Annotated in this window: 450 protein-coding genes, 6 tRNA genes, 3 pseudogenes and 1 riboswitch (2 of these 460 only partly in view); of the genes and pseudogenes, 293 read left to right on the forward strand and 166 right to left on the reverse strand. The window is 71.5% G+C overall.

From position 1 onward, the window contains the following. Together purD and purB are read left to right on the forward strand one after the other, a co-directional pair. On the forward strand, positions 1–1,124 hold the 3' portion of the coding sequence (gene purD, locus ABEA34_RS13960; protein ID WP_345521934.1) for a phosphoribosylamine--glycine ligase. The gene continues 145 nt to the left of window position 1, outside the view; only the last 1,124 of its 1,269 coding nucleotides appear in the window; the start codon falls outside the window, past its left edge; its stop codon occupies positions 1,122–1,124. 90 nt (positions 1,125–1,214) lie between these two features. Beyond that, on the forward strand, positions 1,215–2,642 hold the full coding sequence (gene purB, locus ABEA34_RS13965; RefSeq protein WP_345521935.1) for an adenylosuccinate lyase: 1,428 nt from the start codon (positions 1,215–1,217) through the stop codon (positions 2,640–2,642). Here purB and ABEA34_RS13970 read toward each other — a convergent pair. Both ABEA34_RS13970 and ABEA34_RS13975 read right to left on the reverse strand, forming a co-directional pair. Then, complete coding sequence (locus tag ABEA34_RS13970) at positions 2,622–3,998, reverse strand: MFS transporter (protein WP_345521936.1); 1,377 nt, start codon at positions 3,996–3,998, stop codon at positions 2,622–2,624. The genes purB and ABEA34_RS13970 overlap by 21 nt on opposite strands. Before the next feature lie 46 nt (positions 3,999–4,044). Next, entirely contained in the window at positions 4,045–4,659 is a 615-nt protein-coding gene (locus ABEA34_RS13975) for an HIT family protein (RefSeq protein WP_345521938.1), read from the reverse strand. A gap of 58 nt (positions 4,660–4,717) precedes the next feature. Here ABEA34_RS13975 and ABEA34_RS13980 point away from each other — a divergent pair, with 58 nt between their 5' ends. The 3 genes from ABEA34_RS13980 to ABEA34_RS13990 are packed head-to-tail and all read left to right on the forward strand — an operon-like array spanning position 4,718 to position 6,785. Beyond that, entirely contained in the window at positions 4,718–5,272 is a 555-nt protein-coding gene (locus ABEA34_RS13980) for an antibiotic biosynthesis monooxygenase (protein ID WP_345521939.1), read from the forward strand. A gap of 53 nt (positions 5,273–5,325) precedes the next feature. Then, positions 5,326–5,853, forward strand: a complete 528-nt coding sequence (locus ABEA34_RS13985; protein ID WP_345521940.1) for a hypothetical protein — start codon at positions 5,326–5,328, stop codon at positions 5,851–5,853. Between the two features lie 32 nt (positions 5,854–5,885). Continuing rightward, positions 5,886–6,785: a glycoside hydrolase family protein gene (locus ABEA34_RS13990; RefSeq protein ID WP_345521941.1), complete on the forward strand. Its 900-nt coding sequence runs from the start codon at positions 5,886–5,888 to the stop codon at positions 6,783–6,785. On the opposite strand, the gene ABEA34_RS13995 is transcribed toward ABEA34_RS13990, so the two are convergent. Beyond that, entirely contained in the window at positions 6,786–7,745 is a 960-nt protein-coding gene (locus ABEA34_RS13995; RefSeq protein WP_345521943.1) for a sulfotransferase family protein, read from the reverse strand. 58 nt (positions 7,746–7,803) lie between these two features. On the opposite strand from ABEA34_RS13995, the gene ABEA34_RS14000 reads away from it, so the two are divergent. The 6 genes from ABEA34_RS14000 to ABEA34_RS14025 are packed head-to-tail and all read left to right on the forward strand — an operon-like array spanning position 7,804 to position 13,546. Beyond that, positions 7,804–8,688: a phosphoribosylaminoimidazolesuccinocarboxamide synthase gene (locus ABEA34_RS14000; protein ID WP_345521945.1), complete on the forward strand. Its 885-nt coding sequence runs from the start codon at positions 7,804–7,806 to the stop codon at positions 8,686–8,688. A 14-nt stretch (positions 8,689–8,702) separates the two neighbouring features. Then, positions 8,703–9,089, forward strand: a complete 387-nt coding sequence (locus ABEA34_RS14005; RefSeq protein WP_486348345.1) for an SRPBCC family protein — start codon at positions 8,703–8,705, stop codon at positions 9,087–9,089. Then, the gene (locus ABEA34_RS14010) at positions 9,086–10,648 is read left to right on the forward strand and encodes a long-chain-fatty-acid--CoA ligase (RefSeq protein ID WP_345521947.1); all 1,563 of its coding nucleotides are present in this window, start codon (positions 9,086–9,088) and stop codon (positions 10,646–10,648) included. The genes ABEA34_RS14005 and ABEA34_RS14010 overlap by 4 nt, the downstream gene beginning before the upstream one ends. A 40-nt stretch (positions 10,649–10,688) precedes the next feature. Next, positions 10,689–11,039: a hypothetical protein gene (locus ABEA34_RS14015; protein WP_345521949.1), complete on the forward strand. Its 351-nt coding sequence runs from the start codon at positions 10,689–10,691 to the stop codon at positions 11,037–11,039. A gap of 19 nt (positions 11,040–11,058) precedes the next feature. Then, positions 11,059–12,825 (forward strand): M91 family zinc metallopeptidase, encoded by a 1,767-nt coding sequence (locus ABEA34_RS14020; protein WP_345521951.1) that lies wholly within the window; start codon positions 11,059–11,061, stop codon positions 12,823–12,825. Continuing rightward, entirely contained in the window at positions 12,800–13,546 is a 747-nt protein-coding gene (locus ABEA34_RS14025; RefSeq protein WP_345521952.1) for a hypothetical protein, read from the forward strand. The genes ABEA34_RS14020 and ABEA34_RS14025 overlap by 26 nt, the downstream gene beginning before the upstream one ends. Positions 13,547–13,550: 4 nt before the next feature. On the opposite strand, the gene ABEA34_RS14030 is transcribed toward ABEA34_RS14025, so the two are convergent. Further along, positions 13,551–14,051, reverse strand: coding sequence for a YflT domain-containing protein (locus ABEA34_RS14030; RefSeq protein WP_345522792.1), 501 nt, complete (start codon positions 14,049–14,051; stop codon positions 13,551–13,553). Positions 14,052–14,142: 91 nt separating this feature from the next. Between ABEA34_RS14030 and purS the strand changes: the two genes are divergently transcribed. From purS to ABEA34_RS14045, 3 genes are read left to right on the forward strand one after another with little or no spacing between them, the layout of a single operon-like run. After that, positions 14,143–14,397: a phosphoribosylformylglycinamidine synthase subunit PurS gene (gene purS, locus ABEA34_RS14035; RefSeq protein WP_345521953.1), complete on the forward strand. Its 255-nt coding sequence runs from the start codon at positions 14,143–14,145 to the stop codon at positions 14,395–14,397. After that, positions 14,394–15,062 (forward strand): phosphoribosylformylglycinamidine synthase subunit PurQ, encoded by a 669-nt coding sequence (gene purQ, locus ABEA34_RS14040; protein WP_345521954.1) that lies wholly within the window; start codon positions 14,394–14,396, stop codon positions 15,060–15,062. Before purS ends, purQ begins: the two co-directional genes overlap by 4 nt. Next, complete coding sequence (locus ABEA34_RS14045) at positions 15,059–15,502, forward strand: DUF3817 domain-containing protein (protein ID WP_345521956.1); 444 nt, start codon at positions 15,059–15,061, stop codon at positions 15,500–15,502. Before purQ ends, ABEA34_RS14045 begins: the two co-directional genes overlap by 4 nt. Here ABEA34_RS14045 and ABEA34_RS14050 read toward each other — a convergent pair. Beyond that, positions 15,499–16,893 (reverse strand): glycoside hydrolase domain-containing protein, encoded by a 1,395-nt coding sequence (locus tag ABEA34_RS14050; RefSeq protein WP_345521957.1) that lies wholly within the window; start codon positions 16,891–16,893, stop codon positions 15,499–15,501. The two genes, ABEA34_RS14045 and ABEA34_RS14050, sit on opposite strands and share 4 nt — an antisense overlap. A gap of 205 nt (positions 16,894–17,098) precedes the next feature. Between ABEA34_RS14050 and ABEA34_RS14055 the strand changes: the two genes are divergently transcribed. Then, positions 17,099–17,260, forward strand: a complete 162-nt coding sequence (locus ABEA34_RS14055; RefSeq protein ID WP_345521958.1) for a hypothetical protein — start codon at positions 17,099–17,101, stop codon at positions 17,258–17,260. Here ABEA34_RS14055 and ABEA34_RS14060 read toward each other — a convergent pair. After that, the gene (locus ABEA34_RS14060) at positions 17,257–18,723 is read right to left on the reverse strand and encodes an MFS transporter (RefSeq protein WP_345521959.1); all 1,467 of its coding nucleotides are present in this window, start codon (positions 18,721–18,723) and stop codon (positions 17,257–17,259) included. The two genes, ABEA34_RS14055 and ABEA34_RS14060, sit on opposite strands and share 4 nt — an antisense overlap. Before the next feature lie 124 nt (positions 18,724–18,847). On the opposite strand from ABEA34_RS14060, the gene ABEA34_RS14065 reads away from it, so the two are divergent. The 3 genes from ABEA34_RS14065 to ABEA34_RS14075 all read left to right on the forward strand — a co-directional run bounded on the left by ABEA34_RS14065 (position 18,848) and on the right by ABEA34_RS14075 (position 22,592). Continuing rightward, on the forward strand, positions 18,848–19,396 hold the full coding sequence (locus ABEA34_RS14065; RefSeq protein WP_345521960.1) for a TetR/AcrR family transcriptional regulator: 549 nt from the start codon (positions 18,848–18,850) through the stop codon (positions 19,394–19,396). A gap of 30 nt (positions 19,397–19,426) precedes the next feature. After that, on the forward strand, positions 19,427–21,688 hold the full coding sequence (gene purL, locus ABEA34_RS14070) for a phosphoribosylformylglycinamidine synthase subunit PurL (protein ID WP_345521961.1): 2,262 nt from the start codon (positions 19,427–19,429) through the stop codon (positions 21,686–21,688). Between the two features lie 130 nt (positions 21,689–21,818). After that, positions 21,819–22,592 (forward strand): alpha/beta hydrolase family protein, encoded by a 774-nt coding sequence (locus tag ABEA34_RS14075; protein WP_345521962.1) that lies wholly within the window; start codon positions 21,819–21,821, stop codon positions 22,590–22,592. On the opposite strand, the gene ABEA34_RS14080 is transcribed toward ABEA34_RS14075, so the two are convergent. From ABEA34_RS14080 to ABEA34_RS14090, 3 genes are read right to left on the reverse strand one after another with little or no spacing between them, the layout of a single operon-like run. Then, positions 22,581–23,282: a hypothetical protein gene (locus tag ABEA34_RS14080; RefSeq protein ID WP_345521963.1), complete on the reverse strand. Its 702-nt coding sequence runs from the start codon at positions 23,280–23,282 to the stop codon at positions 22,581–22,583. The two genes, ABEA34_RS14075 and ABEA34_RS14080, sit on opposite strands and share 12 nt — an antisense overlap. 3 nt (positions 23,283–23,285) lie before the next feature. Next, on the reverse strand, positions 23,286–23,882 hold the full coding sequence (locus tag ABEA34_RS14085) for a hypothetical protein (protein WP_345521964.1): 597 nt from the start codon (positions 23,880–23,882) through the stop codon (positions 23,286–23,288). Positions 23,883–23,904: 22 nt separating this feature from the next. Then, positions 23,905–24,465 carry a helix-turn-helix domain-containing protein gene (locus ABEA34_RS14090; protein ID WP_345521965.1) on the reverse strand — a complete coding sequence of 187 codons (561 nt, stop codon included), beginning with the start codon at positions 24,463–24,465 and terminating at the stop codon, positions 23,905–23,907. Positions 24,466–24,531: 66 nt separating this feature from the next. On the opposite strand from ABEA34_RS14090, the gene ABEA34_RS14095 reads away from it, so the two are divergent. Genes ABEA34_RS14095 through ABEA34_RS14105 form a run of 3 tightly spaced genes read left to right on the forward strand, consistent with a single transcriptional unit; the run spans position 24,532 to position 27,153 of the window. Beyond that, the gene (locus tag ABEA34_RS14095) at positions 24,532–25,497 is read left to right on the forward strand and encodes an NAD(P)/FAD-dependent oxidoreductase (RefSeq protein WP_345521966.1); all 966 of its coding nucleotides are present in this window, start codon (positions 24,532–24,534) and stop codon (positions 25,495–25,497) included. Then, on the forward strand, positions 25,494–26,129 hold the full coding sequence (locus ABEA34_RS14100; protein WP_345521967.1) for an SAM-dependent methyltransferase: 636 nt from the start codon (positions 25,494–25,496) through the stop codon (positions 26,127–26,129). The genes ABEA34_RS14095 and ABEA34_RS14100 overlap by 4 nt, the downstream gene beginning before the upstream one ends. A gap of 25 nt (positions 26,130–26,154) precedes the next feature. Then, positions 26,155–27,153 carry a helix-turn-helix transcriptional regulator gene (locus ABEA34_RS14105; protein ID WP_345521968.1) on the forward strand — a complete coding sequence of 333 codons (999 nt, stop codon included), beginning with the start codon at positions 26,155–26,157 and terminating at the stop codon, positions 27,151–27,153. On the opposite strand, the gene ABEA34_RS14110 is transcribed toward ABEA34_RS14105, so the two are convergent. Further along, the gene (locus ABEA34_RS14110; RefSeq protein WP_345521969.1) at positions 27,095–28,333 is read right to left on the reverse strand and encodes an MFS transporter; all 1,239 of its coding nucleotides are present in this window, start codon (positions 28,331–28,333) and stop codon (positions 27,095–27,097) included. The two genes, ABEA34_RS14105 and ABEA34_RS14110, sit on opposite strands and share 59 nt — an antisense overlap. Positions 28,334–28,401: 68 nt before the next feature. Between ABEA34_RS14110 and ABEA34_RS14115 the strand changes: the two genes are divergently transcribed. Genes ABEA34_RS14115 through ABEA34_RS14125 form a run of 3 tightly spaced genes read left to right on the forward strand, consistent with a single transcriptional unit; the run spans position 28,402 to position 30,699 of the window. Next, positions 28,402–28,992 (forward strand): helix-turn-helix domain-containing protein, encoded by a 591-nt coding sequence (locus ABEA34_RS14115; RefSeq protein WP_345521970.1) that lies wholly within the window; start codon positions 28,402–28,404, stop codon positions 28,990–28,992. Further along, on the forward strand, positions 28,992–29,351 hold the full coding sequence (locus ABEA34_RS14120; protein ID WP_345521971.1) for a sterol carrier family protein: 360 nt from the start codon (positions 28,992–28,994) through the stop codon (positions 29,349–29,351). Before ABEA34_RS14115 ends, ABEA34_RS14120 begins: the two co-directional genes overlap by 1 nt. Before the next feature lie 10 nt (positions 29,352–29,361). Beyond that, complete coding sequence (locus ABEA34_RS14125) at positions 29,362–30,699, forward strand: dipeptidase (RefSeq protein ID WP_345521972.1); 1,338 nt, start codon at positions 29,362–29,364, stop codon at positions 30,697–30,699. 4 nt (positions 30,700–30,703) lie between these two features. Here the strand turns inward: ABEA34_RS14125 and ABEA34_RS14130 are convergent, their stop codons facing one another. Beyond that, positions 30,704–32,455 carry an ATP-binding protein gene (locus ABEA34_RS14130; protein WP_345521973.1) on the reverse strand — a complete coding sequence of 584 codons (1,752 nt, stop codon included), beginning with the start codon at positions 32,453–32,455 and terminating at the stop codon, positions 30,704–30,706. A 20-nt stretch (positions 32,456–32,475) separates the two neighbouring features. Next, positions 32,476–34,218, reverse strand: a complete 1,743-nt coding sequence (locus tag ABEA34_RS14135) for an ATP-binding protein (RefSeq protein WP_345521974.1) — start codon at positions 34,216–34,218, stop codon at positions 32,476–32,478. A 127-nt stretch (positions 34,219–34,345) separates the two neighbouring features. Between ABEA34_RS14135 and purF the strand changes: the two genes are divergently transcribed. The 3 genes from purF to ABEA34_RS14150 all read left to right on the forward strand — a co-directional run bounded on the left by purF (position 34,346) and on the right by ABEA34_RS14150 (position 37,306). Next, the gene (gene purF, locus ABEA34_RS14140; RefSeq protein ID WP_345521975.1) at positions 34,346–35,890 is read left to right on the forward strand and encodes an amidophosphoribosyltransferase; all 1,545 of its coding nucleotides are present in this window, start codon (positions 34,346–34,348) and stop codon (positions 35,888–35,890) included. 28 nt (positions 35,891–35,918) lie between these two features. Then, a complete protein-coding gene (gene purM, locus ABEA34_RS14145; protein WP_345521976.1) occupies positions 35,919–36,983 on the forward strand; it encodes a phosphoribosylformylglycinamidine cyclo-ligase in 1,065 nt (354 codons plus the stop codon). Between the two features lie 143 nt (positions 36,984–37,126). Then, positions 37,127–37,306 (forward strand): DUF3073 domain-containing protein, encoded by a 180-nt coding sequence (locus ABEA34_RS14150; protein ID WP_345521977.1) that lies wholly within the window; start codon positions 37,127–37,129, stop codon positions 37,304–37,306. Positions 37,307–37,429: 123 nt separating this feature from the next. On the opposite strand, the gene ABEA34_RS14155 is transcribed toward ABEA34_RS14150, so the two are convergent. The 3 genes from ABEA34_RS14155 to ABEA34_RS14165 all read right to left on the reverse strand — a co-directional run bounded on the left by ABEA34_RS14155 (position 37,430) and on the right by ABEA34_RS14165 (position 43,078). Continuing rightward, positions 37,430–38,506, reverse strand: coding sequence for a Glu/Leu/Phe/Val family dehydrogenase (locus ABEA34_RS14155; RefSeq protein ID WP_345521979.1), 1,077 nt, complete (start codon positions 38,504–38,506; stop codon positions 37,430–37,432). Positions 38,507–38,606: 100 nt separating this feature from the next. Beyond that, on the reverse strand, positions 38,607–39,821 hold the full coding sequence (locus ABEA34_RS14160) for a hypothetical protein (protein ID WP_345521980.1): 1,215 nt from the start codon (positions 39,819–39,821) through the stop codon (positions 38,607–38,609). Between the two features lie 2 nt (positions 39,822–39,823). Then, on the reverse strand, positions 39,824–43,078 hold the full coding sequence (locus ABEA34_RS14165; RefSeq protein ID WP_345521981.1) for a response regulator: 3,255 nt from the start codon (positions 43,076–43,078) through the stop codon (positions 39,824–39,826). A 111-nt stretch (positions 43,079–43,189) separates the two neighbouring features. Between ABEA34_RS14165 and ABEA34_RS14170 the strand changes: the two genes are divergently transcribed. Continuing rightward, positions 43,190–45,463 (forward strand): DUF6351 family protein, encoded by a 2,274-nt coding sequence (locus tag ABEA34_RS14170; RefSeq protein WP_345521982.1) that lies wholly within the window; start codon positions 43,190–43,192, stop codon positions 45,461–45,463. Here the strand turns inward: ABEA34_RS14170 and ABEA34_RS14175 are convergent. Both ABEA34_RS14175 and ABEA34_RS14180 read right to left on the reverse strand, forming a co-directional pair. Further along, on the reverse strand, positions 45,429–47,360 hold the full coding sequence (locus tag ABEA34_RS14175) for an ATP-binding protein (RefSeq protein ID WP_345521983.1): 1,932 nt from the start codon (positions 47,358–47,360) through the stop codon (positions 45,429–45,431). The two genes, ABEA34_RS14170 and ABEA34_RS14175, sit on opposite strands and share 35 nt — an antisense overlap. A gap of 4 nt (positions 47,361–47,364) precedes the next feature. Next, entirely contained in the window at positions 47,365–49,668 is a 2,304-nt protein-coding gene (locus ABEA34_RS14180) for an eCIS core domain-containing protein (protein ID WP_345521984.1), read from the reverse strand. A gap of 112 nt (positions 49,669–49,780) precedes the next feature. Here ABEA34_RS14180 and ABEA34_RS14185 point away from each other — a divergent pair, with 112 nt between their 5' ends. Beyond that, on the forward strand, positions 49,781–50,164 hold the full coding sequence (locus ABEA34_RS14185; RefSeq protein WP_345521985.1) for a hypothetical protein: 384 nt from the start codon (positions 49,781–49,783) through the stop codon (positions 50,162–50,164). 26 nt (positions 50,165–50,190) lie between these two features. On the opposite strand, the gene ABEA34_RS14190 is transcribed toward ABEA34_RS14185, so the two are convergent. From ABEA34_RS14190 to ABEA34_RS14205, 4 genes are all read right to left on the reverse strand, one after another. Beyond that, positions 50,191–50,760, reverse strand: coding sequence for a TetR/AcrR family transcriptional regulator (locus ABEA34_RS14190; protein WP_345521986.1), 570 nt, complete (start codon positions 50,758–50,760; stop codon positions 50,191–50,193). Then, positions 50,753–51,589: an alpha/beta fold hydrolase gene (locus tag ABEA34_RS14195; RefSeq protein ID WP_345521987.1), complete on the reverse strand. Its 837-nt coding sequence runs from the start codon at positions 51,587–51,589 to the stop codon at positions 50,753–50,755. Before ABEA34_RS14195 ends, ABEA34_RS14190 begins: the two co-directional genes overlap by 8 nt. A gap of 145 nt (positions 51,590–51,734) precedes the next feature. Next, positions 51,735–51,808 (reverse strand) — tRNA-Phe (locus tag ABEA34_RS14200). A gap of 55 nt (positions 51,809–51,863) precedes the next feature. Beyond that, positions 51,864–52,121 (reverse strand): hypothetical protein, encoded by a 258-nt coding sequence (locus tag ABEA34_RS14205; RefSeq protein WP_345521988.1) that lies wholly within the window; start codon positions 52,119–52,121, stop codon positions 51,864–51,866. A 118-nt stretch (positions 52,122–52,239) separates the two neighbouring features. Between ABEA34_RS14205 and ABEA34_RS14210 the strand changes: the two genes are divergently transcribed. From ABEA34_RS14210 to ABEA34_RS14275, 14 genes are all read left to right on the forward strand, one after another. After that, the gene (locus tag ABEA34_RS14210; protein WP_345521989.1) at positions 52,240–53,628 is read left to right on the forward strand and encodes a serine hydrolase domain-containing protein; all 1,389 of its coding nucleotides are present in this window, start codon (positions 52,240–52,242) and stop codon (positions 53,626–53,628) included. 38 nt (positions 53,629–53,666) lie between these two features. Then, complete coding sequence (locus ABEA34_RS14215) at positions 53,667–55,220, forward strand: ABC transporter substrate-binding protein (RefSeq protein WP_345521990.1); 1,554 nt, start codon at positions 53,667–53,669, stop codon at positions 55,218–55,220. 51 nt (positions 55,221–55,271) lie between these two features. Beyond that, the gene (locus ABEA34_RS14220) at positions 55,272–56,225 is read left to right on the forward strand and encodes an ABC transporter permease (RefSeq protein ID WP_345521991.1); all 954 of its coding nucleotides are present in this window, start codon (positions 55,272–55,274) and stop codon (positions 56,223–56,225) included. A 1-nt stretch (position 56,226) separates the two neighbouring features. Beyond that, on the forward strand, positions 56,227–58,155 hold the full coding sequence (locus tag ABEA34_RS14225; RefSeq protein WP_345521992.1) for a dipeptide/oligopeptide/nickel ABC transporter permease/ATP-binding protein: 1,929 nt from the start codon (positions 56,227–56,229) through the stop codon (positions 58,153–58,155). Positions 58,156–58,222: 67 nt separating this feature from the next. Continuing rightward, positions 58,223–58,963: an ABC transporter ATP-binding protein gene (locus ABEA34_RS14230; protein WP_345521994.1), complete on the forward strand. Its 741-nt coding sequence runs from the start codon at positions 58,223–58,225 to the stop codon at positions 58,961–58,963. Beyond that, positions 58,960–62,220 (forward strand): serine hydrolase, encoded by a 3,261-nt coding sequence (locus tag ABEA34_RS14235; protein ID WP_345521995.1) that lies wholly within the window; start codon positions 58,960–58,962, stop codon positions 62,218–62,220. The genes ABEA34_RS14230 and ABEA34_RS14235 overlap by 4 nt, the downstream gene beginning before the upstream one ends. Further along, complete coding sequence (locus tag ABEA34_RS14240; protein ID WP_345521996.1) at positions 62,220–63,356, forward strand: M20 family metallopeptidase; 1,137 nt, start codon at positions 62,220–62,222, stop codon at positions 63,354–63,356. Before ABEA34_RS14235 ends, ABEA34_RS14240 begins: the two co-directional genes overlap by 1 nt. Positions 63,357–63,379: 23 nt before the next feature. Further along, positions 63,380–64,258 carry a GNAT family N-acetyltransferase gene (locus ABEA34_RS14245; RefSeq protein WP_425576874.1) on the forward strand — a complete coding sequence of 293 codons (879 nt, stop codon included), beginning with the start codon at positions 63,380–63,382 and terminating at the stop codon, positions 64,256–64,258. Then, positions 64,255–65,361 carry an o-succinylbenzoate synthase gene (gene menC / locus ABEA34_RS14250; protein ID WP_345522000.1) on the forward strand — a complete coding sequence of 369 codons (1,107 nt, stop codon included), beginning with the start codon at positions 64,255–64,257 and terminating at the stop codon, positions 65,359–65,361. Before ABEA34_RS14245 ends, menC begins: the two co-directional genes overlap by 4 nt. 22 nt (positions 65,362–65,383) lie before the next feature. Beyond that, a complete protein-coding gene (locus tag ABEA34_RS14255; RefSeq protein ID WP_345522002.1) occupies positions 65,384–67,015 on the forward strand; it encodes a PucR family transcriptional regulator in 1,632 nt (543 codons plus the stop codon). Between the two features lie 59 nt (positions 67,016–67,074). Beyond that, entirely contained in the window at positions 67,075–68,238 is a 1,164-nt protein-coding gene (locus ABEA34_RS14260; protein ID WP_345522003.1) for a MarP family serine protease, read from the forward strand. Positions 68,239–68,298: 60 nt separating this feature from the next. Continuing rightward, positions 68,299–68,374: transfer RNA gene (locus tag ABEA34_RS14265), tRNA-Glu, on the forward strand. A gap of 221 nt (positions 68,375–68,595) precedes the next feature. After that, a tRNA-Asp gene (locus ABEA34_RS14270) sits at positions 68,596–68,672 on the forward strand. Positions 68,673–68,732: 60 nt separating this feature from the next. Beyond that, entirely contained in the window at positions 68,733–69,086 is a 354-nt protein-coding gene (locus ABEA34_RS14275) for a metallopeptidase family protein (RefSeq protein WP_345522004.1), read from the forward strand. Here the strand turns inward: ABEA34_RS14275 and ABEA34_RS14280 are convergent. From ABEA34_RS14280 to ABEA34_RS14290, 3 genes are read right to left on the reverse strand one after another with little or no spacing between them, the layout of a single operon-like run. Continuing rightward, on the reverse strand, positions 69,077–69,403 hold the full coding sequence (locus tag ABEA34_RS14280) for a fluoride efflux transporter FluC (protein WP_345522005.1): 327 nt from the start codon (positions 69,401–69,403) through the stop codon (positions 69,077–69,079). The genes ABEA34_RS14275 and ABEA34_RS14280 overlap by 10 nt on opposite strands. Beyond that, positions 69,400–69,795, reverse strand: a complete 396-nt coding sequence (locus tag ABEA34_RS14285) for a fluoride efflux transporter FluC (RefSeq protein ID WP_345522006.1) — start codon at positions 69,793–69,795, stop codon at positions 69,400–69,402. The genes ABEA34_RS14280 and ABEA34_RS14285 overlap by 4 nt, the downstream gene beginning before the upstream one ends. Next, positions 69,792–70,676 carry an ATP-binding protein gene (locus tag ABEA34_RS14290; protein WP_345522007.1) on the reverse strand — a complete coding sequence of 295 codons (885 nt, stop codon included), beginning with the start codon at positions 70,674–70,676 and terminating at the stop codon, positions 69,792–69,794. Before ABEA34_RS14290 ends, ABEA34_RS14285 begins: the two co-directional genes overlap by 4 nt. Positions 70,677–70,981: 305 nt before the next feature. On the opposite strand from ABEA34_RS14290, the gene ABEA34_RS14295 reads away from it, so the two are divergent. Further along, complete coding sequence (locus tag ABEA34_RS14295) at positions 70,982–72,475, forward strand: NAD(P)/FAD-dependent oxidoreductase (protein WP_345522008.1); 1,494 nt, start codon at positions 70,982–70,984, stop codon at positions 72,473–72,475. A 3-nt stretch (positions 72,476–72,478) separates the two neighbouring features. On the opposite strand, the gene ABEA34_RS14300 is transcribed toward ABEA34_RS14295, so the two are convergent. Further along, complete coding sequence (locus tag ABEA34_RS14300; protein ID WP_345522009.1) at positions 72,479–73,120, reverse strand: PaaI family thioesterase; 642 nt, start codon at positions 73,118–73,120, stop codon at positions 72,479–72,481. An 82-nt stretch (positions 73,121–73,202) separates the two neighbouring features. Here ABEA34_RS14300 and ABEA34_RS14305 point away from each other — a divergent pair, with 82 nt between their 5' ends. Continuing rightward, on the forward strand, positions 73,203–73,754 hold the full coding sequence (locus ABEA34_RS14305; RefSeq protein ID WP_345522010.1) for a GNAT family N-acetyltransferase: 552 nt from the start codon (positions 73,203–73,205) through the stop codon (positions 73,752–73,754). 135 nt (positions 73,755–73,889) lie between these two features. On the opposite strand, the gene ABEA34_RS14310 is transcribed toward ABEA34_RS14305, so the two are convergent. Then, positions 73,890–73,962, reverse strand: a tRNA-Lys gene (locus tag ABEA34_RS14310). 490 nt (positions 73,963–74,452) lie between these two features. Here ABEA34_RS14310 and ABEA34_RS14315 point away from each other — a divergent pair. From ABEA34_RS14315 to ABEA34_RS14330, 4 genes are all read left to right on the forward strand, one after another. Then, positions 74,453–74,656 (forward strand): cold-shock protein, encoded by a 204-nt coding sequence (locus ABEA34_RS14315; RefSeq protein ID WP_028644610.1) that lies wholly within the window; start codon positions 74,453–74,455, stop codon positions 74,654–74,656. A gap of 206 nt (positions 74,657–74,862) precedes the next feature. Then, positions 74,863–75,027, forward strand: coding sequence for a hypothetical protein (locus ABEA34_RS14320; RefSeq protein ID WP_345522012.1), 165 nt, complete (start codon positions 74,863–74,865; stop codon positions 75,025–75,027). Positions 75,028–75,068: 41 nt separating this feature from the next. After that, the gene (locus ABEA34_RS14325; RefSeq protein ID WP_345522013.1) at positions 75,069–75,362 is read left to right on the forward strand and encodes a metal-sensitive transcriptional regulator; all 294 of its coding nucleotides are present in this window, start codon (positions 75,069–75,071) and stop codon (positions 75,360–75,362) included. Next, a complete protein-coding gene (locus tag ABEA34_RS14330) occupies positions 75,359–75,574 on the forward strand; it encodes a cation transporter (RefSeq protein ID WP_425576875.1) in 216 nt (71 codons plus the stop codon). The genes ABEA34_RS14325 and ABEA34_RS14330 overlap by 4 nt, the downstream gene beginning before the upstream one ends. 1 nt (position 75,575) lies before the next feature. On the opposite strand, the gene ABEA34_RS14335 is transcribed toward ABEA34_RS14330, so the two are convergent. Then, positions 75,576–76,637 (reverse strand): hypothetical protein, encoded by a 1,062-nt coding sequence (locus ABEA34_RS14335; protein ID WP_345522014.1) that lies wholly within the window; start codon positions 76,635–76,637, stop codon positions 75,576–75,578. 45 nt (positions 76,638–76,682) lie between these two features. Between ABEA34_RS14335 and ABEA34_RS14340 the strand changes: the two genes are divergently transcribed. From ABEA34_RS14340 to ABEA34_RS14365, 6 genes are all read left to right on the forward strand, one after another. Continuing rightward, positions 76,683–77,543: an NUDIX hydrolase gene (locus ABEA34_RS14340; RefSeq protein WP_345522017.1), complete on the forward strand. Its 861-nt coding sequence runs from the start codon at positions 76,683–76,685 to the stop codon at positions 77,541–77,543. Between the two features lie 169 nt (positions 77,544–77,712). Beyond that, entirely contained in the window at positions 77,713–78,822 is a 1,110-nt protein-coding gene (gene pstS / locus ABEA34_RS14345) for a phosphate ABC transporter substrate-binding protein PstS (protein WP_345522019.1), read from the forward strand. Between the two features lie 72 nt (positions 78,823–78,894). After that, positions 78,895–79,830: a phosphate ABC transporter permease subunit PstC gene (gene pstC, locus ABEA34_RS14350; protein ID WP_345522021.1), complete on the forward strand. Its 936-nt coding sequence runs from the start codon at positions 78,895–78,897 to the stop codon at positions 79,828–79,830. Then, positions 79,827–80,927, forward strand: a complete 1,101-nt coding sequence (pstA, locus tag ABEA34_RS14355; RefSeq protein ID WP_345522023.1) for a phosphate ABC transporter permease PstA — start codon at positions 79,827–79,829, stop codon at positions 80,925–80,927. Before pstC (ABEA34_RS14350) ends, pstA (ABEA34_RS14355) begins: the two co-directional genes overlap by 4 nt. A 24-nt stretch (positions 80,928–80,951) precedes the next feature. Further along, entirely contained in the window at positions 80,952–81,731 is a 780-nt protein-coding gene (gene pstB / locus ABEA34_RS14360) for a phosphate ABC transporter ATP-binding protein PstB (RefSeq protein ID WP_345522025.1), read from the forward strand. Positions 81,732–81,892: 161 nt separating this feature from the next. Next, positions 81,893–82,948: a hypothetical protein gene (locus ABEA34_RS14365; RefSeq protein ID WP_345522026.1), complete on the forward strand. Its 1,056-nt coding sequence runs from the start codon at positions 81,893–81,895 to the stop codon at positions 82,946–82,948. A gap of 141 nt (positions 82,949–83,089) precedes the next feature. Here ABEA34_RS14365 and ABEA34_RS14370 read toward each other — a convergent pair whose 3' ends face one another. The 3 genes from ABEA34_RS14370 to ABEA34_RS14380 all read right to left on the reverse strand — a co-directional run bounded on the left by ABEA34_RS14370 (position 83,090) and on the right by ABEA34_RS14380 (position 86,936). Continuing rightward, on the reverse strand, positions 83,090–84,088 hold the full coding sequence (locus ABEA34_RS14370; RefSeq protein WP_345522027.1) for an inorganic phosphate transporter: 999 nt from the start codon (positions 84,086–84,088) through the stop codon (positions 83,090–83,092). A 5-nt stretch (positions 84,089–84,093) separates the two neighbouring features. Beyond that, on the reverse strand, positions 84,094–84,711 hold the full coding sequence (locus ABEA34_RS14375) for a DUF47 domain-containing protein (protein WP_345522028.1): 618 nt from the start codon (positions 84,709–84,711) through the stop codon (positions 84,094–84,096). Positions 84,712–84,812: 101 nt separating this feature from the next. Continuing rightward, positions 84,813–86,936: an RNA degradosome polyphosphate kinase gene (locus tag ABEA34_RS14380; RefSeq protein WP_425576885.1), complete on the reverse strand. Its 2,124-nt coding sequence runs from the start codon at positions 86,934–86,936 to the stop codon at positions 84,813–84,815. A 73-nt stretch (positions 86,937–87,009) separates the two neighbouring features. Here ABEA34_RS14380 and ABEA34_RS14385 point away from each other — a divergent pair, with 73 nt between their 5' ends. After that, positions 87,010–88,029, forward strand: a complete 1,020-nt coding sequence (locus tag ABEA34_RS14385; RefSeq protein ID WP_345522030.1) for an alpha/beta hydrolase — start codon at positions 87,010–87,012, stop codon at positions 88,027–88,029. Here ABEA34_RS14385 and ABEA34_RS14390 read toward each other — a convergent pair whose 3' ends face one another. The 3 genes from ABEA34_RS14390 to ABEA34_RS14400 form a co-directional block, all read right to left on the reverse strand. Then, the gene (locus ABEA34_RS14390; protein WP_345522031.1) at positions 88,030–88,212 is read right to left on the reverse strand and encodes a hypothetical protein; all 183 of its coding nucleotides are present in this window, start codon (positions 88,210–88,212) and stop codon (positions 88,030–88,032) included. A gap of 377 nt (positions 88,213–88,589) precedes the next feature. After that, positions 88,590–91,175 carry a coiled-coil domain-containing protein gene (locus ABEA34_RS14395; protein ID WP_345522032.1) on the reverse strand — a complete coding sequence of 862 codons (2,586 nt, stop codon included), beginning with the start codon at positions 91,173–91,175 and terminating at the stop codon, positions 88,590–88,592. Positions 91,176–91,218: 43 nt separating this feature from the next. Beyond that, the gene (locus ABEA34_RS14400) at positions 91,219–91,578 is read right to left on the reverse strand and encodes a DsrE family protein (protein WP_345522033.1); all 360 of its coding nucleotides are present in this window, start codon (positions 91,576–91,578) and stop codon (positions 91,219–91,221) included. 23 nt (positions 91,579–91,601) lie between these two features. On the opposite strand from ABEA34_RS14400, the gene ABEA34_RS14405 reads away from it, so the two are divergent. Genes ABEA34_RS14405 through ygfZ form a run of 3 tightly spaced genes read left to right on the forward strand, consistent with a single transcriptional unit; the run spans position 91,602 to position 93,467 of the window. After that, positions 91,602–92,096: a heme-binding beta-barrel domain-containing protein gene (locus tag ABEA34_RS14405; RefSeq protein WP_345522034.1), complete on the forward strand. Its 495-nt coding sequence runs from the start codon at positions 91,602–91,604 to the stop codon at positions 92,094–92,096. 5 nt (positions 92,097–92,101) lie between these two features. Then, a complete protein-coding gene (locus ABEA34_RS14410; protein WP_345522035.1) occupies positions 92,102–92,524 on the forward strand; it encodes a Fur family transcriptional regulator in 423 nt (140 codons plus the stop codon). Continuing rightward, positions 92,517–93,467, forward strand: a complete 951-nt coding sequence (ygfZ, locus tag ABEA34_RS14415) for a CAF17-like 4Fe-4S cluster assembly/insertion protein YgfZ (protein WP_345522036.1) — start codon at positions 92,517–92,519, stop codon at positions 93,465–93,467. Before ABEA34_RS14410 ends, ygfZ begins: the two co-directional genes overlap by 8 nt. Here the strand turns inward: ygfZ and mshD are convergent. Together mshD and ABEA34_RS14425 are read right to left on the reverse strand one after the other, a co-directional pair. Continuing rightward, positions 93,464–94,279, reverse strand: a complete 816-nt coding sequence (gene mshD / locus ABEA34_RS14420; protein ID WP_345522037.1) for a mycothiol synthase — start codon at positions 94,277–94,279, stop codon at positions 93,464–93,466. The genes ygfZ and mshD overlap by 4 nt on opposite strands. A 10-nt stretch (positions 94,280–94,289) precedes the next feature. Continuing rightward, positions 94,290–95,027 carry a response regulator transcription factor gene (locus ABEA34_RS14425; RefSeq protein WP_345522038.1) on the reverse strand — a complete coding sequence of 246 codons (738 nt, stop codon included), beginning with the start codon at positions 95,025–95,027 and terminating at the stop codon, positions 94,290–94,292. Between the two features lie 138 nt (positions 95,028–95,165). On the opposite strand from ABEA34_RS14425, the gene ABEA34_RS14430 reads away from it, so the two are divergent. Further along, positions 95,166–95,417 (forward strand): MoaD/ThiS family protein, encoded by a 252-nt coding sequence (locus tag ABEA34_RS14430; RefSeq protein ID WP_345522039.1) that lies wholly within the window; start codon positions 95,166–95,168, stop codon positions 95,415–95,417. 3 nt (positions 95,418–95,420) lie between these two features. Here ABEA34_RS14430 and ABEA34_RS14435 read toward each other — a convergent pair whose 3' ends face one another. Next, entirely contained in the window at positions 95,421–96,029 is a 609-nt protein-coding gene (locus tag ABEA34_RS14435) for a hypothetical protein (RefSeq protein ID WP_345522040.1), read from the reverse strand. Positions 96,030–96,062: 33 nt separating this feature from the next. Further along, positions 96,063–96,512, reverse strand: coding sequence for a VanZ family protein (locus ABEA34_RS14440; RefSeq protein WP_345522041.1), 450 nt, complete (start codon positions 96,510–96,512; stop codon positions 96,063–96,065). A 58-nt stretch (positions 96,513–96,570) separates the two neighbouring features. Between ABEA34_RS14440 and ABEA34_RS14445 the strand changes: the two genes are divergently transcribed. From ABEA34_RS14445 to ABEA34_RS14470, 6 genes are all read left to right on the forward strand, one after another. Further along, positions 96,571–97,029: a thioredoxin family protein gene (locus ABEA34_RS14445; RefSeq protein ID WP_345522042.1), complete on the forward strand. Its 459-nt coding sequence runs from the start codon at positions 96,571–96,573 to the stop codon at positions 97,027–97,029. 236 nt (positions 97,030–97,265) lie between these two features. Then, complete coding sequence (locus ABEA34_RS14450; protein WP_345522043.1) at positions 97,266–97,724, forward strand: DUF4395 domain-containing protein; 459 nt, start codon at positions 97,266–97,268, stop codon at positions 97,722–97,724. A 52-nt stretch (positions 97,725–97,776) separates the two neighbouring features. Beyond that, a complete protein-coding gene (locus tag ABEA34_RS14455) occupies positions 97,777–98,625 on the forward strand; it encodes a sulfurtransferase (protein ID WP_345522044.1) in 849 nt (282 codons plus the stop codon). Next, entirely contained in the window at positions 98,625–98,921 is a 297-nt protein-coding gene (locus tag ABEA34_RS14460) for a DUF1416 domain-containing protein (protein ID WP_345522045.1), read from the forward strand. Before ABEA34_RS14455 ends, ABEA34_RS14460 begins: the two co-directional genes overlap by 1 nt. A gap of 320 nt (positions 98,922–99,241) precedes the next feature. Continuing rightward, positions 99,242–99,670: an Ig-like domain repeat protein gene (locus tag ABEA34_RS14465; RefSeq protein WP_345522046.1), complete on the forward strand. Its 429-nt coding sequence runs from the start codon at positions 99,242–99,244 to the stop codon at positions 99,668–99,670. Positions 99,671–99,787: 117 nt separating this feature from the next. Beyond that, positions 99,788–101,530 carry a DUF4012 domain-containing protein gene (locus ABEA34_RS14470; RefSeq protein WP_345522047.1) on the forward strand — a complete coding sequence of 581 codons (1,743 nt, stop codon included), beginning with the start codon at positions 99,788–99,790 and terminating at the stop codon, positions 101,528–101,530. Between the two features lie 5 nt (positions 101,531–101,535). Here ABEA34_RS14470 and ABEA34_RS14475 read toward each other — a convergent pair whose 3' ends face one another. Beyond that, positions 101,536–102,954 (reverse strand): tyrosine-protein kinase domain-containing protein, encoded by a 1,419-nt coding sequence (locus ABEA34_RS14475; RefSeq protein WP_345522048.1) that lies wholly within the window; start codon positions 102,952–102,954, stop codon positions 101,536–101,538. 867 nt (positions 102,955–103,821) lie between these two features. Here ABEA34_RS14475 and ABEA34_RS14480 point away from each other — a divergent pair. The 9 genes and pseudogenes from ABEA34_RS14480 to ABEA34_RS14520 all read left to right on the forward strand — a co-directional run bounded on the left by ABEA34_RS14480 (position 103,822) and on the right by ABEA34_RS14520 (position 113,442). After that, positions 103,822–104,811 (forward strand): GDP-mannose 4,6-dehydratase, encoded by a 990-nt coding sequence (locus tag ABEA34_RS14480; protein WP_345522049.1) that lies wholly within the window; start codon positions 103,822–103,824, stop codon positions 104,809–104,811. A gap of 22 nt (positions 104,812–104,833) precedes the next feature. After that, positions 104,834–105,742 carry a GDP-mannose 4,6-dehydratase gene (locus ABEA34_RS14485; RefSeq protein WP_345522050.1) on the forward strand — a complete coding sequence of 303 codons (909 nt, stop codon included), beginning with the start codon at positions 104,834–104,836 and terminating at the stop codon, positions 105,740–105,742. Between the two features lie 63 nt (positions 105,743–105,805). Beyond that, positions 105,806–106,882 carry a glycosyltransferase family 4 protein gene (locus ABEA34_RS14490; protein ID WP_345522051.1) on the forward strand — a complete coding sequence of 359 codons (1,077 nt, stop codon included), beginning with the start codon at positions 105,806–105,808 and terminating at the stop codon, positions 106,880–106,882. After that, positions 106,879–107,562, forward strand: a pseudogene (locus ABEA34_RS14495) (acyltransferase); the annotation flags it as partial. The gene ABEA34_RS14490 and the pseudogene ABEA34_RS14495, both read left to right, overlap by 4 nt. A 77-nt stretch (positions 107,563–107,639) precedes the next feature. Then, complete coding sequence (locus ABEA34_RS14500; protein WP_345522054.1) at positions 107,640–108,962, forward strand: O-antigen ligase family protein; 1,323 nt, start codon at positions 107,640–107,642, stop codon at positions 108,960–108,962. 9 nt (positions 108,963–108,971) lie between these two features. After that, positions 108,972–109,952: an NAD-dependent epimerase/dehydratase family protein gene (locus ABEA34_RS14505; RefSeq protein ID WP_345522055.1), complete on the forward strand. Its 981-nt coding sequence runs from the start codon at positions 108,972–108,974 to the stop codon at positions 109,950–109,952. Positions 109,953–110,035: 83 nt separating this feature from the next. Next, positions 110,036–111,028 carry a glycosyltransferase family 4 protein gene (locus ABEA34_RS14510; protein ID WP_345522056.1) on the forward strand — a complete coding sequence of 331 codons (993 nt, stop codon included), beginning with the start codon at positions 110,036–110,038 and terminating at the stop codon, positions 111,026–111,028. A 6-nt stretch (positions 111,029–111,034) separates the two neighbouring features. Then, positions 111,035–112,288 carry a hypothetical protein gene (locus ABEA34_RS14515; RefSeq protein WP_345522057.1) on the forward strand — a complete coding sequence of 418 codons (1,254 nt, stop codon included), beginning with the start codon at positions 111,035–111,037 and terminating at the stop codon, positions 112,286–112,288. Further along, positions 112,285–113,442 carry a glycosyltransferase family 4 protein gene (locus tag ABEA34_RS14520; protein WP_345522058.1) on the forward strand — a complete coding sequence of 386 codons (1,158 nt, stop codon included), beginning with the start codon at positions 112,285–112,287 and terminating at the stop codon, positions 113,440–113,442. Before ABEA34_RS14515 ends, ABEA34_RS14520 begins: the two co-directional genes overlap by 4 nt. Positions 113,443–113,501: 59 nt before the next feature. On the opposite strand, the gene ABEA34_RS14525 is transcribed toward ABEA34_RS14520, so the two are convergent. After that, positions 113,502–114,776: a sulfate adenylyltransferase subunit 1 gene (locus ABEA34_RS14525; protein WP_345522060.1), complete on the reverse strand. Its 1,275-nt coding sequence runs from the start codon at positions 114,774–114,776 to the stop codon at positions 113,502–113,504. After that, positions 114,776–115,690 (reverse strand): sulfate adenylyltransferase subunit CysD, encoded by a 915-nt coding sequence (gene cysD / locus ABEA34_RS14530; protein ID WP_345522062.1) that lies wholly within the window; start codon positions 115,688–115,690, stop codon positions 114,776–114,778. The genes ABEA34_RS14525 and cysD overlap by 1 nt, the downstream gene beginning before the upstream one ends. Positions 115,691–115,865: 175 nt before the next feature. Here cysD and ABEA34_RS14535 point away from each other — a divergent pair, with 175 nt between their 5' ends. Then, on the forward strand, positions 115,866–117,032 hold the full coding sequence (locus ABEA34_RS14535; protein ID WP_345522063.1) for a nucleotide sugar dehydrogenase: 1,167 nt from the start codon (positions 115,866–115,868) through the stop codon (positions 117,030–117,032). On the opposite strand, the gene ABEA34_RS14540 is transcribed toward ABEA34_RS14535, so the two are convergent. Next, the gene (locus ABEA34_RS14540; protein WP_345522064.1) at positions 117,017–118,018 is read right to left on the reverse strand and encodes a sulfite exporter TauE/SafE family protein; all 1,002 of its coding nucleotides are present in this window, start codon (positions 118,016–118,018) and stop codon (positions 117,017–117,019) included. The genes ABEA34_RS14535 and ABEA34_RS14540 overlap by 16 nt on opposite strands. Further along, positions 118,015–119,808, reverse strand: a complete 1,794-nt coding sequence (cysC, locus tag ABEA34_RS14545) for an adenylyl-sulfate kinase (RefSeq protein WP_345522065.1) — start codon at positions 119,806–119,808, stop codon at positions 118,015–118,017. The genes ABEA34_RS14540 and cysC overlap by 4 nt, the downstream gene beginning before the upstream one ends. 41 nt (positions 119,809–119,849) lie before the next feature. On the opposite strand from cysC, the gene ABEA34_RS14550 reads away from it, so the two are divergent. Further along, positions 119,850–120,809, forward strand: a complete 960-nt coding sequence (locus ABEA34_RS14550) for an asparaginase (protein ID WP_345522066.1) — start codon at positions 119,850–119,852, stop codon at positions 120,807–120,809. A 162-nt stretch (positions 120,810–120,971) separates the two neighbouring features. Next, on the forward strand, positions 120,972–121,997 hold the full coding sequence (gmd, locus tag ABEA34_RS14555) for a GDP-mannose 4,6-dehydratase (RefSeq protein WP_345522067.1): 1,026 nt from the start codon (positions 120,972–120,974) through the stop codon (positions 121,995–121,997). Positions 121,998–122,006: 9 nt separating this feature from the next. Here the strand turns inward: gmd and manA are convergent, their stop codons facing one another. Beyond that, on the reverse strand, positions 122,007–123,242 hold the full coding sequence (gene manA, locus ABEA34_RS14560) for a mannose-6-phosphate isomerase, class I (protein WP_345522068.1): 1,236 nt from the start codon (positions 123,240–123,242) through the stop codon (positions 122,007–122,009). Positions 123,243–123,413: 171 nt separating this feature from the next. Here manA and ABEA34_RS14565 point away from each other — a divergent pair, with 171 nt between their 5' ends. After that, positions 123,414–123,788: a helix-turn-helix domain-containing protein gene (locus ABEA34_RS14565; protein WP_345522069.1), complete on the forward strand. Its 375-nt coding sequence runs from the start codon at positions 123,414–123,416 to the stop codon at positions 123,786–123,788. Positions 123,789–123,792: 4 nt separating this feature from the next. Then, a complete protein-coding gene (locus ABEA34_RS14570; RefSeq protein ID WP_345522070.1) occupies positions 123,793–124,449 on the forward strand; it encodes a hypothetical protein in 657 nt (218 codons plus the stop codon). A gap of 65 nt (positions 124,450–124,514) precedes the next feature. Here ABEA34_RS14570 and ABEA34_RS14575 read toward each other — a convergent pair whose 3' ends face one another. Continuing rightward, positions 124,515–125,645 (reverse strand): glycosyltransferase, encoded by a 1,131-nt coding sequence (locus tag ABEA34_RS14575; protein ID WP_345522071.1) that lies wholly within the window; start codon positions 125,643–125,645, stop codon positions 124,515–124,517. Between the two features lie 157 nt (positions 125,646–125,802). Between ABEA34_RS14575 and ABEA34_RS14580 the strand changes: the two genes are divergently transcribed. Beyond that, complete coding sequence (locus ABEA34_RS14580) at positions 125,803–126,090, forward strand: DUF2516 family protein (RefSeq protein WP_345522794.1); 288 nt, start codon at positions 125,803–125,805, stop codon at positions 126,088–126,090. Here ABEA34_RS14580 and ABEA34_RS14585 read toward each other — a convergent pair. Then, positions 126,074–127,462: a sugar nucleotide-binding protein gene (locus tag ABEA34_RS14585; protein WP_345522072.1), complete on the reverse strand. Its 1,389-nt coding sequence runs from the start codon at positions 127,460–127,462 to the stop codon at positions 126,074–126,076. The genes ABEA34_RS14580 and ABEA34_RS14585 overlap by 17 nt on opposite strands. 2 nt (positions 127,463–127,464) lie before the next feature. Beyond that, positions 127,465–128,463, reverse strand: coding sequence for a dTDP-glucose 4,6-dehydratase (gene rfbB, locus ABEA34_RS14590; RefSeq protein ID WP_345522073.1), 999 nt, complete (start codon positions 128,461–128,463; stop codon positions 127,465–127,467). 398 nt (positions 128,464–128,861) lie between these two features. Between rfbB and rfbA the strand changes: the two genes are divergently transcribed. After that, on the forward strand, positions 128,862–129,725 hold the full coding sequence (rfbA, locus tag ABEA34_RS14595; RefSeq protein ID WP_345522074.1) for a glucose-1-phosphate thymidylyltransferase RfbA: 864 nt from the start codon (positions 128,862–128,864) through the stop codon (positions 129,723–129,725). 15 nt (positions 129,726–129,740) lie between these two features. Here the strand turns inward: rfbA and ABEA34_RS14600 are convergent, their stop codons facing one another. Continuing rightward, positions 129,741–131,180 carry a sugar transferase gene (locus tag ABEA34_RS14600; RefSeq protein WP_345522075.1) on the reverse strand — a complete coding sequence of 480 codons (1,440 nt, stop codon included), beginning with the start codon at positions 131,178–131,180 and terminating at the stop codon, positions 129,741–129,743. Positions 131,181–131,433: 253 nt separating this feature from the next. Here ABEA34_RS14600 and ABEA34_RS14605 point away from each other — a divergent pair, with 253 nt between their 5' ends. The 4 genes from ABEA34_RS14605 (at position 131,434) to ABEA34_RS14620 (ending at position 133,079) form a co-directional block, all read left to right on the forward strand. Next, positions 131,434–131,586, forward strand: coding sequence for a hypothetical protein (locus tag ABEA34_RS14605; protein WP_345522076.1), 153 nt, complete (start codon positions 131,434–131,436; stop codon positions 131,584–131,586). Between the two features lie 97 nt (positions 131,587–131,683). Next, on the forward strand, positions 131,684–132,034 hold the full coding sequence (locus ABEA34_RS14610) for an ArsR/SmtB family transcription factor (RefSeq protein WP_345522077.1): 351 nt from the start codon (positions 131,684–131,686) through the stop codon (positions 132,032–132,034). Continuing rightward, positions 132,031–132,519 (forward strand): SRPBCC family protein, encoded by a 489-nt coding sequence (locus ABEA34_RS14615; RefSeq protein ID WP_345522078.1) that lies wholly within the window; start codon positions 132,031–132,033, stop codon positions 132,517–132,519. The genes ABEA34_RS14610 and ABEA34_RS14615 overlap by 4 nt, the downstream gene beginning before the upstream one ends. Then, positions 132,516–133,079: a TIGR03086 family metal-binding protein gene (locus ABEA34_RS14620; RefSeq protein ID WP_345522079.1), complete on the forward strand. Its 564-nt coding sequence runs from the start codon at positions 132,516–132,518 to the stop codon at positions 133,077–133,079. Before ABEA34_RS14615 ends, ABEA34_RS14620 begins: the two co-directional genes overlap by 4 nt. Positions 133,080–133,243: 164 nt before the next feature. On the opposite strand, the gene ABEA34_RS14625 is transcribed toward ABEA34_RS14620, so the two are convergent. Then, positions 133,244–134,395, reverse strand: a complete 1,152-nt coding sequence (locus tag ABEA34_RS14625; protein WP_345522080.1) for an acyltransferase family protein — start codon at positions 134,393–134,395, stop codon at positions 133,244–133,246. Positions 134,396–134,698: 303 nt separating this feature from the next. Here ABEA34_RS14625 and ABEA34_RS14630 point away from each other — a divergent pair. Then, a pseudogene (locus ABEA34_RS14630) lies at positions 134,699–135,205 on the forward strand (TIGR03086 family metal-binding protein); the annotation flags it as partial. Between the two features lie 2 nt (positions 135,206–135,207). Here the strand turns inward: ABEA34_RS14630 and ABEA34_RS14635 are convergent. Further along, entirely contained in the window at positions 135,208–135,486 is a 279-nt protein-coding gene (locus ABEA34_RS14635; protein WP_345522081.1) for a hypothetical protein, read from the reverse strand. A gap of 103 nt (positions 135,487–135,589) precedes the next feature. Next, positions 135,590–136,561 (reverse strand): UDP-glucose 4-epimerase GalE, encoded by a 972-nt coding sequence (gene galE / locus ABEA34_RS14640; protein ID WP_345522082.1) that lies wholly within the window; start codon positions 136,559–136,561, stop codon positions 135,590–135,592. A 46-nt stretch (positions 136,562–136,607) separates the two neighbouring features. Between galE and ABEA34_RS14645 the strand changes: the two genes are divergently transcribed. Next, positions 136,608–137,363, forward strand: coding sequence for an N-acetylmuramoyl-L-alanine amidase family protein (locus ABEA34_RS14645; RefSeq protein ID WP_345522083.1), 756 nt, complete (start codon positions 136,608–136,610; stop codon positions 137,361–137,363). Here the strand turns inward: ABEA34_RS14645 and ABEA34_RS14650 are convergent. Both ABEA34_RS14650 and ABEA34_RS14655 read right to left on the reverse strand, forming a co-directional pair. Continuing rightward, positions 137,351–137,974: a TetR/AcrR family transcriptional regulator gene (locus ABEA34_RS14650; protein ID WP_345522084.1), complete on the reverse strand. Its 624-nt coding sequence runs from the start codon at positions 137,972–137,974 to the stop codon at positions 137,351–137,353. The genes ABEA34_RS14645 and ABEA34_RS14650 overlap by 13 nt on opposite strands. Positions 137,975–138,054: 80 nt before the next feature. Next, on the reverse strand, positions 138,055–138,666 hold the full coding sequence (locus ABEA34_RS14655) for a TetR/AcrR family transcriptional regulator (RefSeq protein ID WP_345522085.1): 612 nt from the start codon (positions 138,664–138,666) through the stop codon (positions 138,055–138,057). 99 nt (positions 138,667–138,765) lie between these two features. On the opposite strand from ABEA34_RS14655, the gene ABEA34_RS14660 reads away from it, so the two are divergent. From ABEA34_RS14660 to ABEA34_RS14675, 4 genes are read left to right on the forward strand one after another with little or no spacing between them, the layout of a single operon-like run. After that, complete coding sequence (locus tag ABEA34_RS14660; RefSeq protein WP_345522086.1) at positions 138,766–139,650, forward strand: glucosyl-3-phosphoglycerate synthase; 885 nt, start codon at positions 138,766–138,768, stop codon at positions 139,648–139,650. Further along, entirely contained in the window at positions 139,647–140,510 is an 864-nt protein-coding gene (gene folP, locus ABEA34_RS14665) for a dihydropteroate synthase (RefSeq protein ID WP_345522088.1), read from the forward strand. The genes ABEA34_RS14660 and folP overlap by 4 nt, the downstream gene beginning before the upstream one ends. Beyond that, positions 140,507–140,986, forward strand: coding sequence for a class III extradiol ring-cleavage dioxygenase family protein (locus ABEA34_RS14670; RefSeq protein ID WP_345522089.1), 480 nt, complete (start codon positions 140,507–140,509; stop codon positions 140,984–140,986). The genes folP and ABEA34_RS14670 overlap by 4 nt, the downstream gene beginning before the upstream one ends. Then, positions 140,983–141,576 carry a dihydrofolate reductase family protein gene (locus ABEA34_RS14675; protein ID WP_345522091.1) on the forward strand — a complete coding sequence of 198 codons (594 nt, stop codon included), beginning with the start codon at positions 140,983–140,985 and terminating at the stop codon, positions 141,574–141,576. The genes ABEA34_RS14670 and ABEA34_RS14675 overlap by 4 nt, the downstream gene beginning before the upstream one ends. Before the next feature lie 176 nt (positions 141,577–141,752). Here the strand turns inward: ABEA34_RS14675 and ABEA34_RS14680 are convergent, their stop codons facing one another. Beyond that, a complete protein-coding gene (locus ABEA34_RS14680; RefSeq protein WP_345522093.1) occupies positions 141,753–143,336 on the reverse strand; it encodes an acyl-CoA synthetase in 1,584 nt (527 codons plus the stop codon). Between the two features lie 30 nt (positions 143,337–143,366). Here ABEA34_RS14680 and ABEA34_RS14685 point away from each other — a divergent pair, with 30 nt between their 5' ends. Next, entirely contained in the window at positions 143,367–144,248 is an 882-nt protein-coding gene (locus ABEA34_RS14685; protein ID WP_345522094.1) for an LLM class flavin-dependent oxidoreductase, read from the forward strand. 62 nt (positions 144,249–144,310) lie between these two features. After that, on the forward strand, positions 144,311–144,940 hold the full coding sequence (locus ABEA34_RS14690) for a hypothetical protein (RefSeq protein ID WP_345522095.1): 630 nt from the start codon (positions 144,311–144,313) through the stop codon (positions 144,938–144,940). On the opposite strand, the gene ABEA34_RS14695 is transcribed toward ABEA34_RS14690, so the two are convergent. Next, positions 144,931–145,944, reverse strand: coding sequence for a TIGR03617 family F420-dependent LLM class oxidoreductase (locus ABEA34_RS14695; protein WP_345522096.1), 1,014 nt, complete (start codon positions 145,942–145,944; stop codon positions 144,931–144,933). The two genes, ABEA34_RS14690 and ABEA34_RS14695, sit on opposite strands and share 10 nt — an antisense overlap. Positions 145,945–146,042: 98 nt before the next feature. Between ABEA34_RS14695 and ABEA34_RS14700 the strand changes: the two genes are divergently transcribed. From ABEA34_RS14700 to ABEA34_RS14710, 3 genes are read left to right on the forward strand one after another with little or no spacing between them, the layout of a single operon-like run. Further along, positions 146,043–146,399, forward strand: a complete 357-nt coding sequence (locus ABEA34_RS14700) for a WXG100 family type VII secretion target (RefSeq protein ID WP_345522097.1) — start codon at positions 146,043–146,045, stop codon at positions 146,397–146,399. Then, the gene (locus ABEA34_RS14705; protein ID WP_345522098.1) at positions 146,396–147,718 is read left to right on the forward strand and encodes a putative T7SS-secreted protein; all 1,323 of its coding nucleotides are present in this window, start codon (positions 146,396–146,398) and stop codon (positions 147,716–147,718) included. The genes ABEA34_RS14700 and ABEA34_RS14705 overlap by 4 nt, the downstream gene beginning before the upstream one ends. Beyond that, positions 147,715–148,230, forward strand: coding sequence for a hypothetical protein (locus ABEA34_RS14710; protein ID WP_345522099.1), 516 nt, complete (start codon positions 147,715–147,717; stop codon positions 148,228–148,230). The genes ABEA34_RS14705 and ABEA34_RS14710 overlap by 4 nt, the downstream gene beginning before the upstream one ends. Before the next feature lie 6 nt (positions 148,231–148,236). On the opposite strand, the gene ABEA34_RS14715 is transcribed toward ABEA34_RS14710, so the two are convergent. From ABEA34_RS14715 to typA, 4 genes are read right to left on the reverse strand one after another with little or no spacing between them, the layout of a single operon-like run. Beyond that, positions 148,237–148,776 (reverse strand): hypothetical protein, encoded by a 540-nt coding sequence (locus ABEA34_RS14715; RefSeq protein WP_345522100.1) that lies wholly within the window; start codon positions 148,774–148,776, stop codon positions 148,237–148,239. Then, positions 148,773–149,099 carry a DUF4333 domain-containing protein gene (locus ABEA34_RS14720; protein ID WP_345522102.1) on the reverse strand — a complete coding sequence of 109 codons (327 nt, stop codon included), beginning with the start codon at positions 149,097–149,099 and terminating at the stop codon, positions 148,773–148,775. The genes ABEA34_RS14715 and ABEA34_RS14720 overlap by 4 nt, the downstream gene beginning before the upstream one ends. 36 nt (positions 149,100–149,135) lie before the next feature. Continuing rightward, positions 149,136–150,500, reverse strand: a complete 1,365-nt coding sequence (locus ABEA34_RS14725; protein ID WP_345522103.1) for an MFS transporter — start codon at positions 150,498–150,500, stop codon at positions 149,136–149,138. 16 nt (positions 150,501–150,516) lie between these two features. Next, on the reverse strand, positions 150,517–152,406 hold the full coding sequence (typA, locus tag ABEA34_RS14730; RefSeq protein WP_345522104.1) for a translational GTPase TypA: 1,890 nt from the start codon (positions 152,404–152,406) through the stop codon (positions 150,517–150,519). Positions 152,407–152,611: 205 nt separating this feature from the next. Here typA and ABEA34_RS14735 point away from each other — a divergent pair, with 205 nt between their 5' ends. The 4 genes from ABEA34_RS14735 (at position 152,612) to ABEA34_RS14750 (ending at position 158,621) form a co-directional block, all read left to right on the forward strand. Next, entirely contained in the window at positions 152,612–154,351 is a 1,740-nt protein-coding gene (locus ABEA34_RS14735) for an NHL repeat-containing protein (RefSeq protein WP_345522105.1), read from the forward strand. 24 nt (positions 154,352–154,375) lie between these two features. Beyond that, the gene (locus tag ABEA34_RS14740) at positions 154,376–154,846 is read left to right on the forward strand and encodes a PPOX class F420-dependent oxidoreductase (RefSeq protein ID WP_345522106.1); all 471 of its coding nucleotides are present in this window, start codon (positions 154,376–154,378) and stop codon (positions 154,844–154,846) included. Between the two features lie 80 nt (positions 154,847–154,926). Then, on the forward strand, positions 154,927–157,326 hold the full coding sequence (locus ABEA34_RS14745) for a hypothetical protein (RefSeq protein ID WP_345522107.1): 2,400 nt from the start codon (positions 154,927–154,929) through the stop codon (positions 157,324–157,326). A 17-nt stretch (positions 157,327–157,343) separates the two neighbouring features. After that, complete coding sequence (locus tag ABEA34_RS14750) at positions 157,344–158,621, forward strand: protealysin inhibitor emfourin (RefSeq protein WP_345522108.1); 1,278 nt, start codon at positions 157,344–157,346, stop codon at positions 158,619–158,621. Here ABEA34_RS14750 and ABEA34_RS14755 read toward each other — a convergent pair. Continuing rightward, entirely contained in the window at positions 158,618–159,307 is a 690-nt protein-coding gene (locus ABEA34_RS14755; RefSeq protein WP_345522110.1) for an aspartate/glutamate racemase family protein, read from the reverse strand. The two genes, ABEA34_RS14750 and ABEA34_RS14755, sit on opposite strands and share 4 nt — an antisense overlap. A gap of 119 nt (positions 159,308–159,426) precedes the next feature. Further along, complete coding sequence (locus ABEA34_RS14760; protein WP_345522111.1) at positions 159,427–160,182, reverse strand: SDR family NAD(P)-dependent oxidoreductase; 756 nt, start codon at positions 160,180–160,182, stop codon at positions 159,427–159,429. A 66-nt stretch (positions 160,183–160,248) separates the two neighbouring features. Between ABEA34_RS14760 and ABEA34_RS14765 the strand changes: the two genes are divergently transcribed. From ABEA34_RS14765 to ABEA34_RS14775, 3 genes are all read left to right on the forward strand, one after another. Next, positions 160,249–160,581 carry a hypothetical protein gene (locus ABEA34_RS14765; RefSeq protein ID WP_345522112.1) on the forward strand — a complete coding sequence of 111 codons (333 nt, stop codon included), beginning with the start codon at positions 160,249–160,251 and terminating at the stop codon, positions 160,579–160,581. Between the two features lie 81 nt (positions 160,582–160,662). Beyond that, positions 160,663–161,913, forward strand: coding sequence for a D-inositol-3-phosphate glycosyltransferase (gene mshA / locus ABEA34_RS14770; protein ID WP_345522795.1), 1,251 nt, complete (start codon positions 160,663–160,665; stop codon positions 161,911–161,913). Continuing rightward, positions 161,910–162,428, forward strand: coding sequence for a type III secretion system chaperone family protein (locus tag ABEA34_RS14775; RefSeq protein ID WP_345522114.1), 519 nt, complete (start codon positions 161,910–161,912; stop codon positions 162,426–162,428). Before mshA ends, ABEA34_RS14775 begins: the two co-directional genes overlap by 4 nt. Here the strand turns inward: ABEA34_RS14775 and ABEA34_RS14780 are convergent. The 4 genes from ABEA34_RS14780 to ABEA34_RS14795 all read right to left on the reverse strand — a co-directional run bounded on the left by ABEA34_RS14780 (position 162,393) and on the right by ABEA34_RS14795 (position 165,606). Then, on the reverse strand, positions 162,393–162,746 hold the full coding sequence (locus ABEA34_RS14780) for a DUF1304 domain-containing protein (protein ID WP_345522115.1): 354 nt from the start codon (positions 162,744–162,746) through the stop codon (positions 162,393–162,395). The two genes, ABEA34_RS14775 and ABEA34_RS14780, sit on opposite strands and share 36 nt — an antisense overlap. 18 nt (positions 162,747–162,764) lie before the next feature. Next, positions 162,765–163,706, reverse strand: coding sequence for a DMT family transporter (locus tag ABEA34_RS14785; RefSeq protein ID WP_345522116.1), 942 nt, complete (start codon positions 163,704–163,706; stop codon positions 162,765–162,767). Positions 163,707–163,783: 77 nt separating this feature from the next. Then, on the reverse strand, positions 163,784–164,461 hold the full coding sequence (locus ABEA34_RS14790) for a response regulator (RefSeq protein ID WP_345522117.1): 678 nt from the start codon (positions 164,459–164,461) through the stop codon (positions 163,784–163,786). Then, the gene (locus ABEA34_RS14795; RefSeq protein WP_345522118.1) at positions 164,458–165,606 is read right to left on the reverse strand and encodes a sensor histidine kinase; all 1,149 of its coding nucleotides are present in this window, start codon (positions 165,604–165,606) and stop codon (positions 164,458–164,460) included. Before ABEA34_RS14795 ends, ABEA34_RS14790 begins: the two co-directional genes overlap by 4 nt. 120 nt (positions 165,607–165,726) lie before the next feature. Here ABEA34_RS14795 and phoU point away from each other — a divergent pair, with 120 nt between their 5' ends. Next, complete coding sequence (phoU, locus tag ABEA34_RS14800; RefSeq protein WP_345522119.1) at positions 165,727–166,383, forward strand: phosphate signaling complex protein PhoU; 657 nt, start codon at positions 165,727–165,729, stop codon at positions 166,381–166,383. 199 nt (positions 166,384–166,582) lie between these two features. On the opposite strand, the gene ABEA34_RS14805 is transcribed toward phoU, so the two are convergent. The 3 genes from ABEA34_RS14805 to ABEA34_RS14815 all read right to left on the reverse strand — a co-directional run bounded on the left by ABEA34_RS14805 (position 166,583) and on the right by ABEA34_RS14815 (position 168,681). Continuing rightward, entirely contained in the window at positions 166,583–167,326 is a 744-nt protein-coding gene (locus ABEA34_RS14805) for a phosphoglyceromutase (protein WP_345522120.1), read from the reverse strand. Next, on the reverse strand, positions 167,326–167,868 hold the full coding sequence (locus tag ABEA34_RS14810; RefSeq protein WP_345522122.1) for a hypothetical protein: 543 nt from the start codon (positions 167,866–167,868) through the stop codon (positions 167,326–167,328). Before ABEA34_RS14810 ends, ABEA34_RS14805 begins: the two co-directional genes overlap by 1 nt. Positions 167,869–167,943: 75 nt before the next feature. Beyond that, the gene (locus ABEA34_RS14815; RefSeq protein WP_345522124.1) at positions 167,944–168,681 is read right to left on the reverse strand and encodes a UbiA family prenyltransferase; all 738 of its coding nucleotides are present in this window, start codon (positions 168,679–168,681) and stop codon (positions 167,944–167,946) included. A 314-nt stretch (positions 168,682–168,995) separates the two neighbouring features. Between ABEA34_RS14815 and ABEA34_RS14820 the strand changes: the two genes are divergently transcribed. From ABEA34_RS14820 to ABEA34_RS14830, 3 genes are all read left to right on the forward strand, one after another. Then, positions 168,996–169,481 (forward strand): CarD family transcriptional regulator, encoded by a 486-nt coding sequence (locus ABEA34_RS14820; protein ID WP_345522126.1) that lies wholly within the window; start codon positions 168,996–168,998, stop codon positions 169,479–169,481. A gap of 83 nt (positions 169,482–169,564) precedes the next feature. After that, positions 169,565–170,122, forward strand: a complete 558-nt coding sequence (locus tag ABEA34_RS14825) for a 2-C-methyl-D-erythritol 4-phosphate cytidylyltransferase (RefSeq protein ID WP_345522127.1) — start codon at positions 169,565–169,567, stop codon at positions 170,120–170,122. Between the two features lie 16 nt (positions 170,123–170,138). Continuing rightward, positions 170,139–170,699 carry a sugar O-acetyltransferase gene (locus ABEA34_RS14830; protein WP_345522128.1) on the forward strand — a complete coding sequence of 187 codons (561 nt, stop codon included), beginning with the start codon at positions 170,139–170,141 and terminating at the stop codon, positions 170,697–170,699. A gap of 3 nt (positions 170,700–170,702) precedes the next feature. On the opposite strand, the gene ABEA34_RS14835 is transcribed toward ABEA34_RS14830, so the two are convergent. Continuing rightward, positions 170,703–171,374 (reverse strand): IspD/TarI family cytidylyltransferase, encoded by a 672-nt coding sequence (locus tag ABEA34_RS14835; RefSeq protein ID WP_345522129.1) that lies wholly within the window; start codon positions 171,372–171,374, stop codon positions 170,703–170,705. A 97-nt stretch (positions 171,375–171,471) separates the two neighbouring features. Here ABEA34_RS14835 and nirD point away from each other — a divergent pair, with 97 nt between their 5' ends. After that, positions 171,472–171,837, forward strand: a complete 366-nt coding sequence (nirD, locus tag ABEA34_RS14840; RefSeq protein ID WP_345522130.1) for a nitrite reductase small subunit NirD — start codon at positions 171,472–171,474, stop codon at positions 171,835–171,837. Here nirD and ispF read toward each other — a convergent pair. Then, positions 171,834–172,307 (reverse strand): 2-C-methyl-D-erythritol 2,4-cyclodiphosphate synthase, encoded by a 474-nt coding sequence (ispF, locus tag ABEA34_RS14845; protein ID WP_345522131.1) that lies wholly within the window; start codon positions 172,305–172,307, stop codon positions 171,834–171,836. The two genes, nirD and ispF, sit on opposite strands and share 4 nt — an antisense overlap. A gap of 42 nt (positions 172,308–172,349) precedes the next feature. Between ispF and ABEA34_RS14850 the strand changes: the two genes are divergently transcribed. The 12 genes from ABEA34_RS14850 (at position 172,350) to ABEA34_RS14905 (ending at position 187,360) form a co-directional block, all read left to right on the forward strand. After that, positions 172,350–173,915, forward strand: a complete 1,566-nt coding sequence (locus ABEA34_RS14850; protein ID WP_345522132.1) for a molybdopterin-dependent oxidoreductase — start codon at positions 172,350–172,352, stop codon at positions 173,913–173,915. Then, on the forward strand, positions 173,908–174,687 hold the full coding sequence (locus ABEA34_RS14855) for an SDR family NAD(P)-dependent oxidoreductase (RefSeq protein ID WP_345522133.1): 780 nt from the start codon (positions 173,908–173,910) through the stop codon (positions 174,685–174,687). Before ABEA34_RS14850 ends, ABEA34_RS14855 begins: the two co-directional genes overlap by 8 nt. Positions 174,688–174,819: 132 nt before the next feature. Continuing rightward, a complete protein-coding gene (cysS, locus tag ABEA34_RS14860) occupies positions 174,820–176,229 on the forward strand; it encodes a cysteine--tRNA ligase (protein ID WP_345522134.1) in 1,410 nt (469 codons plus the stop codon). After that, positions 176,229–177,179 carry a 23S rRNA (guanosine(2251)-2'-O)-methyltransferase RlmB gene (gene rlmB, locus ABEA34_RS14865; RefSeq protein WP_345522135.1) on the forward strand — a complete coding sequence of 317 codons (951 nt, stop codon included), beginning with the start codon at positions 176,229–176,231 and terminating at the stop codon, positions 177,177–177,179. Before cysS ends, rlmB begins: the two co-directional genes overlap by 1 nt. 47 nt (positions 177,180–177,226) lie before the next feature. After that, entirely contained in the window at positions 177,227–178,684 is a 1,458-nt protein-coding gene (locus ABEA34_RS14870) for a metallophosphoesterase (RefSeq protein WP_345522136.1), read from the forward strand. Positions 178,685–178,737: 53 nt separating this feature from the next. Next, entirely contained in the window at positions 178,738–180,204 is a 1,467-nt protein-coding gene (locus ABEA34_RS14875; RefSeq protein ID WP_345522137.1) for an ABC transporter substrate-binding protein, read from the forward strand. 89 nt (positions 180,205–180,293) lie between these two features. Then, complete coding sequence (locus ABEA34_RS14880) at positions 180,294–181,766, forward strand: ABC transporter substrate-binding protein (RefSeq protein WP_345522138.1); 1,473 nt, start codon at positions 180,294–180,296, stop codon at positions 181,764–181,766. A gap of 13 nt (positions 181,767–181,779) precedes the next feature. Next, entirely contained in the window at positions 181,780–183,750 is a 1,971-nt protein-coding gene (locus ABEA34_RS14885; RefSeq protein ID WP_345522139.1) for an ABC transporter permease, read from the forward strand. Further along, positions 183,731–184,480 (forward strand): ABC transporter ATP-binding protein, encoded by a 750-nt coding sequence (locus ABEA34_RS14890; protein ID WP_345522140.1) that lies wholly within the window; start codon positions 183,731–183,733, stop codon positions 184,478–184,480. The genes ABEA34_RS14885 and ABEA34_RS14890 overlap by 20 nt, the downstream gene beginning before the upstream one ends. Next, positions 184,477–185,187 carry an ABC transporter ATP-binding protein gene (locus ABEA34_RS14895; RefSeq protein WP_345522141.1) on the forward strand — a complete coding sequence of 237 codons (711 nt, stop codon included), beginning with the start codon at positions 184,477–184,479 and terminating at the stop codon, positions 185,185–185,187. Before ABEA34_RS14890 ends, ABEA34_RS14895 begins: the two co-directional genes overlap by 4 nt. After that, entirely contained in the window at positions 185,184–186,794 is a 1,611-nt protein-coding gene (locus ABEA34_RS14900; RefSeq protein WP_345522142.1) for a choice-of-anchor P family protein, read from the forward strand. The genes ABEA34_RS14895 and ABEA34_RS14900 overlap by 4 nt, the downstream gene beginning before the upstream one ends. Next, complete coding sequence (locus ABEA34_RS14905) at positions 186,794–187,360, forward strand: hypothetical protein (protein ID WP_345522143.1); 567 nt, start codon at positions 186,794–186,796, stop codon at positions 187,358–187,360. Before ABEA34_RS14900 ends, ABEA34_RS14905 begins: the two co-directional genes overlap by 1 nt. A gap of 3 nt (positions 187,361–187,363) precedes the next feature. On the opposite strand, the gene ABEA34_RS14910 is transcribed toward ABEA34_RS14905, so the two are convergent. The 3 genes from ABEA34_RS14910 to soxR form a co-directional block, all read right to left on the reverse strand. After that, positions 187,364–188,575 (reverse strand): DUF4032 domain-containing protein, encoded by a 1,212-nt coding sequence (locus ABEA34_RS14910; RefSeq protein WP_345522144.1) that lies wholly within the window; start codon positions 188,573–188,575, stop codon positions 187,364–187,366. A gap of 177 nt (positions 188,576–188,752) precedes the next feature. Continuing rightward, positions 188,753–190,597 carry a glycoside hydrolase family 13 protein gene (locus ABEA34_RS14915; RefSeq protein WP_345522145.1) on the reverse strand — a complete coding sequence of 615 codons (1,845 nt, stop codon included), beginning with the start codon at positions 190,595–190,597 and terminating at the stop codon, positions 188,753–188,755. Next, positions 190,594–191,058, reverse strand: coding sequence for a redox-sensitive transcriptional activator SoxR (soxR, locus tag ABEA34_RS14920; RefSeq protein ID WP_345522146.1), 465 nt, complete (start codon positions 191,056–191,058; stop codon positions 190,594–190,596). Before soxR ends, ABEA34_RS14915 begins: the two co-directional genes overlap by 4 nt. A gap of 84 nt (positions 191,059–191,142) precedes the next feature. Here soxR and ABEA34_RS14925 point away from each other — a divergent pair, with 84 nt between their 5' ends. The 6 genes from ABEA34_RS14925 to ABEA34_RS14950 all read left to right on the forward strand — a co-directional run bounded on the left by ABEA34_RS14925 (position 191,143) and on the right by ABEA34_RS14950 (position 195,137). Further along, entirely contained in the window at positions 191,143–191,868 is a 726-nt protein-coding gene (locus tag ABEA34_RS14925) for an SDR family NAD(P)-dependent oxidoreductase (protein WP_345522147.1), read from the forward strand. 108 nt (positions 191,869–191,976) lie between these two features. After that, positions 191,977–192,049 (forward strand) — tRNA-Thr (locus ABEA34_RS14930). A gap of 159 nt (positions 192,050–192,208) precedes the next feature. Beyond that, positions 192,209–192,487, forward strand: coding sequence for an HNH endonuclease (locus ABEA34_RS14935; RefSeq protein WP_345522796.1), 279 nt, complete (start codon positions 192,209–192,211; stop codon positions 192,485–192,487). A gap of 66 nt (positions 192,488–192,553) precedes the next feature. Beyond that, positions 192,554–193,954, forward strand: coding sequence for a ferredoxin reductase family protein (locus ABEA34_RS14940; protein ID WP_345522148.1), 1,401 nt, complete (start codon positions 192,554–192,556; stop codon positions 193,952–193,954). Positions 193,955–193,959: 5 nt separating this feature from the next. Further along, on the forward strand, positions 193,960–194,391 hold the full coding sequence (locus tag ABEA34_RS14945) for an FMN-binding protein (protein WP_345522149.1): 432 nt from the start codon (positions 193,960–193,962) through the stop codon (positions 194,389–194,391). Further along, a complete protein-coding gene (locus ABEA34_RS14950; protein WP_345522150.1) occupies positions 194,388–195,137 on the forward strand; it encodes an FAD:protein FMN transferase in 750 nt (249 codons plus the stop codon). Before ABEA34_RS14945 ends, ABEA34_RS14950 begins: the two co-directional genes overlap by 4 nt. Here the strand turns inward: ABEA34_RS14950 and pdxY are convergent. Then, positions 195,134–195,985, reverse strand: coding sequence for a pyridoxal kinase PdxY (gene pdxY / locus ABEA34_RS14955; protein WP_345522151.1), 852 nt, complete (start codon positions 195,983–195,985; stop codon positions 195,134–195,136). The genes ABEA34_RS14950 and pdxY overlap by 4 nt on opposite strands. Before the next feature lie 104 nt (positions 195,986–196,089). On the opposite strand from pdxY, the gene ABEA34_RS14960 reads away from it, so the two are divergent. The 4 genes and pseudogenes from ABEA34_RS14960 to ABEA34_RS14975 all read left to right on the forward strand — a co-directional run bounded on the left by ABEA34_RS14960 (position 196,090) and on the right by ABEA34_RS14975 (position 200,790). Next, positions 196,090–197,718: a GMC family oxidoreductase gene (locus tag ABEA34_RS14960; RefSeq protein WP_345522152.1), complete on the forward strand. Its 1,629-nt coding sequence runs from the start codon at positions 196,090–196,092 to the stop codon at positions 197,716–197,718. A 14-nt stretch (positions 197,719–197,732) separates the two neighbouring features. Continuing rightward, positions 197,733–199,292, forward strand: a complete 1,560-nt coding sequence (locus ABEA34_RS14965) for a succinic semialdehyde dehydrogenase (protein ID WP_345522154.1) — start codon at positions 197,733–197,735, stop codon at positions 199,290–199,292. Positions 199,293–199,307: 15 nt separating this feature from the next. Continuing rightward, the gene (locus ABEA34_RS14970; RefSeq protein ID WP_345522155.1) at positions 199,308–199,793 is read left to right on the forward strand and encodes a cupin domain-containing protein; all 486 of its coding nucleotides are present in this window, start codon (positions 199,308–199,310) and stop codon (positions 199,791–199,793) included. Between the two features lie 47 nt (positions 199,794–199,840). Further along, positions 199,841–200,790, forward strand: a pseudogene (locus ABEA34_RS14975) (aldo/keto reductase). Positions 200,791–200,859: 69 nt separating this feature from the next. Here the strand turns inward: ABEA34_RS14975 and ABEA34_RS14980 are convergent. From ABEA34_RS14980 to ABEA34_RS14995, 4 genes are read right to left on the reverse strand one after another with little or no spacing between them, the layout of a single operon-like run. After that, on the reverse strand, positions 200,860–201,633 hold the full coding sequence (locus ABEA34_RS14980; RefSeq protein WP_345522156.1) for a dioxygenase family protein: 774 nt from the start codon (positions 201,631–201,633) through the stop codon (positions 200,860–200,862). Positions 201,634–201,659: 26 nt separating this feature from the next. Further along, positions 201,660–202,355: a uracil-DNA glycosylase gene (locus ABEA34_RS14985; RefSeq protein ID WP_345522157.1), complete on the reverse strand. Its 696-nt coding sequence runs from the start codon at positions 202,353–202,355 to the stop codon at positions 201,660–201,662. A 40-nt stretch (positions 202,356–202,395) separates the two neighbouring features. After that, entirely contained in the window at positions 202,396–203,427 is a 1,032-nt protein-coding gene (locus ABEA34_RS14990) for an SMP-30/gluconolactonase/LRE family protein (protein ID WP_345522158.1), read from the reverse strand. Continuing rightward, entirely contained in the window at positions 203,424–204,917 is a 1,494-nt protein-coding gene (locus tag ABEA34_RS14995; protein WP_345522159.1) for a flavin monoamine oxidase family protein, read from the reverse strand. The genes ABEA34_RS14990 and ABEA34_RS14995 overlap by 4 nt, the downstream gene beginning before the upstream one ends. A 71-nt stretch (positions 204,918–204,988) precedes the next feature. On the opposite strand from ABEA34_RS14995, the gene ABEA34_RS15000 reads away from it, so the two are divergent. Further along, the gene (locus ABEA34_RS15000; protein WP_345522160.1) at positions 204,989–205,633 is read left to right on the forward strand and encodes a class II aldolase/adducin family protein; all 645 of its coding nucleotides are present in this window, start codon (positions 204,989–204,991) and stop codon (positions 205,631–205,633) included. Position 205,634: 1 nt separating this feature from the next. Continuing rightward, positions 205,635–206,561, forward strand: coding sequence for a carbohydrate kinase family protein (locus tag ABEA34_RS15005; RefSeq protein ID WP_345522797.1), 927 nt, complete (start codon positions 205,635–205,637; stop codon positions 206,559–206,561). On the opposite strand, the gene ABEA34_RS15010 is transcribed toward ABEA34_RS15005, so the two are convergent. The 8 genes from ABEA34_RS15010 to ABEA34_RS15045 all read right to left on the reverse strand — a co-directional run bounded on the left by ABEA34_RS15010 (position 206,558) and on the right by ABEA34_RS15045 (position 214,801). Then, on the reverse strand, positions 206,558–207,628 hold the full coding sequence (locus ABEA34_RS15010; RefSeq protein WP_345522161.1) for a hypothetical protein: 1,071 nt from the start codon (positions 207,626–207,628) through the stop codon (positions 206,558–206,560). The genes ABEA34_RS15005 and ABEA34_RS15010 overlap by 4 nt on opposite strands. A 62-nt stretch (positions 207,629–207,690) precedes the next feature. Next, positions 207,691–209,118: a pyridoxal phosphate-dependent decarboxylase family protein gene (locus ABEA34_RS15015; RefSeq protein WP_345522162.1), complete on the reverse strand. Its 1,428-nt coding sequence runs from the start codon at positions 209,116–209,118 to the stop codon at positions 207,691–207,693. Next, positions 209,115–210,446, reverse strand: a complete 1,332-nt coding sequence (locus ABEA34_RS15020) for an MFS transporter (RefSeq protein WP_345522163.1) — start codon at positions 210,444–210,446, stop codon at positions 209,115–209,117. The genes ABEA34_RS15015 and ABEA34_RS15020 overlap by 4 nt, the downstream gene beginning before the upstream one ends. Before the next feature lie 106 nt (positions 210,447–210,552). After that, a complete protein-coding gene (locus ABEA34_RS15025) occupies positions 210,553–211,800 on the reverse strand; it encodes an alpha/beta fold hydrolase (protein ID WP_345522164.1) in 1,248 nt (415 codons plus the stop codon). 22 nt (positions 211,801–211,822) lie between these two features. Further along, positions 211,823–212,230 (reverse strand): GNAT family N-acetyltransferase, encoded by a 408-nt coding sequence (locus ABEA34_RS15030; RefSeq protein WP_345522165.1) that lies wholly within the window; start codon positions 212,228–212,230, stop codon positions 211,823–211,825. A 4-nt stretch (positions 212,231–212,234) separates the two neighbouring features. After that, positions 212,235–213,680: an alpha,alpha-trehalose-phosphate synthase (UDP-forming) gene (locus ABEA34_RS15035; RefSeq protein WP_345522166.1), complete on the reverse strand. Its 1,446-nt coding sequence runs from the start codon at positions 213,678–213,680 to the stop codon at positions 212,235–212,237. Between the two features lie 9 nt (positions 213,681–213,689). Beyond that, positions 213,690–214,313: a dihydrofolate reductase family protein gene (locus ABEA34_RS15040; protein ID WP_345522167.1), complete on the reverse strand. Its 624-nt coding sequence runs from the start codon at positions 214,311–214,313 to the stop codon at positions 213,690–213,692. A gap of 41 nt (positions 214,314–214,354) precedes the next feature. Then, positions 214,355–214,801, reverse strand: a complete 447-nt coding sequence (locus ABEA34_RS15045; RefSeq protein WP_345522168.1) for a nuclear transport factor 2 family protein — start codon at positions 214,799–214,801, stop codon at positions 214,355–214,357. 22 nt (positions 214,802–214,823) lie between these two features. Between ABEA34_RS15045 and ABEA34_RS15050 the strand changes: the two genes are divergently transcribed. Together ABEA34_RS15050 and ABEA34_RS15055 are read left to right on the forward strand one after the other, a co-directional pair. Further along, positions 214,824–215,966: a sulfotransferase family protein gene (locus tag ABEA34_RS15050; RefSeq protein WP_345522169.1), complete on the forward strand. Its 1,143-nt coding sequence runs from the start codon at positions 214,824–214,826 to the stop codon at positions 215,964–215,966. A gap of 102 nt (positions 215,967–216,068) precedes the next feature. Further along, complete coding sequence (locus tag ABEA34_RS15055; protein ID WP_345522798.1) at positions 216,069–216,881, forward strand: pseudouridine synthase; 813 nt, start codon at positions 216,069–216,071, stop codon at positions 216,879–216,881. Here ABEA34_RS15055 and ABEA34_RS15060 read toward each other — a convergent pair. Further along, positions 216,878–217,438, reverse strand: a complete 561-nt coding sequence (locus ABEA34_RS15060; RefSeq protein ID WP_345522170.1) for a TetR/AcrR family transcriptional regulator — start codon at positions 217,436–217,438, stop codon at positions 216,878–216,880. The genes ABEA34_RS15055 and ABEA34_RS15060 overlap by 4 nt on opposite strands. 37 nt (positions 217,439–217,475) lie before the next feature. On the opposite strand from ABEA34_RS15060, the gene ABEA34_RS15065 reads away from it, so the two are divergent. The 5 genes from ABEA34_RS15065 (at position 217,476) to ABEA34_RS15085 (ending at position 222,465) form a co-directional block, all read left to right on the forward strand. Then, positions 217,476–218,702, forward strand: coding sequence for a hypothetical protein (locus ABEA34_RS15065; RefSeq protein WP_345522171.1), 1,227 nt, complete (start codon positions 217,476–217,478; stop codon positions 218,700–218,702). Further along, complete coding sequence (locus tag ABEA34_RS15070; RefSeq protein WP_345522172.1) at positions 218,699–219,535, forward strand: oxidoreductase; 837 nt, start codon at positions 218,699–218,701, stop codon at positions 219,533–219,535. The genes ABEA34_RS15065 and ABEA34_RS15070 overlap by 4 nt, the downstream gene beginning before the upstream one ends. Further along, positions 219,535–220,449, forward strand: coding sequence for an oxidoreductase (locus ABEA34_RS15075; RefSeq protein WP_345522173.1), 915 nt, complete (start codon positions 219,535–219,537; stop codon positions 220,447–220,449). Before ABEA34_RS15070 ends, ABEA34_RS15075 begins: the two co-directional genes overlap by 1 nt. 73 nt (positions 220,450–220,522) lie before the next feature. Further along, positions 220,523–221,830, forward strand: coding sequence for a sensor histidine kinase (locus tag ABEA34_RS15080; RefSeq protein WP_345522174.1), 1,308 nt, complete (start codon positions 220,523–220,525; stop codon positions 221,828–221,830). After that, on the forward strand, positions 221,827–222,465 hold the full coding sequence (locus ABEA34_RS15085; RefSeq protein ID WP_345522175.1) for a LuxR C-terminal-related transcriptional regulator: 639 nt from the start codon (positions 221,827–221,829) through the stop codon (positions 222,463–222,465). Before ABEA34_RS15080 ends, ABEA34_RS15085 begins: the two co-directional genes overlap by 4 nt. Here ABEA34_RS15085 and ABEA34_RS15090 read toward each other — a convergent pair. Then, the gene (locus ABEA34_RS15090) at positions 222,462–223,475 is read right to left on the reverse strand and encodes a Gfo/Idh/MocA family protein (RefSeq protein WP_345522176.1); all 1,014 of its coding nucleotides are present in this window, start codon (positions 223,473–223,475) and stop codon (positions 222,462–222,464) included. The two genes, ABEA34_RS15085 and ABEA34_RS15090, sit on opposite strands and share 4 nt — an antisense overlap. Before the next feature lie 76 nt (positions 223,476–223,551). Here ABEA34_RS15090 and napA point away from each other — a divergent pair, with 76 nt between their 5' ends. The 6 genes from napA to ABEA34_RS15120 all read left to right on the forward strand — a co-directional run bounded on the left by napA (position 223,552) and on the right by ABEA34_RS15120 (position 229,527). Next, positions 223,552–223,848 (forward strand): nucleoid-associated protein NapA, encoded by a 297-nt coding sequence (napA, locus tag ABEA34_RS15095; RefSeq protein WP_345522177.1) that lies wholly within the window; start codon positions 223,552–223,554, stop codon positions 223,846–223,848. A 1-nt stretch (position 223,849) separates the two neighbouring features. Further along, positions 223,850–224,347 (forward strand): LytR C-terminal domain-containing protein, encoded by a 498-nt coding sequence (locus ABEA34_RS15100; protein ID WP_345522178.1) that lies wholly within the window; start codon positions 223,850–223,852, stop codon positions 224,345–224,347. Between the two features lie 63 nt (positions 224,348–224,410). Next, positions 224,411–225,253 (forward strand): trehalose-phosphatase, encoded by an 843-nt coding sequence (otsB, locus tag ABEA34_RS15105; RefSeq protein WP_345522179.1) that lies wholly within the window; start codon positions 224,411–224,413, stop codon positions 225,251–225,253. A gap of 162 nt (positions 225,254–225,415) precedes the next feature. Then, positions 225,416–227,728 (forward strand): endopeptidase La, encoded by a 2,313-nt coding sequence (gene lon, locus ABEA34_RS15110; protein WP_345522180.1) that lies wholly within the window; start codon positions 225,416–225,418, stop codon positions 227,726–227,728. A gap of 83 nt (positions 227,729–227,811) precedes the next feature. After that, a riboswitch (SAM riboswitch) is annotated at positions 227,812–227,957 on the forward strand. 10 nt (positions 227,958–227,967) lie between these two features. After that, positions 227,968–229,236 carry a threonine synthase gene (gene thrC / locus ABEA34_RS15115; protein WP_345522181.1) on the forward strand — a complete coding sequence of 423 codons (1,269 nt, stop codon included), beginning with the start codon at positions 227,968–227,970 and terminating at the stop codon, positions 229,234–229,236. A gap of 15 nt (positions 229,237–229,251) precedes the next feature. Further along, the gene (locus ABEA34_RS15120; protein WP_345522182.1) at positions 229,252–229,527 is read left to right on the forward strand and encodes a MoaD/ThiS family protein; all 276 of its coding nucleotides are present in this window, start codon (positions 229,252–229,254) and stop codon (positions 229,525–229,527) included. Between the two features lie 93 nt (positions 229,528–229,620). On the opposite strand, the gene ABEA34_RS15125 is transcribed toward ABEA34_RS15120, so the two are convergent. The 3 genes from ABEA34_RS15125 to ABEA34_RS15135 are packed head-to-tail and all read right to left on the reverse strand — an operon-like array spanning position 229,621 to position 231,517. Further along, positions 229,621–230,814 (reverse strand): RNA polymerase sigma factor, encoded by a 1,194-nt coding sequence (locus ABEA34_RS15125; RefSeq protein WP_345522799.1) that lies wholly within the window; start codon positions 230,812–230,814, stop codon positions 229,621–229,623. Then, positions 230,811–231,161, reverse strand: coding sequence for a YciI family protein (locus ABEA34_RS15130; RefSeq protein ID WP_345522183.1), 351 nt, complete (start codon positions 231,159–231,161; stop codon positions 230,811–230,813). Before ABEA34_RS15130 ends, ABEA34_RS15125 begins: the two co-directional genes overlap by 4 nt. Beyond that, positions 231,158–231,517 (reverse strand): YciI family protein, encoded by a 360-nt coding sequence (locus tag ABEA34_RS15135; protein ID WP_345522184.1) that lies wholly within the window; start codon positions 231,515–231,517, stop codon positions 231,158–231,160. Before ABEA34_RS15135 ends, ABEA34_RS15130 begins: the two co-directional genes overlap by 4 nt. Before the next feature lie 304 nt (positions 231,518–231,821). On the opposite strand from ABEA34_RS15135, the gene ABEA34_RS15140 reads away from it, so the two are divergent. The 8 genes from ABEA34_RS15140 to ABEA34_RS15175 all read left to right on the forward strand — a co-directional run bounded on the left by ABEA34_RS15140 (position 231,822) and on the right by ABEA34_RS15175 (position 238,945). Next, positions 231,822–232,841, forward strand: a complete 1,020-nt coding sequence (locus ABEA34_RS15140; RefSeq protein WP_345522185.1) for a LacI family DNA-binding transcriptional regulator — start codon at positions 231,822–231,824, stop codon at positions 232,839–232,841. A gap of 18 nt (positions 232,842–232,859) precedes the next feature. Next, entirely contained in the window at positions 232,860–233,717 is an 858-nt protein-coding gene (locus tag ABEA34_RS15145) for an ATP-grasp domain-containing protein (protein WP_345522186.1), read from the forward strand. Between the two features lie 42 nt (positions 233,718–233,759). After that, positions 233,760–234,266: a SigE family RNA polymerase sigma factor gene (locus tag ABEA34_RS15150; RefSeq protein WP_345522187.1), complete on the forward strand. Its 507-nt coding sequence runs from the start codon at positions 233,760–233,762 to the stop codon at positions 234,264–234,266. Then, on the forward strand, positions 234,263–235,336 hold the full coding sequence (locus tag ABEA34_RS15155) for a hypothetical protein (RefSeq protein ID WP_345522188.1): 1,074 nt from the start codon (positions 234,263–234,265) through the stop codon (positions 235,334–235,336). Before ABEA34_RS15150 ends, ABEA34_RS15155 begins: the two co-directional genes overlap by 4 nt. Before the next feature lie 204 nt (positions 235,337–235,540). Beyond that, positions 235,541–237,169 carry a chaperonin GroEL gene (gene groL, locus ABEA34_RS15160; protein WP_345522189.1) on the forward strand — a complete coding sequence of 543 codons (1,629 nt, stop codon included), beginning with the start codon at positions 235,541–235,543 and terminating at the stop codon, positions 237,167–237,169. Positions 237,170–237,252: 83 nt separating this feature from the next. Beyond that, on the forward strand, positions 237,253–237,768 hold the full coding sequence (locus tag ABEA34_RS15165) for an RNA polymerase sigma factor (protein WP_345522190.1): 516 nt from the start codon (positions 237,253–237,255) through the stop codon (positions 237,766–237,768). Next, positions 237,765–238,394: a hypothetical protein gene (locus tag ABEA34_RS15170; RefSeq protein ID WP_345522191.1), complete on the forward strand. Its 630-nt coding sequence runs from the start codon at positions 237,765–237,767 to the stop codon at positions 238,392–238,394. The genes ABEA34_RS15165 and ABEA34_RS15170 overlap by 4 nt, the downstream gene beginning before the upstream one ends. Next, positions 238,394–238,945: a nucleotidyltransferase family protein gene (locus tag ABEA34_RS15175; RefSeq protein ID WP_345522192.1), complete on the forward strand. Its 552-nt coding sequence runs from the start codon at positions 238,394–238,396 to the stop codon at positions 238,943–238,945. Before ABEA34_RS15170 ends, ABEA34_RS15175 begins: the two co-directional genes overlap by 1 nt. Here the strand turns inward: ABEA34_RS15175 and ABEA34_RS15180 are convergent. Further along, positions 238,942–239,190: a DUF3253 domain-containing protein gene (locus ABEA34_RS15180; protein WP_345522193.1), complete on the reverse strand. Its 249-nt coding sequence runs from the start codon at positions 239,188–239,190 to the stop codon at positions 238,942–238,944. The genes ABEA34_RS15175 and ABEA34_RS15180 overlap by 4 nt on opposite strands. Positions 239,191–239,251: 61 nt before the next feature. Here ABEA34_RS15180 and ABEA34_RS15185 point away from each other — a divergent pair, with 61 nt between their 5' ends. The 11 genes from ABEA34_RS15185 to ABEA34_RS15235 all read left to right on the forward strand — a co-directional run bounded on the left by ABEA34_RS15185 (position 239,252) and on the right by ABEA34_RS15235 (position 250,946). Continuing rightward, a complete protein-coding gene (locus tag ABEA34_RS15185) occupies positions 239,252–240,148 on the forward strand; it encodes an AAA family ATPase (protein WP_345522195.1) in 897 nt (298 codons plus the stop codon). Further along, positions 240,145–241,269, forward strand: coding sequence for a vWA domain-containing protein (locus ABEA34_RS15190; RefSeq protein ID WP_345522196.1), 1,125 nt, complete (start codon positions 240,145–240,147; stop codon positions 241,267–241,269). The genes ABEA34_RS15185 and ABEA34_RS15190 overlap by 4 nt, the downstream gene beginning before the upstream one ends. Beyond that, the gene (locus ABEA34_RS15195; protein ID WP_345522197.1) at positions 241,262–242,389 is read left to right on the forward strand and encodes an XdhC family protein; all 1,128 of its coding nucleotides are present in this window, start codon (positions 241,262–241,264) and stop codon (positions 242,387–242,389) included. The genes ABEA34_RS15190 and ABEA34_RS15195 overlap by 8 nt, the downstream gene beginning before the upstream one ends. Next, positions 242,386–243,429, forward strand: coding sequence for an alpha/beta hydrolase family protein (locus ABEA34_RS15200; protein ID WP_345522198.1), 1,044 nt, complete (start codon positions 242,386–242,388; stop codon positions 243,427–243,429). Before ABEA34_RS15195 ends, ABEA34_RS15200 begins: the two co-directional genes overlap by 4 nt. Positions 243,430–243,483: 54 nt before the next feature. After that, entirely contained in the window at positions 243,484–244,710 is a 1,227-nt protein-coding gene (locus ABEA34_RS15205; RefSeq protein ID WP_345522199.1) for a sigma-54-dependent transcriptional regulator family protein, read from the forward strand. A 62-nt stretch (positions 244,711–244,772) separates the two neighbouring features. Beyond that, positions 244,773–245,531 carry a GNAT family N-acetyltransferase gene (locus ABEA34_RS15210; protein ID WP_345522200.1) on the forward strand — a complete coding sequence of 253 codons (759 nt, stop codon included), beginning with the start codon at positions 244,773–244,775 and terminating at the stop codon, positions 245,529–245,531. A gap of 33 nt (positions 245,532–245,564) precedes the next feature. Further along, complete coding sequence (locus ABEA34_RS15215) at positions 245,565–246,329, forward strand: SDR family NAD(P)-dependent oxidoreductase (protein ID WP_345522201.1); 765 nt, start codon at positions 245,565–245,567, stop codon at positions 246,327–246,329. Positions 246,330–246,365: 36 nt separating this feature from the next. After that, positions 246,366–246,842, forward strand: coding sequence for a (2Fe-2S)-binding protein (locus ABEA34_RS15220; protein ID WP_345522202.1), 477 nt, complete (start codon positions 246,366–246,368; stop codon positions 246,840–246,842). Further along, entirely contained in the window at positions 246,839–249,334 is a 2,496-nt protein-coding gene (locus tag ABEA34_RS15225) for a xanthine dehydrogenase family protein molybdopterin-binding subunit (protein WP_345522203.1), read from the forward strand. The genes ABEA34_RS15220 and ABEA34_RS15225 overlap by 4 nt, the downstream gene beginning before the upstream one ends. After that, positions 249,331–250,185, forward strand: a complete 855-nt coding sequence (locus ABEA34_RS15230) for an FAD binding domain-containing protein (RefSeq protein WP_345522204.1) — start codon at positions 249,331–249,333, stop codon at positions 250,183–250,185. The genes ABEA34_RS15225 and ABEA34_RS15230 overlap by 4 nt, the downstream gene beginning before the upstream one ends. After that, positions 250,185–250,946, forward strand: a complete 762-nt coding sequence (locus ABEA34_RS15235; protein WP_345522205.1) for an SRPBCC family protein — start codon at positions 250,185–250,187, stop codon at positions 250,944–250,946. Before ABEA34_RS15230 ends, ABEA34_RS15235 begins: the two co-directional genes overlap by 1 nt. Before the next feature lie 13 nt (positions 250,947–250,959). On the opposite strand, the gene ABEA34_RS15240 is transcribed toward ABEA34_RS15235, so the two are convergent. Beyond that, positions 250,960–252,303, reverse strand: a complete 1,344-nt coding sequence (locus ABEA34_RS15240) for an MFS transporter (protein ID WP_345522206.1) — start codon at positions 252,301–252,303, stop codon at positions 250,960–250,962. Between the two features lie 81 nt (positions 252,304–252,384). On the opposite strand from ABEA34_RS15240, the gene ABEA34_RS15245 reads away from it, so the two are divergent. Further along, positions 252,385–254,145, forward strand: coding sequence for a DUF2207 domain-containing protein (locus tag ABEA34_RS15245; protein WP_345522207.1), 1,761 nt, complete (start codon positions 252,385–252,387; stop codon positions 254,143–254,145). 53 nt (positions 254,146–254,198) lie between these two features. Next, entirely contained in the window at positions 254,199–254,762 is a 564-nt protein-coding gene (locus ABEA34_RS15250; protein WP_345522208.1) for a LemA family protein, read from the forward strand. Here ABEA34_RS15250 and ABEA34_RS15255 read toward each other — a convergent pair whose 3' ends face one another. Then, complete coding sequence (locus ABEA34_RS15255; protein WP_345522210.1) at positions 254,763–255,623, reverse strand: aldo/keto reductase; 861 nt, start codon at positions 255,621–255,623, stop codon at positions 254,763–254,765. A 67-nt stretch (positions 255,624–255,690) separates the two neighbouring features. On the opposite strand from ABEA34_RS15255, the gene ABEA34_RS15260 reads away from it, so the two are divergent. The 3 genes from ABEA34_RS15260 to ABEA34_RS15270 all read left to right on the forward strand — a co-directional run bounded on the left by ABEA34_RS15260 (position 255,691) and on the right by ABEA34_RS15270 (position 258,704). Further along, positions 255,691–256,647 carry an iron-containing redox enzyme family protein gene (locus tag ABEA34_RS15260; protein WP_345522211.1) on the forward strand — a complete coding sequence of 319 codons (957 nt, stop codon included), beginning with the start codon at positions 255,691–255,693 and terminating at the stop codon, positions 256,645–256,647. Continuing rightward, positions 256,644–256,850 carry a CDGSH iron-sulfur domain-containing protein gene (locus ABEA34_RS15265; RefSeq protein ID WP_345522212.1) on the forward strand — a complete coding sequence of 69 codons (207 nt, stop codon included), beginning with the start codon at positions 256,644–256,646 and terminating at the stop codon, positions 256,848–256,850. Before ABEA34_RS15260 ends, ABEA34_RS15265 begins: the two co-directional genes overlap by 4 nt. Positions 256,851–257,444: 594 nt before the next feature. Next, positions 257,445–258,704 carry an HNH endonuclease signature motif containing protein gene (locus ABEA34_RS15270; protein WP_345522213.1) on the forward strand — a complete coding sequence of 420 codons (1,260 nt, stop codon included), beginning with the start codon at positions 257,445–257,447 and terminating at the stop codon, positions 258,702–258,704. Positions 258,705–258,760: 56 nt separating this feature from the next. Here ABEA34_RS15270 and ABEA34_RS15275 read toward each other — a convergent pair whose 3' ends face one another. From ABEA34_RS15275 to ABEA34_RS15285, 3 genes are read right to left on the reverse strand one after another with little or no spacing between them, the layout of a single operon-like run. Further along, a complete protein-coding gene (locus tag ABEA34_RS15275) occupies positions 258,761–259,390 on the reverse strand; it encodes a methyltransferase (RefSeq protein WP_345522214.1) in 630 nt (209 codons plus the stop codon). A gap of 37 nt (positions 259,391–259,427) precedes the next feature. After that, entirely contained in the window at positions 259,428–260,864 is a 1,437-nt protein-coding gene (gene gndA / locus ABEA34_RS15280; RefSeq protein ID WP_345522215.1) for an NADP-dependent phosphogluconate dehydrogenase, read from the reverse strand. 58 nt (positions 260,865–260,922) lie between these two features. Beyond that, the gene (locus tag ABEA34_RS15285; RefSeq protein ID WP_345522216.1) at positions 260,923–261,537 is read right to left on the reverse strand and encodes an alpha-ketoglutarate-dependent dioxygenase AlkB; all 615 of its coding nucleotides are present in this window, start codon (positions 261,535–261,537) and stop codon (positions 260,923–260,925) included. A 104-nt stretch (positions 261,538–261,641) separates the two neighbouring features. Here ABEA34_RS15285 and ABEA34_RS15290 point away from each other — a divergent pair, with 104 nt between their 5' ends. From ABEA34_RS15290 to ABEA34_RS15305, 4 genes are all read left to right on the forward strand, one after another. Next, positions 261,642–262,394 carry an ABC transporter ATP-binding protein gene (locus ABEA34_RS15290; RefSeq protein WP_345522217.1) on the forward strand — a complete coding sequence of 251 codons (753 nt, stop codon included), beginning with the start codon at positions 261,642–261,644 and terminating at the stop codon, positions 262,392–262,394. Beyond that, entirely contained in the window at positions 262,391–264,430 is a 2,040-nt protein-coding gene (locus tag ABEA34_RS15295) for an ABC transporter permease (protein ID WP_345522219.1), read from the forward strand. The genes ABEA34_RS15290 and ABEA34_RS15295 overlap by 4 nt, the downstream gene beginning before the upstream one ends. A 134-nt stretch (positions 264,431–264,564) precedes the next feature. Then, complete coding sequence (locus ABEA34_RS15300) at positions 264,565–264,951, forward strand: ABC transporter permease (RefSeq protein WP_345522800.1); 387 nt, start codon at positions 264,565–264,567, stop codon at positions 264,949–264,951. Between the two features lie 134 nt (positions 264,952–265,085). Continuing rightward, positions 265,086–265,745: a GntR family transcriptional regulator gene (locus ABEA34_RS15305; RefSeq protein WP_345522801.1), complete on the forward strand. Its 660-nt coding sequence runs from the start codon at positions 265,086–265,088 to the stop codon at positions 265,743–265,745. Here the strand turns inward: ABEA34_RS15305 and ABEA34_RS15310 are convergent. Beyond that, positions 265,740–266,084: a hypothetical protein gene (locus ABEA34_RS15310; RefSeq protein ID WP_345522221.1), complete on the reverse strand. Its 345-nt coding sequence runs from the start codon at positions 266,082–266,084 to the stop codon at positions 265,740–265,742. The two genes, ABEA34_RS15305 and ABEA34_RS15310, sit on opposite strands and share 6 nt — an antisense overlap. Before the next feature lie 83 nt (positions 266,085–266,167). Between ABEA34_RS15310 and ABEA34_RS15315 the strand changes: the two genes are divergently transcribed. Both ABEA34_RS15315 and ABEA34_RS15320 read left to right on the forward strand, forming a co-directional pair. After that, the gene (locus ABEA34_RS15315; RefSeq protein WP_345522222.1) at positions 266,168–266,875 is read left to right on the forward strand and encodes a copper homeostasis protein CutC; all 708 of its coding nucleotides are present in this window, start codon (positions 266,168–266,170) and stop codon (positions 266,873–266,875) included. Then, positions 266,872–267,138 carry a DUF4031 domain-containing protein gene (locus tag ABEA34_RS15320; protein ID WP_345522223.1) on the forward strand — a complete coding sequence of 89 codons (267 nt, stop codon included), beginning with the start codon at positions 266,872–266,874 and terminating at the stop codon, positions 267,136–267,138. The genes ABEA34_RS15315 and ABEA34_RS15320 overlap by 4 nt, the downstream gene beginning before the upstream one ends. 53 nt (positions 267,139–267,191) lie before the next feature. Here ABEA34_RS15320 and ABEA34_RS15325 read toward each other — a convergent pair whose 3' ends face one another. After that, positions 267,192–268,493, reverse strand: coding sequence for an 8-oxoguanine deaminase (locus tag ABEA34_RS15325; protein ID WP_345522224.1), 1,302 nt, complete (start codon positions 268,491–268,493; stop codon positions 267,192–267,194). A gap of 34 nt (positions 268,494–268,527) precedes the next feature. Further along, positions 268,528–269,127 (reverse strand): HD domain-containing protein, encoded by a 600-nt coding sequence (locus ABEA34_RS15330; RefSeq protein ID WP_425576876.1) that lies wholly within the window; start codon positions 269,125–269,127, stop codon positions 268,528–268,530. Between the two features lie 85 nt (positions 269,128–269,212). Between ABEA34_RS15330 and ABEA34_RS15335 the strand changes: the two genes are divergently transcribed. Further along, positions 269,213–269,587: a nuclear transport factor 2 family protein gene (locus ABEA34_RS15335; protein ID WP_345522227.1), complete on the forward strand. Its 375-nt coding sequence runs from the start codon at positions 269,213–269,215 to the stop codon at positions 269,585–269,587. Here ABEA34_RS15335 and ABEA34_RS15340 read toward each other — a convergent pair whose 3' ends face one another. Next, positions 269,588–270,850, reverse strand: a complete 1,263-nt coding sequence (locus ABEA34_RS15340) for an MSCRAMM family protein (RefSeq protein ID WP_345522229.1) — start codon at positions 270,848–270,850, stop codon at positions 269,588–269,590. 56 nt (positions 270,851–270,906) lie between these two features. Next, a complete protein-coding gene (locus tag ABEA34_RS15345) occupies positions 270,907–271,776 on the reverse strand; it encodes an oxygenase MpaB family protein (RefSeq protein WP_345522230.1) in 870 nt (289 codons plus the stop codon). A 28-nt stretch (positions 271,777–271,804) separates the two neighbouring features. On the opposite strand from ABEA34_RS15345, the gene ABEA34_RS15350 reads away from it, so the two are divergent. Further along, positions 271,805–273,400 (forward strand): alpha/beta hydrolase, encoded by a 1,596-nt coding sequence (locus tag ABEA34_RS15350; protein ID WP_345522231.1) that lies wholly within the window; start codon positions 271,805–271,807, stop codon positions 273,398–273,400. A gap of 6 nt (positions 273,401–273,406) precedes the next feature. Here the strand turns inward: ABEA34_RS15350 and serA are convergent, their stop codons facing one another. Beyond that, a complete protein-coding gene (serA, locus tag ABEA34_RS15355; protein WP_345522232.1) occupies positions 273,407–274,606 on the reverse strand; it encodes a phosphoglycerate dehydrogenase in 1,200 nt (399 codons plus the stop codon). 71 nt (positions 274,607–274,677) lie between these two features. Next, positions 274,678–274,935, reverse strand: coding sequence for a hypothetical protein (locus ABEA34_RS15360; RefSeq protein WP_345522233.1), 258 nt, complete (start codon positions 274,933–274,935; stop codon positions 274,678–274,680). A gap of 117 nt (positions 274,936–275,052) precedes the next feature. Here ABEA34_RS15360 and ABEA34_RS15365 point away from each other — a divergent pair, with 117 nt between their 5' ends. After that, positions 275,053–277,749, forward strand: coding sequence for a hypothetical protein (locus ABEA34_RS15365; protein WP_345522234.1), 2,697 nt, complete (start codon positions 275,053–275,055; stop codon positions 277,747–277,749). Positions 277,750–277,756: 7 nt separating this feature from the next. Here the strand turns inward: ABEA34_RS15365 and ABEA34_RS15370 are convergent, their stop codons facing one another. Next, the gene (locus tag ABEA34_RS15370) at positions 277,757–278,158 is read right to left on the reverse strand and encodes a hypothetical protein (protein ID WP_345522235.1); all 402 of its coding nucleotides are present in this window, start codon (positions 278,156–278,158) and stop codon (positions 277,757–277,759) included. A gap of 83 nt (positions 278,159–278,241) precedes the next feature. Next, positions 278,242–279,411, reverse strand: coding sequence for an RtcB family protein (locus ABEA34_RS15375; RefSeq protein ID WP_345522236.1), 1,170 nt, complete (start codon positions 279,409–279,411; stop codon positions 278,242–278,244). Between the two features lie 106 nt (positions 279,412–279,517). Between ABEA34_RS15375 and ABEA34_RS15380 the strand changes: the two genes are divergently transcribed. After that, positions 279,518–280,114 (forward strand): hypothetical protein, encoded by a 597-nt coding sequence (locus tag ABEA34_RS15380; protein ID WP_345522237.1) that lies wholly within the window; start codon positions 279,518–279,520, stop codon positions 280,112–280,114. A gap of 19 nt (positions 280,115–280,133) precedes the next feature. On the opposite strand, the gene ABEA34_RS15385 is transcribed toward ABEA34_RS15380, so the two are convergent. From ABEA34_RS15385 to ABEA34_RS15400, 4 genes are all read right to left on the reverse strand, one after another. Beyond that, positions 280,134–281,774 carry a DNA repair helicase XPB gene (locus ABEA34_RS15385; protein WP_345522238.1) on the reverse strand — a complete coding sequence of 547 codons (1,641 nt, stop codon included), beginning with the start codon at positions 281,772–281,774 and terminating at the stop codon, positions 280,134–280,136. 28 nt (positions 281,775–281,802) lie between these two features. Then, positions 281,803–282,207: a VOC family protein gene (locus ABEA34_RS15390; RefSeq protein WP_345522240.1), complete on the reverse strand. Its 405-nt coding sequence runs from the start codon at positions 282,205–282,207 to the stop codon at positions 281,803–281,805. A gap of 97 nt (positions 282,208–282,304) precedes the next feature. Continuing rightward, positions 282,305–282,850 (reverse strand): CGNR zinc finger domain-containing protein, encoded by a 546-nt coding sequence (locus ABEA34_RS15395; RefSeq protein ID WP_345522242.1) that lies wholly within the window; start codon positions 282,848–282,850, stop codon positions 282,305–282,307. Between the two features lie 9 nt (positions 282,851–282,859). Continuing rightward, a complete protein-coding gene (locus tag ABEA34_RS15400) occupies positions 282,860–285,130 on the reverse strand; it encodes a helicase-associated domain-containing protein (protein ID WP_345522244.1) in 2,271 nt (756 codons plus the stop codon). Between the two features lie 90 nt (positions 285,131–285,220). Here ABEA34_RS15400 and ABEA34_RS15405 point away from each other — a divergent pair, with 90 nt between their 5' ends. The 7 genes from ABEA34_RS15405 (at position 285,221) to ABEA34_RS15435 (ending at position 291,974) form a co-directional block, all read left to right on the forward strand. Further along, positions 285,221–286,093: an FHA domain-containing protein gene (locus tag ABEA34_RS15405; protein ID WP_345522246.1), complete on the forward strand. Its 873-nt coding sequence runs from the start codon at positions 285,221–285,223 to the stop codon at positions 286,091–286,093. After that, positions 286,090–287,283 carry an RDD family protein gene (locus tag ABEA34_RS15410; protein WP_345522248.1) on the forward strand — a complete coding sequence of 398 codons (1,194 nt, stop codon included), beginning with the start codon at positions 286,090–286,092 and terminating at the stop codon, positions 287,281–287,283. Before ABEA34_RS15405 ends, ABEA34_RS15410 begins: the two co-directional genes overlap by 4 nt. Positions 287,284–287,302: 19 nt before the next feature. Continuing rightward, the gene (locus ABEA34_RS15415) at positions 287,303–287,713 is read left to right on the forward strand and encodes an SRPBCC family protein (protein WP_345522249.1); all 411 of its coding nucleotides are present in this window, start codon (positions 287,303–287,305) and stop codon (positions 287,711–287,713) included. A gap of 67 nt (positions 287,714–287,780) precedes the next feature. Continuing rightward, a complete protein-coding gene (locus ABEA34_RS15420; protein WP_345522250.1) occupies positions 287,781–288,335 on the forward strand; it encodes a dihydrofolate reductase family protein in 555 nt (184 codons plus the stop codon). Positions 288,336–288,365: 30 nt separating this feature from the next. Beyond that, positions 288,366–289,982, forward strand: a complete 1,617-nt coding sequence (locus ABEA34_RS15425; protein ID WP_345522251.1) for an AMP-binding protein — start codon at positions 288,366–288,368, stop codon at positions 289,980–289,982. 121 nt (positions 289,983–290,103) lie between these two features. Then, a complete protein-coding gene (gene larE, locus ABEA34_RS15430; RefSeq protein ID WP_345522252.1) occupies positions 290,104–291,519 on the forward strand; it encodes an ATP-dependent sacrificial sulfur transferase LarE in 1,416 nt (471 codons plus the stop codon). A gap of 59 nt (positions 291,520–291,578) precedes the next feature. Next, positions 291,579–291,974 (forward strand): cold-shock protein, encoded by a 396-nt coding sequence (locus ABEA34_RS15435; protein ID WP_345522253.1) that lies wholly within the window; start codon positions 291,579–291,581, stop codon positions 291,972–291,974. Here ABEA34_RS15435 and ABEA34_RS15440 read toward each other — a convergent pair. Next, positions 291,971–293,380, reverse strand: a complete 1,410-nt coding sequence (locus ABEA34_RS15440) for an MFS transporter (RefSeq protein WP_345522254.1) — start codon at positions 293,378–293,380, stop codon at positions 291,971–291,973. The genes ABEA34_RS15435 and ABEA34_RS15440 overlap by 4 nt on opposite strands. 59 nt (positions 293,381–293,439) lie before the next feature. Here ABEA34_RS15440 and ABEA34_RS15445 point away from each other — a divergent pair, with 59 nt between their 5' ends. Beyond that, positions 293,440–294,231, forward strand: coding sequence for a DUF3027 domain-containing protein (locus ABEA34_RS15445; protein ID WP_425576877.1), 792 nt, complete (start codon positions 293,440–293,442; stop codon positions 294,229–294,231). A gap of 6 nt (positions 294,232–294,237) precedes the next feature. On the opposite strand, the gene ABEA34_RS15450 is transcribed toward ABEA34_RS15445, so the two are convergent. Beyond that, a complete protein-coding gene (locus ABEA34_RS15450) occupies positions 294,238–294,540 on the reverse strand; it encodes a DUF2530 domain-containing protein (RefSeq protein ID WP_345522256.1) in 303 nt (100 codons plus the stop codon). A 48-nt stretch (positions 294,541–294,588) separates the two neighbouring features. Here ABEA34_RS15450 and ABEA34_RS15455 point away from each other — a divergent pair, with 48 nt between their 5' ends. From ABEA34_RS15455 to ilvA, 8 genes are all read left to right on the forward strand, one after another. Then, a complete protein-coding gene (locus ABEA34_RS15455) occupies positions 294,589–296,049 on the forward strand; it encodes an NCS2 family permease (RefSeq protein WP_345522257.1) in 1,461 nt (486 codons plus the stop codon). A gap of 47 nt (positions 296,050–296,096) precedes the next feature. Further along, positions 296,097–296,546, forward strand: coding sequence for a MarR family winged helix-turn-helix transcriptional regulator (locus tag ABEA34_RS15460; protein ID WP_345522258.1), 450 nt, complete (start codon positions 296,097–296,099; stop codon positions 296,544–296,546). A 10-nt stretch (positions 296,547–296,556) separates the two neighbouring features. Further along, on the forward strand, positions 296,557–297,930 hold the full coding sequence (locus tag ABEA34_RS15465; RefSeq protein WP_345522259.1) for an MFS transporter: 1,374 nt from the start codon (positions 296,557–296,559) through the stop codon (positions 297,928–297,930). Between the two features lie 132 nt (positions 297,931–298,062). Continuing rightward, on the forward strand, positions 298,063–298,437 hold the full coding sequence (rpsL, locus tag ABEA34_RS15470) for a 30S ribosomal protein S12 (protein ID WP_028636428.1): 375 nt from the start codon (positions 298,063–298,065) through the stop codon (positions 298,435–298,437). Position 298,438: 1 nt separating this feature from the next. Next, positions 298,439–298,909 (forward strand): 30S ribosomal protein S7, encoded by a 471-nt coding sequence (rpsG, locus tag ABEA34_RS15475; RefSeq protein WP_028644778.1) that lies wholly within the window; start codon positions 298,439–298,441, stop codon positions 298,907–298,909. Between the two features lie 85 nt (positions 298,910–298,994). Then, entirely contained in the window at positions 298,995–301,106 is a 2,112-nt protein-coding gene (gene fusA, locus ABEA34_RS15480) for an elongation factor G (RefSeq protein ID WP_345522260.1), read from the forward strand. Positions 301,107–301,172: 66 nt separating this feature from the next. Continuing rightward, positions 301,173–302,366 (forward strand): elongation factor Tu, encoded by a 1,194-nt coding sequence (gene tuf / locus ABEA34_RS15485; RefSeq protein WP_345522261.1) that lies wholly within the window; start codon positions 301,173–301,175, stop codon positions 302,364–302,366. A gap of 187 nt (positions 302,367–302,553) precedes the next feature. Then, positions 302,554–303,810, forward strand: a complete 1,257-nt coding sequence (gene ilvA, locus ABEA34_RS15490) for a threonine ammonia-lyase IlvA (protein ID WP_345522262.1) — start codon at positions 302,554–302,556, stop codon at positions 303,808–303,810. Positions 303,811–303,813: 3 nt separating this feature from the next. Here ilvA and ABEA34_RS15495 read toward each other — a convergent pair whose 3' ends face one another. Then, positions 303,814–305,157, reverse strand: coding sequence for an aspartate aminotransferase family protein (locus ABEA34_RS15495; protein WP_345522263.1), 1,344 nt, complete (start codon positions 305,155–305,157; stop codon positions 303,814–303,816). A gap of 91 nt (positions 305,158–305,248) precedes the next feature. Here ABEA34_RS15495 and trmB point away from each other — a divergent pair, with 91 nt between their 5' ends. Beyond that, positions 305,249–305,974, forward strand: coding sequence for a tRNA (guanosine(46)-N7)-methyltransferase TrmB (gene trmB, locus ABEA34_RS15500; RefSeq protein WP_345522264.1), 726 nt, complete (start codon positions 305,249–305,251; stop codon positions 305,972–305,974). On the opposite strand, the gene ABEA34_RS15505 is transcribed toward trmB, so the two are convergent. Further along, positions 305,959–306,966 carry a LacI family DNA-binding transcriptional regulator gene (locus ABEA34_RS15505; protein ID WP_345522266.1) on the reverse strand — a complete coding sequence of 336 codons (1,008 nt, stop codon included), beginning with the start codon at positions 306,964–306,966 and terminating at the stop codon, positions 305,959–305,961. The genes trmB and ABEA34_RS15505 overlap by 16 nt on opposite strands. Positions 306,967–307,013: 47 nt before the next feature. Between ABEA34_RS15505 and ABEA34_RS15510 the strand changes: the two genes are divergently transcribed. Further along, a complete protein-coding gene (locus ABEA34_RS15510) occupies positions 307,014–308,396 on the forward strand; it encodes a GH1 family beta-glucosidase (RefSeq protein WP_345522268.1) in 1,383 nt (460 codons plus the stop codon). A 9-nt stretch (positions 308,397–308,405) separates the two neighbouring features. Here ABEA34_RS15510 and ABEA34_RS15515 read toward each other — a convergent pair whose 3' ends face one another. The 7 genes from ABEA34_RS15515 to ABEA34_RS15545 form a co-directional block, all read right to left on the reverse strand. Continuing rightward, entirely contained in the window at positions 308,406–309,329 is a 924-nt protein-coding gene (locus ABEA34_RS15515; protein WP_345522270.1) for a carbohydrate ABC transporter permease, read from the reverse strand. After that, positions 309,326–310,288 carry a carbohydrate ABC transporter permease gene (locus ABEA34_RS15520; protein WP_345522271.1) on the reverse strand — a complete coding sequence of 321 codons (963 nt, stop codon included), beginning with the start codon at positions 310,286–310,288 and terminating at the stop codon, positions 309,326–309,328. The genes ABEA34_RS15515 and ABEA34_RS15520 overlap by 4 nt, the downstream gene beginning before the upstream one ends. 167 nt (positions 310,289–310,455) lie before the next feature. Next, positions 310,456–311,805, reverse strand: a complete 1,350-nt coding sequence (locus ABEA34_RS15525) for an ABC transporter substrate-binding protein (RefSeq protein ID WP_345522272.1) — start codon at positions 311,803–311,805, stop codon at positions 310,456–310,458. A gap of 542 nt (positions 311,806–312,347) precedes the next feature. Continuing rightward, a complete protein-coding gene (locus ABEA34_RS15530) occupies positions 312,348–313,058 on the reverse strand; it encodes a tetratricopeptide repeat protein (RefSeq protein ID WP_345522273.1) in 711 nt (236 codons plus the stop codon). 26 nt (positions 313,059–313,084) lie between these two features. Continuing rightward, on the reverse strand, positions 313,085–313,513 hold the full coding sequence (locus ABEA34_RS15535) for a VOC family protein (RefSeq protein WP_345522275.1): 429 nt from the start codon (positions 313,511–313,513) through the stop codon (positions 313,085–313,087). Between the two features lie 9 nt (positions 313,514–313,522). Beyond that, positions 313,523–313,966: a helix-turn-helix domain-containing protein gene (locus tag ABEA34_RS15540; RefSeq protein WP_345522276.1), complete on the reverse strand. Its 444-nt coding sequence runs from the start codon at positions 313,964–313,966 to the stop codon at positions 313,523–313,525. Further along, the gene (locus tag ABEA34_RS15545) at positions 313,963–314,772 is read right to left on the reverse strand and encodes an RDD family protein (RefSeq protein WP_345522277.1); all 810 of its coding nucleotides are present in this window, start codon (positions 314,770–314,772) and stop codon (positions 313,963–313,965) included. The genes ABEA34_RS15540 and ABEA34_RS15545 overlap by 4 nt, the downstream gene beginning before the upstream one ends. 24 nt (positions 314,773–314,796) lie before the next feature. On the opposite strand from ABEA34_RS15545, the gene ABEA34_RS15550 reads away from it, so the two are divergent. Then, the gene (locus ABEA34_RS15550; RefSeq protein ID WP_345522278.1) at positions 314,797–315,792 is read left to right on the forward strand and encodes a stage II sporulation protein M; all 996 of its coding nucleotides are present in this window, start codon (positions 314,797–314,799) and stop codon (positions 315,790–315,792) included. A gap of 4 nt (positions 315,793–315,796) precedes the next feature. Here ABEA34_RS15550 and ABEA34_RS15555 read toward each other — a convergent pair whose 3' ends face one another. Genes ABEA34_RS15555 through ABEA34_RS15585 form a run of 7 tightly spaced genes read right to left on the reverse strand, consistent with a single transcriptional unit; the run spans position 315,797 to position 322,539 of the window. Continuing rightward, positions 315,797–317,083, reverse strand: a complete 1,287-nt coding sequence (locus ABEA34_RS15555; protein WP_345522279.1) for a DUF58 domain-containing protein — start codon at positions 317,081–317,083, stop codon at positions 315,797–315,799. Positions 317,084–317,089: 6 nt separating this feature from the next. After that, positions 317,090–318,067 (reverse strand): AAA family ATPase, encoded by a 978-nt coding sequence (locus tag ABEA34_RS15560; protein WP_345522280.1) that lies wholly within the window; start codon positions 318,065–318,067, stop codon positions 317,090–317,092. Beyond that, entirely contained in the window at positions 318,064–319,203 is a 1,140-nt protein-coding gene (locus tag ABEA34_RS15565; protein WP_345522281.1) for a DUF4350 domain-containing protein, read from the reverse strand. The genes ABEA34_RS15560 and ABEA34_RS15565 overlap by 4 nt, the downstream gene beginning before the upstream one ends. Next, a complete protein-coding gene (locus ABEA34_RS15570; RefSeq protein ID WP_345522282.1) occupies positions 319,200–319,799 on the reverse strand; it encodes a DUF4129 domain-containing protein in 600 nt (199 codons plus the stop codon). Before ABEA34_RS15570 ends, ABEA34_RS15565 begins: the two co-directional genes overlap by 4 nt. Next, on the reverse strand, positions 319,796–320,881 hold the full coding sequence (locus ABEA34_RS15575; protein WP_345522283.1) for a hypothetical protein: 1,086 nt from the start codon (positions 320,879–320,881) through the stop codon (positions 319,796–319,798). The genes ABEA34_RS15570 and ABEA34_RS15575 overlap by 4 nt, the downstream gene beginning before the upstream one ends. Positions 320,882–320,905: 24 nt before the next feature. After that, positions 320,906–321,409: a carboxymuconolactone decarboxylase family protein gene (locus ABEA34_RS15580; protein WP_345522284.1), complete on the reverse strand. Its 504-nt coding sequence runs from the start codon at positions 321,407–321,409 to the stop codon at positions 320,906–320,908. Continuing rightward, positions 321,406–322,539 carry an NAD(P)H-dependent amine dehydrogenase family protein gene (locus ABEA34_RS15585; RefSeq protein ID WP_345522285.1) on the reverse strand — a complete coding sequence of 378 codons (1,134 nt, stop codon included), beginning with the start codon at positions 322,537–322,539 and terminating at the stop codon, positions 321,406–321,408. The genes ABEA34_RS15580 and ABEA34_RS15585 overlap by 4 nt, the downstream gene beginning before the upstream one ends. 384 nt (positions 322,540–322,923) lie before the next feature. Between ABEA34_RS15585 and rpsJ the strand changes: the two genes are divergently transcribed. The 26 genes from rpsJ (at position 322,924) to ABEA34_RS15715 (ending at position 337,708) form a co-directional block, all read left to right on the forward strand. Beyond that, positions 322,924–323,232 carry a 30S ribosomal protein S10 gene (gene rpsJ, locus ABEA34_RS15590; protein ID WP_008360994.1) on the forward strand — a complete coding sequence of 103 codons (309 nt, stop codon included), beginning with the start codon at positions 322,924–322,926 and terminating at the stop codon, positions 323,230–323,232. 10 nt (positions 323,233–323,242) lie between these two features. Beyond that, positions 323,243–323,902, forward strand: a complete 660-nt coding sequence (rplC, locus tag ABEA34_RS15595) for a 50S ribosomal protein L3 (protein ID WP_345522286.1) — start codon at positions 323,243–323,245, stop codon at positions 323,900–323,902. A 2-nt stretch (positions 323,903–323,904) separates the two neighbouring features. Then, positions 323,905–324,597: a 50S ribosomal protein L4 gene (rplD, locus tag ABEA34_RS15600; protein ID WP_345522287.1), complete on the forward strand. Its 693-nt coding sequence runs from the start codon at positions 323,905–323,907 to the stop codon at positions 324,595–324,597. After that, positions 324,594–324,899 (forward strand): 50S ribosomal protein L23, encoded by a 306-nt coding sequence (gene rplW / locus ABEA34_RS15605; protein WP_345522288.1) that lies wholly within the window; start codon positions 324,594–324,596, stop codon positions 324,897–324,899. Before rplD ends, rplW begins: the two co-directional genes overlap by 4 nt. Before the next feature lie 28 nt (positions 324,900–324,927). Then, positions 324,928–325,764, forward strand: a complete 837-nt coding sequence (gene rplB, locus ABEA34_RS15610; protein WP_345522289.1) for a 50S ribosomal protein L2 — start codon at positions 324,928–324,930, stop codon at positions 325,762–325,764. 5 nt (positions 325,765–325,769) lie between these two features. Beyond that, complete coding sequence (rpsS, locus tag ABEA34_RS15615; RefSeq protein ID WP_056151906.1) at positions 325,770–326,051, forward strand: 30S ribosomal protein S19; 282 nt, start codon at positions 325,770–325,772, stop codon at positions 326,049–326,051. Further along, on the forward strand, positions 326,048–326,488 hold the full coding sequence (gene rplV, locus ABEA34_RS15620; RefSeq protein ID WP_345522290.1) for a 50S ribosomal protein L22: 441 nt from the start codon (positions 326,048–326,050) through the stop codon (positions 326,486–326,488). The genes rpsS and rplV overlap by 4 nt, the downstream gene beginning before the upstream one ends. Continuing rightward, the gene (gene rpsC, locus ABEA34_RS15625; protein WP_345522291.1) at positions 326,488–327,333 is read left to right on the forward strand and encodes a 30S ribosomal protein S3; all 846 of its coding nucleotides are present in this window, start codon (positions 326,488–326,490) and stop codon (positions 327,331–327,333) included. The genes rplV and rpsC overlap by 1 nt, the downstream gene beginning before the upstream one ends. Positions 327,334–327,336: 3 nt before the next feature. Then, positions 327,337–327,756, forward strand: coding sequence for a 50S ribosomal protein L16 (gene rplP, locus ABEA34_RS15630; RefSeq protein WP_345522293.1), 420 nt, complete (start codon positions 327,337–327,339; stop codon positions 327,754–327,756). Beyond that, a complete protein-coding gene (rpmC, locus tag ABEA34_RS15635; protein ID WP_345522294.1) occupies positions 327,756–328,016 on the forward strand; it encodes a 50S ribosomal protein L29 in 261 nt (86 codons plus the stop codon). The genes rplP and rpmC overlap by 1 nt, the downstream gene beginning before the upstream one ends. Continuing rightward, complete coding sequence (rpsQ, locus tag ABEA34_RS15640; RefSeq protein ID WP_345522295.1) at positions 328,013–328,282, forward strand: 30S ribosomal protein S17; 270 nt, start codon at positions 328,013–328,015, stop codon at positions 328,280–328,282. The genes rpmC and rpsQ overlap by 4 nt, the downstream gene beginning before the upstream one ends. Before the next feature lie 73 nt (positions 328,283–328,355). Beyond that, positions 328,356–328,724: a 50S ribosomal protein L14 gene (gene rplN / locus ABEA34_RS15645; protein WP_203338561.1), complete on the forward strand. Its 369-nt coding sequence runs from the start codon at positions 328,356–328,358 to the stop codon at positions 328,722–328,724. Between the two features lie 3 nt (positions 328,725–328,727). Further along, entirely contained in the window at positions 328,728–329,093 is a 366-nt protein-coding gene (rplX, locus tag ABEA34_RS15650; protein ID WP_028644806.1) for a 50S ribosomal protein L24, read from the forward strand. Continuing rightward, positions 329,093–329,668: a 50S ribosomal protein L5 gene (gene rplE / locus ABEA34_RS15655; protein ID WP_345522297.1), complete on the forward strand. Its 576-nt coding sequence runs from the start codon at positions 329,093–329,095 to the stop codon at positions 329,666–329,668. Before rplX ends, rplE begins: the two co-directional genes overlap by 1 nt. Before the next feature lies 1 nt (position 329,669). Then, positions 329,670–329,855, forward strand: a complete 186-nt coding sequence (locus ABEA34_RS15660) for a type Z 30S ribosomal protein S14 (protein ID WP_011757321.1) — start codon at positions 329,670–329,672, stop codon at positions 329,853–329,855. 83 nt (positions 329,856–329,938) lie between these two features. Then, positions 329,939–330,346: a 30S ribosomal protein S8 gene (gene rpsH / locus ABEA34_RS15665; protein WP_011757320.1), complete on the forward strand. Its 408-nt coding sequence runs from the start codon at positions 329,939–329,941 to the stop codon at positions 330,344–330,346. Between the two features lie 28 nt (positions 330,347–330,374). Continuing rightward, the gene (rplF, locus tag ABEA34_RS15670) at positions 330,375–330,914 is read left to right on the forward strand and encodes a 50S ribosomal protein L6 (RefSeq protein WP_345522300.1); all 540 of its coding nucleotides are present in this window, start codon (positions 330,375–330,377) and stop codon (positions 330,912–330,914) included. A 3-nt stretch (positions 330,915–330,917) separates the two neighbouring features. After that, positions 330,918–331,301 carry a 50S ribosomal protein L18 gene (rplR, locus tag ABEA34_RS15675; RefSeq protein WP_345522301.1) on the forward strand — a complete coding sequence of 128 codons (384 nt, stop codon included), beginning with the start codon at positions 330,918–330,920 and terminating at the stop codon, positions 331,299–331,301. Positions 331,302–331,340: 39 nt separating this feature from the next. After that, a complete protein-coding gene (gene rpsE / locus ABEA34_RS15680) occupies positions 331,341–331,961 on the forward strand; it encodes a 30S ribosomal protein S5 (RefSeq protein WP_345522303.1) in 621 nt (206 codons plus the stop codon). After that, on the forward strand, positions 331,961–332,143 hold the full coding sequence (rpmD, locus tag ABEA34_RS15685; protein WP_028644811.1) for a 50S ribosomal protein L30: 183 nt from the start codon (positions 331,961–331,963) through the stop codon (positions 332,141–332,143). Before rpsE ends, rpmD begins: the two co-directional genes overlap by 1 nt. A gap of 1 nt (position 332,144) precedes the next feature. Then, entirely contained in the window at positions 332,145–332,585 is a 441-nt protein-coding gene (rplO, locus tag ABEA34_RS15690; protein WP_345522307.1) for a 50S ribosomal protein L15, read from the forward strand. 165 nt (positions 332,586–332,750) lie between these two features. Further along, a complete protein-coding gene (gene secY / locus ABEA34_RS15695) occupies positions 332,751–334,055 on the forward strand; it encodes a preprotein translocase subunit SecY (RefSeq protein ID WP_345522802.1) in 1,305 nt (434 codons plus the stop codon). Continuing rightward, positions 334,055–334,630 (forward strand): adenylate kinase, encoded by a 576-nt coding sequence (locus ABEA34_RS15700; protein ID WP_345522309.1) that lies wholly within the window; start codon positions 334,055–334,057, stop codon positions 334,628–334,630. The genes secY and ABEA34_RS15700 overlap by 1 nt, the downstream gene beginning before the upstream one ends. Positions 334,631–334,651: 21 nt before the next feature. Beyond that, positions 334,652–335,464 (forward strand): type I methionyl aminopeptidase, encoded by an 813-nt coding sequence (map, locus tag ABEA34_RS15705; RefSeq protein ID WP_425576886.1) that lies wholly within the window; start codon positions 334,652–334,654, stop codon positions 335,462–335,464. Positions 335,465–335,613: 149 nt separating this feature from the next. Further along, positions 335,614–336,633, forward strand: coding sequence for a TerC family protein (locus ABEA34_RS15710; RefSeq protein WP_345522311.1), 1,020 nt, complete (start codon positions 335,614–335,616; stop codon positions 336,631–336,633). Between the two features lie 28 nt (positions 336,634–336,661). Next, positions 336,662–337,708, forward strand: coding sequence for an LLM class flavin-dependent oxidoreductase (locus tag ABEA34_RS15715; protein WP_345522312.1), 1,047 nt, complete (start codon positions 336,662–336,664; stop codon positions 337,706–337,708). Positions 337,709–337,714: 6 nt separating this feature from the next. On the opposite strand, the gene ABEA34_RS15720 is transcribed toward ABEA34_RS15715, so the two are convergent. Both ABEA34_RS15720 and ABEA34_RS15725 read right to left on the reverse strand, forming a co-directional pair. After that, positions 337,715–338,461 carry a hypothetical protein gene (locus ABEA34_RS15720; protein WP_345522313.1) on the reverse strand — a complete coding sequence of 249 codons (747 nt, stop codon included), beginning with the start codon at positions 338,459–338,461 and terminating at the stop codon, positions 337,715–337,717. After that, a complete protein-coding gene (locus ABEA34_RS15725; protein WP_345522314.1) occupies positions 338,458–338,973 on the reverse strand; it encodes an RNA polymerase sigma factor in 516 nt (171 codons plus the stop codon). The genes ABEA34_RS15720 and ABEA34_RS15725 overlap by 4 nt, the downstream gene beginning before the upstream one ends. Positions 338,974–339,282: 309 nt before the next feature. On the opposite strand from ABEA34_RS15725, the gene infA reads away from it, so the two are divergent. From infA to rplQ, 7 genes are all read left to right on the forward strand, one after another. Then, the gene (gene infA, locus ABEA34_RS15730) at positions 339,283–339,504 is read left to right on the forward strand and encodes a translation initiation factor IF-1 (protein WP_026145687.1); all 222 of its coding nucleotides are present in this window, start codon (positions 339,283–339,285) and stop codon (positions 339,502–339,504) included. 27 nt (positions 339,505–339,531) lie between these two features. Beyond that, a complete protein-coding gene (gene rpmJ, locus ABEA34_RS15735) occupies positions 339,532–339,645 on the forward strand; it encodes a 50S ribosomal protein L36 (RefSeq protein WP_011757308.1) in 114 nt (37 codons plus the stop codon). Positions 339,646–339,805: 160 nt separating this feature from the next. Then, complete coding sequence (gene rpsM / locus ABEA34_RS15740; protein WP_345522315.1) at positions 339,806–340,180, forward strand: 30S ribosomal protein S13; 375 nt, start codon at positions 339,806–339,808, stop codon at positions 340,178–340,180. Between the two features lie 65 nt (positions 340,181–340,245). Beyond that, positions 340,246–340,653: a 30S ribosomal protein S11 gene (gene rpsK / locus ABEA34_RS15745; protein WP_028644819.1), complete on the forward strand. Its 408-nt coding sequence runs from the start codon at positions 340,246–340,248 to the stop codon at positions 340,651–340,653. Between the two features lie 31 nt (positions 340,654–340,684). Further along, positions 340,685–341,293 carry a 30S ribosomal protein S4 gene (gene rpsD, locus ABEA34_RS15750; protein WP_345522316.1) on the forward strand — a complete coding sequence of 203 codons (609 nt, stop codon included), beginning with the start codon at positions 340,685–340,687 and terminating at the stop codon, positions 341,291–341,293. A gap of 109 nt (positions 341,294–341,402) precedes the next feature. After that, positions 341,403–342,419: a DNA-directed RNA polymerase subunit alpha gene (locus tag ABEA34_RS15755; protein WP_345522317.1), complete on the forward strand. Its 1,017-nt coding sequence runs from the start codon at positions 341,403–341,405 to the stop codon at positions 342,417–342,419. A gap of 71 nt (positions 342,420–342,490) precedes the next feature. Further along, positions 342,491–343,066 carry a 50S ribosomal protein L17 gene (gene rplQ, locus ABEA34_RS15760; RefSeq protein WP_345522319.1) on the forward strand — a complete coding sequence of 192 codons (576 nt, stop codon included), beginning with the start codon at positions 342,491–342,493 and terminating at the stop codon, positions 343,064–343,066. A gap of 30 nt (positions 343,067–343,096) precedes the next feature. On the opposite strand, the gene ABEA34_RS15765 is transcribed toward rplQ, so the two are convergent. Both ABEA34_RS15765 and ABEA34_RS15770 read right to left on the reverse strand, forming a co-directional pair. Beyond that, positions 343,097–343,843 carry a DUF2786 domain-containing protein gene (locus ABEA34_RS15765; protein ID WP_345522321.1) on the reverse strand — a complete coding sequence of 249 codons (747 nt, stop codon included), beginning with the start codon at positions 343,841–343,843 and terminating at the stop codon, positions 343,097–343,099. Between the two features lie 85 nt (positions 343,844–343,928). Then, positions 343,929–344,270: a GntR family transcriptional regulator gene (locus ABEA34_RS15770; RefSeq protein WP_345522323.1), complete on the reverse strand. Its 342-nt coding sequence runs from the start codon at positions 344,268–344,270 to the stop codon at positions 343,929–343,931. Between the two features lie 22 nt (positions 344,271–344,292). On the opposite strand from ABEA34_RS15770, the gene ABEA34_RS15775 reads away from it, so the two are divergent. Then, positions 344,293–345,213 carry a PfkB family carbohydrate kinase gene (locus tag ABEA34_RS15775; RefSeq protein ID WP_345522324.1) on the forward strand — a complete coding sequence of 307 codons (921 nt, stop codon included), beginning with the start codon at positions 344,293–344,295 and terminating at the stop codon, positions 345,211–345,213. Here ABEA34_RS15775 and ABEA34_RS15780 read toward each other — a convergent pair. Then, positions 345,210–346,883 (reverse strand): NAD(P)/FAD-dependent oxidoreductase, encoded by a 1,674-nt coding sequence (locus tag ABEA34_RS15780; protein WP_345522326.1) that lies wholly within the window; start codon positions 346,881–346,883, stop codon positions 345,210–345,212. The genes ABEA34_RS15775 and ABEA34_RS15780 overlap by 4 nt on opposite strands. A gap of 37 nt (positions 346,884–346,920) precedes the next feature. Here ABEA34_RS15780 and truA point away from each other — a divergent pair, with 37 nt between their 5' ends. Genes truA through ABEA34_RS15795 form a run of 3 tightly spaced genes read left to right on the forward strand, consistent with a single transcriptional unit; the run spans position 346,921 to position 349,066 of the window. Continuing rightward, on the forward strand, positions 346,921–347,724 hold the full coding sequence (gene truA / locus ABEA34_RS15785) for a tRNA pseudouridine(38-40) synthase TruA (RefSeq protein ID WP_345522327.1): 804 nt from the start codon (positions 346,921–346,923) through the stop codon (positions 347,722–347,724). After that, positions 347,717–348,328 (forward strand): class I SAM-dependent methyltransferase, encoded by a 612-nt coding sequence (locus tag ABEA34_RS15790; protein WP_345522329.1) that lies wholly within the window; start codon positions 347,717–347,719, stop codon positions 348,326–348,328. The genes truA and ABEA34_RS15790 overlap by 8 nt, the downstream gene beginning before the upstream one ends. A gap of 15 nt (positions 348,329–348,343) precedes the next feature. Next, positions 348,344–349,066, forward strand: a complete 723-nt coding sequence (locus tag ABEA34_RS15795) for a hypothetical protein (protein ID WP_345522330.1) — start codon at positions 348,344–348,346, stop codon at positions 349,064–349,066. Here ABEA34_RS15795 and ABEA34_RS15800 read toward each other — a convergent pair. Both ABEA34_RS15800 and ABEA34_RS15805 read right to left on the reverse strand, forming a co-directional pair. After that, positions 349,063–349,737, reverse strand: coding sequence for a maleylpyruvate isomerase family mycothiol-dependent enzyme (locus tag ABEA34_RS15800; RefSeq protein ID WP_345522331.1), 675 nt, complete (start codon positions 349,735–349,737; stop codon positions 349,063–349,065). The genes ABEA34_RS15795 and ABEA34_RS15800 overlap by 4 nt on opposite strands. Before the next feature lie 48 nt (positions 349,738–349,785). After that, positions 349,786–350,520 (reverse strand): SDR family NAD(P)-dependent oxidoreductase, encoded by a 735-nt coding sequence (locus ABEA34_RS15805; RefSeq protein ID WP_345522332.1) that lies wholly within the window; start codon positions 350,518–350,520, stop codon positions 349,786–349,788. 103 nt (positions 350,521–350,623) lie between these two features. On the opposite strand from ABEA34_RS15805, the gene ABEA34_RS15810 reads away from it, so the two are divergent. After that, positions 350,624–351,469: a LysR family transcriptional regulator gene (locus ABEA34_RS15810; protein ID WP_345522333.1), complete on the forward strand. Its 846-nt coding sequence runs from the start codon at positions 350,624–350,626 to the stop codon at positions 351,467–351,469. 316 nt (positions 351,470–351,785) lie between these two features. Next, the gene (locus tag ABEA34_RS15815; RefSeq protein WP_345522334.1) at positions 351,786–353,063 is read left to right on the forward strand and encodes an HNH endonuclease signature motif containing protein; all 1,278 of its coding nucleotides are present in this window, start codon (positions 351,786–351,788) and stop codon (positions 353,061–353,063) included. 53 nt (positions 353,064–353,116) lie between these two features. On the opposite strand, the gene ABEA34_RS15820 is transcribed toward ABEA34_RS15815, so the two are convergent. Genes ABEA34_RS15820 through ABEA34_RS15855 form a run of 8 tightly spaced genes read right to left on the reverse strand, consistent with a single transcriptional unit; the run spans position 353,117 to position 361,250 of the window. Then, positions 353,117–354,055, reverse strand: coding sequence for an alpha/beta hydrolase (locus tag ABEA34_RS15820; RefSeq protein ID WP_345522335.1), 939 nt, complete (start codon positions 354,053–354,055; stop codon positions 353,117–353,119). A 13-nt stretch (positions 354,056–354,068) separates the two neighbouring features. Beyond that, positions 354,069–355,220 carry an acyl-CoA dehydrogenase family protein gene (locus tag ABEA34_RS15825; RefSeq protein ID WP_345522336.1) on the reverse strand — a complete coding sequence of 384 codons (1,152 nt, stop codon included), beginning with the start codon at positions 355,218–355,220 and terminating at the stop codon, positions 354,069–354,071. 1 nt (position 355,221) lies between these two features. After that, positions 355,222–356,247 carry an acyl-CoA dehydrogenase family protein gene (locus ABEA34_RS15830; RefSeq protein WP_345522337.1) on the reverse strand — a complete coding sequence of 342 codons (1,026 nt, stop codon included), beginning with the start codon at positions 356,245–356,247 and terminating at the stop codon, positions 355,222–355,224. Then, entirely contained in the window at positions 356,244–357,422 is a 1,179-nt protein-coding gene (locus tag ABEA34_RS15835; RefSeq protein ID WP_345522338.1) for an acyl-CoA dehydrogenase family protein, read from the reverse strand. Before ABEA34_RS15835 ends, ABEA34_RS15830 begins: the two co-directional genes overlap by 4 nt. After that, a complete protein-coding gene (locus tag ABEA34_RS15840) occupies positions 357,415–358,656 on the reverse strand; it encodes an acyl-CoA dehydrogenase family protein (protein ID WP_345522340.1) in 1,242 nt (413 codons plus the stop codon). The genes ABEA34_RS15835 and ABEA34_RS15840 overlap by 8 nt, the downstream gene beginning before the upstream one ends. Positions 358,657–358,669: 13 nt before the next feature. Continuing rightward, complete coding sequence (locus tag ABEA34_RS15845; protein WP_345522342.1) at positions 358,670–359,701, reverse strand: phosphotransferase family protein; 1,032 nt, start codon at positions 359,699–359,701, stop codon at positions 358,670–358,672. Further along, a complete protein-coding gene (locus tag ABEA34_RS15850) occupies positions 359,701–360,498 on the reverse strand; it encodes an SDR family oxidoreductase (protein WP_345522343.1) in 798 nt (265 codons plus the stop codon). Before ABEA34_RS15850 ends, ABEA34_RS15845 begins: the two co-directional genes overlap by 1 nt. Next, positions 360,498–361,250, reverse strand: coding sequence for an SDR family oxidoreductase (locus ABEA34_RS15855; RefSeq protein WP_345522344.1), 753 nt, complete (start codon positions 361,248–361,250; stop codon positions 360,498–360,500). Before ABEA34_RS15855 ends, ABEA34_RS15850 begins: the two co-directional genes overlap by 1 nt. Before the next feature lie 41 nt (positions 361,251–361,291). On the opposite strand from ABEA34_RS15855, the gene ABEA34_RS15860 reads away from it, so the two are divergent. Further along, positions 361,292–361,891 carry a TetR/AcrR family transcriptional regulator gene (locus tag ABEA34_RS15860; RefSeq protein WP_345522346.1) on the forward strand — a complete coding sequence of 200 codons (600 nt, stop codon included), beginning with the start codon at positions 361,292–361,294 and terminating at the stop codon, positions 361,889–361,891. After that, positions 361,888–362,928, forward strand: coding sequence for an L-glyceraldehyde 3-phosphate reductase (gene mgrA, locus ABEA34_RS15865; protein ID WP_345522347.1), 1,041 nt, complete (start codon positions 361,888–361,890; stop codon positions 362,926–362,928). Before ABEA34_RS15860 ends, mgrA begins: the two co-directional genes overlap by 4 nt. Here the strand turns inward: mgrA and ABEA34_RS15870 are convergent. Further along, positions 362,897–363,892: a phosphatase PAP2 family protein gene (locus ABEA34_RS15870; protein ID WP_345522348.1), complete on the reverse strand. Its 996-nt coding sequence runs from the start codon at positions 363,890–363,892 to the stop codon at positions 362,897–362,899. The two genes, mgrA and ABEA34_RS15870, sit on opposite strands and share 32 nt — an antisense overlap. A gap of 63 nt (positions 363,893–363,955) precedes the next feature. Next, complete coding sequence (locus tag ABEA34_RS15875; protein ID WP_345522349.1) at positions 363,956–365,140, reverse strand: alpha/beta hydrolase family protein; 1,185 nt, start codon at positions 365,138–365,140, stop codon at positions 363,956–363,958. A gap of 96 nt (positions 365,141–365,236) precedes the next feature. On the opposite strand from ABEA34_RS15875, the gene ABEA34_RS15880 reads away from it, so the two are divergent. Continuing rightward, the gene (locus tag ABEA34_RS15880) at positions 365,237–366,931 is read left to right on the forward strand and encodes an ABC-F family ATP-binding cassette domain-containing protein (protein ID WP_345522350.1); all 1,695 of its coding nucleotides are present in this window, start codon (positions 365,237–365,239) and stop codon (positions 366,929–366,931) included. Further along, positions 366,928–367,947 carry a GNAT family N-acetyltransferase gene (locus ABEA34_RS15885; RefSeq protein ID WP_345522351.1) on the forward strand — a complete coding sequence of 340 codons (1,020 nt, stop codon included), beginning with the start codon at positions 366,928–366,930 and terminating at the stop codon, positions 367,945–367,947. The genes ABEA34_RS15880 and ABEA34_RS15885 overlap by 4 nt, the downstream gene beginning before the upstream one ends. A gap of 99 nt (positions 367,948–368,046) precedes the next feature. On the opposite strand, the gene ABEA34_RS15890 is transcribed toward ABEA34_RS15885, so the two are convergent. Both ABEA34_RS15890 and ABEA34_RS15895 read right to left on the reverse strand, forming a co-directional pair. Then, positions 368,047–369,336, reverse strand: coding sequence for a S1C family serine protease (locus tag ABEA34_RS15890; protein WP_345522352.1), 1,290 nt, complete (start codon positions 369,334–369,336; stop codon positions 368,047–368,049). A gap of 28 nt (positions 369,337–369,364) precedes the next feature. Continuing rightward, positions 369,365–369,901, reverse strand: coding sequence for a MarR family winged helix-turn-helix transcriptional regulator (locus tag ABEA34_RS15895; RefSeq protein WP_345522353.1), 537 nt, complete (start codon positions 369,899–369,901; stop codon positions 369,365–369,367). Positions 369,902–369,960: 59 nt separating this feature from the next. On the opposite strand from ABEA34_RS15895, the gene ABEA34_RS15900 reads away from it, so the two are divergent. Both ABEA34_RS15900 and ABEA34_RS15905 read left to right on the forward strand, forming a co-directional pair. After that, entirely contained in the window at positions 369,961–371,202 is a 1,242-nt protein-coding gene (locus ABEA34_RS15900) for an MFS transporter (RefSeq protein ID WP_345522354.1), read from the forward strand. Between the two features lie 158 nt (positions 371,203–371,360). Beyond that, positions 371,361–373,829 (forward strand): choice-of-anchor A family protein, encoded by a 2,469-nt coding sequence (locus ABEA34_RS15905; protein ID WP_345522355.1) that lies wholly within the window; start codon positions 371,361–371,363, stop codon positions 373,827–373,829. Here the strand turns inward: ABEA34_RS15905 and ABEA34_RS15910 are convergent, their stop codons facing one another. Together ABEA34_RS15910 and ABEA34_RS15915 are read right to left on the reverse strand one after the other, a co-directional pair. Beyond that, a complete protein-coding gene (locus ABEA34_RS15910; protein WP_345522356.1) occupies positions 373,830–374,453 on the reverse strand; it encodes an HAD family hydrolase in 624 nt (207 codons plus the stop codon). It abuts the gene before it with no gap. Further along, the gene (locus ABEA34_RS15915) at positions 374,444–375,733 is read right to left on the reverse strand and encodes a citrate synthase (RefSeq protein ID WP_345522357.1); all 1,290 of its coding nucleotides are present in this window, start codon (positions 375,731–375,733) and stop codon (positions 374,444–374,446) included. The genes ABEA34_RS15910 and ABEA34_RS15915 overlap by 10 nt, the downstream gene beginning before the upstream one ends. A gap of 280 nt (positions 375,734–376,013) precedes the next feature. Between ABEA34_RS15915 and rplM the strand changes: the two genes are divergently transcribed. From rplM to ABEA34_RS15945, 6 genes are all read left to right on the forward strand, one after another. After that, positions 376,014–376,457, forward strand: coding sequence for a 50S ribosomal protein L13 (gene rplM, locus ABEA34_RS15920; protein WP_345522358.1), 444 nt, complete (start codon positions 376,014–376,016; stop codon positions 376,455–376,457). 56 nt (positions 376,458–376,513) lie between these two features. Beyond that, the gene (rpsI, locus tag ABEA34_RS15925; RefSeq protein WP_345522359.1) at positions 376,514–377,011 is read left to right on the forward strand and encodes a 30S ribosomal protein S9; all 498 of its coding nucleotides are present in this window, start codon (positions 376,514–376,516) and stop codon (positions 377,009–377,011) included. Positions 377,012–377,135: 124 nt separating this feature from the next. Further along, entirely contained in the window at positions 377,136–378,497 is a 1,362-nt protein-coding gene (gene glmM / locus ABEA34_RS15930; RefSeq protein ID WP_345522360.1) for a phosphoglucosamine mutase, read from the forward strand. A gap of 26 nt (positions 378,498–378,523) precedes the next feature. After that, positions 378,524–378,664, forward strand: a complete 141-nt coding sequence (locus ABEA34_RS15935; RefSeq protein ID WP_345522361.1) for a hypothetical protein — start codon at positions 378,524–378,526, stop codon at positions 378,662–378,664. Between the two features lie 10 nt (positions 378,665–378,674). Further along, positions 378,675–379,259, forward strand: a complete 585-nt coding sequence (locus tag ABEA34_RS15940) for a DUF8017 domain-containing protein (protein ID WP_345522362.1) — start codon at positions 378,675–378,677, stop codon at positions 379,257–379,259. A 42-nt stretch (positions 379,260–379,301) separates the two neighbouring features. Beyond that, a complete protein-coding gene (locus tag ABEA34_RS15945; RefSeq protein ID WP_345522363.1) occupies positions 379,302–379,733 on the forward strand; it encodes a hypothetical protein in 432 nt (143 codons plus the stop codon). On the opposite strand, the gene coaA is transcribed toward ABEA34_RS15945, so the two are convergent. Beyond that, positions 379,720–380,700 (reverse strand): type I pantothenate kinase, encoded by a 981-nt coding sequence (coaA, locus tag ABEA34_RS15950; RefSeq protein WP_345522364.1) that lies wholly within the window; start codon positions 380,698–380,700, stop codon positions 379,720–379,722. The two genes, ABEA34_RS15945 and coaA, sit on opposite strands and share 14 nt — an antisense overlap. A 66-nt stretch (positions 380,701–380,766) precedes the next feature. Between coaA and glmS the strand changes: the two genes are divergently transcribed. The 6 genes from glmS to tsaE all read left to right on the forward strand — a co-directional run bounded on the left by glmS (position 380,767) and on the right by tsaE (position 387,623). Further along, complete coding sequence (gene glmS, locus ABEA34_RS15955; protein ID WP_345522365.1) at positions 380,767–382,611, forward strand: glutamine--fructose-6-phosphate transaminase (isomerizing); 1,845 nt, start codon at positions 380,767–380,769, stop codon at positions 382,609–382,611. A gap of 4 nt (positions 382,612–382,615) precedes the next feature. Next, positions 382,616–382,966 (forward strand): holo-ACP synthase, encoded by a 351-nt coding sequence (locus ABEA34_RS15960; RefSeq protein ID WP_345522366.1) that lies wholly within the window; start codon positions 382,616–382,618, stop codon positions 382,964–382,966. Between the two features lie 74 nt (positions 382,967–383,040). Next, positions 383,041–384,450, forward strand: coding sequence for an NAD(P)H-hydrate dehydratase (locus tag ABEA34_RS15965; RefSeq protein ID WP_345522367.1), 1,410 nt, complete (start codon positions 383,041–383,043; stop codon positions 384,448–384,450). A gap of 16 nt (positions 384,451–384,466) precedes the next feature. Continuing rightward, entirely contained in the window at positions 384,467–385,597 is a 1,131-nt protein-coding gene (alr, locus tag ABEA34_RS15970; protein WP_345522368.1) for an alanine racemase, read from the forward strand. Continuing rightward, positions 385,594–386,685 carry an alpha/beta fold hydrolase gene (locus ABEA34_RS15975; protein ID WP_345522369.1) on the forward strand — a complete coding sequence of 364 codons (1,092 nt, stop codon included), beginning with the start codon at positions 385,594–385,596 and terminating at the stop codon, positions 386,683–386,685. Before alr ends, ABEA34_RS15975 begins: the two co-directional genes overlap by 4 nt. Further along, a complete protein-coding gene (tsaE, locus tag ABEA34_RS15980; protein ID WP_345522370.1) occupies positions 386,682–387,623 on the forward strand; it encodes a tRNA (adenosine(37)-N6)-threonylcarbamoyltransferase complex ATPase subunit type 1 TsaE in 942 nt (313 codons plus the stop codon). Before ABEA34_RS15975 ends, tsaE begins: the two co-directional genes overlap by 4 nt. Here tsaE and ABEA34_RS15985 read toward each other — a convergent pair. Then, positions 387,593–388,153, reverse strand: coding sequence for a hypothetical protein (locus tag ABEA34_RS15985; protein ID WP_345522371.1), 561 nt, complete (start codon positions 388,151–388,153; stop codon positions 387,593–387,595). The two genes, tsaE and ABEA34_RS15985, sit on opposite strands and share 31 nt — an antisense overlap. Before the next feature lie 10 nt (positions 388,154–388,163). Next, positions 388,164–389,249 carry an ATP-dependent DNA ligase gene (locus ABEA34_RS15990; protein ID WP_345522372.1) on the reverse strand — a complete coding sequence of 362 codons (1,086 nt, stop codon included), beginning with the start codon at positions 389,247–389,249 and terminating at the stop codon, positions 388,164–388,166. 42 nt (positions 389,250–389,291) lie between these two features. Here ABEA34_RS15990 and ABEA34_RS15995 point away from each other — a divergent pair. The 3 genes from ABEA34_RS15995 to ABEA34_RS16005 all read left to right on the forward strand — a co-directional run bounded on the left by ABEA34_RS15995 (position 389,292) and on the right by ABEA34_RS16005 (position 391,853). After that, positions 389,292–389,370: transfer RNA gene (locus ABEA34_RS15995), tRNA-Gln, on the forward strand. Between the two features lies 1 nt (position 389,371). After that, positions 389,372–390,841, forward strand: coding sequence for a bifunctional UDP-N-acetylglucosamine diphosphorylase/glucosamine-1-phosphate N-acetyltransferase GlmU (gene glmU, locus ABEA34_RS16000; RefSeq protein WP_345522373.1), 1,470 nt, complete (start codon positions 389,372–389,374; stop codon positions 390,839–390,841). A gap of 40 nt (positions 390,842–390,881) precedes the next feature. Beyond that, entirely contained in the window at positions 390,882–391,853 is a 972-nt protein-coding gene (locus ABEA34_RS16005) for a ribose-phosphate diphosphokinase (protein WP_345522374.1), read from the forward strand. Positions 391,854–391,864: 11 nt separating this feature from the next. Here the strand turns inward: ABEA34_RS16005 and ABEA34_RS16010 are convergent, their stop codons facing one another. The 4 genes from ABEA34_RS16010 to ABEA34_RS16025 all read right to left on the reverse strand — a co-directional run bounded on the left by ABEA34_RS16010 (position 391,865) and on the right by ABEA34_RS16025 (position 396,518). After that, positions 391,865–392,629 carry a helix-turn-helix transcriptional regulator gene (locus ABEA34_RS16010; protein WP_345522375.1) on the reverse strand — a complete coding sequence of 255 codons (765 nt, stop codon included), beginning with the start codon at positions 392,627–392,629 and terminating at the stop codon, positions 391,865–391,867. Between the two features lie 133 nt (positions 392,630–392,762). Then, positions 392,763–394,262: a sugar transferase gene (locus ABEA34_RS16015; RefSeq protein WP_345522377.1), complete on the reverse strand. Its 1,500-nt coding sequence runs from the start codon at positions 394,260–394,262 to the stop codon at positions 392,763–392,765. A 116-nt stretch (positions 394,263–394,378) separates the two neighbouring features. Beyond that, the gene (locus ABEA34_RS16020; protein ID WP_345522379.1) at positions 394,379–395,089 is read right to left on the reverse strand and encodes a response regulator; all 711 of its coding nucleotides are present in this window, start codon (positions 395,087–395,089) and stop codon (positions 394,379–394,381) included. After that, complete coding sequence (locus ABEA34_RS16025; protein WP_345522380.1) at positions 395,067–396,518, reverse strand: sensor histidine kinase; 1,452 nt, start codon at positions 396,516–396,518, stop codon at positions 395,067–395,069. The genes ABEA34_RS16020 and ABEA34_RS16025 overlap by 23 nt, the downstream gene beginning before the upstream one ends. Positions 396,519–396,807: 289 nt before the next feature. On the opposite strand from ABEA34_RS16025, the gene ABEA34_RS16030 reads away from it, so the two are divergent. Further along, entirely contained in the window at positions 396,808–397,527 is a 720-nt protein-coding gene (locus tag ABEA34_RS16030; protein ID WP_345522381.1) for a helix-turn-helix transcriptional regulator, read from the forward strand. A gap of 14 nt (positions 397,528–397,541) precedes the next feature. Here ABEA34_RS16030 and pepN read toward each other — a convergent pair whose 3' ends face one another. Continuing rightward, positions 397,542–399,956, reverse strand: coding sequence for an aminopeptidase N (gene pepN / locus ABEA34_RS16035; RefSeq protein WP_345522382.1), 2,415 nt, complete (start codon positions 399,954–399,956; stop codon positions 397,542–397,544). Positions 399,957–400,145: 189 nt separating this feature from the next. Here pepN and ABEA34_RS16040 point away from each other — a divergent pair, with 189 nt between their 5' ends. After that, positions 400,146–400,823, forward strand: coding sequence for a 50S ribosomal protein L25/general stress protein Ctc (locus ABEA34_RS16040; protein WP_345522383.1), 678 nt, complete (start codon positions 400,146–400,148; stop codon positions 400,821–400,823). 38 nt (positions 400,824–400,861) lie between these two features. Beyond that, positions 400,862–401,461 carry an aminoacyl-tRNA hydrolase gene (gene pth / locus ABEA34_RS16045; protein ID WP_345522384.1) on the forward strand — a complete coding sequence of 200 codons (600 nt, stop codon included), beginning with the start codon at positions 400,862–400,864 and terminating at the stop codon, positions 401,459–401,461. On the opposite strand, the gene ABEA34_RS16050 is transcribed toward pth, so the two are convergent. Further along, complete coding sequence (locus ABEA34_RS16050) at positions 401,451–402,419, reverse strand: quinone oxidoreductase family protein (protein ID WP_345522385.1); 969 nt, start codon at positions 402,417–402,419, stop codon at positions 401,451–401,453. The genes pth and ABEA34_RS16050 overlap by 11 nt on opposite strands. 81 nt (positions 402,420–402,500) lie before the next feature. Between ABEA34_RS16050 and ABEA34_RS16055 the strand changes: the two genes are divergently transcribed. Further along, positions 402,501–402,938: a MarR family winged helix-turn-helix transcriptional regulator gene (locus ABEA34_RS16055; RefSeq protein ID WP_345522387.1), complete on the forward strand. Its 438-nt coding sequence runs from the start codon at positions 402,501–402,503 to the stop codon at positions 402,936–402,938. Between the two features lie 5 nt (positions 402,939–402,943). Further along, entirely contained in the window at positions 402,944–403,723 is a 780-nt protein-coding gene (locus ABEA34_RS16060; protein ID WP_345522388.1) for a 3'(2'),5'-bisphosphate nucleotidase CysQ, read from the forward strand. A 16-nt stretch (positions 403,724–403,739) separates the two neighbouring features. On the opposite strand, the gene ABEA34_RS16065 is transcribed toward ABEA34_RS16060, so the two are convergent. From ABEA34_RS16065 to ABEA34_RS16075, 3 genes are all read right to left on the reverse strand, one after another. Further along, positions 403,740–404,522, reverse strand: coding sequence for a response regulator (locus ABEA34_RS16065; RefSeq protein WP_345522389.1), 783 nt, complete (start codon positions 404,520–404,522; stop codon positions 403,740–403,742). A 121-nt stretch (positions 404,523–404,643) separates the two neighbouring features. Beyond that, entirely contained in the window at positions 404,644–405,300 is a 657-nt protein-coding gene (locus ABEA34_RS16070; protein ID WP_345522390.1) for an acyltransferase, read from the reverse strand. A 73-nt stretch (positions 405,301–405,373) separates the two neighbouring features. Continuing rightward, positions 405,374–406,432, reverse strand: coding sequence for an LCP family protein (locus ABEA34_RS16075; RefSeq protein ID WP_345522391.1), 1,059 nt, complete (start codon positions 406,430–406,432; stop codon positions 405,374–405,376). 177 nt (positions 406,433–406,609) lie between these two features. Between ABEA34_RS16075 and ABEA34_RS16080 the strand changes: the two genes are divergently transcribed. Next, positions 406,610–407,296 carry a hypothetical protein gene (locus tag ABEA34_RS16080; RefSeq protein ID WP_345522392.1) on the forward strand — a complete coding sequence of 229 codons (687 nt, stop codon included), beginning with the start codon at positions 406,610–406,612 and terminating at the stop codon, positions 407,294–407,296. Positions 407,297–407,315: 19 nt separating this feature from the next. Here the strand turns inward: ABEA34_RS16080 and ABEA34_RS16085 are convergent, their stop codons facing one another. Continuing rightward, positions 407,316–408,302, reverse strand: coding sequence for a hypothetical protein (locus ABEA34_RS16085; RefSeq protein ID WP_345522393.1), 987 nt, complete (start codon positions 408,300–408,302; stop codon positions 407,316–407,318). 184 nt (positions 408,303–408,486) lie between these two features. Between ABEA34_RS16085 and ABEA34_RS16090 the strand changes: the two genes are divergently transcribed. From ABEA34_RS16090 to ABEA34_RS16160, 15 genes are all read left to right on the forward strand, one after another. Then, the gene (locus ABEA34_RS16090; protein WP_345522395.1) at positions 408,487–409,506 is read left to right on the forward strand and encodes a dTDP-glucose 4,6-dehydratase; all 1,020 of its coding nucleotides are present in this window, start codon (positions 408,487–408,489) and stop codon (positions 409,504–409,506) included. Further along, on the forward strand, positions 409,503–410,102 hold the full coding sequence (gene rfbC, locus ABEA34_RS16095) for a dTDP-4-dehydrorhamnose 3,5-epimerase (protein ID WP_345522396.1): 600 nt from the start codon (positions 409,503–409,505) through the stop codon (positions 410,100–410,102). The genes ABEA34_RS16090 and rfbC overlap by 4 nt, the downstream gene beginning before the upstream one ends. Further along, positions 410,099–411,211, forward strand: coding sequence for a DegT/DnrJ/EryC1/StrS family aminotransferase (locus ABEA34_RS16100; RefSeq protein WP_345522398.1), 1,113 nt, complete (start codon positions 410,099–410,101; stop codon positions 411,209–411,211). The genes rfbC and ABEA34_RS16100 overlap by 4 nt, the downstream gene beginning before the upstream one ends. A 24-nt stretch (positions 411,212–411,235) precedes the next feature. Then, positions 411,236–412,312, forward strand: coding sequence for a Gfo/Idh/MocA family protein (locus tag ABEA34_RS16105; protein WP_345522399.1), 1,077 nt, complete (start codon positions 411,236–411,238; stop codon positions 412,310–412,312). A gap of 151 nt (positions 412,313–412,463) precedes the next feature. Beyond that, the gene (locus ABEA34_RS16110) at positions 412,464–413,342 is read left to right on the forward strand and encodes a glycosyltransferase family 2 protein (RefSeq protein WP_345522401.1); all 879 of its coding nucleotides are present in this window, start codon (positions 412,464–412,466) and stop codon (positions 413,340–413,342) included. 69 nt (positions 413,343–413,411) lie between these two features. Next, on the forward strand, positions 413,412–418,169 hold the full coding sequence (locus tag ABEA34_RS16115) for a DUF4082 domain-containing protein (RefSeq protein ID WP_345522402.1): 4,758 nt from the start codon (positions 413,412–413,414) through the stop codon (positions 418,167–418,169). A gap of 74 nt (positions 418,170–418,243) precedes the next feature. Continuing rightward, complete coding sequence (locus tag ABEA34_RS16120) at positions 418,244–418,912, forward strand: PglD-related sugar-binding protein (RefSeq protein ID WP_345522403.1); 669 nt, start codon at positions 418,244–418,246, stop codon at positions 418,910–418,912. 2 nt (positions 418,913–418,914) lie between these two features. Then, a complete protein-coding gene (locus ABEA34_RS16125) occupies positions 418,915–419,949 on the forward strand; it encodes a glycosyltransferase family 2 protein (RefSeq protein WP_345522404.1) in 1,035 nt (344 codons plus the stop codon). Then, on the forward strand, positions 419,949–421,148 hold the full coding sequence (locus ABEA34_RS16130; protein ID WP_345522405.1) for a DegT/DnrJ/EryC1/StrS family aminotransferase: 1,200 nt from the start codon (positions 419,949–419,951) through the stop codon (positions 421,146–421,148). The genes ABEA34_RS16125 and ABEA34_RS16130 overlap by 1 nt, the downstream gene beginning before the upstream one ends. Continuing rightward, positions 421,136–422,623, forward strand: a complete 1,488-nt coding sequence (locus ABEA34_RS16135) for an oligosaccharide flippase family protein (protein ID WP_345522406.1) — start codon at positions 421,136–421,138, stop codon at positions 422,621–422,623. Before ABEA34_RS16130 ends, ABEA34_RS16135 begins: the two co-directional genes overlap by 13 nt. Beyond that, positions 422,620–423,729, forward strand: a complete 1,110-nt coding sequence (locus ABEA34_RS16140; protein ID WP_345522408.1) for a glycosyltransferase family 4 protein — start codon at positions 422,620–422,622, stop codon at positions 423,727–423,729. The genes ABEA34_RS16135 and ABEA34_RS16140 overlap by 4 nt, the downstream gene beginning before the upstream one ends. Continuing rightward, positions 423,726–424,988, forward strand: a complete 1,263-nt coding sequence (locus ABEA34_RS16145; RefSeq protein WP_345522410.1) for a glycosyltransferase family 2 protein — start codon at positions 423,726–423,728, stop codon at positions 424,986–424,988. The genes ABEA34_RS16140 and ABEA34_RS16145 overlap by 4 nt, the downstream gene beginning before the upstream one ends. Next, positions 424,975–425,718, forward strand: coding sequence for a YveK family protein (locus tag ABEA34_RS16150; RefSeq protein WP_345522411.1), 744 nt, complete (start codon positions 424,975–424,977; stop codon positions 425,716–425,718). Before ABEA34_RS16145 ends, ABEA34_RS16150 begins: the two co-directional genes overlap by 14 nt. Further along, the gene (locus tag ABEA34_RS16155; protein ID WP_345522412.1) at positions 425,705–427,105 is read left to right on the forward strand and encodes an O-antigen ligase family protein; all 1,401 of its coding nucleotides are present in this window, start codon (positions 425,705–425,707) and stop codon (positions 427,103–427,105) included. Before ABEA34_RS16150 ends, ABEA34_RS16155 begins: the two co-directional genes overlap by 14 nt. After that, entirely contained in the window at positions 427,098–428,018 is a 921-nt protein-coding gene (locus ABEA34_RS16160; protein WP_345522413.1) for a glycosyltransferase family 2 protein, read from the forward strand. Before ABEA34_RS16155 ends, ABEA34_RS16160 begins: the two co-directional genes overlap by 8 nt. A 5-nt stretch (positions 428,019–428,023) precedes the next feature. Here the strand turns inward: ABEA34_RS16160 and ABEA34_RS16165 are convergent, their stop codons facing one another. Beyond that, entirely contained in the window at positions 428,024–428,689 is a 666-nt protein-coding gene (locus ABEA34_RS16165; protein WP_345522414.1) for a polysaccharide deacetylase family protein, read from the reverse strand. A gap of 30 nt (positions 428,690–428,719) precedes the next feature. On the opposite strand from ABEA34_RS16165, the gene ABEA34_RS16170 reads away from it, so the two are divergent. The 4 genes from ABEA34_RS16170 to ABEA34_RS16185 are packed head-to-tail and all read left to right on the forward strand — an operon-like array spanning position 428,720 to position 432,729. After that, complete coding sequence (locus ABEA34_RS16170) at positions 428,720–429,613, forward strand: GNAT family N-acetyltransferase (protein WP_345522415.1); 894 nt, start codon at positions 428,720–428,722, stop codon at positions 429,611–429,613. A 25-nt stretch (positions 429,614–429,638) separates the two neighbouring features. Beyond that, positions 429,639–431,204 carry an acyl-CoA ligase (AMP-forming), exosortase A system-associated gene (locus ABEA34_RS16175; RefSeq protein WP_345522416.1) on the forward strand — a complete coding sequence of 522 codons (1,566 nt, stop codon included), beginning with the start codon at positions 429,639–429,641 and terminating at the stop codon, positions 431,202–431,204. Beyond that, positions 431,204–432,442, forward strand: coding sequence for a pyridoxal-dependent decarboxylase, exosortase A system-associated (locus ABEA34_RS16180; protein WP_345522417.1), 1,239 nt, complete (start codon positions 431,204–431,206; stop codon positions 432,440–432,442). Before ABEA34_RS16175 ends, ABEA34_RS16180 begins: the two co-directional genes overlap by 1 nt. Before the next feature lie 20 nt (positions 432,443–432,462). Next, positions 432,463–432,729 (forward strand): phosphopantetheine-binding protein, encoded by a 267-nt coding sequence (locus ABEA34_RS16185; protein ID WP_345522419.1) that lies wholly within the window; start codon positions 432,463–432,465, stop codon positions 432,727–432,729. An 11-nt stretch (positions 432,730–432,740) separates the two neighbouring features. On the opposite strand, the gene ABEA34_RS16190 is transcribed toward ABEA34_RS16185, so the two are convergent. Continuing rightward, complete coding sequence (locus tag ABEA34_RS16190; protein WP_345522420.1) at positions 432,741–434,396, reverse strand: DUF4082 domain-containing protein; 1,656 nt, start codon at positions 434,394–434,396, stop codon at positions 432,741–432,743. A 159-nt stretch (positions 434,397–434,555) separates the two neighbouring features. Between ABEA34_RS16190 and ABEA34_RS16195 the strand changes: the two genes are divergently transcribed. Beyond that, positions 434,556–435,881, forward strand: coding sequence for a glycosyltransferase family 4 protein (locus ABEA34_RS16195; protein WP_345522421.1), 1,326 nt, complete (start codon positions 434,556–434,558; stop codon positions 435,879–435,881). A 16-nt stretch (positions 435,882–435,897) separates the two neighbouring features. Here ABEA34_RS16195 and ABEA34_RS16200 read toward each other — a convergent pair whose 3' ends face one another. The 3 genes from ABEA34_RS16200 to ABEA34_RS16210 are packed head-to-tail and all read right to left on the reverse strand — an operon-like array spanning position 435,898 to position 438,877. After that, positions 435,898–436,932, reverse strand: coding sequence for a hypothetical protein (locus ABEA34_RS16200; protein WP_345522422.1), 1,035 nt, complete (start codon positions 436,930–436,932; stop codon positions 435,898–435,900). Continuing rightward, the gene (locus tag ABEA34_RS16205) at positions 436,929–438,173 is read right to left on the reverse strand and encodes an MFS transporter (protein WP_345522423.1); all 1,245 of its coding nucleotides are present in this window, start codon (positions 438,171–438,173) and stop codon (positions 436,929–436,931) included. Before ABEA34_RS16205 ends, ABEA34_RS16200 begins: the two co-directional genes overlap by 4 nt. Before the next feature lie 5 nt (positions 438,174–438,178). Beyond that, positions 438,179–438,877, reverse strand: coding sequence for a hypothetical protein (locus tag ABEA34_RS16210; protein WP_345522424.1), 699 nt, complete (start codon positions 438,875–438,877; stop codon positions 438,179–438,181). Between the two features lie 233 nt (positions 438,878–439,110). Here ABEA34_RS16210 and pstC (ABEA34_RS16215) point away from each other — a divergent pair, with 233 nt between their 5' ends. From pstC (ABEA34_RS16215) to ABEA34_RS16250, 8 genes are all read left to right on the forward strand, one after another. Then, a complete protein-coding gene (pstC, locus tag ABEA34_RS16215) occupies positions 439,111–440,157 on the forward strand; it encodes a phosphate ABC transporter permease subunit PstC (protein ID WP_345522425.1) in 1,047 nt (348 codons plus the stop codon). Further along, on the forward strand, positions 440,154–441,278 hold the full coding sequence (pstA, locus tag ABEA34_RS16220) for a phosphate ABC transporter permease PstA (protein ID WP_345522426.1): 1,125 nt from the start codon (positions 440,154–440,156) through the stop codon (positions 441,276–441,278). Before pstC (ABEA34_RS16215) ends, pstA (ABEA34_RS16220) begins: the two co-directional genes overlap by 4 nt. Next, entirely contained in the window at positions 441,275–442,942 is a 1,668-nt protein-coding gene (locus tag ABEA34_RS16225) for a substrate-binding domain-containing protein (RefSeq protein WP_345522428.1), read from the forward strand. The genes pstA (ABEA34_RS16220) and ABEA34_RS16225 overlap by 4 nt, the downstream gene beginning before the upstream one ends. A gap of 5 nt (positions 442,943–442,947) precedes the next feature. Then, on the forward strand, positions 442,948–445,689 hold the full coding sequence (locus ABEA34_RS16230; RefSeq protein WP_345522429.1) for a hypothetical protein: 2,742 nt from the start codon (positions 442,948–442,950) through the stop codon (positions 445,687–445,689). Then, entirely contained in the window at positions 445,686–446,606 is a 921-nt protein-coding gene (locus ABEA34_RS16235; RefSeq protein ID WP_345522430.1) for a sortase, read from the forward strand. The genes ABEA34_RS16230 and ABEA34_RS16235 overlap by 4 nt, the downstream gene beginning before the upstream one ends. Before the next feature lie 161 nt (positions 446,607–446,767). Next, the gene (locus ABEA34_RS16240) at positions 446,768–447,982 is read left to right on the forward strand and encodes a substrate-binding domain-containing protein (protein ID WP_345522431.1); all 1,215 of its coding nucleotides are present in this window, start codon (positions 446,768–446,770) and stop codon (positions 447,980–447,982) included. Between the two features lie 85 nt (positions 447,983–448,067). Continuing rightward, on the forward strand, positions 448,068–448,709 hold the full coding sequence (locus ABEA34_RS16245) for a hypothetical protein (RefSeq protein WP_345522432.1): 642 nt from the start codon (positions 448,068–448,070) through the stop codon (positions 448,707–448,709). 41 nt (positions 448,710–448,750) lie between these two features. After that, positions 448,751–449,324, forward strand: partial view of an Ig-like domain repeat protein gene (locus ABEA34_RS16250; protein WP_345522433.1) — the 5' portion only. The gene runs 869 nt beyond the window's last position; the window shows 574 of its 1,443 coding nt (coding positions 1–574); the start codon lies at positions 448,751–448,753; its stop codon lies off the right edge, out of view.

A 449,324-nucleotide genomic window follows, 5' to 3' on the forward strand; every position in this document is an offset into this window, starting at 1 on the left:
TGTCCGGTCCCGCTGTCGCGGAGCTGGCCGTCGAGATCGGCGCGGACCTGGTCGTCGTCGGCCCCGAGGCGCCCCTGGTCGCGGGGGTGGCGGACGCCGTGCGGGACCGCGGCATCGCGGTCTTCGGGCCCTCGCAGGCAGCGGCACAGCTGGAGGGGTCGAAGGCGTTCTCCAAGGACGTCATGGAGGTCGCCGGCGTACCGACCGCGGGCTCGCGCACCTGCACCGAGCCGGCCGAGGTGGAGGCCGCGCTCGACGCGTTCGGGGCGCCGTACGTCGTCAAGGACGACGCGCTGGCCGCGGGCAAGGGCGTCGTCGTCACCCGTGACCGCGCGGAGGCGCTCGCGCACGCGGCGGCCTGCGAGCGGGTGGTGATCGAGGAGTTCCTCGACGGGCCCGAGGTGTCGGTCTTCGCGGTCTGCGACGGCACCACGGCGTACGCCCTGCAGCCCGCCCAGGACTTCAAGCGGATCTTCGACGGCGGCCGCGGGCCCAACACGGGCGGCATGGGGTCGTACACGCCGCTGACCTGGGCCCGGCCCGACCTCGCCGACGTGGTGCTCGAGTCGGTCGTGCGGCCGACGCTCGGGGAGATGGCCCGTCGCGGGACGCCCTTCGTCGGGTGCCTGTACGTCGGCCTCGCGCTGACCGAGTCCGGGCCGCGCGTCATCGAGTTCAACGTGCGCTTCGGCGATCCCGACATCCAGCCCGTCCTCGCGGTGCTCGAGTCCCCGCTGGGTGAGCTGCTCATGGCGGCCGCCGCCGGACGCCTCGACTCCGTGCCGGCGCCGGTCTTCCGCGACGGCGCCGCGGTGACGGTCGTGCTGGCCTCGGCCGGCTACCCCGAGTCCTCGTCCACGGGCGACGTCATCACCGGTGTCGACCTCGCCGCCGCCTGGGACGGGGTCGACGTCATCCATGCCGGCACGGCGCTCTCCGGCGACGACCTGGTCACCGCCGGCGGCCGCGTCCTCGCCGTACGCGCCGTCGGCACCGACGTCGCCGATGCTCGCGCGACGGCGTACGCCGCCGCCGACCTGATCTCCTTCCCCGGCAGGCAGCGCCGCACCGACATCGCCGCCGAGCCGCTCGGTGTCGTCGAGGGTGCCTCGTTGCGGCTGTAACGCCGGGTTACTGACTCTTCCCACCCTGCTGCAACCCCCCTGGTACAGCCAGTAACAGGGCGTTACAAGCGCCGTGGCGGCCGTGGGAGGATGAGGCACGTGACCGTGCCGAACATCCTCGCGACCCGCTACGCCTCCGCCGAGCTGGCCCAGATCTGGTCCCCCGAGCACAAGATCGTGCTGGAGCGGCAGCTGTGGATCGCGGTGCTCGAGGCGCAGCGCGACCTCGGCATCGACGTGCCGGACGGCGTGATCGAGGCCTACCGCGACGTCACGGACAAGGTCGACCTCGAGTCGATCGCGACCCGCGAGCGGGTCACCCGCCACGACGTGAAGGCGCGGATCGAGGAGTTCTCGGCGCTGGCCGGGCACGAGCACATCCACAAGGGCATGACCTCGCGTGACCTGACCGAGAACGTCGAGCAGCTCCAGGTCAAGCAGTCCCTGGCGCTGGTCCGGGACCGGGCCGTGGCGGCGCTGGCGCGGCTCGGCCGGCTCGCCGCCGAGCACGAGGCCACCGTGATGGCGGGCCGCTCGCACAACGTGGCCGCGCAGGCGACCACCCTGGGCAAGCGATTCGCGACCATCGCCGACGAGATGCTGATCGCCGTCGAGCGCATCGAGGGCCTCCTCGACCGCTACCCGCTGCGCGGCATCAAGGGCCCGATGGGCACCGCCCAGGACATGCTCGACCTCCTCGACGGCGACGAGGCCAAGCTGCAGCAGCTCGAGGAGCGGGTCGCGCACCACCTCGGCTTCGACCGGGTCCTGACCAGCGTCGGCCAGGTCTATCCCCGCTCGCTCGACTTCGACGTCGTGTCCTCGCTGGTCCAGCTGGTCGCCGCCCCGTCCAACCTGGCGACCACGATCCGGCTGATGGCCGGCAACGAGCTGGTGACGGAGGGCTTCAAGGAGGGCCAGGTCGGCTCGTCCGCGATGCCGCACAAGATGAACAGCCGCTCCGCCGAGCGGGTCAACGGCCTGTCCGTCGTGCTGCGCGGCCACCTGTCGATGATCGGCGAGCTCGCCGGAGACCAGTGGAACGAGGGCGACGTCTCCGACTCGGTCGTACGCCGCGTCGCCCTGCCGGACGCGTTCTTCGCCGCCGACGGCCTCTTCGAGACCTTCCTGACGGTGCTCGACGAGTTCGGCGCCTTCCCGGCCGTGATCCAGCGCGAGCTGGACCGCTACCTGCCGTTCCTCTCCACCACGAAGGTGCTGATGGCCGCCGTGCGCAACGGCGTCGGGCGCGAGGCCGCGCACGAGGCGATCAAGGAGGCGGCGGTCGGCACCGCGCTCGACATGCGCCAGGGCCAGGCCGACAACGACGTCTTCGCCCGCCTCGCCGCCGACCCGCGCCTCGGCCTGACGGAGGCCCAGCTCGCGAGCCTGGTCGCCGAGCCGATCACGTTCACCGGTGCCGCGGTCGCCCAGGTCGAGGCGGTCGTACGCCGGGTCGCCGAGGTCACCGCCCGCCATCCCGAGGCCGCGGCGTACTCACCTGGCGGCATCCTCTAGCGACTGCAGGGTCCTGGCCTGGCGCAGCGCCTGGATCGCCATCAGCAGTGCCAGGCTGACCAGGGCGGCACCGGTCAGCAGCGCGGCCCGCATGGCGGCGTCGGGGGAGGAGTCCGCCACGACGACCTGGTAGACGGTCACCAGCACGGCGGCGCCGATGGAGGCGCCGATCCGCTGTCCCGTCTGGAGGGCTCCTCCTGCCGCGCCGCCCATCCGCGGCGGCACGTCGGCCAGCGTGAGTGTCATGTTGGGCGAGACGACCGCGCCCGCGCCGAGGCCGGCGACCAGGAGCGTCGGCGCCAGCCACGGCCAGAGCGGGTCGTGGCCCGGGGCCAGCACCGCGACCAGCACGACGCCGGTGATCATCGTCGCCAGCGCAGCCACGGTGAGCCGCCGGCCGAGGTCCGCGACCACCCGGCCCGCGAGCGGGGCGCTGACCGCCGAGCCGGCGGCGAACGGCATCAGCATCAGTCCCGCCTGCAGCGGTGACAGCCCCATGCCCTCCTGGAGGTAGAGGGACGTCACCAGCAGCACCCCGGTGAAGCCGGTGAAGTAGAGGGCGCCGACCGCCAGCCCGTTGACGTAGCCGGGCAGGCTGCGCAGCAGCGCCAGGTCGAGCAGCGGCGGGTGGCCGTGCCGCGCCGTACGCCGCTCCCACGCCACGAAGCCCCAGCCGAAGACCGGCACCCCGACCAGGAGCAGCAGCGGCAGCCGGTGCCCGCCCTCGAGCCGGACGACCGGGTAGAGCAGGCACAGCACGGTGGCGCCGAGCAGCAGGGCACCGGGCACGTCGATCCGGTTGTCGGTCTTCTCCGTGCTCGGTGGGCGGCGCGGGACCATCGCCATCACGGCGACCATCGCGGCCAGCCCGATCGGCACGTTGACCAGGAAGAGCCAGCGCCAGCCGTCGTCCTCGCCCGCGAGCGCGATGATCAGGCCGCCCAGCACCGGCCCGATGGCCGACGAGACCGACACGGTCAGCCCGAAGATCCCGAACGCCCGGCCGCGCTCGCGACCGCGGAAGAGCTGTTGGATCAGCCCGGAGTTCTGCGGCGTCAGGAGCCCGGCGCTGGCGCCCTGGAGGAGTCGGGCCAGGATGACGAGGGCGGCGTTCGGTGCGAGGCCGACCGCGGCGCTGGCGACGATGAAGCAGGTCAGCCCGATGAGCATCAGCCGGCGCCGGCCGTAGGCGTCGCCGAGCCGGCCACCGGCGACCAGCGTCAGCCCGAAGGCCAGCGCGTAGCCCGAGACGACCCACTGGATGGTGCCCGCCGACGTGTGCAGCCCCGCGCGCATCGACGGGATCGCGACGTTGACGATCGAGACGTCGAGCAGGGCCATGAAGCCGATGACCAACGAGACACCGAGGATCCGCCACCGCCGCGGATCGGGGGTGTACGGATCAGGCGCGGGCGTGACCGCCCCAGTTGGCGAGCTTGGTGGCGACGGCGTGCAGGTCGGCGCGGCGTACGGCGTCGTCGACGGCCGGCAGGATGTCGTCCCACTCCACGGCGTACGACCCCTTGATCTGGGCGAAGCCCTCGGGGCGGGCGAAGAACCAGACGTGGAAGTGGGCCGAGCCGTCACCCCAACGGTTGACGTGCACGCGGCCGATCCCGGGCAGGCTCTCGATGATCCGCACCAGGCGGTTGGAGATCCGGCCGAACTCGGAGGCCAGGTCGTCGTCGATCTGGCCGGCGTCCTCGTGGTCCCGTGTCCACAGGGTCATCACCAGCGGCAGACCGGTCGGTGCCGACGGCGCGAAGAGGACCCAGCGCTCGTCCTCCCACACGATCCGCTCGGGGTCGAAGCCGGCGCACGCGTCGCACGGCGCGCCGCCCTCGTCGCCCTGACGCGGGTCCTCGGTGCCCGGCGCGGCCAGGGCCTTCGGTGCGATGGCACCGTCGACGACCTCCCAGGGAAAGATCTCCCACTCGGTCATCGAGGGGGCGGGCAGACGCTGGTCTCCGGCAGCGGCGACGACGCGGGCGTGGATCTCGGCTGCAGACTCCGGCATGGCGACACTGTGCCAGCCCGACTTGCGCCGCTCGCCAGCACCCCCGGACCATCAGCACATGCCCAGTCCCGTCACCGTCTCGATCACCCGGACCGTCAACGCCGGCCACCACGACGAGATGGTCGCGTGGATCCGGGCGGGCTCCGCGCTCGCCGCACGCTTCGAGGGGTTCCTCGGCTCGGGCTGGGTGCGCCCCTCGACCGAGTCCGAGGAGTGGCACATGCTCTACCGCTTCGCGGACGACTCCTCGCTCGCGGCCTGGGAGGCCTCGCCGCAGCGCGAGTGGTGGCTCGGCGCCGCCCAGGGCCTGGTGGGCGAGTCCAGCATCGAGCGCCGGACCGGCATCGAGGGCTGGTTCGACCCGCCGGCGACGTACGACGTCGAGGACCTGCGCCCGCCGGCGCCCGCGCCGCCGCGGTGGAAGCAGGCGACGGTGATCTTCCTGGTCTTCTACCCCCTCAGCGTCCTCGCCAACTGGGTCGCCGGGCACCTCGTCGCCGACTGGCCGCTGCCGCTGCGCGTGCTCGCCGTCGTCCTCGTGATGACGCCGGTGATGACCTACCTCGCGCTGCCGTGGGTGACCAAGCGCATGGAGTGGTGGCTGCGCCGCTGACGGGTCTCTCGACGTCGACGTTTCTCGGTGCCCGGCCCGGGCAGGGGACCTGCATGGAATCCATCTCGGGAGACACCATGACCCTGTCCACACCCACCCTGCGCCTGCGCACCGGCTCCGTGCTGGCTGCCCTGCTGCTCGCGGTCGTCGGCACGCTCGGACTAGCCGGTACGGCGACCGCCGTGACGCACGCGAGCGCCGCGTCGCAGTTCTCCGCAGCCGGCATCGGCTGGACCTCGTCCGGCGGCTGCAGCGATCCCGGCAACTCGACCTGCACGTCGTTCGAGGGGATCCGTCAGGCGACCATCGACGGCGCGATCACGCTCAAGAACGCCAGCGGCTGCGGCCTCACCATCACCGGCGGCACCGAGACCGGCCACGCGGGCGGCACCTACAGCCACGGCACCGGCTACAAGCTCGACTTCTCGCGAACCACCTGCCTGACCAGCTGGGTGCACAACACGTACACGTACTCCGGCACCCGCAGCGACGGCACTCCGCTCTACACGGCCGCCTCCGGCAACGTCTACGCCGACGAGGGCAACCACTGGGACGTCCTCTACTACAGCTGCGGCTGCTAAATCGTACCGACGCGCTCGACTATGCTGGCCGCATGTCCGTCGACACGCTGCCGCCGCTCCCGTCGTACGACGACGTCGAAATCGTCGTCCCTGCGCCGGGTGTCGGCCCGGGCAACTGGGCGGGCGCGGCCAGCGCGGTGCTCGTCGACGGGACCTTCTGGCTGACCTACCGGGTGCGCCGGCCCCTCTCGGAGGGGCGCGGCGTCTCGGTGGTCGTCGCCCGCTCGGCCGACGGCGTGACCTTCGAGGAGGTCGCGGTCGTCAACCGGGAGGCCTTCGGCTGCGAGTCCTTCGAGCGGCCGGTCCTGGTGCCGGTGCCCGGGGTCGGCTGGCGTCTCTACCTCTCGTGCGCCACCCCCGGCTCCAAGCACTGGTGGGTCGACAGCCTCACCGCCGCGACGCCGGAGGAGCTGCCGACCGGCGAGCGCCGCGTCGTGCTGCCCGGTGACGACGACATGGCCGTCAAGGACCCGGTCGTCGAGCACCCGGCCGCGGGCGGCCCCGGCGGCTGGCGGATGTGGCTGTGCTGCCACCCGCTCACCGACGCGGGCCACGAGGACCGGATGACCACGCGGCTGCTCACCAGCCCCGACGGGCTCGACTGGACCGACCGCGGCGAGGTGCTGGCCGGCCGCCCCGGTCAGTGGGACGAGCGTGGCGCCCGGGTGACGACCGTGCTCAGCGCCGAGCCCCTCACCGTCCTCTACGACGGCCGCCGCGACGCGGCGTCCAACTGGTTCGAGACGACCGGCGTCGCGCGCTGGGACGGCGAGCGGCTGGTCGCCGACGACACCGACCCCATCGCGTCGCCGTACTCCGACGGCGCCTGGCGCTACGCCTCCGCCGTACCGCTCCCCGACGGCCGCACCCGCTTCTACGTCGAGGCCGCCCGTCCCGACGGCGCGCACGACCTGGTGACGCTGGTCCGCTGACTAGGCCCGGCGGCGCTCCTCGAACGAGCCCTTCGGCTCGGGGGAGAGCCAGTCGGAGAAGTCCTGGCCGCTGAGCTCGGACAGCAGGGCGACGTCCTCGGCGAAGACGGAGACGAGGCGTTCGCGCTGCTCAGGCGTGAGCCGGGGGCGCGGGCCGTCGCCGGTCTGCAGGCGCGCCACCAGCGGCGCGCTGGCGCGGCGCCAGACCTCCGGTGCGGCGAACTGACCCAGGCGGGCGCCGGCGCGGATCACCGGTCCGATGACGGTCGGCCGCCACCCAGGCGGGACATAGCTGCGGGAGTTGTCCCGCGGGATGGTGGCGACCGTGCCCGGGGTGATGCCGAGGAACCGGCAGGCCCGGTCGACCGCGGCGGGAGGGTCGTCGACGATGTCGCGGTAGCGCAGCACCAGGATCCGCTCGGGGTCGACGTGCTGGTGGAGATGGGCGAGCTGCTCGCCGTACATCCCGAGCTCGCGGTAGCGCCAGAACGGCGCCCACCCGGCCCGCACCCGCGCGTCCTGGCGGCCGAACGCGGTCTCGAAGTCGGCCACCGGCTCGAGCCCGTCGCACCACAGGTGCATCCAGTTGGAGTACGCGCGGTCGACCGGGTCGCGGACCAGGGCGATCAGCTTGACGTCCGGGAGCGACTCACCGATCCGGCGGTGCGCGCCCCGGCTCCACAGGTAGAAGGGCGTGCTCTCGCCGCGGACGGCGTCGGGTGGCGCCGAGGCGAAGAGGTCGGTGTACTCGTCGTACCGCCAGATCCACTCCTGCTGCGAGTGCGCGTCGCCGGGCCCGCGCCAGGCCGGGGGCGGTGCGCCGTCGCAGAGCCAGTACTTCGGCTCCTTCGGCCGGGTCACGAAGACCTCGGGATGCTGCGAGAGCGCGGCGTGCAGCGCGGTGGTGCCGGCCTTGGGTGCGCCCACGATCAGGAAGTCGGGCTGCGGAGGTCGGATCACGCATACAAAAGTAACCCAGTACGAAAACACTGAACAGGGCCTCTCCTAGAGTGAGCGCGTGGCCGACCTCAACATCCCGAGCGCGCCGGTGATCGACGGTGCCCGGCACCTCCACTCCGGCAAGGTGCGCGACCTGTACGAGCTCCCGGGCGGCGACCTGCTGATGGTCGCCAGCGACCGGATCTCGATCTTCGACTTCGTGCTCGACACGACGATCCCGGACAAGGGCGAGATCCTCACCCGGATGTCGCTGTGGTGGTTCGGGCAGCTCGCCGACCTGGTGCCGAACCACGTGATCAGCACGGACGTCCCGGACGTCGTACGCGGTCGGGCGGTCGTGTGCGAGCGGCTCGCGATGTACCCCGTCGAGTGCGTCGCCCGCGGCTACCTCACGGGTTCCGGCCTGATCGACTACCGCGCCTCCGGCGAGGTGTGCGGGGTGTCGCTGCCGGCCGGGCTCGAGGACGGCAGCCGGCTGCCCGCGCCGATCTTCACGCCGGCCACCAAGGCCGACCTGGGCGACCACGACGAGAACGTGTCGTACGACGCGGTCGCGGCCACCATCGGCGCCGACCGCGCCGCCGAGCTGCGCGACCTGACGCTCGCCGTCTACGCCCGCGCGGAGGGCATCGCCCGCGAGCGCGGGATCATCCTGGCCGACACCAAGCTCGAGTTCGGGGCCCGCCCCGACGGGACCACCGTGCTCGGCGACGAGGTGCTCACGCCCGACTCCTCCCGCTTCTGGCCGGCGGCCGAGTGGTCGCCCGGCCGCACGCAGGCGTCGTACGACAAGCAGATCGTGCGCAACTGGGCGCTGTCGCCCGAGTCCGGCTGGGACCGTGCGTCGGGCGAGGCGCCGCCACCGCTGCCGCCGGAGGTCGTGGAGCGCACCCGCAGCCGGTACGTCGAGGCCTACGAGCTCCTGACCGGGGAGACGTTCTGAAGGTCTCCTTCCCGGTGCCGCCCGCCGTGGCCTTCGACTACCTCGCGGACCCGCACCACCGCCCGGAGTGGCAGTCCAGCCTGGACCGCGTCGAGGACGTCGACGGCGAGCCGCGGGTCGGCCAGACCTGGGTCGACGTGACCAGGCCCCGCCTGCGCCCGGCGATGGAGACGACCGAGCTGGACCGGCCCCACCGCTGGACCGAGACCGGGACCTGGCGCGGCATCTCCGCCACGCTGACGCTGGTCTTCACCGAGACCGCCGCCGGCTGCGACGTGGAGCCGACGATGGTGCTCCGGGGCCGTGGGGTGCTGGCACCGGTGGCGCGCGTGCTGGGCCTGGCCGCGCCGTACGCCGTCCGGAGTGACCTCCGCCACGCGGCCGGTAGGTTGGCGCCATGACGACGTACAACCTGGCGACGCTCCTCGAGGACAGCGCGACGACCTACCCGGACCGCACCGCGGTCGTCCTCGGCGAGTCCCGGCTGACCTACGCGCAGCTGAACTCCTTCTCCAACATGGTCGCCAACCTGCTGGTCTCGCGGGGGATCGGGCCCGGCGACAAGGTGGCCCTCAGCTGCCCCAACCTGCCGTACTTCACCGTCGTCTACTTCGGCATCCTCAAGGCCGGCGGCACGGTCGTCCCGCTCAACGTGCTGCTCAAGGGCCGCGAGGTCGCCTACCACCTGGGCGACTCCGACGCGAAGGCCTACTTCTGCTTCGAGGGCACGCCCGAGCTGGCGATGGGGGAGGCCGGTCACGCCGGCTTCCAGCAGGCCGACGGCTGTGAGCACTTCTTCGTCATCACCGCCGCGCTCGACGGCGCCTCGCCGATCGAGGGCGTCGAGACGATGGCGCAGGCGATGGGCACCCAGTCCGCGGAGTTCGAGACGGTCGCCACCGACGAGGACGACACCGCCGTCATCCTCTACACGTCGGGCACCACGGGTCAGCCCAAGGGTGCCGAGCTGCGGCACCGCAACATGCGCGACAACGCGCTGTCGGGCGAGGCCCTGTTCGGCGCGAACACCGAGCGCCCGGACACCTACCTGTGCGTGCTGCCGCTCTTCCACTCCTTCGGCCAGACCGTGATCCAGAACGGCGCCTTCGCGTACGGCGGCACCGTCGTGATGCTGCCGCGCTTCGAGGCGCACGCCGCCCTCGCGCTGATGGCAAAGGAGCAGGTCACCTTCTTCGCGGGCGTGCCGACGATGTACTGGGGCCTGCTCGGCGCCCTCGACGAGTCTGTCGACGTGAAGGCGCTCGCCGCCAACCTCCGGGTGGCCGCCGCCGGCGGCTCCGCGCTGCCGGTCGAGGTGCACAAGGACTTCGAGAAGAAGTTCGGCGTCACCATCCTCGAGGGCTATGGGCTCTCCGAGACGTCGCCCGTGGCGAGCTTCTCGCCGTACGGCGAGCCCGTGCGGGTCGGCTCGATCGGCGTGCCGATCCCCGGCGTCGAGATGGAGCTGCTCCAGCCGGACAGCTGGGAGACGGTGCCCGACGGCCCGGACGAGATCGGCGAGATCGCCATCAAGGGCCACAACATCATGAAGGGCTACTACAACCGCCCCGAGGCCACCGCGGAGGTCATCCACGACGGCTGGTTCCGCTCCGGCGACCTCGGCCGCCGCGACGAGGACGGCTGGTACTACATCGTCGACCGGTCCAAGGACATGATCATCCGCGGCGGCTTCAACGTGTACCCGCGCGAGATCGAGGAATTCCTGATGACCCACCCGGCCGTCTCCCTGGCCGCGGTCATCGGCGTTCCGCACGAGAGCCACGGCGAGGAGATTAAGGCGGTCCTGATCCTCAACGCCGGCGCCGAGGTGACCGAGGACGAGATCGTCGCCTGGGCCAAGGAGGAGATGGCGGGCTACAAGTACCCGCGCATCGTCGAGTTCGTCGACGCCCTCCCGATGACCTCCACCGGCAAGATCCTCAAGCGCGAGCTCAGCTGACGGGCGTTTCGCACCCGCCGGTCGGGGGCAGGGGACCTGCATGCGCGTCATCCCCCAGGACCTCTCGACCCTCGCGGGCGCGTGCCTGGCGTCGTCGCAGGAGCTGACGGACGCCTGGAACGGCGCGATCGGCGGCCTCGACCTCCCCGGTGGTGCCGCCGGTGACACCGCCGGTGGGCCGGCGTTCGTCACCGCCCACGTGGCGGTCGCGGAGGCCGCGGGCACGGCGATCGCGCACCTGTCGTCGGTGCTCGAGCAGGACATGGACGACCTCTACGCGATCGCCTTCGACATGACGACGACCGACGAGGACGCGGCCGAGTCGTTGCAGACCCTCACGCCCGGCCTGCCCTCGCCCAGCCCCGGCCCCGCGCCCACGCCCAACCCCTGAGTCGAGCGAGGAGCACCGCATGCCCGAAGGGATCTTCGACCTCCACGACGAGGCCGCCCGGCTCGACACCGCCTCGACCGCCTGGGCCGACCTCGCCTCCGGCATCACCACGGCGAGCGACGGGGTCGACGAGGCCGCCCGGACGGCGCGTGACGCCGGGTGGGAGGGCAAGACCGCCGAGTCGTACGACGCTCACCGCAAGAGCCTCGTCGCCGACCTCGACACCGCCTCCGGTCTCGCCGAGTCGCTGGCCTCCACCCTGTCGGCCGCCGCCGGATCGGTGCGCATCTGCCAGGGCCGCCTCGACCAGGAGTGGGCCAAGGTCGCGTCGCTGACCCGGATGCCGCTGCCGGGCGGTGGCTTCTACTTCCAGACCGAGGACGAGGCCGAGCGCAAGCGCGCCGACGAGGCGGTCGCCAACGCCCAGGCCCACCGCGCCGAGCTCGACGCCACCCTGGCCACGGACACGGCCGCACTCAACCAGGCGGCCACGGCCTGGGCGCAGCTCACCTCGACCTGGGCTCCGGTCGCGGACGGCAGCCGCGACGGCTTCGACGGGGTGCCGAGCGACGGCAACGAGGTCGGCGTGATCACCGACGGCGACCGCACGATCTTCAGCACCGGCAGCGGCAACGACGACATCCGGGTCGAGATCGACCCGAAGACCGGGGAGCGCGTGGTCACGGTCAACGGTCAGAGCTACCGGGTGCCGGACGGCCAGGACCTGGTGATCCGGGCCGGCGGGGGGACCGACACCATCGACGTCCCCGCGGGCACCGACGTGGACGTCACCCTGATCGGCGGCGAGGGCAACGACACGATCACCACCCGCGGCGGCGACGACACCATCCTGGGCATGGACGGCGAGGACAAGATCGACGCCGGTGACGGCGGCGACCGGGTCTCGGGCGGGGCCGACGCCGACTACCTCGACGGGCAGGGCGGCGACGACACCGTCGTCGGCGGGTCCGGTCGCGACACCCTCTACGGCATGGGGGGCGACGACGTGCTGTCCGGCGGCGAGGGGCAGGACTACCTCGAGGGCGCCGACGGCGACGACCGTCTCGACGGCGGCGAGGGCAACGACATCCTCTCCGGCGGCAAGGACGACGACACGATCCACGGCGGCGGAGGCGACGACGTCACCTACGCCGGCCGCGGCCACGACACGACGTACGCCGGAAGCGGCAACGACACGTCGTACGTCGAGGGCACCGACGCCTCCTACGACACCGAGAAGCGGGTCACGGTCGAGATCCCGGACACCGGCTCCTTCATCAAGGTCGAGGGCAGCCCGGAGTTCGTGGCGCGGGTGCAGGCGGACCTGGAGATGCTGCGCGGGTCGCCGACCGGTCAGCAGATGCTCGAGAACCTGCAGGACAACCACGACAACTCGGGCTTCCTCGGCTTCAACAAGGAGTCCCTCACGATCCGCGAGTACCCCACCCCGGACAACAGCACGGCCACCCCGTCGGGCAACGACAACACCATCGAGTACTCGACGCACTTCAACACGCTCTACGACGGTCCGCCGTCCGCCGTGCTCTACCACGAGATGGCGCACGTCTACGACTACATGAACGACACCCTCGCGGACGGCACCTACCAGGGCGAGGACCTCCAAGACGTCGGTGACAACAACCGCGAGCGGGTGGCGGCCGGCCTGCCGATCGACGACGACAACGATCCCGACACTCCCGAACGGATCGATCCGCGGCACCCGTACGTCTACACGGAGAACGGACTTCGCGAGGAGATGGGTGCCCCACACCGTGACCACTACTGATCGGCCGCTGCGGCGGCTCGTCCTGGCCGCCGCCGTGCTCGGGGTGCTGGTCCTGTCGGCGTGCGGCAGCGAGAGCAGCGGCGGTGGAGACGGCGGCGACGGCGAGACCGGCGCCGGCGGCGACGACGTGAGCTCGAGCGTCCGCGACGGCGGCGAGCCCGCGGACCCGACCGGCCCGGCCGCGCGCCCGGACGCCGACTTCTCGGCCGAGGTGACCGTCTCCGACGACGCGGTCCGGGTGACCTACCGGCTGGTCAACCGCTCCGGCGGGGAGCTGTTGGTGCCCGACCAGCTCGCCGACGAGAACGCCGAGTACGACGGCGACACCTCGCGTGCCTATGTCACCGGTGCCGACGGGGGTGTGGTGGTGTCGCAGCGGGTCTTCCCGCAGCCCGACACCGACCGCAAGGACTGGGCGCAGGCCCCCAAGGTCCAGGCCACCCGCCTGGCGGCGGGCGAGACCCTGCAGGGCTCGGTCGAGGTCGCGCGCCCGCTGGTGCGGGTGCAGCCCTTCGGCGACGAGCTCGGCTACGGCACCATCGCGCTGCCGGATCCCGCCGCCGACGCCCGGTTCTGCCTCGGGGTCCTCGCGCCGCCGTACCCGCCCTCGGTCGACGCCCTGGGCCAGCAGGCCGACCCTCTCATCGACCACAGCAACCAGGTCGCCGCCGGGCAGTACCTCTTCTGCTCGGACCCGGTCCCTCTCGACGAGGCGGGCTGAGCGCCTACTCGAACGGGTTGGGCAGTGCGCCGGGCAGTTTCGCGAGCAGCTCGCGGGCCTGACCGGCGACCTTGTGCTCGACCAGCACCTCGTAGCGGGTGGCGACCACCTGGGTGATCGAGGAGAAGTCGCGCTGCCCGCGGGTGAGGGCGAAGCCGAGGAGTGCCCAGACGACGCCGAACCCGGCACCGATCACCATGCAGGAGATGATCAGCCCGAGCAGGCTGTTGTCCTCGGTGAAGAACGAGAAGATCAGGCCGATGAAGAGCCCGAGCCACAGGCCGGACAGCAGGCCGCCCAGCGCGACGCGGCCGTAGGTCAGCCGCCCGGTGATCCGCTCGACCCGCTTGAGGTCGGTGCCGACGATCATCAGGTTGCTGACCGGGAACTCGTTGTCGGACAGGAAGTCGACGGTCTTCTGGGCGGCGGCGTAGTCGTCGTACACCGCCAGGGACTGGGGGAACTCGAGCCGGAGGGCGTTGGCTCCGGGAAGGCCTGCGGGCATGCTCATGTCCCTAGTGTGCCCGGCGGTCGGTGCGGTCGCGAGCGGCCACTAGACTGGCGGCGCACCCGCAGCCCTCGTGAAGGAGCCCCCCGTGGCCCGTGTCGTCGTCGACGTCATGCCCAAGCCCGAGATCCTCGACCCCCAGGGCAAGGCCGTGCTCGGCGCGCTGCCGCGCCTGGGCTTCCAGGGGGTCACCGACGTCCGCCAGGGGAAGCGGTTCGAGCTCGAGATCGCCGGTGAGGTCACCGACGCCGTGCTCGCCGAGGTCGAGAAGATGGCCGAGACCCTGCTCTCCAACCCGGTAATCGAGAACTACACCGTCCGGGTCGACGAGGCCGTGCGGTGAAGGTCGGGGTCGTCACCTTCCCCGGCTCGCTCGACGAGGTCGACGCGCAGCGCGCCGTCACCATCGGTGGCCACACGGCTGTCCCGCTCTGGCACGGCGACCACGACCTCCAGGGCGTGGATGCCGTCATCCTCCCGGGTGGCTTCTCGTACGGCGACTACCTGCGCTGCGGCGCCATCTCGCGGTTCTCGCCGGTGATGGCGGAGGTCATCGAGGCCGCGGGCAAGGGGATGCCGGTCCTCGGCATCTGCAACGGCTTCCAGATCCTCTGCGAGTCCCACCTGCTGCCGGGCGCGCTGATCCGCAACGACCACCGCAAGTTCGTCTGCCGTGACCAGCGCCTGCGCATCGAGAACACCAGCACGCCCTGGACCTCGTCGTACGCCGAGGGCGCCGCGATCACCATCGTCCTCAAGAACGGCGAGGGCGGGTTCGTCGCCGACACCGAGACCCTCGACCGGCTCGAGGGCGAGGGTCGGGTCGTGGCGCGCTACCTCGACGTGAACCCCAACGGATCGCTGCGCGACATCGCCGGGATCAGCAACGAGCGGGGCAACGTGGTCGGCCTGATGCCGCACCCCGAGCACGCCGTCGAGGACCTCACCGGCGCCGGCACCGACGGCCTGGGCTTCTTCACCGGACTCGTCGAGCACGCCTTCGCATGACCCCGCTGAAGACCTTCCGCATCGTTGCGATCGCCGAGGCGATCACCTGGGCGCTGCTGCTCACCGGCATGGTCCTGAAGTACTCCGACGTCACCGAGCTCGGGGTCCGCGTCTTCGGCATGGTGCACGGCGTCGTCTTCGTCGCCTACTGCCTGACCACGGTCCTGGTCGCGGTCGACCAGCGCTGGTCGACCGGCCGCCTGCTGCTCGGCCTGGCGGCCTCGGTGCCGCCGTTCTTCACCGTGCTCTTCGACCGGTACGCCGAGCGGAGCGGCGCGCTCGCCGACAGCTGGCGGCTCACCTCCACCGAGCCGACCCGTCGGCTCGACCGGCCGGTGGCCTGGCTGCTGCGCAACCCGGTCCGCGGCGTGCTCGCCGGCCTGGTCGCCGTGGCCGCACTGACCGGGGTCGCGCTGCTGGTCGGACCGCCTGCCGGCTAGCGCAGGCCGCGCTGGATCGCGGGCCAGGTCTCGGTCCCGGCCACCCCGGAGACCTCGACGCCGACCTTCTTCTGCCAGGCCCGCAGCGCCTTGTCGGTCGTGGACCCGAACACGCCGTTGGCGCGGACCTCCGCCGCGATCGACCCCACCGCGGCCACGGACAGCGCGCGCTGCAGGCGGCGTACCGCGGACCCGGAGGAGCCGTACTTCAGCACCGGGGTCTCGCCCGCGCTGAAGAGCGTCATCCAGGCCTTGCGGGACCACGCCGCCCGGACCCCCAGGCCGTGAGCGGTCTGCCACGCGTTGACCGCGGCGAGGGTCCGCTTGTTGTACCGGCCGTGGATCTTGCCGGTGTAGACGCCCTGCCGCTGCAGCAGGCACTGGAGCACCTTGACCTGGTCGGCGGGCGGGGTCGTCGTCGCCGTGCGGGGCCGCAGCACGAGGTAGCCGGTGGACCGCACCGGCACTCCGCCGCAGTAGGTCTCGCGGGCGGCGATCGAGCCGCGACCCACGTCGAGGAAGTTGCGGTCGATGTTGATGGTGATGCCGCCCCAGGTCTCGTCGTGCCCGCCCTGGTACTGCTTCACCCGCGCGTTGGGCGTCCAGCCGTCGTTGCGGATGTACGACGTCCTGGTGTTGGCCACGCCGTCCCAGCGGGCGATCCAGATCTGGTCGGGCAGCGTGTACGTCGTGGGCCGGTTGACCCGCGCGTCGTCGAGCGCCTTGATCCCCGACCCGGCGCTGGAGTAGACGCCGGAGACGTAGCCGAGCGCCCGGATCTGCTGGGTCCAGCCGCTCAGGAACGACAGCGCCGACTCGCGGCACCTGGTGTTGGCGAGGTCGAAGCCCTCGAGGTCGTACCAGAGCGTGCTCCCGGCGGCGATGCCCAGCGCCTTCGCCGCGTCGACGGACTCGCTGGCCTGGGTGCGGCCCTGCTTGAGGGCGGTCGCGTACGCCCCCTTGGAGTTGGCCTTCGGGCTGATCTTGACGTCGTCCTTGTACCGCGGGAACCGCGGCTGGCACGACGCCTGCGGGCCGAGGGTGATGGGCAGCAACCGCCAGCCGCGGGCGAGCTGGGTGCTGACCCAGGTCGCGTCGAGGTACTTCTGGTCGCGGCAGGCCCGGGAGTCGCCGTCGATGTAGATGCCGACCGCGAGGAACGGCGAGCTCTGCAGCCACCGGTCCATCCGCGCCTGGCTCGGTGCCTGGCACTGGTCGAAGCCGTACCCGGTGAAGTCGCCGGGCGTGACGACATTGAGCTTCTTGGCCTTCGCGGCGACCGGTGTGGCCGCCTCGCTGCCGCCGACGGCGCCCAGCAGCGTGAGCGCGAGGACGCCGGCGAGGGCGCCGGTGACGAGGCGTCGGGCGAGGGGCGGGACCGGGCGAGGCATGGGTGCTCCAGGGGAAGGATCAGTGCTGCCTCGCGGCCGAGGCCACGTCACCATAACCTCACCAATCACACCAGTCACAGGGTCTGCGATGAACTACAGATCTGTAATTCGCCAGCCGTGAATCGCTAGGTTTCCGCAACTCGATCCGCCCGGTCGCGGAACGGGAGCACGCTGGCCGCCACGCGAACGATCTGGGGGATCGATCATGGGTGACAACTGGAGCATGCTCCCGTTCCTGGGACTGGTGCCGGACTTCCATCCGGACCCGGTCGAGGGCGGTACGCCGGTGGCGAGCGCCGACGGCCGTTGGTGGTGGGACGGGCACACCTGGACGCCCGTCCTCGCCGCCCGGCGGGCGTCGGCCTAAGCGGCCTCCGCCTCGACCAGCGCCTCGTCCACCTGGACCTCGAGGGCCGGCTTGGCCGGGCGCAGCACGACCGTCGCCACCACGAGGGCGATGGCGCAGAAGGTCGCGGAGACGAGGAACGCCTCCCGCAGGCCGGGGACGAACGCGCCGGGCACCGCGCCGGCGGCGTACACCGACACGATGACGGCGACACCCACGGCCGCGCCGAGCTGCTGCGTGGTCTGCAGGAGCCCCGACGCCGATCCGGCGTGCTCGGGCTCGACGCCGGCCAGGACGGTCGCGGTGATCGGCATGAAGACGAAGCCGGTCGCCAGGCCCGCGATCAGCATCGGGCCGAACACCGCACCGAGGTAGGTGTCCCCGGTGCCGATGGTGCTGAGCCACGCGTAGCCGACGGCGAGCGCCGCCGTGCCCAGCATCATCATCGTGCGCGGGCCCAGACGGCCGATCAGCCACGGGGTCACGCGGGACATCGCGAAGATGCCGAGACTGAACGGGAGGAACGCGAAGCCGGACTCGAGCGGGCCGAACCCGAGGACGCGCTGGACGTACTGCACGACCAGGAAGAACATCGAGAGGTTCGCGCCGATCACGAGCGCCATGACGGCGAGCGCGCCCACGCGGCTGCGGTTGCGCACCAGGTGGGGCTGCACCATCGGGTGCGGGTGCCGCACCTCGGTGCGGGCCAGCAGCGCGATCAGGGCCAGGCCGATGGCGAACCCGGCGATGGTGCGGACCGAGGTCCAGCCGTGGTCGGGGGTGCCGATGAGCGTCCAGACCAGGACGACGGCGCCGCCGGTCGCGGACGCGGCGCCGACCAGGTCGAAACGTCCGGGGCGACGTGCGGTCTCGTCGACGAAGCGTCGGGCGAGCAGCAGCACGGCGATGCCGATCGGGACGTTGATGAAGAGCGTCCAGCGCCAGGAGCCGACGTCGGTCAGCAGACCGCCGAGGATCAGGCCGATCGACGCGCCACCGGAGGAGACGGCACCGAAGAGGGCGAACGCGCGGTTGCGCGCGGCCTGGTCGGGCGCGCTCGTGGTGAGCAGGGCCAGCACGCTGGGTGCGGCCATGGCGGCGCCGACGCCCTGGAGGGCGCGGGTCGCGACGAGCTGTCCCGGCGTCTGGGCGAGCCCGCCGAGCAGGGAGGCGATGGTGAAGAGGCCGAGGCCGAGCTCGAACATCCGGAGCCGGCCGAGCACGTCTCCGAGTCGGCCGCCGAGCAGCAGCAGGCCGCCGAAGGCGAGGGTGTAGGCGTTGAGGACCCACGAGAGCGACGCGGGGCCGAAGCCGAGGTCGGCGTCGATGCGCGGGAGGGCGACGTTCACGACGGTCGCGTCCAGCACGAGCATCAGCTGGGCGACGAGGACGATGGCGATCCCGGTCGCCGCGCGTCCCGCGTTGGGCGGGAGGTCGACGGGCCGGTCCGCGTGGGTGGCGGTGGTGACGGTGTCTGAGGACATGTGAGGTGGAAGTCCTGTTCTGGCCGGAGCGGCCGAGGTACTCTTGATCCGGAGGATGGCTCCGCTTCCTCCGCTACGATACGGAGACAGTCTCCGTTTAGCAACCCCGACGAGGTGAATTTCTGTGCGTGCCGATGCCCAGCGCAACTACGACCGCATCGTCGAGGTCGCGCGCCTGGTCTTCCGCGAGCAGGGGTACGACGCCTCGCTGGACGACATCGCCAAGCGCGCGGGAGTCGGTCCGGGCACGCTCTACCGGCACTTCCCGAAGCGGGAGAACCTGCTCGACGCGGTCATGCAGTCCTGGGTCGACCGGGTCAACGAGACCGTCGACAAGGCGCTCACCCACGAGGGCACCGACCGGGACGTGCTGCTCAACTGGTTCGAGCAGTACGTCGCCCTGATCAGCCAGCACAAGGGCGGTCCGGCCAAGATCACCTCGGCGATGGGCAACCCGGACTCGCCGATCATGACCAAGTGCCAGGTGCTGGCCACGGCCAACCGCCGCGTCATCGACCAGCTGGGCGAGCACAGCGCGCTCCGTGACGACGTCGACGTCATCCAGGTGTGCCGCCTCGTGGGCGGGGTGGCGACGGTCGCCGACCAGGCCGGGCTCGACGCCGACGCCGTACGACCGATGCTCGCCGTCCTCGCCGACGGGCTGATGCGCTGACCCACGCCTGGCGCCGGTAGATTGGCGCCCGTGCCAGAGACCCGCATCGCCCATCTCGACACCGTCACCGTCGCCACCGAGGACCCCCAGCGCGAGCAGCCGTGGTCCGACCTCGGGCTGAAGCCCGACGAGTACGCCGAGATCCGCGAGATCCTGGGCCGCCGGCCGACCAGCTCCGAGCTCGCGATGTACTCCGTGATGTGGAGCGAGCACTGCTCCTACAAGAGCTCCAAGGTGCACCTCAAGCAGTTCTCGGAGATCCCGCAGACGACGCCCGTCGGCAAGATGCTGGCCGGCATCGGTGAGAACGCCGGCGTGCTCGACATCGGCCAGGGCTACGCCGTCACGTTCAAGGTCGAGTCGCACAACCACCCGTCGTACGTCGAGCCCTACCAGGGCGCCGCGACCGGCGTCGGCGGCATCGTCCGCGACATCCTCGCGATGGGCGCGCGCCCGGTCGCGGTGATGGACCCGCTGCGCTTCGGCCCGCTCGACGCCGACGACACCCACCGGGTGCTGCCCGGGATCGTCGCGGGCGTCGGCGGCTACGGCAACATGCTCGGGCTGCCCAACATCGGCGGCGAGGCGGTCTTCGACGCGTCGTACGCCGGCAACCCGCTCGTCAACGCGCTCTGCGTCGGCGTGCTGCGGCACGAGGACCTGCACCTCGCCAAGGCGTCCGGCGTCGGCAACCAGGTGATCCTGTACGGCGCGCGCACCGGCGGCGACGGCATCGGCGGCGTCTCGGTCCTCGCGTCCGAGACCTTCGACGCGGACGGCCCGGCGAAGCGGCCGAGCGTGCAGGTCGGCGACCCGTTCATGGAGAAGCTGCTCATCGAGTGCACGCTCGAGATCTTCGCGGCCGGGCTGGTCGCGGGCATCCAGGACCTCGGCGGTGCCGGCCTCTCCTGCGCGACGTCCGAGCTCGCGTCCGCCGGCGACGGCGGCATGCACGTCGAGCTCGACCGGGTGCCCCTGCGTGACTCCACGCTCGCGCCCGAGGAGATCCTGATGAGCGAGTCGCAGGAGCGGATGATGGCGGTCGTCGAGCCCGACGACGTCGCGGCGTTCCTGGCGATCTGCGCCAAGTGGGACGTCGAGGCGGTCGTGGTCGGCGAGGTCACCGACACCGGCCGGCTGCAGATCGACTGGCACGGCGAGCGCGTCGTCGACGTACCCCCGCGCTCCGTCGCGCACGACGGCCCGACCTACCACCGTCCCCTCGAGCGCCCGTCGTGGCAGGACGACCTGCAGGCCGACGGCGCCGAGTCGCTGCAGCGGCCCGGCACCGGCGCCGAGCTGCGCGACACCGTCCTGCGGATGGTCGCCAGCCCCAACCTGTGCGACAAGTCGTGGATCACCGACCAGTACGACCGCTACGTGCGCGGCAACACCGTGCTCTCGCAGCCCAGTGACAGCGGGATGATCCGGGTCGACCCCGACACCAACCTCGGGGTCGCGATCTCGACCGACTGCAACGGCCGGTTCGCCCTGCTCGACCCCTACGCCGGCGCCCAGCTCGCGCTCGTCGAGAGCTACCGCAACGTGGCCACCGGCGGCGCCGTACCCCTCGCGATCTCGGACTGCCTCAACTTCGGCTCGCCCGAGGACCCGGCCGTGATGTGGCAGTTCGCGGAGGCCTGCCGCGGCCTCAAGGACGCCTGCCTCACCCTCGGCATCCCGGTCACCGGCGGCAACGTCAGCCTCTACAACCAGACCGGCGAGACCCCGATCCTGCCGACGCCCGTCGTCGCCGTCCTCGGCGTGATGGACGACGTCACGCTGCGCACGCCGTCGGCCTGGTCGGCCGGCGGGGAGCGCGTCTTCCTGCTCGGCGAGACCCGCGAGGAGCTGTCCGGCTCCGAGTGGGCGCACGTGGAGCACGGCCACCTCGGCGGCCTGCCGCCGACGGTCGACCTCGAGGCCGAGCGGTCCCTGGCCCAGCTGCTGCACGCCGGCGTCGGGCTGCTGTCCTCCGCGCACGACGTGTCCGACGGCGGTCTCGTCCAGACGCTCGCCGAGTCGTCGCTGCGACACGGGGTCGGCGTCACCGTCAACGTCGTGGGTGACCCCTTCGTCGCGCTCTTCAGCGAGTCCACCGCCCGCGTGGTCGTCACCGTCGCCGACGGCGACGCCGAGCGCCTGGTCGAGCTGGCCGGCGAGCACGGCGTCCCCATCGCGCCTCTCGGCGTCACCGGTGGCGACGCCCTCGACGTCGAGGGTGTCTTCGACGTGCCCCTCAGCGAGCTCCGCCGGGCCTGGGCGGGCACGCTGCCTGCGGCGTTGGGCTGAGTCTCAGGGATACCCGGTTAACCGGGTATCCCTTAGCTTCTCAGGCTCTGCAGTGCCCCAGGAGTTCACGAAGTGCCCGAGGAGCTCGGCGCGGACCAGTCGCGATCGCGCCTCGCGCCGAACCACCACCATGCGACGCCGTACCCTCCTCATGCTGCCCGCGGTCGCGGCGGCACTGGCCGCCTGCTCGGAGGGGAGCACCGTGTCGGAGAAGAAGCCCCCGAAGGGCACGCGCAGGGTCACCTACGGCGCCGACCCGGCGCAGTACGGCGAGCTCACGCAGCCGTCCGGTGAGCCGCGCGGCGTCGCGGTGCTGGTGCACGGCGGCTTCTGGAAGCCGGAGTACGGCATCGAGTACGCCACGCCGATGGTCCCGAGCCTGGTCGCGGCCGGCTGGGCCACGTGGGCGATCGAGTACCGCCGCGGCACCGGCGCCTCCGACACCCTCGACGACGTCCGCGCGGCGATCGACGCCTGCCCGGTGGACGCCGACGTCGTCGTCGGGATCGGGCACTCGGCCGGCGGGCACCTGGTCACGTGGGCGGCCGGCCACGGGGGCCTGACCCACGTCATCTCGCAGGCCGGGGTGCTCGACCTGGCCGCGGCGTACGACGAGGGGCTCGGCGGCGGCGCGGTCGAGGCGTTCCTCGGGCACCCGCCCGGCCCGGACGACGCCGACGTCGACCCGATCCGTCAGGTGCCGCTCGATGTCCCGGTCTGGTGCGTCCACGGCACCGCGGACGACAACGTCCCGATCAGCCAGTCCAGGTCGTACGTCGCCGCCGCTCGCCAGGCCGGCGCCACCGCGGAGCTGGTCGAGGTCGAGGGCGACCACTTCGTCCTCGTCGACCCCGACTCCGACGCCTGGGCCACGACGCTCGCCCACCTGCGCTCACTCGCGTGAGAGCACCGTGATCTTCTGCCAGATCTTGCGGGACATGCCGGTGGTCAGGGTCTCGATGGTGCTGACCGTGTCGAGCACGATCGCGTCGCGGGACTCCTCGGCGCACAGGGCGGCCGTCTTGCCGACCAGGCTGAGCAGCTCGGAGCAGTAGTCGAGGTAGCGCTCCATCTGGTCGCGATCCAGGTCGTTCGACGTGCTCATCGCCGTCGGCACGAAGCTCGCGCGCAGTCGCTCCGGGTCCTTCGTCAGCTGGTGCATGTCGATGATGTGGGCCAGCGACCGGAGGCGATGCAGCATCTCGAGGATGTCGCCGCGCTGGAGCCGCTCGGGGAAGGTGAGCAGGAAGAAGACCGCGATGGCGGCGAAGACCAGGTCGTTGACGGTGGTCTCGATCAGCGGCAGCCAGTCGAGTCCGTCCGGGCCGCTGTCACCGATCGCGCTGTGGATCGCGAGTCCGAGGGCGAGGGCGGTGCCGGCGACGATGGCCGCGACCAGGACCCTCGACACGATCCGGGCGGTGCGGATCCGCGACTGGTGGACGGCCGCGTTGGTCGCCACCTGGTCGACCAGGGTCGCGAGCTCGCCGGCCACGTCGCAGAGCCCCCGGCCGGGGAAGCGCGCCTCGATGCGCGCCTGCAACCGGGCGACCGTGTCGGCCACCGGCCCGGCCATCAGCTTCTCGAACGCCACGGCTCAGATCCTCTCGGCCAGGCGTACGGCGGCGTGCAGCACCAGGTCCGTCAGCTCGGGGTCGGTGACGGCCTCCGCGGGGGCGCGGCCGAAGGTCAGTGCGGCGGGCTGGGTCAGCCACGCCCACGCGCGCCAGGGATCCATGCCCGCGGCGAGCAACGGCTCCAGCAGCGGCGCGACGTCGGGACGGACCTCGCCCTCGTCGGTGAGCTGGAACGCCGGCACCACGGTGCGACCCTCGACCGGCAGGATCAGCAGCCGGTGGGTCTGGTCGGCCTTGTGCACGGCGTACCGGGTCGCGTCGACCGACGTCCCGCGCACCTCGGCCAGCGTCTCGTAGGTGAACCACGGCGTCTCGAGCAGAGTCGCCCGCAGCCGGGCCTGGCGGGCGATCAGGACCAGCGCGACCGGGACGGCGTGCTCGGGCTCGCTGCCCTCGCTGCGCAGCAGCCGGTCGAGCTCGTCGACCCGGTCGGGCTCGGTCCACACGGCCCGCCCGTCGCCGTCACGGGTGAAGGTCGGCAGGCCCGCCTCGGCCAGGTGGTCGGCGAGGCCGAGCCCCTCCAGCCAGGTGGCGAGCTCCTCGCCGTCAGCACTCACCGGCCCAGTTTCGCGTACGCCGTCACCGCACGTGCATCCGCTCCCCCTGCGGGCCGTAGAGCGCCAGCAGCTCGACGGGGTGCGGCCCGGGATTGCCCAGCCAGTGCGGGGTGCGGGTGTCGAACTCCACCACCTCGCCCGGCTCGATGACCATGTCCTGGTCGCCGAGCAGGAGGCGGAGCCGGCCGGAGAGGACGTAGATCCACTCGTACCCCTCGTGGGTCGCGAGCTTCGACGGCAGGTCCTCGTCCTTCGGGATGATCACCTTGAACGCCTGGAGTCCGCCCGGCCGCCGGGTCAGCGGGAGGTACGTGCGTCCGTGGCGCGTGATCGGCTTCGCCCGTACGCGCGGGTCGCCGGTCTCCGGCGCGTCGACCAGCTCGTCGAGCGGGATCTGGTGCGCCCGCGCCAGGGGCAGCAGGAGCTCCAGGGTCGGCTTGCGCTGGCCGGACTCGAGCCGCGACAGGGTGCTCACCGAGATGCCGGTCGACTCCGCCAGCTCCGCCAGCGTCGCGCCGCGCTCCAGCCGGGCCGCGCGCAGCCGCGGGCCGACGGCCTCCAGGACGTCCTCGAAGTCGGTCATGGTCCCAGTTTGCCATTCCGGCAACGAAACTTGTCAATACGGCGAACCGATCCGCACACTCGGGGCATGGACACAACACAGACGTACGACGTGGTCGTGGTCGGCGGCGGAGCCGCCGGCCTGAGTGGAGCGCTGGCCCTGGGCCGGGCGCGGCGCAGGGTGCTGGTCGTCGACGCGGGCGACCCCCGCAACGCCGCCGCCGGGCACGTGCACAACTACCTCGGCCGGGAGGGCACCCCGCCGGCCGAGCTGCTGGAGATCGGCCGCGCCGAGGTGGCGGCGTACGGCGTGGAGGTGCGGCCCGGCCGCGTCACGACCGCCACGCCGACCGGTGCCGGGTTCGAGCTGACCCTCGACGACGGCAGCGCCGTCGGGGCGCGCCGGCTGCTGGTCACGACCGGCCTGACCGACGTGCTGCCGGAGATCGCGGGCCTCGCCGAGCGGTTCGGCAACGACGTGCTGCACTGCCCCTACTGCCACGGCTGGGAGGTGCGCGACCGGGCGATCGGCATCATCGCGAGCAACGCGTTCGCCCTGCACGGGGCCGGGCTCTGGCGGCAGTGGAGCGACGACGTCACGCTCTTCCTCAACGACCGGCTCGAGCTGTCTGCGGAGGACGCGGAGCGGCTGGCCGCCCGCGGGGTGACCGTGGTCGCGGGCGCCGTCGCCGAGGTCGTTGTCGAGGACGACCGCCTCGTCGGCCTGCGCCTGGGGTCCGGGGAGGTCGTGCCCCGGGAGGCGGTCGTCGCCGCACCGCAGTTCGTCGCCAACTCCGACCTGCTGACCTCGCTCGGCCTGGAGCCGGTGGCCTTCGAGATGAACGGCGTGGTCTTCGGGTACGCCGTCCCCTCGGACGCCAACGGCGCCACCACGGTGCCCGGCGTCTGGCTCGCCGGCAACGTCACCGACCTGCGTGCACAGGTCATCTCGGCCGCCGCCGGCGGCCTGAACGCGGGTGCCATGATCAACATGGACCTGATCGAGGAAGAGACCGCGGCAGCGGTCGCGACGTACCGGAAGGTGTCGGCATGAGCCACGGACACGAGATCACCCGTGAGCACTTCGAGCAGGCGTCGTGGGACGAGCGGTACGCCGGCGAGGGCCGCACCTGGAGCGGCCGGCCCAACGCGGTGCTGGTCGCCGAGGCGAGCGACCTGACGCCCGGCCGGGCCGTGGACCTGGGCTGCGGCGAGGGCGGCGACGCGATCTGGCTGGCCGAGCGCGGCTGGCAGGTCACCGCGATCGACTTCTCCGACGCCGGTCTGCGCAAGGCCGCCGAGCACGCCGCCGAGCGCGGCGTCGCCGACCGGATCGAGTTCCGCCAGGCCGACCTGCGCACCTGGACCCCGGAGGGCGAGCAGTGGGACCTGGTCACGTCCTGCTTCCTGCACCTGCTCGACCACGGGATGCTCGAGGCGACCCGGCAGATGGCGGCCGGGGTCGCCCCGGGCGGCACCCTGCTCGTCGCCGGGCACCACCCGGAGGACGAGCACACCGGGCTGCGCTGGTCGATGCCGGGCGTCATGTTCACGGCGGACGAGCTCGCCCCCGCCCTGGATCCCGCCGCGTTCGAGATCCACGCGGAGGCGCGCACGCGCACCGAGACGCGGCACGACGAGACGCACACCGTCACGGATGCGGTGCTGCGAGCGGTCAGGATCTGACCTCAATTCGCCGTACGCTCGGGGCATGTCGACCAGCGCCCGGATGCTGCGGCTGCTCTCGCTGCTGCAGACCCACCGCTACTGGCCGGGCGCCGAGCTGTCCGACCGGCTGGCGGTGAGCCCGCGGACGCTGCGCCGCGACATCGACCGCCTCCGGGAGCTGGGGTACGACGTGGACGCCGTCCGCGGGGTGTCCGGCGGCTACCAGCTCCGGGCCGGTGCGGCGCTGCCGCCGCTGCTGCTCGAGGACGACGAGGCGGTGGCGATCGCGGTCGGGCTGCACACGGCGGCGTCCGGCGCGGTCGCCGGCCTCGAGGAGACGTCGGTGCAGGCGCTCACGAAGGTGATCGCGCTGATGCCGCCGCGGCTGCGCCGGCGCATGGACGCGCTGCGGTCGCAGACCGACGGCGTCCCGTGGGGCGGCGGGCCGGCGGTGGATGCCGGGACGCTCACCGTGCTCGCGCAGGCCTGCCGGGACGACGAGCTGCTGACGTTCGGCTACCAGGCCCGGGTGGGGGACCCCACGCACCGGCGGGTGGAGCCCTTCCGGCTCGTGTCCCTCGGTCGGCGGTGGTACCTCGTCGCCTACGACCGCGACCGTCAGGACTGGCGGTCCTTCCGCGTCGACCGGATCTCCGGCCCCGAGCTCACCGGGCAGCGCTTCCGTCCGCGCGACCTGCCGGCCGAGGACGCACCGGCCTTCGTGCGCGCCGGCATCAAGGCAGTCGGCCAGCGGTACGTCGTCCGCGTCCGGCTCACCGCGCCCGCCGCCACGGTCGAGGAGTACGTCGGCCGCTGGGCCACCATCGAGCCCGACGGCTCCGGCTGCCTGCTGACGATGGCGACGGACACCCTGGACTGGCCGCTGATGGTGCTCGCCCACCTCGACAGCGACTTCACCGTGGAGGAGCCGCCCGAGCTGGTCGCGCTGGTCGCCACGGCCGCCGAGCGCTTCGCCCGCTCGGTCAGGCCGGCGCGGTCCACCGCTCCCAGGCGGCGGGCCGGGGGACCGACCGGACGCTGACCGACAGGGTGGGGATCAGGGCGACCCCGGCGGTGAGCACCCCGAGCACCGCGATCGCCCAGCCGCCGCCGAGCCCGGCCAGCAGGGCTCCCGCCAGCACCGGCGCCAGCGGCATCGCCGACATCGACACGAACTGGCTGGTCGCCTGCACCCGGCCGAGCAGCTCCGGCGGGGTGACCGCCACGCGGTAGGAGCCGATCCCCGCGTTGCCGGCCGGGTTGAGGAACATCCCGGCGGCGAGCGCGGCCGCCACCACGGCCGGCTGGTTCCACAGGGCGAGAGGTACGACGAGGGGCAGGAAGCTCCAGGCGACCGCGATGGTCAGCCGGCCGGTCGCCGTACGGTCGATGATCCAGGGGGCGACGACGGCGCCGAGGATGCCGCAGAGCCCCGCGGCGGTCTCGACCAGGCCGATCTGGAAGGCCGGGAAGCCGCCCTCGATCAGGCGCAGCACGGCGACGAAGAAGAGGGCGTTGACCGCCAGGTTGGTGAGCGCGCCCCACACCGTCAGGACCCGGAAGAACGGGCGCGACGCGATGAACCGGACCCCCTCCGCGAGGTCGTGGGCCGGGCGCCGCGGGGTCGTCGTGGTCGGTGCGGACAGGTCGGTCCGGACCCGGCCGAGCAGCAGCCACGAGACCGCGAAGGAGACGGCGTCGGCCGCGAACGGCAGCCACCGCGTCACGGCGTACAGCACGCCACCGAGCGGTGCGCCGAGCAGCCCGGCGACGTGCAGTCGGGCCTGGTTCTGGCTCATCGCGGTCGGCAGGTCCTCGGCGGCGACCACGGTGCGGACCGCCGCGAGCTCGGCGGGGGAGAAGAGGCCGGCGGCGGCCCCGGTCAGCAGCGCGACCACGAGCAGGTGCGGGACCGTGAGCGCGCCGCCGAGGTCGGCCGCCACCAGCGAGGCGTACAGCACCACCCCGATCCCTGCTGACGTGCGCATGATCCGCCGGCGGTCGAACCGGTCGGCGAGCACGCCGGCGGGCAGCAGCGTCGCCGCCATCCCGAGCAGGTGGGCCGCCTCGGCGCCGGCCGCGACCAGGGTCGATCCGGTGAGGGCGTAGGCGATGAGCGGGAAGACGAACATGCTCACCCGGCTGCCGAGCTCGCTGATCGTCTGTCCTGCCCAGAGCACCGTGAAGTCGTGGTTGCGGGCGAGGTTCCGGTAGCCGGTCATATTCGCACCATATATTGCGCAAGTAATGTTGCGCAATAGTGCGTGCGCAATTCCGCTACGCTGGGCGCATGCCGTATCACTCCCAGGGTCAGCCGGTCCACGACCCGAAGATCCTGCGGGCGATCGCCCACCCGGTCCGCAACCGGATCCTCACCGAGCTGACCGCGAGCGGCTCGATGCGCGCCGCCGATCTCGCCCGCGAGCTCGACATCCCGGCCAACCAGGCGAGCTTCCACCTGCGTCAGCTGGCGAAGTACGGGCTCGTCGAGGAGGACCCCGAGGCCGCCCGCGACAAGCGGGACCGCGTCTGGCGGCCGACCTCGGAGCACGGCCTGTCGGTGAAGATGGACGAGCTCGAGCGGCTCCCGGGCGGCAAGGCGGCCGGAGCGGTCTTCCGCCAGCACGCCTCGAGCTGGGGGCACGCCGTCGTCGACGCGGCGTACGCCCCCGAGGGTCCCGGCCCCGACACCCTGCGCACCGTCAACGAGAGCGCGGTCCGGCTGACCCAGGAGGAGGCCGGGCAGCTCGCCGAGGAGCTGGACGCCGTCATCGCCGCCTGGACGAAGCGGACCCGGGGGCGCGATCCCGAGCGCCGCACGTACCTGTGGTTCTCCGTCCTCCAGCCCTACCCGGAGTCGATCGCGCGGGAGGACGGCTGATGGCGGCCCGTCTGCGCCCGGCCGACCCCACGGACGTCGCCGCCGCGATGGCCCGGGTGGCCGCCGACGAGGCCGACCGCGCCGACCTCCGGCTGCTCGTCAAGCACTTCCTGGCCGTGCTCGAGGACCGCGCGCCCGGCCACTCGGTCGAGGTGCGCATCCCGCCGTACGCCGCCGTGCAGGTGATCCCCGGCGTCCGGCACACCCGCGGCACCCCGCCGGCGGTCGTCGAGATGGACGCCGGCACCTGGGTCGCCCTGGCCTCCGGCGCCCTCACCTGGGCCGACGCCGACGGCACCGGCCGGGTCCGTGCCAGCGGCGAGCGGGCCGACCTGACGGCCTACCTGCCGCTGACATAAGTTGGCGGGCATGAGTGACGACTTCGCCGCCAAGGTCCAGTCCGTGCTTCCGGGGGTCCGCAGGGACCTCGAGGACCTGGTGCGGATCGAGTCCGTCAGCGCCGACCCCGAGCGGCTGACCGAGGTGGAGAAGAGCGCCGAGAAGACGGCCGAGCTCTTCGCCGCCGAGGGGGTCGACGTCGAGATCGTGCGCGCGTACGACGGCGCGCCGCCCGCCGTCATCGGGGAGAAGAAGGGGCCGGAGGGTGCGCCCACCGTGCTGCTCTATGCCCACCACGACGTGCAGCCCGAGAACGACCACGCCGACTGGGACTCCGCCCCGTGGGAGCCGACCGAGCGCGACGGGCGCCTCTACGGCCGCGGCGCGGCCGACGACAAGGCTGGGATCATGGCGCACGTCGGGGCGCTGCGGGTGTTCGGCGACGACCTGCCGGTCACCGTGCGCCTCTTCATCGAGGGCGAGGAGGAGGTCGGCTCGGACACGCTGGTCGAGCTGCTCGGGAAGTACCAGGAGCGCCTCGAGGCGGACGTGATCGTGATCGCCGACTCCGGCAACTGGGACATCGGCGTGCCCGCGCTGACCACGAGCCTGCGCGGCCTGGTCCGCGTCGACGTCGAGGTCCGCACCCTGACCCACGCCGTGCACTCCGGCATGTGGGGCGGCCTGGTGCCCGACGCGCTGATGACGCTGAGCCGCGTGATCGCCACGCTCCACGACGACGCCGGGAACGTCGCGATCGCGGGCCTGCACAGCGGTCCCGCCGCCGACGTCGACTACCCGGAGGAGCGCCTCCGGGCCGAGTCGGGCGGCGCACCCGGCATCGAGTGGATCGGCAGCGGGTCGACGGTCGAACGGCTGTGGACCAAGCCCGCCCTGAGCATCACCGGCCTCGACGCGCCCAAGGTCGCCGGGGCCAGCAACACGCTCGTCCCGGCCGCCAAGGCCCGGATCTCGCTGCGCATCGCGCCGGGCGACACCACGGAGAACGCGCTCGCCCGCCTGGTCGCCCACCTCGAGGCGAACGTGCCGTGGGGTGCGACCCTGACCCACACCGTCGTCGACACCGGCGAGGCCACCCAGATCGACGCCACCGGCCCGGCGTACGACGCGGCGCGGGCGGCGTTCACCGAGGCCTGGGACGGCACCGCGCCGGTCGACATGGGCGTCGGCGGTTCGATCCCCTTCATCGCGGAGTTCCTCGAGGCCTTCCCCCGGGCGAGCGTCCTGGTCACCGGCGTCGAGGACCCCGACACCCGGGCCCACGGGGCCAACGAGGGTCTGCACCTCGCGGAGTTCGAGCGGGTCGTGCTCGCCGAGGCGCTGCTGCTGCGCAACCTCGCGCGCTGACCGGTCAGGCGCCCGGCAGCCGGACCCGGAAGGTGCTGCCGCTACCGAGCTCGGACTCCAGCTCGATCGACCCGCCGTGCCGGTCGACGAGACGGCGCACGATCGCGAGCCCCAGCCCGGTGCCCGACCGGTGGGCCGCGTCGGGGTCCGCGGAGCGGTAGAACTCCTCGAACACGTGGGCCTGGTCGGCCGCCGAGATGCCGATGCCGTCGTCGGTGCAGGTCAGCACCACCTCGCCGGCGACCTGCTCGAGGGTGACGACGACGTGGCCTCCGTCAGGAGTGTACTTCACCGCGTTGCCGACCAGGTTGGCGACGACGTGCTCGAGCTCGTGCTCGATCCCGCGCACGGGGACCTGTCCGGCTGGGAGGTGTCCGGTCACGGTGATCTGCCGGCGCTCCGCGGGCTCGGCGTTGAGCTCGACGATCCCGGCGACGGTCGCCCGCAGGTCGACGGTGCCGGCGGCGTCGAGGTCGCCCTCGCCCGTGCGGTGCAGCACGAGCAGCTCCTCCACCACGCGGGAGAGCCGGACGCTGCCGCGGTGGATCGCCGCGACCGCGTTGCGGGACCGGTCGGACAGGCCGGAGTCGCCCTCGAGGAGCTCGAGGAAGCCGACGATGCTCGTCAGCGGGGTGCGCAGCTCGTGGGACACGGTGGCCACCAGGTGGCTCTTGTAGTCGGCGAGCTCCTGCAGCTCCTGCACCAGCCGGTGCTCGCGCTCGAAGTTGCCGGCGGTGGCGAGCGCTCGGCCCAGGTCGCGGCCGATGTCGAACGCCACGTCGGCCTCGCCCGCGCTCCACTCGGCGCCGCCCTGCTCGCGGGTCAGCCCGAGCCACCCGAGGCACTCCGTGCCGGCACCGAGCGGGACGACGAGCAGCGACTCGCAGTCCATGAACTCGAGCACCTCGGCGAGGTCGGCCGCTCCGAGCGGCTCCGGCGGCAGCCGGTCGGGCGCGAAGACGCCGACGGTCTGGCGGTCCCACGCGGCCGCGGCGTACCGCGCGAGCAGGTCGATCAGCGTCGGCGGCGGCGAGTGCGGGTCGGCGTCGCGGACCGGGCGCGGCTCGGCTCCGAAGAGGTGGGTCCACACGGCCTGCGCCCGGAACCCGTCCACGAGGGCCCCGCCGCACTGGGTGAGCACGTCGTCGACCGACATCGAGCCGGTCGCGCGCCGGACGATGTCGGCGGCCGCGCCCGCGAGCCGGATCTGCTCGGCGAGGCGCTCCGACTCGAGGATGGCGGCGATGGCCCGGCAGGCCTGGCGCGCGTACATCTCGAGCAGCTCGCGGGTGCCGTCGACCGGGACCAGCCCGTCCTTCGGGAGCTCCATGCCGAGGATGCCGACCAGCTGTCCGCGGTCGTCGTGGATCGGCGCGACCAGCATGTCCTCGGGGTGCCAGGCACCCTCCGGTACGTCGCGGGGGCGGTCCGAGAACCAGCCCCACTTGTCCACGTCGATGATCAGGCTGTCGTGGGGGATGAACTTCAGCGTCCCCCAGTCCTCGGCCAGCTCCAGCTGCCCGAGGAGGTCGGCGACCGGGGCGAGGCTGTCGATCAGCCGCTCGCGCGCGTCGGCCGGGCCCACGAGGCACAGGACGTGCAGGTAGCCGTCGTCGCGCACCGCGCTGACCCCGACGACGTCGAAGCCGGCGACCTCGGCCAGCGTCTCGACGATGGACTGGAGCGAGTCCCGGGCCTGGACGTCCGACCACCGCGAACCGCGGACGGGTCGCTCATCGGTGGGCTGCTCGGACATCGACCCGATCCTATGAGCGGTCAGGCCGCCGGCAGGTGGACCCGGAAGGTGCTGCCGTGGCCGAGGTCGGACTCGATGTCCATGCTGCCGCCGTGGCGCTCCACGATCCGGCGCACGATCGCCAGCCCCAGCCCGGTGCCGGGCTGGGCGAGGGCCAGCGGGTTCGAGGACCGGAAGAACTCGGTGCCGAGCCGGGCGACGTCCTCCGCCGACATGCCGATCCCCTCGTCGCGGCAGGTGAAGACGACGTCGCCGTCGACGACGTCGATCGCGACCGTGACCGAGCCGCCCTCCGGGGTGTACTTCACCGCGTTGCTGATCAGGTTGGCGCACAGCCGGTCCAGCTCGTCGGCGTCGCCCAGCGCGAGGACCGGCCCGTCCGGCACCTCGACCTTGAGGTCGAGGCGCTTCTGCTGCGCGCTGAGCTCGACCAGGTCGATGACCTCGTCGAGGACGTGGCTCAGGTCGACCGGGGTGGGAATGACCGGGTTGTCCGGGTCGCCGACCTTCGACAGCAGCAGGAGGTCGTCGATCACCTTGACCATCCGCTGGGCTCCGCGCTCCATCGCCGCGAGCGACCCCCGCGTCGTACCGGCGAGGTCGCGCGCGGACTCGAGCATCTCGAGGTGGCCGAGCACCGACGACAGCGGGTTCTTGAGCTCGTGGGCGACGGTGGCGATCAGCTGGCCCTTGTAGGTGTCGAGCTCCTGGAGCTCGACGACCAGCTGGTGCTCGCGCTCGAAGGTGCGGGCGTTGAGGATCGCGCGGCCGAGGTCGTGCCCGATGTCGAGAGCGGCGGCCGCCTCGGTCTCCGTCCACTCCGGGGCCCCCGGGAGCCGGGTGAGGACCAGGTTGCCCAGGCACTCCGGTCCGGCACCCAGCGGGATGAAGAGCAGCGACTCGACATCGATGCCCCGGAGGAAGCTGAGCACCGCCGCGCGCTCGGCCGGGTCGAGCGACTCGTCGTCCTCGACGTTCGACGCGACGATGACCACCTGCTGGGACCGCCAGGCGGCCTGGGCGGTGGACTCCGCGATCTTCACGAGATCGGGCGTGAGCGCCACCTCGGTGGGATTCGACGAGTAGATGTGGCCCAGGCCCTCGGCCCCGCGGGCGAACGTGTGGATCCACATGCCGGCCGCCCGGAAGCCCTCCAGGAGCGCGTCGCGGCTGTCGGCCGCGATCCGCTCGAGGCTGAGCTGGGCCGTGGCCCGCCGGACGATCCTGCGGGCCGCCTGCGCCATCCGCACCTGCTCGGCGAGGGCCTCCCGCTCGAGGGCGACGACGACGGCCCGGCCGGCCTGCTCGGCGTACATGTTGAGCAGTGCGCGCTGCTCCTCGCCCGGTCGGCGCCCGTCGGCGGGCACGTCCATCGCCAGGGTGCCGCGCAGGACGCCGTTGTCGTCGTACAGGGGCGCGATCAGGAGGTCGAGCGGGTGCCACGCGTCCGGGGCGTCGATCGGCTCGATGTCGGGGACCCAGCCCCACTCGTCGCCGGCGTCGGGCTCGAGCCGCTCGTGGGGCACGAAGCGGAGGAGGCCCCAGTCGTCCGCCTTCGCGATCTCGCCCGCCAGGCGGTCCACCGGCGTACGGGATCCCTCGAGCTGGCTGCGGGCCACGTCGCTGCCGGCGACCGCCACGACCTCGAGCTTGCCGTCCTCGCGGACCACGCTGATGGCGGCGACCCCGAAGTGGGCGACGTCGGTGACGCCCTCGGCGATCAGCTGGAGGGCGTCGCGCGACCCAGCATCCGAGAGGCGCACGCGCCCTCGGACGGGCCCTGCCGGGGTGTCCCGGGGCATCGGTCCTCAACTTCTTCCGGTGGTCGAGGTCATGGTAAGCGCGCGTCCCGGACTGGGTGGCACGGGTGTCCAGCCGTAGACTTCAGGAGTGCCCTTCCAAAGCAGCCCCCGCAAGGGTGGCGACGGCAGGTTGACCGCGGCGCTCGACCCCCACGACCAGGGTCCTCAGGACGCCTGCGGGGTGTTCGGGGTCTGGGCTCCCGGTGAGGACGTCGCCAAGCTGACGTACTTCGGGCTCTACGCCCTCCAGCACCGTGGCCAGGAGTCGGCCGGCATCGCCGTCAGCAACGGCCGCCAGATCCTGGTCTACAAGGACATGGGCCTCGTCTCCCAGGTCTTCGACGAGACCACGCTGGCGTCGCTCAAGGGTCACCTCGCGATCGGGCACAGCCGCTACTCGACGACCGGCGCGAGCACCTGGCAGAACGCGCAGCCGACGTTCCGCCCGACCGCCGACGGCTCCATCGCCCTGGGCCACAACGGCAACCTGATCAACACCGCCGAGCTCGCCCAGATGGTCGTCGACCTGCCGGGCCCCGATGACGAGCTCGACCTGCACACCCGTCCGCAGGAGACGTCGACCAACGACACCAGCCTGGTCACCGCGCTGCTGGCCCACCACCCGGACACGTCGCTGGAGCAGCGGGCGCTCGAGGTGCTGCCGCTGCTGCAGGGCGCCTACTGCTTCGTGTGGATGAACGAGAACACCCTGTACGCCGCCCGCGACCCGCAGGGCATCCGGCCGCTCGTGCTGGGCCGCCTCGACCGGGGCTGGGTGGTCGCGTCCGAGGACGCCGCCCTGGCCACGATCGGCGCCAGCGTGGTCCGCGAGGTCGAGCCCGGCGAGATGATCGTCATCGACGAGAACGGCCTGCGCTCCCACCGTTTCGCCGAGCCCGACCGCAAGGGCTGCGTCTTCGAGTACGTCTACCTCGCCCGCCCGGACGCCACCATCAGCGGCCGCAGCGTCCACGAGTCGCGCGTCGAGATGGGCCGGCAGCTGGCCCGCGAGTTCCCGGTCGAGGCCGACCTGGTCATCCCGGTCCCCGAGTCCGGCACGCCGGCCGCGGCGGGGTACGCCGAGGAGTCCGGCATCCCCTTCGGCCAGGGCTTCGTCAAGAACGCGTACGTCGGCCGCACCTTCATCCAGCCCAGCCAGACGCTGCGCCAGCTCGGCATCCGGCTCAAGCTCAACGCGCTCGAGCACATGATCCGCGGCAAGCGGATCGTCGTCGTCGACGACTCGATCGTCCGCGGCAACACCCAGCGCGCCCAGGTGCGGATGCTCCGGGAGGCCGGTGCCCTCGAGGTGCACGTCCGGATCTCCAGCCCGCCCGTGAAGTGGCCGTGCTTCTACGGCATCGACTTCGCGACCCGCGCCGAGCTGATCGCCAACGGCCTGACCCCCGAGGAGATCGCGGCCAGCGTCGGCGCCGACACCCTCGGCTACATCTCGCTCGACGGGATGATCGACTCGACGAAGCAGACCCGCGACACGCTCTGCACGGCGTGCTTCACGGGTCAGTACCCGATCGAGCTGCCGGACGAGAGCCTGCTGGGCAAGCACCTGCTCGAGGCGACCCTGAGCTCGCCCACGATGGGCAAGGCGCTGCCCGTCCTCAACAACCCGTGACGTCGACCCAGCCCGACCAGGAGACCTCGTGAGCGAGTCCAACGCGTACGCCGAGGCCGGCGTCAACATCCAGGCCGCCGACACGGCCATCGAGCTGATGAAGGGCTGGATCGAGAAGTCGCGGCGGCCCGAGGTCATCGGTGGGCTCGGCGGCTTCGCCGGTCTCTTCGACGCGTCGGCGCTGACCCGCTACGAGCGCCCGCTGCTGGCGACCTCCACCGACGGGGTCGGCACCAAGGTCGCGATCGCCCAGGCGATGGACATCCACGACACCATCGGCTTCGACCTGGTCGGCATGGTCGTCGACGACCTCGTCGTCTGCGGTGCCGAGCCGCTCTTCATGACCGACTACATCGCGACCGGCCGGGTGGAGCCCGAGAAGATCGCCGCGATCGTGAAGGGCATCGCCGAGGGCTGCGTGCTCGCCGGCTGCGCCCTCATCGGTGGCGAGACCGCGGAGCACCCGGGCCTGCTCGGGCCGGACGAGTACGACGTCGCCGGCGCGACGACCGGCGTCGTCGAGGCCGCCAAGCTGCTCGGGCCCGGCCGCGTCCGTCCGGGCGACGTGGTGATCGCGATGGAGGCGTCGGGTCTGCACTCCAACGGCTACTCCCTGGTCCGCCACGTGCTGCTCGAGAAGGCCGCGCTGCCGCTCGAGGGCCACCACGACGACTTCGGGCGCACCCTCGGCGAGGAGCTCCTCGAGCCCACCCGGATCTACGCGAAGGCCTGCCTCGAGCTGGCGGACCGCACCCAGACCCACGCGATGTCGCACGTGACCGGCGGCGGCCTGGCCGCCAACCTCGAGCGGGTGATGCCGGTCGAGCTGTCCGCCACCCTGGACCGGGCGACCTGGACGCCGCAGCCGATCTTCGACCTCGTCCGCCGGGTCGGCGACGTGTCGCAGCCGGACCTGGAGGCCACCCTCAACTGCGGCGTCGGCATGGTCGCCCTGACCGCGCCGGACGACGTCGACGCCGCGATCGGCGTACTCGCCCAGCACGGGATCCGGGCCTGGGTCGCCGGCGAGGTGACGCCCGCGACCGGGCGTGGCGGGGCGGTCGAGCTGGTCGGTCAGCACCCCGGCTGGTGACATTCGGCGCGATTGCCGTTCGAATCGCTGGAACCGATGTGCAGGAACAGCCGGGCAACAGGTAGCGTTGGGGTCACGAGAACTCTTTGAGACCAGCCCGGGTGCCACTGTGCCCCGGCCGAGCGTGCGAGGGGGCTGACCCTATGGGGCGCGGCCGAGCGAAAGCCAAGCAGACGAAGGTCGCTCGCGACCTGAAGTACCAGACTCACGAGACGGACTTCGGTGCACTCGCCAGTGAGCTCCACGGCTCCAAGGGCGAGGACGAGCTTCCTCCCGAAGAGCTCGAGAAGTGGTCGGACTACACCGACTCTCGGCGCGACTGAGCCTCGTCACACCCGTCACAGGATTCACCGGCTGACCGCCGACCCCCGCACGACCCGCCGCAGCGTCGCGGCGTGTCGCGAGGGTTTCAGCGGCCGACCGGTGAAACCCTCGCGCCGAGCAGCTCAGCGCTGAGGCACGTACATCCCCCGCAGGCGCCCGACCTCGCGCATCCGCCGCTCGGCGAGCCGGTCGGCGGCGATGGCGGGCGGTACGTCGTCCGACGCGGCGAGCTCGAGCACGCGCAGGGTGGTGTCGAAGATGCCGGTCGCGCGCTGCTGGGCGCGCTCGAACGAGAAGCCCTCGAGCTCGTCGGCGACCTGGATCAGGCCGCCGGCGTTGACGCAGTAGTCGGGCGCGTAGAGGATGCCGCGCTCCTCGAGCGCCTTCTCGACGCCCGGGTGGGCGAGCTGGTTGTTGGCCGCGCCGCACACGATCCGCGCGGTGAGCACCTCCACGACCTCGTCGGTGATGGCGTCGCCCATCGCGCAGGGCGCGTAGACGTCGAGCTGCGAGGCGACGAGCTCGGCCTCGGAGGCCACCACCCGCGCGGTCGGGTGCTCGTCGCGGATCCGGTCGAGGGCCGGGGCGTAGACGTCGGTCACGACGACGTCCGCGCCGTCCTCGACCAGGTGCCGCACCAGGTGCCGGCCGACCTTGCCGACACCGGCGACGCCGACCGTGCGGCCGGCGAGCGAGGTGGAGCCCCACGCGACCTGGGCGGCCGCGCGCATGCCCTGGAAGACGCCGTACGCCGTGAGCACGGAGCTGTCGCCCGCGCCACCGTGGGCGACCGTGCGGCCGGTGACGAAGGAGCACTCGCGGGCGATGTCGTCCATGTCCGCGGAGAAGGTGCCGACGTCGCACGCCGTGTAGTAGCGGCCGCCGAGCGCCTGGACGTGCCGGCCGTAGGCACGCAGCAGCGGCTCGGACTTCAGGCTGGCCGGGTCGCCGATGATCACGGCCTTGCCGCCGCCGAGGTCGAGCCCGGCGAGCGCGGCCTTGTAGGACATGCCGCGCGAGAGGTTGAGCACGTCGCGCAGGGCGTCGGCCGTCGAGGCGTAGGGGTGGAAGCGGGTGCCGCCGAGGGCGGGGCCGAGGGCGGTCGAGTGGACGGCGATGATCGCCTTGAGACCGGTGGCCGGGTCGTTGGCGAAGACGACCTGCTCGTGCTCGGAACCGAGATCGAAGACGTCGGACATGTGTGGTCCTGCTTTCTGGTGTCGGCCACGGGGTGGTGTGGCGCGGTGACGGTGAGGAGCGCGCAGGGGTGGCGCGTGCTCTGGGTCACACGGTAGACCGCTACGCGGGTCGCAGGAAAACGACGTCGCCGTGCGTCCCGTAGCCGCAGATGCGGCCGCCGTACGGCGTGCCGTCGAAGGCCACCATCAGCCAGGAGTCCCCGTCGGGCACGAGCGTCGGCCACGGGATGTTGGAGAGGTACGGCGCGGCGAGGGTGCCGGTCGGACGCAGGGCGAGGTCGAAGACGGGGTAGGTCCGGGCGCGCTTGTCGCTGGCGAGCACCTGCCACGCGCCGTCGAGGTGCAGCAGCGTCGTGCCCTCGGTCTCGGCGAGGCCGGTGGCGGCGCCGCGGAGCGTCAGCGCGTCGAGGGTGGGACCGGCGGCCAGCGCGGGGTGGAAGCGGAAGTACTTGCGTGCGCTGACGAAGCCGACGAGCCAGCCGTCCTCGGTCCGCACCAGGTGCGGGTCCCACACGCCGACCGAGCGCAGGCCGTCGACGGGGAGCGGCAGCGGCTCGGTGTCGAGCAGGTGGGTGCCGCTGAGCAGGTCGGCGGTCGTCCGCGCCAGGGTGACCCCCACGGTCGGTCGCCGCCGGTCGAAGTCGCCCCAGGTGCTGGTCGCGACCAGCCACGCGTCGCCGTCGCGGAGGACGTGCGTCGCGTGGTCGCCGTACGCCCCGGGTCGGTCGGGCCGCCGGAAGAAGAGGTCCGAGAGGTGGGTGAGACCCAGCGTCGACGGGTCGAGCTCCCACAGCGAGGTGTGCGCCGTGTCGAAGAAGCCCGGCCCGGCGCTGGTCGCGGACAGCACGACCCGGCCGTCCGGAGCGCCGGTGACGAGCCGGACGTCGCGCAGCCCGAGCTGGCCGAACCGTCCTGCGGTCGGCGCATCGCTGCCGAGCCGCGCCAGCCAGCTCTCGTCGTGGGTGTCGATCCGATGCTCCAGGTCGACCCGGGCCCGTGCCGTCCACACGCCGTCGTGACGGGTCAGCGCGGTGACGTGCGTCCCCGTCAGCGCCAGGCCGACCTCGTCGACCGGACCGTCCGGCCGGGCGTCCCGCCGCGAGCGGTGCCGCGTGGTCCGCCCTCCGGTGGTGACCTCGAGCCAGACCGCGCCCGCGTCGTACGCCGCCACCAGTCGGTCACCGCCCGACGCCAGCTCGAGCGAGCCCGGGCCGGTGACGGCGGCGTACGGCGCGACGACCTCGTCGAGCGCGGAGCCGGGTACGACGAGGTCGACCGGCCGGCGGCGGGCCACCTCGGTGAAGCGGGGTAGCACCGTCAGTGGTCCTTGGCCGTCGCCTGCTGGAGCGCGGAGACGGCGACGAGGACCTCGGCGCTGAGCTCGTCGAGCATCGGCTGGGCTCCGTCCGTCCGGCCCGCGATGCCGAGCGCCTCCAGCCGGGCGGCGGCGGTCGCCACCCGGGGCAGGCCGAGGTTGAGGGCGCTGCCCTTAAGCTGGTGGGCGGAGGTCAGCAGGGAGTTGGCGTTGTCGCCGTCGACCGCGGCCCGGATCGCGACCAGCTGGTCACCGACCCGGCCCATGAACGACGCAGCGGTCCGCTCGAAGAACGACGTGCCGTCCTTGACCAGGCCCTCGAGCACCTGTACCCGGTCGGCGTCGAGCACGCCGACCGCACCCGCGCCCGCCGCCGGCGGTGGGGCCGGTGGCGCCGGGGCGGGGGCCGCCTCGGGTGCCGCGACGGCACCCGCGGCCGGGTCGACCGGGTCGGGCAGCTCGGCCCAGGTGTGCAGCGCGCGCTCGACCTCCCGAGCGTTGACGGGCTTGGTGAGGTAGTCGTCCATGCCGGCCTCGAGGCAGCGCTCCCGCTCGCCCTCGAGGGCGGACGCGGTCATCGCGACGATCGGCACCCGCTGCCCCGGGGGCTCCTGAGCCCGGATCCGTCGCGTCGCGTCGAACCCGTCGAGCCGGGGCATCCGGCAGTCCATGAACACCACGGCGTACTCGTGCGGCTGCGCCAGCATCTCCACGGCGGCCACGCCGTCGTCGGCCACGTCCACGACGCAGCCGAGGTTCTCGAGCAGCCCGGTCGCGACCATCTGGTTGACCGGGTTGTCCTCGACGACGAGGACCCGGATCCCGAGCGCGGCGTCCGCACCCGACGTGCGGGCGCGCGCCGCGCCGAGCGGCCGCGGGGCCAGCACCCCGAGGAGCGCGTCGTGGAGCTCGACCTCCCGCACCGGCTTGCTCAGGCTGGTCCGGATGCCCGCGTCCGCGACCTGCTGACGGGGCACCTGCTCCGAGCTGAGCAGCAGCAGGTGCAGGCCGACGAGGTCGCGGTCGCTGCGGATCCGCCTGGCGAGCTCCAAGCCGTCGACGTCCGGCATGCGCAGGTCGAGCAGCGCCAGCTCGAAGGGGTCGCCGAGCTCCACGCCCTCGCGCAGGGCCCGGAGCGCGTCGGCGGCGGAGGGTACGGCGTACGCCCGCATGTGCCAGGCGGACAGTTGGTCCTCGAGGATGAACCGGTTGGTCTCGTTGTCGTCGACCACGAGGATGCGGCGGCCGCGCAGCTGCACGGGCACGTCGAACTGACGCTCGGCCGCGCCGGCGACCCGGTCGAGCCGGACGGTGAAGGAGAAGGTGCTGCCGGTGCCGAGCTCGCTGGTGAGCCACAACTCGCCACCGAGCGCGTCGACGAGCTGACGGGAGATCGCGAGGCCGAGCCCGGTCCCGCCGTGCCGGCGGGTGGTCGACGGGTCGGCCTGGGTGAACGCGTCGAAGAGCCGCTCGCGCGAGGTCGGGTCGATGCCGACACCGGTGTCGGTGACGTCGACGCGCAGGACCACGTCGTGCGTGGTCTGCCGTTCGACGCGCGCCTCGATGGCGACCTCGCCGCTGTCGGTGAACTTCACGGCGTTGGACCCCAGGTTGCTGATCACCTGACCGAGCCGGACGGAGTCGCCGCGTAGCTGGACCGGCACGTCGGGGTGGCAGGCGACGATCAGCTCCAGACCCTTCTCGTGGGCCGGTCCGCTGAGCACCGTGGCGACCTGGTCGAAGACCGCGCGTACGTCGAAGTCCGCGGCCTCGAGCTCGAGCTTGCCGGCCTCGATCTTCGACAGGTCGAGGATGTCGTTGATGATGCCGAGCAGCGTCATGCCGGCGTTCTGGAGATTGGCCGTCAGCCGCCGCTGGTGCTCGTCGAGGTCGGTGCGCAGCAGCAGGTCAGTGAGGCCGATGACGCCGTTCATCGGCGTCCGGATCTCGTGCGACATGGTGGCGAGGAACTCCGACTTGAGCCGGGAGGCCTCCATCGCGTCGTCGCGCGCCTCGGCGAGCTGCGCCGCCGTGCGCTCGCGCCCGGCGACCAGCGCGAGCTGGTGGGAGATCTGGGCCATCAGCTGGTGGGAGTTCTCGTCCGGAGGGAGCTCGTCCGCCATCAGCTCCACCACGGCGATCACCTCGCCCTCGAGCACCACCGGCATCGCGACCAGGCTGTGGGTCTCGGCCATCGCGGACGGGACGCCGATGGTGACCATCGCGGTGCGCCGGGCCTCGGCGGCGAGCTCCGGGTCCGGCGCGACGACGGCCCGGCCGCCGCTCATGTCGAGGACCTCGACCCCTGCGACCTGCCAGTCGTAGAGGAAGCCGCAGACCGCCGACCAGGTGGTGTGCTCGGGCACCCCGGCGCCCGCGATCAGCAGCGCCTCGCGCAGGTTGGTCGACAGGTTGGCGGCGGTCGTCATCTGCTGGAGCAGGAAGAGCCGTCGGGTCGCCTCCTCGGCCTGCTCGTCGGCGGTGTGCAGGTCGGTGATGTCCTGCGCGGTGCCGCTCATCCGGATCACCGTCCCGTCCGCCGACCGCTCGACGACGCCACGCCCGCGCACCCACCGGACCTCGCCGTCGGGGCGCAGCACCCGGTGGTCGAACTCGTACGCGGCGCTGCCCTCCTCGGCCGCCCGCTGGATCACCTGGCCCGCGCGCTCGCGGTCACCGGGGTGCAGCAGCGAGAGGTAGGCCTCGAAGTCCGGCGTCGTGCCGGTCGCGACCCCGAAGATCCGGCACATCTCGTCCGACCACAGCACCCGGTCGCCGGGGACGTCCCACTCCCAGCTGCCGAGGTGGGCGAGCTGCTGAGCGGTCGCGAGCTGCTGCTCGCGCTCGACCAGGGCCTCCAGCAGCTCCTTGCGCTCGGTGTACGGCGTGACGCGGTGCAGCCAGCCGGTCCGGACCCCGTCGTCGTCGAGGACCGGCGCGTAGCTGATGAGTCCCCACACCGCCGTACCGTCGGGGCGGACGAAGTAGGCCTCGATGTTCTCGGCGCCGCTGCCGGTGGCGAGCATCTCGGCGAGGTGGTCGTCGAAGTCGCGCCGACCCTGCTCGTCGAAGAGCTCGTGGACCGAGACCCCCGACATCGCGTCGACCTCGCGCCCGACGATCCGCGCCATCCGCGGGTTCGCCCAGATCGTGACCGCGCGGTCGTCGAAGAGCCACAGGCCGTCCGGGGTGGCGTCGAAGAGTCGCCGGACGAACGCCGGGTCGTCCTCCGGTCGTGCGTCGTCCCCGGGTGCCATGGGTCAATCCTGCCGGACCGGGCAGCACGGTGCGGTCAACATCGGTGCACTGGGACCACCGCGTTGGTCGACGCCCACGTGACGACCGCCACGGTCGGTCGTTGAGGGTGCATGCGCGCCCGTCCCGATCTGGTCATCCTCGCCCTGCTGCTGCCGTTCCTCGTCTCGATCCCGGTGACGGCGACGACCGCGGCGCCGGCACCGGGACGGCTCGCGGTCGAGGTGCTCTCCAACCGCGCCGACCTGATCTCGGGCGGCGACGCGCTGGTCGGGGTGCGGGTGCCGAAGGGCGTCAAGGTGGGCAGCGTCCGGGTGAAGGTCGGCAAGCGCGACGTCACCAAGCGGTTCACGAGGACGACCGGGCGCCGGCTGGTCGGGCTGGTCCGCGGCCTCGACCTCGGCCGCAACGTCGTCCGCGCGACGGCCCTGCGCGCCAAGCCGGGCCGGGCGGTCATCGTCAACCACCCCAACGGCGGCCCCGTGTTCTCCGGTCCCCGGACCAAGCACTACCGCTGCCAGGCGACCGCGCGCGACGCGCGCTGCAACCAGCCGGCGACGTACGACTACCTCTACCGGTCGACCGACCCGCTGCAGTCCGACCTGCAGCCCTACGATCCCCGCAACCCGCCGGCCGACGTCGCGACGACCACCACGGACAAGGGCGTCACGGTGCCGTTCGTCGTCCGCCGTGAGCAGGGCTTCCAGGACCGCGACCGCTACACGATCCTCACCCTCTTCAAGCCGGGCAAGGCGTGGACGGCGGTGGCGCCCCAGCGGCAGTGGAACCACAAGCTGCTCGTCACCCACGGGGGTGGCTGCGGTGCGTCGTACGCACCGGGTGAGCCGCCGCTCGTCGACTACTCCGGCACGCTCGACGGCGTCCCCGGGGTCACGTCGAGCTACCTCACCGCCCTGGGCAAGGGCTTCGCGGTGGTCTCGACGGCCCTCGACAACACCGGGCACAACTGCGACGTCGCGCTCAACGCCGAGTCGGTGATGATGGCCAAGGAGCGGCTGGTCGAGCACTACGGCACGCTGCGCTACACGATCGGCACCGGGTGCTCGGGCGGGTCGATCGCCCAGCACACCGTGGCCAACGCCTACCCCGGCATCTACCAGGGGCTGATCACCACCTGCTCCTACCCGGACACGTTCACGGCCGGCGCGCAGTTCGCCGACTACCACCTGCTCCGCCTCTACTTCGAGGACCCGTCCCGGTGGGCGCCCGGCGTCGCCTGGCTGCCGACCCAGATGGCCCAGGTCGAGGGCCACGCCAGCCACCTCAACGCGGTCGTCGCCGACGAGGGCCTCTTCAAGGCGGCGCTCAACCCCGTCCACGAGTGCGCCGGGACCGTCGCCCCGAAGGCCGGCGACCCCAGCACCCGCTACGACCCCGCGACCAACCCGAGGGGCGTGCGCTGCTCGGTGCTCGACCTGCTGGTCAACCAGCTCGGCCGACGACCCAAGAGCGTGTGGACGCCCCAGGAGAAGGCAGCTGGCCACGGCTTCGGCGGGCTGCCGTTCGCCAACACCGGTGTCCTGTACGGGCTGTCCGCGCTGAAGGCGGGCACGATCACCCCCGCCCAGTTCGTCGACCTCAACGCCAAGGTCGGTGGCCTCGACGTCGACTCCCAGCCGACCGCGGCCCGCATCGCCGGCGACCCGGCCTCGATCGCCAACGCCTACCGCACCGGGCTCATCGACGAGGCCAACCACCTCGACGAGGTGGCGATGATCAACCACGGCGGGCCCGACCCCGGCCTCGCGCACGACTACGCGCACGCGTTCTGGACCGAGGAGCGGCTGCAGGCCGACCAGGGACACACCGACAACCGCGTGATGTGGTTCGGGCCGACCCCGCTGATCGGCGACGTCAGCTGGGCCACCGAGGCGCTGACGAAGATGGACTCCTGGCTGAGCGCGGTCGAGAAGGACGGCTCCCGCAAGGCGCTCGCGCGCAAGGTCGTCGACGACAGGCCCGCCGACGTGACCGACCGCTGCGTCGTCGACGCCGCCGCCCAGGTCTGCAGCGTCGAGCAGCTCCAGGCGCTCCAGACCCGGCTGTCGACGCCGCGCCAGGAGGCGGGCGGCCCGAAGGCCAACGACACCGTCGCCTGCCGGCTGCAGCCGCTGGACCGTGCCGACTTCGACTTCATGCTCGTGCCGTTCACGGACGAGGAGTGGGCGACGCTGCAGTCGATCTACCCCGGTGGCGTCTGCGACTGGTCGCGGCCCGGGATCGGGCAGGGACCGGCACAGACCTGGCTGCGGTACGACGCCCGCGGCGGCGGCCCGGCGTACGGCGGCCGCAACCTGCCCGCCGTACCCGCTCGCTCAGCGACCGGGGTCGTCAGCCCGGTGTGGGCGCCGATGCTGCGGAAGTGAGGGCGGCGACCTCGTCGCCCCACCGGCCGAGCTGTCCGGCGGAGACCCGCTGACGGAGCTTGGTGAACTCCTCGACGACCGCGGCGAGCACCTCGACCATGCCGATGCGGCGGTCCCGCCCGGCGGCCAGGAAGGCCGCGGTGAGCGCCGCGTTGCGGATCGACCCGCCGCTCAGCTCGAACGTCCCGGCGACGTGCTCGAGGTCCAGGTCCCCGCGCGGCGCGTCGGCCAGGCACCGGTCCCAGATCCGGGCCCGGTCCGCGGCGTTCGGGATCGGGAACTGCACGGTGGTGTGGATCCGGCGCAGGAAGGCGTCGTCGATGTTGCCTTGGAAGTTGGACGTCAGCACCACGAAGCCGTCGTACGTCTCGAGCCGCTGGAGGAGGTAGGACACCTCCATGTTGGCGTAGCGGTCGCGGGCGTCCGTGACGGCCGACCTGCTGCCGAAGAGCGAGTCCGCCTCGTCGAAGAGCAGGAGGTAGTTGCCGGCGTGTGCCGCGGAGAAGATCTCCTCGAGGTTCTTCTCGGTCTCGCCGATGTACTTGCTCACCAGCGCCGACAGGTCGACCCGGAAGAGGTCGACGCCGAGCTCGCCGGCGATCACCTCCGCGCTCGTGGTCTTGCCCGTGCCGGACGCGCCGGAGAAGAGCGCCACCACTCCGGGTGAGGGGTAGAGCGGCAGGTGCCACTCGTCGTGCACCCGGTCACGGAGCCGGTAGCGGTCGACCAGCGTGCGCAGCTGGCGCTCCTGCGCTGCCGGGAGGATGAGGTCCGACCAGCTCGCCCGCGGTTCGACCCGGCGGGCGTGCTGCAGCAGGGAGCCGGACGCCAGCCGGCGCAGCGCCCGGACCGGGTCGGGCAGGTCCTCGGCCACGACCTCGAGCGAGCGGAGCTGCCCGGCGCTCGGGCGTCGCGACGGCAGCGGAGCGTCGCCGAAGACGGCGCCCCACTCCTCAGCGTTCACGTCCGGGCCGTCCGCGGTGACCTCGGACCACCGCTGGTGCGAGAGCGAGTCGAGCGAGACCGGGTCGGACGCGCAGACCGCGACCGGCAGGTGGGTGGCGCGGTCGAGCCACCGTCGCGTGACGGGGCCGAGCGGCTCGGGCCGGTCCTCCGAGCGGGCCGGCAGGTCGAGGATCAGGCCGGCCCCGACGACGGTGGCCTGCGCGACCAGGGTCTCCCAGCCGCGCTCGTCGTACGGCGGGGTCACGACGAGGAAGGCCGTCCCCGCGGTCGCCCGGGTCGCGGCCTGGATCCGGCGCACCCGGTCGGATCCACTCGTCAACAGCCGGTGGGCGCCGTCGGACTCGTCGTCGGGGCCGAGGGCTACCTCCAGGTCGGTCGGCAGCTCGGGGTCGAAGGAGAGGTCGCCGAGCAGTGCCCACGCGACCCGGCGGGCGAGCTGCACCGTCGTCCCGCCCAGCGGCCCGGTCCCCGACAGGCGCACCAGGGCAGCCCGCCTCAGGGGGGCGTCGTCGGCGACCGCGGCGGCAGCGCCGTCGCCGAGCATCGCGCGCAGCGCCCCGACGGTGAGTGCCCGGCGCTCGGGCTCGCGGCCGGCCGCGCCGACCAGCTGTCCCACCTCCTCGTCCAGCTCGGCGGCCGCGCAGAGGGCGAGCACGGTGGCGTCCAGCTCACCGAGCCCGGCGTACCCCGCGATCCGGCCGAAGGTCGTGTCCTGGTCCAGCTCGGCGAGGAGGTCCTTGCGGGCCTCGTCCAGCAGCGGCTCGAACGCGGCGACCACGTCCGCACGGCTCGGGCCGAGCCGCTCGGGGCGCCCGGCGAGGCGGGCGCGCTCGTCGTCGGTCAGGAGTCCGTCGGGTTCGCCGCGCAGACCGGCGGTGAGGGCGCCTCTCTCGGCGATCAGGCGACCGATGCGCTCCCAGGCTGCGGCCACCCCGCTATCCCTGGCCGCCGGCTGCGGCCAGCTTCTTCTGGAGCGGGCCCGCGTTGGCGGTGAGTGCCTTCCTGACCTGGTCCCGGACCTTGGTCGTCAGCGCCGAGAAGCTCTTGCCGTCTCCCGCCTCCTGCAGCTCGACGATGATCGCCGACATGTCGAGCCCGCCGACGACCTCGCGGACGAAGGCCTCGGCCACCCGGTCGACCACCGTCGTCGGCAGGTGGTTGTCGAAGATGTAGGCGGCGATCACGGCCACGGCCGGCGAGTTGGAGTTGCCGCCCCAGAAGTTGCCGACGTCGAGCGCGGCGACCATCAGCCTGTTCAGCTCGCGGTCGGACAGGTCCGGTCCGTCCGGCACCTCGTCGCGAAGAGCCCGGCGCATCGCGGCGTCGCACTCGACGTCGAGCGCGATCCGGCGGTTCTCGCGCGCGGACTCGTGGTACGTCTTCTGGCCGTGGCGCGACTTGTCGTACTTCGGTCCGCGCTGGGCCGTCGTCTCGTCCCACTTCTCCTGCAGCTTGCCGTCCTTCTCGGCCTGCTTCACGGCCTTCTGCACCTCGGTGAAGCGCGCCACCGTCGCCTCGATCTCGGACTTGGACAGCAGGCCGGTCAGGGCACCGCGGATGTCGGCCGGGGTGATGAGCAGGATCTTCGAGCCCATCTCCTTGTCGATGTACTCGGGGAGCCCCTTGTAGTTCATGGCGCCCTTGTACGCCGTGCTCTGCATGTTGCTGCCGAAGGCCATGTCCAGGTCGATGCCGGTGACGCCGGTGACGTTGCCCTTGCCGTCGTCCTGGATGAAGTAGTTGCCCATGTGGCGGTCGAGCTGGCCACAGATCGCGTCGAGGAGCTGCAGCTTGTTGAGGCCGCGCTGCAGGACCGGGTCGTCGAGACCGAGCGAGTCACCCGACTTCTCGTCGCCCTTCGCGTGGTACTTCACGTCCACAGCCTTCGTGCCCTTGGCGCTCTCGAGCACCGTGCCCAGGACGCTCTTGCCGTCGCCGTTCTTGTGGACGGCGAACTCGGCGCGCGCCGTGACGCCGGCGTTGAAGAGCTGGTCGAGCCGGTAGAGAGCGACCGAGCGAGCGCCGTAGTTGGGGTCGATCTGCTTGATGCCGACCTCGATCTCGTGCCCTTCGGACTTGGCGTTGAAGCCCTTGTCCTCCTTGAAGAAGCCCGTCATCGCCCCGGACTCGGTCTGGTAGTGCAGCTCGGAGACCTGGTTGACCTGACCGCCGTCGGTCCGTCCGGTGCCGCCCACCTGCTTCGTCGACAGGCCGAGGCTGGAGAGCCAGCCCTGGCTGTCCTTGGAGCTCAGCAGGCTGACCTCGTTGCCGACGCGGGGCTCGAGGAGGGCGACGGCCTGACGTCGGGGCGCCTTGGTGCGCACGTCCTCGGACTGGTTCTCCTCGATGTCCTTGTTGCTGCCGGTGAACCGGGACTTCTCGAACTTGTCGTCCTGCTTGTCGCTGTCGTTGGCCTTGCGCCAGTCCTTCACGGCCGACTGGACCTTGGTCAGGATCTTGAGCATCCCGGGCTTGGCCTTCATCAGCTTGATCGGGTCCGGGTTCTTCCCGCCGGCGAGGAGCTTCTCCTCCTCCGCCTCGTAGGCACGCGTCCCGGCGACGATCTTGTCCCAGTTGGTGAGCATCCCGACCATCTTGCGCAGCTTGCCGCTGGTCGGCCCGCCGCCCTGGCTCTCGAGGGCCTCGGCCGTGCCGCGGAGCTTGCGCCGTGCGGCGCCGCCGTCCTGCACGGTGTGGGCGAGCTCGTGCGCGAGCGTGTGCCTGCCCTCGGCCGAGGCAGGGTCGTACTGACCCTTCGCGAAGAAGATGTCGCGGCCGGTCGTGAACGCGCGCGCCGACATCTGGCCGCTCAGCTGGTCGGCCCGGGTGTCGGTGTGGATGCGGACGTCGCCGAGGCTGTGGCCGAACCCGGCCTCCATCTCGCGGCGTACGCCGGCGTCGAGCGCCGACCCCCCGCCGCGCGCCGACTCGATCGCGCTCGACGACGCATCGTCGAGGGCACCGCCGGCCGCTCCGATCGTCCCCGGCGACCCGGGTGCCCGGCGTACGGCGGGCTCGTGGTCGTCGTGCACGTGGGGCGTGCCGAGCCGCGCGAGCACCTGCTCGGCGACGGCGTCCGCCTCGTGCTCGGCGCGGTCGTCCGCGGACCCGACCTCCAGGGCCCGCCGCGCGGTGGGCGCCTCGACCTGGTCGGGGGCCGCGACCGCACGGTCGGCACCCTCGACGATGGAGCGCATCGCCCGGGCGGGCGTGCGGGGGGCGAAGCCGGCTCGGGACATGAGAACCTCCGCGGGGTGTGAGCAGGAATCACGCTAGCGAGCCGCGGCGCGTCGTACTCCCCAATTGGGTGAAGTCTTGACGTCCGGGGGTGGGAGCGGGGAACGTCCCTCCATGGAGCGCGTGCCCCACGAGAACGTCGCCACCGTGCTGGTGGATCCCGTCGTGCTGCGCGAGCTCGAGGTGCACCTGATGACCCTCGACCTGCGGCTGTGGCCGATCGCGACCGCGCCGATCTGCCCGGACGGCCCGCGCCGGGCCTTCCAGGTCCGCAACCGGATGCTGATGGCGCGCCGCGGCGCGTGGGACGACGCCGCTACCTGGACGCCGGCCTGGGTCTCCTTCGGCGACAGCTGGTACGACGGCGACGAGCCGCTGCCGTGGGTCGCCCACCAGACGCTCTACCGGACCCTCGAGCAGTACGACGGGCGTGTGCGCTACCGGCCCGGGCTGGGCGGCGTGCCGCGGCTCGCCGTACCCCGGGAGCGCAGCGCCTGACGCTCCGCCGCGAGGCTCGGAGCTCGTCACGCCTGCAGGGCCCGCAGGCCGTGGTCGACGAAGTCGACGATCCAGGTGAAGCTGTCGTCGACAGGGGCGTCGACCTGGAAGCTGCCGGCGAGCTCGAGGGTCCCGAATCCGTGCAGCATGCTGCGGAGCATCCGCAGGGCGTGGATCTCCTGCTCAGGGGGCAGCTGGTACCCGTGCAGCATGGCGGCCCACGACGCCATGACCCGTTCGCTGGCAGGCAGCAGCGGGTCGTCGGGCCCGAGCAGCTGGGCGGCGTTGCCCGCGGCATAGCGACCCGGATGCTCGCGCACGAAGGTCCGCATCGCGTGGGCGCCGGCGACCAGGGCGTCCCTGCCGGCCCGACCCTGGGTGGCGTCCCGGATGGCGTCGGTGACCTCGCCCATGGCGAGGACCGCGATGGCATGGGCCAGGTCGGCCTGACCGGCGACGTGCTTGTACAGGGAGGGGGTCTTCACCCCGAGCCGCTCCGCGAGCAGGCCCATGCTGAGCTGGTCGAACCCGATCTCGTCGACCAGCGCGGCTCCGGCCTCGGTGACGGAGGCGCGCGTCAGCCCGGATCTAGGCATCGGCAAGGGTCCTGGCGAGGAACGGCAGCGCCAGTGCGAGGACCTCGTCCGGGGTCTGGGCATGGGGGTAGTGGCCGGCGCCGTCGATGACCGCCAGCTCACCGAGACCGGCGGGCAGGTCCGCGATGATCCTCTCGCCCTCGGCCCGCGGGTCGGCCCAGTCGGGGTCGAGGGTGCCCTCGACGACGAGGACGGGGCACGTGACGTTCGCGAGGTGGGCGCCGGCATCGGTCGGCTTGGTCGTGCACATGGCCTGCAGGGCCTCCATCCGGCCGGGCTCGCTGAGGTGCTGCTCGATGCGCGTCAGCTCGGTCGACCAGTCGGTGGGCTTGGTCGGGTAGGCGACGTCGAGGTACTTCTTCCAGTTTGCCAGGCGTCCTCGGACGATGACCATCGCCATCTGGACGTACCCGGCCCGGAAGCGCTTGACCCGGATCAGGCCGCCCAGGTCGACGGACTGCTTGCGGGTGAAGGGGGCGAGCTCGATGACGCCGCTGATGACGTCGGGCGCAGTGGCGGCAGCGATGGTGGCGGCGCCGCCGCTGATCGACTGACCGATGATGACGGCCGGGCCGCCCAGGTGACGCACCAGCGCGACCAGGTCGCCGGCGATGTCGGTGCGGCTGTAGCCGTCCCACCCGAGGCTCGACTCCCCGCAGCCGCGGAGGTCCACGTTCGCGACCCGGTAGCCGGCGGCGACCAGGGCGGGTGCGACGAAGCGGTACGAGTGGCGACTGTCGCCGATGCCGTGCGCGAGGACGACCAGCGGTCCCTCCCCGGTCAGGTCGTAGGCGATGGTGTTGCCGGCGATGTCCAGGTGCTCGGTCATGGTTCCTCCGTTGGCTATTAGCGTTAGCCATAAGCTAATTAAATTAGCCAACGGTGTCAACCGATCGAGCCGCGAAATGACGAGAGCCCCCGCTTGGTCTCCCAAGCGGGGGCTCGCTGTGCAGGTCGCAGACCTGCGGTGCCGGTGGCCAGGGGCGGGGTCGAACCGCCGACCTATCACTTTTCAGGCGATCGCTCGTACCAACTGAGCTACCTGGCCAAGCGACCGAAACCATACAGGAGCGGCCGGGGTCGCAGGAAAACGGGGAAGGGCGTCACCCGGCGGCGTCGACGACGACCTCGTGCACGCCGATCAGCCGGTTGATCTTGGCGGCGACCCGCGCCACCTGCCAGGTGTCGCCGCGGACCCCGATCACGACGGCGACGTCGTCCCCCGCGCCGACGACGTACTCGAAGTGGTCGATGCTGAACGGCCCGAGCACCGAGGCGATCCGGGGGAGCATCGCGTTCCCGTCCACCGCGCGCGCCCGCAGGCGCACGGATGGAGCACGGGTGGCCGGGTGCGTGTCCATCCTCTGCACGGTAGGTGGCCGACCGGGGAGTCGGTTCGTCGGTCTCGACGGGCGCGTGGGGACATCCTTGTCGGATCGGACGAACACCTCCCGTGACCCGACTCCTAGCGTGAGCCGCGTGAGCAACCTCGATGAACTCCAGGCCTGGATCGACGAGCGGATGCCGGCGCTCCTCGAGAAGTACGGCGTCCCCGCCGCGGCCTGGGGCGTCCTCGCCGACGGGGCGGTCTTCGACGGCGCCGCCGGGGTGCTCAACAAGGCCACCGGGGTCGAGGCGACGCCCGACTCGGTCTTCCAGATCGGCTCGATCACCAAGCTCTGGACGAGCACCCTCGTCCTGCAGCTGGTCGACGAGGGCAAGGTCGACCTCGACGTGCCGGTGCGCACCTACCTGCCGGACTTCCGGATCGGCGACGAGGCCTCGGCCGCGGTGATCACCACCCGCCAGCTCCTCACCCACACGGCCGGCTTCGAGGGCGACATCTTCACCGACACCGGTGTCGGTGACGACTGCGTCGAGAAGTACCTCGGCGTGCTCACCGAGGTGCCCCAGCTCTTCCCGGTCGGCGAGCGCTTCTCCTACAACAACGCCGGCTACTGCGTGCTCGGCCGGCTGGTCGAGGTGCTGCGCGAGAAGCACTACGACGCCTGCCTGCGCGACCACCTGTTCGCACCGCTCGGCCTCACGCACGCGGCGACCAACCCCTACGAGGCGATCATGTTCCGCGCCGCGATGGGCCACATCGAGCTGGAGCCCGGTGGCGGCTACCAGCCCGCGCCGTACTGGAGCTTCGCCCGGTCGAACGCGCCGGCCGGCTCGATGCTCTCGATGCGTCCCCGCGACCTGCTGACGTTCGCGGCCATGCACATGCACGACGGCAAGGCCGAGGACGGCACCCAGGTGCTCGCGCCCGGCACCGCGGAGCGGATGCACGCCAAGGCGGTCGAGCTCCCCGACCTCGGCCTGATGGGCACCTCCTGGGGCCTGGGCTTCGAGCGCTTCGACACGCCCGAGGGCGCGATCATCGGCCACGACGGCAGCACGATCGGCCAGAACGCCTTCCTGCGGATCGTCCCCGAGGCGGGCGTCGCGGTCGCGCTGCTCACCAACGGCGGCGACGTCGTGTCGCTCTACCAGGACCTCTACAGCCACGTCCTCGACCAGCTCACCGACACCCACCTGCCGTCCCTGCCGGTGCCGCCGGCGGACCCGCCGGCGGTCGACGCGAGCCGGTACGTCGGGACGTACTCCACCGAGGTCGGCGACATGGTCGTCACCCAGGACGACGACGGCCGGGTCTGGATCGAGACGATCCCGAAGGGCATGTTCGAGGAGCTCGGCGAGAAGCCCGAGCGCCAGGAGCTCGTCTACTACAGCGACGACAGCCTGATCCCGCTCGAGCCGGACCACGGCATGCACATGCCGCACGCCTTCGTCGGTGACGACGGCGAGGGCCGCGCCCTCTACCTCCACGTCGGTCGCGCCATCCGGCGCGCCGGAGCCTGAGCACCGCCTCGATGACCACCGCGACGACAGGAATCTCCATGAAGCTAGCCGTCTCCGCCATCAGCCTCTGCGTGACCGCCGCCGTCCTCGCCGGCTGCGGGGGCAGCGACGACGACCCCGGCTCCGGCAAGTCCGACGCCAGCAAGTACGTCGACGGTGCCACCTTCACCATGGCCATGGCCGGTGACCCCGGCAAGCTCGACCCGCAGTCCTCGGCGAGCACGCAGCTGTTCACGGTCAACCAGCTCGCCTACGACAACCTGGTCTCGGTCGACGCGAAGACCGGCGAGATCCAGTCCCAGCTCGCGTCCGCCTGGAAGGTCGACGGCACCACGGTCACGCTGACCCTCGAGAAGGGCATCACCTGCGCCGACGGCAGCGACTTCACCGCGACGACCGCCGTCGACAACATCACCTACGTGGGCGACCCCAAGAACAAGAGCCCCTACCTCGGCACGTTCCTGCCGGCCGGCGCCACGGCCAAGGCCGACGACGCCGCGGGCACCGTGACGATCACGCTGGCCCAGCCGGCGCCCTTCGTGCTCAACGGCCTGGCCAGCCTGCCGATGGTCTGCGACGCCGGCATGAAGGACCGCTCGTCCCTGGCGGCGAAGACCGCTGGCACCGGCCCGTACGAGCTGACCGAGGCCGTGCCCGGCGACCACTACACGTACGAGGTGCGCGACGGCTACACCTGGGGCCCGAACGGCGCCACGACCGCCGAGAAGGGCATGCCCAAGACCGTCGTCATGAAGATCGTCCAGAACGAGGGCACCTCCGCGAACCTCCTGCTGTCGGGCGAGATCAACGCGGTCACGGTCCAGGGTCCCGACGCCAAGCGCCTGACCGCTGCGAAGCTCTTCAGCACGAGCACCCCCGCGATGGTGGGTGAGCAGTGGTACAACCACGACACCGGCCACGCGACGAGTGACGCCGCCGTGCGGATGGGGCTCACCCAGGCGCTCGACCTCAAGGAGCTCGCCTCGGTGGCGACCGCAGGTGAGGGCGGACCGGCCACCACGTTCGCCGCCATCCAGCCGGTCTCCTGCCCGGGCGACTCGATCACCGGTGCGCTCCCGGCCCAGGACGTGGACGCGGCCAAGTCGGCGCTCGCCGGCAAGAAGATCACCTTCCTCTACTCCAGCGCCGCGGGCAGCGCGGTCGCCGCCGCGGCCGAGCTCGCCGTCCAGGAGTGGAAGGCCGCCGGCGCCGATGTCACGTCCAAGGGCGTCGACGAGACGGCTCTCCAGGGCGCCATCTTCGGCACCGGTGACTGGGACGTCGCCTGGGTGCCGCTCAACGTCAACAGCCCCGACCAGCTGACGCCGTTCCTGTCCGGCCCCGGCCTGGCCGACGGCGGCACCAACTTCTCGGGGATCGACAACAAGGACTACACCGACGGCGTCGCCGCTGCCAGCGCCAAGAACGGCACCGAGGGCTGCGACACCTGGCTGGACGCGGAGTCCAAGCTCGTCGCGGCAGCGGACGTGGTGCCCTTCGCCAACAACGAGGTGAAGACCTTCGGCAACGGTGCGGAGTTCGACTACCCCGGTCAGTTCATGCCCACCAGCGTGCGCATGGTGGCGAAGTAGTCGATGGCCCTGGCGAGCTCGGTCGCCCCGACCACCAGCCCACGGGTGGGAGTGACCTCCCTCCCGTGGGTGCGGTTCGGGCTGCGACGTCTGGGCCGGTTGCTGGTGTCCCTCTGGGTGCTGGTCACGGCGTCGTTCCTGATGATCCACCTGATCCCCGGAGACGCGGTGCGGGCCGCACTCGGCCCGACCGCACCGGCGACGCTGGTGGCGGCCAAGCGCGAGGAGATGGGGCTCGACGACCCTCTCCTGGTGCAGTACTGGCACTACCTGCAGGGCCTCGTCACCGGTGACCTCGGGACGTCGCTGGTCTCCCAGCTGCCCGTCTCGGAGATCGTGTCGCAGCGGCTGCCCGCCACCCTCACCCTGGCCCTGCTGGGCTTCCTGTTCGCGGTCGCCGTCGCGGTGCCGCTGGGCGTCACGATGGGGGTGCTGACCCGCCGCGGCCACGGCCACCGGACCGAGCTGGCGTTCACCACCGGCAGCGTCGTGCTCGGCATCATCCCCGACTTCCTGATCGGTGTCGGCCTCGTCTACGTCTTCGGCGTCCAGCTCGGCTGGCTCCCGGTGGCGGGCAACGACTCCGCGTCGGCGTACGTCCTGCCGGTGCTGTCGCTCGCGATCGGCCCGCTCGCGATCCTGTCCCGGATCATCCGCGTCGAGATGGTCACCGTGCTCCAGGCCGACTTCGTGCGTACGGCGCGCGCCAAGCGACTGCCCAAGCGGACGGTCTACCTCGGCCACGCGCTGCCCAACGCGCTGACCGCGTCGCTCACCCTGGGCGGGCTGATCCTCAGCGGGATGGTCGCAGGCACGGTGCTGGTCGAGAACGTCTTCGCCTGGCCCGGCCTCGGCAGCACCATCGTGTCGTCGATCCTCAACAAGGACTACCAGGTGGTGCAGGCGATCGTCCTCGTGTACGGCGTCGGCGTGCTGCTCGTGAACACCCTGGTCGACGTCGCGCTCGCCCTGCTGGACCCGCGCTCGACGATCAGGGAGGACTGACGTGCAGCGCTGGAGAAGCGTGCTGCGCACGCCCGTCGGCCTGACCGCGACCCTGTCCACGGGCGCCGTGCTGGTGCTCGCCGTGATCGCCCCGATCCTGTGGACCGACGACGCGAACGCCATCGACACCGGCAACATCCTGGCCGGGCCCTCGGCCGACCACTGGGCCGGCACTGACAACCTGGGTCGCGACATCCTCTTCCGGACCCTGGTCGCCACCCGGCTCTCGGTCGAGCTCGCCCTGGCCGCGACCGCGATCGCGGTCGTCGTCGGCCTGCTCCTCGGCGCAGCGGCCTTCCTGCTCGGCCGCCGGTCCGGGCGCCTCGTCAGCGCCGGCATCAACATCGCGGTGGCGTTCCCGGGCATCCTGCTCGCGTTGTTCTTCGCGGTCGTCTTCGGCGTCGGCGCGACCGGCGCGGTGCTCGCGATCGGCTTCGCCGGAGCCCCGTCGATGGGGCGCCTCACCCAGACCCTGGTCGCCGGGATCGCCGCCCGCGACTACGTCGCCGCGGCCCAGGTCGCCGGCGTCTCGCGGGTCCGCATCCTGGTCCGGCACATCCTCCCCAACGTCTCGGAGCCGCTGGTCGTGAACGCCACGATCGGTGCGGGCGGTGCCCTGCTGTCCTTCGCAGGGCTGTCGTTCCTCGGGCTCGGCGTGCAGCAGCCCTCGTACGACTGGGGCCGGCTGCTCTTCGACGGCGTCAGCTCCATCTACGTCAACCCGGCCTCGGCGCTGGCGCCCGGTGCGGCCGTGCTCGTCGCCGGACTGGCCTTCAACCTCTTCGGCGAGTCGGTCGCCAAGGTCTTCGGCGTCGGTGCCGTCGGCGGGATCCCCACGCTGGCCGTCAGCGACGCGGCGCCCGCCGCCGACCAGGCAGCGGTCGCCACGCCCACGCACGCGGTCTCCGACGTCGTGCTCGACGTCCGCGACCTCGAGGTGTCCTTCCCCGGTCCGCACGGGCCGATCCGTCCGGTCCGCGGCCTCACCTTCGCCGTACGCCGGGGCGAGGCGGTCGGCGTCGTGGGGGAGTCGGGCTCCGGCAAGTCCCTGACGGCCCTGGCCATCTCGCGGCTCGTCGACGACCTCGGCCGCGTCGACGCCACCCGGCTCGAGCTGCTCGGCCACGACCTGCGGGCAGCGGACACCCGCGCCCAGCGGCAGCTGCTCGGCACGTCGCTGGCGATGGTGTTCCAGGACCCGATGACGTCGTTCAACCCGACGAAGCGGATGGGCGGCCAGCTCGCCGAGGTCGCCCGCCACCACCAGGGCATGGACCGCCGCTCCGCGTTGGCCCGCGCCGTCGACCGGATGCGTGCCGTCCGGATCGACGACCCGGAGCACCGCACGCACCAGTACCCCCACGAGTTCTCGGGCGGCATGCGGCAGCGCGCGATGATCGGGATGGGCCTGATGGGCACACCCGCCCTGATCGTGGCCGACGAGCCGACGACCGCCCTGGACGTGACCGTCCAGCAGCAGGTGCTCGACCTGCTCGCCGCGATCCGTGCCGCCGACGACGTCGCGCTGGTCCTGATCAGCCACGACGTCGCCGTCGTCGGCCAGGTCTGCGACCGGGTGCTCGTCATGTACGCCGGCAAGATCGTCGAGGACCTGCCGGCCGCGGACCTCTCGGCCGGTGCCCGGCACCCCTACACGCGGGCGCTCGTGGCCGCCGTGCCCGACATGGACACCGACCTCTCCCAGCCGCTCGCGGTGATCCCGGGCCGGCCGGTCGACCCCGCCGACGTGCCGGCCGGGTGCGCGTACGCCGCGCGCTGCCCCCTCGCGACGGCCCAGTGCCGCACCGACGAGCCGCCGCTGACGACCGACCCCGCCGGGCGCCGGGTCGCCTGCTGGCGCGCGGGCGAGCCCATCGACATCGAGATCCAGGACCGCGAGATCGACCTCGAGGAGGTGGAGGCATCATGAATCACCCCACGACGTTCTCGACCTCCCCCGCTCCGCTCCTCCGTCCGACAACGTCGAGGGGACCCCGATGAGCGAGCTCCGGTTCGAGGACGTCACCGTCCGCTACGGCTCCACCCTCGCCGTCGACGAGGTCAGCCTCGTCGTGCCCGCCGGCCAGGTCGTCGGCCTGGTGGGGGAGTCCGGCTCGGGCAAGTCCACGCTGGCCCGCGCCGCGGTCGGCCTCGCGCCGTACGCCGGCCGCATCCTGCTGGGCGACCAGCCGGTGCCGGTGCGCGGCCGGCACCGGCCGCTGCAGATGGTCTTCCAGGACCCCTACTCCTCGCTCGACCCCCGGATGAGCATCGGCGAGAGCGTCGCGGAGGCGATGCCGCGCGGGAGCTCCCGGGGCGAGCGGCGTGCGGAGGTCGAGCGGCTGCTGGAGCTCGTCCACCTCGACCCGACGCGGGCCGGCGCCCGCCCGTCCGAGCTGTCCGGCGGCCAGCGGCAGCGGGTCGCGCTGGCCCGGGCGCTGGCCGGCCGCCCCCAGGTCGTCATCGCGGACGAGATCACCTCTGCCCTCGACGTCTCGATCCAGGGTGCCGTGCTCAACCTGGTCCGCGAGCTCCAGGCCGAGCTCGGTCTCTCGATGCTCTTCATCTCCCACAACCTCGCCGTCGTGCGGTACGTCGCCACGCACGTCGCCGTCATGCGCCACGGCCGGATCGTCGAGCAGGGCCCCACCGCCCAGGTGCTGGCCGCGCCCGAGCACGACTACACGCGCGAGCTGCTCGCCGCCGTCCCCGGAACCACCACCAGGAGCCCCCGATGACCCGACGCACCCGCCTCGACGACCTCACCTCCCTCGCGGTGCCGTCGCAGCCGGCGCTCTCGCCCGACGGCAACCGCGTCGTCTACGTGCTGCGCACGCTCGACGTCGCCGAGGACCGCAACGTCGACCAGCTCTGGACCGTGCCGGCGGCCGGCGGCACCGCCCGTCGACTCACGACCGGCACCACGGACACCGCGCCCGCCTGGTCGCCGGACGGCTCGCGGCTCGCCTTCCTGCGCGACGGCCAGGTGCACCTCCTCGCGGCCGACGGCGGCGAGGCGGAGCAGGTCACCGACCTCGCGCTCGGCGCCGGTGCCCCGGTCTGGAGCCCCTCCGGCGACCGGATCGCCTTCACCTCCCCGGTCGACCCCACCGACGGCACCGGACCGCTGGTGACGACGGGCGTGGACTACCAGGCCGACATGGCCGGCATGTTCGGGGCGGTCCGCAACCAGCTGCACCTGCTCGACGTCGCCTCGGGCGACTGCCGCCGGCTCACCGACGGCGACCACGCCGGCCAGCCGGCCTGGTCGCCCGATGGCAGCACGCTGGCCTTCACCCGCAGGGTCGGCGCGGACAGCGACCTCACCTTCCGCACGGCGGTCCACCTCCTCGACGTGACCGACGCCAAGGCCGAGCCGCGCGTCGTCGCCCTCGAGGACGGCATCGCCGGCACCGTGTCGTACGCCGCCGACGGCCGCAGCCTGCTCGTCGTCGGTCACCCCACGCTCTCCCTGGGCCACGCCCACCTGCTGCGCGTCCCGCTCGACGGCGGCGACCCGGTCGACGTCGCGGTCCACCTGGACCGCAACGTGATGCCCGGCGGCCCGGCGTACCCCGGCGCCCGTCCGGTCGAGACCGCCGACGGCCGCCTGCTCTTCGCGATCCGCGACCGCGGCTGCTCCCACCTGTGGGACGAGCAGGGCCCGGTCCTCGCCGGCGCCGGCCGCGTCGTCTCCGGTCTCTCCGTCGCCGGCGGCACCGCCGTCGTCGCGCTCGCCACGCCCACGTCGTACGGCGAGATCGTCGCGCTCGACCTCGCCTCCGGCGCCGAGACCGTGCTGACCGACCATGGCAACCACGACCTCGAGCTGTTCGTGCCCGAGGAGCGGACCTTCACGATCTCCGACGGCACCGAGGTGCAGGCCTGGCTGGTCCGCGACCCCGAGCGTCCGGGTCCGCTGCCGCTGCTGCTCGACGTGCACGGCGGACCGCACAACGCCTGGAACGCCGCCGCCGACGAGATGCACTTCTACCACCAGGAGCTGGCCGCGAAGGGTTGGGCGGTGCTGTTGGTCAACCCCCGCGGCAGCGACGGCTACGGCGAGGCGTTCTACGACGGCGTCCAGGGCGCGTGGGGCGTCGCGGACCACCTCGACTTCCTGGAGCCGATCGACGCGCTGGTCGCCGAGGGCATCGCCGACGCCGACCGGCTGGCGGTCACCGGCTACAGCTACGGCGGCTTCATGACCGCCTGGCTGACCGCCCACGACGACCGGTTCAAGGCCGGCGTCGCCGGCGGCATCGTCTGCGACCTGGTGAGCGAGTACGGCGCCAGCGACGACGGCGCGATGATGGGCCGCTACGAGCTCGGCGGCACTCCCTGGGACCACGCGGAGGCGTACGCCGCGATGTCGCCGATCACCCGCGTCGGCCGGGTGACGACCCCGACGCTCGTGCTGCACGGCAAGGACGACCTGACCTGCCCGGTCGGCCAGGCCCAGCAGTGGCACACCTCGCTGCGCGACCTCGGCGTCCCGACCGAGCTGGTGCTCTACCCGGGTGCCTCCCACGTCTTCATCCTGCTCGGCCCGCCCTCGCAGCGGCTCGACTACGCCCGCCGCGTGGTCGACTGGGTCGAGAGGTACGCCGTGCGCGGCGGTCGTCCGCGCCTCGACCTGGCCCACTGGCAGCGCCGGCTCGAGGTCCTGGCGGAGAAGCACCACGTTCCCGGTGCGCAGGTCGGTGTCCTCGACGGGGACGAGCTCGTCGAGGCGGCGTACGGCGTCCTCAACAAGCGGACCGGCCAGCCGGTCACCACCGACTCGGTCTTCCAGATCGGCTCGATCAGCAAGGTGTGGACGGCGACCGTCGTGATGCAGCTGATCGACGAGGGCAGGCTCGCGCTCGACACGCCGGTGAACGAGATCATCCCCGAGCTCCAGCTGTCCGACCCGGACGTCACCAAGCGGCTGACGGTCTGGCACCTGCTGACCCACACCAGCGGCATCGACGGCGACGTCTTCACCGACACCGGCCGCGGTGACGACGCGCTGGAGAAGTACACCGAGCTGCTGGCCGACGTCGCCCAGAACCACCCGCTCGGCGCCACCTGGTCCTACTGCAACTCCGGGTGGTCGCTGCTCGGCCGCGTGATCGAGAAGCTCACCGACCAGACCTGGGACCAGGCGATGAAGGAGCGGCTGTTCACGCCCCTCGGCCTGGACCACACCGTCACCCTGGCCGAGGAGGCCATCCTCTTCGCCGCTGCCGTCGGGCACGTCGACGCCGACGGGGAGCAGGTCCCCACGCCGGTGTGGGACCTGCCCCGCTCGGTAGGCCCCGCGGGCCTGATCAAGTCGACGGTCCGCGACGTGCTCGGCTTCGCCCAGCTGCACCTCTCCGGTGGGCGCGCGGCCGACGGCACGCAGGTGCTCTCGCCGGAGTCGACCGAGGCGATGACGCGCCACGAGGCCGACCTGCCGGACAAGTTCATCCTCGGTGACTCGTGGGGCCTGGGCTGGATCCGGTTCGGCTGGGACGGCGAGCGCCTGATCGGCCACGACGGCAACACGCTCGGCCAGGCGGGGTTCCTGCGACTGCTGCCCGGGCAGGACGTCGCCGTGGCGCTGCTGACCAACGGCGGCAACACGCGCGACCTCTACGAGGAGCTCTACCGCGAGATCTTCCGCGAGGTCGCGGGCGTCGAGATGTCCACGCCGTTCGCGCCGCCGGCCGATCCGGTCGACGTCGACGTCACGCCCCACGTCGGCACCTACGCGCGCTCCTCGGTGCGCATGGAGGTGCTCGCGCCGGAGGGTGGTGACGGGCCGCGGCTGCGCACCACGCTCCTCGGACCGCTGGCGGAGATGGTCCCTGACCCGGTCGACGAGTACCCGATGGTGCCGGTCGGTCCCGCGCTCTTCGCCGTCCGGCCGCCAGGTGCCGACACCTGGGCGCCGGTGACCTTCTACGAGCTGCCGACCGGGGAGCGCTACGTGCACTTCGGTGTGCGGGCCACCCCGAAGGTGGACTGATGGAGCTCGCCCCTTCGTTGACAGAGATGCTCGACGACATCCGCGAGCTCATCGAGTGCGAGTCGCCCTCGGCCGACCTCGCGGCCGTCGCCCGGTCCGCCGACGTGGTCGCCCGCGTCGGTGAGCGCCGCCTCGGCGTCGCGCCCGAGCGGATCGTCCTGGACGGCCGCACCCACCTGCGCTGGCGGCTCGGCAGCGGCACGTCACGGGTGCTGGTGCTCGGCCACCACGACACCGTCTGGCCCCTCGGCTCCCTGGCCACCCACCCGTGCACCGTCGAGGACGGCGTGCTCCGCGGGCCCGGGTGCTTCGACATGCTGGCCGGTCTGGTGATGGCGTTCCACGCCCTGACCGGCCTGGACGGCGTCACGCTGCTCGTCACCGGCGACGAGGAGCTCGGCTCGCCGAGCTCGAGGGAGCTGATCGAGGAGGAGGCCCGGCTCGCCGAGGCCGCGCTGGTCCTGGAGGCCTCCGCCGACGGCGGCGCCCTCAAGACCGAGCGCAAGGGCGTCTCCCTGTACGACGTCCGCGCCGTCGGCCGCGCCGCGCACGCCGGCCTCGAGCCCGAGGCCGGGGTCAATGCGACCGTCGAGCTCGCCCACCAGGCGATCGTCGTCGCGGGGCTCGGTCGCCCCGAGCTCGGCACGACCGTCACGCCGACGGCGAGCCGGTCCGGCACCACGACCAACACCGTCCCGGCCGAGGGGTCGTTCTCCGTCGACGTACGGGTGCGCACCCTCGAGGAGCAGGACCGGGTGGACGCGGCGATGCGCGGCCTCCGGCCCGTGCTGCCGGGTGCGGTGCTCGAGGTCACCGGCGGACCGAACCGCCCGCCGCTCGAGGCAGCGGCGTCTGCCGCGCTGTTCGACCGGGTGCGCGGCCTCGCCGTACATCTGGACCTGGCGGAGCCGACCGCCGCGGCCGTCGGTGGCGCGTCCGACGGCAACTTCACCGCCGGCGTCGGCACCCCCACGCTCGACGGCCTCGGCGCCGTCGGCGGCGGGGCGCACGCCGACGACGAGCACGTGCTCGTGGACGAGCTGCCCGGGCGGACGGCGTTGCTCGCCGCCCTGGTGGCCGACCTGCTGGCGCAGCCGACGAACCCGGTCCTCACGGCTGGTGCGGCCCGACGATGACGACCCCGGAGGACCTCAGCAGCATGGTAGGCGTGACGAACCTGACGAGCGTTGACACGGATCTGGACGAGGCGGTCCAGGCCGCCGATGCGGCCGCGCTGGCGGCCGGGGTGTCCGTCCGCGAGGTCTCGGAGCTCGCCGAGCTGGCGGCCGTCGTCGACCTCTACGCGGGCATCTGGGGGCGCGACGCGAACCCGCCGATGACGCTGGAGCTCCTGCGTGCGTTCACCAAGGCCGGCAACTACGTCGGCGGCGCGTTCGAGGACGGCCGGCTCGTCGGTGCCTGCGTCGGCTTCTTCCACGCCCCGTCCGAGGACGCGCTGCACAGCCACATCGCGGGCGTGTCCGGCGACGTGCTCGGGCGCCACGTCGGCTTCGCCCTCAAGCTCCACCAGCGCGCCTGGGCGATGCTGCGCGGCGTCGCGGACATCGCCTGGACCTTCGACCCGTTGGTGAGCCGCAACGCCTGGTTCAACCTGGTCAAGCTCGCGGCCCACCCGGTCGAGTACCTGCCGAACTTCTACGGCGCCATGGCCGACACCATCAACGGCGACGACGACTCCGACCGGCTGCTCGTGCGCTGGAGCCTGCGCGACCCGGCCGTCGTCGCCGCGTGCGCCGGGAGCACCTCGCCGGCGCTGGTCGCCGAGGAGCTCTCGGCGGGGGCCGTCGTCGCGCTCGGCATCGGCGCCGACGGCGGCCCCGAGCCCGGGCCGCTGGACGGGCGGACCAGCCTGGTCGCCGTACCTCCCGACATCAGCGCCCTGCGGGCCGCCGACCCGGCGCTCGCGCAGAAGTGGCGGCTGGCCGTCCGCGAGGCGCTCTTCGCGCTGCTCGCGGACGGGGCCCGGATCGCGGGCTTCGACCGGTCCGGCTGGTACGTCGTGAGGAGGGACGCGTGAAGCTCGAGGGAGTGGAGCTGCGCCGGGTGTCGATGCCGCTGGTGTCGCCGTTCCGGACGTCGTTCGGGACGCAGACCGCTCGGGAGCTGATCCTCCTGCGCGTGGTCACCGACGAGGGCGAGGGCTGGGGTGAGTGCGTCGCGATGGCGGACCCGCTCTACTCCTCGGAGTACAACGACGGCGCCGCCGACGTGCTGCGCCGCTTCCTGGTGCCCGCCCTGGCGGCCTCCGGACCCCTTGACGCGCACGCGGTGGCGACGGTGCTGGAGCCGTTCAAGGGCCACCGGATGGCGAAGTCCGCGCTGGAGATGGGCGTCCTCGACGCCGAGCTCCGGGCCCAGGGGAAGTCCTTCGGCAGCGAGCTCGGCGCCGTCCACGACCGGGTGCCGTGCGGCGTCTCGGTCGGGATCATGGACAGCATCCCGGCGCTGCTCGACGCGGTCGGCGGGTACCTCGACGAGGGCTACCTCCGGATCAAGCTCAAGATCGAGCCCGGCTGGGACGTCGAGCCGGTGCGCGCGGTCCGGGAGACGTACGGCGACGACGTCCTGCTGCAGGTGGACGCCAACACGGCGTACACGCTCGCCGACGCCGAGCTGCTCGCGGGCCTGGATCCCTTCGACCTGCTGCTGATCGAGCAGCCGCTGGACGAGGAGGACGTGCTCGGGCACGCCGACCTGGCCCAGCTGATCGCCACGCCCGTCTGCCTCGACGAGTCGATCGTGTCGGCGCAGTCCGCCGTCGCGGCGATCCGGCTCGGCGCCTGCGCGATCGTCAACATCAAGCCGGGCCGCGTCGGCGGCTACCTGGAGGCCAAGCGGATCCACGACGTCTGCGTCGAGGCCGGCGTCCCGGTGTGGTGCGGCGGGATGCTCGAGACCGGGCTCGGCCGCGCGGCGAACGTCGCCCTGGCCGCCCTGCCGGGCTTCACCCTGCCCGGAGACACCTCGGGCTCGGGTCGCTACTACCACCGCGACATCACGACGCCGTTCGTGCTCGACGACGGGCACCTCACGGTCCCCACGGGTCCGGGTCTCGGCGTGGCTCCGCTGGAGGACGCCCTGGCCGAGGTGACCACGTCGACCGAATGGCTGACCGCCTGACCGGTCGTAGGCTGTCGCCGCCATGAACCCGGTCCCGACCTCACGCCCACGCGCCGGTCTCGCCCGCGTCCTGGACGACCTCGGCGCCACCCTGCTCGACCTCGTGCACGGCGACGCCGAGCGCACCGACGAGATCGGCGGGGTGGTCATCCACGACCCCGTCGACGTCCCCGTGCTGCCGCCCGACGCGCTGGTGCTCGGCGTCGGGGTCGACGATCCCGACCAGGTCGTCGCCCTGCTGGAGGTCCTCGGCGCCGCCGGTGCCGCCGGACTGGTGCTCCGGGCGCCGGTCCAGGTGACCCCCGAGGTCCGCGCGGCCGCGGACGCCGCCGGAGTCGCGCTGCTCGGCCTGAGCCGGGGCGCCCCGTGGGCCCACCTCGCCGCGATGCTGCGCTCGCTGCTCGCGGAGGGCGACGTCCGGGTGGCCGACGAGGAGACGCTGGGTGGGCTGCCCTCGGGCGACCTCTTCGCGGTCGCCAACGCGATCGCGTCGCTCCTCGACGCCCCGATCACCATCGAGGACCGCAGCTCCCGCGTGCTCGCCTTCTCCGGCCGTCAGGACGAGGCCGACCCCTCACGCGTCGAGACGATCCTGGGCCGGCAGGTGCCCGAGCGCTACGCCCGGATCCTCAACGAGCGCGGGGTCTTCGGCGAGCTCTACCGCACCGACCAGCCGGTCTTCATCAGCCCGGCCGACGACCAGAGCGCCTTCTCGATGCCCCGCGTCGCGATCGCCGTCCGCGCCGGTGACGAGGTGCTCGGCTCCATCTGGGCCGCCGTGTCGGGCCCGCTGAGCGCCGAGCGCACGGAGTCGCTCGTGGACGCCGCCAAGCTCGTCGCCCTCCACCTGCTCCGGGTCCGCGCCGGTGCCGACGTACGCCGACGGGTGCGCGCCGACCTGGTCAGCTCGGTCTTCGAGGGCGGCAGCGGCGCCCGGGAGGCGCTCGAGCGGCTCCGGCTGCGGGACACGTCGCTCGTCGTCTTCGGGGTCACCCTGGCCGGCCACGAGTCGGTGGCGGACGCCTCCACGGCCCACGAGCTGCAGCGGCTCGCCGACGCGTTCGCCCTCCACCTCAACGCCGTCAACCCGCGGTCGGCGGCCGCGCTGCTCGGCGGCGTCGTCTACGGCCTGGCGGCGTCGAGCGGCACCGTCGACGAGAGCGAGCAGCGCGCCGTCCAGCTCGCCACCGACTTCCTGGACCGGATCGGTGACCGCTCGCAGGCCGTGGTCGCCGTGGGTGGCGCTGCCACGACCGTCGGCGAGATCGTCGAGGCGCGGATCGCGACCGACCGCATCCTGCGGGTCGTGCGCGAACGCCCAGTGGGCAAGCAGGTTGTGCGGCTGGCCGACATCCAGACCGATGCGCTCCTCCTCGAGCTGCGCGACCTCGCGGCGGCCCGCAGCGAGCGGCCCACCGGTCCGCTCGGCCGCCTCATCCAGTACGACCGTGACCACCAGGCCCACCTGGTCGACACCCTGCACGCCTGGCTGGATGCGTTCGGCGACGTGGCCCAGGCAGCGGAGACGCTCTACGTGCACCCCAACACGTTCCGCTACCGCCTCCGGCGGGTCACCGAGGTCGGCCAGCTCGACCTGCGCGACCCGCGGCAGCGGTTCGCGGTGATGCTCCAGCTCGCCGTCCTGGGCGACTGACTCCTGCCACACTGGGCGCTCAGAGGCTCTCGGGCCGATCGTGGCTGGGAGGCCGCCGGATGACGCTCTTCGACGCGACCATCGTGGTCGCCGTGCTGGCAGTCGGGTGCCTCGGCGCGTACGACGGCCTGGTGCGGGCCTTCTGGGCGCTGCTCGGCATCCTCGCCGGCACCGCGCTGGGCATGGTCGTGGTGCCGCTCCTCTTCGGCAGCGTCGACCTCTCGCTGTGGGTCGGGCTGCTGTCGCTGGTGCTGCTGATCGGGCTGGCCGCCGGGGGTCGCGAGGTGGCGGTCCGCCTGGAGAAGCGGGGGCGCGCCCGGTTGGGCTGGACGCCGGTGCGCTGGCTGGACCGCGTCGGTGGCGCCGGACTCGGGGTCGCCGCCGGACTCGGGTTCAGCTGGATGGTCGGGCTCGCCCTCGCCGGCTCGACCCTGCCCGACCTCGCCCCGGCCGCCAACGGCTCGATGCTGCTGCGCACCCTCGACAACACACTGCCACTGAGCCACTTCATCGCCCAGCGCTTCGAGGAGCTCGGCGACAGCACGGACTTCCCCCGCTACGTCGACGTGTTCACCACCGAGGAGATCGTCCCCGTGCCGCCGCCGCCGAAGGGAGTGGTCGACCGGCCCGGGGTGGTGCGGGCCTCCGACTCGGTCTGGCGCATCCGCACCCACGACGCCGGCCTCACCGGCTCCGAGGGCTCTGGCTTCCTGATCGCCCCGGGTCGCCTGATGACGGCCGCCCACGTGATCTCCCGGTCGCAGAGCATCGACATCGACACCGCCGACGGCAAGCTGCCGGCCACGATCGTGGTGTGCGACCCGGTGCACGACGTCGCCGTGCTCGACGTCCCCGGCCTCACGGGGGCCGACCTCACCTTCACCTCGGCGGCGGGCGGCGACCCGGCAGCGGTCATCGGGTACCCGCGCAACGGCCACCTGCGGCTCACCCCGGCGCGCGTGCGTGAGCGACTCGACTGGCAGTCGGCGGACATCTACGGCCACGGCCGCTACGACCACGACGCCTACTCGGTGCGCGCCGAGGTCCACACCGGCAACTCGGGCGGCCCGATGGTGGCTCCCGACGGTCGCGTCCTGGGCGTCGTCGTGGCCTACTCGCGAGCCGACGCGGACACGGCGTACGTCCTCACCAGCGACCAGGTCGCCGATGCCGTCGACCGCGGCCGGCGCGCGCAGACCGGTGCCACCGTCAGCTGCCACTGAGCGATCCCGCCGGTTTCGTACGACGTTCCGGCTCGCCCTATGCTGCTGCGAGCAGGTCCGGCCCCCATCGTCTAGCGGCCCAGGACCCCGCCCTTTCACGGCGGTAGCACGGGTTCGAATCCCGTTGGGGGTGCCAGTCAGGTCCAGAGGGTTCCCGCAGAGCTGGTGGACCTGCACGACCTGAACGACGACCTGCTCTCGGGCTGGCGGATCGAGCTCTCCCACCCCGGCACGTGCGAGTTCGAGGTGGCTCTCGACGTCGGATGAGGGGGCCCCGGTCCCCGATTGGGAACCGGCCGCGAGGATGGGTTAGAGTTCCCTCCGCTTCACCAGTGAGGCGACAGCACCACAAAACCTGGCCCCGTAGCGCAGTTGGTTAGCGCGCCGCCCTGTCACGGCGGAGGCCGCGGGTTCGAGTCCCGTCGGGGTCGCCACCGAGGCGCTCCGGATCACCACGATCCGGAGCGTTTCTGCATCTCCAGCACAATGGCCCCATGCCGGTCGAGATGGGTCGCGTGGAGTTCGACGCCCTCGTCGACCGTGCCCTCGACGGGATCCCCGACGAGATCGCCGCGCTGGTGCGCAACGTCGCCGTGCTCGTCGAGGACGATCCGCCGGCTGACGACCCGGACCTGCTGGGGCTCTACGACGGGATCGCGCTCACCGAGCGCTGGGGCGACCCGATGATGGAGCTGCCCGACCGCATCTTCGTCTTCCGCAACCCCCTCCTCGACATGTGCGAGAGCTCCGAGGAGCTCGAGGCCGAGGTCCGGATCACGGTCGTCCACGAGATCGCGCACCACTTCGGCATCGACGACGACCGCCTCCACGACCTGGGCTACGCGTAGAGCCAGAAGCCGGCGGCACACGCCGCCAGCGACACCGCGACCGTCCCGACGGCGTACGCCGCCCCGCGCCGCGGGCCGAGCCCGTGGGTCTGCACCGCGAACGCCGAGTACGTCGTGAAGCCGCCGCAGAAGCCGGTGCCCAGCAGCGCCATCGCGTGACCGGACAGCGCCATCGCCGAGAGGGCGCCGAGCAGGGCCGAGCCGACCACGTTGACCGCGAACGTGCCCCACGGCCAGCGGTCGTCGTACCGGCTCGCGACCACGAACCGCAGCGCCGCGCCGACCGCGGCGCCGAGGGCGACCAGGAGCGGGGTCACTCGTCGCCCCCTTGGCGCGTCCAGCGGTCGGCGACCGTGACGGCCAGCAGGCAGGCCGCGACGGTGCCGACCAGGTAGGTCACCGCCAGCCCGGTCCGGCCGTGGTCGAGCAGGGCGCGGGACTGCTCCGAGTACGCCGACAGGGTGGTGAACCCGCCGAGCACCCCCGGACCGAGCGCGACCGCGAGCGCCCGCCGCCGGCGTACGGCGCCGAACGCGGGCAGCAGCGCCAGCACGAACGAGCCGGCCACGTTGATCGCGAAGATCGCCCACGGGAAGGCGTCGGCGTCGGCCGGGAACGCCTCGGTGAGCCCCCACCGGGCGAGGGCGCCGACGGCGCCGCCCACGGCGACAGCGGCCAGGAGCCGGGGCGCCGGGGCGCCGGGGGTCACGACAGGCTGCTCTGGTTCTCGGATCGAGACACGGGCGCATCCTGCCACGGGAGCGGGGCCTCGCCGCGCTCCTGCCGGACGAACTCACTGAGGAACCAGCGCTGGAAGCGCTGCTGCTCGGGGGTGCGCGCCAGGGACAGCAGGCGCTTCTCGCGGCAGAACGCGTCGGCGAGCTCGAGCAGCTCGATGAAGCGCCCGATCGTCGCCGCGGTCTCGCGCGGGATCGCGACCCGGAGGTCGGCGGTCGCGGCGCCCGTCGCCAGCGCCTCCTCGATCTGGTCGGCACCGATCCCGTCGCGCAGGTCGCGCTCGAGCGAGCCGAAGAGCTCGGAGAGGTCCTTGGCGAGCGGGTAGTCGGTCTCGTGGGCGAGCGACAGCAGCCGCACCTCGCGGCGCAGCTCGCGGTAGTGGCGCTGGAACTCGATGTACATGCGCAGCGGTACGCCGATGATGTCGATGCGCATGTCGGTCGGCGACGGAGCCCGGCGTACGTCGACCACCTGGCCGGTCACCACGCCCTCGGCCGGCTCGCCGCCGGGCTCGGTCGCGGGCGCGAACCAGACGGTCTTGCCGTTCTCCTCGAGGTCGACGCCCCAGGCGGTCGAGCAGCGGGCGACGATGCCCAGGCCACGCCCGAAGGTGAGCAGGAGGTCGTCCTCGTCGGCGACCGCGGAGGGCATCTGCGGGAGCTCGGTGGACCCGTCGTGGACCTCCACGCGCGGGTGCTCGGCGGTGCCGCGCACCCGGACCGTCAGCGGCAGCACGGCGTGCAGCAGCGCGTTGGTCACCAGCTCGGAGACGCCGAGCTCGGCGCACTCGACGAGGTCGTCGCGGCCGATGTCACGGCAGGTCTCGACCACCCATCGGCGTGCGTCTTGCACGCCGCGGGGACCCGAGCCCAGCGAGAGGGCGGGCCTGTTCAGCGGCAAGGTCGGTCTCCACGAAGAGGCTGAGCAGAGTTGGTGCCAATCCCGGCTCGTGTACCCCTGGGATTTCGCGGTGAAACCTTCGGGTCGACCTCGGTATCAGCGGTCCAGACCGGTCCCTGCCGCGGAACTCGTCGTGCGTCGCCGATGTGAGCGACGAGACCCCCCAGATTGCGGGAATCGGGCCTCCGGGCGGAACAATGGGGTACGCGGACCGTGTTCTCTTGGCACGATCCAACACCGGAAGTGAAAGGCCCGTGATGGCAGCGACGCAGCCGACCCAGCAGGCGACCGAACGACACCAGGTGGTGATCATCGGCTCGGGGTTCGGAGGACTCTTCGGGACCAAGCAGCTCCGCCGCTCGGACGTCGACGTCACCGTCATCGCCAAGACGACCCACCACCTCTTCCAGCCGCTGCTCTACCAGGTGGCGACCGGCATCCTGTCGCAGGGCGAGATCGCCCCGCCGACGCGCGAGATCCTCAGCGGTCAGAAGAACGCGCAGGTGCTCCTCGGCGAGGTCACCGAGATCGACCTGGACGCGCACACCGTCACCTCGCAGGTGCTCGGCCGCTCGACGGTCACGCCGTACGACTCGCTCATCGTGGCGGCCGGTGCTGGTCAGTCCTACTTCGGCAACGACCACTTCGCCGAGTTCGCTCCCGGCATGAAGAGCATCGACGACGCGCTCGAGCTGCGCGGCCGGATCTTCGGGGCCTTCGAGCTCGCGGAGATCGGCGCCGCCCGCGGCGAGAACATCGACCACCTGCTGACCTTCGTGGTCGTGGGGGCCGGCCCGACCGGCGTCGAGATGGCGGGCCAGATCGCCGAGCTCGCCCACCGCACGCTGCACAAGGACTTCCGGGCGATCAACACCCGGCAGGCCCGCGTCATCCTCGTCGACGCCGCCCCGCAGGTGCTCCCGCCGTTCGGCGCCAAGCTCGGTGCCAAGGCCAAGACCGAGCTGGAGAAGCTCGGCGTCGAGGTCGTCCTCGGCGCGATGGTGACCGACGTCGACGAGCGCGGCATCGAGATGAAGTTCAAGGACGGCCGCGTCGAGCGCAGCGAGGCCGTCACCAAGATCTGGGCGGCCGGCGTGCAGGCCAACCCGCTCGGCAAGACGCTGTCCGACCAGACCGGCGCCCCGCTCGACCGGGCCGGCCGGATCGCGGTCAACCCCGACCTGACGCTGCCGGGCCACCCGGAGGTCTTCGTCGTCGGCGACATGATCAACCTCGACCACCTCCCCGGCGTCGCGCAGGTCGCGATCCAAGGCGCGAAGTACGCCGCGAAGGAGATCGACCACCGGCTCAAGTCGAAGGCCTCGCAGGGCCCCTTCCACTACTTCGACAAGGGCTCGATGGCGATTATCAGCCGGTTCCGCGCGGTCGCGCTGATCGGCAAGCTGCGCGTCACCGGCGTGCTCGCCTGGCTGATGTGGCTGGCGCTGCACCTCATCTACATCACCGGCTTCAAGAGCCGCGTGACCGCGCTGCTCCACTGGGCCGTGTCGTTCATCGGCCGGGGCCGCTCGGAGCGCACCACGACCGAGCAGCAGATCTTCGCGCGCAGCGCGCTGAGCCGGCTCAAGCGCGGTGCCGCCGACCTGGTCTCCGACCCCGGGGCGTACGACGCCGCGCGGGCCATGCTCGAGACCACGCGTCGGGCCGAGCTGGAGGAGCGGGCGCTCGAGGAGGCCCGCCTGACCGACGCCGGCGAGCGCGGCATCCCGGTCGAGCAGCGGGTGGGCTGAGCCCTACTCGAAGGACGCCGGCTTCTCCTCGGGCTGCTCGCGGGCCCACCGCGGCAGGATGAAGAGGCCCTCGGCCTCGACGGTGATGCCCTCGGCGTCGGAGAGATGTCCCCGCGCCCAGGTCTTGATGCCTTCGCTGCGCTCGATCCACGCCTCGGCGCGCAGGTCGCCCAGCGGCGTCGCCCGGCGGTAGGTCAGCGTCAGGCTTGCGGTCATACCGGGCTTGCCGCCGGCGCCGGTCGCCTCGCCGAGCATCTGGTCGAGGACCAGGGCCGACACCCCACCGTGCACGAGCCCGGGAGGGCCCTCGTACGCCGCGCCGAGGTGGAAGTCCGCCCAGGCCCGGCCGGTGCTCTCGCGCCCGATCTCGAGCGGCGGCGCGACCGCGTTGCGGAGCCCGACGACGGTGTTGCCCCAGTGCCGGCCGCGGTTGTTGACGGCGTACGGGCCATCGAGCTGGCGGGCCTGCAGCCGCGCCACGATCCCCTCGAGCTCGGCCTGGATCCCCGCGACCTCGGCGTGGTCGATCTCGCTGCGGATCGTCGCGTCGACGAGCTCCCGGACGACCTCGGTGAACGGGCCGTAGAGCGCCGCCTCGCGCTCGACCTGCTCCGGAGTGCTCGGGACGCGCTGGGGGAGGGCCACCGGCCGATCGTAGAACACGTTCCAGTTCGGCTCGCCGGAAACCCGGTCGCCCGCACCGGCGCCGGGTTGATGGAATGAGGCCATGACCGCCCTCCGCGATCCCGCCACCGCCCACGCCGCCTCCTGGATCGCGACGATGCGCGAGTTCCACGCGGGTGGCGAGGAGCACGTGCACGGTGCCGGGCTGTGGGACCTCGAGAGCGTCGACCTCACCGAGGCCGGGTGCGCAGTTGTCGTCGAGCACCTGCGCGCGCAGGCGGACCCGGCGACCGAGCTCGCCGACAACCTGGTGCACTGCACCTACCTCTGGATCACCGACGGCGACCCCGAGGAGGTCGTCGGCTTCCTCGCGCTGCGCCACGCGCTCACCCCGTGGCTGCTCGAGGAGGGCGGTCACATCGGCTACGCGGTCCGGCCCTCGCGCCGCAGGCAGGGCCACGCGTCGCGCGCGCTGGCCCTCGCCGTACGCCGTGCCGGCGAGCTCGGCATCGCCCGCGCACTGGTCACCTGCGACGAGGACAACGACGGCTCGCGCCGGACGATCGAGCGCTGCGGCGGGGTCTACGAGGACTCCCGCAACGGCAAGCGGCGCTACTGGATCGACACGGCAGCGAGCGGCCCGGAGAAGGAATGAACCGCCGGGGTCTCGGGCCCGCCGGCGGTTCAATCCCGGGAGAGGCTAGGGACTCCCCGACGGGCGCGGAACCTCTTGGCCGAAACCCTGGGGTCCAAATGGCCCGGTTGCCCGACCAGGTGGACGGCCGCTCGGTAGGCCCCGTGGGACTCGAACCCACAACCCGCGGATTAAAAGTCCGATGCTCTGCCAATTGAGCTAGGGGCCCGGGAGATGAGCGCACAGCGTATCGGGAGGGTCCGGGGGCACCCCGGTGGTCCTGTCGTCGGCACGCTCCGAGGAGATATCTTCAAGGTTTCCGCAAGGTCCGGCAGATCCCTTGGGGACGACCGGAGCGGCCGCTAACGTTGTCTTCACAAGCCGCGCTGGTGACCCGAGACGCCAGCGCGGCTTGTTTCTATTTCGGCCCAGTGAGCTCGCCTGGGAGCGCCGTTCGTCACGCGTCCGTAGCACAACCTTCATCCGCGACGTGAGAAAAAGGCGGCCGGGGAGGTTCGCTCGGCAGCGATGGTTGGTAACGTGTCGTCTGCAACAGGTGCAAGTTCCAGCAGGTATGACGCCGGCGGAGTTTGTGATCCAACGGCGTTTCTTCTTTCGTGGGCCTACCACTCATGCGAAGTCGGAGCGACGTGTCACCGCACCTGATGTGGGACCGTCGAAGTGACGGTCTCTCGCCCCGACAGAGGAGTAACGAGCACATGGCTCAGGGCACCGTTAAGTGGTTCAACGCAGAAAAGGGCTTCGGCTTCATCGCTCAGGACGGCGGCGGCGACGACGTCTTCGTCCACTACTCGGCGATTCAGACCCAGGGCTACAAGTCCCTGGACGAGAACCAGAAGGTCGAGTTCGAGGTCACCCAGGGTCCCAAGGGCCCGCAGGCGGAGAACGTCCGCGCGCTGTGATCTGACGGCCGTCCGAGCGACGGCCTGGAAGGGCTCCACCCGCGAGGGTGGGGCCCTTTCATCATTTCGGGGGGCCCGGTTGGAGCGCTGGTATGGCCCGGACGGGTCACTTTTGGGATTGCGGCGTTTGTCACCGTGACGGTCGGGCACCCTGAGCGTTAGGGGAGGTTGACCAGCAGATGCGCAGAACGCAGGGGAGGGATGACGTGCACGATCAGTTCGACATCTCCCTGGAGGACTCCGATCTGCTCGGCGAGGTCGAGCTCACGACCAACCTGATCATCGCGGCCAGCGAGTCCGACGAGCACCTGTCCCTCGACGAGATCGACAAGATCCTCGGGGTCGTCCCGCCGCCGCGCAGCGAGGCCTGACGGCTCGTCGGCCGCATACCCCTGAGGGGTATCATGGCGGTATGAGCGAGCACCAGCACGGCTACATCCAGCGCAAGGACGACTATCTCCGTCGGCTGCGTCGGATCGAGGGCCAGGCCCGCGGTCTGCAGCGCATGGTCGAGGAGGAGCAGTACTGCATCGACATCCTCACCCAGGTCGCGGCGATGACGAAGGCCCTGCAGGCGGTCTCCCTCGGCCTCGTGGAGGAGCACCTGACCCACTGCGTGGTCGATGCCGCCCGAGCGAGCGACGAGGCGGCGCAGGAGAAGATCGGCGAGGCCGTCGAGGCCATCACCCGGCTGGTGAAGTCGTGAGCGCTCCGACCACGAGCGCGTGGCAGGTCGAGGGCATGACCTGCGGGCACTGTGTCGCCGCGGTCACCGAGGAGCTCACCGCGCTGGACGGCGTACGCACGGTCGAGGTCGTCCTCGAGACCGGCGCCGTCACCGTGACCAGTGACGACCAGCTCGACCGGGTCGCCGTCGCGGCCGCCGTCGAGGAGGCGGGCTACCGGCTCGTCTCCTGACCTAGCAGGTCGCGAACAGCACCGGCCCGCTGGACAGGTCGGAGAAGACGTACGAGCCCGACGTGGGGGACAGGTCGATCGTGACCAGGTCCCCGTCGGCCGTCGCCGACTCGACGGAGAACCGGTCGGAGAAGTCGCCCCCCTGGCCTGGTGCCGGGCCGGCGGCGAGGGTCGCGCGGCTCCGGGCGTTGGTGCGGGCCTGCGCGTCGTCCGCGAACGCCATCACGGCCCGGACGTCGCCACCCGGCTGCACCGACATCGCGTACGCCGTCATCGGGTCGACCGTGCCGGCGTCCTCGATCAGCCGGTCGGCGGTCGCCTGGTCGTCGGCGTCGGCCTGGCTCATCGCGAGCTTGGAGCAGACGTTGTCGCCGTCGTACACGGCCGCCGAGAGCGGCTCCCCGGAGCCGCTGACGACCGAGCGCATCGGCGCGGGCACGGTGTCCTGGCCGAGCTCGTCGACGACCTGGCCCAGGTAGTCCTCCCGGTCGCTGGTGAGGACGAGACCACGGTCGGCGTCGAGCGCGACGTACTGCAGCTCGGGGGTGAGGTCCGCGCCGATCTCGGGCAGGAGGGTGTCGCCACCGACCCAGACGCCGTCGCCTCTCGTGGGTCGGGTGAACCCCGCGTCCTCGAGGTCGTCGCCCACGCCGTCGAAGTCCGAGCCGTCGGTGAGCTTGATGATGACCACGGCACCCTGGGTCGACTGGCTGAAGAGCTCCCACGCGGCGTTGGCGGGGGAGAAGCCGAAGTGGCTCTGGAGCACCGGTGCCGACTGCACCAGGGCCGACGCCGAGGTCAGGTCGTCGTCGAACGCGTCGTCCAGGAAGGACTGCACGTCGTCGGCCGACGAGTCCGCGTCGAGGTGGGCGCCCGCGCGCTTGCGGACCGCCGACCAGTCCGTCCAGGAGAGGCGCTCGGCGTCGGGCGGCGCGTACGCCGTCGCCTGTTCGAAGGTGGTCTCGTCGCGACCCTGCCACCAGTGCACCGCGACGATCACTGCGGCGGCGAGGAGGGCCAGGCCGACCAGCGCCACGACCACGATCGTCAGGCGTTTGCGCACGGGCGGGTCTCCTCTTCGGGCCGGGCTGGTGTGAGACTAGTTCGTATGCCCACGAAGGACGTGCTCGCGGCCGGCGCCGTCGTCTTCCGCCCCGGGAAGCGTGTGCTGCTGGTGCATCGTCCGCGCTACGACGACTGGTCCTTCCCCAAGGGCAAGCTCGACCCCGGCGAGCACGTCACCGCGGCCGCCGTGCGAGAGGTCTCGGAGGAGACCGGGCTCCACGTCCGGCTCGGCGTCCCGCTGTCGCCGCAGCGCTACCCGATCACCGGTGGCCGGACCAAGCAGGTCTCCTACTGGGTGGGACGGGCGGTCGGCGACCCGGACGTCTCGGACTACCGCCCCAACGACGAGATCGACGAGGTCGCCTGGCTCCCGTACGACGAGGCGATGGCGCGGCTCACCTACGACTACGACCGGAGCACCCTCAAGGAGGCGCGCTCGCGGCGGCGCCAGACGCACTCCGTCGTCGTGCTCCGCCACGGCCAGGCCCGCGCGCGCAAGGGCTGGCGGCAGGACGACCAGCTGCGGCCGCTGGTCCAGCTCGGTCGCACGCAGGCGCAGCGGCTGGTGCCGGTGCTCGCGGCGTACGACGTCACCAAGATCGTCAGCTCCGGCAGCATGCGCTGCCTCGAGACGATCACGCCGTACGCCGACACGACCGGCTGGAGCATCGAGGTCGCCGACGGCGTGAGCGAGGAGGGGGCGACCGCCCGCTCCGTGGTCGACGTGGTCGACGCGCTGGTCGCCGGCGACGAGTCGGCGGTGCTCTGCACCCACCGTCCGGTGGTGCCGGCGGTGCTCGACGCGCTCGGCGTGGCCGACACCAAGCTCGATCCCGGCGCGATGCTCGTCGTGCACCTGCGTCAGGGCACGGTGACCGCTACCGAAGTGCACCGACCCGCCTGAGTCAAGCCTCTCCCGGGCTTGTTCACGTGATTGCCGTCTCGTGCCCGGCTGTCGGTCCCCAATTGGGCAACCCGAGTTCACCGCTCGTTCACCGACGACCCCGGAACCGTCCACTTCGGCTCCCTACCTTCGCTGGTGTCAGAGACACAGAAGACAGAGGAGTCTTGAAGTGATCCGCACTTCCATCCGCCGGGCAGTCGTGCCGGGCATCGCCGTTCTCGCCCTTGCCCTCACCGGCTGCGGCGCGGGCAACAGCAGCGACAGCGGCAGCGACGGCGGCAGCGGTGGCGACAGCCTCAGCGGCACCCTCGCCGGCGGCGGCGCCAGCTCGCAGGACACCGCACAGCAGGCGTGGCGCGCCGCCTTCCAGGGCGACAACTCCGGCGTCACCATCACCTACGACCCGGTCGGGTCCGGCACGGGTCGCGACAACTTCATCAGCAAGGCCTACTCGTTCGCGGGCTCCGACTCCTACCTGAGCGACGACGAGGGCCAGCTGAGCGACGCCAAGGAGCGTTGCGGCGGCGAGGACGCCATCGAGGTCCCCGGCTACGTCAGCCCGATCGCGGTCATCTTCAACCTGCCGGGCGTGGACTCGCTCAACCTCAACGCGAAGACGATCGCCGCCATCTTCGACGGCAAGATCACCAAGTGGAACGACGCGACCATCGCCGCCCTCAACGACGGCGTGGACCTGCCCGACACCGCGATCTCGCCGGTGCACCGCTCCGACGACTCCGGCACCACCCAGAACTTCACCGACTACCTGAACAAGGCCGGCGAGGGTGCGTGGAAGTACGACGCCGACGGCGTCTGGCCGATCAAGGGCGGCGAGGCCGCTGAGGGCACGTCCGGCCTGGTCGCCGCCGTCAAGGGTGGCGAGGGCACCATCGGCTACGCCGACGAGAGCCAGGCCGGTGGCCTCGGCATCGTCTCGGTCAAGGTCGGCGAGGAGTTCACCGCGCCGTCCGCCGAGGGCGCGGCCAAGGCGCTCGCCGTCTCCAAGCCGGTCGACGGCCGCGCGGACGTCGACATGGCGATCGACATCGACCGGACCACGACCGAGTCCGGCGCCTACCCGGTGCTGCTGACGTCGTACCTGATCGCGTGCCAGCACTACGACGACGCCAACGAGGCCGCGCTGGTGAAGGGCTTCCTGTCCTACATCGTGTCGGACGCCGGCCAGCAGGCCGCCGCCGAGCAGGCCGGCTCCGCGCCGCTGGACGCCTCGCTCTCGCAGCAGGCGACCGACATCGTGAGCGCCATCTCCGCCAAGTAACGACCTCGGACGTACGGCGGCCCGCGACCCGGGTCGCCGTACGGCCGTAGCAGCACTCCCGACAGGAGCCTCGTGTCCAGCACAGCACCACCCTCGCCGCGGCCCGTGGTCCGCCCTGGTGACCGCATCTTCGCCGGTGCTTCCCGGGTGGCCGCCCTGACGATCATGCTGGCGCTGGCCGGCGTGTTCGTCTTCCTGGCGATCGAGGGCTACCCCGGGCTCAGCGCCCCCGAGAACATCTACGCGCCGGCCACCGACTTCTGGTCGTACGTCGGCCCGCTGGTCTTCGGCACCATCCTGGCGGCCGTGGTGGCGCTGGTGATCGCGGTGCCGTTCTCGATCGGTGTCGCGCTGTTCATCTCGCACTACGCGCCGCCGCGGATCGCGGCCCCGATCGCCTACGTGATCGACCTCCTCGCCGCCGTACCGAGCGTCGTCTACGGCCTGTGGGGCGGCCTGGCGCTGGCGCCGGCCCTGCGGCCGGTCATCGACTGGCTCTACGACAACCTGAGCTTCATCCCCTTCTTCGCCGGGCCGCCGTCGGTGACGGGCCGGACCATGCTGACCGCGGGCATCGTGCTCGCGATCATGGTCGTGCCGATCACGACGGCGATCTCCCGTGAGGTCTTCGCCCAGACGCCGCGGCTGCACGAGGAGGCCGCCATGGCCCTCGGCGCGACCCGTTGGGAGATGATCCGGCTCGCCGTCTTCCCGTACGCCCGCTCCGGCGTGATCTCCGCCGTCATGCTCGGCCTCGGCCGCGCGCTCGGCGAGACGATGGCGGTCGCGATGGTCCTCTCCGCGACGCCGGTCGTCACCCTGAACCTGATCTCGAACTCCAACCCCGCCACGATCGCCTCCAACATCGCCTCCAACTACAAGGAGGCGACGCCCGACAAGCAGGCGGTCCTGATCGCCACCGGGCTGGTGCTGTTCGCGGTCACCTTCGTGGTGAACTTCGCGGCCCGCTGGGTCATCAGCCGCGGCGAGAGGAACCTGACGCGATGAGCACCACGACTCCGCTGGAGCCCGACTCCTTCGCGATCACGGCCAACCTCGCGCAGCCCCGGCTGCCGAAGTGGGCGGTGCTGCTGGTCGCCCTGCTCTCGCTCGGCATCGCCGGCCTGCTCACCCTGCTGCTCGGGTGGAACCCGTTCGCCGGGCTGGTCGTCGCGATCATCCTGATGGCCCTCGGTATGCCGCTCTGGTCGCTGCTGCTGGAGGGCCGTCGCTCCGCGGCGGACCGCCTGGCCACCTCGCTCGTGTGGGCCGCGTTCGCGGTCGTGCTGGTGCCGTTGGTGTGGCTGATCTGGCTGGTCATCAAGAACGGCATCGGCGCCATCAACGGTGAGTTCCTCTCCTACGACATGCGCAACGTCGTCGGCGCCGGTGGCGGCATCTACCACGCCCTGTGGGGCACGATCCTGGTCACCAGCGCGGCGGCGCTCATCTCGATCCCGATCGGGCTCTTCACCGCGATCTACCTCGTCGAGTACGGCCGCGGCCGGCGGCTGGCGCGGGTCACGACCTTCCTGGTCGACGTGATGACCGGCATCCCGTCGATCGTCGCGGGCCTGTTCGCGCTCTCGCTCTTCGTGCTGATCTTCGGGCCCGCGATCCGGATCGGCTTTGGTGGCGCGGTCGCGCTGTCGCTGCTGATGATCCCGACGGTGGTCCGCTCGGCCGAGGAGATGCTGCGCCTGGTCCCCAGCGACCTGCGCGAGGCGTCGTACGCCCTCGGCATCCCGAAGTGGCGCACCATCGTCAAGGTCGTGCTCCCCACGGCCCTCGGCGGCATCATCACCGGCGTCGTGCTGGCGATCTCCCGCGTCATCGGCGAGACGGCGCCGCTGCTGGTGGTCGCCGGTGCGACCGACACCGTCAACTTCAACCTCTTCGACGGCCGGATGACGACCCTGCCGGTCTACATCTTCCAGCAGTACAGCTCGCCCGGCACCGTGCCGCTCGGGGGGCACGGCGACCCGCCGGGCTACGCCCGTGCCTGGGGCGCCGCGCTGGTGCTCATCGTCATCGTGATGGTGCTCAACCTCGTGGCCCGCATCATCGGCACGTACTTCGCCCCCAAGACCGAACGGCGCCGTTGAGCGCGCCTGTGTGAGAGAGAAACCATGGCCAAGAGCATCGACGTCTCCGACCTCAACATCTACTACGGCGACTTCCTCGCCGTGCAGGGCGTCAACATGACGATCCGCGCCAAGGCGGTGACCGCGTTCATCGGTCCCTCCGGCTGCGGCAAGTCGACCTTCCTGCGCACCCTCAACCGCATGCACGAGGTGATCCCCGGTGCGCGCGTCGAGGGCAAGGTCATGGTCTCCGGGCAGTCGCTCTACGACCCCTCGATCGACCCGGTCGCCGTACGACGCCAGATCGGCATGGTCTTCCAGCGCCCCAACCCGTTCCCGACGATGTCGATCTACGACAACGTGCTGGCCGGCTCCAAGCTGAACTCGAAGAAGATGAAGAAGGCCGAGGCCGACTCCATCGTCGAGAAGTCCCTCAAGAGCGCCAACCTCTGGAACGAGGTCAAGGACCGGCTCTCGAAGCCCGGCATGGGCCTCTCCGGTGGCCAGCAGCAGCGGCTCTGCATCGCCCGCGCGATCGCGGTCGAGCCCGAGGTGCTGCTCATGGACGAGCCGTGCTCCGCCCTGGACCCGATCTCGACGTCCGCGATCGAGGACCTGATCCACGAGCTGAAGTCCGAGTACACGATCGTGATCGTGACCCACAACATGCAGCAGGCCGCCCGCGTCTCCGACGACACCGGCTTCTTCAACCTGAAGGCGACCGGCGAGCCGGGCCACCTGGTCGAGTTCAACCCGACCAACAAGATGTTCACCAACCCGGACGAGGAGTCCACCGAGGCCTACATCTCGGGCCGCTTCGGCTGAGTCCGGTGGGATAGCCACGGGCGAGATGGCTGCTCGCGGGGCTCGCACCCAACCAGCTCGTCCGTGGGTAAGTCGCCGTCCGTCGCCGATCCGGAGCGCTCGGCAAAGGGGGCTGTGGATAGACCGCGCGTGGTCTCGGGCGATCGCTCAGGCTGAAGCGCATGCCACCTGCCCGCCTCGAACCTCCGTACGACGGAGCGCGTCCTGGCGTCGTCCGACCGGTGCGGGTCGACCCGGCCGGGCTGACGGGTCCGACCCGGGCCCAGGCACGTGGCCGATCCTGGCGGCGAACCAGCTACGGCTTCTACGTCCCGTCCGAGGTGGACGGAGACCTCCCCGAGCAGAGGATCGTCGAGGCAGGTCACGACCTCCGGGGCACACAGTCGGTGACGGGGTGGGCCGCGCTGCGCTGGCACGGTGCCGAGTGGTTCGACGGGAGGACCGCCGCTGGCGATCAACGCCCCGTGCAGCTCGCCGTCGTGCACGGGTCGCGACGCTCGCAGCCAGGGATCAACGTCACGTCCGAGTACCTACCGCCGCGTGACCGGGTCGTCCTCGATGGCCTCCAGGTCGTGTCGCGTGTGTGTGCGGTCGCGTACGAGATGCGGTACGCCGCCGATGTCGTCGAGGCGGTGCGCGCGTTCGACCTGGCGGCGGCCGCTGACCTGGTGTCGCGCGTCGAGGTGCTGGACTACTTCGAGCTGCTCTACCACTGGACCGGGATCCCGCTCGCTCGCGAGGCCGCGACGCTCGTCGACGAGAACGCGTGGTCGCCCGCCGAGGTCGATGTGCGCCTGGTGTGGCCGCTCGACCTCGGCCTGACCGCGCCCGTGACCAACCGGCCCGTGTTCGACCGGCAGGGTCGGCACGTGGGCACACCCGACCTGCTCGACGTGGAGGCTGGACTGGCTGTCGAGTACAACAGCCGACTGCACCTGGCCGGCGCCCGGCATGCGAAGGACCTGGTGCGTGACGACGACTTCAGGGCGGTCGGTCTCGAGGTCCTCACCCTGGTGTCAGCCGACCGGGTCGATCGGCGTCGCATGATCGGCCGGATCCAGGCTGCGCGGGCGCGCGCGCCGTTCCTGTCGGACGTCGACCGCCGCTGGACGCTGGAGCAACCGACCTGGTGGCAGCCGACGCACACCGTCGAGCTCCGCCGGAGCCTGACACCGGCACAACAGGAGCGGTTCCTCGGCTATCGGCGTACGGGGTGACGGTGTCGTGGGCCTGCCCGCCCGGGTGAAGGCTTACCCACGGGCGCGATGGTCGTGGACATGGCCCAGAAGCAGCCAACTCGTCCGTGGCTATGCCGCCGGGGCCCGGGGCGCGCCAACACGCACCCCGAGCAGACGACCTCAGGACCCGAGGATCGGGTGCAGCACCAGGTAGAACACGGCAGCGACGAGACCGGCCATGGGGAAGGTGAGCACCCAGGCGGTGACGATCGAGCGAGCGACACCCCACCGTACGGCGGAGAAGCGCTTGGTCGCTCCGGCGCCCATCACGGCCGAGGTGATCGTGTGGGTGGTCGAGATCGGCGCGTGGTAGATGAACGCGGTCGTGTAGAGCACGGCCGCGCCGACCGACTCGGCGGCGAAGCCGCGGGCCGGGTCGAGGTGGATGATCCGGCGGCCGAGGGTCCGCATGATCCGGAAGCCACCGGAGTAGGTGCCCAGCGAGATCGCGCTGGCGGCGCAGATGATGACCCACAGCGGCAGGTCGTCGTCGGGCGCGGCGTACCCGGACGCGACCAGCGCCAGGAAGATCACGCCCATCGTCTTCTGCGCGTCCTGGAGGCCGTGACCGAGCGCCAGCGCGGCGGCGGAGACGGTCTGCGACATCCGGAAGCCGCGGAAGACCTTGTGCGGATTCCGCTTCCGGAAGATCCACATGATCGCGAGCATCACCAGGAAGGCGGCGCCGAAGCCCACGACGGGCGAGAGCACCATCGGGATGACGACCTTGTCGAGCATGACCTGCCAGTGCACGGCCGCGCCGCCGACCAGGCCGGCACCGATCAGGCCGCCGATCAGCGCGTGGGTGGAGGAGGAGGGCAGGCCGAAGTACCAGGTGATCAGGTTCCACGTGATGGCGCCGAGCAGGGCCGCCATCACGATCACCAGGCCCGAGGTCGAGTCGATGCCGCCGATGGTGTCGCTGACGGTGTGGGCCACTTCCTGGCCGAGCAGCGCGCCGACGAAGTTCATCACCGCCGCGAGCAGCAGCGCCACGCGCGGGGTGAGCGCGCGCGTGGAGATCGACGTGGCGATCGCGTTGGCCGCGTCGTGGAAGCCGTTGGTGTAGTCGAACGCCAGGGCGATGACCACGACCGCGATGAGGATCGCGAGGTCCATGGACGTCAGGACTCCTTGACCGCGATCTGCTCCACGGTGTTGGCGACCTTCTCGAACGCGTCGATCGCCTCCTCGAGGGACTCGACGATGTCCTTCAGCTTGAGGACCTCGATGGTCTTGAACTCACCGCTGAAGAGCTTCGCGATCGTACGGCGGTGGTTCTTGTCGCCGGCGTTCTCGAGCCGGTTGATCTCGATCCAGTACTCGTCGAGCGACTGCAGCGACTGGAGGTTCGGCATCGACGCCGCGGTCAGCTCCGCGCACCGCTGGAGCACCTCGACCTGGGTCGACAGCTCCGGCGGCAGGATCTTGACCTCGTACAGCAGGATCATGTCGACGACCTCGTCCATCAGGTCCATCACGTCGTCGAGGCCCGAGGCCAGCGCGTAGATGTCCTCGCGGTCGAAGGGCGTCACGAAGGTCGAGTTCACCTTCTTGACGATCGCGTGGGTCGTCTCGTCCGCCTGGTGCTCGGCCTCCCGCATCCGGCGGGCGACGTCGTCGCGGTCGGCGCCCTCCGCGAGCATCTCGGCCAGCAGCGAGGCGCCACCGACGAGGTGCTGTGCCTGCTCGGTGAAGAGGTCGTAGAACGAGGTGTCGACAGGGCGGAATCGGAATCCCACGGATAACTCCTGGTGAGGAGGAAACGAACGCGATCAGACTAGGGGGTGGCGTCCCGAAACGCGCAAGTGAGCCCGGCGAGCGCCGGTGTCCGTGTCTCGGGTCACCGCCGGCGGCGCTGGGCCTCGATCAGGGTCTCCTGGAGGTGTACGGCGCCGCCGTTGCGGGTCCAGGTGCCGTCCGCGTCCAGCTCCCACGCGTTGGTGTCCTCGTCGAAGGCCAGGTCGAGCAGCCCGCCGACGGACCGCACGTTGTCCTCCCCGGGCAGCCGGACCAGGACCTCGACGCGCCGGTCGAGGTTGCGGTGCATCATGTCCGCCGAGCCGATCCACGCCTGCGGGTCGCCGCCGTTCTCGAACCAGTAGATCCGGCTGTGCTCCAGGAACCGCCCCAGCACGGACCGCACCGAGATCGTCTCGGACAGCCCGGGCACGCCGGGCCGCAGCGCGCAGATGCCGCGGACCAGCAGCTCGACCCGCACGCCCGCCTGTGAGGCGAGGTAGAGGGCGTCGATGATCGCCTCGTCGACCACGGAGTTGGCCTTGAGCCGGATCCCGGACCACCGGCCCGCCTGGTGGTGCGCGACCTCGCGGTGGATCTGGTCGACCAGCCCGGAGCGCACCGAGTCGGGGGCGACCAGCAGCTCCTCGTACGACGCGTTGCGCGACCAGCCCGACAGGTTGTTGAAGAGGTGGGCGACGTCCTCGCCGATGCGCTCGTCGGTGGTGATGAGGCCGACGTCCTCGTACATCCGCGACGTCTTCGGGTTGTAGTTGCCGGTCCCGATGTGGGTGTAGCGGCGGATGCCGTCGGGCTCGTCGCGCACCACCATCGCGAGCTTGCAGTGGGTCTTGAGGCCGACGATGCCGTAGACGACGTGGCAGCCGGCCTGCTCGAGCTTGCGCGCCCAGCGGATGTTGGCCTGCTCGTCGAAGCGGGCCTTCAGCTCGACGATCACCAGCACCTGCTTGCCGGCCTCGGCGGCGTCGATGAGGGCGTCGATGATCGGCGAGTCGCCGGAGGTGCGGTAGAGCGTCTGCTTGATCGCGAGCACGTGCGGGTCGGCGGCCGCCTGCTCGATGAAGCGCTGCACCGACGTCGCGAACGAGTCGTACGGGTGATGGAGGAGCACGTCGTTGCGCCGGGCCGCCTTGAAGACGTCGACGGGCGCGGAGGACTCGACCTCGGCCAGCCGGACGTGGGTGGTCGGCACGAACGCGGGGTACTTCAGCTCCTGGCGCGGCAGGTCGGCGATGTCGTGGAGCCCGCGCAGGTCGAGCGGTCCACGCAGGCGGAACACCTCGTCCTCGGAGATGCCGAGCTCGGACACGAGCAGCTCGAGCACCTGCGGCGCGATCGACTCCTCCACCTCGAGCCGGACCGGCGGGCCGAAGCGGCGGCGCAGGAGCTCCTTCTCGAGCGCGGCGAGGAGGTTCTCGGCGTCGTCCTCCTCGACCTCCAGGTCCTCGTTGCGGGTGACCCGGAAGGTGTGGACCTCGAGCACCTCCATGCCGGGGAAGAGTCGCTTGAGGTGCTCGCCGATGACGTCCTCGAGCGGGACGAAGCGCTGGTTGCCGACCGGCACGAACCGGGCGAAGATCGGCGGCACCTTGACCCGGGCGAAGTGCTCCTTCGACGTCTTCGGGTTGCGCATCAGGACGGCGAGGTTGAGCGACAGTCCGGAGATGTAGGGGAAGGGGTGCGCCGGGTCGACGGCCAGCGGCGTCAGGACCGGGAAGACCCGGTCGCGGAAGAGCCGCTTGCAGGCCTTCTGCTCGTCGCGGTCGAGGTCGTCCCAGCGGACCAGGTCGATCCCCGCCTCGGAGAGCGACGGCACGATCTCGTCGCGGAAGAGCCGGGCCTGCCGCTCGGCCAGCTCGCGGGTCGTCGACAGGATCTGCTGGAGCACGATGTTGGGCATCAGCCCGGACGCCGACGGCACGGCGAGGCCCGCCGCCATCCGGCGCTTGAGGCCGGCGACGCGGACCATGAAGAACTCGTCGAGGTTGCTGGTGAAGATAGCCAGGAAGCGGGTCCGCTCCAGCAGCGGCAGCCCGGGGTCCTCGGCGAGCTCGAGCACCCGCTGGTTGAAGTGGAGCCACGAGAGCTCGCGGTCGAGGAAGCGGTCGGCGTACTTCTCCACCGCGGCGAGCGCGTCGTCGTCCGGCTCGTACGGCGGCTCGACGTCAAACGTCTCCTCGGGGATCCCCTCGCCGTGGCTGGACATGGAGTCCTGGGGCAGGCTGTCGAGCGTCATGGCCCCCAGTCTGGCACCGACGGGTGAACGATAGGTTGCGCCCGTGGACGTCGTCGAGCGGGTCAACACCATCGGGCTGCGTGTGGCACTGGCGCTGCCGCCGCGCGTGCAACGGGTGCTGGCCGGGCGCCGGGTGGTGGTCGACGGGGCGCCGCTGGCCGTCGACACCCAGCTGATGCTGCGGATGCAGCGCCTGGTCCGCGAGCCCGGCGCGGAGACGCTCCCGATCCCGGACGGTCGCCGGGCGGTACGCCGCCACGCCAGGATGGCCGCCGGACACCAGCCCGTCGGCGCCGTCCGCGACCTCACGGTCGCCGGCCTCCCGGCGCGGCTCTACACGCCCTCGCTGTCCCGCGGACCGCTGCTGGTCTTCTTCCACGGCGGCGGGTTCATGTACGGCGACCTCGAGTCCCACGACGCCCCGTGCCGGCACCTCGCGGAGCAGTCGGGCGTCCGCGTCCTGGCGATCGACTACCGGCTCGGCCCCGAGCGGCCCTTCCCGGCGGCGTACGACGACGCCGTCGCGGCCTACCGCTGGGTGGTCGAGCACGCCGACGACCTCGACGTCGATCGCGCGCGGCTCGCGGTCGGCGGCGACTCGGCCGGCGCCAACCTCGCGATCGGGGTCGCCATCGAGGCCGCCCGGGCGGGGCTGCCGCTCGCGTTCCAGCTGCTCGTCTACCCGGTCACCGACGCCGTGCGCGACACCGCCAGCGCGCGGCTCTTCGCCGACGGCTTCTACCTGACCAAGGCCTTCATGGACCTGGCCGGGGAGTGCTACGTCGGCGACACCGATCCCCGCGACCCCCGGGTCTCGCCGGCGTACGCCGACCTGCCGCCCGGTCTCGCGCCGGCGTACGTCGCGACCGCGGGCTTCGACCCCCTGCGCGACGAGGGTGAGGCCTTCGCCGGCCGGCTGGCGGAGGCCGGGGTCCCCGTCGAGCTGCGCCGGTACGACGACCAGATCCACGGGTTCTTCAACGTCGTCGGCGTGGGTCGCTCGGCGCGGGCCGCCAACGCCGAGATCGCCGCCGCCCTGCGGGCTGGACTCGCGCGCCGCTAGCTAGCCGGCGTGGAAGCGGCTGCGGCAGGGACATGCCCAGCCGTGGTCCGTCTGCTCCCCGCACTGGACCCGGGGCGGCTTGCGGCCGACCACCCGTCGAGCCAGCGTGGAGACCGGGCTGGACCCGCGACGGATGGCATGCCCGCAGCGGCGGCAGGTCTCTTCGTTCGCGGTCTCGGACATGCGGCCAGTGTGGGGCGGCGCGTCGCGTCCTGACTGTCAGGTTCCCAACAGTAGAGAGGGATTCTCGCTGTGTTCACGCAAGCAAGGGTGCGTCGACACCCGGGGGCGAACCCGTCGAGCCGCTAGCTCGCGTGGAACCGGCTGCGGCAGGGACATGCCCACCCGTGGTCCGTCTGCTCCCCGCACTGGACCCGGGGCGGCTTGCGGCCGACCACCCGTCGAGCCAGCGTGGAGACCGGGCCGGACCCGTGGCGGGTCGCGTGCCCGCAGCGCCGACAGATGCCACTGTCCCGAGCAGTCACCGACATGCGGCCAAGTGTGCTCCGGGACTCGCGTCAATGCCAGGAACCCCAGCAATTACTGGGGTCTGAGCATTTTCAGTGTGACCGTCGCCACCCGCGCTTCTGGCTCTGCAGCTCGACGAGCTCGGCGCGGACGGCGGCCAGCTCCTGGGCGAGCTCGTTCGCCCGCGTCTCGGCCTCGGCCCGCTGCTGCATCGCCTCCTCGGCGATCTCGGCCTGGTGGCGTACGGCGGCCTCGACCGCGGTCCGGTCGACGGCCCGGTCGGCGGCGACCTTCTCCGCGTCCGCACGCAGCCGAGCCTGCTCGGCGGCGGCTCGCTCGGCGTCCTCGCGGGCGGCGACGGCGACGCTCAGCTCCTCCGCCTGACGGCTGGCCGCGGCGGACGACGTCTCGAGGACCTCCTGCAGCTTCCGCTCGGCGCTCTGCCGGTCGGCCGCCGCTGCCGCCGCGAGCTCGGCCTGGGCGCGCGCTTCCTGTTCGGCGACCCGGCGGGCCTCGAGCGCCTCGGCCGCGACGCGCTCGGCGTCCTCGCGGGCGGTGGCGTGGTCGCGAGCGGACACGTCCGCTGCCGCCCTGGCCTCGTGGGCCAGGCGGGCGTCCTCGGCCTGCTGCTCGGCGCGCTGGTGCGTAGCGGTCTGGTCGGTCGCCGCCTGCGCGGCCGCCTCGGCCTGCTCGGCGGCCCGCATCTCGGCCTGCTCGCGGCCGGTCTGGGCCGCCTCGGCCCGGGCCGCGGCCTCCTCGGCGGCGCGCTCGGCAGCAGTGCGGTCACCATGCGCGGCGGCGGCGAGGTCGAGCTGGGCCCGAGCCTGGCGCTCCGCCTCCTCGCGGGCGGCGACCGCCGAGCTCGCGAGCTCTTCGGCGGCGAGCCGTGCGGCGTGTGCCTCCTGCGCCCGCTCGGCCTGGGCGCGCGCGCCCTCGTCGGCGGAGATCCGAGCGTCGTTGGCGTTCTGGAGCGCGACCGCCATCTGGCCCGCCGTACGCCGGGCCTCCTCCTCGCCCGCTGCTGCGGACGCGGCGGCCTCGGCCTGGCGGGTCGCCGCTTCCTCGGCCCGGGTGCGCGCGGCCTCGGCGGACTCGGCGAGCGCGCTCTGGGCGCGCGCCGCCTCCTCGGCGGTGGTGCGGGCGGTGTGGGCCTCCTCGGCGAGGCGCGCGTGCTCGGCGGCGGCCTCGTCGGCGGCGGTGCGGGCCTGGTGGGCCGACTCGGCGGATGCCTCGGCCGCGGCGCGGGCGGTGGCCTGGTCGGCCGCCTCCTGCTCGGCTGCGGCCCGGGTCTCCTGGGCCACCCGGACGAAATCCTCGTGGGCCTGCGTCGCGGCGGCGAGCCGAGCCGCGAGCTCGGTCGCCCGTGCCTCCGCTGCCTCGCGGTCCGCGTGCGCCTGCTGGGCGGTGGTGCCGGCCTCGGTCACCGAGGCCTCGGCGGCCGTCGTGGCCTCCCGGACCCGCTGCTCGGCGGTCGCGGCGGTGTCGCGCACCGACTGCTCCGTGGACGTCGCCAGCTCCTGCAGCGACGCCTCGGTGGTTGCGGCGGTCTCGCGCACGGACTGGTCGGTGGTGGCCGCGAGCTCCTGCAGCGACGCCTCGGTGGTGCTGGCGGTGTCGCGCACGGACTGCTCGGTGGTGGCCGCGAGCTCCTGCAGCGACGCCTCGGTGGTGGCGGCGGTCTCGCGCAGGGACTGCTCCGCCGACGTCGCCAGCTCCTGCAGCGACGCCTGGGCCGAGCCCGCGGTCGAGCGCAGCGACTCCAGGCTCGAGCTGGCGATGTCCGTCAGCGACTGCTGGGTCGACGCAGCGGTCTCCTCCAGGGACGCCTCGGCGGCCGCGGCCTTCTCCTGTAGTGACTGCTCGGCGGTCGCGGCCGTGTCGCGCAGGCTCGCTGCCGATGCGTCCGCGATCTCCTGCAGGCTCTGCTCGGACGAGGTGGCGAGCTCGCGGAGGGTCTGCTCGGCCGTCGCCCCCGCCGTACGCGCTGCCTCTTCGGCCTCGGTCCGCGCCGCGTGGGCGGCGACAGCGGCCTCGGCCTGTTCGCGGGCCGCGTTCTCGGCCTGCTCCCGGGCGGCGGAGGCGGCAGCGGCTTGCTCGGCGGCCTCGCGCGCCACCTCCTCGGCGGCGGTGCGGTCGACGGTCTGCTGGGCGGCCGTCTGCTCGGCGGCGAGCCGGAGCGCGGTGGCGACCTTCGCGGAGTCGAGCAGCTTGCGAGCAGCCTCCTCGGCCTCGGCCCGGGCGGTCGCAGCCTCGGTCGCAGCCGCCTCGAGCCTCGCGCGCTCGGCCGCATGGGCCTCGCCCGCCTCCTCGGCGGCACGGCGCGCCTCGTACGCCTCCTGCGCCTTCGCCGCATGCTCGGCCGCAGCGTCCTCGGCCGCGGCCCGGGCGCGGGCGGACGCCTCGGCCGCCTCCTCGGCGACCATCCGCTCCGCGGCCTGCTCGGCCGCGGCCTGCTCGGTGCGCCGACGCAGCTCGGCCGTGCGCTCGATCGCGGCCTCGAGGTCGGCCGGAGTCCGCGTGGGGGCCGGCGGCGGCGGTGGTGGCGCCGATGGCGACGCCGACGCCGGTACGGCGGCAGCCTGCGGGTCGACCTGGTCGGGCCGGCGTTGCCACCAACGGGTGGGCTGAGCGTCTGTGTCGACCTCGTCGTCGGGTCGCTGCGGTGGGGTCGCGTCCATCGGTGCCGAGCCTAGTGGTTGAGGGCCTGCCGTGGGCCGGGTGTCAGTAGACCAAAGCCTGGGCGTCGGGGGCGAGTGCTTCCTCCACGAAGGTCGACGCCCCCGCGATCCGTACGCCGGGGAGCAGATCGGCCTCGACGATGTCGCGTCGGGCGGCGCACTGGGTGCAGACGGTCACCGTGCCGCCGGCGGCCACGGCCGCCACCAGGTCGGAGGCCGGAGCGGCCTGCGGGAGCACGAAGCCCTCGCGTCCGGCGACCCCCAGCCACGCGCCCTCGCCGGTCAGCCACAGGCTCACCTCGGCGCCCGCGCTCAGCGCGGTGGCCGCGACCGTCAGACCCTGGTTGGACCGCTCGGGGTCGTCCGCGCCGCAGGTGACCTTCACGACGAGTGGGCGAGTCATACCGACCACCCTAGAGTGAGCCCATGGTGTTCGAGCTGCCTGACAACCTGCATCCCGACTGCGCCCCGGTGGCCTGGCTCCTCGGTCGATGGGGCGGCCGCGGCAAGGGCGACTACCCGACGATCGAGCCGTTCGAGTACGCCCAGGAGCTGGTCTTCACCCACGACGGGCGACCGTTCTTCCACTACTTCGCCCGCTCCTGGATCGTCGACGCCGACGGCGAGAAGGTCCGCGACGCCGCCCAGGAGGCGGGCTTCCTGCGCTGCCGGCCCGAGGGCAACCTCGAGCTGGTGCTGGCGCACTCGTCGGGCATCTCCGAGATCTGGTACGGCAAGGCCGAGGTCGCCAAGTTCGAGCTGCACACGGCCGGCGTGGGCTACACCGAGTCGGCCAAGGAGGTCACCGGCGGGAAGCGGCTCTACGGCACCGTCAACGGCGACCTGCTCTACGCCTACGACATGGCGGCCATGGGCCAGGAGCTGCAGCCCCACCTCTGGGCGCAGCTGGAGCGGCAGTAGCGCCGATGACCGACGAGCTCGCCTCCCGGCTGCACAGCCTCGGCTACCGGCTGACCCCGCAGCGGCAGCTGGTGCTCCAGGCGGTCGAGACGCTCGGTCACGCCACCCCGGACGAGATCCTCGCCGAGGTGCAGCAGCACGCGAGCGCGGTCAACGTGTCCACGATCTACCGCACGCTCGAGGTGCTCGAGGAGCTCGGCCTGGTCCGCCACGCGCACCTGTCGGACCGCGCCCCGACGTACCACTCCGTCACCGACCACGTGCACTTCCACCTGGTCTGCCGGAATTGTCACCGCGTCGTCTCGGTTGACCCAGAGGTGCTGGCTCCGTTCGCGAGCCGGCTCCGCGAGGAGCAGGGGTTCGTCATCGATGTCGGACACCTGGCGATCTTCGGCCAGTGTGTGGAGTGTGAGGACCAGGATGCGTAGCCCGTTGTTGGACCTGCCCGGTGCCGTCGGCGCCGACGGCATCGACCGCGAGGTGGCCGCGCACTACGGCTCCTTCAACGGTGAGCAGCGCACGCTGGAGTCGGGGGCCGGGTTCGTCGACCTCTCGCACCACGACGTCGTCCGTGTCTCCGGACCGGACCGGCTGACCTGGCTGCACTCGCTGACGACGCAGCACCTGGAGTCGCTGGCGCCGAAGGTGTGGACCGGGGTCCTGATCCTCAGCCCCAACGGCCACGTCGAGCACGCGTTCTTCGGGTACGACGACGGGGAGTCGTTCACGGCCTTCACCGAGCCCGGTGCGGCTGCCGCGCTCGTCGGGTTTCTCGACCGGATGCGCTTCATGATGCGCGTCGAGGTCGCCGACGTCACCGAGGAGCTGGCCGTCACCTGGCGCCCCTCGGCCAACGCCGAGGGCCCGTACGCCGGCTACGAGCTCATCCCGCGCGACCAGCTCACGGCGTACGCCGAGGCAGCCGGTCCGGCGTGCGGGCTGTGGGCGTTCGAGGCGCTGCGGATCGCGCGCGGTGAGCCGCGGCTCGGCCTGGACACCGACCACCGCACGATCCCCAACGAGGCCGGCTGGATCGGCCCGGCCGTCCACCTCGAGAAGGGGTGCTACCGCGGGCAGGAGACCGTCGCCCGCGTGCACACCCTCGGGCGCCCGCCGCGCCGGCTGACGCTCCTGCACCTCGACGGCTCCGAGAACCGGCTCCCCACCGTCGGCACCGAGCTGCTCCACGGCGACAAGGTGGTCGGCTTCGTCGGCACCTCGGCCCGGCACCACGAGCTCGGCCCGATCGCCCTGGCGATGGTCAAGCGGAACGTGCCGCTCGACGCGCAGCTCACCGTCGAGGGGATGCCTGCCGCCCAGGAGGTCCTCGTCGACCCCGAGGTCGGGCTGCACGTGCGCCCGCTGCGCTAGTCGCGGCGATACATCACGTGGGTGTCGGCGTCGGCGTGGGTGAAGCCCAGGCCTGAGTAGACCGCCACGGCGGGCGCGTTGTCGGACTCCACGTAGAGCAGGATCTCGGCGACCCCGAGGCCGGCGAGGTGGTGGAGACCCGCCAGCGTCAGCACCTTGCCGAGACCCCGGCCCTGCGCGCTCGGGTCGATGCCGACCACGTAGACCTCGCCCAGGTCGGGCGAGTGCTGCTTGGTCCAGTGGAAGCCGAGCACCCGCTCGCCGTCGGTCGCTAGGAGCAGGCCTGCCGGGTCGAACCACGGCTCGGCCATCCGCTCGGCCAGCTCGGCCGCGTCCATCGCGCCCTGCTCGGGGTGGTGCGCGAACGCCGCCGCGTTGACCCGGACGATCTCGTCGGCGTCCGCCGGCGTGTAGCCGCGGACCGTCAGCCCGGGAGGTACGGCGAGCTCGGGGAGAGGAAGCGACGTCGGCCGACGCATCACCCACAGCGACCGCACCCGCTCGAACCCGTGGCTGCGCGCAAGCGCCGCCGCCGCCGGGTGGTCGCCGTGCGACCAGGCGCTCTGCCCGCCCTCGGGCACCTCTGCGAGGAGCTCCGTCGCCACCCCGCGCCCGCGGGCAGAGGGGTGTACGACGAGGCTCAGCTGGTCACCGATCAGCAGCGCGACGCCGTCGGCGGACGTCCACGACCGCACGGTCTCCGGGTGGTGCCGCAGCGCCCGCCAGGTCGCCTCGTCCAACGGAGCCGCACCGTCCTCGGCCTCGGCAGCAGCAGCGATGTCGGCGATCAGGTCGAGGTCGAGGGCGGGCACACCGTCCAGGCTAGACGGATTCCTCGATCCGCTCGGTCGCGCGAGCGTCGGCGGCGGCCTGCTGGTCCTTCGACGGCAGCACGAACCGGTAGCCCACGTTGCGCACGGTGCCGATCAGCGTCTCGTTCTCCACGCCGAGCTTGGCGCGCAGGCGGCGTACGTGCACGTCGACGGTGCGGGTGCCGCCGAAGTAGTCGTAGCCCCACACCTCCTGCAGCAGCTGCTGGCGGCTGAAGACCCGGCCGGGGTGCTGCGCCAGGAACTTCAGCAGCTCGAACTCCTTGAAGGTCAGGTCGAGCGGGCGGCCGCTGATCTTGGCGGTGTACGTCGCGTCGTCGACGACGACCTCGCCGGAGCGGATGACGTGCGACTCGGGGTCGTCGGCCTCGCGGCGGGCGTTGAGCCGACCGATGGCCAGCTTGATTCGCGCCTCGAGCTCGGCCGGGCCGCAGGTGTGCAGCACGACGTCGTCCATGCCCCAGTCGTGCGTCACGACGGCGAGGCCGCCCTCGGTGCAGACCAGGAGAACCGGCACGTCGGTGCCGGTGGTGCGGATCAGGCGGCAGAGGTCGCGGGCGTGGGCCAGGTCCTGGCGGCCGTCGACGAGGAGCAGGTCGGAGTCCGGAGCCTCCAGGAGGGCGCTGCCCTCGGAGGGAAGGATCTTGACCTGGTGACCGAGAAGCGCCAGGGCCGGCAGCACCTCCGCCGACGGCTGGAGGGCGCTGGTGAGAAGCAGGAGCGTGCTCATGGGTTGGTCTCCTCCCGAAGGGGCGGGGACCGAAACGCAACGCTGGGCTTCGGCCGATCACTCGTTCCTGGTGAACAATACCGAAACATGGGTGTCGCATTGGAAGGTTCCAAGCGAAATGAGACTGACATCATCCGCGTGCACTACTGGGCCTCGGCCCGCGCGGCCGCCGGTGTCAGCGGAGATGACCTGCCCGTGGACGGCCCGATCACGCTGACCGAGGTCGTACGCCGGGCCGTGGCGCTGCACCCGGGCACCCGGCTGCCCGAGGTGCTGCAGGTCTGCTCGACGCTGGTCGGCGAGCAGCCGGTGACCACCGAGGACCCCGGTCTGGTGCTGGTCGAGCCGGGGTCCTCGGTGGAGTTCCTGCCGCCGTTCGCCGGTGGCTGAGCGTCAGGGAGCCGTGTACGCCCAGGCGCCGTAGTAGTAGTAAGCCGTGTCCGCCGCGGGCTCGCTGAAGCTGAGGTAGAAGGTCCGGTCCCCGACCTCCGCCGCGTCCCACGGGTAGACGCGGGCGCTGGTGAGGCCGCCGATGCCGTCGAGGTAGACGCACACCTTGCCGGGCGGTGCGGTCGGCTCCGCGAGCGTGCCGGTGCACGTCGGGTCCTCGTCGCTCGTCTCGGTGAGCGAGTCCGGTGCGAAGGCGTACGACGTCGGCGCGGCCGGGGCGACGCCCGGGAGGTTGATGTTCTCGACCTGTCCCGAGAGCGCGGCGCCGGTGGTGCCGGTGTCGTAGAAGTAGCCGCTCACGGTGTTCCCGGACGGGATGACGTCCCAGGCGCTCGCGCCGTCCTTGCCGTTCTTGCCCTTGAGGGACTTGACCGTCTTCGAGGAGAGGTCCTGGGTGGTGAGGGTCTTGTTCTTGATGTCCTTGGTCGTGATCGTGTTGTCCTTGATCTGCTTGCTGGTGATCAGGGAGCCGGCGACGGCTCCTCCGGTCGACCCGAGCAGGAGGAGGACGGCGGCGGCCGCGAGGACCGGGACATAGCGGGGCAGTTTCATGTCGGCGACGCTAGGGGCGCCGACCGCCCCGGGTCATGACCCGTCCGGACCAGTTCTCGACCGCCACTCGACCAGTCGCCGCCCCGCCAGGACCACGACCGCGCCGACCAGGCCACCGAGGGTGTTGGCCACGATGTCGGCGTTCGACGCGGTCCGGCTGCCGAGCAGCAGCCCCTGGGTGAGCTCGACCAGGACCGCGATCAGGAGTGTGTACGCCGTCCAGTCGCGCCACGTCGTACGAGGCCAGATCAGCGACCCGAGCGCCGACACCGGCGCCAGGATCGCGATGTTGCACAGGAACTCCGCCCGCTCCTGGCTCGCGGTCTCGGGCGAGAAGCCGACCCAGACGCCGAGGTCGCTGACCCACGAGGCCATCTCCGACTGGTTGCCCGACGTGGGCGCGAGCAGGGCGACGGCGAGCAGCGCGGAGTAGGCCGCAAGCACGATCGAGAGCGTCCGGACGGACGGGCGGGCGATCGGCATGACCGGAACGCTTTCACACGGCATGGAATGTGATGACCACCGCTCCGGTTGACGGGATGTGAGCAGTGGAGCCTGGATCGTCGTCGCCGTGGTGGTCCTCGGCCTCGGTTTCGGCACCTACCGCGCGCTGACCGACGGCCGCTTCCGCGGCACGCGCCAGGTCCGCGACGCCGAGCCGGCTCCGGTGGTCGAGTCCGTCGAGACGCCCTGGACCCACGTACGGACGGCCGTCCCGACCGCGACGTTGGGGGAGAAGGCGACGCTGCTTCAGTTCTCCTCGGCCTTCTGCGCACCCTGCCGTGCGACCCGGCGAACCCTCTCCGAGGTCGCCGAGGTCGTGCCTGGCGTCGAGCACCTCGAGATCGACGCGGAGCACCACCTGGAGCTCGTCCGTCGCCTCGGCATCCTGCGGACGCCGACCACCCTGGTGCTCGACGCGACCGGCGCCGAGGTCACCCGCGCGGCGGGAGCGCCGCGCAAGGAGCAGGTTCTCGCGGCCCTGGTGAGCGTGAAGTGACCACATTCTGGACGCATGGACCACATGGTGAGACGTCGAGTGTTGGTTCGGGCCGAACGCTCCCTACTGTGGTGGACATGTCCTCGACCATGCTGACGAAGCGCCGCGCAGTGGATCACTGCCGCACGCGCTCGTCGCTCTGTCGAATGCACTGACGAGGTCGCACTCCCTCTCGCCGTACGGCGATGCCGCGACCCGCACTTCTTGCCGTCAGCCGCATCCCGTCCAGGAGAGACATGTCCACGACCTCAGCACCGCAGCGGGCCCAGTCCGCCGGGATCGACCCGCGCGGTCCGCGGTTCGCCGCGAGCATCACCGCGCTGGTGATGATCGCCGTGCTGCTCCTGGCACCGAGCACGGTCGCCACCGTGGTGCTCGCCGCGCAGGCCGTGGTGTTCGCCATCGGCGCCGCCCGGGGCGTGCAGCACACGCCGTACTCATGGCTCTTCCGCACGTTGGTCCGTCCGCGCCTCGGTGCTCCGGACGAGCTCGAGGACCCGGCGCCGCCGCGGTTCGCCCAGACGGTGGGCCTCGGCTTCGCCGTCGTCGGACTGGTCGGGTTCCTGACCGGCGTCGACCTGCTCGGTGAGATCGCCGTCGGCTTCGCGCTGCTCGCGGCCCTGCTCAACGCGGTCTTCAACTACTGCCTCGGCTGCGAGATGTACCTGCTCCTCAAGCGCGCCACCGCGCACTGATCACCCCAGACCCCCGCGCCTCTTCCTCGGCGCACAAGAAAGGTAGAAACACATGACCCGCGACAACACCCTTGTCACCGCCCAGTGGGTGGCGGACAACCTCAACGACCCGAAGGTGGTGCTGATCGAGGTCGACGAGGACACCACGGCCTACGACAAGGGCCACATCGAGGGCGCCATCAAGCTCGACTGGACGACCGACCTGCAGGACCAGGTGCGTCGTGACTTCGTCAACAAGGAGCAGTTCGAGGCCCTCCTCTCGAGCCGCGGCGTCGCCAACGACGACACGGTCGTGCTCTACGGCGGCAACAACAACTGGTTCGCGGCCTACGCCTACTGGTACTTCAAGCTCTACGGCCACCAGGACGTCAAGCTGCTCGACGGCGGCCGCAAGAAGTGGGAGCTCGACTCCCGCGAGCTGACCGCCGACCTGCCCACCCGCGAGGCGACGTCGTACACCGCGTCCGAGCAGGACTCCTCGATCCGCGCCTTCCGCGACGAGGTCGTCGCCGCGATCGGCACCCAGAACCTGGTCGACGTGCGCAGTCCCGACGAGTTCGCCGGCCGGCTGCTCGCTCCGGCCCACCTCCCGCAGGAGCAGGCCCAGCGCGCGGGCCACATCCCGACCGCGGCCAGCGTCCCGTGGAGCAAGGCGGCCAACGACGACGGCACCTTCAAGTCCGACGAGGAGCTGAAGCAGATCTACTCCGACGCCGGCGTCGACTGGAGCAAGGACACCATCGCCTACTGCCGCATCGGTGAGCGCTCCTCGCACACGTGGTTCGTGCTCAAGGAGCTGCTCGGCCAGGAGAACGTCAAGAACTACGACGGCTCCTGGACCGAGTACGGCTCCCTCGTGGGCGTCCCGGTCGCCCTCGGCGACGAGCCGGGCGAAGCCTGATGTGCGGCGCGACTGAGGGCGGCCTGTCCCTCGACGGCGTGGACGTCAAGAAGGAGGCGATCGTCCAGGGCCAGGTGCTCCGCGACGGTCAGCCGGTCGGCAACGCCTACGTACGGCTGCTCGATCGCACCGGCGAGTTCACCGCCGAGGTCCCGACCTCGGCGAGCGGTCACTTCCGCTTCTTCGCCGGCGACGGCGAGTGGACGCTGCGCACCCTCGCCCCCAAGGCGGAGCCGGTGGACAACCGGGTGACCGCCTCGGTCGGCGCGGTCGCCGAGGTCGTCGTCGCGATCTGATCTGGCACTTGTGAAAGGGCCTTCACCCGCCGGGTGGAGGCCCTTTTCGCGTTCGCGCGGTCTGGACCAGGGCCGAAGTGGTACAGATCACCTGAGGAGATCTCCGGAGATAGCCCTAGTCCCACTCGCCGACTTCAATAGCCCACAAGGGTCACTGTCGGCACTCGGGATAGGCGCCTGCGGTAAAGTTACTGGCCGGTCTGTGACGAGGGCGTAAATTCTCTCCCCGACCCCCGTCCAAATTCACCCGCCGATGCACGCATACCCAATTCGTGTGATTGGATTGTGGTTCCAGACGCGAGTACTCATGGGGAGTCCCAATGAAGAAGTTCATCTCCGGCGTGTTGATGGCGTTCCTGCTGTCCGCCGGTTTCGTTGCTGTCTCCGCTGAGACCGCTAGCGCTGCCACCTGCAAGCCCACCAAGTACGTCGAGTGCCAGACGACCTCCACCAAGGCGACGCCGTCCCCGAAGGTGATCACGCAGGGCAAGCCGGCCAAGGTCAAGGTCACCGTCTCGACGCGCGGTAACGTGAAGGCCAGAGGCACCGTCACGGTTAAGGTCACCGGACCCGGCGGCTACAAGAAGACCATCAAGGTCCACTACAGCGGCAAGGCCGTGAGCATCAACCTCGGCAAGCTCAACAAGCCGGGCAAGTACAAGATCGCCGTCACCTTCGATGGCGGCGATGGCTTCAAGGACTCGAAGTCCACGAGCACCATCACCGTGAAGAAGAAGAAGAAGCGCTAGTCGCCCGAGCGATCCACGAAGGGAGTGTCGGCCTCGCCGGCGCTCCCTTCGTCACATTTCAGGGTCTGAAGACGAGATCGCGGCGAGTCGCGTCCGCGCGATAGGTAGGTTCTCCGCATGCGTAGACGCAAGGTCTGGATCGCCGTGTCGGTGTTTCTCGGGCTGGTCCTTCTGGGAGCCGCCTGGGTGGGATGGACGGCGTACCGGGTCAACCAGTCCCTCAGCGCGGCCGTGGACGATGTGACGACTCTTCGTGCGGCCATCGAGGACGGCGACGACACCGCCGCCGACGCAGCCCTCGACCGTCTCGAGCAGCACAGTGGCTCCGCTGCAGGACGTACGGACGGGCCGACCTGGTGGGTGCTCGAGCAGCTGCCTTCGTACGGCGATGACGCTGAGGGCGTCGCGGTCGTCAGCTCCGTGATCGACGACCTGACGACATCGGGCATCCGCCCTTTGGTGGAGGTCTCGGGCGACCTCGACTCGATCGTCCCGCGGGATGGCAAGATCGACCCTGCGGCCGTCGAGGCGCTCCAGACGCCTACGGCAGATGCGGGCGCCGCGTTCGAGCAGGCGAATGACCAGCTGTCGGCCGAGGACCCGAGCGGCTACGTCGAACGGCTCCGCAGCAAGTACCGCGAGCTCGCCCGTCAGGTCAGTGACGCGGCGGCAGCGCTTGGCAGCGCCGAGACTGCGGTCCAGGTCCTTCCCGCCATGCTCGGTTCGAATAGCGCTCAGAACTACCTGCTGATCTTCCAGAACAACGCTGAGATCCGTGCGACGGGGGGACTCCCCGGCGCGGTCTCGTTGGTGCATGCAGACAACGGCGCGGTGAGCATGACCCGCCAGGTCGCCGCGAGCTCGTTCGGCTTCACCGCCAAGCCGGTCCTGCCGCTCACAGCGGCGGAGAAGGAGATCTACGACGACAAGATCGGCACCTTCTTCCTCAACGCCAACGTGCAGCCCAGTTTTCCTCGGGCTTCGGATTTCTGGAAGGCGCGCTGGGAGCAGGTCTACCCAGAGCAAGTAGACGGAGTTCTGTCGATCGACCCGGTGGCGCTCTCCTACGTTCTAGGTGCGACTGGACCGATCACGGTCGGCGACATCACTCTCACTGAGGACAACGCCGTGGACGAGCTTTTGCACCAGGTCTACGTCCGATATAGCGACCCGGCGGACCAGGACACGTTTTTCCGGGACGTGGCGAGTGCCATGTTCAACAAAATTTCGCAGGGTGCCGACTCGCCGCGTGACCTCATCTCCGCGCTCGCTCAGGGAGCTGACGAGCACCGGATCTACGTCCACGATTTCGATCAATCCGTACAGTCAAAGCTCTCCGGCACCGGCGTCGCAGGCGAGTTGAAGACAGAGCCGGGCCCGAACCCTCAGGTAGGCGTCTACTTGACTGATGCGACGGGCGCCAAGATGTCCTACTACCTGCGGTACGACGTCGACGTGCAGGCGACCTATTGCACGGGAGGAGTCCAGGGTCTCGCAGGGCACGCACGGCTCGTCTCTGATGCGCCAACAGATGCCGCCGGCCTACCGCCGTACATCACGGGCGGGGGCGTATACGGAACAAAGGCTGGCAACCAGCTTGTGTTCGTCCGGTTGTTCGGACCAGTGGGAGGCGCTGTCGGCACGGTCGCGCTTAACGGCAAGCCGATCACCGGGTTCCCCGCAGTCGACTACGACGGGCGCAAGGTCTTTACAGCGGTTGTGGAGCTGAAACCTCAGCAGAATGCGGACCTGACCTGGCGGATGAAGAGCGGGCCGCGGCAGACGTCAGACGTCCAAGTCTCCGTCACGCCGTCGGTGCAGCCCGGAGTGAGTTCATCGGTAGTAAAGACGGCCTGCTAAGCGGTTCAGGTGCCTGGCTTTTCTGGGGCGTACCCGTACCCATACCCATACCCGTACCCGTACCCGTACCCGCCAGCGCGCTTACGGTTGGGCACCATGTTGATTACGACACCAACCGGTGCCGCGTCGACTTGCGCAAGCCGCTCGACGGCCTGGGCCACTTGGTCTTTACTGGTCTTCCCGTAGCGCACGACGAGCAGCGCACCGTCTGCTTGAGCGGCCAGCAACGCCGCGTCAGTGACGGGGAGAAGTGGCGGAGCGTCGACGATGACCATGTCGTATTCATTCCGAATTTGCTTCAAGAGGTCGGCCATCGCATTCGACTGAAGCAATTCTGCGGGATTCGGGGGGATAGCGCCGCTCGCAAGCACGTCGAGATCGCTGTCCGCGTGCTTCTGCACAGCGTCCTCTAGGGTGATCTTTCCTAGCAGGATCGTGGTGACACCGATTGCATGGTCAAGTCCGAGTGCGGCCGTCGCCTTTGGGCGTCTGAGGTCTGCCTCAACCAAGAGGGTTCGGTGGCCTGCTTGTGACAGGGTGATAGCGAGATTGACCGATGTTGTTGTCTTTCCTTCGCCGGGCACTGCGGACGTGATCACGAAGATCTTGTCGGCAGTGTCGACGTCGACGAACTGCAAGTTCGTGCGGAGCACCCGAAATGCCTCAACGCGCGGTGCGTGAGACTCCATGGACGTCACCAGCGGCTTCTGGCGTGCCGAGGGATCGAAGAGTATGCCTCCGAGCACGGGAGCAGATGTCGCCGCTTCGATGTCGCCGGGCGCTTTGACCGTGGTGTCCAGGAGGTCTCGTAATACCGCAATCCCGATGCCGAGCATCAGACCCAGGACGAGGCCGAGAGCTAGGTTGCGAGCTGGTTGAGGGGACACCGGGTTCGTAGGGAGTGTCGCTGGGTCCACAATCGTCGCCCTGATCGGACTGGATGTCTCGCCGGCTGGCGTTTCAAGTTGTCGAACAAGGTCCACCAGCCCGTCCGCATATGCCTGCGCAATAGCCTGGGCTTGGCGCGGCTCAGGATCAGTGACTGAAATTTCGAGGTTGACCGTGTCCGGAACCACGCTTGCGCTGACTCGAGACGACAACTCGCTAGGCGACATCTGCAGGTCAAGGTCGTTCACGACGGTTGTGGCGAGTTCTCTGCTCGTCACCAGATCCGCATACGAGGTCACCCGCTGCACCGAGAACAGTCCACCTTGGTTCAGGTCGGAGGCTGTGTCGGATGTTTGTGTAGTCACAAAGAGCCGTGCCGTCGACTGATACTCGGGCGTCACTGCGTAGGTATACGCACCGGTGATGCCCAGAACAGCCAACGTTGAGGCCATGATCAGAACCCAGCGGCGTCGAATCGTCCGTAGGTAGTCGCGCAGTTCCACATGGTCTCCAGTTTCGCCGACGTCTTCGCCCACTCTAGTTGAGGGAGGCCGCATCGACTTCTTCGTCGACGGCCCTGTGCCAGGAGTCCGGCATTGACCCGGGTCGCGGCAGTTCGCCCGGACCGGGGCTCCCGACTTGCGAGTGGGCCTGCGATCACATGAGAACCGCAGGGGACTACCCGAACGGCGCCCGGACGCGTCGACGGGCGCTTACGACGGAGCTGACGGAGGTCCGATGGGTCGGGACACTGGCATCGCGACTTGACCGACTGAAGGTCCTAGCCCCTGTGATTCCGGACTTCGTCTTGGAGCATTCGGTGCGTCAACCGATTGGACTGAACTATGCCGCACCGCGAGTCACCGATGATCCCGCATCCATCGACACAGTCCAGATTGTCGTGGCGAATGCTAGGAGCCGCCGCTGCACCATCTTGAGGCGATCAATCGTCGCGCGACCTATCGGACAGACCGCGGCCTACTCTGTGACAGACGTCGGTCCGGGCTAGCGACCGGGGCGACTCTGACGAGAGCGCTGCCACGCGGCGGCGACTGGCGGGGGAACGGTCTCAATCACACCGTCGACGAAACGTCCGCCATCGGGAGGTCCCGACGATGCTTGGGTGTTGTTCTCCGAGTTCAGCGCCCACAGCACTGTGCCGAGCGACCAGGACTCCGGCAGCCCGGTCGGATGGACCCGCTCCGCTGTGAACATGCTCACGATGCTTAGATCTCCGTAGCAATCCATCGCGGAGATCGCATGAATAGATCAGACTTGGTCGTGAGACCGATGCTCACGTCATCCGCCGACGGCACAGTTGACACCATCGGACGCATTCAGGCATCCGCGGTCGGGTTGGCCACACCTGAGCTTCATCCATGTCACGTACCTGAGGAGCGCCAATGTCAGAGAACCGGGCACTGATCACGGGCATCACTGGTCAAGACGGTGGGCACTTGGCCGAACTAGTCCATTCGAAGGGCTATGAGGTATTCGGTCTGCTGCGTGGCCAGCGGAACGCCCGCCGGGAGGCGCTTGAGGACGAGTTTCCGTTCATTAACATCATCGAGGCGGACCTGACCGACCAGACATCGCTAATCGAGGCGGTTCTGACTTCACAGCCCACAGAGATCTACAATCTAGGGGCGGTCAGTCACGTGGGCTACTCGTTCCGCAATCCCCAATTGACCGCCGACATCACCGGCAAAGGGGTCCTCAATCTGCTGGAAGCGGTTCGCGTGGCCGGCTATCAAGAAAAGGCGCGCTTCTACCAGGCCTCTACATCGGAGATGTTTGGCGGTCTCGATTACAACCGGCCGGGGGCTGGATACAACGAGGAGTCTTTGTTCCACCCCCGTAGTCCGTACGGTGTCGCGAAGTTGTACGCGCACTGGATCGCGCGCAACTACCGCGAGAGTTACGGCATGTTCATCTCGACGGGCATCCTGTTCAATCACGAAGGTGAGCGCCGCGGACTTGAGTTCGTGACGCGCAAGATCACGAATGCCGTGGCCAGGATCCACCTCGGGATGCAGGAGTACGTCGTTCTCGGCGATCTCTGGCCGAAACGCGACTGGGGCTACGCGGGCGACTACGTCCGCGGCATGTGGCAGATGCTCCAACACGACGAGCCGGACGACTTCGTACTCGCCACTGGAGAGACTCACTCGATCGAGGAGTTCCTGGAGTTGGCGTTCGCCGAGGTCGGGATTGCGGACTGGCGGCCATATGTGCACCAGGATAAGCAGTTCATGCGGCCGGCCGAGGTCGACATCTTGCTCGGAGACCCAAGCAAGGCTGAGCGCGTTCTGGGCTGGAAGCGAGAAGTGGACTTCCGCAGTCTCGTGAGCCGCATGGTGCAGCACGACCTCGCGTCCGTCCGGAGACCATGATTTTGGGTAGAGGGCGGCGATCGTGAAAATCCTGGTGACTGGGGTCGGCGGCTTCGTCGGCGGCCACCTGGTCCGCGAACTCGTCAGCGCCGGGCACGAAGTTGTCGGGGCCGGTCTCGCCCGGAATCCCGGGCCGGTCGAGGAGTTGCTCGTGGATTACCTTTGGGGGGATCTGACGTGCGCGTGGCCGACGGTCAATGTCGATGCTGTGGTGCACCTCGCGGCGCTGTCTGCCGTCGGACCGTCTTTTGCCGACCCCCAGCGCTATATAGAGGCAAACAGTGCGCCGGTGACGCACCTCGGCGAGCACCTCCTGACGATGGCGCGTCCGGTGCGGACGGTGGTCGTCAGCACCGGAGCCGTCTACGGCGGCGGTGATGCGGCGCCGTTGACGGAGCAGTCCCCGCTCGTTCCGACCTCGCCCTACGCGATAAGCAAGATGCTGACAGAGATTCAATGCGCCTATTACCGGCAACGAGGGCTCGACGTGGTAGTCATGCGGCCTTTTAACCACATCGGACCCGGCCAGGGCAGCGGATTCATCCTTCCCGACCTCGCGGAAGAGGCGCGGACGTCCGTCCGGACTGGGCATGCCATGACCGTGGGCAATCTCAAGACGCGACGCGACTATACCGACGTCAGAGACGTGGTGCGCGCATACCGACTTGCTGTCGAGGCTCCGGAGATTCTGGCCCCGGTGCTGAACGTCTGTTCGGGTGCTTCTGTCTCCGGGTGCGAGATCCTCGAGCTGACGACGAGCGCGCTGGGGGTAAGCGGGGTGGAGGTCCGAGTCGATGAGTCGCGGCTGCGACCGCAGGATCCGCCCGATATTCGCGGAGACAATGCACTCATCCGCTCGGTCCTCGGCTGGGCCCCCACTATCGCTGTCGAGACCAGTGTCCGTGACTTCGTGGCCGAGCTCGATGCGTAGCAACAGATCCAGCGGTGCGCCCACGTCGGAGTACGCACATAAACCTAGGCTGGGTCGCCGCCAGTGAGGCTCCTGTTGGAGGCGCACTGGTGGGTCGACGGCCCGCCATCCGGGCGCAACGTACTCAGGACGATCGTTGAGGAGTGGGCACGCCGTCATCCAGAGGATCTGCTCACGATTCGAGTGCCGCGCACGCACGTCTTGGCAGTCGCAGACGAACTTCGGTCGGCGGGCGTCATGGTCGAGGCGCTCTCGGTCCCGTCGCGCATTCAGGCGATCTCTGCGCTGACGACTCGCGCACGCTCTGACAGATTCGACGCGGTCCTCACTCAGAATTTCGGCGCGCTCGCGGGCGACGCGGCGCGCGCAGTCCTTGTCTACGACGCCCTGTTCGTCTCACACCCGGCGTGGTTCAAGCGGTGGGAGCGCCTCTACCTGTCGATGATCCGTCCGTCGCTGCGACATTCAGACGTCATCTTTACAATCTCCGAGTCCGAGAACGTCCGGGTCGGACAGGTATGGCCCGAAGTTCGAGAGCGGTGCGTTCCCGTTGGTCTTGGGGTGCCGCGCGGTCTCTCCGAGGCGACGCCCCAGGCACCCGCGCTCCCGATCGGCGCCGGTATCCCGTTTGTGCTCAGCGTCGGCCGGTTAAACGTGCGGAAGAATCTCGCTCGACTCATCCAGGCGTTCGAGGGAATGGCGACGGACGCCGACCGGCATCATCTGCTGATCGTGGGGCAGCCGGACGGCGCGGTTGAGGATCTCGGGCTGCCGGCGAGTGTCCAGGACCGGGTCCACTTCCTTGGATTTGTGGACGACTCCGAGTTGCGGTGGCTGTACCAGAACGCCGCCCTCTTTGTGTGTCCGTCGCTCGACGAGGGTCTTGGCCTTCCAATCCTCGAGGCGGCCAACGAGGGCACCAAGGTTGCTGCTAGCGACATCCCTGTATTCCGGGAGTTGGGGATCGCATCTGCCTATTTTGACCCGCGTGACGTCGATTCGATCCGGTTGGCCATTCTCACGGGTCTCGCTGCACCGGTGCCAGGGGTCTCGGAGCTCCCGTACACCTGGGAGCGGACCATCGAGACCATGCGCGAGGCGATCAAGCAGCTTCTGGCGGATCCACGGAGGAAATCGTGAGGCGACTTCGCGAGGCGCTCAACGAGCGGTACGTCAGCGCGCGCGGTATCGAAACAGGGATCGATCCGGCCGTCAGAGACAGGCAGCTGCTTCGGTTTGTGTACGACAAGGCCGTTGCCAAGGCGAACGCCGCCGCCCGTCGCTACCCACAGGCCTTCATCTCGCCGGGAGTGCGGCTTATCAACCGTCAGTCGCTGGTCGTCGGAACTGGCGTGTCGATCGCGCGCGGGGTTGTCATTGACGCGATGTCGCGTGACGGCGTTCGACTCGCCGACGCTGCGACAGTCGACGTCGGAGCGGTCATTCGAGGTTCTGGCGGGATTCGGCGCCTGGGCGTCGGGGTTGCGGTCGGCCCGCGCGCCGCGATTGGCGCCTTCAATTTCATCCACGGCGGGGGTGGCGTGATCATCGGCGCCGACGTGCTGCTCGGCCCTTACGTCCAGATCTTTTCCGAGAATCACGTATTCGGCGACCTGTCTCGGCCCATCATCGAGCAGGGGGAGGCTCCTGGTCTCGTGTCCGTCGGTCGTGGGGCCTGGGTCGGCGCAAATTCAGTAATCTTGGCGGGCGTCACGATAGGCGAAGATGCGGTCGTCGCCGCCGGGTCTGTCGTTACGAAGGACGTCCCTGCTTCCGCCATCGTCGGAGGAAACCCCGCCAAGCTAATCCGAATGAGAGGTGACCGCTAGTTGTCTCGGCAGCGCCCCTCATCGTCGGAGCCGGCAAGGAGCCCGGTCGGGTCCGCGAGCGCCCTCAGGTGCTCGCGGTGATGGCGCCGGCCCTGCTGGCCCTTGCCGCCGCGGTGGCATTCGCTGGTGCTCGGCGTTGGAGCATCGTGGTGGCGGTCGTCGCGGCACTCGGGACAAGTCAGCTCTGGCAGGTCGGCATCACGGCTCGCCCAGAGGTCTTCGTGTGCGTGATCCTGCTCTGTAGCTCCGCACTCCGACCTCCACTAGCGGCGGCCCCGGTTGCCAACCGCAACATCTTGACGCTTCTCGGCTTTTGGCTCGCCTACGCAACGGCGGTGTCGCTGGCATTCTCTCCGAGGCCGGCAGATAGCATTTCGCTGATCATTTGGTCCGCGCTCTCCATGTCCGCCCTCTGGTGGCTGCCGAGGCTGGGGCTGACGGCTCGCGAGGTGGTGTGCTTCGGCACGGCCGTCGTTCTGGCCCACGCACTCTTTGCCATCGGAGCCTGGCTGCTTGCGCAGACCGGCAGCGCCAATTACTTCGTGTTTCTGGACTTCGGTGACACCAATTATCGTGCGCGGGGCATCACGCTGGAGCCGAACATCCTCGGCTCGACCTCGGTTGCATGGATCACTGTCGTGTATTACTGGCGCCACGTCGTCCCAAGGTGGGTGCTGCTGTCTACCGTCCCGATTGCCGCGGCCGGCCTGACCAGCCTGACGCGCACAACGATTGCGTGCCTGCTCCTGGTCGGAGCCATCATCGCGTTGCGCAACTTCGGCAGCTTCGTGCGGGGGGCGGTTCTGGCCGCGGTGAGCATTCCCGTGCTGTTGTCCGTAGCGGGGTCGAGCGTGCTTGCTGCCCAAGGACGGGCTGCCTCGTTGCTAGACTTCAACGACTTCAGTCAGGGGACGGGCGCGTTCCGCTCCCGGTCGTGGCAATTAGCGTTGGATGACCTGTCCAACGGCACGGGATGGCTGACCGGCTTCGGAATTAACTCCTTCCCTCAGCGCTACGAGGCCTACGTCAACCATAAGAGCCTCGACTACCTCAGCAACTTTTGGATCACGACGTTGTACGACACGGGAGTCGTCGGAGCGTTCCTCCTCGTACTTGCCTTGGTCGCGATCGTTCGTGCCGTGCCTAGGAAATACGACGCGCTGCCGTTCTTCATTGGTTTTGCAATCTCACAATCGGTGACGAGCACCTCATGGCTTCTCTTCACCTGGTTCACGGTAGCGGCCATGCTCCTGCCAAACGCTGTCGAAGCGCAGGACTCGAGCCCCAAGGGTCGCGTCGATCCTGTGGACGGATCGATCCCCGGTGCACCGCCCCGCCCATCCATCACGCCAGTGCCCGCAGCCCGCAGGGCACTGGGTCGTCACCACTGAGGAGCACCGTTGCTAGATGGCAAAGTTGTAGTCACCGGCGCCGCAGGCTTTATCGGCTCGACGCTCTGCAAGCGGATCGCCGAGGCGCACCCCTTGGCGGAGTTGGTCATGATCGACCGGTTCAACGACTATTACCCACGTGCGCTGAAAGATCTGGCGATTGGGACGATCGCACCTGACGCGGGTCGCCTACTCGAGATTGACCTGGCCGATGCCGACCTCGGGGATGCCGTATCGGACGCGCGTTTCGTCTTCCATCTCGCCGGACAACCAGGCGTCCGGCCGTCATGGGGGGAGTCCTTCGGTTCGTACGTGACGGACAATGTGAACGCGACGCAGAGGCTGCTCGAGGCGGTGCGGTCCCACGCGCCTGCGGCCAAGCTGGTCTACGCCTCGTCCTCGTCCGTGTACGGCGATGCGGAGTCGTACCCCACGACGGAGATGACGTTACCCGCCCCCAAGAGCCCATACGGCGTCACCAAGCTCGCCGGCGAGCACTTGGTCAGTCTCTACGCGCGGAACCTCGGTCTCGACACGGTCTCCCTGCGCTACTTCACGGTTTTCGGTCCCGGCCAACGTCCTGACATGGCCTTCACGCGCTTTTGCGTCTGGGCGCTCACGGGCCAGCCGATCACGGTCTACGGGGACGGCAGCCAGATCCGCGAGTTCACTTACGTAGAGGACATCGTGAGTGCAAACATCGCGGCCGCGCTCGCGGGCACCACCGCAGGAGAGGTTGTAAATGTCTCGGGAGGCGCGAGCGTCAGCCTGCTCGAGACCCTCGAGACATTGCGGGGGATCGCGGGTGGGACTCTCGATGTGGACTTCCAGCTAGGAGCTCTCGGCGACGTGCACCGGACGGGCGCGGATCCGGCGAAGGCTCGCCGAGTCCTCGACTGGGCACCAGCCGTCGATCTTGAGGACGGTCTCCGTCAACAGTTTGAGTGGGTGCGCGAGCATCTCGACGTGGTCGGCCCGGCCGTCTTGTGAGTCGGTCCCTCGGATTTACTGGCGACATTGTCTTCGTCTCGGGCACCGAGAGCATGTGGGGAGCCGAGAGGAGTCTTCTCGGCTTGGCCAGCGGGATCCACGACCGCACTCCCAATCGTGTCTCTCTGGTTGGGACGAGCGGTGCCCTGGTCGACGAATGGCGACGCGCGCTTCCGGACTGCCCCGCGGAGACCGTCCGCCTCCCACCACGCTTCCTGCGGGAGCTGTCGCTGGTCTTGGCCGCGTGGCGCCGGGCTCCGCGCGGGTCCGCGCTGGTGTTGTTCGAGTTCAGATTGATCGTGACTCTGCCTCTCCTTGTGATGCTGGCGCGTGTGAAGGGGATGCGGGTCGTAGTGGACGTCCACGACTCCCCAGAGGAGAGCTCTCGTCGTGCCCTGATCGCCCAACTCCTCCGGCTTGTCGATTCGGCGGTGTGCGTGTCGTCTTACATCGCTGAACAGCTGCCGACCACGAGGACCCACGTCGTCTTCCGCCCAATGGATACCGCATCTCCCGCCGAGAGAACGGTCGACCTCGACAGGATCGTCGTGGGCGTGATTGGCCAGATCGCCCGCCACAAGCGGGTCGAGGCGGCGTTCAAGTTGATATCCGCCGGTGAAAACCGGATGAGTTGCGTGGTCCGAGGCGCGTCGAGCGGAGTCGACGGTGAGAACTACCTGGCCGAGGTCAATGCGGCCGCGGTTGAGATCGGCGGGAGGCGGGCGATGGTCGAACCCGCCGTCGAGCCCGCGCACGCACTAGACGGAATCGACGTGCTCTTTGCGGGGAACCCTATGGAACCGAGCAGTCGGGCGGTTGCAGAGGCGCAGATGCGCGGAATCCCCGCCGTCGTGCCTGACCGGGGTGGGGCCCAGGAGTTCATCAAGGACCGAGTGACCGGTTTCGTGTATCCGGTGGACGATCCCGGGAGCATTGCGACCGATCTCCTCGGCATGAGCTCTCAGGACTGGGAGACGATGTCCCGCCGGGCGCGGGCCTGGGCCGCGAGCGAGTTCGACAGGGACTCCCAGGTCGCGAAATACGTCAATGCCGTCTGGGCGCGGGCCAGTGATTGAGGCGAGGTGAGGACGCTAGGTCGCGCCTCGGCGCTCTTCCTCGGGAGTCTTCCCGGCCTGCTCGTCCCATTCGTAGTCGTCTGGAAGCTGTCCCCTCACGACGCCGACGGCTATTTGTACTGGACCGCTCTCACCCTGATCGTCCAAGGCATCCTCGCCTCCACCCTGGAGGCCGCCAGCATTGCCTCGTGCGCGCGGGTCCGCTCGCGCGGACGACGGCCGACTGGCCAAGCCCAGCTCGCGGTCCGGTGCGCCGGGCCGATCGCCCTCATCTCAGCTGTGGCGTTCGTCGTGGTGGCCCTCTTCCTGAGGGCAGTGATGAGCGCAGAGGGCACAGTTGCCTCCTACGCCCTCGCATGTGCCCCCGTCGCGCTCGTGCCTCCGCTGGCCGCCGTCGGGTCGATCTACTCAGGTTGCCTCATAGCAACCGGTGTCGTGGCAAGACCGATTTTTTCGACATTCTTCCGCGGCGTGGTTGTTCTGGGAGCCCTCGTGATCACAGATTCTGTCTTAGTGCTGAGCATCGCCGCCGTGGTTGGTGAGGCGGCACGGACGACCTATCTGGGCACCGTCTGGAGGAGAGTGGGACTAGGCGCCGAGCATGAGTCGGAGCGACTCCACATCAAGCTCTCTGACCTTATCGCCCAGGCTGCCTCGATGTCGCTGTCCATGGCGTCGCCGTTCGTGGCGCGCGTCCTGCTCGCGGCCGGCCCCATTGGTTCGGTGGCGGCGGGCGAGATCGCCTTTCGGCTCTTTAGCACCGCTACACAGGCCGGCAACAGCCTGATTGTTCTGCCTCGGATCTCGACACTGTCGGGCCTCGTGGGCGATGACGGAGGTGACGTGACGCGCGGGGCCAGGCTCGTGCGGTCGGAGCTGCGCTTCCAACTACTGGCCTCAGCCTTCCTTGGGCTGCTCTGGTTTGCGGGAGCGGCGTCGCTCTGGCTCGGAGTCTCACGCTTGAACGACTCGGCAGTGAGTCTGGGTGCTGCGTGGAGTCTCATTCTGATCACCACCCTCCCACTCGCGTTGGGCAATATTTGGGCCGCCCGGGCGATGCTTGTCCTAGGGCGTGCCCGGCTCTTACTCATCGCCTCATTGGTAGGAGCGATCTCAATGCTGATCCTCAGCATGGCGCAGACGCTCCTCAACGTCGCCTCTGGCCCTATTTGGGCCCTCGCGATCAGCCAGAGCCTGGTTGGTGGTCTGGTCATAATTCTGGTGCTACGCACCGTTCCCCTGAGGAGTAGCTCGCGATGAGGATCGTCATCCTGACCCACACCTTCTTCCCGGTCGTCGGTGGTGCCGAGGTCGGCATTCACGAGATTGCCACCAGGCTCGCCGTCACGCACGACGTGGTCGTTCTCACCCCCATCGGCGAGGATCACTCCGATTCGTACTCCGCCGAGGCCTCGCGCTCCTCCGACTACACGATCGTCAGATACTCGAACCCTCTGCTGACCGGTCGCTTTGGGCGGCTCGGCAGGCTGCTCGCTCAGATCCCACTTCGGGAGCTTCGGGAACTTCGCCGCCTGAAGCGGGAGGAGCGCGCCGACGTGGTGAACCTGCACTTCATTCACCCATTCGGTCTCCTCACCATTCTGTCCCGCTACCTGCTGGGTCTTCCGGTCGTCCTCAGTCTCGTTGGCCGGACCGACGTCCTCGCTGAGCATCGTGGGTTGCGCAAGGTCATGAGCAGACTCTCGATCAGAGGCGCCGCGGAGACCACCGAGATCTCGTCGTACTGCTCAAGAGGATCGTGGGCCGAGGGTCGTCTCGAGCTGCTCTATTACGGTGCCGACCTGGACACCTACAGTCCGGACGCCGATTGCGGGGTGATGCGGAGACGTTTTGGAATCTCGACGGACTCGCCCGTGCTGTTGGCGGTCCAGCGGCTCCAATCCGTCAAGCGGGTGGACATGGTCATCGCGGCCTTCGACGAGGTGGCCCGAGAGGACGACGACATCCACCTGGTAGTCGTGGGGCGTGGCGAGGAGGAGGCGCGCCTGCGCGCGCTGGCGCTGTCGTCGCAGCCGACCCGCATCCACTTCGCCGGTTATGTGGCCGAAGACGACCTCCCGTCCTACTACGCTGAGAGCGACCTGTTCGTCTCGCACTCGGAAAACGAGACGTTCGGAGTGATGTTCGCTCAGGCGATGGCCAGCGGACTCCCCATCGTGGCAGCACGAACTTCCTGCATACCGGACATCGTTCTCGACGGTGTGAACGGCGCGCTAGTGACGCCGGGCAACCCGCAGGAGTTCGGCACTGCCATCGAGGCTCTGACCGGCGACCTGGGCAGGCGCAAGAGCATTTCTCGTGAGAACGTCGCGCGAGCTAGGGAACTCTTCAACTGGGACAAGACGGCACGGACGCTGGAGACCTACGTTCAGCGCGTCCGATCCCGGACCTGAAATATAGAGCGATGCCCAAGGGCCTCGAACCCCTGCCACGCCATCAGGCGCTATCCAAATCAACTGCTGCTGTTGATCATCCCGGCGCCGACGGTGACACCGGTCGCTTCGTCGATCAGGATGAAGGAACCCGTGGTGCGGTTCTTCGAGTACGGGTCGCACAGCAGCGGGACCGTGGTGCGCAGCTGGACGCGGCCGATCTCGTTGACCCCGAGCTCCTTGGTCTCCTGGTCACGGTGCAGCGTGTTGACGTCGAGGCGGTACTGGATGTCCTTCACCAGCGCCCGCGCGGAGCGGGTCGTGTGCTTGATGGCGAGCTTCTGTCGCGGACGCAGCGGCTCGTTGGTCATCCAGCAGATCATCGCGTCGATGTCCTGCGACGGCTTCGGGGCGTTGCTCGGCCGGGCGATCATGTCGCCGCGCGAGACGTCGACGTCGTCCTCGAGACGCACGGTGACCGACATCGGCGGGAAGGCCTCGCTGATCTCGCGGTCGAAGAGGTCGATGCCGGCGATCTTGGACGTCATGCCCGAGGGTAGGACGACGACCTCGTCGCCGGGCTTCAGGACGCCGCCCGCGACCATGCCGCCGTAGCCTCGGTAGTCGTGGTGCTCGTCCGACTTAGGGCGTACGACGTACTGCACGGGGAAGCGGACATCGACCAGGTCCCGGTCGGAGGCGACGTGCACGTGCTCGAGGTGGTGCATCAGCGTGGGACCGGAGTACCACGGCATGTTCTCGGAGCGGTTGACGACGTTGTCGCCCGCGAGCGCCGAGATCGGGATGACCTCGAGGTCGGGGATGTTGAGCTTGGTCGCGAACGCCGTGAACTCGGCGTGGATCTTCTCGTAGACGGTCTGGTCGAAGTCGACCAGGTCCATCTTGTTGACCGCGAGCACGAGGTGCGGGACGCGGAGCAGCGAGAGGATCACGGCGTGGCGCCGCGACTGCTCGGTGAGGCCCTGGCGGGCGTCCACCAGCACGAGGCCCAGGTCAGCCGTCGAGGCGCCGGTGACCATGTTGCGGGTGTACTGCACGTGGCCCGGGGTGTCGGCGATGATGAACTTGCGGGCCGGGGTCGCGAAGTAGCGGTAGGCGACATCGATGGTGATGCCCTGCTCCCGCTCGGAGCGCAGCCCGTCGGTCAGCAGCGCGAGGTCGGTGTAGTCGTAGCCCTTGGACACCGAGGTGGCCTCGACCGCCTCGAGCTGGTCCTCGAAGATCGACTTGGAGTCGAGCAGGAGGCGACCGATGAGGGTCGACTTGCCGTCGTCGACGGAGCCGGCGGTGGCAAAACGGAGCAGGTCCATCTGCTCGCTCTTGACGGTGGCCATCAGAAGTAGCCTTCCTTCTTCCGGTCTTCCATGGCGGCCTCGGAGAACCGGTCGTCGCCACGGGTGGCGCCGCGCTCGGTCACGCGGGCCACGGCGACCTCGTCGATGATCTCGTCAATGGTGCTGGCGGTGGACTCCACGCAGCCGGTGAGGGTCAGGTCGCCGACGGTACGGAACCGGATCGTGCGCTCCTCGACGGTCTCGCCGGAGCGCAGCGGGTTGTGCTCGCTCTCGCTCAGCAGCATGCCGTCGCGTTCGAACACGCGACGCTGGTGGGAGAAGTAGATGGTCGGGATCTCGATGCCCTCGCGACCGATGTAGTCCCAGATGTCGAGCTCGGTCCAGTTGGAGATCGGGAAGATCCGCATGTGCTCGCCCTCGTGGAGGCGCCCGTTGTAGAGGCTCCACAGCTCCGGGCGCTGCATCTTCGGGTCCCACTGGCCGAACTCGTCGCGGTGCGAGTAGACCCGCTCCTTCGCGCGCGCCTTCTCCTCGTCGCGGCGACCGCCACCGAAGGCGGCGGTGAAGCCGTTCTCCTCGATCGCGTGGAGCAGCGTGCCGGTCTGCATCCGGTTGCGGCTCGTCTTGCCGTCGTCGACCACGACGCCGTTCTTGATCGCCTCCTCGACGCTCGCCACGATCAGGCGCACGCCGAGCCGGTTGACCCAGTTGTCCCGAGTCGAGAGCACCTCGGGGAAGTCGTAGCCGGTGTCCACCTGGAGCACCGGGAACGGGATCTTGGCCGGGTAGAAGGCCTTCTCCGCAAGGCGCATCATCACGATGGAGTCCTTGCCGCCCGAGAACATCAAAACGGGCTTCTCGAACTCGGCGGCGACCTCACGGAAGATGTGGATCGACTCCGCCTCCAGCTGGTCGAGCTGACTCAGCCGGTAGTCGGTGTGCGTTGGGGTCATGACGGTCGGAAAACCTCTCCTCGGGACGAGCAGCCCACATCGTAGCGATCGGCGACCACCGCGCACGAAGTGCCGAGGAAGTCGAGTGAGGTACCCCACTTTAGGCGTAGGCGAAGAACAGGTGAAAGGTGTCCATCCGTCGGCTCAGCCCCCGAACTCGTCTTACGCTTGGCAGGTGAAGATCGCGATCGCTGGCCTCGGCTACGTGGGACTGTCCAACGCGGTGGTGCTCGCCCAGCACCACGATGTGTGGGCGATCGACCTCGACGCAGGTCGGGTTGACCAGGTCAACCGGCGTCAGTCCCCGATCGAGGACCCGGAGCTCGAGGAGTACCTCGGCGGCCGTGAGCTCAGGCTGAGGGCGACCCTCGACAAGGTGGAGGCGTACGGCGAGGTGGAGCTCGTCGTGGTCGCCACACCGACCGACTATGACCCGCAGACGAACAAGTTCGACACGTCATCGGTCGAGTCGGTCGTCCGCGACGTGCTGGCCATCGCTCCGACCGCGACCATCGTGATCAAGTCGACGGTGCCGGTTGGGTACACCGCTGGACTGCGCGCAGAGCACCCGGAAGCGGTGATCATCTTCAGTCCTGAGTTCCTGCGCGAGGGGCGGGCGCTCTACGACAACCTCCACCCGTCGCGGATCGTGGTCGGTGACCGCGGAGCGGTCGGGAAGCTGTTCGCCGACCTCTTGGTGGAGGGGGCGGAGGCGACGGACATTCCGGTGCTCCTGACCGACTCGACCGAGGCAGAGGCGATCAAGCTCTTCGCCAACACCTACCTCGCGCTCCGGGTCGCGTACTTCAACGAGCTCGACACCTACGCTGCGATGTCCGGCCTGGACTCGGCCCAGATCATCGAGGGGGTCGGGCTCGACCCGCGCATCGGAAGTCACTACAACAACCCGAGCTTCGGGTACGGCGGCTACTGCCTGCCGAAGGACACCAAGCAGCTTCACGCCAACTACCGCTACGTCCCGCAGAACCTGATCGGTGCGATCGTCGACGCCAACACGACCCGCAAGGACTTCATCGCCACTGACATCCTGCGGCGGCGCCCGAAGGTCGTCGGCGTCTACCGGCTGATCATGAAGGAGGGCTCCGACAACTTCCGGATGTCGTCGGTCCAGGGAGTGATGAAGCGGATCAAGGCTCGTGGGGTCGAGGTCGTGGTCTACGAACCCAACCTCGACAGCGAGACCTTCTTCCACTCGCGCGTGATCCGCGACCTCGACGAGTTCAAGCAGGTGGCCGACGTGATCGTCACCAACCGCCGCACCGATGTGCTCGCCGACGTCGAGCACAAGGTCTACACGCGCGACCTCTACGGTCGCGACTGAGGAGCGCGCGCGCCGTACTCGACCGCATCGAGCTCGGTCACGGTGGGTGCCCCGAACATCGGCAGCCCTTGGGTCTTGCGGATCAGACCCCAGACGAGCGGCACGAGGACGATCATCACCAGCCCGATGACGCCGATCAGGACCGGGTGCGTCTCGTCCTGGCCCAGCGGCGCCCAGCCGGCCTTGTCGAGCAGCGCCACGCCGGACATCGTCAGCACGATGACGATGCCGCGCCGGATGATCGACTGCGGCACGCGAGGAGCGATGCGGCTGCCGATCATGGTGCCGGGTGTCGAGCCAAGCACGAGCGGGATCAGGATCGACCAGTCGAGGCCGTTGATCGCGATGTTGGAGATCGCGGCGGCGAGCACGAGCGGGACGGCCTGGACGAGATCCGTGCCGACCAGCTTCACGGCGGAGAGCCCCGGGTAGAGCATGAGCAGGGCGATCATGATGACCGACCCGGACCCGACGCTGGTGATGCCCACGAGCAGGCCTCCCATGGCGCCGACCAGCAGGGTCGGGATGGGGCGGATCGGCGGGTTGGGGTCGGCGTCGGGCCGTCCGCCGCGCACCCGGCGCAGGTTGATGTAGAGACGCAGGGCGTACGTCGAGGCGGCGAAGAGCAGCGCGAACCCGATGCAGGTCTTCAGCAGGTCGTCGAGCGACTCCGGCTCCTGCCCCGCGACCTGATGGATGAGCCATGGCCCCAGCAGCGCCATCGGCACCGAGCCGACGATCAGCCACTTGGCGAGGCCGTAGTTGGGCGACCCCTCGCGGGCGTGCACCAGAGCACCCCCGGACTTGTAGATCGCCGCCGCGGTGAGGTCGGCGGTCACCACGGTCGCGGCGCCGCCCACCCCCAGGAAGATCAGGGCCGGCGTCATCAGCGCTCCGCCGCCCATGCCGGTCAGCCCGACGACCACGCCGACGGCGAAGCCGGCGGCGAGGATCGAGAAGAAGGTGGTCCAGATGACGTCGTTCACGTCGGCAGTCTGCTCGTGTCGGCCAGCGCGGGTACGACGACGCGCAGGAGCTCCTGGAGCTGGTCGGCGCAGGCGCGGGCGGCCTCGGGGCCACGACGATAGGGGTCAGGTACGTCGAGAGCGGTGTCGGCCGGCCCGCGGTGCTCGCCTGCATACGTGACCAGGTCGCGGCCCCGCAGGTCGGTGTCGCGAGTGACCTCGGCGAACTGGCCCAGCGTGAAGACCTTGCGGAAGGCCGCCGGGTGGTCGTCCAGGATGAACTGCCGGTGGGTGTGCTCGGCCGTGAGCACGAGGTCGACGTCTCGCAGGAGCGCCGCCGTGACCGGCCGGCTGCGGAAGCTCTCGCGGTCGGTGGCATCGAGCAGCGCTGCCATCTCGGAGTCCATCGCGCTGTCGCGGAAGCCGTGGGTGCCGGCGCTGCTGAAGGTGATGTTCGCGTCCGGCCCGGCCAGCTGGCGGGCGTGGAGCTCCATGTACGGCGAGCGGCAGATGTTGGCGGTGCAGACGAACAGGACCTTGAGCGGGCGGTCGTCGGGTACAGGGGTCTGGACGACGCTCGCTGGCGCTCGCTGCTCGACCACCGGTGAGTCACTCAGGTCCAGGTAGCCCCCGTCCGCGAGCGCTTCTAGCACGTCGTCCAGGGCGGCCTCGATGGTGCGGCCGCTGGTGTCGACGCGGACGTCGGCGTCCTCCGGCTCCTCGTAGGGGGAGGAGATGCCGGTGAACTCGGGGATCTCGCCACGCCGGGCCTTGGCGTAGAGCCCCTTGCGGTCGCGGCGCTCGCACTCCTCGAGGGGAGTGGCGACGTGCACCAGGAAGAAGGCGCCGCCCGCGTCCTCGACCATCTCGCGCACCTGCTGCCGGGTCTCGTCGAAGGGCGCGATCGGGCTGCACACGGCCAGGCCGCCGTGCCGGGAGATCTCGGCGGCCACCCAGCCGATCCGGCGGATGTTGGTCTCGCGGTCCTGCTTGGAGAAGGTGAGCCCCGCCGACAGGTGGCGACGTACGACGTCGCCGTCGAGGCTGGTCACGGATCGCGCACCCTGCTCGAGGACGCGGTCCATCAGCGCCCGGGCGAGCGTCGACTTGCCGCTGCCGGACAGGCCGGTGAAGAAGAGGACGAGCCCCTGGTCGGCGGGTTCGGGGAGCTCCTGGTCGACGATCGCCTGGATGCTCGGCGGGCAGGGCGACGTGGAGTCGGGGACGCCGATGACCGGGTCGGGGCCGGCGTAGTTGGCCACCACCTGGAGTCCGAGCGCGTGGTCCACATCGCCGTTGCCGTGCGACGCCAGCGGCACGGCGACGACCGCCGCATCGGGCAGCAGGTCGGCCGCGGCCAGGGTCGCGCGGATCAGCCCGGTGGCCGACAGCCCGGGCGTCCCGTGGCCGACCAGGGCGAGGAGCAGCAGCGGTCCGGCGCCCGCCAGCACGGCGATCTCGTCCTCGGTCAACGCGTCGACGACAGGGACGACGGTCCGACCGGCGTACTGCTCGCGCGACCTCGCGGGCGTCAGGTAGAGCCGACGGAACGGCCCGTACTGTGCGTCTGTCAGCGGCGTGACGACACCCCCAGGGACGCTGACGCGGGCCAGCGGGAGTCCCTCGGGATCCACCAGCTCGACGGAGCCGGCGGCCTCCGCTGCCGCCACGACGTCCGGAGGCAGCGTGAGCGTGACCGGGCTGCCCGGCTCGTCGAACGCCACGACCGGTGCGAGCGCCCCGGCCGCGAGCAGCTCGAGGTCGTCGAGCTCGCGGGGCGTCGGGCAGTACTGCGGGGCGGGCGTCGGCACGGGCGCAATCCTGCCATTCCCACTGAAGTTAGTGTGCACCCATGCCTCACCCCGCGGTCGTCGCCGAGCTCGTCCGATCCGGCTTCGTCGAGGGGCACCACTATGGCTCGGTCGTGGCGTTGGGCCGCGACGGATCGGTGGCGTGGTCGGTCGGCTCCGTGGACACTCCGATCCTGCCGCGGTCGAGCAACAAGCCGCTGCAGGCGTTGGGGATGGTCCGCGCCGGGCTCGACCTGCCGCCCGAGCTGCTGGCGCTGGTGTGCGCCTCCCACTCCGGCGAGTCCTTCCACCTCGAGGGCGTACGCCGCATCCTCGCTTCGGCCGGCCTCGACGAGACCGCGCTCCAGACGCCGCCGGACTACCCGCTGGAGGACGCCGAGTGGCATGCGGTCGTGGCGGCCGGGGGAGAGCGGACGCCGCTGCAGATGAACTGCTCGGGCAAGCACGCGGGGATGCTCGCGACCTGCGTCGTCAACGGGTGGGACACCACGACGTATCTCGATCCGGCCCACCCGCTGCAGGTGGCAATCTCCGAAACCATCGAGGACGTCACCGGTGAGCCGGTGGCCGTGGTCGCCACCGATGGCTGCGGCGCGCCGCTGCTCTCCACGTCGCTCGTCGGGCTGGCGACCGCGTTCCGGCGCCTCGCCGTCGCCCCGGACGGCCCGGAGCGGCAGGTCGCCGACGCGATCCGGTCACACCCCGAGTGGGTGTCCGGGACGCGGCGCGACGAGCGCGCACTGCTCGCCGCGGTCCCCGGCGCCATCGGGAAGGCCGGGGCCGAGGCCTGCTACGCCGTCGCGCTCCAGGACGGACGGGCGTTCGCGCTCAAGATCGACGACGGTGCCGCGCGCGCCCGACCGGTCGTGATGGCGGCAGCGCTGGAGAAGGACGGCGTCGATCGGGACCAGGCGGTCGACGGCGACGCCGTACGTCGGACCGGTGACTCGCCGCTGCTCGGCGGCGGACAGCGAGTCGGCGAGATCCGCGCCGTCCTGTGACTCCGCTGATCGAACAGCGAGCGCCAGCGAGTGTCGCCGAGATCCCCGCACCCGAGCGCCGCGCGTGAGCTGCGGGGGTCTCGACAAGCTCGACCACCGAACACGCATCGACCACGGGAGACACATCGACCACCGGAGGCGTGACTGTGCAAGGATTTGGCGGTGACGAGACGCGCGCTGATCACCGGTATCACCGGGCAGGACGGGTCCTATCTCGCTGAGCTCCTGCTGGCGAAGGGCTATGAGGTCCACGGCCTACGACGGCGGGCATCGACCTTCAACAGCGCGCGGGTCGAGCATCTCTACCAGGACCCGCACGACCCGGAGACCCGGCTCTTCTTCCACTACGCCGATCTCACCGACGAGTCTCGCATCGTGCGGCTGCTGCGACGGATCCAGCCGGACGAGATCTACAACCTGGCCGGGCAGTCACATGTCGGCGTGAGCTTCGACGAGCCGGAGTACACCGGCGACACCGTCGGTCTCGGCGCCGTGCGCCTGATGGAGGCGATCCGTACGGCTGAGCTCGACTGCCGCTACTACCAGGCGTCCAGCTCCGCGATGTACGGCACGGCGCCCGCTCCCCAGAGCGAGGACACCGCCTTCCGTCCGACCTCGCCGTACGGCGCCGCAAAGGCCTACGCCCACTGGCAGACGGGCATCTACCGGCAGGGGTACGGGATGTTCGCAGTCAGCGGCATCCTCTTCAACCACGAGTCGCCGCGGCGCGGGGAGACCTTCGTGACCCGGAAGGTCAGTCGCGCCGTTGCGCGCATCCAGGCGGGGCTGGCCGACTACCTCTACATGGGCAACCTCGACGCCGTGCGCGACTGGGGCTACGCGCCCGAGTATGTCGAGGGCATGTGGCGGATGCTGCAGGCTGACCAGCCGCGCGACTACGTGCTGGCGACCGGACAGAGCTACAGCGTGCGTGACTTCGTCGTCGCGGCCTTCGAGCACGCCGGCCTCGACTGGGAGAAGCACGTGCGCATCGACGAACGCTACCTACGTCCGACCGAGCCATCCGCCCTCATCGGTGACGCGACCCGCGCTGAGGCGGAGCTGGGGTGGAAGGCGCAGGTCCACACGGATCAGCTGGTGCAGATCATGGTCGACGCCGACGCAGCGGCGCTCGAGCACGAGGGCAAACCCTGGGTGGACCGACCGCGGAACTGGCCGCCTGCCTGACGCGCCGCGTCAGCCGACGGGGACGCTGGCGACTGCGAGCGTGCCCTCGCCCTCGAGGGTGATCGCGCCGTCCTCGTCCGGGACGAAGAGCGTCTGCCCTCGTCGCAGGTCGTGGCTGGCCCGGGCGCTCGTGACGGCCAGCTCGCCGTCCAGGCACAGCAGCGTCCGCGGACCCGATGACGGGAGCAGGTCACCCGGCTCGCGAGCGATCGTGAGCGCGAACTCGGCGACCGGCGGCCGGTACGCGAGCGTGTGCGGGCTGAGCGCGGTGGGCTCCCACAGCGGGGCAGGCATCGGGGTGAAGTTCGCGATGTGGAGCAGCTCGGGGACGTCGACGTGCTTCGGCGTCAGGCCGGCACGCACCACGTTGTCGGACGACGCCATGATCTCCACGCCGAAGCCGGAGCTGTAGGCGTGGACCACGCCCGCGTCGAGGAACATCGCCTCGCCTGGCGACAGCACGACGTGGTTGAGGAGGAGCGTGACGAGGACTCCGGGGTCGGCAGGGTACTTGCGCGCCAGGGAGGCCGTCTGGGCGAAGAGTCGGGTGCTCTCCCGTTCGACGCTGGCCCGGTCCAGGTACTGCCGGCCGGACGTCCGGAAGGTCTGGTGCCCGCGCTGCTCGGCCGTCGCGGCGGCTCCGGCGACCTCGCCCACGAGCCGCTGCAACGCGTCACCGCTCTGGTCCAGGATCTCGCTGACCACGTTGTGCAGGGCCTGGTACGCCGGGGCGGTGTCCAGCTCCTTGGCGACCCGATCAGCCCAGGGGTGCTCGAGCAGCCGCAGGATCTGGATGGTCTTGTCGACGTCACGGAAGCCGGCCATGCCCTCGAAGCGGGTGATCGCGACGATCATCTCCGGCTTGTGGAAGCAGTCCTGGTAGCTCCGCTCGGGCGCTCCGACCGGGATGCCCGCCTGGTTCTCGAGCTCGAAGCCGATCTGCGCCCGCTGCGACGTCGGGTGGACCTGGAGCGACAGCGGCTCGGCGGCTGCGAGCGCTTTCACCAGGTACGGGAGCCGCGGGCCGAAGGTGTCGAGCGCATGACCCCCAAGGGTGCTCTCGGCGTGCGTCCGGATGTGGTCGTCGAGCCGCGTCCCGTCGGACAGCCTGGCCGGGTCGGAGGGGTGCGCGCCGACCCACAGCTCCGCCTGCGGACGCCCGTCCGACGGCGTACCGAGGAAGCGAGGGATCAGGGTCGTCGACCCCCACGCGTAGTCGCGCGTCACGCACGTCAGCTCTTCCACACCTCGATCGTAGGACCGCACGAGCGTGCGCCGCTCCCTTTGTGGACGAGCTGTTGGTGACTTGTGCAGTCCTGTGTGCAAGCCGTTGCAACTGTGTGACTCCCAGCACTGTGGACGGTCTCACACTCCCTGTGCTTGCAAACTGCTAGCAGTTGCTAGCACAGTGGAGGCATGGCAATGGGAAAGGTCGGCGACGCCGTCGAGACCCTCGGTGGCTACCTCCGGGAGCAGCGCGTCAGCGCGCAGCTGTCGTTGCGTCAGCTCGCTGAGCAGGCTGGCGTCTCCAACCCGTACCTGAGCCAGATCGAGCGCGGGCTCCGTCGGCCGTCTGCACAGGTCCTGCAGCAGCTGGCGAAGGCGCTCCGCATCTCCGCAGAGCAGCTCTACGTGCGAGCGGGGATCGTCAGCCCCGAGGAGGGCATGGGCGGCTCCGTCGAGCTCGCCATCCTCGCTGACTCCGCACTCACCGAGCGACAGAAGCAGTCGCTGCTCGACGTCTACGCGTCGTTCCTCGCCCTCAACGGGACGACCCAACCGAAGGAGTAACACCATGGCCAAGTTCGAGATCCCCGCATTCGAGATTCCCACCGAGGCCGCGCGCCCGCTGTACGCCGCCGCTGGTGCGACCGACCTCGTCGTCGGCTACGTCCGCGACGCCTTCGCCGACCTGCAGAAGCAGCTCGCCGACGTCCAGAAGGACGTGCAGACCCGCATCACGAGCATCGAGCTCGAGCCGAAGGCCCTGCGCGACCAGGCGCTCACCGTCGTCACCACCCAGATCGACGCGCTGTCCAAGGACGCCAAGGCGCGCCGCGAGGCCGTCGAGAAGCGCGTGGCCGAGCTCCAGGCCGAGGCCGCCACCATCCCGGCGACCGTGACCTCGACGTACGCCGACCTCGCCAAGCGCGGCGAGGTCCTGGTCGGCCGGATCCGCACCCAGGAGTCGACGAAGGCGGCCACGACTGCCGCGAAGACGACCACCGCGAAGGCGAAGACCACCAAGACGCAGGCCACCAAGGCGGCGAAGAAGACCACGACGACCGCCAAGAAGGCGACCAAGTCGACCGCCAAGAAGACCACCTCGACGGCGAAGAAGACGTCGACGGCGCCGAAGAGCAGCGCCAAGGCGACCACCACCGCCGCAAAGAAGACCGCGTCGGCCGCTGCCGCCGCCACGACCGACGCTGCCGCGAAGATCGGCGACTGATCAACCGAGCGTGACAGAGGGCGGCGACCATGGGGTCGCCGCCCTCTTCGCCTCTCCGGAAGGGATCAGGCTAGTCGTCGCTGGGGTCGAAGCCGCTGAGCGAGGGTGTCTGCGTAGCGGTCGCAGACCAGCCGCCAGGAGTAGAACTCCGCGGCTCGCCGCCGAGTCTCCTGCTTGAGATCTCGAGGATCGTTGAACGCGGCCACGACAGCGTCGACCACCGACTCCGCTGTGTCGCCGCAGAAGTGGCCGGTATCGGCGAGGACCTCGCGGTTGTAGACGGTGTCGCGAGCGACGACGCGGCTCCCGAGGCTCATAGCCTGGACGAGTGCGGGGTTGGTCCCGCCAACGGTGTGGCCGTGGAAGTAGACGCCAGCGTTGCTCCAGAGACCGAACAATCGCCGATCATCACTGATGTGGCCCGTGAGGTGGACGCGTGGGTTTGTCGCGGCGATGGTCTCTGCCTTGTCCTGCAAGGGGTCACCGGGCGGTGCCGCGCCAACGAGGACGACATCGACATCGCACTTCTCGGTGATGGCCTGTGCTGCGTCCAGGAAGACGTCGATGCTGTTCTCCGGCACGAAGCGCGCCACGAGCAGTACATATTGCTCGGCGGTCAGATGCGGGTCAGACAGGGCGTCGGTCACGGATTCGCCGCCGTAGGGGATGAAGACCCCTGTGCGGTCGAACTCGCGCTGCCAGAAGTCCCCGATGGCAACGGCATCGAAGACGAGCTCGTCGGCGAACTTGGCTGTGAACTTGGCACCCCACTTGAACACGGCCTTGCCGAGCCGGCTCCACTTGTCTCGATGCCATTCGATGCCGTCGACGTTGACCACGGTCGGAATACCGCGGAGCCTGAGCAAGGGAAGCCAGAAGCCGTTGGCGACGTTCATCACGAGCGCGACATCGGGCTTGTGGACCAAGGAGTGCAGCACGGAGCTCAGGCCGAACGTCAACGTGCTGAGCGACCTGGAGTCGAGCCCGCGGGTGATGACCGATTCGACGCGCGGGTCCAGGTCGGGGTCGTCGCCCCGAACGGTCGCGCTGCGCCCGTAGACACGCACGCTCCACTCGCGATCAGCGAGGTCCGGCGCGATCTTGCGGACCGCAGTCTCGAACCCGCCGTAGTAGCTGGGGTAGCCACGCGTGCCGATGATGGCCACGATCGGTCGGCCGTGCGGCCGCTTCGGCATACGAAAGCGCAACGTGATCCCCATGAACTGTCGGTTCCAGCAATTTTAGGGTCCTGCACGCCGTTGGGATGCCGAACCAGGTGAACACTACGTTTCGGACCTACCTGCCCCAAGACGCCGAACCGAGCCAGGTCCCCCACGTAGGCTGTGCCGCGTGATGACGGTGTTCGACCTCGAGGCAAATTTCATGCTGGTCGTGGAGCTGGCGCTGCTCGCCGTGAAGATCTTCGCCTTCGTCAACTCACTGCTGTGGTCGGCGGAGTCCTACCCGGCGGCCGGCAAGCTCACGAAGCCCGCGTGGACCATCATCCTCGGCCTCGGTCTCGTCGTGCAGTTCGTGTTCCCGGGGCTGCTCAACCTGCTCAACCTCGTCTTCACGATCGCGGCGTTCGTCTACCTAGCCGACGTGCGGCCGGCCCTCGCCAGCCTCACGCGTCGGCGCTGAGGTAGCGCTCGAGCGCCACGATCGCGTCCTCCGGGACGAACCCGGTCGCCTCGATCTTCGCGAGGCTCATCGCGCTGTTGAGCGGCCGCGGTGACGCCTCCGGCTTGTCCGCGAAGTACGCCGCCGTCGTCGTGGGCGTCACGTCCGCCTCGTCCCGGCCGGCCAGTCGGAAGATCGTCTTCGTGATCTCCGCCCACGAGAGCACCGGGCCGCCGTTGCTCAGGTTGTAGGTGCCGTGCGGCGCACCGACCTCGAGCAGGTGCTTGGTCGCGCGGGAGAGCTCAGACGTGAAGGTGAGCCGCCCGGTCTGGTCGTCGACCACGCTCGGCGAGACGCCGTTGTCGGCCAGCCGCTTCATGGTGCGCACGAAGTTGTTGCCGTCGCCGATCACCCAGGAGGTGCGGAGCAGGTAGTGGCGCGGAGCCGTGCCGATGGCGATGTCGCCGGCGGCCTTCGTCTGTGCGTAGACACCGAGCGGCGACAGCGACTCGTCCTCGGTGTGCTCCTCGGCCGTGCCGTCGAAGACGTACTCCGAGGAGTAGTGCACGAGGGTGAAGCCGTGCTCGCGCGAGAGGCGGGCGAGAGTCGCCGGTGCTGCGGCATTCGCCGCCCACGCCGTACGCCGTCCGTCGAGCGTCTCCGCGGCGTCGACGGCCGTGTAGGCGGCGGCGTTCAGCACGAGCGCGTACTCGTGCCAGGGCCAGGCGGCCACGGCCTCGGCATCGGTGACGTCCAGCTCGTCCAGGTCGACCAGGTCCGAGCCGGGGAAGTCGACCTGCAGCGCGCGGCCGAGCTGGCCGCGGCAGCCGATGATCAAGGTCTTCTTGGGCGCCATCGGGGTCACCGCATCGAGCGTCGGGTTGGCCAGGTCCTTCTCGGAGACCTCGGCCTCGGCGAGCGGGATCGGCCACGGGATCACAGCGGTCGCATCGGCGAGGTTGAGTGCGGGGTAGGCCGTGCCCGGGCGCCAGTGCTCGTTGACCAGGTAGGAGTAGACCGTCCCGTCCTCGAGCGCCTGGTAGGAGTTGCCGACACCCCGAGGCACGAAGACGGCGACGTCGGGGCCGATCTCGACGTGGAAGGTCGTGCCGAAGGTCGGACCCTCGCGCATGTCGACCCAGGCCGCGAAGACCCGACCGGTCGCGACCGACACGAACTTGTCCCACGGCTCGGTGTGGATGCCTCGGGTGGCTCCGCGGTGGGCGTTGTAGGACATGTTGTTCTGCACGGGGCCGAAGTCGGGCAGGCCGAGCGCGACCATCTTCTGGCGCTGCCAGTTCTCCTTGAACCAGCCGCGCGCGTCCTCGTGCACCGGCAGGTGCAGGACGACCAGACCGGGGATGGGGGTCTCGACCAGCGCGAGGTCGGCCACGATCACTGGCCCTTCGCGGCGTACGACGCCTCGACGGCGTCCTTGTGCGGGCGCCACCAGTCCTCGTGCGCGACGTACCAGTCGATCGTGGCCTGCAGCCCGGCGTCGAAGTCCTGGTAGGTCGGCTGCCACCCGAGCTGGTGGCGCAGCTTGCCGGACTCGATGGCGTAGCGGCGGTCGTGACCGGCCCGGTCGCGGACGAACTCGATGTCGTCCTCGCTCCGCCCGAAGTGCCGCAGGATCGCCTGCACGACCTCGAGGTTGTTCTTCTCCCCATCGGCACCGATCAGGTAGGTCTCACCGATCTCGCCGCGCTCCAGGATCGCCAGCACCGCCGACGAGTGGTCCTCGGTGTGGATCCAGTCCCGGACGTTGAGCCCGTCGCCGTAGAGACGCGGCTTGCGGCCGTCGATAACCTCGGTGATCTGGCGCGGGATGAACTTCTCGATGTGCTGCCACGGCCCGTAGTTGTTGGAACAGTTGGAGATCGTCGCGCGGACGCCGAAGGAGCGGACCCAGGCGCGAACCAGGTGGTCGGACCCCGCCTTCGAGGCGGAGTAGGGCGAGGACGGGTTGTACGGCGTGTCCTCGGTGAACCGCTTCAGGTCGTCGAGCTCGAGGTCGCCGTACACCTCGTCGGTCGACACGTGGTGGAAGCGCTTGTCGTGCTTGCGTGCCGCCTCGAGCAGCGTGAACGTGCCGACGATGTTGGTGCGGATGAAGGGCCCCGGATCCTCCAGGCTGTTGTCGTTGTGCGACTCCGCCGCGTAGTGCACAACCGCGTCGACACCGGCCACCAAGGGCTCGACCACCTCGGGCTCGGCGATGTCGCCGACCACCAGCTCGACGCGGTCCGCAGGCAGCCCGTCGAGGCACTCCTGGGTTGCGGCGTAGGTCAGCTTGTCCAGCACCGTCACGTGGGCGTCGGTGTTGGCCACGAGATGGTGGACGAAGTTGGAGCCGATGAAGCCGGCCCCGCCGGTCACGAGGATGCGATCCATAACTGGATCGTACGAGGAGCAGTCAGCTCTCGAGCCATTCGGTACAGAGATGGAGGTTCCCGGCATGTGCGTTCGGTCACGTGCTCCGCGATCCCCAGAACTGGGCATATTCGGCCCGCCCGCTCCGTCGCGACCGTCGGCGGCGCTCCAATCAGTGGATGACGTTAACGCGCAAACGCGGAGGCTGTTCGGTGTGCGGGCATCGGCGCCTGGGTCCGCTCGGTCGAGTCGCGGAGCGCCTCGCGTTCTCCGACCGGCGCTGTCACTCGGAGGTGCTGGATCTGACCTGGCCCCACGGGGCCGTCGAGTGCGGCTGCGGGTCGATGGCACACCGATAATCGTCATCGGCTCGATGGACACCGACAGTCGGAAGACTGTCCCCGCATAGGATCCCAGCCATGCGTGGAATCATCCTGGCCGGTGGGACCGGTTCCCGGCTGCATCCGATCACCTTCGCGGTGAGCAAGCAGCTGATGCCGGTCTACGACAAGCCGATGATCTACTACCCGCTGTCGACGCTGATGCTGGCCGGGATCCGCGACGTCCTGGTGATCACCACGCCGCACGAGGCGGAGCAGTTCGTGAGGCTGCTCGGCGACGGCAGTCAGTTCGGCATCTCGATCACGTACGCAGTGCAACCCAGTCCCGACGGGCTCGCGCAGGCCTTCGTGATCGGCGAGGAGCACATCCGCGGAGGTAGCGCCGGCCTGGTGCTGGGCGACAACCTCTTCTACGGCCCGGGTCTCGGCACCCAGCTCACCCGGTTCGAGGACCTCGACGGGGCGGCGGTCTTCGGCTACCGCGTGGCCGACCCGACGGCGTACGGAGTCGTGGAGTTCGACGAGCAGGGACGCGCGCTGTCGTTGGAGGAGAAGCCCGAGAAGCCGAAGAGCAACTACGCGGTGCCCGGTCTCTACTTCTATGACCAGTCCGTGGCTGATCGCGCGAAGGCGCTGCAGCCGTCGGCCCGCGGCGAGCTGGAGATCACCGACCTCAACCGCACCTACCTGGACGAGGGCAAGCTCCAGGTCGAGGTGCTGCCGCGAGGTGTCGCCTGGCTCGACACCGGGACGATCGACGACCTCAACGAGGCCGGCAACTACGTGCGCGCCATCGAGCACCGGCAGGGATTCAAGATCGGCTGCCCGGAAGAGGTCGGCTGGCGGATGGGCTTCCTGACCGACGACGAGCTCGCCGCGCTGGCCGAGCCGCTGGTCAAGAGCGGCTATGGCACCTACCTGCTCGGGCTGCTCGACGACTGAGCGCTGAGCCCAGCCTCAGTAAGCGCCGCGGGAGCCGAAGACGGCACCGACGGTCCGACCCAGGATCGAGATGTCCTGCAGCATCGACCAGTTGTCGACGTAGTAGAGGTCGAGACGAACAGCCTCAGCCCAGGAGAGGTCCGAGCGGCCGGACACCTGCCACAGGCCGGTCATACCGGGGCGGACCCGCAGGCGGCGGAGCACGTCGGACTCGTAGCTGGCGACCTCGCGCGGCAACGGCGGGCGCGGGCCGACGAGGCTCATCTCGCCGCGCCACACGTTGAAGAGCTGCGGCAGCTCGTCGAGGGAGTAGCGGCGCAGCCACTTGCCGGGCTTGGTCACTCGGGGATCGTCCTGCATCTTGAACAGTCCGCCTTCGTGGCCCATCTGGGCGTGCAGTGCGGCGAGCTGCTCCTCGGCGTCGACCACCATGGTGCGGAACTTCAGGCAGCCGAACTGCTTGCCGTCGCGACCGGTGCGGGTCTGGCGGAAGAAAACCGAGCCCCCGTCGGCGAGCTTGACCCGCAGTGCGGCGTACGCCATCAACGGGCTGAAGGCGAGGATCAGGAAGGACGAGCCGAAGAGGTCGAAGAGTCGCTTGCCCCAGCGAGCCGCGTCGGTCGAGCGCGGCGGGTCGATGTGCATCAGCGGTAGGCCGCCCACGGGACGGACCTTGATCCGCTCGCCGGACACGTCCGTGACGCTTGGCGCCACGACGACCTGGACGTGCGCCTGCTCGAGGTCCCAGACGATCCGGCGCAGCTGGCCTGCGGAGGTGAGCGCGCCGCCCGCGAAGAAGACCAAGTCAGCGTCGGAGGCCGTGATCACCGACGTCGCCTGCTCGCAGGCGCCGATGATCGGAATGCCCGACGCAGTCTCCTCCTGGAGGTCCGCGACGGGCACCAACGCGCCAGACACGTGGTAGCCGAGCCAGGACTCGCGGCTCAGGACGGCGGCGATCTCGTCGACGTGCTCAGGCGTGCCGGCGATCAGCACCCGGTATTGGAGCTTGCCCTGACGACGGGCCCGGTGGACCGCCTGGCGGAGCACCCAGCGACCGAGCAGCAGGGCCGGGACGCCGAGGCCGAAGGCGAGCAGGAAGAAGCCGCGGGATAGCTGGAACTTGGCGAGGTAGCACCCGACACCGAGCAGGCCGGCGGTGACGATGCTGGCGTTGAAGACCCGCTTGTACTCATCCGTGCCGGCGCCGAAGACGTCGTCGTGGTAGCCGCCGAATGCGGCGATGACCACCAGCCAGCTGAGCAGCACGAGCGGTCCGACGATCTGGAGGGTCGACGTCACGTCGCTCGGGCTGTCAAAGACGCCCAACCGCCTGCGGCCGACGATGGCGAGGAAGAAGACACCCGTCATCAGCAGGAAGTCGAGGACCAGGGCGGAGACGGGGAGGTAGCGCAGGGCGCGACTCGGCGGACCGAGCGTCCTCGTCCTCTTCACCGAAAGCAGTGTCATGCCAGCCCCATGCCGTTCCCCCGAACCATTGGTGTCGCGCCCTGAGGCCCCCCCGATCACCGAGGACAACCATGCCCCATGGTGGGCGACCCCGCAGCCGATTCCCTTTGAACACTAGGTGGGTTGTGTTACACCCAGGGCAAGGACGTGCGTCCGGCGGATTTCTGACGCTCGACGACGGGATTACTTTTCGCGTGGCCCAGGTTTGCGATCCCGTGATCGTGGTCACATTAGGGCTATGACCGTACTCATCCTGGCGATCACGGGGGTCGCGCTCTGGTGTCTGGCCCCGATCCCGGTGGCCGTCGTCGTGGGCCGGGCGTTCCGCGCCGGCGAGACCGAGGACGCCTTCGTGGGGCTCGCCCGCGACTACGACACCGCCGGGGCCTGAGCGCCTGCAGCGCTCCGCCCGACGGTTGCAACCGATCGGTTGACAACGCGCGCGACTTCGTGGCACGGTTGATCAACCAATCGGTTGAGGAGTGCGTATGACGGACCAGCTGTCCCGGGTGTTCCAAGCCCTGTCCGATCCCACGCGCCGCGATCTCGTGGCCCGGCTCGCCGTCGAGGGCGACGCCAGCGTGGGCGACCTGGCGGCGCCGTACGACGTCACCGTGCAGGCGGTCTCCAAGCACGTCAAGGTGCTGGAGGACGCAGGCCTGGTGAGCCGCAGCCGGGACGCGCAGCGGCGGCCGGTCCACCTCGAGGCGGAGGTGCTGGACCTGATGACGGCGTGGATCGAGCGCTACCGGACGCAGGCCGAGGAGCGGTTCAGCCGTCTCGACGCCGTGCTCGCGACCGAGGACGAGCGGAGAGGCGAGGAGGGCGCAGCATCATGAAGACCCGCAACGTGACTGAGATCGAGGCGGTGCCGGACCTGCCGGTGATCCGCATCGTCCGCGAGTTCGAGGCGCCGCCGGAGCGGGTGTTCCGGGCGTTCGTCGACCCGGACCTCTTCACCCAGTGGTGCGGCCCGCGGAGCATCGACACGACGATCGACGTCTGGGACGCCCGCACCGGCGGCGAGTGGCGCTACACGGCCCGCCGCGCGAGCGATGACTTCCGGATGGGCTTCTGGGGGTCGTTCCACGAGGTCCGGCCCGCCGAACGGATCGTGCAGACCTGGTCGTACGACGGGGCGCCGGACGGCGTGAGCCTGGAGACGACGACCTTCGAGCCGCTCGACGGCGGCCGCTGCCGGGTGGTCGCGACGTCGGTCGTCGAGTCGATCGAGATCCGCGACCAGACGCTGCGCAGCGGCATGGACGTCGGCGTGCGCGAGGGCTACGAGCAGCTCGACGAGCTGCTGGAGGGGGAGTCATGACGAGTCCGGCGGAGCACCACCGCGAGGTCGCCGGCGACTTCACCCGACGGGTCGACGGCGCGACCGACTGGGACGCACCGGCGCCCGTGGAGGGCTGGACCGCCCGCGACGTCGTCGGGCACCTCGTCGAGTGGTTCCCGGCCTTCCTGGAGTCGGGCACCGGCATCCGGCTCGACGCCGGGCCGTCGGTGGCCGACGACCCGGCCGCCGCCTGGCACACGCACGTCGCCGCGGTGCAACAGCTGCTCGACGACCCGGCGTACGCCGACCGCGTGCTGAGCAACCCGCACATCGGCGACGTCCCGCTGCCGGAGGCCGTCGACCGCTTCTACACCGCCGACGTCTTCATGCACACCTGGGACCTCGCCCGCGCCACCGGCCAGGACGAGACCCTCGACGCCGAGACCTGCGCGCAGATGCTGGCCGGGATGGAGCCGATGGACGAGATGCTCCGCGCCAGTGGGCAGTACGGCGCGCGCGTGCCGGTGCCCGACGACGCCGACGTGCAGACTCGGCTGATCGCGTTCATCGGACGCGACCCGAAGTGGCGGGCTTCGTAGCTCCGCTCGGTCGCGATTGACGGCGTCGTGACCCCCGCGATCGAGAGCGTCACGGAGGTGGGCAACATCCCCAAGGGCGCACGCGCGAAGGTATACGGCCACTCGTACGCCCCGTCCCGGCTCGATCGCTGGGCAAATCGGGCACATCGCCCCCTGGTCAGTTCCTACTCCTTCACCTGATCCCGCTGACCGGCGGCAGGAGTTGTTCGGCCGAACCATCTAACGCGGAGGTACTTCTCGGCGGGGTGCTCGACGGCCTTGTAGAGCAAGGCGGCGGCAATCTGGCTCAGGCCGGCCAATGCAATCCACGCCAGGATGCGGAGCGTGACATTGTCCACCGGAGCCTGGAAGTGGTCCCAGGCCCTGAAGATCATCTCGTTGACGAGGTAAAGAGCGAAGGACCAGTGCCCGAGTTTGAGCATTGTCGGGGACTTCAGTCCGGTTGGTCGCCCGTCCAGGTCTCGCTGGGCAGCGGCGACGATCAGCAAGAGGAACACCGGTGTGGCCAGCCACGACGAGGCCATGTAGGCGCTGTATGGGTCAAGGGTGTACCTGACGCCCCCATCGTGCCACTCAGACCACGCTACAAGACCGACGTGATAGCCGATCACCGCAGCGATCGCCAGGCCGTAGTTGATCGACCACCGGCGACCTTCGCGGAGCAAGATGCCGGCCAGCACACCAACCGCGAACTGCAACGCGCGGGTCGCTGGGAACACATCGAGCACCCAAGAATTGCCCATCCCACCAGCGACCGCCCAAGTCACCACCATGACCGCGAGCGCGAGCCACAGGAGCAGCATCAGGTGTCGTCGCCACCGGGCCGCGACAAGCAGCATGAGCGGGAACACGGCATAGAAGAACGCCTCGCAGCTCAACGTCCACGCGGGTGGGTTTGCTCCACCCTCACGCCAGTTCGGCACCCACGCCTGAAGGAGCAGAAAGGTGCCGACGGTCTCGGCGAGGCCGGGGAGGGCGGACATCCACACGTACACACCCAAAGACAGAGCCGCCGTGACAACGAATAACGGGTAGATCCGCGCGAACCGCCTCCAGTAGAACACGGGCGGCCGTGTCGGGCGGTCCCAGTAGTTCCACGCGAGGATGAACCCGGAGAGCACGAAGAAGAAAGTCACCCCCGTGCGGCCGTACTCTACGAAGAATGAGATCCCGGGGATGCTGCCGACTAGCAGGTTCGCGTGGTACAAAACGACGAGCATTGCGGCCCAGAATCGCAGCCCGGTCAGCGACGGAATCCCGTCTCGGTTCGGTCTGACCTGCGCCACTTCCACGCGGTTGGAGATATCTTCGGTCACGTCGACTCCTAGTTAGTCGGCCACGCCCCGGGCCTGCCCGCCAGCAGGCGCCGGGGTCTCTACGCGCCCGGCAGGGACTGTACGCCGCGCGTACCCAACATGGGTGACGATCTCGTAACTAGCGGTGGTAGCTCGGCGAGTGGGGGCACGCGCCCCCATCGACAGCGGAGTTGACGGCGCGCGAAGTGCTGGTCGCCATGACACGAAACGAGCCTAAAGAAGCATCCGCCATCCCGCAGTCGGTCTCGTCACAAGCCATATGACTAGGCCGAGAGTTAGGTCGCCGGCGACTTCACCCGACGGGTCGACGGCGCGACCGACTGGGACGCACCGGCGCCCGTGGAGGGCTGGACCGCCCGCGACGTCGTCGGGCACCTCGTCGAGTGGTTCCCGGCCTTCCTGGAGTCGGGCACCGGCATCCGGCTCGACGCCGGGCCGTCGGTGGCCGACGACCCGGCCGCCGCCTGGCACACGCACGTCGCCGCGGTGCAACAGCTGCTCGACGACCCGGCGTACGCCGACCGCGTGCTGAGCAACCCGCACATCGGCGACGTTCGGCTGCCGGAGGCCGTCGACCGCTTCTACACCGCCGACGTCTTCATGCACACCTGGGACCTCGCCCGCGCAACCGGCCAGGACGAGACCCTCGACGCCGAGACCTGCGCGCAGATGCTGGCCGGGATGGAGCCGATGGACGAGATGCTCCGCGCCAGCGGGCAGTACGGCGCGCGCGTGCCGGTGTCCGACGACGCCGATCCGCAGACCAGGCTGATCGCGTTCATCGGGCGCGACCCCGCCTGGAGGCCCTGACCTCAGACCAGCAGCAGCCAGAAGGTGTCGAAGTCCGGGTGGTCGGCGTACCTCGCCGCCCACTCGTAGGTCAGCCGGGCGAGCTCGGGGGGAGCCGGGCGTCGGTCGCACTCGAGGTCGCCGCGGATCCCGTCCAGGATGCGCAGGCTCTGGCGCAGGTACGCCGCACGGGCGTCGTCGCCGTCGGCGAGGGCGGTGGTGAGATCTGCCTGCACGCGGGTGTCGAGGAAGCGCACCGCGGCGGCGACGGGGTCGGGTCGGAGAGTGGTCTGCTCGGTCAACGTGGGCTTCCAGGGTCGGCTCGGTGAGCCGACGCTAGGTGCCGGAAGGCCGCTGCGACCGGACGTCGTCGAAACGTAGCGAGAGCGTCACACGGCGGTCTGGTCAGGCCGGCGTCGTGGCCTGCCGACGCGCGTCCCAGGCCGACTGCACCATGTCGTGCAGGTCGTGCCGCATCGCCCAGTCGAGGTCGCGCGCGGCCAGCTCGCCGCTGGCCACGATGCGGGCCGGGTCGCCGGGTCGGCGGGCCTGCACCTCGGGCTCGAAGTCGATGCCGGTGGCGTCGCGCACGGCGTCCATGATCTGCCGCACCGACACACCCTCGCCGCTGCCGAGGTTGTAGACCGGCTCGAGGTCGTCGCCGGCCAGGAGGCGCTGCGCGGCGACGACGTGGGACTGCGCCAGGTCGGTCACGTGCACGTAGTCGCGCACGCAGGTGCCGTCCGGCGTCGGGTAGTCGTCGCCGTTGATGTGCGGGGTGCGGCCCTCGACGAGCGCGTCGAAGACGAGCGGGAAGAGGTTGTGCGGGCTGGTGTCGTAGAGCGCGGGCGAGCCCGAGCCGACGACGTTGAAGTACCTCAGCGAGGTGTGCCGCAGCCCGGTGGCCCGGCCGACGTCGCGGATCAGCCACTCGCCGGCCAGCTTGGTCTCGCCGTACGGCGACTCCGGGTGGGTCGGCGTCTCCTCGGTGACCAGGTCGACGTCGGTGGTGCCGTACGTCGCCGCGCTCGACGAGAAGACCATCGACTGCACGCCGGTGTCGGTCATCGCCTGGAGGAGGCGGGCGGTGCCGGTGATGTTCTGCTCGTAGGTGTGCAGCGGCCGGCTGACCGACACCCCGGCGTACTTGAAGCCCGCCAGGTGGATCACGCCGACGACGCCGTGCTCGCGCAGGGTGGCCGCGACGGTGTCCTGGTCGAGGATCGTGGCCTCGACGAACGGCACGTCGTCGGGCACGAACGACGCGTGGCCGGACGACAGGTCGTCGAGCACCACCGGCCGCATGTCGGCGTCACGCAGTGCCTGCGTGACGTGCGATCCGATGTACCCGGCGCCTCCGGTGACCAGCCAGCTCATGTCGTCGAGGATAGACGGCGGGTGATCGCGACCTAGGGTGGTCGGCATGTCCTCGCGTCTGGTCCGGCTGATCGCGCTCACCGGAGCGTTGCTGCTCCTCGGGGCGCCGGCGTACGCCGACCGGCCGGACGCGTCCGCGCGCGACACTGACCTGCCGCTCGCCGGCCGGGTCGTCGTGCTCGACCCGGGTCACCAGCTCGGCAACCACAACTTCCCGCGCCGGATCGACCGGCTGGTGCCCGACGGCCGCGGGGGCCGCAAGGCCTGCAACACCACCGGCACCGCGACGTCGGCCGGCCTGGCGGAGGCGACGTTCGTCTGGCGGGTTGCCCGCCGGGTCCAGGCGCGGTTGGAGCGCCTCGGCGCCACCGTGGTGCTGACCCGGACGAGCAACAGCAGCGACCGGTGGGGGCCGTGCGTGGACGCGCGGGGCCGCGCGGGCAACAAGGCGCGGGCCGATCTCGAGCTCAGCATCCACGGCGACGGCAACCTGAAGCGCGGCGCGCGTGGGTTCCACGTGATTGCGGCCCCGGACCGCGATCGAGGCTCGCTCCGGCTGGCGCGGCTCACCCGCGCCGCGCTGGTGCGCCAGGACCTCCCCGTTGCCAACTACATCGCCGGCGGCGACGGCCTCGACCAGCGCACGGACCTGGCCACGCTCAACCTGTCGCGGGTGCCGACGGTGATGGTCGAGCTCGGCAACATGCGCGACCGCGTCGACGCGCGCCGGATGGCGTCACCGGCCGGGCGTACGACGTACGCCCGGGGCCTGGTCGCCGGGGTCCGCGACTACCTGGGCTGACCGGTCGCGATCCCGCGCAGCACCATCGCGACCACGGACGCCGCGCGGGTCTCGATCGCCGTGTCGTCGTCCGTCCGGCTCTCGAGCCGCTCGGAGAGCGAGTTGATCATCGCGGCGCCGTAGATCGCCTCGGTGACGGCGCCGAGCGGGTAGTCCTCGATCATCTCGCCGCGGTCGATGGCACGCTGGCAGATCTGCTCGACCTGCCGGCTGTGGACCTGGGACACGGCCTGGGAGAAGTCGCCCAGCGGCTCGGTCGAGCTCGCGCAGTCGAAGGTCACGCGCAGCGCGGCCCAGCCGGGCGCGGAGTGGAAGTGCCGCAGCAGGTTGACCGCGAGCTGCGTGAGGTCGCCCTCGAGCGTGCCGGTGTCGACGGTCGTGAGCTCCATCCCGCGGCTGGTCACCGCGTCGGTCAGCAGCGCGTCCTTGTCGTGCCAGCGCAGGTAGACCGTCGACTTGCCGACCCCGGCCCGCCGCGCGACCGCGTCCATCGTGAAGCCCGCCCAGCCGTGCTCGCCGTACTCGTCCAGCGCGGCGGCGAGGATCTTGTCCTCGGCGCCCGGGGTGCGGGGACGACCCCGACCGCGGCGCGGCTCCTCCCCAGGGCTCATGGGGTGATTGAAACACCCGGCAGGTGGCGTCGGGTATGGCCCAGTTGGTCAACCTGAGGCTGGGGTGGAAGCACCTGGGCTCAGTCGATCCCGGCGACGATCACCTGCACGACGTCGGCCACCCGGGCGGCCAGCACCTCCTCGGTGACCGCCTGGTGGTCGAGCCGTCGGCCGAGCGTGAAGAAGAGCCCGGCGCCGTACACGAGGTCGGTGATCGACACCGGGTCGACCTCGCCGCTCAGCTCGCCCCGGTCCCGGGCCCGGGCGAAGATCGCCCCGATGATCTCGCGGTGCACCCCGCTGATCTCGCGGGTGAAGCCGCCCAGCGGCTGGCTCGCGCTCGCGCTGTCGACGACCATCCGGAACCCCGCCCACCCCTCGGGGTCGGCGAACTCGCGGAAGACGGCGGTCGCCAGGGCGGTGAGGTCCCCCCGCAGCGAGCCGGTGTCGACCTCGACGACGGTCCGGCTGCGCAGGCGTACGGCGTCGGTGAGCAGCGCGTCCTTGTCCGGCCAGCGCAGGTAGAGCGTGGACTTGCCGAAGCTGGCGCGGCGAGCGACGCCGTCCATGGTGAAGCCGGCCCAGCCGTGCTCGGTGTACTCCTCGAGCGCCGCGTGCAGGATCTTCTGCTCGGCTCCCGGCGAACGCGGCCGACCGCGACCACGTCGCGGCGGCTCATCCCCCGATGTCATGCCTGATTCATACACCCGTCACCTGCCGTCGGAGACGAACCGCGCGGTCAAATTTGCCCTCGGGCAGAGCGGTGGACCTGGTCGTCTACTCTCGATCGCGTGCCCGACGCTGCCGCTCCGCCCGACGCACGGTCGGACGTGGCGGAGTGGTCCCGGCGGCACACGCACCACTGGGACGACTGGACCCTCGACTCGCTCGTCGCGGCCAAGGGGTCGCGGGTCGTCAGCCTCGTCGTCCCCGCCCGCAACGAGGCCGCGACGGTCGGCGACGTGGTCGCGCAGGTGCGCCTCGCGCTCGTCGAGACCGTCCAGCTGGTCGACGAGATCGTCGTCATCGACTCCGACTCGACCGACGAGACGTACGCCGTCGCGACCGATGCCGGCGCGACCGTGCACCGCTCGGTCGAGATCCGGCCCGACCTCGGCACCCGCCCGGGCAAGGGCGAGGCGATGTGGAAGTCGCTCTTCGTGACGGCCGGGGAGCTGGTCGTCTTCATGGACGCCGACCTGGTCGACTGGGACACCCACTTCGTGCCGGGGCTGCTCGGGCCGCTGCTCACCGACCCGTCGGTCGAGCTGGTCAAGGGCTTCTACGAGCGACCCCTCGTCTCGGACGGCGCCGCGGTCCCCTTCGAGGGCGGACGCGTCACCGAGCTGGTCGCCCGCCCGCTGGTCCGGCTGCTCTTCCCCGAGCTGGCCGGGCTGCACCAGCCGCTGGCGGGGGAGTGGGCCGTGCGCCGGTCGCTCTTCGAGCAGCTGCACGTCCCGCACGAGTACGCCGTCGAGCTCGCGGCCCTCATCGACACCGAGCGGGCCCGCGGGCTCGACGCGATCGCGCAGGTCGACCTCGGCGTACGCGCCCACCGGCACCAGTCCCTGCGCGACCTCAGCGGCATGGCGACCCAGATCCTCGCCGCCGCCCTGGCGCGGACCGGCGCCGGGCCGGCCGTGGAGGAGCGGCCGCCGGCGGTGAGCGTCGGATGACGCTCCGGCTGGGACGCCACAGCTTCGACGACGACGCCACGCTGATGATGGCGATCGTCAACCGCACGCCCGACTCGTTCTACGACCAGGGCGCGACCTGGGCCGAGGACAGCGCCTTCGACCGGGTCTCGCTGGTCGTCTCGCAGGGCGCCGAGATCGTCGACATCGGCGGCATCAAGGCGGCCCCCGGGGTGGAGATCACGGCCGCGGAGGAGAGGTCGCGGGTGGTCGAGTTCGTGGCCCGGGTGCGGGAGGCCTTCCCGGACGTCGTGATCTCCGTCGACACCTGGCGCGCGTCCGTGGCGGAGGCCGTGTGCGCGGCCGGCGCCGACGTCATCAACGACGCGTGGGGCGGCGCCGACCCCGAGCTCGTCGATGCCGCCGCCGCGGGTGGCGCCGCGATCATCTGCACCCACACCGGCGGGGTCACGCCCCGGACCCGCCCCTATCGCATCGAGTACGACGACGTGGTGGCCGCCGCGATCGCCGACACGACGGCGTACGCCGCCCGGGCCGTGGCCGCCGGGGTCCCGCGGGAATCGGTGGTGATCGACCCGGCCCACGACTTCGGCAAGAACACCTTCCACTCGCTCGAGCTCACCCGCCGGCTCGGCGAGATGGTCGACACCGGCTACCCGGTGCTGGTGTCGCTGTCCAACAAGGACTTCGTGGGGGAGACCCTCGACCTGCCGGTCGGGTCGCGCCTTGTCGGGACGCTCGCCGCCACCGCGGTCTGCGCCCTCGCCGGCGCCCGGATCTACCGCGTGCACGAGGTGGTCGAGACCCGCCAGGTCGTCGACATGGTCTCCTCGATCGCCGGCCGTCGCCCGCCCCGCCGCGCGATCCGGGGCCTGCAGTGACGCGCGTCGTGCTGGTGCCGGGCGTGCTGGCGCTGCTGCCGTCCTACGCGTCGCTGGAGGACCCCGTCGCCGACCTGCGGGCGGCCTGTCTCGCGGCGGTCGGCTGGCTGGGCCGGGAGGTCACCGTGCTCGGCGACGCCCAGGGCGAGCGGGTCGCCGACCACCTCCTCGGCTCGACCGACCGCGGCCACGACGAGCCGTCGTACCTCGTCGTCGGCAACGGCTCGGCCCGTCGCTCCGAGAAGGCGCCGGGCTTCCTCGACGAGCGGGCGGCGGCGTACGACGACGCGCTGCGGGCCGCCCTGACGTCGAGTGACGCGAGCTGGCCCCCGATCGAGCTCGGGAAGGACCTTCTCGCGTCACTCGACGGGATCGCGCGGCTGGCCGACCTGCTCCCCCCGGGCGTGCCGGCGCAGGCGGACTACGACGACGACCCCTTCGGCGTGCAGTACTGGGTGCTGAGGTGGCAGTGGTGAGGGTGCTGGTCGGCCCGGACACCGACGACCTCGCCGAGCTGTACGCCGTCCCGCCGGACCGACGGGGCGAGCCCTGGCTGCGGGTCAACATGGTGTCGTCCCTGGACGGCGCCGCGACCGGCGAGTCCGGCAAGAGCGGGTCGCTCAACAACGCGGCCGACAAGCTCGTCTTCGACCACCTCCGGTCGGTCGCCGACGTGATCGTCGTCGGTGCCGGGACCGCCCGCATCGAGGGCTACCGGCCGGCCGGCCGGCCGATGGTCGTGGTCAGCAGAGGGCGCGAGCTCCCCGAGGGACTGCGGGACGCCCCGGCCGACGAGGTGCTGCTCGTGCCGCTCCGCGACCCGGCTGCGTTCAAGCGGATGCTGGTCGACCGCGGGTGGACCAGCATCCTCTGCGAGGGCGGCCCGTCCCTGCTCGGGCACCTGCTGACGGCGGGCGTCGTCGACGAGCTCTGCACGACGACCGTCCCGCTGCTGGTCGGCGGCGAGCACCCGAGGATCGTGCAGAGCCCGCCGGTCGACGTACCGCTGCGGCTGCACACACTGCTCGAGTCCGACGGCACGCTGCTCGCGCGCTGGCTCCTCTGAATACCTCAAATCGGGGATGACCCGCCCTGTCGGCGTTCCTACCGTCGGTCCCATGTCGCGTCGTCAGGCCACCGCCGAGCAGCTCGTGTGGAGGGCGCTGGTCGGCCTCCTGCTGGTGGTCGTGCTCTGGATCCTGCTGATGACGTCGATCGACGTCCTCTGACCGAGCCCGCTCGTCAGCCGTCCGCGGCCGCCAGGTCGGCGTGCTCGGCCCGCAGCTCGCGCTTGAGGATCTTGCCGGACGGGTTCTTGGGGAGGGCATCGACCACGACGACGTACTTGGGCGTCTTGAAGCCGGCCAGCACCGACCGCGTGTGCTCGATGACGGCGTCGGGGGTCAGGGCGGCACCGGGCTTGGGTACGACGACCGCGGCGACCGCCTCGACCCAGCGCGGGTGGTCGACGCCGAAGACGGCGACCTCGGCGACGCCGTCGAGCAGGTAGATGGCCTCCTCGACCTCGCGGCTGGCGACGTTCTCCCCGCCGGACTTGATCATGTCCTTCTTGCGGTCCACGACGTAGAGCCGGCCGCCGTCGTCGAGGTAGCCGAGGTCGCCGGAGTGGAACCAGCCGCCGCGGAAGGCCTCCGCTGTCTTGTCCTTGTCGAGGTAGTAGCCGAGGGTCGCGTGCGGCGATCGGTGGGCGATCTCGCCGACGGTCCCGGCGGGCACGGGCCGGTCCTGGTCGTCGACGATCCGGGTCTCGACGTTGAGCGCAGCGCGGCCGGCCGACCCGGGATGGGTCAGCTGCTCGTCGGGTCCGAGGATCGTGGCGAGCGGGGACATCTCGGTCTGGCCGTAGAAGTTCCAGAGGTCGACGTCGGGGAGCCGGCGGCTCATCTCCTCGAGCACGGCGACCGGCATCGGCGAGGCGCCGTAGTAGCCCTTGCGCAGCGACGACAGGTCGGCGGTGTCGAAGTCGGGGTGGCGCAGCAGCCCGATCCAGATCGTCGGGGGCGCGAAGAACTTCGTCACCCGGTGCTCCGCGATCGCCCGCAGGATCGCGCCCGGGTCGGGCGCCGGCAGGATGATGCTGGTCGCGCCGAGGTAGACGTCGACGCCGAGGAAGCAGTCGAGCTGCGCGCAGTGGTAGAGCGGCAGCGTGTGCAGCTCGACGTCGTCGGCGCTCATCTGCCCGTCGAGCGCGCACGACACGTACTGCCACATCAAGGACCGGCTCGACAGCAGCGCGCCCTTCGGCCGTGACTCGGTGCCCGAGGTGAACATCATCCGCACCGGGTCGTCGTCGCCGAGCACCACGTCGTACGGCGTGCCCTCGTGGTCGAGCCAGTCCTGGAGGTCGGCCCAGCCCTCGGGGACGTCGCCGCCGCCGAGCCGGACGACCGCACGGGTCATGACCGTCCCGCTGGTCGCGGCCCCGAGCGCATCCTCGGCCACCGGCAGCAGTCCGTCCTCGACCACGAACGCCGTCGAGCCGCTGCGGTCGAGGATGAACGCGACCTCGTCGGCGCCGAGCATGAAGTTGATCGGCACCAGGACCACGCCGGCCCGCGCGCAGGCGAAGTTGAGGACCACGAACTGCCAGCTGTTGTGACACAGCAGCGCGAGCTTGTCGCCGGGAGCGAGACCGTGGGCGTGGATGGCGGCCGCCGTCCGGTCCACGACCGCATCGAGCTCCGCGAAGGTCAGCCGGACGTCCCCGTCGACGACGGCGAGCTTGTCGGGCACGCGCTGCGCCGTACGACGGGGGAGGTCGCCGAGCGTCTGTCGGCGCGCCTGGTCCACGAGCGGGGAGGTCATGCCCGTCACACTAGGCCGGTGGACGTAGGCATGACGTTGCCCGTGATGGAGCCGGACCTGTGGGCGCAGGGCGCCGCGACGCTCGAGGAGTGGGCGCGTGCGGTCGACGACGGGCCCTGGTCGTCGCTGTGCTGGGGCGAGCGGATGGCGTTCGACAACCCGCACTCGCTCACGCTGCTCGGCGCGGTCGCCGCCTGGACCTCGCGGGCCCGGCTCACCACGACGGTCGTCGTGCCCCAGCTGCACGACCCGGTGTCGCTGGCCAAGGCGCTCGCCACCGGTGACCAGCTGTGCCACGGACGGCTCTCGGTCGGGCTCGGCGTGGGCGGGCGCGAGGAGGACTACCGAGCTGCAGGGGTGCCCCTGTCGTCGAGGACGATGGGCGACATGGCCGACCGGGTCGCGGTCATGAAGCGCGTCTGGGCGGGCGACAAGGTCACGGACTCCGTGCGGCCGGTCGGGCCGCTGCCCGTGCAGCCCGGCGGGCCGGAGCTGCTGGTCGGCACCCTCGGGCCGCGCACGATCCGGTCGGCGGCGGCGTGGGCCGACGGCCTCGCCGGGATGTCGCTCGACCTCGACCTCGCCGAGATGGCCCGCGTCTTCACGCTCACCCGCGAGGCCTGGGCGGATGAGGGGCGCCGTACGCCGCGGGTCACGACGTCGTTCTGGTTCGCGCTGGGACCGGCCGACCGGGCCCGCGAGCAGGTCCGCCGGCACCTGCGGCACTACATGAACTGGATCCCCGAGCAGTACGTCGACGCGCTGGCCGCCACCGCCGGCTTCGCCGGTACGCCGGCCGAGCTGCGCGACCTGCTGCGCCGCGTCGAGGACCTCGGCTGCGACGAGGTGCAGCTGATCCCGACCGACTCGTCGGTCGGCCAGGTCCACGAGCTCGCCGAGCTGCTGGTCTGACCGTCCGCCGCGAGCCCGGCGATTCTCCGGCCGACGGCGCCCGGGACCCCTACGGTGAGCGCGTGAAGACCGACTGGCTGCCGTTCTCGGCGGCTCTGCTGCTCACCGGTGCGCTGGCGCTGGCGCTCGGCACCATCCTGCTGCCGAGCAGCGACAGCACCACCGACACGCTCCACATCGTCGAGGACCAGGGCGGCGTGTGGCTGTGCGTCGCCGCGATCTACTTCCTCGCGGCCGTGTGCCTGACGCTGGGCCTGCCGTCGATCCTGACGCTCTTCGACCAGCGCGGCCGGGTGCTCGCGCTGGTCAGCGCCGTGGTGCTCGAGTTCGGGTTCATCGGCACCGCCGGCTACGCGATGCTGATGGTGTTCTTCCGGGCGCTGGTCCGGACCAACACCATCGTCGACAAGGGACTCGACGACATCGCCAACGACGCGGGGCTGCGGATCTTCCTCTACGGCTGGATCGCCGGCTTCTTCCTCGGCGAGCTGCTGCTCGCGATCGCGCTGCTCCGCGCCCGCACCGTCCCCCGGTGGGTGCCGCTGGTGCTCGGCCTGCACGTGGCCACGATCTTCGTCTCCGGCGTGCTGCCCGCGTGGGCCGGCAAGGCCACGATCATGCTCTTCGTCGCCGGCATCGCCGGGGTCGCGATCCACTCCACCGCGCCGGGCGCGCGGCGCCGCTACAGCTGACCCAGCGCCCCGGCCAGCGCCGCCACCTGCTCCGCCGGCGGCTCGTAGCCGGGGAAGTAGCAGCACACCCGCTCGGCGACGTCGCCGAACCGGCGCCCGATCTCGGCGGCGCACTCCTCGGGGGTGCCCCGGACGGCCAGGGTCGCGAGCATCTCGTCGGTCACCAGCGCGAACATCGCGCCGAAGTCGCCCGTCTTCGACAGGCGGTTGAGCTCGGGCTGCACGCCCTCCCAGCCCTCGGCCTCGAGCACGGGGACGTACGCCGGGGTGGAGCCGTAGAACGCGAGCAGTCCGCGCACCCCCACCGTCGCGGCCTCCATCTCGGCCTCGGTCCGCCCCATCGCCACGATCGCCTGCGGCAGGATCGAGAAGTCGGCGCGGGTCCGGCCGGAGCGGGACAGGCCCTCGTCCACCGCCGGCAGCGTCCGGTCGCGGAAGTGCCGGTGGCTGTGGAACGGCATCACCAGCAGCCCGTCGGCGACCTCGGCGGCCGTCCGCGTCATCACCGGCCCGAGCGCGCCGAGCAGCACCGGCGCGACGCCGTACGGGTTGGGCCCGGGGACGAACGTCGGCGGCATCAGCGTGTGCCGGGTGTGCTCGCCCTCGAAGTGCAGCGGGGTGCCGTCCTGCCAGGAGCCGAGGATCGCCTTGACCGCGAGCACGATCTCGCGCATCCGTGCGGCCGGCGGCGACCACGTGGCGCCGTACCTCTTCTCGATGTGCGGCTTGATCTGCGACCCGAGACCGAGGCGGAAGCGCCCGCCCGACATCAGCTGCAGGTCGTACGCCGCGTTGGCGAGGTGCATCGGGCTGCGCGGCATGGCGATCGCGACGTTGGTCATCAGGTCGACGTCGACGCCCGCCGAGGCGGAGGCGGCGAGCGGGAGGAAGACGTCGTGGGGGCCCTCGAACGTGAAGAGCCCGGCGATGCCGGTCGCGGCCAGCTCCCGCGCCCGGTCGACGGCGTGGTCGGGACGGGCGTCGAGCTGGATGTCGAGGAGCACCCGCCGATCATGTCGTGCGGGAACTCCCGGCGCTCGCGTTTGTGTGAGGTGAGCGTGGGTATCTGGCGTGGGGACCGTCAACGCTCGGGGGACTACAGATGAGCTACGAAGTACTGGTCGACAATCTGCGCGCGGCCGCCGGCCGCTACGAGAAGGTGGCCGACAGCCTGGGATCCGACGGGGTCGAGATCGACCACGTCGACCCGACGTCGTTCGGGCACGTGGAGCTGGCCGCGTGGGTCAAGGCGGTGGGCGAGCAGCTCGACAAGGCGACCGTGGCCCTGCACGACGGTGCCACCGGCCTCGGCGACAGCCTCGACGCCGCAGCGAACCACTACGAGACCACGGACGAGACCATCGGCAGCGTCTTCCAGAGCCCGCTCATCAACGGCGGTGGCCCGCTCAGCCCGTCCTCGCCCTTCGGCACCTTCGGCACGCCGAGCGGTCCGCGATGAGCCTCCCCGAAGGAGCCGAGCTCGGCTCGACCACCGACCCCAAGGCGCTGATCAAGGGCGAGCCGAGCCAGGTCCGCGCCAACGCCACCCGCCTGTCGGACGAGTCCACCCGCGTCTCCGGGCTGGCCGACGACTTCGACGCCATCACCATCGCCGGCTGGTCCGGCGGCTTCGGCGAGCCGGCGTACGCCAGCGCCCGCTCGGCCGAGCAGAAGAAGTGGACGGCGTACGCCGACGTCCTGACCAAGGCGTCCAAATCGCTCTCGACGTACGCCGGCGCGCTGACCACCGCGCAGAGCAAGGCCGCCGACGCGATCAAGAAGTGGCAGGAGGCCGAGGCGGCCTCCGACAAGGCGGTCACCGACTACAACAACGCGGTCGACAACTACAACGCCTACGTCAACCGCCAGGTCTGCGTGCCGTCGTACGGCGGCGGCCCGGTCACCCCGTCCATGGGACCCGGGAAGCCGGGACCGTTCGTCGACCCCGGTGACGCGATGCGCGAGGAGGCCAAGCAGATCCTCGAGGACGCCCGCAAGGCGCTCGACGAGGCGGGCATGGTCGCCGTCGAGGAGCTCGGCGGCCTGCCGGGGGCCAAGGTCGAGACGTCGTCGGGTCCGGGGGCCTCGACCGAGGCCAAGGGCCCGAGCATCGACTGGGGCAACTGGTCCAAGACCTACGGCGGCGGCAAGCCGGGCACCAGCGACGACGGCAAGCCCGACAGCAAGTGGACGATCAACTTCGGCGAGGTGAGCGCCGAGGCGCACGCCTGGGGTGCCGAAGGATCCGTCGAGGACTACTGGGGCGACGTCAAGGTCCACGCCGACGGCAAGATCACCGTCGCGGGCGTGGAGGCCGGCGCGGGCGGCAAGCTCGACTCCAACGGACTCACGGCCGAGGCGCACGCCGCGGCGACCCTGATCAAGCTCGAGGGCTCGGCCGGCGGCGAGTGGGGCATCGCCGAGGCCGAGGTCAAGGGCGAGGCGTCGGTCGAGGCGGAGGCCAAGGGCGACCTCACGATCGGCAAGGACGGCGTGCACGCCGGCGGCGAGGCGTTCGCCGGCGGCAAGATCGAGGGCAGCATCAGCGGGGACGTCGGCGGCGTCGGGGCTGAGGGCAAGGCCGAGGGCTGGGCCGGTATCGGGATCGCCGGCGACCTGGACTTCGGCATGAAGGACGGCAAGTTCGAGATCGGCGGCGAGGGCGGCATCGGGCTCGGCCTCGGCGGCAAGCTCAGCGGCCACATCACGATCGACCCGGTGGAGATCGTCGAGACCGGTGGCGACATCATCGACGGCATCGGAGACTTCCTGTCATGACGACCACACTGCCCGTGCCCGTGCGCTTCGCCCTCCCCAACGAGGAGTGGGAGCCGGTCCAGCCGGAGGCGCTCGACGTCACCAACGCCGCGTTCCTCGCCGTACGGCGCGGGCTCCCGGGCGACTACGACCCGACCCTGACCATCTCGGGCGACTGGCGCACCGATGGTGCCAGCCTGGAGCAGATCGCCGACGAGTCGGTCGTGAAGCTGGAGCTCGAGGGAGCGACCGAGGTCGAGCTCGTGAAGCGCAAGGTGATCGAGTCCGAGCACGCCCCGGCGGTGACCCAGGCGATCGGGGCGGTCATCGCGATGAACGGCCGCACCTACGACCTGCGGCAGGCGCAGGTCGTGCAGGGGATCGTGGACGTCGACGACCCGGAGAAGCGGGTGGTGGTGATCTACACCCTGACCTGCACCTACGCGCAGTGGGAGCAGATGGTGCCGGAGTTCCAGCAGTTCATGGCCAGCGTCGAGATCGTCCCCGGGCAGGGCGTCGACGTCGAGATCTGAGAGGCGTCAGCCGAAGACGCCGGCCTGCCAGCAGATCAGCAGCACGACCAGGGTGACCAGCGCGCCGCCGATGCCGATGACGGCGAAGACCAGCCCGATCTTCTCGGCCCCGCCGCGGACCTCCTGGAGCCCGAGCTGCTCGGCCCGACCCGTGATCAGCCCGCGACCCTCGTCGGAGCTGAACGCGTAGTCGACCTGCTTCCCGAAGTTGCCGTGCTCGTCGAAGGCGTAGACCTTCTGCACGCCGAACTCCTTGATCCGCCCGACCTGCCGCTCCATCGAGCCGCCGATGCGCGGCGATCCGGCCACCCACTCGAGGGTGCGGGCGTCGTCGGTGATCGCGTAGGTCCCGTCGTCCGGGAACGCCACGTGGTGGATGAAGACCTTCTTCAGCCCCGCCTTGTTGAAGAGCCCGTACCACTGGGCGTCGACGATGTTGAGGGTCACGTCGAAGCCCTTGTCGGTCTCGTTGACGACGTACGGCGTGCCCTCGGCCGCCTGCTGGACCCGGCGGAAGAGCTCGTAGCCCTGCGGAGGCATGGTCACGACGACGACCCGCTGTCGTCCATCTGGTCCACCTCGGCGTCGAAGTTCACCTGCTTGCCGTCGACGCTGGTGACCGTGACGGTGACGCCGAGCTTGTCCTCGCCGGCGGTCAGGGTGCAGCGCATCGTGGTGCCCTTCTTGCCCTTCAGGTCCTTCGGGCACGAGATGTCGTCCGGGGCGGTGCCGACCTGGGCCTCGAGCTTGGACGAGATCTCGTCCTCGAGCTTGGACTTGTCCACGGTGGGGGTCGAGTTGCCGCAACCGGCGAGCGCCACGAGGGCCACGAGGGCGACGGCGGGACTGAGCACGCGAGAGATGTTCACGCCCAGATGATGACTCTGGGCGCGGGTGGCCAAACCTCAGCGGACGCGCAGCCGCCGGTCGAGCACCACGGCACCGGTCGCAGCGACCACGAAGATCGACGACACGGTCAGGAGGGTCGCGCGGAAGCCGTGGCTGCCGCCGCCGTACGCCGCCATCAGCGCGACGCTCAGGGCGCTGCCGATCGTGAACCCGAGGTAGCGCAGCACCTGGTTGAACGCCATCGCGCTGCCGGTCTCGGCCTGCGGCACGTGCGGCACCATCAGCACGGCGAGCGAGGAGAAGGTGAAGCCGCTGCCGGCTCCGCCGAGCGCCATCGCGACCAGCAGCTGCCACAGGTGCGCGTGCGCCACGGCCAGCAGGACCGTCGACACGAGGAACATCAGGCAGCCCGTGGGGAGCAGCAGCGCCGGACCCAGGCGGACGCGCACGACCCGGGCGAGCTGGTTGCCGAGGACGCTCAGCAGCGAGTACGGCACCAGGATCAGCCCCGCCACCAGCACCGGCTGGCCGAGCCCGAAGCCGGGCTCGTCGGCACGCACCAGGACGACGGACAGGGTGAGGAGGCAGTACATGCCCAGGCCGGCGACGAACGCGACCAGGTTGGGTGCCGCGAGCCCGGGGCGCACGGCCATCCGCAGGTCGATCAGCGGCGTCGCGCTGCGCAGCGTCCAGACGACCGCGAGCACGAGCAGCGTCAGCCCCGCGGCGCCCAGGCCCAGCGTGAGGGGAGACGACCAGCCCCACACCTCGCCCTCGCTCACCGCCAGCAGCACCGCCAGCAGGCCGCCGCTCAGCAGCGCGGCGCCGACCCAGTCCACCCGCATCGGCGCGACCTCGTCGCTGCCGGGCAGGTAGCGCCAGGCCATCACGAGGGTCGCCGCGGCGAGGAGCGTCCCGAGCGCGTACGCCGCGTGCAGCCCGCCGACCTCGGCCACCAGCGCGGTGAGCGGGTAGCCCAGCCCGGCACCGGCCACCGTCGTGACGGAGAGCAGCGCGATGGCGCGGTTCATCGGCTCGCCCACCAGGGCGTCGCGGGCCACGGCGATCGCGAGCGGCAGCAGCGCCATGCCGACGCCCTGCATCGCGCGACCGGCCACCAGCACGCCGTACGACATCGGGACGACGGCCAGGGCGGTGCCGGCCGTCACGACCGCGAGCCCGACCAGGATGGTGGGACGGCGCAGCCGCCCGCTCGCGAACCGGCCGACGACCGGCGTGGCGACCGCCCCGATGAGCAGGGTGGCGGTCAGCGACCACTGCGCGGTCGTCAGGCGGACGTCGTACGTCTCCGCGATCGACGGGACCAGCGGCGCGCCGAGGCTGCTGACCACCGCGGTGATCGTGGTGAGCAGGGCCAGGGTGGGCAGCAGCAGTCGCTGCTGCCCACCCCGGTCCGTCACGGTGTCGTCGTGGTGGTTACTTGGACTTGCGGGCCCGCGAGGCGATCTTGGCGCGCTCGTTCTGGTCGAGGATCACCTTGCGGATCCGGACCGAGTCGGGCGTGACCTCGACGCACTCGTCGTCGCGGCAGAACTCGAGGCTCTGCTCGAGCGACAGCTTCTTCGCCGGGATCAGCTTCTCGAAGTTGTCGGAGGTGGCGGACCGGATGTTGGTCTGCTGCTTCTCCTTGGTGATGTTGACGTCCATGTCGTCGGCGCGGGAGTTCTCGCCGACGATCATGCCCTCGTAGACCTCGGTGGTCGGCTCGAGGAACATCACGCCGCGCTCCTGCAGCGAGGTCATGGCGTACGCCGTCGCGGCGCCCTTGCGGTCGGCGACGAGCGAGCCGTTGTTGCGCGAGCGGATCTCGCCGGCCCACGGCTCGTAGCCCTCGGAGATGCCGTGGGCGATGCCGGTGCCGCGGGTGTCGGTGAGGAACTGCGTGCGGAAGCCGATCAGGCCACGGGCCGGGACGATGAACTCCATCCGCACCCAGCCGCTGCCGTGGTTGGTCATCTGCTCCATGCGGCCCTTGCGGGCGGCGAGCAGCTCGGTGATCGCGCCGAGGTACTCCTCCGGGGCGTCGATCGTCAGGCGCTCGACGGGCTCGTGGACCTTGCCGTCGATCTCCTTGATGACGACCTGCGGCTTGCCGACGGTCAGCTCGAAGCCCTCGCGCCGCATCTGCTCGACCAGGATGGCCAGCGCCAGCTCGCCGCGGCCCTGCACCTCCCAGGCGTCGGGACGCTCGGTCGGGAGGATGCGCAGCGACACGTTGCCGACGAGCTCGGAGTCCAGGCGGTCCTTCACCAGGCGGGCGGTGACCTTGGAGCCCTTGACCCGGCCGACGAGCGGCGAGGTGTTGGTGCCGATGGTCATCGAGATCGCGGGCTCGTCGACGTGGATGAGCGGCAGCGCGACCGGGTTCTCGATGTCGGCGAGGGTCTCGCCGATGGTGATCTCCGGGATGCCGGCGATGGCGACGATGTCGCCGGGACCGGCGCTCTCGCCCGGCTGGCGCTCGAGGCCCTCGGTGACGAGGAGCTCGGTGATCTTGACGTTCTTGACCGTGCCGTCGCGCTTCATCCACGCGACCTGCTGGCCCTTCTTCAGGGTGCCCTCGTGGACCCGGACCAGCGCGAGCCGGCCGAGGAACGGCGAGGCGTCGAGGTTGGTGACGTGCGCCTGCAGGGGCGCGCCCTCGGTGTACGTCGGGGCGGGGATGGTCTCGAGGATCGTCTTGAACAGCGGCTCGAGGTCGGTGCCCTCGGGCATCGTGCCGTTCTCGGGGGCGGTGAGGCTCGCGATGCCGGCGCGACCCGACGCGTAGACGACGGGGAAGTCGAGCGCGTCCTGGCTGTGGCTCTCGTCGAGGAGGTCCATGAAGAGCTCGTACGTCTCGTCGACGACCTCGGCGATGCGGGCGTCGCCGCGGTCGGTCTTGTTGACGACCAGGATCACCGGCATGTCGGCGTTCAGCGCCTTGCGCAGCACGAAGCGGGTCTGGGGCAGCGGGCCCTCGGAGGCGTCGACCAGCAGCACGATGCCGTCGACCATCGACAGGCCGCGCTCGACCTCGCCACCGAAGTCGGCGTGGCCGGGGGTGTCGATGATGTTGATGACCATCGGCTGACCGCCACCGGCGGGACCGGCGTAGTGCACCGCGGTGTTCTTCGCGAGGATCGTGATGCCCTTCTCGCGCTCCAGGTCGCCGGAGTCCATGACCCGCTCGGCCACGCTCTCTGCCTGGTGCTCGGTGAAGGCGCCGGCCTGGCGCAGCATCGCGTCGACGAGCGTCGTCTTGCCATGGTCAACGTGGGCAACGATGGCGACGTTGCGGAGATCGGTGCGAGTGGTGGTCGACATGCGCGCTGCAGCATTCCGTTCGGGTGGGCGATGCGGCCCAAACGGGCCTCGTCGAGTCTAGTCGCGGTCGACGCCGCGGCCCGCATCGGTGAAATCGGCGGACTTGTCCGCCGAAACCCGCACGACGCGCCGAGTCCGCCCGGCGTGTCGTGCGGGTTTCACCGGCTGCCCGGTGAAACCCGCAGACCCCAGTACCCTGGGACCCGTGGGGGGACGAGCGCTTCGTGCTGCGCTGACAGTGGTGGTGGCCGTCGCGGGTCTCGTCGCCGCGCCTGCCCTCCCGGCCTCAGCCGTGAGCTCCGGTCGGCCCACCGCGGTGGCGGTCGCCGCGGACGGGACGTCGTACGTCGGGTTCGCCGGCGTCGCCGGCCTGGTGGTGCTCGCCGCCGACGGCACTCCCGCCGGCTCGATCGCGCTCGGGGCGCCGGTCACGGCGCTCGACGTCGACCCCGGCGGCGACGTGTGGGCGGACGACGGCTCGACCGTCACGCGGCTGAGCCCCGCAGGCGCGGTGCGGGGGTCCTTCCCGCACCGGCCCGCCGCGAGCTGCTCGGCGGACGCCGGCCGCTACGGCGGCATCGACGTGACCGGATCGCTCGTGTACGTCGCCGAGCGCTGCCGCGGCACCGTCGGCGTCTACGGCCGGAGCGGCACGCTGAAGGCGACCGTCGACCTGCCGGGATCCGCGAGCCCGCGCGGGATCGCCTGGGCGCCGGCGTTCAGGAAGGTCCCCGCGCGCCTCTACGTCTCCGTCCCCGACGCCGGCAAGGTCTACGGCTACGACGCAGCCGGGCTGAACGGCCGGTCGAAGCCGGTCGTCACCGTGACCCGCAGCCGGCCCGGCGGGCTGGCCGCCGACGACCACGGCCACCTCGCGGTGCTCGACTCCGCGTCCAACGGGCTCTACCTCTACGACGCCGCCACGAAGTACTCGCTCTACCGGACCCTCGGCCACCCGCCGACCGCCGCCACCACCAAGGGCTACCTGAGCCGACCGGCGGACGTCGCCCAGGGCGGGGCGAAGGTCGGCCGCCAGTTCTGGGTGGCCGACACCGGCAACGGTCGCGTGCAGCGGTGGACCGTGGGCGGCACGACCCGCTGGATGGCCGACACCAAGCCGCCCAGCGCACCCGGCACCCCGAGCAACGCCGAGGCGCCGACGGTGAGCGGCGACCCCGTCGTCGGCGCCGAGCTGAGCTGCAGCACCGGTGCCTGGACGGGCGCGCCCACGTCGTACGCCCAGACCTGGCTGCGCGACGACGAGCCGATCGCGGGCGCGACCGGCGCGACGTACGTCGTGACCGCCGAGGACCTCGGGACCGAGCTGAGCTGCGTCGTCACGGCGACGAACGCCGTCGGCGACAGCGCCCCCGCGACCAGCGAGCCGGTCGCGGTCGGCGACGGTGTGCCGACGGGGCCGGTCACCACCTGCCGCGGCGGGCCGTCGGTCCGCATCGAGCGGAGCGGCAAGGTCGTGGCGAAGCCGTTCGTCACGCTGCGGATCCGGGCGCCCGAGGGGGCCGACGAGGTCGAGATCTCGAACGACGGGTTCCGGCACTTCGACCGCAAGCCGCTGGTGTCCGGCTGCCGCTACCCGTGGACGCTCGACGGCGGGCCGAGCGCGCGGCCGAAGGTGGTGTCGGTGCGGTTCCCCGGCGTCGCGGGCGTCGTGAAGGACCACGTCCTGCTCGACGGCGCCGCTCCGGTGATCCACCAGGTGACCGCGAAGTGGATCACCGCGCGCCAGGGCTGGGTGCTCCGCATCCGGGCGACCGACCGCGGCACGGGGATCGCGTTCGCGCGGGTCGGGAAGACCCGGTCCAGCACCAAGAAGTTCGGGTGGCCCGCCGACGTCGTCTCGTGGGACAGCAGCCAGCTGCGGTGGATCCAGGTCACCGACCGCGCCGGCCTCCGCAGCAAGTGGTACCGCTTCCGGCTGGGCTGAGCCCTCGCTGGGTACCGTGACCCCATGCCCCGCATCGCCACCGCCGACCGGGTCGGGCTCGACCAGCTGCTGGACTTCGTCCGGACCCGCCACCACCTCGTCCTGGTCACCACGAAGTCCGACGGCAGCCCCCAGGTCTCGCCCGTGACGGGCGGGGTCGACGACAGCGGCCGCATCGTGATCTCCACCTACCCGGACCGCGCGAAGGCGGTCAACCTGCGCCGGCGACCGGCTGCCTCGGTGCTGGTCCTCTCCGACGAGTGGGACGACGCGTGGGTCCAGGTCGACGGCACCGCGGAGGTCCTCGACATGCCGTCGCAGGATGCCGAGGACGGGCTGGTGGAGTACTTCCGCTGCATCTCCGGGGAGCACTCGGACTGGGACGAGTACCGCGAGGCGATGCGTCGCCAGGGCAAGTCCCTGATCCGGATCACCGTCGACAGCTGGGGACCGGTCGCTACCGGCGGCTTCCCGCCGGACCGCGCGCCGGCCTGACTGGTACAGACCGGTCCAGCCCGATCGCGCGTCTTCCGAGATAACCCGCCCGCTTGCTACTCGCGGGTTAACCTCGCGCTGTGATGGCCCTTGCGGGCCGGCTCATCTGCCTGGCCCTGATCTCCGCGGGCCTCGGGACCGCCTCCTTGGCGACCCTCCAACCGGCGTCCGCCGCCGGCGTCGACGCCCCGACCGCGGTCGCGGTCGCGCCCTCCGGCGCGTCGTACGTCGGCTTCGCGAGCGGTGGCCGGCTCCTCGAGCTGGACGTGAGGGGCCGCCGCATCGGTGCGGTCCCGCTCGACCAGGACGACCCGGTCTCCGGGCTCTCCGTCACCAGCAGCGGTCAGATCTGGGTCGACTACGGCTCCAGCGTCTCGCTGCTGGGCCCGGGCGGTCGGGTGCTGCGGCACTTCGACGGCGCGGGCGGCTCCTGCACCGGCAGCCCGGCCACGCGCTACGGCGGGCTCACCGTCGGCGGCGGCAAGGTCTGGGTGGCCAACCGGTGCGCCGGCACGATGTCGGTCTACGGGCTAGGCGGTCGGCTCCTCGCGACGGTCGACCTCCCCGGTAGCGACCACCCGAGGGGCATCACGTACGGCGCGGCGCAGTCCGGTCGCGGCGCCACGGTGTACGTCGCCCTGCCCGACGCGGGCCGGATCGCCGCCTACCGGGCCGACCGGGTGCGCGACTCGATGCGGCCCTGGCGGGTCGTCGGGGTGCGCCGGCCCGCCGGCGGCGTACGCCCGCGGCCCAGCGGGATCGCCGTCGACCAGATGGGCCAGCTGACCGTCACCGACCTGGCCAACAACGCGGTCTTCCTGCTCGACACCAACCACGACTTCAACGTCTACCGCACGCTCGGCCACCCGCCGCGCGCCAGCCGTGCCGCCGGTCGCCTCGACGCGCCGAGCGCGCTCGCGCAGTACCCCCAGGACCGCGGCCAGCTCTCGGGGAACCTCTTCATCGCCGACAGCGGCAACCGCCGCGTCCAGCGCTGGAACACCAGTGGCTGGACCTACTGGGCCACCACCGTCCGTGCGGGACGCGGCACCGGAGGCAGCGGGTCGGACCTGGGCGACGACGATCCCGGCGGCCCGACCAGCTCCACGGCTCCGAGCATCTCCGGCAGCGCCACGGTCGGCGCGACGGTGACCTGCAACCCGGGTGCCTGGTACGGCGCCGGCGGTCCGGCCGCGGGGACGATCCGCTACGCCTACGGCTGGCAGCGCGGCGGCACCACGATCGCCGGAGCCACCTCCTCGACGTACGTCGTCACCGCGACCGACGCCGGCACCTCACTGACCTGTGTCGTCACGGCGACGAACAGCTTCGGCAGTACCACCAGGTCGTCGGCCGCGGTCGTCGTCGTCGGCGGGTCGCTGGTCGCGCCGGTCCTGGTCACGGCTCCGTCGATCACCGGGACCCCGACCGTCGGCGAGACCCTCACCTGCGACGCCGGCACGTGGAGCGGGACCGGGATCACCTACACCCGCCGGTGGCGCCGCGACGGCCTCACCATCCTCGGCGCCACCGCGACGACGTACGCGACCGTCCCCGCGGACGCGGACACCGAGCTCAGCTGCGTGGTGACGGCGACCAACGCCGGCGGCACCACCGACGCCACGTCGGCGCCCGTGACCGTGCGCGCGGCGCGGGTGGGCCGGCCGATCAACACCGAGCCGCCGGCGGTCACCGGCGTCGAAGCGGTCGGTACGGCGCTCACCTGTGCGCCCGGCAGCTGGTCGGGCGGGTCGGCTCCCTTCGCCTACGCGTGGTGGCGCGACGGCGTGCCGATCGCCGACACCGCGTCGTCGAAGTACGTCGTCCTCAACGCAGACGTCGGCGCCCGGCTCGGGTGCACGGTGACGGTCACCAGCCCCGCCGGCAGCACCTCGGCGAGCTCCCCGGGGCGCACCGTCGTGACCCCGTCCGATCGCGCGCCGCTGAACCTGACGCCGCCCACGGTCTCCGGCAACCCGGTCGCCGGCCAGGCCCTCACCTGCGACCCCGGCGCCTGGAGCGGCGACCCCACCGCCGTCATCCCGCTCTGGCAGCGCGACGGGGTCACCGTCGCCAACGGCGCCTGGACCTACCTCGTCGGCAGCGACGACGCCGACGCGACCATCCGCTGCCTGGTGGTCGCCCGCAACGGGTCGGGCTCGGGGGCGGCGCGGTCCGCGCCCGCTGCGGCGGACGCGTGCGTCGGTCCGGTCGGCGTCGAGATCAACGGGGGTGCGGCATCGACCTCGTCGTCGTTCGTCTCGCTCGCCCTGCGGGCGCCCCGCGGTGCGACCACCGTGCACCTGTCCAACACCCCCGGCTTCGAGCACGAGACGGTCGCGGTCGTCCCCGCGGGCTGCACCTACGACTGGGTGCTGCCCTCGATCCCCGGGCTCGCGCTCACCTGGACGGTCTACGTGCGGTACGACGGGTCCGGCACGACGTACACCGACTCGATCCTGGTGGACCCACCCAGCTGAGTGACAGGCTGGGGGGCATGGGCCGCTGCCGGTTCGTGCCGCCGTACCTCCTCGCCCGGGTCGCCCCCGAGAGCCTGGTGGTGGACCAGGCCCTGCGCGCGGGCCGGTCCGTGCCGGTCGCGGCACGGACGGTCGTGCCGGCGGCACCAGGACCCGCGTGGACGGTGCACACGGCCGACCACACGACGACGTTGCCGGGGCGAGCCGTCCGAGCGGCAGGCTCACCGGCCTCCGGCGACGCGGCCGTCGACGAGGCCGCGGTCGGCATCACCGGTGCCCTGGCGCTCTTCGCCGAGGTCTACGGGCGGGCGTCGTACGACGGCGCGGGGGCTCCGGTCAGCCTGACCGTCCACTACGGGCAGGACTACGACAACGCGTTCTGGGACGGCAGCCAGCTGGTGTTCGGGGACGGGGACGGGCGCGTCTTCGGGCGCTTCACCCAGCCCGTCGACGTGCTGGGCCACGAGCTCACCCATGCCGTCACCGAGCACACGGCCGGGCTCGTCTACCGCGACCAGCCCGGCGCGCTCAACGAGTCGGTCTCCGACGTCTTCGCCGCGTGCCTGAAGCAGCGGCTGCTCGGGCAGACGCCGGCCGAGGCCGACTGGCTGGTCGGCGCGGGCATCTTCGTCGCGGGCATCCGGGCGCGGGCGCTGCGCGACATGGCCGCGCCCGGGACGGCGTACGACGACCCGGTGCTCGGCCGCGACCCGCAGGTCGGCCACCTCGACGACTTCGTCTCGACGTCCGACGACAACGGCGGCGTGCACCTGAACTCCGGGATCCCCAACCGCGCCTTCCAGCTGGCCGCCGTCGCGATCGGCGGCACGACCTGGGAGGGGGCCGGCCGGGTCTGGTACGACGCGCTGACGGGCGGCTCGGTCGGGCCGTCCTCCGACTTCGCGGCCTTCGCCGGCGCCACGGTCGCGGCCGCCGGCACGCACGCCGATGCGGTCGGTGCGGCGTGGGAGACGGTCGGGGTGACGCCTGGCGCGTCGGCGGCCCCGGCCTCGGGGCCCCAGGTCGCCGCGGTTCGGCGCGTGTCGGTGCGGCGTACCGGCGGCTTCGCCGGCCTCCGCACCGGCGGCGAGCTCGACCTCGACAGCGACGACCCACGCGCGTCGGAGGTCGCCTCGCTCGTCGAGCGCGTTGACCTGCGCGCGGTGCCCTCCGAGGCGCCCCAGCCCGACCGCTACGTCTACGACTTCGACCTCTGCGGCGACTGCGCCACCGTCGCCGAGCAGCACCTCACGCCGGACCTGCGGCGGCTCGCGGAGCTGGTGCTGGACCGTTAGGCGAGCGCGCGGTCGAGTGCGGCGGCGACGTGCAGCGCGGTGCCCGGCAGGACCGGGATGTCGGCGTCCGCCTGCTTGACCAGCAGCTCGAGCTCGGTGCAGCCGAGGATGACCCCGCCGGCGCCGGCGTCCCACAGCTCGTCGATCAGGCCGACGACGGTACGACGGGAGTCGTCGAGCACCTTGCCGTGCACGAGCTCGTCGTAGATGACCCGGTTGAGGGCCTCGTGGTGGCGTGGGTCCGGGACGTGCACGGTCAGGCCGTGCGACGCGATCCGGTCGGTGAAGAAGGTGCGGGACATCGCGAACGTCGTACCGAGGAACCCGACCGACTCCAGGCCCTTCGCCTTGCACTCCTCCGCCACGACGTCGGCGAGGTGCAGCAGCGGGATGCCGACGGCGTCGGCCACCTGGTCGGCGACCCGGTGGAAGGTCGTCGTGCACAGCAGCAGGAAGTCCGCCCCGCCCGCCTCGACCCCGCGCGCGGCGGCGGACAGGATCTCGGCGACGTCGTCCCACCGCTCCTGCTCCTGCAGCGCGGTGACCTCCGCGAAGTCCACCGACGCCATCACCGTCCTGGCCGACGACAGGCCGCCGACCCGGGCCTCGACCCCCCGGTTGAGCTCCTGGTAATAGACCGCGCTGCTCTCCCAGCTGAGGCCCCCGACGAGTCCGATCGTCTGCATGGCCGGGAGTCTGTCAGACGCGGGTGGGATGCGCCTGTGGGCATAGCCACGGACGAGATGGCTCTTTCGAGGGGTCCTGAGGAGCCATCTCGTCCGTGGCTACGCCGACGGCGCCGGGATCAGGTCCGATGCACCTTGTGCTGGGCCGCCTGCGCCCGCGGCCGGATCACCAGCTCGTCGATGTTCACGTGGGCGGGACGGGTGACCATCCAGGTGATCGCGTCCGCGATGTCCTCGGCGACGAGCGGCTCCGCCACGCCGGCGTACACCGCCTCTGCCTTCTCCCGGTCGCCCTCGAACCGCACCAGCGCGAACTCGTCGGTCTTCACCATCCCCGGCGCGATCTCCATGATCCGCACCGGCTGGTCCCAGAGCTCCAGCCGCAGCGTCTCGGTGACGACCTGGGTGCCGTGCTTGGCCGCCGTGTAGCCCGCGCCGCCCTCGTAGGCGATCCGGCCCGCGGTCGAGCCGACGTTGAGGATCGCGCCCGCACCGGTGGCGACCAGGGCGGGCAGCAGGGCGCGGGTCACCTGCATCAGGCCGATCACGTTGACCTCGTACATCTGGCGCCACTCGTCGCTGTCCGCCGCCGAGACCGGGGAGGCGCCGAACGCGCCGCCGGCGTTGTTGACGAGTACGTCGAGCCGCTCGCCGACCACCTCGGCCAGGCGGGTGACCGACTCCTCGGAGGTGACGTCGCACTCGACCGCCGTACCGCCGATCTCCGCGGCGAGCGCCTCGATCCGGTCGACCCGGCGGGCGGCGCAGTAGACGTGGTAGCCGGCCGCGGCAAGCTGGCGGGCGGTGGCCGCACCGATGCCGCTGCTGGCACCGGTGACGACGGCGGTCTTCGCGGGCGTCTGCTGAGCGCTCATGGGTTCATTGTCGACGATCGGGGTAGGGGTCGTGACTGGTGGTCCCCCCTGCGAGAGGAGCAAGGCATGCGCACAGTGATGGCCGTCGCGGCCGTCCTGGGAGGGCTTTGCTGGATCGCGGCGCTCTGGGTGGCTCCCCTGGGTGCGGTCGGAGCGGTGCTGCTGGCGCTCGCCGTCGTCGGCGCCGGCGCCGGCCTGGCGAGCCGCAGCGCGACCTGGCTCCGGGTGATCGCCGGCGTCTGCTTCCTCGGCCTCGTCGCTTCGGTGCTGCTGTTGCTGCGGGACGCTGCCGACGACGGGGCGATCCTCACCGCGGCCGGGGTGACGGCGACCCTGGTCGGCGTCGTCGTACTCTCTCGCGGACCGACCCACGCCCACCGGGGCAGCCACGCCGCCTGAGGCCGGGAATCAACCGCGCCGGCCGCTTGTTCACCGTGGTCGGACCGATTTACGTTCGAGAACGGGGTGCGCGTGGAGCCGATGCGGCGGGTGGCGATGATCAGCCTGCACACCTCCCCGCTCGACCAGCCGGGCACCGGGGACGCCGGCGGGATGAACGTCTACGTCATCGAGCTGGCCCGCCAGATGGCCGCCCAGGGCATCGAGGTCGACATCTTCACCCGCGCCACGAGCTCCGCGCTCGATCCCGTCGTCCCCGCGGGTGACGGGGTGCAGGTGCGCCACATCCACGCCGGCCCGTTCGAGGGCCTGAGCAAGGGCGAGCTGCCGGGTCAGCTGTGCGTCTTCGCGCGCGAGGTGCTGCGGGCCGAGGCCACCCAGCCGCTCGGCCACTACGACGTCGTGCACTCCCACTACTGGCTGTCCGGACAGGTCGGCGCGCTGGCGCGCGACCGCTGGGGCGTTCCCCTCGTGCACTCGATGCACACGATGGCCAAGGTCAAGAACGCCGCGCTCGCCGAGGGCGACACCCCCGAGCCGATGGCGCGCATCATCGGCGAGGAGCAGGTGGTCGAGGCCGCCGACATGCTCATCGCCAACACCGACCTCGAGGCCCAGCAGCTGGTGAGCCTGTACGACGCCGAACCGGCTCGGGTCGAGGTGGTGCACCCCGGGGTCGACCTCGACGTCTTCCGGCCCTACGACCAGGCCACCGTCCGCGCCGAGCTCGGTCTCCCGCGCGACGCCGCCGTGCTGCTCTTCGCCGGCCGGATCCAGCCGCTCAAGGCCCCCGACGTGCTCCTGCGCGCGGTCGCCGAGCTGCTCGTCCAGCAGCCGGAGCTCCGGTCGCGGCTGGTCGTGCCGATCGTCGGCGGACCGTCCGGCTCCGGCCTCGAGCACCCGGAGTCCCTGGCGCAGCTCTCCTCCCACCTCGGCCTCGACGACGTGGTGCGCTTCGTGCCGCCCGTCGCCCAGGCCGAGCTCGCCCGGTGGTGCTCGGCCGCGACGCTGGTCGCCGTACCGTCGTACAACGAGTCCTTCGGCCTGGTCGCCGCCGAGGCCCAGGCGACCGGCACTCCCGTCGTCGCCGCCGCGGTCGGCGGCCTCACCACCGTCGTCCGCGACGGCTACAGCGGCCTGCTCGTCGACGGCCACGAGCCCCGCGCCTGGGCCGACGCGCTGCGCCGGGTCGTCCAGGACGACGCACTCCGGCTGCGCCTCGAGGGTGGCGCGCTGGAGCAGGCACGACGCTTCTCGTGGGAGCGCACCGCCGAGCGCACCCTCGCCGTCTACCGGCGCGCGCACGCCGAGATGGCACAGTCCCTCGCATGAGTGACGACCCCCGCCAGGTGATCCGCGACCACCTCGAGTCCGCCGAGGTGGAGTACGACGAGGTCTCCGAGGGGGTCTTCTCGTTCTCGCTGCCCGGGGAGAAGAAGCTGCAGACGGCGGTCCGTCTCGACGTCGGCTCGCACGCGCTGGGGGTGCACGCCTTCGTCTGCCGCAAGCCCGACGAGGAGCACGAGCGGGTCTACCGCTGGCTGCTGGAGCGCAACCTCAAGATGTACGGCGTCGCGTTCGCCGTCGACCGGCTCGGCGACATCTACCTCGACGGCCGGCTGCCGCTCGCCGCCGTCACGTCGGACGAGCTCGACCGGCTGCTCGGCTCGGTGCTGACCTACGCCGACGAGTCGTTCAACACTATCCTCGAGCTCGGCTTCGCCAGCTCGATCCGCAAGGAGTGGGAGTGGCGCAAGCTGCGCGGCGAGCCGACGGCCAACCTGGAGGCGTTCCGCGGCTGGCTGGAGGACTCACCAGGAGACCAGGACGGCGACCAGCGCGAGTAGCGCCGGCACCGCCTGGACGACCAGGATCCGCCTGCTGACCGTCACCGCGCCGTATACGCCCGCCACGATCACGCAGGCGAGGAAGAACACCGCGACGTCGAGCTCCTGGGTCGCCAGCGCCCACACGAGGCCCGCGACCAGGAAGCCGTTGTAGAGGCCCTGGTTGGCCGCCAGGACCTTGCTCGCGTCGGCGAACTCCGCGGTGTTGCCGAAGGTCTTGCGGCCGAGGGGCTTGGTCCAGAGGAACATCTCGAGGACCAGGAAGTAGAGGTGCAGCGCGGCCACGAGGCCGACCAGGATGCTGGCGAGGATGCTCACGCGAGCAGCATGGCAGCCTCAGGCGGGCGGCGAGACCTCTTGAGCGACCGTCTTGGGCTTGCGTCGCGCGACGGCCACGCCGACCAGGGCGAGCACGCCACCGACGTACGCCATCGCGGGCGGCGCCTCGTCGAGGAAGACCAGGCCCATCACGATCGTGATCGGCGGGACCAGGTAGGTCGTGATCGCGAGGCTGCTGGCGCTCATGTGCTGGAGGGCGTAGGCGTACGTCGTGAACGCGATTGCCGTCGGGAAGACCCCGAGGTAGACGACCCAGAGCACCGACGACGTCGGTGCGTCGCGTGTCTGCTCGACCAGCTGTCCCACGAACGGAAGGCACGCGATCGCGCCGATCGTGCACGCCAGCCAGGTCACGTGGATGGCCGGGAGCCTGGCGACGAGCGGCTTCTGCAGGATCAGGCTGATCGAGTAGACGACCGCCGAGACCAGGCAGAGCAGGACGCCGATCACGTCGTGGTCGCTGGACTCCGACGACGACATGCTGATCAGGCCGACGCCGGTGAACGCGAGCGCGAGGCCGAGGCCGATGTAGACGGTGAACCTCTCGTTGAGGAAGACCGCGGCCAGCACCGCGACCAGCACCGGGGAGACCTGGATCAGCATCGCGGCCGTGCCGGCATCGACGCGGCGCTCGCCGGCGTTGAGGGCGATGTTGTAGACGCCGAACCACAGCACGCCGATCGTGACGAGCGAGACCCACTGCCGCCCGGTCGGGCGCGGGAGGCCCTGGCTAGCCAGCGCGACGACACCGAGGCAGAGCGCGCCGACCAGGGTCCGGCCCAGCGAGAGCGCGCCCGGCGAGAAGTCCTCGCCGAGGTGGCGGATGGCGACGAACGCCGACGCCCAGAACACCAGCGTGATCGCGACGGCCGTCACCGGCAACCAGGCGGCGGTGGTGTCGGTCGCCGGAGTGGTCGGGGGCGTCGCGGTGCTCGTCACCGACCCAGACTAGGGACGCCCACCGACGAGCGGCACGCGGTTTTCGGACGTGGTTGGGCGATCGGCTGCCAGAAAGCTCAGAGGTCGAGCTTGTAGCCCAGCCCGCGCACGGTGACGAGGTACTTCGGCTCGCCCGGGTCCGGCTCGATCTTGGCGCGGAGCCGCTTCACGTGGACGTCGAGCGTCTTGGTGTCGCCGACGTAGTCGGAGCCCCACACCCGGTCGATCAGCTGACCCCGGGTGAGCACCCGGCCCGGGTTGCGCAGGAACATCTCCAGCAGCTCGAACTCCTTGAGCGGCAGCCGCTGCGCCGAGCCGTCGACCGTCACCACGTGGCGCTCGACGTCCATCCGCACCGGGCCGGCCTCGAGGGTGGCGGGCGCCAGGTCGGGCTCCTGCCCACGCCTCAGTACGGCGCGGATGCGCGCCACCAGCTCACGCGGCGAGTAGGGCTTGGTGACGTAGTCGTCAGCGCCGAGCTCGAGCCCCACGACCTTGTCGACCTCGTCGTCCTTGGCGCTCACCATGATCACCGGCACGCTCGACGTCTGCCGGATCTGGCGGCACACCTCGGTGCCGGGGATGCCGGGCAGCATCAGGTCGAGAAGCACGATGTCGGCCCCGTTGCGGTCGAACTCGGTCAGGGCGGCGTTGCCGTCCGCCGCGATCGCGACCTCGAAGCCTTCCTTGCGCAGCATGTACGCGAGCGCCTCGCTGTAGCTCTCTTCGTCCTCAACGACGAGTACGCGAGTCACCGGTCTGCCTCCTGGCTCTCCCTGGCGGAGATGTAGCGGGGGAGAGTCAAGGTGAACGTAGACCCTTGACCCTCGACTGACCACACATTGACGTCGCCACCGTGCGAGGCGGCCACGTGTTTGACGATGGACAGGCCGAGTCCGGTGCCACCGGTGGAACGGTGCCGGGCCGGGTCGACCCGGTAGAAACGCTCGAAGATGCGGTCGATCTCCTCGGTCGGGATGCCGATGCCCTGGTCGACCACGGAGATCGACACGTTGTGGTCGTCGACCTTCGTGGAGACCAGCACGGTCGACCCCGTCTCGGAGTAGGACACCGCGTTGGCGACCAGGTTGGAGATCGCCGCCGTGAGCTGCTCGCTGTTGCCCAGCACCTCGACGCCCTTGACCCCGCTGGTGACGACGGCGATGTGCTTGGACACCGCGTCGATCGCGCTGGTGTCGACGGCGATGTCGATCGCGCCGTCGATGGGGACCGGGACCGGTGCCTCCAGCGGGTCGTCGCCCTGCAGCCGGGACAGCTCGATGACCTGCTGCACGAGCCGCGACAGGCGCTCGCTCTCGATCAGCATCCGGTCGGAGAAGCGCTTGACCGACTCGGGGTCGTCGGCGGCCTCGTGCACGGCCTCGGCCAGCAGCCGGATGGCCCCGACCGGGGTCTTCAGCTCGTGGCTGACGTTGCCCACGAAGTCGCGGCGCACGGCCTCGACCCGGCGCTCCCGGGTGCGGTCCTCGACCAGCGCGAGGACCAGGCGCGCGCCGAGGGGCGCCACCCGAGCCGTGACGTGCCGCGACGGCATGCCGGGCCGGACCATGACCAGCTCGGTCTCGCGGATCTGTCCGTCACGCCGGACCTGCTGGACCATCGTCGCGAGCTCGGCGGAGACCAGCTCCTGCCCGCGGACCAGACCCATCGCGTACGCCGGCGCCGAGGCCTTGAGGACCGTGTCGCTGTCGTCGACGACGACCGCGCTGCTCTTGAGGACCGAGAGGACGGTGGCCACCCCGGCGGGCACGACGGGCTCCTCGGTCGCGACCGACGCGTTGTGCTGCTGGCGGTCGCTGACGTGCCACGCGAGCACCGCGCCGCCGGCGACGACGGCGCCGATGATCGCGGCGATAAACGCCTGCGTCGTCGCATCCACACATGAATCGTACGAGGGAATTCAGCGGGAGTTCGCCGAGGAGGCCTGGGCTTCCGAACGTTCACCCGTCGTTCACGTCACAACCCCGGCTGGACATCTACCATGCCTAGGGTCTGTGCCATGCGAGAGGCATTCCACGAACAGCTCGACGGCATCTTCCACGACCTCGCCGCCATCTGCGGCAACGTCGAGATCGCCGTACGGCTTGCGACCGAAGCACTGCTCACCGGCGACGCCGAGATCGCCGAGAAGGTGATCAGCGCGGACGTCGAGATCGACCGCTCGCGGGAGCGGGTGGAGGACTCGGCGTTCCTGCTGCTGTCGCTCCAGCAGCCGGTCGCCAGCGACCTGCGCACCGTCGTCGCCGCGCTGCGGATGGTGAGCGAGCTCGAGCGGATGGGTGACCTGTCCGTGCACGTCGCGAAGATCGCGCGGCTGCGCGTCCCCAACCTGGCCGTCCCGGCCGCCGTGCGGCCGATCATCGAGCGGATGGCGCTGGTCGCCGAGGACATGGTCACCCGGGTCTCCACGATCATCACCGAACGCAACGTCGAGGACGCCCTCGCGCTGGTCAGCGCGGACGAGGAGATGGACCAGCTGCGCCGCGCGAGCTTCGCCGAGCTGCTCTCCACGGACTGGAGCCACGGCGTCGAGGCGGCCGTGGACGTCGCCCTGCTGGGCCGGTACTACGAGCGGATCGCCGACCACGCCGTCTCCGTCGCCAACCGGGTGATCTTCGTCGTCACCGGCGAGAACCCGAGCTCGGTCGACGCGTAGCGGAGGCGCGTCAGCGGATCCGCTGATGGTGGTCGAGCAAGCGCTCTGACTGAGCCTGCGAAGTCAGAAGGCGCGTGTCGAGACCGAGTCGCTCGCTCAGCGGATTTCGACCCGCCCGTCGCGACCTCGTTCCTCGGTCACGGGGCTTGCTCAATCTCCCTGAGCCCACGGCGTGCGCGACTTCGTCGCGCACGCCTGCTCAGCGACCCTGGTTGGCGACCGCGGCCGCAGCGGCGGCCGCAGCCTCGGGGTCCAGGTAGGTGCCGCCGGCGACGGTGGGCTTCAGGGACTCGTCGAGCTCGTAGACCAGCGGCATGCCGGTGGGGATGTTGAGCCCGGCGATGTCCTCGTCGCTGATCCCGTCGAGGTGCTTCACCAGCGCCCTCAGGCTGTTGCCGTGGGCGGCGACCAGGACCGTCTTGCCGGCCTGCAGGTCGGGGACGATCGCGGACTCCCAGTAGGGGAGGAACCTGACGATGACGTCCTTGAGGCATTCGGTGCGGGGCAGGTCGTCGCCGAGGTCGGCGTACTGCGGCTCCCGGGCCTGGGAGAACTCGCTGTCGTCGTCGAGCGGCGGCGGGGGGACGTCGAACGAGCGGCGCCAGAGCATGAACTGCTCCTCGCCGTACGCGTCCAGGGTCTCCTTCTTGTTCTTGCCCTGCAGCGCGCCGTAGTGGCGCTCGTTGAGGCGCCAGGAGCGCTTGACCGGGATCCAGTGCCGGTCGGCGACGTCGAGCGCCGTCGCGGCGGTGTTGATCGCCCGGCGGAGCAGGGACGTGTGGACCACGTCGGGGAGGACGCCGGCGTCGCGGAGGAGCTCGCCGGCCCGGATGCCCTCGGCCCGGCCCTTGTCGTTGAGCGGGACGTCGACCCACCCGGTGAAGAGGTTCTTGGCGTTCCACTCGCTCTCGCCGTGGCGGAGCAGGACCAGCGTGTACGTCATCAGTGCTCAGCCACCGGTGCTTCGGGCTTGCACTCGTCGGGAGGAGTGCCTGTCTCGGCCGTGGCGTCGAGACCGGTGTACTCGTAGCAGTCCTTGACGGTGGGGACGTCCAGCTTCGCGGTGCTGCCGTCGCCGAAGGTGAACTCGAGCGACACGAAGTCGCCGGTCGCGAAGTCGCCCGTGATGGTCACCGAGGTGTCTGAGTCGGCCAGGTTGACCAGTCCGCCGGCCGGGATCTCGATCGGGTCGAAGTCGCCGATCGTGAGCGCGCTGTCGTCGCCCGTGCCGGCGATCGTGTCGACCGTCGCCGTCTTGTCCGTCTCGTTGTTGGAGAACGACGCGATCAGCGTGCCGGAGCCGTCCACGGCGCTGACGACCACGGCCCCGAGCACGTCCACCTTGGTGTCATGGTCGTTGGTACCGGTGCCCGGCGTGTACGGCCGGTCGGTCGCGTAGTCGAAGCCGCAGGAGGTCAGCACCGGGGCGGCGAGCAGGAGCGCTCCCGCGGCGGCGAGCAGGCGAGCGGAACGGCGAAGCTGCATCTTCAGAGCCTTCACGTGGGGCGACGACGGGTGCGGGCTCAGCCTAGCGGTCCGGCCGGGCCGGGTCGGACGCCCCTACTGCCTGAGACCGACCGCGTTCCCGACCAGCAGCAGCGCGACGAGGGCGAGCGCCGTCCAGACGAGCGCGACGAGGAGCAGCCGGGTCGCGCCGATCTTGAGGGCGAGCCGCAGCGGCAGGTGGCGGAAGCCGTTCTCGTGGTCCGCCACCAGCCCGGGCAGGGCGCACAGGACGTGCACCCCGACGCCCAGCGCGGCCGCCAGCACCACCATCGCGACCTGGGGCGGGTTGCCGGTCGTCTGACCGCCCCAGCCGCCGTACGAGAGGAACGCGGGATAGAGCGAGTACGCCGCCGCCCAGGTCAGCCACGAGAACAGGCCGTTGCGCAGCAGGATGTTGCCGACCAGGCCGATGCCGAGCGAGACGAGGTAGATGCAGCCGGCGGTGACGCCGTTGGAGACCGCCAAGGGGACGACCAGCAGCACACCGCACCCCCAGGCGAACCAGGCGGTGCCGGGGTCGAGGTAGCCGTCGGCGAGGGGCTTCCCGCTGGGGAGGCGCTTGGCGTCCCGGACGCGGTCGACGAGGTCGTTGTGCCAGCCCAGCACGGCCTGGCCCACCAGCACCGTCGCCAGCACGAGCCCGACCTCGCGGCCCGGCCTGCCGGAGATCGCGGCGGCGATCGCCATCCCGGCCGCGGTGAGCGCGGCCACGCGGGGGTGGGCGGCGCGGAGCAGCAGGACCGGCGTGGTGTGCGCGAGCGTACGGCGCCGCTCCCGGGTGGGCGCGCTCACCGTTGGTGGGGCCTCGGCGGGGTCGTCGGGGACGGTGGTGGTGGCCGTGGAACCGGTTCCGGCGGGCGCTGGCTCGGCCGGTTCCGTCCTCCGTCGAAGCAGGCGGGGCGACATACCCCGCAGTATCGACCAGCGGCCCCGCAGGTATGCCTGTTCGGGCTTCACAACTGCACGCGAACCCGTCCACGAGGGGCCGGCCACCACACCCGATGCGGTTCTGTCAAGCCCCGATTGTGCCCCTGACCTGCGCAAACGATGAAGAGGTCTCAGGGATGGCGTGTTAGAATCGTTACCTAGGAAGGGGTACTTCACATATGACTTTCACCGTCGGCGAAACGGTTGTTTACCCGAATCACGGGGCCGCGATCATCGAGGACATCGAGATGCGGACCATCAAGGGAGAGGACCGGGAGTACCTCGTACTCCGGATCGTCGCCCAGCAGGACCTGGTCGTGCGAGTGCCCGCTTGCAACCTGGACCTGGTCGGGGTCCGCGACGTCGTGGACAAGGAGGGTCTCGACCGCGTGTTCGACATCCTCCGGGCCGCCCACGTCGAGGAGCCGACCAACTGGTCGCGCCGCTACAAGGCCAACCTCGAGAAGCTGCACAGCGGCGACGTGATGAAGGTGTCCGAGGTCGTCCGCGACCTGTGGCGCCGGGAGCGCGACCGCGGCCTGTCGGCCGGGGAGAAGCGCATGCTCGCCAAGGCCCGTCAGATCCTGGTGTCGGAGCTCGCGCTCGCCGAGCACACCAACGAGGACAAGGCCGAGGCGCTGCTCGACGAGGTCCTCGCCTCCTGAGCACTGTTCGACGTTGATTGTCAGCAAGGCCCCCGGTTCGCCGGGGGCCTTGCTGCGTCCGTAAGGGGCTTAGGGTCGACGGCGTGTACGACGACGACGAGCTCCTGGCGCTGGGCACGGTCCTGGACGACGACCGCGGGAGCCTGCCGTACGCGCTGATCCACGGTGAGTCGCTCGTCGCCGCGGCCGCCTGGGCGCTCGGGGAGGCGGGGGTCACCACCGTCGACCTCGGGACGGCGTGGGAGGGGCTGGTCGACTCCGAGGAGCCGTTCGTCCTCCACGACCCGCTGTGCCCGATGACGCCGCCGGCGTTCATCGCCGAGTGCCTCGCCCGGGCCGTGGACCGCGGGTGCGTCGTGGTCGGGGTCCGGCCGGTGACCGACACCGTCAAGGTGGTGACGGACGGCGTCGTCGGGGAGACCGTCGACCGTGGCGGGCTGGTCACCGTGGCGTCGCCGATCGTGCTGCCCGCCACCGTCGTGGCCTCGCTGCAGCGCCTGCCGAGCACCGACTTCGCCGAGCTCGCCGGCGAGCTGGGCCGCCGCTACCCGGTCGAGCTGGTCGAGGCGCCGCCCGAGGCCCGCCGGGTCGGGTCGGTCGACGACCTGCGGCTCCTCGAGGCGCTGACCGCCGGTGGCTAGCCACTAGGTTCGCCTCGTGACCGAGAAGTCGATGCGCGAGCGGATGGCGGCCGGCGAGAGCTACCGCCCCGACGACCCCGACCTGGACGCCGACATGCGGCGGGCCCGGTCCCGGTCGTTCCGGATCAACCAGACGGACCCGGCGGACGTGGACACGCTCCGCGAGCTCTTCACCGAGCTCCTGGGCGAGTACGGCGAGGGCGCGGACATCCGGCCGCCGTTCCAGTGCGACTACGGGCACCACACGCGCTTCGGCGCGCGCTCGTTCGCGAACTTCGGCCTCGTCGTCCTCGACGTCGCCCCGGTGACCGTCGGCGAGGACGTCCAGATCGGGCCGAACGTCCAGCTCCTGACCGCCATCCACCCGCTGGAGAGCGGCCCGCGCCGCGACAAGTGGGAGTCGGCCGCGCCGATCACGATCGGCGACAACGTGTGGCTCGGCGGCGGGGTGATCGTGCTCCCGGGCGTCACCATCGGTGCCGACACCGTCGTGGGTGCGGGGTCGGTGGTCACCCGCGACCTGCCCGCCGGGGTCGTCGCGATCGGGTCCCCGGCCCGGGTCGTCCGCGAGCTCTGAGCCTCACGCCAGGCGCAGGGCGGTCGCCAGGTCCTCGGGGAAGGTGATCTTCAGGTTGGCCGGCGCGCCGGGCACGGCGGCCACGGGCAGGTCGGAGTAGCGCGACCAGCAGGCCGCGGTGTCGGTGCCCTCGAAGCCGTCGGCCGCCGCCGAGGTGTACGCCGCCAGCAGGGTGGCGGCCCGGAACGCCTGAGGGGTCTGGACGCCGTCGAGCTCCGGCGGCAGGACGCGGCCGTCGCGGGCCAGCAGTCCCGGCAGCCGGACGACGGGGATGGCGCCGCCGTGGTCCCGGGCGGCCGCGATCGTCGCCGCGAAGAGCGCCGACCCCGCGAGCGGCCGGGCGCCGTCGTGGATGGCGATCACGTCGACCTCGCCCGTGTCGATCAGCGGCTGGAGCGCGCGCAGGGCGGCCCACTCCGACGCGTGCCGGCTGGCGCCGCCCTCGACCACGCCGACCTCGGCGCCGCCGAGGTGGGGCTGCAGGGCGGCGGCCACCACGTCCTGCTCCCCGCCGCGCACCACCACGAGGACCCGGCGTACGTCGTCGAGGGCGGTGGCGTCGCGCACCGACCAGGCGAGCACCGCCCGGTCGCCCAGGGGCAGCAGCACCTTGTTGGAGCCGGCTCCGACACGGGAGCCGGTCCCGGCGGCGAGGATCACGACGGCGGCTGGCACCCGCAGAGTCTAGGGAGTGTTTTCACGGCTGTTACATGGCGAAACAGGTGCTTGACGCACCGCCCCTACGTTCGGGGGACCAGGAAGGGGCCCTCGGATGACGCCTGTCGCCGACCAGCGCGCGGAGGAGTGGCAGCCCGTGTGCCGCATCGTCGAGCTCGCCGTGGAGCGTGGTGCGACAGCGCTGGTGCACGGCCAGGCGATCGCGATCTTCCGGACCCAGGACGACCAGGTCTACGCGCTCGGCAACCACGACCCGTTCGCGAAGGCCTCCGTGCTCGCCAAGGGCATCGTCGGCACCCGCGAGGGGGTGCCGTTCGTCGCGTCGCCGTCGCACAAGCACGCCTTCGACCTGCGCAGCGGCCGCTGCCTCGACGACCACCACGTCTCCGTCCCGGCGTACGACGTCCGCGTGGTCGAGGGCGTCGTGCTGGTCGGCCAGCGGAAGGTCGATGCGGCCTAGTAGACGAGCGCCGTCGCGATCGCGGCGACGCCCTCGCCGCGGCCGGTGAGCCCGAGCCCGTCGGTGGTGGTGGCCGAGACCGAGACCGGCGCGCCGACCGCGGCCGACAGCACGGCCTCCGCCTCACCCCGGCGCGGGCCGAGCCGCGGGCGGTTGCCGATCACCTGGATCGCGACGTTGCCGACCTCGAAGCCCGCCGCCCGCACCCGGGCTGCGGTCTCGGTCAGCAGGGCCGCACCGGACGCACCGGCCCACTGCGGCTCCGCCGTACCGAAGTGGGAGCCGAGGTCGCCCAGACCGGCCGCCGAGAGCAGCGCGTCGCACGCGGCGTGCGCGGCCACGTCGGCGTCCGAGTGGCCTTCGAGGCCCTGCGGCTCGTCGGGCCAGGCGAGGCCGGCGAGGTGCAGAGGGGCGCCGTCGACGAGCCGGTGGACGTCGGTGCCGGTGCCGACGCGGGGGAGTTGGGCCACACGACGATCATGCCCGAGAACCTCTAGGACAGAATCACCTGTGTGAGGACCTCGTGGGGCAGGTGGTCGGCGGCCGGGCTGGTCGCCGGCTTCGCCGGGCTCGCCGCGAGCTACTTCGTGGCGATGGTGCTGACCACGCGGGACTCGCCGGTGACGGCGGTGGCCGAGCTGGTGACGCGGCTGACCCCCGGGCCGTTGGTCGAGCGCGCGATCCGGATCCTCGGCCGGCACGACAAGCAGTTCCTGCTGCTGGTGATCCTGGTGCTCTCCGCGCTGCTCTTCGCCTGGGCCGGCCGCCTGGCCCGGCGCTCCTGGTGGGCGCCGACGATCGTCTTCGCGGTGCTCGCCCTCCTCGGCGGCGTCGCCGTCTCGCGGCAGCGCGGCTCCGGCGCCATCGACATCCTGCCGATCGCGGTGGGGTTCGCGACCTGGGTGGTCTGCCTGTCGCTGCTCACCGAGCCGTTGCACCGGCACGAGCGGGTGCTGGCCGAGAGCCCGCCGCAGGTGCCGGACGAGCCGCACCCGTCGGACCACACGCGGCGCACCTTCCTGCTGCGCGCCGGCATCATCGTCGCGGGCGCCACCGTCGCCGGCACCGTGGGCCGGGTGGTGGGCCGCGGCCGCCGGCACGTGGAGGAGGCCCGGCGGCTGCTCCGGCTGCCGGGGGTGACCGCGCCGCAGGTGCCCCCCGGCGTCCGGGTCGGGCTGGACGGGCTGACGCCGTGGGGGACCGCGGCGCGCGACTTCTACCGGATCGACACGGCGTTCGTGGTGCCGACGATCGAGCCGTCCGACTGGCAGCTGCGGATCCACGGGATGGTCGACCGCGAGGTGGTGGTGACCTACCAGCAGCTGATCGACCGGCAGGTGACCCAGGCCTGGATGACGCTCAACTGCGTGTCGAACCCGGTCGGCGGCGAGCTGATCGGCAACGCGTGGTGGAGCGGGGTCCGGATCGCGGACCTGCTCCTCGAGGCCGGGGTCCAGCCGGACGCCGACGCGGTGCTGCAGACCTCCGACGACGGCTGGACGTGCGGTACGCCGCTGGCCGCGCTGACCGACGACCGCAACGCGATGCTGGCGTTCGCGATGAACGGCCGGCCGCTGCCGATCGAGCACGGCTTCCCGGTGCGCACGGTCGTGCCGGGCCTCTACGGCTACGTGTCGGCGTGCAAGTGGGTCGTGGAGATGAAGGTGACCCGCTTCACCGACATCGAGGCGTTCTGGACCAAGAAGGGCTGGTCCGAGCTCGGTCCGGTCAAGATGTCGTCGCGCATCGACGTCCCCGACGACGGGGGCAAGGTCCTCGCCTCCGGTGGCCGGGTCGGCGGCATGGCCTGGTCGCAGCACACCGGCATCTCCGCGGTGGAGATCTCGGTCGACGACGGGCCTTGGCAGCCGGCCGAGATCGGCCGGGTGCCCAGCACCGACACCTGGGTGCAGTGGTCGGCCACGATCGACGTCGAGCCCGGCGACCACACCCTCGCCGTACGCGCGACCGATGCCGACGGCAAGGTCCAGACCGGCGAGGAGCAGGACGTGCTGCCCGACGGAGCGACCGGCTGGCACACGAGGAGCTTCGAGGCGACGGAGACGGTGGATGAGTGACTTCGGTGGGCGCACCGGCCTGGCGCTGGTGATCGGCGGCAGCGGCGGGCTCGGGCTCGCGATCACCCGGATGCTGGCGAGCCGCGGCTCCGACGTCGCGGTGACCTACCGGTCCCGCCCGGAGGCGGCCGAGGCCGTCGTCGAGGCGAGCCGCGAGTGGGGCGGCCACGCGTCGGCGTACGCGCTGGACCTGGGGTCGCCGACCGTCGCCGCCGACGCCGCGCGGGTCGTCGAGGAGGCGGCCACCGTCCGCGGCGGCCTCCACACGCTCGTGTACGCCGCCGGCCCGCACGTCCCGATGACCCACCTCTCGGGCGTGGAGCCGTCGGCGATGGCGACCCAGCTCGCCGTCGACGCCGCCGGCTTCTTCGCCGTCGTCTCGCCCGCCCTGCCCCACCTGCGCGCCAGCGAGGGGTCGATCGTGGCGGTGACCACGGCCGCGACCAGCCGGTTCCCCGTCCGCGACGGGCTCTCGTCGGCGCCCAAGGCGGCGGTCGAGGCGATGGTGCGGGCGCTGGCGGCCGAGGAGGGCAGGTACGGCGTACGCGTGAACGCCGTCGGGCCCGGCATGCTCACCGACGGGATGGCCGCGCGCCTGATCGACTCCGGTGAGCTCTCGGAGGAGGCGCTGGCCGTCACCCGGCGCAACATCCCGATGCGCCGGTTCGGCACCGCGCACGACGTCGCCGAGGCGGTCTGCTTCCTGGCCTCCGACCGGGCCGGGTTCGTCTCCGGCCAGAAGCTCGACGTGGACGGCGGCTACGGCGTCTGAGAGTTTTGTCGGCTGGCCGACGAAACTCACGCTTGGACGATGAAACTTTGTCGTCCAGGCATGAGTTTCATCGGCCGACCGATGAAACTCCGCGATGCGGGACGAACCCGCCGACATCTCTAGACTGGGCGGGTGACGTTCAGGCTCTATGACACGGCGACCCGCGAGGTCCGTGACTTCGTTCCCCTCCAGGAGGGGAAGGCGGGTCTCTACGTGTGTGGTCTGACCGTGCAGTCCGAGCCGCACGTCGGGCACGTCCGCTCGGGCGTCAACTTCGACGTGCTCCAGCGCTGGCTGCGCCACCTCGGGTACGACGTGAGCTTCATCCGCAACGTCACCGACATCGACGACAAGATCCTCGCCAAGGCCGAGGCGCTGGGCCGCCCCTGGTACGCCCACGCCGCGGCCATGAAGCGCGAGCTCGACAAGGCGTACGCCGCGCTCAACGTCGCGCCGCCGACGTACGAGCCGGCCGCGACCGGCCACGTCCCCGAGATGATCGAGATCATCGAGCGGCTGATCGCCCTCGACCACGCCTACGCCCCCGAGGACGGCACCGGCGACGTCTACTTCGACGTGCGCTCGTGGCCGCAGTACGGCGAGCTCACGCACCAGAGGATCGACGACATGGAGGCCGCCGGCGACGCCGACCCGCGCGGCAAGCGCGACCCGCGCGACTTCGCGCTGTGGAAGGGCTGGAAGAAGGACTCCGAGCCCGAGACCGCGTCCTGGCCGAGCCCGTGGGGCCGCGGCCGTCCCGGCTGGCACATCGAGTGCTCGGCGATGGCGGGCAAGTACCTCGGTCCGGCGTTCGACATCCACGGCGGCGGCGTCGACCTGCGCTTCCCCCACCACGAGAACGAGCAGGCCCAGTCGCGAGCGGCCGGGCACCCGTTCGCGTCGTACTGGATGCACAACGCCTGGATCACCACCGCCGGCGAGAAGATGAGCAAGTCGCTCGGCAACTCGCTGACGATCCCGGCGGTGCTGGAGACCTACCGCGGCATCGAGCTGCGCTACTACCTGGTCGCCGCGCACTACCGCAGCCACGTCGAGTTCAGCTTCGAGGCGCTCGACGAGGCGGCGGTCGGCTTCCGGCGGATCGAGAACTTCCTCGAGCGCACCGCGGTCACCGTGCCCGGCGAGCTCCCGCAGACCTTCACCGACGCGATGAACGACGACCTGGGCACCCCGGCCGCCGTCGCCGTCCTCTACGACGCCGTGCGCGAGGGCAACCGCCTGCTCGACGGCGGCGACGCCGCGCAGGCGCAGGTCCGGGCCGGGAGCGTCCTCGCGATGCTCGACGTGCTCGGGCTCAACCCGGCCGACCCCGCGTGGGGGACCGCCTCGGGTGACGACCAGCAGCTCACCGAGGCCGTGGACGTGCTCGTCCGCGGCCTGCTCGACCGACGAGCACAGGCGCGCGCGGACAAGGACTTCGCCGCCGCCGACGCGATCCGCGACCAGATCAAGGCCGCCGGCATCGCCATCACGGACACCCCCGACGGCCCGACGTGGTCACTGGAAGCAGGAACCAAGTAATGCCTGGCAACTCACAGCGCAAGGGCGCCATCAAGAAGAGCGGCAAGGGCAACCCCACCGCCGGCTCGGGCGGTCGCGTCAAGCGCGGCCTCGAGGGTCGCGGACCGACGCCGAAGGCGAAGGACCGCGAGTACCACAAGGCCCACAAGGCGGCCAACAAGGTCGACAAGTCCGCCGCGGCCCGGCCGAAGCGGCGGCGTACCGGCAGCACCGACGCCGAGTGGATCGCCGGCCGCAACTCCGTCGTCGAGGCGCTGCGCGAGGGCGTGCCGGTCAACGGCGTGTACGTCGCCGAGGGCGCCGAGCGCGACGGCCGCCTGCGCGAGGCCTTCGCCATCGCCGCCGACCGCGGCATCAGCATCCTCGAGGTGACCCGCAACGAGCTCGACCGGATGACGTCCGGTGCGGTCCACCAGGGTCTCGCCGCCCGGATCCCGTCGTACGAGTACGCCCACGCCGACGACCTCCTCGACGCGGCCGCCGCCAACGGCGAGGACCCGCTGATCGTGGTCCTCGACTCGGTCACCGACCCGCGCAACCTCGGCGCGATCGTCCGGAGCGCGGCCGGCTTCGGTGCGCACGGCGTCGTCATCCCCGAGCGCCGCGCCGCCGGCATGACCGCCTCGGCCTGGAAGACCAGCGCGGGTGCGGCCGCCCGCATCCCGGTCGCCCAGACCGTCAACCTGGTGCGCCAGCTCAAGGCCTACCAGGACGCGGGCTGCATGGTGGTCGGCCTGGCCGCCGACGGCGACGTCAGCCTGCCCGACCTGCAGCTGGCCGACGGCCCGCTGGTCGTCGTGGTCGGCTCGGAGGGCGGCGGCCTCGGCCGGCTCGTGGCGGAGACCTGCGACCAGCTCGTCTCGATCCCGATGGCCAACCAGCTGGAGTCCCTCAACGCGGGCGTCGCAGCGTCGGTCGTGCTCTACGCCATCTCCGAGGCGCGCCGCTGACGGTCCGACGCGCCGTCACGGTCCTGGCGTACGCCGGGGCCTGGCTGGTGTGCGCGGTCGCCGTCACGGCGACGCTCTTCTTCTCCAGCACGAGGTCGATCGAGCTGGCGAGCCACGACGCGATCGTGCGCCCGACGATGACCGGCGACGCCGTGGTGCTCACCGGCCCGGTGCTGCCCGACGTCCGCATGCCTGGCGTCGGTCCGATCGGCGTCGACATCCGGCTCGACAAGACCGACGCCGCCTCCACCGACGAGCTGGTCCGCCGCTACGGCTTCATCGCGGGCCAGCCGGACGGGCAGGTCGCCAAGGTCACCGACGTGGTCGAGGACATGCTCCTCGACGCCGCCCTCCGCGGCGCGGTCCTGGGGCTGGTCCCGATCGCGGTGTGGCTGCTGATCGGCCGTCGTCGCCGGCACGACCTGGTGGCACGGGCCGGCCTGCCCCAGGTGCTCATCGGTCTCGGCGCCGTGGTCGTGGTCGGGGTCTGCCTCTGGCAGCCGTGGACGAGCGACGAGGCCCCCGACGACGACGGCGACTGGGTGTCGCTCCAGGAGTTCCTCGGCCCCGAGGTGCCGCTGCCCGAGGGGCTCGAGCAGGTCGACGTCCGCGGCGACGTCACGACCTCCCAGACCCGTCGGCTGATCCAGAGCGCCGTCGACACCTACGACAAGAGCAAGGTCTTCTACGCGGGGGCCGCCCACGATGCCGCGTCGCTCGACGTGCGGGAGCCCGAGGAGGGCGAGACGGTCGTGGCGTTGGTGTCCGACCGGCACGACAACATCGGCATGGACCCGGTCGCGCGGGCGATCGCGGACGCGGCCGGTGCGACCGCGGTCTACGACGGTGGTGACGACACGTCCTCCGGCAAGACGTGGGAGGCGTTCTCCCTCGACTCCGTCTCGGAGGCCTTCGACGGGCTCGACCGCTGGGCGGTCGCCGGCAACCACGACCACGGCACGTTCGTGCACGACTACCTGGGCGACCACGGGTGGACGATGCTCGACGGTGAGGTGGTCCCGGGGCCGGGTGGGACGACGCTGCTCGGCGTCGACGACCCGCGCTCCAGCGGGCTCGGCTCGTGGCGCGACGAGTCGGGCCTGAGCTTCGCCGAGGTCGAGCAGCGGCTGGCCGACGCCGCCTGCGACAGCGACGTCCGGATCACCACGATGCTCGTCCACGACGCCAACCTCGGCCGCGAGGCGCTCGCGCGCGGTTGCGTCGACCTGGTCATCGGCGGCCACCTGCACGTGCGCTCCGGTCCGACCCGCGTCGACGCTCCCGACGGCGCGGTGGGCTACACCTACACGACCGGCACGACGGGCGGGGCGGCGTACGCCATCGCCGTCGGCAGCAAGCCGCGCCGGGCCGCCGACGTCAGCCTGGTGACCTATCGCGACGGCCGGCCCGCCGGCGTGCAGTGGGTGACGCTGCAGCCCAACGGCGTCTTCCAGGTCGGCGAGTACGTGCCGCTGCGCTACCCGGAGGCCGAGCCGGCCTCCTAGCCACGTCGGGAGTGGTGTGCGTCACCTCGGTGCGGGGTGGTCGTTGTCGACACGTGTCCCCACTCACTCGTTCGGCTCGGACCCTCTGCTGCATCGCCCTCGCGACGGCGCTCGCCGCCTGCGGCTCGAACCTCGATCCCCAGACGGTCGCGGACGCCGGAGGACCGGGCGGCACCGCCGGCGGTGCCGTGGTGCCCGGCGGGACGACCGCGCCCGACGGCAGCGTGCCCGCCGGTGGCGACGCCGGAGGCTCGACGTCTGCGGGCGGCGGCGCGGCCGGTGGCGGCGGTGGCACGGCCGCCGGTGGTGGTGGTGCGGCATCGGGAGGTGATGCGCCCCAGGGCAAGGGAGCGAACGCGGCGGCGGGTGCCGGCAAGGCCGCCAGCTGTGCCGGCTTCAAGAACCAGACCGGCATCACCGACAAGACGATCACGATCGGCAACGCCTCCGACATCAGCGGCCCGGTGCCGGGACTCTTCGAGTCGGCGCCGGAGGCGGTGCGCGCGTACGTCGCCTACTTCAACGCCACCAGCGACATCTGCGGCCGCAAGCTCGCGTTCGCGTCGTACGACAGCCGCACGGACGCGGCCGCCGACCAGCAGGCCTACTCGAAGGGCTGCGAGCAGGCCTTCGCCATGGTGGGCTCGATGTCCGGCTTCGACTCGGGTGGCGCGGCGACGGCCCAGTCGTGCGGGCTGCCCGACATCCGATCGGCCTCGGTGACAAGCGACCGGCAGGGCTGCACCACGTGCTTCGCGGCGCAGTCCGTGGACGCCCACGAGTTCCAGAACGCCGTGCCCGACTTCGTCAAGCAGACGTACGGCGACGCCGCGCAGCACGCCGCGATGCTCTACATCAACGCGGGCGCGGCCGCCGAGAACGGCAAGACGCAGGCGGCGGCGATGACCAAGCGCGGCATGAAGTTCGCCTACGTCCAGGGCATCGACATCTCGGAGTTCAACTACGCGCCGTACGTGCAGCAGATGAAGGACAAGGACGTCGAGTACGTCCAGTTCATCGGCGCCTACCAGCAGGCCGACCGGCTCGCGGAGGCCATGAAGCAGCAGGGCTTCAAGCCGAAGGTCTACATGCTCGACCCCACCGTCTACACGCCCGACTACGTCGAGGCCGGCGGCGACGCCGTCGAGGGCACCACGGTCTTCGCGAACTTCACGCCGTTCGAGGAGGCGGGGAGCAACAAGGAGGTGCAGCTCTACCTGAGCTGGCTGCAGCAGGTGAAGCCCGGTGCGACCCCCAGCTTCTTCGGCCTCTTCGCCTGGTCGGCCGCCCGGCTCTTCGCCGAGCGCGCGATCGCCCTGGGCGGCAAGCTCAGCCGGGCTGCGCTGGTCGGCGAGCTCAAGGGCGTCACCGGCTGGACCGCCAACGGCATGCACGCGCCGCAGAACGTCGGAGCCAAGCGAACCGGTCCCTGCTGGCGCTTCATCACGCTGCACGGCGGCAGGTGGTCGCCGGTCGGCGGGACCAAGTACCGGTGCAGCGGCACCACCACGGTCGGGTGAACGGTGAGCCCCGTCACCTTTGGCGCGACCCCTCGTTGTGGGGTGGAACACGTTCTTGTTTCGGTCTGTCTGAGTCCGGGAGGCTTGCGGTGACCAGGGTCCTGTCCCCACTGCGTACGGCGGCTGCGGCCGGCCTGTGCCTGACGGTGGCCGTCACGCTCGCCGCCTGCGGGTCGCAGCTCGAGCCCCAGACGGTCGCCCAGGTCAACGGCACAACGACCGGCGGCGGCGCCGCCGGCACTGCTCCCGACGGCACGACGACCGGTGGCGCCACGGGCGACACCGGTGCAGCCGGTGCGACGGGTGGCGGCGGCTCCGCTGCGGGTGGCGGGTCCGGTGCCGGCTCGACCGGTGGCGGCGGCGCGGCCGCAGGCGGCGCGGCCCAGGGCAAGGGGGCCAATGCGGCGGCAGGTGCCGGCAAGGCCGCCAGCTGCGACGGCTTCAAGAACCAGACCGGCATCACCGACAAGACGATCACGATCGCCAACGTCGCCGACATCTCCGGCCCGGTCCCGGGCATCTTCGAGTCGGCCCAGCAGGCGACCCGCGCCTACGCGGCGTACTTCAACTCGACCAACGACATCTGCGGCCGCAAGCTCGACGTGTCGCTGCTCGACAGTCGCGCGGACGCGGGCGCCGACCAGCAGGCCTACACCAAGGCCTGCGAGTCGTCGTTCGCGGCGGTCGGATCGATGGGGGCCTTCGACTCCGGCGGTGCCGCGACCGCCCAGTCCTGCGGCCTGCCGGACCTGCGCTCGACCACGACCACTCCAGAGCGACAGGCCTGCTCGACGTGCTTCGCGGCGCAGTCGGTCGACCCCGACCAGGTCGGCAGCGCGATGCCGCGCTACTTCCTGTCGAAGAACAAGGACGCGACCCAGCACGCCGCCGTGCTCTACATCAACGCCGGCGCCGCGTCGGTCAACGCCAGCCGCTTCCGCAACGCCTGGACCCGCGCGGGCTGGAAGATCGGCTACTTCCAGGGCATCGACGTGTCCGAGTTCAACTACGCGCCGTACGTCCAGCAGCTCAAGGACAAGGGCATCAAGCTCGTCAGCTACACGGGGCCCTACCAGAACACCGTCAAGCTCCTGCAGGCGATGAAGCAGCAGGGCTACCAGCCCGACGTGTTCATCCAGGACGCGACGATCTACGACCAGCGGTTCGTGGAGGAGGCGGGTGACGCGGCCGACGGTGTGTACGTCTACTCCTCCACCAAGCTCTTCGACGACTTCAGCGTCAAGGAGATGCAGCTCTACCGCTCCTGGCTCGACCAGGTGAAGCCCGGCGCGGTGCCCAACTACTTCGGCCTCTACGCGTGGTCGGCGGCTCGGCTCTTCGTCGAGCAGGCGACCCAGCTCGGCGGCAAGCTGACGCGGGCCTCGCTCGTCACGGCGCTCGAGGGCGTCAAGAACTGGACCGGCAACGGCCTCCACGTTCCCCAGCAGGTCGGCGCCAAGACCACCAGCAGCTGCGCGTCGATCATCCGGTACACCGGCGGCAAGTGGCGCCAGGTGTCCTCCGGCAACTTCATGTGCGGCCCGCTCCTCAACGGCGGATGAGCAGGAGCCACCGATGAGCACGATCATCTCCTTCACGATCCTCGGCCTCTTCACGGGCGCGGCGTACGCGATCGCGGCCTCCGGCCTGGTGCTGACCTACACGACGACGCGGGTCTTCAACATCGCGCACGGCGCGTTCGGCATGGTCATGGCCTTCACGTTCTGGGACTTCAGCCAGCGCCAGGGGATGCCGACCTGGCTCGCGCTGGTCCTGGTGCTCGGCGTGGTCGCCCCCGGCACCGGCTGGCTGGTCCAGCGGTTCGTCACCCGCGGCCTGGGTGAGGGCCCGGTCAGCGTCTCGCTCGTCGTGACGGTCGGCCTGTTCGTCGGCCTGATCGGCCTGGCGCAGTACATCTGGCCGCCCGAGCCGCGCACCCTGCCGCCGTTCCTGCCCGACAAGGGCGTCGAGATCGGCGACACCTACGTCACCGCGCACCAGATCATCACGATCGCGCTGTCCGTGGTCGTCGCGGGGATGCTCTACCTGCTGCTCAACCGCACCCGCATCGGCACCGCCATGCGGGCCTCGGTCGACAACCCTGTGCTGCTGCGGCTCTTCGGTGGCAACCCCGACCGGGTCGCGTCGTTGTCCTGGGCGATCGGCATCTCGCTCGCCGCCCTCGCCGGCATCCTGCTCACGCCGGTGATCGGCCTCTCCTACTACGACCTGACCCTGCTGGTCATCAACGCGTACGCCGCCGCGATGCTCGGCCGGCTGAAGAGCCTGCCGCTGACCTTCGTCGGCGCCATGGGCCTCGGCATCCTGCAGTCGTTCGCGGTCGCCTATCTGCCGACCGAGGGCTTCCTCTCCGGCATGCGGGCCGTGGTGCCCGCGCTCTTCCTCTTCGTCGTGATCATCCTGATGCCCCAGGCGCAGCTGCGGATCGGCCAGGTCAAGGGCATCGTGTCCGCCCCGCTGCCGTCGATGAGCCGCTCGCTGGTCTGCGGCGCCGGCCTGCTCGTCCTCGTCGCGCTGCTCGCGACCGGGATGTCGGACGCCAACCTGCTGCTGGTGGGCACGGCCGCGACGTACGCCATGGTGATGCTGTCGCTGGTCCTCCTCACCGGGTACGGCGGCCACGTCTCGCTCGCGCAGTTCACGTTCGCCGGCGTCGGCGCGCTCGCCTACGCGAAGCTCGACGAGCCCAACCTCTACGGGCTGCTGATGTCGGCGCTGATCGCCGCCGGTGTCGGCGCCCTGGTGGCGCTGCCGGTGCTGCGGCTGACCGGTCTCTACCTCGCGCTGTCGACGCTGGCCTTCGGCGTGCTGATGGACAAGCTGGTCTTCCAGGCCGACTTCGCGTTCGGCTTCAACGGCACCCTGCACGCCGAGCGGCTCTCGCTGCTGGGCACCTCGATCTCGTCGACCTCCGGCTACGTCGTGGTGATGGCGGCGTTCTTCGTGCTGATGGCGCTCGCGCTGCTCCTGCTGCGCCGCGGCGTCCTCGGCCGCCTGCTGATCGCGATGCGCGACAGCCCGGCCGCGTGCGGCACGCTCGGCCTGGACCTGCGCTGGTTCCGGGTGGGTCTCTTCGGCATCTCCGCCGGGATGGCCGGACTCGCCGGCGGGCTCTTCGCGGGGCTGCGCGGCACCATCGGCGCCGCCGACTTCCAGCTCTTCAACAGTCTGCCGCTGCTGCTCCTCGCCGTGGTCTGCGGGGTCACGTCGGTCAGCGGCGCCGCGCTCGGTGGCATCGGGCTGATGCTGCTGCCGGTGCTCCAGAGCTCGCGCCCGGAGCTGGCCGGCCTGGTGTTCGCGATCCTCGGCTTCGGCGCCGTCGCGCTCGGCCGCGACCCCAACGGTCTCGCCAACCTGTTCTTCGGCCTGGGCCGCCGGCTCGACCGGCGCTTCGGCGACGTCGTACGCCGGGCCGTGCCGGTGCTGCCGTTGCCGCGGAGCCGCGCCGACGACGCCACCGCGACCGACATCCCGCTCAAGGAAGACCTGCAGGAGGTGGGCGTCCATGTCACTGCTCGAGGTTGACGACGTCGTCGTCCAGTTCGGCGGGGTGACCGCGGTCGACCACGCGAGCTTCGTCGCGGAGGCCGGTCGGGTGACCGGCCTGATCGGACCCAACGGGGCCGGCAAGACCACCTGCTTCAACGTGATCAGCGGGCTGCAGAAGCCCAACCGCGGGCGGGTCGTCTTCGACGGTCGGCCCGTCACCCGGCTGTCCGTGCCCCGCCGCTCGCGCCGCGGCATGGGCCGCACCTTCCAGCGCCTCGAGGCCTTCGGGTCGCTCTCGGTGCGGGAGAACGTGCGGGTCGCCCGCGACATCCACGGCGGCTTCGCCGGGCTGCTGCGGCCGACCGCGGCCGACGTCGACGGGCTGCTCGAGCGCGTCGGCATCGCGGCGTACGCCGACGAGCGGGCCGACTCGATCCCGACCGGCACCGCCCGCCTGCTCGAGCTGGCCCGCTGCCTGGCGTGCGACCCCCAGCTCCTGCTCCTCGACGAGCCGTCCTCCGGCCTGGACGAGACCGAGACCGACGCCTTCGGGCACCTGCTGGCCGAGCTCGCCGCCGAGGGCCGCGGTGTGCTGATGGTCGAGCACGACATGGACCTGGTGATGTCGGTCTGCGACGAGATCCACGTCCTCGACTTCGGCAAGGTGATCGCCTCCGGCGCACCCGGCGCGATCCGCAGCAACCCCGACGTGCAGCGGGCCTACCTCGGCTACTCGGACGCAGACGACCAGGAGCTCGTGCGATGAGCGGCATCCCGATCCTCGAGGTCGTCGACCTGCGTGCGGCGTACGGCCGCATCGAGGTCCTGCGCGGCGTCGACCTGCGCATCCCGAAGGGCGCCGTCGTGGCGCTGCTGGGTCCCAACGGCGCCGGCAAGTCGACGCTGGTCAAGGTGATCAGCGGTCAGAAGAAGCCGACGTCCGGCGACATCCACCTCGGTGGCGTGCACGTCCAGGACACCGGCCCGGAGGAGCTCGCCCGGCTCGGGCTGTGCACGATCCCCGAGGGACGCTCGGTCTTCCCCAACCTGACCGTCGAGGAGAACCTCACCCTGATGTCGTACGCCGGGGTCTCCGCCGACAAGGTGCTGGAGACGGCGTACTCCTACTTCCCCCGGCTGCACCAGCGCCGGCACCAGCTGGCCGGCACCATGTCGGGCGGCGAGCAGCAGATGCTGGCGATGTCGCGGGCGCTGGCCTCCGACCCGGCGCTGCTGCTGCTCGACGAGCTGTCGATGGGGCTGGCCCCGCTGATCGTCGACGAGCTCTACGACACCGTCGCGCAGATCGCGGAGAGCGGCGTCTCGATCCTCTGCATCGAGCAGTTCGCACGGACGGCGCTGCGGGTCTCGGACTACGCAGCGGTGATGACCGGAGGGCGGATCGTCGCCACCGGAGAGCCCGCAGAAGTGATGGACACGATGTCCGACGTCATCCTCGGAGGAGCGGCATGAAGCGCTACTGGGTCCCACTCGCAGCGGCCGCGGTCCTGGGGGCGATGCTCCCGGCCTCGCCCGGAGCTGCCGCCGACAAGCCGGCGTTCAGCGGCTACAGCGCGGACGCCTGGGCGGCGCCGGTCAAGATCGAGATCTACGAGCCGACGATCCCGGTCCCGGCCACGCCGCAGCTCGAGCTCGAGCTGGCGTACTCGAAGGTCGAGGCCGACTCCGGCAGCTCGAAGGCCCGCGCCAGCTGGCTGTGGCCGGGTGACCCGGTGGGCGAGGGCCTGAAGACGTTCGTGACGGCGCTCGGCCTGCCCGAGCAGCTGGGCGAGGCCGGCTACCCGGTGCAGGTCAACGCGGCCCAGCCCAGTGGCGAGCCCGCACAGGCCGACGAGCCGTTCCCCGGCGCCGTGATGCGCTCCAGCGCGACCGACCGCAAGACCGTGGCCCAGGTGGGCTTCTCGCCGGACGGGAACGTGGGCAACGGCGAGCCACACGACGGGGGCGAAGGCACGCCCGGCGTCCCCGGTCTGCCGGCGGTCCCGGGCCTGCCCGGGACCGCCGGCGCCGGACCGGACGCGTTGCAGCAGTTCGGCCAGGCGATCACGGGCGCGCTCGGCGGGGACAAGACCCAGGCCGCGGCGGCGGAGGATCCGGCGGCTCCCGGGCTCCCGCCCGAGCTGGCCGCCCTCGTCGACGTCGAGGGCTACACCTCCTCGAGCCAGACGGTCTCCACCGACGCCGGCGTGGTCAGCACCGCCCGGTCCGCGCTCGGCGACGTGTCGCTCCTCGGCGGGATCATCGAGCTCGACGGCCTCGTCGTGACGAGCACGAGCTCCAGCAACGGCAAGGCCGGCGACCCGGACGGCCGGGCCCGCATCGGCGGGATCACGATCGCCGGGCAGGAGTTCTCGTTCGGACCCGACGGGCTGGTCGCGGCCGGCCAGAAGACACCGATCCCGGGGCTGCCCGACCAGGCGGCCGCGGCGCTCGAGCAGCTCGGCGTACGACTGGAGCTGCCGAAGGCGCAGCTCGAGCACAAGGGAGACCTGGCGACCAGCGACCTCGGCGGCCTGCGGGTCGAGATCGACACCGCGGTCCTGCGCGACAAGCTCGACGCGCTGCCGCTGGACGACCTGGTGGGCGCCGTGCCCGACCAGGCCGGTCAGCTCAAGAGCCTGCTCCAGGCGGTCGCCGGCCTGTCGCCCCGGGTCGTGGTGACCCTCGGGAACGCCGGCACGTCCGTCGACACCGTGCAGGGCCTGACCTTCCCGACCGACATCCCCGACAACGACCCGGGTGCGGCCGCGGCGCCGGCCGGTGGCTCGGGTGGCGGTGCCGGCGCGAGCGCCGGCGGCGGCAGCGTCCCGGCAGCGGCTCCGGCCGCCGGATCGGACGCACCGGCCGCGGCCACTGACGACCTCGGTGACGCGGCGCTGGCCGGCTCCGGCCTGCCCGCGCTCTATACGATCCCCGGCGCGATCCTCGTCGGCGGTCTCGCTCTCGGTGCCCTCGGCGGCACCTGGTTGCGCCGGGCCGGCGTGCTCGCCCTCGGTGGCGCCGGCTCCTGCTCGCACGGCCTCGACCGAGGCCTCCCCGACCTCCGAAAGGCCCGCTGATGACCACGATGAACGCACCGACGACCCCGGGTCCCGCTCCCGCGCAGCGCCTCGCGATCGGGCTGCCCCGTGCGTCCGGCCAGTCCGGCTCGGGCGCGGCCCCGATGAAGAACAACCACTACCAGCTGCTGCAGCTGGTGCTCTTCTGGGCCGGCGCGATCCTGCTGCCGCTCGGCCTCGTGGTGATCGTGCTCGGCTGGTACGGCGCCGCCAACACGCCGTACCAGTACGACCAGCTGTCCTACCTGGTCTCCGGGGGACTGCTCGGCCTCGGGCTGACCTTCGCCGGCGGGTTCCTCTACTTCGGTGCCTGGCTCGCCCGGATCGCGGCCGACAACCGCGAGTCGGCCAAGCGGCTCGCGGACACCCTGCTGGTGCTCGCCGACGTGACCTCCCGGGCCGCCGCCAGCAGCGACGACCTCGACGTCTCCGGGATGCCGGTGACCGCCGGTGACGGCACGACCATGCACCGGCGCGACTGCTCGCTGATCGCCCACCGCGACGACCTCCGCCCCATCGGCGAGGACAACGGCCACCTCACCGAGTGCCGGGTCTGCCGTCCCTAGCGGTCACTCGTCGTCGTCGGCGGTGACGACCTCGTCGGGCTTCTGCATCAGCACCGTCTCGATGTAGTCGCGCGCGGCGTCGAGCAGGTCGACGGCGTGGCCGGCGCGCTCGGAGAGGTACCACCGGTGCACGAGGATCTCGTGGAAGATCTCGGCCGGCTCGAGCTTGCCGCGGGCCTCGGCCGGGATCATCGCCAGGATCGGCTCGTAGGTCTGGTTGAGCCACCGCGCCGCGACCAGTGACCGGTCCTCGCGGCCGAGGTCGAAGTGGGCGGTGAACGCCGCGATGTCGTTGAGCATCCGCCGCGCCTGGGCGTCCTCGACGTTGAGCCCGGTCAGCGCCTGGAGCTCCCGGCGGTGGTGGCCGAGCTCGACGACCTTGGGCTGGATCCGGATCTTCTCCCCGTCCCAGTCGGTGACGATGTCGAGCTCGTCGACGTCGAACCCCAGGTCGTTGAGCCGTTCCACGCGCTGCTCGAGGCGCCACATCTCGTGCGACGCGAACTCCTCCTCGGCGGTCAGCTCCGCCCACAGGGCGTCGTACCGCTCACGCAGCATCTCGACGAGGTCCAGCGCCTGCACCTCCTGGTCCAGGGAGTTGCTGGCCTGCAGGTCGAGCAGCTCGGCGAAGACGTTCTCGGTGGCGATGGTCAGGTCGTGCTCGCGCAGCCGGTCCGAGAGCGATGACTTGAGCTCGCCGGTCTCGGCGTCGACGAGGTACGCCGCGAAGCCGCCCGCGTCGCGCCGGAAGAGGACGTTGGAGAGCGACACGTCGCCCCAGTAGAAGTCCGCGAGGTGCAGCCGGACCAGCAGCACCACCATCGCGTCGACGAGTGACGGCAGGTTGTCTGCGGTCATGCCGTGCGCGAAGAGGCTGCGGTAGGGCAGCGAGAACTGCAGGTGCTGGGTGAGCAGCGCCGCGGGCAGCTCCTCGCCGTGCTCGTCGACGCGACCGGTCACCACGCCCTGGGCGACGACGGTGGGCAGTCCCATCCGCTGCAGGTCGCGCAGCAGGCGGTACTCCCGGAACGCGATCGGCTCCTGGGTCTCCTTCACCGCGTACGTATTGCCGCCGAGCCGGATGATGCGCACCACGTGCCGCGACAGGCCGCGAGGGAGGGGTACGACGTGCTCGGTCCACTCCTCCAGCGGCGTCGACCACGGCAGGCCCAGCAGTGCCGGGTCCGGCCGGTTCGCGACGATGCGGAGTGCCACGTCCCTCAGGCTAGGGCGCGACTCCTGGTCCGGCGCCGTTGCGAGCGGGTTTTTCGCGCCGTATCTGGCAAGGCGGAGGTGCGAAGGCGGGACGGAGTCCCGTCGAGTCGCCGACAACGCCGCCAGATCGGATGCGAAAGCCCGCGCAGCAGGCGCATCCGGACCGGGAGCCGTGCCCTAGAGGGTCCAGACCCCGAACGACGGCCCGTCGCTCGCCGGGATCGTGACGACGCCGCCGGCGTCGACCAGGTCGGAGTCGGTGCCGGCGCCGAGCAGGAGCGACCCGTCGGCGAAGCCGAGTGCCCCGGCGTCGAGCGCGATCGCCGGGCCCGCCGTACGCCGGGCGGCGACCAGCACCGACCCGGCCGGGTGCTCGCGGAGGTAGACGAGCGCGTCGTCGTCGACGTGCGCCCAGCGCAGGCCGCCGCGGCGCAGTGCCTCGTGCTCGTGCCGCAGCCGCCCCAGCCCGGCGTACGTCGCGAGCGTGTCGTCGTCCCAGCCGGCCGGGTCGGCCCACGGGAAGGGACGCCGAGCGTCCTCGCCGTTGACGCCCTCCAGCCCGATCTCGTCGCCGGCGAAGAGCATCGGCACCCCCGGCATCGTGAACTGCAGCCCGGCGGCCACCCGGTGGGTCTCCCCGGAGCCGGTCACGGTGCGGATCCGGGCGCTGTCGTGGGAGCCGAGGATGTTCCACGAGCACGTGGTGGCCCGCCAGCCGTAGCGGCCCTCCCACTCGCGGATGCTGCGCACGACGCTGCCGCCGGGCCGCCGCGGCACCGGGACCGGGCGGCCGAAGGCCCGCGCCGGCGAGGCCGGGTCGCGCAGCCACGACCAGATCGGCCAGGAGAAGCCCGAGTAGTTCATGGTCCCGTGCCAGCCGTCGCCGTCGACGTCGGTCGACGCGTCGTGGTTGTGCTCGCCGATCACGAACGCGTCGGCACGCTCGGCCTCCGCGGTGCGCCGTACCAGCCGGGCGACCTCGTGGTTGACGTCGATGGCGCCCAGCCGCCCGGTCATGTTGGCGACGTCGACCCGCCAGCCGTCCAGGTCGTACGGCGGCCGCAGCCAGCGCGCCACCACCGAGTCGGGGCCGTCGACCATCGCCGTCCGCAGCGCCGGGTCGTCGTGGTTGAGCTTGGGCAGGGTGCCGTGGCCCATCCAGCACTCGTAGGAGCCGTCCGGCAGGAAGTAGTAGAACGACCGGGCCGGCGCGCCCGCGACGTCGCGCGCGGCCACGAACCACTCGTGCGTGTCGCCGGTGTGGTTGGTCGTCAGGTCGCCGAGGATCCGCCAGCCCCGCTCGTGCACCGCGGTGGCCAGCCGGACGTACGCCGCGTCGCCGCCCAGCAGCGGGTCGACCTGCTCGAAGGTCGAGGCGTTGTAGCGGTGGTTGCTCTCCCCGGGGAAGACCGGCGTCGTGTAGACGATGCGCACCCCCAGGTCGGCGAGGTGGCCGAGGTGCTCGGTGATCCCGTCCAGGTCGCCGCCGTAGAACTGCAGCGGCGTGCGGGGGTCGAAGCCCTCGTAGACGACCTCGTCCTCCCAGTCGGCCGGCACCGCCCACGACGGGGTCTCCCGCTGGTCGGCCGCGGCCGAGCGGGCGAACCGGTCCGGGAAGACCTGGTAGACCACGCCGTCGCGCGCCCAGTCCGGCGGGGCGTGGTGCGAGCTGAGGCGGAAGTCGAACGCGTCCGGCGGGTCGTGGTCGACGACGCCGACGGCACTCAACCAGCGCTGGGCTCCGTGCGCTTCCGAGGGGGGTCCGTCGAGCAGGAAGCGGTAGTTGGTCACCGGGTTGTGCACCGGCAGCGAGCCCTCCCACCAGACGACGTGCTCGCCGCGCGTCGGGGTGCAGGGGTGGTACGTCGGCTCCGCGTCGTACGTCGTGCGCACCCAGACCTGCTCGACGGGGTCGGCGGCGTCCGTGCGCAGCCGGACGGTCACCGTCGACCCGGGTGCGGGCGCCTCGTCGGAGACGTACGTCGGGGAGCCGTCGTGGTGCGGCTCGCGGAGCAACGTCATGGGGTCCTTCGTCCGTGGGGCTCGAGGCTCTGTGGCTCGAGGTAGGCGGCGCCGGGTCCCCACTGGGCGGCCTCGTCGCCGGGGTTGGTGAGGGCGCAGGTCCTGAGGCTCAGGCAGCCGCAGCCGATGCAGCCGTCGAGGCGGTCGCGCAGCCGCTCGATCCGGGCGATCTGCTCGTCGAGCCGCGGGCGCCAGGCCTTGCTGAGCCGGTGCCAGTCCGACTTCGTCGGTGCCCGCCCGTCGGGGAGCGTGGACAGGGCCTCGCCGATCTCGTCGAGGCTCAGTCCCACGCGCTGCGCCGTACGGATGAAGGCGACGCGGCGCAGCGTCGACTGCTCGTAGCGGCGCTGGTTGCCCGTCGTGCGCACCGACGCGATCAGGCCGCGGGACTCGTAGAAGCGGATCGCCGACGTCGCCACCCCTGCCCTCTCGGCGAGGTGGCCGATCGTCAGGTACGTCATGGGTCCAGCCTTGCGGGAGTTGAAGTGAACTTCAACCTCGGCCACATCTAGAACGTGTTCTAGATGTGCGGTAGCGTGCCCGCTGTGACTGAGCCCACCTCTCCCCGCGTCGTCGTCATCACCGGAGCCGCCTCCGGGATCGGCTACGCCACCGCCGAGCTCTTCCGCGACCTCGGTGACACCGTCTACGGCCTCGACATCAACCCGACCGTCCCCGACGGGGTGACGTACGTCGAGTGCAACGTCGGCAGCAAGGCCGCCGTCGACGCGGCGATCGAGGTCTGTGCGGCCTCCGGCCGGATCGACGTGCTGGCCAACATCGCGGGGATCGTGCAGTTCGGCCGCATCGAGACTGTCACCGAGGACGAGTGGGACCGGGTGCACGCGGTCGACCTCAAGGGTCCGTTCTTCCTCATCCAGGCCGCGCTCCCGCACCTCCGCGCGGCCAAGGGCAACATCGTCAACGTCTCCTCGGTCGCCGGCAACGCGCCGCAGCCCTACGCCACGGCGTACGCCGCCGCGAAGGGCGGGCTCACCCAGTTCACCCGGTCGCTCGCGCTCGAGCTGTCGCCCGAGGGCATCCGCGTCAACGTGATCTGCCCCGGGACCGTCGACACCCCGATCGTCGAGCAAGTCTTCCACAAGCTCACCGACGACCTCGACACGCGCGTCGCCGACCGGCTGATGATGATGCTGCCCGGCGGCGCCATCAAGCCCTCCGAGATCGGCGACACCGTCGTCTGGCTCGCGTCCCCGTCGGCCCGGATGATCACGGGCGCCGTGATCGCGCACGACGGTGGCATGAGCTGACGCTGGAGTCAGGTCGTGTGCCTGAGCACGGTCCCTGGCCCGTCCTGAGGCACACGACCCGTCGACGTCCCCGTAGCATGTGGCCCGCCGTCGGCTCGCTGACGGCAGGCCGCGTTAGCTCAGTTGGTAGAGCTCCCGTCTTGTAAACGGAAGGTCAGGAGTTCGAGTCTCCTACGCGGCTCTGTCGGTGCTCGCGCCTAGGTTGCCTTCCGTGTTCACGTGTGCGGGCTGTGGTGTCGTGCTTCCGGGTCGACGGGCGCGGAAGTACTGCAGCAATGCCTGCCAACGGTCGGCAGAACGCGATCAGCGCATCGTCGCCTGGTTGAAGAGCGGTGAAGCGGTGCACGCCGGCACGACGCCGAGGCACTACATCAGGCGCTACATCCTCGACGAGCAGGGCGGGCTCTGTGCGATCTGCGCTCTTCCGTCCGAGTGGCACGGCTTGCCGCTGACGTTGGTCCTCGATCACATCGACGGAGACGCCTCCAACAATCGACGGCAGAATCTCCGCTTGGTCTGCCCGAACTGCGACTCGCAGCTGGCGACGTACAAGAGTCGCAACCGGGGCCGCGGGCGGGCCTGGCGGCGTGAGCGCTACGCGGACGGCAGGTCGTACTGACCGGCTCACAGGAACGGCACAGGTACTCCACCGAGACCGCTCAGCGACCTGGCCGACGGTAGGCGCATGACCGCGATGGCCGCGCCGACGGCGACCCGAGCAGCGCGACCGCCGTCACAGGCGCTCGTCGATGCCGCGGTGCGGACCGGTGCCGGGCTGCTGCTGTGGGGCGGGCTGCTGCTGGTCGCCTACTGGTGGGTCGTCGACGGCGGCGTCCAGGACCTGGAGGGGTGGGCGACCGGGCTGACCTCCGCCGGCCGCCTGTGCGGGCTGACGGCGTCGGTCCTGCTCCTCACCCAGGTCGCGCTGATGGCGCGCGTCCCCGCCCTCGAGCGTGCCATCGGGCAGGACCGGCTGGCGCGCAGCCACCGCCTGGTCGGGTTCACGTCGTTCAACCTGATGCTCGCCCACGTCGGGTTGATCACCTGGGGGTACGCCGCCGGCGAGCTCGGCAGGGTCCCCGGCACGTTCTGGGACCTGACCGTCGACGATCCCGGGATGCTGCTGGCACTGGCCGGGACGCTCTGCCTGGTCCTGGTCGTCGTGACCAGCATCCGCGCCGCCCGCGGCCGGCTGCGCTACGAGTCCTGGCACCTGCTCCACCTCTACGCCTACCTCGGCGTCGGGCTCGCGTTGCCGCACCAGCTGTGGACCGGCGCGCAGTTCACGTCGTCCCCGGTCCGCACCGTCTTCTGGTGGACGGCCTGGGCGGCCGTCGCCGCCGCGGTGCTGGCCTGGCGGGTCGCGCTGCCGGTGGGTCGCAACCTGCGGCACACGCTCCGGGTCGCCGACGTGGTGGCCGAGGCCCCCGGCGTCGTCTCGGTGCACCTGATCGGCCGCCGCCTGGATCGGCTGCCGGGCGAGGCGGGCCAGTTCTTCCTGTGGCGGTTCCTCGGCCGGCCGGGCTGGACCCGGGCAAACCCGTACTCCCTCTCGGCCGCACCCGATGGGCGCAGCCTGCGGATCACCGTGCAGGTGGTCGGCGACGGCAGTGCCTCGCTCGCGGCGTTGCAGCCCGGGGCCCGCGTGCTGTTCGAAGGCCCCTACGGACGGCTCTCCGCGCGGGCGCGCACGCAGAGCAAGGTGGCCCTGATCGGCGCGGGCGTCGGCATGGCGCCGATCCGCGCGCTGGCCGAGGGGCTCGTCTACCGGCCCGGGGACGCGGTGCTCCTGCACCGCTACCGCGACGAGCCGCTCTTCGCCGGCGAGATCACCAGGCTGTCGCGCGAGCGAGGCCTGCGGGTGCTGGCGCTGCCCGGTCCGCGCCGCGGGCCGGGGTCGTGGACCGGCGGCCAGGTCGCCGGCCCCGTCTCGGACCTCGACGCGCTGCGCTCCTGGATCCCCGACATCGCGGAGCGCGACGTCTACCTCTGCGGCCCTTCGGCGTGGGCCGACCTCGTCCGCGCCGACCTCCAGCTCGCCGGCGTTCCGCCCGAGCGGCTCCACCTCGAGACCTTCGGATGGTGACCCCCGTGAAGAAGATCGTCCTCGCGTTCGCCGCCACGGTCTCGGTGGTCGTGCTCCTCTTCGGCTACGACACCTCGACCGCCGGCCGCACGACCGTGATCTCGCAGCCGTCGGTCGTCAGCGACGGCACCGGCACCACCTCCGGCAGTGGTTCGACGGGCAGCAGCATGGTCACCGGCGATGTGGCCCAGACGCAGTGGGGTCCGGTTCAGGTCGAGCTCACCCTGGACGGCGACACGATCACGGACGTCTCGGTGGTGCAGTACCCCAACGGCAACGGCAAGGACCAGGAGATCAACTCCTACGCGTTGCCGATCCTGGTCCAGGAGACCATCGACGCGCAGAGCTCGGACATCGACGTGGTGAGCGGCGCGACGGTCACCAGCGACGGCTACCTGCAGTCGCTGCAGAGCGCCATCGACCAGGCGTCGGCGTGACCGGCACCTGGCGGGCCGTCGAGCAGGTCATGGGCCTGCCCATCAGCGTCGCCCTCCGCGGGCGGCACGCCGGGACCACGACCGCCGCGGGGGTGTGGGCGGCGGTCGTGGCCGAGCTCCGCGAGGTGGACGCGGTCTTCAGCAGCTATCGGCCCGACTCCTGGCTCAGCCGCCGCAACCGAGGTGAGCGGGTCGCGACCCCTGCGGTCGTCGAGGAGGTGCTCGGCCTGGCCGAGGAGGCGCGCGTGCAGTCCGACGGCGCCTTCGACGTACGCCGGGGCGGCGGGCTCGACCTCGACGGCGTGGTCAAGGGCTGGGCGGTCCAGCGTGTGTCCCGGCGCCTGCGCGAGCTCGACGACACGGACTGCTGTCTCTCCGGCGGCGGCGACCTGGTGTGCTGGACGGCTGCCCCGGACCGCGACCCGTGGCAGGTCGGCATCGAGGACCCGTTCGACCCGCAGCGCCTGGTCGCGCGGGTGCCGGTCCGCACCGGCGCGGTCGCCACCTCCGGGACCGTGCACCGTGGCGCCCACATCGTCGACGCGCGCACCGGCCACGCCCCCGCGGGGGTCGCCTCGGTCACCGTCGTCGGGCCGGACCTGACCTGGGCCGACCTCGACGCGACCGCGGCGTTCGCCCGCGGTGCCGATGCGGTCTCGTGGCTGCGCACGCGCCCGCGCCGGAGCGGGCTGGTCGTCTGGGAGGACGGTCGCGTCGAGACCTGGGCCGGTCCGCTGGCGCCCTAGCGCAGCCGGCGTACCTCGAAGGTCATCGGCGGTACGGCGATGGCGTCCTGGGCCGCGACCAGCTGGATCTCGCGGGTGCCGGCGGCGATGGTGGCCTCGAGGACCGCGTAGACCGACGAGGTCGTCCGCGCGAGCGCCTCGGCGGCCGAGCCCGTGGTCCGGAGGTGCGCGAGGTAGAGCGCGGCGGTCACGTCGCCGCAGCCGTTGGGAGTGATGGGCAGCAGCGGGGTCTCGACGGCCCAGGCGCCGTCGTCGGAGACCGCGAGCACGTCGAGGCGGCCGTCGGGGACGTCGCCGTGCAGGACGCTCGTGACCAGGACGTCGCGGGGACCGCGCGCGCGGACGGCGTCCGCGGCGTCGAGGATCTCGTCGAGGGTGGTCGTGGTCCGGCCGGCGAGGAAGTCGAGCTCGAAGTGGTTGGGCGTCACGATGTCGGCCTGCGGCACGACGGTGTCGCGCATGAACTCGGGGATCCCGGGTCGGACGAACATCCCACGACCGACGTCGCCCATCACCGGGTCGCAGCAGTAGACGGCGGCCGGGTTGAGCTCCTTCACCCGCGCGACGGTCTCGAGGATGATGCCGCCGACGGCGGGGTCGCCCTGGTAGCCGGAGAGCACCGCGTCCGCCTCGCCGAGCACGCCGCGGTCGTCGATCCCGGCGATCACCTCGCGCACGTCGTCGGCCGCGAGCAGCGGGCCGCGCCAGGCGCCGTACCCGGTGTGGTTGGAGAAGTGCACCGTGTTGACGGGCCACACCTCGTGGCCGAGCCGCTGGAGCGGGAAGACCGCGGCGGAGTTGCCGACGTGGCCGTACGCGACCGAGGACTGGATCGACAGGACCTTCACGGCTGCATCCTCTCGCGACCCCGCCGACTTCCTCGCCTCGGCCGGGTAGAACACGTTACAGTTGGCGTCGTTCACATTCTCTCGGTATGCAAGTGGGGTAGCTCGTGGCGCGCAAGCCGTCGTATAAGAACGAGGCCGACTACGTCGTGGTCGGCTCCGGCAGCTCCGGAGCCGCGATCGCCGGTCGGCTCGCGCAGTCGGGCGCCAGCGTGATCGTGCTGGAGGCGGGCAAGAGCGACGAGCAGTACCTCGTGAAGAAGCCCGGCATGATCGGCCCGATGCACGCGGAGCCGAAGCTCAAGCAGCGCGTCGACTGGGGCCTCTACTCCACGCCGCAGAAGCACCTGCTCGAGCGCCGGATGCCGGTCCCGCGCGGCAAGGTGGTCGGGGGCTCGAGCTCGATCAACGGCATGGTCTACGTGCGCGGCAACCGCGCCAACTACGACTCGTGGGCCGCCGAGGGCAACACCGGCTGGTCCGCCGACGAGGTCAACGCGGCGTACCGTCGGATGGAGGACTTCGAGGGCGGCGCCGACGACTACCGCGGCGTCGGCGGCCCGATCCGGGTGACCCGCAACAAGGCGCCGCAGGAGGGGTCGCTGCAGTTCCTGCAGGCGACGTCGGACGCCCTCGGCGTACCCGTCCTCGACGACTACAACGCGGCGTCGCAGGAGGGCGTCAGCCGGATGCAGCAGAACGCCGCCGACGGGCTGCGCTACAGCGCTTCGCGGGGCTACCTCCACGACCTCGACGTCCCGACGCTGCAGCTGCAGTCCGAGGTGCTGGTCCGCAAGGTCGTGATCGAGGGCGGCCGGGCTATCGGCGTCGAGGTCACCGACAAGGACGGCAGCCGGCGCACCGTCCGGGCGGGCAAGGAGGTCATCGTGTCGGCCGGCTTCGTCGGGTCGGCCCAGCTGCTGATGCTCTCCGGCATCGGCCACGCCCAGCACCTCCGCGACCACGGCATCGACGTGCTGGCGGACCTGCCGGTCGGCGACAACCTGCACGACCACCTCTTCCACGCGCTGACCTTCCACGCGACGACGTCGAAGATGCGCGGCAACGCCCGCTTCTTCGGCATGGGCGTCCTGAAGGAGGCCCTGCGGCCGGGGACGACGTTCATGGCCAACTCGGTCTTCGAGTCGGTCGCCTTCGTGCGGACGTCGCACGCGACCGACGTACCGGACCTGCAGCTGCACCTGCTGCCGTGGGCCTACCCGTCGGGCAACCAGGACGAGCCGATCCGGCACGACGTCGACCCGCGGCCGGCGCTGACCGTCCTGGCGACCCTGATCTACCCGCGCAGCCGCGGCACGCTGCGGCTGGCGTCGGCCGACCCGGCCGCCTCGCCGCTGATCGACTTCCAGTACCTCGCCGACCAGGCCGACGTCGACGTGCTCGTCGAGGGCTCGGAGATGGTGCGCGAGATCATGGGCGGCGCGGCCTTCGGCGGCGCGGTCAAGAGCGAGATCGCCCCGGGGGCCGGGGTGGTCGGCAGCGAGCTGCGCCACACGGTCCTCAATCGCGCGACGTCGGTCTACCACGGCGTCGGCACCTGCCGGATGGGCGTCGACGAGCTCGCCGTCGTCTCGCCGGACCTCAAGGTCCGGGGCATCGAGGGCCTACGGGTCTGCGACGCCTCGGTCATGCCGTCGATCACCGGCGGCAACACCAATGCACCAGCCATCATGATCGGTGAGCGCGGGGCTGACCTCGTGCTCGGCCGCGCCTAGGAAGGGCTGATCCCATGACACTGCAGCGCCCGGCATCTCTGACCGACGACTTCCTGCAGGGCCTGGTGGCCCGGGTGCCGTCGAGCGACGGCGGCAGCTGGAAGCTGACCGAGGTCTACACCGGTGAGCTGCTCGTCGAGCTGCCGCAGTCGACCCCCGCCGACATCGAGCGCGCGTTCGCGACCGCACGTGCGGCACAGGTCGAGTGGGCGAGGCGACCGCTGAAGAAGCGGCTCGAGGTCTTCAAGCGGGCGCACACCCTCTTCCTCGACAACGCGCAGATCACGACCGACCTGATCCAGGCCGAGAGCGGCAAGAACCGGCGGATGGCGATCGAGGAGACCTGCGACCCGCCGATGGTGATGAGCCACTACATCAAGCGGGCGCCGAAGGTGCTCGCGCCGGTGAAGCGCGGCGGTCCGGTGCCGTTCCTCACCACGTCCACCGAGATCCGTCACCCCAAGGGAGTCGTCGGGATCATCGCGCCGTGGAACTTCCCCTTCGCCACAGGGATCTCGGACTCGATCTCGGCTCTGATGGCCGGCAACGCGATCGTGCTCAAGCCCGACAACAAGACCGCGCTGTCGCCGCTCTACGGCATCCAGCTGCTCGAGGAGGCCGGCCTGCCGAAGGGCCTCTTCCAGGTCGTCTGCGGGGAGGGCCCGGACGTCGGGCCGACGCTGATCGACAACGCCAACTACGTCATGTTCACCGGCTCGACCGCGACCGGCCGGGTCATCGGCGAGCGGGCCGGCCGCAACCTGATCGGCTGCTGCCTCGAGCTCGGCGGCAAGAACCCCATGATCGTGCTCGAGGACGCGGACCTCGAGGACGTCGTCCAGGGCGCCATCTTCGGCGCCTTCGGCAACACCGGCCAGATCTGCATGCACATCGAGCGGCTCTACCTGCCGGAGTCGAGGTACGGAGAGTTCCGCGATGCGTTCGTGAAGGCGACCGAGGCGCTGGTCCTCGGCGCGGCGTACGACTTCGGCCCCGACGTGGGCTCGCTCGTCTCGCCCGACCACATGGAGCGCGTGCAGTCGCACGTCGACGACGCGGTCGCCAAGGGCGCCACCGTGCTGACCGGAGGCCGGCCGCGGCCCGACCTCGGGCCGGCGTTCTTCGAGCCGACGATCCTCGAGGGCGTGACCAAGGAGATGCTGGCCGGCGTCACCGAGACCTTCGGGCCGGTCATCGCCCTGCACCGCTACCGCACCGTCGACGAGGCGGTCGCGCTCGCCAACGACACCGACTACGGGCTCAACGCCTCGGTGTGGGGCGGCGACGTCGCGACGGCCTGCCAGGTCGGCAAGCGGATCGAGTCCGGCAACGTCAACATCAACGACATCCTCGCGACGGCGTTCGCCTCCAAGGCGACCCAGTCCGGCGGCGTGAAGCAGTCGGGCGTCGGCGCGCGGCACGGCGACCAGGGGATCCTCAAGTACACCGACGTGCAGAACCTCGCCGTGCTCAAGAAGCAGGTCATGGGCGCGCGGCCGGGCCAGGACTACGACGAGTACGTCAAGGGGATGCTCGGCGGCCTGAGGATGATGCGCAAGACCGGGATCCGCTAGTCGTACCTTGGGCTCATGTCGCTCCCTCGGCCCTATCCACCGGACACCTACCTCGGGGACGGCGGTGAGGCGTCGGCGTGGATCCGTCGTGACGACGAGCCCGCCGAGATCACCTACCGCACCGGCGGGACGTGCGAGTACCTCGCGACCGGTGACCGGACCGACGGCCGCTTCGGGCTCTACCGCTGGACCTTCGGCGACGTCGAGACCGGTCCCGACCCGCACTTCCACCGCTCGATCTCCGAGCAGTTCTACGTGCTGTCGGGCGAGGTGCGGCTGTACGACGGTCGCGCGTGGGTGACCGCCCGCTCCGGCGACTTCCTCTACGTGCCCGAGGGCGGCGTGCACGGGTTCCGCGGGAGCGGGGGCGCCTCGATGCTGCTGATGTTCGCGCCCGGCGGACCGCGCGAGGACTACTTCGAGACGCTGGCGCGCGGCGAGCAGATGACCGAGGAGGAGCGCGCGGAGTTCATGGTCCGGCACGACACCTACTGGGTGTGACCCCCCGTCGCTGTGCACCCCGTTTGTAGGGTCGTCCCGTGACGGAGATGACCTACCGCCCGCTGGGCGACTCGGGCCTGGTGGTGAGCGCGGTCGGCATCGGCTGCAACGCGTTCAGCCGCCGGGTCGACCTGGACGGCGTACGCGACATCCTGACGGCGGCGCGCGACACCGGCGTGACGCTGCTCGACACCGCCGACATCTACGGGGCGACGCCCGGTGGGTCGGAGGAGCTGATGGGTGAGGCGCTGGCCGGGCAGCGCGACGAGTTCGTGCTCGCGACGAAGTTCGGCATGGACATGCAGGGCAGGCTCGGCAACGACTTCGGCGCGCGGGCGTCGCGGCGCTACGTACGGCGGGCCGTGGAGGCGTCGCTGCGACGGCTGCAGACCGACCACATCGACCTCTACCAGCTGCACCAACCCGACGGCGTCACGCCGATCGAGGAGACCTGTCGGCACTGACCGACCTGGTCCGCGAGGGCAAGGTCCGCTACGTCGGCTGCTCCAACTTCGACGGCTGGCAGGTGGCCGACGCCGCCTGGACCGCGCGGACCGCCGGCCTGGAGGGCTTCGTCTCCGTGCAGAACCGCTACTCGCTGCTCGACCGGTCGATCGAGGACGAGGTGGTCCCGGCGTGCGAGGCCTTCGGGCTCGGTGTCCTGCCGTTCTTCCCGCTGGAGTACGGCCTGCTGACCGGCAAGTACCGCCGCGGTGCCGGCGCGCCCGAGGGCTCCCGCGCTGCGCTCGACCCGACGCGAGCCGGGTGGCTGGAGACCGCCGACTGGGACCGGATCGAGGCGGTCGAGAGGTACGCCGAGGTGCGCGGGCTCGCCGTACTCGACGTGGCGATCGCGGGCCTCGCCGCCCAGCCCGCCGTGGCGTCCGTGATCTCCGGCGCGACGTCGGGCGACCAGGTGCGGACCAACGCGGCCGCCCTGCGGTGGACGCCGACCGCCGACGACCTGGTGGAGCTGGACGAGATCACCGCAGGTTGAGTCGGGACTTATGACGGTTGAGTCCGGAGAAAACTCCCGATTCGACCGTCAGAAGTCACGACTCAACGGTCAGGCGACCTGGAGGGACCGCTTGGAGAGTCCCATCCAGAACCCGTCGATCACCTGGAGACCGGCCTCCTCGGGGTCGGTCGCGGCACCGAGGGTGACGAAGAGCGGGGTGTAGTGCTCGACGGTGGGGTGCGCGTAGGGCATGCCGGGGGCGTGGGTGCGGTAGCGGGCGAGCTCGTCGACGTCGCCGCGGGCGAGGGCCTCGCCGGCCCAGGCGTCGAACTCGGTCGACCAGCCCGGAGCGGCCGCCTCGATGCGGAACTCCTTGAGGAAGGGCAGGCCGTGGGTCAGGAACCCGGAGCCGATGATCAGGACGCCCTCGTCGCGCAGCGGCCGGAGCCGCTCGCCCAGGGCCATGAGGCGCACCGGGTCGTGGGTGGGCAGCGACATCTGCAGCACCGGGATGTCGGCGTCGGGGTACATGATCCGCAGCGGCACCCAGGCGCCGTGGTCGAGGCCGCGGCTGGCGTGCTGGTGCACGGGCTCGGACGCAGGCATCATCGCGGCGATCCGCTGTGCGAGCGCGGTCGCGTCGGGGGTCTCGTAGGTCATCCGGTAGTACTTCGCGTCGAAGCCGCCGAAGTCGTAGACCAGCGGAGCGCCGTTGGCGCTCAGGCTGACCGGCGCCGACTCCCAGTGGGCACTGACGATCAGGATCGCCTTCGGGCGCGGCAGGTCCTGGGCCCAGGCGGCGAGCTGCGACGACCACAGCGGGTCGTCGAGCAGGGGCGGTGCGCCGTGGCCGATGTAGAGCGCGGGCATACGAGACGTCATGATCACCTCAATGATTTAAGTCTCAACTATATTCCCTCGGGGAGCGACCAGTCCAGTGGTGGAGCGCCCTGGTCCTCGAGCAGCGCGTTGACCCGGCTGAACGGCTTGGAGCCGAAGAACCCGCGGTACGCCGACAGCGGTGACGGGTGGGCGGACTCGACCGACGGGATCGGGTCGAAGAGCGGCTTCAGCTTGCGCGCGTCGGAGCCCCACAGGATGGCCGTGCACGGACCTCCGCGCGCCGCCAGCGCCGTGATGGCCCGCTCGGTGATCGGCTCCCAGCCCTTGCCGCGGTGGCTGTTCGACGCTCCCGGCTGCACGGTCAGGCTCCGGTTGAGCAGCATCACGCCGCGGTCGGCCCACGCCGTCAGGTCGCCATGCCGCGGCGGCATGATGCCGAGGTCGTCGCGCAGCTCGGTGTAGATGTTGACCAGGCTCGGCGGCAGCGGCCACACGTCGCGCCGTACGGCGAAGCTCAGCCCGATCGGGTGCTGCGGGTTGGGGTAGGGGTCCTGCCCGACGATGAGCACGCGGACGTCGGCCAGGGGCCGTTGGAAGGCGCGGAAGACCGACTCGCCGCTCGGCTGGTAGGCCCGCCCGGCTGCGATCTCCTCGCGGAGGAACGTCCCCATCGCGGCGACCTGCTCGTCGACCGGCGCGAGCGCCTCGGCCCAGTCGGGCGCCATCAGCCCCTTGTCGACAAGTCCGGCCAGCGCGCTCATGCAGGCGAGGGTAGCTGGGCGGAGAGCAGTCACGCGGCGCTCAGAAGTGCGCAGCCTTCGGCAGGTACGGCGCCCGCCCGCGCTCGCCGACGTACACGGACAGGATCGCCTGGTGGGTGGCGTCCCCGGCGACCGCGGACTGGTTGGCCACCAGCACCCGCTTGCCCCGGAAGGTCGCGCTGCAGGGGGTGTCGAACGGGACCGGCGAGCCGTTGTCGCCGGTCAGCGCGGTGCCGAAGCGGCGTACCTCCCGGCCCTTGGCGGTCAGCTCGACGAGCTGGTTGGCGAGGCCCGCGAGCGCGACGTACACGTGACCGGACCGGCCGATCCCGAAGCCGTCCGGCAGGTCGCCGGGCTGCGAGGTCCACAGCGTCTCCAGGGCGCCCGGCTTGCCGGAGGCCGTGATCGGCAGCCGGTAGAGGTGACCGTTGGTGGGGAGCGCGGCACCGTCGGCGGCGGTCTGCTGCGTGATCAGGAGGTCGCGGTGCCCGGGCCGGAAGCGGATGCCGGTGGTGCCGAACTCGACGGCCCCGGCCAGCGCCGGCGAGCTGAACCAGCGCCGGGGCGTGGAGGCGCCGGGAGGCAGCTTCCAGATCACGCCGTCGGCGTAGTCGGTCACGAAGAGCGTCCCGCGAGGCCCCCAGGTCGCGTAGTTGGGCACCGATCCCTCGGGGAACCGGGCCACCCGCCGGAAGTGCCCGGTCCTGGTGTTGAGGGTCAGGACCGAGGCGGTCGAGGTCTCGAGGAGCACGAGCGCGCCGTGGTGGGTCTGGTTGGCGACCTGCACGCCGTGGTCCGCGCTGAGCACCTGACCCGGCACCGTCCAGGACCGCAGCAGCGTGCCGTCACCTGCCCACTCGAAGACCTTGGACCGCGCGGTGCTGCCGGAGTCGACGTACGTGCCGGTGTAGACGCGGCCGTTGGTGTGGGCGTGGACGTACGCCGGGAAGCCGGGTGCCGGCACCAGCGAGAACACCGTGGTCTCGCCGACCTCGCGCGGCGCGGCGGTGGCCGGGGCCGACAGCGAGGCTGCCAGGACGGCTGCGGCCAGGACGGCGAGCAGCCGCCTCACAGCCGGTCCCGGACCTCGGTCGCGGCCCGCTCGCCGGCGCGGACGGCGCCGTCCATGTAGCCGCTCCAGTACGTCGACGTCTCGGTGCCCGCCCAGTGCACGCGGCCGAAGGGGCGACGGATCGCGGAGCCGAACTGGGTCAGCGTGCCCGGCGCGTGGACGGCCGTCGGGCCGCCGCGCGTCCAGCGCTCCTTGGTCCAGTCGTGCTCGACGTACTCGATCGGGTGCAGCGCCTGCTCGCCGAACATCGCGGCGAAGCCCTCGAGCACGGCCTGGCGGCGCTTGGCCTTGGTCATCGGGCCGTAGGTGCGCCAGGTCGCGCCACCGACGAAGGCGAGCAGCACGCCGGGAGTCCCGTCCTGGGGGGAGTTGTCGAAGACGGCGCGGGCCGCCCCGGAGTCGTTGAGGCCGAAGCCGTTGAGGCCGGCGTCGCGCCAGAAGGGGCGCTTGTAGACGGCGTCGCACTTCATCAGCTGGCCCATGTCCATGTGCCGGAGCAGCTGCAGGCGCCTGGTCGGGAGCTGCGGGTACCAGTCGATGTCGAGGACGAGGGGCGGCGGGCAGGCCACGATCACCCGACGCGCGCGGACCGTCCCGCGCGCGGTGTGCACGATGACGCGGTGGTCGCGCTGCTCGATCCGGCGGACCGGCGCCCGCAGCGCGACGATGTCGCCGAGCTTGCGGGCGAGCCGGATCGGGACGAGCTGGGACCCGCCGACGAAGCGGCTCTCCTGGGCGCCGTCCGCGGTGTCGGAGTTGCGGGAGAACGTGCCGACGTTGGTCTCGTTGCCGGAGCAGGCGACGTACCAGAGCGTGAAGAGCAGGGAGAGCTCGTCGGGGTCGGCGCCGAACCCCGGCTGGGTCCACGACTTGATCAGGTTGCCGATGCCGTCGGCATTGACCGAGTTGGCCCGGATGAACTCACCGAGGCTCATCGAGTCCCACTCGGCGGCGTTCTCGTGCGACCACGGCGCCGACACGTCGATCGTCGAGGCCATGTTGTCGATGCGGGTGAGCAGGACCGCCGCGTCGGGGAGGATCGTGGGGTCCGGGGGGACGGTGCCGGTGTACTCCATGCGGCCGGTCAGCGATGAGATGTAGACGCTGCTGCCCTCGTTGTACTCCTTGAACGTCTTGACCTTCAGCTCCTTCGCGAGCCTCAGGATGTGGTCCTGCGTCGGGCCGACGAAAGCGCCGCCGGACTCGATCGTCTCGCCGCCGCTCGTGTGGGAGAGGTGGTGGTTGAGGACGCGGCCGCCCACCCGGTCGCGCGCCTCCAGGAGGAGCACGTCGTGGCCGCGGTGGGCCAGCTTGCGGGCGGCCACCAGGCCGGAGATGCCGCCGCCGACCACGACGACGTCGACGTCGCGGGGCAGCGAGCCCTGGCGGGAGCCGGCGGCGACGGCGTCGTGCAGGGCGGTGGTCGCGGTCAGGCCGGCGGCAGCGGTGGATCCCAGCAACAGCCGCCGGGTGAGCGTCGGTGTCGTCATGCTGAGCCAACGACGAGCGCGCGGCTTCGGTACGCCGGTGCGCAGTGAGGTTGGGCACTAGGGTCTGCGTCGTGACACGAGAAGCGGTCGCTGCGGCGGCGAGGAGGCTGGCCGACGAGGGCCTCTTCATCGGTACGGCGGGCAACGTCTCGGTCCGCGACGGCGACCGGGTCGCGGTCACCGGGACGGGCGTGGTGCTCGGGCGCTGCACGGAGGCCGACGTCACCGTCGTCGCGCTGGACGGCACGGTGCTCGAGGGCGACCTGGTGCCGACGTCCGAGCTCGACCTGCACCTGGGGATCTACGCCGACACGGAGGCGACCGCGGTCGTCCACACGCACGCGCCATACTCCACCGCCGTCGCCTGCGTCCTCGACGAGCTCCCCGTCCTGCACTACCAGCACCTGCTGCTCGGCGGCGCGACCCGCGTCGCGCCGTACGCCACCTTCGGGACGCCCGAGCTGGCCGCCCACGTGCGCGAGGCGCTCGTCGGCCGGCAGGCCGCCCTGATGGCCAACCACGGGTCCGTCGCCATCGGGCCGACGCTCGACCAGGCCGTCGAGCACGCGCTGCTGCTCGAGTGGCTGGCCACCCTCCACCATCGTGCGACCGCTCTCGGGTCTCCCCACGTGCTGACCGAGGAGGAGCAGGCCGACGTGATCATCCAGGCGATCAGCCGCAACTACGGAACCCACCAGGAGAATCCCCGTGACTGACATGGTGATCGCCACCGTCGGCGTGCACGTCCTCGACACCCACGTCATCGGCATCGAGTCGATCCCGGAGGGCTCCGACGGCCAGCTGGTCGAGACGATCCGGATGTCGGCTGCCGGCACGGCGGGAGGTACGGCGGTCGTGCTGAGCCGGCTCGGTGCCGAGGTGCACAGCTTCGGCGCGGTCGGCTCGGACCCGATCGGCAGCGTGCTCCTCGGGCTGCTCGGTGCCCAGGGCGTCGACGTCTCCGGGCTCGTGCGCAAGGACGACCACCAGACGTCCGCGTCGGTCCTCCCGGTGCGGCCCAACGGCGACCGGCCGGCCTGGCACTGCATCGGCGCCAACGGGGCCTTCACCCTCGACGACCTGCCGCTCGCGGCGCTCGAGGGGATCACGCACCTGCACCTGGGCGGGCCGGAGTTCCTCGGAGGCGAGGCCGCGGGCCAGCTGCTCGCGCACGGCCGCTCGATCGGCGCCGTGACCTCGCTCGACATCCTCGCGCCGGGCGACCCGGACATGCTCGCGTGGATCGCGGACGCGCTGCCGCACACGGACTACCTGCTGCCCAACGACGAGCAGGTGCTCGGCTTCACCGGCGCCTCGACGCTGGCGGAGGGCGCCCAGGCGCTCGTCGCCGCCGGGGTCGGCTGCGTGGCCGTCACCCAGGGAGCCAAGGGCGCGCTCGTGGTGACGGCCGACGAGGTGATCGAGGTCCCGGCGTACGACGTGGACGTGGTCGACACGACCGGCTGCGGCGACGCGTTCTCGGCCGGCTTCCTGCGGGGACTGTCCCTCGGGCGCGACCTGCGTGGCGCAGCCGAGCTCGGCTGCGCGACCGCCGCCCAGGTCGCGGGCGGGCTGGGCACCGACGCCGGCAGCTACGACCTGGCGAGGGTCGAGGCCTTCGCGGCGGACGGCGTACGCCGCTAGTCGTCGACCGACAGGTCGATCGGCGTCGCGGTGAGCAGGGTCCCCTGCGCGTGCACCATCATCGCGGCGCCGGAGCGCCACCGCAGGGTGGTCACGATCCGCAGCCGGGCCACGCAGCCGGGCTGGAGGGCGACGTTGGCCGTGTAGGAGCGCGCCGAGTGGTGCACGGTCCGGCTGACGCCGAGGTAGCGGCCCTGTGAGCCGTTGATGTACGTCGTGGCGCAGGGCCGCCCCGCCGCGTCGTACTGGTCGACCCTCGTGCGGAGGTAGACGGTGCTGCCGTTGCCGCTCCGCTGCGACTTGGTGCAGAGCTGCTTGTCCTGCACCGGGTCGTTGGAGCCCGACAGCGTCGTGCAGGCGGTCAGGGACACCCAGCCGCGGATGGCGATGACGCGGGGCGCGGCGGCGTCGGCGGGGACCGACTTCGCCGACCAGGTCAGCTGCGAGACCGAGCGCAGCGCCGTCGACCTGCGAGCGACGAGGAACGACCGCGCCTGGGGCCGGAAGTACTCGGCGACCTCGGCGTGCACGTGGTCGACGAGCAGGAACGTCCCGGGCAGGATCGTCACCTTGTTGCCGGTGCTGGGGCCGACCGGCCGGGGGCGGCCCGAGCGGACGTAGAGGTGGCAGTACTGCCTGCCGGCCTTCGCGGCGGTGTAGGAGAACTCGGGCGTCAGGCTGTTCGTGCGGCCGCGCCAGATGTTGACGTACTGGACGGTCTCCGACCGCGCCGAGGCGCCCGCCTCGCCGCAGCGCAGCTCGGCATGCAGCACGAGCAGCTCGTCGGGCACGGTCGCCTTGGTCGTGGCGGTCACGGTCGCGCTCACCTTGCGCCGCTCGCCGGCCTCGGCGTCGAACCTCGTCGTCAGCAGCCGGACCCACGTCACGGTGGCGCGCACGTCCGTCTCGGTCTCGAGGGTCGCCTGCACCGGCTGGACGGGCGGGTCTGCCGACGTCTCGTCCGCGTGGGCGCTGCCGACGGTGCCGAGGAGCGGGAGCGCCAACCCGGCCGCGCAGCCCCAGAGCACGACGGCATGCCACGACCTGCGTCCCCCGACTCGCCCCATGTCGATCAAATTACGGGACATTGCGCGTCCGCGTACAGGCTTCCCAGATGAACAGGAGGTCGCTAGCGGTTCGGGCGCGCCAGCCGGTCCAGGAACGCGACCAGCAGCGCCTCGCGCATCGCCGGCGAGGCCAGGTCGAGCATCGCGTTGACCTCGGCCATCCGGTCGGGCAGCGCGAGGCCCTCGCCCCCGCCCACCAGCCCCGAGGCGGCGAGCAGGCCGTCGAAGTCGTCGTCCGACAGGGAGGCCGGGTCGAGCGTCTCGATGAACGCGGCGACGCCGGGGTCGACACCGACCGGCCCGGCCGCGACGGCGGCGGCGACCGACTCGATCAGTGCGGACAGGAACTCGTCGACGTGCGCGAGGGTGGCGGCGCTGACCGAGAGGTGCACGTTGGGCGGCTGCCCGGCGTACGACATCTGCGGCTGGACGTACCAGTCCCGCGTGGCCATCTCGTCGCAGATCGTGAAGGCGTCGCAGGTGCCGTCGGTGACGAGCCCGATGAGCGTCGAGTCGGGCGTCGCCACCAGGCTCAGCTCCGGGATCTCGGCGACCCCGGCGACGATCCGATCGACCGCCTCGAAGACCTCGCGGGTGAGCCGCTCGTAGCCCGCGTCGCCCAGGGACTGCACGACCGCCCACGCGCCGGCGAGCGGGCCGCCCGACTTGGTCGACTGGATGGTCGAGTTGAGCATCGTGTAGCCGGGCCAGTCGGCGTGCGCGAAGTACTGCGGCCGCCGGTGCGCCGGTGAGCGGTGCAGCAGGACCGAGGTGCCCTTCGGGGCGTAGGCGTACTTGTGCGTGTCCACAGAGATCGAGGTGACCCCGTCGACCGCGAACGTCCACGGCGGCACGTCGCGGCCGATCCGGGCGGCGTACGGCAGCACCCACCCGCCGATGCAGCCGTCGACGTGGCAGCGGATCCCGCGCTCGGCCACGGCGGCCGCGACGGGCGTTACCGGGTCGATGACGCCGTGCGCGTACGACGGGGCGGAGACGACGACCAGCACGGTCCGCTCGGGTGCCTCGTCGATCGCCGCGACCATCGCGGCCGCGTCGGCGCGGAAGTCGGGACCGACCGGGACGACGACGGCCTCGACGCCGAAGTAGTGGGCGGCCTTGAGGAACGCCGCGTGCACGGTCGACGGCACGACCATCCGCGGGCGCTCGACGTCGGGGCGGCTGTCGCGCGCGCCCTGGACGGCCAGCAGGCAGGACTCGGTGCCCCCGGAGGTGACCGTTCCGACCGCCTCCGGAGGGGCGTCGAGCAGGTCGGCCGTGAAGCCGACCAGGTCGTTCTCCATCTGCAGCAGGCTCGGGAACGCCGTCGGGTCCAGGCCGTTCGACCCGGCGTACGCCGCCACCGCCTCGCGGCCGATCTGGTCGACGTCGGGCAGGCCCGAGTCGTAGACGTAGGCGAGGGTCCGACCTCCGTGGACGGGGAGGTCGGCGGTCTGCATCTCGCGCAGGCGGGCCAGTGCGTCACTCATGCCGTGACCTTCTCATCCACCTCTGCGGCGTCCAGCGAGTACCTCCGCAACCACCACAGGCTGAGGATCATCAGCGCGGCCGGGAGGATCGAGAAACCGAGGGTGATCGCGGTCAGCGCCGAGTCGGGCTGGGCGACGTCGCCGTCGGTGGACGACCGGTAGCCGCCGATCGCGAGCACCAGGGCGAAGACGCCCGGGCCGAGCGCGAGGCCGAGGGTCTCGCCGGCGGTCCAGACGCCGGTGTAGACACCGGCGCGGGTGGTGCCGGTACGCCGGGCGTCGACCGCCGCCGCGTCGGGCAGCATCGCCATCGGGAAGACCTGGCAGCCGGCGTACCCGACGCCGACCAGCACGACGGCCAGGTAGACGACCGCGACCGGCGCGGACTGCGCCGTCACCGCGAGCAGGCCGCCGCAGGCGAGGATGACCGAGCTGGCGACGTACCCGCGCTTCTTGCCGACCCGGGTGCCGATCGCCGACCAGGCGGGGGTCAGCAGCAGCGCGGGACCGACGAAGCAGATGAAGAGGATCGTCGCGGCTCCGTCCTTGCCGAGCACGTCGGAGGCGAGGTAGTCGACGCCGGCGAGCATGCAGCCGGTGGCGAGCGCCTGGATGACGAAGCAGGTCAGCAGCCAGCGGAAGTCGCGCGCGGCGGCGACGATGCGCAGCTGGTCGCGCAGGGTCCCGACGCCCGGCTGCGGCGCGGTGACCGGCGCGTTGCGGGTCCCGACGTAGGCGCTGACGACGCCGATCGTGATGATCGCCGCCATCACCAGGCCCATCACCCGGTAGCCGTCGCGGCCGCCGACCGCGTCCCGGATGGCGGGGGCGGTCGCGCCCGCGAGCATGATCGTGAAGGCGAGGATCGCGACCCGCCAGGTCATCAGCCGGGTGCGCTCGTCGTACGACGACGTCATCTCGGCGGGCATCGCGACGTACGGGACCTGGAAGAACGCGTAGGCCGTCGCGCAGGCGACGAACGCGACTAGCACCCACGCCGCCTCGAGCCAGGTCGCCATCTCCGGCGCTGCGAAGAGCAGCGCGAACGCGACCGCCAGCCCGAGGCCGGCCCGGATCAGCCACGGCCGGCGCGGTCCGCGGGCGTCGACGGTGCGGTCGCTGATCCGCCCCGCGATCGGGTTCAGGATCACGTCCCACGCCTTCGGCAGGAACACGATGAAGCCGGCCAGGATCGCGGTGATCCCGAGGCTGTCGGTCAGGAAGGGCAGCAGCATCAGGCCCGGGACGGTGCCGAACGCGCCGGTGGCGACGGAGCCCGAGCCGTAGCCGATCCGGACGCTTCTCGGGAGGCTGTCGGTGGCTGGCATGGGGGGAGGCTAGCGGGCGACCCGGCCAGGGATACCCGGTTAACCGGGTATTCCTGAACTTCTCGGGCACTGCACTGCCCGAGGAGTTCGTGAAGTGCCCGAGGAGTCAGGGGGCCAGCGCGCGCGAACCGGCGGACGAGTGGCGACGCCGGGGGTTGGCGCCGATGACCTCCGGCGACGGCGCGGCCTTCTTGGCAGGCGACTTCTTCGCAGCGGCCCTCTTGGCGGGGGCCTTCTTCGCGGGCGCCTTCTTGGCCGGAGCCTTCTTCGCCGCCCGTTTCCTCGGTACGGCGCGGCCGTCCCACTGTGCGAGCCACTCGTCGAGCACCGGCCAGGTGCCGGTCCGCGCACCGCGGCCGGTCAGCAGGCCGAGGTGGCCCCCGGGCACGATCTCGAACCGGACCTCGCGGGCGCCGGTGAGCATCGCGACCGCGGGACGTACGGCGGCCACCGGCACGATCGTGTCGTCGGCGCCGGCGACCACCAAGGTCGGTGCCGTGACCGCCGACAGCGAGACCTCGCCGTCGGCGAGCTCGACGGTGCCGGAGGCGAGCGCGTTGTCGCGGGCGAAGCGGTGGTGGAGCCGGCCGAAGGCGCGGCCGCGGTAGGGGGCGGTGGCGGTCGACAGCCGGTCCACGGCCTCGAGCTGGGCGAGCCAGTCCGCGTCGTCGAGGTGGGCGGCGACCGCGGCGGGCCGGGTCACCAGCTGCTGCACACCGGGCAGCCCGAGCGCCCAGCGCACCCCGGGCGCGCTGCCGGCGAGACGGGCGGCGAGACCCACGGGGCCGGACCAGTCGGTGGGGCTGATCAGCGGACGCAGCGGCGCGAGCATGGGCACGGAGCTCACGTCGACCGGGGTGCCGAGCACGGTGAGCGAGGCGACCGGCAGGCCGGGCTCACGGGCAGCGGCCAGCAGCGCGAACGTGCCGCCGAGGCTCCAGCCGACGACGTGGACCGGCTGCCCACCGGCATGCCGCGACGCCTCCCGGATGGCGGCCGGCAGCACCTCGGTGACCCACGGGTCGAGCGCCAGGTCGGGGTCGCGGAAGTCGACGGGATCGAGCTCCACGACGTACGCCGGCCGCCCGGCCGCGACGAGGTGCTCGGCGAGCGAGCATCCGCGCCGCAGGTCGAAGCAGGCGTCGGGCACGGCCAGCGGCGGCACCAGGAGCACGGGTCCGCCGAGTCCGGCGACGGCCGGGTCGGGCTCGAGGTGGTGCACGCGGTGCCGCTCGCCGCGGGCGACCTCGGCCCGCGGCATCGGCCGCAGGTCGGCCATCCCGCCCCGGCGGACCAGGTGGGCCACGTTGCCGGCGGCCGAGAGGACGTGGTCGGGCAACGGGTTCAGGTCCATGCCTCGACGCTACCCGGATCGGCTACGGGGCGAACGTGCGCAGCATCCAGCGCTCGGGCTCCGCCATCGGCTCGAAGCCGAACTTCGCGTAGAGCCCGTGCGCGTCCGCGGTCGCCAGCAAGGTACGGCGTACCTGCAGCTCGGTGAGCGCAGCGTCCACGGCCTCCATCAGGGAGATCCCGACCCCCGCGCCGCGGGCGGCCGGGTCGACGTAGACGTCGCAGAGCCACGCGAACGTCGCGCCGTCGGTGACGACCCGGGCGTAGCCGACCAGCCGGCCGTCGTCGTACGCCCCGAAGTTGAGCGACCCGGCGACGGCCCGCTCGACGACCTCGCGGGGCCGCCCGATCGCCCAGTAGGCGTCGGTCGACAGCCACCGGTGCAGCGTGTCGAGGTCGAGCAGGGCCGCGTCGGTGGAGACGGTGACCATGGGGTCAGGCGCGCTTCGCCGGTCGGACGCTCTTGGTGTGCGAGCTCCCCACCGAGCCCAGCTCCGCCAGGAAGCTGTCGGCCCAGGCGGCGACGTCGTGCTCCATCACCTGCTTGCGCATCGCCTTCATCCGCCGGGTGAGGTCGCGCGGGTCGGCGCGGTAGGCCTCGAGCAGCGCGGACTTCATCCCGTTGATGTCGTAGGGGTTGATCTGCCAGGCCTGGCGCAGCTCCTCGGAGGCACCCGCGAACTCCGAGAGCACGAGCGCGCCGTCGTTGTCGAAGCGGCAGGCGACGTACTCCTTGGCGACCAGGTTCATCCCGTCGCGGTACGGCGTGACGACCATGATGTCCGCGGCCCGGAAGAGCGCGGCCATCTCCTCGCGCGGGTACGACGAGTGGAAGTACGCGATCGCCGGCCGGCCGATCTTGCCCAGGTCGCCGTTGATCCGGCCGACGAGGCGGTCGATGTCGTCGCGCAGGATGCGGTACTGCTCGACCTGCTCGCGCGACGGCGTCGCCACCTGGACGAAGACCGCGTCCTCGACGTCGAGCTCGCCGTCCTCGATCAGCTCGGCGAAGGCGCGCAGCCGGGCGTAGATGCCCTTGGTGTAGTCGAGGCGGTCGACCCCGAGGAAGACCTTGCGCGGGTTGCCGAGCGCCTCGCGGATCTCGACCGCGCGCTCCTCGACCGGCTCGGACCGGGCCAGCTCCTCGAAGCCGGCCGAGTCGATCGAGATCGGGAAGGCCGCTGCCTTCACGGTCCGGCCGTCGGGCAGGTAGACCAGGTCGCGGTGGGTCTTGTGGCCCACGCGCTGGCGGACGAGGCGGACGAAGTTCTGCGCGGCGCCGCTGAGCTGGAAGCCGACCAGGTCGGCGCCCAGCAGCCCCTCGAGGATCTGGCGCCGCCACGGCAGCTGCTGGAAGAGCTCGGTGGGCGGGAAGGGGATGTGCAGGAAGAAGCCGATCCGCAGGTCCGGCCGCAGCTCGCGCAGCATCGCCGGCACCAGCTGCATCTGGTAGTCGTGCACCCACACGGTCGCGCCCTCGGCAGCCTCCTCGGCCGCGCGCTCGGCGAACCGCCGGTTCACGGCGGAGTAGGAGTCCCACCACTCCCGGTGGAACTCCGGCTTCGCCACCACGTCGTGGTAGAGCGGCCACAGGGTGGCGTTGGAGAAGCCCTCGTAGTGGTTCTCGACCTCGGCGGCCGTCATCGCGATCGGGACCAGGTTCATCCCGTCGTCCTCGAACGGCTCGAGCTCGTCCTCGGTCTCCGTGCCACCGGGCCAGCCGATCCACGTGCCCTGGTTGGCGCGCATGATCGGCTCGATCGCCGTCACCAGCCCGCCGGGCGAGCTGCGCCAGCCCTGGCTGCCGTCCGGCAGCGTCACCCGGTCCACGGGCAACCGGTTGGCGACGACGACGAGGTCAGCGGAGCCTGAGGTTGCCACGCGGCAACCCTAGTCGGACCGCCTGATCCGGTACCTGACGTGGGTGGCCCGAGAGGAGGACTCCGACTCCAGCAGCTCGAGCCCGGCCTCGACCGAGCCGTCGAAGATCCGCTCCCCGGTGTGCAGGAGCACCGGGACGATGTCGAGGGTGAGCTCGTCGAGCACGCCCCTGGCCAGCGCCTGTCGTACGGCGGAGGCGCCGCCCGCGATGTCGACGTTCCCGTTGCCGGCCGCGCGCGCCTGCCGGAGGGCCTCGTCGAAGCCGCCGGTCACGAAGTGGAAGGTGGTCCCGCCCTCCATCTCGATCGGCTCGTGCTCGTGGTGGGTGAGCACGAAGACCGGTGCGTGGTAGGGCGGGTCCTCGCCCCACCAGCCGCGCCACCGCCCCTCGTCGTACGACGACCACTCGCCGCGGACGGGGCCGTACATGTTGCGCCCCATCACGTAGGCGCCCCCGGGCGGCGGGAGGATCCGCGCGGCCCAGCGGGCGTCGACCTCGTCGGTGTGGTGGGGGTCGATGTGCCACTGGTGCAGGGCCATCCCGCCGCGTCCGATGGGGTTCTCGTACGTCTGGTCCGGGCCCGCGACGAAGCCGTCGAGGGAGACCGACATGTGGGCTGTCGTGGTTGTCATGGCGGCTCGGACCTCACTCGGCGGACGGACTCATCGGTGGCTCAGAACTTCAGGTGCTGGCTCAGGTCGCCGGTCTGGTCGACGAACATGGTCCGGCTGTCGAACCACCAGCGACCGTCGATCCGTTGGAACGTGTCGTGGTAGTGCCCGGTGATGATCACCTGCAGCGGCAGCACGTCGGTGGCCTGGGTGACGAGGTAGCTCGTGCGCGCGGTCGCCGTGCCCGCCTCGTCGTCGACCTCGATGCGGGCGTTGGTCGTCAGGTGCTTGGTCTTCGGGGTGCCGGTGTCGTCGTAGATCCGGGTGGCCATGCCGTAGAGCTCCCGGACCCGGTCGCGTCCCTCGAACACCGTCTCCGGCGGCCCGCCCTCCTGGCCGTTGATCCGGCCGTGGGTGAAGAGGTCCGCCACTGCGTCGAGGTCGCCGGCGTCGATGCGCTCGGCGTACTCGTAGAGGAGGTTCTCGATGTCGCGCGCGCTGTCGGCCACCGCGACAGCATAGGTTCGCGCCATGGTTGCTGGCTTCGATCTGGCGAGTGTCCTCGCGGACGCCCGGCGCAAGGAGGACCTGGACGACCTCGGCCCGGGCTCGTTCGAGGAGCCGCTCGTCGTCCTGCTCGAGGCGTACGACGAGGCCGGGCTGACCGAGATGGGCGCGCAGCTCATCCGGGGCGGCATCGTGCACAGCGTGCGGATGCGGCTCCGGGCGCAGGAGTGGTTCCGGCGGCATCCCGAGATCGCGGACGAGCAGGTCGTCGACCCGGTGGTCGTGGTCGGGATGATGCGCAGCGGCACCACGCTGCTGCAGCGGCTGCTCGCCGCCGACCCGCGCTTCCGGTGTGCCCGCGGGTGGGAGGTCATCGAGGTGGCGCCCCGCCTCGACCACCGGTGGGACGTCGAGGACCCGCGGATCGCCAGGGCGGTGGCGCGCGAGGAGGCGTCGCGGCAGTGGGTGCCCGAGCTCTACGCGATCCACCCGATGCACGCGCTCGAGGCCGAGGAGGAGATCGTCTTCCTCGCCGACGCGTTCCTCTCCCACGTGCCCGAGGCCGGCGCGCACGTGCCGGCGTACCGCTCCTGGATCGACACCCAGGACTTCGCGCCGGCGTACGACCACCTGCACCGGATGCTCCAGCTGCTGCAGTGGCAGCAGTGTCGACGCGGCATCGAGGCGGACCGCTGGGTGCTGAAGACGCCCGCGCACCTGGGCTACCTCGACGACCTGCGGACGAGGTTCCCGGGGCTGCACGTCGTGCACCTGCACCGCGACCCGGTCGAGACGATCGCCTCGGGCGCGAGCCTCAACGCGACCCTGCACGCGATGCACGCCGACACCGTCGACCTGCACCGGATCGGCGCCGAGTGGATCGAGCGGATGGGCTGGGCAGCAGACCGCGCCCTCGCGACCCGGCGTGCCTGGGGAGACGAGCCCGGGCTGGTCACCGACCTGGACTTCGCGGCAGCGGTGGCCGACCCCGTCGGCGAGGTGGCGCGCGTGTACGACGCCCTCGGGCTCGACCTGACGGCGGGGGCGGAGGCGTCGATGCGGGACTGGCTCCGGCGGCGTCCGCGCGAGGCGGGCCGGCCGGCGTACACGCCCGAGACCTACGGCCTCTCCGTCGAGCAGATCCGGGAGCGCTTCGCGGACGCCTAGCATCAGCGGGTGCCCCCTCAGTCGCCGTTGCCTCCGCGCCACGGGCTGAGTGCGGCGTGGGTCCGCACGCCGGACCGCGAGCCGGCCCCCGTCTGGCCGACGATGGGCGCCTGGCTGAGCCACCGGCTCGCGCCGCGGGTCGACGTCGTCGGTCTGCTGCTCGCCGAGCGGTTCGTGTACGACGACCTCCGGCCCGTGCGCGAGGACGACCCCTACCGTCCGTACACGTTCGTGTGGTTCCACCGGGACCTGCGCGACGAGCCGGAGGTGCCCGGGGGGCTTCCGGTGCTCCACCGCGACGAGCGTCTCGTGGTCGTCGACAAGCCCGCCTTCCTCTCGGCCATCCCGCGGGGCGACCACGTCGTCCAGAGCGTGGTCGTCCGGCTGCGGGACGAGCTCGGGCTGCCCGAGCTGTCGACGCTGCACCGGCTGGACCGGGTGACGTCCGGGGTGCTGATGCTCGCGACCGAGCGGCGGTGGCGGGCGCCGTACCAGCAGCTGTTCGAGCGCGGTGCCGTGCGCAAGACCTACCGGGCGCTGGCCCCGTGGCGCGCGGACCTCGAGCTCCCCGTGATCGTCCGCAACCACATCACGAAGGAGCGCGGCGCCTGGCGGGCCGAGGTCGTGCCCGGCGCGCCGGTCAACGCCGAGACCCACGTCGACCTCGAGTCGACCGACGGCGACCTGGGGACCTACCGGCTGTCGCCGCGCACCGGCCGCACCCACCAGCTGCGCCTGCACCTCTACGGCCTGGGCATCCCGATCGTCGACGACCCGCTCTACCCCGTCGTGCGCGAGGTCTCGATCGACGACTTCTCCCGACCGCTCCAGCTGCTCGCGAGCGACCTCGCGTTCACCGACCCGGTCGACGGGACCGAGCGGTCCTTCGTCAGCGAGCGGACGCTCCCGCTCTAGAGCGCCGGGCGGACCTGCTCGAGCGCCTGCTGGGTGAGGTCGCCGAGGCGTCGTACGTCGTGCGGGGCGGGGCCCTCGGTCCACACGGCGAGGGCGGCGAACACCGCGCCGGCGACGACCTCCGCGTGCACGGCGGCGTCGAGCCCTGACTCGCCGCGCTCGCCGAGGATCGCGCGCAGCTCCGTGGCCATCGCGCCCTGGCGGTCGCGGAAGGTGCGGTCGATCCGCTCGGCGCTGAGCAGCGCGGCGCGCAGCCGGGCGATCTCGCTGAGGAGCTGCGGGTCGGTGGGGGCGGAGCCGAGGGCGGTGAGTACCGAGCGCACCAGGTCCTCGTCGGCCGGCCGGTCGCGCATCGCGGTCGCGAACCACGCGAGCCGGTCGGCCACGTCGCCGAAGAGCACCTCGTCCTTGGTCGCGAAGTGGCGGTAGAAGGTGCGCTCGGTGACCCCGACCTCCGCCGCGATCGCCGGCACGCTCGCTGCCTCGAACCCGTCGGCGACGAAGTGGCGCAGCGCCACCTCCCGCAACGCGGCTCTGGTGCGGGCGGCCTTCGACATGGTCTGATTATGTCAGAACTGACATTTGAGGAGCAGCATGTCGCACCCGATCGCCACGGGGGAGCAGCACGCCCACGAGCTCGCCGCCCTGGAGCTGGTCCAGCACCCGACCGTGCGGGCGGCGTACGCCGAGGTCGCCGAGACCTGGCTGGGTCGCGCGAAGGCCAGCGAGCAGATGCGCGAGCGGTTCGCGGCGGCGTACGAGGAGGTGATGTTCTCCGCGGCGGTCTGGTCCTCCAACCAGGACCCGCTGCGGCCGAAGGTCACGACGATCACCCGGCTGGAGCACGAGATCGACGGGCGCCGGATCCCGGGCACCCGTTGGGGGATCGACAACCCCGACTCCGTCTACCGCGTGGTCCCGATCTCCGGGGACGAGCGCTACGAGATCCGCGGCCGGGTCGGCGCGCACCGGATGACCGAGAACTACTTCACCCTCTGGGACGCCCACATGGGCACCGTGGACGTGCTCGACGGGCGCCGGATGCACGTGGAGGACGACGGGTCCTTCCTCATCACGGTCGACTCCGACCCGGCGAACGGCCGGCCCAACCACGTCCGCTCGACCCCGGCGGCCCACGAGCTCTACGTCCGCGACGTGCTGCTCGACTGGGGCCGCGACGACCCCAACGCGTTCACGGTGGAGCGGCTCGGGGGTGCGCCGACGAGGCCGGCGCTGACGCTCGACGAGCAGGCCCAGGCGACAGCACGGATGATGGCCCACTTCGCCGACTTCACCGGCAAGCTCAGCCACGGCATGTACAAGTCGCCCGCCAACCACTTCGCCCTCGCCTGGACCGCCGATCACACCGGCGGGCTGCGCAACCAGGTGTACGTCGCCGGGCGCTTCGTGCTCGCGCCGGACGAGGCCTTCGTGGTCGACGTCAGCGATGGAGGAGCGGAGTACTTCACCGTCCCGCTCTCCACCATCTGGGGCACCACGCTCGACATCCTCGACAAGACCGGCAGCCTCAACAAGGCGCAGTCGATCGCCAACGAGGACGGCACCTACACCTACGTGATCAGCGCCCAGGACCCCGGTGTCCACAACTGGATCGACACCGACGGCCTGCTCGAGGGGATCCTCACGCTGCGGATGGCGGAGTTCCCCGACGGCGGTCCGCGCTCCGACCTCTCGGCGACCGGCCGGGTGGTGAAGCTCGACCAGATCGACGGGCCGCGGATCACTCCCGACGAGCGGGCCGCCCAGCTCGCCGAGCGGCGTACGGCGTACCTGCGCCGGCTCCCGGAGGTGACGGCATGAGCCGCTGGCTGGTCACGGGCTGCTCGACCGGCATCGGCCGCGAGATCGCCAGAGCCGCCTTGGAGGCCGGGCACCAGGTCGTCGTCACGGCCCGCAAGGTCGCGGACGTCGAGGACATCGTCGAGACGTACGGCGCGGACGCCCTCGCCGTACCTCTCGACGTCACCGACCGTGCCCAGATCGACGCGGCCGTCGCCGCAGCGACCGACGCCTTCGGCGGCATCGACGTGCTGGTCAACAACGCCGGCTACGGCTACCTGTCGGCGATCGAGGAGGGCGACGACGCGGACGTGCGACAGCTCTTCGACACCAACTACTTCGGCGTGGTCGACACCCTCAAGGCGGTGCTGCCCGGCATGCGCGCGCAGGGCAGCGGTCACGTCATCAACATCTCCTCGATGACGGGCCTGGTCGCCAATCCGCCCAACGCCTACTACAGCTCGACGAAGTTCGCCCTCGAGGCGCTCACCGAGGCGCTCGCCAAGGAGGTGGGCCCGCTCGGCATCAAGGTCACCGCGATCGAGCCGGGCGCCTTCCGGACCGACTGGGCCAAGCGGTCCATGCACGAGACGGCGGCGCCGATCGAGGCGTACGCCGCCGACGTCGGTGCCCGCAAGGACCTGATCAAGGCGTTCGCCGACCACCTGCCCGGCGACCCGCGCAAGGTCGGCGAGGCCGTCGTCATGGTGGCCGGGCTCGACGCGCCGCCGCTGCGGCTGCTGCTCGGCAAGGACGTGCTCGCCGCGGTCCGCGCCAAGCTCGCCGAGATGACGGCCTCCATCGACGAGTGGGAAGCCGTCACCGTCGACACCGACCTGCCGAGGGGCGAGTGATGGTCCCGACCGCCGCCGAGGTCCTCGACGGGATCGACCTGACCGGCCGGACGGCGCTGGTGACGGGCGGCTACTCCGGCATCGGCGTGGAGGTCGTCCGCGCGCTCGCCGGCGCGGGCGCGCACGTGCTCGCGTCGGCCCGGCGCCCCGAGAAGGCGCAGCGGGTGCTGGCGGAGATCGAGGGGGTGGAGGTCGGCGAGCTCGACCTCGCCGACCAGGGCAGCGTCGCGGCGTACGCCGGCCAGGTGCTCGCCAGCGGCCGGCCGCTCGACGTCGTCATCAACAACGCGGGCGTGATGGCCTGCCCGGAGACCAGGACCGCCGACGGGTGGGAGCTCCAGCTCGCCACCAACCACCTCGGCCACTACGCGCTCGTCAACCGGCTGTGGCCGGCGATCGGCACGGGCGCCCGGGTCGTCAGCGTGTCGTCGACCGGCCACCACCTCTCGGACTTCCGGTGGGACGACCCGTGGTTCGAGACCGGCTACGACAAGTGGCTCGGCTACGGCCAGTCCAAGACCGCCAACGTGCTCTTCGCCGTGCACCTCGACCGGCTCGCCCGCGAGCAGGGCGTGCGCGCCTTCTCGCTCCACCCCGGCGCGATCCTCACGTCACTCGGTCGGCACCTCCTGGTGGAGGACCTGCAGGCCGTGTCGACCCTCGACGACGACGGCAACCTGGTGCTCCCCGACTTCCGCTCGCCCGAGCAGGGCGCCGCGACCGCCGTCTGGGCGTCGACCTCGCCCGAGCTCGACGGCCGGGGCGGCCTCTACCTCGAGGACTGCGCGGTCGCGGAGGTCGTGCCCGACGGCCCGCAGACCACCGCCGGCGTACGCGCCTACGCGCTCGACCCGGACGCGGCCGCCCGGTTGTGGGCCTGGTCGGCCGACGTGACCGGGGTGGACGCGTTCTAGTCGGGCTGGCCCGACCAGGACTGTCGGGCTGGCAGGATCGTGGATCGGCCCCGCGATTCCTAGCGTTGATGCCATGACGGAGACCCTGACCATGCCCACCGCGACACCCACGACCCCGCGGGTGGTCGAGCGACCCCGCGGCGTACGCCGGGTGCTGTACGAGAGTGCCTACAGCCTGTCGGCGTTCCCGATCGCGCTGGTCGCGTTCATCGTGGTGGTGATCGACCTGGCGCTCGGGCTGGGGCTCGCGATCTTCATCGGCGGCATCCTGCTGATCTCGGTCGGCGTGATGGTCGCCCGCGGGTTCGCGCGGTTCGAGCGGATCCGTCTGCGCGGGATGCTCGGCCGCGAGGCCCCGACGCCGCGCTACCTCTGCGCCCCCGCGGGGTCCGGCTTCTGGCGTCGGCAGCTGACGCCGCTCAAGGACGCCCAGTCCTGGCTCGACGTGGTCTGGGCACTGGTCGGTCTGGCGACCGGGACGTTCGCGTTCGCGGTCACGCTCGCCTGGTGGACGGCCACGGTGACCGGGCTGACCTACTGGTTCTGGCAGCACTGGATCCCCGAGGGCGACGAGTCTGGGCTCGCGGACCTCCTCGGCCTCGGCGAGGGGCGGACGACGGAGAGCCTGCTCAACCTCGCTCTCGGCGTCGTCCTGCTGCTGACCCTGCCGTGGGCGGTCCGCCTGGTGACCGTGATCCACGCCAGCCTGGCCTGGGTGCTGCTGAGCAGCCGCGCCGAGCTGCAGCACGAGGTCGCCCGGGTCGAGGGCGGCCGCGACGCCGCGCGGGTGGCGGAGGCCGAGTCGATGCGCCGCCTCGAGCGCGACATCCACGACGGTCCGCAGCAGCGGCTGGTCCGGCTCACGATGGACCTCGGTCGCGCCAAGCGTCAGGTCGCCGACGACCCGAGCCGCGCCGCCGCCACCATCGACGAGGCGCTGGCCCAGGCCCGCGAGACCGTCGCCGAGCTCCGCTCGCTCAGCCGCGGCATCGCCCCGCCGCTGCTCGTCGACCGCGGCCTCGCCGCCGCGCTCGAGGAGATGCTCGCGCAGAGCGTCGTCCCGGTCGAGGCGCGCATCGACGTACCCGCCCAGCTGCCGCCGCACGTCGAGACCGCCGTCTACTTCGTGGTCGCCGAGGCGCTCACCAACGTCGCCAAGCACAGCGGCGCCACGTCGGCCTCGGTCTCCGTCGTCGACGCCGGCTCCCAGGTGGAGGTCCGCGTGGAGGACGACGGCGTCGGCGGGGCGCACCCCGCGAAGGGCCTCGGCCTCGCCGGGCTGCGCCAGCGCCTCACGGCCGTCGACGGCACGCTCGAGATCACCTCGCCCGAGGGCGCCGGGACCGTCCTCGTCGCCCGGATCCCGGTGCTCGCCGGATGAGGATCGTCGTCGCGGATGACTCCCTGCTGCTGCGGGAGGGTCTCCAGCTGTTGCTCACCGAGGCCGGCCACGAGGTGGTCGGCTCGGTCGCCGACGGCCCGTCGTTCACCGCGACCGTGCTCGAGCTCCGGCCGGAGCTCGGCATCGTCGACGTGCGGATGCCGCCCAGCCACACCGACGAGGGACTCCGCGCCGCGGTCGACGTACGACGGGCGTGGCCGGAGGCCAGGCTGATGGTCCTCTCCCAGTACGTCGAGGTGTCGTACGCCGACGACCTGCTCGCCACCGGCGACGGCGGGGTCGGCTACCTGCTCAAGGACCGGGTCAGCGACCTCGACGACTTCCTCGGCGCCGTGCAGGCCGTCGCGGCCGGTGGGACCGTGCTCGACCCGATGGTCGTGCGGCAGCTGATGGGCCGCAACCGCGACCCGCTGGCCGACCTCACGCCGCGCGAGCGCGAGGTGCTGTCGCTGATGGCGGAGGGGAAGTCGAACGCCGCGATCGCCGCCGCGCTGTCGGTGTCGCTCGCAGGCGTCGAGAAGCACACCCAGCGGATCTTCGCGAAGCTCGGGCTGCCCCCCGACGACGACACCGCGCACCGGCGGGTCGCCGCCGTGCTGCGCTTCCTCGGCTAGCCCGGGAAGGTCACGCCCACCTGGCGGCGTACGTCGTCCATCTGGCGCAGCAGCGTCAGCGTCTGCTCGTGCGGCACCAGCGGGCTCTCGCGCAGGCCGGCCAGCAGGCAGCGGCCTACCTCGGCGATCTCGTTGCCGTAGCCCTGCCCGATGACGGGCTCCTCGCCCAGGATCTCGACCGGCTGGCCCGGCTCGACGACCCAGCTGCCCTCGCCCTCGACGTACGGTGTGAAGACGGCCTTGGTCGGGTGGTGGAAGTCGTCGAAGTCGATGCGGCCCTGGTCGGTGGCGATCGAGCACCGGCGCGAGGAGTAGGACGTCATCGAGGCCGTCATCGTCGCGAGCGCGCCGCCGGGGTAACGGCCGGCGACCGCGACGTCGAGGTCGATGCCCCGGTCGGACAGGTCGGCGGTCGCGGTCAGCAGCTCGGCCTCGCCGAGCATCAGGTGGGCGACGGTGAGGGGGTAGATGCCCATGTCGAGCAGGGCGGAGGCGCCCAGCGCGGGATCGAGCATCCGGTCGTCGGGGCCGGCGTCGACCCGGAAGCCGAGCTCTGCGTGCAGGTGCCGCGGCCGGCCGAACTCGCCCGAGGCCAGCCGCGCCCGCAGCTCCCGGATCACCGGGTGGCAGGCCGTCCACATGGCCTCCATGAGGAACCGGTCGTGCTCGCCCGCGAGCCGGACCATCTCCTCGGCGTCGGCGGTGTCGAGCGTGACCGGCTTCTCGCAGAGCACGTGCTTGCCGGCCTCGAAGCACAGCCGCGCGTTGTCCAGGTGGAACGCGTGGGGGGTCGCGATGTAGACGACGTCGACGCCGGGGTCCGCGACCAGCTCCTCGTAGGAGCCGTACGCCGCGGCGGCGCCGTACTGCCCGGCGAAGTCCTGGGCGGCCTCGAGTCGGCGCGATCCCACCGCCGCGAGCGTCGCGCCCGGCACCAGCGCGAGGTCGCGGGCGAACGTGTGGGCGATCTTGCCGGTCGCCAGGATGCCCCAGCGGATGTCGTCACTCATGGGGCAGACCCTACTGATGGCGACTCGCCGCCCCTTCGAATCACATCGGTGTGGTTCGCCGCCTATAGTGCCTGGTATGGATGCCGCGAACGCGCTCACCGGTGAGGTGGGCGACGCCACGCCGGGTCTCAGCGACCGCGACACCGAGATCCTCGAGTTCGAGCGCCAGTGGTGGAAGTACGCCGGCGCCAAGGAGACCGCGGTCCGCGAGAAGTTCGACATGTCCTCGACGCGCTACTACCAGGTGCTCAACGCCCTGATCGACCGTCCCGAGGCGCTCGAGGCCGACCCGCTGCTGGTCCGCCGCCTGCGCCGCCTCCGGGCCGCCCGCCAGCGCCAGCGCTCGGCGCGCCGACTCGGCTTCGAGGTCTGAGATGGCCCGCTACCAGCCCAGGAACCAGAAGGGTGCGGTCTTCCCGTCCCCGGTCGTCATCCTCAGCGTGCTGGCCGTCGCCATGGCCGGCGTCGCGTTCGTCGCGACCCGCGGCAGCGAGCCGACCGAGCGCGAGGTCACCACGGTCGTCAAGGAGCAGCCGACCGCGTCGCCGTCGTACTCCGCGAGCGCGAAGCCGAAGCCCAAGCCCAAGCCCGCCGTGCAGCGCGGCAAGGTCTACGTCGAGGTCTACAACAACTCCGGCATCACCGGCCTCGCCGGCGACGTCGCTGACCGGACGAGCAACATCGGCTGGAAGGTCGTCGGCTCCGACAACTGGTACGGCACCATCCCGGGCACCACGGTCTACTACCCGGAGCGGCTCAAGCGCGCGGCCAAGACGCTGGCGCTCGACCTCGGCATCCGGCGCACCGCCCTCGCGGTCGACCCGATGCGCCGCGACCGGCTGACGCTGATCCTCACCGGCCCGCTCGACTGAGCCGTTCGCCACATTTCGCCGCCCGGCCACCCGGTGCGGCCGCGTGGATGGTTGGGTTGACCCATGGAGTTCACCTCCACCGACGGGGAGCGGCGGTACGCCGAGCTGGTGCGCGCTGCGTCGCGGGCGGTCGTCGGCCTCGACTTCGACGGCACGCTGGCGCCGATCGTGGACGACCCCGAGCGCGCGCACATCCACGAGGACGCCTCCGACGTGCTGCTCGACCTGGCCCGTGAGGTCGCCGCCGTCGCGGTGATCACCGGCCGGCCGGCCCGCCAGGTGCTCGACCTCGGCGGCCTCGAGGAGGTGGGCGACGCGCTCGCGAGCGCTGACGCCGACCTCTACGTCTTCGGCCAGTACGGCAACGAGCGGTGGTCCTCGACCAGCCGCCGGATCGTCTCGCCGCGCCCGCCGCGCGGCCTGGCCTCCTTCGAGCGCGAGCTCACCGGCGTGCTGCGCCGCGCCGACGCCGCCGACGCGTGGGTGGAGGACAAGGGGCTCGCGGTCGCCGTCCACACCCGGCGGCTGCCGGACTCCGACGCCGCGTTCCAGCGCCTCCTGCCTCTCGTGGGCGACCTCGCCACGAAGCACGGCCTGATCACCGAGCCCGGCCGCAACGTCATCGAGGTCCGGTCCTCGGGCATGCACAAGGGGCTCGCCGTCGAGGCCCTGGTCGCCGAGCTCGACGCCGGTGCCTTCCTCTTCGCCGGCGACGACCTCGGCGACGTCGAGGCCTTCGAGGCCGTCGCCGACCTGCGCGAGCGCGGCCTGCCCACCCTCCTGGTCTGCTCCGCGTCCTCCGAGGAGAGTGCGCTCGTGCCCCTCTCCGACGTGGTGGTCAAGGGCCCCGAGGGCGTCATGGACCTGCTCCGGCAGCTGACGGCGGACGCGCGCGCGGCGGGATAGCCACGGGCGAGTCGGCTGTCTTCTGACCGTCAGAACGACCATCTCGCCCGTGGGTATCGGTCCAGCCGTTCGCCCACGGTGAACAGGAGGCAGTCTCCGGAACACCGGGCACCTCCCGGAAGTTGAGTCGGTATCACTCAACTCCCAGAGAGGGAGGACATCGTGTCCACCAGTCTTCCGGTTCTGTTCGTGTCCGACCTCGTCGTGCTGCCCGGGATGGTCGTCCCGCTCGCGCTCGACGAGTCCTCCCAAGCCGCCATCGACGCCGCGCGCGCCGGCAGCGACAGCCAGGTGCTCGTCGCCCCGCGGCTCGAGGACCGCTACGCGTCGTACGGCGTGATCGCGACCATCGACCGCGTCGGTCGCTTCTCCGGCGGGTCGCCCGCCGCCGTCCTCAAGGCCGGCACCCGCGCCCGCATCGGCAGCGGCGTGACCGGTCCCGGAGCGGCCCTGTGGGTCGAGGTCGAGCCCGTCGAGGACGTGGTGACCGACCACGCCCGCGAGCTGGCCGAGGAGTACAAGCGCCTCGTCGTCGCCGTCCTGCAGCGCCGCGAGGCGTGGCAGGTCATCGACCAGGTCCACCAGATGACCGACCCGAGCTCGATCGCCGACGCCGCGGGCTACGCGCCGTACCTCTCCATCGACCGCAAGCGCGAGCTGCTCGAGAACCCCGACGTCGAGTCGCGGCTCGAGACCCTGATCGCGTGGACCCGCGAGCACCTCGCCGAGGCCGAGCTCACCGACAAGATCGGTGAGGACGTGCGCGACGGGATGGAGAAGACGCAGCGGGAGTACCTGCTGCGCCAGCAGCTCGCCGCGATCCGCAAGGAGCTCGGCGAGGGCGAGCCCGAGGGGGCGGACGACTACCGCGCCCGGGTCGAGTCCGCCGAGCTGCCCGAGGCCGTCCGCGAGGCCGCCCTCAAGGAGGTCGACAAGCTCGAGCGCGCCAGCGACCAGAGCCCCGAGACCGGCTGGATCCGGACCTGGCTCGACACCGTCCTCGAGCTGCCCTGGGATGTCACGACCGAGGACTCGACCGACCTCGTCGCCGCACGCGAGATCCTCGACGCCGACCACCACGGCCTCGACGAGGTCAAGGAGCGGATCGTCGAGTACCTCGCCGTCCGTGCCCGCCGCGCCGAGCGCGGCCTGCAGGTCGTCGGCGGACGCGGCTCCGGCGCGGTGATCCTGCTGGCCGGTCCTCCCGGCGTCGGCAAGACCTCGCTGGGCGAGTCCGTCGCCCGGGCCCTCGGCCGGAAGTTCGTCCGGGTCGCCCTCGGTGGCGTCCGCGACGAGGCCGAGATCCGCGGCCACCGGCGGACGTACGTCGGCGCGCTGCCCGGTCGGATCGTGCGGGCCGTCAAGGAGGCCGGGTCGATGAACCCGGTCGTGTTGCTCGACGAGGTCGACAAGGTCGGTGCGGACTACCGCGGCGACCCGGCCGCGGCGCTGCTGGAGGTGCTCGACCCGGCGCAGAACCACACGTTCCGCGACCACTACCTCGAGCTCGACCTGGACCTGTCCGACGTCGTCTTCATCGCCACCGCCAACGTGGTCGAGCAGATCCCGTCGGCCCTGCTGGACCGCATGGAGCTGGTCACCCTCGACGGCTACACCGAGGACGACAAGGTCGCGATCGCCCGGGACTTCCTGCTGCCCCGGCAGCTGGAGCGGGCGGCCATCACCGCCGACGAGGTGAGCGTCACCGACGCCGCGCTGCGCGAGATCGCGGCCAACTACACCCGCGAGGCCGGCGTACGCCAGATGGAGCGGTTCATCGCCAAGGCGCTGCGCAAGGCGGCGACGAAGCTGGCGACGGGGGAGACGCACGTCGACATCGACGAGCCGGACCTCAAGGGCCTGGTGGGACGGCCGCGCTTCACGCCGGAGGCGCACGAGCGCACGTCGGTCCCCGGTGTCGCGACCGGCCTGGCCGTGACCGGCCTGGGCGGTGACGTGCTCTTCATCGAGGCGTCCGCGTCGGAGGGCAAGGCGGGGCTGACCCTGACCGGTCAGCTCGGCGACGTGATGAAGGAGTCCGCGCAGATCGCGCTGTCCTTCGTCCGGGCGCACGCGGCCGAGCTCGGCGTCGAGGCGTCGTTCTTCGACAAGGCGATCCACGTCCACGTCCCCGCCGGTGCCACGCCGAAGGACGGTCCGTCGGCGGGCATCACGATGGTGACCGCGCTGACGTCGCTGGCGACCGGACGCCCGGTGCGCTCGGAGGTCGGCATGACCGGTGAGGTCACGCTCAACGGCCGGGTCCTGCCGATCGGCGGCCTGAAGCAGAAGCTGCTCGCGGCCCAGCGCAACGGTCTGACCGAGATCTTCGTGCCGCTGCGCAACGAGCCCGACCTGGACGACGTACCGGCCGACGTGCTGGAGGCGTTGACCGTGCACGTGGTCGGCGATGTCATGGACGTCGTACGCGGTGCGCTCGAGCCGGTGCAGGAGGCGGCCACCGCCGCCGCCTGAGACCGACCGACCAACGGACGCCGGTCGTCCAGCATGTGGATCTGATGTGCACATGCTGAGACGGCCGGCGTACTGTTCTTTCCAGCTCATCAAGAGGGACAGAGGGATACGGCCCTGTGAAGTCCCGGCAACCGCCGCGAGCCTCCGCCGCCCGAGACATCGGGATGCGGTTCGCGGAGACGGTGCCAATTCCGTCCGGCGCGACCGTCGCAGCCGGAGAAGATGAGAAGGAGGCCTTCATGAGCGCTGTAGTTGCAGAGAAGACGACCACCCTGCGCGAGGGCGCGTTCGGCAACGCGACCAACCTCGCCTGTCGCGAGTGCGGTCACCAGGTCGAGCTCGGCCCCTTCTACGCCTGTCCGGAGTGCTTCGGACCGCTCGAGGTCGCCTACGAGTTCGGTGAGGTCACCCGCGAGCAGATCGAGGCCGGCCCGGCCAACATCTGGCGCTACAAGGCGCTGCTCCCGGTCCCGACCGACATCGAGCAGAGCCCCAACACCGAGCCCGGCTACACCCGCCTGCTCCGTGCCCACAACCTCGGCGCCGAGCTGGGCATCGCCAACCTGTGGGTGAAGGACGACTCCACCAACCCCACCAACTCGTTCAAGGACCGGGTCGTGGCGTGCGCGCTCAGCGCCGCCCGCGAGCTGGGCGCCAAGGTCTTCGCCTGCCCGTCGACGGGCAACCTCGCGAACGCCGTCGCCGCCGCCGGCGCCCGCGCCGGGATCAAGACCGTCGTCTTCATCCCGAGCAACCTCGAGCACCCCAAGCAGGTCAACTCCGCCGTCTTCACCGAGTCCCTGGTGGCCGTGAACGGCAACTACGACGACGTCAACAAGCTCGCCTCCGAGATCGCCGGCGAGGAGGAGGGCTGGGCGTTCGTCAACGTCAACGTGCGCCCCTTCTACGCCGAGGGCTCGAAGACGCTGGGCTACGAGATCGCCGAGCAGCTCGGCTGGCGGCTGCCCGACCAGATCGTCATCCCGGTCGCGTCCGGCTCGCAGCTGACCAAGGTGCACAAGGCCTTCCAGGAGCTGATCAAGCTCGGCCTCGTCGAGGACAAGCCCTACCGCGTCTTCGGCGCCCAGGCCGCCGGCTGCTCCCCGGTCTCGGTCGCCTACAAGGCCGGCGTCGACGCGATCCGCCCGGTCAAGCCCGACACGATCGCCAAGAGCCTCGCCATCGGCAACCCCGCCGACGGCATCTACGTGCTCGACATCTGCCGCGAGACCGGTGGCGCGGTCGAGGACGTGACCGACGACGAGGTGCGCGACGGCATCGTGCTGCTGGCCCGCACCGAGGGCATCTTCACCGAGACCGCCGGCGGCACCACGGTCGCCGTGCTGAAGAAGCTCGTGGAGACCGGTCAGCTCGACACCGACCTCGAGACCGTCGTCATCAACACCGGCCACGGCCTCAAGACCCTCGACGCCGTCTCCGGCAAGGTCGGCCCCGCCGCGACCATCGAACCGACGTACGCCGCCTTCGCCGCCACCGGCCTGGCCTGAAGTAGGAGCCCTTCCGTGCCTGTCTCCGTCCGGATCCCGACCATCCTGCGCACCTACACCGGTGGCGAGTCCGAGGTCACCGCCTCCGGCGCCACCCTGGCCGAGGTGCTCGACGACCTCGACGGGAGCTACAACGGCATCAAGGGCCGGATCCTCGACGAGTCGGGTGCGCTGCGCCGCTTCGTCAACGTGTACGTCGGCAACGACGACGTGCGCTTCCTCGACAACCTGGACACCCCCACCCCGGACGGCACCCAGGTCTCGGTCATCCCGGCCGTCGCCGGCGGCTGATCCCTCCGCCGAGTCGGCGAACCGGCTGTAACGCCGGGTTACTGACTGTTCCCGCGGTGTTGCAACCTGGTGGGAACAGTCAGTAACCCGGCGTTACAGCAATCGCCGCCGCTCGATCAGGTGCGCGCGCTCGGCCAGGTTGCCGCACCGGCCGATGGCCTCGTCGTACGCCGTGCGCGCGTCGTCCAGCCGTCCGAGCCGGGCGAGCAGCTCGGCCCGGGTCGCCGGCAGCCGGTGACCCGGCAGCGTGAGGCCGGACAGCACGGCCAGCCCGGCGGCCGGCCCGGACGCCTCGGCCACGGCGACCGCCCGGTTGAGCCGCACGACCGGTGATCCGGTGAGGTCCTCGAGCTCCTCGTAGCGCAGCACGATCCGGTCCCAGGCGGTGTCGGCGGCCGTCGGCGCGATGGCGTGCTCGGCGGCGATCAGCGCCTGGAGGAGGTACGGCGAGGCCGGGGCGGCCACCCAGGGACGCAGCAGGTCGAGCGCCTCGGCGATCGCGGCGAGGTCCCAGCGCGACCGGTCCTGGTCAGGGAGCAGCACCAGCCGACCGTCGACGGCGCGGGCGTCGCGGCGGGAGTGCTGGAGCAGCATCAGGGCGAGCAGCGCGTCGACCTCGACGTCGGCGTACGGCAGCACCGAGCGCAGCACCCGCACCAGCCGGATCGCCTCGCCGGCCACCGACGCCCGCAGGACGTCCGGGCCCGACCCGGGCGCGTAGCCCGCGGTGAACGCCAGGTAGGCGACGTCGGCGACCACCGCCACCCGGGGCGCGAGATCGGCGGGCACCTCGAAGGACTCCGCGGCCAGCCGCTTGCGCGCCCGGGTCAGTCGCGCGGCCATGGTGGTCGTCGGCACCAGGAAGAGCCGGGCGACGTCCTCGGTCGACACGCCCAGCACGAGCCGCAGCGTCAGCGCCGCCGCCGACGGCGCGGGCAGCGACGGGTGCGCGCACAGCAGCACCAGCCGCAGCCGCTCGTCCTGCACGGGCTCCCCGACGTCGGCCATGAACGCCTGCGCCTCCTCCTGCACGGACGCCTCGACCGCGAGCAGCGGCAGCTTGCGCGCCGCCACCGCCTCGGCACGCAGCCGGTCGAGGACGCGGCGGCGAGCGGTGGTCAGCAGCCACGCAGGAGGGTTGTCGGGTACGTCGTCCCAGGTGCGCGCCGCCGCCTCGAACGCCTCGGCCAGCCCGTCCTCGGCCAGGTCGAGCCTCCGGAACTGCGCGACCAGCAGGGCCAGCAGCCGGCCCCACTCGTCGCGCAGCAGCGTCTCGAGCGGGGTCAGAGCTCGACCTCGAGGGTGGGGCGCACCTCGACGGAGTACTCCCGCGGCAGGAGGGCGGCCACCTCCACGGCGGTCGCGTGGTCGGGCACGTCGATCAGGTAGAAGCCGCCGAGCTGCTCGACGGTCTCCGCGAACGGCCCGTCGGTCACCGGTCGGTCCGCCCCCGGGCGGACGGTGCGGGCCGACTCCGGTCGGTCCAGCGCGTCGCCGGTGACGATCGCTCCGCGGGCTCGCACGGCGGCGTCGAACGCCTGGAAGTCGGCGATCACCCGGTCGCGCAGCTCCGCGTCGGCGGCCTCCCACTTGGCGAAGTGGTCGGCCTCGGCCATCAGGACGAGGAACCTCATGAGGTGGGTCCTTCCGCGTCGCCCATCGCCGCGCGCACCTCGACCGCGCCCTCGGCCCCGGCCAGGAAGCCGCACACCGCGAGCAGGTCGTCGAGGTCGTCGGTCTCGACCACGTAGAAGCCGGTGAGCTGCTCGACGGTCTCGGCGTACGGCCCGTCGGTGACCTCGCCGCCGGCCCGCACGACGCGGGACTCGCGGGAGTGCGTGAGCTCGGCGCCGCCGGTGATGGTGTGCCCGCGCTCGCCGAGCATCCGGGCGAACTCGCCGTGGTGGGCGTACGTCGCGGCGCGCTCCTCCTCCGTCGCGGATGCCCAGGTGTCCTCGTTGCCGGGGAGCAGGATGACGTAGGTGGTCATGGGTGGTTCCTCTCGTCGCGTTCCGAGTCTGGCACCGGGATGACGCGCGAGTCCGGGGCAAATCGACAGCAGGTGCTTGACACCCGTCCGCCCGAGCAGCACAGTGAGAAGTGGGAACGCTCCCACACGCCACGGAACGACGAGGGGTGGACCGCGCGATGGCCTCGGAACGACGTGGTGGGAGTGCCCGGCCCGAGCGGCGGTTCGCGGCCGGGCCCCGTCGTGCGGCGGGCCCGGGACTCCTCGACGTCTCGGGCCCGTCGTTCGCATCCCGCGGCCCGGGGTGGCTGGGCATACTGACGCCATGAGTCGACCGCCACGCACCCGCCCGACTCTCGAAGAGGTGGCGGCGAAGGCCGGCGTCGGACGCGGTACGGCGTCGCGGGTCATCAACGGGGGCGAGAAGGTCTCCGAGCGGGCCCGGCTCGCCGTCGAAGAGGCGATCGCCGAGCTCGGCTACGTCCCCAACGCCGCCGCACGTGCGCTCGTCACCCGGCGCACGGACGCCATCGCGCTGGTGATCGCGGAGTCCGAGGAGCGGGTCTTCGGGGAGCCGTTCTTCGCCGGGATCGTCCGCGGCATCGGCTCGGCACTGGCCGCCGCGGACCGCCAGCTCGTGCTCCTGCTCGCGCAGGCCTCGCAGCGGCGGGGCGCTCTCGACGACTACCTCACCCGGCAGCACGTCGACGGCGTGCTGCTGCTCTCGCTGCACGACGACGACCAGCTGCCGGAGCGCATCCGGGCGCACGGCGTACCCGTCGTCGTCGGCGGTCGCCGCGACGGCGTCACCAGCGACTTCGTCGACGTCGACAACCTCCAGGGGGCGCGGCTCGCGGTCGAGCACCTGGTCGGCCTCGGCCGGCGGCGCATCGCGACGATCGCGGGTCCCGCCGACATGGTCGCCGGCCACTCGCGCTTCGAGGGGTACGTCGCGGCGCTGACCTCCGCCGACCTGCCGCTGGACGACCGGCTCGTCGCCCGCGGCGACTTCACCCAGTTCAGCGGGGCGGAGGCGATGCGCGGCCTGCTCGCCGGCGGCGCGGAGATCGACGGTGTTTTCTGCGCCAACGACCTGATGGCGGTCGGCGCGCTCCAGTCGCTGCGCGAGGCGGGCCTCCGGGTGCCGGAGGACGTGGCGGTGGTCGGCTTCGACGACGCGCCGATCGGGCTCTCCACCGTGCCGCCGCTCACCACCGTGCACCAGTCGCCCGAGCGGATGGGCCGCGAGATGGTCGCGCTCCTGATGGCGGCGACCCGCTCGCCCGGCGTGCCGCAGCCCGGCCTGATGCTGCCGACGCACCTCGTCGTCCGCGGCAGCGCCTGACCCCCTAGGGTGCGGCGCATGACAGATCGCCCCGTCGTCCTGCTCGCGACCTGCGGCTGGTTCCCCGACGGCGAGCCCGGCCACGCCGCGCTCGACGCCGCCCTGGACGCCCGCGGCATCGACGCACGCTGGGCGCAGTGGGACGACGTCACGGTGGACTGGTCGGAGGCCGCCGTCATCGCGGTGCGGTCCACGTGGGACTACGACTCGCGGGTGGGGGAGTTCCTCGGCTGGGCGTCCGGCCTGGGCCCGGCGCTGCTCAACGGCTTCCGGACCTTCCGGTGGAACGTCGACAAGCGCTACCTCCTCGACCTGCTCGACGCCGGGCTGCCGGTCGTCCCGACCCGGGCCGCCGACACCGTCGCCGGCGTACGCCGGATCGCGGAGGCGCTCGAGATCGCGGTCGTCAAGCCGCGGGTCGGCGCCGGTGGGCGCGGCCTCGAGCTCGTCCGGGACCCGGCCGGCTGGGAGCCCGCGGACGGCCACGAGGGGCCCTGGGTGGTGCAGCCGCTCGTCGAGTCCATCCACCACGACGGCGAGACGTCCGTCTTCGTCATCGGCGGCCATGCGGTCAGCCAGGTCCACAAGCTGCCCAGCAGGACCGACGTCCGGGTGCACGAGCAGTTCGGCGGGACGTCGCGGCCGGTGCCGCTCGACCAGGAGTCGGCCGTGCTCGCGATGGAGGCGATCGCCACCGTGGCCGGCCTGCTCGGCGAGGAGATCGCCTACGGCCGCGTCGACCTGATGCGCTACCAGGGCCGGCTGGTCGTCAGCGAGGTCGAGCTCACCGAGCCCGGTCTCTACCTCGACGTGCTGCCCGACAACGCCGAGCCCTTCGCCGACGCCGTCGTCGAACGGATCCGCCGCCAGGCCTGACCCGCCAACCTTCTGGACCTGCGTTGCGTTAGGACTGGTGTGGTGAACCAGGACGAGGCCGAGTTCGGTCGCTGGGCGCAGCAGCGGCAGGTCGCGCTGCTGCGCACCGCCCTCCTGCTCACCGGCGACCGGCAGCGTGCCGAGGACCTGGTCCAGGAGGCGCTGACCCAGGTCGCGCTGCGCTGGCGCCGGCTCGCCGACGACTACCCCGAGGCCTACGCCCGCCAGGTGATCGTGCGTCGCAACATCTCGTGGTGGCGCAAGCACCGCCACGAGGTGGTGGTCGAGCTGTCCGACGGCGTCGCGACGTCCGGCGGGCCGGAGGGCGCGGTCGAGCGGCGGCTGATGCTCGGCCGGGCGCTGGCCGGACTGACGCCGCGGCAGCGGTCGCTGGTCGTGCTCCGCTACTACGAGGACCTCACCGTGCGGGACGCCGCCGACGCGCTCGGCGTCAGCGTCGGGACCGTCAAGAGCGAGACCCACCACGCCCTGCGCAGGCTGCGCGAGTCGGCGCCCGAGCTGGCGCAGCTGATCGGGGAGGACCGATGACCCACCAGGACCTGCGCGACCTCCTGCACGAGCAGGTCGCCGACCTCGAGACCACCGACCTCGCGGGGCGGGCGTGGAGCGACGCCGTACGCCGCCGGCGGCGCGGTCGGCTCGTCGCGGCGGGGGCCACCGCGCTCGTGACCGTGCTGGTCGTCGCGGGCGTCGCGGTCGTCCGGGACCGGGTCGACGACCCCCCGCGGCGTACCCCCGCACCGGTCGGACCACCTCCGTGGGTCACCCAGTCCCCGCCGGCGGCCCCGTCGGCCGCCGACACGTCGTACCAGGACCTGCCGGTCTGGTGGAGCCCCGACCTCGACGAGGAGCTGGCGCTGCCGTTCGTCGGTCGGCTCCCGTTCTTCCGTCACCTGGACCCGAGCCGGGTCGATGCCGACCTCGTCGAGGACCCCACCATCGACCGGGCGATCGCCGCCTTCGGACGCGACGACGTGGTGGTCCTCGTCGACCCGGAGGGCCAGACGCGGCGCGTGACGATCGACCTGCCGGCGCCCGCCGACGACGCCGACGGCAACCCGACCTCCCGCTTCGGGCCGTCGATGCTGTCCCCCGACGGTCGGCGCCTCGAGGTGCGGCAGGGCGACGACCGGGCCGTCCTGGACATCGGGACGGGCGCCTGGCGGGACCTGCGCGGCCCCGGCGACCCCCCACCGACCGGCCCGGCCGTGGTGGACCTGCAACCGGCCATGCTGAACCCGGCCGGCCGGATGAGCGTGAACGAGCGGGGAGCGTCGGCCCAGAGCTGGGGGATGGGCCCGGGCATCCCGGTGCGCGACCCGGCGGCGTACTTCAGCGGGCCCGCCTACCTCGTCGTGTCCGGCCGAGATGAGGGGCCCAGCCTGCTCGCGTTCATGACCGGCCTGGACGACGAGCGGTGGATGGATGCCCCGACCGTCGCCGGCTGGCTCGACGACGACACGGTCGTCTACGAGTCGATCGCGGAGGACCGGGACTTGCTGATCTCCTGGAAGGTGGGCACGCACACGTTCCGCCGGGTGGGCGCGATCTCCCCGGGCTGGACGTCGAGCTTCGCGCGGCTGGCCGACCAGCGCTGACCGGGACCCACTTCTTGCACTCGCCATGGTCGAGTGCTAAACATGACGCTGGCACTCTCGTCATGAGAGTGACAACTCCGGATCGGTGCCAGTTGAGGCCCTCCGCGCCGGCGAGAAGGGTTCGCCGGGTCAGCAGGGTCGTCCGTCGCGGGCAACCCATCGAGCCGGATCCCCGAACTCTAAGCGTGAGGAATCGCAGGAGTTATGCCCAAGCTGATTGCTTTCAACGAGGAGGCCCGGCGTGGTCTCGAGCGTGGCATGAACACGCTCGCCGACGCCGTCAAGGTCACCCTCGGTCCCAAGGGCCGCAACGTCGTGCTCGAGAAGAAGTGGGGCGCCCCGACGATCACCAACGATGGTGTGTCCATCGCCAAGGAGATCGAGCTCGAGGACCCGTACGAGAAGATCGGTGCCGAGCTCGTCAAGGAGGTCGCCAAGAAGACCGACGACGTCGCCGGCGACGGTACGACGACCGCCACGGTCCTCGCCCAGGCGATGGTCCGCGAGGGTCTGCGCAACGTGGCCGCGGGTGCGAACCCGATGGGCCTCAAACGCGGCATCGAGGCCGCTGTCGCCGCTGTGTCGGAGCAGCTCTCCAACATGGCGATCGACATCGAGACCAAGGAGCAGATCGCCGCTACCGCGTCGATCTCCGCCGCTGACACCACGGTCGGCGAGATCATCGCCGAGGCGATGGACAAGGTCGGCAAGGAAGGCGTCATCACCGTCGAGGAGTCGAACACGTTCGGCCTCGACCTCGAGCTCACCGAGGGCATGCGGTTCGACAAGGGCTACATCTCGGCCTACTTCGTCACCGACCCCGAGCGGATGGAGACGGTCCTCGAGGACCCCTACATCCTGATCGCCAACCAGAAGATCTCGAACGTCAAGGACCTGCTGCCTCTCCTCGAGAAGGTCATGCAGTCCGGCAAGCCGCTGCTGATCCTCGCCGAGGACACCGACGGTGAGGCGCTGTCGACCCTGGTCGTCAACAAGATCCGTGGCACCTTCAAGTCCGTCGCCGTCAAGGCCCCGGGCTTCGGTGACCGCCGCAAGGCCATGCTGCAGGACATCGCGATCCTGACCGGCGGCCAGGTCATCTCGGAGGAGGTCGGCCTGAAGCTCGAGTCGACCGGCATCGAGCTGCTCGGCCAGGCCCGCAAGGTCGTCATCACCAAGGACGAGACCACCATCGTCGAGGGCGCGGGCGACGCCGACCAGATCGCTGGTCGCGTCAACCAGATCCGTGCCGAGATCGAGAAGTCGGACTCCGACTACGACCGCGAGAAGCTGCAGGAGCGCCTGGCCAAGCTGGCCGGCGGTGTTGCGGTGATCAAGGTCGGCGCGGCCACCGAGGTCGAGCTCAAGGAGCGCAAGCACCGCATCGAGGACGCCGTTCGCAACGCGAAGGCGGCCGTCGAGGAGGGCATCGTCGCCGGTGGCGGCGTGGCGCTCGTGCAGGCTGCGGCCACCGCGTTCGACAAGCTCGAGCTCACGGGTGACGAGGCGACGGGTGCCAACATCGTGCGCTTCGCCTCCGACGCCCCACTCAAGCAGATCGCGATCAACGCCGGCCTCGAGGGCGGCGTCGTGGCGGAGAAGGTGCGCAACCTGACCCCCGGTCACGGCCTCAACGCGGCCACCGGCGAGTACGTCGACATGATCGCCTCCGGCATCATCGACCCCGCCAAGGTGACCCGCAGCGCGCTGCAGAACGCCGCCTCCATCGCGGCGCTCTTCCTCACCACCGAGGCTGTCGTCGCCGACAAGCCGGAGAAGGCCGCCCCCATGGGTGGCGACCCCTCCGGTGGCATGGGCGGCATGGACTTCTGAGTCCAGCCTCACCAGCTCCAACCGAACGGCCCCGGGCGTCAGCCCGGGGCCGTTCTGCGTTCCCGATGTGTTTGGCTGGGGCCGTGGACGAGAGCCGGCGGGACCGCTTCGAGGCGGTCGCACCCGGGCTGGTCGACCCGCTGCGACGGTTCCTCGCCCGGCGTACCGACGCCGCGACCGCGGACGACGTGCTCGCCGAGACCCTCCTCGTCTGCTGGCGGCGGGTCGCGGAGCTGCCGGACGACCCCCTGCCCTGGGCGTACGGCGTGGCGCGCAACTGCCTGCGCAACGCCGAGCGGTCCGCGCGACGGCAGGAGCGGGTCGCGGCCCGTCTCGCGGCGGAGCCGGCGGACCCGGGTCCGCCCGACGACCTCGCGCTCCACGAGGCGCTCGCGCAGCTGCGCCCCGACGACGCCGAGCTGCTCCGGCTGTGGGCCTGGGAGCAGCTGACGCCGGCCGAGATCGCGGTCGTCCTCGACATCACCGCCAACGCCGCGAGCATCCGGCTGCACCGGGCCCGCGAGAAGCTCAAGGACCGACTGCGAAAGACTGCGGACGCATCCGGACATGAAGGGTCGAGAGAGGGGAGGAAGCCATGAACGACGACGAGCTGCAGGCCCGCCTGCACGCGTCCGACCCGGCCGCCTCCCTCCCGCCGGCCGCCCCGCACGAGGTGGCCCGACTCCTGGAGGACGTCATGGCCACCGAGCTCACCACCGAGACCCGCGCGACCGGGACCCGCAGCCGCGGCCCGCTGACCTGGCTGGTCGCGGCTGCCGCCGTGCTCGTCATCGCCAGCGTCGGCATCGTCGGGGTCCGCGCCCTGACCGGCGACGACCCCACCCCCGCGGCGAACGGCGGCGACCCGGGCACGTCGAGCACCACCCGCCTCGACGTCCCCGCCGGCGCCGGCCTCGGCAAGTGCATGGTCCCCAACGCGGAGGTGCTGTCGACCGCCGACGTCGCGTTCGACGGCACCGTGACCGCGATCAGCGGTGACCAGGTGACCCTGGAGCCGGCGACCTGGTACGCCGGGGGGCCGACCGACGAGGTCGTCGTGACCGCGCCGAGCGAGCAGATGCAGCGGGTCGCGTCCGGGGTGACCTTCGAGAAGGGCGGGCGCTACCTCGTCTCGGCCACCTCGGGGCAGGTCAGCCTGTGCGGCTTCTCCGCGCCGTACAGCGACGAGCTCGCCGCGGTCTACGCCGAGGCGTTCCCGGGCTGATGCACGGACTCCTGCTCGCCGCCGGCGCCGGCTCCCGGATGGGGATGCCCAAGGCGCTGGTGCGCGCCGACGACGGCGAGCCTTGGCTGGTCCGCGGCGTCCGGACCCTGACGGACGGTGGGTGCACCCAGGTGACGGTCGTGCTGGGTGCCTCCGCCGACGAGGCGCTCCCGCTGCTCGAGGGCTCCGGCGCCACCGGCGTCGTCGTCGCCGACTGGGCCGAGGGCATGTCGGCCTCGCTGCGGGCGGGACTGGCCGGGCTCACCGTGAGCGACTCCGACGCCGTGGTGGTCACGCTCGTCGACCTCCCGGACGTCGGCGCCGACGTCGTACGCCGTCTCCTCGACCCGCCGCCGGATCGCGCCACCCTGCGCCGTGCCTCGTACGGCGGCCAGGTCGGCCACCCGGTCGTGCTCGGCCGCGACCACTGGGTCGGCGTCGCCGACGAGACCAGCGGCGACCGAGGTGCTCGCGGCTACCTCGCCACCCACGACGTCGAGGTCGTCGAGTGCGGCGACCTCGCGACCGGCCAGGACGTCGACAGCCGCTAGACCCGCCGGATCCGGACCGGTCCCCGCGCCGTCGCCAGGTCGACCACCTGGCCGCGCTGGGTGACCACGACCTCGCCGGCGTCGACCAGACGCTGGGCGGCGGCGCGCGCCGGGTCCATGAGCGGGCGCCAGTCGGCGCCACCGACGGACCTCGCGGCGTCGGACGGGCAGATGGTCGCTCCGGGCCGACGGTCCGCGAGCAGGTCCAGGATCGTCCGCTGCAGGCGGGAGTCCACGTCGCTCACGCCCCCAGTCTGGCTGCGTCCGCCAACCCGGGGCCAACGGGGCGCTGAGTAGCCTGGAGGCATGGAGCCGTCGAACCCCGCCGACATCGCCCCCGGCGATCTCGCCCAGCGTCTCGGCGCCACCGGCTACCTGTGCGACGACGCGCTCGCGACCGTCACCTACCTGGCCCTGAAGATGCAGCGTCCGCTGCTGCTCGAGGGCGAGCCCGGCACCGGCAAGACCGCCCTCGCCGAGGCGATCGCCGAGGCCCTCGGCCTGCCGCTGGTGCGGTTGCAGTGCTACGAGGGCATCGACGCCACGCAGGCGCTCTACGACTGGGACTTCCCGCGCCAGATCCTGCATCTGCGCGCGCTCGAGGCGGCCGGCGCCGCTGGCGGGCCGAGCGTCGAGGAGGCGGAGAAGAGCCTGTACGACGCCCGCTTCCTGCTCGCGCGCCCCGTGCTGCAGGCGCTCCAGCAGAGCCCCGCGGTGCTGCTGGTCGACGAGGTGGACCGGGCCGACGACGAGTTCGAGGCGTTCCTGCTCGAGGTGCTGTCGACCTACCAGGTCTCCATCCCCGAGCTCGGCACGGTGCGGGCGGCCACGCCGCCGATCGTCGTCCTCACCTCCAACCGCACCCGCGAGCTGCACGACGCCCTCAAGCGGCGCTGTCTCTACCACTGGATCGACCACCCCGGCCTCGAGCGCGAGGTCGAGATCGTGCGGTCGCGGGCTCCAGAGGTCTCGGAGGAGCTGCGCCTCCAGGTCGTGCGGATCGTGCAGACCCTGCGAGGCCGCGACGACCTGCAGAAGCCGCCCGGCGTGGCCGAGACGCTCGACTGGGCGCGCGCGCTGAACTACCTCGGCACCGCCGAGATCGACCTGGCCGCCGCGTCGGCCACGCTGGGCGCGCTGGTGAAGTACCGCGAGGACGCCGAGCGGGTGCGGCACGCCCTGGACCAGATGCTGCGGTCATGAGCGTCGTGGACCGGGGCGCGGACGAGGTGCTGCTGGGCTTCACCCGGGCGCTCCGGGCAGCCGGGGTGCCGGTGACCCACGACCGGGCGCACGGCTTCCTCGCGGCGACGGCGACCCTCGGGCTCGACAGCCAGCGCGCGACGTACCTCGCCGGCCGGGCGACCCTCTGCGGCGGTCCGGACGACCTCGAGCGCTACGACCAGGTGTTCACGGCGTACTTCGACGGCCGCGACGGCCTCCCTCGGCCGCGGCCGGCCCAGCAGGGCGTGCCCGGCTTCTCCGGCCTGCCGGACACCGAGGCCACCGGGGCCGGCGAGTCCGAGCAGGAGGACGAGGTCGTGCGAGCCAAGGCGAGCGACGCCGAGGTGCTCCGGCACCGTGACGTGGCCACCCTGTCGGCCGCCGAGAAGCATCGGCTAACCGCCATGTTCGCGACGCTGCGGCCGCGGCCGCCCGCCCGGCGCACGGCTCGGCACCAGCAGTGGCACCGCGGCCAACTCGACGCCTCCCGCACGCTGCGCGCGTCGTTGCGGCGGATGGGAGAGCCCGGCGAGATCGCCTGGCGGCGGCGCCGCGTCCGGCCGCGCCGGGTGGTGCTGCTGGTCGACGTGTCCGGGTCGATGAGCGGGTACGCCGACGCGCTGCTGCGGCTGGCCCACCGGTTCACCCAGGTCGGCCGGTCGGGGGGTGGCGTCGTCGAGACGTTCACCGTCGGCACCCGGCTCACCCACCTCACCCGTGCGATGCGGATCGGTGACCCCGAGCGGGCCCTGATCGCCGCGGGCGAGACCGTGCCGGACTGGTCGGGCGGCACCCGGCTGGGGGAGACCTTGCGGTTCTTCCTCGACCGCTGGGGCCAGCGCGGGATGGCGCGCGGCGCCGTCGTCGTGGTCTTCAGCGACGGCTGGGAGCGCGGCGACCCGAGCCTGCTCGGTGAGCAGATGGCCCGGTTGCACCGCGTCGCGCACCGGGTCGTGTGGGTCAACCCGCACCGGGGCAAGGCCGGCTACGAGCCGGTGCAGCAGGGCGTGCTCGCCGCGCTGCCCCACTGCGACGACTTCGTCGCCGGCCACTCGCTGGCGACCTTCGCCGAGCTGTCGGAGGTGATCTCGCGTGCGTGACGTCCTGCCCGAGCTGATGGCCTGGTGGCGCTCCGGCGCGACCGTCGGCGTCGGCACCGTCGTCGCCACCTTCCAGTCCGCACCGCGTCCGCCCGGCGCGTCGATGCTCGTCGGCCCCGACGGCACCGCCGTCGGGTCGGTGTCGGGCGGCTGCGTCGAGGGTGCGGTCTACGAGCTGGCCGAGTCCGTCGTGGGGTCGGGGGAGCCCGTCCTCGAGCGGTACGGCGTCTCCGACGACGACGCCTTCGCGGTCGGCCTGACCTGCGGCGGCATCCTCGACGTGTACGTCGAGAAGGTCAGCCGCGACACCTTCCCCGAGCTGGAGGAGATCGCGGCCGACATCGACGCCGGTCGCCCGGTCGCGCTCGCCACCGTCATCGAGCACCCCGACCCGGCCTGGCTGGGTCGACGGATCGTCGTACGCCCGGACACGCCTGCGGTCGCCACCCTCGGCTCGGCGCGCGCCGACGACGCCGTCCACGACGACGCCCTCGGGCTGCTCGCGCTCGGCAACAACGCCACGCTGACCTACGGCCCCGACGGCGAGCGCCGGGGCGAGGGGATGCGGGTGTTCGTGTGGGCGTTCGCGCCCAAGCCGCGGATGCTGGTCTTCGGCGCGATCGACTTCGCCGCGGCGGTCGCCAAGGTCGGCAGCTTCCTCGGCTACCACGTGACCGTGTGCGACGCCCGGCCCGTCTTCGCCACCAACAGCCGCTTCCCCGAGGCCGACGAGGTGGTCGTCGACTGGCCGCACCGCTACCTGCAGGCCGAGCAGGACGCCGGCCGGATCGACGCCCGGACCGTCATCACGGTGCTCACGCACGACCCGAAGTTCGACGTGCCTCTCCTCGAGGTCGCGCTGCGGCTGCCCGAGGTCGCGTACGTCGGGGCGATGGGCTCGCGCCGCACCCACGAGGACCGCCTCGACCGGCTCCGCGAGGCCGGCGTCGACGACAAGGAGATCGAGCTGCTCTCCAGCCCGATCGGCCTCGACCTCGGCGCCCGGACCCCCGAGGAGACCGCGATCAGCATCGCCGCCGAGATCGTCGCCGGCCGCTGGGGCGGCAGCGGCGCGCGCCTCGCCGCCCGCGACGGCCGGATCCACCGCGACCTGGCATGAGGGGTGTCTCGACGTTCCTGCTGCTCGTCCTGGCACTGACCGGCTGCACGTCGGCCGAGCCCACTGCCGACCCGGCGCCCGCGCCGTCGTCTCCGACCACTCCGTCAGCGCCCTCCTCGGGCCCCACCCAGCCCCCCACCCCCACCGAGCGGGGCGACACGCTGCCACCCGCCACCGACACCCCGTCGCTGGCCAACCTGATGCGGGAGGACTTCGACGGGCGGGGCCTGCGGGTGCTCCGGACCGAGACGACCACCGACGCCTACACCCGCCAGCAGGTGACCTACCGCAGCAACGGGACCCTCGTCTCCGGGGTGCTGCTGCGGCCGCACGGCCGCGGGCCGTTCCCGGCGGTCGTGCTCAACCACGGCTACATCGAGCCGACGTCGTACGTCACCGGCCAGGGCATGGCCCGCGAGCAGGACTGGCTGGCCCGGGCCGGCTTCGTGGTGCTGCACACGGACTACCGGGGTCACGCCGCCGGCGACCCGGCCGGGAACCTCGAGCGCGAGCTGCGGCTCGGCTACGCCCGCGACAGCATCAACGCCGTGCTGGCGCTCGAGAAGCTGCCGTACGTCGATGCCGACAAGACCGCCATGGTCGGCCGGTCGATGGGCGGCGGGGTCACCCTCAACGCCCTCGTCGCCGCGCCCGGCGTCGTCGACGCCGCGGTGGTCTACGCGAGCGTCAGCTCCAGCTTCCTAGACAACCTGCGCCACTTCACGCTGCCCAACCGTCCCGACGCGGTGCGAGCGCTCGAGGACCGGTTCGGGACGCCGCAGGAGACGCCGGCGTTCTACCGCGGGCTGTCGTCGCGCACCTACTTCGACCGCATCACCGAGCCGGTGCTGATCCACCACGGCACGGCCGACGGCACCTGTCCGCCCCGCTGGTCGCGCACCACCCAGGCGCTGCTGCGCAAGGCGGGCGTCGACAGCACGCTCGTCGAGTACGCCGGCGAGGACCACACGTTCTACGCCCGCTGGCAGGACTCGATGATCCGGACCGTGCGCTTCCTCAGGCGCCAGCTCGACGTGTGACCTGCGTCACCGGCTCGGTGCTACGTTGGCCGCGACCGAGCACCCGGGGGTGACATGGCACGCACTGAGCTGCAGGCGCGCAGGCTGGAAGCAGTCCGCGCATGGACCTCGTTCGTCGAGCGCGGCGACGAGGCCGTCGACCAGGTCCGCCCGGAGATCCTGACGAGCTGGACCCGCTCGGAGGCGGCCATCCACGGCCCCGACGTGACCGAGGCGCCGCTGGCCGACGAGGCCGAGACCGCGGCGTACTGGCAGGGCTCCGCCCTCCAGACCGCCGTCGAGCGGGTCGAGGCCGAGCTCCGGCGTACGGCGGAGGACGGCGACCTCGTCGTCGCGGTGACCGACGCGGAGACCCGGATCCTGTGGACGTACGGCGGCCGGGTGATGCGCCGCAAGGCCGAGTCCGTCAACTTCGTGGCCGGCGGCCGGTGGGACGACGAGTCGGTCGGCACCAACGCCCTCGACCTCGCCAACCGCAACGACCGTCCGGAGATGGTCTTCAGCGCCGAGCACTACGCATCGATCGTGCACAACTGGGTCTGCTGGGCCGCGCCCGTGCACGACCCGGTCAGCGGCGCGCAGCTCGGCGTCATCGACCTCTCGACGACCTGGAACCGCAGCCACCCGATCGGCCTCGCGACCGCCCGGGTGATGGCGCGGCTGATCGAGACGGCGATGCCGCTCACGCACAGCCCGGTGCGGCTCGACGAGTCCGGCGAGCCCGGACTGGTGATGCGGCTGCTGGGCACCGCCGAGACCTGGCTCGACGGCCAGCGGCTGCTGCTCAACCGGCGCCAGACCGAGATCCTCGCGCTGCTCGCCATGCACCCCGAGGGCCTCTCCCTCGAGCACCTGCACGCGCTCGTCTACGGCGACCAGGCGGTCACCACCTCCACGCTCAAGGCCGAGGTCTCGCACCTGCGCTCCGCCCTCGGCGGCCAGCTCGCGTCCCGTCCCTACCGGCTGACGATGCCGGTCTCGACCGACGTCGACCTCGTCCTCAGCCTGCTCCGCCGCGGCCGGGTCGCCGCCGCCGTCGACGCGTACGGCGGGGACCTGCTGCCCGGCACCAACTCGCCGGCCCTCAGCGAGCTGGCCGAGTACGTCGCGGTCGCGGTCCGCGAGGCGCTGCTCGCCGAGCCCGACCCGGATGCCGTGCTCAGCTACGGCGAGCGCGCGCCCTACGACACCGAGGTCGTCGAGGTCTGCCTGGCCCGGCTGCCCCACGGGCACCCCGCCGTACCCCTGCTGAAGGGGCGGCTCGCGGCCGCCTCGCGCTGACCGGTTCCGCCCCGCCCGCGGGGTCGTCCATGGAAGGCTCTCCCCAGGCGACAGGGGGAACGATGGACGACGCAGGACTCGAGCGGGTCCGCGCCCACCTGGGCACGGTGCTGGCGACCATGTCCGCGCGGATCGGGGCGCTCGCCGACGCCGGACCGGACTGGTGGCTCGGCCTGACGGGCGGCGTCTCGGCCGACCTGAACATGGCGTTCCTGGCGACCTCGGACCCCGACACGCTCGCGGGCACCGTCGCGATCGTGGAGGAGGCGGGCCTCGACGCGCTGGTCATGCTGGCCGGCCCGGGCCGCGAGCTCTCCCCACGGCTCACCGCCCCGTGGGTCGGCGTCGGCACCTCCCCGATCATGACCCGGGACCTCACGACCGGCGGCGCGGACGCGCTCGACCCGCGCGTCCGCCAGGCCGGCGCGGCGGACGCCGGCGTGCTCGCCGCCCTGATCGCCGAGGCGTTCGCGCTGCCGGTCGACGACGCGGCGCTGATGGCGGCGGCGGCCGTCACCGGAGGCGTGGTCCGGGCGTGGCTGCTGGAGGAGGGCGGCGAGGTCGTCTCCGCCGTCGTGACCGGCCACCTCGACGACGGCGTCTCGCTGTGGGCCATGTCGACCCCGTCGCGGTTGGCCCGTCGTGGCTTCGGCCGGACGCTGCTCGCGAGCGTCCTCGCCCACGCACGCGCCGACGGGGCGACGCTCGGGATGCTCGGCGCCACCCCGGCCGGTCTGCCGCTCTACGAGGCCACCGGCTGGCGCACCGTCGAGGAGTGGGAGGTCTTCACCAACGCGGAGTCCGCCCAGTTCTCGCACTGACGCCCGTCGGTCGGGGCCGCTAGCGTCGCTGCGATGGAGATCCGCTACACGCTCGCGGTCGTCACCGGTGCCGGCGGCGGGCTCGGTCGCGAGATCGCGGTCGCCCTGTCCCGCCTGGGCGCCGCCGTCGTGGTCGCCGACCGCGACGTGGCCGCGGCCCAGGAGACCGTCGACCTCGTGTGCGCGGCCAGGGTGCGCGGCTGGGCGGTGCAGGCGGACCTCGCCCAGGAGGACGACGTACGCCTCCTGGCGGCGCGGGTCCGCGACCTCGGCGGCGCGGACGTCCTGGTCAACAACGCCGGTGGGTGGACCGAGGGCGCGGAGCAGTACCCCGCCGCTCCCGACGAGGCCTGGTCGCGCACCCTCGACCTCAACCTGCGCTCGCCGATGCTGCTCACCCGGCTCTTCCTCGACGACCTCGACGCGCGCCGTGGCCGCCGGCAGGTGGGCGCAGTCGTCAACGTCGGATCCAGCGCCGGGGTCGGGCGCGACGGCTACGGTTCGCCCGAGTACGCCGCGGCGAAGGCCGGTCTCGTCCGCCTGACGACCGCCCTCGGCGACCCGGAGACCGCACGCCGGGCCCGGGTGATGGCCGTGGTCCCGGGCTGGATCGGCCTGCCCCGGGCGCACGAGCAGTGGGCGGCGCTGACCGAGGAGGAGCGCGCCGGCCTGTCGCTCGTCGAGCCCGCCGACGTCGTACGCGTCGTCATGGACCTGCTCCTCCGCGGGGCAGCGGGGGAGGTGGTGGAGATCCTGGACGGCACCCAACCAGTTCCCAACCGCACCTCCCTAGCGTGACCGGCACCACAGCAGGTCTGCCTCAAGGGAGAGTCCATGACCCGGATCAGCCTCACCGTCGACGGCGCGAAGGTGTCGGACGACGTCGAACCCCGCCTGCTGCTCGTGCAGTACCTGCGCGAGCGGCTCGGCAAGACCGGCACCGTCATCGGGTGCGACACCAGCAACTGCGGCGCGTGCACCGTGCACCTCGACGGCACCAGCGTGAAGTCGTGCAACGTGCTCGCCGTCCAGGCCGACGGGGCCGAGGTCACCACCATCGAGGGGCTCGCGCAGAACGGCGAGCTGCACCCGGTGCAGGAGGCCTTCCGCGAGTGCCACGGGCTCCAGTGCGGGTTCTGCACGCCGGGGATGATCATGCAGAGCGTCGACCTGCTCAACAACAACCCCAAGCCCACCGAGGAGGAGATCCGCCTCGGGCTCGAGGGGAACCTCTGTCGCTGCACGGGCTACCACAACATCGTGCGCGCCGTGCAGCACGCCTCGGGTCAGAGCGAGGAGGCCCACGCATGACGGTCACCGAGGAGCGCCCGTCCGACGCCATCGAGAAGGAGATCGGCCGCGACCGGCGCCGCAAGGAGGACCAGCGGCTGATCACCGGTCGCACCCGCTGGACCGACAACATCACGCTCCCGGGCATGCTGCACCTCGCGATGGTGCGCAGCCCGTTCGCGCACGCGACGATCACCAGCATCGACGTCTCGGCGGCCAAGACCTCCACCAACGTCGTCGACGTGCTCACCGGCAACGACTTCGGCGCGGAGCTCGGCGCGATCATCAACGCCTGGCCGATCACGCCCGACCAGGTCACGCCCGCGCACTCGCCGATGCCGGCCGACCGGGTCGCCTTCGCCGGTGAGATCGTCGCGGTCGTCATCGCACGTACGGCGGCCGAGGCCCGCGACGCCGCCGAGCTCGTCGAGGTGGAGTACGACGAGCTGCCGGCCGCCCTCGACCTCAAGAAGTCGGCCGCCGACGAGGTCCTGGCCCACCCCGACCTCGGCACCAACAAGTCCGCGCTCTGGGTCTTCGACTCGGGCGAGGCCGGCACCGGCGGCAACGTCGAGGACGCGATCGCCAAGGCCCGCACCGACGGCATCGTGATCGAGCGCGAGTACCGCCAGCAGCGACTGATCCCCGCCTTCATGGAGCCGCGCAGCGTCGTGGTCGACCCGACCGGCGAGCAGTACACGATGTGGTCGGCCACCCAGATCCCGCACATCGTGCGGTTCGCGCTGGCGGCCACGACCGGCGTGCCCGAGTCCAAGATCCGCGTCATCGCGCCCGACGTGGGTGGCGGCTTCGGCGGCAAGCTCCAGGTCACCCCGGAGGAGTGGATCGCCTGGGCCGTCGGCCGCCGTCTGGGCAAGCCGGTGAAGTACACCGAGACCCGCTCCGAGTCGCTGATGAGCGCCCACCACGGCCGCGACCAGTGGCAGAAGCTGACGCTGTCGGCCGAGAAGGACGGCACCGTCACCGGCCTCAAGGTCGAGCTGCTCGCCGACCTCGGTGCGTACGTCGCCATCGTCGGCGGCGGCGTCCCGGTGCTCGGCGCCTTCATGTTCAACGCGATCTACAAGTTCCCGGCCTACCACTTCGCCGTCCAGACGGTGCTGACCAACAAGGCCTGGACCGACGCCTACCGCGGCGCCGGGCGCCCGGAGGCGACGTACGCCATCGAGCGCCTGATGTCGGAGCTGGCCGCCGAGGTCGGCGTGGACCCGCTCGAGATCCGCGAGAAGAACTGGATCAAGCACGAGGAGTTCCCGTTCACCACGGTGGCCGGGCTGGAGTACGACTCCGGCAACTACGAGGCCGCCACCGCGAAGGCCAAGGAGATGTTCGGGTACGACGAGCTGCGCTCCGAGCAGATGGCGCGGCGGGCCTCCGGCGACACCGTGCAGCTCGGCATCGGCATCTCGACCTTCACCGAGATGTGCGGCCTGGCCCCGAGCCGGGTCCTCGGCCAGCTCGACTACGGCGCCGGCGGCTGGGAGCACGCGAGCGTGCGGATGCTGGCCACCGGCAAGGTCGAGGTGGTCACCGGGGCCTCGGCCCACGGCCAGGGGCACGAGACGGCGTTCAGCCAGATCGTGGCGGACCGGCTCGGCGTCGCGTTCGAGGACGTCGAGGTGCTGCACGGCGACACGCAGGTCGCCCACAAGGGCTTGGACACCTACGGGTCACGGTCGCTCGTCGTCGGCGGCGAGGCACTGGTCAAGGCGGCCGACAAGGTGATCGAGAAGGCCAAGCCGATCGCGGCCCACCTGCTCGAGGCCTCGGTCGACGACCTCGAGTTCTCCGGCGGCCGGTTCACGGTCCGCGGCACCGACCAGGGCATGGCGATCGGCGAGATCTCGACCGCCGTCTTCGCCGCGCACAACCTGCCAGACGGCGTGGAGCCGAGCATCGACGCGGAGGCGACGTACGACCCCGTCAACTTCAACTATCCCCACGGCACCCACCTCTGCGCGATGGAGGTGGACACCGAGACCGGGGCGGTGAAGATGCGCAAGTACGTCTGCGTCGACGACATCGGCAACATCGTCAACCCGCTGATCGTCGCGGGCCAGGTGCACGGCGGGCTGGTGCAGGGCATCGCCCAGGCCCTGTGGGAGGAGGCGGTGTACGACGACTCCGGCACGCTCGTGTCCGGGTCGTTCGTCGACTACCTGCTGCCGACCGCGGCCGACACGATCAGCTTCGACATCGAGCACACCACGACGCCGTCGCTGACCAACACCCTGGGCACGAAGGGTGTCGGTGAGGCCGGCACCATCGCCTCGACCCCTGCCGTGGTCAACGCGGTCGTCGACGCCGTACGCCACCTCGGCGTGACCGACATCCAGATGCCGTGCACGCCCGAGCGGGTGTGGAAGGCGATCAACGGACCCGGCTCCGGCGGCGCGACGGAGGGTGCGGCGATGCCGCACTTCGAGAGCGGTGGCGCCGCGGGCAACCAGGAGCAACCCGGCACGGCGAGCACCGAAGGAGCCGGATCGTGATCCCCGCAGCGTTCGACTACGTCGCCCCGACCACGGTCGAGGACGCCCTGGCGGCCCTGGCGCAGTACGGCGACGAGGCGAAGATCATCGCCGGCGGGCAGAGCCTGCTGCCGGTGCTCCGGATGCGCCTCAACGCGCCGGAGTGGATCATCGACCTCGGCAAGATCGAGTCGCTGCGCGGCATCCGCGACGACGGCGACGCGATCGTGATCGGCGCGATGACGCCGCACGTGGTCGTCGGCTCCGACCCGCTGGTCGCCGAGCACGCCTCCCTGATCTCGAAGGCGGTGGAGCACCTCGCCGACGCGCAGGTGCGCCACCGCGGCACCTTCGGCGGCGCGCTCGCGCACGCTGACCCCGCCGGCGATCTCGGGGCGCCGGCGTTGGCGCTCGGCGCGGAGTTCGTGATCCAGGGCGCCGGTGGCTCGCGGACCGTCGCGGCCGACGACTTCTTCGTCGACCTCTTCGAGACCGCCATCGGCGAGGACGAGATCCTCACCGAGGTGCGGATCCCGAAGCGGACCGGCTGGGGCTCGACGTACGAGAAGTTCGTGCGGGTCGCCCACCAGTGGCCGATCGTGGCGGTCGCCGCGACCGTCCGGGTCGACGGCGGCACGATCGCCGAGGCGCGGATCGGCCTGACCAACATGGGCAACACGCCCCTGCGGGCCCGGGCCGTCGAGGACGCGCTCGTGGGGCAGCCGGCGACGGACGACGCCGTACGCGCGGCCGCTGCGCTGGCCGCCGACGGCACCAACCCGCCCTCGGACCTCAACGGCGACGCCGACTACCGCCGCCACCTGGCGACGGTGCTGACGCGGCGAGCCGTCCTCACTGCGGCCGGGGCCTGATGGAGCTCACGCATCGCTTCACCGTCCCCACCTCGGTCGACGAGACCTGGGCGCACTTCCAGGACATCGCGTCCGTGGCGGAGTGCTTCCCGGGCGCCACGGTGACCGAGGCCGACGCCGACTCCTTCGCGGGGTCGGTGAAGGTCAAGCTCGGCCCGATCGCCCTGGTCTACAACGGCTCCGGCACCTTCGTGGAGAAGGACGAGGCGGCGCACCGCTTCCTCGTCGACGCGAAGGGGCGCGACAAGCGCGGCAACGGCACGGCGGGCGCGAAGGTCACCCTGACGATGACCGACGCCGCGGCCGGGGGGACCGATGTCGAGGTCATCACCGACCTCGCGATCACGGGCAAGCCGGCCCAGTTCGGTCGCGGGGTCATGCAGGACGTCTCGGACAAGCTGCTCGGGCAGTTCGTGGAGTGCCTGGAGCAACGGCTGAGTGCGGAGTCCACGGGGGCCTCGCAAGCACCCTCTCCCGAGTCCGAGCAGGCGGCCGAGCCGGAACCCGAGACCGTCTCGGCCGCCGTCCCTCCCGCACCGACCGCGGGGACAGCCACGGACGAGGTGGTTGCCGAACCGCCCGCGCCACAGCCATCTCGTCCGGAGCTACCCCGGATGCCCCCGCACTCCGTGCCGAAGCAGGACGACGCGCTCAACCTCGGCTCGGCCGTGCTGCCCGTGCTCGCGAAGACCTACTGGAAGCCGGCCGTCGGCGTGGCCGTGGTGGCGGGCCTGGTCATCTGGTGGGTCGTCAGCCGCTGACTCGATCGGCGGGTCACTCCAGCGTGCCGGAGCGCGTCTTCGGCGTGGGCTCCGGTACGACGTCGGCGTCGGTGACCAGCTCGGGCTCGCGGACGCCGTTGACGCCCGCGGGGAGCTGGGGCTCGAGCCGGACGATCGCGAGCACGCCGAGGAGCACGCAACCGGCGACGAGGGTGCCGATGTAGACGCTGTCGAGGTGGTGCCCGATCAGGAAGCCGGCGATCGGCGGCGCGATGATCTGCGCCAGCTGGAAGGCCGCCGAGCTCGCGGCGTTGTAGCGCCCGCGCAGGTGGTCGGGCGCCAGGTCGTTGACGAGCGCCGGGACGGTCGGCTGCAGCAGGGTCTCGCCGAAGGCGAAGACCGAGGCGCACGCGGCGACCAGCATGGTGGCGCCCCACGTGCCGGACACCAGCCCGGTCGCCCCGAGCAGCAGCCACGACACCGCCCAGACCGCCGCCATCACCGCGATGACCCGGGTGCGCCGACGACCCTCGATGCGCTGCAGCACCACGAGCTGGAGCAGCACGATCACCAGGGTGTTGGCGGCGAACGCGAAGCCCAGCCCCTGGGTCGAGATCTCGCCGACCGAGCGGGCGTACGCCGGCATGCCGGCGTTGAGCTGCGAGTAGCCGACGTACGACGAGACGAAGCTGATCGCCAGCATCGAGGCGACAGCGGGACGGCGTACGACGTCGAGGTAGCTGACCTTCGCGCGCGGCTCGTCGCCGTGGTGCTCCACCCGGCCGGCGACGTGACGCAGCGGGACGAGCATCAGGAAGAGCGCCGGCAGGTAGCTCACCGCGTCGCCCAGGTAGATCGCCTGGAACGTCGCGACGTGGTCGACCCGCACGACCATGCCCGCCACCAGGCCGCCGATGCCGATACCGAGGTTGAGCAGCGTGAAGTTGACCCCGAAGTAGCGCTGCCGGAGATCCGACGGGATGACCGCGGCGATGAACGCCTGGAAGCCCGGCCACGAGACGCCGAACGCCACGCCGCTGAGCAGCAGCGCGACGGCGGCCGCCGCCTGCGTCGAGGCGAAGGCGAGCACCACGTTGCCGATGACCTGGAGCACCAGCGCGCCGACCAGGATCCGGCGTGCGCCCCACCGGTCGATCGCCGCACCACCGGGCCCGACCACCAGGAAGCCCACCAGCGGCGGGAGCGCCAGCAGCAGACCCGCGTCGCTGAGCGCGAAGCCGCGCACCTCGTGGAGGTAGACGATGTTGAACGGCAGGACCAGACCGGTGCCGATGAACTCGAACACGACGACCGAGAGCAGCAGCTTGCCCTCACGCGGCAGGTCGTGCCAGAACGAGCGGAGCGTGAGGGGACCGGGGCTGGTGGGGCTCGACATGTTGCAACGAGTGTTTCAGGGCCCATGGACAGTCTGCGAATCCTTATTCGCCGACCTCCGCCTACCCCTAGGCTCCGGACCATGAAGCGTCTTGTGGGCTACACGATCGGCCTCGCCGTCGTGGTCCTGGTCCTCCTGATCCCGGCCGCCGTCTACGGCTCGCTCGGTGACGACGAGGGCCCGGCGGAGTCCGAGACCACCACGATCACGTCGTACGACGGGGACTTCGACGTCGCCAAGGACGGTGACCTGAAGGTCGTCGAGAAGCTGACGGTCGACTTCCCGTCCAGCGGCAAGCACGGCATCTTCCGGTTCTGGGACACCGAGGACACCACGGCTCCCGACTCCCGGCGGATCCCGCACGACGTCAAGGTGACGATGGACGGCGGCGACGTCGACGTGGAGATGCTGCGGCAGGGGGGCGGTCGGTACCGCGTCGCCAAGATCGGCGACGCGGACTCGACGGTGTCGCCGGGGGAGCACGTCTACCGGATCAGCTACCGCATCGACGGCGTGCTCGAGCCCGGGACCAACGGGTCGAAGACCCAGTTCTACTGGAACCTGATCCCGGGCGGGTGGGCGCAGAGCATCACCGCCGCCGACCTGACCGTCCACCTGCCGGCCGATGCCGAGAAGGTCCAGTGCGCGGTCGGCACGGACGAGGGCGGCTGCACGGTCGACGGCGAGGGCACCCGGACCCTCCACGTCACCGCCGCCGACCTGCCCCCGCTGACGTCGGTCACGCTCAAGACCGGTCTCGACATGGAGACGCCGCCCGCGGGCGGGACGCTCCCGTGGCCGCGTGCCCTCGACGCGGTGTTCGGTCCCAGCGTGGCCGGCCTCGGGGTCGTCCTCTTCCTCTCGGTCCTCGCGGCCCTGCTCGGTCTCTACCTGGCCAAGCGGGCGGCCGAGCGCGACCCGCAGTTCCCGCTCATGTACGCGCCGCCCGAGGGGATCGGCCCCGCCCAGGCGGCGTACCTGGTCACCGAGCAGGTCGACGACGAGCAGTACGTCGCGACGCTCATGTACGCCGCCGAGAAGGGCGCGATCGACCTCGACCGCTCCGACGGCGCCTGGACGATCAAGGACAAGAACGGAGCCGCCGGCTGGGCCGGGCTCGACCCGGTCACTTCCGGGGTCGCGCACCTGCTCGGCGGTCCGGGCACGTCGTTCGTCGCGGCCCCGAAGGACGTGACCGCCGGCAAGCGGCTCAAGGAGGAGATGTCCACCTTCGAGTCGAGCACGAAGGCGTGGGCGTCCACCAACGGCCTGATGACCCAGAGCGGCTTCGGCGCCCTCAGCGGGCTCGTCATCGGCGGGTGCTTCCTGGCCGTCATCGCCATCGGGATCGTGAACCCCTTCAACATGTCGATCGTCGGCCTGGTCATCGGCGCGTTCGCGGTCTTCGCGGTCTCGCTCGCCGCGCCCGGGGCCGGGACGCGCCGCACCAAGGCCGGCCGCGACGTCTGGTCCCGCGCGGGCGGCTTCAAGCGGATCCTGTCGACGCCGTCGGCGCAGGACCGGTTCGACTTCTCAGGGCGTCAGGAGCTCTACACCGCCTACATCCCGTGGGCGGTGGCCTTCGGCTGCGCCGACGAGTGGGCGGAGAAATACCGCACCGAGATGGCGACCGAGCCGCCCGTGCCGTCGTACTTCGGCTCGGCGTACGCCGGCGCCTACGCCGGAACCGCCGTCTCGTCGATGGTCTCCGACTTCAGCTCCACCGTCAGCTCCGCCATCTCGTCCTACAACGCCACCCAGTCCTCGTCGTCCTCCGGAGGGGGCGGCGGCGGGTTCAGCGGCGGCGGCGGTGGCGGTGGCGGTGGCGGCGGCTCCTGGTGACCGCATACTTGCCCCACTCCCATGACCTGCACCCCATGAACTGAGGAGTTCACATGCTCATCGCCATCATCGTCATCGTGGTGCTCGTCGCCATCGTCGGCTTCGTGGTCGTCGGCTTCAACAAGCTGCGCACCACCGACATCGGCGCGCAGGAGGCACTGGGTGGCATCGACGTCCAGCTGACGCGTCGCGCCGACCTGATCCCCAACCTGGTCGAGACCGTCAAGGGCTACGCCGCCCACGAGAAGGGCGTCTTCGAGGAGGTCACCCGGGCCCGCAGCGCCGTCCAGGCCGCCGCGAAGGGCGACGACGTCCCGGCCAAGGCCGCAGCGGACGCCGCGCTCGGCCAGGCACTGGTCAAGGTCAACGCCGTCGCCGAGGCCTACCCGGACCTGAAGGCCAACACCAACTTCCTCGAGCTCCAGAAGCAGCTCGCGGACACCGAGAACCAGATCTCCTTCGCCCGCCAGTACTACAACGACGCGGTCGCAACGCTCAACAAGCTGACCCAGACGATCCCGTGGATGTTCCTCACCGGCATCGCAGGAGTGCACAAGCGCGACTTCTACGACGCCCCCGAGGGCCAGGACGTCGCCCCGACCGTCAGCTTCGAGTAGTCAGTCGACTGACGAGGAGAGCTTCTCGTACTCCTCGTCGGTCAGCTCGATGCCGGCAGCCTCGGTGTTGGACTCCAGGTGGTCGAGGCTCGACGTACCCGGGATCGGCAGCATCACCGGCGAGCGGCGCAGCAGCCAGGCGAGCGCGAGCTGGGACGGCGTCGCGCCGTGGTCGCGGGAGGCGTCGGCGAGGGGGCCGTCCTCCTTCGACAGCTGCCCGGTGGCGAGCGGGAACCACGGGATGAAGCCGATCCCCTCCGCCTCGCAGTAGTCCAGGACGTCCTCGGCGCTGCGGTTGCCCAGGTTGTAGAGGTTCTGCACGGTCGCGATGTCGGCGACCTCACGGGCAGCCTTGATCTGGTCGACGGTGACCTCGGACAGGCCGATGTGGCGGATCTTGCCCTCGTCCTGCAGCGCCTTGAACTCACCCACCTGGTCCTCGAGCGGGTACGCCTCGTCGATGCGGTGAAGCTGGTAGAGGTCGATCGTGTCGACGCCGAGCCGGCGCAGGCTGAGCTCGCACTGCTGGCGGAGGTACGGCGGGTAGCCGAGCGGCGTCCAGACGCCGGGACCCTGCCGGGTCAGGCCGGACTTGGTGGCGATCACCACGTCGTCGGCGTACGGGTGCAGGGCGTCCTTGAGCAGCTGCTCGGCGGTCTCCGGTCCATAGGAGTCGGCGGTGTCGAAGAAGGTGATCCCGAGCTCGACGGTCCGGCGCAGCACCGCCACCGCAGTGTCGTGGTCCTTCGGGGGTCCCCACACGCCCTCGCCGGGCAGCTGCATGGTGCCGTAGCCGAGGCGTACGACCGGGAGGTCGCCGCCGATGTCGAAGGTGCCCGAGCTGCTCGCGATGTTGGTCATGCTCCATTCGTACTACCTCCCCCAAGCAGGTGAAGGTGCGTCCCGCCGGAGTGGGTACCGCCAGGGCATGGATCTGCCTACCCCACGTGGACCCCTGACCGAGACGCTCTTCAGCGCGCTCCGGTCCGGCGACGACTTCTTCGCGGTGCTGACCGCCCTCGACGACGCGACGCCGGACGACGCCGCGCTCGCGCTCTGGGTGCTCCACCAGCTCCACTACCGCGACCTCACCGGTGTGCCGGACGACCTCGAGTGGGACTCCCAGCTGGTGCAGCTCCGCTCCCTGCTCGAGCGCGACCTCGAGCAGCGGCTGCGCGACCGGTTCACCGCGCCGGAGGGGCTGGCCTTCGTCGAGGACTTCTTCGACTGGGTCGCCGAGCACGATGGGGCCTCGATCGCGGCGTACGTCCACCGCGACGCGACGCGCGAGCAGGTGCTGGAGCTGACCCGCGTCCGCTCGATCTACCACCTGATGGAGTCCGACCCGACCGTGTGGGTGCTGCCGCGGCTCGGCGTACGCGCCAAGGCCGCCCTGATGGAGCTGCTGTACGACGAGTACGGCGCGGGCGACCCCAACCGGCTGCACCACCACCTCTTCGCCCGGGGCATGGAGGCGAGCGGGCTCGACGCGTCGTACGGCGCCTACATCGACGAGGTCCCGGTGGAGATCCTCGAGCAGAACAACGCCCAGACGCTCTTCGGCCTGCACCGGCGGCTGCGGGGCGCGGCCATCGGTCACCTGGCGGCGTTCGAGGCGACCAGCTCGCTGCCGTCCTCGCGGATGGTGCAGGGCCTCCAGCGGCTTGGCTTCCCGCAGGAGCTCGTCGACTACTACGCCGAGCACGTCGAGGCCGACGCCGTGCACGAGCAGCTCGCGGTCCACGTGATCGGCGGGGCGATGATCGACGAGGAGCCGGGGCTCGAGGCCGACCTCTGGTTCGGCGCGTTCACGGCCCTCGACCTCGAGGACCGCTTCGCCCGCTCGGTCCTCGCGCACTGGCAGCTCGAGGAGGCCGTGGCATGACCACCTTCGACCACCCCGACGCCATCCGCTGCCCCGGCGGTCCGCTCCTGATCCGGGGCAACCACGCGGTCGAGGACCCCGACGGCGTCGCGCACGGCACCACCCGCCCGGTCTCCGCCGTCTGCCGCTGCCTCAAGTCCGGCTCCCTGCCGTGGTGCGACGGCACCCACAAGGTCCTGCCGAAGGACCAGCGGCCCGTCTAGCTCGTTCCGGATTGTCGGTCGGCTGCGGGTGGGTTCGGGTTGGTCGCCGACAGGCAGTTACGCGGTACGGCGGGCGGTGGGTTGCGGTCGCTGCCCGGCTTCCCGGTGGTCCTCGGTGGTCGAGCAGCGAGCGCCAGCGAGCGTCGGCGAGACCCCCGCAGCGTAGGCAGGGCGATGTGCGCTGGCGGCGGGTCTGCTCGGGTCGGTCGCCGAAAGGCAGCTTCGCCGGGTATGGCGGGCGGTGGTTGCGGTCGCGGCCTGGCCTTCGGGTGGTCGAGCAGCGAGCGCCAGCGAGCGTCGTCGAGACCTCCGCAGCGTAGGCAGGGCGATGTGCGCTGGCCGCGGGTCTGTTCGGGTCGGTCGCCGAAAGGCAGCTACGCCGGCTACGGCGGGCTCGGCCCGGCGTCGCCGCCGGCTTTCTGGTGGTCGGTTCTGCGGTGGTTGAGGTGCGAGCGCCGCCAGGCCCGCGCCTCGAAAGCACTGCACCCACACCTGCGAAATTGGGTGAAAAGTATTTCCTCAGAATGTCCACATCCTGGTCAAAGCAAGGGTTCTGGGCACCTGAATGTCGGTGGCCAGTGCTTGGCTGGACCTATGAGCGAAGGCCAGAACACCGCCGGATCCGGGGAGTCGTATGACTCGCCGGACCAGGTGCTGGCCGCGCTCCACGTGAATCACGAAGTCCTCGCAACTGCAGAGGTTGACCGGCTGAAGCTGGCCGTTGCGTGGGCGGTGATGAACCCCACCGACACCCTGGACGACGCCGCGACTGTGGACGGCACCCAGGGCGAGCTCGCGGTCGCCGGACCTGGTGCACCGTTGGTGGCGGAGTTCTGCGTCGGTGACCTCGCCCTCGCCCTGGGGATGTCGACCGATGCCGGGCGCACCTACCTCGGTGATGCGGTCGAGATCCGCTACCGGCTCCCGAAGATCTGGGCCGCCGTCACGACGGGTCGGGTGCAGGTCTGGAAGGCCCGCAAGATCGCCCAATCCACCAAACCACTGTGCCGTGACGGTGCGCGTCACGTCGATGCCCACCTCGCCCATCACCTCCGCCGGTGCTCGTTCGCGCAGATCGACCGCGCCGTCGAGGACGCCATCCGCCGGTTCGACCCCGAGCTCGCGGAGAAGCGGCGCCGGGAGGCCGCGGACGAACGCTGCCTGGATGTGGACCTGGACCAGGTGTCCTTCAACGGCACCGTCCACGTCGACGGGGAACTCGACCTGGCAGATGCGATCGACTTCAACGACGCCATCGCCGCCGGCGCCAAAGAGCTCGCCGCCCTCGGCTCCACCGAATCGCTCAACGTCCGCCGGTCCATGGCCGCCGGGGCCTTGGCCCGCCGCGAGCTCACCCTCGACCTCGGGACCCAGGACGAACCGCGCCCCCAGCGGAAGCGGGAGCTCGTGATCTACGTGCACCTCTCCGACGCGGGAGTCGCCGGTGTCGAGAACACTCGGTCCGCGGTGTCCGTGGAGCAGGTGAAGGGCTGGTGCGCCGGCATCAACACGAAGGTGGTCGTCCGTCCGGTCATCGACCTCGACGAGCACCTACACACCGACGGCTACCGGCCCACCGACACCATGCGCGAACAAGCGGTGCTGACCAACGCCACCTGCGTCTACCCCCACTGCACCCGACCAGCCAGGCCCGCCGACCTCGACCACCTCGAGAACTTCGACGGCACCAACACCGAGTCCGTCAACCTCGCGCCCCTCTGTCGGGGTCACCACCGGTACAAGACCCACGGCGGCTGGACCGTGATCCGCACCGGTCCCACGACGTTCACCTGGACCACCCCGTACGGGTACTCCTACGCCTGGGACACCACCCACACCCGACATACCCGCTGACCACACCCCGCCGGCACGCCGGCGGGGTCATCGCCATGCCGCGGGTCCGCCGGTCGCTAGCTCCGGTCGATCCGCACCAGGACGCCGCGCTCGTGCTGCCGTACCTCGGTGACGCTGAGCTCGTCGGGCCGCAGCCGCTCGCGCACGGCGTCCACCTGCTCCAGGGTGCCGAGCTGGAGGACCAGCGAGCCGCCCGGGCTGAGGTGCAGGCGGGCGGTGTCGATGCAGTCCCAGGCGATGTCCATGCCGTCGTCGCCACCGTCGATCGCGAGGACGGGGTCCTCCGGGAAGCGGCTGGTCTCGGTGTGGCGCACCCACGGCGGGTCGGCGATCACGACGGCGTACCGCTCGCTGTCGCGCACCATCTCGTCGATCGCTCCCTCGCGCACCTCGACCCGGTCCGCCATACCGGCGGTGCCGGCGTTGCGGCGGGTGTAGTCGCACGCGACCGGGTTGAGGTCGACGCACACCAGCCGGCGGTCGGTGGCGGCGACGGCGAGCAGGCCAATGTGGCCGGCGCCCGAGCAGAGCTCGAGCACGTCGCCGCCGGGGGCGGTCGCCAGGATCTCGGCCGCCCACGCGGACTGGGCGGCGGTCCAGGGGCGGGGCTCGAGGACGCGCGCGTCGTACGCGATGCGGAGCCCGCCGAAGTCCATCTCCTCCGGCTCGGTCGTCGTGGTCGTCATGCGCCGGAGGTACCCAGCGGCACCGTCGGACAAGCGCTCAGGACTCGACCTCGGAGAGGTCACCCGCCCATGCCGTGTGGAAGGTGCCGTCGCGGTCGACCCGGGCGTACGTGTGGGCGCCGAAGTTGTCCCGCAGCGCCTGGATCAGGGCGGCCGGCAGGTGCTCGCGGCGCAGGCCGTCGAAGTAGGCGAGCGACGACGAGAAGGCCGGGGTCGGTACGCCGGCGCCGACCGCGGTCGCGACGACGCGGCGCCACGCGTCGGCGCCCTCGGTGACCGCGTTCGCGAAGTACGGCGTGGTCAGCAGCGTCGTGAGGTCCGGCTCGTCGGCGTACGCCTCCTTGATCCGGTCCAGGAACTGCGCGCGGATGATGCAGCCGCCGCGCCAGATCGTCGCCATCGCGCCCGGGTCGACGCCCCACCCGTGCTCGTCGCTGCCGGCCGCGATCTGGTCGAAGCCCTGGGCGTAGGCGACCACCTTGGACGCGTAGAGGGCCGCGCGCACGTCGTCGACGAACGCGTCGCGGTCGTCGAGGGGAGCGCCCTCGGGCTCGGTGTCGAAGACCTTGCGGGCGGCCGCCCGCTGCTCGGTGTGGCCGGAGAGGCTGCGGGCGAAGGTGGCCTCCGCGATGCCGGTGACCGGAACGCCGAGGTCGAGCGCGTTCTGCACCGTCCAGCGGCCGGTGCCCTTCTGCTCCGCGACGTCCTTGACGACGTCGACGAACGGCTTGCCCGTGATGGCGTCCGTGTGGTCGAGCACGACAGCGGTGGTCTCGATCAGGAACGACTCCAGGTCGCCGTCGTTCCACTCGCGGAAGACCTGCGCGATCTCGGCCGGTTCGAGCCCGGCCACCGAACGGAGCAGGTCGTAGGACTCGGCGATGAGCTGCATGTCGGCGTACTCGATGCCGTTGTGGACCATCTTCACGAAGTGCCCGGCAGCGTCCGGTCCGACGTGCGCGCAGCACGGGGTGCCGTCGACCTCGGCCGCGATGGACTCGAGGATCGGGCCGAGCTTCTCGTACGCGTCGTCGGAGCCGCCGACCATGATCGACGGGCCGTTGAGGGCGCCCTCCTCGCCGCCCGAGACCCCCATGCCCACGAAGTGGAGCCCCTTCTCCTTCAGCGCCTGCTCACGGCGCAGGGTGTCGGTGAAGTGGGCGTTGCCGCCGTCGACGACGATGTCGCCCTCGTCGAGCAGCGGCACCAGCGCGTCGATCACCGCATCGGTCGGCTCGCCGGCCTTGACCATGATCACGATCGCGCGGGGCTGCTGGATGCTGGCGACGAAGTCCTCCAGGGACTCGGACCCGACGAAGTCACCCTCGTCGCCGAACTCGTCCAGCAGGGCCGTCATCTTCGCCGTCGTGCGGTTGTGCACCGCAATGGTGTGCCCGTGCCGGGCGATGTTGCGGGCCAGGTTGCGCCCCATCACCGCGAGTCCGGTCAGTCCGATCGTCGCTCGTGCGTCCATGTGTCCACCCAACCTCGGCGACCCAAACCGCACATCAGTCGAGTGACTGAGAACGCCGTCAGAAGACGTTGAGCGGGCGGAACTGCACCGAGACCCGTGGGCCGGCGTGCGCCACCTTGGGCACGGCGTGCTCCCACGTCCGCTGGCAGGAGCCGCCCATGACGAGCAGGTCGCCGTGGCCCATCTCGAGGGAGATCGACGCTCCGCCGAGCCGGGGTCGGAGCGCGAGCCGGCGCGGGTCGCCGAGCGAGACGATCGCGACCATCGTGTCGTGGGTCTTGCCGCGGCCGATGGTGTCACCGTGCCACGCGACGCTGTCGCGCCCGTCGCGGTAGTAGCAGCAGCCGGCGGTCACGAACGGCTCGCCGAGCTCGGGCCGGTAGTGCGCCGACAGCGCGCCGCGAGCCCGGCCGAGCGCGGCGTGGGGGAGCGCCTCGCCGACGCCGTACATGCACAGGAGCCGGGGTACGGCGACCTCGCGGTCGTACATCTGCCGACGCTCCGCCCGCCAGGGCACGTCGCGCACCATGGCCGCGAACACGTCGTCGGCCTCGGGCAGCCAGGCCGGGCAGACGTCGACCCACGCGCCGCGCGTCAGCTCCCGGCGCTCGACCCGGTCGAAGGTCGGCGCCTCGACGGCCGGCGCCCCGAACAGCGAACCCTGGAAGTCCATGGCTCGAGCATACGCTGCAGTCGAACAGATGTTCGACATCGATTCGGGGTCGGGTCAGGGTCATTCCGGTGGCGCCGCCCCCGGGGACACGGGAGGGTAGGCGCATGACCGAGGCACCCCCCACTTCGGCGCCGGCCGCGCGCGTCCGCAACCTCACCAAGACCTACGGCTCCGGCCAGGCGATGGTGACCGCCCTCGACGACGTGACCCTGGACATCGCCGCCGGCGAGTTCACCGCGGTCATGGGTCCGAGCGGCTCCGGCAAGTCGACGCTGATGCACTGCTGCGCGGCGCTCGACAGCGCCGACAGCGGCTCGGTCTTCATCGGCGAGCAGGACCTGACCACGCTCAAGGACAAGGGCCTGACCCGGCTGCGCCGCGACGAGATCGGCTTCGTCTTCCAGTCGTTCAACCTGGTGCCGACGTTGACCGCCGAGGAGAACATCACCCTGCCGATGTCGATCGCCGGCCGGAAGCCCGACCGGGAGTGGTACGACTCCGTGATCGCGACCGTCGGCCTCGGTGACCGCCTCAAGCACAAGCCCAACGAGCTCTCGGGCGGCCAGCAGCAGCGCGTGGCGGTGGCGCGGGCGCTGGCCAGCCGGCCCCGGATCGTCTTCGCCGACGAGCCGACCGGCAACCTCGACTCGCGCTCCGGCGCCGAGGTGCTGGAGCTGCTGCGCCGCAGCGTCGACGAGCACGGGCAGACGGTCGTGATGGTGACCCACGACCCCGTGGCCGCGGCGTACACCGACCGGGTGGTCTTCCTCGCCGACGGCCGCGTCGTCGACGAGCTCCGCGACCCGACGCGCGAGCAGGTCCTCGAGGTCATGAACCGGATGGCCGACGCGCCGTGATCAAGGCGGCCCTGAAGAGCCTGCTCGGGCGCAAGGTGCGCCTGCTGATGAGCACGTTCGCCATCGTGCTCGGGGTGGCCTTCGTCGCGGGCTCGCTGATCTTCTCCGACACCCTGAGCCGCAGCTTCACCGCGCTCTTCGCCTCGACGGTCGGCGACGTGGTGGTGCGTCCCGAGGGCGGTACGACGGCGGACGGCGCGCCCTCGACGGTGACCCTGCCGGGGAGCCTGGTCGAGCAGCTGAAGGACGTGCCCGGCGCGGCGCGGGTCGACGGCAACGTCAGCGCCTTCGGGGTCTTCGTCGTGAGCAAGAGCGGCAAGGTGGTCAGCGGCTTCGGCCCGCCGGCGATCGGCGGCAACTGGTCCGACGCCCCGGCCGGGCACGGGCTGCAGGGGCTCACGATCGTCCAGGGCCACGAGCCGCACGGGGCCGACGAGGTCGTCCTCGACGAGCGCACCGCCGAGCGGGCCGGGTACGTCGTCGGCGACAAGGTCGACATCATCCCGTCGACGGCGACAGCCATCCCGGCGGACGGTCAGCCGGTCGCGTCGACCCGGATCGAGCCGGAGCTGGTCGGCATCGCCGGCTTCCCCAGCGGCGGCTCGCTCAACGGCGCGACGTACGCCGCCTTCGACACGCCGACCGCCCAGGCGCTCTTCCTCGGCGGTGAGGACGCGTACACCGACATCTGGGTGACCGCCGAGGACGGGGTGTCGCAGGAGCGGCTCCGCGACGACGTCGAGCCACGGCTCGCCGACGGCGTCGAGGCCGTCACCGGGGACGACGCCGCCGACGAGTCGGCGTCCGACCTGGTCGACGCGATCTCGTTCCTGACGACCTTCCTGCTGATCTTCGCCGGCATCTCGCTGGTCGTCGGGGCCTTCCTCATCGTCAACACGTTCTCCATCCTGGTCGCCCAGCGCAGCCGGGAGCTCGCGCTGCTGCGCGCGCTCGGCGCCTCCAAGCGGCAGGTGATGTGGTCGGTGCAGCTCGAGGCGTTCGTCCTCGGCGTCCTCGGCGCGACCATCGGCCTGGGTCTCGGAGTCCTGCTGGCGATGGGCATCCGGGCGCTCTTCGCCAACTTCGGGCTCGACCTCTCCGGCCAGCCGCTGATCTTCGCACCACGCACGTTCATCGCGTCGTACGCCGTCGGCATCCTCGTCACGATGGCCGCCGCCTGGCTGCCCGCCCGGAGGACCGGGCGGATCGCGCCGGTCCAGGCGATGCGGGACGACATCGCCCTCCCGGAGTCGTCGTTGCGGCGGCGCTTCGTGTGGGGGCTCGCCCTCACCGTCCTCGGCCTCGTCGTCCTCATGCTCGGTCTCTTCGTCGATCTCCCGCACAGCGGCTGGCAGGTCGGCGGCGGGGTGCTCGGCATCCTCCTCGGCGTCGCCGCGATGAGCCCGGTGATCAGCAAGCCCTTCCTCGCCCTGGCGCGTACGGCGTACGCGCGGGTCTTCGGCAGCGTCGGCAACCTCGCCGGGCAGAACTCGCTGCGCAACCCGCGGCGTACGACGGCCACCGCGTCCGCGCTGATGATCGGGCTCGCGCTGGCGTGCACGATGGCGATCGTCGGCGACTCCGCGAAGGCGAGCGTCGACAAGTCGGTGTCGGAGAACTTCGTCGGCGACTTCGTGGTGAGCAACGTGATCGGCTCCGGCTTCTCGCCCGTGATCGGCGACCAGATGACCGAGGTCGACGGCGTGGACCAGGTCGTGCGCGAGCGCTTCGGCAGCGCCGAGCGCGACGGCGACAACCAGTTCGTGGCCGCCGTGGACCCGGGGACGTCGACGCGCTCGAGCTCGACCTCGACGACGGGGGCGGCCTGGCCGCGGGCAGGGTGCTGCTCCAGCGCACCTGGGCCGACGACCACGACCTCTCGGCCGGCGACGAGCTCGGCCTGGACATGCCGGCCGGCAAGCGCACCTACTCCGTCAGCGGCGTCTTCGAGGACAACCCGGTCGTCGCGGCCCCGGTCCTGCTCAGCCTCGACGACTTCGTGGAGGCCGGCTTCCCGCAGAGCGACAACGTGCTGATCCTCTTCACCGACGACTCGCCGGGCATCCAGGACCGCCTCGACGCGGTCGTGGCCGAGCTGCCCGTGGTGACGGTCAAGGACCAGGCGGCGTTCGCGCAGGAGCAGCGCGAGCCGATCGACCAGTTCGTGCTGATGATCTTCGCGCTGCTCGGTCTCGCGCTGGTGATCGCGGTCCTCGGCATCGTCAACACCCTGGCGCTGTCCGTGATCGAGCGGACCCGCGAGGTGGGCCTGCTCCGCGCCATCGGTCTGAGCCGGTCCCAGCTGCGGCTGATGATCACGCTGGAGTCGGTGGTGATCGCCGTCCTCGGTGCCCTGCTGGGTGTGGTGCTGGGGCTCGGGTTCGGTGTCGCGCTGATGTACGCCGTACGCGACCAGGGCCTCGAGGTGATCAGCGTCCCGGTGGGCCAGCTCGTGGTCTTCCTGGTGCTCTCGGTGATCATCGGCGTGCTGGCCGCAGTCTTCCCGGCGCGCCGCGCGGCGCGGCTCGACGTGCTCCGCGCAATTGCGACGGACTGAGGCCGTAAAACCGGCGTACCCACGGTTCCTGCCGAACGCCGGACGCGGGCGCTTTCACTGCCTACAGTTCAGGCGTGGACGACTTGCTGGTGACCGAGGGACGTGCCCTGAAGCACGTCCAGGTGCGCGAATACGTGCGCACCCTCGTCACGGGGGCAGCACCCGGTTCGCCTGCACCATCCGAGCGTGAGCTGGTGCATCGGTTCGGCGTTGCCCGCATGACGGTACGACAGGCGATGGATGCGCTCGTGGTCGAAGGACTGCTCGAGCGCATTCCCGGACGCGGCACCTTCGTGGCCCGTCCCCGACGGACGGCGAGCCGGCTGACGAGCTACAGCGAGGAGATGGCCCGCCGCGGCCTCCTCCCCGAGTCGCAGACGCTGCTGGCCCGGCGTGAGCAGGCCGGCCCTGGTGTCGCGCGGGCGCTCAACGTGAGCGAGGGCGACGCGGTGATCCACTGGCGTCGGCTGCGCCGCGCGGACGCCCAGCCGATGTGCATCGAGGACGCCTACCTCAACGAGGTCCTGATCCCCGGCTTCCTGCAGAGCGGGATGCCCACCAGCCTGTACGACGCGCTCGAGGCGCGGGGCCTGCGGCCGACCTGGGCCGAGGACTCGATCAACGCCGACGTCGCCAGCGAGGACGAGGCCGAGCTCCTCGAGCTGACTCCCGGCGCGTCGGTGCTCCGGCACTCGCGGCGCGGGTCGGCGGGCGAGAAGGTCGTCGAGGTCTCGCGGACGGTCTACCGGGCCGACCGCTTCACCATGTGGCTGCAGGTCGGCGCCGAGTCATAGCCCGCCGAGCGGCGCCACGACGTCGCCGCTCTCCTCGCAGACCCACACCGGGTCCGGCCCGCCGAGGTCCGGCTGGATGTAGAGCACGTGCAGGGGTGCGTGGTCGCCGCAGTCACGACAGATCGGCCAGCGCCCGACGGTCTCGATGAGGGCGTCCTGCACGTCCTGGGCGACCAGCCCGGCGACGTACTCGGCGCCCTCGGGCCACTGCTCGGCCCACCACTTGCGTTGCTCGACGGCGTCCTCGAGCGCCGAGACCGCCGTCGGGGTCGCGTGGTTGCGCGCCTCCAGGTCGGCCAGGACCCGGGCCCGTGCGTCGAACAGCAGGGTGTCGTCCATCCCTCCATCATGCCCCCGCGCGAAAGCCGACCGCCTCAGCGCGGCTCCCGCACCCGCCGGCCCGGCGCTCCTACCATTCATCCATGGGCCAGGCGCTCCTCGAGGTCGCCGTCCTCGATCCGCGTGACGTGTCCGGCGCGGAGGAGGGCGGAGCCGATCGGCTGCTCCTCTCCACACCGGAGGGGATGTCGCCCGAGCCCGTGCTCGTCTCGTCCGTCTGCCGGGAGACCGATCTCCCCGTCCACGTGGTGCTCCGGCTCAACGACACCTGGACCACCACCGGCGGTGAGCTGGCCCGGCTGGCCGGGCTGGGCGAGAGCTACCTCGGCTGCGGTGCGACCGGCGTCTCCTTCGGCTTCCTCGACGGTGACCTCGAGATCGACACCGAGGTGTGCGCCTACCTGTCGGGCCTGCTGCCCGGCGTGCCCTGGACCTTCGGTCGCGCGATCGACGATACCCTCGACCCGCGGCGCTCGTGGCGACGGCTGATGGACCTGCCCGACCTCGCCGCCGCGCGCTCGGCCGGCTCGCCGCGGGGGCTGTCCGTCGGCTTCGACGACCTGATCGAGACCGCGGCCGACCCCCGGGTCGCCCGCCTGCTGATGCCCGGGGGCGGGCTGCTCGCCGAGCACGTGCCGTGGTTCGTGCGCGCCGACGTGTACCAGTTCCACCTCGGCCGGCAGGTCCGTCCCGGCGGCTCGCTCAAGGCGTACGTCGACGCCGGCCACGTCCGGTCCTGGCGGCTGCTCGTCGATGACGCGCTGGAGCGCGCCGTACGCTCCGTCGGGTGATCCTGATCGACCCACCCAACGCGGCCGGGCACGGCCGCCTGTGGTCGCACCTCGCCAGCGACACGTCGTACGACGAGCTGCATGCCTTCGCGCGGACCCTCGACATCCCGCCGCGCGGCTTCGACCGGGACCACTACGACGTCCCGTCCGAGTGGTACGACACCGTGGTCGCCGCCGGCGCCGTCCCCATCTCGTCGCGCGAGCTCGTCGCCCGGCTCACCGCGGCCGGTCTGCGGCGGCGCAAGGGGCGTCCGGCGGGATAGCCACGGACAAGTTGGCTGTCAGGAGGCCCCCCGGGCAACCATCTCGCCCGTGGCTATCCCGCCGAGGGCCACAGCCGCCGCGCCCGCCGAGCCAGCTCCCGCCGCAGGTCGGCCAGGTCCGCGCCCACCAGGTGGCCGTCGCGCACGACGTGCTCCCCGCCCACCAGCACGTGCCGGGCCGAGCGCTCGGGGCCGAGGACGAGGGCGGCGACCGGGTCGAGCACGTCCGCGACGTCGTCGCCCGGCCAGACCACGACGTCCGCCTTCAGGCCGACCGCCAGCGAGCCGATGTCCGACCGGCCCAGGCAGGCCGCGCCCCCGGTCGTGGCGAGCGCGAGGGCGTCCGCGGAGGAGAAGGCGGTGGGGTCGAGCGAGCGCTGCCGCGCCAGGTAGAGCGCCTGCCGCATCTCCGGCTGCAGGGTCCCGACCTCGTTGGACGCCACCCCGTCGACCCCCAGCCCGACCGGGGCGCCGGCGGCGACCAGGTCGCGCACGCGCGCGATGCCGGAGCCGAGTCGGCAGTTGGAGGAGGGGCAGTGCGCGACCCCCGTGCGCGTCGCCCCGAGCCGCGCCACCTCCGCGTCGGAGAAGTGGATCCCGTGCGCCACCCACACGTCCGGCGCGATCCAGCCGAGCTCGTCGAGCATCTCCATCGGCCGGCGCCCGAAGCGGGCGATGCTGTCGCGCTCCTCGTCCAGGGTCTCGGCGAGGTGGGTGTGCAGGCGGAGTCCCCGTGACCGCGCCAGCTCCGCCGACTCCGTCATCAACCGGGTGGAGACGCTGAACGGGCTGCACGGCGCCACCGTCACCACCACGCGGTCGCCGTCGTGCAGCCGGTCGTGCACCGCGACCGTCGAGGCCAGGATCGCGTCGACCTCCTCCACGACCGAGTCGGGCGGCAGCCCGCCGGCGGAGGCGCCGAGGTCCATCGACCCGCGCGCGAGGTGGACGCGTACGCCGATCCGGCGGGCCGCGGCTGCGATCGCGTCGAAGACTGAGTCGTCGCCGCCCGGCACCAGGTAGTGGTGGTCGGCGGCCGTCGTGCAGCCCGACAGCGCCAGCTCCGCGAGTGCGACGGCGCTGGCCGCCTCGACGTCCTCGGGGGTCAGCCGGGCCCAGACCGGGTAGAGCGTCGTCAGCCAGCCGAACAGCCCCTCGTCGACCGCCCAGCCACGCGTCAGCCACTGGTAGAAGTGGTGGTGGGTGTTGACCAGCCCGGGCGTGATGATGTCGCCCGCGCAGTCCACGACCACGTCACCGTCGAGGGCGGGCACCTCGCCGACGCCCACGATCAGGCCGTCCTCGATCGCCACGTCACCGGGCCAGCGGGCTCCCCGGAGGACTGTCCTGGTCATGGCCGGACGCTAGCGCCCGGTCGTGTCACGAGCGTTACGGCGCCAGCTCGTCCAGCTCGCGCCGCACGTTGGCCCGGGCGGTGTCCTCCCACGCGTCCTGGGCGTACGCCGTGTGGAAGAGGTGCGGCTTCGCCAGCAGGTCGCGCAGCACCTCGGCGCGGCCGGCGGCGAAGAGGTCGTCCGGCATCTGGGCGTACTCCTCCCGCACGGACGCTACGTACTCGGCGTACCGCTCCGCCGGCGCGGCCAGGATCGCCAGGTCGGCGTCGGACAGCGCGCAGCCGTTGCCGTCGTCGTCCGCGGGCCGGTGGTGCTCGGTCATCAGCACCAGGCGGACCACCTCGTCGACGACGGCCTGGTCGACCAGGGTCGGCAGCGCCTCGGCGGCCCAGGCCGCGGAGCGCTTCTCGGCATCGGGCTGCGCGTCGTACACGCTGTCGTGGAACCACGCGGCCAGCAGCACCGCCATCCGGTCGAACTCCACCCCGTGCGCCGACAGCTCGTGGATCCGCTCGAGCACCTCACCGAGGTGGCGGCCGTCGTGGTAGCGCCGGGCCGGGTGGTCGTACGACGCGACCAGCTGGGCGCCCAGCGGGCGCGCGCCCGGCAGCGGCCAGGCGAGGAGGAGATCCACGCCGACCATTCAAGACGGCACGGACCGGCCGCGCTACGGTGGGCTCTGCAAGAACGTGTTCTACGTCACGACCCGAGGAGCTCAGATGGCCGCCAGTGCCGACCGCATCCGTCAGGTAGTCGACGACTACATCCGTCTGGTCGGCTCCGGCACGGCCGACGAGATCGTCGCGCTGTACGCCGAGGACGCCACCGTCGAGGACCCGGTCGGGACCGACGTCCGCACCGGGCACGCGTCGATCCGGGAGTTCTACGCGACCCTCGAGGGGCTGCAGCAAGAGACGCGGCTGGTCGAGGCCAGGATCGCGGGCGGCGAGGCCAGCTTCCTGTTCGAGATCATCACCCGGGCCGGCGACAAGACCTACACCCTGTCGCCGATCGATGCGATGACCTTCGACGACGACGGCAGGATCACCACCATGCGCGCCTACTGGAGCAACGACGACATGGTGGTCAGCTAGTCACGGAGTCGTGCAGCTCGGGTCGGTCTGGCCGGTCGTGCGCGCTACGGGGAGGTCGCCGGTTGCCGTCGCCCGGCTCGTCGCCAGCTTGAAGCCGGTGAACTCCGCGTGATCGAAGTGGCAGTAGCCCTGGCCCCGCATGTATCCGCCACTGCTGCCGGTCGGGTCCACGGTGATCGTGAGGTTCGACTGCGTGGTGAGCGCGCCCGACAGGGTGAAGGTGCCGCTGGCGCTGCTGGTGGTCGTGGCGAGCTTGGCGCCGCTGGCGCTGTACAGGTTGATGGTCGCGCCCGCGCCGCCGGAGAACGGTGGCCGCAGCGCCGTCGCCGGCTGTCCGGCGTCGACGATCCGGCCGGTGACCCAGCCACCGCGCTTGGTGATCTTGAACTTGCCGATGTCGGTCCGGTTGGGCTTCACCTTGGCGGAGACGACGCTGCCGGTCCGCGGCAGCCAGACACCCAGTCCGTCGAACTTCAGCGTGTACCTGCCGGGGTAGAGACCCTCGAACACCGCGGTGCCGCCCTTGGCGGTCGCCGTCCACCACTGGCCGGTCGCCTTGCTGGTGACGGTCACGGAGGTCCGGCCGGCCAGCGAGCCGTTGGGCGTGTAGAGCAGCACCCGCATCGCGCCGGCCGGCTTGCGCATGGTGATCTTCAGGTTCTTGCCGGTGCGGGGCTTGACGCTGCCTGCGTAGAAGCTCTTGTCGACCCAGCGCTTCTTCTTGTCCCAGGTGAAGACGGAGTACTTGCCCTCCGGCAGGCCCCCGACGGCGAACTGGCCCTTGTCGTTGGCGGTCGTCTCGAACGACTGCTCCGCCCGGTTGGCGGCGACGACGCGCGCGCCCTTGGCGGGCTTGCCGTCACCGGTCCGGATCGTTCCGGTGACGAAGCCGCCGCGCTTCATCGTCACGTTGCGGATCGTCGGCGACCCGGCGCGGACCGTCACCTTCACGTCGGTCGGGGCGTACTTCTTGGTGTCGTACGCCTTCCGCAGGTCGATGAACTGCAGGTGGTAGGTGCCGGGCGCGAGGTTGAGGGCGAACGAGCCGCCACCGGCGCTCTTGCGGCCGAGGTACTTCCAGTTCCGGTCGAACCAGAGCATCTGGACCTTCGGGTGGTCCTTCTGCGGGAAGTTGAGGACGCCGGTGACGACGCCCTTGTCCGAGGCGGCCTCGGCGCCGACGGGCGCGCCGACCAGCACCAACGAGGCGAGCAGCGCCACCACGGCCACCAGTGCGGTCCGGGTCCAACGAGAAGGGAGCATGCTTCCAGCGTAGGTCCCTGACCTTGAGGTCCCCCAAAGATCGCCTCAGGCTTGCCTCAAGACGGGTGGACCGGCTCACGGGGCGTCATCGCCCACCGGATCGTGCCGGTCGCGACCCCGCCCAGCGCGCGCACCACGGTCCTCTCCGACACCGGCAGCCACGGCAGCCTCAACGGCAACCGGGTCCACCGGGGCATCAGCCCGATGGCGGCCGCCGCGATCACGCCGTACGGCGCGCGGGCGAGCACCGGCAGCGGCGGGCGCAGCAGCAGGTAGCCGACGGTGGCGCGGGCCTCGGGGGTGCTCCGCAGCTCCGGGCGGTACGCCGCCAGCGCCGCGGCGAGCTCGGCCTCGGTGGTCGGCGGGTCCACCACGCCGAGGCGGCGGGCGACCTCGGCGGTCTGCGCGACGTAGGTGTCCCGGTCGGCACCGGTGAGCGGCTCGCGACCGTAGACGGTGTGTGCCCGCAGGAAGCTGTCGATCTCCGCGACGTGCACCCAGCCCAGCAGGTGCGGGTCGGAGGCGGCGTACGGCGTCCCGTCGGCCATCGTGCCCACGATGTGCTCGTGGATCCGGCGGACCGCGGCGACCGACTGATCCGCGTCGTCGGCGGCGCCGAACGTCGTGACCGCGATGAAGCGGCTGGTCCGCGCGAGCCGGCCCCAGGAGTCGTGGCGGAAGTCGGAGTGCTCGGCGACGCCGCGCATCGCGGCCGGGTGCAGCGTCTGGAGCAGCAGCGCCCGGAGGCCGCCGATGAACATCGACGCGTCCCCGTGCACCCGCGTGATCGGGCTGCCCGGCTCGAACCAGCGCGGTCCCGGGCGGTTGTGGATCCGGTCGGCGTGCTTGGCGCCGTCCGGACCGGCGACGCGCGCGAAGAGCTGCTGGCCGATCCGGTCGCGCACATGCGGCAGTGCAGTTGCCATATGGCGACTGTACGGAGTCTCATACAGCATGCGACTGAAGGCGGTGGCGGCTTCGGTCGCGGGAGTGCTGGCAGTGGGACTGGCAGTGATCGTGCCGGTGGCGACACCGGTGGCGTCGGGGGAGGCGGTGGCTGCGCCGGCGGCGTTCGCCGTCCAGCCGATCACCTGGGGTCGCTGCGCCGACCCGGACCTGCGCAAGGCGAAGGCCCGCTGCGGCACGTTGGTGGTCCCGCTCGACCACGCCGACCCGACCGGTCCGACCATCTCGCTGGCCGTCTCCCGGGTGAAGCACACCCGGGGCCCGTTCCGCGGCGCCGTCTTCACCAACCCCGGCGGCCCGGGCAGCGACGGCACCTGGCTGGCGCCGTACGGCAGCTACGTCCCGCGCAAGGTCGGGCTCACCTACGACTGGTACGGCGTCGACCCGCGCGGCACCGGCGCCAGCCGTCCGCTGCTGAGCTGCGACAGCTCGTACTTCGGCTGGAACCGGCCCGACTACGTGCCCACGAGCGCCACGATCATGAAGTACTGGCGGCACACGACCGAGAAGTACGCGAAGGACTGTGGCCGGTCGAAGGCCAAGCGCCTGCTGGCCCACGTGCGCACGACCGACAGCGCCGCCGACTTCGACCTGCTGCGCCAGGCCATCGGCCTCGACAAGATCACGTTCTTCGGGTTCTCCTACGGCACCTACCTCGCGCAGGTCTACGCGACGCTCTTCCCCGACCACGTGCAGGCGCTGGTCATGGACGGCGTCATCGACCCCGACCGCGTGTTCTACCGGTCGAACCTCGACCAGGACCCCGCCTTCCAGAAGTCGTTCAACGCGTTCCTCGCCTGGGTCGGCAAGTACCCCTCGACGTACCACCTCGGCAAGGGCCGCAAGGCCGTCGAGCGCACCTACGAGCGGCTCCGCAAGCGCCTGAAGCGGCACCCGGCCGGCGGCAAGGTCGGCCCCGACGAGCTCGACGACGCGCTGCTCAACGCCGGCTACTACAACGGCTACTACCCGTACGTCGCCAGCGCGCTCGCCGCGCTGGCCAACGACGGCAACCCCCAGGGGATCAAGCAGCTCTACCGCGGCTCGAACCCGGTCGGGAAGAACGCCGACAACTCGTTCGCGATGTACCTCGCGACCCAGTGCACCGACGCCGTCTGGCCGACCGACTGGAAGACCTGGGCGGCCGACAGCCGCCGGCTCGACCGCAAGGCGCCGTTCCTGACCTGGGCCAACAACTGGTTCAACGCCCCGTGCCGGACCTGGCCGGTGGCCGGGACGCCCCGGGTGGACGTCACCGGCGCCGGCCTCGACGACGTGCCGATCCTGCTGCTCAGCGAGACCCACGACCCGGCCACGCCGTACGCCGGTGCGCTCGCTGCTCGCCGGATCTTCCCGAGCGCACGTCTGGTCGCCGGCGTCGGCGGCTACTCGCACGCGGTGTCGCTGTCGGGCGTCGCCTGCACCGACAACGCGATCGCCGCCGTCCTCGAGACCGGCGCCCTGCCGGCCCGGGCGTCGGGCAACCGCGCGGACAAGGAGTGCCCGCCGCTGGCGGCGCCGAAGCCGCCGAAGAAGGCTGCCCGGGTCGCGCCGCTGCTCCACCGGACCTGGTGGAGCCGCTAGGCAGGCTCAGGCGTCCCAGGTCCGGAGCCAGATGGTGTGCTCCGACTCCGTCAGCTTGGCCAGCGCATCGGCCGGGAGCGGGTCGAGGGTGTCCGTGACGACGTAGCCCTGCTGCCCACGGGTGGAGAGGAACTGGCCGGTCACGTTGGCGCCGGCGTCGGCGAGCACTCCGTTGACGCCGGCCAGGACGCCCGGCACGTTGTGGTGCAGGAAGCCGATGCGGTGCCCGGCCTGCAGCTGCGGGGCGAGGACGGCGGGCAGGTTGACCGACAGCTCGGTGCGGCCCTCGAGCGAGAAGCCCGCGAGCTTGCCGGCCACGAAGTAGCCGATCTCCTCCTGCGCCTCCTGGGTGGAGCCGCCGACGTGCGGGGTGAGGATCACGTTGTCGAGGCCGCGGAGGACCGACTCGAACTCGTCGCCCTGGGCCTTCGGCTCGACCGGGAACACGTCGAGCGCCGCGCCCGCGATGTGGCCGGACAGGATGTGGTCGCGCAGCGACTCGTTGTCGACGACCATGCCGCGCGCGGCGTTGATGAAGATGCTGCGGGGCTTCATCTTCGCGAACTGCTCCGCGCCGAAGAAGCCGGCGTTGCCCGGGCGCCCGTCGACGTGGAGGCTGACGACGTCGGCCTTCGACAGCAGCTCGTCGAGGGTCCGCATCCGCTGCGCGTTGCCGTGGGCCAGCCGGTCGGCGGTGTCGAAGAAGATCACCCGCAGGCCGAGTGCCTCCGCGAGGTTGGAGAGCTGGGTGCCGATGTTGCCGTAGCCGACGATGCCCAGCGTCCGGCCGCGCACCTCGTGGCTGCCCTTGGCCGACTTGTCCCAGACGCCCGCGTGCATCTTCTCGGTCTTCTCGGTGAGCCGGCGCGCGAGCGCGATGATCTCGCCGATCACGAGCTCGACGACGCTGCGGGTGTTGGAGTACGGCGCGTTGAAGACCGCGATGCCACGGTCGGCGGCGGCCACCAGGTCGACCTGGTTGGTGCCGATGCAGAAGCACCCGATCGCCAGCAGGTCCGGGGCGCCGTCGAGGACGGTCTGCGTGATGTGCGTGTTGGAGCGGATCCCGAGCAGCTGGACGCCGGGGAGGGCCTCGACCAGCTCGGCCTCGGACAGGGAGCCGGCCCGCAGCTCGACCTCGAAGCCACGCGCCTCGAGGATCTCGACGGCCAGCGGGTGGATGTTCTCGAGCAGCAGCACCTTCACGATCGACCAGCCTAGGTGGGGCGGCGCAGGGTGCCGAACCGGCGCCGACCGTCAAGACGGTCGACCGGGTGCTAGGGGCGCATCCAGTGCGGGTGGCTCCGGTTGCCCTTGCAGACATAGCGACGGCCATGGGCGTCCCATCCGCTGTGCCCGTAGCTGGCTCGCGGACAGAACTGCCCGCCGCGGATGCAGCTGCCGCTCGATGTGTGGGTGCAGGAGCGCGCCCGTTCGGACTGCTGAGGGCCAGCGGCCGCCTGGGAGGCGACCGGCACGGATACCAGGCCGGCCAGGGCGATCGTCAGGGCGGCGATGAACATGCGTAGGGTCATCCCGCGACGCTAGGTGTGATCGGCATCACATGAGGCCGAACGTCCGATCCGGCGGCACCTGACTGGACCGGCGGGTTCGGCCTCCGCATCGCCCGCGCACCGGCATAGTGACCGCACATGGGAGCACGTCGGACAGCCTGGGTCGCCACCGTTCTCGTCATGGGCGCCGCCGTCCTTGCTCCTGCGGCCGTCACCGCCGCTCCGACCTCGTCGGTCCACCACACGCCCGACCGAGGCGCCTGGCAGGTGCGGGCGGTCGGCCCCGGGCAGTACGTCGTCAGCTGGACGTCGCCCACCCGGCTGCCGCTCGGCTCCGACCGGCCGACCGTCGTCGGACCGACGGCCTGGCGGATCGGCACCTCCACGGTTGCGGCCGACGGACGGACGGTCCGGGCGCGGGTCTCCGCGGCGACCCGACCCGACCCGGCGCTGCTCGACGTACGGCTCTCCGGCGACCGGCTCGACGTCGCCGGCCGCGACCTGGCGCGCCGCGGGCAGCGAGCGGTCGACCAGCCGCTCGACCTCCCCGGCACCGAGACGCTCGCGACCGACCCCGGCACGCCCGGCCCGTACGCCGTGGTGACCAGTGACTACGCCCTCGACCCGGTGCCGGTCCCGGGCATGCGCGTGCCCATCGAGATGGTCGGCCACGTCGTCGAGCCGGCCGCCTCCGCCCCCACCGGACCGCGGCCGCTGGTGCTCTTCCTGCACGGGCGGCACGGCGTCTGCTACGACCCGGCGGACCCGGAGGCCTGGACCGACGACTGGCCGTGCCGGGCGCCGTTCCGCGAGATCGAGAGCCAGCTCGGCTACGACTACCTCCAGCGGGTGCTGGCGTCGCAGGGCTACGCGACCGTCTCGGTCCGGGTCAACGGCATCAACGCGCAGGACTACGCCACCCCCGACGGCGGCGCCGATGCGCGGGCGCGGATCGTGCAGGCCCACCTGGACCACTGGGTCGACCTCGCCGCCGCGCACCAGGTCGACCTGGACCGCGTGGTCCTGGTCGGGCACAGCCGTGGCGGTGAAGGGGTCGACCGGGCCTCGATCCGGATCCCCCTGACCGCGCCGTACCGGATCGTCGGGCAGGTGCTGATCGCGCCGACCGACTTCGGCGCGCAGACCGCGCCGTACGTCCCGACCGTGACGCTGCTGCCCTTCTGCGACGGCGACGTGAGCGACCTGCAGGGCCAGAAGTTCACCGACAACAGCCGTGACCTGTCCGCCGGCGACACGTCGCTGAAGAGCAGCGTCCTGGTGATGGGCGCCAACCACAACTTCTTCAACACCGAGTGGACACCCGGCGCCGCGGCGGCGCCGGCCAGCGACGACTGGTACGGCGACCCGGGGTCGACCTGTGGCACCAAGGACCCCCAGCGGCTCAGCGCCGCCGAGCAGCGAGCCGTCGGGACGGCGTACGTCGCCGGCGCGGTGCGGCTCTTCGCGTCCGGCGACCAGGCGGTGCTGCCGCTCTTCGACGGCTCCCGGGCGCGGGTCACGTCCCAGGGCGCCGCGCAGACGCTGAGCCAGGCGATCGGCGGCGGCCGGGTGCTGCGCACGCCGGCCGTCTCCACTGGGCTGTCGCTGGCCGACGGCGCCCAGACCCGCTTCTGCACGGGGGTGTACGACGACCAGAAGATCGGCTCCTGCGGCCGCGACGCCGGTGCCGCTGCCGCTGCCCCGCACTGGCCGGGGTCGGGCGAGCGGCTGCCGGCGCGCAGCTGGTTCGAGATGACCTGGACCGCGAGCGGCCAGTCGGGCGGGATGCTCCTCACCAGCCCGCTGGACCTGACCGGGCGCCGGCTCGAGCTGCGCACCATCGTGGGGGGTCGGACGGACCCGGCGGTCGAGGTCCGGATCACCGACGCCGACGGGGCCAGCGCGCTGCTCGACCCGGTCGGTGGTGGCGGGCTGCCCCAGCTGGGCTCCTCACCCGACGTCCGCAAGCTCTGGGCGCAGACCCTCGTGGCCGACCCGGCAGGGGCTGCGGTCGACCTGACGCGCATCGTCGCCGTCGACCTGGTCGGCACCAGCAGCCGGGGCCGGCTGTGGGTCGCCGACCTCGCCGCCGCACCGGCGACTCTCGCGGCCGTCCCCGCCCGGCGGCTCCCCACGGTCGACATCGCGCGCGTGCGGATCACCGAGGGCTCGGGCGGTCGCAAGGTCGCCCGCATCCCGTTCACGGTGCACGGTGCGGTCACGGCGCCGGCCCGCTTCACGGTCGTGACCGTCGGGCAGGCCCGCGGGGACGTCCAGCGGTTCGCGGTCGACCTGGCGCCCGGCCAGACCGGCGGCTCGATCCCGGTCGGCTACGACGCCGATCACCGGGCCGACTACCGCCGACTGGTGACCCAGGTCGCCGGCTGGGCCAACCGCAACGTGATGACCGACCGCTACCTCGGCGACCTCACGATCATCGACGACGACCCGCGGCCGAAGGTCTCGGTGCGGATGGTGTCGCGGACGGTGACCGAGGGCCGACCCGCGCAGTGGCGGGTCCGGCTCGCGCACGCCGCCGACTTCGACCTGGTCGTCACCGGGAAGGTCGTGCACGGGCCGGGGACCCCGGTCCGCGTCGAGGACATCGCGTCGTCCTGGACGGACCTCCACGTCGGGCCGGTCAGTCCGACCAAGGCGCTGTGGAAGACCGGAGCCGCGACGTACGACGCCCTGCGCCCGGGTGACCGCGAGCTGCTGGTCACGATCCCGACCCAGGCCGACCACGACGACGAGGGTCCCGAGACCCTCACGCTCCGCTTCCGGATCGGCCGGGAGTCCTTCCGGCGTACGGTCCGGATCGTCGACGGCCGCTAGAAGCGGGTCAGAGGATCGACAGGGCGACCACGAGGACGAGGACGGCGAGCGCGATGCCCAGCAGCAGCACCAGGAACATCACCCCGGGCCGCGACTGCCGCTCGAGCCCGATCCGGCCCCTCGCGAACTGGTGGTACGGCGGCGCGTAGAACGCGTCGACCGTCTGCCCCTCGGCGAGGTCGAGGTCGAGGGCCGCCTGGCCGTAGGTCCGCATCCACTGGCAGTCGACGTCGATGTGCCAGTGCCCGGGCGGCACCGGGAAGACGTTCTCGCCGTACGACGACGGCACGGGATAGCCGTTGAGCCGCACCTTCGGCGAGATCATGTTGCTGGTCATCACGCTGCCCTGGACCGTCAGGCGGATCCAGCTGGTCGGGGCGGGTGCGGGCGGCTGCTGCGGAGTCGTCACGCGGTCAGCATGTCGCAGACCGTGGTGTCCAAAACACGGGTGGTGGACCCGACGCACCAGGTGCCCCGGATCCACCACACTCGTCAGTCGCCCTTGACGTTCACGATCTGGCGCAGCGTGTGCCGGACCTCGACCAGGTCGGCGGCGTCCGCCATGACCTGGTCGATGTCCTTGTACGCCGCCGGGATCTCGTCGATGAACGCGTCGGTGTCGCGGTACTCGATCCCGACCATCGCCTCTCGCAGCTGCTCCCGGGTGAAGGTCCTGCGCGCCCGGGACCGCGAGTACTCCCGCCCGGCGCCGTGCGGTGCCGAGTTCAACGAGAGTGCGTTGCCGAGCCCGGAGACGACGTACGACGCCGTGCCCATCGAGCCGGGGATCAGCCCGGGTCGACCCGCCTCGGCGTTGATGGCACCCTTGCGCGAGAGCCACACGTCCTTGCCGAAGTGGCGCTCCTGCTCGGTGTAGTTGTGGTGGCAGTTGATCTCCTCGTGCCGCTCCACGTCCGAGCCGACCCACTCCGCGAACTGGCGCACCACCCGGTCCATCATCTCGTCCCGGTTGAGCAGCGCGTAGGTCTGCGCCCAGCGCATCTCGCCGATGTAGGACCAGAACTCGGGCGTGCCCTCGGCCAGGTAGGCGAGGTCCCGGTCGGGGAGCGTGATCCACCACTTCTCACACAGGTCGCGCGCCACCCGGATGTGCTTCTGGGCGATCCGGTTGCCGACGCCCCGCGAGCCCGAGTGCAGGAACAGCCAGACCCGGTCGAGCTCGTCGACCGAGACCTCGATGAAGTGGTTGCCCGAACCGAGGGTGCCCAGCTGCAGCTCCCACCTGCCGGCGTACGCCCCGGGTTCGAAGCGGGTCCGCTCCGCCAGGCCGGTCAGCTGCTCGAGGCGCTCACGGGTGTGCTCGCGGCTGACCGTGCGGTTGCTCGCGCCGGCCGAGACCGGGATCGCCCGCTCGATGGCCTCGCGCAGCGGCCGACGGTCGGCCGGCAGCTGGTCGCGCGTGTACTGCGTGCGGACGGCGATCATGCCGCAGCCGATGTCGACCCCGACGGCGGCCGGCATGATCGCGCCGAGGGTCGGGATCACCGACCCGACGGTCGCTCCCAGCCCCAGGTGGGCGTCGGGCATCAGCGCGAGGTGCGGGAAGACGAACGGCATCGTCGCCGTCGTCTCCGCCTGCTCGCGGGTGCCCTGCTCGAGGATCGACGCCCAGTTCATGAGCGTCTTGCTGATCTGCTCCATGGTCCTTCCCTGACTTCTTCTCGCCGACCGGTCGATCGGCGACGCGCCAGGCTAGGTGGCCGCAATCCCGTTGCACATGGGGTTTTCGGCGTGCGTCACTGCGTGGGTGACCCCCACTGCCGACGACTTCCAGGCCCTGGCGCGCAGCTCGCCCTGGCGCTGGACGGCCCTGCACCTGCGGCACCGCTCGCGGCGCTTGGACGTCGAGGTCTGGCTGGAGCGCCCCGACGGCGTACGCATCATCGACTCGTCGGGTGCGCCGGTGACGATCAACCTCGAGTCCCAGCGCCCGGACGGCCGGGCGACCCGACCGTGGGATCCGGTCAACGGTGACGACGGGCTCTACTGGGACAACTACAGCTGGCTCGCCATGCTCGACCCGGTCGAGCTCAGTCACGACGTCGCGCTCGCACGGCTCCGCGAGGACGAGGTGGTGGGGCGTGCCGTGTGGCGAGCCGACGTACGCGCCCTGCCGGGCTACGACCCGCGGTGCAGCTGCTGTGCGCTGGTCTGGTGCGAGGTGGCCGACACCTACGAGTACGGCGACCGCCCGGGGTGGACCCCCACGAAGGAGGCCTACCCGGACCACTACGACGTCGCGCTCGACGTCGCGACCGGCATCGTGGTGCGATGCCTGCCGGTCGGTGGCTCGCCCGATGCGGCCCGGATCGAGAACGACATCGTCGAGGTGGACGCAGGCTGACAGGGATCCCTGCAGCGTCCTACGCCGGCAGGTCCTCCGCGTCCACGATCCGGTAGGCGTAGCCCTGCTCGGCGAGGAACCGCTGCCGGTTCTGGGCGAACTCGGCGTCGACGGTGTCGCGGGAGACGATCGTGTAGAAGTGAGCGGTCTTGCCCTCGGACTTCGGGCGGAGCAGCCGGCCGAGGCGCTGCGCCTCCTCCTGGCGGGACCCGAACGAACCGGACACCTGGATGGCGACCTCGGCCGAGGGCAGGTCGATGGAGAAGTTCGCGACCTTGGAGACGACGAGCAGCCCGACCTCGCCGGAGCGGAACGCGTCGAAGAGCCGCTGCCGCTCCTTGACCGGCGTCTCGCCCTTGATGACCGGGGCGTCGAGCGCGAGCGCGAGCTCGTCGAGCTGGTCGATGTACTGCCCGATCACCAGCGTCGGCTGGCCCGGGTGCTGCGCGACGAGGTCGCGGACGACGTCGATCTTGTGGTGCGTGCAGGACGCGAGGCGGTAGCGCTCCTCGGGCTCGGCGGTCGCGTACGTCAGCCGCTCGGACGACGGCAGCGTCACCCGCACCTCGACGCAGTCGGCGGGCGCGATCCAGCCCTGGGACTCGATGTCCTTCCACGGGGCGTCGTACCGCTTCGGGCCGATCAGCGAGAAGACGTCGCCCTCGCGGCCGTCCTCGCGCACCAGCGTCGCGGTCAGCCCGAGCCGGCGGCGGGCCTGCAGGTTGGCGGTCATCCGGAAGATCGGCGCGGGCAGCAGGTGCACCTCGTCGTACACGATCAGGCCCCAGTCGCGGGCGTCCAGGAGCTCGAGGTGCGAGTAGACGCCCTTCCGCTTGGTCGTCAGCACCTGGTACGTCGCGATCGTGACCGGTCGGACCTCCTTGACGGAGCCGGAGTACTCGCCGATCTCCTCCTCGGTCAGGGAGGTACGGCGCATCAGCTCGTCCTTCCACTGGCGCGCCGAGACGGTGTTGGTGACGAGGATCAGGGTGGTCGCCTTGGCCTCGGCCATCGCGGCCGCACCGACCAGGGTCTTGCCGGCGCCGCAGGGGAGCACGACGACGCCGGAGCCGCCGTGCCAGAAGGAGTCCACGGCCTCGCGCTGGTAGGCGCGCAGCTGCCACTCGGTCTCGTCGAGGAAGATCGGGTGGGCCTCGCCGTCGACGTACCCGGCGAAGTCCTCGGCCGGCCAGCCCAGCTTGAGCAGCGCCTGCTTGAGGTTGCCCCGCTCGGACGCATGCACGACGACGGTGTCGTCGTCGACGCGCTCGCCGAGCATGCCCGCGATCTTCTTGGCGCGGAGCACCTCCTCCAGGACCGGGCGGTCGTTGGAGACCAGCACCAGGCCGTGGATCGGGTTCTTCTCGAGCCGCAGCCGCCCGTAGCGGGCCATCGTCTCGGCGACGTCGACCAGCAGCGCGTGCGGGACGGCGTACCGGCTGAACTCCAGCAGCGTGTCGACGACCTGCTCGGCGTCGTGTCCGGCGGCGCGGGCGTTCCACAGGCCCAGCGGCGTCAGCCGGTAGGTGTGCACGTGCTCGGGGGAGCGCTCGAGCTCGGCGAACGGCGCGATCGCCTTGCGGCACTCCACCGCGCGCTCGTGGTCGATCTCGAGCAGCAGCGTCTTGTCGGACTGGACGATCAGGGGGCCGTCATTCACCGGGCAAGCCTACGGACCGGGCGAAGCCTCAGGCGTAGAGGCAGAAGGGGTGGCCGTCGGGGTCCAGCATCACCCGCACGGTGTCCTGCGGCTGGAACTCCGCGGGCGTCGCCCCGAGCTCGACCGCGTGGGCCACGGCGGCCTCGAGGTCCTCCACCTCGAAGTCGAGGTGCAGCTGCTGCTGCGGCTGGAAGAGCGTCGAGGGCCAGACCGGCGCGATGTGCTGTGCGTTGAGGTGGAAGGCGAGGTAGGCGACGCCGTCGGGCGCGCTCAGCGTCACCCAGTCCTCGTCGTCGTTCGCGATCTCCCACTCGAGCAGGTCGGCGTAGAAGCGGCCGAGCTGCCGCGGCGTACGCGAGTCGAGGACCACGCCCCAGTAGTCCTTGCGGGCCGACCGGTCCGGGCTGGTGTCGTGCGTGATCCGTCCGCGCATGCGCCACACCGTACGTCAGCGGCGAGTTTCATCGGTCGGCCGATGAAACTCACGCTGGGACGACAAAGCTTCATCGTCCAAGCGTGAGTTTTGTCGGTCAGCCGATGAAACTCCCGGCCCGCTCAGCCTCGGCCCGGCGCCGGGCGCGGTACGCCGCGACGTTGGAGCGCGACGAGCAGCGGTCGGAGCAGTAGCGCCGCGACCTGTTGGGGGAGGCGTCGACGAAGGCGTTGGTGCACGGTGCCGACGAGCAGACCCCGAGCCGGTCCGCGCCGAGGTCGCAGACCAGCGTCGACAGGCCGAGCAGGGACTCGCCGACGACCTGCTCGGCGACGCTGCCCGACCCCGTCCAGACGTGCAGGTGCAGGTGCTGGGCGTCGTGGTCGGAGATCTGCGGGGTGATCGGGTGCCGCGCGAGGAGCTCGTTGAGGCCGGCGACGACCGCGGGCACGTCCCCCGACTCACCCGCGTCGAACACCGGTCGCAGCTCGCGCTGGAGCTTGCGCAGCAGCATGCAGTCCCGGTCGACGGCCCGCTCCTGCAGCCCCGGCCGTCCGTCGAGGTAGGCCACCAGGCCGTCGACCTCGGAGAGGTCCGCGTTGAGCAGCGCAGCCGCCGCCTCGGCGTACCGGATGAAGTCCACGATTCAACCTTACCGACCGGGTGGCAGCGGGCGGACCGTCGTGATCCGGTGCACCGCGAAGGTGCGTACGTCGTCGCTGCGGTGGTCGTGCGCGGTGAGGCTGCCGCCGTCGAGCGAGCGCGGGTCCACGACCCGCTCGGAGCTGGCGCCCTGGTTGTCGACGTACCCGATCACCACGGTGCGCCCGGTCTCGATCGCCTCGCGCAGGGCGGCCATCGACCCGCTCGGGGTCAGCCGGTCGGCAGGTGCGGCGGGTCGGGTGGTCTCGGCCCGGTCGCCGGCCCGGATCGCGGCGACGACCTGGCTGGCGAGCGCGGTCTCGCGGGCGCTGCGCTGGGCCCGGCCGCGGTGCTCCTTCGGCGTACGGGCGCGGAGCACGTCGGCGCGGGCGACGTGGACGGTGCCGTCGGGCGACTCGACGACGGGCGCGACACCGAGGTCGCGCAGCCGCGGCAGCAGCACGTCGAGCGGCGTGGTGCTGATCAGGACGGTGGGGGCCAGCCGCCGCAGCCCCAGCGAGGCTGCCTTGGGGTGGTGCAGCAGCTCCGCCAGCGCGGCCTCGTCGTCCGCGCGCAGGAAGGCCTCGGCGTGGCCCACGCGGACCGAGCCGAAGGTGCGGGCGGTGTCGTCGACCAGGTAGGTGAGCGGCTGCGGCACCGGCGTCCGCGAGACCGACGCGACGAACTCGTGCACCTCCACCGCCGACCAGCCGGTGTCCAGAGCCCGGCGCACGGAGCCCGGCGTGAACCGGTAGACCGTCGCCCCGCCGCGCGACTCGACGTCCGCGACGAGCTGCAGCCGCCGGGCCAGCTGCGACTCCAGCGGCCCCGGCGCCACGGCCGTGAGGTCGGCCTGGAGCAGCACGTGGTCCACGGGTTCGGGGAGCAGCGCCGCCAGACCCGCCGTCGCGGCCGCGCGGTCACCGGCCACGAACGCGCGGGCGTACGACGACAGGCCGCCCAGTGCCGCGACGCCCAGGGACGTGGCCTCCTCGACCGCCCACACCACCTGGTCGGCGCGGGTGCGGGGACGGCGGGGGCGCAGCCACTCGACGCGGGACCGCAGCGACGGCACGCCCGTGCCCGTGGCCAGGACGGTGCCCGGCGGCAGCTCGGCGACCACCGCGAGCGTCACCGTGCGCGTCTCGACCTGGTGCACGCCGGAGAGCTCGGGCGCGAGCGCGTTCCAGGTCTTGCCGGCCGGGTCGCGGGAGCCGACCAGGCCGGGCAGCCGCGGGCTGTCCCACCAGGCGGCGACCAGGGCCAGCCAGCGCTCGGCGGTCGGCTTGGCGGTCCAGGTGTCGAAGGCGTCGGTGGGGATCCAGCGCGGCGACCCGTCGGGCCCGGCGGCCGTGGAGAGGAGCCCCGCGACCGCGACCACCTCGACCAGGAGCGCCGCGGTCGCCTCGTCGACGTGCAGCTCGGTCGTCAGCGCGCGCAGGTCGCGCACCCCGAGGCCGCCGTTGCGCAGGGCGGCCGGTGGACGGGTGCTCCACTCGTCGAGCATCAGCTCCACCCGGCGTACGGTCTCGAACGCCGCGCCCGCGGCCGCCCGGTCGACGATGTCCTGGGACCGCTCGGAGGTCGCCAGCTCGGGCGGCTCGTCCGCGGCGTACGTCGTGGTGTGGCCGCCGCGCAGCGCCAGGCCGACCTCCCCCGGCAGCACCACGCCGCCACCGGTGCGCGGCACCAGCAGGCGGTGGGCCAGGAGCTCCTCCGCCGGCGTCGTCGCGTCCTCCGGCAGCAGCGTGTGCCGGGAGGCGACGGTCGTCGCCGCCCCGCCGGAGTCGAGGACGTGCTCGAGCATCGCCCGGGCGGCCGGGGAGAGCTCGGCGAGGCGACGCCCGACCTCGGCGGCCGGCAGCGGGTCGGCCGAGACCGGTCGCAGGCCGCTGACCCCGGGCGTTCCCGGCGTCAACGCCTCGGCCACCGTCGTCAGGGCGCGCAGGCCCTGCGGGCTCTCCCAGGCGAGCGCGAGGTCCAGCAGACGGTCGAGCGCGGAGCGCACCGCGGCCGGGTCGCCGTTGACCGCGTCCACCAGGTCGTCGGCACTGGTTTGGCCGACGACGACGAGGGCATCAAGGACACAGAGCTCGAGCCGGTTCAGCTGGTCGAGCGCGCGCAGGACAGAAGACCGGGTGGCCGCACGGGATGCGAGCTGACCGGAGTCATGAGGTGCTGGAGAAGCGAGATCGGGGCGTTCGTGGAGCAGACGGGACAGTCGTTCGACCGACCAGGCACGGAGCTGGTCGGCGAGCGTGCGGTACGCCGTCGTGGACATCCCTCCCACGCTACCGGGCCGGGTGCAGGACCCACCTGGTCGTTCCGGGGTGGGACGTGGTTCGGCATCTTCGGGCCGCGGGCGACCGTCGTGCTGCCCCCGACCGAGAAGGACCGGGTCGCGCCGCTGTGGTCACTGGTCGACGACGGCGCCGGCTTCGACGAGACGCTGGACGCCCTGATCTCGGCGGGCCTGCGGGAGCTGCCGGGATTCGTCCTGGTCAGCGAGGAGGACGACGAGACGCGGGTGGTGATCCGCGGTGCCGCGCAGGTGCACCTCGCGGCCGGCGACGACGTCGTCCACGTGGTCGGCGACGACACGACGACCTGGGTCGAGCGCAGCGTGCCCGGGGTGACGCGCGTGCGGATCGAGGTCGCCGACGACGTCCCGGAGCCAGGCGCCGAGGGCGCGCTCGACGGCCTGCTCGACGGTGGACTGGTGCGGCTCGCCGCCGCCGAGCACCCGCCCACGGCCGATGAGGCCGACGAGGTCGTCGTACCCCCGCCTGCCGACCACGACGGACTCACCCGCGCGCCGCAGACCGTGCCCGTCGACGTACCGGCTCCTCCGGGCATCCCGGGGCAGGAGCCGGCGCCGCCGGTCACCGCCCGCCCGGTCGCCCGCCTGGTGCTGCCCGACGGGGAGACCGTCGACGTGGACCGCTCCGTCCTGGTCGGCCGGGCGCCCGAGGCCAGCCGGATCGTCACCGACGGCGCCCCGCGTCTCGTGGCCGTCGCGAGCCCGCACCAGGAGGTGTCCTCGACCCACCTCGAGGTGCGCCCGGGCTCGGGAGCGGACCACGGCCTGGCCGTCGCCACCGACCTCGGCTCGACCAACGGCTCGGTCGTCGTCCAGCCGGGCCTCCCGCCGGAGGAGCTCCGCCCCGGCGTCACCGTCCAGCTCGTCCCCGGTGCGCTCGTCGACCTCGGCGACGGCGTGACGATCGAGGTCGTCGACGCGTGACCGGCCGGACCACCCCGCTGACTCCGGTCGCTGACCTCGACCGACGGTTCTACGCCTTCGCCATCGACCGGTCCATCGCCTGGGGCATCGACGCCGCCGCCGCGGTCGTCCTCGTCCAGCTGCTCATCGAGCCCGGCAACGTCTGGGCCGGCGTCGCCGCGATCGCCGGCGTGGTCGTCCTCGTCGCCGTCGTCTTCTCGGTCGTGCTCGGCGTGACCGGCAGCTCGCCCGGCATGGCCATCTCCGCGATCCGCGTGGTGCGGGAGGGGGCCGGTACGCCGATCGGGGTCCGCGCCGCCCTGCTGCGCCAGCTGGTCCTCGGGGTCGCCGCGCTGCCGACGCTCGGGCTCGGCGTCGCCACCCTCGCGTGGACCGCTGTCATGGACGCCGGCGGCCGCCGGCGCGGCTGGCACGACCACGTCGCCCACTCCGTCGTGGTCGACGTCCGGCCGGCGCCCGAGGAGGCGCCCGAGCCGGAGGCCGCGCCCCACCAGATCGTCAACCTCACCGCCCTGCGGCTGGTCCCCGCGCCCGCGCCCACCGCGGTGAGCGCCACCACCCGGATCCGGCCGCCGACCGCACCGCCGCCGACCACCCCTCCCGCGGCAGCCCCGGCACCCCCGGAGGTGACCCCGGCAGCTCCGGCAGCCGCGCCGCCGGTCGAGCCGGCGGTCGAGCCGCCCGCCCCGCGGCATGCCGCCCCGGCCCCTGCCCCCGCGCCCGCCCCGGCCCCGGAGGTCCCGGCGGTCGCCGAGGCCCCGGCCCCCTCGCGCCGGCAGCTCGGCTACCCGCTGGTGCCGGAGCCCCGCCCCGACGCGGAGCCGACCGCCGGCAGCCACGTCGCCCGCCGGGCTGCCGCGCGCTGGCGCGTCAGCTTCGACACGGGGGAGTCCTTCGTCGTCGACGGGCTCGCCCTGGTCGGTCGCCGCCCGGCGGCCCACAACGGCGAGCAGGTGCGCCACCTCGTGGAGCTGGCCTCGTCCGACATGTCGCTGTCCAAGACCCACGCCCAGTTCCAGGTCGCCGCCGACGGCGCCCTGGTGGTGATGGACCGTGGGTCGACCAACGGCTCGTTCCTGGTCCGGCAGGGCGTGCCCCGCGGCCTGCCCGCGGGCAAGGCGGCGACCCTGATCGACGGTGACCACGTGCGCTTCGGCGACCGCGAGATGACCGTCGTACGCGAGGGCTGATCGCGACTAGATTGCCGCCATGACCTTCGAGTACGAGCTCTCCGTCCCGACCACCGCGAGCCCCGCCGACGTGTGGGCCCTGTGGAGCGACATCGGCAGCTGGCACGCCTGGGACCCCGCCGTGGAGCGGGTCGCCATGGAGGGGCACTTCGCCGAGGGTGCAGCGGGCACGATGTCGTTGGTGGGCGGGATCGAGGCGCCGTTCGTCCTCGAGATCGTCGAGCCCGGCGCCCGCTTCCTCGACCGCCTCACGATCGGCGACCTGGTCATCCGGATCGACCACCAGGTGAGCGCGACCGACGGTGGGGCCGAGGTCCTGGTCCGCACGACCGTCGAGGGGCCCGGCGCCGACGACATCGGCCCGATGGTCACCGGCGACACCCCGAGGGCGCTCGAGGCGCTCACCGGGATGGCCGAGAAGTCGTCCTGACCGACCTGTCGTACCGGCGCCCGCCCGTTCGTGGAGTGGGTGAGACACCCCCACGAGAGGACCCACCATGCGCTCCCTGATCACCACCCACTTCATCTCCCTCGACGGCGTCGCCGAGGCACCCGGCGGGGAGGAGGGCTACCGCCACGCCGGCTGGACCTTCGACGTCGAGGGCGACCCGGCGCAGTACGAGCGCAAGGGCAGCGAGCAGGACGAGGCCGGCGCGTTCCTCATGGGCGGCCGCTCCTACGACGCCTTCTCGCAGGTCTGGCCGACCATGGACTACTTCGCCGGCTGGAACGCGATGCCCAAGTACGTCGTCTCGAGCACCGTCACCGACCCGCAGTGGGAGAACACCGCCGTGATCTCCTTCGACGAGGTCGCCGGCCTCAAGGAGACCGAGGGTGGGCCGATCTTCGTGCAGGGCAGCATGCTGCTCACCCAGTCCCTCCTCAAGGCGGGCCTGGTCGACGAGATGCGGCTGATGGTCTTCCCGGTCATCCTGGGCAGTGGCCGCGGCCCCTTCCCGACCGACGCCGAGGACAAGGTCACGCTCACGCTGGCCGACTCCACGACGTACGCCAACGGGGTGCAGTACCAGGTGCTCCGCACGCAACGTTGAGCCAACGTCGCCCGGCGTAGGTTCGACCGCATGGAGTCGTATGCGAAGGGTGAGTCCGAGCCGGCGCTGCTCGAGGAGACGATCGGCGCCAACCTCGAGCGCACGGTCGCGGCCAACGCCGAGCGCGAGGCGCTCGTCGAGTTCGCCAGCGGCCGCCGTTGGACCTGGGCGGAGCTCGACCGCGACGTCGACGCCGTCGCCCGTGGCCTGATCGCGGCCGGGCTCGAGAAGGGGGACCGGGTCGGGATCTGGGCGCCCAACTGCGCCGAGTGGACCCTCACGCAGTACGCCGCGGCCAAGGCCGGCGTGGTGCTGGTCAACGTCAACCCGGCGTACCGCACCCACGAGCTCGCCTACGTCGTCAACCAGTCCGGCATGAAGCTGCTCGTCGCGGCGACGCGCTTCAAGACCAGCGAGTACCGCCAGATGGTCGAGGCCACGGCCGGCGAGTGCCCGACCCTGCAGCGGGCCGTCTACCTCGACACCGACGACTGGGCCGAGCTCGTCGCGAGCGGTGAGCAGCTGCCCGACGGGGCGCTGGCGGAGCGGATGGCGACGCTGGCGCCCGAGGACCCGATCAACATCCAGTACACGTCCGGCACCACGGGCCGGCCCAAGGGTGCGACGCTGAGCCACCGCAACATCCTCAACAACGGCTACTTCACGACCGAGCTGATCAACCTGGGGCCGGACGACCGGCTGTGCATCCCGGTGCCCTTCTACCACTGCTTCGGCATGGTGATGGGCAACCTGGGGTGCACCTCCCACGGCACCACCATGGTGATCCCGGCACCCGGCTTCGACCCCGAGATCACGCTCCGTGCGATCGCCGAGGAGCGCTGCACCGGCGTGTACGGCGTCCCGACGATGTTCATCGCGATGCAGCACCACCCGACGTTCGCCGAGCACGACCTCACCAGCCTGCGCACCGGGATCATGGCCGGCTCGATCTGCCCGGTCGAGGTGATGAAGCACTGCGTCGACGACATGCACATGGCCGAGGTCTCGATCGCCTACGGCATGACCGAGACCTCACCCGTCTCCTGCCAGACCCGGGCCGACGACGACCTCGACCGGCGTACGGCGACCATCGGGCGGGTCCACCCCCACGTCGAGATCAAGGTGGTCGACCCGGTCACCGGCGAGACCGTCGAGCGCGGCCAGCCGGGCGAGTTCTGCACCCGCGGCTACTCGGTGATGCTGGGCTACTGGCAGGACGACGAGAAGACCGCCGAGGCCATCGACGCCGACGGCTGGATGCACACCGGCGACCTCGCCGAGATGCGCGAGGACGGCTACTGCAACATCGTCGGCCGGATCAAGGACATGGTCATCCGCGGCGGCGAGAACGTCTACCCGCGCGAGATCGAGGAGTTCCTCTACGCCCACCCCGACGTCGAGGACGTGCAGGTGATCGGCGTCCCGGACGAGAAGTACGGCGAGGAGCTGTGCGCCTGGATCAAGATGCGCTCCGGCGCCGAGCCCCTCGACGCCGCGGCCGTCCGCGCCTACGCCACCGGCAAGCTCGCGCACTACAAGATCCCGCGCTACGTGCTCGTCGTCGAGGAGTTCCCGATGACGGTGACCGGCAAGATCCGCAAGGTGCAGATGCGCGAGGAGACGGCTCACCAGCTGGGCCTCGGCTGACGCCGAGATCGTCGAGTGACGTGAAACGGCCCCTGGGACAGCCGGTCGAGGGCCGTTTCGCGTCACTCGACGTGGTCACGCCGCTGCGCCGCCTCACACCCCGACCTCCTAGGCTGGAGCCATGGTGGATCAGCTGGTCGTCGGGTTCGACCTCGACATGACGCTGATCGACACCGCGCCCGGCTTCCGGGACGTGCTGGCGGCGCTGGGCGGCGAGCTCGGCGTCGAGTTCCCGATCGAGGAGATGACGGCCAAGCTCGGGCCGCCCCTCGACCTGCTGCTCGAGCCCTACCTCGCCGCCGACGCGATCCCGGCCGCGGGCGACCGGTTCCGCGCGCTCTACCCCGACCACGCGATCGCGGGCACCCCTGCGTTCGAGGGTGCGCACGACGCGATCGCCGCCGTACGCCGGCACGCCGGCCGTGTCGTCGTGGTCACCGGCAAGTACCCCGCCAACGCGCAGCTCCACCTCGACCACCTCGCCTTCGACGTCGACCACCTCGAGGGGTGGGTGTGGGGCGTCGGCAAGGCCGACGCGCTGCGTCGCGAGGGTGCGTCGATCTACGTCGGCGACCACGTGCACGACGTCGAGGGCGCGCTGGCCGCCGGCGCCCTCAGCGTCTCCGTGCTCACCGGCGGCTGCACCCGCGAGGAGCTCGAGGCCGCCGGCACCCACGTCGTCCTCGACAGCCTCGCCGAGTTCCCGGCCTGGCTCGAGGGGCACCTGCTCGACCTCCGCCTCGCGGCCCTCGACGCCGACCTGAAGCAGCGTGGCTCGGTGCTCGTCGCCTACAGCGGCGGCGCCGACAGCGCCCTCCTGCTGGCCGCCGCCGTCCGCGCCCTCGGCGCCGACAACGTCGCGGCCGCCACCGGCTACTCGCACTCGCTGCCCCAGGCCGAGCGCGACCCGGCGCGCGACTTCGCCCAGAGCCTCGGGGTCGAGGTGCTCACCCCCGAGACCCACGAGATGGAGCGCGAGGGCTACCGCGCCAACGCCGGCGACCGGTGCTACTTCTGCAAGGCCGAGCTCCTCGACGTGCTCACCCCGATCGCCGCCGCCCGCGGCCTCGCCCACGTGGCGACGGGGACCAACGCCGACGACGTCGTCGCCGGCTTCCGCCCCGGCATCCGGGCCGCCGCCGAGCGCGACGCGATCACCCCGCTGGCCGACGCCGGTCTCACCAAGGAGCAGGTCCGGGCGGCATCGCTGCGTTGGGGCCTGCCGACCTGGGACAAGCCCGCGGCCGCCTGCCTCTCGTCCCGGATCGCGTACGGCGTGGAGGTGACCCCCCACCGGCTCGGCCGCGTGGAGCGCGCCGAGGTCGCCGTCCGCACCGCCCTCGCCGACCACGGCCCGCGCAACCTGCGGGTCCGCGACCTCGGGGAGAGGGCGTCCGTGGAGATCGACGCGACCCTGCTCCCGCTCGATGCGGCCGTGGAGGCAGACCTGCTCGACGCCGTACGTGCCGCCGGCTTCGCCGAGGCCGCCGTGGACCCCCGCGGATTTCGTTCGGGATCCATGAACGAGGCGCTATAGGCTGTGCCGTCCGGCGCGGCCGGTCCGAGCAGCCCAGCAAGCAAGAAGAGGTCAGATCCGTGCCCACTGGCAAGGTGAAGTGGTACGACAACGACAAGGGATTCGGGTTCCTGTCGCAGGAGGACGGACCCGACGTCTACGTGCGCGCCGAGGCGCTCCCCGAGGGCACCACCGCCCTCAAGGCCGGCACCCGCGTCGAGTTCGGCATCGCCCAGGGCCGCAAGGGCGACCAGGCGCTCCAGGTGAAGATCCTCGACCGGCCGGCGTCGGTCGCGCGCAACCAGCGCGACGCCAAGCGCAAGAAGCCCGACGAGATGGCCACCATCGTCGAGGACCTGATCCGGCTGCTCGACGGCGTCGGCGAGGCCTACCGCCACGGCCGGCAGCCCGACGGCAAGGCCGCCAAGCCGGTCGCCGCGCTGCTGCGCGCCGTCGCGGACGAGCTCGAGAGCTAGTTCCCGGTCCGCACCTCGCGCGACGCCCGCCCCGGCCGGCGGACCAGCACGAACAACGACCAGCCCACCAGCACGGCGGTGGCCACGCCGAGGCCCAGCCGCGGCGGGTCGATCGGCATCACGATGCCGATGAAGCCGCCGATCACCCACGCCAGCTGGAGGGTGGTGTCGCTGCGCGCGAACGCGCTCGCCTGCACCCGGTGCGGTACGTCGCGCTGGATGGTCGCGTCGAGCGAGAACTTCGCCAGCGCCTGACCCAGCCCCGCCACCAGGCCGAGCAGGGCCAGCGCGAGGACGCCGTAGAAGACCAGCCCGAACGCCACCACCGCGACGTCGGCGACCAGGACGCCGGAGACGGTGACGGACGGGTTGATCCGCTTGAGCATCGACGCGGCGATGACGCCGAGGAAGTTGCCGGCCGCGGCGCCGCCGACGACCAGGGCGGTGAGCACCTCGGTGCTCCAGCCGTCGATCGGGTTCTCGCGGAGCTGGAAGGCCATGAACATGATCAGGAAGCCCGACATCCACCGCGGTCCGCAGTTGGCCCGCAGCGCGTAGGCGACCGCAGGGGGGATCCGGACGCTGCCCTGGCGCGCTCGGCCCTCGTCGTGGCTGCGCAGCAGCAGGTCGCCCTCGCCCTCGCTCGAGTCGACCCGCGACGGCAGCCGGACCGCGGCGATGGTGGCGGCCACGAACAGCAGGAAGGCGTAGCGGAGCACCCACTCCGGACCGGCCAGCGAGGCGAGCCCGGCCAGCGGTGCCGACACGGCCACGCCGACGATGCCGGACATCGACACCCGACCGTTGGCCTTGACCAGCGTGAAGTCGCGGGGGAGCAGCCGGGGTACGGCGGCGGCGCGCGTGACGCCGTACGCCTTGGACGCGACGAGCACGCCGAGGGCGGCGGGGAAGAGCCACGGCGAGTCCGTCACGACCGCCCCGGCGAGCACCCAGACCAGGAAGGCGCGGATCGCCATGGTCGCGCCGATCGCCCAGCGGCGGCCGTGGGCGAACCGGTCGAGGAAGGGGCCGATCAGCGGCGCCACGATCGCGAACGGCAGCATCGTGAGGCCGAGGAAGAGCGCCACCTGACCGCGCGCCTCGCCGGACGGCACGGTGAAGAACAGCGTCCCCGCGAGGGAGATCGCCACCGCGGCGTCGCCGGCGGTGTTGAAGAAGTGCATCTGGATGAGCCGGGAGAGCCCGGACTCGCCGGCGCCCTGGGCCTCGGCGGCGCGCCGCGCCTGGCGCATCGTGAAGCGACCGAACCGCCCGGTTGCCCGGGCCGTCGCCCCCAGGCCGCGGCCGACCTTCGAGCCCGCCCGGGCGCCTGGCTTCGAGCCGTCCGCGGGGTGCGGGTCCCGCCAGCGCTGCTCGTCCGTCGACGAGTCGGAGGGCGGGGTCATGGACCCCATCCTGCCCGGTCGACCGAGCCCCGACCTGACATCCCGGGGGGCGATGCGTCATGATTTCGTCCGTGATCACGATCGCGCGCCCCAAGTCCGACTCTGCCACCGTGGCGGCGGTCGATCTGGCCCGCGCCGCCCTCGTCGAGGAGGTCGGTGCCGCCGACGTCGGCGACCACCTCGGCCACGTGGTCGAGGGCGAGCGGGTGGTCACCCACCTCTTCGCGTGCCTCCGACCCGGCTACGTCGGCTGGCAGTGGTCCGTGACCGTCGCCCGGGCGAGCCGCAGCAAGGACGTCACGGTCGACGAGATCGTGCTCGTGCCCGGGGACGCCGCGATCGTCGCCCCGCCGTGGGTCCCCTACCGTGAGCGCATCAAGCCCGGCGACCTCTCGCCCGGCGACCTGCTGCCGGTCGACGACGACGACCCGCGCCTGGTCCCGACGTACCTCTTCGGCGACGACCCGCTCGACGCCGACGACAAGGCCCAGATCCGGGCGGTCGCCCAGGACCTCGGGCTCGGCCGGGTCCGCACCCTCGGCCCGGAGGGCCGCGACCTCGCCGCCCAGCGGTGGTACGACGGCGACGGCGGCCCGGAGGCCCCGATCGCGCGCTCGGCCCCCGACCACTGCTCGACCTGCGGGTTCCTGGTCCGCATCGCCGGGCCGCTCTCGGAGCTCTTCGGCGTCTGCGCCAACGGCGACGCCAACGACGACGGCCGGATCGTCTCGTTCGACCACGGCTGCGGCGCGCACTCCGAGGTCCGGCTGGCCAAGAAGCACGAGCCCCCGCCGCCGCCGGTGCCGGTCTTCGACACGCTGACCGTCGACGAGGTCGAGATCCTCTCCTAGGAGGGGCTAGCCCTCCAGGGCGTCGAGCTCGGCCGCCTGCTCCGTGCGCGCGCGCCGCTTGCGGCGGCAGTACTCGAGCCCGATCAGGCCGAGTCCGACGCCGGCCATGCACGTCCACAGCCACCAGAGGCGACCCGAGTCGTCGAGGCGGCCGTAGAACGGCAGCAGGGCGAGGAAGGCGATGAACCAGAGCGCCGTCCCGACCTCGACGGTGCGTACGCCGTCGACGTCCAGCGGCTCGACGTCGGCGATGAAGTACGTGCGGCTGCCGATCTCGTGCTGCAGGGGCTGACCCTCGTCGTACTCCACGCCGACACGCTAGTCGACGCGCGACCGGGCGTGGAATGCTTACCGGCCGTGAGCAACCAGAGCACCATCGCCGCGGGCGGCATCGACCGGTACTTCAAGATCACCGAACGCGGCTCGACCGTGGGACGCGAGGTCCGGGGTGGCCTCGTCACCTTCTTCACGATGGCCTACATCGTCGTGCTCAACCCGCTGATCCTCGGGTTCGCCACCGACGAGGACGGCAAGGTCCTCGGCGGCGGCACGGCGCCCAACCTCGCGGCGATCGCCGCCGGCACCGCCCTCGTCGCCGGGCTGCTCACGATCCTGATGGGCGTCGTCGCCAACTACCCGCTCGCGCTGGCGACCGGGCTCGGTCTCAACGCGTTCGTGGCGTTCTCGATCGCCAGCCAGATGACGTGGGCCGACGCGATGGGGCTGGTGGTCATCGAGGGCGTCGTGATCCTCGTCCTGGTGCTGACCGGCTTCCGGGAGGCCGTCTTCCACGCCGTGCCCCCGCAGCTCAAGATCGCCATCTCGGTCGGCATCGGCCTGTTCATCGCGCTGATCGGCTTCGTCGACGCGGGCTTCGTGCGCCGGATCCCCGACGCGGCCAACACCACGGTGCCGGTGCAGCTCGGCCAGACGGGCCAGCTCTCCGGGTGGCCGGTCCTGGTCTTCGCGGTCGGGCTGCTGCTGGTGATCGCCCTGTGGGTGCGCCACGTGAAGGGCGCGATCCTGATCTCGATCATCATCACCACCGTCTTCGCGTTCGTCGTCGAGGCGATCGCCGACGTCGGCAAGGCGTCGGCCGACAACCCGAAGGGCTGGTCGCTCAACGTCCCCGCCTGGCCGGACAAGATCGTGGACACGCCTCACTTCGACACCCTCGGTGAGTTCAGCCTGCTGGGGTCGTTCCAGAACGTCGGCGTGGTCACCGCCCTGCTGCTCGTCTTCACGCTGCTGCTCGCCGACTTCTTCGACACGATGGGCACGATGACCGCGATCGGCGCGGAGGCGGGCCTGCTCGGCGAGGACGGGATGCCGCCCAACACCCGCAGGATCCTGGTCGTGGACTCGCTGGCCGCGGCCGCGGGCGGCGCCGCGGGCGTCTCGTCGAACACGTCGTACATCGAGTCGGCCTCCGGCGTCGGCGAGGGCGCCCGCACCGGTCTCGCCTCGGTCGTCACCGGCGCGCTCTTCCTGCTCACGATCTTCCTCGCGCCGCTGGTGGCGATCATCCCCTCCGAGGCCGCTGTGCCGGCGCTGGTCCTCGTCGGCTTCCTGATGATGCAGCAGGTCAAGGGCATCGACTGGGACGACCTCGAGATCGCCATCCCGGCGTTCCTCACGATCGTGCTGATGCCGTTCACGTACTCGATCTCCGTCGGCATCGGCGCCGGCTTCATCGCCTACGTGCTGATCAAGGCCGTCCGCGGCAAGGTCGCCGACCTCCACCCGCTGATGTGGGTCGTCGCCGCCCTCTTCGTCGTCTACTTCTGCATCAACCCCATCACCAGCTGGCTCAGCTGACCGGGGGCGAGGAATAGTTAGCATGGGTAATGACTTATGCTAACGACATGCCCACCGTGGAGAAGGTCGCCCGCACCGATGCCGGGCTCGCCGCCGAGCTGCGTCTCGGCGTCATGCGGCTGCGCCGGCGCCTCGCCGGGGAGCGGCACCCCGACAACGAGCTGAGCCTCAACCAGATGGGCGTGCTCGGCGTCCTGTCGCGTCGCGGTGCGATGACCGTCGGCGAGCTCGCGGCTGCCGAGAAGGTGCAGCCCCCGTCGATGACCCGCACGGTCAACTGCCTCGAGGAGAGCGGGGACGTCGTGAAGCGGCCCCACGCGACCGACGGCCGCCAGGTCGTCGTCGAGCTCTCCGAGCAGGGCCGCAGTCGGGTCCTCGCCGACCGGGAGCGCCGCGACGCCTGGCTCGCCCAGCGGCTCCGCGAGCTGACCCCCGACGAGCGCGCCGTGCTCCGCCGCGCCGCCCCCATCCTCGACCGCCTCGCCCAGAAGGACTGATCTCACCGCTTTGAGCCCCACGTTCCGCGCCCTCCGCAACCCGAACTACCGCCTCTACCTGGCCGGTAGCGTCGTGTCGAACACGGGCACCTGGATGCAGCGGGTCGCGCAGGACTGGCTGGTCCTGCACCTGCCGGGCAACAGCGGCACCGAGCTGGGCATCACGACCGGGCTCCAGTTCCTCCCGATCCTCCTGCTCTCGCCGTACGCCGGGGTGATCGCCGACCGGTTCCCGAAGCGACGGCTGCTCCAGGTCACTCAGGCCACCATGGCCCTCGCGTCCCTGGTGCTCGGCGTCATCGCCGTCACCGGCGTCGCGCAGACCTGGCACGTCTACCTGATCGCGTTCCTCTTCGGCATCGGTGCCGCCTTCGACGGCCCCGCCCGCCAGGCGTTCGTCTCCGAGATGGTCGGCCAGGACGAGCTCACCAACGCGGTCGGCCTCAACTCCGCCGCCTTCAACGCCGCCCGCATCCTCGGCCCGGGCGTCGCCGGCCTGATGATCGGCGCCCTCGGCGGCGGCGCCCAGGCGACCGGCTGGGTGATCCTGGTCAACGCGGCGTCGTACGCCGCCGTGATCTTCCAGCTCCAGCGGATGAACGTCGCGCTCCTCCACTCGCCGGCGCTGCGCGGACGCACGCCCGGAGCCCTGGTCGAGGGCGTCCGCTACGTCCGCAGCCAGCCCAAGATGGTGATGATCCTGATCATGGTGTTCTTCGCCGGCACGTTCGGCATGAACTTCCAGATCACCTCCGCGCTGATGGCGACCGAGGTCTTCCACAAGGGCGCCACCGAGTACGGCGTCCTCGGGTCGGTGATGGCGGTCGGCTCGCTGACCGGCGCGCTGATGGCCGCCCGGCGGGTCCGGGTGCGGCTCCGCCTGCTCGTGGTCGCGGCCGTCTGCTTCGGGCTGGCCGAGATCGTCGCCGGGCTGCTGCCGTCGTACGTCGCGTTCGTGCTCTTCTGCCCGGTGATCGGGTTCTGCACCCTGACGCTGCTCAACTCGGCCAACGCCACCATCCAGCTGGAGACGCCGCCGGCGATCCGGGGTCGGGTGATGGCGCTCTACATGACGATCGTGATGGGCGGGACGCCGATCGGGTCGCCGATCATCGGCTGGATCGGGCAGCACCTCGGGGCTCGCTGGACCCTCGTGATCGGCGGTCTGCTGACCCTCGCGGGCATCGCGCTGGCCCTCGCGGTCTACGCGCGGCTCCAGGGAGGGGTGCGTAGCGTTTTGACCCCTGTAGAGGGCACGGGTAATCTTTTTCCTCGTGTCTGGGACAACCAGGCTGATGCGCGTGCCCGGACCTCGTCGGGGGCAGAGAACCCCGACTCCGGCACGGTCAATCCCCTCAGTGAGAACCTCTCCGGATCCCGCTGAAAACCAGCAGTTGGGCGACACGCCCGACCTCGGGGGTTAGCGCAGCGAGTTGCCCAGCACCACCGAACACAGCTTCAACACCGTGCGCGCAGAGTGTGCGTACTGATAGCCAACAAGAAGGGGAACCACCCGGTGCCCACCATTAATCAGTTGGTCCGCAAGGGCCGCCAGGACAAGGTGTCGAAGAACAAGACGCCTGCCCTGAAGGGGTCTCCGCAGCGCCGTGGCGTCTGCACCCGCGTCTACACCACCACCCCGAAGAAGCCGAACTCCGCTCTCCGCAAGGTCGCCCGCGTGCGCCTGTCGAGTGGCGTCGAGGTCACCGCTTACATCCCGGGCGTTGGTCACAACCTTCAGGAGCACTCGATCGTGCTCGTTCGCGGCGGCCGGGTGAAGGACCTCCCCGGTGTCCGCTACAAGATCATCCGCGGCACCCTCGACACCCAGGGCGTCAAGAACCGTAAGCAGGCTCGCAGCCGCTACGGCGCCAAGAAGGAGAAGAGCTGATATGCCGCGCAAGGGTCCCGCTCCCAAGCGGCCGATCGACATCGACCCGGTCTACGGGTCGCAGCTGGTCTCCCAGCTCGTGTCGAAGGTCCTCCAGGACGGCAAGAAGCAGGTTGCTCAGCGCATCGTCTACACCGCGCTCGAGGGCTGCCGCGAGAAGACCGGTACCGACCCGGTCCTCACGCTGAAGCGCGCGCTCGACAACGTGAAGCCGACCATCGAGGTCAAGTCCCGCCGCGTCGGTGGCGCGACCTACCAGGTCCCGATCGAGGTCAAGGGCACGCGTGGCACCACGCTCGCGCTGCGCTGGCTCGTCGGCTACGCCGCCGATCGTCGCGAGAAGACGATGCACGAGCGCCTCATGAACGAGATCCTCGACGCCTCCAACGGCCTCGGTGCCGCTGTGAAGAAGCGCGAGGACACCCACAAGATGGCCGAGTCCAACAAGGCCTTCGCGCACTACCGCTGGTGACCACGGGCGCAGGTGCCCGGTTGCAGAACCGGTCGCCTGCGCTCCACCCGCACCTCCACAAACTTTCTAAGGAACGCTGACAACAGTGGCTGTCGACATCACCACGGACCTCAACAAGGTCCGCAACATCGGCATCATGGCGCACATCGACGCCGGCAAGACCACCACCACCGAGCGCATCCTCTTCTACACCGGCATCACCTACAAGATCGGTGAAGTCCACGAGGGCGCTGCCACGATGGACTGGATGGAGCAGGAGCAGGAGCGCGGCATCACGATCACGTCCGCCGCGACGACCTGCTGGTGGAAGGACCACCAGATCAACATCATCGACACCCCCGGGCACGTGGACTTCACCGCCGAGGTGGAGCGCTCGCTGCGCGTCCTCGACGGCGCGGTCGCGGTGTTCGACGGTGTCGCCGGTGTCGAGCCCCAGACGATGACGGTGTGGCGCCAGGCGAACAAGTACTCCGTGCCCCGGATGTGCTTCGTCAACAAGCTGGACCGCACCGGCGCGGACTTCTTCCGCTGCGTCGACATGATGGTCGAGCGCCTCAACTCCACCCCGCTGGTCCTCCAGCTGCCGATCGGCGCCGAGGGCGACTTCATCGGTGTCGTCGACCTGGTCGGGATGCGCGCGCTCGTCTGGCGTGGCGAGACCACGATCGGCGAGGACTACGTGATCGAGGAGATCCCGGCCGAGCTGGCCGAGCAGGCTGCGGAGTACCGCGAGAAGCTGCTCGAGACGCTGTCGGACGCCGACGACCAGATCATGGAGAAGTTCCTCGACGAGGGCGAGTTCACCGTCGAGGAGCTGGAGGCCGCGATCCGTCGCGCCACCCTCGCCGACAAGCTCAACCCGGTGCTCTGCGGCACGGCGTTCAAGAACAAGGGCGTCCAGCCCCTGCTCGACGCCGTCGTCAAGTACCTGCCGTCGCCGCTCGACATCGACGCGATCATCGGTCACTCCGTCAAGGACGAGACCGTCGAGATCAAGCGTCTCCCGTCGGACGACGAGCCGTTCTCGGGCCTGGCCTACAAGATCGCGACCGACCCGCACCTCGGCAAGCTGATCTACGTGCGCGTCTACTCCGGCAAGCTCGAGGCCGGTGCGACCGTGGTCAACTCGGTCAACGGCCGCAAGGAGCGGATCGGCAAGGTCTACCAGATGCACGCCAACAAGCGTGAGGAGATCGCGTCGGTCGGCGCCGGCCAGATCGTGGCCGTCATGGGCCTCAAGGACACCAAGACGGGTCACACGCTGTCCGACCCGCAGCACCAGGTGATCCTCGAGTCGATGACGTTCCCGGCCCCGGTGATCGAGGTCGCCATCGAGCCGAAGACGAAGAGCGACCAGGAGAAGCTCGGCACCGCGATCCAGCGGCTGTCCGACGAGGACCCCACCTTCACGGTCAAGGCCGACGAAGAGACCGGCCAGACCATCATCGCCGGCATGGGCGAGCTCCACCTGGAGATCCTGGTCGACCGGATGAAGCGTGAGTTCCGCGTCGAGGCCACCGTCGGCAAGCCGCAGGTCGCCTACCGCGAGACCGTCCGCAAGGAGGTCTTGAAGCACAGCTACACCCACAAGAAGCAGACCGGTGGGTCCGGCCAGTTCGCCAAGGTCGTCGTCTCGCTCGCCCCCAACATCGACCCCGAGACGGGTGTCGGTGCGGGCTACGAGTTCGTCAACGCCACCTCCGGTGGTCGGGTGCCGAAGGAGTACATCCCCTCGGTGGACCAGGGCGGCCAGGACGCCATGGAGTTCGGCGTCCTCGCCGGCTACCCGATGGTCGACGTGAAGTTCACGCTCGAGGACGGCGCCTACCACGACGTCGACTCGTCCGAGCTCGCGTTCAAGATCGCCGGCAACCAGGCCTTCAAGGAGGCCGCCCGCATGGCGAAGCCCGTGCTGCTGGAGCCGATGTTCGCGGTCGAGGTCACGACGCCCGACTCGTTCCTCGGCACGGTCATCGGCGACATCAACAGTCGTCGCGGCCAGATCCGCGCGCAGGAGGAGCGGCATGGCGACATCGTCGTCAACGCCCTCGTGCCGCTGTCAGAGATGTTCGGGTACGTTGGCGACCTGAGGTCCAAGACCTCGGGCCAGGCTTCGTACTCGATGGAGTTCGACTCGTACGCCGAGGTTCCCACGAACATCGCCGACGAGATCATCAAGAAGGTTCGCGGCGAGTAACCCTCGTCCGGACCCTCGGCAACAACTTGTACGAGTCAAGTAACAACCCACACAGGAGGAGCCCCAGTGGCTAAGGCGAAGTTCGAGCGGACCAAGCCGCACGTCAACATCGGCACCATCGGTCACATCGACCACGGTAAGACGACGCTGACGGCGGCGATTACCAAGGTGCTGCATGACAAGTACCCGGATCTCAACGCCGCTTCGGCGTTCGACGAGATCGACAAGGCTCCCGAGGAGCGTCAGCGCGGCATCACGATCTCGATCGCGCACGTCGAGTACCAGACCGAGGCGCGCCACTACGCGCACGTCGACTGCCCTGGTCACGCTGACTACATCAAGAACATGATCACCGGCGCGGCCCAGATGGACGGCGCGATCCTCGTGGTCGCCGCCACCGACGGTCCGATGCCGCAGACGCGTGAGCACGTGCTGCTCGCCCGCCAGGTCGGCGTGCCGGCCCTGGTCGTGGCGCTCAACAAGTGCGACATGGTCGACGACGAGGAGCTCATCGAGCTCGTCGAGATGGAGGTGCGCGAGCTCCTCTCCGAGTACGAGTTCGACGGCGACGACATCCCGGTCGTCCGCGTGGCCGCCTTCCCGGCGCTGCAGGGCGACGCCAAGTGGGGCGAGTCGATCCTCGAGCTGATGGCGGCGGTCGACGAGTCGATCCCGACCCCGGCCCGTGAGACCGACAAGCCGTTCCTCATGCCCGTCGAGGACGTCTTCACGATCACCGGTCGTGGCACCGTCATCACCGGTCGCATCGAGCGCGGCATCGTCAAGGTCGGTGAGGAGGTCGAGATCATCGGCATCCGCGAGGTCGCCCAGAAGTCGACCGTCACCGGCGTCGAGATGTTCCGCAAGCTGCTCGACGAGGGCCAGGCCGGCGAGAACGTCGGTCTGCTGCTTCGTGGCACCAAGCGCGAGGACATCGAGCGCGGCATGGTCGTCATCAAGCCGGGCACCACGACCCCGCACACCAACTTCGAGGCCTCGGTCTACATCCTCTCGAAGGAGGAGGGCGGCCGTCACACGCCGTTCTTCAACAACTACCGCCCGCAGTTCTACTTCCGTACGACGGACGTGACCGGCGTCGTGACCCTCCCCGAGGGCACCGAGATGGTCATGCCCGGCGACAACACGGAGATGGTCGTTGAGCTGATCCAGCCCATCGCCATGGACGAGGGCCTGCGTTTCGCGATCCGGGAGGGTGGCCGCACCGTCGGCGCCGGCCGGGTCACCAAGATCACCAAGTGATCTAGCACTGACACGAAGGGCCCCGACAGCCGCAAGGCTGTCGGGGCCCTTCTGTCTGTGCTGATAGGAGCCGAGTCGGCGCTAGTTTCCCCCTGCGCGAAGCGCCGCAGTGGAAAGTAGCGCCGACTCGGCGATCCCACAGCGGACCGCGAGTCGAGGTGCAAACCCCAACCCCTAGGGTCGTTCCGTGAGCACAGCGAGGGTGGACGCCGCAGCCGTCGAGGCGGCGTACGAGGTCCTGCGGCCGGTCGTCCGCCGGACCGAGCTCGAGCACAGCGTCCGGCTCAGCGAGATCGTCGGGGCCCCGGTCCTGCTCAAGCGCGAGAACCGGCAGCTCACCCGCTCCTACAAGGTGCGCGGCGCCTACCACCTGATCAGCGGGCTGACGGACGCGGAGCGGGCCAGGGGAGTGGTCTGCGCCAGTGCCGGCAACCACGGCCAGGGGCTGGCCTGGAGCTGCGCGCGCCTGGGTGTCGACGGCCGGGTCTACGTGCCGGGCAACACCCCCCGGCAGAAGCGGCAGCGCATCCTCGCCCTGGGCGAGGGCCGGGTCGACCTCGTCGTCGAGGGGAGCTCGTACGACGTCGCCGGGGCCGCTGCGCTCGCGGACTCCGAGCGGACCGGCGCGGTCTACGTGCCGCCCTTCGACGACGTACGCACCATCGCCGGCCAGGGCACCGTCGCGGTGGAGCTGATGGGCCAGACCGCGATGCCGGTGCACACCGTGGTCGCACCGCTCGGCGGCGGCGGTCTCGTCGCCGGCCTCGCCGTCTGGCTGCGCGAGCGGCACCCGCAGGTGCGCATCGTGGGCGTCGAGCCCGAGGGTGCGGCGAGCATGACCGCGGCCCTCGCGGCGGGCGGGCCCGTCCTGCTGCCGGAGGTCGACACGTTCGTCGACGGCGCCGCGGTGGGCCGGGTCGGCGACGTGACGTTCCCCCTCGTGCGGGATCTCGTCGACGAGGTCGTCACGGTCGATGCCGGAGCCGTCTGCACCGAGATGCTCGACCTCTACCAGGTCGAGGGGATCATCGCCGAGCCCGCGGGAGCGCTCGCGAGCGCCGCCGTACGTGAGCTGGCCGGCACCTTCCCCGACGACAGTGCGATCGCGTGCATCGTCTCCGGTGGCAACAACGACGTGAGCCGGTACGGCGAGATCGTCGAGCGGTCACTGCTCCACCAGGGGCTGCGGCACTACTTCCTGGTCTCCTTCCCGCAGGAGCCCGGCGCGCTGCGGCACTTCCTCGACGAGGTGCTCAGCCCGACCGAGGACATCGTGGTCTTCGACTACGTCAAGAAGAACAACCGCGAGACCGGTCCCGCCCTGGTCGGGATCGAGCTCGAGAGCGCAGCAGGCCTGGCCGGACTCCTCGACCGCATGGAGGCCAGCCCGCTGACCATCGAGCGGGTGCCACCGGGTTCGCCGCTCTTCACGTTCCTGATGTGAGGCTCAGCCCGTCAGCTGGCGGACCGCCTCGCCGAAGACCTCGGTGTGCCGGTCGACGTCGGCCTCGCTGTGGTGCGGGCTGAAGAGCGCCATGTTGTGGAACGGCGTCAGCAGCACGCCGCGGTTGAGGCACCACAGGTGCAGGAAGCCCTCGAGCTCCTCGTCGACCGCGGCAGCCGCGGCGGCACCGTCGGCGGGTGGCGGGCAGAACCAGTACTCCGCGCGACAGCCGAGCCGTTGCACGTGCCAGGGCAGCCCGTGCTCGGCGATCACGCCGGCCACGCCCTCGGTGAACCGCTCGGCCAGCGGGATCGCCACGGCGAAGTCCTCGTCGCGCAGGCAGGTCGACAGGGTGGCCCGGATCGCGGCCAGCGCCAGGGCGTTGCCGGTCAGGGTGCCGCCGACGCCGGCGACGTCGATCTCGTGCCCGAGCATCGGCCCCGAGAGCCGCTCGGCGACCTCGGCACTCAGGCCGTACGCCGCGCACGGGATGCCGCCGCCGATCGGCTTGCCCACCACCACGATGTCGGGGTCCAGGCCCCACGCGGCGGTGGCGCCGCCGGGCCCGGCGCACAGCGTGTGGGTCTCGTCGATGACCAGCAGCACGCCGTGGCGCCGGGTGACCTCGCGGACGCCCTCGAGGTAGCCCGGCTCCGGCAGCACGATCCCGATGTTGGTCAGGGCCGGCTCCATCAGCAGGCACGCCACGTCGCCGACCGCGAGCCGCCGGTCGAGGGCGTCCAGGTCGTTGAACGGCACGACCGCGGTGGTCTCCGCGACGTCGACCTGCGGACCCAGGGCACCGGGGCGGGCGACGACGCGGTCGCCGTCGAGGACGGCCAGCGTCTCGTCGACGGTGCCGTGGTAGCACCAGTCCATGACCGCGATCCGCGGCCGGCCGGTGAGGTGGCGCGCGAAGCGCAGCACGAAGCGGTTGGCGTCGGTCGCCGACATCGCCAGCTGCCAGGTCGGCAGCCCGAAACGCCGGGCCAGCTCCTCGCCGACCCAGATCGCATCGGCGGAGGGCAGCATCGTCGTGATGCCACGGCCCGCGCGCTCGCTGATCGCGGCGGTGACCTGGGGGAGTGCGTGACCGGTCATGGCACCGGTGTCGCCGAGGCAGAGGTCGACGTACTCGATCCCGTCGACGTCCACCAGTCGCGCGCCGGAGGCGGACTCGAAGAAGACCGGGAAGCGACCCGGCCACCGGGTCATCCAGGGCATCGGCACGCCGGCGAGCAGCGGGCCGCGTGCCCGCTCGGCCAGCTCGGCCGATCGCGGGTGCGCCGCGACGAAGCGGGCCTCCTCTTCGGCACGCAGGGACGCGATTCGGGTGCGGTCGACCATGTTGGGAAGATAAGCCCATGAACTCACCCCACGGAATCGCGGCCCTTCCCCCGCTGCGCTCCTCCGAACCACGATTCCGCGGGGACCCCGGATGAACCAGGACGGCGTCCGACCGGCGCGCCCGCACCACAAGCTGACCGAGGACGGCCGCCGGCTGCAGGAGGTCCTCACCTATGCCCGTCGCGGCAGCCGGTTCACGCCACGCCAGCAGCGCGCCTGGACGGCGTACGCCGAGCGGTGGTGGGTGCCCGACGAGGCGGTCGACGACCCGGGGTTCTCGCTGCCGCGCCTCTTCGGTCGCGAGGCGCCGCTGATCGTCGAGATCGGCTCGGGCATCGGCGAGTCGACGGTCGAGCTCGCGGCGGCCCGCCCCGACCACGACGTGGTGGCCTTCGAGGTCTGGCGCCCGGGTGTGGCCGAGACCCTCGGCCGGATCGGGGACGCCGGACTGACCAACGTGCGGATGCTGAGCGTGGACGCCGTCTGGTCGCTCGAGCACCTGGTGGAGCCCGGCAGCCTGGCCGCCCTGTGGATCTTCTTCCCCGATCCGTGGCACAAGGTGCGCCACCACAAGCGTCGGCTGGTCACCCCGGCCTTCGCCGAGATGGCGGCACAGCGGCTCGCGCTGGGTGCGGAGTGGCGGCTGGCGACGGACTGGGCCGACTACGCCGAGCAGATGGTCGAGGTCCTGGACGCCGAGCCGCTGCTCACCGGTGGCGTGGTCGAGCGGTGGGCCGAGCGTCCGGTCACCAAGTTCGAGCGCCGAGGCCTGGCGGCCGACCGGCACATCGTCGACCTGGCCTACGTGCGCAGCTGAGCGGTGGTCCGGCGTACGACGAGCTCGGTCGGCAGGATCACCTGCTCGGGGTGCCAGTGGTCGTCGGTGAGGGCGGCCAGCACCTGGGTGGCCGCGACCCGGCCCTGCTCGTGCACGGGCTGCGCGACCGTGGTGAGGTCGAAGTAGCTGGCCATCTCGTGGTCGTCGATGCCGATCACGGACACGTCCTCCGGCACCCGGAGGCCGAGCTCCTGCGCGGCCCGCAGGGCGCCGATCGCCATCTCGTCGGACGCCGCGAAGATCGCGGTCGGCCGGTCGGTGCCCGACAGCAGCTCGCGCGCGGCCCGGAGACCTCCCGCGACCGTGAACGCACCGTCGGCCTCCAGCTCCGGGGCGGGCGGGGCGCCCGTGCGCTCGAGGGTGCAGCGGTAGCCGGCCAGCCGCGCTGACGGGGCGGTGAAGTCGAGGACGCCCTCGGTGGCGCCGCCGATGTAGGCGATCCGCCGGTGCCCGAGGTCGAGCAGGTGCTGGGTCGCGGTGGAGGCCGCCTCGTGGTCGTCGATCCGCACGGTGGCCCAGCCGGGCATGTCGGCGCCGATGATGGTGACGGGTCGGCCCAGCCGCAGGAGGCGGTCGAGCTCGTCGGGGCTCGGCTTGAGGCTGAGCACCAGCACGGCGTCCACCCGCTTGGTCAGCAGGTTGGTCTCGAAGACCCGGTGCCGCGCGGAGGCGTCGCCGGCGAGGTTGTAGAGCAGCAGGTCGTAGCCCCGCTCGCGGAGCACCTCCTCGGCGCCCTGGACGATCGCGGCGAAGAACCACTGCGTCACCCGGGGCACGATGACGGCGACCGTGCGGGTCAGGCCGCTGGCCAGTCCCGCCGCACTGGGGGAGGGCACGTAGCCCAGGCGCCGGGCCGACTCCATGACGCGGCCGCGGGTCTCCTCGGAGACGCCCTGGAGCCCGCGCAGCGCGCGCGAGACCGTTGCGGTGGACATCTCCACGTCGCGGGCCACGTCCTTGATGCTGGTCACAGCGGGAGCGCTCCCACTTTCCCGGCCGAGGCACTACGGTGGTGCCCATGACCTCGCACCTCCCGGACGGATCGACCCTGGCCTTCGGCGCCGCCACCGCGGCGTACCAGATCGAAGGCGCGCACACCGAGGACGGCCGCGGCCCCTCGATCTGGGACACCTTCGCGCTGCAGCCCGGGGCGACCAGGGACGGCCGGGACGGCTCGGTCGCCTGCGACTCCTACCACCGCTTCGAGGAGGACCTCGACCTGGTCGCCGGCCTCCACGCCGGCTGGTACCGCTTCTCGGTCGCCTGGCCGCGGATCATGCCGACCGGCACCGGCGCCGTCGAGACCCGCGGCCTGGACTACTACGACCGGCTCGTCGACGCCGCGCTGGCGCGCGGGGTGCAGCCGACCGCCACGCTCTACCACTGGGACCTCCCGCAGGCCCTCGAGGACGGCGGCGGCTGGCTCGAACGCAGCACCGCCGAGGCCTTCGCCGACTACGCGATGGTCGTCCACGAGCGCCTCGGCGACCGGGTCAAGGTGTGGGCCACCCACAACGAGCCGTGGTGTGCCGCCTACCTCGGCTACTCGGCCGGCATCCACGCCCCCGGCCGCAAGGAGGGCGTGGCGGGGCACCGGGCCGCGCACCACCTCAACCTCGCCCATGGCCTGGCCGCCGCCCGCCTGCACGAGGCCGGCGTGACCGACGTGGGCATCGTGCACAACCTGGCGCCGTTCTGGCCCGAGACGCCGGAGGCCGCCGGCGCCGCCGACGAGCTCGACGCCGTGCGCAACCGGATCTGGCTGGACCCGCTCATCGACGGGGCGTACGACGAGGGTCTGCTGCGCGTGGCTCCCGAGCTCGCCGACCCCGAGCTGGTCCGCGACGGCGACCTCGCCCTCGTGCGGGACTCCGCCGACTGGCTCGGCGTCAACTACTACACCCCGTTCCGGCCAACGCTCGCCGACCCGAACCTCACCGTGCACCCCGAGGTCGAGGCCTACCCCGGCGTCACCCCGGTCTCGTTCGTCGTGCGCGAGCCGCGCACCGACATCGGCTGGGAGGTCGACGGCTCCGGCCTCGAGCAGCTCCTGGTCGACACCCACAAGCGGACCGGCCTGCCGATCATCGTCACCGAGAACGGTGCGGCATACCCCGACGACACCCTCGTCGAGGGTGTCGCCGGGCCGGGCTCGACGATGGTGGACGACCAGGACCGGATCGGCTACCTGCGCGACCACATCGCCGCCACCGAGGCCGCTCGCGCGGCCGGCGCCGACGTCCGGGGCTACATCGTGTGGACGCTGCTCGACAACTTCGAGTGGGCCGAGGGTTACACCAAGACGTTCGGCGTCGTGCACATCGACCCGCAGGACCTCACTCGCACTCCCAAGGCGTCCTACCACTGGTTGGCCGAGCACATCGGATCCGCTTCGTCCTGACCGCCCGGCTCAGCCCTTGACGCTTCCGGCCAGCAGGCCGCGCACGAAGTAGCGCTGCAGCGACAGGAAGACGATCAACGGGACCACGAGCGACACGAAGGCGCCCGCGGACAGCAGGAACCAGTCCTGGCCGCGTGTGCCCGAGAGCTCGGCCAGCCGTGCCGTCAGCGGCGAGATGTTGGGGCTGCCGCCGCCGAACACGAGCGCGACCAGCAGGTCGTTCCAGACCCACAGGAACTGGAAGATGCCGAACGCGGCGATGGCGGGCGCCATCAGCGGCAGCATGATCCGGCTGAAGATCTGCACGTGGCCCGCGCCGTCGACGCGTGCCGACTCGATCAGCTCGCCCGGGATCTGCGACATGAAGTTGTGCAGCAGGTAGATCGCCAGCGGCAGCGCGAAGATCGAGTGCGACAGCCAGATCGTGTAGAACCCGCCACCGGGTGCCTCGGCGCCCGTCAGGCCCAGGTCGACGTACAGGCTGAGCAGCGGGATCATCGTGACCTGGATCGGCACGATCTGCAGCGCGAAGACCGCCACGAAGAGGAAGTCGCGTCCTGGGAACTTCATCCACGCGAAGGCGTACGCCGCCATGGTCGCGATGCAGACCGGGATGATCACGGCCGGGAGCGTGATGACGATTGAGTTGACGAAGTACGTCGAGAGCGCCGTGTCGCCGTTGAGCACCTGGTCGTAGTTGTCCAGGGTGAAGCTCGGGCTGGTGAAGACCTTCCACCAGCCGCTGGAGGTGATGTCGCTCTCGGGGCGGAAGGACGTGATCAGCAACCCGGCCGTCGGGAGCGTCCAGAGGATCGCGATGACGACGGCGGCGATCGACGCCCACGGCGACGACAGTGCCTTGTGGGCGCTGCTCGCGGTGGACTCCTTCGCGACGACGGACTCGACGGACACGGTGGGGTCGGCGGTGGTCATCGTGCCTCCAGCTTGCGCATCTGACGGACGTTGTAGATGACGATCGGCATCACCAGGACGAAGATCAGGACCGCGAGCGCGGCTCCGAGACCCTGGTTGAAGGACCGGAAGCTCTCGACGTAGAACTGGTACGCCAGCACGCTGGTGTCGAAGTTGCCACCCGTCGTCGTGCGCACGATGTCGAACGCCTTGAGCGTCGTGATGCTGATCGTGGTGATGACGACGATCAGCGAGGGGCGGATGCTCGGCACGGTGATCTGGCGAAAGAGCTGCAGCCCGCCGGCTCCGTCCAGCCTCGCGGCCTCGACGATGTCGTCGGGGATCGCCTTGATCGAGGCGGACAGGATCGTCATCGCGAACCCGGCCTGGACCCAGATCATGATCACGATGAGGAAGACCGTGTTCCAGGGCTGCTCCTGGAGGAAGCGGTAGGTGTCGAAGCCGAAGAACTTGAGGACGGCGTTGGCGATACCGATCTGGGCGTCCGACGTCTGGCGGTAGTCGTAGACGAACTTCCAGATGATGGAGGCGCCGACCAGCGAGATCGCCATCGGCAGGAAGATCAGGGCCTTCGCGAACTTCTCGAACTTCGCCCGGTCGATGAGCACGGCGTAGATCAGGCCGATCGCCGTGGACGCCAGGGGCACGATGACCACCCAGGCCGCGGTGTTGACCAGCACCTTGATCAACGCGCTGTCGGTGAAGATCGTCTGGTAGTTGTCCAGGCCGACGAACTCGTTGCCGGCCGCGTTGCGGAACGACTGGTAGATCGTGTCGATCGCGGGGTAGAGCAGGCCGACGCAGATCAGGAGGACCGCCGGCAGCACGAAGGCCGCGGACTGGATCAGCTCCCCGGTCCGGGATCTGAGTCGCTGCGTGAGCAGCAGGATGACCGCGACGACTCCGAAGAAGAGCCCGATCGCGATGAACATCTGGACGAACTTCTCACCTGTGGACAAGACGCACTCCCGGTGGTCAGGCGGCGGAGCGGCGGCTCGCGCGGCCGGGTGGACAGGAGAAGGGTGCCGGGCCGCGAGGCTCCCGTCCATGGTGGACGGAGGCCCGCGCGGCCCGGCGGGGTGTGGCTGCCCGCCGGCTGGTCAGCGACCGGCCGGCGGGCGGTCGATCACGGCCAGGACGACTCGATGTTGTCGAGGGTGTCCTGCGTGCTCTGGTTCTCGCCGATCCAGGCGGTCATTTCCTTCCAGAACGAGCCGGCGCCGACGGCACCCGGCATCAGGTCCGAGCCGTCGAAGCGGAAGACGGCGTCGGGGTTCTGCAGGATCTCGACCGACGTCTTGTCGATCGGGCTGGCCACGTTGGCGATGTCCAGGTTCTTGTTGGCCGAGACGAAGCCACCGTTCTTGGTGGCCTTGCCCTTCTCGTTGACCCATTCGCCGCCGGAGATGTAGGTCATCAGGGCCTGCGTCTGGATGCTGTCGGTGAACGCCGTCACGAACTCGCCACCGCCGAGGACGGGGCTACCGAAGTCCTCGCTGATCGGGGGCAGGTAGAAGGCGTAGGCGTCGCCGGTCTCGGAGACGTCCGTGCCCTTCGGCCAGTTGGCTGCGTAGAAGCTCGCCTGGCGGTGCATGGCGCACTTGCCCTTGAGGATCGGCAGACCGGCGTCGGTGAACTCCGTGCTGGCGATCGACTTCGAGTCGCCGAAGCCACCGTTGACGTAGTCCTCGTTCTTCAGGATGCCGCCGACGGTGTCCAGCGCCTTGACGACGGCCGGGTCGTTGAACGGGATGTCGTGGTTGACCCACTTGTCGTAGACGTCCGGGCCGGCGTCGCGCAGCAGCACGTCCTCCAGCCAGTCGGTCGCCGGCCAGCCGGTCGCCTCGCCGGAGCCGATACCGGCACACCACGGCTTGATGCCGGTGGCCGCGATCGTGTCGGACAGCGCGAGCATGTCGTCCCAGGTCTTCGGGATCTCCCAGCCGTTCTCCTTGAACATCTTCGGGGAGTACCAGACGAAGGACTTCACGTTGGCGGTCAGCGGCGGTGCGTAGAACTTGCCGTCGACGGTGCCGTACGCCTTCCAGTCAGGTCCGTAGAACTCGTCCACGTTGTCGGACACCTGCTTCGGTGCCTCCTTGACCTTGCCCGTGTCCTCGACCAGCGTCTTCAGCAGACCGGGCTGGGGGATGAACGCGATGTCCGGCGGGTTGCCGCTCTTGACGCGGACGACCAGCTGGGCCTCGAACTCCTTCGAGCCCTCGTAGTCGACCTCGGCGCCCGTGCAGTCGGTGAACAGCTTGAACGAGTCCTTGTAGGCCTGGTCCTCGGGGGCGACGATCGAGGTGTAGATCTTCACCGACTTGCCGCTCAGGTCGCCGAACTGCGTCAGCTGGGCGCACTCCGTCTTGCCCTCGCCCGGCGACGTGCCACTGGCCTTGCTGCCTTCTGAGTCGCTGCCGCCACAGCCAGCGAGGACGAGTCCTCCGCTGACGAGAACGGCAGCGACTGCCATTCCGCGACGCGTGTTGCGTGATCGCATGCGTGCATTCCTCTCTGGGTTGTCAGCAGGTCCGTCTAGTCCGCGCGCCTTCAAACCCGCTCCGTCGAGGACGATGCAAACGTTTACGCGCGTGCCCGTCAAGCACCGCCGGTCACGATTCTGTAACGCAGGTCACATTTCAATGGGAACGCTCCCACAACGGGATGATAGCCATACCGGCGGGGGTCGCGCCGCAGGATCTGCAGGTTTGTTTCGAACAGGTGACACCTGGTCTGCACCGGGTCGGCGGCGCTCGGTCCGTCCGGCCCTTCGTCCCGATCGCAGCAGAACTTGCGGAGAGACGCCCCGATCCGACCACATCGAGGGTCATCTCCGCTGGTCTGGACCAGTGCCTCGGAAGGGTCGGGAGAGGCGCCCCCCGCGCCGCCGGTCACCACGGAAGGGTCGAGATGTCGAGGAGAGCAGTCATCGCCGCCGCGGTCCTCGCCACCGGCTCCTGGACGGCCGGAGCCCGGAATCCGCCCAACCTGCAGCTGAACACAGGTTTCTGAGCATCACTGCGTGAGAAGGCCGAGCTCCTCGTCGACGTGCGGATCCGTCCGGCCGGCGGCGTCGAGCTCGGCCTTCAGCTCGCGCTGCATGGTGAGCGCGTCCTTGGTGCGGCCGAGGTTGCGCAGCGCCCACGCGACCATCCACCGGCCGACCCGGACGCGGTCCTGGTCGCCGGCCCGCTCGCGCGAGGCGAGCGCGTGCTCGAACGACGTGAGCGCCTCGCCGAAGTCTCCGGCGTCCGCGTGCACCATCCCGATGTTGGTGAGCAGCGAGGCGTCCCAGTCCCGGGCCGCCTGGTCGCGGGAGTGGACGGCCAGCTCGAGGGCCCGCTCGGTGATCGCCAGGCGGTCCGCGGGGTCGGCGACCAGTGCCTGCATGTGGACCGCGTCGACGCGGACGGCGTCGAGCCCCGCGGCGGCCGCGATCTCCTCGGCCGCGTCGAAGTGCGGCCGGGCGGCCTCCGGGTCACCGCTCGATCGCAGCAGCCGGCCCCGCTCCAGCGAGACCCGGGCGGCGACCTCGTCGTCACCCGTGGCGAGGTCGTCGAGGACCGCATGACCCTCGTCGTACCGCTCCTGGAGGCCGAGCGCCCGGGCGACCTGGGTGAGCAGGACCAGCCTGTCCGCGCCCTCAGCCATGTCCGCGGCGGCACGGAAGGCCTGCTCCGAGCGCGCCGGGTCCTCGAAGTCCCACAGGCCTCTCGGGTCCGTCATGCGCTCATCGTCCCCCAGGGGGCGGCTCAGGCGAAGTCGGCGGGAGCGAAGTCGCGGGGCTCGACGAGCACGATCCAGTTGCCGGAGTTGTCGCGGCACAGCGCCTCGACGCCGTAGGGGCGCTCCTCAGGCTTCTGGAGGAACTCGACGCCCTTGGCGCTGAGCTCCTCGTAGGTCCGCTGGCAGTCGTCGACGCTCATGCCCAGGCCGTTGAGCCCGCCGTCGGCCTGGGCGCGGTTCATCGCCTCGACCAGCTCGGGGGAGAAGGGCGGCCCGGGGACCGTGAGGTGGACGGCGAGCTCGGGCTGGCTCGGGTGGTTGACGGTGCACCAGCGGTAGCCCTCGCCGAGGGTGATGTCGTCCTTGAGCTGGAAGCCCAGCACGTCGACGTAGAAGTCCCGGGACGCGTCGATGTCCTGCACGAAGACGGAGGCGATGGCGATGTGAGTGATCATGCGGCCACGCTAGGACGCGTGGTCGTCGGTGCGCTTCTCCTGGCTTGCGCGTTCGGCCAGCCCCCACTGGAAGATGTAGCAGCCGGGGATCCGCGGGGCCCCGGCCGCGGCGTACCTGCGCTGGAACTCGCTCGGCGTCTCGCCGACCAGGTCGCGGAAGCGGCTGCTGAACGAGCCGAGGCTCGAGAAGCCGACCGCGTGGCAGACCTCGGTGACGGTGAGGTTCGTGGCCCGCAGCAGGTCCTGCGCGCGCTCGACCCGGCGCTGCGAGTGGTACGCCGCGGGCGTCAGTCCGTAGGTCGCCTTGAAGAGCCGCTGGAAGTGGAACTTGCTGAGCCCGGCGACCGCGCCGAGCGTGTCCAGGTCGAGCGGCTCCGTGTAGTGCCGGTCGACGTGGTCGCGGGCGCGGCGCAGGTGGACCAGGACGTCGCCCGGAGCCCGGCGGACGCTCACCGGCGGGCAGTGAGCCGACGGCGCAGCTCGGCCTCGCGGGCGAGCCGGGTGGCGTCGCGGTCCCTCCGGGCGACCACGACGGCGGCGAGGTAGGCCTCCGCGGGCGTGCCGGGCGGAGGCGGCGGCGCGACGTACTCACTGACGGCCGCGGCGAGCCGGTCGCCGATCGCCGTCCGCGACCCGGGGTCGATCTGGGGCAGCCGTCCGAGGAACTGGCGTACGGCGAGCGCCAGCCCGGTCGGCAGCGCGGCCATGTCGGCCCGGGACGCCCACGCGGCCAGCGGAGGCGGCATCACCGTCGGCTGGGGCAGCTGGAGACGCACCCGGTCGCGGACGACGTACGTCCCGGCGGCGTAGTCACCGAGGCGCTTGCCACGGGGGCTGACCAGGGCGGAGAAGAAGGCCGGCACCCCGAAGAAGAAGTAGATCTCGACGACGCCGACGAGGGCGCGGACGAAGGCGTGGTGGAAGGAGATGGGACCTGCGTCGTCGCGCACCGTGCGCAGCCCGAGGGCGAGCTTGCCCAGTGACTTGCCGCGGGTCAGGGTCTCCAGGGCGGTGGGGAAGACCACCAGCGAGACGATGACGGCCGCCAGCCCGGCGACCTGGATCAGGGCCTCGTCGGCCCGGAGCGCGGCGATGACCAGGCCGAGGATCAGGGCGATCAGCAGCCCGAGCGTGACGACGAGGTCGATGAGCCCGGAGGCGATCCGCGGCCCGAGGCTGGCGGGCGGCAGGTCGAGCGCCACGGCCTCGCCGGTCACGAGGTCGTCGGTGGTGAGGGTCGCAAACTCGGGGGTCGCCATCGCCGCTCATCCTAGGATCACCGCATGGACCTCGACGCGTACGTCGGCGCACACCTCGCCGAGTGGCGGCGCCTCGAGGAGCTGACCCGCCGTCGACAGCTGTCCGGACCGGAGTCCGACGAGCTCGTCGAGCGCTACCAGCAGGTCGCCACGCACCTGTCGGTCGTGCGGACCTCGGCGCCGGATGCCGGGGTCATCGCGTACCTGTCCACGCTGCTCTCCCGGGCCCGCAACCGGGCGTCGGGGACCCGCACCGGGACGTGGAGCGGCGTACGCCGCTTCTTCCTGGAGCGCTTCCCGGCAGCGCTCTACCGCCTGCGGTGGTGGTGGCTGGGGACGCTCGTCGCCAACGTGGCGGTCACCGGCGCGATGATCGCCTGGCTGCTCGGCCACCCCGCCGTCGAGCAGAGCCTGCTGTCGCCGGCGGACGTCGACCAGCTCGTCAACCACGACTTCGAGGACTACTACAGCAACTACGCCGCCAGCCACTTCGCGGCACAGGTGTGGGTCAACAACGCCTGGGTCACCGGCCTGTGCATCGCGCTCGGCGTGCTCGGGCTGCCGGTGATCTACCTGCTGTTCCAAAACATCGCCAACCTGGCGATCATCGGCTCGATCATGATCCGCCACGACCACGGCGCGCACTTCTTCGGACTGATCCTCCCGCACGGCCTCCTCGAGCTCACCGCGGTCTTCGTGGCCGGCGGCACCGGGCTCAGGCTCTTCTGGTCCTGGGTCGAGCCGGGTGCCCTCACCCGCACGCAGTCGCTGGCCCGGGAGGGCCGTACGGCGGGCACGGTGGCCCTGGGGCTGGTGGCCGTGCTGCTCGTCAGCGGCATCATCGAGGCGTTCGTGACGCCCTCGCCGCTGCCCACGTGGGCGCGGATCGGCATCGGCCTGGTCGCCGAGTCGGTGTTCTTCGCCTACGTGTTCGTCCTCGGGCGCAACGCCTTCCTGCGTGGTCAGACCGGTGACCTCGACGCGGCCCTCCTGGAGGACCGGGTGGCGACCCAGCCCTAGCTGGCTAGAGCAGCCCGCGCGCCTTGAGCGCCAGGTAGTGGTCGGCCAACGCCGGCGGCAGGTCGTCGGCGTCGACCACGTCGACGCCGAGGGTGCGCAGCAGCCCGGCCGTGTGCCGTCGGCGACCGATCACCTGCTCGGCAGCGGCCGCGTCGTAGACCTCGTCCAGGCTGTCGCGGCTCCCGGCGAGCTGCTCGAGCTCGGGGTCGCGCACCGACGCGAGCACCACCCGGTGGTGCCGCGTCAGCGCGGCGAGCACCGGCAGCAGGCCCTCCTCGACCGCGGACGACTCCAGCGGCGTGAGCAGCACGACGAGCGCGCGCTGCCGACCGAGGCCGTTGACGGCTCCGGCGAGCCCGTCCCAGTCGGCCTCCGCGATCACCGGGTCGAGATCGGCCATCGCCTCCTGCAGCCGGGCCGCGATGTCGCGGTTGCCCGCGAAGCGGAGCCGGCTGCGCACCCGACGGTCGCCGGCGACGAAGTCGACCCGGTCGCCGGCCCGCGTCGCCAGCGAGGCGAGCAGGAGGACGGCGTCCATGGCGGAGTCCAGCCGGGGTACGTCGCCGACCCGGCCCGCCGACGTACGCGACGTGTCCAGGACCAGCACGACCCGGCGGTCGCGCTCGGGCTGCCAGGTGCGGACGACGACGTTGCGGCTGCGGGCGCTGGCGCGCCAGTCGATCGACCGGACGTCGTCGCCCTGGACGTACTCGCGCAGCGAGTCGAACTCGGTGCCCTGCCCGCGCACCCGCACCGCGGCGCGGCCGTCGAGGTCGCGCAGCCGGGCCAGCCGGCTCGGCAGGTGCTTGCTGGACTCGAAGGGCGGCAGCGCGCGGACCGCGCCCGCGACCTGCCGGGTGCGCTGTCGCGCCGCCAGGCCGAGGGGTCCGCGCAGCCGGACGGTGACGCCGGTCGCGCGCAGGTCGCCGCGCCGGCGGGGCAGCAGGGGAGTGGTGAGCGCGGCCCGGTCGCCGGGCGCGAGCGCCACCCGGTGCCGGTTGGGGGACGCGCCGGCGGTCGGCTGCCAGGCGTCGCGGACGACACCCCGCAGCCGCCGGCGCGACCCGTTGGTCGCGACCAGCCTGGTCGCGGTCGGCTCCCCGAGCCGGACCGACCCGACGGGTGGGCGCTCCAGCGAGAGCGAGGCCGGAGCGGGGGCGAGCAGCAGGTCGACGCCGACCAGCAGGAGGACCGCGAGCACCCACAGCCACACGGTGCTCATCTCCGGGCGCAGCAGGACCGCCCCCACCCCGAGCAGGAGCAGCAGCGGTACGCGCCCGGAGATCGACACCCTGACCTACCGGGGGACCGGCACCGAGCCGAGCGCGGACGCGAGCACCTGGGCGACCTGGACGCCCTCGAGCTCGGCCTCCGGGCGCAGGCCGAGCCGGTGCACGAGCGTCGCGTGGGCGAGCGCCTTGACGTCGTCCGGGGTCACGAAGTCGCGGCCGTTCAGCCAGGCCCAGGCCCGCGCCGAGCGCAGCAGCGCCGTCGCGCCCCGCGGACTGACGCCCAGGCTCAGCGACGGTGACTCGCGGGTCGCGCGGGCGATGTCGACGATGTAGCCGGCCACCTCGGGGCTGACCTGCACCTGTCCGACGGCCGCCCGGCCGGCGGCGATGTCGTCGGCACCCGCCACCGGTCGTACGCCGGCGCCGGCGACGTCGCGCGGGTCGAAGCCGGCCGCGTGCCGCCGCAGGATCTCCAGCTCCGCGCCGCGGTCCGGGATCGGCAGCACGACCTTGAGCAGGAACCGGTCGAGCTGGGCCTCCGGGAGCGGGTAGGTGCCCTCGTACTCGACCGGGTTCTGGGTCGCGGCCACCAGGAACGGCCGGGGCAGCGGTCGCGAGACCCCGTCGACCGAGACCTGGCCCTCCTCCATCGCCTCGAGCAGCGCGGACTGGGTCTTGGGCGGCGTCCGGTTGATCTCGTCGGCCAGCAGCAGGTTGGTGAAGATCGGGCCCTGGCGGAAGCTGAGCTCGCCCTGCCGGCTGTCGATCACCATCGAGCCGGTGATGTCGCCCGGCATCAGGTCGGGGGTGAACTGCACCCGCCGGGTGTCGACCGACAGCGCGCCGGCGAGGGTGCGCACCAGCAGCGTCTTCGCGACGCCGGGCACCCCCTCCATCAGGACGTGCCCGCCGCACAGCAGGGCGACGAGCAGCCCCGAGACGGCGGCGTCCTGGCCGACGACGGCCTTCGCGACCTCGGTGCGTACGGCGGCCAGCCGCTCGCGGGCCTGCTGCCCGTTGGTGGGTTCTGCGGTCTCCGTCATGGGCGACGTACCTCTCTGTCGAGCTCGGCCAGCTGGTCGGCCAGGGTGATCAGGTCGTGGTCGGTGGCGGGTGCCGGCGCGCGCGGACCGAGCAGGGCCTCGATCTCCGCGACGGGTCGGCCGGTGTGGCGGGCGACGTCCCGCACGAGGGTGTCCGGGTCGGGGCGGGAGCCGAGGCGCAGCCGCTCGGCGGCGCGCACCCGGGCGGCCGCGCGCAGCACGCCGGCGGCGTGGGTGCGGTCGCCCGCCTTGCGGTAGAGGCGCCCCCGGCTCCGCGTGGTCTCGATGGCCTTCACGGAGACCGGCAGGGGCTCGATCGCGAGCGCACCGAGACGACGGGCCCGCCAGACCAGCAGGGCGATGGTCGCGAGCGCGACGAGCCAGAGCGACGGCCGCAGCCAGTCGGGCAGCAGCGTCGTGAGGCTGACCCCGTCGTCGGCGCGGAGGTCGTCGATCGACGGGACGTACCAGACCAGGCGGTCGGACTGTCCGAGGAGCCGGAGCGCGACCGCGGCGTTGTCGGCACGCAGCACCTGGTCGTTGCTCAGCGCCTCCCCGGCTCCGAACACCACCGTGCCGGGCCGGGGCTCGGCCAGCAGGGCGCCGTCGGAGGTCGAGAAGCAGCCGCCGTCGACGGGGTAGGCCAGCGCGTAGTCCACCGCGACCGAGAGCCCGGCGTACGTCGGGTCCGCGCAGCCGGCCGCCACGGCGTCGCCGACGTCGACACCCGTCGGGAGGGCGCTCAGGCCGAAGGCGTCGGTCGTGCCGGGCCCGGGCTCGACGAGCACCAGCCGCGCGCCGGCGGCGTCGTCGACGAGCCGGTCCGTGGTGCTCTGGCCGAGCAGCTCGGTCGACGTGACGACGACCGTCGACCCGGCGCCCGTCTGGGCGTCGTGGAGGGCCGCGGCGGTCCGGACGATGTCGACGTCCACGCCCTGGTCCTCGAGCACCTGCGCGAGGGCGCGGGCGCCGTTGGGGTCGGCGTTGTCGGGGTCGAGGTCCGCGGACCGGCTCGCGCTCCCGCCTCCGACGAGCACCACGGTGAGCACCGCGAGGCCGAGGCCGAGGGCGATCAGCAGGGACGACCGGTTCAGCCGTCGCCCGGTCCCCGCGGGCGCCGCGGCGGTGGCGCTCATCGGCGGCCCGCCAGCGCGTCGTCGAGCGCCAGCACGTCGGCGGCCTGGTCGTGGCTGGCCGGGCGGTCGCCGTACCGGACGGCGTCGAAGAGGTCGGCGCTGCCGGTCACCCGGTCCCGCTTGTCGGGGTACGTCGTCGCCAGCGAGCCGGCGACCTCGTGCGCGGTGGCGCCGGGACGGTCATCGAGCCAGCCGCGCTCGACCTGGCGCACGGTCAGCGCCCGGAACCCGTCGACCAGGGCCTCGGCGTTGCGCCCCTCGGCGAGGGCGCGCTCGGCCGCCGCCCGCAGCTCGGCGGCGGTGACCGTGGTGTCCTCGAGCACCGGGCCCGCCCGACCGGCGACACGCGGCGCCCGCCGCGCGCGGAAGAGCAGCCAGGCGAGCGCGAACCCCAGGAGCAGGAAGGCGACGATCGCCGCGAACGTCGACAGTGGCGGCGCGGACCGTGCGCTGTCGACCAGCCCCCCGAGCACCCGGTCGATCCCGTCCATCAGCTGCTGGAAGACGTTGCGCTCGTGGTACTCCGGGCGCACCAGCTCTCGCTCGAGCAGCGAACGTGCCTCGCCGGAGGACGGGTCGAGGGGCGGGGTGGTCACGAGGTCGTGATCCCCGCCTGCGCCATCAGCTCGACGTCGTACGCCTCCTTGCGCATCCGCTGGTCGAGGTACTGCAGCGACGACACCGCGCTCGTGAACGGCGTGACGAACGCCGCCGCGAGCACCGAGCCGAGGGCGTTGGCGACCACGACCACGAGCACGGCGTACCGCGACGAGTCGAGGAAGGCGCCCGCGACGGCACCGACCAGCGTGAACGGCACCGTGAAGATCTGGCTCGCCACCCCGGTGATGATCGACGTCAGCAGCGCGATCCCCAGGGTCCGCCAGAACTGACGGCGGGTCAGTCGGAAGGCCCGGCCCAGGGCGGCGAAGACGCCGATCCGCTCGATCATCATCGCCGGCACCGGCAGGTAGCAGACGCGGATCCAGAACCAGATCAGCAGGACGAGCCCGAGCGGGATGGTGCCGACGAGGAAGAGCACCCACATCCACGTCGGGGCCAGCACCACCATCAGCACCACGATGCCGACGTACACGCCCAGGCCTACCGTCAGGATCAGGCCGATCAGGGCGCTGAGCCCGACCAGCCGCCACCGCCGGCCCCGCGTGGCGGCCCACGCCTCGCCGATCGAGAGGCGCCGACCGATCGCGGCCGCCGCGGCGACGTGCGCGATCATCCCGGTCACGAAGATCAGCCCGATGCTCTGGAGGATCCCGCCGAGGGCCAGCGAGCCGTACTGGACGGCGAGACCGAGCTCGTCGGCCGTCGTCACCTCGGTGCCGCCCTGGTCGATGGACACGTCGACGGCGGCAGCGAGGACCGCGGTCGCCAGCACGGGGATGGCCATTGCGACCGCGGCGACGATCACGGCCGGTCCGACGGTCGCCTTCGGGTTGAAGCGGATGATCCGGAACGCCGCGTCGTAGATGTCACCCAGCCCGAGGGGTCGCAGCGGCATCGCGCCCGGCTTGTGGGCCGCACCGAGCATGCCCGGTGCCCACTGCGGGGGCGGGGGGCCGACGGGATGGCTCGGCCCGTACCCGGGCGGCGGACCCCAGCCCTGCGGGGGCGGCGGCGGCGGTGGTTCCCACCCGGGCGGAGGTGGCTGGCTGCCCGACATGGGCACATCCTGTCAGGGCCCGGCCTAGTGCCCGGTCTGCTGCGGTACGGCGTGGCTCGGCAGCACGCACGCGGCGTCAAGGCCCAGCACGTGGTTGAGCCGGCCGAAGGCGAGCCAGGAGCCCAGGCACATCGAGATCTCGACGATCTCGCGGTCGGTGTAGTGCGCCTTCATCCGGGTCCAGAACCCGTCGTCGAGACCGTGGTGGTCGAGCGCGTACCGCTCGGCGTACTCCGCCGCGAGCCGGGTGCGGTCGTCGAAGTCGGACGTGACCCGCCAGTCGGCCACCGCGTCGGCGAAGGTGGCCTCGACCGTGGCGCCGTCGCGCTCGGTGCGCCAGTCCTGGCAGAAGAGGCAGCCGTTGATCTGGGCGATGCGCAGGCGGGCGGCCTCGAACTCGCGCAGGCCGAGCGTCGTGTGCTCGTAGACCGCAGTGGCGAACTTCGACGCCGCGACGCCGATGCCGGGCACCATCTCTCCCCACACGTAGTAGAGGGGGTCCTTGTCCTCGGGCAGGTCGATGATCACGCTGTGCTCCTTCCGATGCGCCCGCTCGCGGGCGCGAGAGGTACGTCGAGCCCGTCGTACAGGCCGGGCTCTGCCCTGGTCAGCCACGGGATGGCGTTGACCAGCCGATTGGCGGCGGTGGCGTTGCCGCCGGCGGCGCGGTTGCCGCCCTCGTCGGTGGCCTCGAGGCTCACCTCGATGCGGGGCCGCCCCTCGATGACGACGCGGTGCGCGCCGGCGCCCCCGTCGGCTGGCCGGGGCCAGTCGGGGGCACAGTCCGGACCGATGCGGGTCACGTGCTCGACGACGATGCGGGGCACGCCGTCGACGATGCCCTGCACCTCGAACCGGAGCGCGCCCTGCGTGCCCGCCTCGAACAGGCCCATCGGGTTGGTGACGTCGGACTCGAGCGCGCGCCGTTGCAGCGTCTCGCGGATCTCGTCCAGCTCGACGCCGAGAGCGCGCGCGATCATCCGCACCTGACCACCCCAGACCATCGTCGGCACCCCGGTCGACACCATCGGCGGTTCGTAGTCCATCGGCTGGCCCATGCCGACCAGCAGGCGCACCGAGTCGGGCTGGTCGTACGTCGAGTAGTCGAAGATCTCCTGGCAGCGCACCTCGTCGACGGTGCCGGCCAGCGCGCTGACCAGCACGGGGAGCACGTCGTTGCCCCAGCCCGGGTCGACGCCGCTGGCGAAGAGGGCGCTCCCGCCCTCCTTCGCCGCCTCGCGCAGCGGGCCGCTCAGCTCGGGTGGCGCGCTGCGGTGGTCGTAGAGGGCGTACAGGGCGGGAGTCACGACGACCGCGCCCCCACGCAGGCACCGGGCCGCGTCCGCGGCCGCGTCGTCCGGCCGGATGTCGCCCGAGGCCATGTAGGCGACCGCACCCCCGCCACCGAGCGTCGCCAGCGCGGCGTCGACGTCGGTGGTCGCCGCGACGCCGAGCGCCCGCTCCAGCCCGGCGAGGTCGCCCGCGTCCCGGCCGACCTTGGCGGGGGAGGAGACGACGACCGCGGTGAGCTCGAGCTCCGGGTGGGCGTCGACCGAACGGATCGCCGCGCGGCCCATGTTGCCGGTGCCCCAGACGACCACGGGTACGCTGCGAACGACCTCGGACGAGCCGAAGTAGAACGTGTTCTCGTGGCCCATGCGGGGACGATAGCCCACGATCTCGGCCCCGTGGTGGTCGGATTTGTTGTCCCGCCCGATCTCTGTCAAGATAGTTCGGTTGCTTCGGTGGGTTGCCGGGGTGCACCGCACATCTTGACTTCTGAATCGCGTCTCTAGGACTTGTTCAGTGCTTGGCGTGTGTGGCCGCACCGAACCTGGAGACCCGATCTGCCTGACGAACCGTCGGGCGCCACCAACACCAAGTGCGAGATCCCGGTCTCGTGTTGTGCCTCAACAGCGCGACACGCCCGACCGCGGGGGTCGGAGCAGGCGGGGTGGAGAGCAGCAGGGAAGGGCCGACTCAAGCCGGAGGACGCCTCGGAACACGCACGCGGTACAGATCGAGAAGGACGAGAGAGACCTATGGCGGGACAGAAGATCCGCATCAGGCTCAAGGCCTATGACCACGAGGTGATCGACACCTCGGCGCGCAAGATCGTGGACACGGTCACCCGTACGGGTGCCAAGGTCGCCGGCCCGGTGCCGCTGCCGACCGAGAAGAACGTGTACTGCGTCATCCGCTCGCCCCACAAGTACAAGGACTCCCGCGAGCACTTTGAGATGCGCACGCACAAGCGTCTCATCGACATCATCGACCCCACTCCCAAGACGGTTGACTCGCTGATGCGTCTCGACCTGCCTGCCGGTGTGGACATCGAGATCAAGCTCTGAGGTCGAGGACATGACTTTCGAACGCAATGTGAAGGGGCTGCTGGGCACCAAGCTCGGCATGACCCAGGTCTGGGACGAGAACAACAAGGTCGTCCCCGTGACGGTCATCGACGCGGGCGCCAACGTGGTGACCCTGGTCCGCACCCCCACTGTCGACGGCTACAACGCCGTCCAGGTGGGCTACGGCGAGATCGACGGCCGCAAGGTGAACAAGCCGCTCGCCGGCCAGTTCACCAAGGCGGGCACCACGCCCCGCCGCCACGTCGTGGAGATCCGCACCGCCCTCGCGACCGACTACACGGTCGGCCAGGAGCTGCCCGTCGACACCTTCGCCGCTGGCGACGAGATCGACGTGACCGGCACCAGCAAGGGCAAGGGCTTCGCGGGCGTCATGAAGCTGCACGGCTTCCACGGCGTCGGCGCCTCCCACGGTGCTCACCGCAACCACCGCAAGCCCGGCTCGATCGGTGCCTGCGCGACTCCCGGTCGCGTGTTCAAGGGCACCCGGATGGCTGGCCGGATGGGTTCCGACACCGTCACGACCCAGAACATCACCGTCCACGCCGTCGACGTCGAGAAGGGCCTGATCCTGCTCAAGGGTGCCGTTCCCGGCCCCAAGGGTGGACTCGTGGTCCTCCGCACGGCCGCCAAGAAGCCTCAGGAGGTCTGAGCATGGCTACCACTGAGAAGCCCGCCGCCAAGAAGACGGCCGCGAAGAAGACCGCCGCGAAGAAGACCGCTGCCCCCAAGAAGGCCACGGTCGACCTTCCCGCCGAGATCTTCGACGTCGAGGTCAACATCCCGCTGATCCACCAGGTCGTCGTGGCCCAGCAGGCCGCTGCTCGCCAGGGCACGCACTCGACCAAGCGTCGCGGCGAGGTCCGCGGCGGTGGCCGCAAGCCCTACAAGCAGAAGGGCACCGGTCGCGCCCGTCAGGGCTCGACCCGCGCGCCGCAGTTCGCCGGCGGTGGCGTCGTCCACGGTCCCAAGCCGCGCGACTACGACCAGCGGACCCCCAAGAAGATGAAGGCCGCCGCCCTGCGTGGCGCCCTGTCCGACCGGGCCCGCAACGACCGTCTGCACGTCGTCGACGCGCTGATCAGCGCCGAGGCGCCGTCGACCAAGGCCGCCCTGGCCGGTCTGGCGTCGCTCTCGGACCGCACCAGCTTCCTCGTCGTGCTCGAGCGCACCGACTCGGTCACCTGGCTGTCGCTGCGCAACGCGCCCCAGGTGCACATCGTGGCGGTCGACCAGCTCAACACGTACGACGTGCTGGCGTCCGACGACGTCGTCTTCACCCAGGGCGCCTTCGACGCCTTCGTGAGCGGCGCCGCCCAGACCACCACCGAGGAGGTTGCTTCGTGAGCACCCTGCACAAGGACCCCCGCGACATCCTGCTCGCGCCGGTCGTGTCCGAGAAGAGCTACTCGCTCCTCGACGCGAACAAGTACACCTTCCTGGTGCACCCGGACGCGAACAAGACCGAGATCAAGATCGCGGTCGAGAAGGTGTTCAACGTCAAGGTCACGTCGGTCAACACGCTCAACCGCTCGGGCAAGACTCGTCGCACCCGCAACGGTCTGGGCAAGCGCAAGGACACGAAGCGCGCGATCGTCAGCCTCGCCGAGGGCGACCGTATCGACATCTTCGGAGGCCCGGTCTCCTGACCGGCGCGGACTAGAGGACTGAACACACATGGCTATCCGTAAGTACAAGCCGACCACCCCGGGCCGTCGCGGCTCGTCGGTCGCCGACTTTGCCGAGATCACCCGGACCACTCCGGAGAAGTCGCTGACGCGACCGCTGCCCAAGAAGGGCGGCCGCAACAACCAGGGCCGGATCACCACCCGGCACCAGGGTGGCGGTCACAAGCGGGCCTACCGCATCATCGACTTCCGCCGCTACGACAAGGACGGCGTGCCGGCCAAGGTCGCGCACATCGAGTACGACCCGAACCGCACCGCGCGCATCGCGCTGCTGCACTACGCCGACGGCGAGAAGCGCTACATCATCGCGCCGAAGGACCTGACGCAGGGCACGCCGGTCGAGTCGGGTCCCAACGCCGACATCAAGCCGGGCAACAACCTGCCGCTGCGCAACATCCCCGTCGGTACGACGATCCACTGCGTGGAGCTGCGTCCCGGCGGCGGGGCTAAGATCGCCCGCTCCGCGGGCAACAGCGCCCAGCTGGTCGCCCGTGAGGGCTCCCGCGCCACGCTGCGTCTGCCCTCGGGCGAGATGCGGTTCGTGGACGTGCGTTGCCGCGCCACCGTTGGTGAGGTCGGCAACGCCGAGCAGTCCAACATCAACTGGGGCAAGGCCGGCCGCATGCGCTGGAAGGGCAAGCGCCCGACCGTCCGCGGTGTCGTCATGAACCCGGTCGACCACCCGCACGGTGGTGGCGAGGGCAAGACCTCCGGTGGCCGTCACCCGGTCTCCCCGTGGGGCAAGCCCGAGGGCCGTACGCGCAAGCGCAAGGCCTCCGACTCCCAGATCATCCGTCGCCGCAAGTCCGGCAAGGGTAGGAAGTAACTGAGATGCCTCGCAGCCTGAAGAAGGGCCCCTTCATCGACGACCACCTTCAGAAGAAGGTGGATGCCGAGAACGCGAAGGGCTCCCACAACGTCATCAAGACGTGGTCGCGCCGTTCCATGATCATCCCGGACATGATCGGCCACACGATCGCCGTCCACGATGGTCGCAAGCACGTGCCGGTCTTCGTGACCGACGCGATGGTCGGCCACAAGCTCGGGGAGTTCGCTCCCACCCGCACCTACCGCGGGCACGTCAAGGAAGACCGGAAGGGGCGTCGTCGATGAGCACCACCGAGCGCCAGCGCACCAGCGCGCGCCGCGAGACGCTTCTCGGCGACCAGCCCGGAGCCTTCGCGAGCGCCCGCTTCGTGCGGATCACCCCGATGAAGGCCCGCCGTGTCGTCGACATGGTCCGCGGCATGTCCGTCGAGGAGGCTCGCCCGCTGCTCAAGTTCGCGCCGCAGGCCGCCGCCGAGACCGTCCTGAAGGTGCTGAACAGTGCCGTCGCGAACGCCGAGACCACTGAGGGTCTCAGCACCGGCGACCTGGTCATCTCCGTCGCGCAGGTCGACGAGGGCCCCACGATGAAGCGGTGGCGTCCGCGTGCGCAGGGTCGTGCGACCCGCATCAACAAGCGCACCAGCCACATCACGCTGGTCGTCCAGCCTGCAGAGGTCGCGGCCGCTGCCAAGGCGACCCCCAAGAAGAGGAAGAGTGCCTGATGGGCCAGAAGATCAACCCGAACGGCTTCCGCTTGGGCATCTCCACGGACCACAAGAGCCGTTGGTACGCCGACAAGCTGTACAAGGCGTACGTCGGCGAGGACGTCGCCATCCGCAAGCTGCTCTCCAAGGGCATGGAGCGGGCCGGCATCTCCAAGGTCGAGATCGAGCGCACCCGTGACCGCGTCCGTGTGGACATCCACACCGCGCGTCCCGGCATCGTCATCGGTCGCCGTGGCGCCGAGGCCGACCGCATCCGTGGCGAGCTCGAGAAGCTCACCGGCAAGCAGGTGCAGCTGAACATCCTCGAGGTCAAGAACCCCGAGATCGACGCGCAGCTGGTCGCCCAGGGTGTTGCCGAGCAGCTCACCGGTCGCGTGCAGTTCCGTCGCGCCATGCGCAAGGCCATGCAGACCTCGATGCGGTCCGGTGCCAAGGGCATCCGGATCCAGTGCTCGGGCCGCCTCAACGGCGCCGAGATGTCTCGCACCGAGTTCTACCGCGAGGGTCGCGTCCCGCTGCACACGCTGCGGGCCGACATCGACTACGGCTTCTACGAGGCCAAGACGACCTTCGGCCGCATCGGCGTGAAGGTCTGGATCTACAAGGGCGAGGTCGCCGGCACCCGTGCCGAGCGCCAGGCGCAGGCTGCTGCCCGCGCCGGTGTCCCCGGCCGTGGCGGTGCGCGTGATGGCGCCCGTGGTGGTGCGCGTGGCGCCGAGCGTCCGACCCGGGGCACCCGGGCCGACCGCCCGACGCGTGCGGACCGCGGCGACGCCGCTCCCGCTGCCGACGCTCCGGTCGAGGCCTCGGCTCCGGCCGCTGACGCTCCGAAGGAGGCCTGAGCCATGTTGATGCCCCGTCGTGTCAAGCACCGCAAGCAGCACCACCCCAAGCGGACGGGTGCGGCCAAGGGTGGGACGAAGCTCGCCTTCGGCGAGTTCGGCCTCCAGGCCCTCGAGGGTTCGTACGTGACGAACCGCCAGATCGAGTCGGCTCGTATCGCGATGACCCGCCACATGAAGCGTGGCGGCAAGGTCTGGATCAACATCTACCCGGACCGCCCGCTGACCAAGAAGCCGGCCGAGACCCGCATGGGTTCCGGCAAGGGTTCGCCGGAGTGGTGGGTCGCGAACGTCAAGCCCGGCCGTGTCATGTTCGAACTCTCCGGCGTCGACGAGAGCGTCGCTCGTGAGGCCATGCGCCTCGCGATGCACAAGCTCCCGCTGAAGTGCCGGTTCATTTCCCGTGAGGCAGGTGAATTCTGATGGCAGTCAAGTCTCACGAGCTCGACGACCTGAACGCTGTGGACCTCGAGTCCAAGCTGCGCGAGGCCAAGGAGGAGCTCTTCAACCTCCGTTTCCAGGCGGCCACTGGCCAGCTGGAGAGCCACGGCCGCCTGCGGACGGTCAAGAAGGACATCGCCCGGATCTACACCGTGGTGCGTGAGCGCGAGCTCGGCATCCGCCCCACCCCGGGCCACGAAACCGATGAGCAGCACAGCAACGAGGATGGTGACGCCAAGTGAGCGAGCAGACCGCTGAGCGGAACGCCCGCAAGACCCGCGAGGGCCTGGTCGTCTCCGACAAGATGGACAAGACCGTCGTCGTGTCGGTCGAAGACCGCGTCAAGCACGCCATGTACGGCAAGGTCCTCCGCCGGACCAGCAAGTACAAGGCGCACGACGAGAACAACGAGTGCGGCATCGGCGACCGCGTGCTCCTCATGGAGACCCGCCCGCTGTCCGCCACCAAGCGTTGGCGCGTCGTGCAGATCCTCGAGAAGGCCAAGTAACAACCCATTTCAGTTCGGCAAGGCTCACGTCCCGTGAGGGCCTGAGAACCAGCTCGACAACCAGGAGAAACTGATGATCCAGCAGGAGTCGCGACTCAAGGTCGCCGACAACACCGGTGCGAAGGAAATCCTTTGCATCCGTGTTCTCGGTGGCTCGGGTCGGCGCTACGCCGGTATCGGCGACGTCATCGTCGCCACCGTGAAGGACGCGATCCCGGGTGGCAACGTGAAGAAGGGTGACGTCGTCAAGGCCGTCATCGTGCGCACCGTCAAGGAGCGCCGCCGCCCGGACGGTTCGTACATCCGCTTCGACGAGAACGCCGCCGTCATCCTCAAGACCGACGGGGAGCCGCGAGGCACCCGTATCTTCGGCCCGGTGGGTCGCGAGCTGCGCGAGAAGAAGTTCATGAAGATCATCTCGCTCGCGCCGGAGGTGCTCTGACTCATGGGCAAGAACAGCGTGAACATCAAGAAGGGCGACACCGTCAAGGTGATCGCAGGCAAGGACAAGGGTGCCGAGGGCAAGGTCATCCAGGTGCTCCGTGAGGAGCAGCGGGTGATCGTCGAGGGTGTCAACCGCATCAAGCGGCACACCAAGGTCGTCAACCAGGGCGGTCGCGCCGGCACCACCGGCGGCATCATCACCGCCGAGGCCCCGATCCACATCTCGAACGTGATGCTGGTCGAGGACGGCGGCGTGACCCGGATCGGCTTCCGCCGTGACGAGGTCACCAAGCGTCGTCCCGACGGCTCGACCTACCAGGCTGAGCGCAGCGTTCGCATCTCGCGCAAGACCGGCAAGGAAATCTGATGACCGAGACCTCTACCGCCTCCGCGGCGGTCACCCCGCGTCTGAAGACCCGCTACCGCGAGGAGATCCTCCCCGCGATCCAGGCGGAGTTCGAGATCGCCAACGTCATGCAGGTGCCCGGCCTGACCAAGATCGTGGTCAACATGGGTGTCGGCGAGGCCGCTCGCGACTCGAAGCTGATCGAAGGCGCGGTCAAGGACCTCACCGCCATCACCGGCCAGAAGCCGCTCGTCACGAAGGCCCGCAAGTCCATCGCGCAGTTCAAGCTGCGCGAGGGCATGCCGATCGGCGCGCACACCACGCTGCGCGGCGACCGGATGTGGGAGTTCCTGGACCGCCTGCTGTCGCTGGCGCTGCCCCGGATCCGTGACTTCCGTGGCCTGAACCCGGGCCAGTTCGACGGCCGTGGCAACTACACCTTCGGTCTGACCGAGCAGGTCATGTTCCACGAGATCGACCAGGACCGGATCGACCGGTCGCGCGGGATGGACATCACCATCGTCACGACCGCCACCAACGACGAGCAGGGTCGCGCGCTGTTGAAGCAGCTCGGCTTCCCGTTCAAGGAGAACTGACATGGCGAAGACCGCTCTCAAGGTCAAGGCCGCCCGCAAGCCGAAGTTCGCGGTGCGTGGCTACACCCGTTGCCAGCGCTGCGGCCGCCCGAAGGCCGTCTACCGGAAGTTCGGCCTGTGCCGCATCTGCCTCCGGGAGATGGCGCACCGCGGCGAGCTCCCCGGCGTGACCAAGTCCTCCTGGTAATCACCTCTACACGCTGAAGGTCGCCCGGCCTCTCCTGCCACGCAGGGAGCCGGCGCGAAACCACGGCGAGAAAGAACCACATCATGACGATGACAGACCCGATCGCAGACATGCTCACTCGTCTGCGCAACGCCAACCAGGCGTACCACGACGCGGTGTCCATGCCGTACAGCAAGCTCAAGCAGGGTGTCGCCGACATCCTCAAGCAGGAGGGCTACATCACGTCGTACGACGTGACGGAGCCCGCCGAGGGCGAGGTCGGCAAGACGCTGACCATCACCCTGAAGTACGGCCGCAACCGCGAGCGTTCCATCGCCGGTGTGCGCCGCATCAGCAAGCCGGGCCTGCGGGTCTACGCCAAGCACACGGGTCTCCCGAAGGTGCTCGGCGGACTGGGCGTCGCGATCATCTCGACGAGCCAGGGCCTGCTGACCGACCGCCAGGCAAACCAGAAGGGCGTGGGTGGGGAAGTCCTCGCCTACGTCTGGTAACGACGAGACCGAGAAGGAGTAAAACAGCATGTCGCGTATTGGCAAGCTCCCCGTCGCGGTCCCGTCCGGTGTCGACATCGCGATCGATGGTCCGCTGGTGACGGTCAAGGGCCCCAAGGGCACCCTGTCCCACACCGTTGCGGAGCCGATCACGGTCGAGCAGGGCGAGGGCGTCCTCGACGTCAAGCGTCCCGACGACGAGCGTCAGAGCAAGGCTCTGCACGGCCTCACCCGCACCCTGGTCAACAACATGGTCGTGGGTGTGACCGAGGGCTACGAGAAGAAGCTCGAGATCGTGGGCGTGGGTTACCGCGTCCTGTCCAAGGGTCCGACCCAGCTGGAGTTCCAGCTCGGCTACTCGCACCCCATCACGTTCAACGCCCCCGAGGGCATCACCTTCACGGTGGAGACCCCGACGAAGCTCGGTGTCCAGGGCATCGACAAGCAGCTCGTCGGTGAGGTTGCTGCGAACATCCGCAAGCTGCGGAAGCCGGAGCCCTACAAGGGCAAGGGCGTTCGCTACTCGGGTGAGCACATCCGCCGCAAGGTCGGAAAGGCTGGTAAGTGACCCATGGCGATCTCACTTTCTAACAACAAGCACACCGCAGCGCGCACCAAGTCGCGCCTGCGTCGCCAGGTCCGGGGTCGCAAGAAGATCTCCGGGACCGCCGAGCGTCCGCGCCTGGTGGTCACCCGTTCCACGAAGCACATCACGGTCCAGGTCGTTGACGACCTGGTCGGGAAGACGCTGGCGTACGCCTCCACCATGGAGGCGGACCTGCGCGGCTTCGAGGGCGACAAGACGGCGAAGGCCAAGAAGGTCGGCGAGCTCGTCGCCGAGCGTGCCAAGTCGGCTGGTGTCGAGGGCGTTGTCTTCGACCGCGCCGGCAACAAGTACCACGGCCGCATCGCGGCACTGGCGGACGGCGCTCGCGCCGGCGGCCTGACCTTCTGATCGCGATAGATACGAAGTAGAGAGAAGAGGAAGAGTCTCATGAGCGGAGCCCAGCGCGGACAGCGTGGTGGCGGGCGCCAGGGGGGTCGTGACGATCGTCGCGGCGGCCAGGGTGCTGAGAAGACCGCCTACATCGAGCGCGTCGTCGCGATCAACCGTGTCGCCAAGGTCGTGAAGGGTGGTCGTCGCTTCAGCTTCACCGCCCTCGTGATCGTCGGTGACGGTGACGGTCTCGTCGGTGTCGGATACGGCAAGGCCAAGGAAGTCCCGGCTGCGATCGCCAAGGGTGTCGAGGAGGCGAAGAAGAACTTCTTCCGCGTCCCTCGCATCCAGGGCACGATCCCGCACCCGGTCCAGGGCGAGAAGGCCGCAGGCGTCGTCATGCTGCGTCCGGCCGCCCCTGGTACCGGTGTGATCGCCGGTGGCCCCGTGCGCGCCGTACTCGAGTGCGCCGGCATCCACGACATCCTGAGCAAGTCGCTCGGGTCGTCCAACCAGATCAACATCGTCCACGCGACGGTCGCGGCCCTGAAGATGCTGGAGCAGCCCGAGGCTGTTGCCGCTCGTCGTGGCCTGCCCGTCGAGCAGGTGGCCCCGGCTGCGCTCCTTCGGGCGCGGCTGGAGGTCCCGGCCGGGGTGTCCGAGGAGGTGTCGCACTGATGGCTCAGCTCAAGGTCCAGCAGAAGCGTGGCACCGTCGGCATCAAGGCCAACCAGCGCGAGACCCTGCGCACGCTCGGTCTCAAGCGGATCGGCGATGTTGTCGTGAAGGAAGACCGCCCGGAGATCCGCGGCATGGTCAACACCGTTCGTCACCTCGTGACGGTTGAGGAGGTCGAGTGACATGACGCTCAAGCTGCACCACTTGCGTCCGGCTCCCGGCGCCAAGACCGCGAAGACCCGTGTGGGTCGCGGTGAGGGCTCGAAGGGCAAGACCGCGGGCCGCGGTACCAAGGGCACCAAGGCTCGCTACCAGGTCCCGGTTGCCTTCGAGGGTGGCCAGATGCCGATCCACATGCGTCTGCCGAAGCTCAAGGGCTTCAAGAACCCCTTCAAGGTCGAGTTCCAGGTCGTCAACCTCGACCGGATCAGCGACCTCTTCCCCGAGGGTGGCGCCATCGGCGTCGACGACCTCGTGGCGAAGGGCGCCGTCCGCGACGGTCACCCGGTCAAGGTCCTCGGCCAGGGCGACCTGTCCGTGGCGGTCCAGGTGAGCGCCAACGCGTTCTCCGGCTCGGCCAAGGAGAAGATCGAGGCTGCCGGCGGCACCACGACCGTGGTGTGACGCGGGTTTGACCTGCTCCAGCATTCTGGGCGCGGTGGTCCTGCCGTACGGCAGGGCTGCCGCGCCCGATGCGCATTCTGGCCCCTCGAGGTCGCCTGTTAGGCTTCACCGGGTCCTTGCGAGTGAGTCGCAGGGGCCGCTTCACGCTTGGAGAAAGAGGATCTCGTGCTGAGCGCGTTCGCGAACGCTTTCCGGACCCCGGACCTGCGGCGCAAGCTGCTGTTCGTCCTGTTGATCATCGTGATCTTCCGACTCGGATCCCAGATCCCGACCCCGGGTGTCGACGTCGCCAACGTCCGCACCTGCGTGGACCTCGCCAAGGAAGGCGACAGCGCCGGGCTCTACAACCTGGTCAACCTCTTCTCCGGCGGAGCGCTGCTCCAGCTGACCATCTTCGCGCTCGGGATCATGCCGTACATCACGGCCAGCATCATCCTGCAGCTGCTCGTCGTGGTGATCCCGCGGCTCGAGGCCCTGAAGAAGGAAGGGCAGTCGGGTCAGACCAAGATCACCCAGTACACCCGCTACCTGACGCTCGGCCTCGCCGTGCTCCAGGCCACCGGCATCGTCGCGCTCGCGCGCTCCGGCAACCTGTTGGCGGGCTGCAACGAGAACCTGCTGCACGACGACGGGACCGCGACCTTCCTGGTCATGGTCGTCACCATGACCGCCGGCACGGCCGTGATCATGTGGCTCGGTGAGCTGATCACCGAGCACGGCATCGGCAACGGCATGTCGCTGATGATCTTCACCCAGGTCGTCGCCGGCTTCCCCGCCTCGCTGTGGGCCGTCCAGCAGTCGAAGGGCTACTGGGTCCTCGGCGTGGTGCTCGTCATCGGCATGGTGATCATCGCGGCGGTCATCTACGTCGAGCAGGCGCAGCGCCGGATCCCGGTGCAGTACGCCCGACGGATGGTCGGCCGCAAGATGTTCGGCGGCAGCTCGACGTACATCCCGCTGAAGGTCAACCAGGCCGGCGTCATCCCCGTCATCTTCGCGTCGTCGCTGCTCTACCTGCCGGCGATGATCGTCCAGTTCAACCAGAACTCCAGCAACTCGGTCCTGGACTGGATCAACGCGCACCTCGTGCGCGGCGACCACCCGCTCTACATGCTCCTGTTCTTCGCACTGATCGTCTTCTTCACGTACTTCTACGTCTCCATCACCTTCAACCCGCAAGAGGTGGCAGACAACATGAAGAAGTACGGCGGCTTCATCCCCGGGATCCGGGCGGGCAAGCCGACCGAGGAGTACCTCTCCTACGTCCTGTCCCGCATCACGCTGCCGGGTGCTCTCTACCTCGGCCTCGTCGCGCTGATCCCGCTGATTGCCTTCGCCGTGATCGGTGCCAGCCAGAGCTTCCCGTTCGGCGGCACCAGCATCCTGATCATGGTCGGCGTCGCGCTCGACACGGTGAAGCAGATCGAGAGCCAGCTCCAGCAGCGCAACTACGAAGGATTCCTCCGCTAATGCGCTTGATCATCATGGGTCCGCCCGGGGCAGGCAAGGGCACGCAGGCACGCTTCATCGCCGAGCACTTCAAGATCCCGGCGGTCTCGACCGGCGACATCTTCCGCGCCAACGTCTCCGAGGGGACGGAGCTCGGCCTCGAGGCCAAGCGCTACATGGACGCGGGCGAGTACGTCCCGGACGAGGTCACGAACCGCATGGTGCGCAACCGCATCGACGCGCCCGACGCGGTGTCCGGCTTCCTCCTCGACGGCTACCCGCGGACGCTCTCGCAGGTCGAGGAACTCGACGGGATGATCAAGTTCACCGGCCACCAGCTCGACGCCGTCGTCTGCCTGACGGTGGACCAGGACGAGATCGTCGCGCGGCTGCTGCAGCGGGCGCAGGTCGAGGGTCGGGCCGACGACACCGAGGACGTCATCCGCCGCCGCCAGGAGGTCTACCTCGAGCAGACCGAGCCATTGATCGAGGTCTACCGCTCCCGTGGGATCGTCCACGAGATCGACGGCCTCGGCGAGGTCACCGAGGTCACCGCCCGGATCTTCGACGCGCTCGACGTCATTCCTGAGAGCTGACCGGCGGCTGCCCTGATGGGACTGCTGGACCGCGGCGTCGAGATCAAGGCGCCGGAGCAGATCGACCTCATGCGCAAGGCCGGCCTGGTGGTCGGCCGGACGCTCGAGCTGCTCCGCGGGCACGTGCGCGCCGGCGTCTCGACCGGTGAGCTCGACGGCATCGCGGAGGACCACATCCGCACCTCGGGCGCGACCCCGTCGTTCCTCGGCTACCACGGCTTCCCGGCCTCCATCTGTGCGTCGGTCAACGACGAGGTGGTCCACGGCATCCCCGGCGACCGGGTGCTCGCCGACGGTGACGTCGTGTCGATCGACTGCGGCGCGATCGTCGACGGGTGGCACGGCGACGCAGCGATCACCGTGGCCGTCGGGGAGGTCCCCGCGGACCTGACCGCCCTGATGGACGTGACCGAGCAGTCGATGTGGCGCGGGATCGCCGCTGCGCACCTCGGCGGCCGGGTCACCGACATCTCGCACGCGGTGGAGCGCCACGTGCGCTCCCAGGGCTCCTTCGGCATCGTCGAGGACTACACCGGGCACGGCATCGGCTCCGCGATGCACCAGCCGCCGGACGTCCCCAACTACGGGAGGCCGGGCAAGGGTCCCCGCCTGGTCCCGGGTCTCGCCCTCGCCGTCGAGCCGATGATCACGCTCGGGACGAAGGAGACCGATCTCCTCGAGGACGAGTGGACCGTCATCACCACCGACGGCAGCCGGGCCGCCCACTTCGAGCACACCTTCACGATCACTCCCGAGGGCACCTGGGTGCTCACCGCGCTCGACGGGGGAGAGCAGCAGCTGTCCGCGCTCGGCGTGCGTTTCGGCGGACGCTGACACCTGTGACAGGATGAGCCACGCAGGGGGGAGTATTCCTTCGCTGCGGGTTCGTCAACACGAGTGAGAGCTCCGGGCCCGCGGGTCGCCTAGGCGGCGGAAGAGACCTCTGACGACTCGTCGTCCCCCCAACTGCAGGAGCTGTTCCCGTGGAGATCTCCACCCTCGAATGGGCCATCACCATCGGTGTCACCGTGGCCGTCCTGGCCTTCGACATCGTCGTCATCGCCCGCGACCCCCATGAGCCGACGATGCGCGAGTGCGCGATCGCCCTCAGTGTGTACGTCGGTGCCGCGATCGCCTTCGGCGCGTGGATCTGGCTGGCACACGGCCACGACCTCGGTGTCCAGTTCTACGCCGGCTGGCTGACGGAGTACTCGCTATCCATCGACAACCTCTTCGTGTTTATCATCTTGATGGCCGCCCTGAAGGTGCCGCGCGAGTACCAGCAGGAAGCGCTGATGGTCGGCATCGTCCTGGCCCTGGTCTTCCGCGCGATCTTCATCGCCCTCGGCTACCAGCTCATCGAGAACTTCAGCTGGGTCTTCTACGCGTTCGGCGCCTTCCTCGTCTACACCGCGGTGTCGCTCATCAGGAGCTACCGCAGCCACGAGGACGAGCACCCGGAGGAGAACCGGGTCGTGAAGTTCGCGCAGTCGCACCTCAACGTGGGCGAGGAGTTCCGCGGCCTCAAGCTCTGGTACCGCGTGAACGGCTCCCGCGTCGTGTCGCCGATGCTGATCGTGATCATCGCCCTGGGCACCACCGACCTGCTGTTCGCGCTGGACTCGATCCCGGCGATCTTCGGCATCACCCAGGAGCCCTACCTGGTCTTCACCGCCAACGTGTTCGCGCTGATGGGGCTGCGCCAGCTCTACTTCCTGCTCGGCGGACTGCTCAAGCGGCTGGTCTACCTGTCGCTGGGCCTCGCGTTCATCCTCGCCTTCATCGGCGTCAAGCTGGTGCTGCACGCCCTGCACGAGAACGAGCTGCGCTTCATCAACGGGGGCGAGCACGTAAACGTCCCGGACATCTCGGCGCTCGTCAGCCTCGGCGTCATCGTGGTGACCCTGGCCGTGACGGCCGGGCTGAGCCTCTTCGCGGCATCGAAGATGAGCGAGGCGGAGATCGAGGACAAGACGTCGAGCCTGCGGTCCCCGGAGGAATAGCCGTCGGCCCCGGGGCTGTTGAGACAGAGTGAGCGAACGCCGTACGACCCTGTCCGTGCTCGACCTCGTCCCGGTGCGCAACGACCAGGACACCCGGGACGCGCTGTCGTCGACCCTGGCGCTCGCCCGGGCCGCCGACGACCTGGGCTACGAGCGCTACTGGCTCGCGGAGCACCACAACATGCCGGCCGTCGCGGCGACCAACCCGCCGGTCCTGATCGGGCTGGTGGCGGGCGCGACGTCGCGGATCCGGGTGGGCTCGGGCGGCGTGATGCTGCCCAACCACGCGCCGCTCGTGGTCGCCGAGCAGTTCGCGCTGCTCGAGGCGGCGTTCCCGGGTCGGATCGACCTCGGGATCGGACGCGCGCCGGGCAGTGACCCGGTCACCAGCTACGCGCTGCGGCACGGCGCCGGCGGGGTCAGCGACGAGGCCGTCACGCACTTCCCCGAGTACGTCGACAACGTGCTCGCGATGATGGAGCCGGACGGTGTCGGGCTGTCGGTCCAGGGACGCACCTACCCGCTCAAGGCGACGCCGGGTGCCCGGTCGGTGCCGATGATCTGGCTGCTCGGGTCCTCCGACTACTCGGCCCGGCTGGCCGCGGAGAAGGGCATGCCCTACGTCTTCGCGCACCACTTCTCGGGCAGCGGCACCGCCGAGGCCATCGAGCTCTACCGCTCGAGCTTCCGTCCCTCGCCGGAGCTGGCAGCACCCCGTACCTTCCTGACCGTCAACGCCTCCGTCGCCGACACCGACGAGGAGGCGCGCCGGTTGGCGCTGCCCCAGCTCCAGGCGATGCTGACGCTGCGGACCGGCGGCGACCTCAAGCCGCAGCGCCTGGTGGAGGAGGCCGAGAAGGTCGAGCTCCCGCCGGCGCACCTCGACCTGATGGATGCGATGTCGCAGCGCTGGGTGATCGGCTCGGCCGAGACCGCGCGGGCGCGGATCGCCGAGCTGGCCGCGACGTACGACGTCGACGAGGTGATGGTGCACCCGGTGGGCGGCGCCTACACCGGCACCGATCCCGACCGCAGCCCCGCCCGCGAGGAGACGCTGCGCCTCCTCGCGGACTGAGCCGGTTCAGGCGGGCGGCGCCAGCTCGGTGCGGAGCACGTGGCCCTCGGCGTCGAGGAACTCGAGCGTGACGTCGTCGCTGTCGCGGAACCCGCGGAAACCCTTGTCGTGGTAGGCCCAGGGGTGGTCGTTGGTCCCTGGGAGCACTGCCGCGTAGAAGTCGGTGGCCGGGTCCACCGGGACGGTCAGCTCCACGGGCTCCCCGGTCCCGGCGAACGTCCCGGAGATCCGCACCCGGGCGGCGTCGTCGGCGTCCCCGACGATGACCGGGTAGAAGGTGGTCCCGGACGTGTTCTCCGCCCACGCGATCACCTGCTGGTCGAACTCGGCGCCGTCACTGCAGAGGCCGCCGCCGGTCCCCGTGATCTGCGAGCCGTCCCAGCGGTCGGTGTAGACCAGACACTCCATCGCGTCGGAGCCGCCGTGCCAGGCCGCGAACCGGCTCCCGTCCGGGAGCCGGAGGTCGACGACCTGGGTGGGATGCGGGCGGTCCGCCGGAACGACCCCGGCGTCGTCGCCGAACTGGTCGGTGACCTGCGTGACCAGCTCGGGGACCCCGCCGGTCGCGTAGGCGACTCCGCCGACCCCGACCGTGGCCAGCGCGGCGGCCGCGGCGACGGCGCGCAGCGGCCGGCGTGCGGGCCGGCGTCGAGCCGTCGCCCTGGTCAGCAGGTCGGCGCGGACCTGCTCGGTGTGCGGCCGCCAGCGCTCGGCATCGGGCCTGGTCTCGCGCAGGAGCTCGTCGACGTTCATGCGGGGTTCCTCTCGGGCGTACGGGTCTCGGACAGGTGGGCGGTGAGGCGGGCCCGAGCCCGCATCAGGCGGGCACGGAACGCGCGGGTGCTGCAGCCCGCCACGGCGGCGGCCGCGGCGTGGTCGAGTCCGTCCCAGGCGGTGAGGAGCAGCGCCTCGCGCTCGCGCTCGGACAGGGAGTCCAGGGCGTCGAGCACCTCGCGCCGCCGTACGGCGACGTCCTCGGCCGCCGGTTCGTCGGGACGGGTGGTCTCGGCGGCCAGCCCGGCGAGCTCGAGGTGCTTGCGGTCGGCACGACGCCGACCGTTGACCACGTTGCGAGCGGTCACGATCAACCAGCCGATGGCCGGCTCGGGTACGACGTCGATCCGGCGCCACGCGACGGCAAAGGTCTCGGCGATGACGTCGTCGGCGTCCACCGGGCCGCAGTGCCGCACGGCGTACGCGTAGACTCGCGGAGCGCACTCGTCGTAGATGGCCGCCAGCCGGTCTCGTGCCTCGGTGTCCCTCACGTCAGGTAGTGCCTCCGGGGGCCCGCAGTGCCACATCGTCGAGCTGATTCGTGTTTCGCAGCCGTTTCCGCGTAAACTGGCGTGTCGGCCCAACGTGGGTCTGCTTCGTGGTGCCTCGCGGCTGCCCGGGAGCCAGTGAAATCGCTCGAGGGGGCGGTTCGGTGGCGTGCCCGGGATGAGGTTCCTGGAGCGGCTGCACGAGGTCCACCACCGCTTCCGAGCGGTGGAGGTTCCCGGGCCAACCCGGTGTCGGCCCAGTCCGGCTCCGGTGCACCACGGTAGACAACCGATCGACAGATTGTGGAGGACATGCCGAAGAAAGAAGGCGTGATCGAGCTCGAGGGCACCATTACGGAAGCCCTGCCCAATGCCATGTTCCGCGTCGAGCTGAGCAATGGCCACAAGGTCCTCGCCCACATCAGCGGCAAGATGCGCCAGCACTACATCCGGATCCTCCCCGAGGACCGCGTGGTGGTGGAGCTCTCTCCGTACGACCTCACGCGAGGTCGGATCGTCTACCGCTACAAGTAACAACCAGCCACGAAAGGACCTCCCTCCGTGAAGGTCAAGCCCAGCGTCAAGCCGATCTGCGACAAGTGCAAGGTGATCCGTCGCCACGGCCGCGTCATGGTGATCTGCGAGAACCCGCGTCACAAGCAGCGGCAGGGCTGAGCACAGCTCAGCAGCACGACAACTGAAACAACCTCAACGTGATCGCTTAGGGCCCACCAGGACCCGAACCACCTCCGGAGCAGAAGGCCGGAGCCCGTCCGACGAGGGACGGGACGCGACACGACAGACACCTCTGTGGAACTGAGAAGGAAACCGCCACATGGCACGCCTCGTTGGTGTTGACCTCCCGCGCGACAAGCGCATCGAGATCGCACTTACCTACATCTACGGCATCGGCCGTACCCGCGCCCAGCAGCTCCTGGAGACCACCGGGGTCAGCCCCAACCTCCGCGTGCACGAGCTGGGAGACGAAGAGCTGGTCAAGCTCCGCGACGCGATCGAAGCCAACTTCAAGATCGAGGGTGACCTCCGTCGCGAGGTCCAGGCTGACATCCGTCGCAAGATCGAGATCGGCAGCTACCAGGGTCGCCGCCACCGCCAGGGCCTCCCGGTCCGCGGCCAGCGCACCAAGACCAACGCTCGTACCCGCAAGGGCCCGAAGCGCACGGTTGCCGGCAAGAAGAAGGCCAAGTGACCCCTTGCGTTCGCGCGAGTCACTGACCTCTCACACACAGACCAGCTACTTCAGGAGATAACTGCATGCCTCCCAAGAGCCGCACCGCGGCTGGCGCCAAGAAGGTGCGCCGCAAGGAGAAGAAGAACGTCGCCGTGGGCGAAGCCCACATCAAGAGCACGTTCAACAACACCATCGTCACGATCACCGACCCCACTGGGGCGGTCATCTCGTGGGCCTCGGCCGGCACCGTCGGCTTCAAGGGCTCGCGCAAGTCCACCCCGTTCGCTGCGCAGATGGCCGCTGAGGCTGCCGGACGCCGGGCGATGGAGCACGGCATGAAGAAGATCGACGTCTTCGTCAAGGGCCCGGGTTCGGGCCGCGAGACGGCGATCCGGTCCCTGGGTGCGATCGGCCTCGAGGTCGGCACCATCCAGGACGTCACGCCTACGCCCCACAACGGCTGCCGCCCGCCCAAGCGTCGCCGCGTCTGATTCAGCGACCGAGAACAGGAGACTTGTAGAAATGGCCCGTTACACCGGACCCATGACCCGGAAGTCGCGCCGCCTCGGCGTCGACCTCGTCGGTGGCGACTCCGCTTTCGAGCGTCGCCCGTACCCCCCCGGCCAGCACGGCCGTGCGCGCATCAAGGAGAGCGAGTACCGCTCTCAGCTGCAGGAGAAGCAGAAGGCTCGCTTCACCTACGGCGTGATGGAGAAGCAGTTCCACAACTACTACGTCGAGGCATCGCGCCGCGCGGGCAAGACCGGCGACAACCTGCTGCAGCTGCTCGAGTGCCGCCTCGACAACGTCGTCTACCGCGCGGGCTTCGCCCGCACGCGTCGGCACGCTCGCCAGCTGGTCAACCACGGCCACTTCCTGGTGAACGGCCGGAAGGTCGACATCCCGTCCTTCCAGGTCACCGCTCACGACGTCATCGACGTCCGTGAGAAGTCGCTGGAGATGACGCCGTTCATCGTGGCTCGCGAGACCCACGGCGAGCGCATCGTCCCGGCGTGGCTCGAGGCGATCCCGTCCCGGATGCGCGTCCTCGTGCACCAGGTCCCGGTCCGTGCGCAGATCGATCTGCCGGTCCAGGAGCAGCTCATCGTCGAGTACTACTCGAAGAAGTGACACCCGGGTTCCTGCCCCGCCTCACGGCGGGGCAGGGGCCAACCATCCTTCCGTCACCAGCACATTCGGACCTGTCAAATAGCGGGTAGGCCCGGAAAGGAAAGAACCAGTGCTTATCGCACAGCGCCCCACCCTGTCGGAAGAGTCCGTCGACGAGTTCCGCTCGCGGTTCGTGATCGAGCCGCTGGAGCCTGGCTTCGGCTACACCCTCGGCAACTCGCTGCGGCGTACGCTCCTGAGCTCCATCCCGGGTGCGTCGGTCACCAGCATCAAGGTCGACACCGTCCTCCACGAGTTCTCGACGATCGAGGGCGTCAAGGAAGACGTCACCGAGATCATCCTCAACCTCAAGGGCCTGGTCGTCTCCTCGGAGCACGACGAGCCCGTCACCATGTACCTGCGCAAGTCGGGTGCCGGTGACGTGACCGCCGCTGACATCGCGCCCCCGGCCGGTGTCGAGGTCCACAACCCCGACCTCAAGATCGCCACGCTGTCCGACAAGGGCAAGCTGGAGATGGAGCTGGTCGTGGAGCGTGGCCGTGGCTACGTGTCCGCCGTCCAGAACAAGGGCGCGGACAACGAGATCGGCCGGATGCCGGTCGACTCGATCTACAGCCCGGTCATGAAGGTCACCTACAAGGTCGAGGCGACTCGTGTCGAGCAGCGCACCGACTTCGACAAGCTCGTCATCGACGTCGAGACCAAGCCGTCGATCCGTCCCCGCGACGCGATCGCCTCGGCCGGCAAGACCCTGGTCGAGCTCTTCGGCTTGGCGCGTGAGCTGAACGTCGAGGCCGAGGGCATCGACATCGGCCCGTCGCCCGTCGACGAGCAGCTCGCCGCCGACCTCGCCCTCCCGGTCGAGGACCTGCAGCTGACCGTTCGTTCCTACAACTGCCTCAAGCGCGAGGGCATCCACACCGTGGGTGAGCTCATCAGCCGCTCGGAGCAGGACCTGCTCGACATCCGCAACTTCGGTGCGAAGTCGATCGACGAGGTCAAGGCCAAGCTGGTCGAGATGGGCCTGTCCCTCAAGGACAGCGCGCCCGGCTTCGACCCGCACGCCGCTCTCGCGGCGTACGGCGACGACGAGGACGACGCCTTCGTCGAGGACGAGCAGTACTGACCCAAACCGGCCAGCGATCGCTGGCCGTCTACCCCGGTACCTGACACGGCCGGAGAGAAAAGAGACAAGCAATGCCTAAGCCCACCAAGGGTCCCCGCCTCGGCGGTAGTGCCGCTCACCAGCGTCTGATCCTGTCGAACCTGTCGACGCAGCTCTTCGAGCACCGCCGGATCACGACGACCGAGGCTCGCGCCCGCGCGCTGCGCCCCGTCGCCGAGAAGCTGATCACCAAGGCGATCAAGGGCGACCTGCACAACCGTCGTGAGGTCCTCAAGACCATCCACGACAAGTCGGTCGTCCACGTGCTCTTCACCGAGATCGCGCCGGCCTTCGCCGGCCGTCCGGGTGGCTACACGCGGATCACGAAGATCGGTCCGCGCAAGGGCGACAACGCCCCCATGGCGGTCATCGAGCTGGTGACCGAGGCCTACACGCCGTCGGCGCCGAAGGCGAAGAAGGCCGCTCCGGCCGCTGCTGCCCCGGCTCCGGTCGAGGACGCTCCGGTCGAGGAGACCGCGTCCGAGGAGACCGCCGTCGAGGAGGCGCCGACCGAGATGGTCGACGAGGCCTCGCCGGAGGCGAGCGTCGTCGCCGAGGAGGAGCCCGTCGCCGACGAGGCTCCGGCCGAGGGCGAGGACAAGGCCTGACCCCAGGTCACAGCGACACCCGAAGGCCCGTCACCTCTCGAGGTGGCGGGCCTTCGTCGTTCTCTCGACCGGTCGGCCACCGAGGTCGGCGCGCTGGCCGGCGGCCCAGCCGTCGGCCATGCCGGAGCCGGACAGCGACCGGGGGCGGGCGGTGGTGACTCGGGGGTAGGCGGCGTGCATCGTCGACTCGACCTGGGCCGACCGGTCGGCGAGCACGAGGCCGGTGGAGCGACCGGCGGCCGCGAACCGGGGGGCAGCCTCGCTCTCGGCGCGGGCCTCGGCGGCGGAGAGGCGGCGGCCGACGGCCATCCGGAAGCCCGCCAGCCACGAGCGGCGGAAGGCGGCGGCGTGCTCGCCGCGGGGCACCGGCGTCCGGGCCAGCCCGGTGGCGCTCTGGAGCAGCAGGCTGGTGTAGAGCAGCTCGGTCCGCTCGAGGTCGGAGGCGTGCCCGAAGAGGTGCATCGAGCGCTCCTTGCCCGCCACCGTGTGCCGGGTCCGGGTGACGGCGCGGCAGCGCAGGAGCGTGGCGATCGTGGAGAGCAGGTCGGCCTTGTCGGCGGCGTACGGCGCGTCGAGGTCGAGGATGCGGTCGCCCACCAGGTCGGCCGCCGGGTCGGCCGCCGCGAGCAGCGCCTGGTCGATGCCGTAGTCGGCGATCAGCTGGGCGGCCTTGGCGGTGTAGGTCTCCGCCTCGTGGGTGGTCGCGGCGGGATCCTCGGCGAGCGCCAGCAGCTTGCGCACCTTGGCGAGGATGGGGTGGTCGTCGGTCGTGGTCATCCGGCCTCCGCGTCGTCGGGATCGTCGTGGTCACACCTTCGCAGTGGCCGGGGACAGCCGGTCCCGGTCGTCCACAGGGGCTGGGCTACCAGGACTGCTCGACCAGGCGGATCGCCTCCGACAGGGTGAGGTCGAGGCGGCGCGCGGTGGCGACGTACGCCGCCGCGGCGTCGCGCGCGTTGCCGCTCGCTCCGGAGACGAACGTCCCGCGACGCCCCTCGGTGCTGATCACGCCGTCGGTCTCGAGCGCCCGGTAGGCCTTGGCGACCGTGTTGGCCGCCAGCCCGAGCTCGGCGGCGAGCGCGCGGACGGTGGGCAGCCGGGTGCCGGCGGGCAGGTCGCCGGAGGCCGCTCGGTCGGCGATCTGGTGGCGCAGCTGCTCGAAGGGCGGGACGGCCGAGTCCGAGTCGAGCGGGTGGACCTGCATGTCCGCATGGTAGAGACATCCCATGCAACGCGACGTGCTGGTGGTGGGTGAGTCCCTGGTCGACATCGTGCACGCGGCCGACGGCTCGAGCAGGGAGTACGCCGGCGGCAGCGCGGCCAACGTCGCCGTCGCGCTCGCGCGGCTCGGGCGTCCGGTGCAGTTCGTGACGGCCTGGGCCGACGACGAGCGGGGCCAGGTCCTGGCCGACCACCTCGCGGGCGCGGGCGTGCGGCTCGCGACGGACCCACACGTGCTGGCTCGCACCGCGACGGCCGCTGCGACGCTCGGCGCCGACGGCGCGGCGTCGTACGAGTTCGACCTGGAATGGCGGATCGGACCCGTCGACGTGGACCCGCCGCCCCTGGTGGTGCACACCTGCTCGCTCGGTGCCGTCCTCGAGCCCGGTGCCGCCGACGTCGTCGCGCTGGTGTCCCGCCTGCGCGAGGTCGCGACGATCAGCTACGACATCAACGCCCGGCCGGCCATCACCGGCACCGGGCCGGGCGTCGTCGCACTGGTCGAGCGGATGGTCGCGGTCAGCGACCTGGTGAAGGCGTCGGACGAGGACCTGGCCGCGCTCTACCCGGGCGTCGGCATCGAGGAGGCCGCCCGTCGCCTGCTGAGCCTCGGGCCGGTGGCCGTGGTCGTGACCCGTGGTCCGGACGGTGCCACCTGGTTCGGCGCCGACACGACCGTCGACGTGGCGTCGCTGCCCGTCGAGGTCGCCGACACGATCGGCGCGGGGGACACCTTCGGAGCCGCCACCCTCGACGCTCTCTGGGACCGCGGCCGGCTCGGCTCCGGGCAGCGGGCCGCGCTGGCCAGCCTGCCCGCGAGCGAGGTCGCCGAGGTGCTGGCGCACGCGGCGGGCGCCGCGGCCGTGACGGTGTCACGCCCGGGCGCGGACCCGCCGTACCGCTCGGAGCTCTCAGGCGCGTCCTAGACCGGAGCGCCCTCGGGCGCCGGCGCGAGCCACGCGTGCACGAGGGGTACGACGGACGCACCCTCACCGCTCGCGGAGGCGACCCGCTTCATCGACCCCGCGCGGATGTCGCCGGCCGCGAAGATGCCGGGCACCGTGGTCGCGAGGTTCTCGGGCGGCAGACCGTCGGTCCAGCGCTCCTTGGGGACGTCGCGGCCCGTGAGCACGAAGCCGCGCTCGTCGCGGGACACCTCGGGTGGCAGCCAGTCGCAGCGCGGCTCGGCGCCGAGCAGCAGGAAGAGGCCGTACGCCGGGACCTGCTCGCGCTCGCCGGTCCGCACGTCCTCGAGTCCCAGCCACTCCAGGCGCCCGTCACCACCGCCGTCGACGACCGCCGTGCAGGTGCGCACGGAGATGCGGGAGTTGTACTCGATCTCGCCGATCAGGTACTGCGACATCGTCTCGGCGAGGTCGGGCCGGCGGACCAGGATCGTGACCGAGCGGGCGAACCGGGCCAGGTGCACGGCCGCCTGGCCGGCGGAGTTGCCGCCGCCGACGACGTACAAGTCCTGGCCGTCCATCTCGCGGGCGGCCGTCATCGCGGCGCCGTAGTAGACACCGGACCCCACGAGCTGCTCGACGGGCTCGACGCGCAGCTTGCGGTAGGCGACGCCGCTCGAGATGACGACCGACCGGGCGCGGACCTCCCCGCTCTCGGTGCACAGCACGTGCGGGTCGCCGTCGAAGCCGGGGCGCAGCTCGTCGACGACCTGGCCGGTGAAGAACTGGGCGCCGAAGCGCAGCGCCTGGTTGCGGGCCCGCTGGGCGAGCCGCATCCCGGAGATGCCGCGGGGGAAGCCGAGGTAGTTGCGGATCATCGAGCTGGTGCCGGCCTGGCCGCCGATCGCCTCGGCCTCGAGGATCACGGTCGAGAGGCCCTCCGACGCGGCGTAGACGGCGGCGGCGAGGCCGGCCGGTCCGCCGCCGACCACGGCGACGTCGACGACGTGCTCCAGGTCGATCTCGGTCGGGGCGCCGTAGACGTTGATGGCGACGTCTCGCACCGACGTGGCGTGGATGACCTCCCCGTTGGCGCGGCACACGAGCGGGTACGCCGGCTCGCGACCCCACTTCTCGAGGACGTAGCGTCCGGCGTCGGTGTCGGGCTCCCAGACGCGGCTCGGCATGCCCATCCGGTCGAGGAAGTCGCGGATCGCCATCGTCAGCCCGTCACGCGACGGCGAGATGATCTTGACGGCGACCACCTCGGGGTCGGGGACGGTCGATCCCCAGTCGGAGAGCAGGTCGGTGATGGCGTTGTGGAACTCCTCGTCGCGCGTGCCGCGCGGCATCAGGAGGAACGCGTCGTACTTGCCCTTGGCCATGCCGGCGCGCAGGCCGGGTGCGTCGGTGAGGAAGCGGTCCCAGTGGCAGGCGATCACGCGTCGCGCGGTGGGCACCTTCTCGCGGAGCTTGTGGAAGCAGTGCAGGACCTCCGCGTCCGGCAGCACGGACTCGCTCGCGAACAGCGCGACCGTGCCGCCCTCGGCGACGATGTCGTGGGTGGTCAGCAGCGCCTCGTGGCAGGAGCGGGCCACCCGAACGTCGTACTCCGCCTGGTAGCGCGCGAAGCCGGCGAGCATCTCGGTGGGGTGCTCCTCGGAGATGAGGACGATCGAGGGACTGGGCACGGGACAAGCGTAGGCATCGGCGCAATAGAGTTGCGCGGTGCGCATCCGGATCGACCTCGCCTACGACGGCACCGACTTCCGTGGCTGGGCGGTCCAGCCGGGCCTGCGAACCGTGCAGGGCGAGCTCCAGGTCGCGCTCGCGACCATCCTCCGCGTGGAGTCGGTCTCGGTCGTCTGTGCGGGTCGCACCGACGCGGGCGTGCACGCGCGCGGCCAGGTCGTGCACCTCGAGATCGAGGAGCCGCCCGACCTGGACCGGTTGGTACGCCGCCTCAACGGGCTGCTCGCGCCCGACGTCCGGGTGCGGCGGGTGAGCGTCGCGCCCGAGGGCTTCGACGCCCGCTTCAGCGCGCTGCGCCGTCACTACGCCTACCGCATCGCCGACAGCGCGGCGGCGCTCGACCCGCTGACGAGGGCCCAGGTGCTCGCCTGGCACCGGCGGCTCGACCTCGACGTCATGAACGAGGCATCGGCCCTGCTGGTCGGCCGCCACGACTTCGCGTCGTTCTGCAAGCAGCGTGAGGGCGCCACCACGATCCGCACCCTGGAGCAGCTGTCGTGGGTGCGCGACGAGAGCGGCCTCGTCGTCGGCACCGTCGTCGCGGACGCCTTCTGCCACAGCATGGTCCGCTCGCTCGTCGGCTGCCTGATCGCCGTCGGCGACGGCCGCAAGCCGGTCGCGTGGGCCGGCGAGGTCCTCCGGGCCGCGGAGCGCCACCAGGGGGTGACCGTGCTGCACGCGCACGGGCTCACGCTGGAGCGGGTCGACTACCCGGGCGACGACGAGATGGCGAAGCGGGCCGAGGAGACGCGGGCGAAGCGGGTGGCGGCGGATGCCTGACGAGGAGACCGAGCACTACTTCAGCGCGGACCCGGCGGCGCCGTACGCCCGTGAGACCTTCACCTGCGAGGTCTGGGGCCGCGAGCTGACCCTGGTCAGCGGCGCCGGCGTCTTCAGCCGCGGGCACCTCGACCACGCGACGGCGGTGCTCTTCCGGGAGACCGAGCCGCCGGTGCAGGGACGCTTCCTCGACCTGGGGTGCGGGTACGGCGTGATCGGGCTGGCGATCGCCGCCGCCGTACCCCTGGCGTCGGTCACCGCCGTCGAGGTCAACGAGCGCGCGATCGCCCTCGCCAACGAGAACGCCCGCGCGATGGGCGTCAACGGCCGCTTCATCGCGTGCCGCCCGGACCAGGTGCCCACCGGTGAGGTGTACGACGAGATCTGGTCGAACCCGCCGATCCGGATCGGCAAGGAGGCCCTGCACGAGCTGCTGCTGACCTGGCTGCCGCGGCTGGCCCCCGGCGGGCGCGCGGTGATGGTGGTCGGCAAGAACCTGGGCGCCGACTCGCTCCAGCGGTGGCTCGGCGAGCAGGGCTTCCCCACCGAGCGGCTCGCGAGCGCGAAGGGGTTCCGCGTCCTGGAGACGCGGCGCGCCGACTGAGGCTAGGTTGCCGCCATGAGCGCGGAGGCGATCGCGGCGCCGACCACGCGGCAGCGCCGACCGCGGCTGGGCGATCTCGCCCACTGCGGCATCGCCTGGGCACTGCTCATCTGCTGCGTGGCGCTGCTCGTCACCGGTCTCGTCGTCGGTGAGCGGACGTCGTCGTACGGCGATCTCCGGGCGGCGGTCGCCCGCGGTGACGTCGACTCGGTCGTCGTGACCGGAGGGATGGCCGAGAGCTACATCGGGCGCCAGGACGTGACGGTGCACTGGCGGGACGGTGTCTTCCGGTACCAGGCGCAGGTCGTCGAGCAGCACCCGCAGCGGCGCACGGAGACGCGGGCCGGCAGGCCCGTCGTCTACAGCGTCGAGGGCGACCTCGCGGAGCGGGACGCCGGTGTCGTGGTCGAGCGCAGGCCACACGACTTCCCCGAGTACAACGAGGTCTACGGGTGGCGACTTCCGGAGTGGACCTCCGCGGCCACCTTCGTCGTCGGCTTCACGGGTCTGCTGCTCCTGATCAGTGGGCCGCCGCCACGTCGGGCGACTCGGTGGGCGTGGTTCTGGCTGATGTGGACGGCACCGCCCGTGGGGTTCCTGGCCTTCGTGGTGCTCAGCGGTGTGCTGTCACCTCGGCCGCCGGCGCAGCGCGGACGTCGCCTGACCGGTGGCTGGGCGTTCCTGCTGGCGGGCGTGGTCGGTGTGGCATTCAGTGCCGTGCTCGCCGCGTTCGTCTAGGGCGCGATCGGCAGCGCCAGCAGGGCGGCGGCCGCAGCGTCGTCCGACGTACGCCGGTGCCACAGCAGGAGCAGCACCTCGGCCGCGGGCGCGCGCACCTCGACCACGGGCTCGGCCGCGCCGATCGTGATGGGCTCGGCGTCGACGTCGGTGGCGATGAGGCGCAGCGTGCCGGGCAGCGGGTCGGTGCGGCCGAGCCGGACCTGGCGCGGGTAGAACTCGGTCGCGACCTCGGCGACGCCGTCCCACGCGAGGGCCGGCTCGACGGTCCACTCGTCCACGCGGTCGCCGGCGGCGAGCAGGTCGCGCGTGTGCATCAGCGTCTCGTGGGTCTGCCGGCGCAGCCACCAGCCGGCCGTCCGCTCGGTGCCGAAGGTCCAGGCCGGCACGTCCGGGCCGACCGTGGTGAGGGTGTCGCGCAGGGCGGTTGCGTGGCCGGCGTACCAGCTCGGCAGGTCCGCGCCCGGCGCCGGCGACTCGGGCTGACCCTCGGGGTTGCCCTCGACCACCGCGTGCTGCGCCCACTGGTGGACGCCGCCGACGTGGTCGACCAGGTCGGTCACCGTCCAGCCCGGGCAGGACGGCACGACGGCGACCGGGTCGACCTCGCCGATGGTGCGGGTGAAGTCGTCGGTCGCCGTCGCGAGGAGCGCGTGCCAGTCGTGCGTCATGGTGCGATTGTCGCGGCTGCGTTCAGCCCGCGACATCGATATCCGGGATCACCAGGGCTGGAGGCCGGTCTCGTCGCGGAACGTGCCGCTCGGACCGCCGTCGGGCAGCGTCGCGAGCTCGAGGAAGACCGACGCTCCCTGCTCCGGCGTACGGAGGCCCTGGAAGTTGTTGAGGTCGGTCGCGACGTAACCGGGGCAGCCGGCGTTGATCAGCACGTTGCTGTCCGCGAGCTCCTTGGCGTACTGGATGGTGATCGCGTTGAGGTAGGTCTTGGTGGGGGAGTACGCCGCGGAGATCGGCCCGTACGCCTCGGCCTGGGCGGTCTGCAGCGCCAGCGAGCCGACCGTGCTCGACACGTTGACGATGCGCGGCGACGAGGCGCGGCGCAGCAGCGGCAGCATCGCGTTGGTGACCCGGATGACGCCGACGACGTTGGTGTCGACGACCTCGAGGACCTGCGCGGCGCTGACCTTCGTCGGCTCCTGCGGCATCCCACCGGTGATGGCGGCGTTGTCGACGAGCACGTCGAGCCCGCCCTCCGCCTCGAGCTGGGCGGCCGCGGCGGCGACGCTCGCGTCGTCGGTCACGTCGAGCGGGACGCCGAAGACATCGTGCCCGTCGGCCCGGAGCTTGGCCACCGCCTCCTCGCGCCGGCCCGCGTCCCGGGCGCCCACGCCGACCCGGAAGCCGAGCCGGGACAGGCCCGCGGCGATCTCGTAGCCGATGCCCTTGTTGGCGCCGGTGACCAGTGCTGTCTTCTTCTCGGTGCTGTTCTCAGTCATGCCTCGATCTTGGGCAGGCAGCACCGTGCCGATCCAAGACCGATCGGGTCGGCTCCGATACCGCAGCGGTATGAGCCCAGGTGAGCGACGTACTCTCGATGTCGTGGAGACCCGGGAGCTGCGCTACTTCGTCGCCGTCGCCGAGGAGGCGCACATCGGCCGGGCGGCCGAGCGCCTCGGGATGGCCCAGCCACCCCTGTCGCGCGCCATCGCCCAGCTCGAGCGGCGCCTGGGGGCCGACCTGTTCGTGCGCACGCCGCGGGGCGTGACGCTCACGGGGGCCGGCGAGACCCTGCTGCGGGAGGGTCGGGCGGCGCTGGCCGCGGTCGAGGCCGCCGAGCGCCGTACCCGCCGGGTCGCCGAGGCGGGCGGACGTGCCCCGGTGGTGCTCACCGCCAAGGCCGGTGCGTCGAGCGAGCTGATGGCCAAGCTGCTCGACGCCTACGCCGCCGAACCCGACGCCGTCGAGGTCGAGGTGCTGCTCAGCGCCCCCGGGCACCAGGCGCCGATGCTGCGCGACGGGCGCGCGGACGTCGCGATCCTGCACCGGCCGTTCGACGACCTGAGCGGCTTCGACGTCGACCCGCTGTCCGTCGAGGACCAGGTGCTGATCCTGCCCGCCGGACACCCGGAGAGCACCCGCACGTCGATGACGGTCGCGGAGGCGACCTCCATCCCCGACCTCCCGCTCCCGCGGTGGCCCCACCTGGACGGCACCTACCCCGACGGGCCCGGACCGGAGCTGCGCGACCTGACCCAGGTGCTGCAGCTCGTGCGCCTGGGCCGCACCGCGGTCGTGATGCCCGAGTCGGTGCGCGCCAACCTGCGCGACGGGCTGGCCGTCGTCCCCCTCTCCGACGCTCCCCAGGTCACCACCGTCATCGCCTGGCCGCCGCACAGCACCTCGCCCGGAGTGGCGGGCCTGGTTCGCACTGCTGCGCGGTTGTGACTGTCAGTCGGTTGCGGGTTGTTCGGATTGGTCGCCGATAGGCAGCGCCATGTGCGCTGGCTGCGGGCCCGCTCGGGTCGGTCGCCGACAGGCAGCTACGCCGGGCAAGGCGGGCTCGGGTCGGCGTCGCCGCCCGGCTTTCTGGTGGTCGTTTCGGCGGTGGCTGAGGTGAGAGCGCCGCCAGGCCCGAGCCTCGAAAGCACTGCACCAACACCTGCGAAATTGGTCGAGAAGTATTTCCTGAGAATGTCCACATCCCGGTCAAAACAACGGTTCTGAGCACCTCAATGTCGGTGGCCAGTGCTTGGCTGGACCCATGAGCGAAGGCCAGAACACCACCGGGTCCGGGGAGTCGTACGACTCGCCGGACCAGGTGCTGGCCGCGCTGCACGACCGCCACCTGGTGGTGAACCAAGCAGAGATCGACAAGCTGAAGCTGGCCGTTGCGTGGGCGGTCATGAACCCCACCGACACGATCGACGACGCCGCCACCGTGGACGGCACCCAGGGGGAGCTCGCCGTGGCCGGTGAGGGTGCACCGTTGGTGGCGGAGTTCTGCGTCGGTGACCTCGCCCTCGCGTTGGGGATGTCGACCGACGCCGGCCGGACCTACCTGGGGGATGCGGTCGAGATCCGCTACCGGCTCCCGAAGATCTGGGCCGCCGTCACCGCGGGTCGGGTACAGGTGTGGAAGGCGAGGAAGATCGCCCAGGCCACCAAGCCCTTGTGCCGGGACGGTGCGCGTCACGTGGACGCTCATCTCGCGCACGACGTCGGGCGGTGCTCGTTCGCGCAGATCGACCGGGCCGTCGAGGACGCGATCCGCCGGTTCGACCCCGCCCTTGCGGAGAAGCGGCGCCGGGAGGCCGCGGACGAACGCTGCCTCGACGTCGACCTGGACCAGGTGTCGTTCAACGGGACCGTGCACGTCGACGGGGAGCTCGACCTGGCGGATGCGATCGACTTCAACGACGCGATCGCCGCGGGCGCGAAGGAGCTCGCCGACCTCGGCTCCACCGAGTCCCTCAACGTCCGCCGGTCCATGGCCGCCGGAGCCCTGGCCCGCCGGGAGCTCACCCTCGACCTAGGGACCGGCGAACAGTCCGACGAACCGCGGCCTCAGCGGAAGCGGGAGCTGGTGATCTACGTCCACCTCTCCGACAGCGCCGTCACGGGTGTCGCGGGTGTCGAGAACACCCGGTCCGCGGTGTCGGTGGACCAGGTGAAGGGCTGGTGCGCCGGCACGAGCACGAAGGTGATCGTCCGCCCGGTCATCGACCTCAACGAGCACCTGTCGACGGACGCCTACCGCCCCACCGACACCATGCGCGAGCAGGCGGTGCTGACCAACGCCACCTGCGTGTTCCCGCACTGCACCCGACCAGCAAGACCCGCCGACCTCGACCATCTCGAGAACTTCGACGGCACCAACACCGAGTCCCCCAACCTCGCGCCCCTCTGCCGGAGTCACCACCGCTACAAGACCCACGGCGGCTGGACCGTCGTACGCACCGGACCCACGACCTTCACCTGGACCACCCCGTACGGGTACACCTACGCCTGGGACACCAGCCACACCCGACATATCCGCTGACCACACCCCGCCGGCACCGCCGGCGGGGCCACAACCATGTCGCGCGCGCAGAGTCAGCCGTGCAGGACCTTGCGGAAGAGCGCCGTGGTCTCGTCGACGGCGGCTTGAGCGCCGGGGGAGTGGCGACCCATGTCGAAGAAGCCGTGGATCATGCCGTCGAAGGTGCGGACCTCGACGGGGACGCCGGCGGCCGACAGGGCGGCGGCGTATGCGAGGCCGTCGTCGCGGAGCGGGTCGAACTCGGCGACGACGAGGACGGCGGGGGCGAGGCCCTCGAGGTCGCCGTGCAGGGGTGCGAGGCGGGGGTCGGTGACGTCGACGTCGGGGAGGTGGCCGACGTACTGCTCGTCGAACCACATCATGGTGTCGAGGTCGAGGAAGTAGCCGGTGCCGTTCTCCTCGTGCGAGGGATAGCTGCCCCGGCGGTCGGTGACGGGGTAGATGAGGAGCTGGCCGGCGAGCTCGACGCCCTCGTCACGCATCGCCTGGGCGACGGCGGCGGAGAGGTTGCCGCCGGCGCTGTCGCCGGCGACGGCGAGGCGGGAGTCCCCGCCCAGTGAGGACAGGGTGGAGGAGGCCCAGCGGGTGGCGGCGATCGCGTCCTCGAGGCCGGCGGGCCACGGGTCCTCGGGCGCCAGGCGGTAGTCGACGGAGACGACCACGGCGGCGCAGTCGTTGGCGAGGGTGCGCGCGGTCAGGTCGTGGGTGTCGAGGTCGCCGAGCACGAACCCGCCACCGTGGAGGAGCACGATGGTCGGCAGCGGGCCGGGTACGGCGGGGCGGTAGACCCGCGCGGGGCGAGGTCCGTCCCCGCCCGGCACCGTGATGTCCTCCACGGCGTCGACCCCCGGCAGCGAGTCGGCAGGACGCGAGTCGACGGTCAGCGCCCGGAAGGCCGCCCGTGCGGTCTCGGGGGTGCCCTGCGACATGGGCGGCAGCCCGGCGGAGGCGATGAAGTCGAGCAGGCCCTGGATCTGGGGGTCCACCGGCATGGAGCTTCTCCTGTCAGACGAATGCGTTGATGCCGGTCTCGGCCCGGCCGATGAGCAGCTTCTGGATCTGGCTGGTGCCCTCGTAGAGCGTCATCACGCGAGCGTCGCGGAGGTACTTCTCGGCCGGGTACTCGTCGACGAACCCGGAGCCGCCATGCACCTGGATCGCGTTGTTGGCGGCGCGTACGGCGGCCTCGGACGCGAACAGCTTGGCCTTCGACGCGGCGGTGCCGAACGGCTCGCCGCGGTCGATCAGGTCGGCGCAGCGCCACACGAGGAGCCGGGCGGCGTCGGCGTCGACCGACATGTCGGAGATCAGCTCCTGCACCAGCTGGAAGCCGGCCAGCGGTCGGCCGAACTGCTGGCGGGTCGTCGCGTACTCCACCGAGGTCTCCAGGCAGCCCTGCACGATCCCGACGCAGCCGGCGCCGACCGCGACCCGGCCCTTGTCGAGCGTCGTCATCGCGATCTTGAAGCCCTTGCCCTCCTCGCCGAGCAGCGCGGACGCGGGCACGCGCACGTCGGACAGGAACAGCTCGGCGGTGGCCTGACCACGCAGCCCGAGCTTGCCCTTGATCTCGCGCGCCTCGAAGCCGGGGGTGTCCGTGGGCACCAGGAACGCCGAGACGCCGCGCGGCCCGTCGTCGCTGGTGCGCGCGAAGATCAGCGCGACGTCGGCCCAGGTGCCGTTGGTGATGAAGAGCTTCTGCCCGTTGAGGACGTAGTCGCCGCCGTCCTTGCGGGCCCGCGACGTCAGGTTGCCGGCGTCCGAGCCGGTGTCGGGCTCGGTCAGCCCGAAGCACCCGAGCGCGGTGCCGCTGGAGATCCGCGGCAGCCACTCCTGCTTCTGCTCCTCGGTGCCGAAGCCCAGCACGGACTTGCCGAAGAGGCCGCTGGACACCGACACGATGCCGCGCAGCGCGGAGTCGGCTCGGCCGAGCTCCTCCATGCCGAGCACGTAGGTCAGGTAGTCACCGCCGAGGCCGCCGTACTCCTCCGGGATGGTCAACCCGAAGAACCCGATCTCGGCCATCTTGGGGATGATGTCGAGGTCGACGGACTCGTCGCGGTCCCACTGCGTGCGGTGCGGGATCGCCTCGCGGTCGAGGAAGTCGCGCGCGAGGTCGCGGAAGGCCTGCTGCTCCTCGTTGAGTGCCAGGTCCATGTCAGTCTCCCGAGGTCGGTGCGGGCAGGTCGACGAGGACGGCGAGCGCGGCGCGGTGCGCCTCCGCCGAGCCGAGCAGCAGCGCATCGGCCTTGGCCCTCTTGAGGTGCAGGTGGGCGGGGTGCTCCCAGGTCATGCCCAGCCCGCCGTGCAGCTGGATCGCCTCCTCGGCCGCGTGCACCGCGACCTCGCTGCAGAAGGCGGCGGCGACCGCGACGGCGATCGGTGCGTCGGCGTCGTCGGTCGCCAGCGTCGCCGCGGCGTACCGGGCGGCCGCGTCGGCCTGCTCGACCTCGGCGTACAGATCGGCGAGCCGGTGCTTGAGCGCCTGGAAGCCCCCGACGACCCGGCCGAACTGACGGCGCTCCTTGAGGTAGCCGATCGTCGTCTCCAGGGCCCACCGGGCCACCCCGACCTGCTCGGCGGCGAGCAGCCCGGCGCCGGTCAGGAGCGCCCGGTCGATCGCCGCGGTGGCGTCGGCCGAGACGAGGGTCCGCTCGGCCCCCTCGAGATCGACGTCGGCGAGCGGGCGCGTCATGTCGAGCGACGAGACCGGACGGAACGTCGCGCCGCGGACGGCGTACAGCGCGTCACCCTCGGGCAGCAGCAGCACGTCCGCGGGCAGGCCGACGGGCGCACCGACGAGCAGCGCCGCGGTCTGCTCGCCGGACGCGAGGGCCGGCAGGATCTCGGTGTCGCCGAGCGCGAGCAGGACCGTGGTGGCGACCACCGAGGACGTCAGGTACGGCGAGGGCGCGGCCGCCCGGCCGAGCTCCTCGAGCACGGCCGCCGCCTCGACGGCCGACGCCCCGGCGCCGCCGAGGGACTCCGGCACCAGCAGGCCCGGCAGGCCGAGCTCGACGAACGCCGACCACAGCGGCGCGGTGACCTCGTCGGCGCCGTCGTAGATCGCGTTCAGCCGGTCGGTGGGGGCGTGCTTGTCGAGCACCTTGCGCACCGAGGCGCGCAGGTCGGTCTCGACGTCGTCGGGCAGCAGGCTGACGTCGGCGGGGGAGGTCATCGTCATCGAGGCAGGTCCTTCCAGGGGATGTCCTTGTCGACCCGGTGCTCGGTCGGGAGCCCGAGGACGCGCTCGGCGACCACGTTGCGCAGCACCTCCGACGTCCCGCCCTCGATCGAGTTGCCCTTGGCGCGCAGGTAGCGGTAGCCCGCGTCCTTGCCGAAGAAGTCGACCCGGGTGGGCCGCTTCATCTCCCAGCTGTCGTAGCGGAGGCCGTCGTCGCCGAGCAGGTCGACCTCGAGGGCCGAGAGCTGCTGGTTGATCCGGGCGAAGGACAGCTTCATCGCGGAGCCCTCGGGGCCGGGTACGCCGGCGGCCATCTTCTGCCGGAGCCGGGTGGCGGTGATGCGGGCGACCTCGGTGTCGATCCAGCCGCGCAGCAGGCGCTCGTGGGTCTCCGGTGTGCGCAGCTCGGGCCGCTCGCGCCACGTCTTGGCGACGTTCATGACCATGCCGAACTCGCGCGGGAAGGCGCCGCCGCCGATCGCGACCCGTTCGTTGGAGAGCGTCGCGTTGGCGACCTTCCAGCCCTCGCCGACCTCGCCGAGGCGGTCGGAGTCGGGGATCCGGGCGTCGGTCAGGAAGACCTCGTTGAACTCGGCCTCGCCGGTGATCTGGCGCAGCGGCCGGACCTCGACGCCCGGGTCGTGCATGTCGAGGACGAAGTACGAGAGCCCGGCGTGCTTGGGCTGGTCGGGGTCGGTGCGCACGATCAGGATCGCCCGGTCGGCGATGTGGGCCGAGGAGGTCCACACCTTCTGGCCGTTGACGATCCAGGTGTCGCCGTCGAGCACGGCCCGGCTCGACAGGCCGGCGAGGTCGGAGCCGGCGCCGGGCTCCGAGAAGAGCTGGCACCACACCTCCTCGCCGCACCACAGCGGCCGCAGGTAGCGCCGCTTCTGGTCCTCGGTCCCGAAGGCGAGGATCGTCGGCGCCGCCATGCCGAGGCCGATGCCGATCTTGCGCGGGTCGTTGTCGGGAGCGCCGGCCTGGTAGAGGGCCCTCTCCACGACCGGCTGCATCCCGCGCGGCAGCCCCAGGCCGCCGAGGCCCTCGGGGAAGTGCACCCACGCGAGGCCCGCGTCGAAGCGGGCGTGCAGGAAGTCGAGCCGGTCGGTGGTCTCGGGCGGGTGCTCCTCGAGCAGCTGCCCGACGCGCTCCTTCAGCTGTGCCTCATCCATGCGTGCTCGGCTCCGTCGTGTGGCGGGCGATCTCGGTCTTCGCCAGGGAGTTCTTGTGCACCTCGTCCGGCCCGTCGGCGAAGCGCAGGGTGCGGATCCCGGCGTACGCCGAGGCGAGCGGGAAGTCCTGCGAGAGCCCGCCGGCGCCGTGCGTCTGGATCGCCTTGTCGAGGATCCACTGCACGGTCTGCGGGGTGGCGATCTTGATCGCCTGGATCTCGGAGTGCGCGCCGCGGTTGCCGACGGTGTCCATCAGCCACGCGGTCTTGAGCACCAGCAGGCGCAGCTGCTCGATGCGCACCCGGGACTCGGCGATCCACTCGCGGACCACGCCCTGGTTGGCGAGGGGCCGCCCGAAGGCGACGCGTGACGCCGCGCGCTGGCACATCATCTCGATCGCGGCCTCGGCGACGCCGATGGAGCGCATGCAGTGGTGGATGCGGCCGGGACCCAGGCGGGCCTGGGCGATCGCGAACCCGGCACCCTCCTCGCCGATCAGGTTGGTGACCGGCACCCGCACGTCGGTGAAGCGGAGCTCGGCGTGACCGCCGTGCTCGTGGTCGTCGTACCCGAAGACCTCCATGCCGCGGATGACCTCGAGGCCAGGGGTGTCGCGCGGCACCAGGATCTGGCTCTGCTGGCGGTGCCGGGACGCCGACGGGTCGGTCTTGCCCATCACGATCATGATCTCGGCGTGCGGGTTCATCGCGCCGGTGATCCACCACTTGCGGCCGTTGAGGACGTACTCGTCGCCGTCCCGCTCGATCCGGGTCTCGATGTTGGTGGCGTCGGACGACGCGACGTCCGGCTCGGTCATCGCGAACGACGACCGGATCTCCGCCGCCAGCAGGGGCCGGAGCCACCGCTCCTTCTGCTCAGGGGTGCCGAAGAGCGACAGCACCTCCATGTTGCCGGTGTCCGGCGCCGCGCAGTTCAGCACGGCGGGCGCGAGGTGGCCCGCGCGGCCGGTGATCTCGGCGAGCGGGGCGTACTGCAGGTTGCTCAGGCCCGGGCTGTCGGCGTGCTCCTTGGGCAGGAAGAGGTTCCAGAGCCCGAGCTCGCGGGCCTCGGCCTGGAGCTCCTTGAGCACGGGTACCTCCGACCAGGCCCAGCGGTCGTCGGACGCGGCGAGCTGCTCGTGGAAGAGCGGCTCGGACGGCACGATCCGGTCGGCCATGAAGGCCGACAGCTTCTCCTGCAGCTCGGTGGTCTTGTCGTCGTGGGCGAAGTCCATGTCAGTCCTCTGGTCAGTCGGTGCCGAGGGCGTCGAGCCCCGCGGCGATCAATGGGTCGAAGCCGGCGCCGATCTGGTCGAACCCCTCGCCGACGGTCTGGCCCTGCAGGTAGCGGAAGTTGATGCCCTCGAGGATCACCGCGAGCTTGAAGTAGGCGAGGCCGAGATGGAATCCCATATCGCCGAGGTCGCGGCCGCTCGCCGCGGCGTACCTCTCCAGCTGCGCGGTGGTGTCGGGGTAGCCGGGCGCGGTGCTCACGTCGGAGACCAGGCCGCTGCCCGGCATCGAGGCGAGCCGGTCGTAGACGAGCAGCAGCGCGATGTCGGTGCGGGTGTCGCCGAGTGTCGCCATCTCCCAGTCGACGACGGCCTTGATCCGGTCGTCGTCGCCGGTGAGCAGGTTGTCGAGGCGGTAGTCGCCGTGGACGATCCCGACCACCGACGGGTCGTCGGCGGGCACGCGGTCGGTGAGCCGGCGGTGCAGCTCCTCGGCGTCCGGGTGCTCACGGGTCTTCGAGCCCTCGAGCTGCTTGCCCCAGCGCCGCACCTGGCGCTCGAGGAAGCCGGCCGGGCGCCCGAACTCGCCGAGCCCGACCTCCGCCGGGTCCACCGCGTGCAGCGCGGCCAGCACGTCGACCATCCGACCCGCGATGGCGGCGGTGCGCTCGGGGCCGAGCGGCTCGAGCTGGGTGGCGTTGCGGTAGGCCGTGCCGAGGATCCGCTCCATCACGTAGAACGGCGCCCCGAGCACGTCGGGGTCGGAGCAGTGGGCGTACGTCGTGGGCACCGGCACGTCGGTCGCGACCAGGGCGCTCATCGCGGTGTACTCACGCCCCATGTCGTGGGCGGTGGCCTGCACGTGGCCGAGCGGCGGACGCCGGACGATCCACCACGAGGTGCCGTCGGTGACCTCGTAGGTGAGGTTGGACCGGCCGCCGGCGATGACCTGGCCGCTCAGCTCGCCGGCGATCTCGCCGGGCCGCTGCGCGTCGTACCAGCGCCGGAACGCCTCCAGGTCCAGGCCGGGGATGTCGGACGTCTGCATCACAGTGCTCCTGCCTCGTCGACCTTCTGCTGCAACCGCCGCATGCCGCCGAGCCAGCGGTCGGTGTCGGCGGCCCGGGCGGCGTAGTAGCCCGCGACCTCGGGGTGAGGGAGGACCAGGAAGCGGCCCTCCGCGATGGCGGTGACGGCCGCGTCGGCGACGGCCTCCGGCGGGAGCGCGGTGTCGCGAGACAGCAGTGCCTGCAAGGGTCCTGCGTCCTCGAGCATCTTGGTCTGCACGCCTTGCGGGCAGATCGCGTGGACGTCGACCCCGCGCGCGCCGTACGTCACGGAGAGCCACTCCGCGAAGCCGACGGCGGCGTGCTTGGTCACGGAGTACGGCGCGCTGCCGATCATCGTGAGCAGGCCCGCGGCGGAGGCGGTGACGACGAAGCGACCGCCCCGGCCGTCGTCGAGCCACCGCGGCACCAGCTCGCGGGCGGCGCGCACGTGGGCCATCACGTTGACGTCCATCACCCGCTCCCAGACGTCGTCCGGGGTCTGCAGGCTGTCCGGGCCGCCGGCGCCGTCGATGCCGGCATTGGCGAAGAAGACGTCGACCCGGCCGAGGGCCGCCGAGGCCTCGTCGATGACGGCGCGCACCCCGTCGGCGGAGGACACGTCGCCCGGCACCGCCGTACCGCCGATCTCCGCGGCGACCGCCTGGGCGTTGTCGGCGTCGAGGTCGTTGACGACGACGCGTGCGCCCTCGGCGGCCATCCGGGTCGCCAGAGCGCGGCCGATGCCGCGGCCCGCGCCGGTGACGACGACGCCCTTGTCCTGCAGGTGCTCGCTCATCAGACGCCGCCGGCCAGGGTGACGCCGCCGTCGAGCACGATCGTCTGCCCGGTGAGCCAGGCGGCGTCGTCCGAGAGCAGGAAGGCGACCGAGCCCGCGACGTCCTCGGGGACCCCGAGCCGCTTGAGCGGGTAGGCCTGGGAGACCTCCTCCTCGCGGCCCTCGAAGAGCAGGCTGGCGAACTGGGTCTTCACCACCGCCGGCGCGACCGCGTTGACCCGGATGGCCGGGCCGAGCTCGACGGCGAGCGACTCAGTGAGGCTGATCATCATCGCCTTGGAGGCGCCGTACATCGAGATGCCGGGAGCGGGCTTGACGCCGGAGACCGAGGAGATGTTGACGATGGCGCCGCCGTGCTCGCCCATCCAGGCGCGATGGACCTCCTGGGCCCAGGCGAGCGCGCCGAGGGCGTTGACCTCGACGATCTTGCGGGCCGCACCGAGGTCGATCTCGATCAGCGGCCCGGCGACCGGGTTGATCCCGGCGTTGTTGACGAGGAAGTCGAGGCTGCCGAAGGCCTCGATGGTGCGGCGTACGGCGTCGGCGCGGTGCTCCGGGTCGTCGGCCTTGCCCGCGACGGCGATCGCGTGGTCGGGGCCGCCGAGCGCGGCGACCGCCTCGTCCAGCGCCTCGGGCTTGCGGGCCGTGACGCACACGCGCGCGCCCTCGTCGACCAGGCGCTGGGCGATGCCCAGCCCGATGCCACGGCTGGCTCCGGTCACGATCGCGACCTTGCCGTCGAGTCCCTGCACGCGTCCTCCTCAGTTGCCGATGAACTAAGCGCTTGCTTACCATGCCTGTCGTGAGCGAGTCCAGCCCGTCTCCTGATGCCCGGACCCGGCTGGCGCGCGCCGCGGTGGAGGCGTTCGCGACCCGGGGCTTCCACGGGACCACGACGCGCGACATCTCGACGGCGGCCGGGATGAGCCCCGCCGCGCTCTACGTGCACCACCGCTCCAAGGAGGAGCTGCTCTTCGAGCTCTCCCGGGTCGGCCACCTGCGGGTGCTCGAGATGGTGCGGGAGTCGGTGGCCGGCTCCGACGACCCGGTGGAGCAGCTCGGCATCCTGGTCGAGGACTTCGTCCGTGACCACGCGGTCGTCCACACCGGCGCGCGGGTGATCAACTACGAGCTCGCCGCGCTCAGCGAGGAGCACCTCGCCGAGATCGTGGCCATCCGGCACGAGATCGACCTGGTCGTCCGGGACGTCATCGACCGCGGCGTCGCGGCCGGCGTCTTCCACACCCCCGACGCGCACATGACCGCGCTCGCGGTGCTCTCGCTCGGGATCGACGTCGCCCGGTGGTTCCGCGACGAGGGCCGCTGGACGCCGGACCAGGTGGCGGTGCACTACAGGCTGCTCGCGCTGCGAATGGCAGGATCGGTCGCATGACGTACGAAGCCGCCGAGAACCGTTACGACCCGTCGACCGGGATGTCCTACCGCCACACCGGGCGCAGCGGACTCCAGCTGCCGGTGATCTCGCTGGGGCTGTGGCAGAACTTCGGCACCGACCGGCCCGAGGAGACCCAGCGCGCGATCCTGCGCCGGGCCTTCGACCGCGGCGTGACCCACTTCGACCTGGCCAACAACTACGGCCCGCCGTACGGCCGCGCGGAGGAGAACTTCGGGCGCTACCTCAAGGACGACTTCGCGCCCTACCGCGACGAGCTGGTGATCTCCAGCAAGGCCGGCTACGACATGTGGCCGGGTCCCTACGGCCAGGGCGGCGGCTCGCGGAAGTACGTGCTCGCCTCGCTCGACCAATCACTGGGCCGGATGGGCCTGGAGTACGTCGACATCTTCTACAGCCACCGCTTCGACCCGGACACGCCCGTCGAGGAGACGATGATGGCCCTGGACCACGCCGTGCGGCAGGGCAAGGCGCTGTACGCCGGGATCTCGTCCTACTCCGCGGCGAAGACCAACGAGGCGGCGTCGATCGCCCGCGACCTCGGCACGCCGCTGCTGATCCACCAGCCGTCGTACTCGATGCTCAACCGCTGGATCGAGGAGGACCTCCTCGACGAGCTCGAGCAGCAGGGGATGGGCTGCATCGTCTTCTCGCCGCTGGCGCAGGGGCTGCTGACCGACCGCTACCTCGACGGGGTGCCGGCCGACTCCCGCGCCGCGCGCGAGGGCTCCAGCCTCGGCGACGACCACCTCGCGGAGTCCAAGCTGCGACACGTGCGCCGGCTCAACGAGATCGCCCAGGGGCGCGGTCAGAAGCTGGCGCAGCTCGCCCTGCAGTGGGCGGTCCGCGACCCGCGGGTGACCTCCGCGGTCATCGGGGCGTCGAGCGTCGAGCAGCTCGACGCCAACCTCGACGCGCTCGCGTTCCCGGACCTGACGGACGAGGAGCTGCGCGCGATCGACGAGGACGCCGTCGAGGCCGGGATCAACCTGTGGGCGAGGTCGACCGAGGACTGACGGTCCGGACCCGGTCCCGGCTGCTCTCCCAGAGCTGGCAGCCGACCAGCACGATGACCGCGAGCAGCGCGCCCGCGAGCACGTCGACCACGTAGTGCTCGGCGTAGTAGACCAGCGTCGTGCACATCAGCAGCGGGTAGAGCACGAGCAGCCAGCGCCACGGGGTGCGCAGCCGCTGGATGCCGTAGATCGCGATCAGGAACGTGATGCCGGCGTGCAGCGAGGGCATCGCCGCGACCGGGTTGCCGACCCCTTGGAGCACGACGTCCATCCGGCCCAGCCCGATGTCGTGCCAGCCGCGGCCGGTGATCCGGGTGACGTCGGCGTGCAGCCAGCCCTCCTCGGAGGCCATCCACGGCGGCGCCATCGGGTAGGCGATGTAGACGACCAGGGCGCCGAAGTTGATGATCACGTAGCGCCGCATCCACTTGATCCACTCGGCGCGGTTGCGCACCCAGAGCACCGCGGCGATCGTCAGGCCGGTGACGAAGTGGGTCGCGTAGACGGTCGTGAAGAGCACGTCGTACCAGCGCGGCTCGCTCGACCGCAGGCACGGGTCGCCGCACAGCGCGTGCTGCAGGCGCTCGGTCGGGGTCTCGCCGAAGCCGATCCACTCGTCGAAGTGGATCGGCATGTAGACGTGCACCGGCAGGCCGAGCTCGTCGGTCAGCCCGCGGGTGAAGAAGTAGATGACCAGGCCGGCGACCGGGATCCACCAGTCCTTGAGGAAGTTCAGGTGGTAGCGCGGGTTGGCCTCGATGTTCCACGCGACCGTGCCGAGCCACAGCCAGAGGAAGACGCCGATGGTGTCGTTGGGGATGCCCAGCGTCTCCGACCACAGCAGCAGCAGGGCGGCGTACCCGAGCATCGCGAGCACGCGGACCTTGCGCCGGGTGCGCGGGTAGGGGAGCGGCCGGGCGGTGGTGGTGAGCTCGTGCTCGTCCTCCTCAGCTCCCCGGGTCATGCAGGGATTCTAGGGAGCGGCCGATCGGACCACGGACCCGCCACTCCCCGAGCGCTTCCGTCGCTAGTCGGCGCGGCTCCCCTCGACGACGCCCGGGAACGCCGCCTTCAGGCCGCGCAGCCCCTTGAGCGAGCGGTCGAAGCCGAACACGTGCCGCAGCTGCGCAACGACGGTCTGCCGGATCGCGGGCCAGGCCTTCGTCGGCGGGAGCGCCGGCGGCTCGCAGCCGTCGGTGGCCAGCTGCTTGAGGCTGTCGGAGACGGGGACGTGCAGCATCTCGGCCACCTCGAGCAGTCCGCCCTCGGCGGACCCCACCTCGCACAGGTCGCTGAACGCGTGGTGACCACCGCCGACGAGGACCAGCCGCTTCGGTGACCTGAGGTTGTCGTACGCCGCGACGATCTTGTCGCTCGAGATGATCCCGTCGGACGTGCCGGCCATGAACAGACCGGGCTGGCGGGGCTGCTTGCCCTCGCGGGTCGCCGGGGCCAGTCCCACGAACGTGGTGACCCGGCGGTCCGCGGCCGCGAACTCCTGCACGGCACCTCCGCCCGCCGAGTGGCCGACCGCGCCGACCAGCAAGGTGTCGACGTGCCCCGCGAACCGGCCCTTCCGCACCCGGTCCTGGGCCCTCATCAGGGTGATCGTCTGCTGGAGGTCCTCGACGTCCGTGGTGGTGCCGGCCGGGCCGCCGAGGACCTTCGTCAGGTCGCGGCTGTGGTGGTCGGGCGCCGCGACGACGAAGCCCCACGAGGCGAGGTACGCCGTCAGGAACGACGACTGGTCGCGGTAGCCGGCGAACCCGTGGCTGAAGACGACCAGCGGGAAGCGGCCGGGCGCGACCGGAGCCCGCCGTACGCCGCCGCTCGGGTAGGTCACCGCCGCGCCCTTCGGCAGGGCGCTCTGGAAGAAGTCGGGCAGCCAGTCGATGAGGTTGTACTTCGCGATCCGCTTGCCCTTGGCGTCCGACTTCTTGGTCGGGTACCAGACCTCCACCGGTGCCTGGTTGGTCGGCAGGTTCAGGGTGACCTCGCCGACGGCGTACGGCCCGCGCTTGGCGAAGCTGGTCGGACCGAGGTCCGTCACCTTTGGGACGGTGTCCCCCTTGACCACCTTGACCGGCTTGACCGGCTTGGGGGTCGCGGCCGTCGCGGGCTGGGACAGGGCGGGGAGGAGAGCGGCGGCGAGGGTCAGACCCAGGAGGGGCAGGGCGAGACGGGCCGTGCGGCGTCGTGTGTCGTCGGTCACGCCCGCACCGTACCGGCGATCCCGATCGGCGCGTCGACATTCGTAGAAACAAACCGGGTGGCCCCGGCCAGCACCGATGGCGGACAATCCTGCGACGTGGGACACGTGGATGTGGCAGGGGTGCGCTACGAGCTGCCGGACGGCAGGGTGCTGCTCGACGACGTGTCCTTCCGGGTCGGCGAGGGGGCCAAGGTCGCTCTCGTGGGCGCGAACGGCGCCGGGAAGACGACCCTCCTGCGGATCATCACCGGCGACCTGGCGCCGCACGGCGGTGCGATCACCCGCTCGGGAGGCCTCGGGGTGATGCGGCAGGCCGTCGGCGCCGCTCTCGGCGACGACCCCACGGTCGGCGACCTCCTGCTCAGCGTCTCACCGCCGCGGGTCCGCGCGGCCGCCGCTGAGGTCGACCGCTACGAGCTGGCGCTGATGGAGACCGACGACGAGCAGACCCAGATGGCCTACGCCCACGCGCTCTCCGAGTTCGCGGACGCCGGCGGCTACGACATCGAGGTCACCTGGGACGTCTGCACGATGGCCGCGCTCGCGCTGCCCTACGACCGCGCTCGCTACCGGACCCTCAGCACGCTCTCCGGCGGTGAGCAGAAGCGCCTGGTGCTCGAGCTGCTGCTCCGCGGGCCCGACGAGGTGCTGCTGCTCGACGAGCCCGACAACTACCTCGACGTCCCCGGCAAGATCTGGCTCGAGGGCCGGATCCGCGAGTCGGACAAGACGATCCTGATGATCAGCCACGACCGCGAGCTGCTCGACAACACCGCGACCCGGGTGGTCACGGTCGAGCTCGGCGCGGCGGGCAACACGGTGTGGACCCACCCCGGCGGCTTCTCGTCGTACCACGAGGCGCGGCGCGACCGGTTCCTCCGCTTCGAGGAGCTCCGCAAGCGCTGGGACGAGGAGCACGCCAAGCTCAAGCAGCTGGTGCTGCACTACAAGATCAAGTCGGAGTACAACGACGGCATGGCGTCGCAGTACCGCGCCGCCCAGACCCGGCTGCGCAAGTTCGAGGAGGCCGGCCCGCCCACCGAGCAGCCGCGCGAGCAGCAGGTGACGATGCGCCTCACGGGCGGGCGCACCGGCAAGCGCGCCGTCGTCTGCGAGAACCTCGAGCTCACCGGCCTGATGAAGCCGTTCGACCTCGAGGTCTGGTACGGCGAGCGCGTGGCCGTCCTCGGGTCCAACGGCTCGGGCAAGTCGCACTTCCTCCGGCTGCTGGCGGCCGGCGGCAGCGACCCGGACGTCGAGCACCGCCCCGTCGGGGACGTCGCGATCAAGCCCGTGCCGCACACAGGCAAGGCCAAGCTAGGCGCGCGGGTCCGGCCGGGCTGGTTCGTGCAGACCCACGAGCACCCCGAGCTGATCGGTCGCACGCTGCTGGAGGTCCTGCACCGCGGGGACGGCTCGCCGCACGGCCGCTCCGGCATGGGCCGCGAGCAGGCGGCCCGCGTCCTCGACCGCTACGAGCTGGCGCACGCCGGCGAGCAGCGCTTCGAGTCGCTGAGCGGCGGTCAGCAGGCCCGCTTCCAGATCCTGCTGCTCGAGCTGTCCGGCGCCACCCTGCTGCTGCTCGACGAGCCGACCGACAACCTCGACGTGCAGTCCGCCGAGGCGCTGGAGGAGGGGCTCGCCGCCTTCGACGGCACCGTGCTCGCGGTCACCCACGACCGGTGGTTCGCCCGTGGCTTCGACCGGTTCCTGGTCTACGGCGCGGACGGCGAGGTCTACGAGTCCGACGGTCCGGTCTGGGACGAGGGCCGGGTCCAGCGGTCCCGATGACCGCGCTGGAGATCGACCCGCTCGACCCCTTCGACCCCGTCGCGTACGACGCGTTCTACGACGTCTATCTCGCGGCAGAGCGCGCTGCCGGTGACGTCGGGGCGCCCTGGATGCGCGAGGAGGTGCGCGTCGACCTCCAGGAGCCCGTGACCCGGCGGTGGATCGGTGCCTTCGTCGGCCGGGTCGGTGGCCGCGCCGTCGCGGTCGGACAGCTCTCGACGCCGCTTCTCGACAACCTGGGCAGCGCCTCCGTCGCCGTCCACGTCGCGCCGGACTCCCGACGGCGGGGCCACGGCTCGGCCCTCCTCGCACGTCTCGAGGCCGAGGCCGCGGTCCGGGGCCGGCACCTGCTCAACGCCGAGGCAGCGTGGGCCTACGACTCGGGTCCGAGCGGTGCCGGCGAGCCCGGTCCCGAGTTCGCGCGGGCGCACGGCTTCGCCCTCGGCCTCGGTGACGTGAAGCGGCGTCTCGAGCTGCCTGTCGCCGCCGGGCTGCTCGACCAGGTGGCGGCCGAGGTGGCGCCGCACCACGCGGCGTACGAGCTGAGGTCCTGGGTGGGACCGGTGCCGGACGAGCTGGTGACGGGGTGGGCGACGCTGGACGCGTCCCTGGTGACCGAGGCTCCGACGGGCGAGCTTCTACGCGAGCCCGAGGCCGTCGACCCGGCCGTGGTCCGGGAGGGCGAGGCGATGCTCGCCCGGCAGGGACGCACGAAGTTCAACTCCGTGGCGCTCGACGCCGACGGCGAGGTGGTCGCGTACTCCGACCTCGTCACCACCGTGCACGAGCCCGGACGCGCCTACCAGTGGGGCACGCTGGTCCGCAGTGATGCTCGCGGCCACCGGCTGGGGCTGGCGGTCAAGGTCGCCAACCTGCGGCAGCTCCAGGAGCGGCGTCCAGACATCCGCGAGCTGATCACCTACAACGCCGAGGTCAACGCCCACATGATCGGTGTGAACGAGCGGCTCGGGTTCATCCCGGTGGCCCGGCTCGGGGAGTTCCAGAAGCGGACGTGAAGGTGGGCTCCACCGGCTGACGGGAGACGGGCCCTCAGCCGGTGGAGCCCCGAAGCCCCTCCCCGGGTCTCGGGTCCAGGGAGGGGAGGTTCGGGTGGATCAGGACTTCGACGTGTCGGCGTCCGAGTCGAGCGTGAGCGTCGTGGTCTTCGAGTCGCCGTCGTGCAGGTAGGTGACGGTGACCTTGTCGCCCGGGCGGTAGGAGCGGATCGTCGCGACGAGCGAGTCGGCGTCGACGATCAGCTGGTCGTCGACCTTGGTGATCACGTCGCCCTTGGCCAGGCCGGCGTTGGCGGCGGTGGAGCCGTTGCTGACTTCCTGCACCTGAGCGCCCTGGGTGACCTCGGCCCCGTCCTTGCTGGCCACCGGGGAGACCGAGATGCCCAGGCGGGCGTGGGTCGGGGTCTCGCCCTTGCTCATCTGGTCCACGATCGGCATGACCTCGTCCATCGGGATCGCGAAGCCGAGGCCGATCGAGCCGGCCTCGCTCTCCGACGAGCTGGCCGTGCGGATCGACGAGTTGATGCCGACCACGTTGCCGTCCAGGTCGACGAGCGCGCCGCCGCTGTTGCCGGGGTTGATGGCGGCGTCGGTCTGGATCGCCGGGTACGTCGTGCTGTTGCCGTCGGAGTCGGAGCCGACGTCCACCGGGCGGTTGAGCGCACTCACGATGCCGCTCGTCACGGTGGACTCGAGCCCGAACGGCGAACCGATCGCCACCACGCTCTCGCCGACCTTGAGGTCGCCGGACTTGCCGATGGTCGCCGGGGTCAGGCCCGAGACGCCCTCGGCCTTGACCACGGCCGTGTCGGTCAGCGGGTCGGTGCCGACGATGGTCGCCTTGGCGGTGGAGCCGTCGTTGAACGCGACGCTCATCGTGCCGCCGTCGCCGGCGATGGCCGCGACGTGGTTGTTGGTGAGGATCTCGCCGTCCGAGCTCAGGATGATGCCGGACCCGGAGCCCGAGCCCTGCGAGCCGGAGACGTTGATCTTGACGACCGACGGCAGCACCTTCGCCGCGACCTGCTCCACCGAGCCCTCGGCCGCGGGGGAGTCGGGGGTGTCGACGACCTGCGAGGTCTGCCGGTCGCCGGGGCCGCCGGCGTTGTCGGAGCCGTTGTCGTCGTAGGCGTTCCAGGCGGCCGCGCCGCCGACACCGGCGGCGCCGCCGACGACGAGCGCGGTCGCGACGACCGCGGCGGCCAGGCCGGTACGCCGAGGGCGCTTCTGGACCGGGAGGGTCTCGGTCACGGGAGCGGCCGCGCCGTACGGCTGCGACGGGGGAGCGGCCGGGGGCGGACCCTGCGGTGCGGGGTACGAGAAGTACGGGTTCTGCGGGTTCTGCGGGCCCAGCGGTGTCGTCGGCTCCTGGCCCTGGTCGTCACTCATGCCCCCACTGTGTGGGTACAGCCTGTGATCAACCTGAGACGGCGCTGGACGGGCCAGAAGAATCGATCTCGGTCACCAGGGTCATCTTCTTGAGCAGCGCCGCCAGCGTCGCGCGTTCCTCGGGGTCGAGGGCGTGCACGACCTCGTCCTCGGCCCTGCCGCGCAGGCTCATCGCCCGCCGCCAGATCGCCGCCCCGGACCTGGTGATCTCGATGCTCACCCGGCGCCGGTCGTCGGCATCGGCGCTGCGCTGGACCCAGCCCGCCTTCTCCAGTGCGTCGAGGCGCCCGGTCATGCCGGCGTTGCTGATCCCGAGGTCCGCCGCCAGGGCCGAGGGGCTGGCCAGGCCGGGCGTGTCGCGGATCATCAGGTGGTGCAGGGTGTCGTACTCGAAGTCCTGGAGCCCGACCTCGACGAGCGCCTGCTGCGTGGTCTGCTTGAAGTAGTGCCGCAGCCGGCCGATCCGCACCACGATCGCCTCGACGTCGTCCTCGAACGCGACGTCGATCCAGTGGTCCCGCCAGCGCGCGACGTGCCGGTCGGTCCAGTCCTCGTGGTCGGTCACGTCGGAAATGCTACTCGGTTCGGTGGCGAATAGTTCGCTAGCGAAGTATTATCCCGGGCGTGAACGACCGCCTCTCCGCCTTCCGCTACCGGGACTTCCGGTACCTCGTCGCAGGCACGGCGTCCAGCTCGCTCGGCAACTCGGTCACCCCGATCGCGCTCGCCTTCGCCGTGCTGGACCTCGGCGGCTCGGCCACGGACCTCGGACTGGTCGTCGGCGCGTTCGCGCTGGCCGACGTGATCACGGTGCTCTTCGGCGGCGTGCTCGGCGACCGCCTGCCGCGCAAGCTGATGATGGAGGGCTCCGCCGCGGGCAGCGCGCTGACCCAGGCCTTCCTCGCGACGTCGCTGATCGTCGGCTTCGGCACCATCCCGATGCTCGGCATCGTCGGCGCGCTCAACGGCTGCCTGTCCGCGCTCAGCCAGCCGTCGTCGCGGGCGATGACCCGCGAGACGGTCCCGCCCGAGCACCTGCCCTCCGCGGTCGCGGGCCGATCGCTCCTCCAGACGGGTGCCGCGACCGTCGGGTACGCCGTCGGCGGCGTCCTGGTCGCTCTCGCCGGGTCGGGCTGGGCGATCGGGGTGGACGCACTGACCTTCGCCGTCGCGGCGTACTGCTACTCCCGCCTGCGGGTCCCGCACACGCGCCCGGAAGGGCCGCGGGCGTCGATGCTCGCCGACCTCGGCGACGGCGCGCGCGAGGTGCTCTCGCACCCGTGGCTGTGGTTGCTCATCGGGCAGGCGATGCTCTACCACCTCTTCTACGGCGGCGCGCAGACCGTGCTCGGCCCGATCGTGGTCGGCGACGAGCTCGGCCGCTCCGCCTGGGGTCTCGCGATGGCCGTCCTGATGTCCGGCTTCGTGGTCGGCGGCCTGGTCTGCCTGCGCTGGCGCCCGCGTCGCAGCCTGCTGATCGGGACGATGCTGCTCAGCCTGACCGCGCTCTTCCCGATCGCGATGGCGGTGTCCGACCAGCTCTGGATCGTCCTGCTCGGCGCGTTCCTGCACGGGTTCGGGCTCCAGGTCTTCGACGTCTTCTGGGACCTGTCCATCCAGCAGAACGTCGCCCCCGACAAGCTCGCGCGGGTCTACTCCTTCGACGCCGTCGGCTCGTTCGTCGCCCGCCCGCTCGGTCTGGCGCTCACCGGCCCGATCGCCGTGCTGGTCGGCTACCAGGAGTGGCTGCTCGTCGTCGGCTGCGTCATGGGCGTCTCGGCGCTGCTGGCGCTGACCTCCTCCGACGTACGCCGGCTCACCCGCGACGCGCCCACGGAGGCGGCCGGCGAGCCCGTCTCCGCCTGAGCGTCCGAAACTCAGGTTTCACGCAAGGTTGCCGCCCGGAGCCGCATTCGGATAGCGGCCCGGGGTCGTGGCTGCCATCGTGGTCCCCACGACCTAGCTGGGGGGTTAACGTCGTGGGGGGAACTGCTGCACGTCTGCGCGCTGTCAGCGCGCTGAGGGTGCCTGTCGTCATCGCTGTCGTCGCGTCCGCGGCGCTCGTGTCCACCGTCGCGCCGTTCGGCGGCCGCGCCGACGCGACGCCGACCTGCGCGACGGGCGTCGCCGCGTCCAACCCGTTTGGCATCGCCTCCGGGTGGACCGAGTTCATCGAGGGCAGTGGGCACCGCGGCTCGGAGTCCGAGGGCGCCATCGCGTGGGGCGGCAACCTCGACGCGAACGGGATGACCGTCGGCACCCGGCTCACGTCGGGCTCGTCGGACCCCACGCTCGTCGTGGCGGGCACGCACGGCGGCTTCAACCTCCAGAAGGGCAGCGCCTACCTCAGCCCCGCGAGCGGGGTGAACTTCAACGGGGGCGGCCACTACCTGGCGAGCAACCCCGTCGACTTCGCGACGGCCTTCGCCGGGCTGCGGGCGTTGTCGACCTCGTGGGGCGCGGCGGCCGCGACCGGCACCGTCAGTGCCGGGACCACCGGCGGCAACGCCGCCCTGGTGCTCACCGGCACGAGCGCGTCGCTCAACGTCTTCACCCTCTCGGCCGGCGACGCGGCCGCTCTCGCGAGCGGCAAGCACCTCGGCCTCAACGTGCCGAGCGGCGCCACCACGATCATCAACGTCCCGGGCGCGACGCCGACGATCGCCGGCCAGGCCTGGCTGGGCAGCGGGTCGAGCTGGAGCCAGGCGGCCGACGGCACCATCAAGGGCGCGTACGCCGGCCTGGTCTGGAACTTCCCCGACGCCACCGCGGTCACGGTCAGCTACGGCGCGGCCTTCCCGGGCACGATCCTGGCCCCGAACGCGGCCGTCACCATCGCCTCGGCCGGTCACACGATCGGCCAGGTCCTCGCGAAGTCCTTCTCGTCCAACTACGAGACGCACCTCAACAACTTCCCGAGCGAGGCGTGCGTGCCGTCGCCGCCGTCGGCACCCGGGACCTCCGACGTCACGGTGACGAAGTCGGCGTCGACCGCCAGCCCGCACGGCGGCGACACGGTCGTCTACACGCTCACCGCCACGAACGTCGGCAACGCCACCGCGACCGGCGTGAGCATCCGCGACCAGCTGCCCGGCGGGGTCACCTTCGTCTCCGCGAGCCCGCCGTGCACCCGGTCCGCCGGTGTCGTCACCTGCAACGTCGGCTCGCTCAACGCAGGAGCCTCGACCTCGGTGACCGTGACCGTGACGGCCAACCCGATCGCCGGCGCCGGTCCCGTCTCGCACCCGCAGGCCACCCACTGGCTCACGCCGTACAAGGCCGAGGCCCAGGTGGACCTGGAGCCCGGTCAGCAGAAGAGCGTCACCCTCGCCTGCACCGGGAGCGACATCCTCAGCGACGGCCAGTTCCGGGTCGACCACGTCGACCAGGGCACCGGCGCGATCACCGACGTCCGCGTCCTGAGCGCCCAGTCCACCGCGCTCGGCACCTGGAAGGGCGTCATCCGCAACGACGCCACCGGCCGCGCGCAGGCCAAGGCGTTCATCGTCTGCCTGCCCGCGAGGACCGAGTCCGCCGACCGGCAGACGGGGTACGCCGACAGCCACCAGCACGCCCTGTCCGCCGACGCGGCCCTGGTGACCACCACCCGGTCGTACGGCGTGGGCCGCTCGACCGCCAGCCTCACCTGCCCGACCGGGACGGTGGCCGTCGCGCCCGGGTTCGACCTGTCCTCGGCCGGTGCCACGCTGGTCGGCTCGGAGACGGGCGCGGCGCACCCGCGGGTCTGGACCTTCACGCTCGACGTCACCGCGCCGGTGACCGCCACGTTCACCGCGCGGTGCCTGCGCACCACGACGAGCGCGGTCTACGGCCACACGCACGAGCTGCTCCTCACCCACGTCGTGCAGACCGTCAGCGTCCCCGGCAACACTGCGAGCGAGGGCAACGAGTACCAGGTGATCTGCCCCGACGACGGCAAGGGCGTCGTGGCGACCTTCGAGCTGCCGTCCGGGGTCACGCCGTTCGGCAACGACCCGCGGCTCAAGGCCCGCGCGTTCCGGCTCTACAACCAGTCCGGCACCGCGAAGACCGCGACGCTCGACCTGGTCTGCCTCAAGGACCGCACCAGCACCGAGCAGATGGGCACCGACGACCCGGTGCCCGTCGTGAACACCGCGACCGTCACGTCGACCTCCGCGGACGCCAACGACTTCAACAACTCGGCGAGCGCCACCGTCACGGTGCAGCCCGGCGCCGCGACGGCCTCGATCGTCGGCGTGGTCCGGGTCGCGAGGTCCGGCGCCGCGATGACGGTGCTGTCGTCGATGCCGGGCACGGGCGTCGTGAAGCTCCGCGTCGCCGGCAAGGTGGTCGCCCGGGGCACCGTGAAGCTGCGGGCCGGGTCCTCGGCGACCGCCAAGGTCAAGCTGTCGAAGCAGGCCAGGCGCGGGCTCGCCCGCCTCGACCGGGTCCGGGTCGTGCTCGACCCGACACGCGGCAGGACCGTGGTGAAGGCCGTCCGGCTCGGCTGATCAGACCGGCAGACCGCGGGCACGCAGGTCGGCGCGCAGTGCGGTCGCGTCGGTGAAGACGATCCCGTCCATGCCGAGGGCGACCGCGGCGTCGACGTTGAGCTGCTTGTCGTCGACGAAGACCAGGCGCTCCAGCGGGAGGCCGCTCCGCTCGGCGGCGATCTCGTAGGCACGCGGATCGGGCTTGGCCGCCTTGACCTCGCCGGAGACCACGACGTCGTCGAGCATCCGCAGCACCTCGAAGCGCGGCGCCGCGTACGGGTAGTAGAGCTCGTCGGACCAGTTGGTCAGGCCGATGAGGGGTACGCCGTGGTCGTGCAGCTCGCGCACGATCTGCGTGGTGCCCGGCACCTCGCCGAGCGATGCCGGGAAGTGCTCGAGGTAGGCGTCCGCGTGGGCGGCCCAGTGCGGGTGCGTACGGCGTACCTCGGCGACCCCGTCGGCCCAGGGGCGACCACTGTCCTGCTCGTGGTTCCACGCCATGAAGTCGAAGTCCTCGGCCTCCAGGAAGCGCTGCGCCTCAACGGCACCGACCCCCGCCGCGATGGCGAGGGCCGGTTGCCAGTCGATGAGGACGTTGCCGAGGTCGAGGACCACGCCCGCGGGGGTCGTGCTCAGGCCCACCGCTCCGAGGCGGGCACGAAGTCGAGACCGCGGTCGCCGGTGTAGATCTGCTTCGGGCGCGCGATCTTCTGCTCCTTGTCCTGGACCAGCTCGGACCACTGGGCCAGCCAGCCCGGCGTACGACCGATCGCGAACAGGACGGTGAACATCTCCGGCGGGAACTGGAACGCCTCGTAGATCAGGCCCGAGTAGAAGTCCACGTTGGGGTAGAGCTTGCGCTTGATGAAGTACTCGTCCTCGAGCGCGATCTTCTCGAGCTCCTTGGCGATCTCGAGCAGCGGGTTGACCCCGGTGACCTCGAAGACGTCGTCGCAGGCCTTCTTGATGATGGTGGCGCGCGGGTCGAAGTTCTTGTAGACCCGGTGTCCGAAGCCCATCAGCTTCTCGTTGCCGTTCTTCACGCCCTCGATGAAGGCGGGGATGTTCTCCTTGGTGCCGATGCGCCGCAGCATCCGCAGCACCGCCTCGTTGGCGCCACCGTGCAGCGGCCCGTAGAGGGCGCCGACGCCGGCCGCGACCGCGGAGTACGGGTCGACCTGCGAGGAGCCGACCGAGCGGACCGCGTTGGTCGAGCAGTTCTGCTCGTGGTCGGCGTGCAGGATGAAGAGCACGTCGAGCGCCTTGACCAGGCGCGGGTCGGCCTCGAACTTCGACTCGCTCATCTTGAAGAGCATCGAGAGGAAGTTGGCCGTGTAGCTCAGGTCGTTGTCCGGGTAGACGTACGGCTTGCCCTGCGCGTGCCGGAAGGCCCAGGCGCCGAGCGTCGGCATCTTGGCGATCATCCGGACGATCTGGATGTGCCGGTTCTCGGCGTCGCTGATGTTGCGCGCGTCGGGATAGAACGTCGAGAGGGCTCCCACCGACGCCATCAGCATCCCCATGGGGTGCGCGTCGTAGCGGAAGCCCTGCATGAACGACTTCACGTTCTCGTGCACGAACGTGTGGTAGGTGATCTCGTGCACCCACTCCTCGTACTGCGCCTGCGTGGGCAGCTCGCCGTGGATGAGGAGGTAGGCGACCTCGAGGAAGTTGGACTTCTCCGCCAGCTGCTCGATCGGGTAGCCCCGGTACTCCAGGATCCCCTTCTCCCCGTCGATGTAGGTGACGGAGCTGCGGCAGGACGCGGTGTTGACGAAGCCCGGGTCGTAGACCGCCAGGCCCGGAGTGTCGTCGGCGGCCTTGATCTTGCCCAGATCGGCGGCCTTGATGGTGCCGTCGGCGATCGGGACCTCGTACTCCTGTCCGGTGCGGTTGTCACGGACGGTGAGAGAATCAGTCACCCTCTCAACTTAGTCGGCACCTGGGAGGCGTGCGAACCCGGTGTCCGATCCTGGGACGGGTGCTCGGCTCCGGGACGGCGCGGCACCCACGATTCGACACGGTCAGCGAGGCGCCCGTACTCTTGTCAGTCGCGCCTCCTGCCGCGTCCGGACCCCCCACGGAGTCCGGATGCAGACCCGGACGAGATCGAACCGGGCAGAGTTCGTCAGAGGGCGCCGCACCACCACCACCCGTGCGGCACAGAGTCACACGGGACCTACGAACGAAGGAAGTTCCTCCGTGCGCACGTACGCCCCGAAGGCCGGCGACATCACGCGAGAGTGGCTCGTCATCGACGCCACCGACGTGGTCCTCGGCCGCCTCGCTGCTCAGACCGCCAATCTCCTGCGCGGTAAGCACAAGGCGATCTTCGCTCCCAACGCTGACACCGGTGACTTCGTCATCATCATCAACGCTGAGAAGGTCGCCCTCTCCGGTGACAAGAAGGTCACCAAGATGGCCTACCGCCACTCCGGCTACCCGGGTGGTCTGTCTGCCACTCCGATCGGTGAGGTCCTCGAGAAGGACGCCCGCAAGGCCATTGAGAAGGCCGTGTGGGGCATGCTGCCGAAGAACAAGCTCGGCCGCCAGGTCCTCAAGAAGCTGAAGGTCTACTCGGGTCCCAACCACCCGCACCAGGCCCAGCAGGCAACTCCGTTCGAGATCAAGCAGATCTCCCAGTAATCGCCCCCATCTCGACCAGAGTTCTGTCGAGAAAGTCTGAGTGAGGAACATTCATCGTGGCTGACACCACCGAGGTCGAAGAGACCTACGAGGCCGACGAGCAGGGCATCGCCTACAGCTCCGAGAGCGCCCCGAACGCTGACACCCCTGCCCGTCCGGCGACCATCGCTCCTGCTGCGGCCACCGGCCGTCGCAAGGAGGCCGTCGCCCGCGTCCGCATCGTCCCCGGCACCGGCCAGTGGACGGTCAACGGCCGGACGCTGGACTCCTACTTCCCCAACAAGCTGCACCAGCAGGTCGTGAACGAGCCGTTCGCGAACCTCCAGCTGGAGGGCCGCTTCGACGTCATCGCCCGCATCCACGGCGGCGGCATCACCGGTCAGGCCGGTGCCCTGCGCCTCGGCGTGGCCCGGTGCCTGAACTCGATCGACGAGGAGACCAACCGTCCCTCGCTCAAGAAGGCCGGGCTGCTCACGCGTGACGCCCGCGTCATCGAGCGCAAGAAGGCTGGTCTCAAGAAGGCCCGTAAGGCTCCGCAGTACAGCAAGCGCTGATCCTGGAACGCGTGCCGGGCACCTCGCGGCGTTGTCGCCGCTCGACGACCCGCTTCGCTCGGAGGTCGCCTTCGCGGCTCCGCCTTGCGAGGCACTCCGGCACGCGTCCCAGAAGGCTGCCATCATGACGAGAATTTTTGGTACGGACGGGGTCCGGGGCCTGGCCAACGGTCATCTGACCGCAGAGCTGGCCCTGGACCTCTCCGTCGCCGCCGCCCGTGTCCTGGCCGACCGGGGTGAGTTCAACGCCTCCCTGACGTCCGGGCGCAGGCCACTCGCCGTCGTCGGCCGGGACACGCGCATCTCCGGCCAGTTCCTCGAGCACGCGGTCGTCGCCGGGCTGGCCTCGGCCGGCGTCGACGTCCTGCGGCTGCGGGTGCTGCCGACCCCGGCGGTCGCGTACATGACCCAGGCCCTCGGTGCCGACCTCGGCGTCGTCATCAGCGCCTCGCACAACCCGATGCCCGACAACGGCATCAAGTTCCTCGCGCGCGGCGGGCTCAAGCTCGACGACGCCGTGGAGCGGGAGATCGAGAAGCACCTGGACGAGCCCTGGGAGCGCCCGGTCGGCGGCGACGTCGGCCGCGTCACGCCGTACGCCACGCCCGTCCAGGAGTACGTCGACCACCTCGTCAGCACCCTCGCCCGGCCGCTCGCCGGGATCAAGGTCGTGCTCGACTGCGCCCACGGCGCGGCGTACGAAGCGGGGCCGCTGGCCCTGCGGGCCGCCGGCGCCGAGGTGATCGCGATCAACGCCGAGCCCGACGGCCTCAACATCAACGACGGCTGCGGCTCCACGCACCTCGGGCCGCTGCAGGCGGCCGTGCTCGAGCACGGTGCCGACGCCGGGTTCGCCCTCGACGGCGACGCCGACCGGTGCCTGGCCGTGGACGCGTCCGGTGAGATCGTCGACGGCGACCAGATCATGGCGATCCTCGCGGTCGGCATGTCGGAGTCGGGCCACCTGCCCAAGAACACCGTGGTCGCGACCGTGATGAGCAACCTCGGCTTCGTGCAGGCGATGCGCGGCGCCGGGATCGGCGTCCGCCAGACCAAGGTCGGCGACCGCTACGTCCTCGAGGCGATGCGGGTCGGCGGCTACGGCCTGGGCGGCGAGCAGTCCGGGCACGTGATCATGAGCGAGTACGCCACGACCGGCGACGGCACGCTCACCGCGCTGCACGTGCTCGAGCGGATGGCCGTCAGCGGGCAGTCCCTGCGGGCGCTGGCGTCGGTGATGACGCGGCTGCCGCAGGTGCTGGTCAACGTCCCCGACGTCGACAAGGCCCGCACCGACGAGGACCCGATCGTCGCGGCCGCGGTCGCCGAGGAGGAGGCCGCGCTCGGGGACACCGGCCGGATCCTGCTCCGCCCGTCGGGCACCGAGGACCTGGTCCGCGTGATGGTCGAGGCCACCACCGCGGACGAGGCGCGCGCGGTGGCCGAGCGGCTCGCCGACGTCGTCAAGCGGCAGCTCGCCCTGTAGCAACGCCGGTCAGTAGGGTCGGCGTCGTGACGGCACCGGCGCTGGCGGTCGGCGACGGCTCGGCCGACCTGCTCCCGCGGTGGGCGGCGCTCCTCGTGCTGCTCGGCTACGCCGGGGTCCTCGCCGTCGTGGGGAGGACGACGACGCTGCGCCGCGACATCGGGTAGAACGCTGCCCATGGCCCGGGCCAGGATCGCCGTCGCGCTGGCCGTGGTCGCCGTCCTCGCAGTGCTGGCGACCGCGGCGCTGGCGGTGACGACGTACGTCGGCGGCGACGACCCGGATGCGCTCGCGGTCACGGATCCCGGCACCGGCGCCCGGTTCGAGGTGCCGGGCAAGGACTGGGCGGTCCGGGGAGCGCGGAGCCGGATCTACTACGAGGACGACGCCGGCAAGCCGGTCGCCGTCGTGACCGGTCCCGCCGTCTACCGCGACGGCTCCTGCGCGGAGCAGCCCGGCGACTCCAACCGGGGGTTCGCGGGCTTCACGCAGGACGCGTTCGACGCGTGGCGCGCCGGGCTGGGTGGCGGCCCGGGGGAGGAGCGCCGCGACCCGGTCGAGCTGGCGGACGGCCGTGAGGGGACCGTGCGGTGGGTGCGACTGCCCGGCGGCAGCGGGCCGTGCGCCGCGGCCGGCATCGAGCTGGCGATGCTGAGCTCCGGCGGGGTGCGGGTGGTCGTGGTCGCCGACGCGGGCGAGGCGGGGACGCTCGCGCACGGGGAGATCGTGCGGATCCTGCGCAGCCTGAGGCCGCCGGCATGACCACGATCCGGACCGCGGTCCGCTTCGACGTACGCTGGCGGCATGAAGCTTCGCAACCTGCCCACGCGCGTCGCCACCGGCGCATTCGTCCTGCACGCCGGCCTCGGGAAGTGGAACGGCGGGCCCGAGCAGGCCGCCGGGGTCCACGGCATGGCCGCCGCGGCGATCCCGCCGCTCCAGGCGATCAAGCCCCCGACCTTCCTCAAGCTGCTCTCCGCGGGCGAGGTGGCGACCGGTGCGCTGCTGCTGACGCCGTTCGTCTCCAACCGCAAGGCCGGGCTCGCGCTGACCGCCTTCTCCGGCGGCCTGATGGCGCTCTACGCGCGGACGCCGTCGATGCGCGAGCCGGGCAGCATCTGGCCCAGCCAGGCCGGCATGGGCGTCGCGAAGGATGTGTGGATGCTGGGGATCGGGCTCGGCATGCTGCTCGACCCGGCGAACCGGACGCCGAAGTCGGCGCCTACAGCTTCCTGAGCCGCACGTAGCGGACCGAGTGGTCCCGGTCCTTGCGCAGCACGAGGGTGGCGCGGGACCGGGTGGGCAGGATGTTCTCGGCCAGGTTGGGGCCGTTGATGGTGTCCCAGATGCGGGTCGCCTCGGCGACCGCCTCGTCGGGGGAGAGCGCGCCGTACTTGGCGAAGTAGGAGCCGGGGTCGCGGAACGCCGTCTCCCGCAGCCGCAGGAAGCGCTCGACGTACCAGTCGCGGATCTTGTCGCGCCCGGCGTCGACGTACACGGAGAAGTCGAAGAAGTCGCTCAGTGTCAGGCCGCTGCGGCCGTCGTCGCGCACCCGGGCGGGCTGGAGGACGTTGAGGCCCTCGATGATGACGATGTCGGGCCGCTTGACGACCACCTTCTCCCCGGGCATCACGTCGTAGGTGAGGTGGGAGTAGACGGGCGCCTCGACCTCGTCCTTGCCGGACTTGATGTCGACGACGAAGCGCATCAGCGCGCGGCGGTCGTAGGACTCGGGGAAGCCCTTGCGCTGCAGCAGGCCGCGGCGCTCGAGCTCGGCGTTGGGGTAGAGGAAGCCGTCGGTCGTCACGAGCGCGACGTTGGGGTGCTCCGGCCAGTGGGCGAGCATCTGCTGGAGCACGCGGGCGGTCGTGGACTTGCCGACCGCCACGGAGCCCGCGAGGCCGATCACGAACGGCGTCCGGGTGGGCTGCACCTGGTGCAGGAACTCCTCCTGCTTGCGGTAGAGCCCGCCCGCAGCCTCGACGTACAGGCTGAGGAGGCGGGAGAGCGGGAGGTAGATCTGCTGCACCTCGTCGAGGTCCAGCTGGTCGCCGAGGCCGCGCAGCCGGCGGATCTCCTCCGCGGTGAGCGGGTTCTCCACCTCGTGGGCCAGCGCCGCCCAGGCGGAGCGGTCGAGCTCGATGTAGGGCGACGACTCCCGGGTGGGCTCGTCGGTCGCGCCGCCGTGCCCGTGGGAAGACATGCCGGAGATTGTTGCAGCCGACCTGGGCGGTCGGACGGCGGGTGCCCGGTCGATACAGTGACCCCCATGTGCGGCATCGTCGGGTACGTCGGGGAGAAGCAGGCCCAGGACGTCGTCATCGAAGGACTCCGGCGACTCGAGTACCGCGGCTACGACTCCGCCGGGATCGCGCTCGTCACCGACGGCGCCATCGCCTCGGACAAGCGGGCGGGCAAGCTCGCCAACCTGGAGAAGGCGATCGTCGACCACCCGCTGCCCGCGGCGACGATCGGCATCGGGCACACGCGGTGGGCGACGCACGGCGCGCCGACCGACGTCAACGCGCACCCGCACAGCGGCGACGTGCGACGCGTCGCGCTCGTGCACAACGGCATCATCGAGAACTTCGCCGAGCTGCGCGCCGAGCTCGAGGTCCACGACCACGTGCTGCTCTCCGAGACCGACACCGAGGTCGCGGCCCAGCTGCTCGAGCTCCTGGTCATCGGCGGGGCCGACCTGACCGCGGCGATGCTGCAGCTGGTCGCCCGGCTCGAAGGAGCGTTCACGCTCGTCGCCGTCGACTCGCAGGACCCCACGCGGGTGGTCGCCGCCCGCCGCAACTCGCCGCTGGTGGTGGGCCTGGGTGACGGGGAGAACTTCCTCGGGTCCGACGTCTCGGCGTTCATCGAGCACACCCGCGAGGCGCTCGAGCTGGGCCAGGACCAGGTGGTCACGATCACCCGCGAGGGCGTGTCGATCGTGGGCTTCGATGGGACGCCGGCCGAGGGTCGCCGCTACCACGTGGACTGGGACCTGTCGGCCGCCGAGAAGGACGGCCACGACTGGTTCATGCGCAAGGAGATCCACGAGCAGCCGCGCGCGGTGGCCGACTCGCTGCTGGGCCGCCGTACCCCGGAGGGGCACCTGCACCTCGACGAGATGCGGCTCTCCGACCAGGAGCTCCGCGACGTCGACAAGGTCATCATCATCGCGTGCGGCACGTCGTTCTACGCCGGCATGGTGGCGAAGTACGCCATCGAGCACTGGACCCGGGTGCCGGTGGAGGTCGAGCTGGCGTCGGAGTTCCGCTACCGCGACCCGATCCTCGACTACTCCACGCTGGTGGTCGCGATCAGCCAGTCCGGGGAGACCGCCGACACCCTGCAGGCGATCCGGCACGCGCGGACGCAGCGGTCGAAGGTGCTTGCGATCTGCAACACCAACGGCTCGACGATCCCGCGCGAGTCCGACGCGGTGATCTACACGCACGCCGGCCCCGAGATCGGGGTCGCGTCGACGAAGGGCTTCCTGACCCAGCTGGTCGCCTGCTACCTGCTCGCGCTCTACCTCGCGCAGGTCAAGGGCACGAGGTACGGCGACGAGATCGACCAGGTGATGGCGCAGCTCGAGGCCATCCCCGAGCAGGTGCAGCGGGTCCTGGACGACTCCCCGGCGATCTACGAGATGGCCGCCGACCACGTCGGCACCCGCTCGGTGCTCTTCCTCGGGCGGCACGCCGGCTACCCGGTGGCCCTGGAGGGCGCGCTCAAGCTCAAGGAGCTGGCCTACATCCACGCCGAGGGCTTCGCGGCGGGCGAGCTCAAGCACGGGCCGATCGCGCTGATCGAGGAGGGCCTGCCGGTGCTGTGCGTCGTGCCGCCGGCCGGACGGGACCAGTTGCGCGACAAGATGGTCAGTGGCATCCAGGAGGTGCGCGCCCGCGGTGCTCGGACGATCTGCCTGGTCGAGGACGGCGACGACGCGATCACGCCGTACGCCGACGTGATCATCCGGCTGCCGAAGGTGCCGGTGCTGCTGCAGCCGCTGGTGGCCGTCGTGCCTCTGCAGCTCTTCGCCTGCGAGCTCGCGACGCTGATGGGCCACGACGTCGACCAGCCGCGCAACCTGGCCAAGTCCGTCACGGTGGAGTGACCCCGTGATCATCGGGGTCGGCATCGACGTCGTCGACATCGAGCGCTTCGGGGAGTCGCTCACCCGCACCCCTGGGCTGTCCGCCCGGCTCTTCACCCCGGCCGAAGCCTCGCGTCCGTTGGCGTCGCTGGCCGCCCGGTTCGCCGCCAAGGAGGCCCTCGCCAAGGCGCTCGGCGCCCCCGTCGGCCTGCACTGGCACGACGCGGAGGTCGTCTCCGAGTCCTCCGGCCGCCCGGTGATGGAGCTGCGGGGGTCGGTGCTCGCGCGGGCCGACGAGCTCGGGGTCGCCTCCGTGCACGTCTCGCTCTCCCACGACGCCGGCATCGCCTCGGCCGTGGTGGTGCTGGAGTCCTGACCTGTGACGGGTCGTGCGCCTGACAACGGTCTGTGCGGCGTCCTGGGGCACACGACCCCGCTAGCGTGGGGAGCATGAGGCGCGCGCACACGGTCGAGCAGGTGCGGGCCGCTGAGGCCGAGCTGATGGCGCGGCTGCCCGACGGGGCGCTGATGCAGCGGGCGGCCGCCGGGTTGGCGTACGCGATCATCGACCTGCTCGGCACGGCGTACGGGCGCCACGTGCTGCTGCTCGTCGGGTCGGGCGACAACGGCGGCGACGCGCTGTACGCCGGCGCGCTGCTCGCCCGGCGCGGCACGCAGGTCGAGGCGTGGCTGCTCTCGGACCACGCGCACGAGGGCGGGATCGCCGCGCTGCGAGCCGCCGGTGGCCGGGTCGTGAGCCCCAGGGCGCGCCCTGGCGCCCGCTCGGACTCACGACCCGATGTGGTGGTGGACGGGATCGTCGGGATCGGGGGTCGCCCGGGTCTCCGGCCGGAGGCGCAGGAGGCGCTGGCGGCCGTGGCGGCCGTGGCGGGCATCCCGATCGTGGCGGTGGACACCCCCAGCGGCGTCGACGTCGACACCGGCGAGCTCGACGGGCCGCACGTGACGGCCGACCTGACCGTCACGTTCGGCACCCACAAGGTCGCGCACCTGGTCGACCCCGCCGCCGCGGCCTGCGGCGCGATCCACCTCGTCGACATCGGACTCGAGCTGCCCGACGCACCGGTCGAGGCGCTCCAGCCCGCCGACGTCGCCGCCCTGCTCCCGCGGCCGACGCCGGACGCGCAGAAGTACACCCGCGGCGTGGTCGGCGTCCGCGCCGGCAGCACGCAGTACCCCGGAGCCGCGCTGCTCAGCGTCGCCGGCGCGGCGAGCGGGCTGGTCGGCATGGTGCGGTACGTCGGGCCCGACGCCGTGGCCGACCGGGTCCGGCAGGCCCACCCCGAGGTCGTCGGGCCGGGCCGGGTCCAGGCCTGGGTGGTCGGGTCCGGCGGGGGTGAGCACGCGGGCGACGAGCTCGCCGCCGCGCTCTCCGACGACGTGCCGCTCATCATCGACGCCGACGCGCTCGCGCACGGCGAGGGCCCGCTCCCGGCGCACGCCGTGCTCACCCCGCACGCCGGCGAGCTGGCGGCGATGCTGGGTGCCGACCGCAGCGAGATCGAGGCCCGCCCGCTCGAGCACGCGCACCGCGCGGCCACGACGTACGGCGCGGTGGTGCTGCTCAAGGGCCGGCACACCCTGGTCGCCCACCCGGACGGGCGGGTTCGCGCGACGACGACCGGCACCCCCTGGCTGGCCACCGCCGGCGCCGGCGACGTCCTCGGCGGCCTCATCGGTGCCCTGCTCGCCGCCGGCCTCACGGCGTACGACGCCGCCTCGGTCGGATCGTGGCTCCACGGTGCCGCCGCCACCCTCGCCGGACGGGGCGGCCCGCTGGTGGCCAGCCAGGTCGCGGCGTCCATCCCGGAAGCCGTCCAGGGGCTCCCCAGGGCGTGATGGGACAATCGTTCTCATGAGCCCCCTGCCGGCAGCGCGCGCCGAGATCGTCGTCGATCTCGGAGCGATCCGGCACAACGTCCGCCGGCTGCGCGAGCTGACCGGGGTGGCGATGATGACGGTCGTCAAGGCGGACGGCTACGGGCACGGCATGGCGGAGACCGCCAGGGCTGCCCGGGAGGCCGGGGCCAACTGGATCGGCGTCGCCACGATCGACGAGGCGCTCGCCCTGCGCGAGGGCGGCGACACCGGCCGGGTGCTGTGCTGGCTGACCGTGCCGGGGGAGGACCACGCCCTCGCGATCGCCGCCGACATCGACGTGACCGCCTACTCCGTCGCCGAGCTCTACGAGATCGAGGCGGCGGTGGCGGTCGCCGGCCGCCCGGCGCGGGTCCAGCTCAAGGTCGACACCGGGCTCTCACGAGGCGGCGCCCCGATGGACACCTGGCCCGACGTCGTCGCCGCCGCACTCGCAGGCGAGCAGGACGGCACCTGGCAGGTCACCGGCGTCTGGTCCCACCTCGCGGCCAGCGACGAGCCCGACCACCCGGCCAACGACGCCCAGGAGGCCCTCTTCCGAGAGGCGCTCGCGGTCGCCGAGGACGCCGGGCTCCGGCCCGAGGTGCGCCACCTCGCCAACTCGGCGGGCGCGATCCTGCGGCCCTCGGCCCGCTTCGACCTGGTGCGCGTCGGCCTGGCGTCCTACGGGCTCGACCCCGCCCCCGGCCACACCCCCGACCTCGGGCTGCGCCCCGCGATGACCGTGCGCGCCACGCTCGCGCAGACCAAGCCGCTGGCGGCCGGCGCGTCCGTGTCCTACGGCCACACCTGGACCGCTGAGACGGACACCACGGTTGGCCTCGTGCCGGTCGGGTACGCCGACGGCGTGCCCCGCCATGCCAGCAACGTCGCCCACGTGCTCGTCGACGGCAAGCAGCGCGCGATCCGGGGCCGGGTGTGCATGGACCAGTTCGTCGTCGACCTCGACGGCGACCTGCCGGGCGCCGGCCACGACGTCGTCCTCTTCGGCGACGGCAGCCACGGGGAGCCCACCGCGCAGGACTGGGCCGAGGCCAGCGGCACGATCTCCTACGAGATCGTCACGCGCGTCGGGGGCAGGATGACCCGGAGGTACGTCGACAGATGAGCATGCGTGGACGGATCCTCGGAGCCGCGACCGTCGGTGCCGTCGGCCTCGCGGCCGCCGGCGCAGGCGTCGGCGTCACCCGGCAGCGACGGCGCATCGCCGAGCGCGCACCGGGAGACGTGCCCGCCTTCGGCTCGCTGCACTCCGAGCCGATCACGGTCGTGGCCGACGACGGCACGCCGCTGCACGTCGAGGTCGACGAGCCCACGACCCCCGCGAAGAGCCGGCGGCGCAAGGCGAAGCCGCCGCTGACCGTGATCTTCGCGCACGGCTACGCGCTCGAGCTGGACTGCTGGCACTTCCAGCGGGAGCACTTCCGGACCGAGCTCGGGCACGGCCCGGTGCGCACCGTCTACTACGACCAGCGCTCGCACGGCCGCTCCGGCCGCTCGCCGATGGGGAACGCCACCATCGACCAGCTCGGACGCGACCTGCTGAGCGTGATCGACGCCGTCGCGCCCGAGGGCCCGGTCGTGGTCGTCGGCCACTCGATGGGCGGGATGACGGTCGTCGCCCTCGCCGAGCAGCACCCGGAGCTCTTCGGCGACCGCGTCGTCGGAGCGGCGCTGATCTCGACGACCGCTGGTGGCCTGGAGCCCAGCCGCATCCTCTTCCCGATGGTGCCGGCGTGGGGGAGCGCCGGTCCGGTGGGCCGTGCCATCTCGACGCTCGCCCGGACCCACAAGATCGTCGACGGCTTCCGCCGGGTCGGCAAGGATGTCGCCCTGGTCGCCACCGCCCAGCTCGCGTTCGGGGACGACGTGCCCGGCAGCTACGTCGAGTTCGTCGACCGGATGCTGTCCTCGACGCCGTTCGAGGTGGTCGCGGAGTTCTTCCCCGGCTTCTCCTCGCTGGACAAGTTCGACTCCATCGGGGTGCTGGCGAAGGTGCCGACCGCGGTCATCTGCGGCACCGACGACAAGCTCACCTCCATCGGGCACAGTCGCAAGCTCCAGGCCGGCATCGACGGCTCCACGCTCCTGGAGTGCCACGGCGCCGGGCACATGGTGATCCTCGAACGGCACTCCGAGGTCAACGGCGAGCTCGACCGGCTGCTGGCCGCGACCGGGGCCGAGGACGCACGGTGACGGTGGAGGTCACCCGCGTCGGCCCGGAGTCGGCGGGACAGGTGCTCGCGGTGGTCCGCGCCGCGTTCGCGGCCCGGCCGCCGCTCGACCCGCCCGCAGCGGCACTCGAGGAGACCGAGCAGAGCCTCGCCGCCAAGCTGGCCGACCACGGTGGGCTGCTCGCCTGCATCGACGGCCGGCCGGTCGGCGCCCTGGTGCTCGACCCGGTCGGCAGCACGACGTACCTGCGTCGCTTCGGCGTCGCGCCCGACGCCCAGGGGCACGGCGTGGCCGCCGCGCTGATCGAAGCCGCGGTCGAGGCGGCCGAGGGCTCCGCCGACCTGACCGTGGTGGCCCGCGAGGAGCTGCCGCAGACCGTGCGGTTCTGGGAGCGGCAGGGGTTCCGGGAGATCCGGCGGGACCCACCCAACGTCGAGCTGCGGCGGCCGCTGCGCACCCACGTCGTCCAGGCGCCCGACGCCGACGCGATGCGTGACCTCGGCCGGGCGCTCGCGGGTCACCTCGCGAAGGGCGACCTGATCGTGCTCAGCGGCGAGCTGGGTGCCGGCAAGACCACGTTCACCCAGGGACTCGGCGCAGGTCTCGGGGTCCGGGGCGACATCACGTCGCCGACGTTCGTGATCGCGCGGGTGCACCCCTCGCTGGTCGGCGGCCCCGACCTGGTGCACGTCGACGCCTACCGCCTCGGCGGCCTCGAGGAGCTCGACGACCTCGACCTCGACACCTCGCTCGACGACGCCGTGACGGTCGTCGAGTGGGGCGAGGGACTGGCCGAAGGGCTCTCCGAGTCCCGTCTCGAGGTCGCGATCCTGCGCGGCGACGCCCCGCACGACGGCCTGGACCCGCGCCGGGTCGAGCTCACCCCGATCGGACCGCGCTGGCACGCGCTGTCCTTCCGGGCACTGGGCTACAGCCCCGTGATGCCCTCTTCGCCGTAGGCCTCGGACTGCTCGTCGAACGTCTCGTGCTCCAGCAGGTGCAGGATCGGTACGCCGAGCTTGCGCCGCGCCTTCGACGTCCAGTCGAGGTGGAAGAACTCCGCGACGACGTGGGGGCGGGTCAGGATGATCGCCTCCCGGCCGTCCACCTCGGCGACCTTCGCGGCCAGCGCGTCGATCGGCGGATCGGTGACGACCTGACCCCGCGCGACCGCACCGCTCTTGGTGAGCGCGTCGAGGGTCTGCTTCAGCTCGGAGTCGGTCCGGTCCTCGCAGTCCTTGCGGACCGCGTCGAGGTCGACCTCGCTCATCGGGATCGTCGGTGACGCGAGCATGTCCCCGGCGGTCAGCGAGCCCATCGCGGACTCGATGCGCGCCGCTGCGTCCTCCAGCGGGAGCAGCACGTGGTAGACGACCCCTTGGTCGACGAGCCCCTCGTGCAGCGAGTGCACCTGGGCGGCGTCCTGCTCGCTGAGCGCCTGTTCGATCAGGAGGACGACGTCGTAGTCCTCACCTGCGTTCTCCGACATGTCTGCCTTCCTAGTGGACACCGAGAATCCTAGCCAGGTCGTAGCTGACGGGCTCGTCGAGCTGCTCGTAGCCGCACGACTCGGGGTCGCGGTCGGTGCGCCAGCGGCGGAACTGCGCGGTGTGCCGGAACCGTCGGCCCTCCATGTGGTCGTACGCCACCTCCAGCACCCGCTCGGGCCGCAGCGGCGTGAACGACAGGTCCTTGCCCTGGCTCCAGCGGCTCTGCGTGCCCGGGACGCGGTCCGGGTTGGCCGTCAGGAACTCGTTCCACCGCCCCCACGGGTGGTCGGCGATGTCGCAGACCAGTGGTTGGAGCTCCTCGATCAGCTCGGCGCGGCGCGCGGCCGTGAAGCTCGCGCTGACCCCGACGTGCTGCAGCTCGCCGTCCCGGTAGAGCCCGAGCAGGAGGCTGCCGAGGAGCGGCCTCTCGGGCGTGCTGGTCTTGTGCTCGCGATAGCCCGCCACCACGACGTCCGCGGTGCGCTCGTGCTTGATCTTGAGCATCGTGCGGGCGTTCTGCTGGTACGGCGCGGACAGCGGCTTGGCCACGACGCCGTCGAGCCCGGCGCCCTCGAACTGGTGGAACCAGTCCTCGGCCTCCGCCGGGTCGGTCGTCGTGCGGCTGAGGAAGCACGGCCCGGTGAGCCCGCCGAGCGCCTGCTCGAGCGCCGCGCGACGCTCGGAGAGCGGGCGGTCGGCGTACGACTCGTCGCCCAGCGCGAGCAGGTCGAAGGCGACGTACGACGCGGGCGTCTTCTCGGCCAGCATGTCGATGCGGGACTGTGCCGGGTGGATGCGCTCCTGGAGCACCTCGAACTCGAGCCGCTCGCCGACGGACACGAAGATCTCGCCGTCGAGCACGCAGCGGTCCGGCAGCTGCTCGCGCATCGCGGCGACGACCTCGGGGAAGTAGCGGGTCAGCGGCTTGGTGTTGCGGCTGGCCAGCTCGACCTCGTCGCCGTCCTTGAAGACGATGCACCGGAAGCCGTCCCACTTGGGCTCGAAGCTCAGGCCGTCGTACTTCGCCGGGTCGGGGATCCCCTTGACCGACTTCGCGAGCATCGGCTGGACGGGCGGCATGACGGGCAGGTCCACCTTGGCCACGCTAGCCCTTAGGGTGATCCAGTCCGTGGACATTCCCCGGTTGGTCTGCCGGTAGGGCCCGCCTGACTTTGAATCAGGACTAGCGACGCAGGTTCGACTCCTGCCCGGGGAGCATGAGTAGTGAGCTGACGGTCATCGTCCTGGCTGCGGGTGGCGGCACCCGCATGAAGTCGAAGACCATGAAGGTGCTGCACCCGATCGGGGGTCGCAGCATGATCGGCCACGTCCTGGCGGCCGCCGCAGCGCTCGAGCCGGACCGGATCGTGGCCGTGGTCGGCCACCAGCGCGAGCAGGTCTCCGCCCACATCCTCGGGCTGGTGCCGGACGCGGTGCTGGCGGTCCAGGAGTCCCAGGACGGCACCGGCCACGCGGTGCGGGTCGCGATGGACGCGGTCGGGACGACGACCGGCACGGTGATCGTCGCGACCGGGGACACCCCGCTGCTGCAGGGCGACAGCCTGCGGGCGTTCGCCGCCGAGCACGAGGCCGCGCAGCGCAGCGTGAGCATCCTCAGCGGCCTCGTCGACGACCCCTTCGGCCTCGGCCGGGTGCTGCGCAACGAGGAGGGCGACGTCGAGGCGATCGTCGAGGAGAAGGACGCGACGACCGACCAGCGCGAGATCCGCGAGATCAACTCGGGCATCCTGGCGTTCGACGCGGAGTTCCTGGTCGGGGCGCTGCCGCGGCTGAGCAACGACAACGCCAACGGCGAGTTCTACCTGACCGACACCATCTCGATCGCCCGCGAGGACGGCCTGACCGTCGGTGCCTACCCGATCGACGACGTGCTGCAGACCGAAGGCGTCAACGACCGGGTCCAGCTGGCGCGGCTCGGGGCCGAGCTCAACCGGCGCATCGTCACCCGCTGGATGCGGGACGGCGTCACGGTGATGGATCCCGCGACCACCTGGATCGACGCCGACGTGGTGCTCGCCGCCGACGTCACGATCCTCCCCGGCACGCAGCTGCTCGGTGCCACCGTCGTCGGCGAGGACGCCGTCGTCGGTCCGGACTGCACGCTCAAGGACTGCGAGATCGGGCCGCGCGCCCGCGTCGTACGCACCCAGGGCGAGCTGGCGGTGATCGGCGAGGACGCCACCGTCGGGCCCTTCTCCTACCTGCGCCCCGGCACGGTCCTCGGCGCCCGCGGCAAGATCGGCGGGTTCGTCGAGACCAAGAACGCCGTGATCGGCGACGGCGCCAAGGTCCCGCACCTGTCGTACGTCGGCGACGCGGAGATCGGCGAGGGCACCAACATCGGCGCCGGCACGATCTTCGCCAACTACGACGGCGTGCGGAAGCACCGCACCAAGGTCGGCAAGCACGCCCGGACCGCCTCCAACAACACCTTCGTCGCCCCGATCGAGATCGGGGACGGGGCCGCGACCGGAGCCGGGACCGTCGTACGCGGGGACGTGCCGCCTGGCGCCCTCGCGGTCTCGGCCGGGCCGCAGCGCAACATCGAGGGATGGGCCCTCGCGAAGCGCGCGGGCACGGCTCAGGCCGAGGCCGCCGAGGCGGCGCTGTCCGACGGGTCGGGCGGCCGACCGGACGACGAGCAGCGCGTGGCAGAATCAGACTGAACCCTCTCCGGCGACCGAGGAGCAACAAACCGTGACCGGAATGAAGAAGACCACCGAGAAGAACCTGATGGTCTTCAGCGGACGGGCCCACCCCGTGCTCGCGGAGGAGGTGGCCCGGCTGCTCGGCACCGACCTGGTGCCGACCTCGGCGTACGAGTTCGCGAACTCGGAGATCTACGTCCGCTACGAGGAGTCCGTCCGCGGGTGCGACGCCTTCGTGATCCAGAGCCACACGGCCCCGATCAACGAGTGGATCATGGAGCACCTGATCATGGTCGACGCCCTGAAGCGGGCGAGCGCCAAGCGGATCACGGTCGTCATGCCGTTCTACGGCTACGCCCGCCAGGACAAGAAGCACCGCGGCCGCGAGCCGATCTCGGCCCGGCTGATGGCCGACCTCTTCAAGACCGCCGGCGCCGACCGGCTGATCGCGGTCGACCTGCACGCCGACCAGGTCCAGGGCTTCTTCGACGGCCCCGTCGACCACCTGATGGCGCTGCCGATCCTGGCCGACCACATCAAGACCAAGTACGGCACCCAGCCGCTCGCGATCGTCTCCCCGGACGCCGGACGGATCAAGGTCGCCGAGCGCTGGTCGGCCCGCCTCGGCGGCGCCCCGCTGGCGTTCATCCACAAGTCGCGCCGCACCGACCGGCCCAACGAGACCGTGGCCAACCGCGTCGTCGGTGACGTCACCGGCCGGATGTGCGTGCTCGTCGACGACATGATCGACACCGGCGGCACCATCGCCAACGCGGCGGACGCGCTGATGGCCGACGGCGCCGCGGGCGTCGTCATCGCGGCGACCCACGCGATCCTGTCCGGCCCCGCCGTCGACCGGCTGAAGAACTGCCCGGCCGTCGAGGTCGTCGTCACCAACACGCTGCCGCTGAACTCCGAGCAGGAGTTCGACAAGCTCACCTGCCTGTCGATCGCGCCGCTGGTCTCCCGGGCGATCCGCGAGGTCTTCGAGGACGGCTCCGTGACCTCGATGTTCGACGGGCACACCTGAGTCAGCAGGGGTCAGGGACCGCCGACGGTCTCGTGGGGGGCCCAGTCGGCCCGCCAGGCGAGCGCCACGGCGGAGAGCTGTGACTTGGCGCCGAGCTTGCTGAGCACCTGCTTGATCTGGGTCCGGACGGTCGCGATCGACACGACGTGGTCGCGCGCGATGACGTCGGCGGACCTGCCCTGCATCAACGCCCAGAGGATCTTCGCCTCGGCGGGCGTCAGGGCGGCGAGGGCGCCGCGTGGGTCATGTCCCCGCTCGGCAGGCCTCGGGGTGTCGCACGGACGTGGAGGGCCGCCGGAGGGCTGCCGATCGCGCCGCTCCGCCTCCCGCCAGACCGCTCGTACGACGTCGGCGACACCGCCGGTGTTCCAGAACGTCGTCGCGCCGGCGCCGAGGTAGCGGCGGGCGTCCTCGAGATGGAGGTGATCACCGCACACCAGCACGCTCACCCCGTGCCGGCTGACCTGCTCGACGAGGGCGATGGTGTCGATCATGCCCCCGGGCGACAGGCTGAGGATGACGACGTCGGCGCGCGACCTGAGGATGGCGTCGCGTGCCGCGGCGGTCGTCGTGCACGACTGGAGCGGCACCGGGGTGGCCTCGAAGATGCCCGCGAGGGACAGCCCGATCGCCTCGGCGACCAGAGCATGCCGGTCGACGACCGCGACCCGGGGGCGACGAGCAGCACACCTCGGCGGAGCCTGGGCGGCGTGCGGCGCGTGGGCGCGTGGCCCGCGCGCGCTCTTCGGGCGAGGTGCAAGTGCCTGCTCTGGCATATCGTCCCCCTGACTACCAGTCTGATCTGAAGTCGAGCACCGATGAGGAGCGGGCGCACGTCCCTAGAGCAAGTTGACTCGAAAGGGCTACTCCCGATAGTCCGACCGGGCCACGAAACAGGGCCGAGACCCGTCAGTACGCGCCCCGATGGCCGACGACGGCCCGCACGGTCCGCAGGAGGATCTCGACGTCCATCGCGAGCGACCAGTTGTCGACGTAGTGGAGATCCAGGCGGACCGACTCCTCCCAGGAGAGGTCGGAGCGGCCGGACACCTGCCAGAGACCGGTGAGCCCGGGCTTGACGGCCAGGCGGTGGTGCGGTTCGACGCCGTACCGCTCGACCTCCTGCGGCAGGGCGGGCCGCGGCCCGACCAGGGACATGTGGCCGAGGAGCACGTTCAGCAGCTGGGGGAGCTCGTCCAGGGAGTAGCGCCGCAGCAGCCCACCGATCCGCGTGATCCGCGGGTCGCGGCGCATCTTGAAGAGGACGCCGTCGCTCTCGTTGTCGTCGGCGAGTGACGCGACCCGACGATCGGCGTCGACCTCCATCGTGCGGAACTTGTACATCGTGAACGTCCTGCCGTCGCGGCCGACCCGGGTCTGCCGGAACAGGGAGCCGCCCGCCGAGTCGACGCGGATCGCGACCCCGATCGCGACGAGCAGCGGGAGGAACGCCAGGAGTGCGAGAGCCGCCAGGGCGCGTTCGGTCACGCCCTTCACCCGCCGGGCGAGCGAGGGAGTGGTCGTCGGCCGGAGGTGGATGAGCCCACGGTCGCCGCCCGCGACCAACGTGGCCCGGGCGGCAGCGACGTCGAGCAGACCGGTCGCCAGGAAGACGTCCAGCCCCGCGTCGTGGGCGAGCCACGACAGCCGCCGAGCCGTCGCCGGACAGAGATCCCGACCCGGTGCCAGGAGGACCCCGGTGGCGCCCGTGTCGGCCGCAGCCGACACGACGTCTCCGATGCCCCGGTAGGTCGGCATGCCGTGCTCCTGCGCGGCCGCGTGACCGTCGGCGTCCTCGTCGTCGACGCAGACCGCCGTGACCCGCCAGCGCGACGCCGGTCCTCGGTCGAGGTCGAGCAGCAGGCGACGTACGTCGTCGCCCTCGCCGGCTATCACGACCCGAACCGGGTGCCAGGTGCGGACGGCGGCGAGCAGCACGGCGCGTGGGACGACGGCCGCGACGGCGAGGGCCGCCGTCAGGGCCAGCAGCTGGGCCGATGTCACCCGGAGGTCGAGCAGGGCGTCCGCTGTCCAGCAGCAGAGGCCCACGGCCAGGAGGGTCCGGCCGACGGATCCCGGACCCGGGGCGAGTGCCGAGTCCGACCGACGTCCTGCGTTGGCGAGTGCTGCGGTGCACCAGAGGGCGGCGAAGAGGACCAGGGTCGCGGGGCTGGTCGTCAGGGCCTTGTCCCGGGCGACCAGCACGGCCAGAACCGTGCTCGTGACCGCCACGTCCGCGGCGACGAGCCAGACCCGGGCCGAGCGCAGCGCGCGGGGCAGCCGGACGCCCGCGTGGCGGGTCTCGTCCCGGTCGTCGACGGCGGACACCCTCACCAGCTGGAGCGACTCGGGCCGGGTGTCCGACGGCGCCGCCTCCGCCTGTGCCCCCCAGGGTGTCAACGCCGTCAACGCCACCGCTCCTCGACCTCGGGGTCGGCCGGTGCCGACGAATCCGGATGGTGCCAAGAATCTAGGCAGGTACGCCGGGTGGGACATGCCTCATATGGGGCAATAGCCGAGGTCGTTCAGTCGGAGCTGCGAGGTGGCCTGCGCTCGGAGGGAGGGCGCCACGACGACTGGTTGGCGAGGCCGACCGCGGCGAGCTGGGAGGACACCTCGAGCTTGGCCAGGATCGACTTCACCTGGGTGCGGACCGTGGCTGCCGAGACGACGCTGCTCGCGGCGATGTCGCTCACGGTGTGGCCCTGCATCAGCTCGCCGAGCACCACCTCCTCACGAGGCGTCAGCAGCGCGAGGCGGGACTCGAGCGCGCCGCGCTCCTTGGTCTGCTCCTGCCAGTGCGCGATCAGCGCCTCGCGCTCCTCGACGTCGATCACCGGGAAGCCCTGGTTGATCCGACGCACGGTCGAGAGGATCTCGTTGAGTGGTTGGGACTTGCTCAGCACCTTGCGCGCGCCGTTGCGCAGCGCTTCCCCCCACCGCGCTCGGTCGGTCGCCGCCGTCACCACGACCACGTTGGCGCCCGTCCTGACGATCGGCGTGATCAAGCGGATCCCGTCCCCGAACTGACCGAGGTCGAGGTCGAGCAGGACGATGCGGGGGTGCAGGCGCACGACGGACGCCAGGAGGGCCTGGGCGGCGCTGACCTCGGGGATGGGGAGTCGTCGTACGTCGTAGCCGTCCAGGTTGAGAGCGAGCTCGAGCGACTCCGCGAACAAGGCGTGGTCCTCGATGATCAGGACCCGGAGCTGTCTACGCGGTGCTGGCGTGGTCACCCACTGCCTCCTCCGCCATGGGCAGCCCGAGGATGAACGTCGCACCCGGCCCGGCCCGGTCCTCCAACCGGAGATACCCGCCGAGGTCCAGGCTCAACAGTCGGGCCGAGGCCAGACCGACCCCTTGCCCGTCCGACGACGGACCGCGCCTGCCCCAGTCGAAGACGGCATGCCGCACGTGACGCTCGACGCCAGGACCCGAGTCCGTGACCACGATCTCGACCGAGCCCCGCGTCGTCCGGACCACGAGGTCGGCACGGCTGCGCGGCGCATGGCGCTGCACGTTGCCGAGCAGGATGCTCACGATCTCGGCGATGTCGTCGGGGCGGCCGTGCGCGCACGTCCCGGTGGGCTGCCAGGCGATTCGACAGCCGGCCGCGCGCTGACGCTCCACCACGGGTCCCAGCACTGTGTCGAGGTCGACCCGTCCCGGTGGCGCCGACGGCCGGCCGCTGATCAGCCTGGTCATCCGGTCCAGCTCGGACTCCATCATCTGCTCGAGCTGGGACCGGCGCAGCTCGCTGATGCCTGACTGATGGTGCAGGAGGCGGGTGGCCGACGACAGGCCGGCCACGGTCGCACGCAGCTCGTGGAGCCTGGTCTGGTCGTCGTGCAGGCCCAGCTCGGCCTTCTTGAGGCGGCGCTGGAGGACGGCGACCGCCTCGCTCTCGGCGAGGATCGAGTGACGGGCCAGCACGAACGCAGTCGCCACCAGGACGGCGGCGCCGAGGAGGTTGGTGGCGATGCTGACCGAGGTCAGCCACTGCGGCGCCTCCTGGGGGAAGGCAGCGGCCTGGCCCACGCCGAGGAGCACGCTGGCCACGCACAGGCGGCGGCGGAGCCACGGCGAGAAGGCGCGGAAGCGGGCCAGGGCCACGGCGTTCACGGCTCCGACAGCGGTCAGGGTCACCACGATCACGGCGTAGGCGCCGGTGGGCGGAGCCGTCAGAGGGAGCGCGAGCAGGACCTCGCGTCCGGTCGTCACGAGCAACCCCAGCACCAGTCCCGCCACGAGCGGGTCGTGTCGCACGGGGAGACGCTCGGACCAGACGACGAGGAGCCCCAGACCCAGGGTCGTGAAGATCTGGTAGCTGGCGATCCAGGCGGCGCCCTCCTGGGGCCGCGGTCCCGTTCCCAGCGTCAGCACGAACCAGTGCAGACCCTGCAGCGAGAAAGCCACCACGGCGGTGACCAGCCAGGCGGTGGTCTGGGCCAGTCCGACCCTCCAGTGGGTGTAGAAGAGGACGCCGGCGCACAGCACCGCGATGTCGGCGAGCAGCGCGCTCATCATGGCGACGGACTCGATCCCGAGGGCGGGCCCAGCGGCGTCGCGCCAGAGCAGGGCGACGAGCGCGAGCACGAGAGCGCCGGCGGCCACGCCGGACCTGCGACCGTCGGTCGCCTTGAAGGATGCCTGCAGCTGCGACATGGCGTGGTCTCCCCCGTCTTACGCCCCCGCTCGCCGGACAGACGCCGAAGGGCGGACCAAGCTGGACCCTCGATGCCATCCGTTGGTCAGGATGACACAAACTGCAATATCCGTGGCCGGATCGCGTCATTGCAGGCGGATTGAGTGGCCATACCACAATTTGGGGAAGGGATTCGTCAGCGACACACCTCAGGGGTGCGGCTGGTACAGACCGCGTCATCCCGAAATCGGGGGAGATCGGTGATCCCTCTCCCCGTCCGTCGGTCTCGCTGTCCGACCATGGCAGGCGATGACGGTCATGACCTCCAGCTCGGGCCACGTCCCGGAGCCGTCTACTGGGTCCGGTGTGCGAGCGCACCCGAAGGTCGCACTCGCGTCGGACCTGTCGCTGATCGCCGAGGCGGTCCGCGCGGCGCTCGCGAGCAGGCAGATCGACGTCACCCTCCTGACCTGGCCCGGTCGCTCCCGCGACGACCCGGTCCATCGCCAGCTGGCTCGGGTCCAGCCCGACGTCGCGCTGCTGATCTACGACGCCGACACGCCGATCCGGATGGCCCGGTCGGCCATGCTGATCCGCGAGTGGGACGGTCCGTGGGTGGTGCTCACCGGTGTCCCGCGCGGAGGTCGGTGGGGTGCGCTGCGTGCGGCCGGAGCCGCGTCGGTCCGTCCCAACCTGACCAGCCTGGACGAGATCTACGAGCTGATCGTGCTCCTGGCGGACGGCCAGGTCGCCCCGTGCGCCGACGAGCTCGACGAGCTCGCCGTGGCCTGGCGCACCTCCCAGGAGGGGCCCGCCGGCATGCAGGAGCGCCTGAACCGCCTGACGGCACGCGAGCTGCAGGTGCTCGACCTCCTGACCAGCGGTGTGCCCGTCCGCTCGATCGCCGCCCAGCTGGAGCTCTCGGAGTCGACGGTCCGCAGCCAGGTGCGAGCGGTGCTCCACAAGCTCGACGTACGGTCGCAGCTCGCGGCGGTGGCCCTGGTGCGAGCGACCGAGCAGGTGGACTGAGGCGCGGGCACCGGTCAGCGGAGGTCGTCCCGCCAGTCCTCCCACTTCCGGCGCAGCACGGTCGGGACGTCGCCGGCGAGGACCTCGTCGAGCAGCGCGACCTGGTCGACGGTGAGGGCGATCCGGGGACGCGCCAGGCCGACCACCTGGGCGAAGCCCTGGCCGCGCGCCGCCCAGTCCGGCGCCTCGCGGAGGTAGCGCTCGACGTACGGCGCGAGCAGGTCGGGCTGCTCCACGGACCACATCCCGCGCACGGTCGCGGCGAAGATCCGGTTGTCGACCGCGGGGTCGGCGGCGGTCGACCACGCGGCGTCCTTGGCGGCCGCGGTCGGCCGGGCGGCGAGCGCCGCGGTGGCGCCGGTCTCGGCGTCGGTGCCGGGATCCCGCAGCCGCTCCAGCTCGATCGCGTCGGCGTCCATCGCACCGAGGGCGGCCAGGCGGCGTACGACGTCCCAGCGCAGCGCGGGCGGCAGGGCCAGGTCCCCGACGGCACCGGCGGCCAGCCAGCCCCGGAGCACCTCGACGTCGCGTGACCCGGCGGCGACGCCGGTCGCGAAGGCCAGCGCGAGCTCCGGAGAAGTCGCGTGCAGGAGCCCGGTGGCGCAGCTCGCGGCGAGCCGTTCCAGGAGCGCCGCTGCCTCGTCGGGCGGCGTCCGCAGCGGCAGCACCCGCATCAGCGTGCGGTCCAGCACGGCCGACACGATCATGGCGCTGCGCTCGCCGGGGAGGTGTCGCTCGACCAGGTCGCCGAACGTCACCGCGTCCAGGGCGCTGGACTGCACGCGATCGACCAGCATCGTCCACACCACCGCCCGCACCAGGTCGTCCTCGATCCGGCACAGCCCGGCGTCCACGGCCTGCCAGGAACGGTCGTCGAGCACGATCCGCGCGAACGTCTCGCCGTGCGCGTTCGGCACGACGACCAGCCCGGCGTACGCCGGCAGCGGCACGGGCTCGTCCGCGAGGTCCACGAGCTCGGACCCGACGACTGTCCAGGCGTCGTCGTACGCCGTGACCCGCACCCGGTGCGCGCGAGGCCCGTCACGGTGCAGCACCGGGACCTCGCCCTCGCGCTCGACGCGGATCGTGTCGAAGCCGGTGCTGCGCAGCCACTGATCGACCCAGGTGCGCACGTCGCGGTCCGCAGCCTCGTCGAGCGCGTCCACGAAGTCGGCCAGGGTGGCGTTGCCGAAGCGGTGCCGGGTCAGGTGCGTGTTGACGCCCCGCAGGAAGACCTCGTCGCCGAGCCAGGTCGCCAGCTGCCGGAGCACGGAGTTGCCCTTGGCGTAGGAGATCGCGTCGAAGATCGTGGCAGCGGCGTCGACGTCGGGGATGTCCTCGGGCTCGGGAGCGATCGGGTGGGTGGAGCGTCGCTGGTCCGCGTCGTACGCGTCGGGCTTCTGGCCGACCTCGTGCCCGACGAGCGCTCCGTCGAAGCCCGCGGCGTCGGCGGCGACCCGGTAGCCCATGTAGTCGGCGAAGGACTCCTGGAGCCAGGTGTCCTCCCACCACGTCATCGTCATCAGGTCGCCGAACCACATGTGCGACATCTCGTGCGCGATCACCGAGGCCCGGAACATCCGGACGTCCTCGGGCACCTGGCCGCGGGGGAGGAGCTCGTCGCGGTAGGTGACGCAGCCCGGCATCTCCTGGGCGCCCCAGTTGAGGCCGGGCACGAACACCTGGTCGTAGGAGTCGAAGGCGTACGGCTCGTCGAACATGTCGGCGTAGTGGTCGTAGCAGCTCTCCGTGACGCGGCGCAGCTCGCCGAAGTCGCGCTCGAGCTCGCCGGACAGCGATGCGCGCGCGTGCCACCCGAACGGCAGCCCGGCGTGCTCCCACCGCCGCGACACCCACGGCCCGGCGGCGACGACGAGCAGCGCCACCGGGATCGGGGGCGTCGTGGCGAACCGCCAGCGGCCATCACCGCCGGGGGCGCCGTCGAGCGTGGCGCCGTTGGCCAGCACGGTCCAGGCGGGCGGGGCGTCCACGGACACGGAGACCGGCGCCTTGAGGTCGTTCTGGTCGAAGCACGCGAGCACCTTCTGGGCCAGGTCCATCCCCAGGTAGGCCGCGACATAGGTCTCGCCGTCGGCGGGGTCGACGGTCCGGTGCATGCCCTCGCCGTCGCTGACGTACGGCAGCCGCGCGACCACGACGACCTCGTTGACGCCATCGGTGCGCAGCCCGGTGAGGTGGATCCGCCTGCCGTCGTACGACGGGTGCGCGGTCTCGCCATTGACGAGGACGGTCAGGTCCTCGGCCGACGCGAGCTCGAGGAAGGTGTCGGGGCCGGTCGAGCGGAAGCGCACCGTGGTCCGGGAGCCGAAGGTGGCCGAGCCCTGGTCGCCGACGTCGAGCGCGACGTCGTACGACACCTCGGAGAGCTGGGCGGCACGGGCACGGGCCTCGGAGAGGGTGAGGGACACGACCCCGACTCTATGGATTTCGCCCTGGGCGTGGGGCGCCGGTAGTCTTCTGCAGTTGCCTCGGCGAGGGAGTGGTTGCCACTCCGTGATCGACAGGGCTGGCTATCCGTCCGGATGCGCCGCCGACGATCTGCGTCGAGCCGAGGCCCAGGACTCAGAAACAGCCAGCACGTACGAGGAGAGCAGCGCATGAGCGAGAAGATCACCGCCGAGACCCGCACCGAGTTCGGCAAGGGTGCCGCGCGACGCATCCGCCGCGACAACAAGGTGCCCGCCGTCATCTACGGCCACGGCAACGACCCCGTCCACGTGACCCTCCCGGGCCACGCCACGATGATGGCGATCAAGCACGGCGGCGCGAACGCGCTGCTCGAGCTGGACATCGACGGCAAGACGCAGCTGGCCCTGACCAAGCAGGTCCAGGTCGACCCGATCAAGCGTCACCTCGAGCACATCGACTTCGTCGCCGTCGTCAAGGGCGAGCGGGTCACCATCGACGTCCCCGTCCACCTCAACGGCGAGGCCGCCCGCGAGACCCTGGTGGTCACCGAGACCGCGACGATCCAGCTCGAGGCCGAGGCCACGCACATCCCCGAGTACATCGAGGTCGACATCGAGGGCCTCGAGGCCGGCACCCAGATCCACGCCTCCGACCTCAAGCTCCCCTCGGGCAGCGTCCTGCTGCTCGACCCGGAGACGCTGGTCGTGAACATCACCGAGATGCAGTCGCAGGAGGCGCTGGACGCCGAGCTGGAGGAGGCCGAGGCCGAGGCCGGCATCGAGCGCGACGAGTCGGACAACGACGTCGACGAGGTCGGCGCCGAGGACAGCGCCGACGAGAGCACCGAGGCCTCCGCCTCGGAGTGATCCTCCGTCATCTGCTCGACAGGAAGGGCCGGGATTCCATGACCGACTCCACCACCCCCGTGTGGCTGGTGGTCGGGCTGGGGAATCCCGGCCCTTCCTACGCCGGCCACCGCCACAACATCGGCTACCTCGTCGTGGACGAGCTCGCGACCCGGATGGGCTCGTCGTTCCGGGCCCACAAGTCCGGCCGGGCCGACGTCGTCGAGGGCCGGCTGGGTGCGCCCGGCAGTGACGTCCCCCGCGTCGTGCTGATGAAGGCGCGCTGCTACATGAACGAGCTCGGCGGGCCGGTCAAGCAGCTCGCCTCGTTCTACAAGGTCCCGCCGGAGCGGATCGTCGCGATCCACGACGAGCTGGACATCCCGTTCGACACGATGCGGGTCAAGCTCGGTGGCGGCGACAACGGCCACAACGGCCTGCGCTCGATGCGCTCGTCGCTCGGCACCGGCGACTTCCACCGGGTGCGGGTCGGCATCGGCCGCCCGCCGGGCCGCCAGGACGTGGCCGACTTCGTGCTGTCCAACTACTCGTCGGCGGAGCAGAAGATCCTGCCGTTCCAGGTGGACACCGCGGCCGACGCCGTCGAGACGCTGGTCGCCGAGGGCCTCGAGCGGACCCAGCAGAAGTTCAACTCCTGACGTCGGGCGTCAGCACGGTCCGTACGCCGGGCTCGTCCGGCTCGGTCCAGACCCGCTCCACGTCGGCCAGCCGCTCGGTGCGGGTCGCGATCGCGATCCGTCCCGAGCCGATCTCCTCCACCAGCGCAGGCAGCTCCTCGACGTACGCCCGCGTGGAGACGGCGCCCTGGCCGTTGCCCTGGATCCGGAGGTTGGCCGACCGCAGCACCACCGAGGGCAGCTCGATCGTGGGTCCGGCCACGGACCCGATCTGGATCCAGTCGAGGGCGCGGCTGCGGTCGGAGCGCGCGCGGAGCAGGGGCACCATCGCGGCCGCAGCCGGAGCGCCCCAGAGGTAGTCGAGGACGAGGTCCACCTCGGCGGCCTGCTCGGCCAGGGCGGCGGCGGTCGCGCCGGCGTCGTCGGTGAGCGCCACGGTGGCGTCGGCACCCAGGCCCGCGAGCACCTCCGCGTTGCGCCCGGCGCCGACGACCCTGCCGGCGCCGAGGAGCCGGGCGACCTGGATCGCCATCCGCCCGGCGTTGCCGGTGGCGCCCAGGACGAGCACGGACTGACCGGGTCGGATCGGCACCCGTCGGCGCAGGGCGACCCACGCCGACATGGCCGGGTTCATGGCCGCAGCCACCTGGACGACGTCGGTGCCGTCCGGGAGCGGGACGGTGCGGCGGGTGTCGACGACGGTCTGCTCGGCCATCGAGCCGGGGAGGTCGTCGTCGGCCACGAAGTAGACGACCCGGCCCTCGGTCGTCCGGCCGACGCCGTCGATGCCCGGGACCATCGGGAGCCGTCCGGTGCTCGAGTAGTGACGGCCGGAGGCGCCGCTGCGGACGCGCGGGTGCAGCCCGGTCGCGAGCACGTCGACGACCGCCTGGTCGGGATCCGCGGGCGCGGGGAAGTCGAACGCCTCGTAGCGGGGCGGGTGGTCGAACGAGCTGACGACGGCGGCACAGGTCTGCATGGCGATTCCTCCAGGAAATAAAGGTTCGTGATACGAACTAATGTAGTTCGTGACGCAAACCATTTCAAGTAGACTGTCGCCGTGACCGACCCGACGGACGAGCTCGACCTCGTCGACGCCCTCGCCCAGCTGTCGTTCCTCGTGCAGGGCGTCTTCGCGGGCCTCGCCGCCGAGCACGACATGTCGCCGATCCAGGCGCGGCTGCTGGGGGTGCTCCGCGACCGCGAGCCGACGATGAACGAGCTGGGGCGCCACCTCGGGCTCGACAAGTCCAGCATCAGCGGCCTGGTCGACCGGGCTCAGCGTCGCGGTCTCGTCGAGCGCACCGTGAGTGCCGACGACCGGCGGGTCGTCCACGTGTCCCTGACGCCGGCCGCCCGCGCGACGGTGGCGGCGGCCGCTGCTGCGTTCGCCGAGCGGATCGAGGCGCTGACCGCCGACGTGTCCGAGTCGGACCGGCGGGCGCTGGTGCGTGCCACCCGCCGCATCCTCGACGCCGACCCGGCCTGGCTAGGGTGACCGGCATGACCTTCGCCCCTGGAGCCCCGCCTGCCGCTGCCGCGTCCGACGACCACGCGCTCGCCGCCTGGCTGGCCACGGTGGCCGGTGAGCGGCTGCTCGAGGTGCGCGCTGAGGGCCTCGAGGGCCGCGAGCTCAAGGACGCCGGCGACCGCGCTGCCCATGAGCTGCTGATGGAGCTGCTCGCCGAGCACCGGCCGGGCGACGCCGTCCTCTCCGAGGAGGGCAAGGACGACAAGGCGCGGCTGACCAACAGCCGGGTGTGGATCGTCGACCCGCTCGACGGCACCCGCGAGTTCTCCGAGGTGCCGCGCGACGACTGGGCCGTGCACGTGGCCCTGTGGCAGGACGGCGACCTGACGGCCGGAGCCGTCGCGCTCCCGGCGCAGGGTGAGACCTTCGACACCGGCCGACCGCCCGTCGTACCTCCCACCACGGCGGCCCGGCCCCGGATCGCGGTCTCCCGCAGCCGACCGCCGGAGTTCGTGCACGGCCTGGCCGAGGAGATCGACGCCGAGCTGGTGCCGATGGGCTCGGCCGGGGTCAAGGTCATCTCGGTCGCGCGCGACATCACCGACGCCTACGTGCACGCCGGCGGCCAGTACGAGTGGGACTCGGCGGCCCCCGTCGCGGTCGCCCGCGCCGCCGGGCTCTTCACGTCCCGGATCGACGGGTCGGCGCTCGAGTACAACCAGGACGACGTCTACCTGCCCGACCTGATCGTCTGCCGTCCCGAGCTGGCCGAGCGGATCCTGGAGTTCGTCCTGCGCCACGGCATCGAGTAGCCGGGCACGGTGGTCGTCAGTCGACCGGTGACCGCCAGTCGACCTGGTGCGCCACCGCGACGGCGGCGATCTGGGAGGACACGCCGAGCTTGGCGAGGATCGACTTCACCTGGGTCCGGACCGTCGCCTCGGAGACGACCGAGAGCGTGGCGATGTCGCGGACCGTGCGACCGTGCGTGAGGTGCCCCAGGATCTCGGACTCGCGGACGGTCAGCTGGTTGAACTTCGTCCGCAGCACCTGCTCCTGCACCCGGTTCTCGTGCCACCGGCGGATGAGGTCCTGACGCTCCGTGGCCTGCAGGACGGGCAGGCCGTCGCCGAGGCGCCGAAGGGTGGCGACGATCTCGTTGAGGGGCATCATCTTGCTGATCACCTTGCGCGCGCCGTAGCGCATGCACTCGCCCCAGCGGGCCTGGTCCTCGTCGGCCGTGACGACGACCACCGCGGCGCCGCTCTGCACGAGTGACGGGATCAACCGGGCACCGTCGCCGAAGGCTCCGAGGTCGAGGTCGAGGACGACGACGTCCGGGCGGGTCCGGCAGACCATGGTGAGCAACCGCGCCGACCTCGCGGGGTTCGTCGGCAGCTCTGCCTTCTGCACGTCGTGGCCGCTCGTCGTCAGCGCGAGGTCGAGGCACTCGGCGAAGAGTGCGTGGTCGTCGAGGATCAGCACGCGCAGCCGGCAGCGGCTGCGTCCGGTCCGTGCGGTCCCGGCTGGCCGGGTCGGTGCCACCGCGGTGGCCGCTCCACGCAGGTCAGGGGTGGGCTGGTGGTCGAGGTTCATCGTCTGCGTCGTCACAGGCGTCACCCTGCGCGGCGGCCGCTGCGAGGCGTCAGGTAATCCAGAGCCGGATACCACATTTTGGGGGCACCGGTCCACGCGCCACGCCTGTGGGGGCCGAGAAGACGGCGAGCGCCGATCACGCAGGGAGGGTCCGATCGGCATCATCGAGCCCGGGAGCCGACTCCGTGAGGACGTCCTCCCTCAGGCTGCCCTTCCACTCGAAGAAGCGGTGGTCGGTGGCGGGGCACCGGAAGGTCCCGCCCGCCACCCGTTCCAGGGGTACGCCGGCTCGTCCGACCCAGCCGATCTGTCGGGCGGGGACACCTGCGACCAACGCGAAGTCGGGCACGTCGCGCGTCACGACCGCGCCCGCGGCCACCGTCGCCCACCGCCCGATGCTGACGGGGGCGATGCACACCGCCCGCGCGCCGATCGACGCGCCCTCACCCACGTGGACGCCGACCGGCTCCCAGTCCTCGGCGGACTTCAGCCGGCCGTCCGGGCAGACAGCGCGCGGGAAGCAGTCGTTGGTGAAGACGACGGCCGGGCCGATGAACGCACCGTTCTCGACGAACGCCGGCTCGTAGACCAGCGCGTGGTTCTGGATCTTGCACCGATCGCCGATCACCACTCCGGGGCCGATGTACGCGCCGCGGCCGATCACGCAGCTCTCGCCGACGATGGCGTTCTCCCGGATCTGGGCGAGGTGCCACACCACGGTGTCCGGTCCGACGACGGCGAGTTGGTCGACGTCGGCCGAGGGCTGCACGCGGGGTGGAGGTGTGACGGACATGGTGCCGATTAGAGAACGCCGGGGCCGGGCCGATGAGCGGTGGCGTGCACGACTACCCAATAGTCGGGACGGCTCAGCTGACCGTGGCGGGGGTGAGCCGACCCTGGTGCGCGGCGGCCCAGGCCGGGACCTCGTCTCCGATCAGCGCTCCCCACAGCGCTCGGGCGGGCCGGCGTGCGGCGTACACGACGCTCTGTCCCCCCTCGGTGCCGAAGCCCGCGACCGGCATCGTGAGGTAGGTCAGGTCGGCCGTCGTGAAGCTCCGCATCGAGATCACCAGCGCGACCATGTCCTGGGTCGACCAGTCGCTGTCGACGGACAGGTGCTGGCTGACGGTGTCGAGGAACCGGTAGAGCATGCGCGGGTCCTTGCGCATCTCCTGGTGCAACGCGTCCTGCATGAGGGTGCGCAGCACGACCTGCTGCCGCTCGATGCGGCTGAGGTCGCCGAGCGGCAGGCCGTGTCGCTGGGCGACGTAGTCCAGCGCCTGGGCCCCGTCGAGATGGTGCTCCCCGGCTGTCCAGGTGACGTCGTGCACCGGGTCGGTGACGGTGTCGGGAACGGTCACGGTGATCCCGCCGACGGAGTCGACCAGGGCCTCGAACCCGGACCAGTCGACGACGGCGAGGTGGTCGATCCGCACGTTGGTGAGCAGCTCCACGGTGGCGATCGCCAGCGACGGCCCTGCGAACGAGAAGGCGGCGTTGATCTTGGCCATGCCGTAGCCCGGCACGTTGACCCAGGTGTCCCGCGGGATCGAGACGACCGCCGCCGAGCGTCGGTCGGCGGAGATGTGGAGGATCATCAGCGCGTCGCTGCGCTGGGCCCCGAGCACCCAGGAGGGTGCCCTCGCGCCACTGCCCGTCGTCGGGACGTCGGAGCGTCGGTCGGTGCCGACGACGAGGATGTTGACCGCATCGCCGGCGGGACCCGCAGGTCGGCTCGGTCGGTCCGCGAGGCCCTCGAACACCCCCGGGATCCGGGTGACGTTCGACGAGAGGTGGTGCTCGAGGTAGGCGAGCATCGCGACCGGGACCAGCGCCAGCAGCATCAGGCACACCAGCAGGCCGACCAGAGCCTTCCGGACGTTGTGCCGCTCGGTCCGTACGCCGTCGTGCTGGTTCCCCCTCATGGGCCCATGAAGCGCCGCCCCCATGCCTCGCTGGGCGTCTGCGCCCGCGGATACCCAGGTTGGGGGAACCGGTCAACGAGATCGCGGTAGTCGGGCCGGCACTCGTCATCCTGGGAGTGCGGGGATCGGACGGGCCGGGGGGTCGGCCGCCGATCCCCGCCCATCAAGGGGGTTCACGTGACGGTTGCATCAGTCGGGTCCCAGCGCCTTCGCCGGATGCTGGTCGACTCGCCGACCTCGGTAGGTGCGCGGCGGCGCGCGCGGCGCTGGGAGCTGGTCGCCGAGCGGTTCCCCGACCTGTCCCGCATGGAGGTCGTCGACCTCGGCGGCACCGCCGAGGCGTGGCGGCGAGCCCCGGTCCGCCCGGCGCGGGTCACGGTGGTGAACCTGTTCGAGCCCGGAGCGGCCGACGAGTCCTGGATCGTGCCCGTGACCGGCGACGCCTGCGCCGCCAGGGAGGCGCTCAGGACCGCCGGCCAGGGTCAGCGCTACGACCTGGTCTTCTCGAACTCGCTGATCGAGCACGTCGGCGGGCACGCCCAGCGGGCCGCCCTGGCCGCCGAGGCCAGGGAGCTGGCGCCGCGCCACTGGGTCCAGACGCCCTACCGCTACTTCCCGGTAGAGCCGCACTGGCTGTTCCCCGGCCTGCAGTTCCTCCCGATGGGCCTGCGCGCACGGGTCGCCGCGGCGTGGCCGATGGCGCACACCAAGCCGGGATCCGCCGCGCAGGCCATGTCGGAGGTGCAGTGGACCGAGCTGATCGGCGTCGCGGAGCTCAGGGCCTACTTTCCCGGCTCGCAGATCCTGCGGGAGCGGGCGTTCGGTGTCACCAAGTCGATCGTCGCCGTCGCGGACGGACCCTAGGCAGGCCCCGGGGGCTGGGTCACTGGCTGCGCACCACGCGGCCGTCCTCCCACCGGTTGCCGGTCCACTCGTTGCCGACGCCGCTGCGCCGGAACGACGTCACGGGGCCCCAGACGCCGCACTTGCGGTTGGTTCCACGCTGGAAGACGTTGTCCTTGACGACGACGTACGACGGGTCGTCACCGTGCGGCTTGTCGGGGTTGTAGCCCGCATGCATGCAGTAGGAGATCCCGGTCGAGTTCGCGACGAACAGGTTGTGGATCACGCGCACGTGCCTGATCGGGTCGAAGTCACCGAAGAGGGACAGGTCGGCGGTGCAGCCACCGTCGGTGCTGTTCACCTGAGGGGTGCACGCCAGCCGGTTGTGGCGCAGCACCATCCGGCTGCCGCCGTTCGAGATGAAGGCGTTGTTGTGGTAGCTCTCGCCGGCCGGGTTGTACTGGGCGTGCAGCCAGGAGCGGATGACGCGGCAGTTGCCGGCGCAGTGGAAGCTGTGCTGGGCGCCGGTCACCTCGACCCTGCGCGCGGTGATGTTGTAGCCCCAGATGGCGCCGTCGCTCCACCGGCCGCCGTCAACGGTCGACCGGATCAGGGTCACGGCGCTGTCGCCGCCGTCCGTCGCGTCGACGCGGGGGAGCAACGAGCGCCGGATCTCGACGCCGGGCGCACGCACCAGGATCGCGTCGCACCGGCGGGTGGCGTCGACGCCGATGATCGTCGTCGGTCGGGTGATGGTGCACGACCCGGTGTACGCGCGGAGCTTGAGCCCGGCGGGGACACCGGTGTTGTGCTTGCCGGGCCAGGCAGCCCCGGCCTTGCGGTGCGCGGTCGCCGGCGCGGCGGCGGGGGCCTGGGCGGCGGCCACCGCGGTGCGCGCCGAGGCCGGAGCCACGGTCAGGGCAGTGGGCAGCACCGTGATGGCAGCGACCGTGGCGAGTGCCGCGGCGGCCGATCGGCGGATCCGGAAGGTGGGCAGGGGGCGTCGACGGGGGGTCGGATGAGGCATGGGGGTCTTCTTCACTTCGGGGGGTCGGTCCTGGGGAGCGTTGCCCCGGCTGTGACCCGCAAACGGCGAAACCCCTCGCCAATTTTGGGTAACCGGGCGCCGGAGGGGCCTATCGGGCCCACCGGACATGGCCATCCTCGACGTGCCCAAGGGGGGCGACACAGCATTCGATCGGGGGTCATTCGTGCACGACATCGGCGGCCTGCAGGATTCAAGGGTACTGGTCACGGGCGGGGCTGGCTTCATCGGAAGTCACCTGGTCGACGGGCTGCTGGCCGCCGATGTCCGCGAGGTCAGGGTGGTCGACGACTTCGTCAACGGGCGGCGCGAGAACCTCGCGGACGCGCTCGGGAACCCGCGCACGACCCTGGTCGTGGCCGACGTCCGGGACCGGGCGGCGATGGCCGCCGTCCTGGACGGCGTCGACGTGGTCTTCCACCTCGCCTGCCTCGGCGTGCGGCACAGCCTCCACGACCCGATCGAGAACCACTCGGTCAACGCGGAGGGGACACTCGTGCTCCTCCAGGCGGCTCTCGCAGCCCGGGTCCGCCGCTTCGTCCACGTCAGCTCGAGCGAGGTCTTCGGCACGGCGCAGCGGACCCCGATGGACGAGCTGCACCCGACCTGGCCCGAGACGGTGTACGGCGGGGCGAAGCTCGCCGGCGAGGCGTACGCGCGGGCGCACTGGCGGACCTACGGACTGCCGGTGGTCGTCGCCCGCCCCTTCAACACCTACGGACCGCGCAGCCACTTCGAAGGGGACAGCGGCGAGGTGATCCCGCGGACCATCGTGCGCTCGCTCTGCGGAGAGCCCGCGATCGTTTTCGGCGACGGCGAGCAGACCCGCGACTTCATGCACGTCTCCGACACCGCTCGCGGGCTGATCGCGCTGGCCTCGTGCGAGGCCGCGGTGGGGCGGACGGTCAACCTGGGCTCGGGGTCGGAGACCACGATCAACGACCTGGTCACCGCCATCCACTGGTCGGTCGGCCCGGACTCCGGAGGCGTCGAGCGGCTCGAGGAGCGTCCTGGCGACGTCCGCCGGCTCGTCGTCGACGACACCCTGATGCGGACGTTGACGGGGTTCCGACCGCAGGTCCGGCTCGAGGACGGCATCGCCGAGCTGGTGTGGTGGTTCGCGACCAGGCCGCAGGCGCCGCAGGAGATGCTCGAGGCGATCGAGGACAGGAACTGGGTCCGATGAGAACCACGGTCACCGACGCCGGCCTGCCCGGCGTCAAGGTCCTCGACCACGAGGTGTTCGAGGACGACCGAGGCTTCTTCTACGAGTCCCACAGCCAGCGCACCCTCCGCGAGCTCGGGATCGATCTCCGCTTCGTCCAGGACAACCACTCGCGCTCGCGCGGCGGCGTCGTCCGGGGCCTGCACTACCAGGCGCCTCCGAGCGAGCAGTGGCGACTGGTCCGCTGCCCGGTGGGCGAGATCTTCGACGTCGTGGTGGATCTCGAGGTCACCTCGCCGACCTTCGGACGGTGGCTGGGAGTCACGTTGAGCGCCCAGAACCGGCGGCAGCTGCTCGTCCCGCCCACCTTCGCCCACGGCTTCGCCGTCGTCTCCGACGTGGCCGAGGTGCAGTACAAGTGCACCCAGCTCCACGACGGCACGGCCGAACGCGCGCTCCGGTACGACGACCCGCTCCTCGCGATCGCATGGCCCGTCTCCCACCCGCTGACCTCCGTCAAGGACGCGTCGGCACCCACGCTCCGCGACTACCTCGACGATCCCGACTTCGGGCCGCTCTGGACGGCCCGGACCGAGCCCGCGACGGCCCGCTCATGATCCCGATCACGAGGCTCACGCTGGGGGAGGCGGAGGCGGCCGCGGCGGCGGACGCCGTGCGCAGCGGCTGGGTGATGAACGGTCCTCGCACCGCCGAGTTCGAGCGGTTGGTCGCCGAGTACGTCGGCGCCCGCCACGCCGTCGCCGTCAGCAGCTGCACGACAGGACTGCACCTGGCCCTGCTGGCTGCCGGGGTCGGACCAGGTGACGAGGTCGTCTGCCCGTCGTTCTCGTTCATCGCGACCGCCAACGCGATCCGCTACACCGGTGCCACCCCGGTGTTCGTCGACATCGACCCGCTGACCTACAACCTCGACCCCGACCTCGTCGAGGCCGCCATCACGTCTCGCACGAGGGTGATCCTTCCGGTGAGTCAGATCGGGCTGCCCGCAGACCTGCCGGCGTTGACGTCGATCGCCGCCCGGCACGGACTGTCCGTGGTGGAGGACGCCGCGCCGTCGCTGGGGGCGGCGATCCACGGCCGGCGCCTCGGCGCGATCTCCGACATCACCTGCTTCTCCTTCGACGCGCGCAAGATCCTGACGACCGGCGAGGGGGGAATGGTCACCACCGACGACGACGACGTGGCGGCGCACCTGCGCCTGTTGCGTGCGCACGCCGCGTCGGTGTCGACGGCCGATCGCGACCGCGCCGCCAGGATCATCCTCGAGACCTACCCCGAGGTCGGGTTCAACTACAAGATGACCGACATCCAGGCCGCCATCGGCGTCGTGCAGATGGGGCGGGTCGACGAGATCGTCGCCGAGCGCCGACGGCTCGGCCGGCGCTACGACGACCTGCTCGCCGCCGAGGACCGGGTCGCAACGCCGTACGCGCCCGTGGGCTTCGAGCACGTCTACCAGTCCTACAACGTCCGGCTGCGCACCTCGCGCAGCCAGGAGGACGTGATGCGCTCGATGCTGGAGCTCGACGTGGCCACCCGTCGCATCTTCGCGATCCACGACCAGCCGGCGTACCGGGACGTCCCGAGCCATCCCTTGCCGGCGACCGAGGCCGCTGCCGCCAGCACGATCCTGCTGCCGATGTTCGTCGGGCTGACCGACGACGAGCAGGACCAGGTCGTCGCCGCTCTCTCCAAGTGTCTCTGAACCCCACCCTCCCGGAGGTTTCGCGTGTCCACAGATCGTCTGCGGGTCGCCGTCGTCGGCGCCGGCTACTGGGGCCCCAACCTGGTGCGCAACTTCGCCGCGAGCGACGACTGGGAGCTCACAGCGGTGTGCGACCTCGACGTCGAACGCGCCCGCCGCGTGACCCAGCAGCTGCCCGACGTCCGGGTCGAGTCCAGCCTCGACGTGCTGCTGGCCGGCGACGAGGTCGACGCCGTCGCCATCGCGACGCCGGCGCGGTCGCACCACGGCATCACGCTGGCGGCGCTGCGGGCGGGCAAGCACGTCCTGGTCGAGAAGCCGCTCGCGGACACCTCCGAGCGGGGTCGCGAGATGGTCGCGCTCGCCCGGGAGCGCGGTCTGGTGCTGATGTGCGACCACACCTACTGCTACACACCGGCCGTCTCGAAGATCCGGGAGCTGGTGGCCGAGGGCGCGCTCGGAGAGATCCTGTTCGTCGACTCGGTGCGGATCAACCTGGGCTTGGTCCAGCCCGACGTCGACGTGCTCTGGGACCTCGCCCCGCACGACCTCTCGGTCTTCGACTTCGTGCTCCCCGGCGGCCTGCAGCCGCTCGGGGTCGCGGCGCACGGCGCCGACCCGCTCGGCGCCGGCAAGTCCTGCGTGGGCTACCTGTCGCTCCCGCTCGCCGGCGGCGCGCTCGCGCACGTCCACGTCAACTGGATGAGCCCGACGAAGATCCGGCAGATGGTGATCGGGGGGACCGAGCGCACCCTGGTCTGGGACGACCTCAACCTGGTCCAGCGCGTCAGCGTCTTCGACCGGGGCGTCGACCTGATCGACCGTCCGGCCAGCGGTGAGGAGCGGGCCGCGCGGACGGTCGCCTACCGGGTGGGGGACACGTGGTCCCCCGCCCTCGACGAGAAGGAAGCCCTCCGCTCGATGGTGGAGGAGTTCGCGGCGAGCATCCGGGGGCGCCGGCAGCCGCGCACCGACGGCACCGCCGGGCTGCGCATCCTCGACGTCCTCGAGGCTGCCGGCCGCAGCCTGCGCCAGTCCGGCGAGCTGCAGCCGCTCGCCCCGAGCGGCTGGCGGCACCCCGCCGTCGCGGTCGCCGGCTAAGGCGTGTCTCCCAAGGCGTCCCCAAATTGGGGCATTGGACCCGCGCTCTCCCGCGGCCGACGGGGCACACGCGCATTCTCGGATCGAGACGCCGTACGGCGTCGGTGGTTGCGGCACTCGGCGACGAGAGCCGGTCAAGGAGCAAACGGACATGGTGACTGAGACCGCAGGTCCCGCTGGGGGTCGGCCCGGGCCGATCGCGAGCGTGGTGATCCCCGCGCACGACGAAGCGGCGGTGATCGCCCGGACCCTCGCTGCGCTGGCGCGCGGCGTACGGCCGGGCACCTTCGAGGTCGTCGTCGTCTGCAACGGCTGCTCCGACGACACGGCCGCCGTGGCCCGGGAGAGCGCTCCGCTCGCCCGCGTGATCGAGATCGCCGAGCCGTCGAAGGCCCGGGCGGTCGAGGTGGGCAACCTCGCCACGTCGGTCTTCCCGCGCGTCCACCTGGACGCCGACGTCGAGCTGACCGGGCAGGACGTCCTCCGGCTGGTCGGCGCGATCGAGCGCGAGGGTCTGCTGGCGGCCGGCCCCCGGCGGGTGCAGCCGACCGACGGCTGCGCGTGGACGGTCCGCTGGTACTACGGGTTCTGGGAGCAGCTGCCGCGCGTGCGGACGGGGCTCTTCGGCCGGGGCGCGTTCGCTCTCTCCGCCGAGGGTCAGCGCCGCGTCTCCGCGCAGCCCACGATGCTCAACGACGACCTCGGCGTCGACGAGGCCTTCGTGGACGGGGAGTACCGGATCGTCGACCAGGCGCTCGTGACCGTCCGACCGCCCCGCACCCTGCGGGACCTCGTACGCCGTCGGGTGCGGGTCGCGACCGGCAACGCCCAGGCGACGTCGCTCGGGGTGCGGACCCGGGGTGCGGTGCCTCTCTCCGACGTCGGCCGGACCGCGGCCCGCAGCCCGCTGCTGGCCGCCCAGCTGCCCGTCTTCATCGGAGTCACCCTCGTCGCCCGGATCGGCGCCCGCCGAGCCGTCCGCGCGGGTGACTTCACGAGCTGGCTCAGGGACGAGAGCTCCCGTGCCTAGCGCGTCGGCCCCATCGGATCTCGGGCTCGGACAAGTCGGGGCGCTCAGCCGCCCGAGTGAGGATTCATGATGTCCACCCTGGTCTGCCACCGTCGCCTCGTCGCGATCCTGTCCGTCATCGCCGCCGTGCTCGCCCTCGCGGCCATGCCCGGCCTCGACCTCCCGGCCTACGGCGCCATCGACCCGTGCGGCGCGCAGGGGAACAAGATCTCCTGCGAGAACAGCAAGCCGGGCACGCCCCAGGAGGACTGGGACATCGACGGTGCGGGCGACGCGTCCATCCAGGGCTTCGCGACCCAGATGAGCGTCAACGTCGGGCAGAAGGTCGACTTCAAGATCGACACCGACGCGCGCAGCTACACCATCCAGATCTACCGCCTGGGCTACTACGGCGGTGACGGCGCCCGGTTCATCCAGAACGTGACGCCCTCGGCCACGCTCCCGCAGAACCAGCCGCAGTGCATCTCGGACGTCAACACCGAGCTGTACGACTGCGGCAACTGGGCCGTCTCTGCATCCTGGACCGTGCCGAGCACGGCGGTGTCCGGGGTCTACATCGCGCGGCTCTACCGCGCCGACGAGCAGGCCTCGAGCCACATCACCTTCGTGGTCCGCGACGACAGCAGCACGTCGGCCATCGTCTTCCAGACCTCCGACACCACGTGGCAGGCCTACAACGACTACGGCGGCTCGGACTTCTACGTCGGAGCGGCCCACGGCCGCGCCTACAAGATCAGCTACAACCGCCCGGTGATGACCCGGAACGGCACCGGCGGTCGCGACTTCTTCATGTCGAACGAGTACCCGGCGGTTCGCTTCCTCGAGCGCAACGGGTACGACGTGAGCTACCTGTCCGGCGTCGACACCGCACGCAGCGGTGCCCTCCTGCGCAACCACAAGACCTTCCTGTCCGTCGGGCACGACGAGTACTGGAGCGGCGCCGCGCGCGCCAACGTGGAGGCTGCCCGTGACGCGGGTGTCAACCTCGCCTTCCTCAGCGGCAACGAGGCGTACTGGCGGACCCGGTGGGAGGCATCCGCCGACAGCAGCCAGACGGCGTACCGGACCCTGGTGTCCTACAAGGAGACCTGGGCGAACGCGAAGATCGACCCGTCGGCCGAGTGGACGGGCACCTGGCGAGATCCACGCTTCGCCCCCAGAAGCCAGGGCGGGGGCGTGCCGGAGAACGCCCTGAGCGGCACCATGTACCAGGTCAACGACGACGACCTCGCCCTGACGGTGTCGGCCGCCGAGGGGAAGTACCGGCTCTGGCGCAACACCAGCCTCGCCAGCATGAGCAGCGGTACGGCGACACTCGCGCCGCACACCGTCGGCTACGAGTCCAACGAGGACGTCGACAACGGCTTCCGGCCCGCGGGGCTGGTCCGGCTGTCGACCACGGTCGGCCCGACACCACAGCTGTTGCAGGACTTCGGCAACTACCTGGTCGCCGGCACGACGACCCACCACCTGACGATGTACCGCGCCAGCAGCGGAGCCCTCGTCTTCAGCGCCGGGTCGATCCAGTGGACGTGGGGCCTCGACGAGGTCCATGACAGCCCGTACGACCCCGAGCCTGCAGACCTCCGCATGCAGCAGTCGATGGTCAACCTGATGGCGGACATGTCCGCGCAGCCGACCACCCTGATGTCGGGGCTGTTCGCGGCGACCAAGTCCACGGACACGGTCAGCCCGACCGTGACGATCTCGGCGCCCGCCGCGAACGCGGCCGTGGCCAACGGCGCGACCGTGACCGCGACCGGCACCGCCACCGACACCGGGGGCGGCCGCGTCGCCGGGGTCGAGGTCTCGACCGACGACGGCGCCACCTGGCACCCGGCGAACGGCACCACCAGCTGGAGCTACACCTACGTCCAGAACGGCATCGGCAGCACGCCGCTCAAGGTGCGGGCCGCGGACGACAGCGCCAACATCGGTGCCACGGTGACCCGCGCGCTGACGGTCAGCTGCCCGTGCAGCGTCTTCGGCACGACCACGCCCGGGACGGCGGCCGTCACCGACGCCGGTGCGGTCGAGCTCGGGCTGCGCTTCTCGCCGCAGACCGACGGCTTCGTCACGGGCATCAGGTTCTACAAGGGCACGGGCAACACCGGCAGCCACGTCGGCTCCCTGTGGAGCGCCGGTGGTCAGAAGCTGGCGACGGTGACGTTCGCCAACGAGACCGCCACCGGATGGCAGACCGCCACGTTCTCGAACCCGGTCGCGGTCGCGGCCGGCCAGACGTACGTCGCGTCCTACACCGCACCTGCGGGTCACTACGCGATGGACCAGTGGGAGTTCTCGAGCCAGGGCATCAACGCGCCGCCGCTCTCCGCGGCCGGCGGCTTCGGCAGCCAGCCCGGGGGCGTCTACGGCAACAGCGGGACGTTCCCGAACCTCAGCTACCAGGGCTCGAACTACTACGTCGACGTCGCCTTCACGACGACCGACACCTCGCCGTTGACGTTGACCAACCGGTGGCCGCTGCCGGGATCGTCGAGCGTCCCGTCGACCACGACCGTCTCGGCGACCTTCTCCAAGCCGGTCGCGGCCGGGACCCAGGGCCTGGTCCTGAAGGACCAGGCCGGGGCGACGGTGCCCGGGACCACGTCGTACAACACGACGACCCGCACCATCACCTTCACCCCGACCTCCGCGCTGAGCGGCTTCGTCACCTACACGGCGACCGTGTCCGGCTCCGACAGCCTCGGCAACGGCGTCAACAGCGCCAAGACCTGGTCGTTCACGACGGCCAAGCCTCCGGCGGCACCGGGGGTCTGCCCGTGCACGCTCTTCGACGACACGACCGTCCCGACGATGCTCGAGGCGGCCGAGGACGACCCGGTCTCGCTCGGCGTGCGCTTCACCTCCGACCAGGACGGCAGCATCACCGGGATCCGGTTCTACAAGGGCACCAACAACATCGGGACCCACACGGGCACGCTGTGGCGTGGTGACGGGACCCAGCTCGCGACCGGCACGTTCACCAACGAGTCGACCAGCGGATGGCAGGACCTGACCTTCGCGACGCCCGTGGCGATCACGAAGAACGTCGAGTACATCGCGTCCTACCGCGCCCCGCTCGGCCGCTGGTCCGCGACGCCGAACGCGTTCGCCCAGAGCAACCTGTCGAGGGCGCCCCTGCGGGTGGCGGCCGATGCCGGGATGTACACCTACGGGAGCGGCGCTCCGTCGACCCGGGCCGCGACCAACTACCTGGTCGACCCGGTCTTCCAGCCCCCGGCCCCGGCGATCGCGATCGCCTCGCAGGACCCCGCGCCCGGCGCCGTCGACGTGCCGAGGGGCTCGGCGATCAGGGCGTGGTTCACCAGCCCGCTGCAGTCCGGCTACACGATGACCGCCACCGTGGGCGGGTCACCCGTCGGCGGCTCGGTCGCGCTCAGCGCGGACGGCAAGCGGCTGACCTTCACACCCAGCGCGGCGCTGGGCCGCAACGTCGACGTGACGATGACCCTGACCGGGGTCAGGTCGACCGCGGGTGCGGTCCTCCCGACGACGTCGTGGACCTTCCGCACCGCGGACGCCGACACCGTCGACGCGCCGCAGACGATGTTCGGCTCGGAGCTGCCGCAGAACCTGGAGGCGGTCGACGACGGGTCACCCGTCGAGCTCGGCGCGGCGTTCACGCCGGCGAAGGACGGCACGGTCACGGCGATCAGGTTCTTCAAGTGGGGCGGCAACACCGGCACCCACACGGGATCCGTGTGGTCGGCATCCGGCCAGCGGTTGGCCACGGTGACCTTCACCGGGGAGACCGCGACGGGGTGGCAGACCGCCAGGCTCGCGACGCCGCTGGCGGTGACCGCCGGGACGTCGTACGTCGTGTCCTACCTGGCGCCCAACGGGCACTACGCCTACACGCAGAGCTTCTTCAGCAGCCCGTGGGTCTCCGGCGACCTGACCTCGCCCGCGACCAACAACGGTCGCTACCTCTACGGAGCCGGCGGCGGGTTCCCGACGTACTCGCACGCAGCGTCGAACTACTTCGTCGACGTGCGCTTCGTGGCCGACGCACCGGTGATCGCGGTCAGCTCCCGCACCCCGCTCGCCGGGGCCACCGACGTGCCGCGCACGACGAAGCCGTCGATGACCTTCACCGGCCCGCTGCAGAGCGGGTGGACGATGACGGCCACCAGCGGCGGGTCCCCGGTGCCCGGCAGCGCGGCGCTCTCGGCCGACCAGAAGAAGCTGACGTTCACCCCGACCGGCAGCCTGCCGGCCGACGCGGACGTCCAGGTCGCGATCTCGGGCATCACGGGCACCAACGGTGCGACCCTCGCCAACCAGAGCTGGACCTTCCACACCGAGGAGCCGCAGTCCAGCACGGCGGACGCCTCGCTGTTCGAGGGCGTCACGCCCGCGACGGTCGCGGCCGACGACGGCTCGGCGCTCACGCTCGGGACCAGGTTCACCCCGTCCGTGGACGGCACGGTCACGGCGATCCGGTTCTACAAGGGGCCGGGCAACACCGGGACCCACGTCGGTGCGCTCTGGACCGCTGGCGGGGACCAGCTCCGCGAGGTCACCTTCACCAACGAGACGGCCAGCGGCTGGCAGACCGCGCAGCTCGCGACACCGCTCGCGGTCACGGCCGGCCAGACCTACGTCGTGTCGTACCTCGCGCCGAACGGCCACTACTCGGTGACCGGCGCGTTCTTCAACCAGGCCTACACCGCTGGTCCGCTGACCGCGCCCGCCGGGGACAACGGGCGGTACCGCTACGGGTCCGACGTGGGCTTCCCGACGGGCTCCTGGAACAGCACGAACTACTTCGTCGACGTGGTCCTCCGCTACGCGACGCCATGACGGACACGGGCCGGTGCCGCTCGCCGAGTGCGGCACCGGCTCACGCAGACAGGTCGACGTTGGGGGAGACGGACGTGCCACACATCAGGTGGGCCAGAGGGCTCGTGCTGGTCGCTGCCAGCGGCCTCGCGCGTGAGGTCCTCGCGCTCGAGCGGGTCGTCGGCCGGTACGACGACCTCCGCGTGCTCGACGACGACCCGGCTCGACGGGGCACCGCTCTCGACGGCGCGGAGGTGGTCGGCGGTCTCGCGGAGATCGCGCGCTACCCGGAGCACGACGTCGTGGTGTGCGCGGGCCGTGGAGCGACGCGCCGCTCGCTCGTCGAGCGCCTCGTCGAGCTCGGGGTGGGAGACGAGCGCTACGCCCGGGTGATCCATCCCGCAGCGACCGTCAGCGGCACCGCGATCGGCCGCGGCAGCATCGTGCTGGCCGGGGCGGTCGGCACGGCGAACGTGACGGTCGGGCGTCACGTCGTGGTGATGCCGCAGGTCACCCTGACCCACGACGACGTCGTGGCCGACTACGTGACCCTCTGCGCCGGGGTCAGCCTCGGCGGCGGCGTCCGCGTCGACGAGGGCGCCTACCTCGGCATGAACGCGTGCGTGCGAGAAGGGGGTGAGGTCGGCGCCGGGTCGACCCTCGGCATGGGCGCCGCCCTCCTGACGCCGCTGCCCGCCGGAGCCACGTGGGTCGGGGTCCCTGCTCGACCGATCGCGGCGACGTACCGGATGGAAGGGGCCTGACCGTGCGGCTCACCCGAGCGGTGCCCCTGCGCACCACCCCGACCGTCTCGGTGGTCGTGCCGTGCCACAACTACGGCCACTTCCTCCCGGACGCGGTGTCGTCCGCGCTCGACCAGCCCGGGCTCGACCTGGAGGTCGTCGTCGTCGACGACGCGTCGACGGACGACAGCGCTGACGTCGCCCGGCGGCTCGCCGCCCGCGACGACCGGGTCCGCGTGCTGGTGCACCGGGCGAACCGGGGCCACATCGCGACGTACAACGACGGACTCGCCGAGGCCCGGGGCGACTACGTCGTCCTGCTCTCGGCGGACGACCTGCTGACGCCGGGATCGCTGACCCGCTCGGTCGCGCTCCTCGAGCGGCATCCGGCCGTCACGCTGGCCTACGGCGCGCCGGTGAGCTTCACCGGGACGCCACCGGTCCCGACCACCCGGGTGACCGGCTGGTCGCTGTGGCCGGGCAGGACCTGGTTGCGCCGGGTGTGCGCCACCGCCCGCAACCCGATCGTCAACCCGGAGGCCGTGCTGCGCCGGTCGGTGCTGGACGAGGTCGGGGGCTACGACCCCCGGCACCCGTTCGCGGCCGACCTGCTGCTGTGGATGCAGGCTGCACGACGCGGCGACGTGGGCCGGGTCAACGGCGCCCACCAGGCGCTCTACCGGGTGCACGGACAGAACATGACGACCACGGACTTCGCCGGGGTGCTGACCAACCAGCGCACCGTGCACGCCGCCTTCGAGGAGCTCTTCGCCGATGGCGCGGACGACGACCTGCGCCGGACCGCGCGTCGGGCCATCGCCACGGAGGCCGTACGTGAGGCGCGCATGGCCCAGGCGGCCGGCGACCGGGCCACCCTCGACGGGCTGGCCGACCTGGCCCTCACGGCATACCCGTCGATCACCGGGACGCGCGGCTGGCGGGCGCTCCACCGGCACCCCTCCGGTCCGGCGTCGGCCCTGGAGCGGCGGGTGCTGACCAGCTCTCACGCCCTGCGGTGGTCGGCCCGGTCGCGTCGCTGGCGCCTGGTGGGGACCTGATGAACGCGCCCAGCACGAGCACCGCCGACCGGACCTTCGACCCGACCCCGAGGAGCACCTCCGTGACCGACATCGCCACCGACGTGACCGTCTCCACCGTCCCGTTCGTCGACCTCGCACTGCAGAACGCCCAGGTGGCCGACGCCGTGGCCGCCGGCTTCGAGCGGGTGCTGAGCACGCAGGGCTTCGTCCTCGGGCCGGAGGTGGCGCGGTTCGAGGAGGCGTTCGCGTCGTACTGCGGCGTCTCGGACGTGGTCGGCGTCGGCAACGGGACCGACGCCCTGGAGATCGCGCTGGTGAGCGCGGGCATCGGACCCGGCGACGAGGTGATCGTCCCCGCGAACACGTTCGTCGCCACTGCCGAGGCGGTGGTCCGGGTCGGTGCGGAGCTGGTCCTCGCGGACTGCGACGACGACTTCCTGATCGCCCCGGAGTCGGTGGTGGACCGGGCGACCGGTCGCACCCGGGCGGTCATCGCCGTCCACCTCTACGGCCAGGTCGCGCGGGTCGAGGTGCTGCGCGACGCGCTGGGCGCCGGGGTGCTCATCGTCGAGGACGCCGCGCAGGCACAGGGCGCCACCCGCGGCGGCGTACGCGCGGGTGCGCTCGGCGACGTCGCCGCGACCAGCTTCTACCCCGGCAAGAACCTCGGGGCGTACGGCGACGCCGGGGCGCTGATGACCAGCTCGGTCGACGTCGCGGACCAGGCGCGCATGCTGCGCAACCACGGCGGGGTGGCCCGCTACGAGCACCAGGAGATCGGGCGCAACTCCCGTCTCGACGGGCTGCAGGCAGCGGTGCTCTCGGCCAAGCTCCCGGTGCTCGACCGCTGGAACCAGGAGCGTCGCCGCGCCGCCGCCCGCTACGACGAGCTCCTCGCCGGGGTCGTCGGCATCCGGACGCCGCGGACGCTGCCCGGCAACGAGCACGTGCACCACCTCTACGTCGTGCGGGTGCGGGACCGCGACCGCGTCCTCGGCTGCCTGCAGGCGGCGGGCATCGGCACGGGAATCCACTACCCGGCGCCGATCCACCTGATCCCGGCGTTCGCCCACCTGGGCCTGCGGCCCGGCGAGTTCCCGGCAGCGGAGCGCGCGGCGGGCGAGATCCTCTCGCTGCCGATGTTCCCGGGCATCACCGCCGCGCAGCAGGAGCGGGTCGCGGACGTCCTCGTGGAGGCGGTCCGGTGGCCGAGCTGAGCGTCGACTCCGTCTCCCTCGCGAGACGGGCCGGGACCGGGGCCGTGTGGGCCGCGGCCGGCAACATCGGCGTGCGCGTCGCCGGGATCGCGGTCACCGCCGCGATCGCCCGGATCCTCTCGCCCGCCGACTTCGGCATCTTCGCGATCGCGCTGGCCGTGCACGTCGTCGTGGGCAGCCTGGCCGAGCTCGGCATGGGGTCCGCGGTCGCTCGCTCCGCCCACGAACCCGAGGACATCGCACCGACGGTGACGACACTGTCGGTCGGGGTCAGCCTGCTGCTCGGTGCGGCCATGGCGGCGTTCGCCGGGCCGGCGGCGGCCCTGCTCGGGGTGCCGGCCGCGGCCGAGCCGATCCGGGTCCTGTCGATCTGCCTGGTGCTGACCGGCATCTTCGCGGTCCCGGGGGCGCAGCTCACCCGCGAGTTCCGGCAGGACCGGATCTTCCTGGCGACGGCGGCCGGGTTCCTGCCGGCCAACGCGCTGCTCGTCGGTCTCGCGCTGGGCGGGGGCGGCGCCACGTCGTTCGCGTGGTCGCGGGTCGTCGGGCAGGTCGTCACCGGGCTCGTGATGGTCGCGTGCCTGCACCGGCGCTACCGTCCCGGCTGGCGACCGGCGGCCGTCCTGCCCCTGCTGGCCTTCGGGCTCCCGCTGTCCCTCGCGAACCTCGTCAACTGGTCGCTGCTCAACGCCGACTACGTGATCATCGGCCGGCTGCTCACCGAGACCCAGGTCGGCGTCTACATGATCGCCTTCAGCGTCGCGGGCTGGTCGACGACGGTCCTCAGCTCGGTCCTGAACGGGGTCGTCGTCCCGTCGTTCGGGCGGGTCCTCGGGGACGCCGAGCTCTTCGGCTCGGCCCTGGCCTCGGCGGTCCGGTTGGTCGCCCTCGTCGCCGCGCCGGTGTGCGTCGTCACGGTCGTCCTGTCCCGCCCGCTCGTGGAGACCGTCTTCGGCGCCACCTGGCTGGATGCGGCCCCGGTCCTCTCCGTGCTCGCGGCGTACGGCGCGCTCTTCTCCGTCTCGCTGCTGTTCGCCAACGTGCTCGTCGCGGTCGGCGCCACGGGCAGGCTCCTCGGCATCCAGGCGGTCTGGGTCGCCGTGCTGGTCCCGGCGATGGTGGTCGGCATCCGGGTCGACGGCCTGGTCGGCGCGGCCTGGGCGCACGTCGTCACCGTCAGCGTCGTCACCCTGCCTCTCTACGTGCTGGCCGTGCGTCGTTCGACCGGTCTGGGCCTCGGTGCCGTGCCACGTGCAGCCTCCGGCCCGGTCGGCGCCGCGCTCGTCGCCGGCACGTCCGCGTTCGCGACGTCGCTGCTGCTCGACGACCCGGCGGCGGTCGTGGTCGTCGGCGGCGCGCTCGCCGTGGCGTCGTACGCCGTGGTCGCGAGGCCGATGGTCCGCCCCTACCGGGCCGCGTTCCGCCGGGCGCCGGCATCGGCCGGCGACGGCCTCCTGGCGGGAGCGGGCCGATGACCCGCGGCGGCGGCTCGCCCCTGCGGGTGCTGGTGGTGACCCACGAGGCGTCCCGCAGCGGTGCGCCCCGGGTGGCGGAGATGGTGGTCCGGACCCTCGTCGGGGAGGGGTACGCCGTCTCGGTGCTGTCGTGCCGGCCGGGTCCGCTGCTGCCGGAGTTCGCGGCGCTCGCGCCGACGGCGGTGGCGCTGCTGCCGCGGCTGCGGCGCCGGGCGACCCGGCTGCGGTGGGGGCGCCGGGTCGGGCGCGGGCTCGACGCGGGCTGTGCCTGGGTCGACCTGCGACGGCGCCGGCCCGACCTCGTCTACGTCAACTCGGGCGCCGCCGCGGCGTACGTGCGGGCCGCCCGGTGGTGGCCGCGCCGCCGGACGATCCTCCACGTCCACGAGTCCGCCGCCGTGCTGACCGACCTGCTGGCCGGCGCCGGCGTGCACCAGCTGCCGGACGACGTGGAGCTCGTCGCCTGCTCGCCGAGCGTGCACGCCGACCTGATGGACCTGGCGGGGCGGGACGGCCACGAGATCGCGCTGCTCGTGTCGGTGCCGGACGAAGGGCGCGTGCTCGCCCTGGGCGGGCGGGACACCACCGAGCGCACCACGGACGAGGTCGTCGTCGGCTGCTGCGGCAGCGTCGAGCACCGGAAGGGCGTCGACCTCTGGCTGCGAGCAGCCGGCCAGGTGCTCGCCGACCTGCCGGACCGCTCCGTCCGCTTCGTCTGGGTCGGCGACGGCACGCCTCCGGCCGGCCAGGTCGACCCGCGCATCGAGTTCGCCGGTCCGAGCGACAACCCGTACCCCGCGATGGCGGCGTTCGACATCGCCACCCTGCCCTCACGCGACGACCCCTTCCCGCTGGTGGTGCTCGAGTCGATGCTGCTCGGCGTCCCGGTCGTGGCCTTCGGCGTGGGTGGGGTGCCAGCGCAGATCGGCGACGCCGGTGTCGTGGTGCGTCCGGGCGACGTCGTCGGGTTCGCCGAGGCGGTGCGTGCGCTGGTGCTGGATGCCGAGGCCCGCGACGTGCTGGGGGACCGGGCCCGGCGCCGGGTGCTGGCGGAGTTCTCGGGCACCGGCTTCGAACGAGCCCTCCAGGAGGTGGTGGCCCGATGAGCGTGTCCCTCGTCTGCGTCTTCAACGACCCGGCCGTGCGTGAGCAGTGCCTGGACCGCTCGGTCGCCGGGTCGGACCCGGCAACGGTCGAGCTGGTGGTCGTCGACAACACCGACCACCGGTTCACCACGGCCGGCGCAGCCCTCAACCACGGTGCCCGCCTGGCTCGGCACGACGTCGTCGCCTTCGTCCACCAGGACGTCTACCTGCACTCGACCTCACGTCTGCTGGAGGTGGCCGCCCTCCTCCGGGCCGACGCCGGCGGCTGGGGTCTGCTCGGCGCCGCCGGCGTCGGGCCCGGTGGTGAGGTCGTCGGCCTGCTCCGCGACCGGGTCCAGCTGATCGGTCGCAGCGCGGTCGAACCCGTCGAGGTCGACAGCCTCGACGAGGTGCTCTTCCTGGTCGAGCGGGAGGTCGTCCTCCGCGAGCCGCTCGCCGAGGACCCGGACCTGGCGTGGCACGCCTACGCGGTCGAGTACGGCGTACGCCTGCGGGAGCTCGGCCTGCGGGTCGGTGCCGTCGACCTGGCGATCACCCACAACAGCCTGACCGTCAACCTGGCCCGGCTCGCCGAGGCGCACCACCGGGTCGCCGAGCTGCATCCCGGGGCGGTCCCCGTGCGGACGACCTGCGGGATCGTCGGGGCCGAGCCGGGATGGCTCCGGTCGTCGGCGGTCGGACGCCGTCACGGGTGGCGTCGACGCGGTCTGGCGGAGTCCCTCGTCGCCCGCCGCGCCCGGGAGCGGGCCGGTGCCGGGCGTCCCGTGCTGGCCGACGTCCGGCTCGACGTGGACGACATCGAGATCGTGGCCGGCGAGCGGGTCCGGGTCGTCAACGTCGACGCCACCGGGGCCTTCTCCGCCGTCGCCGGCGACCCGCTCCAGCTGACGCGACGGGGAGAGCCGTTTGAGCTCGTCGCCGTCCACGACGCCACCGACCTGGTCGCCCACCTGAGGTCCGAGATGCCCGGCCCGTTGCTGTGCACCAACCTGGACCTCGACGGCCTCGCCCGGTTGGGCGCCGCCGGCCTGGTCGGTGGCGACGCCGTCATCGGGATCCACGAGTCCGACATCTGGCTGCTCACCGGGGTGGCGACCGACCGCCTCCCGCGCGCCTGGCTGACCGGCCGGGCTGTCCCGTTCAGCGCGCTGCGGCCGGGAGCGGCCGGGACCCAGCACCGGGGCAGTGCCGGCGCCACCGCCGCGAGCGCGATGGCGCTCCCGGCACCGAGAGGAGGTGGACGCGGTGTACTTCACTGAGGCACTCGCCGTCCTGGCCCGCCGTTGGTACGTCGTTCTGGTCTGCGGGCTCGCGGTCGTCGGCGGGCTCGTCATGGCCGTCAAGACGGTCCCCACGCAGTACCAGGCCAGCGGCGAGGTGCTGCTGCTCCTCCCGCCGGCAGCCACCGGCAAGGGCACCCCGAGCAATCCCTACCTCAACCTGCAGCCGGGCCTGACCACGATGGCGACCATCACCGCGTCGGAGCTGAACTCCAAGCCGGTCCACCGCGAGGTGGAGCAGGCCGGGTTCACCTCGGACTACGCGATCGGCGTCAGCCCGGACACGGGCCCGCTGCTGCTGATCACCGTCAAGGACATCGACGCCGCGGAGGCCGCGGTCACCCGGGACGAGGTGATCCGGCGGATCACCCTTCAGCTCGACACCCTGCAGCAGGGGCTCGACGTCCCGGAGACCCAGCGGGTCTACTCGCGCCGCAACGGGTCGGCTCGGCCGGCCGAGGCGGTCCCGGGCGCCAAGATCCGGGCGATGGCGGTGATCGCCGGCGGCGGCCTGGTCGGCACGATCCTCCTGGTCTTCACCTTCGACCGGCTCTCCCGCCGCCTCCGCCGCCGCAACGACGAGGAGGAGCCGGCACGTGACCCGGGTGACGCCGACGAGCACCACCGGCTGACCCTGGCACGCTCCGTGAACGAGCGCGACGTCGACGAGGACCCACACCGTCGGAAGGCCCGGGATGCGGCGCGCTAAGCAGTGGTTCGCGGGAGTCCCTCAGCTCCCGGCGCTGGCCTTCCTCAGCGCCTACGTGGTGCTGTTGCTCGTCGTTCCGGCCCAGCTCGTCTTCCGCCCGCTCGGGGCCCCGGGGACGCTCGCCAACATGGTCGGCCTGGGCGCCCTGCTCTGGTGGTGCGGGGCCCGGGTCGGTGGCCTCACTCCGCGGCGGCGCTCCCCGGTCCGGCTCCTCCTCGGCGGGGTCACGATCGCGGTGCTCGCGGCGTACGTCTCCGGCATGCTCGCCGGCTGGTACGCCCCCTCCAACATGCGACAGGGCACCGACGACGTCTGGACCCTGGTGTTCCCGACGGTGAGCCAGGTCCACGTCGCCATGGTGACGGCCGCCGACCGCGGGCTGCTGAGCTTCGGCGCCTGGCTCGGGGTCGCGCTCCTGGCAGCGGACGGGCTCCGCAGCTGGCGCGACCTCGACGTCCTCGTGCGGGTGCTGTGCTGGACCACCACCGTCTACTCCGCGGTGGGGATCTACCAGTTCTACACGGGCACCAACCTGGCCGCCTACATCCAGGTCCCGGGTCTCAGCGCCAACGCCGTCGTGGGGGCCTCCCTCACCCGCTCGGTCCTCGAGCGTGTGTCGAGCACCGCCTCGCACCCCATCGAGTTCGCCGTCGTGGTGGCGTGCGTGCTCCCGCTCGCGCTGCACCTCGCGATCCACCGGCGCCGACGCCGCGACCTGCTGCCGGTGCTGGTGCTCGGCTTCGCCATGCCCCTCGCCGTGTCCCGGTCGGGCATCCTCGCCGTCGGCCTCGCGCTGATCATCATGTTCGCCTACTGGCCGCCCGCCGTACGCCGGCGGTCGCTGCTGATCGGTCCGCTGGCCGTCGTCGCGCTGCGCGTCGCCGTGCCCGGGCTGGTCGGCACGATCTACTCGCTGTTCCGGGGCATCGCCACCGACCCCAGCGTCACCGGCCGCACCGACGACTACGGGGTCGTCATCGCGCTCTACCAGGACCAGCCGTGGTTCGGCCGAGGTCTCTTCACGTTCGTCCCGGGCTACTACCGGATCCTCGACAACCAGCTGCTGATGGTGCTGGTCGAGCTCGGTGCCGTCGGCCTGGTGGCCGTGCTGCTGCTGTACGTCGGATCCTTCGGCAGCGCCCTCGGCGCGCGGCGTCGTGCGCTCAGCCCTCGTGACTCCCACGTCTCGCTGGCGCTGGCGGCGTCCATCGCGGGCATGCTGGCGGCATCGGCGACCTTCGACGCCTGGGGCTTCGCCCAGGCCGCCGGCCTCACGTTCCTGCTGTTCGGGCTCGCCGGTGCCGCCTCCCGGCTCTCCCACGAGGACCGGTCCGCCGCGGCACCTGAGGGCCGCGTCCGCGAGCTCCAGGGGGTGCGCGGTGCGTGAGCGCGTGGTCGTCGTGATCGTCACCTTCAACAGTGCCCGGGTGCTGCCCGGGCTCCTGGACTCGCTGCCGCTCGGGCTCGAGGGCGCGGACTGGAGCCTGGTCGTTGCGGACAACGACTCCGCCGACGAGACGGTGGCCCTCGTGCACCGGCTCGCGCCCGGTGCGACCGTGGTCGAGATGGGCCGCAACGCGGGCTATGCCGCGGGCATCAACGCGGCCGTTCGGGCGGCGGGCGACTTCGGCGCCGTGCTCGTGCTGAACCCCGACGTACGGCTGGCACCCGGGTGCGTGCGGGAGCTGCTGGGTGTCCTCGACGCGACCGGCGCGGGCATCTGCGTGCCCCGGCTCGAGGACTCCCGGGGTGAGCTGATCCTCTCGATGCGTCGCGAGCCGACGCTGCTGCGGGCGTACGCCGACGCGCTGCTCGGTGCGGGCCGGGCCGGTCGGGTCGGCGCCCTCGGCGAGGTGGTCTCCGACCCCGGGCGGTACGACGTACCCGGGAGCCCGGACTGGGCCGAGGGGTCCACGCAGCTGATCGGTGCCGCCTGCTGGCGGGCGTGCGAGGGCTGGGACGAGACGTTCTTCCTCTACTCGGAGGAGACCGACTACCACCTGCGGGCGCGCGACCGGGGCTTCGCCGTCCGCTACGTGCCGACGGCCCGGGCGGTGCACCTCGAGGGGGCGTCCGCGAGCTCGCCCCGGCTGTGGTCCCTGCTCGTCGCCAACCGCCTGCGCCTCTTCCGCCGCCGTCACACGCCGGCCGGCGCGGCGCTCTTCTGGCTGGCGTCGCTGCTCCGCGAGGGGTCCCGGTCGGTGCTGGGCCACGCCATCGCACGCAGCGCCGTCCGCGTCCTGGTCCGGCCGTCGCTGCTGGCCGCTCCCCGCGGCCCCGAGTGGTTGGAGCGGGTGTGAACGGGTCAGCGCAGGCGCTTGACCAGCCTGGTCGCGGCGCCTTGGACGCGGCGACGTGCTGGCTGACGACCGAGGGCGTCGGTGCGGACGGAGGCCACCGTGTCGGTGCCGACGAGGCTGAACCTCGGCTGCAACCACGCGTTCTCCCGCGCCTGGGCGCGGTCGCTGGTGTGCACCTTGGTGTAGCCGAGGTCGCGGAGCTCCCGCAGGAGCGCCCGGTCGTAGCGACCCAGGGGGAGGGCGGCCTCGTCCACGGCCCGACCGACCACCGACCCGATCCGGTCGCGGGCGTCGACCAGCTCGCGGCGGCGCCGGGCGTCGTCCAGCCCCCGCCAGGGGACGTGGTCCATGCCGTGCGAGCCGATCTCCATCCCGCTCTCGGCGAGCAGGCGGACCTGGTCGTGGTCGAGGCTGCCCCGCGAGCCGAACCGCCCGGCGAGGACGAAGAACGTCGCCCGCAGGCCGCGGTCGAGCAGGCCCGGCAGGCCGATCTCGACGTCGGAGGCGTTGCTGTCGTCGAAGCTGAGCCGGACGTCGTCGCGTCCCACGACCTCGTCGAGCACGGCGTGGAAGAGATCCGCGGAGATCCAGTACGGCGCCTCGCCCGGCTCGAGCGTCCGGTCGGGCACCCCGATCCCGTGGAAGCAGAGGTTGACCGTACGAGTCGTCATCGAGGCTCCGATCCTGGTGGTGCGGTGCCAGTGAACCAAGAACCGACCGTCCCGGTCGAGCGACCGGCCGGCACCCCGCGCGTCGTCGTCGCCCCCATCACGGCGAGCGACCTCGAGCGCGTCGGCCGGTTCCTGCACGAGCACCTCGACCCACGGGTGCCGGCCGAGACCTGGACGCGGACCGTCCGGCCGGCCTGGTGCTCGCCCGTCGACGACCACGGCCACCTCCTGCTGGAGGGCGACCGCGTCGTCGGGGTCTACCTGGCCATCCACTCCGAGCGGGTCCTGGGTGGGGAGCGGCGCCACGTCTGCAACCTCGCCGCATGGTGCGTCCTCGACACCCATCGCGCGCACGGCGTGCGCCTGCTCCGTGCCCAGCTGGCACGCCCGGGCGTCGTCTTCACCGACCTGTCGCCGAGCGGCACCGTGCCCGCCCTCAACCGGCGCCTCGGCTTCACCGACCTCGACACGACCACGCTCCTGGTCCCGTGCCTGCCGCTCCCGACCCCCGGGGTCCGGGTGGTGACGAGTCCCGCGCGGATCGACGCGCTGCTCGAGGGGCGCGACCGCGAGATCTACCGCGACCACCGCGACGCTGCCGCGGCCCGGCACGTCGTGCTGCTCGTGGGTGGCCGGCCCTGCTACGTCATGTTCCGGAAGGTCCGTCGCAAGGGCCTCCCCGGCTTCGCGACGCTCCTCCACGTCAGCGACCCCGAGCTGCTCCGCCGTGGCGGCGGCGCGCTCTCCCGCCACCTGCTGCGGCACCGGGTCGTGGTGCTGCTCGCGGAGCTCCGGGTGGCGGGCTACGCCCCCCGGCTCTCGCGCCGGCTCTCCGACCCCCGACCCAAGATGTTCCGCGGCGCCGGGGTGGCGCCGGGGGACGTCGACGACCTGTACAGCGAGCTCACGAGCGTGCCGTGGTGAACGGCAGCACGAGGAAGGCACACCGATGAGAACCCACCTCCACCACCTGGTCAGCGAGCAGGCGCAGCTGCGCCCGGACGCGCCCGCCCTCACCTACCAGGACACGACCGTCGACTACGCGGGGCTGTGGTCCACGGTGACCGCGGTGGCCGGCGGCCTGCAGCTGCTCGGCGTACGCCGCGGGGACCGCGTCGCGATCTACCTGGAGAAGCGGATCGAGGCCGTCGCCGCGATCTTCGGGTCGTCGGCGGCCGGCGGACTGTTCGTGCCCGTCAACCCCGTCCTCAAGCCGGAGCAGGCCTCCCACGTGCTCCTCGACTGCGAGGTGCGGGTGCTCGTGACGACGGCCCAGCGCTGGGCGCTCCTGGCGGACCTGCTCGGCGACGCGAAGCGGCTGACGGCGGTGGTGCTCGTCGGCGGCGGTGATGCCCCCGAGGTGGAGGGCATCGAGCTGCGGCGGTACGACGACCTCCTGCTCGCGCCGGCCGTGCCGGCGCCGGTGGTGGGGGTCGACCTCGACCCGGCGGCGATCCTATACACCTCCGGGAGCACCGGTCGGCCGAAGGGCGTCGTGCTGAGCCATCGCAACCTGCTGGTCGGCGCGGACAGCGTCAGCAGCTACCTCGAGAACAGTCCGGACGACGTGGTCCTCGCGGCGCTCCCCATCAGCTTCGACGCCGGCCTGAGCCAGCTGACGACCGCCTTCCACGTCGGCGCGCGGGTGGTCCTGATGAACTACCTCTTCCCGGCGGAGGTGCCGCGCCTCTGCGCCCGGCACGGTGTCACCGGGCTGACGTGCGTGCCGCCGCTGTGGATCCAGCTCACCGAGGCCGACTGGCCGGACGAGGCCCGGCACTCGCTGCGGTACTTCGCCAACACCGGCGGCCGGATGCCCCAGGCGACGCTGACCCGGCTGCGCGAGCTCTTCCCGCAGGCCGCGCCGTACCTGATGTACGGGCTCACCGAGGCGTTCCGGTCGACCTACCTGGAGCCGGCCGAGGTGGACCGGAGGCCCGACTCGATCGGCAAGGCCATACCGGACGCCGAGGTCCTGGTCGTCCGTCCCGACGGCACCGTGTGCGACCCGGGCGAGGAGGGCGAGCTCGTGCACCGCGGGCCGCTCGTCGCCCTGGGCTACTGGAACGCACCGGAGCAGACCGCGGCCAGGTTCCGCCCGGCCCCGGGCGCCCAGCCTGCCTGGCGCCAGACCGAGCTCGCGGTGTGGTCCGGTGACACCGTGCGCACGGACGACGAGGGCTTCCTCTACTTCGTCGGGCGCCGCGACGACATGCTCAAGACCTCCGGCTACCGCGTCAGTCCCACCGAGATCGAGGAGGTCGCCTACGAGTCCGGGCTGGTCCGCGACGCCGTCGCCGTCGGTGTCGCCGACGACCGGCTCGGGCAGCGGATCGTGCTGGTGGTCGCCCCTCCGGGCGGCGTGCCGGTCGACACCGCCGCGCTGCTGGCGGTCTACCGCCGGTCGGTCCCGACGTTCATGGTCCCGTCGGAGGTCGTGGTGCGCTTCGAGCTGCCCCGCTCGCCGAACGGCAAGTTCGACCGGGCCGCCGTGCGAGCGGAGCTCGACCGATGATGCCCGATCGCCACGTCGAGTCGTTCGGCGTCAAGGACGGTCAGCTGGTGGTCGGCGGGATGCCGCTCGAGCGGCTTGCCGCCAGCGTCGGGTCCACCCCGTTCTTCGCCTACGACCGGCGTCTCCTGACCGCCCGGGTGGAGGTCCTGCGCGCCGCGCTGCCCAGCGGCCTCCACCTCGGGTACGCCGTGAAGGCCAACCCGATGCCGGCGGTGGTCCAGCACCTGGCCGGCCTGGTCGACTCGCTCGACGTCGCGTCGGCCGGGGAGATGCGGGTGGCCCTCGACACCGGCACCGACCCCGGCTCGATCAGCTTCGCCGGTCCGGGCAAGACCGATCCGGAGCTCCGTCAGGCGGCCGCGGCCGGCGTCGTGGTCGAGGTCGAGTCGCGCGGTGAGGTGGACCGGCTGCTCGCGGCCGGGGAGGCCGTGGGCGTGCGGCCCGTGGCGGCGATCCGGGTCAACCCCGACTTCGCCGTCCAGGGCTCCGGGATGCGGATGGGCGGCGGCCCGCAGCAGTTCGGCGTGGACGCCGAGCAGGTGCCGGGCCTGATGGCCGACCTCGCCGGACGGGACGTCGACCTGGTCGGCTTCCACGTGTTCGCCGGCTCGCAGAACCTCGACGCCGACCTCCTCGTCGCGGCCCAGGAACGCACCGTCGAGCTCGTCCTGAGACTGGCCGAGCAGGCGCCGGCACCGGTGCGCTACGTCAACCTCGGCGGCGGCTTCGGCATCCCGTACTTCGAGAAGGACCAACCGGTCGACCTGGTCCGGCTCGGCGACAACCTCGGCCGCCTGCTCGACGACCGGCTCCGCCGCGCGTTGCCCCAGGCCCGCACGATCGTGGAGCTCGGCAGGTATGTCGTGGGGGAGTGCGGTGTCTACGTGACCCGCGTGGTCGACACGAAGGTCTCGCGGGGGCAGCGGTTCGCGGTCGTCGACGGCGGCATGCACCACCAGCTCGCGGCCTCGGGGAACCTCGGGCAGGTGATCCGGCGCAACTACCCCCTCGTGGTCGGCACCCGGCTCGGCCCTCCTGCCGGCGCGGCCGAGGACGTCGAGCCGGTGACCGTCGTCGGCTCCCTGTGCACCCCGTTGGACCTGATGGGCTCGAAGCTGCCGCTGCCCGAGATCGAGGTCGGCGACCTCGTCGTGATCTTCCAGGCCGGCGCCTACGGCCTCACCGCCAGCCCGACCGCCTTCCTCGGCCACCCGCACCCGGCCGAGGTACTCGTGTGACCACCTCAGAAGGAGAACCCGTGAAGACCATCGACACCACCCTGACCGATCTCGTCGACGTCGTCGTGACGGTGCTCGGCATCGAGGAGCGGCGGGCGTCGCTCTCGGCGGCGACCGAGCTGCTGGGCGGCATCCCCGAGCTCGACTCCCTCGCGCTGCTCGAGCTCGTCGTCGTGATCGAGGAGCGCTTCGCGATCGCGATCGACGACGGCGACCTCACGGGCGAGGTGTTCGAGACCCTGGGCACCCTGGCGGCGTTCGTCGACGCCAAGCAGCAGGGCGCCTGAGGCCGAGGGTCTCAGGGCCTCAGGGCCGTCCCGTCGTCCCAGGTGTTGCCGGACCACACGTTGCCGGTCGCGGAGGAGAGGAACGACGTCACCGCGCCCCAGACCCCGCACTTGCCGTTGGTCCCGCGCTGGAACACGTTGTCGACGACCTGCACGCCGGTCGGGTTGCTGCCGTAGGGCTTGCCCGGGTTGTAGCCCGCGTGCAGGCAGTAGCCGATCCCGGTCGAGTTGGCGACGAACAGGTTGCCCTCGATCCGGACGTCGCGGATCGGCTCGAAGTCGCCGAAGAGCGAGAGGTCCGCCGTGCAGCCACCGTTGCTGCTGTTGACCTGCGGCGTGCACGCGAGCGTGTTGTGGCGTACCAGCATGGTGTTGCCGCCATTCGAGATGAACGCGTTGTTGTGGTAGCTCAGCCCGGTCGGGTTGTACTGGTCGTGCAGCCACGAGTCGGTGACCGTGCAGTGGTCGGCGCAGTGGAAGCTGTGCTGCCCGCCGGTCACCTCCACCCGCGTCGCCGTGATGTTGTAGCCCCAGACCGCGCCGTCCACCCACGAGCCACCGCGCACCGTCGAGTCGGTCAGCGTCACGGCGTCGTCACCGCCGTCGGTGGCGTCGACCCGCGGCAGGAGGGACTTCGAGATCACCACGCCGGGCGAGCGGACGAGGATCGCGCCGCACGAGGTCGCGTCGACAGCCGTGATCGTCGTCGGCCGGCTGATCGTGCAGGGGCCGGTGTAGCGGGTGAGCGTCGTGCCGGACGGTACGCCGGTGTTGCCGGCGCCGGGCCAGGCACCCGGCGGCTCGGTCGGCGTCGGATCCGTGGGCTCGGTCGGCCCGGGCTCGGTGGGGGTGGTGGTCGGGTCGGTCGGGGTCGGGTCGGTGGGGGTGCTGGACGGCCCGGGGTCGGTCGGCGTGGGCTCGGTCGGCGTCGGGTCGGTGGGGCTGCTCGTCGGCCCGGGGTCGGTCGGCGTGGTGGTCGGGTCGGTCGGCCCGGGGTCGGTCGGGGTGGTCGCCGGGTCGGTGGGCGTCGGGTCGGTCGGCGTGGGCACGGTGCCCCCGGCGACGAAGCTGACGTCGACCCAGTAGTTGGACTGCCGGTAGGTCTGGAAGGGGAACCGCGACTCGGGGCCGTAGGCGTAAACGCCGTTGCGGTAGCCGGGCGCGCGGAGGTCCGGCGAGTCGATCGGACGGTCGAAGTAGCCCTCGGTCACGGCGTAGCGGCCGTGGGGGGCGTGCACCGAGATCGTGTAGGTCTGGCCCGCCGAGAGCTCGACCGGGTCCGCGAAGTCGGCGGACAGCCAGCCCGTCTCGGTCGTCTCCTCGAAGGTCGCCCTGGCCAGGGCGCGACCGCGGCCGCCCCAGAGCGTCCCGCTGTCCGGTGTCCCGAGGGTGCTGCCCGAGATCTTGTAGACGCGCACGCCGGTGGCGAGGCCGTCGACCTTGGGCACGAAGCGCATGCCGAGCTCGACCGCCTCGCGGTCGGGATCGAGCACCGCGTCGGCGGGCATCTCCTCCTCGAAGAGGCCCCGAGTGTCGGCTCCGGCCGGTTGCTGCAGGACGACGACGGCGAGGACCGAGCCGATCAGGCCGAGGAGCACGACCAGGGGGAGTGCGACCCGGGAGAGCCGCCGGCGTACGGGTGGACGTCGGTGAAGCGGGGGCGTCATCGGGGTCACCTAGCGGTCGACGGTGTGGCCTGCGTGTTGGTCCGCGGCGGCCGGTCCCGCTCCACCCTGCCAGCGCTCCGCGCTCCTGGCTGTCCCAAGAATTGGGGAACTTGACGCGGTGCTCCGGAGGCCGTCCGCGCGGTGGCACAGCGTGGGCACATGGTCGAGAAAGTGCATGTGCTCGTGATCGTGCAGAACCTCCCGGTGCCCCTGGACCGGCGGGTGTGGCTGGAGTGTCTGGCGCTTCGGGAGGCCGGCTACGACGTGAGCGTGATCTGTCCGAAGGGTCCCGGGGACCCGTCCCGAGCGGTCATCGAGGGCGTCCACGTCTACAAGTACCGGCCGGCGCCGCAGGCGAGCGGCGTGCTGGGCTACCTGTGGGAGTTCGGGTACTCGTGGCTGCGGACGGCCCGGCTGTCGCACCGGGTGTGGCGGCGCCAGCCGTTCCAGGTGCTGCAGGCGTGCAACCCCCCGGACACCTACTGGGCGCTGGCCCGGATCTGGAAGCGGCGCGGCGTCCGGTTCGTCTTCGACCAGCACGATCTCAACCCGGAGCTCTTCCTGTCGCGCTTCGGTGAGCCGGAGGGCCTCGCCGGTCGCCTGCAGCTCTGGGGCCTGCGCTGGCTCGAGCGTCGTACGTACGCCGTCGCCGACCACGTCATCTCGACCAACGAGTCCTACCGCCGGATCGCCATGGAGCGGGGCGGGCTGGACCCGGACCGGGTCACCGTGGTCCGGAGCGGACCGGACACCAGCGTGATGCGTCCGGTGCACCCGGCGCCGGGAACGCCGAGCCCGCAGCGGCACTCCCTGGTCTACCTCGGCATCATGGGGCCGCAGGACGGTGTCGACACGGTGCTCGAGATCATGGCCGAGCTGGTCCACCGGCGCGGTCGCACGGACGTGCAGGCGACGCTCCTCGGGTTCGGCGACTGCCTGCGTGACCTCCAGCGGCAGTCCCACGAGCTCGGGCTGGACGACGTCGTGACCTTCACCGGTCGTGCCGGCCCGGCGATGATCGCCGAGCACCTCAGCGCCGCCGCGATCGGGCTCTGCCCGGACCACAAGACGCCGCTCAACGACGTCTCGACGATGAACAAGACGATGGAGTACATGGCCTACGCCCTCCCGTCGGTCTCGTTCGACCTGCTCGAGACCCAGGTCTCCGGCGGCGACTCCTGTCTCTACGTGCCGTCCGGCGACGTGGCCGCGTTCTGCGACGCGGTCGAGCGGTTGCTGGACGACCCCGAGCTGCGGGTCGACCTCGCGCGTCGTGCGCGGCGACGGGTCTCCCTGGCGCTCGACTGGAAGCCGCAGTCGACGGCGTACGTCGGGGTGTACGACGAGCTGCTGCGCTCCGATCCCCGCGCGACGGTGGACGTCCCGCCGGAGCTGCGCTACGTCGACCTCAGCCAGGACGGCGAGCTGCGCTCGTTCGTGCTGTCGAGGGGTCCGGTCGCGGCCGGCCACGCCGCCACCGGGTGACCCGTTCGCGCTGCGGTCAGCGCACGACCGCGGGTGACCAGGCCTGCTCGATCAACAGCCGGGGCTCGGCGTCGGCGCGGGTGTCGAGCTCCCAGACGTCCGTGACGCCGGGCTGGTCGTCGCGGGCGAGCCCGTAGAGGAGGGTGTCCTCGTCGAGCCACTCGACCTGGTCGTCGACGTTGCGGGTCTCACCGGCGAGGACGGTGCGCTCGCCGGTCGAGAGGTCGAGCACGGCCGGCGTCCACCACGTCTGGCCGTCACGCCGGGTTGCCTGCTTGAAGCCGATCCGGGTGCCGTCCGGGGAGAGCGAGGGGCACTCGACGTGGTCGGCGACCGAGGTGAGGGTCCGCGCCGCGAGGTCCCCGCGGACGAGGTAGGTCTCGCCGCCGGTGCCGACCGTGGCGTAGAAGGTGGTGTCGTCGACGAAGGTGACGCCCCAGACGTTGCGGTCGCGGGGCGCCACGTGGTCACCGTCGATCACGAGGTCGAACTTCTCGAGGTTGCCGTGGCTGCCGCCACCGAAGTCGCGGATCTCGGTCGCCGTGGAGAAGCCGACCTGCATGTAGGAGTGTCCGCTCACGAACGTCGTCGACGCCACCAGCCTCCCGTCCGGGGAGAGGCGGGTGCGGCTGGGGATCCCCGGCAGCGACACCTCCTCGACGGGGCGCCAGTCGGCGTCGTACTCCGTGAGGGAGTACGTGGTGACCACGCCGCGCTCGATGCGCAGGCAGGAGGCCCGGTCCTCGGTCGCGTCCACGCGGTCACAGGCGACCTGGGTGAACGTCCGAGGTCCCCCGGGGTCATCGAGGGGGACCGAGGCCACGAGGCCGATGTGGTCGTCGATCCCGGTGTGCCGGAAGACGATCCGCGGCCCCGTCGCGACGTGGTGCGGGGCGTGGGGGTCCGGCGGGTCGGGGACGACCGGCACGGTCGGCGAGCGGTGGTGCCGCTGCTGGTAGTCGGCCGCCGAGGTGACGGCGTACGCCGACACGCCACCCACGGTGACGACCGCGACGGTCGCGAAGAGCGCGATGCGGGTCCGTTGGTTCACCCCGGGGACACCGACCTCAGGTCGAGCCGGCGGACCGCGGACCGTGCGACCGGGAGGGCGACGAGCAGGACCGTGCCGACCACGACCAGCGCGGCCTGCGGGCCGAAGGCGAACCACAGCACGCCGAACCCGGCGGACGAGGCCATCCGGGCCAGGGCCACGACCGTCTGGGCGGACGCGATGCCGCTGGCCCGCACGGGGGGCGGGACCAGCCGCCCCGCGAGAGCGGCGATCACGCCGTCGGTCGCGGCGTAGAAGGTGCCGAGGAGCAGGAGCGCGATGACCGTGGACGCCGCGATGCTCCAGGAGAAGGCGACGGCGGCGTACGACGCGAGCAGGGCGCCGTGCCCCCAGATCAGGACCGTCGCCCGGCCGACGCGGTCGGCCAGCCGACCGATCGGGATGGCGAGGGACAGGTAGGCGATGTTGGTGCCGACGTAGAGGAGCGGGAACCAGTGCGCGGCGAAGCCGCCCCGGTCCAGCAGGGCGAGGTAGATGAACCCGTCGCCCACGGTCAGCAGGCCCAGCGCACCGGCCACCAGGAGGAGTCGGACCAGGCCCGGCGTCGCGACGTCGCGCCACGCCAGCGGCCGGCGTTCGGGCCGCGGCTCCGCGGACGGCCGGTCCGGCACCAGCAGCCCGAGGAGCGCCACGCCCAGGACCGCGAAGCCGAGCGAGATCACCATCACGGTGAGGTAGCCGTCGGGGATCCACCACAGCACGACGAAGGCGATCACCGGTCCGATGGCGGCGCCGGCCGTGTCCAGCGCCCGGTGCACGCCGAACGCGAAGCCGAGGCTCTCGTCGGGGGTGGCCGCCGAGATCATCGCGTCCCGCGGCGCGGTCCGCAGGCCCTTGCCGATCCGGTCGGTCGAGATCACGACCGAGATCGCCGCGAGGCCGGTGCTGAAGAGGAGGAAGAAGCGGGCGACGGCCGACAGCCCGTAGCCGACCAGGGCCACCCACTTGGGATGCCCTCCGCGGTCCGCCGCCCACCCGCCGCCGATGCGGACGAGGGCGCTGACGCCCTGGTAGAGCGCGTCGATGAAGCCGTAGGACATCGTGGAGAGCCCGAGCGACGCCGTCAGGTAGAGCGGCAGGATCGCCGCGACCGACTCGGACGAGATGTCCGTGACGAGGCTGACGAAGCCGAGGGTGACGACGACCGGTGCCACCCGGCGGCGTCGCCCGTCCGGCGTACGGCGCGAGCTGGCGGGCCGGTCGCTGAGGGTGATGTACACGGCGCTCAGGCCTTGGCGGTGACGAACGTGGCCTGCACGGAGTAGGTCTGCGCCCTGCCCGGGTCGACCGTGATGACCACCCGGTTGTCGTCGCGGGTGAAGGCCGTCGCGCTGGCGCCACCGACGGCGGCGATCGCGTGCTCGTGGAACCCGGCCCGCGCCAAGCGGGCACGGTAGAAGCTCAGCACCGCGGCGGGCGACTGGCTGCGCCGGGCGACCAGGGCGACCTGCACCCGCCCGGTCGACGGGGACAGGCTGCTGGTGACGATGCTCCCGCGCGGGGCGACCGGCAGCAGCTCGGCCGGATAGCCGGGCACCAGGCGTCCGCGCGCGGCCGTGGCTCCGCTCGCCAGGCCGTCCCAGGTCGGGAGTGCGGCCGCCGTCGGCGCGGTGACGTCCGGCAGGCCGGACGGGGCGGCGGGCGTCTCGGGCAGCGTCTCGGGCAGCGTCTCGGCCCCGCCGTTGCCGCCGCTGCTGCCCCCGGCGGCCGTGGTCCCCGGCCGGCTCGACGAGCTGTCGCTCCCCGGGTCGGCCGGGGCGTCGGCGGCGCCGCCCGTTCGTGGGCCGGCCGAGGGGGAGCGGTCCGTGGTGACCGGGGACCCGCTCGGGGACGGGCCGGCTGCGCCGACCGCGACTGCGACCGCGACCGCTGCTGCTGCCGCCGCAGCGGCGGCGGACACGACGGCCTTGCGTCGGTTCAGCATCGATCAGCTCCCGCGACCACGGAAGGACCCCCTGGTCCCCCACTCCGTCTCCGAGCGTGCGTGCCCGGCCCCTCCGGAGCGGGCATCCGCAGGGCACCTCCCCAGATTTGGGTAGGCCGGCTCGAACCCGTTTCGGCCATTAGTGCTTCTAATCGTCTATAGTCGCGTAATCTTCTCGGGATTGATGGCTATGGGTGCACCATCGCCTGGAACTCATCTTGAGAAGGATGCACATGTCAGGTGATGTGCTGGCGCCGCCGTCGGCGCCGGGACCGGCCGTGGAGCCGCGGGACGAGGACGTCCCCCGCAAGCTCACGGCCCGTCACTCCGTGCAGGACCGGATCTTCGTCCACAGCGTCCGGGTCATCGGCCTGTTCGTGCTGGTCATCGTCTCCTCGATCGGCATCTTCCTCGGTCTCCAGGCGCGGCCGACCTTCAGCCACTACGGGTGGAGCTTCTTCACCGAGTCCCGCTGGCTGCCGAGCCAGGACATCGTCGGCATCTCCGCGGTGCTGCTCGGCACCGTCCAGGTGGCTGCGATCGCCCTGCTGATCGCCTTCCCTCTCTCGCTGCTGACCGCGCTCTTCGTCACCGACTGGGCGCCCGCCCGGATGAAGAACTCCCTCGTGCGGGCCATCGACCTGATGGCCGCCGTGCCCGGCATCGTCTTCGGCCTCTGGGTGCTGCTCTTCATCCAGCCGCACGCGACCCATGTCGCGCACTTCCTGAGCAAGTACCTCGGGTGGATCCCGATCTTCAAGGTGCACACCGACGTCGACTACCCGATCTGGAACCAGGCGCCCGGGTACCCGGCGTACCAGGGCTCCGCGTTCATCGCCGCGATCGCGGTGTCGATGATGATCTTCCCGATGGCGACCTCCGTGATGCGCGAGGTGTTCTCGGAGGCGCCGGCCGGCGAGAAGGAGGCGGCGATCGCCCTCGGCGCCACCCGCTGGTCGATGGTGCGCACGGTGGTGATCCCGTTCGGACGCAGCGGCATCGTCGGCGGCACCATGCTCGCGCTCGGCCGGGCGCTCGGCGAGACGATCTCCGTGGTCCTGATCATCAGCCAGACCTTCCAGCTCAAGGTCAACCCGCTGGAGTCCGGTACGTCGACGATCTCGTCGATGATCGCGATCGGCTACAAGGAGGCGACCCCCGCGCAGCTGTCGGCGCTGCTCACGGCCGGCTTCCTGCTCTTCGTCATCACCCTGGTGACCAACACGATCGCCGCGCAGATCGTCGCGCGCGGCCGCAGCGGAGCGGGGACCGAGATATGACCGCCGTGCCTGCGGGCAACCTGCGCGCCGTCGAGCGCTCGGCCGAGAAACCGGCCGAGAAGCCGGTCGTGCCCGTCCCCGTCGACGTCCCCCGCCCGGTCACCGGCCGCACCCGCGAGGACCGGCTCACCCTGGGCGGGGCCGCGTTCGCGTCGCTCGCCACGACCTGGCTGCTCTACACCCAGATCCTGCCGGTCGACGGCAAGATCGGCTTCGTCGTCAGCTGGTTCCTGGTCTTCGTGCTCTACTACGCCGGCCTCACCGCGCTGACCCGGCCGTGGCCGGTCGTGGCCGACCGGGTGATGACCTGCTTCGTGGTCGCCGCGCCCACCCTGGTCGGTGCCGCCCTGCTCTGCACCGTGATCGTGACGGTCGCCAAGGGGCTCCCGGCGCTCATCCACTGGAACTTCTACACGACCGACATGTCCGGGGTACGCCCCTCCGACCCGTTCAGCAGCGGCGGCATCCTGCACGCCATCGTCGGCACCCTGATCGAGGTGGCGATCGCCGTCTCGATCGCGCTGCCGCTCGGCGTCATCGCCGCCGTCTACATGTCCGAGATCGGTGGCCGCGGGTCCCGGCTGGTGCGCACCGTGGTCGAGGCGATGACGGCACTGCCGTCGATCGTCGCCGGCCTGTTCATCTACTCGGCCCTGATCGTCGGACTCGGCCTGCCCAGCAGCGGGCTCGCGGCGGCCCTCGCCCTGGCCGTAATGGGTCTCCCGATCATGGCGCGGGCCAGCGACGTCGTGCTGCGGGTCGTGCCCGGTGGGCTGCGCGAGGCGTCGTACGCCCTCGGCGCCGGGCGGCTGCAGACGGTCTGGAAGGTCGTCCTGCCGACGGCCCGCCCCGGCCTGGCGACCGCGCTCATCCTCGGCATCGCCCGGATGGTCGGCGAGACCTCGCCGCTCATCCTCACGTCCGGGGCGTCGACCTTCCTCAACACCGACCCGACGAGCAACCCGATGAACTCGCTGCCGCTGTTCATCTACAACGCCGTCGCGTCCGGTCAGCCGGCCTTCGAGCAGCGCGGGTACGCCGCAGCGACGGTGCTGCTCGTCATCGTGCTCATCCTCTTCGTCTTCGCCCGTCTCGTCGCCCGCAGGAGGCCTGTCCGATGAAGCTCCGTCCCCGTGTGTCGAGGATCGTCACCGCTGCCGCGGTGCTCGGCCTGACGATGCTCGTGCCCGCGGCCGCCGTGCCGCCGGCCAACGCCGCGACGCACGCGCTGATCCAGGGATCGGGCTCGAGCTGGGCCGCCAACGCGATCAACCAGTGGGTCGCCGACGTGGCCAACCAGGGCATGCAGGTGGTCTTCACGGCCAACGGCGCCGCGCAGGGCCGCAAGGACTACGCCAACCGGTCCAACGACTTCGGCGTCTCCGACATCCCCTTCCGCGGCGCCGACCCGACGACGGGCCAGGAGGACAGCCCGCGCGGCCGGTCCTTCGCCTACCTGCCGATCGCCGCCGGTGGTACGTCGTTCCCCTACCACGTCGAGGTCGCGGGCAAGCTGGTCCGCAACATCCGCCTGTCGGGCGAGACCATCGCGAAGATCTTCACCAGCCAGATCACCAACTGGAACGACAAGCAGATCACGTCCGACAACAACGGCAAGGCGCTGCCGTCGATCCCGATCATCCCGGTCGTGCACTCCGAGGGCGCGGGCGTCACCAACCAGTTCACCCGCTACCTCGCGAAGCAGTACCCCGCGATCTGGGGTCCCTGCAACGGCGGCAAGGTCGTGGAGACCGAGTACTTCCCGCTCAACTGCGGCAAGTCCACCGGCAACCAGAAGGCGCAGGCCGGCTCCGACGGCGTCATGAACTTCATCAAGAGCGCGGGTGCCAACGGCTCGATCGGCATCGAGGAGTACTCCTACCCGCTGCTGGCCGACTTCCCGGCGATCAAGCTGCTCAACAAGGCCGGCTACTACACGCTGCCGACCCAGTACAACGTGGCGGTCGCCCTGACCAAGGCGGTCATCGACACCAACCCGAAGTCCCCGACGTACCTGACCCAGAACCTCGACCAGGTCTACGTCAACCCGGACAAGCGGACCTACGCGCTCTCGTCGTACGTCTACGCGATCATCCCCACCGCCTCCGACGACTCGCGGATGACGACCGCCAAGCGCCAGACGCTCGCGGACTTCCTCTACTTCTCGATCTGCCAGGGGCAGTCGGAGATCGGTCCGATCGGCTACTCGTCGCTACCGGTCAACCTGGTCACCGCCGGCTTCGACCAGATCGGCAAGCTCAAGACGGCCGACAGCAAGGTGGACCTCACCAAGCGGGACGTGAGCACCTGCCACAACCCCACGTTCATCGCGGGCAAGCCCAACGTGAACCACCTCGCGCAGATCGCCCCCAACCCGCCTGCCTGCGACAAGGTCGGCGCGGACCCCTGCGTCGCCGGCGTGGGCTCCTACAACGGCGACAACCCCACCGACGACAAGAACAACCAGCCCTCGGGCAACGGCTCGGGCGGTGGTGCGGGTGGCGCCGGTGGCGGGTCCGGCGCCGGTCCCGGCGGCACCGACGGCGGTGGCGCCACCGGCGTCAGCTCCGACCTCGGGCTCGGTGGCACCGGTACGACGGGGAGCTCCGACGACCCGGCAACTGCGGGCGGCGACATCGTGCCGACCACGCTCGCCGCCGGCAGCGGGAGCGGGCCGACCAGCACCCTGACCGTGCTGGTGATCGCCCTGCTCGCCCTCGCGGTGATCCTGCCCGCCGTCGTCAGCCGGCTGCTGTCCCGTCGCCCCGGCGGAGGGTCGAGATGATCGCCGTGACGCAGCGTCGTCGCCTGGCGTACGTCGGCGCGGGCCTGGTGGCGGTCGGCCTGCTCGTGGCGGGCCTGCTGGTGCCGCTCGCGACCGCGCCGGCCGAGTCCGCCGGTGCCTACCGGGTCACCGCGACCCGCACCGCCCTCGATGCCGACGGGACGTCGACGACGCTCGACCAGCGCACGATCTCGATGGATGTCTCGCAGACCAAGAACCTGCGCGGGCGCCAGCAGCTGACGGTGTCCTGGTCCGGTGCCCACCCGACCGGCGGCACGGTCGCCGACGTCAACTCGGCCGCCGGCGCAGGCGAGGAGTACCCGTTCGTCATCCTCCAGTGCCGCGGCACCGCCTCGGGGCAGAACGCCGTGCGCCCCGAGACCTGCTGGACCCAGACCTGGGCCGAGCGCTTCCAGCGCAGCTCGTCGGCCTGGCCGGTGTGGCGCGCCGACGCGGCCGCCGACGCGGACGCGCGCGGTCCCGCCGTCAACGCCCCGGACCCGCGCCCCGCCCCGTGCTTCGGTGCCGCGCGCTCCGAGCGCTGGCTGCCGTTCGACGCCGCCGACGGCACGACGTACGTCGGCGGGTCCGCAGGCTGTGCCGGCATGGCTCCGGAGTCGTCGAACGTCGACGGGTCCGGGCTCCCGAGCAACACGACCTACGGCATCACCGGCACCGACGGCAAGGGCTCCGAGCAGTTCACCGTCTTCAGCGCCGACGAGAACGCCTCGCTCGGCTGCTCGAGCGAGGTCCCCTGCTCGCTGGTCGCCGTCCCGATCATGGGCATCAGCTGCGACGGCTTCGGCACGAAGCTGCCCGAGGAGGCCCGCCCGAGCGCGTCGGCGGGTGCGCGAGCCGACACCTTGTGCCGAGCGCCCGACGTCTACCAGCCGGGTCAGATCGCCACGACCGGCACGGACGCCAACCTCGCCGTCTCCGGCGCCCTGTGGTGGGCGGCCTCCAACTGGCAGAACCGGATCACGGTCCCGCTGAGCTTCGCGGTGTCCTCGAGCGTCTGCTCGGTGCTGAACCCGACGGCGCCGCTGACCGCGTTCGGCTCGGTGCTGTTCTCCGACATCAGCGCCCAGTGGACGCCTCGCTTCTGCACCGACGACCGGCTCGAGCCGTTCGTGCACGTGCAGGCCGCAGACACCGCGGCCCGCACCCTCATCACCGCCGGCACCGCGTCGATGGTCCTCAGCAGCCGGGCGCCGGACGCCGGCTTCGGGAGACCCGTGGTCCAGGCCCCGGTCGCCCTCACCGGCTTCGCCGTGGCCTACAACGTCGACGACTCGTCCGGGAGACCGGCCAGGACGCTCAACCTCAACGCGCGGCTGCTCGCCAAGCTGCTCACGGAGTCCTACCCGGCCAACTCGCTGGTCGGCGACAACTACCCGGCGCTGGCGAAGAACCCGATGAACATCACCAAGGACCCGGAGTTCATCGCGCTCAACCCGGACCTGCCCGAGTACGACACGGTCGAGGCGGCCGCGACCATCATGACGCTCTCGACCGAGACCGACATGACCACGGCGCTGACCAGCTACATCGACGCCGACCCCGAGGCGCGCAAGTGGCTCGACGGGGTCCCCGACCCGTGGGGCATGCGGGTCAACCCCAACTACATGCAGATCGACCTGCCGGTGGCCTCGTGGCCGCAGCTCGACGACTTCCAGCTGCCGCAGTCGATCATCGACGCCAAGATCAACCCCTGCTACAGCTACAGCCCCAGCCCGTACCTCGGCCTGATCGCCAACCCGACCGGGTTCGTGCAGACGATCGTGCAGAACGTCCAGTACTCGCTGTCCAACGTCAACATCGCCTGCCCCAACGGCGACTTCAGCGATGTCACGACGCTCCGGCTGCGGACCCAGGGCCGGCAGCAGCCGGGCCACCGGTTCGTGCTCGGGATCGTGCCGCTGACCTCGGCGTACCGCTACAGCCTGCGCACGGCGTCGCTCCAGACGACGTCGGACGTCGCCGCCAGCGACAAGATCACCGACGCGGCGGGGCGGACCTTCGTCGCCGCCGACTCCGCCGGGCTGAAGGCGGCGGGCAAGCTGCTGAAGCCGGACGAGGACGCCGGCGTCTGGGAGCTGGACTACGCCCAGCTCCACGAGGACGCGGGCGAGAGCGCGTACCCCGGGACGCTGCCGGTGTACGCCGACGTCCCGACCTCGGGCATCGACAAGGGCACGGCCAGGCGGGCGGCGCAGTTCCTCGAGTACGCCGCGACGACGGGACAGCAGCCGGGCACCGGCAACGGTCAGCTGCCTCCGGGGGCGCTGCCGCTCACCGAGGCCAACGGGCTCTCGGCCCTCTCGGCGTACACGCACCGGGCCGCCGCGGCGGTCCTCGCCCAGAAGGGGGACGTGCCCAAGCTGGTCGCCGACGACCCGGACCCGACGGAGTCGCCCAGCACCGACCCCACGGGCGCGCCGACGGTGTCACCCCCGACCGGGACGGGTGCCGGGCCTGGGGCGCTGCCCAGCGCCAGCGTCTCGCCGAGTGCGGACACGCCCGGCAAAGGCGCGGGGCCGAAGCCGGCCGACACCGAGGTGATCCGTACCGTCGGCGCCGAGTCGGCGTTCGGCGGGGTCGGCCTGCCGGTGGTCCTGCTCGCCGGTCTCGTCGTCGGGTTGGCCGGCCTGAGCCTCCGCTTCGCCGGCCGAGCCGTCGCGCTCGGTCGCTCGGCCCCGGCCCTCCTGGGCCGGGCGCGCGGCGGACGACGGAGGGCCAAGCCGTGACGGCGCCCGCGCCCGAGGCGCCGCGGACCGTCGTCCGCGTGCTGCCGGCCGACACGGCCCCGCTGCCCCGCCCGGAGCGCGGCCTGAGCGAGGCCGCGCTCGGCCAGACCATGATCGTGCTCGGCCTGGTCGCGGTCTGGGTGCTGTCCTACCTGTTCGTCTTCAGCGACTTCCAGCAGGGGCACGCCCAGCACCGGCTCTACGCGCAGCTCCGCACCGAGCTCGCGCTCGGTGAGGCCCCGGCGGGTGCACCGATCGCCGTGGGCGCGCCCGTGGCCCTCGTCTCGGTGCCGGACGCCGGCATCGACGACCTCGTGGTCGTGGAGGGGACGACCGCCGCGGTGCTCCAGCAGGGACCCGGACACCAGCAGGGCAGCGTGCTGCCCGGTCAGGCCGGGGTGAGCGTGCTGATGGGCCGGGCACTCTCGTTCGGTGCGCCGTTCAAGCACGTCCCGCAGCTCCGGGTGGGCGACCCGATCGACGTGACCACGGTCCAGGGCACCTTCCACTACGAGGTGAGCGGCGTACGCCGCAAGGGCGACCCGGTCCCGCCGGCCCTGACCGACGGTGCCAGCCGGATCACGCTGGTGACGGCGGTGGGGGAGGGACGCCTGGCCGCGCTCGGCCCGTCGAAATCGGTCTACGTCGACGCGACGCTCGACGGAGACGCCCAGCCCGCCGGCGCGGTCGCGGCGATCGACCCCCAGGGGGCGCCCTTCGCGCACGACGCCGGGTTCACGACGCTGGCCGTGCTCGCCCTGGCCCTCGAGGTGCTCGTCGCGGCGGTCCTGCTCGTCGTCTGGGCCCGGCACCGATGGACCCCGCTGGCCGCCTGGGTCGCCGGTGTCCCCGTCATCCTCGCGGCCCTCTGGCTGGTCTCGTCAGCCGCCAGCCGACTGCTCCCGAACCTCGTCTGAGAGCCCGGACCGAGCCGGTGGACCAGACCATCCCTGCGACCCGGAACACTAAATCTCCAAAATCTAGTAACTAAGTACAAAAACAGTCTAAATTCAGCACGCCACATGCTTCGACCTCGCCGACCGGCGCGGGTCAGAACGTCCCAGGAAAGGCTCCACACATGTCGAAGAGACGGACCGCCGTCGCCATCACCCTCGCGGGGGTCGTCTCGGCCGGTGTCCTGGCTGCGGCCCTGCCCTCCCAGGCCGACCCGGCGCCGACCGCGACCGACGTCGTCGGCGTGGGCTCCGACATCATCCAGAACTCCGTCGACTTCCTCGGCGACGGCTACTCCTGGTCCGGCGGGTCCCTGCCCGGCTACAACACGGCCGGCAACAAGAACCGCCTGATCAGCTTCAGCGCCACCGCTGACGGCAACGGCCGCAACGCCTTCACCGATCCCGCCCTCGGCACGGTCGGCAAGCTCAACCCCACGATCGTGCTCCGGGCCGGCACCTCGCCGGTGCAGCGCCCGAACGGCGGCGGCGCCGGCCTCAACGCCCTGATCGCGGACGGCAACGCGACCAACGGCGGCCGGATCAGCTTCGTGCGCAGCCCCAACAAGCCGACCTCGGCGCAGCAGACCAGCGCCGGCAACAGCCTGCACACCGCGCTGCACACGGTCCAGTTCGCCGACGACAAGCAGTACATCGCGACCGCGACCACCACCAACGCGCCGGCGACCCTGACGACCGGGGACCTGGTGAAGATCTACTCGGGCACGTGGACCACCTGGGGTGACGTCGCCGCCGGCGTGACCCCCGGCGCGCACACCGGCGAGACGATCGTCCCGCTGCTCCCGCAGGACGGCGCGGGCGTGCAGACGATCTTCCTGAACGCCCTCAAGGCCGCCAACGGGGGCACGGCGATCACCCTCGGCGGGGCGGTCCAGAAGGTCCAGCAGAACGACCCGACCACGATCACCGCGCTCCCGGACGCGACCCGCAAGAACGCCATCGTGCCGTTCCCCAAGGGCCGGTACGAGCTGCTCGGTGCGGGCTTCTTCCACGACCCGACGCCGGTCTACAACTCCGAGAGCCCGGCCCCGGCCCTGTCCAACGCGGGCATCCAGCTGCTGACCAGCGGGTCGAACTTCATCGCGGACATCCCGTACTACGTGGTGTTCCGTGAGTCGGACGTCGACAGCGACACGCCGTGGCAGCCCGGCAGCACGCTGAACTGGGTCCAGACGCTCTTCTACAACCCGGACTACGACCCGGAGGAGCCCGGCGACGTCACGCCGCCGTTCGTCGCCAGCGCCGCCGGCAAGGCGATCCTCGAGTCGATCGGCCTGACCCCGCTGTACGTCGACCACGGCAACACGACGACGGGGTGATGAACGTGGTCGGCCCGGACGGTGCACCCCCGTTCGGGCCGGCCTCGACCGGCCACCGCCACCACACCGACAGGAGAAACCCGACGTGAGCAGCACACTCGACTCGGCGCAGCACCGCGCCGATGCCGAGCCTCCGACCAGCACCCGGTCGCGGCTCGGACGCCGAGGTGTCGCCATCGCGCTCGTCGTGGTTGCGGTCGTGGTGGCGGTGGCCGTGGCTCTGGAGCTCCGGCTGACCGGAGCGCCGTCCGAGGCGCCGTACACCGACCCGGCCGCCTCCGGCCGGCTGACGCTGTGCGGCGCCGACGGCAAGGCGATCACCGAAGGATCGACCAAGGACCCGGTGTTCGCCGCGACCGTGGTGGGTGCGACCGCCGCCACGGGTGGCTACGCCGGCGAGGGCCGCACGGCCGCCGTGTTCGCCTACCAGCCCCGTGAGGGGCTGGCCCCGTCGGAGTGGAGCGGTCTGCAGCTCACCGCGCCGTCGTCGTACGACGACCCCGCGGCGCCGCAGGTCGCCCTCGCCGAGGGTGACACGACGCTCGCCCAGTTCCTGGCGGGCTACCCCGCCGCCTACGACGGCTGGGTGCAGCTCCGCCTCTACCTCGCCGCTCCCGACCAGCCGGTCGCGAGCCAGCACTACGACACCGTCGACCTCCAGGTCGACGGCACGACCTGGCGCGCCGTCGACACCGGCGCCGCCACCTGCACGACCACCAAGCCCTGATCCACAGCTCCACCCGAACCGCTCCGTGCGAGAGGAAGACCGTGACCAAGCGATCGACCAGCGTCCTGGCAGGCCTGACGGCCGCCACCGTGGCTGCCAGCACCACCATTGTCCTGGCGCTCGGCGGATCCGCCGAGGCCGCGACGCCGCCGCCGTGGCAGACCGGTCCCGACAAGGACCCGAACAACGTCGGCGTCCTCACCCTGCACGACGCGAGCGGTGCCACCGTCACCTCCGGGACCCTCGACGACGGCCCGATCGCGGACTTCGTCGCGGGCTCGACGGCGCTGCGCAGCGGTGACACGTTCGCCACGCTGTTCGCGTACACCCCCAAGAGCGGCGCTCCCGTCGGGTCGTGGTCGGGTCTCCAGCTGAGCGGCACCACCAACTTCGACACCGCGACCCTGCCGGCCTCGCTCGACAACGGCCTCCCCGTCGTCGCGCTGACGGAGGCGGACACCACGCTCCCGCAGTACGCCGCCGGCTTCCCCAACACCTCGTCGACCGCCGGCTACCAGGGCGTGTACGAGCTGCGCCTGCGGACGACCTCGGTCGGCCACAGCGCCACCCCGACGTACGACGTGGTCGACATCGTCATCGACGGCAACACCTGGC

The organism is Nocardioides conyzicola (genome assembly GCF_039543825.1).
GTDB lineage: Bacteria > Actinomycetota > Actinomycetes > Propionibacteriales > Nocardioidaceae > Nocardioides > Nocardioides conyzicola.

Bases quoted from the DNA above. Each gene is read 5' to 3' on its own strand.
- ABEA34_RS15560 (WP_345522280.1), bottom strand. From the start codon at position 318,067: ATGACGGAGACCGCAGAACCCACCAACGGGCAGCAGGCCCGCGAGCGG.
- folP (WP_345522088.1), top strand. From the start codon at position 139,647: ATGACGCTCCGGCTGGGACGCCACAGCTTCGACGACGACGCCACGCTG.
- ABEA34_RS16155 (WP_345522412.1), top strand. From the start codon at position 425,705: ATGCGGCGCGCTAAGCAGTGGTTCGCGGGAGTCCCTCAGCTCCCGGCG.
- ABEA34_RS15800 (WP_345522331.1), bottom strand. From the start codon at position 349,737: ATGACGCACGACTGGCACGCGCTCCTCGCGACGGCGACCGACGACTTC.
- ABEA34_RS14760 (WP_345522111.1), bottom strand. From the start codon at position 160,182: ATGAGCGCTCAGCAGACGCCCGCGAAGACCGCCGTCGTCACCGGTGCC.
- ABEA34_RS15975 (WP_345522369.1), top strand. From the start codon at position 385,594: ATGAGCATGCGTGGACGGATCCTCGGAGCCGCGACCGTCGGTGCCGTC.
- ABEA34_RS15575 (WP_345522283.1), bottom strand. From the start codon at position 320,881: ATGTCGGGCAGCCAGCCACCTCCGCCCGGGTGGGAACCACCGCCGCCG.
- ABEA34_RS15240 (WP_345522206.1), bottom strand. From the start codon at position 252,303: ATGTCGAGCCCCACCAGCCCCGGTCCCCTCACGCTCCGCTCGTTCTGG.
- ABEA34_RS14130 (WP_345521973.1), bottom strand. From the start codon at position 32,455: ATGTCCGAGCAGCCCACCGATGAGCGACCCGTCCGCGGTTCGCGGTGG.
- ABEA34_RS14710 (WP_345522099.1), top strand. From the start codon at position 147,715: ATGACGACCACACTGCCCGTGCCCGTGCGCTTCGCCCTCCCCAACGAG.
- ABEA34_RS15870 (WP_345522348.1), bottom strand. From the start codon at position 363,892: ATGACCCGGGGAGCTGAGGAGGACGAGCACGAGCTCACCACCACCGCC.
- larE (WP_345522252.1), top strand. From the start codon at position 290,104: ATGGTGGATCAGCTGGTCGTCGGGTTCGACCTCGACATGACGCTGATC.
- ABEA34_RS16145 (WP_345522410.1), top strand. From the start codon at position 423,726: ATGAGCGTGTCCCTCGTCTGCGTCTTCAACGACCCGGCCGTGCGTGAG.
- rplF (WP_345522300.1), top strand. From the start codon at position 330,375: ATGTCGCGTATTGGCAAGCTCCCCGTCGCGGTCCCGTCCGGTGTCGAC.
- nirD (WP_345522130.1), top strand. From the start codon at position 171,472: ATGACGCCTGTCGCCGACCAGCGCGCGGAGGAGTGGCAGCCCGTGTGC.
- ABEA34_RS14775 (WP_345522114.1), top strand. From the start codon at position 161,910: ATGAGTGACGACCCCCGCCAGGTGATCCGCGACCACCTCGAGTCCGCC.
- ABEA34_RS15660 (WP_011757321.1), top strand. From the start codon at position 329,670: ATGGCGAAGACCGCTCTCAAGGTCAAGGCCGCCCGCAAGCCGAAGTTC.
- ABEA34_RS14440 (WP_345522041.1), bottom strand. From the start codon at position 96,512: ATGCCGATCGCCCGCCCGTCCGTCCGGACGCTCTCGATCGTGCTTGCG.
- rplN (WP_203338561.1), top strand. From the start codon at position 328,356: ATGATCCAGCAGGAGTCGCGACTCAAGGTCGCCGACAACACCGGTGCG.
- ABEA34_RS14055 (WP_345521958.1), top strand. From the start codon at position 17,099: ATGGGTGACAACTGGAGCATGCTCCCGTTCCTGGGACTGGTGCCGGAC.
- rlmB (WP_345522135.1), top strand. From the start codon at position 176,229: ATGCCTGGCAACTCACAGCGCAAGGGCGCCATCAAGAAGAGCGGCAAG.
- ABEA34_RS14985 (WP_345522157.1), bottom strand. From the start codon at position 202,355: ATGAGCGCGCTGGCCGGACTTGTCGACAAGGGGCTGATGGCGCCCGAC.
- ABEA34_RS14400 (WP_345522033.1), bottom strand. From the start codon at position 91,578: ATGACTCGCCCACTCGTCGTGAAGGTCACCTGCGGCGCGGACGACCCC.
- ABEA34_RS14105 (WP_345521968.1), top strand. From the start codon at position 26,155: ATGTCGACCAGCGCCCGGATGCTGCGGCTGCTCTCGCTGCTGCAGACC.
- ABEA34_RS15375 (WP_345522236.1), bottom strand. From the start codon at position 279,411: ATGGAGCAGATCAGCAAGACGCTCATGAACTGGGCGTCGATCCTCGAG.
- ABEA34_RS14260 (WP_345522003.1), top strand. From the start codon at position 67,075: ATGACGCTCTTCGACGCGACCATCGTGGTCGCCGTGCTGGCAGTCGGG.
- ABEA34_RS14030 (WP_345522792.1), bottom strand. From the start codon at position 14,051: ATGCCCGCAGGCCTTCCCGGAGCCAACGCCCTCCGGCTCGAGTTCCCC.
- ABEA34_RS15765 (WP_345522321.1), bottom strand. From the start codon at position 343,843: ATGACCACGACCGACGACCACCCCATCCTCGCCAAGGTGCGCAAGCTG.
- ABEA34_RS16140 (WP_345522408.1), top strand. From the start codon at position 422,620: ATGACCCGCGGCGGCGGCTCGCCCCTGCGGGTGCTGGTGGTGACCCAC.
- ABEA34_RS14340 (WP_345522017.1), top strand. From the start codon at position 76,683: ATGCCCACGAAGGACGTGCTCGCGGCCGGCGCCGTCGTCTTCCGCCCC.
- rplE (WP_345522297.1), top strand. From the start codon at position 329,093: ATGACCGAGACCTCTACCGCCTCCGCGGCGGTCACCCCGCGTCTGAAG.
- rpsC (WP_345522291.1), top strand. From the start codon at position 326,488: ATGGGCCAGAAGATCAACCCGAACGGCTTCCGCTTGGGCATCTCCACG.
- ABEA34_RS14255 (WP_345522002.1), top strand. From the start codon at position 65,384: ATGAACCCGGTCCCGACCTCACGCCCACGCGCCGGTCTCGCCCGCGTC.
- ABEA34_RS14435 (WP_345522040.1), bottom strand. From the start codon at position 96,029: ATGAAACTGCCCCGCTATGTCCCGGTCCTCGCGGCCGCCGCCGTCCTC.
- ABEA34_RS14045 (WP_345521956.1), top strand. From the start codon at position 15,059: ATGACCCCGCTGAAGACCTTCCGCATCGTTGCGATCGCCGAGGCGATC.
- ABEA34_RS15820 (WP_345522335.1), bottom strand. From the start codon at position 354,055: ATGCCGGTGGACCCCCAGATCCAGGGCCTGCTCGACTTCATCGCCTCC.
- ABEA34_RS15020 (WP_345522163.1), bottom strand. From the start codon at position 210,446: ATGCCAGCCACCGACAGCCTCCCGAGAAGCGTCCGGATCGGCTACGGC.
- ABEA34_RS14805 (WP_345522120.1), bottom strand. From the start codon at position 167,326: ATGACGTACACGCTGGTCCTGCTCCGCCACGGCGAGAGCGAGTGGAAC.
- ABEA34_RS14480 (WP_345522049.1), top strand. From the start codon at position 103,822: ATGTCAGAGAACCGGGCACTGATCACGGGCATCACTGGTCAAGACGGT.
- ABEA34_RS14855 (WP_345522133.1), top strand. From the start codon at position 173,908: ATGAGTGACTTCGGTGGGCGCACCGGCCTGGCGCTGGTGATCGGCGGC.
- ABEA34_RS14680 (WP_345522093.1), bottom strand. From the start codon at position 143,336: ATGACCTCCCCGCTCGTGGACCAGGCGCGCCGACAGACGCTCGGCGAC.
- ABEA34_RS13980 (WP_345521939.1), top strand. From the start codon at position 4,718: ATGCCCAGTCCCGTCACCGTCTCGATCACCCGGACCGTCAACGCCGGC.
- ABEA34_RS15100 (WP_345522178.1), top strand. From the start codon at position 223,850: ATGGCCCGCTACCAGCCCAGGAACCAGAAGGGTGCGGTCTTCCCGTCC.
- ABEA34_RS16210 (WP_345522424.1), bottom strand. From the start codon at position 438,877: ATGCTGAACCGACGCAAGGCCGTCGTGTCCGCCGCCGCTGCGGCGGCA.
- alr (WP_345522368.1), top strand. From the start codon at position 384,467: ATGAGCCCCCTGCCGGCAGCGCGCGCCGAGATCGTCGTCGATCTCGGA.
- ABEA34_RS14550 (WP_345522066.1), top strand. From the start codon at position 119,850: ATGCCTCACCCCGCGGTCGTCGCCGAGCTCGTCCGATCCGGCTTCGTC.
- ABEA34_RS14275 (WP_345522004.1), top strand. From the start codon at position 68,733: ATGCCGGTCGAGATGGGTCGCGTGGAGTTCGACGCCCTCGTCGACCGT.
- ABEA34_RS15140 (WP_345522185.1), top strand. From the start codon at position 231,822: ATGAGTCGACCGCCACGCACCCGCCCGACTCTCGAAGAGGTGGCGGCG.
- ABEA34_RS14020 (WP_345521951.1), top strand. From the start codon at position 11,059: ATGCCCGAAGGGATCTTCGACCTCCACGACGAGGCCGCCCGGCTCGAC.
- ABEA34_RS14900 (WP_345522142.1), top strand. From the start codon at position 185,184: ATGAAGCGCTACTGGGTCCCACTCGCAGCGGCCGCGGTCCTGGGGGCG.
- ABEA34_RS15350 (WP_345522231.1), top strand. From the start codon at position 271,805: ATGCGACTGAAGGCGGTGGCGGCTTCGGTCGCGGGAGTGCTGGCAGTG.
- purB (WP_345521935.1), top strand. From the start codon at position 1,215: ATGAGGCACGTGACCGTGCCGAACATCCTCGCGACCCGCTACGCCTCC.
- ABEA34_RS14315 (WP_028644610.1), top strand. From the start codon at position 74,453: ATGGCTCAGGGCACCGTTAAGTGGTTCAACGCAGAAAAGGGCTTCGGC.
- ABEA34_RS15965 (WP_345522367.1), top strand. From the start codon at position 383,041: ATGAGGCGCGCGCACACGGTCGAGCAGGTGCGGGCCGCTGAGGCCGAG.
- ABEA34_RS15145 (WP_345522186.1), top strand. From the start codon at position 232,860: ATGACAGATCGCCCCGTCGTCCTGCTCGCGACCTGCGGCTGGTTCCCC.
- gndA (WP_345522215.1), bottom strand. From the start codon at position 260,864: ATGGACGCACGAGCGACGATCGGACTGACCGGACTCGCGGTGATGGGG.
- rfbC (WP_345522396.1), top strand. From the start codon at position 409,503: ATGAGAACCACGGTCACCGACGCCGGCCTGCCCGGCGTCAAGGTCCTC.
- typA (WP_345522104.1), bottom strand. From the start codon at position 152,406: ATGTCGACCACCACTCGCACCGATCTCCGCAACGTCGCCATCGTTGCC.
- ABEA34_RS15235 (WP_345522205.1), top strand. From the start codon at position 250,185: ATGGAGCTCACGCATCGCTTCACCGTCCCCACCTCGGTCGACGAGACC.
- ABEA34_RS16050 (WP_345522385.1), bottom strand. From the start codon at position 402,419: ATGCAGACCTGTGCCGCCGTCGTCAGCTCGTTCGACCACCCGCCCCGC.
- ABEA34_RS14655 (WP_345522085.1), bottom strand. From the start codon at position 138,666: ATGACATCGGGGGATGAGCCGCCGCGACGTGGTCGCGGTCGGCCGCGT.
- ABEA34_RS15440 (WP_345522254.1), bottom strand. From the start codon at position 293,380: ATGACCCCGCCCTCCGACTCGTCGACGGACGAGCAGCGCTGGCGGGAC.
- ABEA34_RS14100 (WP_345521967.1), top strand. From the start codon at position 25,494: ATGAGCCACGGACACGAGATCACCCGTGAGCACTTCGAGCAGGCGTCG.
- coaA (WP_345522364.1), bottom strand. From the start codon at position 380,700: ATGTCTTCCCACGGGCACGGCGGCGCGACCGACGAGCCCACCCGGGAG.
- ABEA34_RS14015 (WP_345521949.1), top strand. From the start codon at position 10,689: ATGCGCGTCATCCCCCAGGACCTCTCGACCCTCGCGGGCGCGTGCCTG.
- ABEA34_RS16165 (WP_345522414.1), bottom strand. From the start codon at position 428,689: ATGACGACTCGTACGGTCAACCTCTGCTTCCACGGGATCGGGGTGCCC.
- ABEA34_RS14165 (WP_345521981.1), bottom strand. From the start codon at position 43,078: ATGGCACCCGGGGACGACGCACGACCGGAGGACGACCCGGCGTTCGTC.
- ABEA34_RS14050 (WP_345521957.1), bottom strand. From the start codon at position 16,893: ATGCCTCGCCCGGTCCCGCCCCTCGCCCGACGCCTCGTCACCGGCGCC.
- ABEA34_RS15090 (WP_345522176.1), bottom strand. From the start codon at position 223,475: ATGAGTGACGACATCCGCTGGGGCATCCTGGCGACCGGCAAGATCGCC.
- ABEA34_RS14650 (WP_345522084.1), bottom strand. From the start codon at position 137,974: ATGAGCCCTGGGGAGGAGCCGCGCCGCGGTCGGGGTCGTCCCCGCACC.
- ABEA34_RS15325 (WP_345522224.1), bottom strand. From the start codon at position 268,493: ATGACCAGGACAGTCCTCCGGGGAGCCCGCTGGCCCGGTGACGTGGCG.
- ABEA34_RS15360 (WP_345522233.1), bottom strand. From the start codon at position 274,935: ATGACCCTACGCATGTTCATCGCCGCCCTGACGATCGCCCTGGCCGGC.
- ABEA34_RS16005 (WP_345522374.1), top strand. From the start codon at position 390,882: ATGAAGAAGACCACCGAGAAGAACCTGATGGTCTTCAGCGGACGGGCC.
- ABEA34_RS15365 (WP_345522234.1), top strand. From the start codon at position 275,053: ATGGGAGCACGTCGGACAGCCTGGGTCGCCACCGTTCTCGTCATGGGC.
- ABEA34_RS14205 (WP_345521988.1), bottom strand. From the start codon at position 52,121: ATGGACACGCACCCGGCCACCCGTGCTCCATCCGTGCGCCTGCGGGCG.
- ABEA34_RS14915 (WP_345522145.1), bottom strand. From the start codon at position 190,597: ATGACGTTGCTCCGCGAGCCGCACCACGACGGCTCCCCGACGTACGTC.
- ABEA34_RS15065 (WP_345522171.1), top strand. From the start codon at position 217,476: ATGTCGCACCCGATCGCCACGGGGGAGCAGCACGCCCACGAGCTCGCC.
- ABEA34_RS15420 (WP_345522250.1), top strand. From the start codon at position 287,781: ATGCGCTCCCTGATCACCACCCACTTCATCTCCCTCGACGGCGTCGCC.
- ABEA34_RS15135 (WP_345522184.1), bottom strand. From the start codon at position 231,517: ATGACCACCTACGTCATCCTGCTCCCCGGCAACGAGGACACCTGGGCA.
- ABEA34_RS15155 (WP_345522188.1), top strand. From the start codon at position 234,263: ATGACCCACCAGGACCTGCGCGACCTCCTGCACGAGCAGGTCGCCGAC.
- ABEA34_RS15775 (WP_345522324.1), top strand. From the start codon at position 344,293: ATGCAACGCGACGTGCTGGTGGTGGGTGAGTCCCTGGTCGACATCGTG.
- ABEA34_RS15055 (WP_345522798.1), top strand. From the start codon at position 216,069: ATGGGCGCCTGGCTGAGCCACCGGCTCGCGCCGCGGGTCGACGTCGTC.
- ABEA34_RS14405 (WP_345522034.1), top strand. From the start codon at position 91,602: ATGGTGTTCGAGCTGCCTGACAACCTGCATCCCGACTGCGCCCCGGTG.
- ABEA34_RS14995 (WP_345522159.1), bottom strand. From the start codon at position 204,917: ATGACGACACCGACGCTCACCCGGCGGCTGTTGCTGGGATCCACCGCT.
- ABEA34_RS14150 (WP_345521977.1), top strand. From the start codon at position 37,127: ATGGGGCGCGGCCGAGCGAAAGCCAAGCAGACGAAGGTCGCTCGCGAC.
- ABEA34_RS15260 (WP_345522211.1), top strand. From the start codon at position 255,691: ATGGATCTGCCTACCCCACGTGGACCCCTGACCGAGACGCTCTTCAGC.
- ABEA34_RS15315 (WP_345522222.1), top strand. From the start codon at position 266,168: ATGGGCCAGGCGCTCCTCGAGGTCGCCGTCCTCGATCCGCGTGACGTG.
- ABEA34_RS15300 (WP_345522800.1), top strand. From the start codon at position 264,565: ATGATCTTCGCGCTGCTCGGTCTCGCGCTGGTGATCGCGGTCCTCGGC.
- ABEA34_RS15445 (WP_425576877.1), top strand. From the start codon at position 293,440: ATGATTTCGTCCGTGATCACGATCGCGCGCCCCAAGTCCGACTCTGCC.
- mgrA (WP_345522347.1), top strand. From the start codon at position 361,888: ATGACGTACGAAGCCGCCGAGAACCGTTACGACCCGTCGACCGGGATG.
- ABEA34_RS14525 (WP_345522060.1), bottom strand. From the start codon at position 114,776: ATGGCCACCGTCAAGAGCGAGCAGATGGACCTGCTCCGTTTTGCCACC.
- ABEA34_RS15040 (WP_345522167.1), bottom strand. From the start codon at position 214,313: ATGACAACCACGACAGCCCACATGTCGGTCTCCCTCGACGGCTTCGTC.
- ABEA34_RS15790 (WP_345522329.1), top strand. From the start codon at position 347,717: ATGCCTGACGAGGAGACCGAGCACTACTTCAGCGCGGACCCGGCGGCG.
- ABEA34_RS15835 (WP_345522338.1), bottom strand. From the start codon at position 357,422: ATGGATGAGGCACAGCTGAAGGAGCGCGTCGGGCAGCTGCTCGAGGAG.
- ABEA34_RS14470 (WP_345522047.1), top strand. From the start codon at position 99,788: ATGCGTAGACGCAAGGTCTGGATCGCCGTGTCGGTGTTTCTCGGGCTG.
- ABEA34_RS15720 (WP_345522313.1), bottom strand. From the start codon at position 338,461: ATGAACGTCGACGAGCTCCTGCGCGAGACCAGGCCCGATGCCGAGCGC.
- ABEA34_RS16195 (WP_345522421.1), top strand. From the start codon at position 434,556: ATGGTCGAGAAAGTGCATGTGCTCGTGATCGTGCAGAACCTCCCGGTG.
- ABEA34_RS14575 (WP_345522071.1), bottom strand. From the start codon at position 125,645: ATGCCGAAGCGGCCGCACGGCCGACCGATCGTGGCCATCATCGGCACG.
- ABEA34_RS16060 (WP_345522388.1), top strand. From the start codon at position 402,944: ATGACCTTCGCCCCTGGAGCCCCGCCTGCCGCTGCCGCGTCCGACGAC.
- ABEA34_RS16240 (WP_345522431.1), top strand. From the start codon at position 446,768: ATGTCGAAGAGACGGACCGCCGTCGCCATCACCCTCGCGGGGGTCGTC.
- ABEA34_RS14185 (WP_345521985.1), top strand. From the start codon at position 49,781: ATGGAGCGCGTGCCCCACGAGAACGTCGCCACCGTGCTGGTGGATCCC.
- ABEA34_RS14090 (WP_345521965.1), bottom strand. From the start codon at position 24,465: ATGACCGACTTCGAGGACGTCCTGGAGGCCGTCGGCCCGCGGCTGCGC.
- ABEA34_RS15425 (WP_345522251.1), top strand. From the start codon at position 288,366: ATGGAGTCGTATGCGAAGGGTGAGTCCGAGCCGGCGCTGCTCGAGGAG.
- ABEA34_RS14295 (WP_345522008.1), top strand. From the start codon at position 70,982: ATGGCAGCGACGCAGCCGACCCAGCAGGCGACCGAACGACACCAGGTG.
- ABEA34_RS14895 (WP_345522141.1), top strand. From the start codon at position 184,477: ATGAGCGGCATCCCGATCCTCGAGGTCGTCGACCTGCGTGCGGCGTAC.
- ABEA34_RS14765 (WP_345522112.1), top strand. From the start codon at position 160,249: ATGCGCACAGTGATGGCCGTCGCGGCCGTCCTGGGAGGGCTTTGCTGG.
- ABEA34_RS15010 (WP_345522161.1), bottom strand. From the start codon at position 207,628: ATGGGGCGAGTCGGGGGACGCAGGTCGTGGCATGCCGTCGTGCTCTGG.
- glmU (WP_345522373.1), top strand. From the start codon at position 389,372: ATGAGTAGTGAGCTGACGGTCATCGTCCTGGCTGCGGGTGGCGGCACC.
- rpsG (WP_028644778.1), top strand. From the start codon at position 298,439: ATGCCGCGCAAGGGTCCCGCTCCCAAGCGGCCGATCGACATCGACCCG.
- ABEA34_RS15175 (WP_345522192.1), top strand. From the start codon at position 238,394: ATGCACGGACTCCTGCTCGCCGCCGGCGCCGGCTCCCGGATGGGGATG.
- ABEA34_RS15265 (WP_345522212.1), top strand. From the start codon at position 256,644: ATGACCACCTTCGACCACCCCGACGCCATCCGCTGCCCCGGCGGTCCG.
- ABEA34_RS15830 (WP_345522337.1), bottom strand. From the start codon at position 356,247: ATGACGATGACCTCCCCCGCCGACGTCAGCCTGCTGCCCGACGACGTC.
- ABEA34_RS15170 (WP_345522191.1), top strand. From the start codon at position 237,765: ATGAACGACGACGAGCTGCAGGCCCGCCTGCACGCGTCCGACCCGGCC.
- ygfZ (WP_345522036.1), top strand. From the start codon at position 92,517: ATGCGTAGCCCGTTGTTGGACCTGCCCGGTGCCGTCGGCGCCGACGGC.
- pstA (WP_345522023.1), top strand. From the start codon at position 79,827: ATGAGCACCACGACTCCGCTGGAGCCCGACTCCTTCGCGATCACGGCC.
- ABEA34_RS15515 (WP_345522270.1), bottom strand. From the start codon at position 309,329: ATGACCACCGCCGACCCCACCGTGTCCGTCGAGTCCGTCGTCGCGAAG.
- ABEA34_RS14605 (WP_345522076.1), top strand. From the start codon at position 131,434: ATGACCGTACTCATCCTGGCGATCACGGGGGTCGCGCTCTGGTGTCTG.
- ABEA34_RS15025 (WP_345522164.1), bottom strand. From the start codon at position 211,800: ATGGACCTGAACCCGTTGCCCGACCACGTCCTCTCGGCCGCCGGCAAC.
- ABEA34_RS15890 (WP_345522352.1), bottom strand. From the start codon at position 369,336: ATGAGTGACGACCAGGGCCAGGAGCCGACGACACCGCTGGGCCCGCAG.
- ABEA34_RS15770 (WP_345522323.1), bottom strand. From the start codon at position 344,270: ATGCAGGTCCACCCGCTCGACTCGGACTCGGCCGTCCCGCCCTTCGAG.
- ABEA34_RS14705 (WP_345522098.1), top strand. From the start codon at position 146,396: ATGAGCCTCCCCGAAGGAGCCGAGCTCGGCTCGACCACCGACCCCAAG.
- glmM (WP_345522360.1), top strand. From the start codon at position 377,136: ATGACGAGAATTTTTGGTACGGACGGGGTCCGGGGCCTGGCCAACGGT.
- ABEA34_RS14740 (WP_345522106.1), top strand. From the start codon at position 154,376: ATGCCCCGCATCGCCACCGCCGACCGGGTCGGGCTCGACCAGCTGCTG.
- ABEA34_RS16225 (WP_345522428.1), top strand. From the start codon at position 441,275: ATGAAGCTCCGTCCCCGTGTGTCGAGGATCGTCACCGCTGCCGCGGTG.
- ABEA34_RS15310 (WP_345522221.1), bottom strand. From the start codon at position 266,084: ATGGACGACACCCTGCTGTTCGACGCACGGGCCCGGGTCCTGGCCGAC.
- ABEA34_RS15345 (WP_345522230.1), bottom strand. From the start codon at position 271,776: ATGGCAACTGCACTGCCGCATGTGCGCGACCGGATCGGCCAGCAGCTC.
- ABEA34_RS14370 (WP_345522027.1), bottom strand. From the start codon at position 84,088: ATGGACCTCGCGATCCTCATCGCGGTCGTGGTCATCGCCCTGGCGTTC.
- ABEA34_RS14890 (WP_345522140.1), top strand. From the start codon at position 183,731: ATGTCACTGCTCGAGGTTGACGACGTCGTCGTCCAGTTCGGCGGGGTG.
- ABEA34_RS14520 (WP_345522058.1), top strand. From the start codon at position 112,285: ATGAGGATCGTCATCCTGACCCACACCTTCTTCCCGGTCGTCGGTGGT.
- ABEA34_RS13975 (WP_345521938.1), bottom strand. From the start codon at position 4,659: ATGCCGGAGTCTGCAGCCGAGATCCACGCCCGCGTCGTCGCCGCTGCC.
- ABEA34_RS16180 (WP_345522417.1), top strand. From the start codon at position 431,204: ATGCCCGATCGCCACGTCGAGTCGTTCGGCGTCAAGGACGGTCAGCTG.
- ABEA34_RS15220 (WP_345522202.1), top strand. From the start codon at position 246,366: ATGACCCGGATCAGCCTCACCGTCGACGGCGCGAAGGTGTCGGACGAC.
- ABEA34_RS15860 (WP_345522346.1), top strand. From the start codon at position 361,292: ATGCCTGTCGTGAGCGAGTCCAGCCCGTCTCCTGATGCCCGGACCCGG.
- ABEA34_RS14905 (WP_345522143.1), top strand. From the start codon at position 186,794: ATGACCACGATGAACGCACCGACGACCCCGGGTCCCGCTCCCGCGCAG.
- rpsM (WP_345522315.1), top strand. From the start codon at position 339,806: ATGGCACGCCTCGTTGGTGTTGACCTCCCGCGCGACAAGCGCATCGAG.
- ABEA34_RS15085 (WP_345522175.1), top strand. From the start codon at position 221,827: ATGAGGATCGTCGTCGCGGATGACTCCCTGCTGCTGCGGGAGGGTCTC.
- ABEA34_RS15205 (WP_345522199.1), top strand. From the start codon at position 243,484: ATGGCACGCACTGAGCTGCAGGCGCGCAGGCTGGAAGCAGTCCGCGCA.
- galE (WP_345522082.1), bottom strand. From the start codon at position 136,561: ATGAGCTGGCTGGTCACCGGAGGCGCCGGGTACATCGGATCGCACGTC.
- ABEA34_RS16115 (WP_345522402.1), top strand. From the start codon at position 413,412: ATGTCCACCCTGGTCTGCCACCGTCGCCTCGTCGCGATCCTGTCCGTC.
- ABEA34_RS15060 (WP_345522170.1), bottom strand. From the start codon at position 217,438: ATGTCGAAGGCCGCCCGCACCAGAGCCGCGTTGCGGGAGGTGGCGCTG.
- ABEA34_RS16025 (WP_345522380.1), bottom strand. From the start codon at position 396,518: ATGTCGCAGCTGCAGGCATCCTTCAAGGCGACCGACGGTCGCAGGTCC.
- ABEA34_RS14565 (WP_345522069.1), top strand. From the start codon at position 123,414: ATGGCAATGGGAAAGGTCGGCGACGCCGTCGAGACCCTCGGTGGCTAC.
- ABEA34_RS15245 (WP_345522207.1), top strand. From the start codon at position 252,385: ATGAAGCGTCTTGTGGGCTACACGATCGGCCTCGCCGTCGTGGTCCTG.
- ABEA34_RS16110 (WP_345522401.1), top strand. From the start codon at position 412,464: ATGGTGACTGAGACCGCAGGTCCCGCTGGGGGTCGGCCCGGGCCGATC.
- ABEA34_RS16010 (WP_345522375.1), bottom strand. From the start codon at position 392,629: ATGCCAGAGCAGGCACTTGCACCTCGCCCGAAGAGCGCGCGCGGGCCA.
- pstA (WP_345522426.1), top strand. From the start codon at position 440,154: ATGACCGCCGTGCCTGCGGGCAACCTGCGCGCCGTCGAGCGCTCGGCC.
- ABEA34_RS15215 (WP_345522201.1), top strand. From the start codon at position 245,565: ATGGAGATCCGCTACACGCTCGCGGTCGTCACCGGTGCCGGCGGCGGG.
- ABEA34_RS14700 (WP_345522097.1), top strand. From the start codon at position 146,043: ATGAGCTACGAAGTACTGGTCGACAATCTGCGCGCGGCCGCCGGCCGC.
- infA (WP_026145687.1), top strand. From the start codon at position 339,283: ATGCCGAAGAAAGAAGGCGTGATCGAGCTCGAGGGCACCATTACGGAA.
- ABEA34_RS15210 (WP_345522200.1), top strand. From the start codon at position 244,773: ATGGACGACGCAGGACTCGAGCGGGTCCGCGCCCACCTGGGCACGGTG.
- ABEA34_RS14010 (WP_345521947.1), top strand. From the start codon at position 9,086: ATGACGACGTACAACCTGGCGACGCTCCTCGAGGACAGCGCGACGACC.
- ABEA34_RS15545 (WP_345522277.1), bottom strand. From the start codon at position 314,772: ATGGCGACCCCCGAGTTTGCGACCCTCACCACCGACGACCTCGTGACC.
- otsB (WP_345522179.1), top strand. From the start codon at position 224,411: ATGGAGTTCACCTCCACCGACGGGGAGCGGCGGTACGCCGAGCTGGTG.
- rplB (WP_345522289.1), top strand. From the start codon at position 324,928: ATGGCTATCCGTAAGTACAAGCCGACCACCCCGGGCCGTCGCGGCTCG.
- ABEA34_RS15845 (WP_345522342.1), bottom strand. From the start codon at position 359,701: ATGCAGACGTCCGACATCCCCGGCCTGGACCTGGAGGCGTTCCGGCGC.
- glmS (WP_345522365.1), top strand. From the start codon at position 380,767: ATGTGCGGCATCGTCGGGTACGTCGGGGAGAAGCAGGCCCAGGACGTC.
- ABEA34_RS14465 (WP_345522046.1), top strand. From the start codon at position 99,242: ATGAAGAAGTTCATCTCCGGCGTGTTGATGGCGTTCCTGCTGTCCGCC.
- ABEA34_RS14095 (WP_345521966.1), top strand. From the start codon at position 24,532: ATGGACACAACACAGACGTACGACGTGGTCGTGGTCGGCGGCGGAGCC.
- ABEA34_RS14235 (WP_345521995.1), top strand. From the start codon at position 58,960: ATGACCCGACGCACCCGCCTCGACGACCTCACCTCCCTCGCGGTGCCG.
- ABEA34_RS14115 (WP_345521970.1), top strand. From the start codon at position 28,402: ATGCCGTATCACTCCCAGGGTCAGCCGGTCCACGACCCGAAGATCCTG.
- ABEA34_RS15250 (WP_345522208.1), top strand. From the start codon at position 254,199: ATGCTCATCGCCATCATCGTCATCGTGGTGCTCGTCGCCATCGTCGGC.
- ABEA34_RS14645 (WP_345522083.1), top strand. From the start codon at position 136,608: ATGTCCTCGCGTCTGGTCCGGCTGATCGCGCTCACCGGAGCGTTGCTG.
- ABEA34_RS15290 (WP_345522217.1), top strand. From the start codon at position 261,642: ATGACCGAGGCACCCCCCACTTCGGCGCCGGCCGCGCGCGTCCGCAAC.
- ABEA34_RS14425 (WP_345522038.1), bottom strand. From the start codon at position 95,027: ATGAGCACGCTCCTGCTTCTCACCAGCGCCCTCCAGCCGTCGGCGGAG.
- rfbB (WP_345522073.1), bottom strand. From the start codon at position 128,463: ATGGATCGCATCCTCGTGACCGGCGGGGCCGGCTTCATCGGCTCCAAC.
- ABEA34_RS14450 (WP_345522043.1), top strand. From the start codon at position 97,266: ATGTCCACGACCTCAGCACCGCAGCGGGCCCAGTCCGCCGGGATCGAC.
- ABEA34_RS14125 (WP_345521972.1), top strand. From the start codon at position 29,362: ATGAGTGACGACTTCGCCGCCAAGGTCCAGTCCGTGCTTCCGGGGGTC.
- ABEA34_RS15850 (WP_345522343.1), bottom strand. From the start codon at position 360,498: ATGAGCGAGCACCTGCAGGACAAGGGCGTCGTCGTCACCGGCGCGGGC.
- thrC (WP_345522181.1), top strand. From the start codon at position 227,968: ATGAGCGCTGTAGTTGCAGAGAAGACGACCACCCTGCGCGAGGGCGCG.
- ABEA34_RS14940 (WP_345522148.1), top strand. From the start codon at position 192,554: ATGACCGCGATGGCCGCGCCGACGGCGACCCGAGCAGCGCGACCGCCG.
- ABEA34_RS15030 (WP_345522165.1), bottom strand. From the start codon at position 212,230: ATGGTCACCGTCTCCACCGACGCGGCCCTGCTCGACCTCGACACGCTG.
- ABEA34_RS15565 (WP_345522281.1), bottom strand. From the start codon at position 319,203: ATGAGCGCCACCGCCGCGGCGCCCGCGGGGACCGGGCGACGGCTGAAC.
- rplD (WP_345522287.1), top strand. From the start codon at position 323,905: ATGGCTACCACTGAGAAGCCCGCCGCCAAGAAGACGGCCGCGAAGAAG.
- ABEA34_RS15535 (WP_345522275.1), bottom strand. From the start codon at position 313,513: ATGATCACTCACATCGCCATCGCCTCCGTCTTCGTGCAGGACATCGAC.
- napA (WP_345522177.1), top strand. From the start codon at position 223,552: ATGGATGCCGCGAACGCGCTCACCGGTGAGGTGGGCGACGCCACGCCG.
- rpsJ (WP_008360994.1), top strand. From the start codon at position 322,924: ATGGCGGGACAGAAGATCCGCATCAGGCTCAAGGCCTATGACCACGAG.
- ABEA34_RS14410 (WP_345522035.1), top strand. From the start codon at position 92,102: ATGACCGACGAGCTCGCCTCCCGGCTGCACAGCCTCGGCTACCGGCTG.
- ABEA34_RS15510 (WP_345522268.1), top strand. From the start codon at position 307,014: ATGACCTCGCACCTCCCGGACGGATCGACCCTGGCCTTCGGCGCCGCC.
- rpsH (WP_011757320.1), top strand. From the start codon at position 329,939: ATGACGATGACAGACCCGATCGCAGACATGCTCACTCGTCTGCGCAAC.
- soxR (WP_345522146.1), bottom strand. From the start codon at position 191,058: ATGACGTACCTGACGATCGGCCACCTCGCCGAGAGGGCAGGGGTGGCG.
- ABEA34_RS15190 (WP_345522196.1), top strand. From the start codon at position 240,145: ATGAGCGTCGTGGACCGGGGCGCGGACGAGGTGCTGCTGGGCTTCACC.
- ABEA34_RS14180 (WP_345521984.1), bottom strand. From the start codon at position 49,668: ATGTCCCGAGCCGGCTTCGCCCCCCGCACGCCCGCCCGGGCGATGCGC.
- ABEA34_RS15225 (WP_345522203.1), top strand. From the start codon at position 246,839: ATGACGGTCACCGAGGAGCGCCCGTCCGACGCCATCGAGAAGGAGATC.
- ABEA34_RS15985 (WP_345522371.1), bottom strand. From the start codon at position 388,153: ATGTCGGAGAACGCAGGTGAGGACTACGACGTCGTCCTCCTGATCGAA.
- ABEA34_RS14190 (WP_345521986.1), bottom strand. From the start codon at position 50,760: ATGCCTAGATCCGGGCTGACGCGCGCCTCCGTCACCGAGGCCGGAGCC.
- rplP (WP_345522293.1), top strand. From the start codon at position 327,337: ATGTTGATGCCCCGTCGTGTCAAGCACCGCAAGCAGCACCACCCCAAG.
- ABEA34_RS14120 (WP_345521971.1), top strand. From the start codon at position 28,992: ATGGCGGCCCGTCTGCGCCCGGCCGACCCCACGGACGTCGCCGCCGCG.
- ABEA34_RS16070 (WP_345522390.1), bottom strand. From the start codon at position 405,300: ATGTCCGTCACACCTCCACCCCGCGTGCAGCCCTCGGCCGACGTCGAC.
- ABEA34_RS14380 (WP_425576885.1), bottom strand. From the start codon at position 86,936: ATGTCCAGCCACGGCGAGGGGATCCCCGAGGAGACGTTTGACGTCGAG.
- ABEA34_RS14620 (WP_345522079.1), top strand. From the start codon at position 132,516: ATGACGAGTCCGGCGGAGCACCACCGCGAGGTCGCCGGCGACTTCACC.
- ABEA34_RS14885 (WP_345522139.1), top strand. From the start codon at position 181,780: ATGAGCACGATCATCTCCTTCACGATCCTCGGCCTCTTCACGGGCGCG.
- ABEA34_RS15285 (WP_345522216.1), bottom strand. From the start codon at position 261,537: ATGGACTTCCAGGGTTCGCTGTTCGGGGCGCCGGCCGTCGAGGCGCCG.
- rpsK (WP_028644819.1), top strand. From the start codon at position 340,246: ATGCCTCCCAAGAGCCGCACCGCGGCTGGCGCCAAGAAGGTGCGCCGC.
- ABEA34_RS14215 (WP_345521990.1), top strand. From the start codon at position 53,667: ATGAAGCTAGCCGTCTCCGCCATCAGCCTCTGCGTGACCGCCGCCGTC.
- ABEA34_RS14075 (WP_345521962.1), top strand. From the start codon at position 21,819: ATGCGACGCCGTACCCTCCTCATGCTGCCCGCGGTCGCGGCGGCACTG.
- ABEA34_RS15400 (WP_345522244.1), bottom strand. From the start codon at position 285,130: ATGTCCACGACGGCGTACCGCACGCTCGCCGACCAGCTCCGTGCCTGG.
- ABEA34_RS15585 (WP_345522285.1), bottom strand. From the start codon at position 322,539: ATGGGCCACGAGAACACGTTCTACTTCGGCTCGTCCGAGGTCGTTCGC.
- ABEA34_RS14460 (WP_345522045.1), top strand. From the start codon at position 98,625: ATGTGCGGCGCGACTGAGGGCGGCCTGTCCCTCGACGGCGTGGACGTC.
- ABEA34_RS15335 (WP_345522227.1), top strand. From the start codon at position 269,213: ATGGCCGCCAGTGCCGACCGCATCCGTCAGGTAGTCGACGACTACATC.
- ABEA34_RS15050 (WP_345522169.1), top strand. From the start codon at position 214,824: ATGGTTGCTGGCTTCGATCTGGCGAGTGTCCTCGCGGACGCCCGGCGC.
- ABEA34_RS14195 (WP_345521987.1), bottom strand. From the start codon at position 51,589: ATGACCGAGCACCTGGACATCGCCGGCAACACCATCGCCTACGACCTG.
- ABEA34_RS14970 (WP_345522155.1), top strand. From the start codon at position 199,308: ATGTCGCTCCCTCGGCCCTATCCACCGGACACCTACCTCGGGGACGGC.
- ABEA34_RS14610 (WP_345522077.1), top strand. From the start codon at position 131,684: ATGACGGACCAGCTGTCCCGGGTGTTCCAAGCCCTGTCCGATCCCACG.
- cysD (WP_345522062.1), bottom strand. From the start codon at position 115,690: ATGACCCCAACGCACACCGACTACCGGCTGAGTCAGCTCGACCAGCTG.
- ABEA34_RS15080 (WP_345522174.1), top strand. From the start codon at position 220,523: ATGACGGAGACCCTGACCATGCCCACCGCGACACCCACGACCCCGCGG.
- ABEA34_RS15255 (WP_345522210.1), bottom strand. From the start codon at position 255,623: ATGACCAACATCGCGAGCAGCTCGGGCACCTTCGACATCGGCGGCGAC.
- ABEA34_RS14615 (WP_345522078.1), top strand. From the start codon at position 132,031: ATGAAGACCCGCAACGTGACTGAGATCGAGGCGGTGCCGGACCTGCCG.
- ABEA34_RS15815 (WP_345522334.1), top strand. From the start codon at position 351,786: ATGAGCGAAGGCCAGAACACCACCGGGTCCGGGGAGTCGTACGACTCG.
- ABEA34_RS14060 (WP_345521959.1), bottom strand. From the start codon at position 18,723: ATGTCCTCAGACACCGTCACCACCGCCACCCACGCGGACCGGCCCGTC.
- ABEA34_RS15005 (WP_345522797.1), top strand. From the start codon at position 205,635: ATGGTGATCGCCACCGTCGGCGTGCACGTCCTCGACACCCACGTCATC.
- ABEA34_RS14455 (WP_345522044.1), top strand. From the start codon at position 97,777: ATGACCCGCGACAACACCCTTGTCACCGCCCAGTGGGTGGCGGACAAC.
- ABEA34_RS16040 (WP_345522383.1), top strand. From the start codon at position 400,146: ATGAGCGAGAAGATCACCGCCGAGACCCGCACCGAGTTCGGCAAGGGT.
- ABEA34_RS16075 (WP_345522391.1), bottom strand. From the start codon at position 406,432: ATGAGGGGGAACCAGCACGACGGCGTACGGACCGAGCGGCACAACGTC.
- ABEA34_RS14155 (WP_345521979.1), bottom strand. From the start codon at position 38,506: ATGTCCGACGTCTTCGATCTCGGTTCCGAGCACGAGCAGGTCGTCTTC.
- ABEA34_RS14750 (WP_345522108.1), top strand. From the start codon at position 157,344: ATGGGCCGCTGCCGGTTCGTGCCGCCGTACCTCCTCGCCCGGGTCGCC.
- ABEA34_RS16175 (WP_345522416.1), top strand. From the start codon at position 429,639: ATGAGAACCCACCTCCACCACCTGGTCAGCGAGCAGGCGCAGCTGCGC.
- rplC (WP_345522286.1), top strand. From the start codon at position 323,243: ATGACTTTCGAACGCAATGTGAAGGGGCTGCTGGGCACCAAGCTCGGC.
- trmB (WP_345522264.1), top strand. From the start codon at position 305,249: ATGAACCAGGACGGCGTCCGACCGGCGCGCCCGCACCACAAGCTGACC.
- ABEA34_RS15390 (WP_345522240.1), bottom strand. From the start codon at position 282,207: ATGCGCGGACGGATCACGCACGACACCAGCCCGGACCGGTCGGCCCGC.
- ABEA34_RS13990 (WP_345521941.1), top strand. From the start codon at position 5,886: ATGTCCGTCGACACGCTGCCGCCGCTCCCGTCGTACGACGACGTCGAA.
- ABEA34_RS14305 (WP_345522010.1), top strand. From the start codon at position 73,203: ATGACCGCCCTCCGCGATCCCGCCACCGCCCACGCCGCCTCCTGGATC.
- ABEA34_RS15070 (WP_345522172.1), top strand. From the start codon at position 218,699: ATGAGCCGCTGGCTGGTCACGGGCTGCTCGACCGGCATCGGCCGCGAG.
- ABEA34_RS15495 (WP_345522263.1), bottom strand. From the start codon at position 305,157: ATGGTCGACCGCACCCGAATCGCGTCCCTGCGTGCCGAAGAGGAGGCC.
- ABEA34_RS16100 (WP_345522398.1), top strand. From the start codon at position 410,099: ATGATCCCGATCACGAGGCTCACGCTGGGGGAGGCGGAGGCGGCCGCG.
- rpsE (WP_345522303.1), top strand. From the start codon at position 331,341: ATGAGCGGAGCCCAGCGCGGACAGCGTGGTGGCGGGCGCCAGGGGGGT.
- ABEA34_RS15275 (WP_345522214.1), bottom strand. From the start codon at position 259,390: ATGACGACCACGACGACCGAGCCGGAGGAGATGGACTTCGGCGGGCTC.
- phoU (WP_345522119.1), top strand. From the start codon at position 165,727: ATGCGAGAGGCATTCCACGAACAGCTCGACGGCATCTTCCACGACCTC.
- ABEA34_RS16130 (WP_345522405.1), top strand. From the start codon at position 419,949: ATGAACGCGCCCAGCACGAGCACCGCCGACCGGACCTTCGACCCGACC.
- ABEA34_RS14965 (WP_345522154.1), top strand. From the start codon at position 197,733: ATGACACTGCAGCGCCCGGCATCTCTGACCGACGACTTCCTGCAGGGC.
- ABEA34_RS14245 (WP_425576874.1), top strand. From the start codon at position 63,380: ATGGTAGGCGTGACGAACCTGACGAGCGTTGACACGGATCTGGACGAG.
- ABEA34_RS15885 (WP_345522351.1), top strand. From the start codon at position 366,928: ATGACCGCGCTGGAGATCGACCCGCTCGACCCCTTCGACCCCGTCGCG.
- ABEA34_RS14685 (WP_345522094.1), top strand. From the start codon at position 143,367: ATGACGTTGCCCGTGATGGAGCCGGACCTGTGGGCGCAGGGCGCCGCG.
- ABEA34_RS16190 (WP_345522420.1), bottom strand. From the start codon at position 434,396: ATGACGCCCCCGCTTCACCGACGTCCACCCGTACGCCGGCGGCTCTCC.
- rfbA (WP_345522074.1), top strand. From the start codon at position 128,862: ATGCGTGGAATCATCCTGGCCGGTGGGACCGGTTCCCGGCTGCATCCG.
- rplV (WP_345522290.1), top strand. From the start codon at position 326,048: ATGAGCACCACCGAGCGCCAGCGCACCAGCGCGCGCCGCGAGACGCTT.
- pth (WP_345522384.1), top strand. From the start codon at position 400,862: ATGACCGACTCCACCACCCCCGTGTGGCTGGTGGTCGGGCTGGGGAAT.
- pstC (WP_345522425.1), top strand. From the start codon at position 439,111: ATGTCAGGTGATGTGCTGGCGCCGCCGTCGGCGCCGGGACCGGCCGTG.
- ABEA34_RS15460 (WP_345522258.1), top strand. From the start codon at position 296,097: ATGCCCACCGTGGAGAAGGTCGCCCGCACCGATGCCGGGCTCGCCGCC.
- ABEA34_RS15340 (WP_345522229.1), bottom strand. From the start codon at position 270,850: ATGCTCCCTTCTCGTTGGACCCGGACCGCACTGGTGGCCGTGGTGGCG.
- ABEA34_RS15015 (WP_345522162.1), bottom strand. From the start codon at position 209,118: ATGAGTGACGCACTGGCCCGCCTGCGCGAGATGCAGACCGCCGACCTC.
- ABEA34_RS14390 (WP_345522031.1), bottom strand. From the start codon at position 88,212: ATGTCCGAGACCGCGAACGAAGAGACCTGCCGCCGCTGCGGGCATGCC.
- ABEA34_RS14395 (WP_345522032.1), bottom strand. From the start codon at position 91,175: ATGGACGCGACCCCACCGCAGCGACCCGACGACGAGGTCGACACAGAC.
- groL (WP_345522189.1), top strand. From the start codon at position 235,541: ATGCCCAAGCTGATTGCTTTCAACGAGGAGGCCCGGCGTGGTCTCGAG.
- ABEA34_RS14570 (WP_345522070.1), top strand. From the start codon at position 123,793: ATGGCCAAGTTCGAGATCCCCGCATTCGAGATTCCCACCGAGGCCGCG.
- ABEA34_RS15075 (WP_345522173.1), top strand. From the start codon at position 219,535: ATGGTCCCGACCGCCGCCGAGGTCCTCGACGGGATCGACCTGACCGGC.
- ABEA34_RS14365 (WP_345522026.1), top strand. From the start codon at position 81,893: ATGCCACCTGCCCGCCTCGAACCTCCGTACGACGGAGCGCGTCCTGGC.
- ABEA34_RS15825 (WP_345522336.1), bottom strand. From the start codon at position 355,220: ATGGACCTGGCACTCAACGAGGAGCAGCAGGCCTTCCGCGACCTCGCG.
- ABEA34_RS15130 (WP_345522183.1), bottom strand. From the start codon at position 231,161: ATGAGGTTCCTCGTCCTGATGGCCGAGGCCGACCACTTCGCCAAGTGG.
- ABEA34_RS15940 (WP_345522362.1), top strand. From the start codon at position 378,675: ATGGCCCGGGCCAGGATCGCCGTCGCGCTGGCCGTGGTCGCCGTCCTC.
- ABEA34_RS15795 (WP_345522330.1), top strand. From the start codon at position 348,344: ATGAGCGCGGAGGCGATCGCGGCGCCGACCACGCGGCAGCGCCGACCG.
- ABEA34_RS14980 (WP_345522156.1), bottom strand. From the start codon at position 201,633: ATGACGTCTCGTATGCCCGCGCTCTACATCGGCCACGGCGCACCGCCC.
- ABEA34_RS14240 (WP_345521996.1), top strand. From the start codon at position 62,220: ATGGAGCTCGCCCCTTCGTTGACAGAGATGCTCGACGACATCCGCGAG.
- ABEA34_RS15805 (WP_345522332.1), bottom strand. From the start codon at position 350,520: ATGACTGAGAACAGCACCGAGAAGAAGACAGCACTGGTCACCGGCGCC.
- ABEA34_RS15200 (WP_345522198.1), top strand. From the start codon at position 242,386: ATGAGGGGTGTCTCGACGTTCCTGCTGCTCGTCCTGGCACTGACCGGC.
- ABEA34_RS15550 (WP_345522278.1), top strand. From the start codon at position 314,797: ATGGACCTCGACGCGTACGTCGGCGCACACCTCGCCGAGTGGCGGCGC.
- ABEA34_RS16030 (WP_345522381.1), top strand. From the start codon at position 396,808: ATGACGGTCATGACCTCCAGCTCGGGCCACGTCCCGGAGCCGTCTACT.
- ABEA34_RS13985 (WP_345521940.1), top strand. From the start codon at position 5,326: ATGGAATCCATCTCGGGAGACACCATGACCCTGTCCACACCCACCCTG.
- ABEA34_RS15270 (WP_345522213.1), top strand. From the start codon at position 257,445: ATGAGCGAAGGCCAGAACACCGCCGGATCCGGGGAGTCGTATGACTCG.
- ABEA34_RS14110 (WP_345521969.1), bottom strand. From the start codon at position 28,333: ATGACCGGCTACCGGAACCTCGCCCGCAACCACGACTTCACGGTGCTC.
- ABEA34_RS15185 (WP_345522195.1), top strand. From the start codon at position 239,252: ATGGAGCCGTCGAACCCCGCCGACATCGCCCCCGGCGATCTCGCCCAG.
- pstB (WP_345522025.1), top strand. From the start codon at position 80,952: ATGGCCAAGAGCATCGACGTCTCCGACCTCAACATCTACTACGGCGAC.
- ABEA34_RS14810 (WP_345522122.1), bottom strand. From the start codon at position 167,868: ATGCAGCTTCGCCGTTCCGCTCGCCTGCTCGCCGCCGCGGGAGCGCTC.
- rpsS (WP_056151906.1), top strand. From the start codon at position 325,770: ATGCCTCGCAGCCTGAAGAAGGGCCCCTTCATCGACGACCACCTTCAG.
- rplO (WP_345522307.1), top strand. From the start codon at position 332,145: ATGACGCTCAAGCTGCACCACTTGCGTCCGGCTCCCGGCGCCAAGACC.
- ABEA34_RS14230 (WP_345521994.1), top strand. From the start codon at position 58,223: ATGAGCGAGCTCCGGTTCGAGGACGTCACCGTCCGCTACGGCTCCACC.
- rplX (WP_028644806.1), top strand. From the start codon at position 328,728: ATGGGCAAGAACAGCGTGAACATCAAGAAGGGCGACACCGTCAAGGTG.
- ABEA34_RS15700 (WP_345522309.1), top strand. From the start codon at position 334,055: ATGCGCTTGATCATCATGGGTCCGCCCGGGGCAGGCAAGGGCACGCAG.
- rplQ (WP_345522319.1), top strand. From the start codon at position 342,491: ATGCCTAAGCCCACCAAGGGTCCCCGCCTCGGCGGTAGTGCCGCTCAC.
- ABEA34_RS16085 (WP_345522393.1), bottom strand. From the start codon at position 408,302: ATGCCTCATCCGACCCCCCGTCGACGCCCCCTGCCCACCTTCCGGATC.
- ABEA34_RS15945 (WP_345522363.1), top strand. From the start codon at position 379,302: ATGAAGCTTCGCAACCTGCCCACGCGCGTCGCCACCGGCGCATTCGTC.
- rpsD (WP_345522316.1), top strand. From the start codon at position 340,685: ATGGCCCGTTACACCGGACCCATGACCCGGAAGTCGCGCCGCCTCGGC.
- ABEA34_RS15525 (WP_345522272.1), bottom strand. From the start codon at position 311,805: ATGGCAGTCGCTGCCGTTCTCGTCAGCGGAGGACTCGTCCTCGCTGGC.
- ABEA34_RS14820 (WP_345522126.1), top strand. From the start codon at position 168,996: ATGACTTTCACCGTCGGCGAAACGGTTGTTTACCCGAATCACGGGGCC.
- ABEA34_RS15415 (WP_345522249.1), top strand. From the start codon at position 287,303: ATGACCTTCGAGTACGAGCTCTCCGTCCCGACCACCGCGAGCCCCGCC.
- ABEA34_RS14755 (WP_345522110.1), bottom strand. From the start codon at position 159,307: ATGCAGACGATCGGACTCGTCGGGGGCCTCAGCTGGGAGAGCAGCGCG.
- rpmC (WP_345522294.1), top strand. From the start codon at position 327,756: ATGGCAGTCAAGTCTCACGAGCTCGACGACCTGAACGCTGTGGACCTC.
- ABEA34_RS14170 (WP_345521982.1), top strand. From the start codon at position 43,190: ATGCGCGCCCGTCCCGATCTGGTCATCCTCGCCCTGCTGCTGCCGTTC.
- ABEA34_RS15840 (WP_345522340.1), bottom strand. From the start codon at position 358,656: ATGGACTTCGCCCACGACGACAAGACCACCGAGCTGCAGGAGAAGCTG.
- rplR (WP_345522301.1), top strand. From the start codon at position 330,918: ATGGCGATCTCACTTTCTAACAACAAGCACACCGCAGCGCGCACCAAG.
- ABEA34_RS15530 (WP_345522273.1), bottom strand. From the start codon at position 313,058: ATGACGGACCCGAGAGGCCTGTGGGACTTCGAGGACCCGGCGCGCTCG.
- mshA (WP_345522795.1), top strand. From the start codon at position 160,663: ATGCGGCGGGTGGCGATGATCAGCCTGCACACCTCCCCGCTCGACCAG.
- ABEA34_RS14580 (WP_345522794.1), top strand. From the start codon at position 125,803: ATGACGGTGTTCGACCTCGAGGCAAATTTCATGCTGGTCGTGGAGCTG.
- rpmD (WP_028644811.1), top strand. From the start codon at position 331,961: ATGGCTCAGCTCAAGGTCCAGCAGAAGCGTGGCACCGTCGGCATCAAG.
- ABEA34_RS14325 (WP_345522013.1), top strand. From the start codon at position 75,069: ATGAGCGAGCACCAGCACGGCTACATCCAGCGCAAGGACGACTATCTC.